General features: G+C 62.5%; 380 protein-coding genes, 1 tRNA gene, 1 rRNA gene and 2 riboswitches (1 of these 384 only partly in view). Of the genes, 207 read left to right on the top strand and 175 right to left on the bottom strand.

The window, feature by feature from the left end; translation table 11 throughout:
• Positions 1-39, bottom strand: a riboswitch (TPP riboswitch); it reaches 60 nt to the left of the window's first position.
• A 1,025-nt stretch (positions 40-1,064) separates the two neighbouring features.
• Positions 1,065-1,715, bottom strand: coding sequence for a TetR/AcrR family transcriptional regulator (locus ACZ6WW_RS14500; RefSeq protein ID WP_281851750.1), 651 nt, complete (start codon positions 1,713-1,715; stop codon positions 1,065-1,067).
• A gap of 87 nt (positions 1,716-1,802) precedes the next feature.
• Here ACZ6WW_RS14500 and ACZ6WW_RS14495 point away from each other — a divergent pair, with 87 nt between their 5' ends.
• The 3 genes from ACZ6WW_RS14495 to ACZ6WW_RS14485 all read left to right on the top strand — a co-directional run bounded on the left by ACZ6WW_RS14495 (position 1,803) and on the right by ACZ6WW_RS14485 (position 4,389).
• Positions 1,803-2,138, top strand: a complete 336-nt coding sequence (locus ACZ6WW_RS14495; RefSeq protein ID WP_465274819.1) for a hypothetical protein — start codon at positions 1,803-1,805, stop codon at positions 2,136-2,138.
• 163 nt (positions 2,139-2,301) lie between these two features.
• On the top strand, positions 2,302-2,961 hold the full coding sequence (locus ACZ6WW_RS14490) for a protein-L-isoaspartate O-methyltransferase family protein (protein ID WP_465274855.1): 660 nt from the start codon (positions 2,302-2,304) through the stop codon (positions 2,959-2,961).
• Between the two features lie 36 nt (positions 2,962-2,997).
• Positions 2,998-4,389 carry a TolC family outer membrane protein gene (locus ACZ6WW_RS14485; RefSeq protein ID WP_465274818.1) on the top strand — a complete coding sequence of 464 codons (1,392 nt, stop codon included), beginning with the start codon at positions 2,998-3,000 and terminating at the stop codon, positions 4,387-4,389.
• A 52-nt stretch (positions 4,390-4,441) separates the two neighbouring features.
• Here ACZ6WW_RS14485 and waaA read toward each other — a convergent pair whose 3' ends face one another.
• Positions 4,442-5,707, bottom strand: a complete 1,266-nt coding sequence (waaA, locus tag ACZ6WW_RS14480; protein WP_465274817.1) for a lipid IV(A) 3-deoxy-D-manno-octulosonic acid transferase — start codon at positions 5,705-5,707, stop codon at positions 4,442-4,444.
• Positions 5,708-5,999: 292 nt separating this feature from the next.
• Between waaA and ACZ6WW_RS14475 the strand changes: the two genes are divergently transcribed.
• The 3 genes from ACZ6WW_RS14475 to ACZ6WW_RS14465 all read left to right on the top strand — a co-directional run bounded on the left by ACZ6WW_RS14475 (position 6,000) and on the right by ACZ6WW_RS14465 (position 11,027).
• A complete protein-coding gene (locus tag ACZ6WW_RS14475) occupies positions 6,000-9,026 on the top strand; it encodes an autotransporter family protein (protein ID WP_465274816.1) in 3,027 nt (1,008 codons plus the stop codon).
• Positions 9,027-9,081: 55 nt separating this feature from the next.
• Positions 9,082-10,008, top strand: a complete 927-nt coding sequence (gene lpxL / locus ACZ6WW_RS14470; protein ID WP_465274815.1) for an LpxL/LpxP family Kdo(2)-lipid IV(A) lauroyl/palmitoleoyl acyltransferase — start codon at positions 9,082-9,084, stop codon at positions 10,006-10,008.
• 101 nt (positions 10,009-10,109) lie between these two features.
• On the top strand, positions 10,110-11,027 hold the full coding sequence (locus tag ACZ6WW_RS14465) for a VirK/YbjX family protein (RefSeq protein ID WP_465274814.1): 918 nt from the start codon (positions 10,110-10,112) through the stop codon (positions 11,025-11,027).
• Here ACZ6WW_RS14465 and ACZ6WW_RS14460 read toward each other — a convergent pair whose 3' ends face one another.
• From ACZ6WW_RS14460 to ACZ6WW_RS14445, 4 genes are all read right to left on the bottom strand, one after another.
• Positions 11,028-11,801 (bottom strand): glycosyltransferase family 2 protein, encoded by a 774-nt coding sequence (locus ACZ6WW_RS14460; RefSeq protein WP_465274813.1) that lies wholly within the window; start codon positions 11,799-11,801, stop codon positions 11,028-11,030. It abuts the gene before it with no gap.
• Entirely contained in the window at positions 11,791-13,062 is a 1,272-nt protein-coding gene (locus tag ACZ6WW_RS14455; protein WP_465274812.1) for an O-antigen ligase family protein, read from the bottom strand. The genes ACZ6WW_RS14460 and ACZ6WW_RS14455 overlap by 11 nt, the downstream gene beginning before the upstream one ends.
• A 1,139-nt stretch (positions 13,063-14,201) precedes the next feature.
• Entirely contained in the window at positions 14,202-15,329 is a 1,128-nt protein-coding gene (locus tag ACZ6WW_RS14450) for a glycosyltransferase (RefSeq protein ID WP_465274811.1), read from the bottom strand.
• A gap of 97 nt (positions 15,330-15,426) precedes the next feature.
• Positions 15,427-15,630, bottom strand: a complete 204-nt coding sequence (locus ACZ6WW_RS14445) for a zinc-finger domain-containing protein (RefSeq protein ID WP_281851740.1) — start codon at positions 15,628-15,630, stop codon at positions 15,427-15,429.
• Between the two features lie 189 nt (positions 15,631-15,819).
• On the opposite strand from ACZ6WW_RS14445, the gene ACZ6WW_RS14440 reads away from it, so the two are divergent.
• The gene (locus tag ACZ6WW_RS14440; RefSeq protein WP_281851739.1) at positions 15,820-16,443 is read left to right on the top strand and encodes a Yip1 family protein; all 624 of its coding nucleotides are present in this window, start codon (positions 15,820-15,822) and stop codon (positions 16,441-16,443) included.
• A 66-nt stretch (positions 16,444-16,509) separates the two neighbouring features.
• Here the strand turns inward: ACZ6WW_RS14440 and ACZ6WW_RS14435 are convergent, their stop codons facing one another.
• Positions 16,510-17,088 carry a YceI family protein gene (locus tag ACZ6WW_RS14435; protein ID WP_465274810.1) on the bottom strand — a complete coding sequence of 193 codons (579 nt, stop codon included), beginning with the start codon at positions 17,086-17,088 and terminating at the stop codon, positions 16,510-16,512.
• 51 nt (positions 17,089-17,139) lie between these two features.
• Positions 17,140-17,733, bottom strand: coding sequence for a malonic semialdehyde reductase (locus ACZ6WW_RS14430; RefSeq protein WP_281851737.1), 594 nt, complete (start codon positions 17,731-17,733; stop codon positions 17,140-17,142).
• A 131-nt stretch (positions 17,734-17,864) separates the two neighbouring features.
• On the opposite strand from ACZ6WW_RS14430, the gene ACZ6WW_RS14425 reads away from it, so the two are divergent.
• Positions 17,865-18,857, top strand: a complete 993-nt coding sequence (locus ACZ6WW_RS14425) for a mitochondrial fission ELM1 family protein (protein ID WP_465274809.1) — start codon at positions 17,865-17,867, stop codon at positions 18,855-18,857.
• Here ACZ6WW_RS14425 and glnE read toward each other — a convergent pair.
• The gene (glnE, locus tag ACZ6WW_RS14420; protein ID WP_465274854.1) at positions 18,854-21,700 is read right to left on the bottom strand and encodes a bifunctional [glutamate--ammonia ligase]-adenylyl-L-tyrosine phosphorylase/[glutamate--ammonia-ligase] adenylyltransferase; all 2,847 of its coding nucleotides are present in this window, start codon (positions 21,698-21,700) and stop codon (positions 18,854-18,856) included. The two genes, ACZ6WW_RS14425 and glnE, sit on opposite strands and share 4 nt — an antisense overlap.
• Positions 21,701-21,890: 190 nt before the next feature.
• Between glnE and ACZ6WW_RS14415 the strand changes: the two genes are divergently transcribed.
• From ACZ6WW_RS14415 to ACZ6WW_RS14400, 4 genes are all read left to right on the top strand, one after another.
• Positions 21,891-23,813, top strand: coding sequence for an LTA synthase family protein (locus tag ACZ6WW_RS14415; protein ID WP_465274808.1), 1,923 nt, complete (start codon positions 21,891-21,893; stop codon positions 23,811-23,813).
• A 199-nt stretch (positions 23,814-24,012) separates the two neighbouring features.
• Positions 24,013-25,104, top strand: a complete 1,092-nt coding sequence (locus tag ACZ6WW_RS14410) for a hypothetical protein (protein WP_465274807.1) — start codon at positions 24,013-24,015, stop codon at positions 25,102-25,104.
• Positions 25,101-26,294: an MFS transporter gene (locus ACZ6WW_RS14405; protein WP_465274806.1), complete on the top strand. Its 1,194-nt coding sequence runs from the start codon at positions 25,101-25,103 to the stop codon at positions 26,292-26,294. Before ACZ6WW_RS14410 ends, ACZ6WW_RS14405 begins: the two co-directional genes overlap by 4 nt.
• Before the next feature lie 202 nt (positions 26,295-26,496).
• Positions 26,497-26,781 (top strand): hypothetical protein, encoded by a 285-nt coding sequence (locus ACZ6WW_RS14400; protein WP_281851732.1) that lies wholly within the window; start codon positions 26,497-26,499, stop codon positions 26,779-26,781.
• Positions 26,782-26,835: 54 nt separating this feature from the next.
• On the opposite strand, the gene ACZ6WW_RS14395 is transcribed toward ACZ6WW_RS14400, so the two are convergent.
• The gene (locus ACZ6WW_RS14395) at positions 26,836-27,735 is read right to left on the bottom strand and encodes a LysR family transcriptional regulator (protein WP_465274805.1); all 900 of its coding nucleotides are present in this window, start codon (positions 27,733-27,735) and stop codon (positions 26,836-26,838) included.
• 96 nt (positions 27,736-27,831) lie between these two features.
• On the opposite strand from ACZ6WW_RS14395, the gene ACZ6WW_RS14390 reads away from it, so the two are divergent.
• A complete protein-coding gene (locus tag ACZ6WW_RS14390; RefSeq protein ID WP_465274804.1) occupies positions 27,832-29,250 on the top strand; it encodes an aldehyde dehydrogenase family protein in 1,419 nt (472 codons plus the stop codon).
• 613 nt (positions 29,251-29,863) lie between these two features.
• On the opposite strand, the gene groL is transcribed toward ACZ6WW_RS14390, so the two are convergent.
• Positions 29,864-31,510, bottom strand: coding sequence for a chaperonin GroEL (groL, locus tag ACZ6WW_RS14385; protein ID WP_465274803.1), 1,647 nt, complete (start codon positions 31,508-31,510; stop codon positions 29,864-29,866).
• Positions 31,511-31,641: 131 nt separating this feature from the next.
• Positions 31,642-31,935, bottom strand: a complete 294-nt coding sequence (gene groES / locus ACZ6WW_RS14380) for a co-chaperone GroES (RefSeq protein ID WP_281851728.1) — start codon at positions 31,933-31,935, stop codon at positions 31,642-31,644.
• Between the two features lie 197 nt (positions 31,936-32,132).
• On the opposite strand from groES, the gene cutA reads away from it, so the two are divergent.
• On the top strand, positions 32,133-32,450 hold the full coding sequence (gene cutA / locus ACZ6WW_RS14375; RefSeq protein WP_465274802.1) for a divalent-cation tolerance protein CutA: 318 nt from the start codon (positions 32,133-32,135) through the stop codon (positions 32,448-32,450).
• Between the two features lie 12 nt (positions 32,451-32,462).
• On the opposite strand, the gene ACZ6WW_RS14370 is transcribed toward cutA, so the two are convergent.
• Both ACZ6WW_RS14370 and pdxR read right to left on the bottom strand, forming a co-directional pair.
• Positions 32,463-33,461, bottom strand: coding sequence for a TlpA family protein disulfide reductase (locus ACZ6WW_RS14370; RefSeq protein WP_465274801.1), 999 nt, complete (start codon positions 33,459-33,461; stop codon positions 32,463-32,465).
• Between the two features lie 125 nt (positions 33,462-33,586).
• Complete coding sequence (gene pdxR / locus ACZ6WW_RS14365; RefSeq protein ID WP_465274800.1) at positions 33,587-35,023, bottom strand: MocR-like pyridoxine biosynthesis transcription factor PdxR; 1,437 nt, start codon at positions 35,021-35,023, stop codon at positions 33,587-33,589.
• Between the two features lie 104 nt (positions 35,024-35,127).
• On the opposite strand from pdxR, the gene ACZ6WW_RS14360 reads away from it, so the two are divergent.
• The 15 genes from ACZ6WW_RS14360 to ACZ6WW_RS14290 all read left to right on the top strand — a co-directional run bounded on the left by ACZ6WW_RS14360 (position 35,128) and on the right by ACZ6WW_RS14290 (position 51,535).
• Positions 35,128-35,823, top strand: a complete 696-nt coding sequence (locus ACZ6WW_RS14360; protein WP_465274799.1) for a glutathione binding-like protein — start codon at positions 35,128-35,130, stop codon at positions 35,821-35,823.
• Between the two features lie 313 nt (positions 35,824-36,136).
• On the top strand, positions 36,137-37,036 hold the full coding sequence (locus ACZ6WW_RS14355) for a DMT family transporter (RefSeq protein ID WP_465274798.1): 900 nt from the start codon (positions 36,137-36,139) through the stop codon (positions 37,034-37,036).
• An 87-nt stretch (positions 37,037-37,123) separates the two neighbouring features.
• Positions 37,124-39,310, top strand: a complete 2,187-nt coding sequence (locus tag ACZ6WW_RS14350; protein ID WP_465274797.1) for a protein-disulfide reductase DsbD family protein — start codon at positions 37,124-37,126, stop codon at positions 39,308-39,310.
• An 80-nt stretch (positions 39,311-39,390) separates the two neighbouring features.
• Positions 39,391-39,927 carry a peroxiredoxin family protein gene (locus ACZ6WW_RS14345; RefSeq protein ID WP_465274796.1) on the top strand — a complete coding sequence of 179 codons (537 nt, stop codon included), beginning with the start codon at positions 39,391-39,393 and terminating at the stop codon, positions 39,925-39,927.
• A gap of 155 nt (positions 39,928-40,082) precedes the next feature.
• Entirely contained in the window at positions 40,083-40,529 is a 447-nt protein-coding gene (gene aroQ, locus ACZ6WW_RS14340) for a type II 3-dehydroquinate dehydratase (RefSeq protein ID WP_465274795.1), read from the top strand.
• Positions 40,530-40,592: 63 nt separating this feature from the next.
• Entirely contained in the window at positions 40,593-41,048 is a 456-nt protein-coding gene (gene accB, locus ACZ6WW_RS14335; RefSeq protein WP_465274794.1) for an acetyl-CoA carboxylase biotin carboxyl carrier protein, read from the top strand.
• A 1-nt stretch (position 41,049) separates the two neighbouring features.
• On the top strand, positions 41,050-42,423 hold the full coding sequence (accC, locus tag ACZ6WW_RS14330; protein WP_465274793.1) for an acetyl-CoA carboxylase biotin carboxylase subunit: 1,374 nt from the start codon (positions 41,050-41,052) through the stop codon (positions 42,421-42,423).
• A gap of 68 nt (positions 42,424-42,491) precedes the next feature.
• Entirely contained in the window at positions 42,492-43,139 is a 648-nt protein-coding gene (locus tag ACZ6WW_RS14325; RefSeq protein WP_465274792.1) for a DUF7716 domain-containing protein, read from the top strand.
• A 63-nt stretch (positions 43,140-43,202) separates the two neighbouring features.
• Positions 43,203-44,099 (top strand): 50S ribosomal protein L11 methyltransferase, encoded by an 897-nt coding sequence (prmA, locus tag ACZ6WW_RS14320; RefSeq protein WP_465274791.1) that lies wholly within the window; start codon positions 43,203-43,205, stop codon positions 44,097-44,099.
• Positions 44,100-44,463: 364 nt separating this feature from the next.
• A complete protein-coding gene (locus ACZ6WW_RS14315) occupies positions 44,464-45,252 on the top strand; it encodes a zinc-ribbon and DUF3426 domain-containing protein (protein ID WP_465274790.1) in 789 nt (262 codons plus the stop codon).
• Positions 45,253-45,495: 243 nt separating this feature from the next.
• On the top strand, positions 45,496-45,783 hold the full coding sequence (locus ACZ6WW_RS14310) for a helix-turn-helix domain-containing protein (RefSeq protein WP_281851714.1): 288 nt from the start codon (positions 45,496-45,498) through the stop codon (positions 45,781-45,783).
• Positions 45,784-45,863: 80 nt separating this feature from the next.
• Positions 45,864-47,474: a bifunctional phosphoribosylaminoimidazolecarboxamide formyltransferase/IMP cyclohydrolase gene (gene purH, locus ACZ6WW_RS14305; protein ID WP_465274789.1), complete on the top strand. Its 1,611-nt coding sequence runs from the start codon at positions 45,864-45,866 to the stop codon at positions 47,472-47,474.
• A gap of 390 nt (positions 47,475-47,864) precedes the next feature.
• Positions 47,865-49,280 (top strand): MBOAT family O-acyltransferase, encoded by a 1,416-nt coding sequence (locus ACZ6WW_RS14300; RefSeq protein WP_465274788.1) that lies wholly within the window; start codon positions 47,865-47,867, stop codon positions 49,278-49,280.
• A 3-nt stretch (positions 49,281-49,283) separates the two neighbouring features.
• Entirely contained in the window at positions 49,284-50,471 is a 1,188-nt protein-coding gene (locus tag ACZ6WW_RS14295; protein ID WP_465274787.1) for an SGNH/GDSL hydrolase family protein, read from the top strand.
• A 50-nt stretch (positions 50,472-50,521) separates the two neighbouring features.
• The gene (locus ACZ6WW_RS14290) at positions 50,522-51,535 is read left to right on the top strand and encodes a dienelactone hydrolase family protein (RefSeq protein WP_465274786.1); all 1,014 of its coding nucleotides are present in this window, start codon (positions 50,522-50,524) and stop codon (positions 51,533-51,535) included.
• 38 nt (positions 51,536-51,573) lie between these two features.
• Here ACZ6WW_RS14290 and ACZ6WW_RS14285 read toward each other — a convergent pair whose 3' ends face one another.
• On the bottom strand, positions 51,574-52,578 hold the full coding sequence (locus ACZ6WW_RS14285) for a bile acid:sodium symporter family protein (RefSeq protein WP_465274785.1): 1,005 nt from the start codon (positions 52,576-52,578) through the stop codon (positions 51,574-51,576).
• Between the two features lie 87 nt (positions 52,579-52,665).
• On the opposite strand from ACZ6WW_RS14285, the gene ACZ6WW_RS14280 reads away from it, so the two are divergent.
• Together ACZ6WW_RS14280 and ACZ6WW_RS14275 are read left to right on the top strand one after the other, a co-directional pair.
• A complete protein-coding gene (locus ACZ6WW_RS14280) occupies positions 52,666-53,562 on the top strand; it encodes a LysR family transcriptional regulator (RefSeq protein WP_465274784.1) in 897 nt (298 codons plus the stop codon).
• A gap of 64 nt (positions 53,563-53,626) precedes the next feature.
• Positions 53,627-54,334: a glutathione S-transferase gene (locus ACZ6WW_RS14275; RefSeq protein ID WP_465274783.1), complete on the top strand. Its 708-nt coding sequence runs from the start codon at positions 53,627-53,629 to the stop codon at positions 54,332-54,334.
• A gap of 1 nt (position 54,335) precedes the next feature.
• On the opposite strand, the gene ACZ6WW_RS14270 is transcribed toward ACZ6WW_RS14275, so the two are convergent.
• Together ACZ6WW_RS14270 and ACZ6WW_RS14265 are read right to left on the bottom strand one after the other, a co-directional pair.
• A complete protein-coding gene (locus ACZ6WW_RS14270; protein WP_465274782.1) occupies positions 54,336-54,767 on the bottom strand; it encodes an EamA family transporter in 432 nt (143 codons plus the stop codon).
• A 20-nt stretch (positions 54,768-54,787) separates the two neighbouring features.
• Positions 54,788-55,321, bottom strand: coding sequence for a DUF2782 domain-containing protein (locus ACZ6WW_RS14265; RefSeq protein WP_465274781.1), 534 nt, complete (start codon positions 55,319-55,321; stop codon positions 54,788-54,790).
• 112 nt (positions 55,322-55,433) lie between these two features.
• On the opposite strand from ACZ6WW_RS14265, the gene polA reads away from it, so the two are divergent.
• Both polA and ACZ6WW_RS14255 read left to right on the top strand, forming a co-directional pair.
• The gene (gene polA / locus ACZ6WW_RS14260) at positions 55,434-58,166 is read left to right on the top strand and encodes a DNA polymerase I (RefSeq protein WP_465274780.1); all 2,733 of its coding nucleotides are present in this window, start codon (positions 55,434-55,436) and stop codon (positions 58,164-58,166) included.
• 419 nt (positions 58,167-58,585) lie between these two features.
• Positions 58,586-59,617, top strand: a complete 1,032-nt coding sequence (locus tag ACZ6WW_RS14255; protein WP_465274779.1) for a LacI family DNA-binding transcriptional regulator — start codon at positions 58,586-58,588, stop codon at positions 59,615-59,617.
• A gap of 8 nt (positions 59,618-59,625) precedes the next feature.
• On the opposite strand, the gene ACZ6WW_RS14250 is transcribed toward ACZ6WW_RS14255, so the two are convergent.
• From ACZ6WW_RS14250 to ACZ6WW_RS14225, 6 genes are all read right to left on the bottom strand, one after another.
• Positions 59,626-61,293, bottom strand: a complete 1,668-nt coding sequence (locus ACZ6WW_RS14250; RefSeq protein WP_465274778.1) for an alpha-amylase family glycosyl hydrolase — start codon at positions 61,291-61,293, stop codon at positions 59,626-59,628.
• Complete coding sequence (locus ACZ6WW_RS14245; protein ID WP_465274853.1) at positions 61,290-62,726, bottom strand: MFS transporter; 1,437 nt, start codon at positions 62,724-62,726, stop codon at positions 61,290-61,292. Before ACZ6WW_RS14245 ends, ACZ6WW_RS14250 begins: the two co-directional genes overlap by 4 nt.
• Before the next feature lie 41 nt (positions 62,727-62,767).
• Positions 62,768-64,921: a glucosidase family protein gene (locus ACZ6WW_RS14240; RefSeq protein ID WP_465274777.1), complete on the bottom strand. Its 2,154-nt coding sequence runs from the start codon at positions 64,919-64,921 to the stop codon at positions 62,768-62,770.
• Entirely contained in the window at positions 64,921-67,278 is a 2,358-nt protein-coding gene (locus ACZ6WW_RS14235) for a TIM-barrel domain-containing protein (protein WP_465274776.1), read from the bottom strand. Before ACZ6WW_RS14235 ends, ACZ6WW_RS14240 begins: the two co-directional genes overlap by 1 nt.
• A complete protein-coding gene (locus ACZ6WW_RS14230) occupies positions 67,275-68,849 on the bottom strand; it encodes an alpha-amylase family glycosyl hydrolase (protein WP_465274775.1) in 1,575 nt (524 codons plus the stop codon). Before ACZ6WW_RS14230 ends, ACZ6WW_RS14235 begins: the two co-directional genes overlap by 4 nt.
• 97 nt (positions 68,850-68,946) lie before the next feature.
• Entirely contained in the window at positions 68,947-71,853 is a 2,907-nt protein-coding gene (locus ACZ6WW_RS14225) for a TonB-dependent receptor (protein WP_465274774.1), read from the bottom strand.
• Between the two features lie 396 nt (positions 71,854-72,249).
• Here ACZ6WW_RS14225 and ACZ6WW_RS14220 point away from each other — a divergent pair, with 396 nt between their 5' ends.
• The 6 genes from ACZ6WW_RS14220 to ACZ6WW_RS14195 all read left to right on the top strand — a co-directional run bounded on the left by ACZ6WW_RS14220 (position 72,250) and on the right by ACZ6WW_RS14195 (position 80,536).
• On the top strand, positions 72,250-73,869 hold the full coding sequence (locus tag ACZ6WW_RS14220; protein ID WP_465274773.1) for an alpha-glucosidase family protein: 1,620 nt from the start codon (positions 72,250-72,252) through the stop codon (positions 73,867-73,869).
• A 99-nt stretch (positions 73,870-73,968) separates the two neighbouring features.
• Positions 73,969-74,184, top strand: a complete 216-nt coding sequence (locus tag ACZ6WW_RS14215) for a hypothetical protein (protein WP_465274772.1) — start codon at positions 73,969-73,971, stop codon at positions 74,182-74,184.
• Positions 74,185-74,313: 129 nt separating this feature from the next.
• Entirely contained in the window at positions 74,314-76,521 is a 2,208-nt protein-coding gene (gene uvrD, locus ACZ6WW_RS14210; RefSeq protein WP_465274771.1) for a DNA helicase II, read from the top strand.
• Between the two features lie 189 nt (positions 76,522-76,710).
• The gene (locus ACZ6WW_RS14205; RefSeq protein ID WP_465274770.1) at positions 76,711-77,907 is read left to right on the top strand and encodes an FAD-dependent oxidoreductase; all 1,197 of its coding nucleotides are present in this window, start codon (positions 76,711-76,713) and stop codon (positions 77,905-77,907) included.
• Between the two features lie 84 nt (positions 77,908-77,991).
• The gene (locus ACZ6WW_RS14200) at positions 77,992-79,080 is read left to right on the top strand and encodes a hypothetical protein (RefSeq protein ID WP_465274769.1); all 1,089 of its coding nucleotides are present in this window, start codon (positions 77,992-77,994) and stop codon (positions 79,078-79,080) included.
• Positions 79,081-79,162: 82 nt separating this feature from the next.
• Positions 79,163-80,536 (top strand): hypothetical protein, encoded by a 1,374-nt coding sequence (locus ACZ6WW_RS14195; protein ID WP_465274768.1) that lies wholly within the window; start codon positions 79,163-79,165, stop codon positions 80,534-80,536.
• A gap of 7 nt (positions 80,537-80,543) precedes the next feature.
• Here the strand turns inward: ACZ6WW_RS14195 and ACZ6WW_RS14190 are convergent, their stop codons facing one another.
• The 3 genes from ACZ6WW_RS14190 to ACZ6WW_RS14180 are packed head-to-tail and all read right to left on the bottom strand — an operon-like array spanning position 80,544 to position 83,752.
• Positions 80,544-81,797 carry a heme biosynthesis HemY N-terminal domain-containing protein gene (locus tag ACZ6WW_RS14190; RefSeq protein WP_465274767.1) on the bottom strand — a complete coding sequence of 418 codons (1,254 nt, stop codon included), beginning with the start codon at positions 81,795-81,797 and terminating at the stop codon, positions 80,544-80,546.
• Entirely contained in the window at positions 81,794-82,909 is a 1,116-nt protein-coding gene (locus tag ACZ6WW_RS14185) for a uroporphyrinogen-III C-methyltransferase (RefSeq protein WP_465274766.1), read from the bottom strand. The genes ACZ6WW_RS14190 and ACZ6WW_RS14185 overlap by 4 nt, the downstream gene beginning before the upstream one ends.
• 60 nt (positions 82,910-82,969) lie before the next feature.
• Entirely contained in the window at positions 82,970-83,752 is a 783-nt protein-coding gene (locus tag ACZ6WW_RS14180) for a uroporphyrinogen-III synthase (RefSeq protein WP_465274765.1), read from the bottom strand.
• A gap of 63 nt (positions 83,753-83,815) precedes the next feature.
• Here ACZ6WW_RS14180 and ACZ6WW_RS14175 point away from each other — a divergent pair, with 63 nt between their 5' ends.
• From ACZ6WW_RS14175 to ACZ6WW_RS14165, 3 genes are all read left to right on the top strand, one after another.
• Positions 83,816-84,283: a YiiD C-terminal domain-containing protein gene (locus ACZ6WW_RS14175; protein ID WP_281851689.1), complete on the top strand. Its 468-nt coding sequence runs from the start codon at positions 83,816-83,818 to the stop codon at positions 84,281-84,283.
• Positions 84,284-84,345: 62 nt separating this feature from the next.
• Positions 84,346-84,759, top strand: coding sequence for a hypothetical protein (locus ACZ6WW_RS14170; RefSeq protein WP_281851688.1), 414 nt, complete (start codon positions 84,346-84,348; stop codon positions 84,757-84,759).
• Between the two features lie 88 nt (positions 84,760-84,847).
• Complete coding sequence (locus ACZ6WW_RS14165; protein WP_465274764.1) at positions 84,848-85,294, top strand: rhodanese-like domain-containing protein; 447 nt, start codon at positions 84,848-84,850, stop codon at positions 85,292-85,294.
• Positions 85,295-85,301: 7 nt separating this feature from the next.
• Here the strand turns inward: ACZ6WW_RS14165 and ACZ6WW_RS14160 are convergent, their stop codons facing one another.
• Positions 85,302-86,390 (bottom strand): 2Fe-2S iron-sulfur cluster-binding protein, encoded by a 1,089-nt coding sequence (locus ACZ6WW_RS14160; protein WP_465274763.1) that lies wholly within the window; start codon positions 86,388-86,390, stop codon positions 85,302-85,304.
• Positions 86,391-86,418: 28 nt separating this feature from the next.
• On the opposite strand from ACZ6WW_RS14160, the gene ACZ6WW_RS14155 reads away from it, so the two are divergent.
• The 17 genes from ACZ6WW_RS14155 to ACZ6WW_RS14075 all read left to right on the top strand — a co-directional run bounded on the left by ACZ6WW_RS14155 (position 86,419) and on the right by ACZ6WW_RS14075 (position 104,742).
• Positions 86,419-86,856 (top strand): hotdog fold thioesterase, encoded by a 438-nt coding sequence (locus ACZ6WW_RS14155; protein ID WP_281851684.1) that lies wholly within the window; start codon positions 86,419-86,421, stop codon positions 86,854-86,856.
• Positions 86,853-87,797, top strand: a complete 945-nt coding sequence (locus ACZ6WW_RS14150; protein ID WP_465274852.1) for a serine/threonine protein kinase — start codon at positions 86,853-86,855, stop codon at positions 87,795-87,797. Before ACZ6WW_RS14155 ends, ACZ6WW_RS14150 begins: the two co-directional genes overlap by 4 nt.
• Before the next feature lie 64 nt (positions 87,798-87,861).
• Positions 87,862-88,431 carry a DUF1190 domain-containing protein gene (locus ACZ6WW_RS14145; RefSeq protein WP_465274762.1) on the top strand — a complete coding sequence of 190 codons (570 nt, stop codon included), beginning with the start codon at positions 87,862-87,864 and terminating at the stop codon, positions 88,429-88,431.
• A complete protein-coding gene (locus ACZ6WW_RS14140; RefSeq protein ID WP_465274761.1) occupies positions 88,431-89,627 on the top strand; it encodes a glutathionylspermidine synthase family protein in 1,197 nt (398 codons plus the stop codon). The genes ACZ6WW_RS14145 and ACZ6WW_RS14140 overlap by 1 nt, the downstream gene beginning before the upstream one ends.
• A gap of 76 nt (positions 89,628-89,703) precedes the next feature.
• Positions 89,704-90,141, top strand: a complete 438-nt coding sequence (locus tag ACZ6WW_RS14135; RefSeq protein WP_465274760.1) for a hypothetical protein — start codon at positions 89,704-89,706, stop codon at positions 90,139-90,141.
• Between the two features lie 45 nt (positions 90,142-90,186).
• Positions 90,187-91,362, top strand: coding sequence for a class I SAM-dependent rRNA methyltransferase (locus ACZ6WW_RS14130; protein WP_465274759.1), 1,176 nt, complete (start codon positions 90,187-90,189; stop codon positions 91,360-91,362).
• Between the two features lie 57 nt (positions 91,363-91,419).
• Positions 91,420-92,481: a DNA topoisomerase IB gene (locus ACZ6WW_RS14125; protein WP_465274758.1), complete on the top strand. Its 1,062-nt coding sequence runs from the start codon at positions 91,420-91,422 to the stop codon at positions 92,479-92,481.
• A 75-nt stretch (positions 92,482-92,556) separates the two neighbouring features.
• Entirely contained in the window at positions 92,557-93,999 is a 1,443-nt protein-coding gene (locus tag ACZ6WW_RS14120) for a DNA recombination protein RmuC (protein ID WP_465274757.1), read from the top strand.
• A 254-nt stretch (positions 94,000-94,253) separates the two neighbouring features.
• Entirely contained in the window at positions 94,254-95,108 is an 855-nt protein-coding gene (locus ACZ6WW_RS14115) for a hypothetical protein (protein WP_465274756.1), read from the top strand.
• A gap of 82 nt (positions 95,109-95,190) precedes the next feature.
• Positions 95,191-95,790 (top strand): GTP cyclohydrolase I FolE, encoded by a 600-nt coding sequence (gene folE / locus ACZ6WW_RS14110; RefSeq protein WP_281851673.1) that lies wholly within the window; start codon positions 95,191-95,193, stop codon positions 95,788-95,790.
• Entirely contained in the window at positions 95,790-96,128 is a 339-nt protein-coding gene (locus ACZ6WW_RS14105) for an EF-hand domain-containing protein (protein WP_281851672.1), read from the top strand. The genes folE and ACZ6WW_RS14105 overlap by 1 nt, the downstream gene beginning before the upstream one ends.
• A 97-nt stretch (positions 96,129-96,225) precedes the next feature.
• Positions 96,226-97,521, top strand: a complete 1,296-nt coding sequence (locus tag ACZ6WW_RS14100; protein WP_281852825.1) for a TCR/Tet family MFS transporter — start codon at positions 96,226-96,228, stop codon at positions 97,519-97,521.
• Positions 97,518-98,024 (top strand): DUF1993 domain-containing protein, encoded by a 507-nt coding sequence (locus ACZ6WW_RS14095; protein ID WP_465274755.1) that lies wholly within the window; start codon positions 97,518-97,520, stop codon positions 98,022-98,024. Before ACZ6WW_RS14100 ends, ACZ6WW_RS14095 begins: the two co-directional genes overlap by 4 nt.
• A 277-nt stretch (positions 98,025-98,301) precedes the next feature.
• Entirely contained in the window at positions 98,302-101,214 is a 2,913-nt protein-coding gene (locus ACZ6WW_RS14090; protein WP_465274754.1) for a TonB-dependent receptor plug domain-containing protein, read from the top strand.
• A gap of 101 nt (positions 101,215-101,315) precedes the next feature.
• Positions 101,316-101,972 (top strand): DsbA family oxidoreductase, encoded by a 657-nt coding sequence (locus tag ACZ6WW_RS14085; RefSeq protein ID WP_465274753.1) that lies wholly within the window; start codon positions 101,316-101,318, stop codon positions 101,970-101,972.
• A 95-nt stretch (positions 101,973-102,067) separates the two neighbouring features.
• Positions 102,068-104,170: an ATP-dependent DNA helicase DinG gene (gene dinG / locus ACZ6WW_RS14080; RefSeq protein ID WP_465274752.1), complete on the top strand. Its 2,103-nt coding sequence runs from the start codon at positions 102,068-102,070 to the stop codon at positions 104,168-104,170.
• Positions 104,171-104,172: 2 nt separating this feature from the next.
• On the top strand, positions 104,173-104,742 hold the full coding sequence (locus ACZ6WW_RS14075) for a HutD/Ves family protein (RefSeq protein WP_465274751.1): 570 nt from the start codon (positions 104,173-104,175) through the stop codon (positions 104,740-104,742).
• Between the two features lie 167 nt (positions 104,743-104,909).
• Here ACZ6WW_RS14075 and ACZ6WW_RS14070 read toward each other — a convergent pair whose 3' ends face one another.
• Positions 104,910-105,725 carry an acid phosphatase gene (locus ACZ6WW_RS14070; protein ID WP_465274750.1) on the bottom strand — a complete coding sequence of 272 codons (816 nt, stop codon included), beginning with the start codon at positions 105,723-105,725 and terminating at the stop codon, positions 104,910-104,912.
• Positions 105,726-105,845: 120 nt separating this feature from the next.
• Between ACZ6WW_RS14070 and ACZ6WW_RS14065 the strand changes: the two genes are divergently transcribed.
• The 5 genes from ACZ6WW_RS14065 to ACZ6WW_RS14045 all read left to right on the top strand — a co-directional run bounded on the left by ACZ6WW_RS14065 (position 105,846) and on the right by ACZ6WW_RS14045 (position 113,388).
• Positions 105,846-106,916, top strand: a complete 1,071-nt coding sequence (locus ACZ6WW_RS14065; protein WP_465274749.1) for an AraC family transcriptional regulator — start codon at positions 105,846-105,848, stop codon at positions 106,914-106,916.
• Between the two features lie 145 nt (positions 106,917-107,061).
• Complete coding sequence (locus ACZ6WW_RS14060; protein ID WP_465274748.1) at positions 107,062-108,300, top strand: parallel beta-helix domain-containing protein; 1,239 nt, start codon at positions 107,062-107,064, stop codon at positions 108,298-108,300.
• Between the two features lie 10 nt (positions 108,301-108,310).
• A complete protein-coding gene (locus tag ACZ6WW_RS14055) occupies positions 108,311-109,444 on the top strand; it encodes an SO2930 family diheme c-type cytochrome (protein WP_465274747.1) in 1,134 nt (377 codons plus the stop codon).
• A gap of 60 nt (positions 109,445-109,504) precedes the next feature.
• Positions 109,505-111,964, top strand: a complete 2,460-nt coding sequence (locus tag ACZ6WW_RS14050; RefSeq protein ID WP_465274746.1) for a TonB-dependent receptor — start codon at positions 109,505-109,507, stop codon at positions 111,962-111,964.
• Between the two features lie 11 nt (positions 111,965-111,975).
• On the top strand, positions 111,976-113,388 hold the full coding sequence (locus tag ACZ6WW_RS14045) for a coniferyl aldehyde dehydrogenase (RefSeq protein WP_465274745.1): 1,413 nt from the start codon (positions 111,976-111,978) through the stop codon (positions 113,386-113,388).
• Positions 113,389-113,644: 256 nt separating this feature from the next.
• Here ACZ6WW_RS14045 and ACZ6WW_RS14040 read toward each other — a convergent pair whose 3' ends face one another.
• Entirely contained in the window at positions 113,645-115,081 is a 1,437-nt protein-coding gene (locus ACZ6WW_RS14040) for an OmpP1/FadL family transporter (RefSeq protein ID WP_465274744.1), read from the bottom strand.
• 291 nt (positions 115,082-115,372) lie between these two features.
• Here ACZ6WW_RS14040 and ACZ6WW_RS14035 point away from each other — a divergent pair, with 291 nt between their 5' ends.
• Positions 115,373-115,669, top strand: coding sequence for a YcgL domain-containing protein (locus tag ACZ6WW_RS14035; protein ID WP_281851656.1), 297 nt, complete (start codon positions 115,373-115,375; stop codon positions 115,667-115,669).
• 68 nt (positions 115,670-115,737) lie between these two features.
• Positions 115,738-119,211, top strand: coding sequence for an ankyrin repeat domain-containing protein (locus ACZ6WW_RS14030; RefSeq protein WP_465274743.1), 3,474 nt, complete (start codon positions 115,738-115,740; stop codon positions 119,209-119,211).
• Positions 119,212-119,485: 274 nt separating this feature from the next.
• On the opposite strand, the gene ACZ6WW_RS14025 is transcribed toward ACZ6WW_RS14030, so the two are convergent.
• Positions 119,486-121,321: a monovalent cation:proton antiporter-2 (CPA2) family protein gene (locus tag ACZ6WW_RS14025; protein WP_465274742.1), complete on the bottom strand. Its 1,836-nt coding sequence runs from the start codon at positions 121,319-121,321 to the stop codon at positions 119,486-119,488.
• Positions 121,322-121,370: 49 nt separating this feature from the next.
• Complete coding sequence (locus tag ACZ6WW_RS14020; RefSeq protein WP_465274741.1) at positions 121,371-122,255, bottom strand: LysR substrate-binding domain-containing protein; 885 nt, start codon at positions 122,253-122,255, stop codon at positions 121,371-121,373.
• A 107-nt stretch (positions 122,256-122,362) separates the two neighbouring features.
• Here ACZ6WW_RS14020 and ACZ6WW_RS14015 point away from each other — a divergent pair, with 107 nt between their 5' ends.
• Positions 122,363-122,761, top strand: a complete 399-nt coding sequence (locus ACZ6WW_RS14015) for a tautomerase family protein (RefSeq protein ID WP_281851652.1) — start codon at positions 122,363-122,365, stop codon at positions 122,759-122,761.
• Complete coding sequence (locus ACZ6WW_RS14010; protein WP_465274740.1) at positions 122,758-123,327, top strand: DUF4865 family protein; 570 nt, start codon at positions 122,758-122,760, stop codon at positions 123,325-123,327. The genes ACZ6WW_RS14015 and ACZ6WW_RS14010 overlap by 4 nt, the downstream gene beginning before the upstream one ends.
• Before the next feature lie 171 nt (positions 123,328-123,498).
• Here the strand turns inward: ACZ6WW_RS14010 and hemB are convergent, their stop codons facing one another.
• On the bottom strand, positions 123,499-124,491 hold the full coding sequence (gene hemB, locus ACZ6WW_RS14005; protein ID WP_465274739.1) for a porphobilinogen synthase: 993 nt from the start codon (positions 124,489-124,491) through the stop codon (positions 123,499-123,501).
• 191 nt (positions 124,492-124,682) lie between these two features.
• Between hemB and ACZ6WW_RS14000 the strand changes: the two genes are divergently transcribed.
• Complete coding sequence (locus tag ACZ6WW_RS14000; protein WP_465274738.1) at positions 124,683-126,200, top strand: S53 family peptidase; 1,518 nt, start codon at positions 124,683-124,685, stop codon at positions 126,198-126,200.
• Between the two features lie 54 nt (positions 126,201-126,254).
• Here ACZ6WW_RS14000 and ACZ6WW_RS13995 read toward each other — a convergent pair whose 3' ends face one another.
• Together ACZ6WW_RS13995 and ACZ6WW_RS13990 are read right to left on the bottom strand one after the other, a co-directional pair.
• Positions 126,255-126,596 (bottom strand): hypothetical protein, encoded by a 342-nt coding sequence (locus ACZ6WW_RS13995; protein WP_465274737.1) that lies wholly within the window; start codon positions 126,594-126,596, stop codon positions 126,255-126,257.
• Positions 126,597-126,722: 126 nt separating this feature from the next.
• Positions 126,723-127,817: an ABC transporter ATP-binding protein gene (locus ACZ6WW_RS13990; protein ID WP_465274736.1), complete on the bottom strand. Its 1,095-nt coding sequence runs from the start codon at positions 127,815-127,817 to the stop codon at positions 126,723-126,725.
• 160 nt (positions 127,818-127,977) lie between these two features.
• Between ACZ6WW_RS13990 and ACZ6WW_RS13985 the strand changes: the two genes are divergently transcribed.
• Genes ACZ6WW_RS13985 through ACZ6WW_RS13970 form a run of 4 tightly spaced genes read left to right on the top strand, consistent with a single transcriptional unit; the run spans position 127,978 to position 131,504 of the window.
• Complete coding sequence (locus ACZ6WW_RS13985) at positions 127,978-129,327, top strand: GH1 family beta-glucosidase (RefSeq protein ID WP_465274735.1); 1,350 nt, start codon at positions 127,978-127,980, stop codon at positions 129,325-129,327.
• A gap of 46 nt (positions 129,328-129,373) precedes the next feature.
• Positions 129,374-130,396 (top strand): glucokinase, encoded by a 1,023-nt coding sequence (gene glk / locus ACZ6WW_RS13980; protein ID WP_465274734.1) that lies wholly within the window; start codon positions 129,374-129,376, stop codon positions 130,394-130,396.
• Between the two features lie 13 nt (positions 130,397-130,409).
• Positions 130,410-130,784, top strand: coding sequence for a hypothetical protein (locus ACZ6WW_RS13975; protein ID WP_465274733.1), 375 nt, complete (start codon positions 130,410-130,412; stop codon positions 130,782-130,784).
• Between the two features lie 36 nt (positions 130,785-130,820).
• Entirely contained in the window at positions 130,821-131,504 is a 684-nt protein-coding gene (locus ACZ6WW_RS13970) for an HAD family hydrolase (protein ID WP_281851642.1), read from the top strand.
• A 204-nt stretch (positions 131,505-131,708) separates the two neighbouring features.
• Here the strand turns inward: ACZ6WW_RS13970 and ACZ6WW_RS13965 are convergent, their stop codons facing one another.
• From ACZ6WW_RS13965 to ACZ6WW_RS13945, 5 genes are all read right to left on the bottom strand, one after another.
• Positions 131,709-133,754, bottom strand: a complete 2,046-nt coding sequence (locus ACZ6WW_RS13965) for an AAA family ATPase (RefSeq protein ID WP_465274732.1) — start codon at positions 133,752-133,754, stop codon at positions 131,709-131,711.
• A 247-nt stretch (positions 133,755-134,001) separates the two neighbouring features.
• Positions 134,002-136,188 carry a peptidyl-dipeptidase Dcp gene (dcp, locus tag ACZ6WW_RS13960; protein ID WP_465274731.1) on the bottom strand — a complete coding sequence of 729 codons (2,187 nt, stop codon included), beginning with the start codon at positions 136,186-136,188 and terminating at the stop codon, positions 134,002-134,004.
• A gap of 180 nt (positions 136,189-136,368) precedes the next feature.
• A complete protein-coding gene (locus ACZ6WW_RS13955; protein ID WP_465274730.1) occupies positions 136,369-136,713 on the bottom strand; it encodes a hypothetical protein in 345 nt (114 codons plus the stop codon).
• A gap of 55 nt (positions 136,714-136,768) precedes the next feature.
• On the bottom strand, positions 136,769-137,449 hold the full coding sequence (bioD, locus tag ACZ6WW_RS13950) for a dethiobiotin synthase (RefSeq protein WP_465274729.1): 681 nt from the start codon (positions 137,447-137,449) through the stop codon (positions 136,769-136,771).
• Positions 137,446-138,153 (bottom strand): TMEM175 family protein, encoded by a 708-nt coding sequence (locus ACZ6WW_RS13945; RefSeq protein ID WP_465274728.1) that lies wholly within the window; start codon positions 138,151-138,153, stop codon positions 137,446-137,448. The genes bioD and ACZ6WW_RS13945 overlap by 4 nt, the downstream gene beginning before the upstream one ends.
• 194 nt (positions 138,154-138,347) lie before the next feature.
• Between ACZ6WW_RS13945 and ACZ6WW_RS13940 the strand changes: the two genes are divergently transcribed.
• A complete protein-coding gene (locus ACZ6WW_RS13940) occupies positions 138,348-138,845 on the top strand; it encodes a GAF domain-containing protein (protein WP_465274727.1) in 498 nt (165 codons plus the stop codon).
• 128 nt (positions 138,846-138,973) lie between these two features.
• On the opposite strand, the gene yihA is transcribed toward ACZ6WW_RS13940, so the two are convergent.
• Positions 138,974-139,621, bottom strand: coding sequence for a ribosome biogenesis GTP-binding protein YihA/YsxC (yihA, locus tag ACZ6WW_RS13935; protein ID WP_465274726.1), 648 nt, complete (start codon positions 139,619-139,621; stop codon positions 138,974-138,976).
• 108 nt (positions 139,622-139,729) lie between these two features.
• On the opposite strand from yihA, the gene ACZ6WW_RS13930 reads away from it, so the two are divergent.
• The 5 genes from ACZ6WW_RS13930 (at position 139,730) to ACZ6WW_RS13910 (ending at position 143,571) form a co-directional block, all read left to right on the top strand.
• Entirely contained in the window at positions 139,730-140,527 is a 798-nt protein-coding gene (locus tag ACZ6WW_RS13930; protein WP_465274725.1) for a c-type cytochrome, read from the top strand.
• Between the two features lie 84 nt (positions 140,528-140,611).
• Positions 140,612-141,481 (top strand): thiol:disulfide interchange protein DsbA/DsbL, encoded by an 870-nt coding sequence (locus tag ACZ6WW_RS13925; protein ID WP_465274724.1) that lies wholly within the window; start codon positions 140,612-140,614, stop codon positions 141,479-141,481.
• 106 nt (positions 141,482-141,587) lie between these two features.
• The gene (locus ACZ6WW_RS13920; RefSeq protein ID WP_465274851.1) at positions 141,588-142,250 is read left to right on the top strand and encodes a thiol:disulfide interchange protein DsbA/DsbL; all 663 of its coding nucleotides are present in this window, start codon (positions 141,588-141,590) and stop codon (positions 142,248-142,250) included.
• Between the two features lie 110 nt (positions 142,251-142,360).
• The gene (locus ACZ6WW_RS13915) at positions 142,361-143,161 is read left to right on the top strand and encodes an endonuclease/exonuclease/phosphatase family protein (RefSeq protein WP_281851632.1); all 801 of its coding nucleotides are present in this window, start codon (positions 142,361-142,363) and stop codon (positions 143,159-143,161) included.
• On the top strand, positions 143,158-143,571 hold the full coding sequence (locus tag ACZ6WW_RS13910) for a hypothetical protein (RefSeq protein WP_465274723.1): 414 nt from the start codon (positions 143,158-143,160) through the stop codon (positions 143,569-143,571). Before ACZ6WW_RS13915 ends, ACZ6WW_RS13910 begins: the two co-directional genes overlap by 4 nt.
• Here ACZ6WW_RS13910 and ACZ6WW_RS13905 read toward each other — a convergent pair.
• Entirely contained in the window at positions 143,470-145,095 is a 1,626-nt protein-coding gene (locus ACZ6WW_RS13905) for a glycoside hydrolase family 17 protein (protein WP_465274722.1), read from the bottom strand. The two genes, ACZ6WW_RS13910 and ACZ6WW_RS13905, sit on opposite strands and share 102 nt — an antisense overlap.
• A 454-nt stretch (positions 145,096-145,549) precedes the next feature.
• Here ACZ6WW_RS13905 and ACZ6WW_RS13900 point away from each other — a divergent pair, with 454 nt between their 5' ends.
• The 4 genes from ACZ6WW_RS13900 to ACZ6WW_RS13885 all read left to right on the top strand — a co-directional run bounded on the left by ACZ6WW_RS13900 (position 145,550) and on the right by ACZ6WW_RS13885 (position 153,276).
• Positions 145,550-147,643, top strand: a complete 2,094-nt coding sequence (locus tag ACZ6WW_RS13900; protein WP_465274721.1) for a transglycosylase SLT domain-containing protein — start codon at positions 145,550-145,552, stop codon at positions 147,641-147,643.
• A 24-nt stretch (positions 147,644-147,667) separates the two neighbouring features.
• Positions 147,668-148,900, top strand: coding sequence for a multifunctional CCA addition/repair protein (locus ACZ6WW_RS13895; protein WP_465274720.1), 1,233 nt, complete (start codon positions 147,668-147,670; stop codon positions 148,898-148,900).
• Positions 148,901-149,000: 100 nt separating this feature from the next.
• The gene (locus ACZ6WW_RS13890; protein WP_465274719.1) at positions 149,001-151,007 is read left to right on the top strand and encodes an LTA synthase family protein; all 2,007 of its coding nucleotides are present in this window, start codon (positions 149,001-149,003) and stop codon (positions 151,005-151,007) included.
• 52 nt (positions 151,008-151,059) lie between these two features.
• On the top strand, positions 151,060-153,276 hold the full coding sequence (locus ACZ6WW_RS13885; protein WP_465274718.1) for a hypothetical protein: 2,217 nt from the start codon (positions 151,060-151,062) through the stop codon (positions 153,274-153,276).
• A gap of 9 nt (positions 153,277-153,285) precedes the next feature.
• Here the strand turns inward: ACZ6WW_RS13885 and ACZ6WW_RS13880 are convergent, their stop codons facing one another.
• Together ACZ6WW_RS13880 and ACZ6WW_RS13875 are read right to left on the bottom strand one after the other, a co-directional pair.
• On the bottom strand, positions 153,286-154,491 hold the full coding sequence (locus ACZ6WW_RS13880; RefSeq protein ID WP_465274717.1) for a class I SAM-dependent methyltransferase: 1,206 nt from the start codon (positions 154,489-154,491) through the stop codon (positions 153,286-153,288).
• A gap of 105 nt (positions 154,492-154,596) precedes the next feature.
• The gene (locus ACZ6WW_RS13875; RefSeq protein WP_465274716.1) at positions 154,597-156,771 is read right to left on the bottom strand and encodes a TonB-dependent receptor; all 2,175 of its coding nucleotides are present in this window, start codon (positions 156,769-156,771) and stop codon (positions 154,597-154,599) included.
• Between the two features lie 227 nt (positions 156,772-156,998).
• Here ACZ6WW_RS13875 and ACZ6WW_RS13870 point away from each other — a divergent pair, with 227 nt between their 5' ends.
• A complete protein-coding gene (locus ACZ6WW_RS13870) occupies positions 156,999-157,829 on the top strand; it encodes a hypothetical protein (RefSeq protein WP_465274715.1) in 831 nt (276 codons plus the stop codon).
• Between the two features lie 70 nt (positions 157,830-157,899).
• Positions 157,900-158,646 (top strand): pteridine reductase, encoded by a 747-nt coding sequence (locus ACZ6WW_RS13865; RefSeq protein ID WP_465274714.1) that lies wholly within the window; start codon positions 157,900-157,902, stop codon positions 158,644-158,646.
• A 261-nt stretch (positions 158,647-158,907) separates the two neighbouring features.
• On the opposite strand, the gene ACZ6WW_RS13860 is transcribed toward ACZ6WW_RS13865, so the two are convergent.
• The 4 genes from ACZ6WW_RS13860 to tsaD form a co-directional block, all read right to left on the bottom strand.
• Positions 158,908-159,765, bottom strand: a complete 858-nt coding sequence (locus ACZ6WW_RS13860) for a DUF6159 family protein (RefSeq protein ID WP_465274713.1) — start codon at positions 159,763-159,765, stop codon at positions 158,908-158,910.
• A 66-nt stretch (positions 159,766-159,831) separates the two neighbouring features.
• A complete protein-coding gene (gene folK / locus ACZ6WW_RS13855; protein ID WP_465274712.1) occupies positions 159,832-160,317 on the bottom strand; it encodes a 2-amino-4-hydroxy-6-hydroxymethyldihydropteridine diphosphokinase in 486 nt (161 codons plus the stop codon).
• Between the two features lie 4 nt (positions 160,318-160,321).
• Positions 160,322-160,681: a dihydroneopterin aldolase gene (gene folB, locus ACZ6WW_RS13850; RefSeq protein WP_281851618.1), complete on the bottom strand. Its 360-nt coding sequence runs from the start codon at positions 160,679-160,681 to the stop codon at positions 160,322-160,324.
• Positions 160,682-160,728: 47 nt separating this feature from the next.
• Positions 160,729-161,772 (bottom strand): tRNA (adenosine(37)-N6)-threonylcarbamoyltransferase complex transferase subunit TsaD, encoded by a 1,044-nt coding sequence (tsaD, locus tag ACZ6WW_RS13845; protein ID WP_465274711.1) that lies wholly within the window; start codon positions 161,770-161,772, stop codon positions 160,729-160,731.
• A 110-nt stretch (positions 161,773-161,882) separates the two neighbouring features.
• Here tsaD and rpsU point away from each other — a divergent pair, with 110 nt between their 5' ends.
• The 3 genes from rpsU to ACZ6WW_RS13830 all read left to right on the top strand — a co-directional run bounded on the left by rpsU (position 161,883) and on the right by ACZ6WW_RS13830 (position 163,050).
• Positions 161,883-162,098 carry a 30S ribosomal protein S21 gene (gene rpsU, locus ACZ6WW_RS13840; RefSeq protein ID WP_014404075.1) on the top strand — a complete coding sequence of 72 codons (216 nt, stop codon included), beginning with the start codon at positions 161,883-161,885 and terminating at the stop codon, positions 162,096-162,098.
• A 189-nt stretch (positions 162,099-162,287) separates the two neighbouring features.
• Positions 162,288-162,734 (top strand): GatB/YqeY domain-containing protein, encoded by a 447-nt coding sequence (locus tag ACZ6WW_RS13835; RefSeq protein ID WP_465274710.1) that lies wholly within the window; start codon positions 162,288-162,290, stop codon positions 162,732-162,734.
• Positions 162,735-162,879: 145 nt separating this feature from the next.
• Positions 162,880-163,050, top strand: a complete 171-nt coding sequence (locus ACZ6WW_RS13830; protein ID WP_281851615.1) for a DUF1328 domain-containing protein — start codon at positions 162,880-162,882, stop codon at positions 163,048-163,050.
• 49 nt (positions 163,051-163,099) lie between these two features.
• On the opposite strand, the gene ACZ6WW_RS13825 is transcribed toward ACZ6WW_RS13830, so the two are convergent.
• Positions 163,100-164,836: a S41 family peptidase gene (locus ACZ6WW_RS13825; RefSeq protein WP_465274709.1), complete on the bottom strand. Its 1,737-nt coding sequence runs from the start codon at positions 164,834-164,836 to the stop codon at positions 163,100-163,102.
• Positions 164,837-164,916: 80 nt separating this feature from the next.
• Between ACZ6WW_RS13825 and dnaG the strand changes: the two genes are divergently transcribed.
• Together dnaG and ACZ6WW_RS13815 are read left to right on the top strand one after the other, a co-directional pair.
• The gene (dnaG, locus tag ACZ6WW_RS13820) at positions 164,917-166,647 is read left to right on the top strand and encodes a DNA primase (protein WP_465274708.1); all 1,731 of its coding nucleotides are present in this window, start codon (positions 164,917-164,919) and stop codon (positions 166,645-166,647) included.
• A 94-nt stretch (positions 166,648-166,741) separates the two neighbouring features.
• Positions 166,742-167,371: a DedA family protein gene (locus ACZ6WW_RS13815; RefSeq protein WP_465274707.1), complete on the top strand. Its 630-nt coding sequence runs from the start codon at positions 166,742-166,744 to the stop codon at positions 167,369-167,371.
• A gap of 4 nt (positions 167,372-167,375) precedes the next feature.
• Here the strand turns inward: ACZ6WW_RS13815 and ACZ6WW_RS13810 are convergent, their stop codons facing one another.
• Positions 167,376-167,951, bottom strand: a complete 576-nt coding sequence (locus tag ACZ6WW_RS13810; protein ID WP_465274706.1) for a hypothetical protein — start codon at positions 167,949-167,951, stop codon at positions 167,376-167,378.
• Positions 167,952-167,990: 39 nt separating this feature from the next.
• Positions 167,991-168,896, bottom strand: coding sequence for a LysR substrate-binding domain-containing protein (locus ACZ6WW_RS13805; protein ID WP_281851611.1), 906 nt, complete (start codon positions 168,894-168,896; stop codon positions 167,991-167,993).
• A gap of 104 nt (positions 168,897-169,000) precedes the next feature.
• Between ACZ6WW_RS13805 and ACZ6WW_RS13800 the strand changes: the two genes are divergently transcribed.
• From ACZ6WW_RS13800 to dgoD, 8 genes are all read left to right on the top strand, one after another.
• On the top strand, positions 169,001-170,020 hold the full coding sequence (locus ACZ6WW_RS13800) for a 2-dehydro-3-deoxygalactonokinase (RefSeq protein WP_281851610.1): 1,020 nt from the start codon (positions 169,001-169,003) through the stop codon (positions 170,018-170,020).
• Between the two features lie 65 nt (positions 170,021-170,085).
• Positions 170,086-171,075: an arabinose ABC transporter substrate-binding protein gene (locus ACZ6WW_RS13795; protein ID WP_465274705.1), complete on the top strand. Its 990-nt coding sequence runs from the start codon at positions 170,086-170,088 to the stop codon at positions 171,073-171,075.
• Between the two features lies 1 nt (position 171,076).
• Positions 171,077-172,621: an L-arabinose ABC transporter ATP-binding protein AraG gene (gene araG / locus ACZ6WW_RS13790; protein ID WP_465274704.1), complete on the top strand. Its 1,545-nt coding sequence runs from the start codon at positions 171,077-171,079 to the stop codon at positions 172,619-172,621.
• Between the two features lie 5 nt (positions 172,622-172,626).
• Positions 172,627-173,619 carry an L-arabinose ABC transporter permease AraH gene (gene araH / locus ACZ6WW_RS13785; protein WP_465274703.1) on the top strand — a complete coding sequence of 331 codons (993 nt, stop codon included), beginning with the start codon at positions 172,627-172,629 and terminating at the stop codon, positions 173,617-173,619.
• Positions 173,619-174,509, top strand: a complete 891-nt coding sequence (locus tag ACZ6WW_RS13780; RefSeq protein WP_465274702.1) for an SMP-30/gluconolactonase/LRE family protein — start codon at positions 173,619-173,621, stop codon at positions 174,507-174,509. Before araH ends, ACZ6WW_RS13780 begins: the two co-directional genes overlap by 1 nt.
• Positions 174,510-174,520: 11 nt before the next feature.
• Complete coding sequence (locus ACZ6WW_RS13775; protein ID WP_465274701.1) at positions 174,521-175,327, top strand: SDR family oxidoreductase; 807 nt, start codon at positions 174,521-174,523, stop codon at positions 175,325-175,327.
• A gap of 5 nt (positions 175,328-175,332) precedes the next feature.
• Positions 175,333-175,950, top strand: a complete 618-nt coding sequence (locus ACZ6WW_RS13770) for a 2-dehydro-3-deoxy-6-phosphogalactonate aldolase (protein ID WP_465274700.1) — start codon at positions 175,333-175,335, stop codon at positions 175,948-175,950.
• On the top strand, positions 175,947-177,095 hold the full coding sequence (gene dgoD / locus ACZ6WW_RS13765; RefSeq protein ID WP_281851603.1) for a galactonate dehydratase: 1,149 nt from the start codon (positions 175,947-175,949) through the stop codon (positions 177,093-177,095). The genes ACZ6WW_RS13770 and dgoD overlap by 4 nt, the downstream gene beginning before the upstream one ends.
• Positions 177,096-177,406: 311 nt before the next feature.
• On the opposite strand, the gene mgtA is transcribed toward dgoD, so the two are convergent.
• The 6 genes from mgtA to ACZ6WW_RS13735 all read right to left on the bottom strand — a co-directional run bounded on the left by mgtA (position 177,407) and on the right by ACZ6WW_RS13735 (position 184,106).
• Positions 177,407-180,070, bottom strand: a complete 2,664-nt coding sequence (gene mgtA / locus ACZ6WW_RS13760; protein ID WP_465274699.1) for a magnesium-translocating P-type ATPase — start codon at positions 180,068-180,070, stop codon at positions 177,407-177,409.
• A gap of 136 nt (positions 180,071-180,206) precedes the next feature.
• Positions 180,207-180,458: a hypothetical protein gene (locus tag ACZ6WW_RS13755; RefSeq protein ID WP_465274698.1), complete on the bottom strand. Its 252-nt coding sequence runs from the start codon at positions 180,456-180,458 to the stop codon at positions 180,207-180,209.
• 276 nt (positions 180,459-180,734) lie between these two features.
• Positions 180,735-181,619 (bottom strand): heme o synthase, encoded by an 885-nt coding sequence (cyoE, locus tag ACZ6WW_RS13750; protein WP_281851600.1) that lies wholly within the window; start codon positions 181,617-181,619, stop codon positions 180,735-180,737.
• Complete coding sequence (locus ACZ6WW_RS13745) at positions 181,619-182,785, bottom strand: COX15/CtaA family protein (RefSeq protein WP_465274697.1); 1,167 nt, start codon at positions 182,783-182,785, stop codon at positions 181,619-181,621. Before ACZ6WW_RS13745 ends, cyoE begins: the two co-directional genes overlap by 1 nt.
• Positions 182,785-183,369, bottom strand: coding sequence for a hypothetical protein (locus ACZ6WW_RS13740; protein WP_465274696.1), 585 nt, complete (start codon positions 183,367-183,369; stop codon positions 182,785-182,787). The genes ACZ6WW_RS13745 and ACZ6WW_RS13740 overlap by 1 nt, the downstream gene beginning before the upstream one ends.
• On the bottom strand, positions 183,366-184,106 hold the full coding sequence (locus ACZ6WW_RS13735) for an SURF1 family protein (RefSeq protein WP_465274695.1): 741 nt from the start codon (positions 184,104-184,106) through the stop codon (positions 183,366-183,368). The genes ACZ6WW_RS13740 and ACZ6WW_RS13735 overlap by 4 nt, the downstream gene beginning before the upstream one ends.
• A 59-nt stretch (positions 184,107-184,165) precedes the next feature.
• Here ACZ6WW_RS13735 and ACZ6WW_RS13730 point away from each other — a divergent pair, with 59 nt between their 5' ends.
• A complete protein-coding gene (locus ACZ6WW_RS13730; RefSeq protein ID WP_281851596.1) occupies positions 184,166-184,381 on the top strand; it encodes a twin transmembrane helix small protein in 216 nt (71 codons plus the stop codon).
• A 119-nt stretch (positions 184,382-184,500) separates the two neighbouring features.
• On the opposite strand, the gene ACZ6WW_RS13725 is transcribed toward ACZ6WW_RS13730, so the two are convergent.
• The 5 genes from ACZ6WW_RS13725 to ACZ6WW_RS13705 form a co-directional block, all read right to left on the bottom strand.
• Complete coding sequence (locus ACZ6WW_RS13725) at positions 184,501-185,388, bottom strand: cytochrome c oxidase subunit 3 (protein WP_281851595.1); 888 nt, start codon at positions 185,386-185,388, stop codon at positions 184,501-184,503.
• Between the two features lie 119 nt (positions 185,389-185,507).
• Positions 185,508-185,672, bottom strand: coding sequence for a hypothetical protein (locus ACZ6WW_RS13720; protein ID WP_281851594.1), 165 nt, complete (start codon positions 185,670-185,672; stop codon positions 185,508-185,510).
• Positions 185,673-185,693: 21 nt separating this feature from the next.
• Positions 185,694-187,310, bottom strand: a complete 1,617-nt coding sequence (gene ctaD, locus ACZ6WW_RS13715; protein WP_465274694.1) for a cytochrome c oxidase subunit I — start codon at positions 187,308-187,310, stop codon at positions 185,694-185,696.
• Between the two features lie 60 nt (positions 187,311-187,370).
• Positions 187,371-188,339, bottom strand: a complete 969-nt coding sequence (coxB, locus tag ACZ6WW_RS13710; RefSeq protein ID WP_281851593.1) for a cytochrome c oxidase subunit II — start codon at positions 188,337-188,339, stop codon at positions 187,371-187,373.
• A gap of 21 nt (positions 188,340-188,360) precedes the next feature.
• On the bottom strand, positions 188,361-188,846 hold the full coding sequence (locus tag ACZ6WW_RS13705) for a DUF2244 domain-containing protein (RefSeq protein ID WP_345781787.1): 486 nt from the start codon (positions 188,844-188,846) through the stop codon (positions 188,361-188,363).
• A 423-nt stretch (positions 188,847-189,269) separates the two neighbouring features.
• On the opposite strand from ACZ6WW_RS13705, the gene putA reads away from it, so the two are divergent.
• Positions 189,270-192,473 carry a bifunctional proline dehydrogenase/L-glutamate gamma-semialdehyde dehydrogenase PutA gene (gene putA, locus ACZ6WW_RS13700; protein ID WP_465274693.1) on the top strand — a complete coding sequence of 1,068 codons (3,204 nt, stop codon included), beginning with the start codon at positions 189,270-189,272 and terminating at the stop codon, positions 192,471-192,473.
• A 271-nt stretch (positions 192,474-192,744) separates the two neighbouring features.
• Positions 192,745-192,942: a hypothetical protein gene (locus tag ACZ6WW_RS13695; RefSeq protein WP_465274692.1), complete on the top strand. Its 198-nt coding sequence runs from the start codon at positions 192,745-192,747 to the stop codon at positions 192,940-192,942.
• A gap of 60 nt (positions 192,943-193,002) precedes the next feature.
• Here the strand turns inward: ACZ6WW_RS13695 and ACZ6WW_RS13690 are convergent, their stop codons facing one another.
• A complete protein-coding gene (locus ACZ6WW_RS13690) occupies positions 193,003-193,953 on the bottom strand; it encodes a hypothetical protein (RefSeq protein WP_465274691.1) in 951 nt (316 codons plus the stop codon).
• Positions 193,954-194,125: 172 nt separating this feature from the next.
• Positions 194,126-196,030: a CocE/NonD family hydrolase gene (locus ACZ6WW_RS13685; RefSeq protein ID WP_465274850.1), complete on the bottom strand. Its 1,905-nt coding sequence runs from the start codon at positions 196,028-196,030 to the stop codon at positions 194,126-194,128.
• A 213-nt stretch (positions 196,031-196,243) separates the two neighbouring features.
• Between ACZ6WW_RS13685 and ACZ6WW_RS13680 the strand changes: the two genes are divergently transcribed.
• Complete coding sequence (locus tag ACZ6WW_RS13680) at positions 196,244-196,642, top strand: YchJ family protein (RefSeq protein WP_465274690.1); 399 nt, start codon at positions 196,244-196,246, stop codon at positions 196,640-196,642.
• Between the two features lie 2 nt (positions 196,643-196,644).
• On the opposite strand, the gene ligB is transcribed toward ACZ6WW_RS13680, so the two are convergent.
• Entirely contained in the window at positions 196,645-198,312 is a 1,668-nt protein-coding gene (gene ligB, locus ACZ6WW_RS13675; protein WP_465274849.1) for an NAD-dependent DNA ligase LigB, read from the bottom strand.
• Between the two features lie 510 nt (positions 198,313-198,822).
• On the opposite strand from ligB, the gene ACZ6WW_RS13670 reads away from it, so the two are divergent.
• Positions 198,823-199,476, top strand: a complete 654-nt coding sequence (locus ACZ6WW_RS13670) for a hypothetical protein (RefSeq protein ID WP_465274689.1) — start codon at positions 198,823-198,825, stop codon at positions 199,474-199,476.
• Between the two features lie 96 nt (positions 199,477-199,572).
• On the opposite strand, the gene ACZ6WW_RS13665 is transcribed toward ACZ6WW_RS13670, so the two are convergent.
• The 6 genes from ACZ6WW_RS13665 to ACZ6WW_RS13640 form a co-directional block, all read right to left on the bottom strand.
• The gene (locus tag ACZ6WW_RS13665; protein ID WP_465274688.1) at positions 199,573-200,343 is read right to left on the bottom strand and encodes an NRDE family protein; all 771 of its coding nucleotides are present in this window, start codon (positions 200,341-200,343) and stop codon (positions 199,573-199,575) included.
• Positions 200,344-200,353: 10 nt separating this feature from the next.
• Positions 200,354-201,229: a methylglyoxal synthase gene (locus ACZ6WW_RS13660; protein WP_465274687.1), complete on the bottom strand. Its 876-nt coding sequence runs from the start codon at positions 201,227-201,229 to the stop codon at positions 200,354-200,356.
• A 285-nt stretch (positions 201,230-201,514) separates the two neighbouring features.
• Positions 201,515-202,927, bottom strand: a complete 1,413-nt coding sequence (locus ACZ6WW_RS13655) for an FAD-dependent oxidoreductase (protein ID WP_465274686.1) — start codon at positions 202,925-202,927, stop codon at positions 201,515-201,517.
• Positions 202,924-207,366 carry a glutamate synthase large subunit gene (gltB, locus tag ACZ6WW_RS13650; protein ID WP_465274685.1) on the bottom strand — a complete coding sequence of 1,481 codons (4,443 nt, stop codon included), beginning with the start codon at positions 207,364-207,366 and terminating at the stop codon, positions 202,924-202,926. The genes ACZ6WW_RS13655 and gltB overlap by 4 nt, the downstream gene beginning before the upstream one ends.
• Before the next feature lie 268 nt (positions 207,367-207,634).
• Complete coding sequence (locus ACZ6WW_RS13645) at positions 207,635-210,421, bottom strand: TonB-dependent receptor plug domain-containing protein (RefSeq protein WP_281851579.1); 2,787 nt, start codon at positions 210,419-210,421, stop codon at positions 207,635-207,637.
• A 492-nt stretch (positions 210,422-210,913) separates the two neighbouring features.
• On the bottom strand, positions 210,914-213,052 hold the full coding sequence (locus tag ACZ6WW_RS13640; RefSeq protein WP_465274684.1) for a TonB-dependent receptor family protein: 2,139 nt from the start codon (positions 213,050-213,052) through the stop codon (positions 210,914-210,916).
• Positions 213,053-213,147: 95 nt separating this feature from the next.
• On the opposite strand from ACZ6WW_RS13640, the gene ACZ6WW_RS13635 reads away from it, so the two are divergent.
• Complete coding sequence (locus ACZ6WW_RS13635; RefSeq protein WP_465274683.1) at positions 213,148-214,338, top strand: murein hydrolase activator EnvC family protein; 1,191 nt, start codon at positions 213,148-213,150, stop codon at positions 214,336-214,338.
• Positions 214,339-214,442: 104 nt separating this feature from the next.
• Positions 214,443-215,786 (top strand): S41 family peptidase, encoded by a 1,344-nt coding sequence (locus tag ACZ6WW_RS13630; RefSeq protein ID WP_465274682.1) that lies wholly within the window; start codon positions 214,443-214,445, stop codon positions 215,784-215,786.
• A gap of 227 nt (positions 215,787-216,013) precedes the next feature.
• On the opposite strand, the gene tatC is transcribed toward ACZ6WW_RS13630, so the two are convergent.
• The 4 genes from tatC to ACZ6WW_RS13610 all read right to left on the bottom strand — a co-directional run bounded on the left by tatC (position 216,014) and on the right by ACZ6WW_RS13610 (position 218,177).
• Complete coding sequence (tatC, locus tag ACZ6WW_RS13625; protein WP_465274681.1) at positions 216,014-216,775, bottom strand: twin-arginine translocase subunit TatC; 762 nt, start codon at positions 216,773-216,775, stop codon at positions 216,014-216,016.
• Positions 216,762-217,160 carry a Sec-independent protein translocase protein TatB gene (tatB, locus tag ACZ6WW_RS13620; protein ID WP_281851574.1) on the bottom strand — a complete coding sequence of 133 codons (399 nt, stop codon included), beginning with the start codon at positions 217,158-217,160 and terminating at the stop codon, positions 216,762-216,764. The genes tatC and tatB overlap by 14 nt, the downstream gene beginning before the upstream one ends.
• A gap of 16 nt (positions 217,161-217,176) precedes the next feature.
• Positions 217,177-217,407, bottom strand: coding sequence for a Sec-independent protein translocase subunit TatA (gene tatA / locus ACZ6WW_RS13615; protein ID WP_281851573.1), 231 nt, complete (start codon positions 217,405-217,407; stop codon positions 217,177-217,179).
• 83 nt (positions 217,408-217,490) lie between these two features.
• The gene (locus tag ACZ6WW_RS13610) at positions 217,491-218,177 is read right to left on the bottom strand and encodes a lipid-binding SYLF domain-containing protein (protein ID WP_465274680.1); all 687 of its coding nucleotides are present in this window, start codon (positions 218,175-218,177) and stop codon (positions 217,491-217,493) included.
• 129 nt (positions 218,178-218,306) lie between these two features.
• On the opposite strand from ACZ6WW_RS13610, the gene hemH reads away from it, so the two are divergent.
• Both hemH and ACZ6WW_RS13600 read left to right on the top strand, forming a co-directional pair.
• Positions 218,307-219,425: a ferrochelatase gene (hemH, locus tag ACZ6WW_RS13605; protein WP_465274679.1), complete on the top strand. Its 1,119-nt coding sequence runs from the start codon at positions 218,307-218,309 to the stop codon at positions 219,423-219,425.
• Positions 219,358-220,272 (top strand): alpha/beta fold hydrolase, encoded by a 915-nt coding sequence (locus tag ACZ6WW_RS13600; protein ID WP_465274678.1) that lies wholly within the window; start codon positions 219,358-219,360, stop codon positions 220,270-220,272. Before hemH ends, ACZ6WW_RS13600 begins: the two co-directional genes overlap by 68 nt.
• 156 nt (positions 220,273-220,428) lie before the next feature.
• Here ACZ6WW_RS13600 and ACZ6WW_RS13595 read toward each other — a convergent pair whose 3' ends face one another.
• From ACZ6WW_RS13595 to ACZ6WW_RS13570, 6 genes are all read right to left on the bottom strand, one after another.
• Complete coding sequence (locus ACZ6WW_RS13595) at positions 220,429-222,138, bottom strand: dipeptidyl-peptidase 3 family protein (protein ID WP_465274677.1); 1,710 nt, start codon at positions 222,136-222,138, stop codon at positions 220,429-220,431.
• A gap of 205 nt (positions 222,139-222,343) precedes the next feature.
• Positions 222,344-223,549: an ABC transporter permease gene (locus tag ACZ6WW_RS13590; RefSeq protein WP_465274676.1), complete on the bottom strand. Its 1,206-nt coding sequence runs from the start codon at positions 223,547-223,549 to the stop codon at positions 222,344-222,346.
• Positions 223,546-224,280 carry an ABC transporter ATP-binding protein gene (locus ACZ6WW_RS13585; RefSeq protein ID WP_465274675.1) on the bottom strand — a complete coding sequence of 245 codons (735 nt, stop codon included), beginning with the start codon at positions 224,278-224,280 and terminating at the stop codon, positions 223,546-223,548. Before ACZ6WW_RS13585 ends, ACZ6WW_RS13590 begins: the two co-directional genes overlap by 4 nt.
• Entirely contained in the window at positions 224,277-225,872 is a 1,596-nt protein-coding gene (locus ACZ6WW_RS13580) for an alpha/beta hydrolase (RefSeq protein ID WP_465274674.1), read from the bottom strand. Before ACZ6WW_RS13580 ends, ACZ6WW_RS13585 begins: the two co-directional genes overlap by 4 nt.
• Before the next feature lie 7 nt (positions 225,873-225,879).
• A complete protein-coding gene (locus ACZ6WW_RS13575) occupies positions 225,880-226,077 on the bottom strand; it encodes a helix-turn-helix transcriptional regulator (RefSeq protein ID WP_281851564.1) in 198 nt (65 codons plus the stop codon).
• A 19-nt stretch (positions 226,078-226,096) separates the two neighbouring features.
• Positions 226,097-226,759, bottom strand: a complete 663-nt coding sequence (locus ACZ6WW_RS13570; RefSeq protein WP_465274673.1) for a hypothetical protein — start codon at positions 226,757-226,759, stop codon at positions 226,097-226,099.
• A 285-nt stretch (positions 226,760-227,044) separates the two neighbouring features.
• On the opposite strand from ACZ6WW_RS13570, the gene ACZ6WW_RS13565 reads away from it, so the two are divergent.
• The 4 genes from ACZ6WW_RS13565 (at position 227,045) to ACZ6WW_RS13550 (ending at position 232,128) form a co-directional block, all read left to right on the top strand.
• The gene (locus tag ACZ6WW_RS13565; protein ID WP_465274672.1) at positions 227,045-227,590 is read left to right on the top strand and encodes a fimbrial protein; all 546 of its coding nucleotides are present in this window, start codon (positions 227,045-227,047) and stop codon (positions 227,588-227,590) included.
• An 85-nt stretch (positions 227,591-227,675) separates the two neighbouring features.
• Entirely contained in the window at positions 227,676-228,404 is a 729-nt protein-coding gene (locus ACZ6WW_RS13560; protein WP_465274671.1) for a fimbrial biogenesis chaperone, read from the top strand.
• Positions 228,401-231,175, top strand: a complete 2,775-nt coding sequence (locus ACZ6WW_RS13555) for a fimbria/pilus outer membrane usher protein (RefSeq protein ID WP_465274670.1) — start codon at positions 228,401-228,403, stop codon at positions 231,173-231,175. The genes ACZ6WW_RS13560 and ACZ6WW_RS13555 overlap by 4 nt, the downstream gene beginning before the upstream one ends.
• Positions 231,172-232,128 (top strand): fimbrial protein, encoded by a 957-nt coding sequence (locus ACZ6WW_RS13550; protein WP_465274669.1) that lies wholly within the window; start codon positions 231,172-231,174, stop codon positions 232,126-232,128. Before ACZ6WW_RS13555 ends, ACZ6WW_RS13550 begins: the two co-directional genes overlap by 4 nt.
• 10 nt (positions 232,129-232,138) lie before the next feature.
• Here the strand turns inward: ACZ6WW_RS13550 and ACZ6WW_RS13545 are convergent, their stop codons facing one another.
• Both ACZ6WW_RS13545 and ACZ6WW_RS13540 read right to left on the bottom strand, forming a co-directional pair.
• A complete protein-coding gene (locus tag ACZ6WW_RS13545) occupies positions 232,139-232,474 on the bottom strand; it encodes a hypothetical protein (RefSeq protein WP_465274668.1) in 336 nt (111 codons plus the stop codon).
• A gap of 284 nt (positions 232,475-232,758) precedes the next feature.
• Entirely contained in the window at positions 232,759-233,505 is a 747-nt protein-coding gene (locus ACZ6WW_RS13540; protein ID WP_465274667.1) for an FAD-binding oxidoreductase, read from the bottom strand.
• A gap of 89 nt (positions 233,506-233,594) precedes the next feature.
• On the opposite strand from ACZ6WW_RS13540, the gene ACZ6WW_RS13535 reads away from it, so the two are divergent.
• From ACZ6WW_RS13535 to dbpA, 6 genes are all read left to right on the top strand, one after another.
• Positions 233,595-234,551: an ABC transporter ATP-binding protein gene (locus ACZ6WW_RS13535; protein ID WP_281851556.1), complete on the top strand. Its 957-nt coding sequence runs from the start codon at positions 233,595-233,597 to the stop codon at positions 234,549-234,551.
• Positions 234,548-235,321, top strand: coding sequence for an ABC transporter permease (locus ACZ6WW_RS13530; protein WP_465274666.1), 774 nt, complete (start codon positions 234,548-234,550; stop codon positions 235,319-235,321). Before ACZ6WW_RS13535 ends, ACZ6WW_RS13530 begins: the two co-directional genes overlap by 4 nt.
• Before the next feature lie 7 nt (positions 235,322-235,328).
• The gene (locus ACZ6WW_RS13525; RefSeq protein WP_465274665.1) at positions 235,329-236,048 is read left to right on the top strand and encodes a pseudouridine synthase; all 720 of its coding nucleotides are present in this window, start codon (positions 235,329-235,331) and stop codon (positions 236,046-236,048) included.
• 252 nt (positions 236,049-236,300) lie between these two features.
• Positions 236,301-236,621 (top strand): metalloregulator ArsR/SmtB family transcription factor, encoded by a 321-nt coding sequence (locus tag ACZ6WW_RS13520; RefSeq protein ID WP_281851553.1) that lies wholly within the window; start codon positions 236,301-236,303, stop codon positions 236,619-236,621.
• A gap of 20 nt (positions 236,622-236,641) precedes the next feature.
• On the top strand, positions 236,642-238,036 hold the full coding sequence (locus ACZ6WW_RS13515) for a DUF2867 domain-containing protein (protein WP_465274664.1): 1,395 nt from the start codon (positions 236,642-236,644) through the stop codon (positions 238,034-238,036).
• A gap of 45 nt (positions 238,037-238,081) precedes the next feature.
• Positions 238,082-239,458 carry an ATP-dependent RNA helicase DbpA gene (dbpA, locus tag ACZ6WW_RS13510; RefSeq protein WP_465274663.1) on the top strand — a complete coding sequence of 459 codons (1,377 nt, stop codon included), beginning with the start codon at positions 238,082-238,084 and terminating at the stop codon, positions 239,456-239,458.
• A 48-nt stretch (positions 239,459-239,506) separates the two neighbouring features.
• Here dbpA and ACZ6WW_RS13505 read toward each other — a convergent pair whose 3' ends face one another.
• The 3 genes from ACZ6WW_RS13505 to ACZ6WW_RS13495 form a co-directional block, all read right to left on the bottom strand.
• Positions 239,507-240,529 carry a Gfo/Idh/MocA family oxidoreductase gene (locus ACZ6WW_RS13505; protein ID WP_465274662.1) on the bottom strand — a complete coding sequence of 341 codons (1,023 nt, stop codon included), beginning with the start codon at positions 240,527-240,529 and terminating at the stop codon, positions 239,507-239,509.
• A gap of 249 nt (positions 240,530-240,778) precedes the next feature.
• Positions 240,779-241,780, bottom strand: a complete 1,002-nt coding sequence (gene iolG, locus ACZ6WW_RS13500) for an inositol 2-dehydrogenase (protein WP_465274661.1) — start codon at positions 241,778-241,780, stop codon at positions 240,779-240,781.
• Positions 241,773-242,639 carry a MurR/RpiR family transcriptional regulator gene (locus ACZ6WW_RS13495; protein ID WP_281851548.1) on the bottom strand — a complete coding sequence of 289 codons (867 nt, stop codon included), beginning with the start codon at positions 242,637-242,639 and terminating at the stop codon, positions 241,773-241,775. The genes iolG and ACZ6WW_RS13495 overlap by 8 nt, the downstream gene beginning before the upstream one ends.
• 262 nt (positions 242,640-242,901) lie before the next feature.
• Here ACZ6WW_RS13495 and ACZ6WW_RS13490 point away from each other — a divergent pair, with 262 nt between their 5' ends.
• The 12 genes from ACZ6WW_RS13490 to ACZ6WW_RS13435 all read left to right on the top strand — a co-directional run bounded on the left by ACZ6WW_RS13490 (position 242,902) and on the right by ACZ6WW_RS13435 (position 258,964).
• Positions 242,902-243,948, top strand: coding sequence for a sugar ABC transporter substrate-binding protein (locus ACZ6WW_RS13490; RefSeq protein ID WP_465274660.1), 1,047 nt, complete (start codon positions 242,902-242,904; stop codon positions 243,946-243,948).
• Positions 243,949-244,017: 69 nt separating this feature from the next.
• Positions 244,018-245,160 carry an ABC transporter permease gene (locus ACZ6WW_RS13485; RefSeq protein WP_465274659.1) on the top strand — a complete coding sequence of 381 codons (1,143 nt, stop codon included), beginning with the start codon at positions 244,018-244,020 and terminating at the stop codon, positions 245,158-245,160.
• Between the two features lie 9 nt (positions 245,161-245,169).
• Positions 245,170-245,973 carry an ATP-binding cassette domain-containing protein gene (locus ACZ6WW_RS13480; RefSeq protein WP_465274658.1) on the top strand — a complete coding sequence of 268 codons (804 nt, stop codon included), beginning with the start codon at positions 245,170-245,172 and terminating at the stop codon, positions 245,971-245,973.
• Positions 245,974-246,144: 171 nt separating this feature from the next.
• Positions 246,145-248,100, top strand: a complete 1,956-nt coding sequence (locus ACZ6WW_RS13475) for a bifunctional 5-dehydro-2-deoxygluconokinase/5-dehydro-2-deoxyphosphogluconate aldolase (protein ID WP_465274657.1) — start codon at positions 246,145-246,147, stop codon at positions 248,098-248,100.
• Entirely contained in the window at positions 248,097-249,992 is a 1,896-nt protein-coding gene (iolD, locus tag ACZ6WW_RS13470; RefSeq protein ID WP_465274656.1) for a 3D-(3,5/4)-trihydroxycyclohexane-1,2-dione acylhydrolase (decyclizing), read from the top strand. Before ACZ6WW_RS13475 ends, iolD begins: the two co-directional genes overlap by 4 nt.
• Positions 249,982-250,899, top strand: coding sequence for a myo-inosose-2 dehydratase (iolE, locus tag ACZ6WW_RS13465; protein WP_465274655.1), 918 nt, complete (start codon positions 249,982-249,984; stop codon positions 250,897-250,899). The genes iolD and iolE overlap by 11 nt, the downstream gene beginning before the upstream one ends.
• Positions 250,900-250,939: 40 nt before the next feature.
• Positions 250,940-251,734 carry a 5-deoxy-glucuronate isomerase gene (iolB, locus tag ACZ6WW_RS13460; protein WP_465274654.1) on the top strand — a complete coding sequence of 265 codons (795 nt, stop codon included), beginning with the start codon at positions 250,940-250,942 and terminating at the stop codon, positions 251,732-251,734.
• 21 nt (positions 251,735-251,755) lie between these two features.
• Positions 251,756-253,282: a CoA-acylating methylmalonate-semialdehyde dehydrogenase gene (locus tag ACZ6WW_RS13455; RefSeq protein ID WP_465274653.1), complete on the top strand. Its 1,527-nt coding sequence runs from the start codon at positions 251,756-251,758 to the stop codon at positions 253,280-253,282.
• A gap of 40 nt (positions 253,283-253,322) precedes the next feature.
• Positions 253,323-254,633 carry a carbohydrate porin gene (locus ACZ6WW_RS13450; RefSeq protein ID WP_465274652.1) on the top strand — a complete coding sequence of 437 codons (1,311 nt, stop codon included), beginning with the start codon at positions 253,323-253,325 and terminating at the stop codon, positions 254,631-254,633.
• Between the two features lie 241 nt (positions 254,634-254,874).
• Positions 254,875-256,254: a M28 family metallopeptidase gene (locus tag ACZ6WW_RS13445; protein WP_465274651.1), complete on the top strand. Its 1,380-nt coding sequence runs from the start codon at positions 254,875-254,877 to the stop codon at positions 256,252-256,254.
• A gap of 102 nt (positions 256,255-256,356) precedes the next feature.
• On the top strand, positions 256,357-257,271 hold the full coding sequence (locus ACZ6WW_RS13440) for a DUF2167 domain-containing protein (RefSeq protein WP_465274650.1): 915 nt from the start codon (positions 256,357-256,359) through the stop codon (positions 257,269-257,271).
• A 58-nt stretch (positions 257,272-257,329) separates the two neighbouring features.
• The gene (locus ACZ6WW_RS13435) at positions 257,330-258,964 is read left to right on the top strand and encodes a hypothetical protein (RefSeq protein WP_465274649.1); all 1,635 of its coding nucleotides are present in this window, start codon (positions 257,330-257,332) and stop codon (positions 258,962-258,964) included.
• Between the two features lie 10 nt (positions 258,965-258,974).
• Here the strand turns inward: ACZ6WW_RS13435 and ACZ6WW_RS13430 are convergent, their stop codons facing one another.
• The gene (locus tag ACZ6WW_RS13430; RefSeq protein WP_465274648.1) at positions 258,975-259,802 is read right to left on the bottom strand and encodes an alpha/beta fold hydrolase; all 828 of its coding nucleotides are present in this window, start codon (positions 259,800-259,802) and stop codon (positions 258,975-258,977) included.
• 21 nt (positions 259,803-259,823) lie between these two features.
• Complete coding sequence (locus tag ACZ6WW_RS13425; protein WP_465274647.1) at positions 259,824-260,423, bottom strand: hypothetical protein; 600 nt, start codon at positions 260,421-260,423, stop codon at positions 259,824-259,826.
• A 174-nt stretch (positions 260,424-260,597) separates the two neighbouring features.
• Here ACZ6WW_RS13425 and ompR point away from each other — a divergent pair, with 174 nt between their 5' ends.
• The 6 genes from ompR to ACZ6WW_RS13395 all read left to right on the top strand — a co-directional run bounded on the left by ompR (position 260,598) and on the right by ACZ6WW_RS13395 (position 267,369).
• Positions 260,598-261,323, top strand: coding sequence for an osmolarity response regulator transcription factor OmpR (gene ompR / locus ACZ6WW_RS13420; RefSeq protein ID WP_465274646.1), 726 nt, complete (start codon positions 260,598-260,600; stop codon positions 261,321-261,323).
• Positions 261,320-262,585, top strand: coding sequence for an ATP-binding protein (locus tag ACZ6WW_RS13415; protein WP_465274645.1), 1,266 nt, complete (start codon positions 261,320-261,322; stop codon positions 262,583-262,585). The genes ompR and ACZ6WW_RS13415 overlap by 4 nt, the downstream gene beginning before the upstream one ends.
• A gap of 286 nt (positions 262,586-262,871) precedes the next feature.
• The gene (locus ACZ6WW_RS13410) at positions 262,872-263,147 is read left to right on the top strand and encodes an EF-hand domain-containing protein (protein WP_465274644.1); all 276 of its coding nucleotides are present in this window, start codon (positions 262,872-262,874) and stop codon (positions 263,145-263,147) included.
• 11 nt (positions 263,148-263,158) lie between these two features.
• Entirely contained in the window at positions 263,159-263,980 is an 822-nt protein-coding gene (locus ACZ6WW_RS13405) for a sterol desaturase family protein (RefSeq protein ID WP_465274643.1), read from the top strand.
• Between the two features lie 57 nt (positions 263,981-264,037).
• Complete coding sequence (locus ACZ6WW_RS13400) at positions 264,038-264,604, top strand: ECF-type sigma factor (RefSeq protein WP_465274642.1); 567 nt, start codon at positions 264,038-264,040, stop codon at positions 264,602-264,604.
• 20 nt (positions 264,605-264,624) lie between these two features.
• On the top strand, positions 264,625-267,369 hold the full coding sequence (locus tag ACZ6WW_RS13395) for a serine/threonine-protein kinase (protein ID WP_465274641.1): 2,745 nt from the start codon (positions 264,625-264,627) through the stop codon (positions 267,367-267,369).
• Positions 267,370-267,438: 69 nt separating this feature from the next.
• On the opposite strand, the gene ACZ6WW_RS13390 is transcribed toward ACZ6WW_RS13395, so the two are convergent.
• The 15 genes from ACZ6WW_RS13390 to ACZ6WW_RS13320 all read right to left on the bottom strand — a co-directional run bounded on the left by ACZ6WW_RS13390 (position 267,439) and on the right by ACZ6WW_RS13320 (position 285,032).
• On the bottom strand, positions 267,439-268,128 hold the full coding sequence (locus ACZ6WW_RS13390) for a hypothetical protein (protein WP_465274640.1): 690 nt from the start codon (positions 268,126-268,128) through the stop codon (positions 267,439-267,441).
• Positions 268,129-268,307: 179 nt separating this feature from the next.
• Entirely contained in the window at positions 268,308-268,928 is a 621-nt protein-coding gene (locus tag ACZ6WW_RS13385) for an HAD-IA family hydrolase (RefSeq protein WP_465274639.1), read from the bottom strand.
• Positions 268,929-268,944: 16 nt separating this feature from the next.
• Positions 268,945-271,425 (bottom strand): ATP-dependent helicase HrpB, encoded by a 2,481-nt coding sequence (hrpB, locus tag ACZ6WW_RS13380; RefSeq protein WP_465274848.1) that lies wholly within the window; start codon positions 271,423-271,425, stop codon positions 268,945-268,947.
• A 665-nt stretch (positions 271,426-272,090) separates the two neighbouring features.
• On the bottom strand, positions 272,091-274,526 hold the full coding sequence (gspD, locus tag ACZ6WW_RS13375) for a type II secretion system secretin GspD (protein ID WP_465274638.1): 2,436 nt from the start codon (positions 274,524-274,526) through the stop codon (positions 272,091-272,093).
• Positions 274,527-274,529: 3 nt separating this feature from the next.
• On the bottom strand, positions 274,530-275,261 hold the full coding sequence (locus ACZ6WW_RS13370; RefSeq protein WP_465274637.1) for a hypothetical protein: 732 nt from the start codon (positions 275,259-275,261) through the stop codon (positions 274,530-274,532).
• Positions 275,258-275,890 (bottom strand): type II secretion system protein GspM, encoded by a 633-nt coding sequence (gene gspM / locus ACZ6WW_RS13365; RefSeq protein WP_281851521.1) that lies wholly within the window; start codon positions 275,888-275,890, stop codon positions 275,258-275,260. Before gspM ends, ACZ6WW_RS13370 begins: the two co-directional genes overlap by 4 nt.
• Positions 275,887-277,047, bottom strand: coding sequence for a PilN domain-containing protein (locus ACZ6WW_RS13360; protein WP_465274636.1), 1,161 nt, complete (start codon positions 277,045-277,047; stop codon positions 275,887-275,889). The genes gspM and ACZ6WW_RS13360 overlap by 4 nt, the downstream gene beginning before the upstream one ends.
• Entirely contained in the window at positions 277,044-277,931 is an 888-nt protein-coding gene (locus ACZ6WW_RS13355) for a type II secretion system minor pseudopilin (protein ID WP_465274635.1), read from the bottom strand. Before ACZ6WW_RS13355 ends, ACZ6WW_RS13360 begins: the two co-directional genes overlap by 4 nt.
• Positions 277,928-278,611 (bottom strand): prepilin-type N-terminal cleavage/methylation domain-containing protein, encoded by a 684-nt coding sequence (locus ACZ6WW_RS13350; RefSeq protein WP_465274634.1) that lies wholly within the window; start codon positions 278,609-278,611, stop codon positions 277,928-277,930. The genes ACZ6WW_RS13355 and ACZ6WW_RS13350 overlap by 4 nt, the downstream gene beginning before the upstream one ends.
• Positions 278,608-279,024 carry a prepilin-type N-terminal cleavage/methylation domain-containing protein gene (locus ACZ6WW_RS13345; RefSeq protein ID WP_465274633.1) on the bottom strand — a complete coding sequence of 139 codons (417 nt, stop codon included), beginning with the start codon at positions 279,022-279,024 and terminating at the stop codon, positions 278,608-278,610. The genes ACZ6WW_RS13350 and ACZ6WW_RS13345 overlap by 4 nt, the downstream gene beginning before the upstream one ends.
• Positions 279,021-279,485 (bottom strand): GspH/FimT family pseudopilin, encoded by a 465-nt coding sequence (locus ACZ6WW_RS13340; RefSeq protein WP_465274632.1) that lies wholly within the window; start codon positions 279,483-279,485, stop codon positions 279,021-279,023. The genes ACZ6WW_RS13345 and ACZ6WW_RS13340 overlap by 4 nt, the downstream gene beginning before the upstream one ends.
• A 122-nt stretch (positions 279,486-279,607) precedes the next feature.
• Positions 279,608-280,036 (bottom strand): type II secretion system major pseudopilin GspG, encoded by a 429-nt coding sequence (gspG, locus tag ACZ6WW_RS13335; RefSeq protein ID WP_465274847.1) that lies wholly within the window; start codon positions 280,034-280,036, stop codon positions 279,608-279,610.
• A gap of 32 nt (positions 280,037-280,068) precedes the next feature.
• Entirely contained in the window at positions 280,069-281,286 is a 1,218-nt protein-coding gene (gene gspF, locus ACZ6WW_RS13330; RefSeq protein ID WP_465274631.1) for a type II secretion system inner membrane protein GspF, read from the bottom strand.
• 172 nt (positions 281,287-281,458) lie between these two features.
• Positions 281,459-283,195 (bottom strand): type II secretion system ATPase GspE, encoded by a 1,737-nt coding sequence (gene gspE, locus ACZ6WW_RS13325; RefSeq protein ID WP_281851515.1) that lies wholly within the window; start codon positions 283,193-283,195, stop codon positions 281,459-281,461.
• Between the two features lie 214 nt (positions 283,196-283,409).
• On the bottom strand, positions 283,410-285,032 hold the full coding sequence (locus tag ACZ6WW_RS13320; protein ID WP_465274630.1) for a S8 family serine peptidase: 1,623 nt from the start codon (positions 285,030-285,032) through the stop codon (positions 283,410-283,412).
• 287 nt (positions 285,033-285,319) lie between these two features.
• Between ACZ6WW_RS13320 and ACZ6WW_RS13315 the strand changes: the two genes are divergently transcribed.
• Complete coding sequence (locus ACZ6WW_RS13315; RefSeq protein ID WP_465274629.1) at positions 285,320-286,114, top strand: TatD family hydrolase; 795 nt, start codon at positions 285,320-285,322, stop codon at positions 286,112-286,114.
• A gap of 187 nt (positions 286,115-286,301) precedes the next feature.
• Here ACZ6WW_RS13315 and ACZ6WW_RS13310 read toward each other — a convergent pair whose 3' ends face one another.
• From ACZ6WW_RS13310 to ACZ6WW_RS13295, 4 genes are all read right to left on the bottom strand, one after another.
• The gene (locus tag ACZ6WW_RS13310) at positions 286,302-286,832 is read right to left on the bottom strand and encodes a pseudouridine synthase (protein ID WP_465274628.1); all 531 of its coding nucleotides are present in this window, start codon (positions 286,830-286,832) and stop codon (positions 286,302-286,304) included.
• A gap of 41 nt (positions 286,833-286,873) precedes the next feature.
• Positions 286,874-287,761 carry a class I SAM-dependent methyltransferase gene (locus tag ACZ6WW_RS13305; protein WP_465274627.1) on the bottom strand — a complete coding sequence of 296 codons (888 nt, stop codon included), beginning with the start codon at positions 287,759-287,761 and terminating at the stop codon, positions 286,874-286,876.
• Positions 287,762-287,883: 122 nt separating this feature from the next.
• Complete coding sequence (locus tag ACZ6WW_RS13300; RefSeq protein ID WP_281851510.1) at positions 287,884-288,546, bottom strand: NYN domain-containing protein; 663 nt, start codon at positions 288,544-288,546, stop codon at positions 287,884-287,886.
• An 81-nt stretch (positions 288,547-288,627) separates the two neighbouring features.
• Positions 288,628-289,740, bottom strand: coding sequence for an S-(hydroxymethyl)glutathione dehydrogenase/class III alcohol dehydrogenase (locus ACZ6WW_RS13295; RefSeq protein WP_465274626.1), 1,113 nt, complete (start codon positions 289,738-289,740; stop codon positions 288,628-288,630).
• A 221-nt stretch (positions 289,741-289,961) separates the two neighbouring features.
• Between ACZ6WW_RS13295 and ACZ6WW_RS13290 the strand changes: the two genes are divergently transcribed.
• A complete protein-coding gene (locus tag ACZ6WW_RS13290) occupies positions 289,962-291,263 on the top strand; it encodes an SGNH/GDSL hydrolase family protein (protein ID WP_465274625.1) in 1,302 nt (433 codons plus the stop codon).
• A gap of 27 nt (positions 291,264-291,290) precedes the next feature.
• On the opposite strand, the gene ACZ6WW_RS13285 is transcribed toward ACZ6WW_RS13290, so the two are convergent.
• The gene (locus ACZ6WW_RS13285) at positions 291,291-292,214 is read right to left on the bottom strand and encodes a LysR substrate-binding domain-containing protein (protein ID WP_465274624.1); all 924 of its coding nucleotides are present in this window, start codon (positions 292,212-292,214) and stop codon (positions 291,291-291,293) included.
• Positions 292,215-292,321: 107 nt separating this feature from the next.
• Here ACZ6WW_RS13285 and ACZ6WW_RS13280 point away from each other — a divergent pair, with 107 nt between their 5' ends.
• Together ACZ6WW_RS13280 and ACZ6WW_RS13275 are read left to right on the top strand one after the other, a co-directional pair.
• A complete protein-coding gene (locus tag ACZ6WW_RS13280) occupies positions 292,322-292,513 on the top strand; it encodes a hypothetical protein (RefSeq protein WP_465274623.1) in 192 nt (63 codons plus the stop codon).
• 66 nt (positions 292,514-292,579) lie between these two features.
• Positions 292,580-293,533 carry an aldo/keto reductase gene (locus tag ACZ6WW_RS13275; protein WP_465274622.1) on the top strand — a complete coding sequence of 318 codons (954 nt, stop codon included), beginning with the start codon at positions 292,580-292,582 and terminating at the stop codon, positions 293,531-293,533.
• A 144-nt stretch (positions 293,534-293,677) separates the two neighbouring features.
• On the opposite strand, the gene ACZ6WW_RS13270 is transcribed toward ACZ6WW_RS13275, so the two are convergent.
• Positions 293,678-294,739, bottom strand: a complete 1,062-nt coding sequence (locus ACZ6WW_RS13270; RefSeq protein WP_465274621.1) for a TraB/GumN family protein — start codon at positions 294,737-294,739, stop codon at positions 293,678-293,680.
• A 161-nt stretch (positions 294,740-294,900) separates the two neighbouring features.
• Positions 294,901-297,126 (bottom strand): NADP-dependent isocitrate dehydrogenase, encoded by a 2,226-nt coding sequence (locus tag ACZ6WW_RS13265; protein WP_465274620.1) that lies wholly within the window; start codon positions 297,124-297,126, stop codon positions 294,901-294,903.
• 207 nt (positions 297,127-297,333) lie between these two features.
• On the opposite strand from ACZ6WW_RS13265, the gene ACZ6WW_RS13260 reads away from it, so the two are divergent.
• On the top strand, positions 297,334-298,548 hold the full coding sequence (locus tag ACZ6WW_RS13260) for a rhomboid family intramembrane serine protease (RefSeq protein WP_465274619.1): 1,215 nt from the start codon (positions 297,334-297,336) through the stop codon (positions 298,546-298,548).
• A gap of 48 nt (positions 298,549-298,596) precedes the next feature.
• Here ACZ6WW_RS13260 and ACZ6WW_RS13255 read toward each other — a convergent pair whose 3' ends face one another.
• The 5 genes from ACZ6WW_RS13255 to ACZ6WW_RS13235 form a co-directional block, all read right to left on the bottom strand.
• Positions 298,597-299,082, bottom strand: a complete 486-nt coding sequence (locus ACZ6WW_RS13255) for a hypothetical protein (RefSeq protein ID WP_465274618.1) — start codon at positions 299,080-299,082, stop codon at positions 298,597-298,599.
• Positions 299,083-299,096: 14 nt separating this feature from the next.
• Positions 299,097-299,327, bottom strand: coding sequence for a LysM peptidoglycan-binding domain-containing protein (locus ACZ6WW_RS13250; RefSeq protein WP_281851501.1), 231 nt, complete (start codon positions 299,325-299,327; stop codon positions 299,097-299,099).
• Positions 299,328-299,469: 142 nt separating this feature from the next.
• On the bottom strand, positions 299,470-302,601 hold the full coding sequence (locus ACZ6WW_RS13245) for an efflux RND transporter permease subunit (protein WP_465274617.1): 3,132 nt from the start codon (positions 302,599-302,601) through the stop codon (positions 299,470-299,472).
• 238 nt (positions 302,602-302,839) lie between these two features.
• Positions 302,840-306,073, bottom strand: coding sequence for an efflux RND transporter permease subunit (locus ACZ6WW_RS13240; RefSeq protein ID WP_465274616.1), 3,234 nt, complete (start codon positions 306,071-306,073; stop codon positions 302,840-302,842).
• A 180-nt stretch (positions 306,074-306,253) separates the two neighbouring features.
• The gene (locus tag ACZ6WW_RS13235) at positions 306,254-307,519 is read right to left on the bottom strand and encodes an efflux RND transporter periplasmic adaptor subunit (RefSeq protein ID WP_465274615.1); all 1,266 of its coding nucleotides are present in this window, start codon (positions 307,517-307,519) and stop codon (positions 306,254-306,256) included.
• A 411-nt stretch (positions 307,520-307,930) separates the two neighbouring features.
• Between ACZ6WW_RS13235 and ACZ6WW_RS13230 the strand changes: the two genes are divergently transcribed.
• Positions 307,931-308,452: a c-type cytochrome gene (locus ACZ6WW_RS13230; protein WP_281851497.1), complete on the top strand. Its 522-nt coding sequence runs from the start codon at positions 307,931-307,933 to the stop codon at positions 308,450-308,452.
• 54 nt (positions 308,453-308,506) lie between these two features.
• On the opposite strand, the gene ACZ6WW_RS13225 is transcribed toward ACZ6WW_RS13230, so the two are convergent.
• A complete protein-coding gene (locus ACZ6WW_RS13225) occupies positions 308,507-309,103 on the bottom strand; it encodes an acyl carrier protein phosphodiesterase (RefSeq protein WP_465274614.1) in 597 nt (198 codons plus the stop codon).
• A gap of 48 nt (positions 309,104-309,151) precedes the next feature.
• On the opposite strand from ACZ6WW_RS13225, the gene ACZ6WW_RS13220 reads away from it, so the two are divergent.
• The 6 genes from ACZ6WW_RS13220 (at position 309,152) to ACZ6WW_RS13195 (ending at position 316,854) form a co-directional block, all read left to right on the top strand.
• A complete protein-coding gene (locus tag ACZ6WW_RS13220) occupies positions 309,152-309,838 on the top strand; it encodes an alpha/beta hydrolase (RefSeq protein WP_281852816.1) in 687 nt (228 codons plus the stop codon).
• 2 nt (positions 309,839-309,840) lie between these two features.
• Positions 309,841-310,845: a lysozyme inhibitor LprI family protein gene (locus ACZ6WW_RS13215; RefSeq protein WP_465274613.1), complete on the top strand. Its 1,005-nt coding sequence runs from the start codon at positions 309,841-309,843 to the stop codon at positions 310,843-310,845.
• Between the two features lie 165 nt (positions 310,846-311,010).
• On the top strand, positions 311,011-312,126 hold the full coding sequence (gene zapE, locus ACZ6WW_RS13210) for a cell division protein ZapE (RefSeq protein WP_465274612.1): 1,116 nt from the start codon (positions 311,011-311,013) through the stop codon (positions 312,124-312,126).
• 25 nt (positions 312,127-312,151) lie between these two features.
• Positions 312,152-312,544, top strand: a complete 393-nt coding sequence (locus ACZ6WW_RS13205) for a peptidase C13 (protein ID WP_465274611.1) — start codon at positions 312,152-312,154, stop codon at positions 312,542-312,544.
• Between the two features lie 9 nt (positions 312,545-312,553).
• Positions 312,554-313,843: a tricarballylate/proton symporter TcuC gene (gene tcuC / locus ACZ6WW_RS13200; RefSeq protein WP_465274610.1), complete on the top strand. Its 1,290-nt coding sequence runs from the start codon at positions 312,554-312,556 to the stop codon at positions 313,841-313,843.
• A 133-nt stretch (positions 313,844-313,976) separates the two neighbouring features.
• Positions 313,977-314,194: riboswitch (cobalamin riboswitch) on the top strand.
• A 158-nt stretch (positions 314,195-314,352) separates the two neighbouring features.
• Positions 314,353-316,854 (top strand): ribonucleoside-diphosphate reductase subunit alpha, encoded by a 2,502-nt coding sequence (locus ACZ6WW_RS13195; RefSeq protein WP_465274609.1) that lies wholly within the window; start codon positions 314,353-314,355, stop codon positions 316,852-316,854.
• 97 nt (positions 316,855-316,951) lie between these two features.
• On the opposite strand, the gene ACZ6WW_RS13190 is transcribed toward ACZ6WW_RS13195, so the two are convergent.
• Positions 316,952-317,287, bottom strand: coding sequence for a GIY-YIG nuclease family protein (locus ACZ6WW_RS13190; protein WP_465274608.1), 336 nt, complete (start codon positions 317,285-317,287; stop codon positions 316,952-316,954).
• A gap of 77 nt (positions 317,288-317,364) precedes the next feature.
• Between ACZ6WW_RS13190 and ACZ6WW_RS13185 the strand changes: the two genes are divergently transcribed.
• Complete coding sequence (locus ACZ6WW_RS13185; protein WP_465274607.1) at positions 317,365-318,387, top strand: ribonucleotide-diphosphate reductase subunit beta; 1,023 nt, start codon at positions 317,365-317,367, stop codon at positions 318,385-318,387.
• 82 nt (positions 318,388-318,469) lie between these two features.
• Positions 318,470-319,333, top strand: a complete 864-nt coding sequence (locus ACZ6WW_RS13180) for an energy transducer TonB (RefSeq protein WP_465274606.1) — start codon at positions 318,470-318,472, stop codon at positions 319,331-319,333.
• A 49-nt stretch (positions 319,334-319,382) separates the two neighbouring features.
• On the opposite strand, the gene ACZ6WW_RS13175 is transcribed toward ACZ6WW_RS13180, so the two are convergent.
• From ACZ6WW_RS13175 to ACZ6WW_RS13160, 4 genes are all read right to left on the bottom strand, one after another.
• Entirely contained in the window at positions 319,383-320,045 is a 663-nt protein-coding gene (locus tag ACZ6WW_RS13175; RefSeq protein WP_465274605.1) for a DUF2076 family protein, read from the bottom strand.
• Positions 320,046-320,206: 161 nt separating this feature from the next.
• Positions 320,207-321,082: a prohibitin family protein gene (locus tag ACZ6WW_RS13170; RefSeq protein WP_465274604.1), complete on the bottom strand. Its 876-nt coding sequence runs from the start codon at positions 321,080-321,082 to the stop codon at positions 320,207-320,209.
• 3 nt (positions 321,083-321,085) lie between these two features.
• A complete protein-coding gene (locus tag ACZ6WW_RS13165) occupies positions 321,086-321,289 on the bottom strand; it encodes a hypothetical protein (protein ID WP_465274603.1) in 204 nt (67 codons plus the stop codon).
• A 580-nt stretch (positions 321,290-321,869) separates the two neighbouring features.
• Positions 321,870-322,862: an aldo/keto reductase gene (locus tag ACZ6WW_RS13160; RefSeq protein WP_465274846.1), complete on the bottom strand. Its 993-nt coding sequence runs from the start codon at positions 322,860-322,862 to the stop codon at positions 321,870-321,872.
• A gap of 121 nt (positions 322,863-322,983) precedes the next feature.
• Between ACZ6WW_RS13160 and ACZ6WW_RS13155 the strand changes: the two genes are divergently transcribed.
• The gene (locus ACZ6WW_RS13155; protein WP_465274602.1) at positions 322,984-323,880 is read left to right on the top strand and encodes a LysR family transcriptional regulator; all 897 of its coding nucleotides are present in this window, start codon (positions 322,984-322,986) and stop codon (positions 323,878-323,880) included.
• On the opposite strand, the gene ACZ6WW_RS13150 is transcribed toward ACZ6WW_RS13155, so the two are convergent.
• Positions 323,877-324,626: a glutathione S-transferase family protein gene (locus ACZ6WW_RS13150; RefSeq protein WP_465274601.1), complete on the bottom strand. Its 750-nt coding sequence runs from the start codon at positions 324,624-324,626 to the stop codon at positions 323,877-323,879. The genes ACZ6WW_RS13155 and ACZ6WW_RS13150 overlap by 4 nt on opposite strands.
• Entirely contained in the window at positions 324,623-325,018 is a 396-nt protein-coding gene (locus ACZ6WW_RS13145; RefSeq protein WP_281851484.1) for an acyl-CoA thioesterase, read from the bottom strand. The genes ACZ6WW_RS13150 and ACZ6WW_RS13145 overlap by 4 nt, the downstream gene beginning before the upstream one ends.
• Positions 325,019-325,193: 175 nt before the next feature.
• Between ACZ6WW_RS13145 and ACZ6WW_RS13140 the strand changes: the two genes are divergently transcribed.
• Positions 325,194-327,509: a S9 family peptidase gene (locus tag ACZ6WW_RS13140; protein WP_465274600.1), complete on the top strand. Its 2,316-nt coding sequence runs from the start codon at positions 325,194-325,196 to the stop codon at positions 327,507-327,509.
• Positions 327,510-327,575: 66 nt separating this feature from the next.
• Here ACZ6WW_RS13140 and ACZ6WW_RS13135 read toward each other — a convergent pair whose 3' ends face one another.
• On the bottom strand, positions 327,576-329,447 hold the full coding sequence (locus ACZ6WW_RS13135) for a M56 family metallopeptidase (RefSeq protein WP_465274599.1): 1,872 nt from the start codon (positions 329,445-329,447) through the stop codon (positions 327,576-327,578).
• A 3-nt stretch (positions 329,448-329,450) separates the two neighbouring features.
• A complete protein-coding gene (locus ACZ6WW_RS13130; RefSeq protein ID WP_281851481.1) occupies positions 329,451-329,837 on the bottom strand; it encodes a BlaI/MecI/CopY family transcriptional regulator in 387 nt (128 codons plus the stop codon).
• Between the two features lie 241 nt (positions 329,838-330,078).
• Between ACZ6WW_RS13130 and queF the strand changes: the two genes are divergently transcribed.
• From queF to ACZ6WW_RS13115, 3 genes are all read left to right on the top strand, one after another.
• Complete coding sequence (gene queF / locus ACZ6WW_RS13125) at positions 330,079-330,903, top strand: NADPH-dependent 7-cyano-7-deazaguanine reductase QueF (RefSeq protein ID WP_465274598.1); 825 nt, start codon at positions 330,079-330,081, stop codon at positions 330,901-330,903.
• 119 nt (positions 330,904-331,022) lie between these two features.
• Positions 331,023-331,646: a hypothetical protein gene (locus ACZ6WW_RS13120; protein ID WP_465274597.1), complete on the top strand. Its 624-nt coding sequence runs from the start codon at positions 331,023-331,025 to the stop codon at positions 331,644-331,646.
• A 427-nt stretch (positions 331,647-332,073) separates the two neighbouring features.
• Positions 332,074-332,280, top strand: coding sequence for a CsbD family protein (locus tag ACZ6WW_RS13115; protein ID WP_465274596.1), 207 nt, complete (start codon positions 332,074-332,076; stop codon positions 332,278-332,280).
• 69 nt (positions 332,281-332,349) lie between these two features.
• Here the strand turns inward: ACZ6WW_RS13115 and ACZ6WW_RS13110 are convergent, their stop codons facing one another.
• Both ACZ6WW_RS13110 and ACZ6WW_RS13105 read right to left on the bottom strand, forming a co-directional pair.
• Positions 332,350-333,744, bottom strand: coding sequence for an MFS transporter (locus ACZ6WW_RS13110; protein WP_465274595.1), 1,395 nt, complete (start codon positions 333,742-333,744; stop codon positions 332,350-332,352).
• 176 nt (positions 333,745-333,920) lie between these two features.
• The gene (locus ACZ6WW_RS13105) at positions 333,921-334,922 is read right to left on the bottom strand and encodes an NAD-dependent epimerase/dehydratase family protein (protein WP_465274594.1); all 1,002 of its coding nucleotides are present in this window, start codon (positions 334,920-334,922) and stop codon (positions 333,921-333,923) included.
• A gap of 91 nt (positions 334,923-335,013) precedes the next feature.
• On the opposite strand from ACZ6WW_RS13105, the gene ACZ6WW_RS13100 reads away from it, so the two are divergent.
• Complete coding sequence (locus tag ACZ6WW_RS13100) at positions 335,014-335,916, top strand: LysR family transcriptional regulator (protein ID WP_465274593.1); 903 nt, start codon at positions 335,014-335,016, stop codon at positions 335,914-335,916.
• A gap of 13 nt (positions 335,917-335,929) precedes the next feature.
• On the opposite strand, the gene ACZ6WW_RS13095 is transcribed toward ACZ6WW_RS13100, so the two are convergent.
• On the bottom strand, positions 335,930-337,048 hold the full coding sequence (locus ACZ6WW_RS13095; RefSeq protein WP_465274592.1) for an FUSC family protein: 1,119 nt from the start codon (positions 337,046-337,048) through the stop codon (positions 335,930-335,932).
• 131 nt (positions 337,049-337,179) lie between these two features.
• Between ACZ6WW_RS13095 and ACZ6WW_RS13090 the strand changes: the two genes are divergently transcribed.
• Positions 337,180-338,154, top strand: a complete 975-nt coding sequence (locus tag ACZ6WW_RS13090) for a LysR substrate-binding domain-containing protein (RefSeq protein WP_465274591.1) — start codon at positions 337,180-337,182, stop codon at positions 338,152-338,154.
• Positions 338,155-338,264: 110 nt separating this feature from the next.
• Positions 338,265-339,299, top strand: coding sequence for an FUSC family protein (locus ACZ6WW_RS13085; RefSeq protein ID WP_465274590.1), 1,035 nt, complete (start codon positions 338,265-338,267; stop codon positions 339,297-339,299).
• 170 nt (positions 339,300-339,469) lie between these two features.
• On the opposite strand, the gene ACZ6WW_RS13080 is transcribed toward ACZ6WW_RS13085, so the two are convergent.
• The 7 genes from ACZ6WW_RS13080 to ACZ6WW_RS13050 form a co-directional block, all read right to left on the bottom strand.
• A complete protein-coding gene (locus ACZ6WW_RS13080) occupies positions 339,470-340,585 on the bottom strand; it encodes a hypothetical protein (RefSeq protein WP_465274589.1) in 1,116 nt (371 codons plus the stop codon).
• A complete protein-coding gene (locus ACZ6WW_RS13075) occupies positions 340,582-341,739 on the bottom strand; it encodes an ATP-grasp domain-containing protein (protein WP_465274588.1) in 1,158 nt (385 codons plus the stop codon). The genes ACZ6WW_RS13080 and ACZ6WW_RS13075 overlap by 4 nt, the downstream gene beginning before the upstream one ends.
• Positions 341,732-343,051, bottom strand: a complete 1,320-nt coding sequence (locus ACZ6WW_RS13070) for a F390 synthetase-related protein (RefSeq protein ID WP_465274587.1) — start codon at positions 343,049-343,051, stop codon at positions 341,732-341,734. The genes ACZ6WW_RS13075 and ACZ6WW_RS13070 overlap by 8 nt, the downstream gene beginning before the upstream one ends.
• Positions 343,048-343,875 carry an MBL fold metallo-hydrolase gene (locus ACZ6WW_RS13065; RefSeq protein WP_465274586.1) on the bottom strand — a complete coding sequence of 276 codons (828 nt, stop codon included), beginning with the start codon at positions 343,873-343,875 and terminating at the stop codon, positions 343,048-343,050. The genes ACZ6WW_RS13070 and ACZ6WW_RS13065 overlap by 4 nt, the downstream gene beginning before the upstream one ends.
• Positions 343,862-344,863 carry an NAD-dependent epimerase/dehydratase family protein gene (locus tag ACZ6WW_RS13060; protein WP_465274585.1) on the bottom strand — a complete coding sequence of 334 codons (1,002 nt, stop codon included), beginning with the start codon at positions 344,861-344,863 and terminating at the stop codon, positions 343,862-343,864. Before ACZ6WW_RS13060 ends, ACZ6WW_RS13065 begins: the two co-directional genes overlap by 14 nt.
• A complete protein-coding gene (locus tag ACZ6WW_RS13055) occupies positions 344,863-345,873 on the bottom strand; it encodes a 3-oxoacyl-[acyl-carrier-protein] synthase III C-terminal domain-containing protein (RefSeq protein ID WP_465274845.1) in 1,011 nt (336 codons plus the stop codon). The genes ACZ6WW_RS13060 and ACZ6WW_RS13055 overlap by 1 nt, the downstream gene beginning before the upstream one ends.
• Before the next feature lie 111 nt (positions 345,874-345,984).
• Positions 345,985-346,521, bottom strand: coding sequence for a carboxymuconolactone decarboxylase family protein (locus tag ACZ6WW_RS13050; RefSeq protein WP_465274584.1), 537 nt, complete (start codon positions 346,519-346,521; stop codon positions 345,985-345,987).
• Between the two features lie 116 nt (positions 346,522-346,637).
• On the opposite strand from ACZ6WW_RS13050, the gene ACZ6WW_RS13045 reads away from it, so the two are divergent.
• Positions 346,638-347,573, top strand: coding sequence for an AraC family transcriptional regulator (locus ACZ6WW_RS13045; protein ID WP_465274583.1), 936 nt, complete (start codon positions 346,638-346,640; stop codon positions 347,571-347,573).
• A gap of 2 nt (positions 347,574-347,575) precedes the next feature.
• On the opposite strand, the gene ACZ6WW_RS13040 is transcribed toward ACZ6WW_RS13045, so the two are convergent.
• From ACZ6WW_RS13040 to ACZ6WW_RS13005, 8 genes are all read right to left on the bottom strand, one after another.
• Positions 347,576-347,908: an ArsR/SmtB family transcription factor gene (locus tag ACZ6WW_RS13040; protein WP_465274582.1), complete on the bottom strand. Its 333-nt coding sequence runs from the start codon at positions 347,906-347,908 to the stop codon at positions 347,576-347,578.
• Entirely contained in the window at positions 347,895-348,341 is a 447-nt protein-coding gene (locus ACZ6WW_RS13035) for an SRPBCC family protein (RefSeq protein ID WP_465274581.1), read from the bottom strand. Before ACZ6WW_RS13035 ends, ACZ6WW_RS13040 begins: the two co-directional genes overlap by 14 nt.
• A gap of 79 nt (positions 348,342-348,420) precedes the next feature.
• Positions 348,421-349,302, bottom strand: coding sequence for a hypothetical protein (locus ACZ6WW_RS13030; protein WP_465274580.1), 882 nt, complete (start codon positions 349,300-349,302; stop codon positions 348,421-348,423).
• The gene (locus ACZ6WW_RS13025) at positions 349,302-350,105 is read right to left on the bottom strand and encodes a hypothetical protein (protein WP_465274579.1); all 804 of its coding nucleotides are present in this window, start codon (positions 350,103-350,105) and stop codon (positions 349,302-349,304) included. Before ACZ6WW_RS13025 ends, ACZ6WW_RS13030 begins: the two co-directional genes overlap by 1 nt.
• A gap of 31 nt (positions 350,106-350,136) precedes the next feature.
• Complete coding sequence (locus ACZ6WW_RS13020; RefSeq protein ID WP_465274578.1) at positions 350,137-351,528, bottom strand: hypothetical protein; 1,392 nt, start codon at positions 351,526-351,528, stop codon at positions 350,137-350,139.
• A 145-nt stretch (positions 351,529-351,673) separates the two neighbouring features.
• Positions 351,674-352,648: a TolB family protein gene (locus ACZ6WW_RS13015; protein WP_465274577.1), complete on the bottom strand. Its 975-nt coding sequence runs from the start codon at positions 352,646-352,648 to the stop codon at positions 351,674-351,676.
• A gap of 200 nt (positions 352,649-352,848) precedes the next feature.
• Positions 352,849-352,925 (bottom strand) — tRNA-Arg (locus ACZ6WW_RS13010).
• Positions 352,926-353,101: 176 nt separating this feature from the next.
• On the bottom strand, positions 353,102-354,973 hold the full coding sequence (locus tag ACZ6WW_RS13005) for a M61 family metallopeptidase (RefSeq protein WP_465274844.1): 1,872 nt from the start codon (positions 354,971-354,973) through the stop codon (positions 353,102-353,104).
• A 281-nt stretch (positions 354,974-355,254) separates the two neighbouring features.
• Here ACZ6WW_RS13005 and ACZ6WW_RS13000 point away from each other — a divergent pair, with 281 nt between their 5' ends.
• On the top strand, positions 355,255-355,830 hold the full coding sequence (locus ACZ6WW_RS13000) for an outer membrane protein (protein ID WP_465274576.1): 576 nt from the start codon (positions 355,255-355,257) through the stop codon (positions 355,828-355,830).
• Positions 355,831-355,879: 49 nt separating this feature from the next.
• On the opposite strand, the gene ACZ6WW_RS12995 is transcribed toward ACZ6WW_RS13000, so the two are convergent.
• From ACZ6WW_RS12995 to glk (ACZ6WW_RS12945), 11 genes are all read right to left on the bottom strand, one after another.
• Positions 355,880-357,313 (bottom strand): amino acid permease, encoded by a 1,434-nt coding sequence (locus ACZ6WW_RS12995; protein ID WP_465274575.1) that lies wholly within the window; start codon positions 357,311-357,313, stop codon positions 355,880-355,882.
• A 70-nt stretch (positions 357,314-357,383) separates the two neighbouring features.
• Positions 357,384-358,649: a sterol desaturase family protein gene (locus tag ACZ6WW_RS12990; RefSeq protein WP_465274574.1), complete on the bottom strand. Its 1,266-nt coding sequence runs from the start codon at positions 358,647-358,649 to the stop codon at positions 357,384-357,386.
• 143 nt (positions 358,650-358,792) lie between these two features.
• Positions 358,793-361,117, bottom strand: coding sequence for a TonB-dependent receptor (locus tag ACZ6WW_RS12985; protein WP_465274573.1), 2,325 nt, complete (start codon positions 361,115-361,117; stop codon positions 358,793-358,795).
• A 190-nt stretch (positions 361,118-361,307) separates the two neighbouring features.
• A complete protein-coding gene (locus ACZ6WW_RS12980; protein ID WP_465274572.1) occupies positions 361,308-362,642 on the bottom strand; it encodes an alkaline phosphatase family protein in 1,335 nt (444 codons plus the stop codon).
• Positions 362,643-362,719: 77 nt separating this feature from the next.
• A complete protein-coding gene (locus ACZ6WW_RS12975; protein WP_465274571.1) occupies positions 362,720-363,817 on the bottom strand; it encodes a glycerophosphodiester phosphodiesterase in 1,098 nt (365 codons plus the stop codon).
• Between the two features lie 51 nt (positions 363,818-363,868).
• Positions 363,869-365,596: an alkaline phosphatase gene (locus ACZ6WW_RS12970; RefSeq protein WP_465274570.1), complete on the bottom strand. Its 1,728-nt coding sequence runs from the start codon at positions 365,594-365,596 to the stop codon at positions 363,869-363,871.
• A 64-nt stretch (positions 365,597-365,660) separates the two neighbouring features.
• Positions 365,661-366,722, bottom strand: a complete 1,062-nt coding sequence (locus tag ACZ6WW_RS12965) for an acyltransferase family protein (protein ID WP_465274843.1) — start codon at positions 366,720-366,722, stop codon at positions 365,661-365,663.
• An 8-nt stretch (positions 366,723-366,730) separates the two neighbouring features.
• Positions 366,731-369,040 carry a family 20 glycosylhydrolase gene (locus tag ACZ6WW_RS12960; protein ID WP_465274569.1) on the bottom strand — a complete coding sequence of 770 codons (2,310 nt, stop codon included), beginning with the start codon at positions 369,038-369,040 and terminating at the stop codon, positions 366,731-366,733.
• A gap of 16 nt (positions 369,041-369,056) precedes the next feature.
• Positions 369,057-370,877, bottom strand: a complete 1,821-nt coding sequence (locus tag ACZ6WW_RS12955; protein WP_465274568.1) for a glycoside hydrolase family 9 protein — start codon at positions 370,875-370,877, stop codon at positions 369,057-369,059.
• Between the two features lie 94 nt (positions 370,878-370,971).
• A complete protein-coding gene (locus ACZ6WW_RS12950; RefSeq protein ID WP_465274567.1) occupies positions 370,972-373,731 on the bottom strand; it encodes a TonB-dependent receptor in 2,760 nt (919 codons plus the stop codon).
• A gap of 117 nt (positions 373,732-373,848) precedes the next feature.
• Positions 373,849-374,880, bottom strand: coding sequence for a glucokinase (glk, locus tag ACZ6WW_RS12945; protein ID WP_465274566.1), 1,032 nt, complete (start codon positions 374,878-374,880; stop codon positions 373,849-373,851).
• Between the two features lie 418 nt (positions 374,881-375,298).
• On the opposite strand from glk (ACZ6WW_RS12945), the gene ACZ6WW_RS12940 reads away from it, so the two are divergent.
• The 4 genes from ACZ6WW_RS12940 to nagA all read left to right on the top strand — a co-directional run bounded on the left by ACZ6WW_RS12940 (position 375,299) and on the right by nagA (position 379,941).
• Positions 375,299-376,585 carry a sugar MFS transporter gene (locus ACZ6WW_RS12940; protein ID WP_465274565.1) on the top strand — a complete coding sequence of 429 codons (1,287 nt, stop codon included), beginning with the start codon at positions 375,299-375,301 and terminating at the stop codon, positions 376,583-376,585.
• A gap of 68 nt (positions 376,586-376,653) precedes the next feature.
• Entirely contained in the window at positions 376,654-377,706 is a 1,053-nt protein-coding gene (locus tag ACZ6WW_RS12935) for a LacI family DNA-binding transcriptional regulator (RefSeq protein WP_465274564.1), read from the top strand.
• Positions 377,707-377,746: 40 nt separating this feature from the next.
• Positions 377,747-378,781: an SIS domain-containing protein gene (locus tag ACZ6WW_RS12930; protein WP_281851441.1), complete on the top strand. Its 1,035-nt coding sequence runs from the start codon at positions 377,747-377,749 to the stop codon at positions 378,779-378,781.
• Positions 378,781-379,941, top strand: a complete 1,161-nt coding sequence (gene nagA, locus ACZ6WW_RS12925; RefSeq protein WP_465274563.1) for an N-acetylglucosamine-6-phosphate deacetylase — start codon at positions 378,781-378,783, stop codon at positions 379,939-379,941. Before ACZ6WW_RS12930 ends, nagA begins: the two co-directional genes overlap by 1 nt.
• 572 nt (positions 379,942-380,513) lie before the next feature.
• On the opposite strand, the gene ACZ6WW_RS12920 is transcribed toward nagA, so the two are convergent.
• Positions 380,514-382,226, bottom strand: coding sequence for an LTA synthase family protein (locus tag ACZ6WW_RS12920; protein WP_465274562.1), 1,713 nt, complete (start codon positions 382,224-382,226; stop codon positions 380,514-380,516).
• 178 nt (positions 382,227-382,404) lie between these two features.
• Here ACZ6WW_RS12920 and ACZ6WW_RS12915 point away from each other — a divergent pair, with 178 nt between their 5' ends.
• The 4 genes from ACZ6WW_RS12915 (at position 382,405) to ACZ6WW_RS12900 (ending at position 388,783) form a co-directional block, all read left to right on the top strand.
• Positions 382,405-384,405, top strand: coding sequence for a bifunctional 2',3'-cyclic-nucleotide 2'-phosphodiesterase/3'-nucleotidase (locus ACZ6WW_RS12915; protein WP_465274561.1), 2,001 nt, complete (start codon positions 382,405-382,407; stop codon positions 384,403-384,405).
• Between the two features lie 203 nt (positions 384,406-384,608).
• Positions 384,609-385,946 (top strand): poly-beta-1,6-N-acetyl-D-glucosamine synthase, encoded by a 1,338-nt coding sequence (gene pgaC / locus ACZ6WW_RS12910; RefSeq protein ID WP_465274560.1) that lies wholly within the window; start codon positions 384,609-384,611, stop codon positions 385,944-385,946.
• Positions 385,943-386,389 carry a poly-beta-1,6-N-acetyl-D-glucosamine biosynthesis protein PgaD gene (pgaD, locus tag ACZ6WW_RS12905; RefSeq protein WP_465274559.1) on the top strand — a complete coding sequence of 149 codons (447 nt, stop codon included), beginning with the start codon at positions 385,943-385,945 and terminating at the stop codon, positions 386,387-386,389. The genes pgaC and pgaD overlap by 4 nt, the downstream gene beginning before the upstream one ends.
• Positions 386,390-386,542: 153 nt before the next feature.
• The gene (locus ACZ6WW_RS12900) at positions 386,543-388,783 is read left to right on the top strand and encodes an EAL domain-containing protein (RefSeq protein ID WP_465274558.1); all 2,241 of its coding nucleotides are present in this window, start codon (positions 386,543-386,545) and stop codon (positions 388,781-388,783) included.
• A gap of 62 nt (positions 388,784-388,845) precedes the next feature.
• Here the strand turns inward: ACZ6WW_RS12900 and ACZ6WW_RS12895 are convergent, their stop codons facing one another.
• A complete protein-coding gene (locus ACZ6WW_RS12895; RefSeq protein ID WP_281851434.1) occupies positions 388,846-389,259 on the bottom strand; it encodes an H-NS histone family protein in 414 nt (137 codons plus the stop codon).
• 434 nt (positions 389,260-389,693) lie between these two features.
• Between ACZ6WW_RS12895 and ACZ6WW_RS12890 the strand changes: the two genes are divergently transcribed.
• The 3 genes from ACZ6WW_RS12890 to thrC are packed head-to-tail and all read left to right on the top strand — an operon-like array spanning position 389,694 to position 393,147.
• Positions 389,694-390,845 (top strand): homoserine dehydrogenase family protein, encoded by a 1,152-nt coding sequence (locus tag ACZ6WW_RS12890; RefSeq protein WP_465274557.1) that lies wholly within the window; start codon positions 389,694-389,696, stop codon positions 390,843-390,845.
• Positions 390,842-391,822 (top strand): homoserine kinase, encoded by a 981-nt coding sequence (locus tag ACZ6WW_RS12885; protein ID WP_465274556.1) that lies wholly within the window; start codon positions 390,842-390,844, stop codon positions 391,820-391,822. Before ACZ6WW_RS12890 ends, ACZ6WW_RS12885 begins: the two co-directional genes overlap by 4 nt.
• Complete coding sequence (gene thrC, locus ACZ6WW_RS12880; protein WP_465274555.1) at positions 391,819-393,147, top strand: threonine synthase; 1,329 nt, start codon at positions 391,819-391,821, stop codon at positions 393,145-393,147. The genes ACZ6WW_RS12885 and thrC overlap by 4 nt, the downstream gene beginning before the upstream one ends.
• A gap of 184 nt (positions 393,148-393,331) precedes the next feature.
• Here thrC and ACZ6WW_RS12875 read toward each other — a convergent pair whose 3' ends face one another.
• Positions 393,332-393,901, bottom strand: a complete 570-nt coding sequence (locus ACZ6WW_RS12875) for a hydrolase (RefSeq protein WP_465274554.1) — start codon at positions 393,899-393,901, stop codon at positions 393,332-393,334.
• Positions 393,902-393,966: 65 nt separating this feature from the next.
• Here ACZ6WW_RS12875 and ACZ6WW_RS12870 point away from each other — a divergent pair, with 65 nt between their 5' ends.
• The 20 genes from ACZ6WW_RS12870 to ACZ6WW_RS12775 all read left to right on the top strand — a co-directional run bounded on the left by ACZ6WW_RS12870 (position 393,967) and on the right by ACZ6WW_RS12775 (position 418,773).
• A complete protein-coding gene (locus tag ACZ6WW_RS12870; protein ID WP_465274553.1) occupies positions 393,967-394,584 on the top strand; it encodes a TetR/AcrR family transcriptional regulator in 618 nt (205 codons plus the stop codon).
• Positions 394,585-394,954: 370 nt separating this feature from the next.
• The gene (locus ACZ6WW_RS12865; RefSeq protein WP_465274552.1) at positions 394,955-396,538 is read left to right on the top strand and encodes a 2-isopropylmalate synthase; all 1,584 of its coding nucleotides are present in this window, start codon (positions 394,955-394,957) and stop codon (positions 396,536-396,538) included.
• Positions 396,535-397,473 carry a branched-chain amino acid transaminase gene (locus ACZ6WW_RS12860; protein WP_465274551.1) on the top strand — a complete coding sequence of 313 codons (939 nt, stop codon included), beginning with the start codon at positions 396,535-396,537 and terminating at the stop codon, positions 397,471-397,473. The genes ACZ6WW_RS12865 and ACZ6WW_RS12860 overlap by 4 nt, the downstream gene beginning before the upstream one ends.
• Complete coding sequence (gene leuC / locus ACZ6WW_RS12855) at positions 397,470-398,882, top strand: 3-isopropylmalate dehydratase large subunit (RefSeq protein WP_281851426.1); 1,413 nt, start codon at positions 397,470-397,472, stop codon at positions 398,880-398,882. Before ACZ6WW_RS12860 ends, leuC begins: the two co-directional genes overlap by 4 nt.
• A gap of 151 nt (positions 398,883-399,033) precedes the next feature.
• Positions 399,034-399,627 carry a 3-isopropylmalate dehydratase small subunit gene (gene leuD / locus ACZ6WW_RS12850; protein WP_465274550.1) on the top strand — a complete coding sequence of 198 codons (594 nt, stop codon included), beginning with the start codon at positions 399,034-399,036 and terminating at the stop codon, positions 399,625-399,627.
• Positions 399,624-400,721 carry a 3-isopropylmalate dehydrogenase gene (gene leuB, locus ACZ6WW_RS12845; protein WP_465274549.1) on the top strand — a complete coding sequence of 366 codons (1,098 nt, stop codon included), beginning with the start codon at positions 399,624-399,626 and terminating at the stop codon, positions 400,719-400,721. The genes leuD and leuB overlap by 4 nt, the downstream gene beginning before the upstream one ends.
• A 138-nt stretch (positions 400,722-400,859) precedes the next feature.
• Positions 400,860-402,593 carry a dihydroxy-acid dehydratase gene (gene ilvD, locus ACZ6WW_RS12840; RefSeq protein WP_465274548.1) on the top strand — a complete coding sequence of 578 codons (1,734 nt, stop codon included), beginning with the start codon at positions 400,860-400,862 and terminating at the stop codon, positions 402,591-402,593.
• A complete protein-coding gene (gene ilvC / locus ACZ6WW_RS12835) occupies positions 402,590-403,612 on the top strand; it encodes a ketol-acid reductoisomerase (RefSeq protein ID WP_465274547.1) in 1,023 nt (340 codons plus the stop codon). The genes ilvD and ilvC overlap by 4 nt, the downstream gene beginning before the upstream one ends.
• A gap of 206 nt (positions 403,613-403,818) precedes the next feature.
• Positions 403,819-405,690, top strand: coding sequence for a biosynthetic-type acetolactate synthase large subunit (gene ilvB / locus ACZ6WW_RS12830; RefSeq protein ID WP_465274546.1), 1,872 nt, complete (start codon positions 403,819-403,821; stop codon positions 405,688-405,690).
• Between the two features lie 7 nt (positions 405,691-405,697).
• A complete protein-coding gene (gene ilvN, locus ACZ6WW_RS12825; RefSeq protein ID WP_465274545.1) occupies positions 405,698-405,946 on the top strand; it encodes an acetolactate synthase small subunit in 249 nt (82 codons plus the stop codon).
• Complete coding sequence (ilvA, locus tag ACZ6WW_RS12820) at positions 405,943-407,505, top strand: threonine ammonia-lyase, biosynthetic (RefSeq protein ID WP_465274544.1); 1,563 nt, start codon at positions 405,943-405,945, stop codon at positions 407,503-407,505. Before ilvN ends, ilvA begins: the two co-directional genes overlap by 4 nt.
• A gap of 543 nt (positions 407,506-408,048) precedes the next feature.
• Positions 408,049-408,513, top strand: coding sequence for a hypothetical protein (locus ACZ6WW_RS12815; protein WP_465274543.1), 465 nt, complete (start codon positions 408,049-408,051; stop codon positions 408,511-408,513).
• A gap of 261 nt (positions 408,514-408,774) precedes the next feature.
• Positions 408,775-409,248, top strand: a complete 474-nt coding sequence (locus tag ACZ6WW_RS12810; protein ID WP_465274542.1) for a cupin domain-containing protein — start codon at positions 408,775-408,777, stop codon at positions 409,246-409,248.
• Positions 409,249-409,440: 192 nt separating this feature from the next.
• Positions 409,441-410,334: a 4-hydroxybenzoate octaprenyltransferase gene (ubiA, locus tag ACZ6WW_RS12805; protein WP_465274541.1), complete on the top strand. Its 894-nt coding sequence runs from the start codon at positions 409,441-409,443 to the stop codon at positions 410,332-410,334.
• 104 nt (positions 410,335-410,438) lie between these two features.
• Complete coding sequence (locus ACZ6WW_RS12800; protein ID WP_465274540.1) at positions 410,439-411,446, top strand: sulfate ABC transporter substrate-binding protein; 1,008 nt, start codon at positions 410,439-410,441, stop codon at positions 411,444-411,446.
• Positions 411,446-412,270 carry a sulfate ABC transporter permease subunit CysT gene (gene cysT / locus ACZ6WW_RS12795; RefSeq protein WP_465274539.1) on the top strand — a complete coding sequence of 275 codons (825 nt, stop codon included), beginning with the start codon at positions 411,446-411,448 and terminating at the stop codon, positions 412,268-412,270. Before ACZ6WW_RS12800 ends, cysT begins: the two co-directional genes overlap by 1 nt.
• A complete protein-coding gene (cysW, locus tag ACZ6WW_RS12790; RefSeq protein WP_465274842.1) occupies positions 412,237-413,124 on the top strand; it encodes a sulfate ABC transporter permease subunit CysW in 888 nt (295 codons plus the stop codon). Before cysT ends, cysW begins: the two co-directional genes overlap by 34 nt.
• 8 nt (positions 413,125-413,132) lie before the next feature.
• Positions 413,133-414,251 (top strand): sulfate/molybdate ABC transporter ATP-binding protein, encoded by a 1,119-nt coding sequence (locus tag ACZ6WW_RS12785; RefSeq protein WP_465274538.1) that lies wholly within the window; start codon positions 413,133-413,135, stop codon positions 414,249-414,251.
• A 384-nt stretch (positions 414,252-414,635) separates the two neighbouring features.
• A complete protein-coding gene (locus ACZ6WW_RS12780; protein ID WP_465274537.1) occupies positions 414,636-417,152 on the top strand; it encodes a TonB-dependent receptor in 2,517 nt (838 codons plus the stop codon).
• An 85-nt stretch (positions 417,153-417,237) separates the two neighbouring features.
• The gene (locus ACZ6WW_RS12775) at positions 417,238-418,773 is read left to right on the top strand and encodes a CehA/McbA family metallohydrolase (RefSeq protein WP_465274536.1); all 1,536 of its coding nucleotides are present in this window, start codon (positions 417,238-417,240) and stop codon (positions 418,771-418,773) included.
• Between the two features lie 7 nt (positions 418,774-418,780).
• Here ACZ6WW_RS12775 and ACZ6WW_RS12770 read toward each other — a convergent pair whose 3' ends face one another.
• On the bottom strand, positions 418,781-419,749 hold the full coding sequence (locus tag ACZ6WW_RS12770) for a GlxA family transcriptional regulator (RefSeq protein WP_465274535.1): 969 nt from the start codon (positions 419,747-419,749) through the stop codon (positions 418,781-418,783).
• A 114-nt stretch (positions 419,750-419,863) separates the two neighbouring features.
• Between ACZ6WW_RS12770 and ACZ6WW_RS12765 the strand changes: the two genes are divergently transcribed.
• Positions 419,864-420,505: an HD domain-containing protein gene (locus tag ACZ6WW_RS12765; RefSeq protein WP_465274534.1), complete on the top strand. Its 642-nt coding sequence runs from the start codon at positions 419,864-419,866 to the stop codon at positions 420,503-420,505.
• A 3-nt stretch (positions 420,506-420,508) separates the two neighbouring features.
• On the opposite strand, the gene ACZ6WW_RS12760 is transcribed toward ACZ6WW_RS12765, so the two are convergent.
• The 3 genes from ACZ6WW_RS12760 to ACZ6WW_RS12750 all read right to left on the bottom strand — a co-directional run bounded on the left by ACZ6WW_RS12760 (position 420,509) and on the right by ACZ6WW_RS12750 (position 422,224).
• Positions 420,509-421,207 (bottom strand): aspartate/glutamate racemase family protein, encoded by a 699-nt coding sequence (locus ACZ6WW_RS12760; RefSeq protein ID WP_465274533.1) that lies wholly within the window; start codon positions 421,205-421,207, stop codon positions 420,509-420,511.
• Between the two features lie 81 nt (positions 421,208-421,288).
• Positions 421,289-421,999 carry a double zinc ribbon domain-containing protein gene (locus tag ACZ6WW_RS12755; protein WP_465274532.1) on the bottom strand — a complete coding sequence of 237 codons (711 nt, stop codon included), beginning with the start codon at positions 421,997-421,999 and terminating at the stop codon, positions 421,289-421,291.
• 18 nt (positions 422,000-422,017) lie between these two features.
• A complete protein-coding gene (locus ACZ6WW_RS12750; protein WP_281851403.1) occupies positions 422,018-422,224 on the bottom strand; it encodes a hypothetical protein in 207 nt (68 codons plus the stop codon).
• 194 nt (positions 422,225-422,418) lie between these two features.
• Here ACZ6WW_RS12750 and bioB point away from each other — a divergent pair, with 194 nt between their 5' ends.
• The 8 genes from bioB to ACZ6WW_RS12710 all read left to right on the top strand — a co-directional run bounded on the left by bioB (position 422,419) and on the right by ACZ6WW_RS12710 (position 432,531).
• Complete coding sequence (gene bioB / locus ACZ6WW_RS12745; protein ID WP_465274531.1) at positions 422,419-423,426, top strand: biotin synthase BioB; 1,008 nt, start codon at positions 422,419-422,421, stop codon at positions 423,424-423,426.
• Between the two features lie 226 nt (positions 423,427-423,652).
• Positions 423,653-424,876, top strand: coding sequence for an 8-amino-7-oxononanoate synthase (bioF, locus tag ACZ6WW_RS12740; RefSeq protein ID WP_465274530.1), 1,224 nt, complete (start codon positions 423,653-423,655; stop codon positions 424,874-424,876).
• Positions 424,877-424,992: 116 nt separating this feature from the next.
• Entirely contained in the window at positions 424,993-425,748 is a 756-nt protein-coding gene (locus ACZ6WW_RS12735) for a sulfurtransferase (RefSeq protein WP_465274529.1), read from the top strand.
• Positions 425,745-426,518, top strand: coding sequence for a pimeloyl-ACP methyl ester esterase BioH (gene bioH / locus ACZ6WW_RS12730; protein WP_465274528.1), 774 nt, complete (start codon positions 425,745-425,747; stop codon positions 426,516-426,518). Before ACZ6WW_RS12735 ends, bioH begins: the two co-directional genes overlap by 4 nt.
• Positions 426,511-427,395 (top strand): malonyl-ACP O-methyltransferase BioC, encoded by an 885-nt coding sequence (gene bioC, locus ACZ6WW_RS12725; protein WP_465274527.1) that lies wholly within the window; start codon positions 426,511-426,513, stop codon positions 427,393-427,395. The genes bioH and bioC overlap by 8 nt, the downstream gene beginning before the upstream one ends.
• Before the next feature lie 210 nt (positions 427,396-427,605).
• On the top strand, positions 427,606-429,963 hold the full coding sequence (locus ACZ6WW_RS12720; protein WP_465274841.1) for a TonB-dependent receptor: 2,358 nt from the start codon (positions 427,606-427,608) through the stop codon (positions 429,961-429,963).
• Between the two features lie 103 nt (positions 429,964-430,066).
• Positions 430,067-431,596: an esterase-like activity of phytase family protein gene (locus tag ACZ6WW_RS12715; RefSeq protein ID WP_465274526.1), complete on the top strand. Its 1,530-nt coding sequence runs from the start codon at positions 430,067-430,069 to the stop codon at positions 431,594-431,596.
• Between the two features lie 53 nt (positions 431,597-431,649).
• On the top strand, positions 431,650-432,531 hold the full coding sequence (locus ACZ6WW_RS12710) for a hypothetical protein (RefSeq protein ID WP_465274525.1): 882 nt from the start codon (positions 431,650-431,652) through the stop codon (positions 432,529-432,531).
• A gap of 55 nt (positions 432,532-432,586) precedes the next feature.
• Here ACZ6WW_RS12710 and ACZ6WW_RS12705 read toward each other — a convergent pair whose 3' ends face one another.
• The 6 genes from ACZ6WW_RS12705 to ACZ6WW_RS12680 all read right to left on the bottom strand — a co-directional run bounded on the left by ACZ6WW_RS12705 (position 432,587) and on the right by ACZ6WW_RS12680 (position 439,425).
• Positions 432,587-434,800: a ricin-type beta-trefoil lectin domain protein gene (locus tag ACZ6WW_RS12705; RefSeq protein WP_465274524.1), complete on the bottom strand. Its 2,214-nt coding sequence runs from the start codon at positions 434,798-434,800 to the stop codon at positions 432,587-432,589.
• A gap of 159 nt (positions 434,801-434,959) precedes the next feature.
• Complete coding sequence (locus tag ACZ6WW_RS12700) at positions 434,960-435,526, bottom strand: DNA-3-methyladenine glycosylase I (protein ID WP_465274523.1); 567 nt, start codon at positions 435,524-435,526, stop codon at positions 434,960-434,962.
• 186 nt (positions 435,527-435,712) lie between these two features.
• Entirely contained in the window at positions 435,713-436,456 is a 744-nt protein-coding gene (locus tag ACZ6WW_RS12695; RefSeq protein WP_465274522.1) for an MHYT domain-containing protein, read from the bottom strand.
• Between the two features lie 39 nt (positions 436,457-436,495).
• A complete protein-coding gene (locus ACZ6WW_RS12690) occupies positions 436,496-437,278 on the bottom strand; it encodes a hypothetical protein (RefSeq protein ID WP_465274521.1) in 783 nt (260 codons plus the stop codon).
• Positions 437,279-437,467: 189 nt separating this feature from the next.
• A complete protein-coding gene (locus tag ACZ6WW_RS12685) occupies positions 437,468-438,418 on the bottom strand; it encodes a pyridoxal-phosphate dependent enzyme (RefSeq protein ID WP_465274520.1) in 951 nt (316 codons plus the stop codon).
• A complete protein-coding gene (locus ACZ6WW_RS12680) occupies positions 438,415-439,425 on the bottom strand; it encodes an aldose epimerase family protein (RefSeq protein ID WP_465274519.1) in 1,011 nt (336 codons plus the stop codon). The genes ACZ6WW_RS12685 and ACZ6WW_RS12680 overlap by 4 nt, the downstream gene beginning before the upstream one ends.
• A gap of 67 nt (positions 439,426-439,492) precedes the next feature.
• Between ACZ6WW_RS12680 and pepN the strand changes: the two genes are divergently transcribed.
• Positions 439,493-442,138, top strand: a complete 2,646-nt coding sequence (pepN, locus tag ACZ6WW_RS12675) for an aminopeptidase N (protein WP_465274518.1) — start codon at positions 439,493-439,495, stop codon at positions 442,136-442,138.
• Between the two features lie 174 nt (positions 442,139-442,312).
• Here pepN and ACZ6WW_RS12670 read toward each other — a convergent pair whose 3' ends face one another.
• Positions 442,313-442,498: a hypothetical protein gene (locus ACZ6WW_RS12670; RefSeq protein WP_281851388.1), complete on the bottom strand. Its 186-nt coding sequence runs from the start codon at positions 442,496-442,498 to the stop codon at positions 442,313-442,315.
• Positions 442,499-443,090: 592 nt separating this feature from the next.
• Between ACZ6WW_RS12670 and mnmG the strand changes: the two genes are divergently transcribed.
• Both mnmG and ACZ6WW_RS12660 read left to right on the top strand, forming a co-directional pair.
• The gene (mnmG, locus tag ACZ6WW_RS12665) at positions 443,091-444,968 is read left to right on the top strand and encodes a tRNA uridine-5-carboxymethylaminomethyl(34) synthesis enzyme MnmG (protein WP_465274840.1); all 1,878 of its coding nucleotides are present in this window, start codon (positions 443,091-443,093) and stop codon (positions 444,966-444,968) included.
• Positions 444,969-445,083: 115 nt separating this feature from the next.
• Positions 445,084-445,857, top strand: a complete 774-nt coding sequence (locus ACZ6WW_RS12660) for an RDD family protein (protein ID WP_465274517.1) — start codon at positions 445,084-445,086, stop codon at positions 445,855-445,857.
• 68 nt (positions 445,858-445,925) lie between these two features.
• Here the strand turns inward: ACZ6WW_RS12660 and ACZ6WW_RS12655 are convergent, their stop codons facing one another.
• A complete protein-coding gene (locus tag ACZ6WW_RS12655; RefSeq protein ID WP_281851386.1) occupies positions 445,926-446,540 on the bottom strand; it encodes a hypothetical protein in 615 nt (204 codons plus the stop codon).
• 190 nt (positions 446,541-446,730) lie between these two features.
• On the opposite strand from ACZ6WW_RS12655, the gene ACZ6WW_RS12650 reads away from it, so the two are divergent.
• Positions 446,731-449,079, top strand: coding sequence for a Tex family protein (locus ACZ6WW_RS12650; protein WP_465274516.1), 2,349 nt, complete (start codon positions 446,731-446,733; stop codon positions 449,077-449,079).
• Between the two features lie 193 nt (positions 449,080-449,272).
• Positions 449,273-451,123 carry an autotransporter outer membrane beta-barrel domain-containing protein gene (locus ACZ6WW_RS12645; protein WP_465274515.1) on the top strand — a complete coding sequence of 617 codons (1,851 nt, stop codon included), beginning with the start codon at positions 449,273-449,275 and terminating at the stop codon, positions 451,121-451,123.
• Positions 451,124-451,367: 244 nt separating this feature from the next.
• On the opposite strand, the gene ACZ6WW_RS12640 is transcribed toward ACZ6WW_RS12645, so the two are convergent.
• Entirely contained in the window at positions 451,368-452,246 is an 879-nt protein-coding gene (locus tag ACZ6WW_RS12640; RefSeq protein WP_465274514.1) for a YbaY family lipoprotein, read from the bottom strand.
• Between the two features lie 482 nt (positions 452,247-452,728).
• On the opposite strand from ACZ6WW_RS12640, the gene ACZ6WW_RS12635 reads away from it, so the two are divergent.
• A complete protein-coding gene (locus ACZ6WW_RS12635) occupies positions 452,729-453,298 on the top strand; it encodes a helix-turn-helix domain-containing protein (RefSeq protein ID WP_465274513.1) in 570 nt (189 codons plus the stop codon).
• A 168-nt stretch (positions 453,299-453,466) separates the two neighbouring features.
• Here the strand turns inward: ACZ6WW_RS12635 and glyS are convergent, their stop codons facing one another.
• Entirely contained in the window at positions 453,467-455,614 is a 2,148-nt protein-coding gene (glyS, locus tag ACZ6WW_RS12630; protein WP_465274512.1) for a glycine--tRNA ligase subunit beta, read from the bottom strand.
• The gene (glyQ, locus tag ACZ6WW_RS12625) at positions 455,611-456,519 is read right to left on the bottom strand and encodes a glycine--tRNA ligase subunit alpha (protein WP_465274511.1); all 909 of its coding nucleotides are present in this window, start codon (positions 456,517-456,519) and stop codon (positions 455,611-455,613) included. Before glyQ ends, glyS begins: the two co-directional genes overlap by 4 nt.
• Before the next feature lie 110 nt (positions 456,520-456,629).
• On the opposite strand from glyQ, the gene tfpB reads away from it, so the two are divergent.
• Together tfpB and ACZ6WW_RS12615 are read left to right on the top strand one after the other, a co-directional pair.
• On the top strand, positions 456,630-458,456 hold the full coding sequence (gene tfpB / locus ACZ6WW_RS12620; RefSeq protein WP_465274510.1) for a type IV pilus assembly ATPase TfpB: 1,827 nt from the start codon (positions 456,630-456,632) through the stop codon (positions 458,454-458,456).
• 30 nt (positions 458,457-458,486) lie between these two features.
• Positions 458,487-459,212, top strand: coding sequence for a glutamine amidotransferase (locus ACZ6WW_RS12615; RefSeq protein ID WP_465274509.1), 726 nt, complete (start codon positions 458,487-458,489; stop codon positions 459,210-459,212).
• A gap of 17 nt (positions 459,213-459,229) precedes the next feature.
• Here the strand turns inward: ACZ6WW_RS12615 and ACZ6WW_RS12610 are convergent, their stop codons facing one another.
• From ACZ6WW_RS12610 to rrf, 4 genes are all read right to left on the bottom strand, one after another.
• Positions 459,230-459,553, bottom strand: coding sequence for a DUF1820 family protein (locus ACZ6WW_RS12610; RefSeq protein WP_465274508.1), 324 nt, complete (start codon positions 459,551-459,553; stop codon positions 459,230-459,232).
• Positions 459,554-459,563: 10 nt separating this feature from the next.
• Positions 459,564-460,247 (bottom strand): rhomboid family intramembrane serine protease, encoded by a 684-nt coding sequence (locus tag ACZ6WW_RS12605; RefSeq protein ID WP_465274507.1) that lies wholly within the window; start codon positions 460,245-460,247, stop codon positions 459,564-459,566.
• Positions 460,248-460,323: 76 nt separating this feature from the next.
• Entirely contained in the window at positions 460,324-460,833 is a 510-nt protein-coding gene (locus ACZ6WW_RS12600; RefSeq protein WP_465274506.1) for a hypothetical protein, read from the bottom strand.
• A 452-nt stretch (positions 460,834-461,285) separates the two neighbouring features.
• Positions 461,286-461,373, bottom strand: a 5S ribosomal RNA gene (gene rrf / locus ACZ6WW_RS12595); the annotation flags it as partial.

Here is a 461,373-nt window from a genome sequence, read left to right as displayed (position 1 = left end):
CTCAGCCGGCCATGTTTGCCGGCACCCCCGCTTCCAAGGGGGCTATTTGAACAGAAAGTGGGGTTAGTCGCGAGTGAATGGGGGTTGGGGCGTGGGCGCCCGGCTCTTGTCTGAGAGCTTTCGCGAACTGGTAACCCCTATTTCGTCATTCCGGCCTAGGCCGGAACCCAGCGGCGTCAGTGCTCGGTTCTTGCCTGGGTGCTTTGGCGACCTGGCCGCTTACGCAGCGGGCGTTTCACTCGCCTGCCGGCGAGCGAGTCACTTTTTCTTTGCTGGCCCACGCTTGCGCGTAGCGCATGCGAACGGCGAAGCCGGCCCGGAGGGCGGAGGACCTTTAGGTCCGCAGTAAAGAGAAAGTAACCCAAGAGAAATGGCCTGTGGATCAAGAGCTCTGAGCAGCATTGGGAGATAAAACCGTTCGTGCCGTCTACTCGAATCGTCAGGGAACACTTCTGGCGCTTCTGAGGTGCGCCGGATTTGTGCGCGAGGCGTCGTGGCGGTGAGGACTTAAGGTGCTCCCTCACCCTCACCTACCCCTCTCGTCATTCCGGCGCAGGCCGGAATGACGAGAGGGGAGATGGAGCGAGGTTGGGGGTTGCTCTTCGCTCTTGGCAAGCGATGCGCAGCGAGCCGTCAGCTCTTCGGGCCCCCTCGGGAGCCGAGTGAGGTTTGGACGATCAGGCCCCGAAGGGGGCATCGACAGGACGTCGATGCCTTTAGGACGGGACACGGATGTCCCGTCCTAAAGCCCGGCCAAGCCTCACGGTCCGAAGGACGGCGGACGCGGGGTGTCCTTTCTTTGGTTAGCTTTCTTTGGACAAGCAAAGAAAGTAACTCGGCGACCGGCAGGTCGGCGAAACACGCCAAAGGCGACTTTCTAGCCAAAGCGCAGAACCAGAGCGATGCACGCTTCAGCGATAACCCAACACCGAAGCCACTGGGTCCCCGCCTACGCGGGGATGACGGAAGTGTGGGGCAAAGGTCAACCATCCCGACCTACGCCAGGATGACGAAAAAGGGGTGGGAGAGTCATCCATGGCCGGCCCGATCGCCGGCCAATCCGATCAGCGCGGCAAATACGCGCGCAAGAACATATCCACACCGTCGCGCGCGGTCTGCTCGATCTCAGCCGCATACGACTGCGCACAGTCCTCACAACCAAACATCCGACGCAGCAGCAACTCACCCTTGATCAGCGAGAAAAACTGCGCACTGGCCCGCTTGGTATTGGGAATATCCAGCTTGCCGCCGTCAACCGCGTGCTGCAGCAGGCGCTCCATCAGGCCGTGCGTGCGGTCGGGGCCTTCCTCCCACATCAGCTTGCCGTAGCGGGGGTTGCCCTGGCGGCAATCGCTGAGGATGGCGCGGAACGTACCCACGTTCTGCACGTCACATTCCAGGTGCGCGTGGTGGAGGGCGATCTTGAGCAGCATCTCGCGGACTTCGGTCTGCGGCTCGTAGCGAAAAATATCCTCCGGAACCAGGTCCTGGATACGCGCGCGTATCACCTCGCGGAACAGGTTGTCCTTGTCGCCGAAGTGGCTATACACGGTAAGTTTGGACACGCCGGCCTCTGCCGCGACGGCATCCATGCTGGTACCCGCAAATGCGTTGCGGATAAACAGGGCCTTGGCCGCTTCAAGAATCGCCGCACGCTTCTCCATGTCCTTGGGACGGCCTGGTCCCTGCGGCTTGGCTTGCGGGAGGATGGTCATTGCATACACCTTCACAAATGGCTGACGCGGGTTTAGTATACGCCGCGGTTCAATTATTTTCCACGGGCATCCTGAATGGCCCTCTCTATGCCCTCAACGACTGTCGAACTCACCCTCAGCGCCGGCTATCGCCAAGCGCAACGTGCCCTGGCCGCCTGGCTGGATCAGGGCGTGCGCGCCGCACGGCAGAGCGCGTTTGCCGCGCGAACCGCGCTGGCAGCCCTGGATGCCACCGAGCGCAGCCGGCTGGCGCGATGGCTGGCCTGGCTGTCGGTGGCGGCAAGCTACCGGGGCGAGGCGACCATCACCGCCCGGGTCCGGCGGCTCGACAGCGGGCTGCATCTTGCCATGGAAGATGCACTTGCGCGGCTACCGATGAAATCGGTCACTATGCTCAAGCAAAATCACCGTATGAGTGCCTGAGTGTCCGCGGACATGGCTTGGCGCATGACTTCCGTCAACTGTATGCGATGACTTCCGGCACTTCGTAGCAAGCACGTCAGGCCGCAGGCTTTGGTCATTGTCGGAAACGGCCTAAGCACTTATCCTTTCAGCCCTTTTTCGACTAAACAGAGATGTGAGCAAGATGGCGATGAACTTCGATCAGGCGCGGCAAAACATGGTGGAAAACCAGGTTCGCCCCTGGGAGGTGCTCGATGCACGCGTGCTCGAGGTGCTGGGCAAGCTGCGTCGCGAAGATTTCGTTGCGGCCGAGCATCGCAATCTCGCCTTTGCCGACCTCAGCCTGCCGCTGGGACATGGCGAGGTGATGATGAAGCCGGTGATCGAAGGCCGCGTCCTGCAGGCACTCGAGCTGCAGCCGAATGACCATGTGCTGGAAATCGGCACGGGTTCGGGTTTTCTCACCGCCTGTATGGCCAGTCTTGCCGCCCAGGTCACCAGCATCGACATCCACGAGGATTTCGTTGCGACGGCCGGCCAGCGCCTGGCGCAGGCGGGCATCGCCAACGTGACGCTGGAAGTCGGCGAGGCAGTGAACGCCTGGCAGCCCAAAGGCCTGTTCGACGCACTGGTGGTGACCGGTGCTGTGTTTCAGATTCCGCAGCGCTTTCTGAGCTGGCTGCGTCCGGGCGGCCGTCTGCTGGTCGTACGTGGCGAATCGCCGGTGCAGCACGTGCTGCTGTTGACGCATGAAGGCAATGGTCGTTACCGCGAAGAAGGCTTGTTCGAAACCGACCTGCCCTACCTCGCACATGCCGCGCCACCGCGTCGATTTGTTTTTTGATTCGAACCTTTTGACCCTTTTTCAATGAGGCAACCCATGCGCTTGAAGCTTCTGACCCTTGCCCTGGCTCTGGCGGCACTCCCGCTCACTGGCCGCAGCGAGGACCTGCTGGACGCATATCGAGAAGCACGCGCGAACGACCCGGTGCTGTCGCAATCCGACGCGACTCGGCTATCGGTGTCCGAAGGCGTTCCGCAAGCACGTGCCCTGCTGCTTCCTCAAGTCAACGGAACCGTGTCACTGAACCAGACAAGCGGCAACGGCCCTCAGTCCACTTTGAATCCGGCGACCGGCCAGTTCGACGGACCGCTGTTCGATTCGGGCCATATCCGCACACGTAGCGTATCGGCCGAGGTCAGCCAGTCGGTGTTCGACTTGAGCAAGTGGGCCAATCTGTCGGCCGCCAAGTCTCAGGCGAGTTCGCAGGACGCGACCTACCAGGCCGCGCTGCAAGCCCTGTACGTACGTGTCACCACCGCCTATTTCGGTGTGCTGACCAGCGCAGATCAGCTGACCTTTGCCAAGGCGAACGAAGAAGCGTTGCGTCAGGCTTACGAGCAGGCGGATCAGCGTTTCAAGGTTGGTCTGTCGGCGATCACCGACGTGTATCAGGCCAAGTCCGAGTACGAGCAGGCCAAGGCCCAGACCATCCAGGCCGAGAGCACGCTCAATGACTCCAAGGAAGCGCTGACGCAGATCACCGGTAAGCCTACTGATGACCTGAAGAAGCTCCGCGAAGATCTTCCGATGGATCCGCCCTCGCCGGCCGATCCGAACGTCTGGGTGCAGCAAGCCCTGAAAAACAATCCGACCATTGCAGCCCAACAGTTCAATGTTGAGTCGGCAGAACACAGTATCAATTCGGCCAGGGCTGGGCATCTGCCCACCGTCACCGCGTCGGTGTCGCGCGGCAAGTCCGACTCGTGGGCGGAAAATCGCAACAGCGCAGCAGCAGCCGCAGCCGCGGCTGATGCAGGTACCGGCAATGGCACCAATGGACGCTGGGGCACTACGATCGGTGTGACGTTGAACGTGCCGATCTTCTCCGGTGGTCTGACGCAATCGCAAGTCCGCCAGTCGATCTACAACCGTGACTCCGCCCAGGATGCCCTGGAAATCCAGCGTCGCCAGGTCACCCGCGACACGCTGAACTTCTATCGCACCTCGGTTGCCGGCATCAGCCAGGTGGAAGCGGCCAAGGCCGGTGTGGATTCTGGCCAGAAGGCGCTTGAGGCTACCCGCGCGGGTTTCGACGTGGGTACGCAGACCATGCTGAACGTGCTGACCGCCATTCAGACCCTGACCCAGGCGCAGAGCACCTATTCGCAGTCGCGCCACAACTTCGTGCTGAACAAGCTGCAGTTGAAGCAGACCGCCGGCACGGTGGACATGAAGGACATCGAAGAGATCAATACGCTACTGCAGTAACGCTGCCGCAGATGCGATCGACAGAGCCGGGCGCCATGCGTCCGGCTTTTTTTTATTCCTGCAACTGCTGGTCGATCAATTCCATCACGCGCTTGACCGCACCGCGTTCGCTGTCGAACACGTGGCGCGCCTGCTCGCCCATGCGTTTGCGACGGGCGTGATCGAGCAGCAATCGCAGTGCCCTGGCACCGAGATCTTCCTTGCCATTGATGCGTTCGGCGCCGCCCTCCTTGATCAGCGTCAGGGTAATCTCTTCGAAATTGAAGGTGTACGGACCGACCAGTACCGGCCGCGACATTGCCGCCGGCTCCAACACATTGTGGCCACCGATCGGCACCAGGCTGCCGCCGACGAAAGCCAGATCCGACGCCGCATAGAAAGGCATCAGTTCGCCCATCGAATCGATCACGAATACCTGGTGCGCCGCCGATGGCACGCGCTCGGCGCTGCGTGTGGCCAGCGTAAAGCCCAGGCTGCGCACCGAATTTTCCACCATCTTGAAACGTTCGGGATGGCGCGGTGCGATCAGCAGCAAGGCATCGGGCAGACGCTTCAACACGTCCAGATGCGCCTCCAGTACCGACAGTTCCTCGCCTTCGTGCGTGCTGCCGGCAATCCACACGGGACGCAAACGGCCCCATTGTTCGCGCAGGTGTGAGCCGGCGTTCACCGCATCGAACGGCACTGGCATGTCGAACTTCATATTGCCGCTGACCAGGATCGTTGCCGGGTCGGCGCCGAGTAGGCGATAACGCGCGGCATCGGTCTGCGACTGGGCCGCGATCACACGCACGCTGCGCAAGGCCTGACGCACGATGCCGTTGAGCGGGCGATAGCCGCGCAACGAGCGCTCGGACAGACGCGCATTGACGATCAGCATCGGGATGCCGCGCTTGCCGCAGGCGAAATACAGGTTGGGCCAGATTTCTGTTTCGACGATCACCGCCAGCCGTGGTCGTACACGCTTGAGGAAACGCGAGACAGCAAATGGCAGGTCGTAGGGCAGGTAGACGTGTACCACGCTGTCACCAAACAGCTGACGCACGCGCTCCGATCCGGTCGGTGTCACCGTCGTCACCACCAGTGGGGCATTGGGATAGCTGTTGCGCAGCGCCTTGAGCAAGGGCTCGGCGGCATTCACTTCGCCGACCGATACCGCATGCACCCACAGGCTGCCGCGTACCGCCGGCGCCAGGGCAAAGCCGAAACGTTCGCGCCAGCGTCGGTGATAGTCGCGATAGCGCACGCCGCGAAACAGCAGGCGCAACACGATGAAGGGCGTCGCCAGATACATGGCGAGTGTATAGAGGTAGCGCAACGCGATATCCCAGGCTCGGTTCCCGTGAGTATAGCGGCTCTCAAAAAGCTCATGATTACCAAGAGAAAAAACCTTGGTTGAAGCTGCGTTTTTCTAACTATTCCGATAGGCGGCTGCGGCCCCGCTTTCTACTCTCTGTCGGCCATTTCATGGCTCACAAAAAGCACATTTTTTAAAGCGGCATGAGACGTCACGGCGTGTAGTTACCGGCCGAGTGTCTTGTCGCTTCTGCTTAGATCCCACTTCCACGGATATCGAGAGACGACATCTGTCGCCCTCGTTTGGAGTTTTTATGCGAAAGACTCGTAGCAAGCACGCCACCTTGCCATGGCATGGCTTGGCGCTGGCCATCGCCGGGGTACTGGCCGGCCCTGTCGTCGCCCAGTCGGCCGGCCAGCAAGTAGCCGATGGGACGACCCTCGATGTCACCACCGGCGAATACGAAACCCACCAGATCGGCGAACATGCCTTGTATGCGCGCCACGGCGGCCTGCTTCGGGTCGCCGACGATGTCTTCGTCAACACGCTGGGCACCAGCGCCTCGGGCGTGCGCGTGGAGACCGGTGGCAGCATCGTCATGAATGGCGGCAGCATCGTCACGAATGCCAGCATCGCCGACGGGGTATTCGTGGGCGGCGACTCCTCCGCCACGTTCGGCCGCGATACCCAGGGCTTCGGCACGCTGATCCGCACCAGCGACGTGGACGCCGCCGCGGTACGCGCCGAGGGCCGCGGCGCGAGGGCCAGCCTGACCGGCGCGGCGCTCGTCACGCAACATGGTGTCGGTGCATTCGCCGAGTCCGGGGGTTCGATCACATTCACCGGTGGACGCATCAATACCGCGGGCGACTCCGCCTATGGCGCGCTCGCTCGCAACGACAACAGCAGCCTCCATATCACCGATACGCAGATCGTCACGGTTGGCCGCGAAGCGCATGGCGTGATGACGCTCGGGGCGCAAACCAACCTCGCGCTGAGCAATACGAGAATCCAGACCGCGGGCCAGTTCGCCTATGGCGTCAATCTCAATCAAGTCGATCGGGCCTCGTTCGACCGGGTCACCATCCGCACCTCGGGAGCGGGTGCCGCCGCATTGTGGGCGCCGCTTGCTGCCAACGAAGTGAAAGCAAGCAACATCGACTTCCAGACCACCGGCCGCAGCGCGCCGGGCATCGAGACGCTCGATGCACGTGTGGAGGTCGATACCGGCAACGTCACCACGCACGGCGCGGCCTCTCATGCCCTGCACGCCTCGAACACGAACGCGGCCAGGATCGATGCCACCCGACTGAACATCCGTACTTTCGGCGTGGACGCCATCGCGGCGTTCGCCGCTGGGAGCGCAAGCATCCAGCTTGCCGGCAGTCAGATCGAAACGACGGGCGAACGCGCCTTCGGACTGGCCGCCATCGGTGACGGCGGTGTCGAAGCCACCGATACCACCGTGGTGGCCAGCGGCGCGGAGGCATCGGCCGTCGCCGTGGGCGGCGGCCGGGTCACGGTCAACGGCGGCGCATTGCGCAGCACACAGGCAAGCGCGCTGTACGCCGCCTCCGGCGGTATCCGGTTGAATGGCGTCAACCAGGTTATCGGCGGTAACGGCGATCTTCTGCTCGTCGAGGCCGGCGACAAGAAGGCGGTAGTCGATCTGGCACTGTCCCAATCCCACGCCGAGGGCGACATCGTTCGGGCGCCTGGGAGCCCGACCGGATCGCCGATACAAGTCGCCTTGCGCGATGTTTCGACATGGACAGGCGCTACCGATGTCGTCACCGACATGACGGTGGCCGGCGGCAGCACGTGGACACTGACGCGCAGCTCGACGGTTGGCGCGCTCGACCTCGATGGCGGCACTATCGACTACGGCACCCACGACGCCGGCAACCACACAACCTTGACCGTCACCGGGGACGTCACCGGTACCGGCGGTGTCGTGCGCATGCATACCCTGCTCAACGAAGGCGGGACGCTCGACCGGCAGCAAACCGATCGCCTGCTGGTATACGGCGACATCCGAACGACGGCGTCGACCTTGCTGGACATCGTGCCGACAAGCCAGGCCGATGGGCAGCTGACCGACCACAATCGCAATGGCGCCCTGGATGCCGACGAGGGCATTTCGGTGGTACAGGTCGCAGGCCAATCGCGCGCTGATGCGTTCGCGCTGCGCGGCGGCTATGTCGCCGCCGGTCCATACCAATACACGCTGCATGCGTTTGGCCCGGGCCAGGCCGACCCGGACCAGAACGCACTCGGCAGCGAGTTACTCCAATGGGATTACCGGCTCGGCAACACCTACGTCGAAGACAGGCTCGATCCGCAGGAGCCGATACAACCGGAGCCGATACAGCGTGTGAAGGTGGTGCCACAGTTGCCTTCATATCTGTCTGCGCCAACAGCCTTGTTCAACTACGGCAGCCAGATCGTGAGCACGCTGCACGAGCGGCTCGGCGAGATTCGCCAGGTGGCGTCCCGGCCGGAAGGACAAGGCGGCGAAGTCTTCGCGCGATACATCAACAGCCAGCAGCGCTATGGCAGCAGCCGGCATTTCACCGACTTCGGCTACAGCTTCGATCAGCAGATCAACACACTGCAGCTCGGCGGCAGCCTGATCGCCTGGACCGGCAACCATTCGGCACTACGCGCCGGCTGGGCCCTGGACAAAGGCAGCACCCGCATCACGCCACGTGCCGTAGACGGCGCCAGCTTTGCCCGGTATCGCGCCTACGGCAGCCATGCCTGGCTGACCTGGCAGCAAGACGACGGCTTTTACGTGGACGCCGTGGTAGGCGGAGAACGCTTCCATGGCGATGTGACGACAGCGGCGCGTGGCGGCAACGTCGCCAGGCTGCGCGCGCGAAACTCGACGTTCTCCGTGGAAACGGGTTATCCATTCGCGATCGGCAACGGCTGGGAGCTGGAGCCGCAGGCCCAGTGGAGCATCCAGCGATTGAGCTTCAATGCTTTCGAGGACAGCGATGGGCTTGCCGTTACCCTGCGCCCGTCGACCCAGACCGTCGCGCGTGCCGGTGCACGCCTGGTCAAGACCGATGTTTCGCGCGTCACCCCCTATCTCAGGGCCGACGTCCTGCGCACGATCGGCGGAGCCAGTCGCATCGATACCTACAGCGCAGCCTGGAACATGGGCGACGCGTTCGCCGCCGGACGTGTGGGAACCAGCTATCGGCTCGGCGCCGGCGCCACGGCGGCGCTGACACCCAACCTGTCTGCCTTTGGGCAGGCCGACTACCGGCACGGCACGGCCGGCCACGGCTTCACCGGCTGGGCGGGGAGCGTAGGACTTCGCTTGAATTTCTGACGGCGCCCAGGGTCCGGGTGGGACGCGTCTCACCCGGACCGTTACAATAACGGGGATGCCCGGTACACCACGCCCCACTTTCACACGCGCGCTACTCTCGCCCAGGCAATGGCCGGCATGGCTGGGCATTGGCGTCATCTGGCTGATCGCCCGCCTGCCCTACCGCACGCTGATGCAACTGGGCCATGGACTCGGCGCCATCGTGCAGCGCGTGCGCTCGCCGCGGCGCAAAGTGGCCGCGACCAATGTCGCACTGTGCTTTCCGGAACTGTCCGCCGACGAGCAGAAACGGCTGGTGGACGCGAACCTGCACGACATCGGCCTGATGATGATGGAGTTCGCGCTGGGCTGGATGGGCAGCGACCAGGCGCTCAAGCGCGTACCGGTCACCATCGAAGGCATGGAGCACCTGCAAGCGGCCCGCATGCAGGGCAAGGGCGTGCTGCTGGTCGGGGGCCACTTCTCCCACCTCGAACTGTGCGCGCGGCTGGTATCGCAGCACATGCGCATCGCCGGCATGTATCGGCAGATGGATTCGGCCGTCTTCGAATATGAAGTGCTGCGCTCTCGCCTGGACTACGCCGACGCGATGTTCGACAAGGACGATATCCGTGGCACGGTGAAGTATCTGCGCGGCGGCGGCACGCTGTGGTACGCACCGGATCAGGACATGCGCAGCAAGGACAATGCCTTCGTGCCGTTCTTCGGCGTGCCGGCGGCCACCATTACGGCCACGCATCACCTCGCGCGTCTTTCCAAGGCCGTGGTCATACCGTTCTTTCATCGCCGTCTGCCCGACGGCCGCGGCTATGCGCTGCGCCTGGGCGCACCGTTGACCGATTTCCCCAGCGACGATGCCAGCGCCGACACGGCGCGTATCAACCACTGCATCGAGGCAATGGTGCGTGAAGCACCTGAACAATACCTGTGGGTGCACAAGCGTTTTAAGACGCGCCCCGAGGGATTTCCGCCCATTTATTAACGCTTGCCTTAAACGAAAGCTCCAAGACAGCAAGCGACAGTTTTAAGACGGCGATACCCGGTAGAAATCCGCTCAGGATATTTATCGGGCCATGACGCGCCATGTCTTTCAAGTTAATCCTGCGCTCCATGCGCGAACGCCGTGACTGGCACGGTTCGCGTGGCAAGCGCTTTTCCTACGCCATCAAGTACGCCGCGCGCTGCCTGACGCATGTGCGCGCGCAGGCAAACTGGTTGAGCTTTATCTACGACAGCCCGCGCATGAACGCGATCCACACGCGCGACCCTTATCTTTTCGATCGTCCGCTGCATCGCTATATCAACCGAGGCTTCAGCGTGGCCCAGCGCTACGCCACGATGCTCAGTCACTATCGTTTCGTGAGTTCGCACCTGCCCGAAGCGCTGATCGACACGATGTACCGCGACGGCCATGTGACGCTGGGCGAGGTGTCGCTCAAGGACAATAGCCGCTTGCTGGTACGGCTTGCCATCCCCGCCGGTCGTGGCCGCGAAGGCGAGTTGTGCCTGCAGCTGTCCAATGTGCAGGGCGAGGTGTTGTCTTCGGTGATCTTCACCGTTGGCGATGAAGGACATGCGTTGCTGATCGGCTGTCTACAAGGTGCAAGCACGCAGCTCGGCCGCGATGCGGTGCGCACGCTGACCAAGCAATGCCATGGCCTGCGGCCCAAAAATCTGCTGTTTTCGATGCTGCTCGGCTTCGCCGAAGATCGCCACATGGCACACGTGCGCGGCATCAGCCAGGCAGCCCATCCGTTCTCGTTGACACGCGGCAAGATCAAAGCCGACTACGACAGCTTCTGGATCGAATGCGACGGTCAGTTGAACAAGGATGGCTTCTACGACCTGCCTGCGCGTGAGCCGGTCCGCGACGAGATGCAGGTCGAAAGCAAGCATCGCTCGGCGTTTCGCAAGCGCGAAGCCTTGCGTTGGGAGGTCACGCATTTGTTCGTCGATGCGTTGCGCGGCTATGCGGAACAGACAACTCGCAAGGCGGCCTGATTACGACCCCTTGTTTCTGGACCGTGCGTGCTGGCGCGCCTCGTGCAGCTTGGCGTACTTGAGAAAAGCGTAAAACGCGCCGGTAACGCTGGCGATAAAGCCGGCCCAGCCGTTGAGAAAATAGCGCTTGCCGATGTATTGCCGCAGGAAAAACACCGGCGGATATAAAACCATGCGCAAACCGGTAAAGCGCTGCTGCTTGCGCAGTTTGTACGCCACCATGCCACTGGTGTAGCGATTGATCTTTTCCACCCGCGTGGCGATATCGCCATCGCCGTCATTGACGAAGTCGGCCCGCCAGAGCGTCTTGACCGGGCCTTCGACCTCCACCGCCGCATGCACTTCGACATCGTTCATGCCGCCATGGCGTCGGTCGAACAAACGCAGATGTCCGTTACGCCAGCTCCAGCGGTGCTGGACCGTCCAGAACATGCGCTCGCGCCGCGGCAATCGGAACCCGGCGTAACGGGGCGCCGTCAACGCGCGCTCGATCTCCTCTCGCGTACCGGGCGACAGTATTTCGTCGGCATCCAGGTTGAGAATCCAGTCATGGCTGGCCATGGCATACGCGCGCTGCTTCTGCGGGCCGTAGTCGTCAAAAGGATGGACGTCGATGCGCGCACCGTGGCGCCTGGCGATGGCCACCGTCTCATCGGTCGAACCCGAATCGAGCACAACGATTTCTTCGGCCCAATCGACCTGGCTCAGGCAGGCATCGAGCGTATCGGCGTTATTGAAGGTGATAACGACAACCGACAGCGGCTCACGCTGCATGATCGGGCTCCTTGGCCGGCCAGTTCACGGCCAGGGCCGCGCACCATAACCCAAGCAGCCAGGCAAACAACAAGCCCCACCACGCCGAATAGAAAGCCAGGTGCGTATTGAGCGGAAACAGCATCGCCGCCAACGCGACGGTTACCGGAAATGCGGCATCGCGTCCCGCACCCGCACGCCACCAGAAGCGCCAGGCCAGCACCACACCGGCAAGCCAGAGCAACAGGCCGATCGCCCCGGTTTCGGTGAGCACCTCAAGGACAAGCTGATGCGCATGACACGCACCTTCGCCATCGCCGCAAGTTTCAGCCGTCAGGAAATGATCGGTCGGCGGCGCGAACTGGGCGTAGGCGTAGCGATAGGCCCGCACACCGACACCATTGATGGGATGTGCTTCGATCATCTTTACGCTGGTACGCCAGATATCCAGACGCCCGGTCAACGCCGTATCCAGCGACTTATCCGATCCCTGCAGGACCATCAGCGTGCGATCCATGCGCGTCTGGAAGCGCTCGGACGTCTTCCAGGCGACGCCACCGGCCAGCGCCAGCAGCACGGCACCGCCAGCGCACCAGCCTAGGAAACGCAGCGGCGAACGGGCTTCTCGCCAGGCAAACGCCAATGCCACCAGGCCATAGCAAACCCAGGCCGCGCGCGAGCCCGCCAGAAGCACGGGACCGAGCATCAGCACGAATGCGGCCAACAGTCCCCACACCTTCCAACGCTCACGCGCCGCCCACAATGCGAAGGGCGACAGCACCGCCAACGCAGGGCCGAGCTTCAGGTTATGCGCACCGAAGATGCCCGAGATTCGCTCCGCCTCCGCGTGCCCGCCAAGGCTCCAGCCAGTCAAGGCCTGCACCCAGGCGTCGATCGTCCAGATCGCCACGACGACAGCGACGGCGACATACAGGGCGCGTAGCTTCTCCGGGCGGCGAATGGCGAAGCAGGCATACAGGCCGAGGGGGACGTAGCGAAGCAACGCGGCGACCGTCGACCAGCTCTTGCCTGGTGCGACTGAATCGACGGCTGAAATCAGTGCGGCGGCGGTATAGGTACCCAGCAGCCAGAGCAGCAACTGCGCGCCTTGATGTTCGGTCAGCGCGCGTGGATGACGGGCGAAAAGCATCAGCACGCCAACCAGGCAGAGCGCCGTACCGAGCTCCGCGCTGCGTCCCAGCGGCAGCAGTGCGATCACCAGCCAGAAAGGGAGTAGTGGTGAGCGGAGGGCAGCGCGGAGAGAGGGGGCGTTGGACGGCATGAGGTTGGGTTGATTTGCGATGGGGCATTGTAGGGGGCGGCGGGGGGTGGCGCTTGTTGGCGCGGCTTTTTGATGGGTCGCCTTGGCTTTACTAACCTGCTGTCGTTATTCCGGCGTAGGCCGGAAGCCTTTTGACATGAGTGTCTCGTTCTTGCCTGAGTGTTCGGGCGACCTGGCCGCTTACGCAGCGGGCGTTTCACTCGCCTGCCGGCGAGCGAGTCACTTTCTCTTTGCTGGCCCACGCTTGCGCGTAGCGCATGCGAACGGCGAAGCCGGCCCGGAGGGCGGAGGACCTTTAGGTCCGGAGTAAAGAGAAAGTAACCCAAGAGAAATGGCCTTTAGAGCCAGAGCTCTGAGCAGCATTGAGAGATAAAACCGTTCGGACCGTCTACTCGAACCGACAGGGGACGCTTCTGGCGCTTGTGAGGTACGCCGAATCTGTGCGCGAGGCGTCGTAAGGGTGAGGACTTAAGGTGTTCCTTCACCCTCGCCTACCCCTCTCGTCATTCCGGCGAAGGCCGGAGGCGCTTTTCAACAGCGAAGCTGGTCATCCATGCCTCAGCGTTTCCGCTTGCGACACGTTGTCTGACGAGCGAGAGCCTGAGGAGTGGATTCCGGCCTGCGCCGGAATGACGAATAGGAGGGTGGGCGCAAGGCTGGGATTTTGCTCTTCGCTCTTGGCAAGCGATGCGCAGCGAGCCGTCAGCTCTTCGGGCCCCCTCGGGAGCCGAGTGAGGTTTGGACGATCAGGCCCCGAAGGGGGACTCGGCAGGGATGCCGAGTCCTTTTCGACAGGACAGGGACGTTCCCGGATCAAGTCCGGGACAGGCTCTGTCGAAAAGCCCGGCCAAACCTCACGGTCGCGCAGCGGCGGCGGACTAGGGGGGTCCTTTCTTTGGTTAGCTTTCTTTACTCCGGGCCTTACGGCCCTCCGCCCTTCGGGCCGGCTAACGCCGTTCGCACTGCGTGCGTGGACAAGCAAAGAAAGTAACTCGGCGACCGGCAGGTCGGCGGAACACGCCGTAGGCGACTTTCTGGCTAGAGCGTTCAACGCTTTCGCGATAACCCAACACCGAAGCCACTGGGTCCCCGCCTACGCGGGGATGACGAGATAGCGAGATTGATTGAGACCGTAAGCCTCAGCCCGCCATCACCTCGTCATACAACGCCAACGTAGCCTGCTGCATATCCCCCAACCGATAGTTATGCAGCATCGAAATCGCCGGTGCCACGCGCAGCAATTCCGCCGCCCGCTCCACCAGCCGCTCGCGATCGCCAGGCGCTACACGTCCGGCAGGATAAAGTTCGGCAAGCAACTCACCGACACCGCCATGCGCATAACCCAGAACAGGCCGGCATAGCGACAAGGCTTCAACCACCGTGCGCCCGAAGGATTCCGGCTTGTTCGAGAGCTGCAGGATCAACGCCGATATCGCATAGATGTCGCGCACGTCATCGCGCGGCGGCGTCATTTCGATCTGCTGCTCGAGACCGAGCGAGCGAATCAACTCTCGCAACTCTTCGGCATACGCCTCGCGCCCCGGCTCGACCGCACCGAGCAACAGCAGGCGCACATCGATCCCGCGTCGTTTCAGGTCGGCAACGAGATGGATCGCGTCATGATGACCCTTCAAGCGGGTGCCGCGACCCGGCAAGGTCAACAGCGGCGCGCCGGCCAGGTTGGGAAATTCGGCAAAGAAATTACGCGTCCAGACATCATCCGGGCGATGGCCATACGGAAAGGCATCCGGATCGATACCCCGCGGAATCACCCGCACGCGACTCGGCTCAAGCCAGCGGTAGTGGCTCAACACGTAATCGCGCAGGGTCTGCGACACCGCCACGATGCGCTCGCCGCGCAGCAGGATCGAGCTGTAGCGGCCGGGCGAATTGAGCCCGTGCACGGTGGTGACGAAATGCGGTTGAGGCTGCATGCCCTTGATCGCCCACCAACCCATCCAGGCAGGCAGCCGCGAGCGCGCATGCACGATATCGGGCTTGATCTGGCGCAGCGCCCGCCGGAGCGCGACCAGGCGGCCCAGCGTGCTCAGCGACTTTTTGCCGATATCCAGCGTGATGTGCTCGCTGCCCTCGGCTTCGAGCCGTTCGACCATGCGGCCACCGGCTGAGATCACCACCGAGCGATGACCCGCCTGAACCAGTGCCCGGGCGATCTCCAGCGCGGAGCGCTCGGCTCCGCCCGAATGCATCGACGGGATCAGCTGGACGACGGTCAAGGACCTGGTAGGGGTGACGACGGCGGACATGAATTCTTCGTTGAGAGCCTTCATCACACCAGACAAGCAGCAATCATGCCGGACCGGGCTTTAGGGCATGGGGGCGCCTGCCCGCACGGTGGCGGGATCAGTCCTTGAGCACGTAACGTGCGCCACAGTAAGGACAAGTAGACTCGCCACCGTCGTCGACGACCGGCAGATAGACCTTCGGATGGGAATTCCAAAGGGCCATGCCGGGCATCGGGCACGACAACGGTAGGTCGGCGCGCGTCACTTCGTAACGATTTTCGGCATTTGCCGGGATGGGCGCCGCAGCAGATGAACGCGACATGGGGCTTTGCTCCGCAAACTGGACATCAAGCAGGGAATGGTAGCAGGCTCAAGGGGCCGGACGCTGTCCGGGATCTTAAGGATTTGGGGTAGTTGGGGAGACCGCTGGAGGGCATAGCCCTTACGGTCCATATCGATTGTCATGGGGCGGATTCACACTCCCGCCAGGACACCATGCAGAGGGAAAACCATGGATTTTGCAAAGATCGTTGCACGCGTGAAAGCCATCCTGACCACGCCCAAGACCGAATGGCCGGTCATCGCGGCCGAACCGGATACCGTCAAGGGGCTTTATCTCAACTACATCGTCATTCTGGCGGCGCTCCCGCCCCTGGCGGGCTTCATCAAGAACACCCTGATCGGCACCTCGATCATGGGCGTGGACATCCGCTTTCCCATCGGCGCCGGCATCGGCTCGCTGATAGCGGGCTACCTGGTCGCCCTGGGCGTGGTGTATCTGATGGCATGGATCGTCAATGCGCTCGCATCGTCCTTCGGCGGGCAGAAGGACATGGTGCAGGCACTGAAAACGATTGCGTACTCCTGGACCGCCTACTGGGTCGCCAGCATCGCGCTGATCCTGCCGTGGATCGGCTGGCTGGTCGCGCTCGCGGGCCTGGTCTACGCGATCTACCTGATGTACCTGGGCTTGCCGCATACGATGAAGTCGCCGACCGACCGTGCGGGCGGCTATACCGCGGTCGCCGTGATCATCGGCATCGTGGTTAGCTGGATCGCCGGCGCGATCATCAGCGGGATTTTCCTCAAGAGCTTTGCCGACGCCTATCACTCGTCCGGCGCACACGGGCTTTAACGTCGTCCAGAAAAAAAGCCCGCGCCATGACGGCGCGGGCTTTTTTATTAGAACCAGGCGAATCGCTTACTTGGCGACTGCGCCTTCGGTGGTGATGTGGATCTTGATCTCGTCGCTGACGTTCGGCACATAGGCGCCGACGCCGAAGTCCGAACGCTTGATCGTGGCGGTGGCGTCGAAGCCGATCGCCTGCACCTTCAGCATCGGATGCTCACCGCTCTTGTTGAGCTTGGCGTCCAGCACGACCGACTTGGTCACGCCGTGCGCGGTCAGGTCACCGGTGACCTTGAACTTGCCAGCGCCTTCGGCCTGCACCTTGGTGCTCTTGAAGGTGATGGTCGCGAACTTGTCGGCATCCAGGAAATCAGGCTTCTTCAGGTGCTCGTCGAGCGCGCTGACGTGGGTGTCCAGGTTGGCCAGCGGCAGGGTCACTTCGACCGACGACTTGGCCGGGTTCTTTTCGTCGAACACCAGGGTGCCGTCGCCCAGGCCCAGGTTGGCGGTCGGGTTGGAGAAGCCGAAGTGGTTCCAGCTGAACAGGACCATGGTATGGCCCGGGTCGAGCTTGTAGGTCACCGGGTCGGCATGAGCGGACACAGCAGCACCGATCAGGCCGGCGAGGAGCAGATAGCGAACAGCACGCATGGATATTTCTCCGTATGGGGTGGGGACTGCGCGTAGCTCAGTCCGATCAAATTAGACGATCTTGCAGGCTTCGTCGAACGTCAGGCGCGGGCTGCGCGGGAACAGGTCACGGCTGGCATCGCCATAGCCGATATTGACGATGAAGTTGGCCTTGACCGCCGTACCGGCGAAAAAGGCGGCATTGACACCGTCGGCGTCGAAGCCGGACATCGGGCCGCAATCCAGGCCCACCGCGCGGGCGGCCAGGATCAGATAGGCACCTTGCAGGCTGGCATTGCGAAACGCGGTAATGTCGATCGCCGGCTGGTTGCCGACAAACCAGCTACGCGCGTCCGCGTGCGGGAACAGGTGCGGCAGCTTCTCGTAGAACTCATGGTCGGTACCTACGATGGCCGTCACCGGCGCGGCCAGCGTCTTGGCACGGTTGCCTTCGGACATGAAGGGCGAGAGCTTTTCCTTCGCTTCCTTGGACTTGATGAACACCACGCGCATCGGCGAGCTGTTCGCGCTGGTCGGGCCGAACTTGGTCAGCTCGTAAATCTTGTGCAGCTGTTCGTCGCTCACTTCCTTGGGCAGGAACGCGTTGTAGGTACGCGCCGTGCGGAACAATTGGTCGAGGGCGGTCTCGGAAAGCATCTCGCTCATGGTTATCCTTTATGACGTCATAGCGCGCCCGCGGGCGCCAAGAACGAGCAGTGTAAACGCGCAGCGGGATCGACAGGACACCCATTTAAGGAACGTACTGTGCTGATTCGAGAAACAATGGGGTGCCGGACGTGAGCGCATTGCAGGGCGAATGCTGGGTGATTACCGATCAGGCGGCAGGCAACCAGCGCCAGGCACTGGCTTTGGCCAGCCGCCTGGGTCTGCGCGTGCATCACCTGGTCTGGGAACCGCGCGCGCCCTGGTCCTGGTTCTCACCGCTCATGTTGCCCGGTTACAAACGGGCATTGGCGGCCAGCCAACGCCAGCGGTTGATGCCACCGTGGCCACGGGTCGTGATCGGCTGTGGCCGTGCTTCGTCCCTGTTTACGCGCATGTTGCGCAAGTTATCGCGCCGGCGCTCGTTCGTGGTGCAGATTCTCGATCCTCGCATCGACCCCAGGCACTGGGACATGGTGATCGCCCCCCGCCACGATGGCGTTCATGGCAGCAACGTGATTACCACACTGGGTTCGCTCAATCCGATCGACGCGACATGGCTGGACGATGGCCGCGATGCCAGCCCCGTCCTGGCCGATCTGCCGCAACCGCGCGTGGGCGTGTTGCTCGGCGGCCCGCGCAAGCACTGGCCGTTGGACGCAACCTACGCCCGAACGCTGGCCGAACAACTGCTCGCGCGACAACGCGCCGAAGGCGGCAGTGTGATGGTTGTCGCATCGCGGCGTACGCCCGACGAAGCGGTACGCCTATTGCGTGAAGCGTTGCGCGGGGTACCCGGCCTGGTCTGGGGCGGCAGCGAGGATGGCAACAATCCTTATCCCGGCGTACTGGGGTGGGCAGACCGGCTGGTGGTGACGCCCGATTCGGTCAATATGTTGTCCGAAGCCTGCGCCGTGGGTTGCCCGGTACACACCCTGGTGACGGCACCACTGCCGGCGAAGATCGCACGCTTTCACCGCGTACTGCGCGAGGCCGACCTGCTCCACGATCTGGATACCGTCGTCACGACACCGCAAACACCGTTGCGCGAACTTCCTGCCGTGGCTAAAGAGGTGCTTGCCCGCATGCATGCGCACGAACGGGATGCAAATACGGCGTCGCTTTAGGAAAAAGCGAAACCCAGTTCCTGCGTCACCTTTGCCACCTGTACGCAAAGATTTTCCAAGGCCTCGTCACGCGGTGCGATACGCGAGCGCAGATCCAGCGTGCATGCCAGCGATCGCTGCAACAGGTCCGCATGCGCTTGCGTCAACGTCGCGGCCTGTTGTGTATCGAGCCAACCCGCGCTGCGACACGCCTCGATCAAGGCTGCATTGGCCGTCACGTTCAGAACGTTCGGTTGTTGTGCGGCACCTGCCAGCACCAGGCCTTGCAGCGCAAACTCGATGTCCAGCAACCCACCGCGCCCCTGCTTGAGATCCAGCTGCGTCGCGCTGGATCGATCGCGCTCGGCACGCCAGCGCTCGCGCATGCCGCTGACCTCCTGCAACACCGCGGCGCGCTCGCGCGGCACCGCGAGAATCTCGCGCCGCACATCGGCAAGTTCCGCACACAGCGCCGCATCGCCGGCCACGGTTCGTGCGCGCAACAGGGCCTGATGCTCCCAAGTCCATGCTCGGCTGCGCTGATAGGCGACAAATGCATCGAGGCTACCGACCAGGAGGCCTTTGGAGCCATCCGGACGCAGCCGGGTATCGACTTCGTACAAGCGGCCCGCGCGCGTAAGCACAGTCAGCCAGTTGACAATGCGTTGAGTCAGGCGCTGAAACCAACGCGCCCCTTCCAACGGACGCGCGCCGTCGCTCATTGCCTGCGCACGTTTGCCGTCAAACACAAAAACCAGATCGAGATCGGATGCGAAACCGAGCTCCTCGCCACCAAGGCTGCCATAGCCCAACACGGCAAAGCCCGATCCTTCGCCAGGCAAACGACCGTGCTGGACGATCAATTCGCGCTCGGCCAACGATGTCACCGCCAGCACGACCGACTCGGCCAGCGCCGCCAGACGTCGAGCAGTCGCCACGGCATCGGCGCGGCCGTCGTTGAGCGCCAGCCCGAGGCGGAAGGCGATGCTGGACTTGAATTCGTTGATGCGCTCGAGCTCCGCCTCGGCCTCACGCTCGTCGAGCGTGGTCAGCACACGGGCGATTTCCGCGCTGATATCCGCGCGTTTCAACGGCAATTGGTCGATACGCGGATCGAGTACGTCGTCGAGCAACAGCGGTTGTGCGATCACGCGTTCGGCAAGAAAAGCGCTTTCGGCAAATAGTCCGGCCAGGCGTTTGCGTGCCGCGGGCTGCTCTTCGAGCAAGGCGAGATACGACGAACGCCGCGCCACCGCCTGCACCAGCCGGCATAGCCGCAACAGACATGCTGCTGGCGCCGCGCTGGCACGCGCGGCGATAAATAACTGCGGCATCAGACGATCCAGCCGCTCGCGCGAAGGCTGTGCCATCGCACGCACGGCAGCCGCCTGCGGCAACTTCATCAGCGCATCGGCCACATCGGCACCCGGCACGAAACCGGCGCCTTCGGCGGCACCCGCGTCGACATCGCCAGCGCAGGCACGCTGCCATAGCGCGACATCCTCGACCGGTGCACTCGCCGTGCGACCGCCTTGCGGCATCAACACCGCGGCGAACTCCTCGCTGACGATGCCGCGATGGTAAGCCAGCACCTGTTCCAGTTCCTGCCAATGCTCATGCCCCAGCCCGCGTGCAATACGCTCGCGACTGAGATCGTCCTCGGGAATATCGTGGGTCTGCGCATCGCGCAGCATCTGCACGCGGTTTTCCACCCGTCGCAGAATCACATACGCCTCGCGCAAAGCCTTGGCGCGTACCGCTGCGATATGCCCGCGCGCCTCACACGCGGTCAGCGCGGGAAGCAGGCCGCGTACGCGCAGACTCGGTTCGCGGCCGCCGCGAATCAACTGGGTCAACTGCACGATGAACTCGATCTCGCGGATGCCGCCCGGGCCGAGCTTGAGGTTGTCGGCCAGATCCTTGCGCGCGACTTCCGCATCGATCAGCGATTTCATTTCGCGCAGCCCGGCAAAGGCCGTGTAATCGAGATACTTGCGATAGACGAAGGGGCGCAACTGTTCCTGCAACTGCTTGCCGGCATTGCGGTCCCCTGCCACCGGGCGCGCCTTGATCCAGGCGTAGCGCTCCCAGTCGCGCCCTTCGCTCTGGTAGTACTGCTCCATCGCACTGAACGGCAATGCCAGCCGCCCGGCATTGCCAAAGGGACGCAGGCGCAGGTCGACACGCGCGCAGATGCCATCGACCGTGGGTTCGTTGAGCAGGCGCACCAGTTGGCGACCTAGTCGTACGAAGTACTCGCTGTTGTCCAGCGCACGCGCGCCATCGCTCTGGCCGCTATGCGGATAGGCCAGGACCAGATCGATATCCGAAGAAAAATTCAGCTCGCTGCCACCGAGCTTGCCGAATCCCAGCACGACCATTCGCTGCAAGACACCCTCGTGGCTGCGGCTATGGCCGTAACGAGCAGCCAGGGCCTGCTCGCCCCAACCGAGCGCCGCACCCAGCAAGGCCTCATAAAGCACGCTGGTCGCCGATAACGTGTCCGAGAGTTCGTCCAGGCCGTTGACGTCGCGAAAAACCAGACGCAAGGCCTCGGCATGGCGAAAGCGCCGCAGCGCCGACATGCACTCGCCTTCGTCGGCACTGAGCTTGAGGCTGTCGATACGCGTACCCGCATCGCCACCGGCACGCAGGCGCTCCAGGCCCTGCGGCGCCAATAGTTGCGGCTGCCGTAGCCAGGCATCGAACGCAAAATCGCTCGCCAGCAAGGTTCTGCGAATGCGTTCGGCCACGCCCGCATCGTCGTGCAACGGCACGCCAACCGCGCGGCAACGTGCGATCAACTCGCCATAGCGGTCATGGATCAGCGCGCGCAGCGCCATGGATTCGGAAGAAACGGCCATCGCGCCATTGTGCCGCAGAGTTGCCGTGGAGGTCTCGCCTGTGAAGGCGCGCATACTTTCTTGTGCTTTTGACGTTAGATCGCGATTTTTAGCGGCTGAACATCGTAGTACCGCGACCCTTCACGCCTACATTTGGTTCATATCCAGGTGATTACAGTTTTATTCCCACGTCATGACAGCCTGGCCCGCGATGCCTCAAAACATCGAAAAATCCGAGACTTCCGCACGTCGCGACTGGCGCGATACCACCGCCTGGCGCGTCGTCTGGCCACTGCTGCTCGCTTGTGCGTTCGTCCTGCTGACCGGCCTGGTCGACGGCGGTATCGGTGTGGCACCGGCGCAGCTGTTTCAACAACCCTTGTTCCTGCTCGCCAATGCCCTGCCCGGCCTGCTGCTTGCCTTGCTGCTGCTGGTACTGACCCGGCGAGCGATGTTGTCGTTCGGCGTGTCTTTCCTGCTGCAGACGGTGGTCTATGCCGTCAACAAGCTGAAGATCGCCAACCTCAATGTGCCGTTGATGCCGCAGGACTTCGGCATGGTCAGCCAGCTGCATAAAGGTGGCCTGCACCTGCTTGGCGGCTATCTGCCTGCGAGCCCCTGGCCTTATCTGGCCATCGTCCTCGGTGTGGCGATCATCGTCGCGATCTGGAAATGGGAGCCGGCGCTGTTCCGTCGCCACACACAAGGCAAGCGCATCGCCGCCGGCGCGCTGCTGTTTGTCGTGTTCGGCACCTTGCTGGCGGGCGTCCCGGGCTGGGCACGCATGTACAACGGCCAGCGCTTGTGGATGGAGCCCTGGTCGGTCTCGGGCACCGCCGAACATTCGGGCCTGGTCAGCTCACTGGTGATGTTCCATCTCGATCAGGCACGCCAGCAACACAAGAAGGGCGATCCGAACGCCGCGATGCAAGTTATCGGGCAAGCCGATCAGCAGCTCCGCCAGCGCATGCAGATCGATCCACAAGCGCAAGGCGAAGCGCCGGATATCGTAGTGATTCAAAGCGAGTCGTTCTTCGACCCAAGTATTGTCAAGGGTTATGAACAAGCCGACCTGACGCCGAATCTGCGCAGGCTCGCCGCGCAAGGCAGCAGTGGCCCGTTGCACGTGCCGACGTTCGGCGGCGGCACCATTCGAACCGAGTTCGAAGTATTGACCGGCCTGTCGCTGCGCTACTTCGGCAGCATGCAGTTTCCGTATCTGCAGATGAACTCGAAAGTGGTCCCAAGCATGGTGCGTTCGCTCCGCGCGCACGGCTACGAAACCGTCGCGATCCACGGCAACGATCCGACTTTCTGGAATCGCAACAGCGCATTCAAGGCCATCGGCTTCGATCAGTTCGTTTCGCAGTCGTCGTTTCCGAAGAACGCCGCGATGGATGGCAAGTACATGTCCGATCGCGCCATGACCGATGAAATCATGACCCAGCTAAAGGATGCCGGGCCGCCGCAGTTCCTGTTCGCCATCAGCATCGAAGCGCATGGACCTTACGACGACAGCCCCGGCATCAATGTCGAAGAGCGCGATGCGATTCCCGTCCCCGAAGGCGTCGAGGGCAAGGCCAAGCTCGAAACGCAGAACTATCTCTATCACATGCGCCATGCGGACGAAGAGCTCGGCCGTCTCGCCGACATGCTGGCCAAGCGCGAGCGCCCAACGCTTCTCTTGTTCTACGGCGATCACCTGCCCGGTCTGACCGACATGTACAACACCGCCGGATTCGTCGATGGCAAGGACATGCTGAGCCAGGCGGGCACGTGGCTTCTGGTCAATCCGCGCAACCCGGGCAAAGCCGAGCGCGAAGACCTGGCGTCATGGATGCTGCCGGGCAAGTTGCTGGAGCATGCGGGGATCCATGACGACGCCTATTTCGCGCTGACACAGGTACTGGCGCCGCAACTGGCGACACTGACCCGGGCACCGAATGCACCGCGGCAGGCTGAAGACCAGGCTGAGCAATCGCTCGACCACGGCATGGCCAACGTCGCCCTTTTACGCATGAAGGGCAAGCTCGACCCGTTGCTGCCGCAGGCCCAGTGGCCGGCGGGCGAGACGGGCATGGCCAGCGGAGATTCCGAACCGTCGGCAAGTGCTGCTGCCGGAGCCCATCAGTAACTCGCACCAGCCGAACTACGATCACGAGTGCTGATCGACGACAGCACATCACCTTCATCGCTCTTTCTCATGCCGAGTGCATGAGCAAAACTATCGACTCAGTTGGCAGACCACACTGCTGCGTCACATGCAGCCATCGGTGGGAAAATAGTCTGCAAACCAGGTGTATTCATTTCGGCTGGTCGCCATGGAGGGCCCTATGCCTTATGAGTTTCCGGGTAGTTCCATCACCGCGTCGCCTCGCTACTTTCATACTGACCCTTGGGAGGTCCGGCCCTCTCACAGCCCGGCGTCACTATCGTGTCGGGATATCGGCCGGCTGGTACGCGAAGCGCTCCTTTCTTTCTGTAGTGGCGTCTCCTACGGCCGTAAATCTGTTTTGACGCCGCATCCGGACGAGCTAACGTCTCTTATCGGCAACCAGACGAGATTACGGTCAACGTCAAACGAACGGCTCAACTGGAAATTGAGCACGCTCATTGCCGTAAATCGGAAATACGGCGCGGTGAAAATCGTGGGTTCGAACGCCTATAACCGACGCACCGGGCAACCCCGCTCGCAGTCGACCATTCTGCTGTTCGACAAACTGAGCATGAAGCCGCTATGCATCATGGATGGCACCGACATCTCAGCGGCCCGCACCGGCGCGTACGCATCGATTGTGTCCGAGACCTTTCGCGCGAATATCGACGGTCTGCGCGTATTCGTGTTCGGCACCGGCGCGGTGGCTACCAGGGCGATTGCCGATCTCATGGCGCATTGTGGCGATCGACTCGATCGCGTCTATGTAAAGGCATTCACCGATCAAAGTGTGATGGCGCTGGTTGACGCTTTTTCCGAAGCGCCCCGCCCGGTGGTCGCAGGCCACCTGGATGATCTTGCAAGCTGTCATCTCATCATCACAGCGACCAATACGGCGTCTCCGTTGTTTCAAGGCGAAGACATCGCCGAGGACGCTGTCGTGCTGCATCTTGGTGGTGACGAAACACCGGCAGCGCTTATCCACGAGACGCTCTCATTGGGAACTGCTATCTGTGACGATGTCGCATCGGTGTCCTCGCGCGGCTCGCAAAGCCTGGCCTTGTATTTTTCTCGACAAGGCCTTTCGTTGAACGAGGAAAAGGACAGGTACGGCATCTCCAATTTCCACCCGCACATGGCCCTGCCTGCGCATGCCGAAACGTCACGTTGTCTCATCACCTGTGTCGGATTGCCCGCACTGGATCTGCAACTGGCCGAACGCATCCATGACATCTGCAGCAACACGAAGCAGGTGACGCCACCCTCATGAATTCGCAGCCTGACCGAGCGTTGGCCCCGCTGGGCACGCCCGCATTCCGCAGACTCTGGCTGGCAACGGCGGCCGCGCATACAGGCTATTGGGCGCAATCGGTTGCCGTCGCCTGGTGGCTTGTGGAGCGGGAGTATGGGCCACAAGTTGTCGCATTGGCACACGTCTCATCGTCGTTGCCCGTGCTGTTGCTGTCCTATGGCAGCGGCTGGTTGATCGATCGTTTTGATTACCTGCGGGTCCAACGCGCCGCACAAGGCTGGGTCCTGCTTACCAGCGTGGCGCTGTTGGCGTTGATGTGCGTGCATTCGCCCAGCCCTCACGGACTGTTGCTGCTGACTGGCCTGATGGGTGCGGGTGTGGCTCTGCGCAATCCTGCCTGGCAGGCTGGCATCGGACAGATAGTCTCATTACGGCATCTTTCGGCGGCCATCGTGCTGAGCAGTGTCGCGTTCAATCTGGCTCGCACTTTGGGGCCGCTGATTGCAGGACTGTTTATTTCGGTGTGGGGCGTCTGGTCCGCCTTCCTCTACAACGCAATCACGACTTGCATTCTTTTCGTGACCCTGCAATGGCCTCGCGTGCAGCACGCTGAGACACGCCCTAAAGCTGCGTCCGCACTTGCACCGATCAGCCCGCGCAGCCGAGCGTGGCTCGGCTGTCTTTGCCTACGCGCGGCGGGCATCGGCTTCCCTACCAGTGCGCTTCTTGCGCTATTGCCCACCGTTGCATCTACTGAGCACAAAGACCCCCATGCGTATGTGGCTTTGCTGGGAGCATTTGGCGGTGGCGGGCTAGTCGCGGCCGTGATTCGACCACGCCTGATCAGGGTACTCAGCCCGGATCATCTCCTGGATATTTGCTGCGTAATCTTTGCCACGTGCCTGCTGTTTGTAGCATGGCGACCAAACGGGCATCTCCTTGGCCCCGTCGCGCTTGCGGGCGCCACATGGCTGATCCTGTTTTCGACACTGAACGTCGCGGTGCACAGCCATTCCGAGTCGTCGTATCGGGGACGCGCGCTGGCGACCTATATGACAAGCGCGTTCGGCGGCATGGCGGCCGGTGGTTTGCTGTGGGGATGGCTTGCCGAGTTGCGCGGTTGCGATGCGGCTCTGCTTGTCGCGGCTGCTGTTTTGTCCTGCGGCCTTGTGTTCCACCGACCTCGCGTTTGTCAGGGTCCGGGCTGATGCACGCCGCGAACTGACTGCAGCTGCGATAAATCAAGCGGCTGTTATCGCTTTTTTAAGAAGGACGTTTCTGTTCATTCAGTGAGCTGTCTGCTTGCTGACGCACGCCAGTTCGGTTCAGCAAACAGTCGGATCGATGCGTCTAACGTGCCATCCAACCAAGGACATCTTGTCCTGGTTTCCCACTTTCGGAGGTTCATCCATGCGCAAGACCATGCTCGCCGCTTTCATCGCTGCTTCCGTCCTGTCCGCTTCCGCCTTTGCGCAGAACGCTCCGGCTGATGCCAGCGCGAATTCCGGCGCGGCCGTGCAGCAGCAGGACGCGATGAAGCAAGACGCCATGAAGAGTTCCGCACCGCAAGCCAGTGACGCCGCCGCCAAGCCGGCCACCCACAAGGCTGCGAAGCATCACAAGGCCAAGAAGGCCGCCGCTCCGAAGGACAGCAGCGCCAGCGGTGCGGCCGAAGCTCCCGCCAGCGGCGAATAAGCAAAACGGTTCGAGTACGACAGTCAAAACCCCGGGGGCGACCCCGGGGTTTTTCTATGCCGGCAAGCCGAGTTCGCGAATCAGCTCGATCAACGCGCGCAGGGGTGCCGGAACATTGCGACGGCCGGAGTAGTAGAGGCTCAAGGCCGGATACGTCGGCACCCAGTCGTCCAGCACGCTGATCAATCGGCCTTTCTTTAGATCGTCCTTGACGTACCAATCCGCAAGCATGGCCAGTCCCAGTCCGTCGCGAGCGGCTTCGTACATCAGCAAGGCTTCGTCCAGTACCAGTGGACCGGCCACGTCGACGGTAAATGACGCGCCGCGTCGCACGAAATCCCAGCCAACGGGTGCGCCCGTTGGCATTCGCGCACGAATACAAAGATGGTCCGCCAGATCTGTCGGCGTCTGCGGCCGTTTGCGCCGTGCGAAGTAAGCCTTCGAGCCGACCACCTTCATGCGGAACGGCAGACCTATCGGCACCGCAATCATGTCGCGCGGCACCAGGTCAGCCACGCGAATGCCCGCATCGAAACCCTCGCCGACCACGTCGACCAACCGCCCATTGGTTATCACATCGACACTGACAGCCGGATAGCGCCGCACGTACTCACCAAGAATCGGCTGAAATATGCGTCGTGCGGCGCCAAGCGAAGTATTGATGCGCAAGCTGCCCGACATGCTCTGCTGGCGGCTGCTCGCGTTGGCCATGGCCTGATGGATATCCGACAACGCGGGCGCGACCTGTGCAACGAATTGCTCGCCCGTCTCGGTCAATGCCACGCTGCGCGTCGTGCGGTGGAACAGCCTCACGCCAAGGCGCTTTTCCATGCCTGCCACCGCATTACTCAGTGCGGTGGTCGACATCTCCAACTCATCGGCGGCTGCCTTGAAGCTGCCCCGACGCGCTACCGCAAGAATCGCGTCCAGTTCGGTGAGCCCCGACTTGTACATTGATTCGATTTCCGGGATGACTTGTCCCGATTCTAGCTATTTTTCAGGCCAATGTGCGCCACCATACTTCAGGGCAACCACAGCCCTGGAGGCTCTATGCGCATGTTGGAACATTCCTATATCGACGGCCGCTTCGTGCAAACGCTTGGCGTCGAGACGATGGACATCGTCAATCCAAGTACCGAGGCGATCATCGGTCGCTTGCGGCTCGCCGGCCAGGACGACGTACGGTTGGCTATCGAGGCGGCGAACAAGGCACAGCACGCTTTCTCGCGCAGCAGCAAACAGGAACGCATCGCCATGCTTCGTCGGCTGGAAGAAGCCGTACATAAACATGTGCCGGCGATCCGCGAAGCCACGGTCGACGAATACGGCGCGCCACCGCAGCGCGCCACATGGGCCAGCGAATACGCGGCGGCGTGTTTCGGCCATGCCGCCGAAACGCTGGCGGCTTATCCATTGACTCGGCAGATGGGCGCAGCCAGTGTGACGATGGAATCCGTCGGCGTGTCGGCACTGATCACGCCGTGGAACAGCGTCGCCGGCTCGATCTGCAGCAAGCTCGCCTACGCTATCGCCGCCGGCTGCGCAGTGGTGATCAAGCCCAGCGAGCTGGGTGCGATCCAGGCACAGGCGGTTGCCGAAGCAGTCCACGCTGCCGACCTTCCGCCCGGCATCGTCAATATCGTGATCGGCCGGGGCGACCCGGTAGGCACGACACTCAGCACGCACCCGGGTGTCGCCAAGATTTCCTTCACCGGTTCAACACAGACCGGTAAGGCGATCGCACGCGCCGCCGTCGACAGCATGAAGCGTGTCAGCCTGGCGCTGACCGGCAAATCGCCGTCGATCATTCTCGACGACGCCGATTTTCCCCATGCCGTACCGCTGGCCATCCAGGCCGGGCTGCAAAACAGTGGGCAGGCTTGCGTGGCGGGAACGCGCATTCTTGTTCCGGCTTCGCGACTGGATGAAGTGATTGCTTTGACTCAACAGGCCATCGCCGGCATCAAGGTCGGCGACCCACGCAATCCGCAGACGACGATCGGGCCGATGATCAGCGCCGCGCAATACGAGCGCGTGCAGCGATACATCCGCATCGGCAACGACGAAGGTGCCACATTGATTGCGGGCGGCCAAGGCCGGCCGGAGGGCATCGAGCGTGGCTACTTCGTTCGACCGACTGTCTTTGCCGGCGTAAGCAACGATATGACGATCGCTCAAGAAGAAATTTTTGGGCCTGTACTCAGCATCATCACCTATCGCGACGACGAGGAGGCCATTGAGATCGCCAACGATTCGCCGTATGGGTTGCAGGCTTATGTGTTCTCGACGAACAGCGAACGCGCACATGCCGTCGCTTCGCGGCTGCTTGTCGGCGGGGTGAAGATCAACAGCCTTCAACATGAGGCGCTTGCGCCGTTTGGCGGATATAAGGCGTCTGGGGTCGGGCGCGAAGGCGGTGTGTTTGGGCTGGAGTCGTTTCTTGAAGCGAAGGCGATTGTCGGAGAGTGAGATGATTGGCCTTCGTTTTTCAGACAAGATTTCTCAAACGGAAACACTGAAGAATAGATTCCGGCCTGCGCCGGAATGACAAAGGGGTGTAGGCAACGGTAAGAGGACGAACGCTTTAAGTCCTCACCGCCGCGACGCCTCGCGCACCAATCCGGCGTACCTCAGAAGCGCCAGAAGTGTCCCCTGTCGATTCGAGTAGACGGTCCGAGAGGTTTTATCTCTCAATGCTGCTCAGAGCTCTTGATCCACAGGCCATTTCTCTTGGGTTACTTTCTCTTTACTCCGGACCTAAAGGTCCTCCGCCCTCCGGGCCGGCTTCGCCGTTCGCATGCGCTGCGCGCAAGCGTGGGCCAGCAAAGAGAAAGTGACTCGCTCGCCGGCAGGCGAGTGAAACGCCCGCTGCGTAAGCGGCCAGGTCGCCCGAACACACAGGCAAGAACCAAACACTGACGCCACTGGGTTCCGGCCTACGCCGGAATGACGAAGTTGGAGAGGCTGCGGAAAACCGCCCAAAGCATCCGTTCTCGCTTGACTAGTACAGCAATAGCCATCCAAAAGAAAACCCCGCACAAGGCGGGGTTTTCTCCAAACAACTGCAACAGAAGCGCAGGACTTAGAAGTCCATACCACCCATGCCGCCCATGCCACCGCCCGGCGCACCGTGCGAATGACCTTCGTCCTTCTTCGGCACTTCGGTCACGGCCGCTTCGGTCGTGATGATCGAACCGGCGACCGAGGCCGCGAACTGCAGAGCCGAACGGGTGACCTTGGTCGGGTCCAGGATGCCGAAGGCGATCATGTCGCCGAACTCGCCCGTGGCAGCGTTGTAACCGAAGTTACCGTTGCCTTCCTTCACCTTGTTCAGCACGACCGACGGCTCTTCGCCGGCGTTCGACACGATCGCGCGCAGCGGAGCTTCCAGTGCGCGACGGGTGATGGCGATGCCCAGATCCTGATCGGCGTTGGCGCCCTTCAGGCCATCGAGCGACTTGAGCGAGCGGATCAGCGCCACGCCACCGCCCGGCACCACGCCTTCTTCCACTGCAGCGCGGGTGGCGTGCAGGGCGTCTTCGACGCGAGCCTTCTTTTCCTTCATTTCGACTTCGGTCGCCGCGCCCACCTTGATGACGGCCACGCCGCCAGCCAGCTTGGCCACGCGCTCCTGCAGCTTCTCGCGGTCGTAGTCCGAAGAGGTCTCTTCGATCTGCGCCTTGATCTGGCCGATGCGCGACTGGATGCGCCCGGCTTCGCCGGCACCGTCGATGATGGTGGTGTTTTCCTTGGTGATGACGACGCGCTTGGCGCGGCCCAGATCGTTGATCGTGGCCTTCTCAAGCTGCAGGCCAACTTCCTCGGAGATCACCTGGCCGTTGGTCAGGATGGCGATGTCTTCCAGGATGGCCTTGCGACGATCGCCGAAGCCCGGCGCCTTGACGGCGGCGACCTTGACGATACCGCGGATGGTGTTGACGACGAGGGTCGCCAGGGCTTCGCCCTCGACTTCCTCGGCGACGATCAGCAGCGGCTTGCCAGCCTTGGCGACGGCTTCGAGCACCGGCAGCAGTTCGCGAACGTTCGACACCTTCTTGTCGTGGATCAGGATGAAGGGGTCGTCCAGCTCGACCTGCTGGCTCTGCTGGTTGTTGATGAAGTACGGCGACAGGTAACCGCGGTCGAACTGCATACCTTCGACGACGTCGAGTTCGTTCTCGAGGCCCGAACCTTCCTCGACCGTGATCACGCCTTCCTTGCCGACCTTCTTCATCGCGGTGGCGATAATGTCGCCGACGTTGGCGTCGGAGTTGGCCGAGATGGTGCCGACCTGGGCGATCGCCTTGTCGTCGGCGGTCGGGTTGGAGAGCTTCTTCAGCTCGGCGACGGCGGCGGTCACCGCCTGGTCGATACCGCGCTTGAGATCCATCGGGTTCATGCCGGCGGCCACAGCCTTCAGGCCTTCCTGGATGAACGCCTGCGCCAGCACGGTCGCGGTCGTGGTGCCGTCACCGGCCACATCGGACGTCTTGGAAGCGGCTTCCTTGACGATCTGCGCGCCGATGTTCTCGTACTTGTCGGCCAGTTCGATTTCCTTGGCGACGGACACGCCGTCCTTGGTCACCGTCGGTGCGCCGAAGCTCTTCTCGAGCACGACGTTGCGGCCCTTCGGACCCAGGGTGACCTTGACCGCGTTGGCCAGGGTGTTGACACCCTTGAGCATGCGCGCGCGGACGTCTTCGCCGAAGCGTACTTCTTTAGCTGCCATAAAATTTTTGCCTCAAAAATTTTGAATAGGAATGGTTCTGTCGTTCCAAAGGCGGTACCAGAAGGAGCCAAAGGCGACTGGCGTGCGCGCTCTTAAGTTCGCGCTCGGCAAGCCGCAACTCCCAACGGAACTCAGCCCTCGATCACCGCAACAACGTCGTCTTCCTTCAGGAAGACCAGCTCTTCGCCGTCGATCTTGATTTCCTGGCCGGCGTACTTGCCGAACAGCACCACGTCGCCTTCCTTCAGCGACATCGGACGGACATTGCCGTCTTCCAGGATGCGACCGGTACCGGCAGCGATGACCTTGCCGCGGGTCGGCTTTTCGGTGGCGCTGTCGGGGATGACGATGCCGCCGGCGGAGACACGCTCCTCTTCCAGGCGCTTGACGATGACGCGATCGTGCAGCGGACGCAGTTTGCTCATGGATGGCTCCAGCTAATGGATTGGGTTGGGAAAAGTCGGGACGGGGCGCGATGCGGGGGACCGCATTGTTAGCACTCGCCGTCGGTGAGTGCCAATTCTAACGATGCAGAAGCCCCTCGCAAGAGGTCGCGTCCCTCGAACCTGCACTTCTAATGGGGAAGCTGGCTGGCCCTTTCAAGGCCGGCTAGGCTGACGGGATGCGCCCGATCCTGCTTTGCTACTGCACCTGCCCCGACCCGGAAACCGCTCTGCAGCTGGCTGAGCGGTTGGTCGGGGAGTCCCTGGCCGCCTGCGTCAACTGCCTGCCCGGGGTCACCTCGGTCTACCGCTGGGAGGGCAAAGTGACCAGGGACAGCGAAACCCTGCTGCTCATCAAGACCCCGGCCGACCGCTTTGAGGCGCTCAGGGCGCGGCTATTGGAACTGCATCCCTACGATCTGCCCGAGCTGATCGCCGTCCCGGTCGAGCGCGGCCACGAGGCCTATCTGGCCTGGGTGGCCGCAAATGCTTCCTGAATGCCAGTCAGGTCAGCGCGGAAGAGCGGCGGCCAGGTCGCCGTCGGTGGCCTCGATGCGTCGGGTCACACGGCCCTGGGCATCGACCAGCAGCACGGTCGGCACGTGCATCACACGAAAGCTACGGAAAAGCGTGCCGGATGCGTCGAGCATCAGCGGGATCTCCACCTTGTAGTTTTTCTTGTACTCGGTCAGATCGTCCCTGGCCGCCCACAGGCCGGAGGCCACGCCCAGCCAGCGCAGATCCGACCGCTTATGCGCCAGCGCCTCGACCTGCTCGCGCATGCTGCGGCAGCTTTGCGACAGTTGCGGGCGGCTCTTGGCCAGATAGCTTTCGCACCAGGGTGAGAGAAAAACCAGCACGGTGGGCTTGCCGGCACCGCGCAACGGAAAGGATTTCCCGGCCAGGGTGGTCACGCTCGTATCGGGCACGCTATCGCCCATACCGATGGGTTTCTCGGCCACGGTGGCCGTCTTCGGCGGCGCCACCGGTAAAGGCGTGGACGTTCGGGCAGCAAGCAAGGCGGCGTCGAGCCGGGCGTTGGCCTCGTGGCCGACATAAAGAATGCGCCCATCACGGCCGATCACCACGTGTTGCGGCGTGACACGCAAATGGAAAGCCTCGCCCAGCGAGCCGTCATCGAACACGATCGGCATGCTCAGGCCCACTTGCTGTCGGTACTTGCGTACCTCCTCGACACTGTCATCGAAGCCGACATCGATGGCGATCACCGCCATGTCCGGACCGGCTTCTTCATAGGTGCGCTGCAGATGCGGCATCTGTTCGCGGCAGGGTACGCACCAGGTCGCCCAGAATTTCAAATAGACCGCTTTTTTGCCGTAGAGCTTGCCCAGATCGATGGTCTGCCCATCGATGGTCTTGAGCACCATCGCCGGCGCCGGCGTACCGATCAGGCTTTGACCAACCGCTTCGGCGCGTTGCTGGCCGCTATCGGCGGCATGGGCAGTCAGGCAACACAGCGACAGGAAAAGAGTCAGGAAATAACGCATGGGAAGGCATCGCGGGAGGGATAGCGCGAATGCTCGGGCCACACGGCCACCTGGATAAGCGCCACTTGTTGGAAAAACTACCGGACCACTTTTGGATTTTCGGAACCGGATTTTTTGAGGATGTTTCAACGCAACAACGCCACAGCCCGATGAATGGCGCTATCAATGCGCGTGGCGTCGATCAGGCCGAAGCCCAGCGGCATGCCGTGCCAGCCGTGATCGCCCACGCCATACCTCGCCAGGTCCTCAACGCGAATACCTTCCGCCGCCGCCCTGCGCGTCCACGCCGTCACGTCGATATCGGGCGCCGCGCGTGCCGCCATGTGCAGACCCGCATCGACCGGCATGGCTTCGAGCCGGCCGCCGGCATGACGCTCCAGCGCGAGCAACAGTTGCTCGCGCCGATCCGCATAAATCTTGCGCATCTTGCGGATATGCCGCACCAGGTGCCCCTCGGCAATGAATGCAGCCAGCGTCTCCTGCGACAGCACATCGCCATGGCCGTCGCTGAGCCACTTGGCATGCGCCATCGCCTCATGCAACCACGGCGGCAGCACCACATAGCCCAGTCGCAATGCCGGAAACAGACACTTGGAAAAGGTGCCGACGTAACAGACGCTGCCGTTGCGATCGAGCGTCTGCAAGGCATCGAGCGGGCGGCCGCCGTAGCGGAATTCGCCATCGTAATCGTCTTCGATAATGGTCGCGCCACGCGCTCGTGCGAAGGCAAGCAGGGCACTGCGGCGCGCGGGCGACAGCGGCATGCCGAGCGGAAACTGGTGCGACGGCGTGACGTACACGATGTTCGCGCGAGCCGGAATCGCCGCGACCACCAAGCCCTGCTCATCCACCGGTACCGGCACGATCTCCGCGCCGGCCGCTTCGAATACCGCGCGCAACGGCGGGTAGCCAGGGTTCTCTACGGCCAGCACCGTGCGCCCTGGCGTCACCAAAACGCGCGCAAGCAAGTTGAACGCCTGTTGTGCGCCGCAAGTGACCAGTACATCGGCCGCCTCGCAGGCGACCGCGCGCGCGAACGAAACATGCCGCGCGATCGCCTCGCGCAAGGACGCCTGCCCTTGCGGATCGACATGCAAGACGCGCGATCTGGACAGAGTGCGCATCGCTCGCGCCGACAGGCGCCGCCATTCGTCGTAGGGAAAGCGCAGCACGTCCGGCGTGCCGACGCGGAAGTCATCGCCATCGTCGCGCGGCGGCCGCACCGGCAGGGTCACCGGCTGGCGCCAATAAGACGCGAGCCGCTGGTCGTCAGGCAACGCCGTGGCGCGCGACGCGGAGCGCGAGGCCATGTCTGCCACAAAATTGCCCGCGCCATGGCGCGCCACGACATAGCCCTCGCTGAGCAACAGGTCGTACGCAGCCACTACCGTATTGCGCGATATGCCCAGCGATTGCGCCAGCTCGCGCGTGGCCGGCAAACGCAGGCCGGGCTTGAGCCGCCCGTCCAGAATGGCCGCGCGCAACTGGGTGTGCAGCGCCGCCTGGCGCTGGCGCGATCCGGGCGCAGGCAGTTCCAGGGGAAACTCGAACAGGTGACTCATGCGAAGACGCCTTCAAGTGGACCACAAGATTTGACCCATTGTGGTTCTTTTGCAAGTCCACCCATTTCCTTACAGTGCACCCATCCCGCCTGGAGCGCTCCGTCATGATCGACCTGTATTTCGCCGCCACGCCCAACGGCCTCAAGATCAAGCTGTTTTTCGAGGAAACCGGGCTGCCTTACCGCATCAAGCCGGTCAGCCTGGGCAAGGGCGAGCAGTTCCAGCCCGATTTCCTGCTCATCTCCCCGAACAACAAGATCCCGGCCATTGTCGACAACGCGCCCTTGGGTGGTGGTGAACCGATCAGCGTGTTCGAGTCCGGTGCGATCCTGCTTTATCTGGCGGAAAAATCCGGCCGCTTCCTGCCGCAGGACGCGCGTGGCCGTATCGAGGTGCTGCAGTGGCTGTTCTGGCAGGTCGGCGGCCTGGGGCCGATGGCCGGGCAGATCGGACACTTCAATGTGTATGCGCCCGAGCCGGTGCCGTATGCGATCGATCGCTATACGCGTGAAGTGGCGCGTCTGTACGGCGTGCTGGATCGTCGCCTGGCGGACCGTCCCTTCATTGCCGGCGACGACTACACCATCGCCGATATCGCCGCTTATCCGTGGATCGTGCCGCATCAGCCACATGGCCAGTCGCTCGCCGACTTCCCGCATCTGGAGCGCTGGTTCCAGGCTATCGCTGCGCGACCGGCCACGATACGCACGTATGAAGGTGTAGAGAGTGCCTATGTGCGCAAGCACATCAGCGAGGAAGAGCGGAAGCATTTGTTTGGGCACGGAGCCAAGCAGGGCTAATCGGACCCAAAGAATCGAATTTTTGCGTTAGCGACTTCAAGGAACCTCGAATGACCTCCTACTCGTCATTCCGGCGTAGGCCGGAATCCAGTGGCGACATGATTAGGTTCTCGCGAAAACCACTGGACACGCTCGCAAAAACCGAGAACTGACGCCACTGGATCCCGGCCTGCGCCGGGATGACGGTGAAAAACCGAGGTTATTAGAGGTCCCTTCAATCGCGGCACCAGGTAGTGTCACCGCCTGTCGCGGCTGAAGCCGCCCCAACAGAAAAGATGGCAACCGACCAAGCACCCATCGAATCGAGAACGCGATGAAACCACGCGACCTGACCAGCCTGCTCCTGCTCGGCGCCCTCTGGGGTGGCTCGTTTCTGTTCATGCGCATGGCCGCCGACCCGTTCGGCGCGGTGGCGATGGGCGGCATGCGCGCCATCGTTGCGGGATTGTGCTTCGTGCCCATGATGGCGTCGCGCACGCTGCTGGCGGAATGGCGCGCGCATTGGCGGCCGATCGCGATCACAGGCATTGCCAATTCGGCGCTGCCGTTTCTACTGTTTGCATGGGCCGCACGCCACCTACCCGCCGGCCTCTCGTCGATCTTCGATGCCATCACACCGCTATTGGTAGCCGCATCCGGCTGGCTGTGGCTGAACGAGAAACTCGATGCATGGCGTACGCTCGGCCTGGTCGTCGGCCTGATCGGCGTACTGTGGCTGGTTGGCGGCAATATCGGTGGCGCCGCAGTCGATCACAGTTCGCTATGGGCGATGGCCGCCTGTGTCGGCGCGACGGTCTGCTACGCCTTTGCAGTGCACTACAGTCGCCGCCGTTTACACCATGTCTCACCGATGACGTCCACCGCCGGCAGCCAGATTGTCGCCGCTATCCTGCTCGCGCCGACAACGTTCTGGGCGTGGCCGGCACAGAATCCGCCGATGTCGGCCTGGCTTGCCATCGCGGCGCTGGGCGTGGCTTGTACCGGTTTTGCCATGCTGCTGTTTTTCAGGCTGCTCGCCCGCACCGGCACGGCGCGGACCATGACGGTGCTCTATCTGATTCCTGTGTTCGGCGTGCTATGGGGCTGGCTGTTCCTGAAAGAAACGATTACGGCCAACATGATCATCGCCTGCGTGGTGATCCTGCTAGGCGTAGCACTGACGACCGGCCGTTCCAGCGAGCCGTTGCCGGTGCCCATCGCCGACAAAGCCTGAACCGGGTAACCGAAAAGACGTATCCAGCGAATAGGTCATAATCACCGCTCCACGCTGCCTGGCGTGGTCCCCACGGTTGGAGTTGCAATGCGTTTCCGTTCTTTTGGCCGTCTGGCCGCCCGCCTCCTGGTTCCCTTGGCGCTACTGCTCGGTGCGGCGCAGGTATTTGCGCAAGACACCGAAAACCTGCTGCCGGTGACCGAGGCCTACAAGCTCAGCACCGATACCAACACGCCCGGCGTGCTGAAGCTGCATTGGACGATCGCGCAGGACTACTACCTCTATCGTGGTCGCATGAAGTTCAAGGGCGGTGATGGCATCACGCTCGGCGAAGCGACACTGCCCGATGGCGAAAAGCATCACGACGAATACCTGGGCGATGTAGAAACCTATCACCACAATGTCGATGCCAGCATTCCCTATACGGTGGCACCCGGCACCACGCGCTTGACGGTCAGCGTCCAGTACCAGGGTTGCCACGAAGTCGAACCGAAGATCTGCTACCCGCCGCATACCGAAAAACTCGATCTGCCCTTGCCGGCGGGCGCCGCACAAGCCGCTCCGGGCGCGCCAACACAAACCCTCGGCAGTGCGCTGAGCCAGCTAGGCGGCAAGTCGGCCGCGAGCCCGGGCATGGATGCGGCACCGCTGCCTGCCGAACAGGCCTTTCGCTTCGAAGCGCTGGCACGCAAGCCAAACGAATTGCTGCTGCGCTGGACGATGCCCAAGGGCTACTACCTGTATCGCGACCAGACCGTGCTGCATGCCAAGAACATCGACGGCGTGAAGCTCAACCCGCAATGGCCTGAAGGCACCAGCAAGGACGATCCGCATTTCGGCAAGGTCACCGTGTATTTCGATCAGCTCGAATTGCCGGTCACCATCGATGGCGACCTGGCCGGACGCAAACAACTCGATGTCGAAGCCAGCTTCCAGGGTTGCCAGGACGGCGGCCTGTGCTATCCGCTGATGACGCGTGCCGTATCGGTCGATCTTTCCGGCGGCAGCGTCTCGACCGGGCAGACCACCGCCGGCCCCGCGCCGGAAATGCCGCCAGCCACGCAAAACTCGCTCGATGTCAGTCTCTGGTATGCGTTGTTGCTCGCGCTCGGCGGCGGCCTGGTGCTGAACCTGATGCCGTGCGTGTTGCCGGTGCTTTCCATCAAGGCGGTCGGCCTGATCGAAAGCGGCGAGAACCCCGCGCGCCGCCGCGTGCATGCCTTGATGTACACCGCCGGCGTGCTGGCGAGTTTTATCGCACTCGGCCTGATCATCATCTCCTTGAAGCAGGCCTGGGGTTCGCAGATGCAGAACCCCATCGTGGTCGCCGTACTGGCGCTGATCATGCTGGCGGTCGCGCTGTCGATGTCCGGCGTGGTGCAGTTCGGCACCTCGCTGGGCAATACCGGCAGCTCGCTGGCGAATCGCTCGGGCCCGATCGGTGATTTCTTCACCGGCGTACTCGCCGTGGTAGTTGCCAGCCCGTGTACGGCGCCGTTCATGGGCACCGCGCTCGCCTACGCCTTTGCCGCGCCCACCGTGAATGCCTTGCTGGTCTTTGTCGCCCTCGGCGTTGGCCTGGCCCTGCCCTTCCTCGCGGTCGGCTTCGTACCGGCCGTGGCGCGCTTGCTGCCGCGCCCCGGTGCCTGGATGGAAACGCTCAAGCAGGTGCTGGCCTTCCCGATGTATCTCGCTGCGGTGTGGCTGGCCTGGGTGCTGGCCAACCAGCGTGGCTCCGATGCCGTCGGCCTGCTGCTGGTGGCTGCGGTGCTGCTGGCCATGACGCTATGGTGGTTCGAGCGCAGTCGTTCGCGTGGGGTAATCAGCCGTGTCTTCGTCGCCGTGCTGCTGGTGCTGGCGATTGCGCCGGTCTACATGCTGGCCAAACTGCCGGCCGGCACGAACCGGGCTGCCACGGCCGAGGGTGTGGTTGCCTTCACGCCGGCCAAGCTGGCCGAGCTGCGCAAGGCCGGCACGCCGGTCTTCGTCGACATGACCGCCGACTGGTGCATCACCTGCAAGGCCAACGAGCACACCGTGCTGGACACCGACGCATTCCGTGCCCAGCTCAAGCAGACCGGCACGGTCTATATGAAGGGTGACTGGACCAACGAGGATCCGGACATCACTGCCTTTCTGCAGCAATACCACACGCCGGGCGTGCCGCTTTACGTGGTGTTCCCTAAGAGCGGCGGAGCGGGTCGGCAACTACCGACGGTGCTGACCGCATCGCTGGTCGAACAGGCGCTGGCCGAGGCGGCCAAGAGCGAGTAGCGAGTGATCAGGAGTGAGAAACGAGTGGGGTACCGGTACCATCACTCGTTCCGCACTCTTTTAGACTCCTCTCGCTCTCGATGCTAAGCCGAAGCAACACACTCATCCTTGTCCTGGCCGTTGTCGCGGCCGGCGTCGGCGGCTGGCTGCAGCACGCCAGCCGGCAGGCGCACGTCCCGGATGGTGTGCAGGTAGCGATGGTGGGCGACGTACGTCCCGATCTCACGCTGATGGATGTCGAGGGTAAGCCACACCGGTTATCGGAATTCCACGCTCGGCGCGTGCTGCTCAATTTCTGGGCAACCTGGTGCGTGCCGTGTCTTAAAGAGATGCCGGCGCTGGCCCAGGCACAGGCAAAGTTCGGCGAAAAAGAGCTGATCGTCGTCGGCATCGCCATGGACGACCCCGAACGGATCCGGCCGTTTCTTGCCGCCCACCCGGCGCCCTATCCGATTCTGGTCGGTCGGATGGACAGCCCCAGTACCTCGCTGCAGTTCGGCGATGAAGCGCAAGTTCTGCCGTTTAGCGTGCTTTTAGATACCGATGGGCACATCTTGGAAGCGCAGCGAGGCGCATTGCCCATGGAAACGCTCGACGAGTGGATGAAACAGCCCTAGAAGCCGCTTTCGGGTGACTCGATACGCTGCCGCACGGACTTCTTCACAGTTCTGCACCAAACATCGTCGATCTACGCCGAACTGGACAACATTGCCGAGTGCGCGCACACTCCGCCCGGTCCGCACCACCCCAGGTGCCGTTTCAGGATCACAGCGTGGCGAACATCCTGGTCCTGCACGGACCCAACCTCAATCTGCTGGGTACGCGCGAGCCGGAGATCTATGGCCATCTGACGCTGGCCGATATCAACGCCGCACTGGTTGAGCAGGCCAAAGCTGCAGGGCACACGCTGACCAGCTTCCAGTCGAATGCCGAGCACGCGCTGATCGAACGCGTACACGAGGCACGCAAGGACGAGGTGGCGCTGATCCTGATCAATCCCGGCGCCTTCACGCATACCAGCATCGCCCTGCGTGACGCCCTGTTGGGCGTGGCCATACCGTTTATCGAGCTGCACCTTTCCAACGTGCATGCCCGTGAACCGTTCCGTCACCACTCCTACCTGGCCGACGTGGCCATTGGCCAGGTCTGCGGTTTCGGACCGGACAGTTACCGGCTGGCGCTGGACGCCGCCATCGCGCGGCTGGCCCGCGCCGCCTGACCCGAACAACGTTTCCCTTCCATTCCAGCCGCCCCAAGCGGCAGCAACGAAAAGGCTTGACCCATGGACTTGCGCAAGATCAAAAAACTGATCGACCTGCTTGAGGAATCCAACCTCGCCGAACTGGAAATCAAGGAGGGCGAGGAAGTCGTCCGCCTGTCGCGCGTGCCCAAGGGCGGCGTTGCCGTCGCCGCAGCGCCCGTCGCCGTTGCCGCGCCGGTAGCCGCTCCCGTGGCCGCAGCGCCCGTCGCCGCCCCTGTGGCCGCTGCACCGGCCGTGCCCGAAGGCCATGTGGTCAAGGCGCCGATGGTCGGCACCTACTACGCCTCGGCCAGCCCGGGCGCACCGGCATTCGTCAAGGTCGGCCAGCAGGTCAAGGCCGGCGAAACGCTGGGCATCATCGAAGCGATGAAGATGTTCAACCAGATCGAAGCCGACGTCGGCGGCACCGTGCAGGCCATCCTGATCGACAACGGCCAGCCGGTGGAATTCGACCAGCCGATGTTCGTGATCGCCTGATATGCATAAGCTCGAGAAAGTCCTTATCGCGAACCGCGGCGAAATCGCCCTGCGCGTCTTGCGTGCCTGCAACAGCCTGGGCATCAAGACCGTCGCCGTGCATTCGACCGCCGATCGCAACCTCAAGCACGTCGGCCTGGCCGACGAGGCGATCTGCATCGGCCCGGCACCGTCGGCTGAAAGCTATCTCAATATCCCGCGCATCATCGCCGCGGCGGAAATCACCGACGCGCAGGCGATCCATCCGGGCTACGGGTTTCTTTCCGAGCGCGCGGATTTTGCCGAGCAGGTCGAGAAGTCCGGCTTTATCTTTATTGGCCCGACCGCCGACGTGATCCGCCTGATGGGCGACAAGGTCGAGGCGATCCGTGCGATGAAGGCAGCCGGCGTTCCCTGCGTGCCCGGTTCCGGCGGCCCGCTCGGCGACAATGTGGATGAAAACATCCGCATCGCCCGCGAGATCGGCTACCCGGTGATCATCAAGGCCGCCGGTGGCGGTGGTGGCCGCGGCATGCGCGTGGTGCGCACCGAGGCGCATCTGGGCAACGCCGTGACCATGACCAAGCAGGAAGCGAAGGCCGCTTTCGGCAACGATCAGGTGTACATGGAGAAGTTCCTGGAGAACCCGCGTCACGTGGAAATCCAGGTACTCGCCGACGGCCAGGGCCAGGCCATTCACCTGGGCGAGCGCGACTGCTCGATGCAGCGCCGTCACCAGAAAGTGGTCGAAGAAGCGCCCGCGCCGGGCATCACGCCCGAACTGCGCGCGCAGATCGGCAAGGTCTGCGTCGACGCCTGCCTGCGCATCGGCTATCGCGGCGCCGGCACCTTCGAATTCCTGTTCGAAGACGGCCGCTTCTACTTCATCGAGATGAACACGCGCATCCAGGTGGAGCATCCGGTGACCGAGCTGATCACCGGCGTCGACCTGGTACGCGAACAGCTGCTGATCGCCGCGGGCGAAAAGCTGTCGATTCGCCAGGAAGACATCAAGATCAACGGCCATGCGATCGAGTGCCGCATCAACGCCGAAGATCCCGACACTTTCATGCCCAGCCCCGGCGAAGTGAAACGCTTCGAAGCACCGGGCGGCCCGGGCGTGCGCGTCGATACGCATCTGTACGACGGCTATCGCATTCCGCCGAACTACGACTCGATGATCGGCAAGCTGATCGTGCACGGCCCCGATCGCGAAACGGCGATCGCGCGCATGCGTCTGGCGCTCGCCGAAACGGTGATCGAAGGCGTGAAGTGCAATATCCCGCTGCAGCAGCGCATCATGGCCGACGTCGGTTTCCAGCACGGTGGACAGAACATCCACTATCTGGAAAAGCGCATGGCCGAGCAGAAGGAAAAGGCCGCCAGCGGCGGTTGATACGAACCTGCCCTATCGTCATTCCGGCGTAGGCCGGAATGACGAACAGGAAGGTCGACGGAATACACATGTCCGAACTGCTCACCCTGCGCGAAACCATCGAAACCATCGTTGCCTGCTTTGACGATGGTGACGTGTGGGACCGCTACGCCTGGGTCTACATCGATCGCGACGGTCCGCTGATGAGCTGCCGTTTCTATCTGTCGTCCAGCGACGAAGAGACCGATCTGCTGATCGACGAAGACGGCGAAGGCTTGCCGCTGGTGGCCGCCGAACATGCGCTGTCGCATTACCTCGAAGCGGTGACGTTCGCCGACGTGCTCATCGTGCAGAAACGGCAACGCCCGTTGTCGAGTCTGGAAGACTACGCTCGCGCACTCGATCACTACGTGCGCGTGGACGCCTTTCTGGAGCTGGGCGAGGCATCCGACGCCGATGTCGACGCAGCCCTGCAGGCGAATCTCGCCACCGGCCTGTATACCGAATACGACCTGGTCCTTGCCGAGTGTCCGGTCAACAAAGTCGGCGAAGCGGCGCGCGCCGTTTCGGCACTGTTTTCGCTATCCATCGCCGAGTCACTATCCCTGTGCCGACAGCTTCCCTTGAGCCTGGGACGGCGCGTCAATGCGCTGGAATGCGGTCAGATCGAACGACGTTTCGCCGCGCTCTCGCTGCCTCTGCAAAAAGTTACGCATAAAGCCTTGCCCTGGCAGTAAGGATGCAGGCTGCGAGCTTTGCTCTTACTCTTCACTCACTCCTCTTCACTCACTCCTTATCCCATGCCCTGGCTCGAACTCTCCCTCACCGTCCGCGCCGAGCAACAACCGCGCGTGGAAGAAGCGCTCGACGACCTGGGTGCGCTGTCGATTACCTTGCAGGATGCCGACGCGGAAACGCCCGACGAACAGGCGATCTTCGAGCCGGGCGTCGGCGAGCTGCCGCTGTGGCCGACGATCACCTTGAATGCCTTGTTCGACGTCGACACCGACCGTCGCGGCCTGAGCGAAGCGCTCGGTGATCTGCTGCCCTGGCTGGAGCCGGACCAGATGCTGTTTCGCGACGTCGCCGACGAGGACTGGGAGCGGGCCTGGATGGACCAGTTCAAGCCGATGCCATTCGGCCGCCGCCTGTGGATCTATCCGTGGAACATCGAGCCGCCGACCGACGGCGATATTGTCGTGGTCCGGCTCGATCCTGGCCTGGCGTTCGGCAGCGGCACGCATCCGACCACTGCCCTTTGCCTGGAGTGGCTCGACGGCCTGCAGCTGGCCGGAAAGACCGTCACGGACTTCGGCTGTGGCTCGGGGATTCTCGCCATCGCAGCACTGAAGCTCGGCGCCTTGAGCGCGGTCGGTGTGGACAACGATCCCCAGGCACTGATCGCCTCGGCCGATAATGCCGAGCGCAACGGTGTCGCCGAGCGTCTCGCACTGTTCCTGCCTGAAGATCTCGACGCGGAACCGGCGGATGTCTTCATTGCCAACATTCTTGCCGGCCCGCTCGGCGAGCTGGCACCGCAGTTTGCCGCCGCGGCCAAGCCTGGCGCACCGTTCGCGATCTCCGGCATCCTGCAGGGTCAGCAAGACGAGCTATTGGCGCGTTATGGCGAATGGTTCGAAGGCTTGCAGGTCGATACGCGCGAGGACTGGGTTCGCATCAGTGGCTTCCGTCGCTGATGTTTCCCAAAAAGCCGCCTGAGTTTTTGTAGGAGCGACTTCAGGGAACCTCTAAAAACCCCACCTATCCGTCATCCCGGCGTAGGCCGGGATCCAGTGGCTTCGGTTTTCGGTCTTCGCGATAGTGCAAATGCTTGAACGTTCTAGCGGTAACCGATCGCAAAGTCGCTGGATCCCGGCCTACGCCGGGATGACGATAGAAAAACTGAGGTTATTCGAGGTTCCCTTCAATCGCGACCCACGGTTAGGTCACGGCTGGTCGCGACTAAAGTCGCTCCTACAAGATAGGTGGCTTTTCGAGACAGTGTCACAGCACCACCGCAAACCTCTTTACTCATCCGCGCCGCTCGACCACTCTTGACCCATGTACACGCAATGTCCCAAATGCATGTCCGTGTTTTCGCTCGATGCGCGCACGCTCGCGCAGGCGCACGGCTTTGTCATGTGCGGACATTGCGGCGAGGGCTTCGATAGCATCGCCACGCTGGCGGACGTGCTGCCGCCCGAGCCGTTCACCGAGCTGCCAGTCAACGAAGCGGGCATCGAGCCACCGCATCTGGAACTGGTGGTCTATCGCCCGAGAGCGGCCGAGCCGCCGGCAGCGACGGAACCGGCGCGCACGACCTTCGACGACTTGCTGCCAAGCGATTTTACGCCGCGTTTTGCGCGCCAGCATGAGCCAAGACCACGTCGCTGGCCGTGGGTCGTGATCATCCTCCTCTTGCTGTTGCTGCTCGCGGCGCAGCTGGGCTGGGCACTTCGCGATCAACTGATCGCCGACCCGATGGTCGGCCCGTGGCTGCGCCAGGGTTGCGATGCGATCGGCTGCCAGCTGCCGCTGGTGCAGGACGTGAAGCAATTGAAGCTGCTGGCACGTGACGTGCAAGCGCACCCGTCGGTGCCCGGCGCACTGCTGATCAGCGCAACGGTTCGCAACGATGCGTCGTTCGCGCAACCATATCCCGTGGTTTCTGTCACATTGTCCGACGTCAATGGCAAACGCATCGCCATGCGTCGCCTGCGGCCATCCGAATACCTGGCCGACAGCTACGCCTTGCAGCATGGCTTGCCCGCCGGCGCCAACACTGCGCTGGTGCTGGAAGTGGAAGACCCGGGCGACAAAGCGGTGGCGTTCGAACTCGGTTTCGAATGAGACCCGCGACCACCAATGACGCCGTACATGACAGTGACCGGCTTGTCCATAAGCCGATCGCATAAGCTCTCGAACCGTCCACAACATGGCCCAGGGCTCTTAAAATTCTTCGCCGTCGCAGGTACACTCGGTCCCTTCGTCCCATGCTGCAACCGGCGTTCCATGCGAGCCGCCGCCCGCGGTGTTTGCCATAACCATCTGCGGTAGCCTAAGTAGCCGCCGCTATAGCGAATGTGAGAGGGATTGCCATTGAACGTGGTCCGATTGCCTGCTACTGAGGCCGTAAAGGAGTCCTCGTCGCAGAGCGCGCTGAGCGAGTGCGTCAGCCGCACCGTTCGCCGTTATCTCGCGGACATCGGTGATACCGAGTGCGACGAGGGTCTGCACGCATTGGTGATCCGCGAAGTCGAAGGCCCCCTGCTGCGCGAAGTATTGGCATTCCACGACGGCAATCAGAGCCGCGCTGCTGCGGTGCTGGGCATCAATCGCGCCACCTTGCGCAAGAAGCTGGCCCAACACGGGCTGCTGTAAGACATCCAGGCCGGTGCGCTAGCGCCGCCTTCGCCCCCCGCGGGCTATAATCGCTGGCTTTCGTATTCCAGGAAGCCGCCATGTCCCACCCCGCCATCACGCCCATCCGCAGCGCGCTGCTCAGCGTGTCGGACAAGACTGGACTGATCGAGCTAGGTAAGCGCCTCGCTGCAGCAGGCGTCGAGCTGCTCTCCACCGGTGGCAGTGCCAAGGCACTGCGCGAGGCGGGCATTGCGGTCAAGGACGTCAGCGATGTCACCGGCTTTCCGGAAATCATGGATGGCCGCGTAAAAACGCTGCATCCGAAAGTGCATGGCGGGCTGCTTGGCCGCCGCGGCACCGACGACCAGGTCATGACCGAACTCGGCATCGCGCCAATCGACCTGCTGGTGCTCAATCTCTATCCGTTCGAACAGACCGTGGCGCGCGCCGATTGCACGCTGGACGAGGCGATCGAGAACATCGATATCGGCGGCCCGGCGATGCTGCGCTCGGCGGCGAAAAACTGGAACGATGTCGGCGTGCTTACCTCGCCCGATCAGTACGACAATGCGCTGGCCGAAATCGAACAGCACGGCGGCCTGAGCCGTGCCACGCGCTTCAAGCTGTCGGTGGCCGCGTTCAATCGCGTATCGAACTACGACGCCGCGATCAGCGATTATCTTTCCGGTGTGCAGCTCAACGATACGCAAGATGCCGTCACCGGGCACGATACCTTCCCCGCGCAAGCCAACGGCCGCTTCGTCAAGTTGATGGATCTGCGCTACGGCGAAAACCCGCATCAGCAGGCGGCGTTCTATCGCGACCTGTATCCGGCGCCGGGCACGCTTGCCACGTTCCGCCAGCTGCAAGGCAAGGAACTGTCGTTCAACAACATCGCCGATTCCGATGCCGCGTGGGAATGCGTGCGCAGTTTCAAGAAACCGGCTTGCGTGATCGTCAAGCATGCCAACCCCTGCGGCGTGGCGGTGAATGTCGAGGGCATCGCCCAGGCCTATGACCGCGCCTACCAGACCGATCCCACCTCCGCCTTCGGCGGCATCATCGCCTTCAACCGTCACGTGGACGGCGCCACCGCGCGCGCGATCGTCGAGCGTCAGTTCGTCGAAGTGGTGCTGGCTCCCGGCTATGCCGACGACGCGCTGAAGGCGTTCGCCAAGAAGGCCAACGTCCGCGTGCTGGAAATCCCGCTACCGGCCGATGGCGACCTGTACAACGCGCACCCTGGCAACGATGTACGCCGTGTCGGTTCGGGTCTGCTGATCCAGACCGCCGACCGCGGCATGGTCGGCCCGGACGATCTGAAGATCGTCACCCGCCGCGCGCCGACCGAGGCCGAGATCAACGACCTGATCTTTGCCTGGAAGGTGGCCAAGTACGTCAAGAGCAACGCCATCGTCTACGCCCGCGACCGCCAGACCATCGGCATCGGCGCCGGCCAGATGAGCCGCGTCTACAGCGCCCGCATCGCCGGCATCAAGGCCGCCGATGAGAAGCTGGAAGTCGCCGGTTCCGTCATGGCCTCCGATGCGTTCTTCCCCTTCCGCGACGGTATCGACGCCGCCGCCGCCGCGGGCATCCGCGCGGTGATCCAGCCGGGCGGTTCGATGCGCGACGCGGAAGTCATCGCCGCGGCCGACGAGAGCGACATGGCGATGGTGTTTACCGGCATGCGCCACTTCCGCCACTGAGCTACATCGTCGTCCCGGCGAAGGCCGGGACCCATTCCTCAGTCTTCGCTTGTCAGAAAGCATTTGGCGAGCATGCACCCTGAGGAATGGGTCCCGGCCTTCGCCGGGATGACAAGCAGGAAAAGCTTTAGAGCACACTAAAACCCTGGGCCATGGGCGGCGGTCGGCCCGAATTGAGGCAAAAATCGGGCATCGCTAAAAAACCCGGCTTCGGCGTAAAAAAATTGCTGATGTCTTGTGGGCGACGTCGCTACACTGCGCACGCCCTCCACAAACACTTCACAATCGAAAAGGCCGGAAGCCTCGCATGGAACGGATTTTCCCTGCACTGCACGACTGGACGTACCCGATAACGCCCCACCCCACCGCCCACGCGGAGGGCTGAAGGCGATGCTATTTCCGACGGTCGAATTCGCCGCCTTCTTTCTGTTTACGCTCGCCGTTGCCTGGGCTCTGGTCCGGCGGCCGGCCTGGCACAAACATTTTCTGTTGCTCGCCAGCTACGTGTTCTATGGCTGCTGGAACTGGGCATACGTACCGCTACTGTTCGGCATCTCGCTTGTTGCCGGCCTGGTAGCACAGCGTATCCAGCGGACTGAAGACGCCAAAACGCGCAAGCGCTGGTTGATCGGCGGCGTAGTGGTTTGCCTGAGTGCCCTGGTCTACTACAAGTACACCGGTTTCCTGCTGCAGAACCTGTTGGATCTATGGGCGCTGGTCGGCAAACCGCCGGCGTTGTCGCTCGACGGTCCGATGTTGCCGCTGGGCATTTCGTTCTTCGTCTTCCATGCGATTTCGCTGCTCGGCGATGTCTATCGCGGCAAGCTCAAGCAGGCGGTGAACCTGCCCGATGCACTGCTCTATGTCGCGTTCTTTCCGCAGCTGATCGCCGGGCCGATCCTGCGCGCCTCGGACTTCATGCCCCAACTGGCAACGCCGCGCGACCCGCAGGCCGTGCACGTCAATCGGGGCCTGATGCTGATCGTGGCCGGCCTGTTCAAGAAGGTGATCATCTCCAACCAGTTGGCGGTCAACCTGGTCGACCCGGCGTTCGCCGCGCCGCAGTCGTTGTCGGGGCCCGACATGCTGCTGGCGGTGTATGGCTATGCCGTCCAGATCTACTGCGATTTTTCCGGCTATACCGATATCGCCATCGGCTGCGCGCTGTTGTTCGGTTATCGCTTCCCGGACAACTTCGACCGCCCCTATACCGCCACCGACCCGCAGGACTTCTGGCGTCGCTGGCATATCTCGCTGTCGAGCTGGCTGCGCGACTATCTCTATATCCCCCTGGGCGGTTCGCGCGGCGGCAGCTGGTTCACCGCACGCAATCTGCTGATCACCATGCTGCTGGGCGGCCTGTGGCACGGCGCATCATGGACGTTCGTCATCTGGGGCGCACTCCATGGCGGCTACCTGATCGTGCATCGCCTCTGGGCCGCACAGTCGTGGCATGCGCGCCTGTGCGCATCCACCGCCTGGCGCTGGATCGCGCGCGTGCTGCTGTTTCATGCGGTCTGCGCGGCGTGGATCTTTTTCCGCGCACCGTCGCTGGACCAGGTCGGCGACGTTTTCGCCCGCTTCGCCGTCGCCGGCCCGCTGACCCTGGCCCAAACCGGCACCATCCTGTTGATTGCGTTGGGGCTGGCCGGGCAATACGTGCCGCCGCGCTGGAGCGATGCCCTGGAAAACGAACTCGCACGCTGGGCGGCACCGGCCCGTGGCGCGGCGCTGGCGGTGTCGATCTTCGCCATCGAAGTGCTCGGGCCCAGCGGCGTGGCTCCTTTTATCTATTTCCAGTTCTGAGCCATGTCGACATCACGCACTCCTTCGGTCGATTCGACACGCAGCCTGGCGTGGCTGCTGGCGAGCTTTGTCGCGTTCGCCCTCCTGCTTGAATCGGGCGGCCTGGCAACCTGGGCGGAACGGCTCGATATCGGCCCCTTGCGCAGCGTTGCGCAGCCCACCACCGCCGCATTGAGCGAACGGCTGCGCTCATGGGGTATCGGCGAGCTGCGCACCCGCATGCTGGCTGGTCTGGCGCGACTGCAACGCAACGAGCCTCCTGCTGCGGCACCCAAGCTCATCGCGGACAGCCCGACACCCGCGCGTTGCGATGCGCCGGTCGCGCACGACAGCGCCCTGGTTTCGAATCTATGGATGCTTGGACGGCCAACGGTGCAGCCGCCGTTGCTGACGGGATGGTCTGCGCCGATCGTCGCCAAAACCACCAGCCAGCACGATGGTGCGACCACGACGATCACGGCCATCTTGCCGGCGGCCGCCACCCTGGACGCCCTTCCACCCGTTCCGTCCGGCCAGACACGCACCGTGGCCCTGGTTGGCGATTCGATGATGGCGGTGGGATTGAGCGATAACCTGTTGCGCGGCATCGCCCGCCATAAGGAGCTGCGCGCGATACGCGCATTCCGCGCCGGCACGGGCCTTAGCCGTCCCGACACGTTCGACTGGATGCAGCAATATCCGCAGATGCTCGGCGACAGCAAACCCGACGCCATCATCGTCGCGATCGGTGCCAACGACGGGCAGAGCTTTGTACAGGACGGCAAGGTGCTGGAGTTCGGCAGCGAGGCCTGGATCGCCGCATATCGTGATCGCCTGAATCATTTCGTCGACCTGCTGACCAAAGACGGTGCTCAGGTGATCTGGGTCGGCCTGCCGCCCATGCGCATCGCCAAATACGATGCGCGCATGAGCCTGATCAACCGGCTTGCCTATGACACGGTCAGCCAGCGCGAGCACGTGACCTGGTGGAATGCGGGGACGCTGATCGCCGATCCGCAAGGCCAGTTTCGCGAGTACGCGCAACGCGCCGATGGCAGCAGCATACGTTTGCGTGCCGGCGATGGCATTCATCTGTCCGAAGACGGCGCCGGCTTGCTTGCACCACCGTTGCTGGCATGGCTCGATCCGCCGGCTCCCGCGCCGGCGGCGGCCGCTCCTACCGCCATGGCAGAGGTCCACGTATCACTATGATCCGCCACACCCTATACAAGTTGCTTTGTGCTTCGGCGCTAACAGCGCTCTTGTCGTCTACGCCCCTGCACGCCAACGACGATCTGGAAGCACGTTTTGGCCCGCAAGCCCTGCTGGCGCGGCAGCACCATGCCGCAGTCGACGTGCTGACCGTGGGTAATGGTGCCGAGCGGCTCTACGTATTCGTGCCGACGCAACCCGCGTTGCATGGCAAGGTTCCGCTGGTGCTGCTGCATCATGGCTGGCAGGGCATGAATCCGCTGAACTTCGGCGCCTTGATCGATCACCTCGCACGCAGCGGACAAGTGGTGATCTATCCGGTGTATCAGCTTTCGGCCGATACCTCGCCACAGGTGGTCACGCAGAACGCAGCCCAGGCCGATCGTCGCGGCATCGATGCGCTGGAACGGCAACGTGGCTTGCGGCCGGATCCACAGCGCGTGCTGTATGTGGGTTACTCGATGGGCGCGGCGATCTCGCTGAACCTGGCGCTGGATCCCGTGCGCTACGCGTTGCCAGCCCCACGCGCACTGGTGCTCGAAGCACCGGGCGATGCGTATCACGTGGCGCACGGCGACGATGCTCGCAGCATCATCGGCGAGGTGGAGAAACTGCCTGCCGATTTGCCGGTGGCGATCCTCACCGGCTCGGCGGATACCTCGATCGGCTTGCCAACGGCGCGCAAGCTTGCCGCGCGGCTATGCCAGATTCGCGCCGACCGCCGTGTCCTGATGGTGCTGCCCAGCGACGAGCATGCCGGCAAGACGGTGCATGCTGCGCACGGCTCGCCCGGCGCGCCGGATTCGCGCTACGACTTTGCCCTGAAACGCAATGACATCCCGACGCAGATTCCTGCACGCGACGGCTTCGAACCGTCGGCGTCGCTCAACCAGCTGGATTTCTACGGCTACTGGAAAGTCATCGATGCGATGGTCGACAGCCTTCCTGAGCGGAGTCTGCCGGATGCGGTATTTGGCAATGGCACGGCGGCACAGCGGTATTTAGGTATGTGGCCGGATGGGACGCCGTATGCAACGGCAAACATTGAAACGCCCTGTCCCTGATCGACGGCGGTCGCTCCTACAAGCTAGCCACGCCTCTCCTATTTTGTAGGAGCGACTTCAGTCGCGACCGCTGCCTCACCTTGCAGGCGCTGCGCATACCGACGCGCCAACACCGCACACGTCATCAACTGCACCTGATGAAACAGCATCAATGGCAGCACGATCGCTCCCAACGGCTGGCTCGCAAACAACACCTTGGCCATCGGCACGCCGCTGGCCAGGCTTTTCTTCGAACCGCAGAACACGATGGTGATTTCATCCTCGCGATCGAAGCCCATCGCGCGTGAGCCATAGCGGGTAATCAGCAGGGCGGCCGCCAGCAGCACGGCATCGACGATCACCAGCCCGCCGAGTACCGGCAGCGGCGTCTGCTTCCATAGCCCCTGCAACACGGCGGCACTGAAGGCGGTATAGACCACCAGCAGAATCGAGCCCTGGTCGACAAAGCCGAGCATGGCACGATGCCGGCCCACCCAGTCGCCAATCCAGCGCTGCGCCACCTGACCGGCCACAAAGGGCACCAGCAACTGCAGGACGATCTCACCCACCGCATCCCAGGTCATCGCGCCCTGGCCATGCGACTGCAGGATCAACCCGACCAGCAGCGGCGTGATCACAATGCCCAACAAACTCGATGCCGATGCCGCGCAGATCGCCGCCGGAATATTGCCGCGGGCCATCGAGGTGAAGGCAATCGACGATTGCACCGTCGACGGCAGGGTGCACAGGAACAACACGCCAAGATAAAGACTCGGCGTCACCAACGGCGCCAGCAACGGCTTGAGCAGCAGTCCCAGGAGCGGAAACAGCACGAAGGTGCTGCCCAGCACGGTCAGATGCAACCGCCAATGGGTCATGCCGGCGATGACCGCCTCGCGTGACAGCTTGGCGCCATGCAGGAAGAACAGCAGTGCGATGGCGGCATCGGTCAGCCATCCGAACACCTGCGCCGTACCGCCGCGACACGGCAGAAAGCTGGCCAGGAGCACGGTCAGCACCAGGCAACAGGTAAAGCGATCGGGGAGGAAGCGGCGCAGATTCATGGCTAATGGCCCGTTGGATGGCCTATTCCAGCTGCTTGCGACTGATAATTCAAATCGTTTTATCTTATTTATTGATACACTTTTGGTATGAATATCAGCCTGCGCCAACTCAGGGCCTTTCTGGCGGTCGCCAAACTGCGGCATTTCCGTCGCGCCGCCGACAGCCTGCACCTGACCCAGCCGGCTGTCAGCCGCCATATCGCCGAGCTCGAAAGCGAGCTCGAGGTAAAGCTCTTCGACCGCAATACGCGCGAGGTCGTACCGACGGAAGCGGGGCGCTATCTGCATAGTGCGATCGAGCGCGTACTGGACGAGCTCGAAGGCGTACTCGCCCATGTCCACTCGGAAAGCGAACGTCGGCACGGCAAGGTACGCGTCGCATCCGTCCCGACCTTGTCGGCCAACCTGATGCCAGCGTGTATCGCCGCCTGTGCGCAACGCTATCCCGAGCTCACCGTGCAACTGCATGACCAGGTGCAGGCCCTCGTGCTGGAAAGCGTGCGTGGCGGCGAGGTGGATTTCGGCGTCACCGTCGAACCGGCCGATACGGAGGCATTCGATAGCGAAATCATCATGCATGACGCCTTCGTACTGGTATGTCGCCGTGACCATGTTCTTGCGACGCGTGCGCAAGTGTCGTGGAAAAAACTCAAGGGTCAGCCATTGGTTCTGCTCGACTACGCATCGGGCAGTCGTCGCCTGATCGATCGTCATCTGGGCCAGTACGCCGTCGATGCCCAGGTGGTGCAGCAAACCGGTCACACGCAAACGGCATTCAGCATGGTCGATGCAGGCCTTGGCATCACGATCACGCCTAGCCTTTCCACCACGCAGTTGCCGCCTTCGCTGATAGCGCTGCCGCTTACCCCGGTGGCACGCCGTGCCATCACGCTGATACGTCGGCGTCATCGCTCGCTGTCACCGGTGGCGGAGCTGGTGTGGTCGCAGATTCGTGCGACAGCGACGTCTCTCACGCAAACTTGAGCCGCTACGCGTTAGCCTTCGACGTTGCGAATGACGAGTGCGATCCGATCGCTCGGAGATCATGATGCGTTACGAACTGTATTACTGGACCGGCATTCAGGGCCGCGGCGAATATGTACGGCTCGCGCTTGAAGACGCAGGTGCCAACTACATCGATGTGGCGCGCGAAGAAGGCGATGAGGTCATGATGCCGTTCCTGCAGGGAGCGCAGCCCGGCCCGCTCCCTTTCGCACCACCGTTTCTCAAGGCGGGTCGGCTGGTCATCGCCCAGACCGCCGCGATCCTGTTTTATCTCGGACCCAAATTGAAACTGGTGCCGGCCACCGAGTCCGCCCAATTCCATGCCCTGCAGTTGCAGCAGACGGTGGCCGACTTCGTGGTGGAGATTCACGATACGCACCATCCGATCGCCAGCGGCGACTACTACGAAAACCAACGCGACGCCGCAAAAAAACGTGCGGAAGATTTTCGCGAATGCCGATTGCCGAAATTTCTCGGCTATTTCGAACACGTACTCGAACGCGGCGGCAAGAAGTACGCGCTGCGCTCGCACTCCTACGTCGACTTGTCGCTGTTTCAGCTGATGTCTGGCCTGGACTATGCCTTCCCCAAGGCGATGAAACGCCTCAACCGGCGGATGCCGTTGCTGCGCGATCTGCAGAAACGCATCGCGGACCGTCCCTCTATCGCGAACTATCTGGCCTCCGAGCGTCGCCTCGCGTTCAACGAGAGCGGCATCTTCCGGCATTACGCGGAACTGGACGACTCGTAGCTCAAAAGACGGCAATCACGATCGCGCCGGCCACGATCAGCACGCCGCCGATCAATAATGGCAGGCTGGGCTTTTCACCCAGAAAGAACAGGCCCAGCACGATCGCCATCGCCACGCTGAGCTTGTCGATCGGCGCCACCTTGCTCACCGGACCCAGTTGCAAGGCACGGTAGTAGCAAAGCCAGGACAAGCCTGTCGCTATGGCCGAAAGCACCAGGAACAGCCAGCTATGCCAGGGCAGGCCAGATGGGCGTGCCCATTCGTGACGCAGGCTGACGATCGCGGCGATGACGGCAAGGATCACTACCGTGCGAATGAAGGTGGCGAGATTCGAATTGACCCCGGCCACGCCCAGCTTGCCGAATATCGCCGTCAGCGCGGCGAAGAACGCCGAGCCGATGGCAAACAGCAGCCAGCTTTCGCGCAGATTCACGGCGTCTATGCCGGTGCTTTTCAGTGACCGCTGTCGTTCGCTGCAGGCGCCGCAGCCGGTGCGTTGTCGCTATCGTCGCCCTGCTTCTTGGATGTGCCCCACTCGGCGACCTTGTACATCACCGGCTTGACCTGCTCGTGCGCACCGCTGCGGTATTTGCCGTTCGGATCGACATCGTAGGTCTGCGAAATACCCGATTTGGGCGTCACCACCACCATGTAGACCTGGCCGTTGCGGCTGTATTCCTGCACGGTGTCCTCGCCACGCTTGTACACGTTGACCTTCGGCGGCGGCTCGCCGCGCGCGTCGCGCGGACTATTGTCTTTCATGTCCGGCAGCGGGATCGGCTTGCCCGGCAACACCGTGCTGCCGGTCTCGGCCGGGGTGGACGCGGACTGCGGTGCCAGCGTGGCCGAAGGCGTATTGGTTTTGACGCCAGGATCGGACATGCCCGGCGGTGGCGGGGCCGGCTGGAAGGCAGGCTTGCTGTCCTGTGCGAAGGCCGATGAGGCCAGCGCGGCGCCCAGTACGACAAGCAAGGCAACGGTTTTCATGATGGACAGCCTCCAGACGGGTGTTGGAGTTTACCAGCGCCGACACCATGAGTAGCGTGAACGTAGAACCCGCCTTAGCATCGAAAAGCCTTGCGCATGAGAGAATAGGCGAATGGCCAAGCTCATCCTGATCGACGGTTCCTCCTACCTCTATCGTGCCTTCCACGCATTGCCGCCGTTGAGCAATGCGCAAGGCGAACCCACCGGCGCCCTGTTCGGCGTGGTCAATATGCTGCGCTCCACCTTGAAGGCGCAGCCCGAATACCTGGCCTTCGTCAGCGACGCGCCCGGGCCCACCTTCCGCGACGAGCTGTACGACCAGTACAAGGCCAACCGGCCGCCGATGCCCGACGATCTGCGCGCCCAGGTGCAACCGATGCTGGCGATCGTGGCCGCGCTCGGCTTCCCCGTGCTGTGCGTACCGGGCGTCGAAGCGGACGACGTGATCGGCACCTTGGCCGAACAGGCGCATGCGCAGGGCATCGACGTGCTCATCTCTACCGGCGACAAGGATTTGGCGCAGCTCGTCCGCCCCGGTGTCACGCTGATCAACACCATGACCAACACCACGATGGATGTGGGCGGTGTGTTTGACAAATTCGGCGTCAAGCCAGAACAGATCGTCGACTTTCTCTCGCTCACCGGCGACAGCGTCGACAACGTGCCCGGCGTCGCCAAGTGTGGCCCCAAGACGGCCGCCAAGTGGCTGGCCGAATACGGCACGCTGGACAGCGTGATCGCCAACGCCGACAAGATCGGCGGCAAGATCGGCGAGAACCTGCGCGAAGCGCTGCCCAATTTGCCGCTGTCGCGGTCGCTGGTCACAATCAAGACCGATGTGCCGCTGGATGTCGGGGTCACCGGATTGACGCAGCGCGAGCGCCATATCGAGCAGCTACGTGAGCTGTTCACGCGTTACGATTTCAAGGCTGCGCTGAAGGATCTGGACGCGCAGACCAAAGCCGGCGAAACCGCCGCGCCCGCCACGGTCGCCGATGCCATCGTGCCCGCGCAGGTGCAGGACACGGCACTCTCCGAGCCAGGCAGTTATGAGCTGGTCGTCACACCGGAGGCGTTCGACCGCTGGCTTGCCAGCCTGAAAGATGCGCCGTTGATCGCGTTCGACACCGAGACCACCGGCCTCGATGCGATGCTGGCCGATATCGTCGGTCTGAGCCTTTCCATCGAACCCGGCAAGGCCTGTTATGTGCCACTGGCACATGACTATCCCGGTGCCCCCGCGCAGCTTGCTCGCGACACGGTATTGGCCGCGCTCAAGCCCATCTTCGAAGATGCCTCGCGCCCCAAGCTCGGCCAGCACGCCAAGTACGACATGAACATCCTGTCGCGCTACGGCATCGTGGTGCAGGGGCTCAAGCACGATTCGATGCTCGAGTCCTATGTGTGGAACGCGACCGCGACGCGTCATGACATGGATTCGCTGGCGAAGAAATACCTCGGCTACGACACCGTCAAGTACGAGGAGGTCGCCGGCAAGGGCGCCAAGCAGATTTCGTTCTCGCAGGTCGATCTCGATACCGCCTGCCGCTACGCCGCCGAAGACGCCGACATTACGCTACGCCTGCACCATGCCTTGTGGCCCAAGCTCGAAAGTGCGCCGTCGCTGCGCAAGGTCTACGAGGAAATCGAGATACCGCTGGTGCCCGTGCTTGCCGAGATGGAACAGCGCGGCGTGCTGATCGACGTCAATCAGCTGCGCCTGCAAAGCCAACAACTGGGTAAGCGTATGGTCGAACTGCAACAGCAGGCGTACCAGGTGGCCGGCCACGAGTTCAGCCTCGACTCGCCCAAGCAGTTGCAGGCCGTGTTGTTCGACGAACTCAAGCTGCCGGTCAAGGTAAAGACGCCGACCGGCCAGCCGTCCACCAACGAAGAGGCACTGGACGCGATTGCCGATGCGCACGAACTGCCGCGCATCATTCTGGACTATCGCGGCCTGGCAAAGCTTCGCTCCACCTATACCGACAAGCTCGCTGGCAACGTCAATCCGCATACCGGCCGCGTGCATACCAGCTACCACCAGGGCGCGGTGGCCACCGGCCGCGTGTCCTCGTCCGATCCGAACCTGCAGAACATCCCGGTACGCACCGAGGAAGGTCGGCGTATCCGTCAGGCCTTTGTCGCACCGGAGGGTTGGTCGATCCTGGCGGCGGACTACTCGCAGATCGAGCTGCGCATCATGGCGCATCTATCGGGTGACGAAGGCCTGCTGCGTGCGTTCCAGGAAGGCGGCGACGTGCATCGCGCCACCGCGGCGGAAGTGTTCGGTGTGACGCCCGCGGAAGTCAGCACCAATCAACGCCGCGCGGCCAAGGCGATCAATTTCGGCTTGATGTACGGCATGAGCGCATTCGGTCTCGCGCGTCAGCTCGGCGTGGATCGCGGCGAAGCCAGCGACTATATGGCGCGCTATTTCACGCGTTATCCCGGCGTGCATGCGTTTATGGAAGCCACGCGCGAACAGGCGCATCGCGACGGTTATGTCGAAACCATTTTCGGCCGCCGCCTGTATCTGGAAAATCTCACCGCGCGCAATCAGGCCTTGCGTGCCGGTGCCGAGCGCGCCGCCGTCAACGCGCCCATGCAAGGCAGTGCCGCGGACATCATCAAGCGCGCGATGATTTCAGTCGCCGGCTGGCTCAAGACACGTGACGATGCGCACATGCTGATGCAGGTGCACGATGAATTGGTCTTTGAAGTGCGTAAGGATTCCGTGGAAGACGTGCGGCGCGAAGTCGTTGCACGCATGTCCGGCGCCGCCGAGTTGCGTGTGCCCTTGCTGGTCGAGGCGGGTGTAGGAGCCAACTGGGACGAGGCGCATTGAGCAGGGATCGAGCCGACCGCCAAGCGTTCGGCTTTACGCCTCACTAACATTTAGACGTCCAAAACCAAGGCGCTCTCCGTCCACGGGAGCTGCCAGCATGAATCATCCGTAAATTTATTTGGCCCAAAGTGAAACTTCTGGGGCTCCCATACGTACTAAGTATCAGGATGCACGCAACGGCATCCTACGGGCCCCGTCACCTCCCTATGGCGTGTCCCACCGGCCAGCGAACCTCTCCCCTGGGTTTCGCGGCCTCCCGGCCCCGAAGGTTCCCCCCTAACCTTCGGGGCTTTTTTTGCCTTGAATCCGGGGCCTTGTGGCATACCGCGGGCCCAAAGCGGGCCCAGCCTCACTCCCTGCGCAAAACCGGCTAGCATCTCGTCACTGTCTCCAGACAACTCCGACGTTCCAGCGACACGGTGCAAAAGAAAGACAAAGCCACCTCCTTCGATATCGCCCACCGGGCCGGGGTTTCCCAGTCCACGGTGTCGCGCGCCTTGCGCGGCAGCCCGCTGGTCAGCGAGGAGACCCGCCAGCGGATCCAGCAGGCGGCGACCGAACTCAAGTACAAGGTCGACAAGAACGCCTCTAACCTGCGTACCCGCCATTCGGGCACCCTGGCCTTGCTGCTGTTCGAGGACCCGACCGCCGACGAGTCGCATATCAACCCGTTTTTCCTGTCCATGCTGGGCTCGATCACCCGGGCCTGTGCCCAGCGGGGCTACGACCTGCTGGTGTCGTTCCAGCAGCTGTCGCACGACTGGCATGCCGACTACGCCGACACCCGCAAGGCTGACGGCATCATCCTGCTTGGCTATGGCGACTACCTGGCTTATCGCGACAAGCTGGCCATGCTGGTCGCCCAGGGCACCCGTTCGGTACGCTGGGGTGCGGTATTGCCCGACCAGCCGGACATCTCCATCGGCTGCGACAACTTCCTGGGCGGCCAGGACGTCACCCGGCACCTGCTTGAACAGGGCTGCCGCCGGGTGGCCTACCTCGGGGACGCGTCCAGCCATTACCCGGAATTCTTCGCCCGCTATCGAGGCTACGCCCAGGTGCTGTACGAGGCCGGCCTGGAGGTCGACCCGGAGCTACAGGTCAACGCCGAGAGCTCGGAGCAGTCCGGCTACGCGGCGATGGAGGCCTTGCTCGGCCGCGACAAACCGTTCGATGCGCTGTTTGCCGCCAGCGACCTGATCGCGATCGGGGCCATGCGGGCCTTGGCCGACCATGGCAAGAGCGTCCCGGGCGATGTGGCTGTTGCGGGTTTCGACGACATCCCGACGGCGAGTTTCGTGAACCCGCCGCTGACGACCGTGCGTCAGGATACCGGGCAGGCGGGACAAGCCCTGGTCAACACGCTGCTGCGGCTGATCCAGAATGAGCCGACTGGGAGCGACATGCTGCCGGTGCGATTGGTGGTGCGGAAATCCAGTTTGCGGAGGTAAGCCCGGCCTCAGTGCACGGGATGCCCACGCTCTTCCATCAACAAGGCCAGTTGCGCCGCCAGATCGTGGCGTTGCACCGGGGCATCCAGCACATACACCTGGACATCGTGCGCGGCGACCCGTGCCTTCAACGCACCTCCTTCGTTCACCGTCACCGCATTACCACCCAGCGCCGGCTTCCACGTCCCCGCCTGCAGATAAGGCGCCACGGCCATCTCAGCCGCCGTGTCGCTCTTATTGAGCAACACCAGTGCGATCTGATGCGCATCGCCCTTCTGATACACGCGGTAGAACACCGCCTGATCGCCCTCGATCCTTACCGGCAGCATCAGGCCGCGTTGCAGCGCCGGCATCTTCTCGCGCAATCGGGCGATGCGTGCCAGCTGTTGATAGATACGACTGCGTGGTGCAGCGTCGATGCGTTCCTGGCCGAAATAATTGCGGTTGCCCTGGTGTTCGGCACGGCCCCGCTCGAAGCCGACTTCCGAACCGTAGTACACAGCCGGAATGCCGCGCGCGGTGAACAGCCAGTTGTTCGCATCGACAAACCCATCGTCGGTCGCATTCAAACGCGCCATATCGTGGTTATCGTAGAACGTCACCAGCTCGTAAGGGTTCTGATACGGCCCATTACGCAGGTAGAGGCGTTCGGCAATACGCGCGTAGTCGCTATGGGGGTGCTCGAACACCTCGGCAATACGCTGGCGCAGCGGAAAATCGAGCACGCTGATGCCACCATTGCGCGCCCAGGTGTATTGGCCGATATCGTCCGGGCTGTAGTCGAACGCTTCGCCGAACATGAAGAAGCCTGGATGCTTTGCACGAATCCGCTCGGCAAACTGCCGCCAGAAAGTCGTCGACATATGACTGATCGTGTCGATGCGGAACGCATCCGCGCCCTGGTCGGCCCACTGTTGGTAGGCACCAACAAAATAGTCCAGCACCGCGGGACTCTCGTCGTCGTTGTTCGACAACTGCGCCAGATCATCATAGGCATGATAGAAGCGGTGCAACGGATTGTGCACCGGATCGAGCTGGTCGGGCCGCAGATTCTGGTGATCGGCAATCAGCTTGCCATCCTTGTCGAAGATCTGCCCGAACTGCGGCTGCGCCTTGGGCATGGTGAAAGACGGCGAACCATGGTTGGCGACGATATCGAGTACGGTCTTCAGACCCTGCGCACGCATCTTGTCGGTGAATTGAGCGAAGTCGAGATCCTTGCTCGGCAGATGTTCGTCGAGCTTGTAGAAGTTGACGCCCCAGTAACCGTGATAGCCCGCCTTGCCACGGTCGGCCAGCGACGCGCCCCAGGTGACGGGATCGCCACCGGTAAACGCTTCATCCGGATTATCGACGATCGGGGTAATCCACACCGCGCCAAAACCCATGCCACGGATATAGCCCGCGTTATTCAAGATCCCTTTGAAGTCGCCACCGAGATAACCGATGTTATCGCTTTCGCCGTTCGGACCAGGCACGGGGATATCGAAGGTGTGATGCGCACCACCCTGGTCACGATGATCGTTACTGGTGTCGCCATTGACGAAGCGATCGGTCATGACGAAGTAGATCGCATTCGACGCGAACGGCGCATCCGTTCCGACATATTCAACTTGCTGCGCGGCGACCTGGCCGGCGGCGAGCGTCAGCGCAAGGCTCAATAAAAGCTGTTTCATGATGCGACCTGATTGTTTGGCTCGTGCACGCGCAGTACGCACAGGCCGGCGATAAACAGGCTGATGCCGCCGAGCACCAACGCGTAGATCGGCTGGCCGCGAAAGAACACATGCAACAGCATGCCCAGCACGCTGGCGGCGAGCAGTTGCGGTATCACGATAAAGAAATTGAAGATGCCCATGTAGACGCCCATCTTCGTCGCCGGCAGGTTGTCCGACAGCAGCGCATAGGGCAACGAAAGAATCGATGCCCAGGCAAAGCCCACGCCTACCATCGACAGCATCAGCCAGTTCGGATCACGGATCAGCAGGAACGACAGCAATCCGGCAGCACCCAGCCATACGTTGATCAAGTGGCTGATGCGCAAACCCCAACGCTTGACCATCCACGGAATGACGATGGCCGCCACTGCGGCAAAACCGTTATAGGCCGCAAACAATACGCCGACCCAGTTGGCGCCTTCGTTATAGGCCGCCGAGTGCGTATCGCTGCTGCCGAAATGCACCGCCGTGACGCCGGCCGTGGTGTAGATCCACATGGCGAACAGCGCGAACCACGAAAAGAACTGCACCCAGGCAAGGCGACGCATCGCGTCGGGCATCGCAAAGAGATCGGTCAGTACTTGTGCGGCCATGCCGCGGCTGGCAGTCGCCGCCAACCACAACAAGGCAATGCCGTAGATCGTAATGCCTGCGGTGAGCAGATAAAGCTCGCGCTCCACATGACACACCGCCACCAGCACGGTCGTCAGGATGCCGGCAAACAGCCAGGCCAGACCCCAGCGCCGCGCCGCGTGCCGATCGATGTCGATATCCTCGACTGGATGCTCGACATCGAAGGCCTTCAGCGCATCGGGTGGATACTCCCGGGTCGAGACAATCGTCCACAACACCGAGCCGAACAGAACCACCGCGCCCGCATAGAAGGCGTATTTCACCGTATCGGGAATGCCGCTTGTGCCGGCCGCGTTGCTTACGCCGAGCTTGGCCAGTATCCAAGGCAACGCCGAAGCAACTACGGCGCCCAGACCAATAAAGAAACTCTGCATCGCGTAACCGGATGCACGTTGCTGTGTTGGCAACTGGTCGCCGACGAAGGCACGGAACGGCTCCATCGATACATTGATCGACGCATCCATGATCCACAGCAAGCCCGCCGCCACCCACAGCGTCGGGGCGTTCGGCATGAACAGGAGTGCCAAGGTAGTGAGCACCGCGCCCACCAGGAAATAGGGTCGGCGTCGACCCAGTCGCGTCCAGGTGCGATCGGAATAGTGGCCGATGATCGGTTGCACGATCAGCCCCGACAACGGCGCCGCCACCCACAGCATGGGAATATCGCCAACTCCCGCGCCCAATGTCTGGAAGATCCGACTGACGTTGGCGTTCTGCAACGCAAAGCCGAACTGGATGCCCAGAAAGCCGAAGCACATGTTCCAGATCTGCCAGAACGACAATGTGGGTTTGCGCTGGTTCACTGGCTTTCCTTTGTCGCCATCGGTGTTATCCATAGGTCACCGATATCTGCCTTGTTCATCGGTCCATCAATACCGCCCTTGCCACCGGTGTAATGGGCAAAGTGGCTGAGGTAGCTCATGTTGAAGCCCGGTTTCAGTGTGAAGGTGCAATGTTGTCCTGCGCGCGCGCCGAATACGCCGTAGGTCGATTGCTGCCGGCCTTCGCTGTGCGGCATGACCAGCACCATGATTTGTGACGCGACGCCGTCGCAATTGGCCGTGGTCAGGTAGACCGCAGCCGTGACGCCGGTTTCGATGGTGCCGTTGGTGTTGGTGTAATCGGCGCTGATCCTGAAGCGTCCGGCCGAAGGAGCCGTCCAACCCCATTTCGAAACCTCTCCTATCTCGTCATTCCGGCGTAGGCCGGAGTCGCCTTTCAACAGCGAAAGCTGGTCACCCAGTGGCGTCTGCGGCGGGTTTTCGCGACCCGGTGACAAGCGTTCGGCTTTTCGCGACGACCCTGACGCCACGCCACTGGGTTCCGGCCTGCGCCGGAATGACGAGTTGGGGACGTAGAGGGGGGTGTCGGTAGGTAGCGGCACTAACACCACCTCTGTGGATTTCAGCGTCACGACAACATGCTTGCCGTCGACCTTTTGCGTACCGGAAACCAACAGATTCCCATCCATCTTTACCGGTCGCACTAGCGTGATATCCCGATCGCTCAACTCAAGCCGAATACGATCCTTATCGCCAAACAGCATCGGCACCAGCGACGTCGGCAGCTTCGGCTCGATCTTCCCGTCCGGACCGAGGCCGAACACACCCTCGATCACCATGTTCAAGTACGCCGCCACCGACCACAGCTGACGCGGCGAATCCACCACCGGTCCGCTCTTGTCGCCATCGTCCACATGCGTGGCCTGAGTAACCAGCTCGAAGTTCTCCATGTTCGAACCCGCCAACGCCGCGCCGCGCATCAGCGATTGCAGCTCGTGCGCAATGCGTGCCGGGTCGTTTACCTGGCGTGCCGCACGCAAGGCGTAGGCACTGACAAACGGCCAGATCGCACGATTGTGGTAGATCGGCACATCGTCGCGCTCGGGCCAGATCACCGGACTTCCCGCCGGCCACGTCGGATAGTGGGCCAAGGTCTGTCGCGCCCGCTCCGGATCGGCCACGCCGCTGGTGATCGCCAAGGAGATGCCCAACAGATCGTAGGTATCGAACGGTTGCGGACGATCCGCGCCGCCGATGTAGCTCATGTACATGCCGCGATCGTTGCGCCAGAAATGGCGGTTGATCGCGTCCTTCAATGTTTTTGCCTGGGCCTGGTAAACGGCTGCCTGCGCCGGATTGCGGTTTGCCGACATCTCGGCGGCCAGACGCAAAGCTTCGTAGTGAAGAACATTGGTAGACAATGCGAACGACTGCCCGATAAAGGCCACATCCTTGGCCGTCCACATCGGGTACGTCTGCTGGCGCCAGTCGAGAAACGAGGTCTCGCCGCGATACAGGCCAAGCGTGCTGTCGAAGGTATACAAACGGTCCTGCGCCAGCGTGTCGTTCAAGGCCCGATAGACTTCACCGGCAAACACAGGATCGTCCAGCAGATGCCGCGCCGCGAGAAACCAGACAATGCGATCGGTGCTGATCGGCCAGCTACCGCCCGAACCGGTGTCCTGCATGACGTACAAGCCCTGCGGCGCCGACGGCTCGCGCACATCGGAAAGCTTGAAGCGCAGCGATGCCTTTGCGCGCTCCGGATCCAGCCGCCATAGCGCCAGATCGACTGAGTACGACAGGTCGCGTGTCCAGACGTAATGCCACTTCTCGCCCGTTTCGAAACAAGGGCACGCAATGGACTGACCGTGATCGAACGCTCCATCGGTAATGGCAGAGACCGAATCCTTGGCCAGATCGTCCTGCGCCATCGCGAACAAGGCATCGAACAGCGGGCTGGCCGACTGCACCGACAGGCGCGACATCGGTATATGACGTTCACCGGATGTCGAGCGCAGCAAGAAGCCATCATTCGAACGCGTCACCGATGCGCTACGACCGTCGAACGCGATACCCGCCTTGAAGTCGTTCGGAGCAACCTCGGCTTGAGCGGCCGCGCTGGCGGCAAACATCGACGCGGCGAGAAGACAACGTACAACCATGTGCATCAGTGGCGTGCCCCGCTATCGAAGATGCGAACATCCCTGGCCGTGTCGGTCGCGATGCGTACATAGGTTACGTCGCCGTAACGATCGGCACCGCTTACCCAACCCTCGCCCGTGCCCTTTCGCAGGGCATCCAGGCCGGCAGCGGGCTGTAACGACTTTCCGCCCTGTTCCACTTTGGATGCTTTCACGCCGTGAACTTTCAGGATCAACGAAGCCACCGGCGAGTTGAAAGAACCACTGTTCTTGCTCAACGTCACACGAACACTCGTATCCTCGCGTTGCAGGGCCAGCCGACGCAGCGAGTAGACGCTCTTCTCATAGGCGTAGGTGAGGCCATCGTCGTCGTAGAGATCGAAACTGGTCGGTGTTGCGGATGGGAACATCTCGACGTCGAGCTGCGTCACTGCCTTTTCATTCACATAGTTCATCACCTGCTGCAAGGGGATGATCGCACCGGCGCGGATAAACATCGGGATATCCGACCAGCGCTTGCTGTCGACAGCCAGATGCGCGACCTGTCCGCCTCGATACACCTTACCGCTGGCGAAATCGATCCAGGTTCCCACGGGCAGATAGACATCCTTTGTGGTTTGACCTTGCTCGACGATGGGAGATACCAGCAGGTAGTCGCCGAACATCCAGGCATCGACGTCGTCGCGTACCTTGGGATCGTCCGGCCAGTCGAAGGTCAGCGGGCGAACCAGACCTACACCCGTTTTGTAACGGCTGAATTCGTAGGCGTAGATGTATGGGATCAACGTATAGCGCAAACGAATGGCATCACCCGCCGCTTTCTCCGCCACCTCGCCGTACACCCAGGGCTGACGCTTCTGACCGAACGAACCATGCACCCGAAAGATCGGCGTGAACGCGCCAAACTGAATCCAGCGCGCATAGTTCTCCGGACTGGGTTTGTCGCCCTGGAAACCACCACCGTCCATGCCCCACTGCATGGCGCCCACGTCGATCGCCGCCAACATGCGCGCACGTTGCGCCCGCATGCTTTCGAAGCCTGTGTAGATATCGCCGGACCACAGGCCATAGGCATAACGTTGTGAGCCGAGATAGAAGTTTCGATTGATCGACCACACGCGCTGATTGCTATATGAGCGCTGGCCTTCATACAGCGCACGCTGCATGTTCATGAACTGCGTATCGTTGATTTCATCCGCTTCATCGTTCCACCAGCCGACGATGCCGGTATCGAACGAATGCTTGAGCGTGTCGTTGAAAAACCATGCCCGCGCCGCGGGATTGCCAAAATCGATCTCACGGATGGTCTTGAGCGAAAAGTAATCAGCCTTCGGCACGCTCGAGGCCACCCACAAGCCATGCTCGGTGGCATAGCGGCCTTCTTCGGTGTCGATATGCACCCGCGGCTTCATGATGCCGGTCAAATGCACGCCTTGTGCGTCGAGTTGCTGCTTGAGCTTGCCATTGGGACCGTCGGGAAACTTGGTTCCGTTCCAGCGAAACTCGCCGTAGTGATCGTCGCCCCAGGCCTTCCAGTCGAAATCCAATGTCACGTTGTCGATCGGGATGTGCTTGGCGCGATAGGTCTTGACGATCGACAGCAGCTCTTTCTGGTCGATACCCCATTGGCTGTTGGTAAAGCCCATGGCCCATTTGGGAAACATGGCGCTATGACCGCTGACCTGAGCGAGGCCAGAGAAAATCTCCGGTGGCGGCCCGACAAATACATACACGGTGCGTATGGGTGCCGACGTAGCCTGGGCCGTGAAGCGATCGGCTCCAAGGTCGAAATGCGCGCCGATGGCGTCCGCCAGGGCGCCGTAGCCTGCTGTGCTCCACACGAATGGGGCACCGGCATTGCCCTGCGCACCCGCCTTGGCCTCCTGCGAACCGGTCCGCAACAGGCCACCGGGATGGCGATCGAAGGCTGTGGTGCCGCCGATGCCGTACATCGCATCATCCGCGGCATGACTCACCGACAACGTGCCATCGACGAGCGCAGCGATGTCGACGCGCAACAAGGTATTGCGCGCCAGATCTTCAATGGCCAATTGCTGTGATGAGGGATCCCAATCCGTCCGCATATCGCGGGTCGAAAATGTGCCCTGTCGCCCTTTGCCCCAGGATTCCACCTCGCCTGCCAAAGGAGAACTCGTCGCGTCGACGACCAGCGTTGGTTCCGACGGCTTTTTCCCCGGCGGCAGATAGCGGATCCGCAGGACACCTTCGGGCATCTCCCTGAGTTCCATCGTTCCCGTGGACAGGGGAACGCTCGCACCCGTCACCGGCACCTGCAACGCCTCACTCCTCGCGCCCGCCTCCGAGATACTCGTCAACATCAGGCAGATGGCAAAAAGACTCCCGGCAACTGGCCAGGCCTTCATTGCATGACCACCGACACATAAGGCGGCAGGTCCAACTCGCCATCGACGTAGGTGGCGTCATTGCCCGTTTGCAGCTCGACCCGCTGGTAGCCGTCCTTGCGCTTCAATTTCACCGACTGCGGCTGACCCGAAAGGTTATGCAGCACCAGCACGCGGCGCTCGCCGATGAATCGCTCGTATGCGACGACGTGCGCATTCTGCAACGAGACGACGCGAATATCGCCATCGCGAAGCAGCGGTTCCTGGCTGCGCCAGTGGATCAGCGTGCGGTAGACGTTAAGCAGGGAATGCGGGTCGGGCTGCTCGGCCTGCACCGAGACCTCGCCGCCCTGCCCGCTGGTGATGGGCTTCCAGCGGCTTTCAGTAATGACGTCCGGGTCGCGTTCCCAGCGCATCGGCTCACGAATGTTCTGGTCGGGCTTGCGACCGAGCACGCCGAGCTCTTCGCCGTAATAGAGGAAGGGCCGCCCTGGCAGAGTCAGCAACATCGCCGCCGCCACGCGCATGTGATCGACGTTGCCATCCAGGCGACTGAACACGCGTTCCTGGTCGTGATTGGACAGGAACGGGGCATCGATAAAGTCGCTACCCGCGGCTTTATGAAACGCGGCATACGTGCTGGTCAGCAATGCATTCAGTGGCGTGGCCTGTTCGCTGTGCGCGCTCTGGATCATCTGTTCGGCCAGCGGAAAATTGAACACCGAACCGAGCGGCTTCAGATAGGGCGCCAACTGGTCGGGGGATGGCATGGTCACCTCGCCCACCAGATAGACATCCGGATTGACCGTTTGCAGGCCCTGGCGAAATTCGCTCCACCACACAACGTTCTTGCGCGTGGTCTCGGGTTTGCCGGTATCGGTCTTCAGGTCGTCATAGATGTGCCGTGCCGCGTCCAGCCGGAAACCATCGACGCCCTTGGCCAGCCAGAACTGGCCGATCTTGACCATCTCGTGGCGAACGTCCGGATCGTCGTAATTCAGATCGGGCATGCCGGCACTGAAGTCGCCGAGAAACGTCTGCCCATCGCGCGTATGCCAGGCCGGGCTATCGGTCGCGCTCAATGCCTTGGTGTCGGTGGTGGGACCGGCCCATGTGTACCAGCCACGATATGAGCTATGCGGATCGAGCGCGGAGACGAACCAGGGGTGCTTGTCGCTGGTGTGATTGATCACCAGGTCGATGATCACCTTGATGCCGCGCTTGTGCGCTTCGGCGACCAGGCGCTCGAAATCCTGCATCGTCCCGTATTGCGGATTGATCGCCTTGTAGTCGGTAACGTCGTAGCCGTGGTAACTGGGCGAGGCGTTGATCGGCATCAGCCAGATGCCATTGACGCCCAGCGACTGCAGATAGTCCAGCTTGGCGGTGACGCCATTGAGGTCGCCAATACCGTCGCCGTTGGTGTCGTACCAGGCGCGGACGAAGATCTCGTACCACACGCCGGTATGGGTGGCTTCGTTCGATAAAAATGGCGCATCGGCCACGGATGTCGAGGGGAGTGCGCGGACATCCGGGCCAAGCGCCAGGGAGAAAACAGCCGCCAGAACTGCGAGTAACCGATAACGCATCATGCTTCGCCCCTTTGTATGTTTCAGGAGCGTCGCCGCCTTGCGGCGAGTATCCCGAGCCCCGTCTCGGCGTTCGGTCGAACGCCGAGACGAGCATAACTCACAGCTTCAACTGCAGACCCAGGTAGTTGGTGCGACCGAAGTACTGGATCGTGCCGGTCTGCTGCTGGTTGGTGAAATACGTACGGGTCGGCTGGTTGCTGGCGTTGAGCAACTGATAGACCACCGTCAGCTTGTCGTTGATGTTGTACGACGCCTGGAAGTCGTAGACCAGTTCGGAGGCGAACACCACCAGCTGGTTGTCCACCGCGATCTGCGTGTCGGAGACGAAGTGTGAGCGGTAGTTGGCCGACACACGTGCCGAGAACGGCCCCTGGTCGTAGAACACCGCGGCGCTGGCGACGCGCTGCGACAGGCCCGGCAAGCCGATCATCTGCGTCGGGCCACCCAGGTTGGACGGGTTCTTCACCGAGCTGGAGGTCAGCGCCAGGTTGGCGTCCACACCGATGCCGGACCAGATGCCGGGCAGGAAGTGGGTCTTGGTGAAGGCCACTTCCAGGCCACGCAGATCGCCGCCCTTGGCGTTGTATGCGGTCTGATAGTCGCCGTTGAGGTAAGGCGCATTGGTGGCCGGGTTGATCGGCACCGTGATGCCCACGGTGGAGAAGTCGAAGTTGTTGTACGTCACCTGCTGGATGAACGACTTGATGTGCTTGAAGAACACACCGGCGGTGATCGCGCCCGACGAATCGTCGAAGTAGTGCTCGTACGTTGCGTCGTACTGCTGCGCGCGCAGAGGATTCAGCAACGGGCTGGTGCCGCCGTAGATGTTGTACGTGTTGCCGTTGGTGATATACGAACCCGAGCCGGCCAGCATGGAGTTGATCGGCGGACGCGATAGTACCTTGGCGGCCGAGAAGCGAACCTGGTCGTTGTCGGTCAGGTGATAGATCAGGTTCAGCGACGGCAGGTAGTCGGTGTATTTCTTGCCGACATTGAGCGGCGCGAAATCGCTGCTGGTCTTGCCGTTGCCGTCGGTGATCGGAATGCCCGCACCGTTGCCGACCTGCTGCAGGCCATAACTGAACTGCGAGTCGTGCGACACGCGCATGCCCACGTTACCGGTCAACTCATGACCGAATACCTGCGCGTCGATATCGGCCATCAGGAACAGGTCGCGGATCTTCTGATCCACCTGGCCGCTTTGCACATACGTCCAGTTGTTGTTGATGATGTCCTTGACTGGATTGGCAGTAATGCCATGCGAGGCGAGGATGCCCGGACCATTGAGCTTGAGGAAGCACGGGAAGCCGCCAAAGGTGCCCTTCCAGCATTCAGTGGTGGCATTGCCACTGTTGATGGTCAGCGGCGGCTGGCCCAGCGAGGGATCGCTGTTCCATTCCGAACCGTAGACATAGGCGCTGCGGTCGGCGTTGTAGGTGTGGTTGTTGGCGTAGACACCCGCTTCCAGCGCCGAGAAGATCGAGTTGTTCGGCAAGTCGTACTTGACGCTGGTACGGAACGCCTTGGTGCGGTCGTGATAGACGTACGGATAGACGCCATAACGGGACAACGCCATCTGGCTCAGGTCGGTGTACATGCCCGGATTGGCCAGCGAGACCTGACCGATGCTGCGACCGGTCAGCAGATAGGTCATCGACTGCGAGGCGAGCTGCGGATTGGCCGTGCCCAGGCCGGTGTACGGGTCGGCTGTAGTATCGACGTTGACTTCATGGCTCTGCGCACGCGACAGCGACAGATCGCCGTCGATATGCCACGGGCCGCTGTTCCACTTCAGGTTCAAGCCACCGGAGAACACGTTGGTGGTGGTGCTGTAGTTGTCCGCGGTGGTCTCGTTGGAGAACTGGGCGTTACCCACGCCCGCAGGATTGGTGCTGACGGTGCCGCCGATGACCGAACCATTCGGGCCGAACACCGGGTTGGTGATCTGCGCGCTGTTGTTATAGAAATTCTGCGAGCGGAAGCCGTAGCCGAACGATTCGTTCTTGAACTTGGAGAAGAAGCTGTCGGCGGTGATCTGCAACTCGTCGCTGGGCTTCCACACCACCGTACCGAGGTAACCGGTGCGACGCTCCTGGCCACCGTTCTGCTGCAACTGGACGCCCTCGGGCAGATAACCCTGCTGCGGCGAGTTCACATTGAGCTGCTGCTGCGTGGAGCTATAGGCCTCGCCGACGAACTGCTCGGACACATGCGGCTGATACATCTGCGCCACGCCCAGGCCGACACCCAGGGTGTTGTCGAGGAACTTGCCCTGATACGCCGCACTCAGGCGATAGCCCAGCGCATTGGCGCCGGCGACGTTGTGTGCCAGACCGGTGTAGCTGCCGCGCGCATCCACATTCAGCGACTGGTCTTTCTTGTTGTCCAGCGGGTTGGCTGTCTGCATCGCGATGGTGCCGCCCACGCCGCCTTCGATCAGCGATGCCTGCGAGGACTTGTACACCGTGGCCATGTTGATCAGCTCGGACGGGTACTGGTCGAACTGGATGTAGTTACTGCCGCTGGTCGACGGCTGTTCGCGACCGTCCAGCGTCGTCTGGATGAAGTTGCCCGAGAGACCGCGGATATTGACCTGCGAAGCCTGACCGGCAATGCGCTCGGCCGATACGCCCGGCAAGCGGGTCAATGCATCGGCGATCGACTGATCCGGCAGGCCGCCGATATCGGCCGCGGTGATCACGTTCTGAATCGTGTCGGCATAACGCTGATAGTCGATCGACTTCTCGATCGCTGCGTTATAGCCGGTGACGGTGATGCCTTCGAGACTCTTGGCCAGCTCGGCGGATTGTTTCGGCGCCGTGGTGTCGTCGACCTTCTTGTCATCTTTCCTGGTGGGCGCGTTCTGCGCCGCCGGCGCGTCCTGGGCGGCGCCCGGGACTGCGCTGCCATTGCCGTTATCGGCGGGTGCTGCATGGATGCCGGCGGTGAAGCAAAGACCAGCCGATGCCAGCGCCAGGGCCATCACGTTGCGTTTCAGTATCACCTTAGTTCCCCTCCCCAGAGGTTTTCACTTGTCGGCTGTCTTCGTCGGCAACCCGTACCGCGAGACATGTGTCTATTCGCCAGGACGGCGTGCGGCGCATGGTAGGGCGGCGCCATAGGGCCGAACAGTTTCATGCATACGTATTCATAAGGGCTTTTTTTTGTGCACCTTTGACAAAAAATACGCTTGCTCGCAACGGCTTATTGCGCACCAGTCCAGACTTGATCACAAATCCCGCGCCCTATTGCCACTGCTGCGACGCAATAACCCGCTTTTTTGAATACGTATGCATAGAGCGCAACGAAACCGGGCCTAGCGTTTAAGCTGCGCCGCACATTGAAGCTGCCTCCCCTTCGGATCGGTAGCGACGGGCAGGGCAGGCAAGGGGTTGGGCGAATGAACGATGCACCGTGGTGGCGCGGAGCCGTCATCTATCAGATCTATCCACGCAGCTTTCTGGATACCAACGGCGATGGCGTGGGCGACCTGCCGGGCATCATCGAAAAGCTCGACTATGTCGCCGGGCTCGGTGTGGACGCGATCTGGATCGCACCGTTCTTTCGCTCGCCGATGGCCGACTTCGGCTATGACATCGCCGATTACCGCGCAGTCGATCCGCTATTTGGCACGATCGAAGACTTCGATCGCCTGCTGGCCAAGGCGCATGCGCTGGGCCTGAAGGTGATGATCGACCAGGTGTTGAGCCATACCTCCGACCAGCATGCCTGGTTCAAGGAAAGCCGCAACAGCCGCGACAACGCCAAGGCCGACTGGTACGTCTGGGCCGACGCGCGCGAAGACGGTACGCCGCCCAATAACTGGCTGTCGCTGTTCGGCGGCGTGGCCTGGCAATGGGAACCGCGCCGCGGCCAGTACTACCTGCACAACTTCCTCACCTCGCAGCCCGATCTCAATTTCCATAACGTCCAGGTGCAACAGGCGACGTTGGACAACGTGAAGTTCTGGCTCGACAAGGGCGTGGACGGCCTGCGCCTGGACGCGATCAACTTCTGCTTTCACGACAAGCTGCTGCGCGACAACCCGCCCAAGCCCGCGGACAAACGTGTTGGCCGCGGTTTCAGTCCGGACAATCCGTACGCCTTCCAGTACCACTATTTCAACAACACGCAACCGGAGAATGTTCCCTTTCTCGAAGCGCTGCGCGGCTTGATGGATGGCTACGAGGGCGCGGTTGCGCTGGGTGAAATTTCATCCGAAGACTCGCTCGCCACCACCGCCGAGTACACCCGCGGCAAACGCCTGCACATGGGCTACAGCTTCGAATTGCTCACCGACGATTTCAGTGCGGCGTACATTCGTGGCACGGTGGAGAATCTCGAAGCGCAGATGCGCGAAGGTTGGCCGTGCTGGGCGATCTCCAATCACGACGTCGAGCGCGTGCTGAGCCGCTGGGGCAACGGCGACAAATCCGTACGCATGGCCGGCCTGCTCACCGCGATGGTCTGTTCACTACGTGGCTCGGTGTGCGTCTATCAGGGTGAAGAGCTTGCCTTGACCGAGGCCGAGGTTCCGTTCGAATCGCTGCAGGATCCGTACGGCATCGCGTTCTGGCCCAACTTCAAGGGCCGCGACGGATGCCGTACACCGTTGCCCTGGAACGACAGCGTCCACGCCGGCTTCAGCAGCGGCAAGCCCTGGCTGCCCGTGCCCGACGATCATCGTGTGTTGGCGGTATCTCGGCAGGAACTCGATCCGCAGTCCGCCCTGCATGGCTTTCGCAGCTTCATGCAATGGCGACGCCAGCAGCCGGCATTGCGCTGGGGCGATATCCGCTTTATCGACACGCCCGAGCCCGTGCTCGCGTTCACGCGCAGCTATCAGGGCGAAACGGTGCTGGCGATGTTCAATCTGGGCGCCAAGCCGGTCGACGTTGCCCTACCTATGTTGCACAACGCCACGGTCGTCGAAGGTCACGGCTTGCAGGAGGGCGTGCTCGGCGAAGGTCACGCTCAATTACCGCCCCACGGCCTGCTGTTCGCGCGCCTGGCTCCCTGACGCCGCTGTACCGCCGCTTATCGAGAACCGCCCGGCGGTTTTCGTTGCGGCCGCTTGCCCCCTATGATCGGTGCACCCGGACTGTTCAAGGAACACGCTATGCGCGCAGGACTCATCATCGTCGGCATCCTCCTGCTTGGTGCGGGCATCTGGATCATGCTGGGAAACGGGAGCTACAAACAGACTGACACCCTGCTGCAGGTCGGCCCGGCCAAAGTCACCGCAACGCATGAGAAGGCGCTGCCCTCGTGGGCGGGAGTGGCGGCTATCGTGGTGGGTGGGCTGCTGGCGGTTGGCGGTTTTATCAAGCGGTAACGGCGAACAAGAGCGCCCCCTCACTCCAACCCTCTCCCCCGGCAAAGCCAGGGCGAGGGTTGGGGTGAGGGGCTCTAGATCTCCACGCCAGGGAAGGAACCAAGCCCCCTCTCCGCTACAATCGACGAGATGGATGTCTCGTATCTGATCGACAAGCTCAACGACGCACAACGCGAGGCCGTCTGCGCCCCGCCCGGCCACTACCTGGTGCTGGCCGGCGCCGGCTCCGGCAAGACGCGCGTGCTCACCCACCGTATCGGCTGGCTGACCCAGGTCGACGGCGTGCCGCCATGGGCTGTGCTGGCGGTGACCTTCACCAACAAGGCGGCTGGCGAGATGCGCGCTCGCCTCGAGCAGCTGATTCCGGGTGGCACGCAAGGCCTTACCGTCGGCACCTTCCACGGCATCGCCCACCGTCTGCTGCGCCGCCATTGGCGCGAGGCCGGCTTGCCCGAAGGCTTCCAGATCCTCGATTCCGACGACCAGCAACGCATCGTCAAACGTGTCGTGGCGGGACTGGGCCTGGACGAGGCGCGCTTTCCGCCGCGCCAGGCAACCTGGCAGATCAACAACTGGAAAGACGAAGGCAAGCGCCCGGAAAATATCGAACATCGCGACCATCCGGTCACGCGTACCTCCGTGCAGATCTACCAGGCCTACGAAGATGCCTGCCGACGCGCCGGCCTGGTCGATTTCGCCGAATTACTGCTGCGCGCGCACGAGCTCTGGCTGAAGAATCCGGCCGTGCTGGAGCACTACCAGCAGCGCTGGCGTCACCTGCTGATCGACGAATTCCAGGACACCAACACGCTGCAATATGCGTGGATTCGCGTACTTGCCGGCGATACCGGCAAGGTCTTCGTGGTGGGCGACGACGACCAGGCGATCTATGGCTGGCGCGGCGCCAAGGTCGAGAACGTACAGCAGTTCCTGCGCGATTTCCCCGGTGCACGCACGATCCGCCTGGAGCAGAACTACCGCTCCACCGCCACCATTCTCAAAGCCGCCAACAGCGTGATCGCCCGTAACGGCGGCCGCCTGGGCAAGCAGCTATGGACGGATGGCGGCGACGGCGAACGCATCGCCGTCTACGCCGCCTATAACGAGCAGGACGAAGCACGCTTCGTGATCGAGCGCATCCGCGAATACGTCGCCGAACACGGTAACGCCCGCGACTGCGCCATCCTCTATCGCTCGAACGCGCAATCGCGCAACTTCGAAGAGCAGCTGACCCAGCGCAGCATCCCCTATCGCGTATACGGCGGTCTGCGCTTCTTCGAGCGCGCGGAAATCAAGGACGCACTCGCCTATCTTCGCCTGTCGGCCAACCGTCATGACGACGCGGCCTTCGAACGCGCCGTCAACACGCCGCCGCGCGGCATCGGCGACCGCACGCTCGACGTCCTGCGCCGTCGGGCACGCGGTGAAAACACCTCGCTGTGGGAAGCCTTGCTCGGCGAACTTGCCAGCGGCAGCGAACTGGCCGGCCGCGCGAAGAATGCGATCAAGGCGTTCGTGAACTTGATCAACGACATGGCGCACACCTTCGTGCCGCCGGTCGCCGAAGGCGAGGAAAGCCAGGCCCTGAACCTTGCCGAACAGATCGAGCACGCGATCAACCACACCGGGCTGCGCGACTTCTACGAAAAGGATTCACGCGGCAACGCCGAGTCGCGCGTAGAGAACCTGGACGAACTGGTCAACGTCGCCAGCCGTTTCGAACTGACCCAGGACGATATCGACGCCGGCTTGAGCGAGCTTGCCGCGTTCCTGTCGCACGCTGCGCTTGAAGCGGGCGAAGGTCAGGGCGAATCCTGGGACGACTGCGTGCAGCTGATGACGCTGCATTCGGCCAAGGGCCTGGAGTTCCCGGTGGTGTTCCTGGTCGGCATGGAAGAAGGCCTGTTCCCCAGCCAACGCTCGGTCGAAGACGAAGGCCGCCTGGAAGAAGAACGACGCCTTGCCTACGTCGGCATCACGCGCGCGCGCGAACGCCTGTTCATCACGCATGCCGAATCGCGGCGCATGCACGGCGTGGAAATGCTCGCGCGCCCCTCGCGCTTCCTCGGCGAAATACCGGCGGAATTGTTGGACGAGGTGCGTCCGCGCGTGCAGGTCAGCCGGCCGATGTACGCCGGGCGTTTTGCCGAACCCAGCGGCAGCCTGCAGGAAGACCTGCCGGTCAAGCTCGGCCAGCGCGTCAGCCATCCGAGCTTTGGCGAAGGCGTTGTGGTGAGTGCGGAAGGCAGTGGTGCACATACGCGTCTGCAGGTGAACTTCGAGGACGCCGGCAGCAAGTGGTTGGTGGCGGCGTATGCGAATCTGACGCCGCTTTAGGATGCATCGAATAACCTCTGTTTTGACTGTCGCCCCGGCGAACGCCGGGGCCCAGTGTCTTTAGCACGTCGAAGCGTAAGGCACTGGATCCCGGCGTTAGCCGGGATGACGACTAGGAAAGGTTTCTAGAGATTTCCTTCTAGCGCTAAAGTGTTGCGTCTTGTCCAAAGAGCAAGGGAAAGAGGATCCATGCAACGCCGACAGTTCCTCCGCCACGCCGGCACCACGCTCGCCCTCGCATCCACAGGCGCCCTTACTGCCTGTGCGCAGCTTCCCAGCGCACGGAGCGGCAGCCCAAACATGCCGGTAGCCCGACTCGGTTCGGGCATCTCCGAGCTGGCCCCGGTGAAGGCCCGCACTGATCGCATCACCGGCGTCTACGTATGCACCCGCCCCTTTCGTGCCGCGGGGCCACGCATCGAGATGGAGCAGTTGGCCAACAAGGCCGTCGTGCACAACTACGGACACGGCGGCAGCGGCTGGTCGCTGTCGTGGGGATCAAGCACGCTTGCTGTACGCATGGCGCAAACCACGGGTGTGCGCGAACTCGGTGTCATCGGTTGCGGCGCGCTCGGTCTCACCTCGGCATTGCTAGCGCAACGTGCAGGCCTGTCGGTACGCATCTACGCCAAGGATCTGCCGCCGAATGTTTATTCGATGCGCGCATCTGGCCTGTGGACACCCGACTCGCGCATCTGCGACGCCGACCACGCGCCGGCCCTGGCCGCGCGTTGGGAAGCAATGACACGGACCTCTTTCGCCCAGTATCAGAGCATGCTCGGCTTGCCCGGCAACCCGATCGAATGGATCGAGGGCTATCACCTCTCCGACACGCCACCGGACCAGCAAAGCGCCGAGCCGTCCGATGAACCCGAGTACGGCGAGCTCTACGACCACGTCCGCGATCTCACCCCTCACTCAGTTCCCCTGCCCGCCGGCAGCACACCGTTTCCGCAGGCTTATGTGCGCCGCTATACCACGCTGATGTTCAACATCAGCACGTATGCGCGGATGCTCATGTCCGACTTTCTGGCGGCCGGCGGCAAGATCGAAGTGCGCGAGTTCCACCAGCCCAACGATCTGCAACAACTGCCGGAGCACACGCTGATCAACGCCACCGGTTACGGCGCTCGCGCCCTGTTCGGCGATAACTCGATCATCCCGATACGCGGGCAGACCGCCAGGCTGATCCCCCAGCCGGAAGTCAGGTACGGCATCAGCACGAACAAGGTGAGCATGGTTCCGCGCAGCGATGGTCTGCTCGTGCAGGCCTTCGGCGATACCGGCAACTTCAACAATGCCGATACCACGCCCAACCGCGCCCTATCCGAAGCCGCCGTACGCGAGCTGGCCACCATCGTCCAGAGCATGCGGCAGCCCGCCTGACACCCGATGACAAACCACCCGGCGCGGGCGCATCATTTGCGTCAGGCAACGGGGGGCCGGTGCCATAACGGATGATGGCAATTTATGACCACGCGGTGGTTTCCTGACGATCTCGGTCTGCCCGAGGACGCCAGCATGCAAGGCATCAAACTAGCAGCTGTAGAACTGTTGCCGCGACAAGATCTTACGGCCGACCCGCGCATCGTCGCGCAAAAGTGCGTTCGCGCACTGACTGACGATGTGGCACGGGGACGTTGGGCGAGCGAAGCATGCGAGCGACGCTGGCATAGCGCTCAGGCCATCCATCCCGAAGCCGGGCTGCTATTCGAGATCGAATTGCTCGACGGCTTGGTCTATACGCGGCTGCCACATCGCCGGGCATTGTTCCTTGCCGCCTATAAGGTGTGCCGCTGGTCAAACGCAGAGCATATCCAGTCCCTCGGGATAAACGGCCCATGGATCGCACTGGTACTGGCGCAGGAGGCGGCCATGCGTGCTGCCTACGAAACCCTGCCCCCGGCGGTGAAGCTGTTGCGACTGCTGGAGGACAGCGACGATCGCATTCCGGAGCGCACGCTTGTCCAATGGCCACGCATGCGCGATATCTTCCTTGCCTATCCGCAGTATCTGTCGCTGACCATCGACTCGACCCGTTTCAAGGCCTGGAATGCGGCGTATGGCGCACTGCAGGAGCGCCCGACCTCGGCACCTCATATAGCGTCGACACCTTCGATGCCGCCCCTGCCGCAACGCGCGCCGCCCTTGGTGCCATCCATGGATGTTGCGCAACAACGTCCACCTCTAGCGCATCGACCCGCATGGGTAAGCTGGATGATCAAGCGGCGCGACGCACTGATAATGTGCACCGCGGCGTTCTGTGTGATGGTCTATCTGGTGTCGCGCATCGCCGCACCCGCGGAACGTTCGGTTCGGCCCGGTCTTGTCGCTCCTTCGCCCAGCCTGGTACTGACCTTGCCGGAGCACTCGCGAACCGATGCCGAGAATTGCGGCTATATCGACCTGGTCGTGCATCAGCCGACATGGAAGCTGCCAGAGACGGCCGAACAACAACACCGATTCGCCGAACTCATCACCGGCTGCATGAGAGAGAACCATTGGCATGCACGGACCGCACCCGATGCCGTCCTCGAACGCCTGGGTGTGCATACCTGACCGTGCGCGATCGGCTCACGTCACTCATCACATCGGCAAGCCTCACACGTCCGCGCTGTCTAAAGTATCAGGGAGTTTTGATATGCCTACGCCATGGTTCCTCCAGCAATTAGGCCTGGATGACACCGCCGACGCACGGGCGATCAAACGCGCTTACGCGGTGCGCTTGAGACAGATCGACCAAGCCACCGATATCGACGGTTTCAATGCGCTTCACCGGACATACAAGGCCGCCCAGGCATGGGCGGAACGCCGTGCGACACGGGATATCACTGCACAAACGCCGTCGGCCGACACGTCTGCCGGCGATAGCGTGGACATTGAAGACCTGGTGTTCATGGTCACGAATGACGAACACGTGCATGTCGTTGAGACTCTGCACGAACCCGGTAGTCGTGCGCAGGATGCATCGCAGGATCAACTTGCATGGCGTGATCCGGCAGACGCAGCGCGGTTCGCGTTCGAGGCGCTTCGCGCCGACCTCGCCGACCGGCAAAACGCCATCGTGGCTCTGGGCCGTCAGTATCGGCTTCTCGGCGACGAGCATCTGAGCGCGCCTCTGCTATTTGAAATCCTGGTGATCGACCATCTGCTGCGAGGCGGGATCGCACAGCGCCTGGCGCTGTTCCATGCGGCACAGAAACAGTTCGCATGGTCCGATGTCATGCACTTGGCCGACCTGAAGGCGCGCGGCACATGGGTGATGCAGCTCCAAAAGGAAAGCCTTGCCGTCGACGCGCTACGCCGAAGCCTTGCGCCGGCCCTGGAAGCCATCGAGATGCGCGAAGCCGGCCATATCGACACCATTACCGGCAAGGCGCTCAAGTGCTGGCCGGATCTACGCAGGGCCATCAAGGCCTATCCACGCTATTTTTCGTTGTGCATGACTCAAGCCGACACCGACGAATGGGAGCGCACGTATACGCAGGCGGCACGCGTCGAACTTCCGCTGAGCCCGCCTGGGCAGGGCCAGTCGGCATCCTCGGCTTTGCCGGGGCAGAGCTGGGGAACGTTCACCAACTTGCAAACGCCCTCCCCGGCCACCCATCGCGTCCAGCGCGGCAAACGTACAAGTGGCAGCTCAAAACCGGTCTCCTGGGCGGTGGCCGGCTTTGGCATATACATGCTGTTGCAGCTTGTACGCGCCATCGTGTCACCGGGCCTGCCAGCACACTACCAGCAGCAATGGGTGCCGAGAGTGGAGCAACCCACACCGGCTCAGCTGGCCCTTGTCTCGGCACTTTCCTCAGCCCGTCTGAGTGGCAGAAATGGTGAATCCATTACCAACTGCAACAGCCTCTACACGGAAACGCACAACGGGCCTTGGCGCACTCCCCAAAATCCGAACACCTTTGCGCGCTGGGCGGCGGGTGTCAAAGCCTGCCAGGTCGCTGGCCAGTGGCTCATCACACCGCAGGCGGACCCGGTATTCAACGGGTTAGGACTTCGCCCGTGACGAAGCCCTATTCCCGCAGACGCGGAACCCCATGCTCGCTGCGCTCTTCGATCGCCACGGGACGCGTATCGAGCGGGCCACGCTGTTCGTGCGCAGCCAGCTGCACCGCGTCGCCGCGCGCCAAGGCCAGGGCATTGCGATAGCAACGCTGCGCCTGCAAGTTGTCGCCATCGCCGGCATAGACATCGCCGAGTGCTTCCCAGATCGCGGAGCTGGGCTCCAGCGCCAATGCACGTTCGAGATACTTGCGCGCCTTGCCCCAGAGCTTCGCGCGTACGCACATGCGACCGAGCGTCAATAACAGCTGCGCATCGTTGGGATGGGCATCGAGCCAACCTTCGACGCGGCGCAGGCGAGCCTCGCCGTCATCACCGGTGAGACCGCCGTAGGTCGCGACCAGTTGCGACGACCACTCGCGACGCAACGCCGACTCGACTTCGTCCATCGCCGGCAACATCATGCCGAAGTGCGCGGCACGACGCGCATACGCATCGACGACGGCCGAGATACGTCGCTGAGGCTTGGGTAGCTGCGACCACAAGGTGTTGAGAGCGGCGGCATCCGATGCAGCAAGAATGGCGCCGGTGAGGACCAACACTTCCAGCGAAGCGTAGGCGCGCTGACCGATCGCACTGCTCTTCTGCAACGGTTCCAATGCCTGCCGTGCACGACGCATATCGCCCGCCGCAACCGCAGCCAACGCCAGTTCGCGCCAGCCACCAGGTGTCAGGCTACCGCTGTCGGCTTCCGGAGCGAGCAACGCAAGCGCTTCGGCGGAACGCCCCTCACGACGCAGAAAACGTGCGCGCAAGACGCGCGCCGCCTGCGGCGCGCTTTGCGCCGCTTCGCCGAGTGTTTCCAGCGCACGAGCGTGCTCGCCACGCCGCGAGGCCGCTTCGGCCGATGCCAACAATGCAGGGCCACGCAGGCTGTCCAGGCGCGAGGCGCGCTGCAGATCGCGTTCGGCATCGCCGTTGCGGCCTTCCATCAAGGCAACCAGACCGGCGCTCATGCGCTCGCGGCTGGTGCGACGATGACGGCGCGAGATCGCACCGAACGGCCAACGCACAAGACGCCAGATCACACCGATGACTGCTGCGATGACGACCACGGCGACGACCGCGGCAACCAGGGTCAGCTCGGCGGTATAGCCGCGCATCTTGATAAGGACGTAGCCGGGATCTTCGGCCACCCAATGCCAGCCGAATGCCGCCAGCGCGGCAACGATCACCAGCAGCAGTATCCAGCGCCACAATTTCATGGCTTGGCTCCGCTCGCTGCATGCGCCGGCGTAGCGTTGTCATTGGCCGGCTTGAGCGCGTGTACCGAACGCAGATTGCGCAGCTCGGTCAAGGCGGCACCCAATTGCACGGTGGACGTCGGTGGCATTTGCGAGGACAGCGCGGCCAGTTGTGCCTGCGCCTGCTGCACGCTCGGCGTACCGGTATCGAACTGCGCACCCAGCGTGGCGGTGACACGTTGCAGCGCCGCCTGATAAGCGTCGCGATCGTAGGCCATCAACGACAATTGCGCCTGGGCGAGATCGAGCGAGGCCAGTTCGCGTGCAAAGCGTGCATCGGCGACGGCCAGCGGCGCGCCGTTGTCGCGGCGGATGCTGATCACGCTCGACAACGCACGGCGCACCCGCGCCCAGGTGCCGGTGTCGGCATCGGTCGGCGCATCGAGCGCCTTCAGCGGGAGACTGGCGACATCGGCACGCAATTGCGTCAAGGTATCGAGCGCCGCCGTACGACTTGCCGGCTGGCTTTTCACCAGGGCTTCGTGTTCGGCCGCAACGCTCTGGCGCAGCCCGGAGAACGCACCGTCGTTGACGGCAGCCAGCGATTGATCGGCCGCGGCGTAGGCCGTGGCGGCGCCCTGCGCGTCATGGAACAAGTCGTAGCGTTCCTTGCCCAGGCGCAGCAGCGACTCGGTTTCATCCAGCAGCATCGCGTCGTGACCCGACAGCGTCTTTTCCGACAGCTTCGCCACCGCGTCTTCGAGATTGCGTACGCGTTCGGCCTGGCCGAGCAATTCCTCGCGCAAGCCGCGATTGACCTGGTCGGCGTCGCTCAGGCGCTGGCGCAATGCAGTGCGGTCGCTGTCCAGGGCAGTGAGCGACTGCTGCATGCCGCCGACGCGTTGCTGCACGTTGGCCAGTGTCTGGTTGTCCTGCCCGGCCATGCGCTCCTGTTGCCACTGCCGCCAGCCGATGTAGCCGGCGCCGCCAACGGCGACGATGGAAAGCAACAAGGCAAAAGCCACGCTGCCGCCACGCTGTGGCCCGGGCTTTTTACGGCCGGCAGAAAGTGGGGTTTGGGGGCGCTCACCCGAGGAGGCGGCGCCGGTCGATGCGGTGTCGTCTTGGCTCATGCGACACATGCTAGCAGCCCATGCGTCGCGTCACCCATCAAAAAACGCCTGAACGTCTATTCACACTTCCTGCACATCGGCCGCGGCGGCGAGCAGGTCGGCGGCGTTGGCCGATGTCGCGATGCGAATACGAGCGAAGCCGGCCGTCCTGGCTGCCGACGACAGGCGTTCGCTGCTGACGACGGCGGTGATCGAGGTGAGCTGTTGCCATGCCGCCGTTGGCGCGAGTTCGCGCAGGTTGTCCATGGCCTCGGCGCTGGACAACAGCACGCAGGCGTCCCGCTCCAGCGCGTGCAGGCCATCCCAGTGGCTGGCACGCAAGCGCGGCGGCGCACGGCGATAAACCTGTACTTCGCGCAGACTGCCACGTGTCGCCAACTGTTCGCGCAATACGCCGCGTCCGCCCGGCGCGCCGATCAATGCGATACGGCAGGGACCCAGCTTGGCCCAGATCGGCAGATCGAGCAGTCCTTCGCTGTCCTGGCGTTTCGATGGTGCGGCCACGACGCGAACGCCCTGGCGATGCAGGGCGCGCGCCGTGCCCTGACCCACCGCCAGAACCGTGGCGCCGGTCCGCAGCACCTGCAGGCGTGCGGCAAAACGCACCGCCGCCGGGCTGCTGAAAACCAGCACATCGTCGCGCAACGCGTCGGCCAGCGCGGCCCGTGTCGCGGCATCGTCCATGCCCCGTAGCGACAGGCCCGGCAGCAGCAGCGCTCGCCCACCCAGAGCCCGCACTTGCCGGGCCATCGACGAGCCGGTACCGGCGGGACGCGTAATGACCACGGTACGGCCAAGCAATGCTGCGGCCGGTGCAACCGGGCGGGTGTGATGGGCTGACATGGGTTCGCAGTGTAGCGACCTATACACTAGGCGACTCCCTCCCGTTTAAAACGATGTCGCCCGATGAGCACCACCGAACTGATTCCGATGGCCCAGGACCTGATCGACTTCACCCGCAGTCATATCCCGCAGGCTGACGTCATGGACCTGCGCCTGGGTTCCTACGATGGTGACCGCATCGCGATCGACGCTCCGCTCAAACCCAATATCAACGACAAGGGCTGTGCGTTCGGCGGCAGCCTGGCCAGCGCGATGACGCTCGCCGGCTGGAGCCTGGTGGAGCTGGCGCTACGCCGCCGTGGACTGGATTGCGACGTATTCGTCGCCGAATCCACTGTGCGCTATCTGTCGCCGGTGTGGTCGGATTTCCGCAGCGAGGCGTGGCTGGCCTCCGAATCGGACTGGGAGACCTTCTTCGGCACCCTGCAGGCGCGCGGCCGCGCGCGGATCGAGATCGTTGCCGAGGTCCCGGGCGAGGCGGGTCGCCCCGCCGCCGCGATGACCGGACGTTTTGTGGCCAAACGTCGCTGAAGCCGGCCGGCGGTTGATGGCAGAATGGTGGCCTTGTCTTCATGCAGCCTGGGGAATGCCGTATGCGCCGTGTCCTGACCGTTCTCGTCCCGCTCTGTGCGCTGATGCTCACGGGCTGCGCTACCGACAAGCGCTCGGACGTGCTGACCACGACGCTCAACGCCTATCAGCACGCGGTGCGCTGGGACGGTTTCGCCGACGCATCGAAGTTCATCGATCCGAAGGTGCTCGAAGCGCATCCGCTGACGCCCATCGAGATCTCCCGCTTCGACCAGTACCGGGTGACCGACTACGACGAAGGCGCGGGTGCCACCCCGGCCGGGGAAAACGAAGTGCGTCAGGTGGTAACGATCAACCTGATCAACATACACAGCCAGGCCGAGCGCACGGTGATCGACCGCCAGACCTGGCATTACGACGGCAAGGGCCATTGGTGGCTGACCAGCGGGCTGCCGGATCTGTCCCCGAAGGACTGAACGCCCGGCTGACCTCCCGGGACGGTATAATCTCCGTTTTGCCCACTCCAGCGCGGCCTTGTGGCGCGCACGCGGAAACCTGAGATCGATGAGCGACATTCTTCAAAAACTGCCCGAATTCATCCACAACCATATCGCCCTGGTGGCGGGATTCGTGGCGGTGCTGATCGCGCTGATCGTGATGGAAATCGCCAGCCTGTTCCGCAAGTACAAGGAGCTGTCGCCAGCCGGTCTCACCCTGCTGATCAACCGCGAAAGCCCGTTGATGATCGACCTGTCCGCCTATGCGGATTTCGAGAAAGCCCACGTGCCCGGCGCCAAGCACGTGGCGATGAGCCAGTTCGACCCCGAGAGCAAGGACCTGGCCAACGCCAAGGAACTGCCGGTCGTGGTGATGGACAAGGACGGCCGCGGCGCGGCGCTCAAGGCGGCGCAGCGGCTGGTCAAGGCCGGCTTCACCAAGGTCTCGGTGCTCGGTGGCGGCGTCGCCGCATGGCAGCAGGCCCAGTTGCCGGTCGCCAAGGGCAAGAAGTAAGAGCGCCTCAGTCGTCGGCGATACCGGCGCGACCGCCCAGAATCTGCGCCAGTATGTCGGGGGCGTATTCGAACGAATCGAAATAAAGGCGCGATGCCGGCAATCCGGCATCGGCAAACAGTTTGCGTCCGGCATCGATCATCGCCGGCGGGCCGCCCATATAGACGTCGAAGCCGGCAAGGTCGGGGTGGTCTTCCAGCACCGCTTCGTGGACCAGCCCCTCGCGCAAACCGTGTGCGCGCTCCGGATCGGAGACCACCGCATGGAAACGCAGGTCTGCTGCCTGTGCCTCCCAGCTTTTGGCCAGTTCGCACTGATAGAGATCCGCGGCGCTGCGCGCACCCCAGTACACGTCGATCGAGCGGCGACTGCCCAGCTCGATAAAATGCTCGACCACGGCTTTCACCGGTGCAAAACCGGTACCGCCCGCCATGAAGATGATCGGCCGCTCCGAGTCCTCGCGCGGCACAAAAGTGCCCAGCGGCCCCTCGATGCGCAACACATCGCCGACTTTCAGGCCGTCGGCCACCCATGAGGTAAAGCCGCCGCCCGCCACATGACGCACGTGCAGTTCGATCGTCCCATCCGCGCGCGGATTGCCGGCAATCGAAAACGGGCGATGCTTGCCATCGGGCAACACGATGTCCAGATATTGCCCCGGCAACCAGTTAAGCGCCGTCTCGCCGGGCGCCGGCTGCAGGTGCAGCCCCACCACGTCGGACGCAAGCTGGCGTTTTTCGGTCACGACGACATCGAGCTGGCGCTTGGCCACGTCCTTCACCGAGGTGACTTCACGCGCCTCGATCGACAAGTCGCTCAAGGGCGCGGCCTGGCAGAGCAGAATCGCCTGATTCGCCCGGTTCTCACCGCTCAAGGCCTGTGGCGGGTTGCGCGGATAGTCGACCCGGCCTGACACCAGGACTGCCCGACAGCTACCGCACACGCCGGCACGACAGGAGTACGGCAAGGCAATACCGGCGCGCTGCGCGGCCTCCAGCACGGTTTCGCCAGGGGCGACCGGAAACTGGCGGCCTGAATTTTTCAAGGTAACGGTAAACACAGGCGCATTGTCGTGGCGACGGCAGTCGGTCGACAATGCGGTCTTATTGACCGGGATTCAACTCATGGCGATCTGGAAGCAGGACACGGACCTGGCGCGTATCAACGGCTGGGCGGCCAACACCATGCTCGAAACCCTGGGCATCCAGGTCACCGAGATCGGCGAGGACTGGCTTCGCGGCACCATGCCGGTCGACCATCGCACGCACCAACCCTATGGCCTGCTGCACGGCGGCGCCTCGGTGGCGCTGGCCGAAACCCTCGGCAGCACCGCCGCCATGCTCACGCTCGACCCGAGCAAGGAGCTCACGGTCGGGCTGGACATCAATGCCAATCACATCCGCGGCGTGCGTAGCGGCACCGTCACCGGCACGGCCAAGGCACTGCATCTGGGCCGCAGCACGCAGGTCTGGGAGATTCGCATCGAAAACGAAACCGGACAGCTAGTGTGCATGTCGCGCATCACCATGGCGGTGATCCCGGCAGCGAAGGCCGCCAGTTGAGCCTGGACGCACCGTATACCGACCTCGATCCCGAACGCGTGCTGCGTGCCGTCGAGGCGTGCGATCTGTGGACCGACGGGCGACTGCTCGCGCTCAACAGTTACGAGAACCGCGTATGGCAGGTGGGTATCGAAGATGCCGCTCCGGTCATCGCCAAGTTCTACCGGCCCGGCCGCTGGAGCGATGCGGCCATTCTCGAGGAACATGCGTTCGCGCGCGAACTGGCCGATGCGGAAATTCCGGTGGTCGCGCCATTGGCCTTTGATGGCCAGACCCTGCTCGATCGCGAGGGGTATCGCTACGCCCTGACCCCACGCCATGGTGGCCGCGCACCCTCGCTGGAATCCGAAGAACAGCTCGAATGGCTGGGTCGTCTGATCGCACGCATCCATACGGTCGGTGCGCGCCAGCCGTTTGCGCAGCGTGGCCAACTCGACCGAGCCAATCTGATCGACACCCCGATGCGCGCGGTGCTGGCATCCACGTTATTGCCATCGAACCTGATGGCCGCCTATCGCACGGCCGCCGAGCGCGTCGACCAGGCCGTTGCCGCACGTTTCGAAGCCGTCGGCCCGGTACGCCGCATCCGCCTGCACGGCGACTGCCATCCCGGCAACGTGCTGTGGACCGATGCCGGCCCGCATTTCGTCGACCTGGACGATGCGCGCACAGGGCCGGCAGTGCAGGACCTGTGGATGCTCGCCAACGATCAACGCGCTATGGACGTCCTGCTGGAGGGCTATCAGCAGATGCGCGAGTTCGACTATGCCGAGCTCGCGCTGATTCCCGCGCTGCGCGCCATGCGCCAGCTGCATCACGCCGGCTGGATCGCCGCGCGCTGGCACGATCCCGCCTTCCCGGCAGCCTTCCCTTTTGCCGCCGAACCACGCTGGTGGGAGCAGCACATCGCCGACCTGCACGAGCTGGCCGAAGATCTTTAGCCGCACTTTCGCAAGAAAGCGCGAACAGGCATGCTTGGTCGTCTCGCGAAAAGGAACCTGCACGATGAAGCGATCACGGACCGCTGCCCTGCTGCTGATGAGCGCAACGCCCTTGCTGCTCACCGCCTGTGGTGACGACGAAAGCACGCGCGAAGGCGTCTACACCTCAGTGGAAAGCTGCACCGCGCAAACGCACGATGCCGCCACCTGCCAGCAGGCCTTCGACAAGGCCAAGAAGGACGCTGCGGAAAACAGCCCGCAATTCGCCTCCCGCGATACCTGCGAGGTCGATTACGGCACCGGTAAATGCGAGCAACGCACCGATAGCAGCGGCCACTCGTTCTTCGGCCCGTTGATGACCGGATTTTTCATCTCGCAGATGTTGCGCGGCGGCTCGCCAATGGCCGGCTTCAGCAGCGCGCCGGCGTTCCGCACATCCGGCGGTCAATGGCAACGACCGGACGATCGCAATAATTCGGTCTATCGCAGCGGTGGCGGTGGCAGTGGCGGCGGTGTCTATGCAGGCGGCAGCCGCAGCATGACGACCATTACCAGCGCACCTGACACCGCGGTCACCAGCAGCCGCGGTGGTTTCGGTTCGCGCGGCGGCGCGCGCGGCGGATCGGGCGAATAATGCGACGCGTCCCGATTGTCGAGCGCCCGAACTGGCGCGAGCTTGCTGCCGAAAGCGGTTTCGATTTCCACACCATAGCCGGGCAACCGTACTGGGACGAATCGGCCTATTACGCCTTCACGCTGCGTGAGATCGAAGACGATATCGAAGCGCCGACCACCGAGCTGCACGATATGGCGCTCGATCTGGTCGATGACATCGTGCGCAACGAACACACGATGCGGCAACTCGATATCCCTGACACGCATTGGGACTGGATCGCCGAAAGCTGGCGCAAGCGCGACCCACATCTGTATGGCCGCATGGACCTGGCCTACGACGGCAACGGCCCGGCCAAGCTCTACGAATTCAACTACGACACGCCTACCTCGCTGTTCGAAGCAGCGTTTTTCCAGTGGCAATGGCTGGAACAGCAACTGATGCGCGGCGCGCTGCCGGCCGGCGCCGATCAGTTCAACTCGATCTACGAATCACTGGTCGAGGCCTTCGGCACGATCGCCACGCGCATCGCGCGGCCGTTCTATGCCTCGGCCGTGCGCGGCTCCAACGAAGACCAGGGCACGGTTGCCTATCTGCGCGATTGCGCGATCCAGGCGGGCATCGATTGCGGCGAGATCGCCATCGAAGACATCGGCATCTCACGCGACGGACGCTTTACCGACCTCGGCGACCGGGTGATCGGCTGCCTGTTCAAGCTGTATCCGCTCGAAGACATGATGCGCGAGGAGTTCGGTAGTTATCTGCCCCGCTCGGGCATGCAACTGATCGAACCACCGTGGAAGGCGGTGCTCAGCAACAAGGGCATCCTGCCGTTGCTGTGGCAAAAGCATCCCGGCCATCCCAACCTGCTGCCGGCAGTATTCGACGATGCCACCGCGCTTGCGCCGGGCTGGGTACGCAAGCCGTTGTACTCGCGCGAAGGGGCCAATATCGCCATGCGACTGCCCGATGGCAGCGCGCTCGATTCCAGCGGCCCGTATACCGACGGCCCCTGCATCCGCCAGGCCTATCATCCCCTGCCCAGCTTCGATGGACGCCACATGCTGATCGGCAGCTGGGTGGTCGGCGACCGCGCCTGTGGCATGGGACTGCGCGAAGACCACTCGCCGATCACCCGGGACAGCGCGCATTTTGTGCCACACGCCATCATCGACGATAGCTCCGCTGCTGCACCGAAGGCCACATTAATCGCGTAGTAGCGGTGAACGGGAGCGCGCGGAACAAGCCGGCACGGTTAGGCTAAGCTTGCCGCTTTTGGACGAGGCGAAGCTCGTGCGCTCCATTCTGTTCCGTGTGATCGGCATCTTCGAAATCGCCGGCGGCCTCTACGGGGTCGCCCAGATGCTGCACCGCCTGTTGCCGCTGGGTAATACCAACGACACCATCCTCGCCCTGATCGGCCTGCTGCTGTATGCCTTCATCCTGATCGCCGGCGTGCTGCTGCTCGAAGGCGATGGGCGTGGGGTTTCGTTTTCCAGCTGGGCACAGGTCCTGCAGATCCCGCTGATCGCCACACCGGTATTCAGCTACGCGTTGCACGCGACGGCCTTTATCAATGTCTTTGCCACCGTGCAATCGTCGCCGCGCCTGAGCATCGACTGGCACTTCGGCAGCCAGGGCTTCGTGCTTGCCGTGGCCGGCCCAGCCGTCTCGCGCATCGGCCTGAATCTGCTCGCGCTGCTCTCCTGGCTGGTGTTGCGCCTGCGCTAAACATCCAAAGCACGCCAAAACACCAAGGGGCGGTATCATTCACCGATGAATACCGCCACCAGCACGCTCCCCACCATCTCGCTCAAAACCGACCGCATGCCGGGTCATCCCTGGATATGGTCCGCCCAGGTGCACAAGCCGGCCGACCGGTTGCCACCGGGGAGCCTGGTGGATGTCGTGGACGCCAAGGGGCGGTTTGTCGGACGCGGCTTCTGGAATGGCCACGCGCGGATCGCGCTACGGCTGTTGACCACCGACGCGAACGAAGTGATCGACGCTGGCTGGATCGAGAAGCGGATCGAGCAGGCCGTGACGCTGCGCCGGCAGGTGCTGCAACTCGATCGCGACAGCGATGCCTGGCGCGTCGTGCACAGCGAGGGCGATGGCCTGTCCGGCCTGATCGTCGACCGCTACGACGATATCCTGGTGATCGAGTATTTTGCCGCCGGCATGTGGCGTTTCCGCGAGACGATCCATCAGGCGCTGCTGCGGCACTTTCCGAATGCACGGCTTTACTGGTTCGCCGAGACGCACGTGCAGAAGCAGGAGTCGTTCGATTGTCGCGCGATGGACGCGCCGGATGCGGTGCAGGTGCATGAACACGGTCTGCGCTTTCACGCCGCGCCGGGCTCGGGCCACAAGACCGGCTTCTTTGCCGATCAGCGCGACAATCGCAAGCGCTTTGCGGAGTTGGCGAAGGGACGCCGTGTGCTCGACCTTTGCTGCAACGCCGGCGGCTTCGCGGTGCACGCGATGGCTGCGGGTGCGAAAGAGGCGATCGGCGTAGACATGGACAACGGCATCCTCGATGTCGCACGCGCCAACGCGCAGGCCAACAACGTCGAGGTACGTTTCGAGCAGGCGGATATTTTCGACTGGCTGCGCCAGGCCGTCTCGCGCGGCGAAACCTACGATGCGGTGATCCTCGACCCGGCCAAGCTGACCCGCGATCGCACCAAGATCATCGACGCGCTGAAGAAATACTTCGCGATGAACCGCCTTGCGCTCGATGTCATTCCGCCCGGCGGACTGTTGCTCACCTGCTCGTGCACCGGCTTGGTCAGCGAGGCGGATTTCCTTGAAACGCTGCGCCGCGTGGCGCTCAACGCCGGGCGTGAAATCCAGGTATTGCATGTTGCCGGCGCCGGTACCGACCACCCTGTACGCACCGATGTGCCCGAGGGGCGCTATCTGAAGGCCGTATTCTGCCGCGTGCTCTAAAGCAGCATCAGGGTTCCTACACATCGGCTTGATCGTCACCGGTCACACTGGCCGGGCATGCCTCAGGCCAAGCTCAGCACGACCGACCAGGAAGCGCGCCAGCAGGCGCGCGACGCCGGGCTGGTCTATGTCTCCGACGAGCAGCCCGGCATCCGGCGGCGGCGCGCAGGCAACGGTTTCAGCTATGTGGATACCAAGGGCCGCCGCATCGCCAATAAGGCAGAGCTGACCCGTATTCGTGCGCTGGCCGTCCCACCGGCTTATATCGACGTATGGATCTGCGCAAACCCACGCGGCCATCTGCAAGCTACCGGGCGCGATGCCCGCAAACGCAAGCAGTATCGCTATCACCCGCACTGGCGCACGGTGCGCGATGGCGGCAAATTCGATCGCGTGATCGCTTTTGGCGCCAGCCTGCCGCGCTTGCGGCGACACGTCAGTCGCGATCTGGCACGCCCAGGCCTGCCCAGGGAAAAAGTGCTGGCGCTGGTTGTACGACTGCTCGACGACACCATGATTCGCGTCGGCAATGAAGGCTACGCACGCGACAATCACAGCTACGGCCTGACCACCTTGCGCTCGCGTCACGTTCGCCGCGAACGCGGCCGCCTGCGGCTGCATTTTCGCGGCAAGGGCGGCCTGGAGCGCGATATCGAGCTGGACGATCGTCGCCTGCTGCGAGTGATACGACGTGTGCAACAACTGCCCGGCCAGCGGCTATTCCAGTACCTGGACGACCAAGGCCAGCCCCAGCCGATCGACTCGGGCATGGTGAACGACTACCTGCGCGAGGCCTGTGGCGACGACTTTACCGCCAAGGATTTTCGCACCTGGGGCGGCACCGTGCAGGCGGTGCGTCAGCTGGCACAGGTGCCGCTACCGGAAAAAGGCGGCGAGCGCGCACGGCGCAGCCTGCTCCTGACTGCCATCCAGGAAGTAGCCGCTGTCCTGGGCAATACGCCAGCAGTTTGTCGCGCCTCGTATATCCACCCGGCTGTGCTGGCGGGCTGGGGCAACGGCAGTCTGCACCGGGCAGTGGCAGCCGCCGATGTGAACTACCCACGCCGGCTTGAACAGCTGACGCTACGCTTCCTGCGCCGACAGCAACGGCTAAAATAGCGCCGCCAGCCGCCCAATCGCACAAGCTGAGACGGCGTCGCTTAGACTGGCCCCCATGCTCTCTGGATGTTCCTGATGCCGCTTACCGATCTTCTTCTGGCCGTCCTGGTCGTCGTCGCCGTGATCGTCCTGGTTTTGCAGGTCGTATTGCTGTTGCGTGGCCGCGGCGATGCCGGGCTCGCAGCTCGCCTGGATGCGCTCAAGGACGACAACCGGCACCTGCGCGATGTGCTGGCGCAGGAGCAGCGCGCAGGGCGCGGCGAGCTGGCCCAGACCATGGGTCAGTTCCGTGGACTGGTGCAGGAACAACTCAGCGCAATGGGCGAGCAGCAGCACGAGCGCATCAACGCTTTTGGTCAACGCATGGACGTACTGACCGAGCGCACCGATCTTGGCTTGCAGACTCTCGCGCAGCGCCTGACCGAAGACGCACGTCGCGGCCGTGAAGAGTCCTCGCTCGCCCTGAACCGTTTCGGCGAGTTGCTGCAGCAGCGATTGAGCGCATTGACGGGCGATAACGAGAAACGTCTCGGCGAAATTCGTCAGACCCTCGAAACCAAGCTCAAGGCAATGCAGGACGACAATGCCGTCAAGCTGGAACAGATGCGCGCAACGGTCGACGAGAAACTGCAGAGCACACTGGAAGCCCGTCTGGGCCAATCCTTCAAATTGGTGTCCGAACGACTTGAAGCGGTGCAGCGCGGCCTTGGCGAAATGCAGAGTCTCGCCAGCGGCGTAGGCGACCTCAAGCGCGTGCTTACCAATGTAAAAACCCGCGGCATGCTGGGCGAAGTCCAACTGGGCGCCTTGCTGGAACAGATGCTCGCGCCCGAACAATACGAGTCGAACGTGGCCACCGTGCCCGGCAGCGGCGAGCGCGTGGAATTTGCCGTGCGCATGCCCGGCCCGAACAACGAAGAGCCGTTGTATCTGCCGATCGACGCCAAGTTTCCGATCGAGGATTACCAGCGCCTGCTCGACGCGCAGGAAGCCGTCGACGCAGTGGCGGCAGAGCAGGCCGGACGTGCGCTGGAGCTACGCATCCGCGAGGAAGCCAAGCGGATCCGCAGCAAATACGTCGCGCCTCCGCACACGACCGACTTCGCCGTACTGTTTCTGCCGACCGAAGGGCTCTATGCGGAAGTCATTCGCCGCCCCGGCCTGTTCGAGACCCTGCAGCGCGATCATCACGTCACGATTGCCGGTCCGACCACCCTGACCGCCCTGCTCAACAGCCTGCAGATGGGTTTTCGTACCCTGGCCATCGCCAAGCGCAGCAGCGAAGTCTGGACCTTGCTCGGCGCGGTCAAGAGCGAATTCGGCAAGTTCGCCACCGTGCTCGAACGCACCGGCAAACAGCTCGATACCGTGCGCAACAGCATCAGCAGCGCGGGGCAGCGTACGCGTGCGATCGAGCGCAAGTTGCGCGGCGTCGAAACGCTTTCCGATGGCGCGACCCAGCAACTGCTGGGCGAAAGCCTGCTCGATAGCGGCGATGAGGAAGAGGGACAGGAATAGGACGAATGTAAGAGCGTAAAGCCGGCCACTGCGTGGCCTGTAAAAGGGGAAAGGGGAAAGGGTAAAGAGGAAAGAGCAAAAGCAGTGTGGCGCGAGTGGGAATGCTTTTTCCTCTTTACTCTTTACAGCGCTGCAAGCGCGACTTTACAGGCCACGCAGTGGCCGGCTTTACGCCCTTACCCAATTAACCCCACGACGATAACGCCCACGTTCCATCCCCCGCATCCAAGCCGGATGCCTGGTGGAGTCGTCTTATGAAACCGATGTGGTTGGCGCTGGCCGTCCTGGCCGGCCTGGGATGGGCTGTCGATGCGCATGCCGTAGGGCGTCTGATCGACGTGAACGTGATCGATCGCGATACCGGCATGCAACTGCCGGTCATTCGTTTTCATGGCCAGTATTACGTGGTGGGCGAACCCGGCCATCGCTATCGTGTCGATCTGCAGAATCAACGGAACACGCGCTTGCTGGGTGTCGTCTCGGTCGATGGCGTCAATGCGATCTCCGGCGATACCGCGCAGTGGTCACAGCCAGGTTATGCGCTGGATGCGTATCGCCACTTTTCCGTGCTGGGCTGGCGCAAGAGCGAGCAGCAGGTCGCCGACTTTCTGTTCACCGACCTCGGACACAGCTACGCCGCGCTGACCGGGCGGCCAGACAATGTCGGCGTGATCGGCGTAGCGGTGTTTCGCGAGCGGATAGCGGTCGAGCAGGAGGACGCGTATAGAGCCGAGCCCCAGCCGCAGGCGATCGTGCGCGAACGCCTGCAGCCGGCGCCCAAGGTGGCGCAAGCCATGCCCGAGGCGGCACCCATGAGCCAGGCGATGCCCGCACCGTCGATCGTCGAGTCCCAAGTCGCCCAGGCCCAGGACGCTCCGATGCGGCAACGCGCCAGCGCAGATGCCGGCGGCCCGCTGGGTACGGGCCATGGCGAGCGCGAAGACTCGGTGGTACGTACGGTGGACTTCCAACGCGCCTCCGATAGCCCGGACGAAGTGGTCACGATCTACTACGACACGCGAGCACGTCTGGTGGCACGAGGCATCCTGCCGCCAGCGCCGGTGCATACACCACAGGCATTCCCGGGCCACTACGCGCCCGATCCTTGAAAACCGTGGAGTCGCCTCCAGCGTGTCCCGATGGCGCAGCGGCGCTACACTTGGCTGAATTTGCACGTATCGGACCCCACGCATGAGCGACTCCCCCGGACCCAACGACGTCACCCGCGAACAAGCCGAAGAGGCCGTTCGTATCCTGCTGCGCTGGTCCGGCGAAGACCCTGCCCGCGAAGGCCTGCTCGACACGCCCAAGCGTGTCGTCAAGGCCTATCGCGACTGGTTCAGCGGTTATCAGGTGGATCCGGGCGAGTACCTGCGCCGCACCTTCGAAGAAGTGGCCGGTTACGACGAAATGGTGGTGTTGCGCGACATCGAGTTCGAGAGCCATTGCGAGCATCACATGGCGCCGATCATCGGCCGTGCGCACGTCGGTTACCTGCCGACCAACCGCGTGGTCGGCATCAGCAAGCTGGCGCGCGTAGTCGATGCTTTTGCACGCCGTTTCCAGGTGCAGGAGAAACTCACCGCACAGATCGCCCAGTGCATCCAGGAAAACCTGCATCCTGCCGGCGTGGCGGTGGTGGTCGACGCCAGTCACGAATGCATGACTACCCGTGGCGTCCACAAACGCGGTGTGTCGATGGTGACCAGCCAGATGCTCGGCGCATTCCGCGACGACGCACGTACGCGCGCGGAGTTTCTGCAGTTCATCGGCATCCACGGCGGCCGCTGATGCGCCGCCTTGTCGCCATCGCCGCGGCTTGCCTGCCGCTGTTTGCGATGGCGCAGGATTTCCCGCGCACGCCCGCGGACTATCTGCGCATGATGGACAGCAATGGCGACGGCAAGATCAGCGAAGCCGAATACGTCGACTATATGAGCGCGGGCTTTCGCCGCATGGACAGCAATGGCGACGGCGTACTGGAGGTTGACGAACTACCCGGTGGCCACGGCAAGCCCGTGACCTTGCAAAGTTACCAGGACAATCTGCGTCGCCAGTTCCACAAGCTCGATCGCAATCACGATGGCTACTTGAACGCCAAGGAGCTGGCGGCCCCGCCACAGGGCTGACTTGCCTGTTGCCAATGAGGCCGGCCGGGTCTGTGTCGTCATCCCGACGCGTGGTTTGCGCTATCGTGCGCATCCATTGCCCACTTTCGCCGGCTTCATGGAACACCCCACACCACATCTCGCTGGATCACGCCGCCACGCCGCCGTCGCATTTATTTTCGTCACGGTCGTGCTGGACATGCTGGCGTTCGGCATCATCATTCCGGTGCTGCCGCACCTGATCGAGCAACTGGCCGGCGGCGGGATTGCCGACGCGGCCTGGTGGGTCGGCGTCTTCGGTGCGGTGTTCGCCCTGGTACAGTTCGGCTCCTCGCCGATCCAGGGTGCGCTCAGCGACCGCTTCGGGCGTCGCCCGGTCATCCTGATCTCCAACCTGGGCCTGGCGCTCGATTTTCTCGTGCTGGCGCTCGCGCCCACCCTGTGGCTGCTGTTTGCCGCACGCATCCTGCTCGGCATGACGGCGGCCAGTTTTACGACCGCCAACGCCTATATCGCCGACATCACCCCGCCGGAAAATCGCGCGAAGGCTTACGGCATGCTCGGCGGCGCCTTCGGCCTGGGCTTTATCCTGGGCCCCGTCCTGGGCGGCTGGCTTGGCGAAGTATCGCTGCGCCTGCCGTTCTGGGTCGCCGGCGGGCTGGCCATGTGCAATTTCCTCTATGGCTTTTTCGTACTGCCCGAATCGCTGCCCAAGGAGCGCCGCACCGCACGCTTCGAGGTGCATAGCGCGCACCCGATCGGCGCGATGAAATTTCTCGCCCGCCATCCGCTGCTGCTGCGCATGGCAATCGTGATGTTCCTGGTGTATCTGGCGCACTACGTCCTGCAGACCACCTTCGTGCTGTATGCGCAGTATCGCTACGACTGGGGCCCGAAGGCCGTCGGCTATGTGCTGATGCTGGTCGGCCTCTGCGACGGCACCGTGCAGACCATGCTGACCGGCCGGCTGACCGCGCGCTTCGGCGAACGGCGCGTGCTGGTGGCGGGCATGCTTTGCGGCATCGTCGCCTTTGCCTTCATGGGTTTTGCGACCCACGGCTGGGTGTTCCTGATCGGCATTCCACTGCTTGCGCTATGGAGCCTTTCCGGGCCGCCGGTACAGGCGATCATGACGCGCCAGGTCGATCCCACCGAGCAAGGTCGCCTGCAAGGCGCCGTTACCAGCCTGGGCAGCTTCGCCGGCATCTTCGGCCCCTATCTGTTCGCCCAGGTCTTCGCGTTCTCGATCGGCCCGAGCACGCCGCTGCACCTGCCTGGGCTGGCTTTTGTATTCGCCGCAGTGCTGCTGGTGATCGGTACCTTCATCGCACTGCGTGCCACACGCCATCACGACCACGTTGCCCCACTGCCCTTACCTATTCCACCCCTGCCTCCTTCGGAGCCACACCCATGACCTTATCGATGTACCAAGCGTCCGTCCCCGTCTTCCTGCGCGCGCTCACCAACCTCAGCCATGTGTTGAAAAAGGGTGAGGCGCACACGAGTGCGCGCAGCGTGAGCGAAGACGTCATCCTGCAGACGCGCCTGATCCCCGACATGCTGCCGCTGGCCCGCCAGGTTCAGATCGCCACCGACATGGCCAAGAATGGCGTCGCCCGCCTTGCCGGTGCCGAGCTGCTGAAATTCGAAGACAACGAAACCACCTTCGAACAGCTGCATGCCCGCATCGAGCGCGCCATCGATTACATCAAGACCTTCAAGCCCGAACAGATCGACGGCAGCGAAACCCGCCAGGTCACGATCAAGACGCGCAATGGCGACCAGACTTTCGAGGGCGACGCCTACCTGCTGCACTTCGTATTGCCGAATCTGTTTTTCCACTGTACGACCGCGTATGCGATCTTGCGTGTGGCGGGTGCGGATATTGGCAAGAGTGATTTCATCGGCAAGGCGTAAGCCTTACCGACAATTCAGCTACAGACGAACGCTGCCCTTGGGCAGCGTTTTTTTATGTACGGCGCCGTAAGTTCCCCGCGATAAATGTACCGCCTGGTTTTTCGGATTTATTCGATTGCTCCCTGCGCTATTTCTCAGCTATTTCTCCGTTAACGATCTGTTAGCAGCCTACTGACCACCCGATCGTTTTCGTTGGCATCCGAATGCCAAGCATCTGCACATCGACGATGCAGTCAGCCAGATCTAGCGTCTGGTGTCATTTTCTAGGGAGAACAAGTTGAAACTCATTGGAGCCTGTATCCAGACCCGCAATGTCCTGGCCTTCGCGTGCATGGCAGCCCTGGGCAATACCGCCGGCTTTGCGCAAGAGGCAGCAGGCGATGGCGAAAATTCGAAGAAGACGACCGAGCTGCAGGCAATCACCGTCACCGGCTCGCGCATCTCCAATCCGAATATCGTGTCGCCCACGCCGGTCAGCGTCATTTCCGCAGCCGATATTAAAGCTACTGGCGCAGTGAATGTCGGCGATGTGCTCACGACGCTGCCGCAGTTGGCTACGTCTTTCACCATGGGCAACTCGACCCAATACATCGGGACGGCCGGACTGAGCTTGCAAGATTTGCGTAACCTCGGACCGGACCGCACCCTGGTGCTGGTCAATGGACGTCGCTTCATTGGAGGAAGCGCCGGCAGCACGGCTGTCGACGTGAACATGATTCCCGCGAACTGGATCGAACGCGTGGAAATCATCACGGGTGGCGCATCGGCGGTCTATGGCGCCGACGCGGTCACCGGCGTGGTGAACTTCATCCTCAAGAAGGACTACACCGGCGCCCAGCTCAACGTGCAGTACGGCACCTCCGAGCATGGTGGCTTCAACAAAGGCCTGGTATCCCTGACCGGCGGCATGAACTTCGCTCAGAACCGCGGCAATATTGCCTTTTCGGTCGAACATAGTGAGCAAAGCTCGCTCGAATTCGGCGACCGTTTTGGCAATAAATCGTATTCGACGATACAGACACCCGGTAGCCCGACCGATTCGGTGCTTTATCCCAACGCTGGCAGCTACAGTATTACCGAAGGCGGCACATTCTCTTTGGGCAGGGCCACCGACATCCATCAGCGTTATGTGTTCAACCCTGATGGAAGCGTGCGCCAACAGCGATTCGGTGGTCTTTACGACACCAGCGGACGATGCACCGACTGCGACCGCCTGGATGTCAATCAAGTTCAACTGCTGCAGCCGCAGTTCGGTCGCACGACGGTAAGCGCCGTTGGCGGCTTCGACATCACGCCCGAACAACACCTCTATTTCGAGGGCACCTACAACCACGCGAACGTCAAGGCATACCGCCAGCCGGCGTTCGGCAGCGGCGGTAGCGCATATGTCATTACCCGCGACAATGCATTCATCTCACCGAGTCTTGCCGCACTCATGGATGCCAACGGCCTGGACAGCATCAATGTGTCGCGATTCGACACCGACGCCGGCCGCCGCGGGGAAGATACGACCCGCGATACTTTCCGTACCGTCATCGGCGCGAACGGAACCATCACCGGTGACTGGCAGTACGACGCTTCGCTCAATTACGGCGAAACGCGCGAAACACGCTATAACCTCAACAATCGCATCAACGATCGCTTCTACGCGTCCATCGATGCGGTCAGGGACGCCAACGGAAGTATCGTTTGCCGATCATCGCTCGACCCCAACTCCATCAACCCCAATACCGGTGACGTGCTCAATCCCATTGCGCTCGGCGGAGGCTGCGTGCCTACCAGCATCTTCGGTGCAGGCGCGATCAACCCGCAAGCGGCCCAGTGGTTCAACACCACTACCACCACGAAGTCGAAGCTGACCCAGTTTGTCGGTGGCGGCAGCATCGTCAACAACAACCTGTTCCAGATGCCTGGAGATGCCGGCTCCGCAAGCATCGCGGCCGGCGTGGAATTTCGCCGCGAGACGAGCCGCCAGAATACGGACCCGCTTGACGTTCAGGGCCTGACTTTTCTCAATGCGATTCCGTCATCCGGTGGCGCTTATGACGTCAAGGAAGGCTACATCGAAACCGCGCTGCCGTTGCTTGCCGGTCGTCCGTTTGCCCAGAACCTGACATTCGACGCTGCCGTGCGCTTCTCTGATTACAGCACCGTCGGGCACACGAAAGCCTGGCGCTGGGGCCTGGATTGGTCGATCAACGATTCGGTACGTTTGCGTGGCACCATGTCCAGCGCGGTGCGCGCGCCCAACATCGGAGAGCTTTACAGCGGACAAACGCAGAACTTCTTCAGCATCACCGATCCCTGCTCCGCGCCACAGCTTAGGAATGGTCCGAACCCCGCCGTGCGCGCAGCCAACTGCCAGGCGCTTGGCATACCGGCGGGCTGGGTTTCTTCCAATTCCGCCACGATCAACGGCGTATCGGGAAGCAACCCGGATCTCAAGCCGGAAGTCGGACGCACCTGGACCGCCGGCATCGTGCTGACGCCTTCATTCATCGACCGCCTCGGCTTTTCCGCCGACTACTGGAACATCAGGCTCAACAACGCTATTTCCGCCCCCAGCGGCCAGGCAACCGCCGAGCAATGCGTGGATGCGCCAGGGGGCATCGGCAATGTTTATTGCGGCAATGCATTGCGCGATCCGGCGACCAACGAACTTACGTACATCAGTTCCACGAATCAGAATATTTCATCGCTGAGCACGTCAGGCATCGATTTCGGCGCGTACTACACGCATGACATGGGCCCGGGCAGCATGCGCTGGCGCCTGGATGCCACGCGTGTCATTTCCTATGCGCAGCGTCCATTCCAGGACAATCCAGACATCATGTACCAAAACAATGGCGTACTGGGTTATCCGAAATGGAAAGCCGTGCTGAGCGCCAATTACAGCGTCCATAACTGGGTGTTCAACTGGAATATGCGTTATTTCACCTCGATGCTTCGCGTCGACAACGAAAGCTACCGCTCCAACCCGACGCAAACCACGCCTATCCGCGCCGGCGCCGGATTCTTCAATGACGTTCGTGCCAGCTACGATTTCAAAGGCGGCTGGCAGCTCTACGGCGGCATTACGAACGTATTCGATCGCAACCCACCGGTGAATCTGTTTGGCACAGGATTTGGATCCGCTCTTTACGACTCCATTGGCCGCGCTTACTACGCAGGCTTTAACTACAAGTTTTAAGTAGTACACAGGCGAGGAGGGCCGGTTCATCGGCCTTCCTCGCTATTGATACCCATCATTTCGCCCATATTTTCGGCAGAGCCCATCGTGCGAGCACTGCCATGTCCGAAGCCAAATCCCTCAAAATCGATTACGTCTCCGACGTCGTCTGCCCCTGGTGCGCCGTCGGCCTGAATTCGTTAAAGCTTGCGCTGGACAAGCTCGGCGGTGAGATAACCGCGGATATCCATTTCCAGCCGTTCGAGCTGAACCCGCAGATGGTTCCCGAAGGCGAAAACGTCGTTGAACATATCGCGCACAAGTACGGCAGCACGCCGGCGCAGGTCGCCCAGAACCAGGAAGCGCTGCGCGAGCGCGGTGCAGCGGTGGGCTTTACCTTCAACCTGGACAAGCGCGATCGCATCTACAACACCTTCGATGCGCATCGGTTGCTGCACTGGGCCGAGCTGGAAGGCAAGCAGGCCGCCCTGAAGCAGGCGCTGCTCGAAGCGTATTTCACGCAGGGCGAGAATGTGAGCGCGCGTGATGTGCTGGCGCGTACGGCCGCGTCGGTGGGCCTGGACGAAGCAGAGGCCAGGCAGGTGCTCGACGAGAATCGCTATGCCGACGAGGTTCGTGAGAAGGAGCGGTTCTACCAGTCGCAGGGCATCCATTCGGTGCCTTCGATCATCATCAACGAACGCTATTTGATCCAGGGCGGCCAGCCGCCGGAAGTGTTCGAGCAGACGCTGCGCAGGATTGCCGCGGAAACCGCCTGAGCCATCTCTGTCGGGTCAGGACCGCCGACCGGCTACAATGACCGGTCGACGCGTCGGTTCACCGGGCGCGCGACCTCCCCTCGCTGCCCGACCCCATGCTGACCGACGACACCAAGGAAGCCATCCGCGCCGCCTATACCCGCCTGAAAGAGGGGTTGCCGGGCTTTCGTGCGCGCGCGTCGCAGGGAAAGATGATCGCCGAGGTCGCCAAGGCCCTGGCCGAAGCCGGGGGCGCCGCCGTGATCGAGGCCCCGACCGGCACCGGCAAATCGATGGCCTATCTGATTGCCGGCGTCGAAGTGGCGCGGGCGCAGAAAAAGAAGCTGCTGATCGCCACGGCCACAGTCGCGCTACAGGAGCAGCTGGTACAACGTGATATCCCGCTGTATTTGAAGCTGCTCGGGATCGAGTCGAAGGTTGCGCTGGCCAAGGGGCGTGGACGCTACCTGTGTCCGCGCAACCTGCTGATGGCCGCCAACAGCGTCAACGACAGCGGCCAGATGGGCCTGGCCGGTTTCGACGCCGATCTTGCGCTGTGGTCCAAGCCGCCGCAGGAACGCGACAAGCAGGCATTGAGCAAGCTGCGTACGGCTTACGACGACGGTAGCTGGAACGGCGATATCGATACCGCGCCGCAACCGGTCAGTGACTTTATCCGCCCGATGATCACCACCAGCGCCGGCGGCTGTACCGGCCGGCGCTGCGGGCAGTTCATGGTGTGCCCGTTCTTTGCTGCGCGTCGCGCGGTGGCCGATGCCGAGATCATCGTCGCCAACCAGGATCTGGTGCTGGCCGACCTGACCATGCCGCGCGAAGAAGACGGCTTTGGCGGCGTGATCCTGCCCAAGCCGGACGACACGCTGTATATCTTCGACGAAGGCCATCATGTGCCGGCCAAGGCGATCGACCGCGGTGCGGCCGATGTGCACCTGCAGATCGCCGTACGCCAGCTGAGCCGGCTGGGTCGACAGATTCATGCAGCCTATTCGCTGGCGGACAAGGAAGTCATCGGCAAGCTGTCGCTCGATGCCGGCGATGAAAAATTGCAGGCGCTGAGCGACGCGCTGGAAGAGCTGGAGAAAGATATCCGCCTCGCCTGGCTGCCCTCGCCGGACGACGACGAACCGATGTATCGCGGCTCGCTCGGGCAACTGCCGGAGTCGTGGGTGGCGCATGCGGGCATGCTGTCGTTGTTGACTGGCGAAGTGCAGCGCTGGATCGGCGCGGTTCGTCGCACGATTCTGGAAATGACCGAAGGTGGCCCGACGCACGAGGCGATTTCGCGCGAGCTGGGCATGGCGCTGGAGCGCATCGAACGTCAGGCGCGCACCTGGGGCGCGTGGTCGAGCGACGATCGCGACGGCTCGCCGCCGCTCGCGCGCTGGGTCACCATGAGTGTCGACCAACAGCTGATCTGCCATGCCTCGTCGGTCTCGGCCGGCGGGCTGCTGCGTAGCATTCTGTGGGATAACGCCAGCGCGGTGGTCATGACCTCGGCCACACTGAGCGCGGGCGGTAATTTCCGTGGCTTTGCCGATGCGGTAGGGCTGCCCAACGATGCGGTCACCTTGAGCCTGCCCTCGCCATTCGACCTGGCAGCACAAGCACGGCTGGAAGTACCGGCGTTGCGCTCGCTGCCGGATGCGCGTGAAGAACATACCCAGGAAATCACCGACTGGCTGGCCGACAACCTGGATTGGGATGCCGGCAACCTGGTGCTTTTCACCTCGCGCGTGAAACTGGATCGGGTACTGCAGAAACTGCCAATCGAATATGTGCGCAAGGTGCGTGCGCAAGGCTCGCTCGGCAAGGCGCAACTGGTCGCCGAACATATCGCCGATATCGAAGCCGGCAAGGGCAGCACCTTGTTCGGGCTCGCCTCGTTTGGCGAGGGCCTCGATCTCCCCGGCAAGCTTTGCGAGACGGTCGTCATTACTCAGTTGCCCTTCGCCGTCCCCACCGACCCGGTCGGTGCCACTTATGCCGAATGGCTGGAGTCGCGTGGACGCAATCCGTTTATCGAAGTGACGGTACCGGAAGCGACGCGTTTGCTGACCCAGTATTGCGGCCGCCTCATCCGCACCGAAACCGATCGCGGGCGCATCGTGCTGCTGGATCGGCGCGTGGTGGTGAAGCGTTATGGCGAGCGCATGCTGCGTGCCTTGCCGCCGTTCGAGCGCGTGATCGAGCGGGTGTAGCGATGTCGTCCATTCTGCGCGAGCGTGATTGTCCGAGTGTGGCTTGGAAGAATGGCCAAGGTCGCACGCGACAGCTTGCGGTTTATCCGGCCGATGCCGGCAGCGACGCGTTTCTGTGGCGTGTCAGCGTGGCCGAGGTGGATAGCGCGGCGCCGTTTTCGAGCTTTCCCGGTGTCGATCGACAGATTGCATTGCTGCACGGCGCGGGCTTCATCATGACGCTCGACAAGCGGCAGCACCATGACCTGACGGTGCCGTTCGAACCCTTCGCGTTTCCCGGCGAAGCCGATGTCGAGGTGAAACTGGTCGACGGCGCGACGCGGGACTTCAATTTGATGTTGCGGCGAGGGAAGGCGACTGGGCGAATCGATGTGCTGCGTGGCGGTTCGCATGTCGTCGGGCGCAGTGTGGTCTTGCTTTATTGCGCGGCAGGTCAATGCGCGACGCCTGACGGTGTTCTGTCGGCCGGTGATAGTTGGTTGGCCCCAAGTGGCAATCCCGTGCTGATCTTATCGAGTGACGATGTAGTGCTCGCCGTCACCGTTGCCTTGGCAAGAGTGCCCCAAAAATAGCTGCAGATGGCGCCGAGCGCCTGCCCCACCTATTCGTCATTCCGGCGAAGGCCGGAATCTATCCCCCAGGCGACGCTCGTCAGGCAACCTTCGGCAAGCGATCACGTTGAGGAATGGATTCCGGCCTTCGCCGGAATGACGAGGGGAGCGTTAGAGGTTTTAGAACCTCAATACGGCGCAGTGACAATCAACGCCCGCTCAGCCTCACACTTCTGCCCGTCCGGCTTCGGCCCACTCTTGCGATACGCATCCAGCTCGCTCCGTGCCGCAGCCAGGTCTGCTCGATACGCGGGCACGGCCTGCAACGCGTTGAACACCACCGCGCCGTTGATCGCGCCCGCCTGCGTCGCACTGAGATTGTGTGCACCGCAGACCACACGGCTGTCGGCAAACGCGCGTGCACGCAGATCCAGCTCGCTGGCGCGGTCGGGCGCTAGCTGCGCCATGATCAAACCAGCGGTCCAACCCCAGGTCGTGTGGCCCGACGGATAGTCATAGCTCTTGGCCAGGCGTTCCTTCGGCTGGCAGATATTCCCTTCGTCGATCAGAAACGGACGCAGCCGCTTGTTGGCCTGTTTCGGCGCACGCGTACTTTCGTCGGCATCGCGATCGGCACGCTCCAGCAGTGCAGTCAGGCGCGGCAGTTTCTCGGCCTGCAGATCGGCATCCATGGCACAGCTGAAATGCTTGAGCATGGCCGGCACCGACAGATCGACGTCGTCAGTCGCCAGCACCCAGCGCGGCGTGCCCTCTAGCTTGCGGGTTTCGAGGAAAACCTGGCGGTCCGCCTCGTACCGGGCCGAACCCTTGACCGGCGCAGCCGGGAGAATCCGGGTAGTGTCAGGGAGCTCGCTGGGCGCGAGATATCCCACCGGCTTGCCCTTGGCATCCATCGGTGCCGGGGTTGGCGTAGTCGCGCAGCCACTCAAGGCCAGCAAAGCAGCCAACACCGTGATATGCCGCGAAAAAGATTGGATTTGCATACGTCAGCCGCCATCGATCGAAGCGCCCAAGCATAACCCGATGGTGCGCCGTGCCAACCGCCGGCGACCGGCACGTGATAGAACATGGCCGCGCCAGTGGGGACTGGCGGGGAGGAAGGTATGGCTCAGGCCATTCGTAGCATCGCGCCGTCGAACCGAGTGCTGGACGAAAGCGACCCGCGCTATCTCGTTGCCGATATCTCGCCCAACGTGCCGGTGTACCTGGTCGAGCGTGCACGCCGACTCGGCATCGACTGCAACAGCTGGTTCGCCGGTCTCGGCTTGCAGCGCACGCAGCTGTTCGATCCCTCCCTGCGCATTTCCTATCGGCAGGCACGCACGCTGGTCCGGCGCGCAATAGCCGCTTTCAACGAACCCAGTTTAGGACTGGTGATCGGCTGCGAAGAAACCGTCGGCAGTTTCGGCTTGCTGGGACTGGCGATGATGACATCGCGCAGCTTCGGCGATGCAATGCGCGTAGGCATCGAAAACCATCGGCTATGCGGCAGCCTGATGGATGTGGACTTTACCGTGGTCGATGCCCATACCGTGGCGGTTTGCGCGTGGCCGCGTTTCGGCGAAATCGAATTGTTGCCATTCCTGAGCGAGGAGCTGTTTTCCAGTTCGCTGATGTTTGCCCGCGAGCTGGTCGGCCCGCAATTGCTGCCGCTGGGACTGGAGTTGAGCTACGCCGCTCCGGCCAATGCCGCCGACTATGAGCGTGTGTTCCAGTGCGAAGTCCGCTTCGGCTGTGCCCACAACCGCATCCTGGTCGACGCCAAGTGGCTCGAGTTTCCGCTGCCGGGCTACAACCCGCTGACCGCGCGCCAATCGCTGGCGTTGTGCACGCAGCAGCTGCGCAACCGTGATGCCAACGACGAGATCGTGACCTCGGTCGAGCGCCTGTTGCGCAGCCGCCTGAACCAGCATCCGCGCTTGATCGAAGTCGCGCAGACCTTGCACCTGAGCGAGCGATCGCTGCGCCGGCGCCTGGCCGAAAGTGGACGCATCTTCCGCGAGATCCACGACCGGGTACGCGCCGAGCGCGCCCTGGAACTGCTCCAGGGCGGTGCATTGAGCGTGGCGGAAATCGGCACCGAGATCGGCTTCAGCGATCCGCGCGAGTTCCGCCGCGCATTCAAGCGCTGGACCGGCATGTCGCCGCAGCAGGCCAAGCGCACGGTGGCGTAAAGCGTGTCGCAGGCTGGCCGCTTTGCCCCCCGTGAGGTGGCCGTTTTGCCCTCCCCTACGCACGCGCATTGCGCAACAGTGATGGCTCGAGCCGCGCACTGAAAGCCGCGGCATTCGCATCAGCGATGCACGGGGAGGTACATCGATGCGCAAGTGGACATTGACCGTCGCGGTTGCCGCGGCGCTGGCCGCGTGTGGCGGCAACCAGCCCTCGGGCACGGCCGATTCGGCCAGCGAGGATTTCCAGGCCAAGCTGCAGCAACAGCTGCTCGACGCCAAGCCCGGGAGCGTGATCGATATCCCGGCCGGGCACTATCACTTGAACCGCGGCCTCAGCCTGCGCACCGATGGCATCACCATTCGCGGTGCCGGCATGGACAAGACCGTGCTGTCGTTCAAGGGACAGGTGGTCGGTCCGGAAGGCCTGCTGGTGAACGCCAACGATTTCACCATCGAGAACCTCGCCCTGGAAGACACCAAGGGCGATGCGTTGAAGATCAACCAGGGCAAGAACATCACCATCCGCGGCGTGCGCGTGGAATGGACCGGCGGCCCGCAGACCACCAACGGCGCCTATGGCCTCTACCCGGTCAAGACGCAGAACGTGCTGATCGAAAACTCCACCGTGATCGGCGCATCCGACGCCGGCATCTACGTCGGGCAGTCCAACAACATCGTCGTGCGCAACAACCGCGCCGAACAGAACGTCGCCGGCATCGAGATCGAAAACTCGGTCAATGCCGATGTCTATGGCAATACCGCCACGAAAAATACCGGCGGCATCCTGGTCTTCAATATGCCCAATCTGTCGCAGGCAGGGCACAGTACGCGCGTCTACAAGAACACGGTGCTCGACAACAACACCGATAACTTCGCCGCCAAGGGCGCGGCGGTCGCCAGCGTGCCGCGCGGCTCGGGCGTGGTAATCAATTCGAACGACAAGGTCGAGATCTTCGACAACGACATCGGCGACCACAAGACCGCCAACGTGATCATCTCCAGTTATTTTTCGACCAATTACTACAACACACGCGGCGTGGCGGCCGACTACAACCCCTATCCCAAGGGCATCTACGTCTACGACAACCGCTTCAAGAACGGCGGTGACGCGCCCGACGGCATGAAGCTGAAGGTGCTCAAGACCGCCGTCTACGGCATGAACGGTCGATTCCCCGACGTGTTGTGGGACGGTTACGTCGACAGCAAGACGCTGGTCAATGGTCTGCCACCCGATAGCGATCGCATCTGTATCCAGGGTGCCAACGGCGTGCTCAATGCCGATGGTCCAAACGACTACAAGAATCCGATCACCGATACCAAAGCCTATCAGTGCACGCTGCCGAAGCTGCCGCCGGTCGCGCTCGATCCGGCACCGAAGGCGTGAGGTCGAGTCGATGACGGTAGTTCGTTGTGCACTGTTGTTGCTTGTGCTGTGTGTCGCCGGCTGCCACCAGGGTATGGACCCGGTGGCCTTCCAGGCGGATGGCCGTCCGCCACACTTGAGCGACTGGCATGTCGTGGAGGTGCGTGACGGCAAGCTGATGCTCAACCAGGGCGTGGTGCCGTACGACCTCAATACGCCGCTGTTCACCGATTACGCACACAAGCTGCGCACGATCTGGATGCCCAAAGGTGTCTCCGCAACATACGACCCCAACGATACCTTCGACTTTCCGGTCGGCACGATCATCAGCAAGACCTTCTACTACCCCAAAGGCGCCAAGCCCGGCGAGGTAGCGCGCACCTACGACAGCAGCAAGGACTTTGCCGGCGAAGGCCTCGACATGGCGCATGTGCACTTGATCGAGACACGCATCCTGGTGCGGCGCGAATCGGGCTGGGCGGCCATTCCCTACGTATGGAACGATGCACAGACCGACGCGCAGCTCGCTCGTACCGGTGCGGTGATTCCATTGACGCTCGTGGCAAGCGACCAGGCACGCGAAGACTTCAACTACGTCGTGCCGGACGAAAGCCAGTGCTCGAGTTGCCACGCGCAGGATTGGGTGACCCGCAAGATTCATCCGATCGGTCCGAAGGCCCGCCATCTCAACCGCGACTATCGCTACGCCGATGGCGACGAGAACGAGCTGGAACATCTGATCAAGGTGGGCTATCTCACCGGCGCGCCCAAGCCTGCCGATGCGCCGCGCAACGCAAACTGGATGGACCCGCACGCACCGCTCGATGCACGTGCACGTGCCTATCTCGATATCAACTGCGGTCACTGCCACAACCCGAAAGGTGCGGCCAATACCACCGCGCTGACGCTGGACGTGAGCGCTGCCGAAGATCGTCATATCGGCTTGTGCAAGCCACCGGTCGCCGCCGGGCGCGGCACCGGCGATCACATGTTCGACATCGTGCCGGGCAAGCCCGACGACTCCATCCTGGCCTATCGCATGGCCTCGAAGGATCCCGGCGAGATGATGCCGGAAATCGGACGCAGCACCGTGCACCAGGAAGGCGTGAATCTGATCAGGGCGTGGATCGCAGCGCAGCCAGGGGAATGCGTGGCGATTCACTGAAAGGCAAAAAAACAACCAGGGCCGCGTCCACGCGGTTCACCATCGAGGGGAGAAACGGTGATGTCGATCCGTCCGACGCTTTTGTCTACTAGCCTGGTCAAATTGCTTGGCGGCGCAGTGCTGCTTTGCGGTATCGAGCCCGCGCTTGCCGATGAGGCCGCACCGCAGAATGCGCAAGCGACCAGCCAGAACGACAACGCCGATCCGGCCAAGGCGAAACTGCTGGGCAATATCACCGTCACCGCGCAAAGCCGTTCACAGGAAGTGCAGTCGGTGCCGATCCCGCTGCAGATCATCACGTCCAAGCAGATCGATACGCTGGCCGCGACCGACCTGAGCAAGATGGCGCTGTTCGTGCCCGGGCTGGTGATCGATGCGGACCAGCCAACGCAGGCGCGCTATCAGCTACGCGGCATTTCCACCAGCGACTTCGGCGTGGGCACGGAATCCGCCGTAGGTGTCTATGTCGATGGCGTCTACGCCGCGCGCTCCGGTGGCGCCCTGCTCGCCTTTAACGACGTCAAGCGCGTCGAGGTGTTGAAAGGACCGCAAGGCACGCTATTTGGCCGCAACGCCGCTGCCGGCGCGATCTCGATCATCACCAACGAGCCCACCGATCAGTTCGAGGGTAAGGCGCGTGTGCGTATCGGTGACTACGGCAAGCGCTATGCCGATGCGTTGCTCAATATCCCGATCAACAAGGACATGGCGCTGCGCTTCAGCGTGCTCGACAACCAGAGCAACGGCTGGATCAAGGATGCCACCACCGGCAAGCACTACGGCAAGGACGACGACTGGGGCACGCGCGCGGCATGGCGTTGGAATGTCACGCCCGATACGCGCGTGCTGGTCACCTGGGATCACGAAAAGCTCGATCAACCGCCGGCGCCGGCGATCGGCCTGGTGCCGCTATCGAACGATACCAACGAGCGCGCGCCGTTCCCGCCGAATCCCGCGACCTACCTCAATCCGCTGCATGCACCGCTCTACAACGATGCCATCGGCGGCGCGGAGACGCGACGCTTCGATGGCGTCACGCTGAGCATCGACCATTCCTTTGCCTGGGGCAGCCTGACTTCGACCACGGCATGGCGCGGTTTCAATACCTTCAACCGCGGCGACTACGACGGCACCAATCACGTCGTCAGTTATCTGGACACCACCAATATCGAGCACAACAACAGCTGGTATCAGGAGTTCAAGCTTTCCGGCAATACCGGTATCGCCGATTGGGTCGGCGGCATCAGCTATTACCAGGAGCAGGCGCGACAGACCAGCCAGACCAACATCAATACGGACAGCATCGATACATTGGCTAACAATGTGATGGGTGTAGGCACGCCGTTGACCGATATCAGCAATGCGTTGGCATCGTTTGGTCTTCCCTACACCTTGCTCGGCGATCCTTGGCACGAAGCGATCAGCAATGTCGGCCACTTCAAGGCCTATGCCGCCTTTGGCGACGTGATCTGGCACATCGACGACCGGCTCGATATCACCACCGGTATTCGCTACACGCGCGACCAGAAGACCTTCTCCTGGTACAACATGCCGCGCCAGGCGCCGGAGTTCGATGCCACCGTGCAGGCGCTCGCACAGGCGGGCATTCTCGACCTGCTGCCGCCCGAAGCGCAGGGCGCCCTGGCCGCGTTCAACAACAACCTGATCTTTACCGATGCGGTCGGTGTGCCGGTGACGTTCCGCAATACGTGGAACAACTGGAGCCCGCGCGTGGTGTTCGACTATAAGTTCACGCCCGATGCGATGGGCTATTTCTCGGTGACCAAGGGCTACAAGGCCGGCGGCTTCAACAGCGTGCAGGTCGGTTCGCGCTTCGCACCGGAAAAGGTGACCAACTTCGAAGCCGGCATCAAGACGATCTTTCCCGAGCAGAATCTGCTGTTCAACGCCTCGGTGTATTACTACCGCTACGACAACAAGCAGTCACTCACGCTCGACCCGAACAGTGCCGGCTCGGGCGTACCGCGCTATCTGGTCAGCAGCACCAACCAGGAAGCCAAGGGCCTGGAGCTGGAAGGCCAGTGGCAACCGCTCGATGCCTTGCGCTTCAACTTCACCGGCGCCTATATCGACTCGACCTATCGCAAGGCGATCGCGCCCTCAGGCGTCGATCTGGATGGCCAGCCGACCGGCGAGCCGCGTTTTTCCTATACCGCTGGCGTTTCATACACCTGGGATCACGTCGCCCACGGCGCACTCGAATTCGACCTCAATTACGCCTATCGTGGGCGCGAGCGCTGCAACGCCGACTCCCAGCTGCAGGGCGAATGCGTGGTCAGCCCGAATTTCCAGGTCGGGCAGTCGCAACAGCGCACGGACGCCCGCCTGGACTGGCATGCACCCGGCGACCGTTGGGGTGTGGCGCTGTACGCCAACAACCTGTTCAATAATCGCTACGTGACCGGCGTGAACAACATCAGCACCACCGTGTTCGGCACGCCCTTCGCATCCATCACACCGCCGCGCATGTATGGTCTCGAGCTACGCGCAAAGTTTTAGGGCCCTAAGCCATGAACGCACCGACCAACGACTTGCAGCAAACCCTGCTTCTGTTGCGTAACGCACAGGTCAAGGATCCCAACCCGGCATGGTCGGTGCGCGCTGCACGCCTGCGCAAACTCGAAGCGCTGCTGCGCGAACAGCGCGACGCGTTCGCCGCCGCCATTTCGGAAGACTTCGGTTGCCGGCCCAAAGAAGAGACCGATCTGCTGGAGCTCTTTCCCAGCCTCTCGGGCCTGCGTCACGCGCTGCGTCACGGCCGCCGCTGGATGAAACCTCGCAAAGGGCTGGCGGATCTGGTCTTCCTGCCCGCCAGCACGACGTTGATGCCACAGCCCAAAGGCGTCGTCGGCATTATCGTGCCGTGGAACTATCCGCTGTATCTGGCCGTCGGGCCGATGATCGATGCGCTCGCCGCGGGCAATCGCGTGATGGTCAAGATGAGCGAATTCACGCCGCGTTTCTCGGCGCTGTTCGCGCAGAAAGTGGCGAGCTATTTCCAGCCCGACGAAGTCAGCGTGATTACCGGCGACGCCGACGTTGCGCAAGCCTTCTCCGCGCTTCCGTTCGACCACCTGTTGTTCACCGGCTCCACCGCCGTCGGCCATCACGTGATGCGCGCGGCATCGCAGCACCTGACGCCGGTGACGCTGGAGCTGGGTGGCAAGTCGCCAGCCATCATCGGCCCTGGCGCACGCTTCGAGCATGCGGTGGAGCGCATCCTGTACGGCAAGATGGTCAACGCCGGCCAGACCTGCATTGCGCCCGATTACGTGTTCGTGCCGCGCGAGCGCATGGGCGAATTCGTCGACACGGCCAAACGCGCCGTCGCGCGCCTGTATCCGGATATCGCCGGCAGCGGCCAATATGCGAGTGTCGCCACCGACAAGCACTACGAGCGCCTGGCCAGGCTTCGCGACGATGCGGTGGCCGCCGGGGCCAAGGCGCAAAGCCTGGCGGATACCGCCGGCGATGCGTCCCGACGCTTTCTCCCGCCGACCCTGATCACCGGCGTCGACGACAACATGACGGTGATGAAGGAAGAAATCTTCGGGCCGCTGCTACCCGTACTCCCCTACGATTCGATCGATCAGGTGATTACCTATATCGGCAGCCATGCGCATCCGCTGGCGCTCTACTTGTTCGACGACCAGCGCGCCACGGTCGATCGCGTGTTGTCGCGCACGCAAGCAGGCGGCGTTACCGTCAACGACACGCTTTATCACATCGCGCAGCACGGCCTGCCTTTCGGTGGCGTCGGCAAATCGGGCATGGGCGGGTATCACGGCGAAGCGGGCTTTCGCACGTTCTCGCATATGAAGCCGGTGTTTCGTCAAGCACGCTTCAACGGGGTGGGCATGTTGAATCCGCCGTATGGGGCGATGTTCAAGCGGATGCTGGGGTTGTTGTTCAAGCATGGTTGATGTTGGGGGGCAGCGGTCGCAACTCGAATGACCTCAGTCTTCATCGTCGCCCCGGCGAAGGCCGGGGCCCAGCGTCTTCAGCACGTTGAAGCGTAAGGCGCTGGGTCCCGGCGTTCGCCGGGACGACGGATAGGAAATGGTGTTTAGACCCCTGAAAGAGCCACTGCAAGATTAGGAGCGACCGCAACATCCGGACATAAAAAAAACCTCCCCGCTTTCGCGGAGAGGTTTCTGTTCCGATCGACGCTCTGGCCGATTAGAAGTGGTACTGCGCCGACAGACCCAGCGTGTTGCCGTAGTCGTCGAAATTGCCGGTCAGCGTGTCGCCGGTCGAGCTCGGCGCGCCGTCGATATGCGCATTGTTGACGAAGATGTGCATGTACGAGGCGTTGATCTCGAAGTTTTCGGTTGCCTTGTAGCCGATACCGAACGACAGCAGCTTGCGGGTCGAATCGGGCACGCGTGCGTCGCGGGTTTCGTTGTAGGTCGGCGTGGTGTCGAGGCCGATACCAGCACGCAGGGTCAGGCGATCGTTGACGTAGTACTCGCCACCGATCGATGCGTACCAGGTGTTGCGCCAGTTGAACGGCTCGACTGTCGGCGGCTGCGCCGGGTTCGAGTAGGTCACCGTCAGGTTCTTGAACACGTCCCACTTGGTCCAGGCCAGGTCCATGCCCAGGCCGAACTTCTCTTCCTGGTGCCAGTAGCTGAAGGACGCCACGGCCGGCGTGGTGAACGGTGCGGTACCGTCGGTGTGCGTGAACGGCACGCCGCCCAGGCCCGCCAGCAGCGGTGCCACGGTCGGACTGCTCAGCAGCGCCTGCACATTGGTCGGCACGGTGAAGTTGCCGGTGCCTTCCAGGGTGTGCGAGATCTTCGAACGGTAGTTCAGGCTGAAGCGGTCGTTCGGGGTGAGCTTCCAATAAGCGCCCAGCTGCCAGCCATAGGCCCAGTCGTCACCCTTGATGCGTGCGACGCCGTCCGAACCCGGAGGCACGATCACACCGACCTGCTGGCCCAGCGCGGCAGCCTGCTGGGGGCTGATGGCACCGGCCTGAGCGGCCTGCTGCACCAGGCCCAGGCCCACGGCGTTGTAGTTGACCGCGGAAGTCAGCTCGGCGGTGGTCTTCTGCGCAATGGCGCTGGCGCCGATCGAGAAATCGTCGGTGAAGCTGTACGACGCCGACAGCGTCACGTCGTACGAGGCGAACTTGGACTTGAGCGCGTTGTAGCGACCGATCCAGTTGTTGTCGTACTCGGTCTGGAAGCCGAACGGCACGGTGCCGGCCAGGCCGATGTGCCAGCGATCACCCAGCTGGGTGGAGGCAAAGAATGCCGGGATCGGCAGCGTGGTACCGGCGTCGCCGCCGTTGCCGCCGCTGATCGGACGACCCAGCGCGTCATGGGCCGAACCGGAGAACTTGGCGCTGAAGTTGACCGCCGTGATGTCGGCCTGGAAATAGGTACCCTTGAGGTCGGCCATGGCGGCCGGGGCATTGGCGATCACCGAGGCGTCGCCGCCGGCGGTGGCCGAACCGGCATAGGCGCGTCCCATCGACTTGGCGCTGTCTTCCTTCAACTGGAAAGCGCTAGCGTGGGCGCCGCCTGGCGCGGCGAGGGCGCCAATAATGGCCAAACTCAGCGCGGCCAGCGCAAACGGGCGCGACGCCCGTGAGAACGATTGGAAAGACATCTGCATTGCTCCTGCTTATTGTTGATCCGGCTCGGGACACAGTAAGGGGGCTGGCCGCGTCATCTATTTTCATACGCGCGTTTGAGACCCCTCGCGCGCACTCTGCCGGCTCGACCCCGGCCTTGCAAGTGCAGGCGCAGCAAATGGGGGGCTGTAGCCGGTACTTCCCGTGGATTGATGGTCGATGACCGAAGTTGGGACTTGCGGTGTCCATCGCGTTCGCAGACTGTTACGCTTGATTGTCCGCGCGACGCTTCGCGTCATCGATTGCCGCTGACTCAGGTGGTTGCCATGCACTGTTTCGTCTACGCCAGCCAGCGCAAGGCCGACTCCTATCTGTGGCTGCCGCGCCGCGACGATTTCTCGTCGCTCCCCGAGTCGCTCATCCTGCTGCTGGGCGATCTGCGCCTGGTGCTTGAAGTGGAACTGAGTGGCGAGCGGCAGCTGCCGCAGGAAGACGCGCAGCAAATTCTCGCGCATCTACGTGACCAGGGCTGGCATCTGCAATTGCCGCCCAAGGAAACCCTGGCCACTTCCAACCATCTTGCCTATCGAAGCACGCCTCGTCAGGACGACAGCGAGGAATGACCTCGTCTTCGCCCTGTTAACACAGGATTACCGCCTGCTGCTTCGACGATTCCTATACTGCCGACCTCATGCCACAACCCAAAACGCGTCGCCCACCCCCGCTACTCCAGTCGCTCGCCTGGTTCATTCCCGGCCTGATCTTCGTCGCCATCGCCGCCATCGGCGCGCATCCGCTGGCGTTGATCCCGTTACTGGCCGCCAATGCGCTGACCATGGCAGCCGTCTGCCATGCCATCGGCTTCGACCCGGAACCGCGCTTCCTGCGCACGGTGATACGTCGCGGCGCGGCCCACCTGGTGATGTTTACCGGCTACGTGGCGCTGGTATTCCTGCTGATCGCCTGGCCGATGCTGCAGCTAAGCCAGGGACACGGCCTGGGTGCCGCATTGATGCTGGCCGCGGCGCTGGTGGTGGCGCTGGGGGCGCTTTGGCGCATATGGCCGGCGTTTGGCCTGGTCTTCGTCTGGGATGACGCCTATCCCGCCAAGAGCGACGGTTCGTGGATCTTCACCGCCACCGCGCGCAGCATTGCCTTCGGTCGTCACCTGTCGCGCGAAGAACGCTTCTTCACCCACTACCTCCCCGCCGCGCTGGCCCTGCTGGCCTCGGCATTCGTCGCCATCACCCTCACCGGCCTCTACGGCATCCTGCCGGCCGAGCTGCGCATCAGCGCGCTGGCTCTGTATGGCGTGGTGCTGCTGCCGCTGTGCTGTCTGATCATCGCCAACCGCACCTTGCGCGCGTTGCTGTGCGAAGGGCGCAAGCCGGCGCGCCGGCCGACCGAAGGCGTGGAAGCGCCACGTGTCCGCACGACACCGGCCAAACCGCCGGCACCGCCGCAGCTGAGCGAGCAGGAACGCACGGCCGGCACACCCGAACAACAACGAGCCTTGCTTGCCGCCACCCGCGACGGCGACATCGAACGTGCCATTGCCCTGGTCGAGGCCGGCGCCGATCCGAATACCGCGCCGCTGCCAGGCGATCGCGATCAACGCCCCGTGCTGATGCTTGCGGCGCTATTGCCCGATACGCGCCTGCTGCGCGCACTGATCGGCAAGGGTGCCGACGTCAATCGCAGCAGCGGCGGCCTGACGCCTTTGCTGGCCGCGACGCGCGACAGCTGGCATGGCCGCTCCGAAGCGGTGATGACCCTGCTCGCCAACGGCGCCAACCCGCTGGCCACCGATACGGACGGCAACACGCCGCTGCATGGCGCCGTGCTGAGCGAAGAACCCATGGTCGCCGCGATGCTGCTCGACGCCGAGGCGCCGATCAACGCGCTCAATCGCAGCGGCATCAGCCCATTGGCTGCAGCATGCCGCGCAGCGAATTGGCCGCTGGCGAAATTTCTGCTTGAACGCGGCGCCAAGCCCACGCCGGCCGATGGCGAGCCCGCGCTGGTCGCTGCCGCAGGCATCGCCGATGACGACGTGGAAGGCGTCAAGCTGCTGCTCAAACATCGTGCCGCCATCAACGCCGTCGACGCACGCCATCGCAGCGCACTGATGACCGCCGCCGCGGAAGGCCACGAACAGATCGTACGCGTCCTGCGCACGGCCAATGCGGATGTCTCGCTGGCCGACCGCCATGGCAGTACCGCGTTGATGGAAGCCGCGCGCGCCGGCTCGGTCGACATTGTGCAGGTCATTGCCGAAGCACAGCCTGACGCACGCGTCCGCGACAACCACGGCCGCGATGCACTCACGCTCGCCTGTCAGTCGCCGCATGCCCAGGCCGAAACCGTTCGCGCCCTGCTTGCGCTTGGCGCGGAAGCGAAGGCCCCGGGCAGCGACGGGCGCAGCGCACTCGATCACGCAGCCGCTGCCGGCCGCTGGGATCTGGTCGCCCTGCTCGACCCGGATACACCGCTGCCTGCCAGCCTCAGCGTCGACGTGCTGCCCGAAGGCGCCGACACTCCCGCCCACTTGCTCGATGCCCTGCGCTTCGGGCATTGGGCCATCGTGTCCACCTTTAACCAGCGCGTGCGCGAATGGCCGCAAGGTCAGTTGGCTCAGCTCTACCTGGATCTTTCCGCGCCGGGCCTGAGCTCGGCACGGCGCTGGCTGCTCGAGCACGCGCTGCAGGCCGAAGCACGCCTGCAACCGCAATTGATCGACGACGCCGAAACTGCCGAAGGCCAGCAAGGCACGTTGCCGACGCTGGGGCGACGGCTGTTCGATGCCTTGCTGCAGCAGTTGCCCGGATCGATCGAAGCCGTCGAAGACCTGATGCAGGCCGGAGCCAGCCCAGCCGGCACCGGCCTGTTCGGTCAGGCCTTGCAGCGCATTACCGACAACCATCCGCAGGGCATCGCGCTGTTGCAGTCGATGTTGTCGGGCGGCGCCGATCCGTTTGGCTCGGACGTGCGCGATCGCACGCCGATGCATCTGGCTGCCGCAAACGGTCAGCTTGCCATTCTGCAGACGCTGCTCGATCGCGGCTGCAATCCCAATCCGCGCGATCAGTCCGGTCGCACGCCACTATTTGCCGCGCTGGAAAACGGCGAGAACGCGCTGCCACTGGTGCGCGCATTGGTCGCCCATGGTGCCGATCCTGAAATTGCCGACGCCAACGGCGAAACGCCGCTGGGGCTTGCCCTGGATCACGGCGAAATCGAGCGCTGGTTGAACTGGGGCGAGTGGTCGCGTCCTCGCCGCCCGCTTCGCGCCGACGATCTCCCTGCCGCTGCTGCGATCGGTGCGCTGGCCGCGGTTGAGCGCCTGCTCGAACTCGGCTTTGCCGCCGATACGCGCGACCGCCAGGGTGCGAGCGCCTTGTTGCATGCGTGTGGTGCGGGATATCGCGATGTCGCGGCGCGCCTGCTCGATGCGGGTGCCGATATTTCCGCGACGGCCAACAACGGTATGACGCCGCTTGCCGCCGCCGTGGGTGCGCGTCGCGAAGCGCTGATCAGTCTGTTGCTGGAGCGTGGTGTTGCAGTCGATCAGCGCTTGCCCGGCGATGCGACGGCGTTGATGGTGGCTGCCGCGATGGGTTATCCGGATATCGTCGAGCAATTGCTCGATGGCGGGGCCGACGTCAATGCGGTCGACTCGCGCGGACATAGCGCGCTGCATGCCGCAGCGCAGTTCGGGTTTGAGCATAACGACAGCTTGCGTGCGCGTCGGTTGTTCGATGCGCTGTTGAAGCGCGGAGCGCAGATCGATCGCGCGGATGGCGAGGGCAAGACGCCGCTGTTGCTGTTGCTTGGTGCGCATATGCGACCGGGCAGTGATTGCGATGCGACGCATATTGGCGCCTTGGTGCCGGTGTTGCTCGATGCTGGCGCCAACCTCGAACATGCTGACCAGCGTGGTGTTACTGCGCTGCATGCTTGTGCGATGCATGCGTTGTTGCCGCCGGCACGGGTATTACTTGCGCGTGGCGCGGATCGTGCTGCGGCTGATGCGTTTGGGCGGACGTCGGCTGATGTGGCTCGGCAGCTGGGGTATGTGGATATTGCGCATGAGTTGGCGGTGCGCGCGGGTGGGGTGATTCCTAGTGTGCGGCAGACGTTGAGGCAGCCGGCGCAGCCTGAGTAGCGTTCGATTTGAAGTTTGTTTCGTGGCGGCTTGGTTCTTGCCTGTGTGCTTCGGCGACCTGGCCGCTTACGCAGCCCCACCTACTTCGTCATTCCGGCGTAGGCCGGAATCCATTCCTCAAGGCTTCCGCTTGCGAATGTTGCCTTACTAGCGAGAGACTGAGGAGTAGATTCCGGCCTGCGCCGGAATGACGAATAGGTGAGGCGGTGTGAGATGCGGGGAGGTGCGCTCTTACTCACTCCTCACTCCTCTCCACTCACTCCCCGCTCTTGAGCTACTCCTCTTCCTCACTCAACTCCGTCGACGGCGTCGAGGTCTCGCGTTCCTGCTCGGCGACGGGGTCGTCGTCGGCGTCGAAGATATGCATCAGATCGTTCAATGCTTCGCGTGAGGTCTGCATCATGCGTGCATCGTCGTCATAGACGAGATACTGGGCTTTCAGCAAACGGATATCGTGTTCGCGGAAACGGTCGACGCGATCGTTCGCCAGCTCACTGGAAAGCCCCAGGCTTTCCAGGGTCATGCGTGTCATCTTGAGGCTGGAATAGAACGTCTCGCGTACCGGCATCTCCACGCCCAGATCCATCAGGCGGAAGGCGTGCTGGCGGTTGCGGGCGCGCGCGATGATTTTCAGATGCGGATATTGCCGGCGCACGAGGCGCGCGATGCGCAGGTTTGCGTCCGGATCGTCGGTAGCCAGTACGAACACTTCGGCTTTGTCCGCCTGCGCCGCGCGCAGCAGGTCGGCGCGGCCGGGGTCGCCGAAGAACAACGAGGTGTTGTTGAAGCGGCTCAGCGTATCCATCTGCTCGACCGACGACTCCAGCGCCACGAACGGAATGCGCTGCGCGCGCAGGACACGGCCGACGATCTGGCCGACACGGCCAAAGCCGGCGATGATCACGCGCGGCGCATCGGCGGTGATCTCGTCGTATTCGCGCGTGGGTTTCTTTTCCGCCACCGCGCCGAGCAGCTTGGCGGCAACGACCACCAGAATGGGTGTAAGCGCCATCGACAGGGTGATCACCAGCACCAGCATGCTTTGCTGCTGCGCGGTGATCAGCATCGCCTCCTGGGCTTGCTTGAGCACCACGAAGGCGAATTCGCCGCCGCAGGCCAGCAGCACCGCCAGACGCAGGGCATCGGCGCGGTTGAGTCCGCCAACAATGCGGCCCAGCGGCCACAGCAGCGCACCTTTGAGCACCAGCAATGCCACCACCAACGCGGCGACGGTGTACGGCTTGCTCAGCAGCACGGCCACGTCCATCGACATGCCTACGCTGATAAAGAACAGGCCCAGCAGCAGACCCTTGAAGGGTTCGATATGCGATTCGAGCTCGTGGCGGTATTCCGAGTCGGCCAGCAGCACACCGGCAAGGAAAGCGCCAAGCGTCGACGACACGCCGACCAGTTCCATCAGCCATGCCGTGCCCATCACGACCAGCAGCGCCGTCGCGGTCGATACTTCCACGGCGTTGGCGCGCGCAACGAAACGGAACACTGGCCGCAACAGATAGCGCCCACCTACCACCACCGCCAGAATGCCGAACACCGTGCGCGCACTGGCCGCTATGTCAAAGCCATGCTTCGCGCTCGCAAGCAACGGGATGGCGGCAATCAGCGGAATCGCGGCCAAATCCTGGAACAACAGGATCGCGAACGCCTGGCGCCCATAGGCCGAGCCGGCTTCCTTGCGCTCGGCGAGAATCTGCAGTCCGAACGCGGTCGACGACAGCGCAAGGCTGCCGCCGATGATGGCTGCGCCCTTCGTCGTCAGGCCAAAGAAGTAATAACCGATCAGGGAGATCACCAGGCTGGTCGCCAGCACCTGGAGCATGCCGGTGCCGAAGACCGAACGGCGCATCACCCACAAGCGCTGCGGCGACAACTCCAGACCGATCACGAACAGCATCAGCACCACGCCGAATTCGGAGATCGTCGCGACGCCGCCGGTATCGGATATCAGGCCGAGCAATTGCGGACCGATGACCACGCCGGCGACCAGATAACCGAGCACGGAACCGAGCCGAAACCGCTTCGTCAGCGGTACCGCAATGACCGTCGCCAGCAGGAAGACCAGCGCGGTTTGCAGGAAATGATGACTGTCCAAGCGCGCTCCTTAAGTTCTCGCGATTATTCCACGCAGCGCATGGATCCGCCTACGTCTTTGCGATGCGCGACAGCGGTGCCAAGGCCTGCCGCAAGATGTCATCCAGTCGTGCTACTGCTGGTGACGGCTCGGCGTTAGCGCGATGCAGAAACAGGCCGAGCATGGGTAAATCCGGCAATGCGGTATGCGTCATCACACCGACCAGTCCCGGCAGGCCCGCTTCGGTACGCATGCCGATACCCAGGCCGGCGGCGACTGCGGCCCAGATGCCGGCAAGGCTCGCGCTGGTGAAGGCGATACGCCAGGGTATGCCGGCACGGTCCAGCGCCGTGGTCGCCGCCGTACGCATCAGGCAAGGCGCATCCAGCGACACCAGGGGCACCGGCTCGCCGGGTTGCCAATGGAACGTGCCGTGGGCCGGCCCGATCCAGCGCATCGGCAGCTCGGTGATCCGTTCCTGGTAAGGCGTGCTGTAGTTGGCGTCCCAGGCGAGCGCCAGATCGAGCTGGCCTTTATCGATGCGCTCGAGCAGCTCGCGATTGCGCGCGATGCGTGCCTCGATCCGCACCTTCGGATGCGCCCGTGCAAACCGGCCCAGCACATCCGCCAGCAGCGATTCGCCGAAATCCTCCTGCAAGCCAAGGCGCACCCAGCCTTCGAGTTCGGCGCCATGCAAGGCCGTGGCCGCCTCGTCGTTGAGCTCGAGCAGGCGCCGCGCATAGGCCAGCATCGTCTCCCCGGTCTCGGTCAGTGCCATACCGCGGCCCTGGCGGCGCAATATGGGCGTGCCGACCTGATCCTCCAGCTTCTTCAACTGCGCACTGACAGCCGAGGTCGAGCGACCCAGGCGGTCCGCTGCCTTGGCGAAGCTGTTGAGCTCCACGCCGGCAACGAAGGTGCGCAGCACATCGAGGTCGAAATGGATGCGGCGCATGAGTTAATACCAAAAAAGTGGATTGTTACTTCTAAATTTCCCGATTTTCAGGACCATCCTGCCGCTGTAGCCTGCATTTCGTCAAGTCACCTTAAGGAGTTCATGTCATGCCGTACGCACGCATCACGCTTCACAAGGGCAAGTCCCCCGACTATCTGCGCTCGCTCGCCGACAACCTCTATCGCGCCATGAACGAGGCGTTCAACACCCCAGCCAACGATCGCTTCCAGATGATTCATCAGCTGGAGCCAGGCGAGTTCTTCTACGACCGCGATTACCTCGGCGGCCCGCGTTCGGACGATTTCGTGCATATCGCGATCACCGTCGGCCGCCCGCGCGATGCCGACACCAAGCGCCAGTTCTATCGCCGCCTGACTCAATTGCTGGCGGAGGGTCCGGGCATCGATCCGGAGGACGTGATGGTGGTCGTGCATACCACCGCATCGGAAGACTGGTCCTTCGGCGGCGGTCGGGCCGGGATCACCGCGGCGGAAGCGATGCAATGATCGCCATGCAATACAGTTTCACCTTTCCGGCCGATTACGACATGGCGATCATCCGCCGTCGAATCGCCGAGAAAGGTGGGATGACCGATGACTTCCCCCATCTGGCATTCAAGGCCTATCTGAGTGCGACGCGTGGCGACGAGCGCATGCCCTCGCATGAGAACCTCTACGCACCGTTCTATCTGTGGCGTAACGAGAAAGGCTTGAACGCGTTCCTAGCCGGGCCTGGATTTGCCGCGCTATGCGATGCGTTTGGACGTCCGTCGATTCGGTTGTGGTCGGTGTGGCAGGCGAGCCTCAAGCCGGAGATGCGCGATGCTGTGTGCGCAACGCGCGAGCTGCTGCCGATTGCGCCGTATGCCGAGCTTGAGGCATTGCGCCAACTTGAGCGGGATCGTGCATTGCACGACACGGCGCATGGCGCCTTGGCTGCGGTGAGTGCTTATGAGCCGGGGAGCTGGACGATGGTGAGGTTTCGCTTGTGGAGCGAGTTGCCGCCGAATCCGGCTCAACAGGTGTATGCGGTGGGGCATATGTCGGTGCCGATGGCCACTGCGCAAGTATGAATACCTGAGGGCAACCGAAGAGAAACTCGAATAACCTCAGTCCCTCCTATCGTCATCCCGGCGAAGGCCGGGATCCATTCCTCAGTTATCGCTTGTCAGGCAACATTCGATAAGCATCTGCACTGAGGAGTGGATTCCGGCCTTCGCCGGAATGACGAGTAGGCGAGGCCTTTACTCGCCGCGCAACCATCGCGCAGCATCGATCGCGAAATAAGTAAGAATCGCATCCGCACCGGCACGCTTCATCGCCGTGAGCGACTCGAGCACCACCGCACGCTCTTCCAGCCATCCGTTCTGAATAGCCGCCTTGAGCATCGCGTACTCGCCGCTCACCTGGTAAACGAAGGTCGGCACGCCGAAGGTATCTTTCACACGGCGCAGAATGTCCAGATACGGTAGACCCGGCTTCACCATCACCGCGTCGGCGCCTTCGCTGATATCGAGCTCGACTTCGCGCAGGGCTTCATCGCTGTTGCCGATATCCATCTGGTAAGTGTGCTTGTTGCCCTTGCCCAGATTGGCGGCTGAGCCGACCGCATCGCGAAACGGGCCATAGAACGCGGATGCGTACTTGGCCGAGTACGCAAGAATGCGTGTGTGGATATGACCGGCGTCTTCCAGCGCATCGCGAATCGAGCCGATCCGGCCGTCCATCATGTCCGACGGCGCAACGAAATCCATCCCGGCTTCGGCCTGCGCCAGCGACATCTTGATCAGGGCTTCGACGGTCGGCTCGTTCATCACATAGCCGTTCTCGTCGATCAGACCGTCCTGACCGTGTGTCGTATACGGATCGAGTGCGACATCACCGATCAGGCCGAGCTCGGGGTACGTCGCCTTCAGTGCGCGCGTTGCGCGCTGCATCAGGCCATCGGGGTTCCAGGCCTCGCTTGCATCCTCGCTCTTTACCGACGCACCGGGCGACGGAAACAAGGCCAGCGCCGGAATGCCCAGCCGCACGCATTCACCGGCGAGTTTCAATAACTCGTCGACCGACAGGCGGTCCACACCCGGCATCGACGGCACCGCCTCGCGCTGCCCTTCGCCCTCGATCACGAACGCCACCATGATCAGGTCGGCGCTCGTCAATGTCGTTTCGCGCATCAGGGCACGGGAGAACGCATCGCGGCGCATACGGCGCATGCGGACAGCGGGGAAAGTCATGGCAACGGCCTCAGCGATACACAAGCGGGCCATTCTACGCCTGGGCCGTGAGGACTGGCGCAGGACATCGCGTCGCATCGCAGGTTTTCACGCAGAAAATGACATCCGCCTAAACGCCTGGTCTCGCTAACACGTCCATGCAACACAGGCGGGCGCAACCTCAAGAACCCGCCCCCACGGAGTGTTGTTCCATGTCTGCCTCGCCCACCTCTTCGACCTTCCCACAAACCGCCCGCTACCTCGGCCCGCATGGCGCGGACGACACGATGGAAGTCACTGTCGTGCTGCGACGCCGCGGTACGCCGCCGGAGCCCGCGCACTGGCCGACCAGACACGCCCCATCGCGCACCAGCTTTGGCGAACGTTTCGGCGCAGACCCTGCGGATGTCGAGCACCTGCGCGGTTTTGCGCGCGACCACGGTTTGCAGGAAACCGATTGCCAGATGCATCGCCGCTCGATGCGCCTGCGTGGCAGCATATCCGCACTGCAGAAAGCCTTCGGCGTGGAACTGGGGCGTTATGAAACCCCCGACGGCCGGCAATTTACCGGTTGCCAGCATGCGCCGCAGCCAGCCCAGACATTGGGGCCGCACGTCATCGCGGTCCTCGGCCTCGATCAGCGCCCGGTCGCCAAACCTCATTTTCGCCGGGCCAAACAGCCGGCGTCACAGTCGTTCACGCCGTTGCAGGTCGGTCAGCTCTATCAGTATCCCGATGGCACGGACGGCAGCGGCCAGACGATTGCCTTGATCGAGCTCGGCGGCGGTTATCAGAGCGACGATCTCAGCACGTATTTTTCGTCGTTGCAGTTGACGACTCCGACCGTCGTCGATGTGGCGGTCTCCGGCGGCAGCAATCAGCCGGGCGGCGACGCGGATGCGGAGGTATTGCTCGATATCGAAGTGGCCGGCGCCTTGGCGAACAGTGCAAAAATCGCCGTCTACTTTGCGCCCAATACCGACCAGGGTTTCTACGAAGCCATTTCGCAGGCCGCGCACGACACAACCAACCAGCCCTCGGTCATCTCGATCAGCTGGGGCGGTCCCGAAAATAACTGGAGCACGCAGTCGTTCGATGCGATGCAGAGCGCGCTCGAAGACGCCGTGGCATTGGGCGTTACGGTCATCGCCGCCGCAGGCGACGACGGTTCCAGCGACGGCGTAACCGACAATCAACCACACGTCGATTTCCCCGCATCCAGCCAGTATGTACTCGCCTGCGGCGGCACGCGTCTGCAAGCCAGCGGCACGACGATCAAGAGCGAAACGGTCTGGAACGAAACAGCCTCGAACAACGGCGCTACCGGCGGTGGCGTCAGCACGCAGGTCGCCAGGCCCGATTGGCAGAGCGGCATCACCCTGCCCGCTGGTACGAATGGCCGCGGCGTTCCCGATGTAGCGGGCGATGCCGATCCGGCCAGTGGCTATGCGGTACGCGTCGATGGCCAGGATACCGTGATCGGTGGCACCAGCGCGGTGGCGCCGCTATGGGCTGCGCTGATTGCGCGTTGCAACCAATCGTTGGGAAGCCCGCTTGGCGATGTGCATGCGGCGATCTATCAGATCGGCACTGCCGCATTTCATGACATCACGTCGGGCAACAATGGCGACTTCAAGGCGTCCAAGGGCTGGGATGCCTGTACCGGTTGGGGCAGCCCCAATGGCACGAAACTGTTGACGGCATTGCAGGGCCTGCAGAAACAAGCCTGAGCACGCAACACGATGGCCACGGCGCCCCGCCGCGGCCATCGGTTCGTTACGCGATCAGTGCGCTTTCTGGCGATGGATATCGCGGCTGTTACGGTTTTCCGCGCGATTGAGGTTGCGCGTTTCCTTCTTGGTCAAATGACCGTTATGCTTGGCTTCGTCGGCACTCGCACGCTGGGCGATGTTCGCATCGCGCGTTTCATCGCGGGCCGCCTGCTTGCCATTCATCGTGCCGTTGGCGACACCGTTGCTGATGCGATTCTGCTGATTGTCAATGCGCTGATTGACCTCGTTGACGCGCGGATGCCCGGGAACATCGGCGGTCTGCGCCATCGCAACGGAAGCGACAGCCGTGGACACGACGAACGCAGCCGCAATAAGACGACGAATCGACTTCATGAGAGTTCTCCAAAGGTGGATGGACGGCAGCGCACCCCGCGCGTGCCGTTCCATCGCAAGAACGTGGCGTCACCAAGGGCGTTGACTGGACCACCGAGAGGCTCCGGGATCCGTTCAGGCAGGGAATCAGCTCTTGATGCGTTCACCGTTGCCGGCATCGAAGAAGTGCAGCCGTTCCGGATGAAACCCGAAATGCAGCGTGCTGCCGCGCTCGGGCAGCTCGCGCGACGGCGTGCGCGAGACCACCGCCTGGTCGCCATAACGCAGATTGAGGAACATCTCGTTGCCCACCGGCTCGACCACTTCGAGCTGCGCGCTGAGCAGGGCGCCGTCGGCGTCTTTCTGCGGTATCAGGTCTTCGGGGCGCAGGCCGAGCACGACCTCCCGTCCCTGCCAGGCGTCGAGCGCCGCGCCTTGCGCCAGCTCGCCAAGCGCCAACACGCCTTGCGCGGCCTGCAACATCCAGCCGTTTTCACGACGCAGCGTGCCGTGCAACAGATTCATCGCCGGGCTGCCCAGGAAGCCGGCCACGAACAGATTGGCCGGGCGGTCGTAGAGGTTCATCGGCGTATCGATCTGCTGGATCACGCCGCCGTTCAACACCACGATGCGTTGGCCCAGGGTCATGGCTTCGATCTGATCGTGCGTCACGTAGATCATGGTCGCCTTGAGCTGGCGATGCAGGCGGGCGATCTCCACACGCATCGACAGACGCAGCTTGGCATCCAGGTTCGACAAGGGCTCGTCGAGCAAGAAGACTTTCGGATTGCGCACCAGCGCACGGCCCAGCGCCACGCGCTGGCGCTGCCCGCCCGAGAGCGCGGCCGGGCGCGAGTCGAGCCGCTGTTCCAGTTCCAGGATCGCGGCCGCCTCGCGTACACGGCGATCGATCTCGGCCGGATCCTGCTTGCGCAGCTTGAGGCCAAAGCCGAGGTTCTCGGCCACGGTCATATGCGGATAGAGCGCATAGTTCTGAAACACCATCGCGATGTCCCGATCCTTCGGCGCCACCTCGTTCACGACACGGTCGCCGATGCTCAGCGTGCCGCCGCTGATGGTTTCCAGACCCGCAATCATCCGTAGCAAGGTAGTCTTGCCGCAGCCGGAGGGACCCACCAGCACCAGCAACTCGCCGTCGGCAATCTCGAAGCTGGCATCGGCTACCCCGACATGGCCGTTGGGATAGACCTTGCGCAGCTTGTCGAGACGAACACTGGCCATGCATGTATCTCCTGGCCTGGCCGGGCGCCGAAGCCTGCGGGATGGGATAAAAACCGGCCCACGATGCGCCAAACGGCTGCACAAGTGGGGAATATTCGGATATTCTCGCAATGTAATCGTTTACATCAAGCCGCGATGCGGCATCGAGAGCCTTAACGTCATGAGCAGCTACCGCTTTCCCGACGGCTTCCTTTGGGGCGCCGCCACGTCCGCCTATCAGATCGAAGGCTCGCCGCTGGCCGATGGCGCCGGCCCCAGCATCTGGGAGCGCTTCGCCCATACCCCCGGGATGATGGTCGGCGGCGACACCGGCGACATCGCTTGCGACCACTACAACCGCTACAAGGACGACGTGCAGTTGATGAAGGCGCTGGGCCTGAAGGGCTACCGCCTGAGCGTCAATTGGGCGCGCGTGCTGCCCGAAGGTACCGGCCGGATCAACCAGAAAGGCCTGGATTTCTATTCACGCCTGGTCGACGAGCTGCTCGCCAACGGTATCGCACCGAATGTCACCCTGTTCCATTGGGACCTGCCGGCGGCGCTGGACGACCGCGGCGGCTGGCTCAACCGCGATGTCGCGCACTGGTTTGCCGAATACGCCGAAGTGATGTTCAAGGCGCTGGACGGCCGCGTGCAGCGCTGGTCTACGCTCAACGAACCCTGGGTGGTCACCGACGGCGGCTACCTGCATGGCGCGCTCGCACCGGGTCATCGCAGCAAATACGAAGCGCCTATTGCAGCGCACAATCTGATGCGCGCCAGCGGTGCCGGCATCCAGGCCTATCGCGCACACGGCAAGCACGAGATCGGCGTGGTGTTCAACATCGAGCCGAAGTACCCGCATTCGCAGAGCGCCGAAGATCTGGCCGCCACGCGACGCGCGCACGCCTACATGAACGAGCAGTTCGCCGACCCGGCACTGCTGGGCAGCTACCCGCCCGAACTCAAGGAAATCTTCGGCGAGGCATGGCCGGATTTCCCAGCGGACGATTTCAAGCTGACCCAGCAGAAGGTCGATTTCGTCGGCATCAATTACTACACCCGCGCCGTGGTCAAGCACGACCCGAACCAGTACCCGCTCAAGGCTACGCCGGTACGCCAGCCGAACAAGACCTATACCGAGACCGGCTGGGAAGTGTTCGAGCAGGGCCTGACCGACACGCTGACCTGGTTCAAGAGCCGCTACGGCGACATTCCGCTGTACATCACCGAGAACGGCTCGGCCTTCTATGACCCGCCGGTGGCCGAGGCCGAGGTGCTGGACGACCCGCTGCGCACAAACTATTTACGCAAGCATTTGAAGGCCTTGCGCAAAGCCATCGATGCCGGCGTCAATCTGAAGGGTTACTACGCCTGGTCATTGCTGGATAATCTCGAATGGTCGTTGGGGTTTTCTAAACGCTTCGGCCTGTACCATGTGGATTTCGCCACGCAAAAACGTACGCCCAAGGCGACGGCGAAACTTTATGCCAAGGTGATCGAAAGCAACGGCGCGGTGCTGGATGACTGATTCGGACCGAAAGAGGCTTGCGTGACCCGCTCTGCCAGGATTTTTCATGAGTTCTTCCGCTAGCAGTCACACCCTTCTCGCCGACCTCGGCGGTACCAATGTCCGTTTTGGCCTGGCCGATTGCACGCAATCGGACCCGCTGCTGCACGATACCGTTCGTCGTTATCGCGTGAAGGATTTCGGATCGCTCGCCGAAGCGATCCGCCAGTACCACAGCGACACCGGCCTGACCGCGAAAAACGCGGTCATCGCCGCGGCCGGCCGCATCAGCGACGGCGAAACCGTCAAGATCACCAACAACCCCTGGTCCATCGCGGCACACAAGCTGTCCGACGAACTGAAGATGGACTGGGTGCATCTGGTCAACGATTTCGCCGCGCAGAGCATGGCGGTGATCCTGCTCAAGCAGAACGACCTGGTGCCGGTGGGCAAGCTCGCCCTGCCCGATATCGGCGCGCATCAGGAACAGACCTTCTGCGTCGTCGGCCCCGGCACCGGTCTGGGTGTCGGCGGCCTGTTGGTGCGCGACGGTCACTGCAGCGTGCTGCAGACCGAAGGCGGCCACGCCGGCTTTGCCGCGCATAGCCCCGAAGACATCGACATCCTCAAGTATCTCAACGGCAAATTCGGCCGCGTGTCGAATGAGCGGCTGATCTGTGGTCAGGGCCTGGTCAATCTGTACGACGCGATCTGCGCTATCGCTGGCCAGAAGCCGGACGACCTGCTGCCCGAAGACATCACCGAACGCGCCAACAACAACAGCGACCCGATCTGCGTACGCACAGTCGAAACGTTTGCCGGCATCTTCGGCAGCGTCGCCGGCGACCTGGTGCTGACGCTCGGCGCATGGGACGGCGTGTATCTCACCGGCGGTCTGATCCCGATCCTGCTGCCGTGGCTGGGACGTGGACATTTCCGCGAACGCTTCGAAGCCAAGGGTCGTTTCCGCGACATCATGGAGAAGGTCCCGACGCAGGCGATCATGAATCCCGAGCCGGGCCTGATCGGTGCCGCCGCGCTGGCCGTGATCGAATCAGGGCGTCCCATCCTCGCCGAACGGCGACACTGATCGAGGTACGCAGGTGCTCCGCTTCTGGCGCAAGCGGCAAGTCCAGATCGACCCGGAAACGCTTCGGGCGGAGCAACTGAACGCAGGTCTCGCCCTGGCGATGGAATGGGGCGAGAACTGGTTGAAACCGATCCAGCCGCGCCTGCGCCTGCGCTACCCGCAACTTGCGCAAGCCGAACTCGATGAATTCAATCGCCTCTGCCAGGAGGCGATGAAGTTCGGCCACGACACGGTCTATCAATTGGCCATGACCGCCGGTAATCACACCCACATCCGCGATTTCGAGCCGCTGTTCAAGGCGCGCTACCCATGGGCGGACAACAAGAACATCACGCACCTGTTCAGTCAGGGCATGTACTACGCATGGAAAGACGGCGGCCTTTCGTAAACTAGCCGTCCCTCGCATTCCTTCTTGGAGAAACGCATGTCGCGCGCCAACACGGCCTTTCTGTTCGATCTCGACGGCACCTTGATCGACAGCGTCTACCAGCACGTACTGGCGTGGAAAGAAGCGCTGGACAAGGAAGGTGTCGAGCTTTCGGTGTGGCGCATCCATCGCAAGATCGGCATGAGCGGTGGCCTGTTCACCAACATCCTGCTGCGCGAGACCGGCTTGGAAATCACCGAAGAGCGACTCGCGCGCTTGCGCCAATGGCACGCCGAAGCCTACCAGCGCCAGGCCATGCACGATGACGTGCGCCCGCTACCCGGCGCACGCGAGCTGCTTCAGTACCTCACCGAGCAGGAAATTCCCTGGGCGATCGCCACCAGCGGACGCATGGAAACGGCAAAGCACAACCTGGACATCCTGGGCGTCGATCCGGACAAGGTGCCGGTGGTGACGCGCGATCAGGTGCGCCATGCCAAGCCCGATCCTGATCTCTTCATCACGGCGGCGGAGCGTCTGGGCATCGACATCCAGAAATCGCTGGTGATCGGCGACAGCATCTGGGACATGCTCGCCGCGCAGCGCTGCCGCGCGCTCGGCGTGGGCGTGCTATCGGGCGGTTACGGGCAACAGGAGCTGGAAAGCGCGGGGGCGTTTCGCGTCTATGAAGATCCTGCCGATCTGCTCAAGCATATTGATGAAGTAGCGGCGCGTAGTTGAGGCCCGAGAATCTCGATGAACCTCCTACTCGTCATCCCGGCGCAGGCCGGGATCCAGTGACTTCGGTTTACGATCTTCGCGATAGAGCAAATGCTTGAACGTTCTGGCGATAACCGATCGCAAAGTCACTGGATCCCAGCCTACGCCGGGATGACGAATCGGAAGGGTTCTTAGAGGTTCTCTTCAGTAGCGACACTCTCAAACTCACGTAACAAAACCGATCCGCGAAGACCTGACGCCCGGCTTCAGCGCCTGCTCGCTGCGCAACCACTGCAGAAGTTCGCGTTCGCCACAGCCGGCATTCGCTTCGAGTCGACGACTGAGCGCGGCAAAGTCGCCCGGCGCGACGCAATCGAGCAAGCCAAGCTCACGCATGCGCTCGGACTCCTCCATGTCCCGTTTCAAATCGAAACGCTGCACATAGTGTTCAAGCAGGTGCCTGCGCTGCTGCAGATCCAGCCACTCGAAGCGCAGCTTGAAATCGAAGCGTCGCAACGCGGCCGCGTCCAGGCTGTCCATCAAGTTGGTAGAGGCGACGAAAATGCCCTCGAAATCTTCCAGTCGGGTCAACAGTTCGTTGACCTGGGTGACTTCCCAACTGCGCTGCGCACCTTGCCGATCACGCAGAAAACTATCGGCTTCGTCGAGGCACAGCACCGCGCCCTCGCGTTCGGCCTCACGAAACATCCGTGCGATGGCCTGCTCGGTCTGGCCGATATAGGGACCGAGCAGATCCGCGGCACGACGCTTCAACAAAGGCCGATCCAGACGCTCGGCAATATGCGCAGCCAGTGCCGTCTTGCCGGTGCCCGGCGGCCCATACAGGCAAAGCCGTCCGCTTGGCTGTCGCTGCAATAAATCGAGCACGGGAGCAATCGGCTGGTCGGTACGCAACAGCGAGGTGTCGAACCTCACCGAACGACGACTCCGCCCCAGTGTGGGCAACCCGCGCGATTGCAGGATTTCGTTGAGCGAATCGCGCAAGACGCGCTCTGCGTCCACACCCTCCACGTGCCGCATTCGATCGAGCATACGCGCGGCACGGTCATAGTGCGCAGGCGCGAAGGCATCGTTCGATGCGATGTCGTCCAACAGCGAAGAGGCGATATTCCAGTCCTGCAATCGATGTTGCAACATCGCTCGCCGGGTGCTGCGCGTCGGTGGCGTCAATTCCAGCACCACATCGAAACGGCGCAACTGGGAATCATCCATCCTGCCCAGACCATTGCCGATCCAGATACAGGGAACGCGAGACATCTCCAGCTGCCGATTGAGCCAGCTCTTGTAGTTGACCGCACCGCCCCATCCACTCTCCGATGAGCCCAGGACGTCCTCGATTTCGTCGAACAGCAGCAAAGCCCGCCGGTTCGCCGCCAGCGCGCGCTGAGCGGCTTCGTACGCCTTCAATCGATTGCGTCCTTCGATCGGATCGCCCTGGCTATCGGCGGTGCGCACGAGGTAGAGCGTGCGGCCCAACGCACCAGCAAGCGTCCTTGCCAGCTGGGTCTTGCCGGTGCCTGGTGGCCCATACAACAAGACATTCGCTGCCTTGCCATCCTCAGGCGCCGTATCGAGGCAGGCGCGAATCCGCTCGACGTCCGCTTGAACGTGCGTATAGTCCGCCAGTGTCAACTCGCCAGGACCGGCCAGTTCAAAGAGCTGCTCGAGATACGCCGATGCATCGTTCGGATCGTCGCTCACGACGGCGAGAACGCCATCGCCAAGCTCGACACAGTCGGCGGCCCCACCATAGTTGCCGTGGTAGATCGAGATGAGTCCACTGGACAGCAGCGGACCCTTCACGCGCAAACTGCGGCGCAGCCGGTCCTGCGGCAACCCCAGCGCATCGCCCAGCAAGCGCAGGATACCCGCGCGATTGGACGGGTAACGTTTCTCGTCACGCGCGGCAGCCCCGAGCATGTCGTCGCCATGGACCGCGCAGAAGAATGCAAATACCAGCAACGCATCCGGATCGAGCGAAAACACGCGGGCGAGATCGGCAAACAGCGGATGCTGTCCTGCCCGGGAAGCTGGCCGGCTATCGTTTCGCCCGAGCATCGTCGCCACCTTGGCGCGCAAAGCGTCGCGTTCTTCCGCACAGCGACGCACGCGCAGGCGGCGCAGCCCCTGGTAAATCAAAGTAAAGAGTGCGCTGTCATCGTTCGCACTCGCATCGAGGCGAGCGCTATACAGACGCAGCAACCATAGGCGTGCCCATCCGGCACGCAGATTCCGTGTAGACGTATTCATCATTTCACCAGCGCAACGAGCGCCAAAGACAAAGGTTCACGACAACGCGACAGGACAGTCCTGTGCGATGCAAACGTCCCTTAGGACGCGGTGAAAAGCCTCGAGTGATTGATGACACGCATGACGGCAGCCCCTTAGGCTGGGTAGTAAAGTGCGCGCACTCTAGCGGGGCAAAGCTGCGCGTGCAAGTGTCCACCGAAAACAAAAAAGCCGGCAACGCCGGCTTTTTTGCTACAGGGCTGAAGGCTTATTTCTGCTTCAGGCCACGATCGATCAGCATCGGCTCCACGCTCGGATCCTTGCCGCGCCACGTGCGGTACATCGTGCTCAGGTCCTGGGTATTGCCTTGCGACAAAACCATCTTGCGGAAACGATCGCCGTTCTCGCGAGTCAGACCGCCGTGCTCCTTGAACCATTCGAAGCTGTCGTCGGCGAGCATCTGCGTCCACAGATAGGCGTAGTAACCGGCCGCATAGCCGTTACCCCAGATGTGCTGGAAATAGCTAGAACGGTAACGCGGCGGCACATAGCCGAGGTCGATCTTGTTCTTCTTCAGCGAATCGCCTTCGAACTTGTCGGCATCCTGTTTCGGCGCGTCGGCACCGAGCGAATGCCAATCCATGTCGAGCAAGGCAGCGGCGACCAGTTCGGTCATGTCGTAGCCCTTGTTGAAGTTGCCGGCCTTCTTGATCTTGTCGACCAGCGCCTGCGGCATCGGTTCGCCGGTCTTGTAGTTCTTGGCGAAGTTGGCAAACACCTTCGGGTCGGTCGCCCAATGCTCGTTGAACTGCGACGGGAACTCGACGAAGTCGCGCGCGGTGCTGGTGCCCGACAACGACGGGTACTGCGAATCGGCAAACATGCCGTGCAGCGCGTGACCAAACTCGTGGAACATGGTGATCACGTCGTCGAACGACAGCAGCGCCGGCTGGCCGTCCGCGGGCTTGGTGAAGTTGGTGACGTTGTAGACCACTGGCTTGGCACCCAGCAGCTTGGACTGATCGACCAGGTTGCTCATCCAGGCGCCGCCGCCCTTGTTGTCGCGCTTGAAATAGTCGCAATAAAACAGCGCCATCGACTGGCCATTGGCGTCGAACACTTCGAACACGCGCACGTCCGGCTGCCACACCGGGATGTCCTTGCGCTCCTTGAAGGTCAGGCCGTAAAGCTGGTTGGCCGCATAGAACACGCCGTTCTGCAGCACGTTATCCAGCTCGAAATACGGCTTGATCTGGCTTTCATCAAGATCGTACCGGGCCTTGCGCACTTGCTCGGCGTAGTGTTCCCAGTCCCACGCGGCGACCTTGAAGCCGCCCTTCTGCGTATCGATGACCGACTGGATGTCCTTCGCCTCGGTCTGCGCGCGCGCGGTGGCCGCAGGCACCAGGTCCTGCATGAACTTGATCGCGGCCTCGGGCTTCTTCGCCATCTGGTCTTCGAGCTTCCACGAGGCATAGTTTGGGTAACCGAGCAGTTGGGCCTGCTGCGCACGGATCTGTGCGATACGCTCGATCATGTCGCGCGTATCGTTGGCGTCGTTCTTTTCGGTGCGACCCCACGAGGCCTTGAACAACGATTCGCGCGTGTCGCGATCGTTTAAATCCTGCAGCGCCGGCTGCTGCGTGGTGTTCTGCAGCACGACGACGTATTTGCCGTCGAGCTTGCGATCCTTGGCTGCACTTTGGGCGGCCGTGATTTCAGCGTCGGAGAGGCCAGCCAGCTTGGATTTGTCATCCACGACCAAGGCTGCGTCCTTGGTGGCGGCCAGCAACTTGTTGGAGAACTGGGCGGTCAGCGAGGATTCTTCCTTGTTGAGATCCTTCAGCTTGGCCTTGTCGGCGTCGGACAGCTTGGCGCCGCCACGCACGAAATTCTTGTAGGTCACTTCGACCAGGCGCAGCGACTCGGGATCGAGCTTCAAGGTGTCGCGCTGGTTGTAGATCGCCTCGATACGCGCGAACAGTTTGCCGTTGAGCGTGATGGCGTCCTGGTGCTCGGAGAGCTTGGGCGCTTCCTCTTCCTGCACCTTCTGCAAGAGATCACTGGTGTTGGCACCGGTAACGGTATCGAATGCCCGCATCACGCGGGTCAGCATCGCGCCGGTTTTTTCCATCGCGACGATCGTGTTGTCGAACGTCGGCGGCTCCGGGTTGTCGGCGATCTTTTCGATCTCGGACAGATGCTGCTTCATGCCCTCTTCGATCGCCGGCTCGTAGTCGGATTCCTTGATCTTGTCAAACGGCGGCGCCTGGTAAGGCAGCGTGCTGGCGGCATAGAAAGGATTGCTCGAAATAGAGGCGGCAGCCGCCGGCGCTGCCGCGGCGGAGGCCGGAGCGGCCGGTTGTTGTGCGGACTTGGAGGCATCCTGGGACTGCTGCGAGCAGGCGCCGAGCGCAAGAGAAGTGGCGATGACGAGCAAACGAAGACGTAACATTGGGGCTCCCCGGGTGAAAAGGTGCCGCGCCTGCCCGGCGCGACTGGAACAAGATAGTTCTCGACTCTAACCACAGCCGGTCTCTTATTCCAAGACCCACAAGCCATGCATGGCCGAACGTTTCGACATGAAAACGGCCGCGGGTGGACGCGGCCGCACATGATCGACCTGGCTTGCGGCTCAGCGCATGTCGCGCAGTTGCCAGGCCGGTCCGATCAGAAGATTCAGGCGGTGACGCACGATGCTCATCGGCAAGCTGGTGACCGCCTCGACATCGGTCTTGAGATCGGCCACCTTGCCGGTGACCTTCGCATTGGCGTCGGTCGCGCCCAGGCCCGGGTCGACGTCATCGGGCTCGGCCTGCTTGGCGCGCCACCGTTCGAACAAGACCGGGCTGCGCAAGGCTTCTTGCAGTGCAGCAGCGAAATCGTTGGGGCCAGCGCCGTCGTAGCTCAGATCCGGGTCGTTGCCGCGCGCGTGAGCCAGATCGGCAATGGAAAGAAAGTAATGATGGAGCGACGACATGAATGCCTCCTGCAAAAGGTTGAAGTCGATAGGGCGGCTGCGTCCGGGCAGGCGCTCAGCATAGCAAAGCCATCGCATCGGCCAGCGCATCGCTCGCCTGCTCTGGTGACGTGCTATACGGCAGCACCCCCAGGCATGGTGCCGGCAATAGTTCCCGCAACGTCGTGAGGTTTTCGTCGACTGCCGCCATCGACGGATCGATGCGATTGCCGATCCAGCCGACCAGCCGGCAGCCATCGGCCTCGATCGCCCGCGCGCTCAGCAAAGCATGATTGAGACAGCCCAATCTGAGCCCCACCACCAGGATCACCGGCAGTTGCCAGGTCCGTGCGATATCCGAGGCGAACAACCCCGGCGCCAGGGGCACCAGCCAGCCGCCGACGCCCTCGACGACCACGGCATCGTGATCGCTGCAAAGCAGATCGAATGCCGTGCGCAATGGATCCAGCGAGATCTGCTTGTGCTCATGCAGCGCAGCCAGATGCGGCGACAGCGGCTCACGCAAGGCGATCGGATTGACGGTGTCGTACGCCGCATGCGGGATGCTGCTCGCATCGATCAGCGCGAGCGCGTCGTCGTTGCGCAATCCGTTCGTTGTTTCAACGCATCCGCTGGCAACAGGTTTCATCCCGCATGCGCGATGTCGTGTCTTTTGCAATGCATGCAGCAAGGCACAACTCGCGTGCGTCTTGCCGACTCCAGTATCGGTGCCGGCGATAAACCAGGCTTTGCTCATGCTTCGGCAGCCAACATGCGTCGAGCCCACCGTCCGGTCAACGAATAGACAAACGTAAGCAGGAAATAGATGCAACCCGGAAGGGCGCTCCACCAGTGGCCATCAGGTGCTACCAACGCCACCAGCACCGAAAGCAACGCAACGGCCATCGAACCCACCTGCACATACAACGATTCGCGCGCCTCGATCATTTCCTCGCGCGAGGCATCGTGCATATGCCGCAGGCTGTGCCGGTAGAGCAAGGCCAGGCAACCGGCCATGCAGGCATAGGCCGAGCCGTAGCACAGATAGAGCAAGGTCATGTCATGGGCCTGCTCGATCACCAGCGCATCGGGTAGCAGCCTGCCGGTAAATCCGTTGTAGACCGCGCTGAACATGGCGGAGAAGACCATGTTGAGCGGGTAGACGAAAATCAGTGCGAAGAACACCAGCATCAGGCTGATCTGTACGCTGGTGGTGTCATGCACGCGGCAGCGCTCGCGCCAGCGCACGTGGCGATACCAGAACACCAGCATGGTGGCGAAGCTGCAGGCGAACGCGGGGATGCGGTTCAAGGCCAGCAGCATCTCGTGCAAGTCGCGCGGCACCTCGGTGCCGGCGATCGCCAGGATGCTTACCGCGAAGGCGAACGCCGCATCGAAAAACCCATCCAGGCGGTGCGCCTCGATCAGCCCCGCTCGTTGCTTGCGCTGTTGTTCGTCCATAGTGGTTCTCGCGTTCCCCCTAAAGAGCGGGAGTTTACGCGAAGAGGCAAGAGCCCCCCTCACCCCAACCCTCTCCCCTGGCTTTGCCGGGGGAGAGGGTTGGGGTGAGGGGGACTCTTGCTCATATCCCTTGCACTTCGCCCCACCCCATCCCATCTTCACCGTCTGACCGCCATCATCCCCAGGCCCACCTCATGTTCGAAATCCAAACCAACACCGCCACCAGCAAACCCGAGCTCTACCAGGACCTGTGCGAGCAGGCGCGCGGCATCCTGGCCGGCGAGCCGAATGTGATCGCCAACGCCGCAAATTTTGCCGCCCTCGTCTATCACAGCCTGCCGGACTTCAACTGGGCCGGTTTTTATCTCTATGACGGCACCGAGCTAGTCGTCGGCCCGTTCCAGGGCAAGCCGGCCTGCATCCGCATCGCGCTGGGCCGCGGCGTCTGCGGCACCGCGGCCGAATCACGCCAGACCCAGTTGGTCCGCGACGTACATGAATTCGAAGGACATATCGCCTGCGATGCGGCGTCCAATTCAGAGATCGTAGTGCCGCTGGTCAATGCCGACGGCAGCCTGTTCGGCGTGTGGGACGTGGACAGCCCCTCGGTCGGGCGCTTCGATGACGAAGACCGCGCCGGCATGGAGGCGCTTTGCGCGGTCTTCATGGACGCCGTTAAAGCAAGCAATTAAAGAGCCCAGGAAAAACCTCAGTCTTCATCGTCGCCCCGGCGAAAGCCGGGGCCCAGCGTCTTCAGCACGGTGACGCGTAAGGCGCTGGATCCCGGCCTTCGCCGGGATGACGAATAGGAGAGGCTTTTTCACTCCTCCTCACTCGCCACTCTCCCGTTCCGCAGCAACCGCAACACGGCCTCCCGCGCCTCCTCCACGCCAGTACCCGCGGGCGACGAGAAAATCTGCGCCGTAGCATGCAAGCCATCCGGGAAGCTCTTGCGCATCGCCGCCAGTGCCTGCGCGGCCTGGTTGCGCGAAAGCTTGTCCGCCTTGGTCAGCAGCAGATGGCAGGGCAAACCGGTGGCGAAGCAGAATTCCAGCATCATCCGGTCGAATTCCTTCAGCGGATGGCGGATATCGGCGATCAGCACGACACCCCGCAGGCTCTTGCGCTGATTCAGATACGCATCGATTTCTTGCTTCCAGTGCTCGCGCAACGGCTCGGGCACCTTGGCATAACCGTACCCAGGCAGGTCGATCAGGCGCGCCTCCAGCGACGGCAGCCCCTCGCCCTGCGCCACGGGGGGCAACGAAAAAGCCACCATCTGCTGCGTGCGGCCTGGCGTCTTGGAGGTGCGCGCGAGGCCACGGTGCCCCGTCAACGCATTGAGTGCGCTGGATTTGCCGGCATTGGAGCGGCCGGCGAACGCGACTTCCGCACCGTTATCGGCCGGCAGTTGATGGACACGATGGGCGGCCAGCACGAACTGTGCGCCCTGTAGAGGATTCGACATGGTTTGACCGGCTTCGATGGCGCAGTGATAATTCCGAGGTTTCTGCCAGTTGCGGTCAGCAAGACTTGCGCGCCGTGCAGCCAAAGCAGTTCTTCGGGAGACAAGTGTATGAGTTTTCGGCCTGTCGGTTTTCGGCCCGCTGTACTTGGAGTTGTCTTTACCCTCGCCTCTGCGCTCTCCATTGGCGTGGTGACTGCACAGGAAGCCAACAAACCGGCCGCCGCTGCCAGTGCCGCCCAACCGGCCGCTGCAGCGAGTTCCGCCACGAAAGCCCCGGCTACCGCCGAAGCGACGCCTGCCACAGCCACCGCCGCGGTGAAGCCCGGCGATGCGGCCGCCGGCGCTGGCAAGGCCGCGGCCTGCGGTGCTTGCCATGGCATCGACGGCAATTCCTCCGATGCGCAATACCCCAAGCTCGCCGGCCAGCACGAGTCGTACATCGTGCGCCAGTTGGAGAACTTCAAGAACGGCAAGCGCAATAACCCGATCATGGTCGGCATGGCCGCGCCGCTGTCCGAGCAGGACATGCACGATATCGGTGCCTATTTCGCCAGCAAGACTTCGCTGCCGGGCGTCGCCGACGAAGCGCTGGTCGAGCAGGGCCAGAAGCTGTTCCGCGAAGGCGACACCGCACGTGGCATCCCGGCTTGCATGGCTTGTCACAGCATCGACGGTCGCGGCAATCCGGGCGCGATCTACGCCCAGTTGACCAGCCAGCACGCGCAATACATCCAGGCCACGCTGAAAGCCTGGCACGATGGCGGCAACTGGGGCGACGACGCCCACGCCAAGATCATGCCAGCCATTGCGCAGAAGCTGGACGACAAGGACATCGCCGCGCTGGCCAGTTATGTCGAAGGCCTACATGCGGCCGAAAGCGGCAGCGATACACCGGCTACCAAGTAATTCTCTAGACTACCTATCGCCGGCCTAGCGCCGGCGATATTGTTTTAAGCCCCATCCCCTGTAACTCGTTCCATGAGGTTTTCCATGTTGAAGCGCCTGCCGTTCCTGTTTGCCGCCGTCCTGGCGGTCGCCGCTTGCAGCCATGACAGCGATAACGCGAGTGCTCCACAGTCGCCCGCACCGAGCGCCAGCAGCGCGCCTGCCGCGCCGGCCAGCGCCGCTCCGGCACCGGCAACGTCTGCGGCCCCCGCGCCGGCATCCACTGCCGCGCCTGCGCCCGCCGCCAGCGCTCCCGTCGCTACCGCCGCCAAACCGGCTACGCCCTTCGTCGACGACGGTAAGTGGGTCGAAAGCAAGAACTATGACCTGATCGAACCGCAGCAGCCCAAGGTGAGCGACACCGACAAGGTGGAAGTGGTCGAGGTGTTCTCCTACGGCTGCCCGGCGTGCAATGCATTCCACACGACGGTCGATCAGATGGCCAAGGAACTGCCGTCGAACGCGACCCTGGTGTTCCTGCCGGTGTCGTTCAATCCGGCCGAAAACTTCCCGATGTTCCAGCGCGCCTACTTCACCGCGCAGGCGCTGGGCGTGGCCGACAAGGGCGCCGATGCCATGTACGACGCCGCCTGGAAGACCAAGGAACTGAGCTCGGAAAACCCCAACGGCCGAGGCCTGAAGCCGTCAGACGCTCTGCCGACGATCGACGATGCCGCCAAGGTCTATGCCAAGGTTGGCGCCGATCCGAAGGAATTTGCCGCGGTCGCCAACTCGTTCGCGATCAACACCAAGATGAAGCGCGCCGACGAGCTGGTGCAGAAGTACGGTGTGATGCAGACGCCAACGATCGTCATCAATGGCAAGTACCGTTTCACCGTGAGCCAGGCCGGTGGCTATCCGCAGACGATCGAGCTGGCCAAGTGGCTGATCTCGAAGGAAGCGGCCGGCAAGTAAGGCCGGATCGAACCGAATGGCATCGATACGGTCTCAAACCCGGCGATCCGGGCTGACCTGACTATTCCCGGTGGCTCGCGGCCACACTTATGGAGAGAGTTTCATGTTGTTGAAGCGTTTTGCCCGTCTGCGGCTGATCACCCTGCTTGGCGGCCTGTTGCTTACCAGCGCGTGCACGGCTCAGAACTCAGGCAATCAGGCGGCAGCCCCCTACACCGATGGCACCGAATACGTGACGCTTCCGGCGCCGAACCATCGCTATAGCGACAGCGGCAAGGTGGAAGTGGTCGAGGTGTTCTCCTACGGCTGCATCCATTGCGCGCACTTCGCGCCCAAGGCTGAAGAGCTGCGCAAGCAGTTGCCGCCAGGCGTCGAGTTCAAACTGCTGCCTGCCGCGTTCAGCGACGAATGGCTGCCGTACGCGCGCGCCTATTACGCCGCCAAGAAACTCGGCGTGGTCGATCAGACGCATCTGGCCCTGTTCAAGGCGAAGTTCGACGACCACTACCCGATCTCCACGCTCGACGAGCTGGCCGACTTCTATGCGCACCAGGGCGTGGACCGCGCCAAGTTCATGGAGATCGCCAGCTCCGACGAAGTGACGGCGCAGATCAAGAAAGATCTCGACCTGGTCAAGTCCTGGGGTGTCACCGGCACGCCGACCCTCGTTGTCGACGGCAAATACCGCAGCAACGAAATCAAGACGCTGGATCAGCTGGTTGCCATGACCCAATGGCTGGCCAAGCGCGATTTGAACGGCGGCAAATAAGCCGCACCGTGTGCGGGGCGTCCACCGCGCCTCGCACACCGTTGGTGAGCATTGACGTAACGCTCACCTTGCGATGGCGATCGTCATCGTCCTCGAGTACTTAAATGGCTATGGACCGTCCTGCCCCGCCACCCGCCGAGCGCCGTCTGCGCTTGCTGAGCTGCAATATCCTCGCCGGCGCCAGCGTGCAGCGTTATAGCGAGTACTTCACCCGCTCGATCAATGCGGTGCTGCCTGGGCGCAGCAAACTGGACAATCTGGACCGTCTCGCCGAGGTACTGCCGCAGTTCGACGTGATCGGTTTGCAGGAGGCCGATGCCGGCAGCCTGCGCTCGGGCTTTCTCAACCAGACCCGTTACCTGGCCGAAACGGCCGGCATGCCGTTCTGGAGCCACCAGCCCAATCGGCCGATCGCGCGCCTTTCGCACACCGCCAACGGCTTGATCAGCCGGCTCGAACCGACCCAGGTGCTCGATTACGCCTTGCCCAGCCGCGTCCCCGGGCGCGGCGCGATGCTCGCCCGTTTTGGTGAGGGCAACGACGCACTCGCGATCATGATCGCGCATCTCTCGCTGAGTGCCGTCGCCAGGGCGCGTCAGCTCGGCTTTATCGCCGAGGTACTGCGCGATTATCGACACGCCGTGTTGATGGGCGACCTCAATACCGACGTGCACAGTGCGGAGATGCGTTATCTCTTCAGCCACTCCGTGCTGCAACCGCCACCGCAGGCCACCTTGACCTTCCCCAGCTGGCGACCGCGCAAGGCGCTGGACCACATTCTTACGTCCGAAGCGATCCGGCTCGACAAGCTCTGGGCACTGCCGCAGGCGTTTTCCGATCATCTGCCGGTTGCCGCGGAAATCATCCTGCCTGGCCATGCCGCACCGCGCGCGCATAAACTGCGCCGATGAAATCCGCCTTTCGCATCTCCCTTCCGTGGCTGCTCATCGTGCTGGCCGGCGTTGCCGCCGCCCTGGTGCGCTATCTGTTTATCGAGCCGGCCAACCTTGCGCACCTGTGCGAAGAAAGCAACGGCCCTGCCTGGTGCGGTATTCGCCAGGCCATCGTGATCGCCTTCTACAGCTATGGGCTCGGTTATGCCGCGCTGGCCGCCACGGTGCTCGCACTCGTGTGGAAGCATCCGGTATCGGCCTGTCTTGCGGCCATGCTCGGTTTTATCGCGCTGGTGATGTACTGCTATGAAGCCGGTGCGTTGGCGCTATTGATTGGCAGCCTGCGGCTGATTCGACTGCAGGCGAACAGCCTGGAGCCAGCCGATGAGAATGGGCAGCGCAATGGCCAGGTTCAAGCCCAGCCATAACCAGGTCGACGGATCGAGCCCCAGCTCCTGCGCAACCACCACTGCAGCGAGCGCCGGCAGCCAGAACGCCAGAAAGCGCTCTTCGGCCAGTGGCGCGAGCAGGTTGCGGCCACGATCGAGCCAACCGAGCACGGCGTAGCCGATACACGGCAGCGCAAACAGTCCCAGCGGAAAATCGCGATAGCGGCCGTCGAACACCAGCAACAGGCCGAGCAAGGCGAGCGCGAACATCCAGCCCGCACGCCACCAGCGCAAGCGCAGCCCGCTATGCGGCGATGCCGTGCCGGTCAGCCGCGCGACGATACGACGTATCAGCGTGATCGCCGTGATCAGCGCCAGCACGCAGGCTCCGATCGAAATACTCCATTCCAGCCGATCGCGGCAGGCATAGAACGCCTGCCGATATTGCCAGGCCAGCGCGGTGCCGCTGGCAAAGCCGGCCAACAGCAAGGCGAGCCAACCGTTCGCACCGCGCCACTGTCTGCGCCAGCTGCCGGCCAGCACGAACAACAGCGCAGCGGCCAGGCCGCTGTAGATACCCCAGAGCCAGCGCTGTTCCTCGATCACCGGCCCCTTCATCGGAAACTTCGGCTGGGCGTCGACATCGAAAATGCCCCAATAACCGCCGACCGTACCTTCCTGTGCCCGCTTCCATGGCTGGTCGAAGGCCTCGATCACGTTGTATGGCATGTCCACGCTGCCGGCATAGGCGAGGAACTCGCGCATGTAGCGCGCCTCGTTGACCAGGCTCGCACTCGCCTCGCGACGCGGGCGCCCCGCGCTCGGCCAGCCGGTTTCGCCGATCATTATCTGACGGCCTGGAAAAGACGCTTTCAGCTTGGCATATACGTCGGCCACGTGCCGTACCGCGTGCTCCGGCGGCACGGGCTCGTCTTCCCAGTAAGGCAGGATATGGATGGTGAGGTAGTCGACCGCATGAGCCATCTGCGGATAGCGAAGCCAGAACTCCCACACGTCGGCATAGGTGATCGGCACGGAACGCGGAATCTGCGCACGCACCTCGGCGGCGTAAGCGGCCAGCGCCTTGGGCGAAAGCTCGCCACGGAGCAGCACTTCGTTGCCGACGACCACGCCACGCAGCACTTCCGGATGCGCCTTTGCCGTGGCGATGCCCATCTCGATTTCATGCGCGTTGACCTTCAACTCGCGGCTCAGCCAGATGCCCATCAACACTTTCATGTGATAGCGGCCGGCGATCTCGGGCACCTTGTCCAGACCGTGGCTTTGCGAATACGTACGCACGCAGTCGAAGCGTTGCGACAGCGCCTTCAGATCGGCATCGATGCGCTCGGGGCTGATCGTCGCGTTCAAGTCGAACGGTGTTTCGCCCGGCATGCGAAACGGCGCATAGGAAACGCAGGCAATGCGCGAGGTCGGTGCATCGGGCAGGTCGATCGGCCGGCCGATAGCCCACCACCACCATGCGCCGGCCAGGGCGGCAAGCACCAGCGCGAGCCATGCCGGCCACAGCGAGCGGAAGGACGGAGGGGACAAAGGCTGCATGCACTTTCCATCAAGGGCGCCGACCGCGGCGCCGGGCGAACGCCTGAGTTTAACAGTGCTGCCGTCGTGGTCGCTTCTTGAGGGATCTGGACGGTTGTCGAGATTTTGTAGGAGTGGCGAAGGGAACCTCAAATAGCCTCCGTTTCTCCTATCGTCATCCCGGCGCAGGCCGGGACCCAGTGGCTTTGCAATCGGTTGTCGCGAGAGTCGTCAAGCATTTGCTCTAGCGCGAAAACCGGAAACCGAAGCCACTGGGTCCCGGCCTACGCCGGGATGACGAGTAGGAGGGGTCTTTTGGAGGTTCCCTGAAGTCGCTCCACCACGCAGACATCCGCCATGCCAGCGTATTCATCGCCGAGTCGCGCAAGACCGCTTATCTTCACGGGCTTGCCATCCGCTCCAGCGCATTTGCCGGTGTGAACTACCATCCCGGTTCATTACTGAAGGAATAGTCATGTCCGAACCCACACGGCTGCTTCGAATCCGACGCCTGCTTCTGTTGACCGCCGGCTGGTTGCTGCTCGGCGGTGTCGCGTTCGCCGACGAACCGAGCGAGGCGCAACGCGCCGCGTTCCGGCAAGCCTATGCCGCGGCCCAGCAAGGTGGCGACGCCTGGCGCGAACAGGCCAGGGGGCTGGACGACTATTCCTTGTACCCGTACCTCGAAGCCGCATCGCTCACGCACGACCTGCGCCAGCTCGATCGCGCCGCCATCGAGGATTATCTGCGCCGCTATCCGGACCTGATCCCCGCCGCCGACCTGCGTCGCGATTTCCTGCTCGAGCTGGCACGCCGCAAGGACTGGGATACTTTCCTCGCGCTCTATCAGCCCGGTATCAACGACACGCTGACCTGCGATGCGCTGCAGGCGCGCCTGTCCAAGGGCGAAAAGCTCGACTTCGACAAGGACCTGGGCACGCTGTGGACCAAGCCAAGCCTGCCTGCAGCCGCTTGCGAGCCGGTGCTTGGCGCCGCCTACGATCAAGGCCTGTTGACCTCGGCGCGCCTGTGGGACCGTATCGATCGTGCCGCGGACGCCAACCAGGGCGGCACCATCGCTACGCTTGCGCAGTGGTTGCCTGACAGCGAAAAGCAGGCCGGACAACGCCTGGCCAGCGCCCTGAGCGATCCCGGCGGCGCCGTCGCCGCTGCGGCGACCTGGCCCGACACGCCGCGCCATCGCCAGGCCGCGATGCTCGCCTTGCAGCGACTTGCCCGACGTCAGTCCGGCAGTGCCGACCAGGGTTGGCAAAAGCTGGAGCACCACTTCAACTTCAGCCCCGCACAACGTGGGCGCATCTTGAACGCACTGGCCGTCTTTCACGCCACCGATTTCGACGAGACCGCGCTCGCACGCCTCGCCGCACTGCCGGCCGACGCGCAGACCGATTCCAGTCGCGAGTGGCGCGTGCGCGTCGCCCTGTCGCAGCAGGATTGGCCGGCGGTGCTCGCCGCGATCGACGCGATGCCGCAGGCACAGCGCGACGACGGCGAATGGCGCTGGTTCAAGGCTCGAGCGCTCGACGGACTCGAGCGCCACCAGGCGGCGCAAAGCGAGCTCGTTCCGCTGGCGCGCGAATCGACCTACTTCGGTTTTCTCGCGGCCGACAAGCTCGATACCAACTATGCGATCTGTCCGCTCACGTTGCCGGCCAATCCGCAGCGCGAGCAGTCGCTGCTTGCCAATATCGGCCTGCAGCGCGCGTTCGAGCTGTATTACGTTGGACTGCCCAAGCTGGCGCGGCGCGAGTGGTCGCGCGCGCTGGACGGTGCCGACCCCGATACGTTGCGTCAGGCGGTCGACCTGGCCTATCGCCGCGGCTGGTATGACCGCGCAGTGTTCACGCTCAATGGCGGCGACGCGTTGCGCTATTACGAGCAGCGATTCCCGCTGGCCGGGCAGGACGGCCTGGTACCGCAGGCACAACAAGCCGGCATCGATCCGGCCTGGGCCTACGGCATCCTGCGCGCGGAAAGCGCCTGGATGAGCGATGCCCGCTCTGCTGCCGATGCCCGCGGGCTGATGCAGTTGTTGCCTGGCACGGCGGCGCTGGTAGCCAAGCGTAACGGCCTGCCTTGGAATGGCGGCGAAAGTCTGTACGACCCGGTGGTCAATGTCGCATTAGGCACGCGCTACCTCGCTCAGCTGGCCGCACGTTTCAACGGCGCGCCCTGGATCTCCAGCGCGGCCTATAACGCCGGCCCCGCACGCGTCGATCAGTGGCTGGCTGCACGCGGCAGTCTGGCGCCGGATCTATTCGTGGCGAGCATCCCGTTCAAGGAGACGCGCGAGTACGTCGCGCGTGTGATGGCGTTTGCGGTTATCTACGATTGGCGCATGAACGGCAAGGCCATCGCCTTGGCCGAGCGCATGCCGGCAATCGGCGGCGCCTACCAACTACCGACTGAGCAAAGCCGGCGCAAGCTGGTGACTTGTCCCGCCGTCGTCGCTCCGGCCAAGGCCGAATCGAACGGCGCACCGGCAGCGCTGGAACCACCGGCCGGCGCCAGTTCGGCGCAGCCGGCGTCATCGGCGAGCGTGCGCTAGCGCTATCTCTGGCACACTCGCGCCATGCGTATTTATCTTGTCGGCGGCGCAGTCCGCGATGCCCTGCTGCAACGTCCGGTGGCCGATCACGATCATGTCGTGGTCGGTGCAAACCCGGACGAGATGCTGGCGCTCGGCTATAAAGCCGTCGGCAAGGATTTCCCGGTTTTTCTGCATCCCAAGACCGGCGAGGAATACGCGCTGGCGCGCACCGAGCGCAAGACGGGCCGTGGCTATCATGGGTTCGCCGTGCACGCCGATGCCTCGGTCACCCTGGAAGAAGACCTGGCGCGACGCGACCTGACGATCAACGCCATCGCACAGGGCGAGGACGGTACGCTGGTCGATCCGTTCCATGGCGCACGCGATATCGAGCAGCGCGTGCTGCGCCACGTCTCCGATGCATTCGTCGAAGATCCCGTACGCCTGCTGCGCGTGGCGCGTTTCGCCGCGCGCTTTGCACCGTTGGGTTTTACTGTCGCCGACGAAACCATGGCGTTGATGCGCCAGATGGTCGAACAGGGCGAGGTCGACCATCTCGTCGCCGAGCGCGTATGGCAGGAAACCCGCAAGACGCTCGGCGAGCCGCAGCCCTCGGCATTTCTGCGCGTGCTGCGTGAGACCGGTGCGCTGAAGGTGCTGTTTCCGGAAGTCGACGCGCTCTACGGCGTACCGCAGCGCGCCGAGTTTCATCCCGAGATCGATACCGGCATCCATATCGAAATGGTGCTGGACATGGCCGCAAGGCTGGCACCGGGTAACGACCTGGTCGGCTTTTGCGCGTTGACTCACGACCTGGGCAAGGCGCTGACGCCGGCCGATGTGTTGCCGCGTCACCTGATGCACGAGCACAACGGCGTCGAACCGTTGCGGGTGCTCGCCGCGCGGCTGAAAGTGCCCACCGAATATGCCGCACTGGCCGAAAGCGTATGCCGCGAGCATCTCAACGCCCATCGTGCGTTCGAGCTCAGACCGGCCACCATCCTGAAACTGCTCACCTCACTGGACGCTCTGCGACGCCCCGAGCGCCTGGAGGTCTTTCTGACGGCGTGTGAGGCGGACAAACGCGGGCGGCTGGGGCATGAGAACGATGCCTATCCGCAGGCGGCATACCTGCGCGAGGCCAGGGCCGCCGCAGCCGGCGTCACCGCCGCCGAATTCGTCGCCCGTGGACTAAGTGGCCCGGCCATCGGCGAAGCCATGGAGCAAGCCCGCTGCACTGCGATCGGCCAGGTCAAACAAAGTACCGCGCAGTAAGCAAAGCGAAAGACAACGCCGCGCGCCCCGGTGTATAACAGCAAGTGTTATTTTATAACACTCACCTTTTTGTCATTTTGGGCGTTTTCCGGAGCCACCCGTGCCGATCAATCCTTCGCCATCGCCACTGCGCCAGCGTTTCAAGCCCCTCTGGTGGCTGGGTATCGCCTATGTCGTCCTGGGCGCGATTACCCGCATCATCTTGCTGGCGATGTCCGGTAGCGGCGTACCGCTCAACCCGCTGTATTACCTGTACGCGTTCGGCATCGGCCTGGGCTATGACCTGATCACCCTGCTCTACGTCGCCTGGCCGCTGCTGCTGTATCTCTGGCTGATGCCGGTACGTGCCTATGTGTCGCGGACAGGACAGTGGGTCCTGTACATCCTTGGCCTGGTGCTGCTGTTCTGGTTGATGTTCGTCGGCGCGTCCGAGCTGACGTTCTGGGCGGAATTCGGCACGCGCTTCAACTTTATCGCTGTGGATTATCTGGTCTACACGACCGAGGTGATTGGCAATATCCGCGAGTCCTATCCGATCGGCCGCTGGCTCACGCTGCTCGCGCTCGCCGCGATTATCGTGGTCTGGGTGACGCGTCGCGGCTTGCGCGCGAGCGATGGCGGTACGCGTTTCCTGCAACGCGGCAAGGTCGTGCTGGTGTGGTTCGTGCTCACCGTGCTTTCGGTAGTCGCGGTCAAGGGCACCTTGAAGGACCGTCTCGATAACGCCTACGTCAACGAACTGTCGGGCAACGGCATCTACGAGTTCTTTGCCGCCTTCCGCAGCAGCCATCTCGACTACGCGCGTTTCTATCGCACGCTGCCCGACGATCAGGCCTTCAAGGACGTGCGTGAGATGATCAAGACGCCCGAGGCCACCTATCTCACCGACGACCCGCAGGATCTCACCCGCGAGATTCGTCACGCCGGGCCCGAGAAGCATCTCAATGTGGTGTTGATCAGCGTGGAAAGCCTGTCGGCCGACTTCCTGCAGCACTTCGGCGGCAGCCACGGCAACATCACGCCCAATCTCGACGCGCTGGCCGAGCAGAGCATGTTCTTCGACAACCTCTATGCCAATGGCACGCGCACCGTGCGCGGTCTGGAGGCCTTGTCGCTGTCGATTCCGCCGGCGCCTGGCGACTCGTTGATCAAGGCACACAACAACGAAAACCTGTTCACGCTGGCCGATATCTTCAACGATCGCGGCTACCAGTCGGATTTTGTCTACGGTGGCTACGGCTACTTCGACAACATGAACTACTACTTCAGCCACAACGGCTACCACACGGTCGACCGCGGTGACATCACCAAGGATCAGACCATCCACCACGAAAACGTGTGGGGCGTGGCCGACGAAGATCTCTACACGCTCGCGCTCAAGCAGATGGACCAGGCACAGGCGGCCGGCAAGCCGTTCTTCCTGCACATCATGACCACCACCAACCACCGCCCCTTCACCTTCCCGGCCGGGCGCGTGAAGGAGCGCAACGGCACGCGCGAAGGCGCCGTGGCCTATACGGACTGGTCAATCGCCGATTTCATCAATCGCGCGCGTAGCAAGCCGTATTTCGACGACACCATCTTCGTGATCACCGCCGATCATTGCGCATCGAGCGCGGGCCGCAGCAGCGTGCCGATCAACCGCTATCACATCCCGCTGTGGATCTATGCGCCCAAGCATATCCAGCCCCAGCATGTGAAGCAGCTGACCGCGCAGATCGACATCGCCCCGACCGTGCTTGGCCTGCTCAACTTCAGCTACCGCAGCCGCTTCTTTGGTGCGGATATCTTCCAGCTCCCGGCCGGCCAGGAACGCGCCTTCCCCGCCACCTACGAAAAGCTCGGCTACCTCAAGGGCGACGTACTGACGGTGCTCGAACCGCAGCGCAAGCTGGAGCAGGTGCATCCGAACTTCGACACCGGCGATGCCACGCCAATCCAGCCGATCGACCAGAAGCAGGTAGATGAAGCGACGGCGTTCTACCAGGTCGCCGCGTATCTGTTCAAACACGGCAAGATGGTCCGCAAGCCGGAAGACAGCACCCCGGTCAAACCCGAGGCGGTACCGTCTCAAAGTAGCCCGGCGGTCCCCTCGACGGTGCACTAACCGCGGCCAGTCGCTTACGCTAACGCCTTTCAGGAGAAAATAAGGCGTTAGCGTGACGTGGCGGCAACACCCTTTGCTCAGGGCTGGCGCCCTGCTGGTTCTCGTGTGGCTGCTGCTGAACTTGCCCACGTTGCTCGGCGGACGCATTCTGCCCTGGGACGCGATCGACCAGTTCTATCCCACGGTCTATTTCAACGCGCATAGCTTGCGCCATGGCATGGCGCCTTGGTGGAACCCGCATATCTATGCGGGTTACCCGCAGATCGCCGACCCGCAGGGCATGCTGTTTTCGCCGTTACTGATGGCTTGGATGATGATCCCTTCATCACCCGGCGCGAGCTGGTTTGCCTGGGGCGTTCTTCTTCATGTGCTGATGGGCGGTGCGGCCAGCCTGGCTGTGCTGCGCCGCATGGGCGCCACCTCGGCGGGAGCATTGATCGGCGCGATCGTGTTCATGGCCGGCGGCGTCGCTGCATCGCGGCTCGAACACGTGCCGATCGTGCTGGCCTACGCCTATGCCCCTGTCGTGCTGCTCGCGCTGAAAGTATTCGTCGCCCGCCCTCGCTGGAGTTACGGCCTGCTGCTGGGCCTGGCGACCGGCGCCATGCTGACGCACCTGGTACAGCTGACTTATCTGCTAGCGCTGATGCTGATGGCCTACGCCATAGCTGCAAGCGCGGCGCATTGGCGAAGCTACTCGGGGCGCGACCGGCTGCACTGGCTTGCCGGCAGCGCGCTGGCTTGTCTGGTCGCATTGGCGATGGCCTTGCCGCAATTGCTGCTCAGCTACGCCTTCGTTGCGCTGTCCAACCGTGCCGAGCTGCCGCTCGAGGCATCACGCGTAGCCTCGCTGAACATGCGTGCCTTCCTGACGCTGATCGTTCCCAATGCCTTGCATGCCTTGCGGGGCACCTATAACGGCCCGTCGTCCGGGATCGAGGCGTATTTTTATCTGGGCGCCCTCCCCAGCCTGATGCTCTGCGGCCTGGGCGCTGCATGGCGCCACCGGCAGCAACGTCGTCAGCTACTGTTCTTCGCAGTGGTGGCGTTGCTGGCGACCTTGTACATGTTCGGCCTGCACACCCCGTTCTACGGTTGGCTGTATGCCTGGTTGCCGGGAATCAAACAGTTTCGCCGGCCGGCGGATGCGGCCTACCTGCTCAACATGGCGTTCGCTTTCGTTATCGGCATGGCGGCAAGCCACGTCGACCTGAAATCCCGTAGAACGATCACCTGGATGCTCGGCATCGCCATCGTCTGGTTGCTGGTGGCAAGCGCGGCGATGCGCGCCGACGATGCGCGCTGGCAACCGGCCACCTTGTCAGCCGCCATCGCAGCGGCGATCGCCTGCTGGTGGTTGCGCAAGACGGAGCGCGATATCCGGCATGTGCTCGTCGCCATGTTGGCCGTCATGGTGATCGACTATCGCTGCTTCAGCCTCAATGGCAGCTTCAACGAAACCAACGACACGGCACGTGCTTTCCTGCGCAATGATGCCGCCAACTATCTCGCGACACAGCTTCACGATACGCCGGGTGCATTGCCTGCACGCATCGAACCTGTCGATGCCAGTGTCTTCTGGGACAACCTGGTCGTGCTGCGCGATTTTCAATCGACCCAGGGCTATAACCCGCTGCGCTACGCCTTGTACGACCGCTGGTACGGTGCGCGCGACAACGGCAACCTGCCGCGCCCATCCACGCCCTTCAATCTCGATTCGGGCAGCCCATTGACCCGGCTGCTCGCTACCCGATACCTGGTGCGAAACACTTCGGAACAGGCGCCGCCATGGACAGCTCCGGCGGGATACGAGCGGGTATTCTCAGGCTCTCACAGTGAAGTGTGGCTCAACCGGGCAGCGCTACCGCGACTGTTGACGCCACTGCAGGCTCAGGTGATGACCTCACCGACGCCAAATGATTTCGCCACCGCGGATTTCACCAAGCTTGTCCTGCTCACACCGCGAGACGCTGCCGATGAAGCGCTCGCACGCACGGATCAGGAGCGCTGCGCGGGTCAGGTGCAGGTTCAAACCGCGACGGCAACACCGACACACATCGCCTTGAACGTGCGAACGACGCAAGCCGGCTGGCTGGTCATGAGCGAGCTGGATTTCCCTGGGTGGACTGCCGAAGTCGATGCTACGCCCCTGTATGTTCACCGCGCCAACGGCATGTTTCGCGCAGTGTGTGTTCCTGCGGGCGAACACAACCTGGCCTTTAGTTTCCACCCTTGGGACATGGTGGCCGACGTCTTGCGGCGACGTTGAGCCGGCTCGTTACAGGCGTGCGGCCTGATCTGCGCTCAATAGATCGGCCGATAGCGGCAATACGTTCATGCCTTTGGCGAATAGCATTGCCTGAAAACGCTCGCCCATCTGATCAGGCAACGTCAGCCGCTTCACTTCTTGGGCAAGCCGATAACGGCTGGCTTCGTCGGCCGCTTGCTCATAGGCATCCTCGAATGCCTGTTGCAGCCCCGCTCCGATCAGGAAAGCCGACTGCGGCACATACGCGGCAACGCCAAACCCGGCGCCGTTGCCCGCCTCGGCCAGCGCGGTGAAATCGACCGAGGCAGTGAGATCGTTGAGGCCTGGCAGATAGAACGGATCGTTGTGCGCGCGATGGCGGTAGTGCGCCATCAGCGTCCCATCGTTACGCTCGGGCAGATAGAACTCGCGGCGTACGTAGCCGTAATCGATAAACAACATAAGGCCCGCTTCCAGCGAACCGGCGATCGCCTGAATCCAATATGGCAGTTGCGGCAGAATTTCGGAGCGATAGCCGTCGGTAAATTCGGCGCCCAGGTCGCGTTCGACATGGCGCACGGCGCCACTCACCAACGCATCGGCAGGGCGATCGCTGCGCATCAGACGACCTTCGCCATCGAGCACGACATATTCTTCGTAGACTTCGCCGCCGCGCATCGCAAAGCGTGTTGTCGGCAACGCGTCGATCACTTCGTTGGCAAAAAGGATGCCGCGCCAGCTTTCTTCCGGCGGCCGATCCAGCCATTGCACGCGCTCGAAAACCTCGGCGGGCAACACGGCAGCAAGACGTTCGCGTTGACGATCACGCAGGTCGGCGCTCGGCTCGAGAATCAGATAGCGACGCGGCAGCGACTGGCTGGCATGAAACGCACGCAGCGCGGTTTCGGCGAACGCACCGCTACCGCCACCCAGTTCCAGAAAGTCCGCGTCGCCGCCTAACGTCGCCAGGACCGGTTGCGTAGCGGCTACGACGCAGCGACCGAACAGCTCTCCCAGTTCCGGCGCCGTGACGAAATCGCCGGCTTCACCGAACTTCGTCTTGCCAGCGCTGTAGTAGCCCAGGCCCGGCGCATACAGACAGCGCTCCATGTACTGCGCAAACGGCATCGGCCCGTGCGCGGCGATCTGCTCTCGCAGCAGGCTCAACAGACGATCGGAGTGCTCACGCTCGTCGGCGCTGGGCGAAGGAAGGCGGGAAGATACGTTGGGATTCATCGGCCAAAGGATAGCCGACCACGGAAGGGGTAAGAAACAAGGCGTGAGAAGCGAGTGGGTACCGGCCCTCTCTCACTTCTCACGCCTTTTCAAGCTTTCCTGCGCTTAAAAGTCTTTCTGCACGCTCAGGTACAGCCCGCGGCGCGGACCGAACTGCGGGGCGCCCACGCCCACGCCGGTACCGTCGCGCAGCTCGTAGGTACGGTCGAGCGCATTGATCAGTGCCAGCTGCGTGTGCAACGTGCCGGTGCTGTCGAAGTTGAAATCGTGCGAGACGTTCAAGTTGAGCTGGAAGTAATACGGCAGCGACAAGCCGTTCGGCACGGCACCGTCGGAGCGAAGGCCGCTACCGAAGATGTAATCGGCGCCGACCTTGGTATCGCCAGTGATCGCGTAGCTGACGCCGCCGGACGAGGTCAGCTTCTGGTCGTGATCGAGATGGATGTAGTTGTTGTAGATATACGCCAGATCGTCCGGGCTGAAGTTGTACTGGCCGGTGATGATGCGCTTGCCCATGGCGCGGTTGTACGCCATGTTGAAGTATGCCGAGACCGGGCCCTGATCGAAGTTGGCCGTGAACTCCACACCGCGGATGCGACCGAATTCGTAGTTGAAGTTCGAGTACACCAGCGCCGCGCCAAACTGACCTTCATCCTGCAAGCGGCTGACCTTGCGGTAGTACGCGTCCAGGCCCAGGGTCAACGGACCGATGTTCTGCGACACGCCCGCATCGTAGTAATCGGAACGCTCGGACAGCGCCGTATTGTTGCCATCGCTCGGTAGCTGATTGGTGGTGCCGGCGAACTTGGCGATATTGGTGGTCGAAATGATTTCGGTAGCCGGCGGCACGAAGTAACGCGAGTAACCCGCGTGCAGCGTGGTATCGGGCGTGGCCTGATAGACCAGTCCCAGGCGCGGGCTCAACTGGCTTTCATCGCGGAACAGATGGTACTTGTCGCCGCGCACGCCGTAGTTGATCGTCCACTTGTCGGTCACGCTCCACTCGTCCTGCACATAGGCCGAATACGTACGCGCAATCAGACGGCTGTCATCGAGAATGCCGATCGGCGTGGTGCTGGCCTGGCTGCCATCGTCATTGGCGGGAAACACCAGCGAATCATTGTTGATGTTGCCGTGCTCGAACGAACCGTAGATGCCGTAGCGCAGCGTATGGCTATCGCCCAGCGGCGTGGAGAAATCCGCCTGCAAGGTGCTGGCACGGTTGGTGCGATTGATATCGGCGGCCACGCCGTTGAACATCAGGTCGCCGATCGTGTCCGGAGTGAAGTTGACGCTGCTGTAACGCTGGCCGGCGGACACCTGATAGGCGGTCTCGCCGATCTTGCCCTGCAGCGCAAGCACGCCGAAGCGCGTCTTTTCCTGCTGCTGTTCGTTGAGATTGGCCGAATTGAAATCGACCGTGTCGAGATAGCCGAACTGCGGCGTCTGGTCCGGATTGTTCGGAATCTGAAAGCGGCTGTTGCTCACGCCGAACATGAAGCTCAGGCGCGTCGTGTCGTTGATCAGATACGAGATATCGCCAAAACCCTTCACCTGGTTGGTGTGGTCGTGGATCGGCGTGCGGCTCGAGGTCGGGTTTTCGATGCCGACATCGTTTTCCAGATAGTTCGCCGTGAGGAAGTAGCTCCAGCGATCGGTGCTGCCCCAGATCGACGCATTCGGATTGAAGGTGCCGAACGAGCCGCCCATGACGCCGACGCTGCCGCCGTTGCCCAGGTCGTGGCCGCTCTTAGTGGTGATGTCGACGACCGCCGCAGTACGCAGGCCATACTGCGCCGGCAGCGCGCCGTCGATCAGCTTCACTTCCTTGATCGTGCGCGCATCCAACGTCTGGCCGAAGCCGGAGATCGACTCGGGAATCAGCACGCCATTGACGCGATATTGCAGGTTGGCGTGATCGCCGCGGATATGCAGCTGGCCATAGGAATCCTGCACCACGCCCGGCGCCTGCAGCAGCACCTGGTTGAGCGGCGTCGATGCGCCCAGCGGCAGGGCTGCAATGGCCTTCTGGTCGATCACGTACTGGCTGCTGCCGGTGTCCGGCGACAGCGAGTTGCGCGCCTGGTCCAGAGCCGCCGTGACGTCGATCGCGCCCAGGTTCTGTACCTTGTTGGCCGGCTTGTTGCGCGAGCCTTGCGGGGTGGTGTCGTTGTCCGCGCCCTGGGACGGGGCATTGGCGCCAGCGGGGGTATCGGTGGCGTACAGCGGCGCCGCGCCCAGCGCAGCAGCCAAGCTCAAGGCAAGCAGGGAAAGTTTCATCGAGAGGCGATCCAAGGTGGCAGTAGGCGGTCGGGGACAATGTTTTATTTTCGATACGTTATAACATTGCCATTACAGAGCAGCCAGTGCCTGCCCCATAAGTCATGCCCCTCGTCGCAAGTAGCTGCGCCTAGTCGCCTCCCCCTCGTCAGGCCAACTTCACCTGTCATCCATAGACTGAGCCTCTGTCGGCGGGCTCTCCAGCCGACGTTTCCAAGGGAGTCGTCATGGCAAAACGTTCAGCAAAGGATGTGTCCGGGGACCAGCTCCCCGCCGTGGTGGAACCGACCGAGCAGAGCCGGGTCACCCGCGCCATCCTGGATTTCGTCAGCCAGATTCCCGACAGCCGCATCGGCGGCGCCAAGGATCCCCAGGCCGAAGCGCGTCGGCTGGCCAGTCGGGCCGCCCAACGCGCGGCGCTGACCTCGGGCTCGCTGGCCCTGCCGCCCGGTCCGCTGGGCTGGCTCACCATCCTGCCCGAGCTGATCGCGATCTGGAAAATCCAGGCACAGATGGTCAGCGATATCGCCGCCGCCTATGGCAAACATGCGGCGCTGGGGCGCGAGCAGATGCTCTGGTGCCTGTTTCGCCATACCGCCGCACAAGCGTTTCGCGACCTGGTAGTGCGCATGGGCGACCGCCTGCTGTTTCGTCGCATGTCCTATGCCGTCGCCGAACGCGTGGCCAAACGCATTGGCACGTCGATCACGCAACGCGCGGTCGGCAAGGGTATTTCGCGCTGGCTGCCGATCGTCGGCGCGCTCGGTGTCGGCGCCTATGCCTATTACGACACCGGACAGGTGGCCAAGACCGCGATCGAGATGTTCAGTGGCGATATCGAGGTCGATGGCGTCGCGGACGACGCAGAATTTGCCGACACCGTAAAAAAAAAGTCCCCGCGCCGAGCCACCAGCAAAGCCGTGAGCCGCACTGCCCGTAAGGTGATCGACAGCGCCAGGAAGACGGCCACCAAGAGCAGCAGTGTCGCGAAGAAAGCGGCGAAGAAAGCCGTGAAAAAGGTCGCGGCAAAAAAGCGCCCGGCACCCCGGAAAACCTGAGCCGCGAGATGACGCACGCATCGCTTTGCGGCAAGCTGGAGCAATCATCGAAAAAGCCAGGAACCGTCGCATGAGCCCACGTCACGACCGCCCTGTCGTCCTGATCACAGGCGCGGGTAAACGCGTGGGCGCGACGATCGCGCGCGTGCTGCACGGCGCCGGTTACGATCTCGCACTGCATTACCGCCGCTCGCGCGAAGAGGCCCAGGCCCTGGCTCAATCGCTGGAACAAGCGCGCGCGGGCAGCACACTCTGCGTCCAGGCCGAACTGGCCGAGCTCGACCGGCTGCCCGGGCTTGTCGACGAAGTACTCGCCCACTATGGCCGGCTCGATGCACTGATCAACAACGCGTCGGCGTTCTACCCCACACCGATCGGCACGGCGACGCCGGCCCAGTGGCAGGAACTGTTCGCTTCCAATGCGCAGGCGCCTTTCTTTCTCGCTCAGGCGGCGGTGCCTGCGTTGCGTGAGCGCAGTGGCGCCATCGTCAACCTGGTCGACATCTACGCCGAACGCCCACTTGCCAACCACACGCTGTATTGCATGGCGAAGGCTGCGTTGGAAGCGATGACGCGCTCGCTCGCACTGGATCTCGGGCCGGCGATACGCGTCAACGGCGTAGCACCCGGCGCGGTGATGTGGCCGAGCGAAGGCAAGGCTTATGACGATAAACAGGCGATGCTCGAACGCACGCCGCTCAAACGCGCCGGCAGTCCCGATGATGTGGCCAGCGCCGTGTTGTGGCTGCTGCGCGATGCGCCTTTTGTGACCGGGCAGATCATCCGTATCGATGGTGGGCGGACGCTTTCGGTCTAGGCTGTGGGTCGCGGTGGAAGCCGCTCCTACATGGGCGACTTCGGAGATATTCGGAAAACCCTACCTATTCGTCATTCCGGCGCAGGCCGGAACCCAGTGGCTTTGTGATCGGTTGTCGCGAGGACCTGCGTAGGTCAGCCCTATTGCGAAAACTGAAAACCGATGCCACTGGGTCCCGGCCTACGCCGGGATGACGACAATCAAAACTGAGGTTGTTCGAGGCTCCCTTCAGCCGCAATAGCCTGCAAAGCAGGCCGCTCTTCAGTCCGCTCGTACACGAAAAGCCTGCTCCAGCAGCTTCGGCTCGAACCCACCGCCAACTTCACCGCTCTCGGCGTAGCGATACAACACCGCCGCATAGATGCCTTGAAGCGCCGAATGCGCCAACGCCAGCGTGATCAGGCCAATAACCGCCAGTGCAACGGCCGCGACAATGGCCGGCATCGAGTGCGACGTGATGGCCGCCACGACCAGCAAGCCGCATGCAAATGTCGCGATGACGGTGACCACACTAAACACCACACCGATGCCACCCTGGCCGATCAGATTTTCGCCCCAGGTGCGCTTGAGCAGGGCCACGCTGCGGGAAACCGCATCCATGGGCCCGACCTGCTGACTGGCCAGCACCGGCACGACCAGGAGGCTCGCCACCGTCCAGGCCAGACCGAATAAGCCGGCAATCATCCTGCCGACCAGACCCAGGCGCTCCTGCAGCGCGCGCAGAAACAAACCAACGGTTGCGGCGATCATGGCGTAGCCAAGAATGCTGCCCCAACGCGAGCGTGCTACGGCAAAGCCGGTCGACATCGTCGCCGGTTCGCCGCGAAGGCGCGCAAGCACCGTGCCGGCCAGGGCGGTGTTGAAAAAGATGATGATGAAGTACTGCACCAGGTAGAACACGAACATGCCCAGGTAGGCAACCAGCGAGAACCCGCGTGTCTCGTTGGCGGTCGCGTGATGCACGATACCCAGCGTCACCGCGATCGGAATCAAAAAGCTGGCCGCGACCACCAGGCTGCAAAGACCCGACAGCAACGGAAACATCATCAGCGACTTGTCCGAGCGCAACACGCTCGCGCTCGCCTTCATCAAGGCCCAACTACGCGCAAACTTGCCCATCGTCCCCCTCCTCCTTGTCTGTGATTGGCTTTTTATCACCGGCGCATAGGCAGCGACAGTGCAGGTTCAACTCAATTCAATGCGCTCCAGCGGTTCGCTATCGGCCGGGAACGCCGACCATAGCGCCGCCATGGTGTCGCCACTGAGCGGGTGCCGCAGCATCGGCGCGATATCGGCGATAGGCCGCAGCACAAAGGCATGTTTCAACTCTTTGCGCGGCAGCTGCAAATGACCATCCCCGTTCATCACCAGATCGTCATACAACACGATGTCGATATCGAGCGTGCGGTCCGAATAGCGCGGCACGTCGCGGCGGCGACCGTGACGATCCTCCAACGCATGCAGCCAGTCGTTCAAGGCTTGCGGCGACAAATCCGTATCCACTCCGACCGCGAGATTGACGAAGTCCGCCCCGTCGAAACCCACCGACCGGCTGCGATACGCCGGCGACACGACGATGTTGCCAAAGCGCTCGCGCAGCTCGGCGAGCGCCGCATTGAGGTAGCGCAGCGGCTCCTGGTTGGAGCCCAAACTCAGATAAGCGCGCGCCATCGCCTCAGACCGGACGCGTACCGCGCTCGATGCGCACGCCTACCGCACGTGCGCCGCGTACCGCGCCGGGCTTGGACAACTTCAATCGCACCCAGCTCACGCCGAACTCGTTGCGGATGATTTCCGCACAGCGCTCGGCCAACGTTTCCACCAAGCCGAAACTGGAACTGCCGACATAGTCGATCAACCGCTTGGAGATGTCCTTGTAGTTGAGCGTATGGGCGATATCGTCGCTCGCCGCCGGACGTGTGTTGTCGAAGGCCATTTCGATGTCGAAGGACAAGGTCTGGCGCACGCGACGCTCCCAGTCGTAGATACCGATCACGGTTTCTATGCGCAGGTCTTCGATGAAAACGATATCCATGGGTGAACAATCAACCGTCAATGGTGAACAGGAAAAGTACGTAGCGATCAAGCCGCCGGAAGGCTTTCCAGATCCCAGCGGGGAAAGACCTGCACGGTCTCGTCCTGGTGCTGACCGTGCGCGAGGCGGATCGCACCGGCCAGCGCGATCATCGCGCCGTTGTCGGTGCAGAATGCCAGGCGCGGGAAATAGGTGCGAAAACCGTCCTTCTCGCCAGCGGCAGCCAGCTCGGCGCGCAGACGCTTGTTCGCGCCGACGCCACCGGCGATGACCAGGCGCCTGGCGCCGGATGCCTCGAGTGCACGGCGGCATTTGATGATCAAGGTATCGACGATCGCCTCTTCGAAGGCGCGCGCGATGTCGGCGCGGGTCTGATCGCTCTGGTCCGACTGCTGCCAGGCCAGCAGCACCTGTGTCTTCAGACCGGAAAAGCTGAAATCCAGCCCCGGGCGATCGGTCATCGGTCGCGAGAAACGAAACAAGCCGGCCCGGCCCTGCTGCGCCAGCGCCGCCAGCGCGGGACCGCCCGGATAGGGCAGGCCCATCATCTTGGCGGTCTTGTCGAACGCTTCGCCGGCCGCGTCGTCCAACGTGTCGCCCAGGATCCTGTATTGGCCGATGCCCTTGACCTCGACCAGCATCGAATGCCCGCCCGAGACCAGCAGGGCGACGAACGGCGGCTTGGGCGGGTCGTCTTCCAGCAAGGGGGCAAGCAGGTGACCTTCCATATGGTGCACGCCGATGGCTGGCACACCCAGGGCCCAGGCCATCGCCCGCGCGGCCGCCGCGCCGACCAGCAAGGCGCCGACCAGCCCCGGCCCGGCGGTATAGGCCACGCCACCCAGGTCCTGGGGGGTCAGACCGGCCTGGGCCAGTGCCTCGCGCACCAGCGGCAACAGCTTGCGCACGTGATCGCGGCTGGCCAGCTCGGGCACCACGCCGCCATAATCGGCGTGCAGCTTGATCTGGCTATACAGCGTATGGGCCAGCAGGCCCTCTCCCGGCTTTTCCGGCTCCCAGCGCAGCAGGGCCACACCGGTTTCGTCGCAGGAGGTCTCGATGCCTAGGATGGGTTTATTGGGCGCTGACATGCCCAACAGTCTAACGGGGAGCGAGCGACTTTACGCAGCCGCCCTGGCGCGGCTATACTTTGCGGCTCGCCCAATTCCACGGGCAGTACCTAGTCATATTCGGAGTTTCCATGCCCAGCGTAAAAGTCCGCGAGAACGAGCCGTTCGAGCTTGCCCTGCGTCGCTTCAAGCGCACCTGCGAAAAGGCCGGCGTCCTGGCCGAGACTCGTAAGCGCGAGTTCTACGAAAAGCCGACCCAGGAGCGCAAGCGCAAGCGTGCCGCTGCGGTGAAGCGCCATCTGCGCCGCCTGTCGCGTGACACCTCGCGTCGTACCCGCCTGTACTGAGCTACCTGGCCCGGCATCCTGCGTGATGCCAGCCCTGGCGCTTCCCAGCGCCCCCAGGTAGCTTTGGCAGCTTGGCGCGATTAACTCCGCCGCCGCTGCGTTCAGCACTTGCACCAGCCGGCGTTGCCTTGCGCAACGCCGGCTTTCTGCATTTCCTTATCGCCCGAATCCGGATACCAGGAGCACAACATGTCCCTCAAGCAGCAACTTACCGAAGACATGAAGACCGCGATGCGCGGCGGCGACAAGCACAAGCTGGGCGTCGTGCGCCTGATCCTCGCTGCCGTCAAACAGCGCGAAGTGGACGAACGCATCGAGCTGGATGACGTCCAGGTCCTTGCCGTGCTTGAGAAAATGCTCAAGCAGCGACGCGACTCCGTGAGCCAGTTCGATGCCGCCAACCGTACCGACCTGGCCGACGTGGAACGCGCCGAAATGGCCATCATCGAGACCTATCTGCCGGCCAAGCTCACCGAGGCGGAAGTCGATGCACTGATCGATGCGGCTATTGCCGACACTGGCGCCAGCTCGGCCAAGGACATGGGCAAGGTCATGGGCGTGGTCAAGGACAAGGCCGCCGGCCGGGCCGACATGGCCGTGGTGTCGGGACGCATCAAGGCCAAGCTGGCCGGCTGATCTCGCCCGGGAACGCGGCGTTCACGCGCTCCTGACCGCGCCGTACCGCGATTAAACAGCGAGCCGGCCGATGCCCCGATGATGCGGCGCCTTCACGTTGCGGCCTCTACAAGTGAGGCTCGCAACATCATCGAGGGCTATACGCATGCTGAAGTGGGCCATTATTTTCGCCATCATCTCGCTGATTTCAGGCTGGCTGGGTTTTGGCACCTTGTCGGGCGTCACCGGCACGATCGCCAAGGTGCTGTTCGTGATCTTCGTGATCATCTTCCTCGTCATCCTGCTGGGCCTGATCGGCATCGTCCATCTGGTCTGACGATACAGCGCTGCCCGGACTCAGTCCGGGCAGCGCTACACGGACCGGCTCACGGAAGGCTTTTCACCAGCGCTCGCCGCGCTCGCTCCAGCACCGGATCTTTCCCTGCGCGCACATCCGCCACGCTCGGCGCCAGGGCGATAGTCGGCGTAATGCCACGACCGACGAACTCGCGCCCATCCGGATAACGATCCCATTTGACGCAGATGCGCGCCCAGCCGCCGCCCGGCAGCATGAAAGACATCGGCATGCCCGTACTGCCACCCGTCGGCTGGCCCACCAGGATGCCGCGCTTGAGCGTATCGAACGACATCACGAAGTCTTCGCCGGCCGAGAAGGTTTGCGCACCAATCAGCACCGCAACAGGGCCCCGGAAAATGGGCTTGGTTTCATGCGGATAGGCTTCCCCGCTGCCATCCAGCGGCACCCATTCCAGACCCAGGCCACCGTTGGCGCGCGACACTGCGCTGACCGATTGTTCGTAGGCAGCGGCGGATGGAATGGGGGCGTCTGTGAGATGTGTAAGGATCTTAAAACCATAGCTGTCCGAACCGCCGCCGTTCTGTCGCACGTCGAGAATCAGTGCCTTGGCCTGCATGATCTGCGGTAGATGATCCTCGAAGGCCTTGCTGGACGCCTCGCTTTCGAAGTGATCGATCGCCAGATAGGCTACTCCGCCCGGCAGCATCCGGAACTCGAACTGCGGCGGACCGTGTCGATCCGGATAGTTGCTGCGCGCGACCGTCACCGTGCGGCGATGGCCATGGCCATCGTCCAGCCCAAGTTCGACCGGCTTGTCCTTGTCGCCCCCAAGCAGGCTGTAGCTATATTTGCGCACGTCCATGTCCTGCGCTGTGGAGCTGCTTTCATAAGGCTCCACATGCTCGTGCGCGTATTGCTTGACCTCGACGCCGTCGATGCTGGTGATTTCGTCTCCGGCATGGATGCCCTGCTTGTCCAGCAGCGCGCTACCAACAAAGGTCACCAGTACCTTGCCGCCGATCAGCGCCGTGCGCAGCGGCGGGCGGGCATAGAAACTGTCTTGCAGCTCTTTGGGTGGATCGATGTTTGTATGGCCATCGTGCAACAGCGGCGCGAAACGCATCAGCACTTCGTAGTACGACCGCGTATCGCTGGCCGCGATCACCTGCGGCAGGAAATCCAGATACGCCTGATCCCAATCGAGCTGCGGCACATTGTTGAAGTGTGCGAAGTTGTACTTGGCCTCCGACCAGAACAATGACAATCCGGCGATACGCTCCGCTTCGCTCAACTGTGGCTTGTACGGCACGGCGATCGTCTTTGCGTGCCATAGCCGCCCCGTCGCGTCCATGTGCGACAGCATGTCTTTGTAGCGCGGCTCATCCTTCAGCAGCGCCTTGGCCTTGTCACTACGAAAAATGTTGTCGGCAGGAATCGGTGCCTGCGCGACATTGGCTGCCATCATGTCGAGCGCCTTGGCTTTCTCGCCCTCGTCGACATACAGCAGAAACAAGTCGTCACGAATGTTGTAACTACGAAAGCGCAGAGCGCCACTACCATCGGCAAGTGACGTTATCTCCGGCGAATAGGTATCGCCGAGCGCCTTGAGCAGTATCGCTTCGGCTTGCTGCCTGGACGCCGGCGTGTCCTTGCCATCCTTGCGCACCGCCTCGGCCTGGTCGCGTGCCGCACTCAGGCGGTCGTAGGCCTGCATCGCCGGGCTTTGCGTCTCAGCCGCCAGCGCATTGGTCATACCGATCGCCAGCAGCCCTGCCAACACCACCATCCCATGCCCTCGCCCCATACCATCCCTCCCCTTTGATCGGCCGAGCTTACCGCGGCCGATCCACAGGAAACCTCCCCCATCGACTAAACTGATGACCTATGCGTGGCCGGATCCCCGACAGCTTCATCGATGAACTGCTTGCCCGCGTCGATATCGTCGACGTGATCGAGCGGCGCGTGCCGTTGAAGAAGGCCGGGCGAGAATGGACGGCGTGCTGTCCGTTCCACAACGAGCGCAGTCCATCGTTCTATGTGAGCCCGGCCAAGCAGTTCTTTCATTGCTTCGGTTGCGGCGCGCACGGTACAGCGATCAAGTTCCTGATGGATTACGAGCGCCTGGAGTTTCCCGATGCCATCGAGGAACTGGCCCAAGCCGTCGGCTTGAAGGTCCCACGCGAGGGCGGCAACGATGCGCCACGCGAGGACAAGACCGATCTCTACGCGCTGCTCGACAACGCCGCACGCTGGTATCAGGGCGAGCTGCCCAAGAACGCCGACGCCAAGGCTTACTGCAAAAAGCGCGGGCTGGATGCACAGACGATCGAGCGCTTCCGCATCGGCTGGGCGCCGGCCGGCTACGACGGCATCATGAAGTCGCTGGGCACCAGCGAGCGCCGCATGCAGTTGCTGAACGAAGCGGGCATGGTGGCCAGCAACGAACGTGGCAGCAAATATGACCGTTTCCGCGAACGGCTGATGTTTCCCATCCTCGACCGCCGCGGCCGCGTGATCGCTTTTGGCGGGCGCGTACTGCAGGCCGATCAGGGCCCGAAGTATCTCAACTCGCCGGAAACGCCGCTGTTCCACAAGGGCCGCGAGCTGTTCGCGCTGTGGCAGGTGAAGCAGGCCAACAGCAGCCTGGCGCGCATCGTGGTGGTCGAGGGCTACATGGATGTGATCGCCCTGCATCAGGCCGGCCTGCCGATTGCGGTAGCGACGCTGGGCACGGCGACCACACCCGACCACACCGAAGTGCTGTTTCGCGCCGCGCCGGACGTCGTGTTCTGTTTCGATGGCGACCGCGCTGGACGCGCGGCGGCGTGGAAGGCACTGGAATCGGCATTGCCGCGATTGCGCGACGGGCGACAGGCGTATTTCCTGTTCCTGCCCGACGGCGAGGACCCCGATACCTTGATCCGCAAGGAAGGCAAGGAAGGTTTCGAGAAGCGGCTGAAAGAAGCCACACCGCTGTCGGAATATTTCTTTGGCGAACTCGCGCACGACGTCGACATGGCCAGCCTAGACGGTCGCGCCCGGCTCGCCGAACGTGCACGGCCGCTGATCGCGCGCCTGCCCGACGGCGCGTTTCGCGACCTGATGGCACAGGAGCTGGAAAAGCGCAGTGGTGCGCGTGCCATGCTTGAACCGGAGCCGGTGCGCCGCCAGACACAACGCCCGGTTGCGGTGCAGCGCAGCCTGGTGCGCAGCGCGATTGCATTGCTGCTGGCACAGCCGGGCATGGCAGACGAGGTCGAACGTCCCTACCGCTTCCTGCGCCTGGACAAACCCGGCATCTCCTTACTCGCGGATCTGATCGATACGGCGCGCTCGCGGCCAGGCATCAATCCGGCCATGCTGATCGAGCATTACGCCGAACGCGAGGAGTATCCCGCCCTGCAGAAACTCATGGCCGCACCGGTTGTCGGCGAACCGGAGATGCAGCGGATCGAGTTTTTCGATGCTCTGTTGCGGATGGAGCAACAGGCCATCGTGCTCAGGCGTGAGGCACTCACCGCCAAGCATCGACAAGGTACGCTCGACAGCGCCGAAAAAGCCGAGCTGCGCGAACTACTGGCCCTGCGCGTGCAGCCGGCACCGACAGCGGAGTAAACCGATGCTGCACTGCAACCCCTGGCCAATAGTTCTGTGGGATGATGTCCTTTTGCCCAGCCATTCCGGTCCGCGCATGAAGGCAAACACGTAGATGGATCTGCTTGAACGACTGGTGACACTGTTCGCCGAGAACGGGTACGCCGCGGTTTTCATTGCCCTGCTGCTATGTGGCGCAGGCGCGCCGCTGCCCGAAGACATCACCCTGGTAGCGGGCGGCGTGATCGCCGGCCTGGGTTATGCCAACGTGCACATCATGTTCGTCGTCGCCATGATTGGCGTGCTGGTCGGCGACGCGGGCATGTTCCTGCTGGGCCACCACTACGGCGCACATATCCTGCAATGGCGCGTGGTATCGCGCCTGCTCACGCCCGCCCGTTATGCCAAGGTGCAAGAGAAATTCGAGCGCTACGGCAACCGCCTGATGTTTATCGCGCGCTTCCTGCCGGGCATGCGCACGGCCGTCTACATCACCGCCGGCACCACGCATCGCGTGTCGTTCATGCGCTTCCTGCTGCTCGATGGCCTGGCCGCACTGATCAGCGTGCCTATCTGGGTGTATCTGGGCTATTTCGGCGCGGACAACCACGAATGGCTGGTGAAATGGATACGCCGCGGTCAGAGCAGCCTGTGGGTATTGGGCGGCCTTATTGTCGTTGTTCTGCTGGTGCTGTGGTGGCGGCATCGCCGACGCGCGGCGCGTGCCGCCACGGACCAGCACTAACCCATTACAGGCAATCAGTCAGCCCGTCGTAGAGGCTTAGTTTGGTGCCCGGCAATGGCGCATCGATGGCGTCCATGAGATGACTGCCCTCCAGCGCAGCATAGAAATGCTCGATCGATGTTCCCGCCGCAAGTGGCGCCTTGCAGTTCCAGACCCGTGCGTCCACCTGCACGCGGCCGTTGACCGGATCGACATCTTCATAGCTGCCGGCAAATGTCCAGATGCATTCGCCCATCACGCCGGTTGCACGCTCGACCGAACAGCGAAAACGCAGCGACTGGATATTGCTGTAATCGCTCTCACAAAAGGTATCGCCGCAGACTGCGTCAAAGTCGCGCGTCAGGCGCTCGGCCAAATCATAAAAGCGGCTCCAGCCCTCTTCGTTGTCGGGATAATGAACCGCGTCGACATATTTCTCCTCGCCAGCCCAAGCCGCTGGCGACAAAGCCATCGCCAGCATGACGATCAACGCGACGATCCAGATATTGCGTACTTGCACGACTGCTCTCCCTGACTGCCCCTGATAGACAAGACAAGGATGAGCTAACGGCATAGCCAATGCCGTCGTCGGTGAACGCATGGCAGATCGGACGGCACCGTTCGCGCCTGTCCGCCGAACTCAGCTGGGACGTGCGCTCATGCCGATCGCCACTTCTTCGCGCAGCCAATCGCAGAACAGCAGCGTTTCGGGTCGATCCCGCGCCTCATTGGCAAGGCCGAGGTAATACGAGTGCCGCCAGGGCGTAGGCAGATCGAAAGGCTCGACCAGACGCCCCGCTGCGATGTCGTAGGCCACCAGCAAGCGCTGCGCCAGCGCGATGCCCTGCCCTTCGATCGCCGCCTGCAACATCATCGTGCCGTCGCCCAGGCCCATGTCACGCGTGTTATCGCTCAGGCTCAACCCGACTTGCGCAAACCAGGCTTCCCAGTCCGGCGCCACCGCCGCCCGGCGTCCGGCGCGCTCATGCAGCAGCGTCTGGCCATTCAATGCCGCCGGAGCGGTCAGGAGCGTGGCGATCGACGGGCTGCATACGGGCGTGTAATCGGTGGTCGCCAACAAGCTATAGGCAGGGTCTTCGCTGGCCCGGTCATCGATCGCGCGGTCCTCGATGGCGATGTCCCAGCGACCGGCATCCACCTGGGTTTCGGTCTGCACGGCCACATCGATATCGGGGTGCCGATCGAAGAAACGGAACAGCCTGGGCACCAGCCATTTGGTGCCGAAGGTGGCCGGCACGGAGACACGCAGGGACAGTTTCTGGTCGAGCAGCTGGTCTGTGGCATGTTGCAGCGCACGAAAAGCTTCCCGAACGCGCGGGAAATAGCGCTCACCGGCCGGCGTCAGCGTCAGCTTATTGTTGCTCCGCACAAACAAGGTCGTGCCGAGATACTGCTCAAGCTGTTTCACCTGCTGACTGATGGCAGCGGCGGTCAGCGACAACTCCTCGGACGCCTTGGTGAAGCTCAGATGTTGCGCCGCAACCTGAAAGACACGCAGTGCATTGAGGGGTAGCGAGCGCTTCATTGCGAGCTCATTTAGAAAAACTTGGGGGAACCCCCGTGAATTTCTAGTTTGCCACGTCTGACGGTACTGCCAACAATCGAAGTCAGTTAACCGCCAGATCGCGCATGAACATTCTTACGATCGACACCGGCACCACCAACACCCGCGTCTGTCTCTGGCGCGATGGCGTCGCCATCGCGCAGGCCGCCCGACAGGTAGGTGTTCGCGATACGGCCATCACCGGCAATCGCACCCGCCTGGAAGCGGCCGTGCGCGAAACGCTGGACGAAGCCCTCGGCGCCGCCGAGTTGAGCGCGGATGATGTCGACCACGTGCTGGCGTCGGGCATGATCACCTCGAACATGGGCTTGTGCGAGATCCCCCATGTCGCCGCCCCGGTGGCAATCCACGCCCTGGCCGGCGCCATGCGCGAGGCCCGCATCGAAAACGTCTGGGCCCGACCGATCTGGTTCGTGCCGGGCGTGCGCAACGCTGTCGATCATATCGGCCTGCATAACAGCGAGGCGATGGACATGATGCGCGGCGAGGAGACCGAAACCTTCGCGCTGATTGAATGCCTGCAGCTGAAGGAACCGGCGGTGATCGTCCTGCCGGGTTCGCACTCGAAATTTGTCAGCCTCGACGACAAGCAACAGATCACCGGCTGCGTCACCACCCTGGCCGGCGAACTGCTGCACGTGATCTCGCACGAAACCATCCTGGCCAGCTCGCTCGACGGAGGCTTCGCCAAACGCATCGACGCGGAGATGCTGCTGGCCGGTGCACGCTCGGCCAAACAGATCGGCCTGGGTCGCGCCTGTTTCAGCGTGCGCATCCTCGACCAGTTCACCGTCTACGACGCGAATGCGCGGGCCAACTTCCTGCTCGGCGCCGTGCTCGGCTCGGACCTGCTCACGCTGAAGAACTCCAGCGCAATCGAGGTCATGCCGGGCGTGCGCTTCGTGATCAGCGGCAAGTCGATCCTGCGCGAAGCCATTGCGCTGCTGGTGCAGGGCGACGATTTCTTTTCCGGCGAAGTCACCGTACTGGACGACCAGCAGCAGGCGAATCTCGCCGGCCGCGGCGCCATCGCGGTGGCGCGCGAACGCGGCCTGTTCGGCAGCAATGAACGCAAACGCGCCTGATCGATCCATCCGGTCAGGCACCGCACTATCGCAGTTGGCTCGTCATAAGTTTTGAGGAGGGAATGATGAATCGCAAACTCACCCACGTCTTTCGCGGCATCGCCGTTGCACTGGCCCTGGCCAGCGCGCCCGCCTTTGCAGACGACCCGGTCAAGATCGGCTTCGTCGTCAAGCAGCCCGAGGAGCCCTGGTTCCGCGACGAGTGGCGTTTTGCCGAACAGGCCGCGAAAGAGAAGGGCTTCGAGCTGGTGAAGATCGGTGCCGAGAACGGCGACAAGGTCCTCAATGCGATCGATAACCTCAAGGTGCAGCATGCGCAGGGTTTCATCATCTGCGCACCCGATGTGAAGCTTGGGCCGTCCATCGTCGCCAAGGCGCGCATCAACCACCTGAAACTGATCACCGTGGACGACCGCCTGGTCGATGGCAGCGGCAAGCCGATCGAAGGCGTGCCCTACACCGGCATCTCCGCGGTCAATATCGGCAAGCAGGTCGGCCAGGCGATCGCCGAACAGATCAAGGCCCGCGGCTGGAACCCCGCCGAAGTCGGTGCGCTTCGCGTGTCGTTCGATCAGTTGCCGACCGCGCGCGATCGCGATGACGGCGCGGTGGAAGCGCTGCTCGCCAGCGGCTTTCCGAAGGCGAACATCTTCAACGCGCCGCAAGCCAAGTCCGATACCGAAAACGCCTTCAACGCATCGAGCATCGCCATCACGCAACACCCGCAGTTCAAGCACTGGGTCGCGTTCGGCATGAACGACGAGGCAGTACTCGGCGCCGTGCGCGCCGCCGAAGGCCGCGGCATCAACGCCGCCAACATGATCGGCGTCGGCATCGGTGGCAGCAACTCGGCAACGAACGAATTTGCCAAGAGCCAGGCGACCGGTTTCTACGGCTCCATCCTGATCAGTCCCAAGCGTCATGGCTACGACACGTCGATACAGATGTACGACTGGATCAAGAGCGACAAGGCGCCGCCGATGATCACCCTCACCGACGGCCGCCTGATTACCCGCGCCAACGCCGCCGACGTGCGCAAGGCCATGGGTCTGTAAGATGTCGACGGCCGCGCAGCAAGACGCCACGCCTTATCTGCAGTTCGAGTCGATCGGCAAATCGTTTCCCGGCGTGCGGGCGCTGGCTGAGGTCAGCTTTGGCGTGCACGCCGGCAGCGTGCACGGTCTGCTCGGCGAAAACGGTGCCGGCAAATCGACCACGATGAAGATCCTGGGTGGCGAGTACACGCCGGACGAAGGCCGCCTGATCATCGGCGGCCAGCCGCGGCAGTTTCGCTCCAGCGCCGAGGCCATTGCCGCCGGTGTCGCGATCATTCACCAGGAGCTGCAGTACGTCCCCGAACTCTCGGTGATGGAAAACCTGCTGCTCGGGCGTCTGCCCACGCGCATGGGTTTCGTGCAACGCCGGCAGGCCTTGGCGTGGACGCGTGAAAAGCTCGATGCCCTGGGCGTGGATCTCGACCCGCGCGCCAAGATGCGCAACATTTCCATTGGCCAGCGGCAGATGGTGGAAATCTGCAAGGCGATTCTGCGCGATGCCAGGATTCTTGCGCTGGACGAGCCGACCAGTTCGCTCTCGCATCGCGAAACCGAAGTGCTGTTCCGGCTGGTCCGCGACCTGCGTGCGCAGGGCAAGGCGATGATCTACATCTCCCATCGCCTCGATGAAATCTTCGAACTGTGTGATGCGGCTACCGTATTTCGCGACGGGCGCAAGATCGCCGACTTCGACACGCTCGAAGGCGTCACGCGCGAGACGCTGGTGCAGCGCATGGTCGGGCGCGAGTTGAACGACATCTTCGGTTACCGGCCTCGTGAACTGGGAGATGTACGCATGTCGGTACGCGGCATTACCGGCCACAAGGTACAGGCGCCGGTGGACTTCGAGGTGCGCTCGGGCGAGATCGTGGGCTTTTTTGGCCTGGTCGGCGCGGGGCGCAGCGAGACTATGCGCGTGGTCTATGGTGCTGACAAGCGCCTGGGCGGCAGTGTGCAGATCGACGGCAAGGCGTTGCCCGCCACAGACGTGCGCGCGGCGATCCGCGCTGGCCTGATGTTCTGCCCGGAAGACCGCAAGGAAGACGGCATCGTTGGCGTGCGCTCGGTATCGGAAAACATCAACATCAGCGCACGGCGCAATCATCTGCGCGCCGGCCTGTTCGTCGACGACGCCATCGAGGCAAAAACCGCCGACGACTTCATCAAGCGCCTGTCGATCCGCACGCCCAACCGTCGCCAGGAAATCCGCCTGCTGTCGGGCGGCAACCAGCAGAAGGCGATTCTCGCGCGCTGGCTCGCCGAGGGTGACTTGCGCGTCCTGATCGTCGACGAGCCCACCCGCGGCATCGACGTCGGCGCGAAGAACGAGATCTACAACGTGCTGTATGCCCTGGCCGAACGCGGTGTCGCGATCGTCATGGTGTCGAGCGAATTGCCGGAGGTGCTGGGCGTGTCCGACCGCATCGTCGTGATGTGCAACGGCCGTATCGCCGGCCAGTTCGCCCGCGATCAGGCCAACGAAGAAAACGTACTTGCCTGTGCGCTGCCCGAAGGCGCTCCGAAGGCGAACCAGCGCAGGAATTGAGAGACATGTCCCAGACTTCACCAACGCTTTCCTCACCCACCCCGAGCACGCCGCAGCATTCGTGGCTGCGCAGCGCGATCGACGACTACAGCCTGGCGCTTATCTTCATCGCGTTGTTCGCGGTGCTGAGCGGCACCGTGCCGTACTTCTTCTCCTGGGACAATATCGTCAGCGTGGCCTTGTCGGTTTCGCAGATCGGCATGGTCGCCTGCACGATGATGTTCTGCCTGGCCTCGCGCGATTTCGACCTCTCCGTGGGTTCGACGGTCGCCTTTGCCGGCGTCACCTGCGCGATGGTGGCCAATGCCACCGGCAGCGTCATGCTGGGCATGGCCGCCAGCCTGGTCGCTGGCGCGGTGATCGGCTTTATCAATGGCGCAATCATCGCCAAGCTGAAGATCAACGCCCTGATCACCACGCTGGCGATGATGGAAATCGTGCGCGGCCTCGCCTTCCTGGTCTCCAAGGGTCAGGCGGTGGGCGTATCCAATGAAGCGTTCTACGTCATCGGCACCAACATGCTGTTCGGGCTGCCGATTCCGGTATGGATCACCGTCGCCTGCTTCGTCGTCTTCGGCGTGATGCTCAACAAGACCGCCTACGGCCGCAACACGCTCGCTATCGGCGGCAATCCGGAAGCCGTGCGTCTGGCCGGTGTGGCGGTGGATCGCACGCGTATCGTGATCTTCCTGATTCAGGGTGTAGTCGCGGCATTCGCCGGCGTGATTCTCGCCTCGCGCATCACCAGCGGTCAGCCCAATGCGGGCGAAGGCTTCGAGCTCGACGTGATTTCCGCCTGCGTACTGGGCGGCGTGTCGCTGGCCGGCGGCCGCGCCACGATCAGCGGCGTGCTGGTCGGCGTGCTGATCATGGGCACAGTGCAGAACGCGATGAACCTGATGAATATCGATACGTTCTACCAGTACGTCGTGCGTGGTGCGATCCTGCTCGCCGCGGTGCTGGTTGATCAGTTGAAGAACCGCCGGGCGACGCATTGATGACCAATACGATCGAACCCATCAGCACATCGCGGCATGCCCTGGGTGAGGGCGTGGTGTGGGACGATCGGCTCGGCGTGCTGCGCTGGACCGATATCCTGGCCTCGAAACTGTGGCAATACGACCCGGTGAGCGGCGATGTACGCCATTGGGATCTGCCCTCGCGCCTGGGATGTTTCGCCTTGACGCAGGATCCCGACGTATTGCTGATGGCGCTCGAAAAGCAGCTCGTGCGTTTCGATCTGCGTAACAGTGCGATCGAGCCGCTGGCAGCGATCGAGCACGAACTCGCGGGCACGCGCTCCAACGACGGCCGTTGCGACCGCCACGGCAACTTTATCTTCGGCACGATCAACGAACGCGGCAAGGAACCCATCGCCTCGTTCTATCGCTATAGCGCGAGCGGTCAGCTCATGACGCTCGCGCTGCCCAAGGCCACCATCACCAACAGCATCTGCTTCAGCCCGGATGGCGACACGCTGTATTTTTGCGATACGCCGACGCGGCGGATCATGGCCTGCGATTACGACGGTGCGACCGGCGAGGTCGACCGTATCCATGTGTTCGCCGAAGTGCCCGAACCGTTCGGCACACCCGACGGATCAACCATCGATAGCGACGGCTTCCTGTGGAACGCCGAATGGGGCGCTTCGCGGGTCGTCCGCTACGCCCCGGATGGCCGCGTCGATTGCGTGATCGAGATGCCGGTCAGCCAGCCCAGCTGCGTCAGCTTCATGGGCACGCAACGCGATCGCCTCGCGGTGACGACCGCCTATGCCGATCTGAATGCCGACGACATCGCTAAACAACCTTTGCACGGCGCAGTCTTTACGGTAGCCGCTCCGCGTGGACGCGGGCTACCGGAAAGCCGCTACGGCCTCGCTTATTGATGGATATCCCGATGACCACCGCCCGCCCCGATCCCCGTACCACTCCCCTGCCCCGGCTGGCCGGCAAGGTCGCCATCGTGACCGGCGCCGCCCAGGGTATCGGCGCGGCGACGGCACGCCTGTTTGCCGAGCACGGCGCACGCGTGGCGATCAATGTGCTCGAAGACAACGCACAGGCGCGCCAGACGCTGGCGGAGATCGGAGAAGACAACGCCATGCTGTTCCAGGCCGACGTTACCGATGTGGCCTCTATCCATCGCATGGTCGACGCCACCGTCGAACGCTTCGGCTCGCCGGACGTGCTGGTCAACAATGCAGGCATCAACGTCTTCAACGACCCGCTCAAGCTGTCGGACGATGAGTGGCAGCGCTGCTTCGAGGTCGACCTCAAGGGTGCCTGGAATTGCGCACAGGCCGTGCTGCCGCACATGCTCGAGATCGGCCATGGCTCGATCATCAATATCGCTTCCGTGCACGGCCACAAGATCATCCCGGGCTGCTTTCCGTATCCGGTGGCCAAGCATGGCCTGATCGGACTCACCCGCGCGCTGGGCATCCAATACGCGGCGCAGCGCATCCGCGTCAACTCCATTTCCCCCGGCCTGATTCTTACCGCCATTGCCGAGGCAGGCTTCGCCGCGGCACCCGACCCGGCGGCGGAGAAGCGCCGCCAGGCAGAGATCCTGCCGACCAAGCGCATTGGCGAGCCGGACGAGGTGGCCTACACCGCCCTGTTCCTGGCCAGCGACGAGGCGCGTTTCATCAATGCGACCGACATCCTGATCGATGGCGGCCGTTCCCAGCTGTATCACGAGTAAGCCGCATGACCTGGCCCACCGCACTCCCACTAGTCGCCATCTTGCGTGGCATTCGCCCCGACGAAGCGGTGGCGCACACGCAGGAACTTGTCGCCGCCGGCTTCGACGCGATCGAGATTCCGCTCAATTCGCCCGACTGGCAACGCAGCATCGCCGATGCGGTGGCCGCCTGCGGCAAGCAGGCCCTGATCGGCGCCGGTACCGTGTTGAGCGAGGGTCTGGTCGACGAGGTCGCCAGCCTTGGCGGCAAGCTGATCGTGACGCCCAACACGGACGAGACCGTGATTCGCCGCAGCCGCGATCATGGCCTCTATACTGCTATCGGCTTCGCCACACCCAGCGAGGCGTTTGCCGCGCTGCGTGCCGGCGCGCAGTCGCTCAAGCTGTTCCCGTCCACCACGTTTGGCCCGGCCTACGTCAAGGCGATCCGTGCCGTACTACCAAAGGATGTGCCCTTGCTCGCCGTCGGTGGTGTTACACCAGATAATCTAGGGACCTTCCTCGACGCCGGCTGTACCGGTGCCGGGCTGGGCAGCGACCTGTACAAACCCGGCCAGACACCCGCGCAGACGCGCGAGCGAGCCGACGCTTTTATCCACGCCTATCGTCAACATCACGCATGAAGATCACCAAGCTCACTACCTACCGGGTTCCTCCGCGCTGGATGTTCCTAAAAATCGAAACCGACGAGGGCGTTGTCGGCTGGGGCGAACCCGTCATCGAGGGCCGCGCACGCACGGTGGAAGCGGCCGTGCACGAGCTGAGCGAATACCTGATCGGACAGGACCCGGGACGTATCAACGACCTGTGGCAGGCCATGTACCGCGGCGGCTTCTATCGTGGCGGCGCGGTCTTCATGAGCGCGATCGCCGGTATCGACCAGGCGCTATGGGACATCAAGGGCAAGGCCCTCGGCGTGCCGGTCTATGACCTGCTCGGCGGCCGCGTGCGCGATCGCATGAAGACCTACTGCTGGGTCGGCGGCGACCGGCCGGCCGACATCATCGCGCAGATCCGTCAGCGCCTTGAGCTCGGCTTTGACACCTTCAAGCTCAACGGTTGCGAAGAGCTGGCCATCGTCGACAATGCGCGCGCCATCGACGCTGCTGTCGCCAATGTCGCCGAGATTCGCGAAGCCTTCGGCAACTCGATCGACTTCGGCCTGGATTTCCATGGCCGTGTTGCCGCGCCGATGGCCAAGGTGCTGATCAAGGAACTGGAGCCGTTCCGTCCGCTGTTCATCGAAGAGCCGGTACTGGCCGAGCAGTCCGAGCACTACCCGCGCCTGGCAGCCTCCACGCATATCCCGCTGGCCGCCGGCGAGCGCATGTACTCCCGCTTCGAATTCAAGCGCGTGCTGGAGCGCGGCGGCATCTCGATCCTGCAACCGGACCTGTCGCATGCCGGCGGTATCACCGAGTGCATGAAGATCGCCGCGATGGCCGAAGCTTACGATGTGGCGTTCGCACCGCATTGCCCGCTGGGACCGATCGCCCTGGCCGCCTGCCTGCATGTCGACTTCATTTCGTGGAATGCGGTGCTGCAGGAACAGAGCATGGGCATTCACTACAACAAGGGTGGCGAGCTGCTCGACTATGTCCTCAATAAGGACGCCTTCGCACTCGAGAACGGATTTGCCAAACCGTTCGACAAGCCGGGGTTGGGTGTCGAGGTGGACGAAGCTCTGGTGATCGAACGCAGCAAGGATGCGCCGGATTGGCGTAATCCGTTGTGGCGGCATCGGGATGGAAGTGTTGCCGAGTGGTGATTTGGGAGGCGGCTTCGGCCGCCTCTTTGCTTTGGCGTGGCGGCCTCGTTCTTGCCTGTGTGCTTCGGCGACCCGGCCGCTAGAGCGAAGGCTCTGAACAGCATTGCGTCGTGGCGGTGAGGACTTAAAGCGTTCCCCCTCACCCCAACCCTCTCCCCCGGCAAAGCCAGGGGAGAGGGGGCAGGTTACGCAAGTGCGAAATACTGAAGTTGCCTCAGTTAGCTCCCTCTCCCCTGGCTTTGCCGGGGGAGAGGGTTGGGGTGAGGGGGGCTTTTACTCTCTCCTCACTCCTGATCACTCGCAACTCGCTCTTACAGCCAACGCCCATAGCGTCGGATGTAAATGACCTTCATCAACTGCGTCAGCCCGCAATAGCAAAGCAACGTCAGCGCCAGCCATGCGAAGTAGATCGGCGGCAGCGGCACCATGCCGATCTTGGCGCCGATGCCCGAGAACGGAATCAGCATGCCGATGATGATGATCGCCGTGGTCAGTGCGAGTACCGGTGCAGCGGCCACGCTTTGCAGGAACGGAATGCGGCGTGTGCGGATCATGTGCACGATCAGCGTCTGCGACAGCAAGCCTTCAATGAACCAGCCCGACTGGAACAGCGACTGATGTTCCGCGCTGTTGGCGCCGAAGTAGTGCCACATCAGGTAGAACGTGGTGATGTCGAAGATCGAGCTGACCGGGCCGATCCACACCATGAAACGACCGATATCGCTGGCGTCCCATTTGCGCGGCTTGCGCAGGTATTCCTCGTCCATGCGATCGAACGGAATCGACAGCTGCGACAGATCGTAAAGCAGGTTCTGCACCAGGATCTGCAGCGGCGCCATCGGCAGGAACGGCAGGAACGCGCTGGCGATCAACACGCTGAACACGTTGCCGAAGTTCGAGCTGGCGGTCATCTTGATGTACTTCATGATGTTGCCGAAGGTGACGCGCCCTTCGAGCACGCCTTCTTCGAGCACCATCAGGTTCTTTTCGAGCAGGATGATGTCCGCCGACTCCTTGGCGATATCGGTCGCGGTATCCACCGAGATGCCGACGTCGGCCTCGCGCAACGCAGGCGCATCGTTGATGCCGTCACCAAGAAAGCCCACCGTGTGGCCCTGGCGCTGCAATGACTTCACCACGCGTGCCTTCTGTAGCGGCGACATCTTGGCAAAGACGGTCGTGCGCTTGACCAGCTCGTCCAGAGCGGCATCGTCCAGCGGTTCGATATGCTTGCCTTGGGTCGAATGCTCGACTTCCAGGCCGACCTCGCGGCAGATCTTGCGCGTGACCGCCTCGTTGTCGCCGGTAATGACCTTTACCTCAACGCCGTGATGGTGAAGCGCGGCAATGGCCGTGGCCGCCGTGTCTTTGGGCGGATCGAGAAAGGCCAGGCAACCCACCGCAATCAGAGCGCTTTCGTCGGCGACACCGTAGGTACGCCCCAACGGCACTTGATGCTTGACTGCCACCACCAGCACGCGCAGGCCATCCTCATTCAAGCGACGTGTCATCGCCTTGATGTCGGTGCGTTGCTCGTCCGTCATCGGCAGGATTTCGTCGCCCGCCTTGGCATACGAACAGATCGACAGCATCTCCTCGACCGCGCCCTTGCATACCAGCATCTCATTGCCGTCGCCGTTGCTCACCACCACCGACATGCGGCGGCGCTGGAAGTCGAACGGAATCTCGTCGACGACGTGATAGCGCGCAGCGGTTGGCTCGAGGTCGCGGTGCTCCAGCACCGCCTTGTCCATCAGGTTCTTCAGACCGGTCTGGAAATGGCTGTTGAGATAGCCGTACTCGAGGGCCTCGTCCGATTCCTCGCCATAAAGATCCAGGTGGCGCTCCAGGACGATCTTGTCCAGCGTGAGCGTGCCGGTCTTGTCCGTGCACAGCACATCCATCGCGCCGAAGTTCTGGATCGCGTTGAGGCGCTTGACCACCACCTTGCGCTTGGACATGGCGATGGCGCCCTTGCCCAGGTTGGCGGTGACGATGAGCGGCAGCATTTCCGGCGTCAGGCCGACCGCCACCGACAGCGCGAACAGGAACGCTTCCAGGAAGCTGCCCTTGTCGATCCAGTTGATCGCAAAGACCACCGGCACCATCACCAGCATGAAGCGGATCAGCAGCCAGCTGACGCTGCTTACTCCGCGATCGAAGCTGGTCTGCACGCGCTGGCCGACGATGGTGCGCGCAAGCGAACCGAGATAGCTGCGCGAGCCGGTCGCCACGACCACCGCGCTGGCAGTGCCGCTGACGACGTTGGTACCCATGTAACAGACCGACGGCAGGTCGAGCGGGCTGTCGGACTGCGTGTCACCCTCGCTGATCTGTGCATGCGTCGGTGCGGCCTTCTCGACTGGCAGGGATTCGCCGGTCAGGATGGCCTGGCTGATGAACAGGTCTTTCGCACTGAACAGGCGCAGGTCCGCCGGCACCATGTCGCCGGCCGCCAGATGCACGATATCGCCCGCCACAAGCTCGCCGACCGGTACTTCCAGACGCTCGCTGTGCCCATCCGAAGCGCGGCGCGTCACCGTCGCGGTGTTGCGCACCATCGCCTTCAGGTTTTCGGCCGCCTTCGAGGAACGGTATTCCTGCGAGAAACTCAGCAGCACGCTGATACCGACCATCACCGCAATGATGATCGGGCCGGTGAGATCGTCGCCGTCGGTAAACAACTGCACACCGGCCAACACCAGCAGCACGACAATGAAGGGGTTCTTGAACGCACGCAGCAGCTGTCGCGACCAGTGCGGCGGCTTCTCGTGCGACACCTCGTTGATGCCGTCGCGCTCCAGGCGCTCGGCGATCTGCTCTTCGTCCAGACCGGCCGCACTGGTATCGAGTACGGCGAACAGGGCCTCGTTGTCACGGAACGCCTCGACGGCCACGGCAACGCGCGCCGGGGCGGTCGACCCGCCCTTACCCACCGTCTTGCCCGCGACGGCCTGGGAGGAATGTTTGAACATGACACATTTCCGGTATGTCGTTGATATGGGCGAATCAGCGAGATACGCGGGAGGACCCGCAGCTAACGCTCAACGCCTGCGCTGATGGCTTAGGTAGCCTGCGCCCGCCGCCGGCAGCGGCGAGCGCACTACTTCGTCAGTGACTAGGTAACAGATTCAGATGACGAGGCGCTTGCGGAGGTACATGTTCGTGCCAACGAGCGACCAGCAGGCCACGCTTGGGGTCGGCCTTCCAGTGCATGTCGATCACGGCCGACGGTGTCGGGGTCGGCTTGTTCAGCGGCTCGGGAACCGTGACGGTAAACGTACGGCGCGCGTTCGCACGGCGGCCGGCCAGGGAAAACCGACCTGCGGTACGCAGACGAAAGAAATCGCGAAGGAGCTTCATAGCCCGTCTCCTCGTAGTGGCGCCTGTGGCGCCCGAAGGAGTCGGACCGGACTTCCCTAGTCGAGGAAAGCGCCGGCCGACCGCTGGCGGTCGCCGCAGACGATCAGCTTGTTATGCAATGCCGGCACCCGATGCTCGCGGATGTCGACGTTGCGACTAGGGTAAATGTCCATATGCCTTGGTTAGTAAGGACTAGAGTGCTGCCGGGCGCAAACACGCGACGGCAGCACGGCTATTCTGGGCCTGATATGCGGAGCTGTCAAGTTGTGGCTGGGGCTAACCGACCAGGACCGCCGGCTCGAACAGATAGTGGTCCACCAGCAGGAACGCAAACAGCGCCATCAGATACACGATGGAGTAGTTGAATACCTTCATCGCAAAGAACTCGTCCGGCGGGTTGAGCAGGCGCACGGCGTAGTAGAGAAAACCCGCGCCCAGCACCACGGCCCCACCCAGGTAGACCAGGCCGCTGTGGCCGGTCAGCGTCGGCAGCAGCGTCACCAGCACCAGCAGGATGGTGTAGAAGAATACGTGCCAGCGCGTGTAGGTCACGCCATGCGTCACGGGCAGCATGGGCACCTGCGCCCGTGCGTAGTCGTCGCGACGGAAGATCGCCAGCGCCCAGAAATGCGGCGGCGTCCACACGAAGATGATCAGGCACAGCTGCAGCGCAAACGGATGCAGCGAACCAGTCACTGCCGTCCAGCCCAACACCGGCGGAATCGCGCCGGCCAGGCCGCCGATCACGATGTTCTGCGGCGTGGCGCGCTTGAGGTAGGCGGTGTAGATCACGGCATAGCCGATCAAGCCGCCAAACGTCAGCAGCGCGGTCAGCGGATTGACCAGCAATACCAGCACCAGCATCGAGAGCACGCCCAGCGCCAGGGCGAACGTCAGTACCTGCGTCGGCGCCAGATGCCCGGTCGCCAGCGGCCGATGCGCGGTGCGCGCCATCAGCTTGTCGATCCGTTGGTCGATCAGATGATTGAACGCCGCGGCCGATGCCGATGCCAACCAGATGCCCAGGGTGCCCCATACCAGTGCACGCCACGGCGGCATGCCCGGCACGGCGAGAAACATGCCGATGACCGCGCAAAACACCAGCAGCGCGACGACGCGCGGCTTGGTCAATTGCAGATATTCACCGAACTTGCCGCTCATCAGCGTGCGCCCAGACTGAGAAAGATCGAGTCGTCATGCCGCTGCTGTGTCCGTGCCAGCGTGGCCAGGAGTACGAACAGCAGCAACGCGGCGACACCATTGTGCAACGTGGCTACCGGCAACGGTAAACCGAAATGGACATTGCTGATACCCAGCAGCACCTGGGTCACCAGCACCACGGCGATCGCCAGCCCGAGCCCACGCAGGCCCCGGCGCGACACCTTGTGCGCGAGAAACGCGAGATAGCAGAACACGATCAGCGCACCGATACGATGAGCGATCTGGATGGCGCTACGTGCCGCCATATCCAGCACGCCGCCTTCGTAATTCACTCCAATGCCACGCCAGAGCACGAAACCTTCCTTGAAATCGGTCGGCGGTGCCCACTGGCCCAGACAGGTCGGAAAATCGGTGCCACAGGCCAGTGCGGCATAGTTCGCCGAGGTCCAGCCGCCCAAGGCGATCTGGCCAATCAGCAGCACGATGCCGATCACGACCAGCTTGCGCAGCGCTGCATAACTGTCGTCGCGCGCGCCCACACCGGCGTAGCGCAATGCGGCATAGGCGAGCAAGGCGAATGTCGTGATGCCGCCCAGCAGATGTCCCATGACAACGATCGGCTTGAGCAGCAAGGTGACCGTCCACATGCCGAGCATCGCCTGGAAAATGATCACCGCCAGCGCAAGCACGCTGATGCGCCAGGCGCCCGGCCTGCGCAGACCGATTGCGGCAATCAGGGGCAGCCCGATGGCAAACGCCGACAACACGGACGACCAGACATGCTCGCCGCGGATGTACAGCACCGTGCCGACCACAGCGAAGAGCGCACCGGCGATCACCGCCATGCGCGCCCAACGCGTGCGCCAACTGGCGATCAACGCAATGCTCAACACCAGCACGCCGAGCGAACCGGCGAGAAAACGATGCACCTGCTCGCGCCACGCCTTGTGCGTTTCAAAAGGGCGATCCGGAAAGGCCTGGTTCGCCTGCGCAATCTCGTGCTGGTGTTCGGGCCATGCCACCTGGCCATAGCAAGTCGGCCAATCCGGACAGGACAACCCCGCGTTGGACAGGCGCACGAATGCACCGAACATCACTACGCCAAACGCGAAGACCGCGGCCAGCAGCGCCAGGCCGCGCAGGATTTTCACGGAGCGACTGGGCATCAGCGAATCACCTTCTGCAGGTCCTTGCGCAAACCGGTCGGATCGAAACCGACGGGATACAGCGACAGCGCCGTGCCATTGGACTCGACCAGCAACGCGCTCACGCTATCGGGCGTGCTCGGACGAAATGCGGCGAGCTTGTCCTCGGCATCGCTGCCGAGCTGCCAGTAGTGCTGCATGGCGATCGCCGCTTCACCTGCGGGCGGCGTGCCGATATAGAGCAATCGCAGACGGTCTGCATTTTGATTGAGCGTGATGCGCGCGGCCGCCATCTTGGTCAATGTATCCACGCACTGCGCAGCACAACCGGGACCGGCCAGCGCGATAAGCGTGAGCTTCGGCTCGCTCGCGCGCCAGGCCCACTCGCCACCCTGGCTCAATGCGACGCGCAGATGCTCGTCGGCGAAGTTGCGCTGCGGCGTGATCGCCACGCCGTTGGCCTTGCCCTCGGGCTGCCAACCGGAAAAGGTCAGTACGCCGGCAGCCAGGATCGGCGCCATGAAAATGCCGACGATCAGCAACAGTTTCAGGCGACTGGCACGCAGGTTCGGCGGCGTCTGTCCCGAGGCGGAAGGTTGATTCATGCGTTGTCCGAAGGCTTGGGTTTGCGGCGACGATGCAGGACGATAAACATCACCACCGCCACGACCGCGAAAGTGAACCACTGAAAAGCGTAGGCGCGATGCCGCGCGGGCGGCATCGATGAAAAGTCGAGCGTGTGTTCGCGCACATAGATCGACGCAGGATCGGCATCGAGCGCGAGCACACGCGGATAGAGCGACTGACCCAGGTCCTGTTGAACCTGCTTGAGGTCCAGGAAAATCGTGGTCTTGGGCCAGTGCGTCTGCGCAGCCAGCGCGTTGCCACCCATTTCGAAACCTACCCCGGGCGCCGGCTGATAGAGACCTTGCAGGGTCAGTTCACCCGAAGGCAGCGGCGGGAACTGCGGTGCCTGGTCGGTACCATTGCCCGGCAGAAACCCCTGGTCCACCAGCAGCAGCGACGATGCGTCACGCACCTGGAAAGGCGCATAGACCTCTACTCCGCCGCGCTGATCGTGCTTGGGGTTGTCCAACAGATAGACACGGTCGGCCAGATAATGGCCCTGCACTCGCACCCGCGGATAAGCATCCAGCGGCGGTGTAGCGGCCACGGCGGCAAAGTCGCTCAAGGAGGCTTGCGCCGATGCGGCATACCGCCGCAGAAGTTCGTCCTTTTCGTCGGCGCGATGCAGCTGCCATACGCCAAGGCGCAGAAAAACAAGACATCCGGCCACGGTCAGCAGCACAGCCCACCAACGCGGACGACGCCACAAGTTCACGCGATCCCACCGGGCGTGAAGGCTATACTCGCGATGTCAACATCGTTCGGAACAATCACGTGGAAACCGTCTACAAAGTTGCGCTGGTGGTCGTGTTGTTAGTGGTTCTGTTCAATCTCGGCCAGGCGCTGTTTTTCATGATGACCGACAAGGACGGCAGCAAGCGGACCGTCTGGGCGCTGACACGCCGCATCGGCCTGTCCATCGTGCTGATCCTGATGGTCGTTTTCGGCATCTGGATGGGCTGGCTCCATCCACATGACGTGGGGCAGTGATTGTAACGGTTGGGCGTCGGATACGCCTGAGGCGCGACAATTGGCACGCCAGACGCAGCCATACCGGAACAACAAAAAACCCGCCTTCCGGCGGGTTTTTTGTGCACCGCAAAAGCGGATTAAAGAATGTAGACGAACATAAACAGGCCCAGCCACACCACGTCAACGAAGTGCCAGTACCACGCCACGGCCTCGAAGCCGAACTGGTGCTCCTTGTTGAAGTGACCCTTGAGCACGCGCAGCCAGATCACCGCCAGCATGATCGTGCCCAAGGTCACGTGCAGGCCGTGGAAGCCGGTGAGCATGAAGAAGGTCGAACCGTAGACGCCGCTGTGCAGGGTCAGGTTGAGCTCCTTATAGGCCTCCATGTACTCGTGCGCCTGGAAGTTCAGGAACGTGGCGCCAAGCAGCACGGTCAGGCCCAGGAATAGCAGGATGCGACCACGGTGGCCCGAATTGAGCGCGTGGTGAGCAATGGTGATGGTCACGCTGGAGGTCAGCAGGATCAGCGTATTGAGCAACGGCAGGCCCCACGGGCCAATGGTCGAGAAACGACCGCCGACACCTGCCGGACCGCCACCACCGCCAGCACCCCAGGCAGCGGAGTAGTTGCTCCACAGGAACTGATGGGTCAGCACGCCGTGGCCTTCGCCGCCCAGCCACGGCACCGAGATCGCGCGGGCATAGAACAGCGCGCCGAAGAAGGCGCCGAAGAACATCACTTCGGAGAAGATGAACCACATCATGCCCATGCGGAACGAGCGGTCCACCTGGTTGTTGTAGCTACCGGCGAGCGACTCGCGGATCACCGAGCGGAACCAGCCGAAGAACATCAGCAGGATGCCGATGACGCCGACGGTCAGCACCGTCCGACCGAAACCGGCTTCGCCGGGCGGCGCGTTCAGCCAATGTGCGGCGCCAAACACGGTCACGAACATCACGATCGCGGCCACGAAGGGCCAGTAACTCTTGGCCGGTACGAAATAAGCGTCTTGCTGCTGACCCATGGTGTAACCCCGTGGATATCTCTTAGGTTGCTTGTCACCCCGGTAACACACCGTGGCGAGGAACTGCTATCCGATTCGATGCCCCGCATCGTTTCGGGATACTGCCTGCGAAACCGGTCTTACTTGAACTTCACCATCTGCAGGATCGACAACAGGAAAATCGCGATCGCAATCACTGCAACAATCAGGGCGGTGCGCTTGGCACCTCTGCGACGCGCTTCTTCCATCGGATCTTTGCCTGTTTCCAAGTTATCCAACACCGATTTCAACGCTGCGACCGCCATGGCCGCAGCGTGTAGAGCCGATCAATCGTCAAGGTGACCGTGCGCCAGCTCGGAGTCGTGCACGATCGGCGGCACGTCGAAGGTGTGATACGGGGCCGGCGACGGCACCGTCCACTCCAGACCCTTGGCGCCTTCCCATACGCGGTCGGTGGCTTTCTTCTTGGAGAACCACACCGCATGGACCAGCACGCCCAGGAAGATCAGCTGCGAGGCGCCGAACAGGAAGCCGCCGATCGAGCTGATCATGTTGAAGTTGGCGAACGCGACGTTGTAATCCGGGATACGGCGCGGCATGCCGGCCAGACCCAGGAAGTGCTGCGGGAAGAACAGCACGTTGACCCAGATCACCGAGTTCCAGAAATGGATCTTGCCCCAGGTCTCCGAGTACATGTGGCCGGTCCACTTGGGCAGCCAGTAGTACGCGCCGGCGATGATCGCGAAGATCGCGCCCGTCACCAGCACGTAGTGGAAATGCGCCACCACGAAGTAGGTGTCGTGATACTGGAAGTCAGCCGGAGCCAGGGCCAGCATCAGGCCGGAGAAGCCGCCGATGGTGAACAGGATCACGAAGGCGATCGCGAACAGCATCGGCGTTTCGAAGGTCATCGAGCCGCCCCACATGGTGCTGACCCAGTTGAACACCTTCACGCCGGTAGGCACCGCGATCAGCATCGTGGCGTACATGAAGAAGATCTCGCCGCCCAGCGGCAGACCCACCGCGAACATGTGGTGCGCCCACACGATGAACGACAGGAAGGCGATCGAGGCAATCGCGAACACCATCGCCTTGTAGCCGAAGATCGGCTTGCGCGCGAAGGTGGGGATGATCTCCGAGACCAGGCCGAAGGCCGGCAGGATCATGATGTAGACCTCGGGGTGACCGAAGAACCAGAAGATGTGCTGGAACAGGACCGGGTCACCGCCGCCGGCGGCATTGAAGAAGTTGGTGCCGAAGTACTTGTCGGTCAGCAGCATCGTCACCGCACCGGCGAGCACCGGCATCACGGCGATCAGCAGGAAGGCGGTGATCAGCCAGCTCCACACGAACACCGGCATCTTGAGCAGATCCATGCCCGGCGCGCGCATGTTGAGGATGGTGGCAATGATGTTGATCGCGCCCATGATCGAGCTGATACCCATCAAGTGCACCGCAAACACCACGTAGGCGATCGACGAACCCTGCAGCGACAGCGGCGGGTACATCGTCCAGCCGCCGGCAGGACCGCCGCCGGGCATGAACAAGGTGGACAGCAGCAGCGTGAAGGCGAACGGCAGGATCCAGAACGACAGGTTGTTCATGCGCGGCAACGCCATGTCCGGCGCACCGACCATCAGCGGGATCATCCAGTTGCCGAGGCCGACGAAGGCCGGCATGACCGCGCCGAAGATCATGACCAGCGCATGCATCGTGGTCATTTCGTTGAAGAAATACGGCTGCACCAGCTGCATGCCCGGCTTGAACAGTTCCGCGCGGATCACCATCGCGAAGCTGCCACCGATGAAGAACATCAGCAGCGAGAACACCAGGTACAGGGTGCCGATGTCCTTGTGGTTGGTGGACATGCACCAGCGCACGAAGAAGTTCTTCGGTGCGCCGTGATGATCGTCGTGGTGGTCGTGGGTGGCTTCGTGCGCCATGGCCTTGCACCTCTACCTAATACGAATCGAATCTGATGATGGAAGCGAGCGCGCTAGCGCTTAGCCCTGGGAATTGCCGGTGACGGGGGCGACCTGCGCGGTCTTCGGCGCGGGGGCCGTCGACGCTGCAGCGGGCGCAGCCGGAGCGGCGGGTGGGGCCGGCGGCGTGGCGGCGGCCTGCTTCTGCGCCAGCCACTGCTCGAACTCCGCCTTCGGTAGCGCCTTGACCACGATCGGCATGAAGCCATGGTCCTGGCCGCACAGCTCGGCGCACTGGCCGCGGTACACGCCAGGCTCCTTGATGTTGGTCCAGGCCGCGTTGACGATGCCCGGGATCGCGTCCATCTTCCAACCCAGCGCCGGCACCCACCAGGAGTGGATCACGTCGCCGGCGGTAATCACGAAGCGGATCTTGGTGCCCACCGGGACCACCAGCGGTTCGTCCACGTTGAGCAGGTAGGTGTTCTCGTCGCCCACCTTGACCGCATTCGGGTCCATGCCCGAGCGCAGCTGGCGGGTCTCGTCGCTCTCGCGATCGAGCTTGGACATGAAGCCGACCTTGTCGATCGACTTGCCCATGTAATCGATGTAGTCGTAGCGCCACTTCCACTGGTAGCCGGTGACCTTGACGGTCATCTGCGAGCCGGTGGTGTCGGCGAAGGTCTTCAGACCGTTGGTCGCCAGGTAGGCGAGCACGATCAGGATGATCACCGGGACCGTGGTCCAGACGATTTCGAGCGTGGTGTTGTGCGACCACTTCTCGGCCACCGCGCCGCGCGACTTGCGGAAGCGGAACATGGCGATGAACATCGCGCCGAAAACAAGGATGCCGATAACGACGCAGACGCCGAGCGCGACGTTATTGAGGAAGTAGGGCTCGCCGGACCACTCCGAGGAACCGGGGGTCATATTGAGCTGGCCGGGTTTCGGGTTGGCCTGGGCAATGCCGCAGAACACTGCCAGAGCGAGGGTCGCCCATGCCGTTACCGTTCGCTTGAAAACCCCAGGCCTGATGCCGCCAGATGTCATGTACTTGCACCTTTGTTGAACCTACCTGCGCGACTGGCCGTGGATATCCGCCAGCAGCACCATGAGTTTCTTCGACAGCTCGATGCGTTCCTCATCCGCCAGGAAAGCCCCGATTTCCAGCGCTCGTCCATGCGACGTCAGCAGCAGACGATGCCCTCCCCGACTTGCCTTCAACTGCACGCGCACCCAATACGGCTGGAAACGCATACCGCGCCGGCCTGGCAGCGACTGCACCTCCAGCGACGTTTCGTCGAGGGTGATGCGCTCGCTACGGTCACCGGCTCGCCAGGCTACGCCCAGCGCGAATGCCACCGCGGAGGACTCCAGCAGAGCGAATAACGGAGCAAAGACGTTCCCCTGCCACGCACCCAACCCGGCCGTCGTCAACGCCAGCGCCGCCAATACCCCGATCAAGCGACGCAGGTCGCGACGGCTGAGTGCACGATTTGGCTTGAGCCACATCGTTACGCACGGCAGGCCGGCGGTAGCTGGTCGAAGCACGATCATGGGGATCCGGCGTGCCTGGAACATTCGGATGATAGGCCGCGGCGGGGGGTAGGGGCAAGAATGACGCACAGGCTTGACATATGGAGCGTGCACTGGTGCGCGATGGCGAAAGTATTTGCTGGGTGTGATGTTGGCTTGAAGGGACGCGGAATCCGTTGGAGGTGCATCTCACGGGATTCCGAAAAACTTCCCTGATTCGTCATCCCGGCGCAGGCCGGGACCCAGTGGCTCCGGTTTCCGGCTTTCGCGATGGAGCCCACGCTTGAACGCTCTTGCGACAGCCGACCGCAAAGTCACTGGATTCCGGCCTGCGCCGGGATGACGATAGAAACTGAGGTTGTTCGCGGCGCCTTTGTGCCCCATACGGATGCGTTCCCCCCGCCCCACCCCTACAATTCACCCTTTCCCCCACCCAGCCGTACCGTGACCCAGCCCATCCTCAGCCCCGAACTCCCGCCCGGCGCCAGCGCCGCTCGTGCCCGCATCACCGCGGCATGGCTCCGCGACGAAACCGAAGCGGTCAACGATCTGCTGGCGCAGGCCTCGCTGCCGCCCGCCGAGCGCGAGAAGGTGATCGATCTCGCCGCCGATCTGGTGACGCGCGTACGTGCACGCGCCAAGGATCAGAGCGCGGTGGAATCGTTCATGCGCCAGTACGACCTTTCCAGCGAGGAAGGCGTGCTGTTGATGTGCGTGGCCGAAGCGCTGCTGCGCATTCCGGACAAGGCAACCGCCGACAAGCTGATCCGCGACAAGCTCGGCGACGCCAACTGGAAGAAGCACCTGGGCCAGAGTGAGTCGGTCTTCGTCAACGCCTCGACCTGGGGCCTGATGCTCACCGGCAAGCTGGTCAATCTGGCCGAGGAAACCCGCCACGACTTCGCCAGCGCATTGCGCCGTCTGGTCGGCCGCGCCGGCGAGCCGGCGATCCGCCTGGCGGTGCGTCAGGCGATGCGCATCATGGGCCACCAGTTCGTGATGGGTCGCACCATCGACGAAGCGCTGGACCGCTGCGCCAAGAAGGAATACGCGATGTATCGCTATTCCTACGACATGCTCGGCGAATCGGCACTCACCAGCGAAACCGCCGAGCGTTATCAGCAGGATTACCGCAACGCGATTGCCGCAATCGGTTCGCGCGGCCCGTTCGCCAATCACACGGACGCGCCGTCGATCTCGGTGAAGCTCTCCGCGCTGCACCCACGTTACGAGGTCGCCAATCGCGAACATGCGCGCCGCGACCTCACCGCCAAGCTGCTGGAACTGTCGCAGCTGGCGATGAAGCAAGGCATTGCGCTGTCGGTCGACGCCGAAGAAGCCGACCGCCTCGAACTGTCGCTGGACATCATCGGCGACGTGTTCGCACACCCGTCGCTGCAAGGCTGGAACGGCCTGGGCATCGTCGTGCAGGCCTACGGCAAGCGCACGCCGTTCGTGATCGACTGGCTGGTCGAGACCGCGCGCCAGGCCAACCGCCGCTGGTACGTGCGCCTGGTCAAGGGTGCGTATTGGGACGCCGAGGTCAAGCGCGCGCAGGAAAACGGCCTGGCCGGTTACCCGGTCTATACGCGCAAGCCCAATACCGACGTGTCGTATCTGGCCTGCGCGCATCGTCTGTTCAATGCCGGCGCGGAGCTGATCTACCCGCAGTTCGCCACGCACAACGCGCACACCATCGCCGCGGTCCATCACATCGCACAGGGCCGTCCCTACGAATACCAGCGCCTGCACGGCATGGGTACGGACCTCTACGCCGAAGTGATCGGCGCGCAGAACTTGAACGTGCCGTGCCGCGTGTATGCGCCGGTGGGCAGCCATGAAGACCTGCTGCCGTACCTCGTGCGCCGCCTGCTGGAAAATGGCGCCAACACCAGCTTCGTCAACCGCGTCGTAGACGAGAGCGTGCCGGTACGCGAACTGGTGGCCGATCCGTGCGAGACCGTACGCGCTTTCGCCTCCATTCCCCACCCGCGCATCCCGCTGCCGGTCAATCTGTATGGTGACCATTCTGCGCTTGCGCAGAATGCAAATTTTGTAACCAGGAAGAATTCCATGGGCATGAACTTCGCAAACGACAACGAACTGAAGGCCCTGGCCGACGCGGTCAACGCCGCCTGCCCGCCCGGCACCACCGGCCGCTGGAATGCCACCCCGCTGGTTCCCGGCGCGCAAGTCGGTGCGGCCACGGTCGAGGTAACCAACCCGGCCGATCGTCGCCAGCGTGTAGGCAGCTATGTCAGTGCCGACGCCGCCACGGTCGACAAGGCGCTCGCCAACGCGGTTGCCGCACAGCCCGCCTGGGACCGCATGCCGGCCGCCAGCCGTGCGGCGATCCTGGAGCACGCCGCCGATCAGCTCGAAGCGCGCCGCGGCGAATTCATCGCCCTGTGCGTGCGCGAAGCGGGCAAGAGCCTGCCCGACGCTATCGCCGAAATCCGCGAAGCGGCCGACTTCCTGCGCTACTACGCCACGATGGCGCGCCGCCTGTTCGGTCACCCGGAACAGTTGCCTGGCCCGACGGGCGAAAGCAATCAGTTGTTCTTGAATGGCCGTGGCGTGTTCGTCTGTATCAGCCCGTGGAATTTCCCGCTGGCGATTTTCCTGGGCCAGGTGTCGGCCGCGCTCGCCGCCGGCAATGCCGTGATCGCCAAGCCGGCCGAACAGACCAGCCTGATCGGCTTTGTCGCGGTGCAGTTGTTGCACGACGCAGGCGTACCTGCCGACGTGCTGCAGTACCTGCCGGGCGACGGCGCTGTCGTCGGCGCCGCGCTGACCAAGGACCCGCGTGTTGCCGGCGTCGCCTTCACCGGCTCGACCGAAACCGCCTGGGCGATCAACCGCGCCCTCGCCGCACGCAATGCACCCATCGCCGCGCTGATCGCCGAAACCGGCGGACAGAACGCGATGATCGCCGACTCCTCCGCACTGCCGGAACAGATCGTCAAGGACGTGATTTCCTCCGCCTTCCAGTCCGCCGGCCAGCGTTGCTCGGCCGCGCGCGTGCTGTTCGTGCAGGAGGACATCGCCGACAAGGTCAGCGCGATGCTTGCCGGCGCCATGGCCGAACTGAAAGTCGGCGATCCGGGTCAGCTGTCGACCGACGTCGGCCCGGTAATCGACGAGGACGCCAAGAAGATTCTGGTCGACCATGCCGCACGCATGGACAAAGAGGCCAAGAAGATTGGCGAAGTGCAGCTCGACGCAGCGAACACCGGCAACGGCACGTTCTTCGCGCCGCGCGCCTATGAAATTCCGTCGCTGGCCACGCTGACCCGCGAAGTGTTCGGGCCGGTGCTGCATGTGATCCGCTGGAAGGGCGACGAGCTGGACAAGGTGGTCGAGCAGATCAACGCCACCGGCTACGGCCTGACACTGGGCATCCACAGCCGCATCGACGACACCATCGAATACATCCAGAGCCGCGCACGCGTGGGCAACTGCTATGTCAATCGCAACCAGATCGGCGCAGTGGTCGGTGTGCAACCGTTCGGTGGCGAAGGCCTGTCGGGCACCGGCCCGAAAGCCGGTGGCCCGCACTATCTGCTGCGCTTTGCGGGCGAACGCACCTTGACGATCAACACGACGGCCGCGGGCGGCAATGCGTCGTTGCTGACGATCGGGGAATAAGGGCGGCTGCGATCTCGAAAAACCCTTTCCTGCTCGTCATCCCGGCGCAGGCCGGGACCCAGTGGCTTTGTGATCGATTATCGCGAGAGCAAACAAGCATCTGCCCTGTCGCGAAAACCGAAGCCACTGGATCCCGGCCTGCGCCGGGATGACGACAGGGAGAACTGAGGCTTTTTCTAACGTCCCGCATCAAGGGTGTCACCAGTCATCTAGCCACCCCGACCGGCCAGGACTAAAGTGGCCGCCATCGAAACGAACCGCGAGGCCGGTCATGGTCGGTTTCCTGATGTGGCTGTTATTGCTGGTGTTCTGCTGGCCGCTGGCGCTGCTTGCGCTGGTGCTCTATCCAATCGTGTGGTTGTTGCTGCTGCCGTTTCGACTGGTCGGCATCACAGTCGATGCAGTGTTCTCGCTACTCAAGGCCGTGTTGTTTCTGCCTGCTCGCATCCTCGGCGCTCGGCCAGGGTAAGCCAACCGCCCGAACCATACTGGCTTGTCATGAGTTCGGGCGGCAACGGCAAATACCGCGTCAATTAAGCTGAATGACCTGATCTTCCGGCCTGTAGCTGACCCGCTGCGAAGCGGGCGCATTGAAATCGATACGCAGCACGGGAACTTGATAGCCATGAGCATCGAGCTTTCGTTGGAAATTCTGTGCTGCCTCTAGCGGGGGATTGGTACCGCTGCTGCTGTGATTCGGATCATAGAAGAATGCCGCGATCCTCTCTTTCAGGAGCGATCCGTCATCGGTGATCTTCAGTAGAAGCTCGTTCCACACATAGAAGTGGCCTCCGTGACCACGGTCGCCATAAATGCTGTGCTCCAGGAGGGCGTTATCCCAAGCCAAGGGGCGATCGACATTCCAGGAACACTGCCGCCAATCGTACGGAAGCTGTGGATTCTCTTCGTGGAAAGCGACCCATTGCGCATGCGACAAGATGCCGGCTGCTTCGCATTGGCCCCAGGCAAAATCGACGTTGCGATGTTGTGCCAAGGGCTGAGGGAAGCGCGTCGGCAACGCTTGCTTCGGATGACCGCACCCGTAGTGATTCCCCGAGCCACTGGTACTTCCATCAAACGCGAACAGGCACATAAAGCCCTGATCCAGCACAGGCAAGCCTTCCGTGATGCCGTACCAGGGATTGCGCAGGATAAACCCTGCCGGGCGAAGCAACTGCGTTGTATTCAGGTCGCCACGAATCCAGGAATAGGAAGATGCTCCCAACCGGACAGCATCTGGGCCATAGAGCCAGGGAAGGTAGTCTCCGTCGGAGACTGCACGCACTAGCAATCCGCTGCAGTAATAGTGCCCCCGAGGAGCCAGCGTATCTGGCTCCTGGCAAGAGCTGGTAATCGTGTTGTAGAGGCGATTGACGGTATCGGCCACTAGCTGTGCCGGCTGCACCTGCTCGGCAGAAACATGCAGCGTCAGACTGGAGAATCCGAACGTGCACAGCATGGAGATGACAATCTTTTTCATAAGATCCCTCTAGATAACATGGCGTCCTTGCCACGCAGGAGTAATTTTACTGCTCGCCGAGACGGTAACTATCGTCGATTGGCTCGACGATATGTGCGCGACTCTCGATGCCGTGCAGGCATCAGAAGAAAACTGACCGCCGCCCCATGCTTAGGCTGCGGTCAGCCAAGGCCTATTTGGATACTACGGGCAGGCTGATAAAGCTCGCCGTACCCGGCGTATGCCATACACGCTGCGTAGCCTTCTGATAATCGCCCGCCTTGGCGTCGAAGATATTCGGCACGAACGTCTGCGGATTGCGATCGTAAAGCGGGAACAGCGTCGACTGGACCTGCACCATGATGCGATGGCCCGGCTGGAACACATGGTTGATCGTCGGCAGCCCAAAGGTATAGAGCAACGGCTGGTTCGACTCGATCGCCTGCGGATGCTCGAAACTGGTGCGATAACGGCCGCGGAAAATATCCAGCGATACCGGCAGCTCGTAACCGCCCATGCCCGGGTCGGAGGCGATCGTGTCCGGATAGACGTCGATCAGCTTCACCACCCAGTCGCTGTCCGTACCGCTGGTGGACGCGTACATATTGACCACCGGCGCACCACCGATATGCAACGGCTCGGTCAACGGCTGACTGACATAGGTAAGGACGTCTGGACGTCCATCCACGAAGCGCTGGTCGTTGAGCAGCCAGCGCGTCCACGCCTCATGATCGGCAAAATGCACCGGCCGCGGCTGGTAGGGCACCGGCTTGGCCGGGTCGGATACGTACTCGTCGTACTTGGCCGCGGCAGCGTCCGGCGCCTGGAAGGCCAGCTTGCCGTCGGCCTCCAGATATAGCGGTTGCGGCTTGCTGGCGCAGCCCTTGTCGCAGCTGAGCGGCCAGGACTTGTAGCGGTCCCAGTGGTTTTCGCCGGTGTTGTAGATCAATACCGGCGGCGTATTGGCCTTCGGTGCGCCATCGACGAGGTATTGATCGAAGAATGGCTTGAGCACATCGCGGCGGAACTGCAGCGCGGTGTCGCCGTCCCACTTCATCGGCCCAAGCGAGGTGCCGTCGTAGTTCACCTGGCTGTGGCGCCAGGGGCCCATCACCAGGTAATTCTTGTCGTTATTCTTGTCTTTAGGCTCGACCTGCTCGTAGCTATGGATCGCGCCCCACATGTCTTCCTGGTCCCACAGGCCTTGAAGCCACATCGTGGGCACGGTCAGCGGCTGCTGACCCATGATCTTGTCGAGCGCCTGGCCCTGCCAGAAGCCATCGTAGGCCGGATGCTCTTCGAGCTTGCGCCAGAACGGCAGCTGGTCGAGACCTGCCGCGCGCGCGTAGTCACCGGCCGAGCCTGCTTCGAGGAAATTGGTGTAGTCGTCGTAGCCGGCACGCGGGATGCCCTCACCCTTACCCTTCTGCGCCGTCTGGCCGAGGATGTAGTCGAAGTTGGTCTGTCGATACGCGCCGTAGTGGAACCAGTCGTCGCCCATCCAGCCATCGACCATCGGGCTTTCGGGTGCGGCCACCTTCAGTGCCGGGTGCGGATGGATCAACGCCATCACAACAGTGAAGCCTTCGTACGACGAGCCGAGCATGCCGACCTTGCCATTCGATTCGGGCGTGTTCTTCACCAGCCAGTCGATGGTGTCGTAGGCATCGGTGGAGTGATCGACTTCGCTGCTGTTGAGCGGCCCACGTAGCGGGCGCGTCATCACATACTCGCCTTCGGAGCCGTATTTGCCGCGCACGTCCTGGAACACACGGATATAGCCGCCCTTGACGAATACCTCGTCGCCCTGCGGCAACTCGTTGATCATCTTCGGCGATTCCAGGCGCATGGCGCGACCGCTGGCGTTGTAGGGCGTGCGCGTCAGCAGGATCGGCGCATGCTTGGCACCCTTGGGAATCACGATCACGGTGTGCAGCTTCACGCCGTCGCGCATCGGGATCATCACCTCGCGCTTGACGTAGTCGAGGCTTTCCGTGGGGGCGGTGAACTTGGCCGGGATGTCGGGCATCAGCGGCGCGGTCTGGGCACCGGCCATGCCGGCGCTCAGGGCGGCCGCGAGTACGGCAAGGGAAAGCATATGACGTGCGGTGGTCATGCAACCTCCTGAGGGCCACCCAGGGAAGGTAGCCGTGACGAAATGCGATAGCGCCATGGCGCAAGCTGTCGACTGTAAGCGAGGCTGGGCGTCGGTCCTACCATGACTTCTTGCCTAGTCGCTCGATCGATTTGATTTTTGTGGGCATTCGTCCAAGGATGACCGGACAACCCTCCAGCGAGCGACCTGCGGCCCGTGCAAGCCATCGACACCCTCACACCCTGCCCTTGCGGCAACCCCGATGGCTACACACGTTGCTGCCAGCTCCTGCATCAGGGCGCGGTGGCCACCAGCGCTGAGGCGCTCATGCGTTCGCGTTACAGCGCTTATGTGCTGAAACTGGAGGACTATCTGCTTGCCACCTGGCATGCGAGCACGCGCCCGGCACACCTGAAGCTGGCCACGCAGCAACCCCCGCCTACCTGGCTGGGCCTGAATGTGAAACGCCATGAAAACCATGGTGACCACGCCATCGTCGAATTCGTGGCGCGCCTGCGCTACGGCGGCGGCAGCGCGCAGCGCATGCACGAGATCAGCCGCTTCGTGCGCGAGGACGGGCGCTGGTTTTATATCGACGGCGAGATCAAGAGCTGATGCTAGAACCCATCTACGCCTGCCTCGTGCAGCTGTTTCGCAAGTGATTGCACCTGGGGATGTTCAAAGAACGCTTTCAGCTTGCGCGCACGTGCCGGCCCCACGCCCGGGTGCTGTTGCCACGCCTGCTCCGTCATCGCGGCACCGGCGTTCCAGTCCGACAAACCGGTAGCACCGGCTGGCGGCATGCCGAGCGAACGCAGCCATGTCGCAAAATCACGCTGCTTCGCCTGTTTGAATGCAGCAGACCATGCAGAGGCACGCGTGGAGCCAATCCCAGAGACTGCCTGCAACTGCGAGGGCGTCAAGCTCATCCAGTCGAGCAAGCCGCGGATGAGTCCGGCGTCGATCAACATCCGCCAGTTGCGCTCGCCCATCCCATCGATCATCAGACCCTTCTTGCCGCTCAACCACACCAGACGCGCGAGAAACTGTTTCTCGCAACCTGGCATCGGCTCCCAGCAAGCCAGCGCATCGTCGGGCCGCGATGGCGGCATGGACACATCGACGCGTTGAGGTGCACGCAACACGACACCATCGAAACGCGGAATCGTCAGGCCGGCCAGCGCCACCACTACCTGATCGCCTGGCCGGACATCGAGAGCTTTCCAGCGCGACAACGAACCCAGCAGCACGCGTCGCACGGTGCGATCGCCCAGAGCAATCGGTTCGAGCTGTAGCACCGCATCCATGCGACCACTGCGGCCGTGCCGAAAATCCACGCCGACGACCGTGGCGACGACCTTGGCCGGCGGATACTTCCATGCGACAGCCCATGCTGGCGGCGTAGCCGCCCATGTCGATGCCGGCGGGCGGCGCCCTTGGCGTATGACGATGCCATCGGTCGAAAAAGGCAGCTCCGTGCGGTACCAGTGCTCTCGCCATCTCGCCACGTCCTGCGGGGTATGCACGCGTTGAGTCAGAACAGCGCTATCGCCAAAGCCCATCGCCGCAAGGCCATCCAGACGTGCCTGCATATCGTCCGGGCCGTCAGGCCAGTCCCAGACGAACAGACCGATCCGGGCAGCCGTGTCCGAGTCCAGTGCTTCGCGCGCCAGCGCACCGGCCACCTTGGATCGCGCCCCAATACTGCCCGCGCTCGCCTGCCTGTGCCCAGGCAGCCGCCAGATCAGTTCGCCCTGCAACACGACACGGGCGGGAGCCTGCCGCAGACGCGCGGGCACCGTTGGCATGCGTCGAACGTGCTGCGTCCAATCGCTGCCGTGCACACCATCGCCGCGGCTTGTCGCCGAGTGTAGTTCGCCATCGATATAAAGCAGGGTCAGCGCAACGCCATCGGCTTTCGGCTGGACCCATAAATCGTCTTTGTCGCGCACTCGTATCCATTCGGCGACAGCATCGACATCCGCCAGCTTGCCCAGCCCCGTTTGCACGACCGCCGCGCGTGCGGCTCCCGTATTACCCAGTTGCTCAGGTTTGTTCGCCAAGCCGGGAAAGCACGCACGCAGCGACTCATACCGCTGCAGCAGCTGATCGTAGATATCATCGTCAATGGGCGAGCGCCCTTCTTCGCGATAGAGGTAATTCCATTCGTCCAGCTGCGCGCGTCGTTCACTAAGATCCATCTTGACCTCCCTGGTCACGCCACCTGGACAGCTCGCGTGTACCGGGACCAGTGCACAGAACCATATTGACCACGCAGTTCCCATGGCACGAATCATCGCCTCTCCTAGCCAACGCTCACCTTGAGAGGATGCGAAGATGGCGCGGCACATGCATTAGCCGGCGTCCCGATCTGTCGTAGGACACGATCATCAATCCGCATAAGTGCTGAATCCAATTCCACATAGCGATCTTGAGCGCGCTTGGGAAAGAAGTGCGCCTTCGGCATACACTCCGACCGATGCGTAAATCACGGCAACAATGGCGATAGCTGATCTTAAAGGCCAGGCGACTGTGCTATCACAAGAACTAACAATGTGGCCCAGATCATAAAAGCACGTAGGTAAAATCCTACACGACGAAATTTTTATCGATCCACATAACATACAAACATCTGACGCATATGGCGTTTTTACAAAATAGTAAAAACGCACGAAATTCAATTGATATAAAGCCAAGTAATTTCGACAACTCGAAAATATTAACGCTTGAAAAGCTAATACTAGGTGCATAGCCTATTTTCGCTTCATTCGACTTTATCACCAGAGGACGTCAGAGTGAAAATTAAAGCGAGTAATGCTATTTTCATAGCATCCATTTTTTTTGCCGGCCAAGTTTCCGCAAACTGTGTATCATGCACAGATCCAGGAAACCCTGGCGATCCGACTGTGTGGAGCCTGATACTTGATAATTGTGGGCTGTGCGGCTTACAAGCTGATCACGCTGGAACTCCGAGAATAGGCCCTATCAACTTTGACCCTAGTGATCCTGGCAAGGGGCTCATAGAGGCAGGCAGCTCGACTGCGGCCAATCCCGCCTTTTCCCTAACAGATAACGGTTCTACCTATACAGTGAGCATGGATGCTAGTTTCACGGAGTCTAGTGGCAAGCAGTCATATGGGATCGAAATCGACGAAGTTGTCGATAAACAAACAGCAGCCGTGATAAGCATAGGTTACATAATGGACGTTTATAGCTCAGCGGACAAGCTTCTAGGCGTATACAAGTCAACAGAAAGCAATCCAAACATGTTTTCAATTGGTCCTTCTACATACGAATTTGTATTTTCAAATGGAGCGACTATAACATTCCAGCAGAATTTCGATCCAAATAATCCTCTTGCTGGAGCTCAGCCAGCGGGCCCGTTATATCCTGGGATATATTTTAGTACGCAATTCCAGGTGAAGATGTTTGTGCCGACAAATTTTTGACAGCTATTGCAACTAAAATAAGCGGTGCGTCAGTGCACCGCTTATAAAGAAGATGGGTGGTCTCTGGCCACTTCCAATACCAAAGAGCAATTCATTTTAGCCATGATCTTTGCCAAAATGCATGTTAGTTTCACCACTAGCCTGCCCATTCGGACCGAAGCGTCGCTCCGTGATAATCCCCTGGCCATCGTAGGCGATGGCAACGACAGTGCTAGCTCGCGTACCATATAGCTCACCGCGAATAAAAGCAGCTGACAACCAACGCTCGCGCTCAAGCCCTACACCGGTGTCTGGCAGTTCGATATCGGGTGCCAGATGCTCGTCGGCCAACGCATCGAAAAGTGTGGAGAAGTCGCCCATACTCTCTGCCTGCAACCAATCACTCATTCGCATCATGAGCCGGCGCACCTTTGGCCATGGCGTATCTAAGTCTGCATTAGAAAGGCCATGAACACCGTCATCGATCATGTGCTTGCGGGATTCGGGGCGATTACCCAAATAGAATGCGCTATGCGTATCGAAAGTCAGCAAGTTGAAAGGCCGATAAACCGCCGCCTCGTTGACCAACCGCGATGCATGCGCTGTTGCATCAGCCGTTCCGCCCAGGTAATCCAGCGCAAGCAGCCCGCGCGAACGACCAAGCTGCGGATCGCGTGGATCGCGCACATTGGTGACGACGCTGCAGCGGCCGTCATCGGTGACGCCGAGCCAGGTACCCCCGGCCTCCAGGTCGCGCCCCCCGATGATCGGCTTGTCCTGCCAACGCGCCAGTTCGGCACTGGGGCGTGCATGAAATTCGTCGCGATTGCCGGCCAGCACCAGCCGCCAGTGCGGATGGGCGTTCCAGGCGAATGCAATCAGGCACATCGTGACATCCTCAACGCAGCGCCGCGCGTTTACGTACCGCCTCGGCCCAGCGTGCGGCAACACGTGGCGACGTCATGCAGACGGCCTCGTCGGTTACGGTCGTAACGGCGCGCTCCAGCAACTGGATATCGGCTTCGTGCTGGCGCGCCACGTGCGGGTCTTCGAAAAAGATCGCGCGTTGACACCGACGCTCCAGTACCAAGTCGGCGATTTGCGCATCGCCACCCAAGGGGCCGCTCTGATAACGAGCGGCCCAGGGCTTGTCCGCAGGCCAACCCAGACGCCACGCCATCTCGTTGAGGCGATGCCCGGTCGTACCCGTGGCGACACGGTGCTTGAATCGCGACAGCACATCGAAATGCGCCGCCGCGTAGGCGAGCATCTGTTCTTTCATGGCATCGTGCGCGATCAACGCGAGCGTGTGGTTTTCCAACGCATACAAATTATCTGCGTCGTGGTCGGGTGTCAGATTCGCATGGATGCGTTCGACTTCGATCCAGTCGCGTGCGGAGGCGACCGTCGAAATAAACGGCTTGTGATGGATGACGCATTGACGCTTGAGTGCGATGGCTTCTGGAAAGATCGACGAGGGGTCGACCGGGTCGATCAGGTAGATGGCGCCGTCGAGTACACGATCGGATTCAGGCAAACCGACGACCTCGGCCACCAGTTTCATCAGGCCGCCTTCGCGGCCGTTCGGATAACGATGCAGGCCGGCGTAGTCGTCGAAACGGTCGTCGGCCACGATGGCATCGTAGGTGCGGCCAACGGCGCATAGCGTGAGATCGAGTTCACGGATGCCTTTGCCGCAGGCATGCAGCCAACGGAACAAGGCCGCGTCGGCGTGGCTGTGGTGCAACTGATTGGCGGCAAGCCCTATCCGCATGACGGCCCCTGGCGCTTCGATAATCGCCAGTGTACCTGTGCGCTTCCAGTGGGGCGACAAGCGAAGCTGATGCAACCCCGGCATCGTTATGGGAGAGAGTCTCCAATGACCTCAGTTTGTTTCGTCATCCCGGCGCAGGCCGGGATCCATTCCTCAGGCCTCGCTTGTCAGACGACCTTTGGCAAGCAGCCCACGCTAAGGGCGTGGATTCCGGCCTGCGCCGGAATGACGAGTAGGAGAGGCTTTATCAAGCCTTCCAGAAGTCGTTTCTACACGGCCGGATCTTCAGACCAGCAACATCTGTGCAATAGAGCCAGCCGCTTCACGCCCGTCATAAACCGCGCGCACCACCAGATCAGCACCACGCACATTGTCGCCACCCGCAAAGATACGCGTATGACTGGTCTGTAGCGGCAACGCACCATTTACGCCTGTCGCAATACGTCCCGAGGCTTCCAATTCCACCCCATGCGAACGCAGCCAATCGGGCGGGCTCGGCAGAAAGCCGAAGGCCTGGATCACCACATCGGCTTCGATCTCGTGCTCGCTGCCCTCGATGTTCTGTGGACGCTGCCGACCATCGCCCGTGTCCACCAACGCGGTCTCGACCACGCGAACCGCACGCACCCGGCCTTGATCGTCGCCAAGAATCTCCAGCGGCTGACGATGGAACAGAAACTCCACGCCCTCTTCGCGGCTATAGCCCACTTCGCGAGCGGAGCCGGGCATGTTCGCCTCGTCACGGCGGTAGACGCAGGTCACCGACTTGGCGCCCAGACGAATGGCAGTGCGATTGCAGTCCATACCGGTATCGCCGCCGCCAAGCACGACTACGCGCTTGCCGTGAAAATCGAAGGCATGCGCCACCGGCTCGTCACGCATAAGGCGCTCGGTATTGCCGATCAGGAACGGCAGCGCATCGTGCACGCCATGCAGTTGACGGCCCGGCAGCTGCGCATCGACATAGGTGTAGGCACCGGTGCCAACGAACACCGCATCGTAATCGTCGAGTAGCTGACCGAATTCGATATCGCGACCGATCTCGTGACCGAGCAGGAAACGTACGCCCATGCCTTCGAGCACGTCGCGACGTGTACGCACAATGTCCTTGTCGAGCTTGAACGGCGGAATGCCGAAGGTCAGCAGGCCACCAATTTCACGTTGGCGATCGTAGACATCCGCTGCGATACCGGCACGGCGCAAACGATCCGCGCAGGCCAACCCGGCCGGACCGGCGCCGATGATCGCCACGCGCTTGCCGGTCTCGCGCACGCGCGACAGATCCGGCCGCCAGCCCTGACGCAAGGCCTCATCGGTCACCCAGCGCTCGATGCTGCCAATGGTGACCGAGCCGAACGCCGTCTGCTCCAGCGTGCAAGCTCCTTCGCACAGACGATCCTGGGGACAGACGCGTCCGCAGATCTCCGGCAAGGGATTGGTCTCGTGCATGAGCGTGGCGGCCTCGAGAATACGGCCGTCCTGCACCAGCTTGAGCCAATTGGGAATGTAGTTATGGACCGGACAGGCGTGTTCGCAATACGGATTGCCGCAATCGATACAGCGCCCGGCCTGGCCGGAAGCCTGCGGCAGGGCGAACTCGCCGGCGATTTCGCCGTAGCCCATGACGCGTACTTGCACGGGAACGGTGCGCGGCGTTTGTCGCGGGAGGTCGAGGAACTGGAAGGCCTTGTCGCTCATGCGGCGCTCCTCAGCTCTTCTGCCAACGCCGACAGGCTCGCCGCCTTCGGCTTGACCAGCCAGAACTTGTACTGCAAGCCGCGGAAGTCGCGCAGGATCTGTCGACCCCAATCACTACCGGTCAACGCGACATGACGCTCGACCAGGCCGCGCAGGTGTTGCATGTAATGCTCCATGCCTTCGGGCGAGATACGCAGGATGTCGACCAGCTCGTGGTTGTAGCAGTCGACAAAGTCGCGCTGCAGATCGAGCACGTACGCAAAACCACCGGTCATGCCCGCGCCGAAGTTCAGGCCCACCTTGCCCAGCACGGCGACTACACCGCCGGTCATGTATTCGCAGCAGTGGTCGCCGGCGCCTTCCACCACGGCCAGCGCGCCGGAGTTGCGTACGGCAAAACGCTCACCGGCGCGGCCGGCGGCAAACAGCTCGCCGTCGGTGGCGCCATACAGGCAGGTGTTGCCGATGATGGCGGCGTCCTGGCTGGCAAACGGCGAATCGAGCGGCGGGCGAACCACGATGCGGCCACCGGCCATGCCCTTGCCGACGCCGTCGTTCGCTTCGCCGGTGAGATCGATATGCACGCCGCCGGCATTCCAGGCACCGAGACTTTGCCCGGCCGCGCCGTTCAACCTCAGGATAATCGGCGACTCGTCCATGCCGTGGTCGCCATGCACGCGCGCGATCTCGCCGGAGAGGCGTGCACCGATGGCGCGGTCGGTATTGACGATGTCGTAGGCGAATTCACCGCCCGTACCCGCCCCCACGATGGCGGCGGTATCCGTCGCAATACGCGTGGCCAGCGCCGCTTCGTCGCGCATCGGATTGCGCGCCAAGGTGCAGGCAAAGTCGACGTTCGAACCCAGGCTGTCGCCATCGATCAGCGGACGCAGGTCCAGCTTGTGCTGCACCGGCGTGGCGCCTTCGAGCTGTTCGAGCAGATCGCTACGACCGATCACCTCGGCCAGCGAACGCACGCCAAGACGCGCCAGATGCGCGCGCACGTCTTCGGCGACAAAACGGAAATAGTTCATCACCATTTCCGGCAGGCCGATGAAGTGCTCCTTGCGCAGCACCGCGTGCTGTGTTGCCACACCGGTCGCGCAATTGTTGAGATGACAGATGCGCAGATATTTGCAGCCCAATGCGACCATCGGACCGGTGCCGAAACCAAAACTCTCCGCGCCAAGCATGGCCGCTTTGATCACGTCCAGGCCGGTCTTCAGACCGCCGTCGGTCTGCAGGCGTACACGCCCGCGCAGATCGTTACGACGCAATGTCTGCTGCGTCTCGGCCAGACCCAGTTCCCACGGCGTACCCGCATACTTGATCGAGGTCAGCGGACTGGCGCCCGTGCCGCCGTCGTGACCGCTGACGGTGATCAGATCCGCACCAGCCTTCACTACGCCGGCAGCGACCGTACCGACACCGGCATGGCTTACCAGCTTGACCGACACCAGCGCCTGCGGGTTGACCTCCTTGAGGTCATGGATCAGCTCGGCGAGATCTTCGATGGAATAGATATCGTGATGCGGCGGCGGCGAGATCAGACCGATGCCGGGCTTGGCGTAACGCAGGCGCGCAATGGTCGCGTCGACCTTGTGCCCCGGAAGCTGACCGCCCTCGCCCGGCTTGGCGCCCTGGGCAATCTTGATCTGCAGCACTTCCGCATTGACCAGATACGCCGGCGTCACACCAAAGCGACCGGAGGCGACCTGCTTGATCTTGGACATCTTCTCGGTGCCATAACGCACCGGGTCTTCGCCGCCTTCGCCGGAATTGCTGCGCGCACCCAGGCGATTCATCGCGATCGCCAGGGCTTCGTGCGCTTCGGGTGACAACGCGCCCAGCGACATGCCGGCGGAGTCGAAGCGACGCAGAATGTCGTCGACCGGCTCGACCTCGGTCAACGGCACCGCGCTCGACGCGGCCCTTGGCGCCAGCAGATCGCGCAGCGCCGACGGCGGCCGGTGATCGACAAAATCCGCATAGGCGCGATAGTCGGCCGCGCTGCCCGTACGTACCGCCTTTTGCAGCGTGGCGATCACGTCCGGGTTGTACATGTGGTATTCGCCGCCGTGCACGTATTTGTAGAGGCCACCGGCGCGCAACGGCAGCGCTTCGTTCCAGGCCTCAGCAGCCAGCAGGCGCTGATCGTGTTCGAGTTCGGCGAAACCGGCGCCGCCGATACGCGAAGGGGTTCCGGGGAAACACAGCTCGACTACTTCCGGCGCCAGGCCGACGATCTCGAATAGCTGCGCGCCGCGATAACCGGCGACCGTCGAGATACCCATCTTGGAGAGGATCTTCAACAAGCCCTTGCGCACGCCGCGGCGATAACTACGGCCGATTTCCATACGGTCGTTGGCGATATGCCCTTCGCGGCCCAGCTCGAACAGGCTCTGATAGGCCAGCCACGGATAGATGGCCGTCGCACCGAAGCCGATCAGGCAGGCGAACTGATGCGGGTCACGCGGCGTCGCCGTCTCGACCAGAATATTGCACTGACAACGCAGGCCTTGATCGATCAGGTGCGCGTGCACCGCGCCGACCGCAAGCAGCGAATGAATCGGCAGCAGACCGCGCTCCGGATAGCGATCGCTGAGGAAGACCAGCGAACAACCGCCGCGCACGGCTTCGGCGGTCTCTTCGCACAAGTGACGCAGCGCCGCTTCCAGGCCTTGCTCCGGCGCGTACATCAGATCGAAGCGCGGCGTGCTGGCGAACTGCGGCATCGCCAGCAACTGGCGCAATTTGCGCTGGGAGAGAATCGGCGAGTTGATCAGGATCTGCCTGGCGTTTTCCGCCTGCAGGTCGAAGACGTTGCCCTCCGGCCCAATCTGCGTCACCAGCGACATCACCAGCTTTTCGCGCAGCGGATCGATCGGCGGGTTGGTGACCTGCGCGAACGCCTGACGGAAACGATCGAACAACGGCCGCACCTGGCGCGACATCGCCGCGATCGGCGTGTCGTCACCCATCGAACCGGTCGCCTCCATCTCCAGCTCGACCAGGGCCTTCAGCACCGTCTCGCGCTCCTCGCGCGACAGGCCGTAGAGCTTCTGATAACAGCGCAGTTGCTCGGCCGGCAACGGCTCGGCAGCCAGCGATGGATCGATCAGGTCCGATTCCAGATAGCTGACACCCGCACGCAGCCAGTCGCGGAACGGTGCACGGCGACGATTGATATCGTCGATGTCGGCATCGCGCAGCAGGCGCTTGTTGGCGAAATCGACCGCGATCATCTCGCCGGGGGCAAGCCGGCCCTTGGCGATCACGCGCGACGAGGGTACGTCCCACAATCCAGCTTCCGATGCCACGATCAGATGATTGTCGTCCGACAAGGCCCAGCGCGCCGGGCGCAGGCCGTTGCGATCCAGCGTGCACGCAGCGTAATGGCCGTCGCACATCACCAGGCCCGCTGGACCGTCCCATGGCTCGCTATGCAGCGCGTAGTACTCGTAGAAGCCGGCCAGATCTTCGTCGATGCCTTCGCGCGCGGCAAATGCCGGCGGCACCAGCATGCGCATCGCCGCGAGCAGGTCCATGCCACCGGCGAGCAGCACTTCCAGCGCGTTATCCAGGCTTTCCGAATCCGAACCGGTCTGGCGTACCAGCGGGCCGATGTCCGACAAGTCGAGCAGAGGCGAACGCAGGATCGATTCGCGCGACTGCATCCAGCGTCGATTGGCGCGGATCGTATTGATCTCTCCGTTATGCGCCAGCATGCGGAACGGCTGCGCCAGCCGCCATTGCGGCGTGGTGTTGGTAGAGAAACGCTGATGGAACACCACCGCGTCCGACACCAGCGCGGGGTGTGAGAGATCGGCAAACACATCGCGCAGGCGACCGGGCGCGGCCATGGCCTTGTAGCCGATGACCTGAGCGGACAGCGTGACCACATAGAAGTGCGGATCGTCGCTCAAGGCCGTCTCGGCGCGCCGGCGTGCGCGGAACAGGGCACGCTCGAACGCCGCGTCGTCGCTGCCTTCGGCCGCATGCACGAAAATCTGTCGCACGCGCGGACGCGCCGACGCGGCCAAGGGACCACACGCCTGCGGATCGACTTCCACGTCGCGCCAGCCGGCAACACGCAGGCCTTCTTCATGCAGGCGCGCTTCGAGCAATTGCGCGGCAGCGTCTCCCCCCGCAGGGTCCAGAAATACCAGACCTGCAGCGAAGCGCTCTTCGAGCGCCAAGCCGGCTTCAGCCGCCAGCGCCGACAGCCAGGGCTGCGGCCGATGAATCAGGACGCCGCAACCATCGCCGCTGACGCCATCGGCGTTGACGCCGCCGCGGTGGGAAAGTTTGGCGAGCGCGACAAAGGCCGTATCGACGAGTTTTTTGCTGGCGCGCCCATCGATCTGGGCGACCAGTCCAAAACCACAGCTATCGTGTTCGAAGGCTGCGTCGTACAGCGTGTTGCCTGGCTCTGCCATCTAAGCCTCCCCGGCTCGTGCATTTGCTGGGCGCAGAAGGCCTCGGTGCGAAAAGCACCGAAGCCCCATGCGAGTATGGCTCCGACTACACCACACTTGCTGCGTCGCGTCAAAGCCGGGTCGTTTGGGCCTCTGGACGTCCAAACGTTTCGGCAACGAAATTTTTCTTTCCCTGCCCTGTGGACAAAAAAAAGCGCGCCGGTTGCCCGACGCGCTTTAATGGTTTCACTTGAGACTATCGCCGAGCGAACTCGGCGACAGACACCAATTACAGCTTGACCTTCACACCGACGTTGTAGAAGCGACCGATGATGCCGGCCAGATCGTAGGTCGGGTTGTAGTTGTTGGCCGCGTAGTTAGCCGGATCGATCGGAGCCTTGCGGTCGAACAGGTTCTGTACCGAACCGGTGATCGAGATGTGATCAGTAATGTCGTAGCTACCGGTCAGATCAAAGTAGGTGAACGAACCGATGCGGCCACTCAGCGGGAGATCGCTCAGCAGATCGAAACCGCTCTGATCCTGCGCATAATTGGCCAGACCACTGACGTAGTACATGGTCAGCGTACCGGTCAGCTTGTCCCAGATCACTGTATTGGCGAAGGACCCGCGCGTGCGCGGCGTGCCGGCGCCCGAGGACAAGGCATACGGACCGTGCGTGCCGACGAACTGCTGGCGCGTACCATCGGGAAGAGTCAGCGCCCAGTTGAAGATCTGGGTGCCGCTCAACTCACTGATGTAATGCCAGTTGTTGCCAAAGTCGAAATGCGCCTGGATATCAAGGTCGAGACCGGTGGTCTTGAGCGAGTTGGCATTGATGTACTCGCCAATCACTTCAGCCGGACGCGCCAGCAAGCCCGGGTTCGCCGGATCGGGCTTATCGCCGATAACCGTGACGCCCGGAATCGTCTGACCCTGATAGTAGGCCGCCAACGCCGAGCCCACATCGGGCGAGGTGATGACGTTCTTCTTCTCGATGTTGTAGTAGTCAAGCGAAGCATTCAGCCAGCTGGTCGGCTGCAACACCACGCCGAGCGTGAAGTTGGTGGCCTTTTCCGGCTTGATGTTCGGATTGGCATTGGTCTGCAGAGCCAGCGAGTAGGGGTTGGTGACGTAAGCACTGCCACCGTATGCCGCCGCTACCGACTTGGGCACCTGATAGGTGGTGAAGCCCTGGCTCGAGCTCGAACCATTCTCGGCGAACGACGGAGCACGCAGGCCCTTCGAGTAGGTACCGCGCAGCGCGAACCAATCCACCGGCTTCCACTTCATGCCGATCTTCGGCGTAAAGCCGTTGCCGATATCGGTGTAATGGTCATAGCGACCCGAAACGTCGACTTCCAACGTCTGGAACAGCGGCGCGTCGAATTCGACGTAAGCACCCGTCACATTACGCGTACCTTGGGTCTGAGCATTGCCCAGGCCAAGGAACTCGAAGTTCGGGTTGAGCGTCGGATCGTCCTGCGCCTCGTGGCGTGCCTGCAGGCCGGCAGCAAAACCGATCGGACCACCGTCGAGCTGACCGAAGGTGCGGTTGACGCCGATATCCAACGAATCGAGGTCGGAGGTCGAAGTCTTCGAGTAGCCCGGAGCGATCGACTTGCGCACTGCCTCGGTATTGAGCGACGGATTGACGAAGTTGTAGCTACCGGTGTTGATCGCGGTGAGCAGACTCTGGTAGTTGATCAAACCAAACTGGTCGGTGTTCAGCCAGGTGTGGTTGATTACGGTGGTGACGTCATAGCCCCAGTCACCCAGGGAGCCATTTACGTTGCCAACGAGGCGGACGTTGTGGTTGTCGTAGTTGTTACCGACCGGAATGTCGCCAAACGCATAATTCAGCAGAGCGTACTGGCCGGCCGCAGCGAACGGATTGTTCGGATTCAACTGGCCGTTGGTGAGTGTCGGTGGCAGCGCGATGTTGTTGGTGTTGTTCGGCGTGCTGACTTCAACCTGCGAAGGGTTGGCACCCGGCGCATTCGTCTTGGTCTCGAAATAGCTGGCCGACAGGTAAGCGCGCGTGGTGTCGTTGAGCTTGACAGTAAAGCGGCCATAGATACCGCCCTGCTCCATCGCATACGTCGCCTGACCGTACTGATTGGCCTGATCCTGCAGGCAGTAGTTGCCCACGGCCGGATCGCTGGCAGCGACGGTATTGCTCGCGCAAGCACGCAGCGGCTGCGACAGCGCGCCCGGAATGGCTTGACCCGAGGTCAGGTCGCCCGGCGTGCCGAGCGTCGCCGGCGTCACCGAGCCGACGGTAGAACCCTGGAAGTTCGCCGGATTGCCAATGCGGTTATCCGGGCCACCAATACGGCTGGTGTCGGATGTGTTGAACGGGAAACCGCGATCACGCAGATAGATCGGGTTGTCCTTCTGGTACTGGATAGCGACGTAGGCGTTGTGGCCGTCCTTATCCAGATCACCGCCACCGAACAGCAGCGTGGCCTTACGGGTCAGGCCGCCACCGTGCTGCGAGGTACCGACGTCGAAGGTGCCTTCGGCGCCCTTGAAGCTAGGCTTCAGGATGACGTTGACCACGCCGGCGATTGCATCGGCGCCGTACAGCGACGAGGCGCCGTCCTTCAGCACTTCGATGCGCTCGACGGCAGCAAGCGGAATGGTGTTCAGGTCGACGAAGCTGCGCTGTCCGTCATCGGACACGGCGTAACTGGCGTTGCGATGACCGTCGATCAGCACCAGGGTCGAGTTCACGGTCAGGCCGCGCAGGGCGACGCCCGACGAACCGGCCGCGAAGCCGGCAGCAAACGCGTTCGGGATCGAGCCGCTGTTGTCGGCCGAGATCGAGCGAACGACGTCGGCGAGGGTGGTCAGGCCGCTGCGCTGAATCTGCTGCGCGGTCAGCACGGTCACCGGAGAGGGCGTTTCCACGTCGATGCGCGGAACGGCCGAGCCGGTCACCGTAATGGTCTGCAACTGCTTGGCCGACTGCTGATCAGCGTTGTCGGAGGTCTGTGCAGACTGTGCGAATGCGGTGCTGGCCACGGGGGCTAGTAAAAGCCCAGCCAGCGCCAAGGCGAGCTTGTTGCGCTTCATGGAAATGTCCTCTCTTTATTTGTAGAGCGATCTGCTCGCCCCTGGGGGCTTGTCCGGCTCTTAATGGGGATTAAGAACAGCTAAACGCCGAACAAGTGCAGCCTGAGTCTTCCACTTTAATGCTCAGCTCACAAGTCCATTACTTTCGACCTAAGTGACTGATGAGCGTAATTAAATTCGAATTCACAAAACCTTCGCGCAACATCTCTCGACGATCGATGTAAAGGTTTGCGCGCACTTGCACCATGAATGACCAAAGCCGCGATGCAGTGTGGAATTAATCACGTGCTAACAGTCGATTGGATCGGTCCAATAATCGCACCGTTTCGCGGCAAAGCATCATTTTTGCTTCACTCAATTCGTAATTATTTACGATTTATTTGTCGATGCTGCGCCGCAACAGTCCTGAACAGATCGTTAGGAGCTGTTTGCCCGGGGTTGAACTCGCCTTTCGGGACGGCTTTCTCTTAACCCCAAGGCAACATTCAGCGCTCAAAGTTCGAGCTGTGCGCCCAACATGAAGCCCCGACTCGGGCCCGGTTCATAGAAGCGCCCATTGCTTTCGTTGACGATCACCGAGCCCGCGTAGCGACGGTTGAGCAAGTTGTCGACCCGTGCGCTCAAATGCAGCTTCGAACTGCCCACGGGCAAGCCATAGCCCACGTCCGCCCCCAGCAGCATGTAGCCCGGCGCCTGGCCGCTATTGATGTCATCGACGGTCACACTCCCTACCCCCGTCACCTCTGCGCCGTAGGTCCACCCCATGTCACCGCCGCGCTCGACGCGCAACGAGCCGTAGTTTTCCGGCACGCCAGGGATACGCGCACCGGCGCGCACCGGCGTATTGGGTATCGTGCAGCCGCTGGTGACGCAGGTCATGAAAGGCGTGCGGAACGTCGCCTGCACATGGGTCATGCCAAGCATCATGCGCCAGCCCTTACCCAGGTCGCCGTGCAGCGACAGCTCCTCGCCCTGACGCCGGCTGCGGCCAATGTTCTGATAGCTGGAGCGACCGCCGACGTTGCGTACCACCGCCAACTCATTGCGCGAATCGGCGCGAAAAACCGCAGCCTCCAGAGCCAGGCCCTGGGTCGCCTGCCACTTCATGCCCAGCTCGCTGTTGCGGCTTTTCGAGGGCTGCAGATTGAAGGCAAGGCCGGAGCCGCCGTCGGCGCGATAACCCAGTTCGTTGAAAGTCGGGGTTTCGAAGCCGCGGCCGAAGCTGGCATAGACACGCAAGTTATCTGCGGGCCGGAACTCCACGCCGCCCACCGGCGTGGTGGCGGTGTAGCGCGCGCTGCCGCTGTCGTCCGGATTGGAGGCCTTGATAAAACGGTCCTGCGAGGTAAAGTGCACCACGCTGTGACGCAAGCCCAGCAGCAACGACCAGCGTTCGGCGACCTGCCAATACACCTGGGCGTATTGATCCAGGTTCCACACCTTGTCGTCTTCATTGCGGCGCAGTGCCCCGGTGACACCCAGGGTATTGCCGACAAAATTGTTGAAACCCTGGCGATGCTGGTCCTGCGCGTCGTAATTGACGCCGAGCACGAACTCCAACGGGCGCCCTGCCAGCTCGCCGCGATGTGTCCAGCGTGTATCGACACCGCCGTAGTTACCGGAAAGATCGACCACGCCACCGGCGCTGAGTGGGTTGATCTGCGCCGACTGAGGAATCGACAGCACCTGCTGCACATCGCGGTTGCCGTAGTAGCCCATGGCGCGCAGCTGATCGTTTTCGCCCAGCGACTGCTCGTAGATGGCGCCGCCCTGTACCTGATGGACGCTCTTGCGCGTGTTGAACTGGTACGCCGATGCAATGGCCTGGCGCGGATCGGCCTCGAACTGCGCCTTGGTCAGGCCGAGCGGATCCTGCGCACTGGGCAGCGACACCGTATTGACCACTAAGGTGAGCTTGCGCCCCGCGCCCAGATCGAAACCCAGCTTGGCATTGCCCGATTCGCGCTCTGCCTTGCTGTGGTCGCGGTAGCCGTTGGTCTGGAAATGCGACACGGCCACGTTGTAGTTCATCGGCCCGTCGATGCCACGGGTCGATGCGCCGACGCGATAGGTATCGTTGCTGCCGCCGAATACGCCGAACCGGGTTTGCGCCGGATCGGTGCCGTCCGCACTCCACATCTGCACCACGCCACCGGACGAGTTGCCATAGAGCGCCGAAAACGGCCCGCGCAGCACGTCGACACGGTCGGCCGAGTCCATGCTGAAATGCGAGACTTGGCCCTGCCCATCGGGCATGGTGCCGGGAATGCCGTCGGAATAAACACGCACACCGCGCACGCCAAAGGTGGAACGCGCACCGAAACCGCGAATCGAGATCTGTTCGTCCTGCGCATAATTCTGCCGGTCACGAGCCAGCACGCCAGGCACCCCGACCAATGCCTCGGACAGATTCACCCCAGGTTTGCCGGCATGACCGGGCGAAACGTCGATCTCGCTGATCGACGCGGGCACATCGAACGGCGGAATTCCCAGGCGTATCGCATTGACCTGCACGGCCGGCAGGGTCGAGGTGGTCACTGGGTCGTCGGCATGCGCATTACCCGCCAACAAGGCGAGCATCCAGACCGAACTGGCCAGACACGGGATGCCCAGGCCGATGCGTCGACTCATCCTGCACTGTCCTTAGGGGAGTGGGTCGCCCGATGTTACCCCCCGAATACCCGGACGTCTCCCCGCTTGGGTCACGGCTCGGAGATAATCCCCCCATGCGCGACCTTGCCCGTTCGATCTTTCGACTTCTCTCGCCGCTTGCCATCGTGGCGAGCCTCGTCATCGTGACGCCAGCTTTTGCCGCACAGGAGAAGAGCAAGAGCGAACAGGCGGACGCGCAGAAAAAACTTGCGGATATCCGCGCCAAGATGGAGGCGCTGGCCAAGGAACAAGCAGACACCGCGTCCAAGCGCGACAGCGCCAATGCCGAGTTGGCCAAGCGTGCCAATGCGGTGGCAAGCGCGGCCCGGGCCGTGCGCGAAACCGATCAGGCGTTGGCCGACAAGCAGAAACAGCTCGATCAGCTCGAACAGCAACGCGCCGAGCTGAAAAAGAACCTGGACAACCAGAAGGCCGCGATCGCCGACCTGTTGCGCGCCACCTACACGTTGGGCCGCGGTTCGGACATGCGCCTGCTGCTGGGCGACCAGGACATCGCACGCATCGCGCAGGCACTGGTCTATTCGCAGTATTTCCAGGAGGACCGGCTCCAGCGCGTGCAGACCTTGATGGGTGACCTGGCCAAGCTGCAGGACCTTGAGGCCTCGATCCAGACCGAGCAGCAGGCATTGAAGGACACCCGTTCGCAACGCGAACAGCAGGCCAAACAATTGCAGCAGCAACGCAGCGAACAGCAGAAACTGGTCGCGCAGACCGATGCGCAATACAAGGACCAGGCGCAAAAGCTCGCGGCGCTCAAGCAGAACGAACAGTCGCTCAACGATCTGGTCGCCAAACTGCAAAAGGCCATCGACGATGCCGCGCGCGAAGCCGAGCGGGCCGCGCGCGCCAACCCGATCGCGCCGACGCCTTCGGGCAAGGGTACGGCCAATATCCGCGGAAACTTGCCGTGGCCGGCCAGCGGCGTGGTCAACACCTACGGCAACGGCGTGCTGATCAAGGCCAATGGCGGCAGCGAAGTGCGCGCGGTCGCGCGCGGTCGCGTCATATACGCGGCCTTTCTACGCGGCTACGGCATGCTGCTGATCCTCAACCACGGCGACGGCATCATGAGCATGTATGGCAACAACGAGACCCTGCTCCGTGGTGTCGGCGATCAGGTCGATGCCGGCCAGGCCGTGGGCACGGCCTCCGCGCCCACCGGCGTGAACACCGGCGTCTATTTCGAGCTAAGGCAGAACAACAAGCCGGTCGACCCGCGCAGCTGGCTGAGCCGGCAGCGCTGATAGACTCGTGATTCGGGTGAATTTCGGCGGCATCATGCGGTCTTTCATCTCACCCTGGGAGCGTATGCTCCTTATTCGGCACCCTTTGTAACCTGGAGTCATCCATGCGGTTTCCTCCCAAAAGCCTGCTTGCCCTGCTGCTCGCGGCGCCCGTGCTCCACGCACAGACCGCCCCCGCCGACAGCGACGGCCCGGCCAAGGCTGCGACAACCGCCGTACCCGATCGCATCGACGTCGACGACGTGCGCATGTTCAGCCGCGTCTACGAAATCGTGCGCCAGGCCTATGTGGAAAAAGTCGATAACAAGACACTGATGAAAGCGGCCATCAGCGGCATGCTCACCGGCCTGGATCCGCACAGCGAATACCTGGACAAGGACGGCCTGGCCGAGCTGAGCGAAGACACCACCGGCCAGTACAGCGGCTTGGGCATCGAAGTACTGCAGGTCGACGGCACGCTGCGCATCGTCGCACCGATCGACGATACGCCGGCGGCCCGTGCCGGTATCAAGCCCGGCGACATCATCGTCAAGATCGACGGCAAGGTGGTCGATTCGGAAAACATCGACGACATGTTCAAGAAGCTTCGCGGCGACCCCGGCAGCAAGGTCGTGCTGACCATTCTCCACGAGAAATCCGATAAGCCCATCGACGTGCCACTGACGCGCGAAAAGATTTCCGTCGCGAGCGTAAAGGTCAAGGAATTGGAGCCCGGCTACGCCTATATCCGCATCAGCCAGTTCCAGGACGACACTGCACCCGACCTCGAAAAGAAGCTCGGCGAGCTGATCAAGAAGAACGGCGCACAAAAAGGCGCCGTACTCGATCTGCGCTCGAACCCGGGCGGCCTGCTCACCGCCGCCGTTGGCGTCAGCGATGATTTCCTCGATTCGGGCACCATCGTCACCACGCGCGGCCGCCTGCAGGATTCCAACCTCAACTTCACCGCGCATCCGGGCGACCTGATCAACGGCGCGCCGATGGTGGTGCTGGTCGACAACGGCACGGCATCGGCCGCCGAAATCGTCTCCGGCGCATTGAAGGACAACCACCGCGCGCTGATCATCGGACGCCGCACATTCGGCAAGGGCGTGGTGCAGACCGTGCTGCCGCTCGATGCCGATCATGCCGTCAAGATCACCACCGCGCGCTACTACACCCCGGCCGGTACATCGATTCAGGCCGAAGGCATCAAACCGGACATCGCCCTGGCCGATCTGGCGGTCAACAAGGCCGACAGTGCTCCGGTACTGATCGGTTCCGAGGCCGACCTGCACAACCACCTGGCCAACGAAAATGCCGATGCCAGCAAGGACATCGACAACGACGGTAGTGCGGAGAACGCCAAGCTGGCGACGGAAGACTATGCCCTGTCGCAAGCGTTGAATGTGTTGAAGGGGCTGTCGCTAAGGAATCCTGCGGCTGGGGCTGTGCCGAGCAAGCATTGAGGGCGGATTTTAGACACCCCCTACCTACTCGTCATCCCGGCGCAGGCCGGGATTCAGTGACTTTGTGATCGGTTATCGCAAGAGCCAACAAACATCGGCTCTATCGCGAAAACCGTAAACCGAAGCCACTGAATCCCGGCCTTCGCCGGGATGACGATGTAAGGAAGGTTGAGGCTAGACCGCGAACACCACGCTCTTACTCACTCCTCACTCCCCTTCACTCACTCTTACGGAGCCGCCTCTTTCGCCGGCACCAACCACCGCACGGCCAATATCCCCAGCTCGTACAACAGGCACATCGGCACGGCCAGCATGATCATCGAGGCGATGTCCGGTGGTGTGATGAAGGCCGCGATCGCGAACGCACCCACCACTGCGTAGCGGCGCGCACCCTTGAGTTTCTCGATATCCACCAGGCCGATCGCGGCCAGGATCACTACCGCCACCGGCACTTCGAAGCAGAAACCGAAGGCGAAGAACATCAGCATCACGAAATCGAGGTAGTGCGTGATGTCCGTCATCATCTCCACACCGGCGGGGGTCACCGCGGTGAGGAAGCGGAAGGCGGCGGGCAGGACCAGGAAATAGGCGAACGCGCAGCCGAGATAGAACAGGAACAACGCCGCCACCAGCAAGGGGCGCGCAAGACGCTTTTCATGCTTGTAGAGACCGGGGCTGACGAATGCCCACAGCTGATACAGGATCATCGGCATGCAGATGAACAGCGCCGTATAGAAGGCCAGCTTCAGCGGCGTCACGAACGGACTGGCGACCTCGGTGGCGATCAGGTGCGCGCCTTGCGGGAGCCGCGCAACCAGGGGCGCGGCCAGCTCCGAATACAGGTGATTGGCGAACGGCACCAGCGCCAGCAGTACCAGCAATACGGTCACGACCGCCTTGAGCAGGCGCGAGCGAAGCTCGATCAGGTGCGAGAACAGGCCTTCTTGCAGACCTTCCAGTTCCGGCCCGGGTAGCTCAGGTGCTGCCATGCGGGGAGTCCTTGCCCGGCTCGATGCCGGTATGGGTTTCACTGGGCGTCTCGTGGGTCACCGATGCCACGGGCTCGCTGGCCGGTTTCTCTTCGACAGGCGCCTTGGGGGGAATCTCCGCGCCGATGTCGCGCACCTTCTTCAAGGTGGCATCGAGTTCGGCCTGTGCGGCTTCCGCCTTCGCGGCGGCCTCGCGCGCCTGGCGCTTGATTTCCTCGACCTGCAGCTCGCGCTCGACCTCGGCGCGTACGCTGTCCCAGCCCGCACGCACACGGCGCAACAGCGTGCCTGCCGTACGCGCCGCGTGAGGGAGTTTTTCCGGTCCAAGCACGATCAGCGCGACAAGCGCGAGCAGCACCAGCTTGCCGAAGCTGATCTCGATCATAAGACTGCGATCCGCTTTACTTGGTGTCGGACGTGTCGCGTTCGCGCTGGGTCTGCGTGGTCTCGACCGGCGGGTCGGCCTTCAGGCGCTCTTCGGCAGCCTTGGCCTTGGCGGCTTCGTCGCCATCCAGGCCCTTTTTGAAATCGCGTACGGCGCCACCGAGATCCGAACCGATATTGCGCAACTTGCTGGTGCCAAACAGCAGCACGACGACGACCAACAGAATGATGAGATGCCAAATGCTCATGAAAGATGACCTTGGAAAACGGAATCAATCCGGAAAACGTATCGCCCCAGGATGAGGCTGCTGGGGCGCCCGGTCTTTCCGATTCAGCGCTGAGTGTACTCCTCCAGGCGGTCGCGGAAATCGACGACCGGGCCGGGAACGTTGGTTACGCCGCCTTCGAAAATGCGCCTGGGAGTGACACCCGAGCCATAAATGGACGCATTGGCATCATAGTCGATACGCAGTGCCGAGCCATCCAGCGCCACACCCGCGAACAGGCCGCGCGAGCGCGAGTAGGAGTAGATCTCGGCCTTGAGCTGGCTGTCGGTCGCGGCGGTGGCGGTGCGACCCACCGGACCGGCCGCTGCCGAAGCATCGGCGCCGAGGGTAAATTTGCCGTTGACGATCGAATCCACGCCGCGCTGGGTGCGGAACACGAGGATCACGTCGGTCGAGGACACGCCCGCCTGGAAGCCGATGCTGCCGCCGGTCAACGTGACGAAACTGGGATTGGACCAGGTGCCGTCAGGGCTCTTGACCGAAATCAGGCCCTCACCCCGTCGGCCGCCAAAGATCAAGCCCGCCTTGACCATGTCCGGGATGACGGCGATGGCGTGCGCTTCCTTGAGCAGATCGGTAGGAATCGACTTGTCCGGCGCCTCCATGATCTCGCGCATCACGCGCACGGCGTTCTCGGCGCGCTTGAGCGGCGGGTCTTCGGCGTGGACGGCGAGCGCGGGCAACATCAGCAGTACGAGGAACAAGCAGCGGCGCAGCGATGTGAACGACATGGGGGACTCCTTACGTTGAATCGAATCTCTGTCAGCCGACCCGGCGCGCGCTGCGACAACCTTGCCACGCGGCGGACGGGGCGGCTTATGGCAGACTCGTTGCCCTGACTCGATAGTCACGGCGACGCGATGCCTTTAACCAATGACTATACCGGCCTGGCCGGTTATTCCCATGACCGGCCGATGAAGGCTGGCGTACTACTCGTGAACCTTGGCACACCCGAGGCACCTACGGCTAAAGCCGTACGTCCCTATCTCGCTGAGTTTCTTGGCGATCCTCGTGTCATCGAATACCCGCGCTGGCTCTGGAAGCTGATCCTGCACGGCGTCATTCTGCGTATTCGACCGGCACGCTCGGCACATGCGTACGCACGCATCTGGACGCCGGAAGGCTCTCCGTTGCGTACCGGCAGCGAGGCCGTGGCCAGAGGTTTGCAGCAGCGATTGGCGGCCTTGCGGCCCGGGCCGGTCGCAGTCGGGCTGGCCATGCGTTATGGCCAACCCTCGGTCGCCGCGCAGATCGAGCGACTGCAAGGCGAAGGCGTGCGTCGCCTGCTGGTGCTGCCGATGTATCCGCAATACTCGGCGACCTCGACCGGATCGGTGCTCGACGCCGTAGCCGACAGCCTGAAAAAACTTCGCTGGCCACCGGAGCTGCGCATCGTCAACGACTATCACGACGATCCCGCGCATATCGAAGCGCTGGCGCAAAGCATCGAGCACTGGTGGGCGACGAACGGCCGCGGCGACAAGCTGCTGCTTTCCTTCCACGGCATTCCCGAGCGCTATGTGCACGCAGGCGACCCCTACTACTGCCAGTGCCAGGCGACGGCACGATTGCTGCGCGAGCGCCTCAAGCTCGATGCCTCACAACTGGTGGTGAGCTTCCAGTCGCGCGTGGGACGCGAGCGCTGGCTGCATCCGTACACCGATGCCACCGTGCGCGAACTGGCAGGTGCCGGCATCAGGAAGCTCGACGTCGTCTGCCCGGGTTTCGCCGTCGACTGCCTGGAAACCCTGGAAGAAATCGCCATGCAGAACCGCGATTTCTTCGTCGAAGCCGGTGGCAGCGAACTGCGCTACATCCCGTGCCTCAACGACAGCGCCGCGCAGATCGACAGCATGGCGCAGCTAGTGCTCAAGCACACCCAGGGCTGGGAGGAGTTTTCTCCGGACTACGATGCGCACGCGGCAGCACAACGCCAGCGGGCCGCACGCGAGCAGGCCGAGCGTGCACGCGCCGGTTGAACGATCCATCGCCCTGCCGCACCTGACCCTGCATGCGCAGGTCTGGGGCAGCGATACCTTGCCGCCGCTACTGGCCTTGCACGGCTGGCTGGACAACGCCGCCAGTTTCGCCACGCTCGCGCCCTTGCTGGCCGATCGCTGGCAGGTGATCGCGCTGGACCTGCCCGGTCACGGCCACAGCGATCATCTGCCCGAAGGCGCGTTCTATCACTTCGTCGACTATGTGCGTTGCGTACTTGCCGCCGTCGATGCGCTGGGCCTGACGCGCTACAGCCTGCTCGGTCATTCGATGGGGGCCGGCATCGCTTCGCTGGTCGCGGCCGCAGCGCCCGCGTCGATCGAGCGACTGGCCTTGATCGAAGGACTGGGTCCGATTGGAGATGACGGCTCGCATACCCTGCAACGCTTTCGCGACGCGCTGGCGCTCGCTCCGACAAAGAGCAGCCGTGGGCTGCGCGTATTTCGCGACATCGAACAGGCTGCCAGCGCCCGCGCCATTGCCAGCGGGCTGAGCGCCGAACTCGCCCGCCCGATCATCGAGCGCGGCCTGTTCGAGATTACCGACGGATGGCATTGGCGCAGCGATCCACGGCTGAATCGAACCACGCCGCTGCGCCTGGCCGAGACGCAGATCATGGCGCTGCTGCGTGGCATCGAAGCACCGGCGGCGCTGCTGCTTTCGGCACCGCATACGCCTTACCTGCCACCCGCGCAGATGTCCGCGCGCGCGGCTTGCGTCGGCGATATCGCGGTGACGCATATGGAGGGCGGGCATCACCTGCATCTGGAATACCCCGCTGCGGTTGCGGAATGGCTGACCGGGCATTTGACCAACGCGCCACCCTGAATGACCTCAGTCTTTCATCGTCGCCCCGGCGAAAGCCGGGGCCCAGCGTCTTCAGCACGCTGAAACGTAAGGCACTGGGTCCCGGCTTTCGCCGGGACGACGGATAGGAAAGGTTGTTAGAGGCTTCCTGAAGTCGCTTCCACAAAACATTTGCAACTAAGGCTTACTCAAACCGAGCACATCGAACCCCTGCTCGAAGGTGACATCGACCGGAATCTTCGCCTGCTCCAGCCGCTTTAGATCACCGGCAAGCTGCGCATCGACACTGCCCATCGTATCGGTCAACTGCTTGGCCGCTGCATAGTCACCATCACCCTGGATGGTCAGCAACTTGGCCGACAACGCATTCATCGCCGCGGTCATCTTGTCGAAATCGACGCGGTAACGGCCGGTTTTATCGTCGCGTGAGAACGCGCCCTGCTGCTTGAAGAAATTGAAGCGCACCATGTTCGCCTTGGCATGCGCATCGCTGGCACCAAAACGCACCGAGCGTAGGATGCCGGCCAGAAAGGTCACGTAGTTATCCATCAGCTTGGCCTTGTCCAGCTCGCCCTTGTCGGCCAGCTTGGTCACCATATACAAGCCAAGAATATCCGCCTTGCCTTCCTCGAAACTCGATGCCTGGTCCTTCAGGGCCGTGCGCACCATGCCCTTGCCATCCACGGTCTGCTTGATACCCAGACCATGAGCGACCTCATGGAACATCGTGTTCTCGAAGAAAGCGTCGAAGGTGAGGTGCGCCTGCTGATCATCGGCAATCAGCGCCTTGGCGATAGGCAACATGATGGTGTCGAACTTCGCCCGCATCACATTTTCCAGCTGCAGGCGACGCGTGCCCTTCTTCAGTTGCACTTCTTCGTCGTTGGGCAGGTTGATCGCGATCGTCTTGGCGCCGACATTTGCGTTGCCCGCGTAATACACCGCGAAATATGCATTGAGATCGGCATCGGAGCCCGGCTTCTCCTGCTTGTACTTCGCATCCACCGGTAATTGCGTCTGCAGCTCGGGCAGGTACTTGGCGAACCGCGCCAGCTTCGCGCTCCATGCCTGGTCTTTGACCAGTACGTAGCTCTCGAAGCTCGCCTTATAACCGAACAATTGGTCTTCGTAGGTTTCGATCGGGCCGATCACGATATCGACCGGATTGTTCTTCATCGACATCCAGGCGAAGTCGCTGGGCTGATAGTTGTCGTCCAGCAAGGCATCGGCGCGCATCTTCAGATACTTCGCAAAATCCTTGTCATCGGACAGCTTGGACGCATCGCGTAACAAACCAGCAGCCTTCTGCAGGTCAGCTTGATAGGCCAGGTGATAAGGCACCGTCACCAGCTGATTCTGCGCATCGCGACGCAGCACGGTATAGAGCGACGCCTTGTCCTTCAGCGGCGACTTCTCGAACTCGTCCTTGGTCATATCGGCCGGATAGAACTGCGCGCCCGGCGGGCGAGCACCGACACCGGCGACAAAAGGCTGGTCGTTGTTCAACCGATCCCAGGGACCGTAGTTGATCTCGGCATATTGCCTGGTGGAGGCGTCCCCAATGCGCTGCATCAACGCAGCCTTGTCGCCCCAGCCTTGCTGCCAGTAGATGCTGTTGGTGACATCAGCCGCTTCGATCAACAGGGCGATCATCTGCTTCTGCTTGGCGTCAAATGCGGAAAGATCGGCCGAAAGCTTGACGCTCGCGTAGCTGGCCAGACCTTTCTGCGCCAGGTCGGCATCGGTGGATGCTTCCGGCTGTGCAGCCGCCGTGGTGGCTGGCGCTGGTGTCGTCGATGCGGCTGGCGGCGTGGATGTTTGTTGCTGCGACGGACCACAAGCCGAAAGAGCAGCGATCAGGCTGACGACGAGAAGGCGACGGTACATAGGGCGTTTCCTGTTGAGCGAGGAAACATGGTAACTCGCTTGCTGGGAGTGGAGCCCCCTCACCCCAGCCCTCTCCCCCGGCGAAGCCAGGGGAGAGGGGGCACACTGAGGCAAGTTTGAACCTTGCGCGCTTTTAGCTCCCTCTCCCCTGGCTTCGCCGGGGGAGAGGGTTGGGGTGAGGGGGCCGGATGCTTGCGGGAACACCTCAGCTGGAAATCGCCAACCTCTCCGACCGATACAACTGCGCCGTCACCGCCACCGCCACCAACGCCGCCAACGCACTCCCACCCAGGCAGAACAACATCTGGTGCATGGTCACGCCATCCCCGCGCAACACCTGCATCACCCCAAGATGCTGCCCCAGCAAGGGCACCGCATACATCCACTCCTGCGGTTTCACCGGCAGCGCCATCAACAACACGCTGGGCAGCGCCGGCACCAGCATCAACAAGGAAAGATAGGTCTGCGCCTCGCGATAGCTCTTGGCAAACGCCGCCACCATCGATTGCAACGCGGCCAGCAGCACGATCAGCGGCAGCGCCATCACCAGCACCGTCAGCGCAAAGCGCACGCCCAGTTCGAGCTCCATGCCGAGCTTGTCGACCGGCAGAAAATGACCGACCACCGAAAACGCAATCAGACTGATCAACAAACTGGTCGCCGAGAACGTACAGATCGCCGCCAACTTGCCGGCAAAGATCTTCCAACGCGGTACCGGATTGGCAAACAACGGCTCCAGCGATTGACGTTCGCGCTCGCCGGCGGTGAGATCGATCGCCAGATACATGCCGCCCATGAACATGGTGATCACAAAGAAATAAGGCAGCAGGCCGAAGATCAGCACACCGCGCGCCTGCGCCGTAGCCTGATCGCGCCGCGCCACCGACACCGGCCAGGCGGTACTGGGCGAAAGGCCGCGTGCCACCAGCCGCATCGCACCCTGTTGGCGTGCATAGCTCTCGATCAGGCCGCTGACACGTTCGATCGCGGTGCTCGCATCACGCTGTGAGGAGTCGTAGATCACCTCGACCTGTACCGCCTCACCCTTGCGCCACGACGCCGGGTAGTCCGGCGCGACCCGGATGACGACGTCCGCTTCCTGCTTGCGCACCGCCAGTTCGGGGTTGGCGATTGCCGGGCCGGGAATGACACCGCCTGCCTTGAGCGACTCGAACAGATTGGGCGCGTACTGCTGGCCGATCACCGGTACCGTAAGCGGCTTTTCCGCCTTGTCCAGTTCACGACTCAGACCGATGTTGAGCATCATCACGAACAACAGCGGCGCCAGTAGCGGGCCAGTGATCAAGGCGGTCATGATGGTGCGGCGGTCACGCAGGTTTTCGCGTACCTCTTTGAGATAGACGGTCAGGAACGCGCGCGCTTTGTGTGATGCATTGGCAACGTTGTTCATGCGGCCAGTCCCTCTTCGCTGCCGATGATCTTGACGAAGGCGTCTTCCAGATTCGCCTCACCCGTTTGTTCGCGCAGTGCTTGCGGCGATTCATCGGCGACCACCCGGCCATGGGCAATCACCACGATGCGATCGCACAGTGCCGCGACCTCCTGCATGATGTGACTGGAGAACAGCACGCAGCGCCCTTCGTCTTTCAACTGGCGCATGAACTGACGCAGCGCGCGCGTGGCCATCACATCGAGGCCATTGGTCGGCTCGTCGAGAATCACGTTGCGGGGATCGTGAATCAGTGCGCGGGCTATGGCTGTCTTTACGCGCTGCCCTTGCGAAAAGCCTTCCGTGCGGCGATCGCCGATGTCCTGCATTTCCAGGGTCTGGATCAGCGCCTCGCGACGCGTCTTGAGCTGGTCTTCGGAAAGACCATGCAAGCGACCGAAGTAGTCGATGTTCTCGCGCGCGCTCAACCGCTTGTACAGTCCACGTGCATCCGGTAGCACGCCCAGTTCGCGACGCACTGCCAGCGGGTCGACCGCGGCATCGACGCCGTCGACTAGCACCTGTCCGCGATCGGGCTTCATCAAGGTGTAGAGCATGCGCAACGTGGTGGTCTTGCCGGCGCCGTTGGGGCCGAGCAGGCCGGTGATTTCGCCGTCGCGCGCCTTGAACGTGACGCCGTCGACGGCTTTGACATCGCCGAAGGCCTTGTGCAGGTCGTTGACCTCGATCATGGCGCAGCTCCGTTGAAATCGATAAACATCGGCGTGGCCTGCAGCCGATCCAGGCACTTCGCATCCAGGTCCTTGGGATGGACCTCTTCGATAAAACGCTTGAGCAGTTGCGGCGCACAGCCGGTGTTGATCACGTTATGCCCCTGCCCGTTGAGCACCAGGTGGCGGGCATTGCTCAAGCCCTTGAGCACATCCTCGCCATAGCTTGGCGGCGTGACTGGATCGAACTGGCCGGAGAACAACAGCACCGGCTTGTCCGACTTGAAGGGCTGGTGGAAGTCGGCCGGACGCGTGCCCTTGGGCCAGACCGAGCACACCGCTTGCAAGGCGTCGATCATGCGCGTGCCCAGAATGGTCTGTGCATCCTGTGGACGCGGCGTGAGCAGATCGGCGTCTTCGCTGCAGATGACCGACGACTGCATGCCGCCGTTCATCGTGTCAGCCAGATCGCCGGACAGCAATTTCGCCTGGCCGAGCAGCGGTCCCACATCACCGTGGGCCGCGGCATCGATCGACAGCGGCAACAGTGCCGAGGTCAGCGGCGTATAGGCAAACATGCGCACGACGCTGGCGAGCGAATATTCGTCCAGCGTGCGCTTGACGGTTTGATACGACTGCGGGTCGCGAAAGCTCACTTCATGCGGGTTCGCGCGTAGCGCATCGCGCAACTGATAAAGCGTCTGGTAGGGATCGCCGAAATGCTGCTTGCAGGCGTTGTCCGCCGCGCAACGGGCAAACTGGGCTTTCAGTGCGGCGTCCAGGTTCTGCGCAAAGTCTTCGCCGAGCACCAGTCCATTGGGCACCACGCCATCGAGCACGATGCTGCGCACGGCCTGCGGATAGTGCCCGGCATATTGCTGGGCCATACGCGTGCCGTACGACACGCCGACCAGGTCGAAGGTTGGTGAACCCAGCGCCTTGCGCACGTCTTCGAGATCCTGTGCGGCAACGGTGGTGGTGTAGTAGCGCGGATCGGCCTTGCCTTCGAGCTGCTTGAGACATTGCGTGACTTCGTCGCGCAGCTTGGCCGGATCGAACGCGCCCTCGTCGTGCTTGGCCGCCGTTTCAGCCGGCGGCTTGCAGTCGAGCGGATTGGAGCCACCAGTACCGCGCTGATCGAGCAGCAACACGTTGCGCTGCGCCAGCAAAGGCTGCAGCGCACCGGCGACACCGCTCCAGGATTCGGTGGCGGCCTGGCCGGGGCCACCGGCGAGCAGCACCACTACGTCGCGCTGCGGCACCTGCGCGGCAGCGCGCAGCAAGGCAAGTTTCAGTTTGATCTTGCGGCTGGCCGGATCGTCGCGGTTTTCCGGGACGTCGAACGGCGCGCACCACGCCGCCGTGGAAAGGCCGCTATTGGGCTGTTCCAGCTCGCATGACGTAAACGTCAGCGTGCCGACTTTCCATGTCGTGTCGCCAGCCGTCCCCGGAACCTGGCTGGCACTCGACGCCATCGCGGGTGCCGGTTGCGGGCTATCGGCCGCGGTCGAATCGATGGATTCCGATGCGCGATGGAAATGATTCCACCCCAGCGCACCCAAACCGATAAGCACCACGCCGATGCGTAATGCGGTACGTCCCTTGATCGCCATGCGCCCCTTACTCCTCTCCCGGTTCGAATATCGTCTCAATCGCTCGGCCGAACAGGCGTGCCAACTTGAAAGCCAAGGGCAGGCTCGGATCGTATTTGCCGGTTTCGATCGCATTGATCGTTTGTCGCGACACGTCCAGACGCTGGGCCAGATCGGCCTGCGACCAGCCCAGTTCGCTGCGCAACTGGCGTACGTGGTTATTCATCTGCCTGGTTCCTTAGGCCTCAATCGCCATCCCCAGACGAACGGCGCCTGGCTCGACGCCAACGCATCACACCGAACGCCACGGCCACGGCGACAAAGGTGGCCCCCATGCCTACCAGCATCCCGATCTGGTAATCCTTCATATGCCCGTCGCCCAGCCATGCCGCGAGCAGCATCACGCCGCCCGCGAGCAGGAAGTGCCATTCGCGTATGCGCGTCTCTTCGATGCAGAAGCCATCCACGCCGTAGCGGCGATTGGCCCAGCTGCGCCCAGCGGAATACGTCAGCATCAGAATCGGAAACACCCAGATCAGAATGGTGCCGTCCAGGTCCACTACATGCGCCGCGGCGAGAAAGCCGCCGGCCAGACTGAGCACGGCCACCACGGCAGTAGCCACTGCCAGGCCGACCAGATGGGTGCGCTGCTCCAGCTCGTCGCTACCCAGCACCAGACGCACCATCGCGCGAATCACCAGCGCGATCGGAACCACCGGAAGCAGGGCCAGCACGGCCTTGAGCAGGGGTTGGTCGACATGGTGCAGGTAAGGCCAGCCGAACAGCATGATCACCACGTAGGCCAGCATCGCCGGGACGAATTCCCGGTAGTAGCGACGGTAGATACCGCGCATCGGAAGCATGGTCTTGGTCATCGAACTCCCCCAGATGTCAAGCTGACTTGACATGAGGCTAGCCTCGCTCCGCCCTGCTGTCAAGCGTCCTTGACACTTGATGAAATCTGCTCGGCACCCCTAGCCAAAACTTTAGGACATGGGTCAGAATTTGTGACGCAATTGGCAATTTTTGGCCCATCGGACCCTGGGGAGGCTCCGATTCGGCCCTTCTGAAACACCCCCTCCGTAGCACCAAATACCTCGCAAACCGCGCCACAAAGCCATTTGTGGCGGTTTGGCATGCGGGTTGCATTTGACGATCTCGTAACAACACACAACCAACCTGGAGATTCACCCATGCTGCTCAACAAGTCGCTTCTGACCTCCGCACTGATCGCTGCTTTTGCTGTTGCAGCTGTCGCTCCGCAGGCCGCCCACGCCGTCGATGGCACCATCAACATCACCGGCACCATCAATAGCTCCACCTGCAAGATCAATGGCGCCAACAGCCCGGCCACCATCGCCGTCGCTCTGCCGACCGTGTCGACCACCGCGCTGAACGCCGCCGGTTCGGTCGCTGGCCGTACCGCTTTCAACATCGCCCTGACCGGCTGCGGTGCCCTGACCAAGGCCACCACCTTCTTCGAGCCGGGCCCGACCGTGATGGCCGACGGCAACCTGAAGAACGCCACCGGCACCGCCACCGGCGTCGAAGTGCAGCTGCTCAACAACGATTTCAGCGCGATCGCCCTGAACGGCGCTGCCAGTGCGCAGAGCTCGCAGTCGGTGACCCTGGCCAGCGGCGCCGGCACGCTGAACTACTACGCCCAGTACTTCGCCACGGCCGCCGCCGGCGCCGGTTCGGTGTCGACCAGCGTGCAGTTCTCGATGATCTATCAGTAAGTCGCAAATCATGGCGCCGGAACACGGTGTTCCGGCGCCATGCCGCTGGCGAAAGCGGCATCACGATTCAACGAGGTAATCCCCCATGTGGAAGTTTGTCGGCGCCATCAGCGCAGGCCTGCTAGCTTTGTGTCTCGTCGCTCCGCAAGCGCACGCCAATGTGCTGATCGGTGGCACCCGCGTCGTCTTTCCTGCAAAGGACGGCGAAGTCACGGTGCGCCTGACCAATGAAAACGATCACCCCGTGCTGATCGAATCGTGGATCGATCGTGGCGACGTGCATTCGACGCCCGAGTCGGTCGATGCGCCCTTCCTGATCACGCCGCCGCTGTTCCGCATGGACGCTCAGAAAGAGCAGAGCCTGCGCATCGTCTACACCCACGACCAACTGCCCGCCGATCGCGAATCGCTGTTCTGGCTCAATGTGCTCGAAGTCCCGCCGAAGCCGACCGGTCCGCAGGTCGAAGGGCAGAATCTGCTGCAACTGGCGCTGCGTTCGCGCCTGAAGCTTTTTTATCGCCCGGCCGGTTTGCAGGGCGACCCGCTGAAGGCACCGTCCCAGCTGACCTGGAAAGTGGTCGCGGACGGTAAGGGCTATGCGCTCGAAGCGCACAACCCGACGCCTTACTACGTCACCGTCACCGCGGCGACGCTCAACACCACCGCCGCCGATACCGGCATGGTCGCGCCGCTGTCGGATCTGCGCATGCCGCTGCATGACGCGGCGCAGAAGCCGACCGCCGGCACGATCCACTTCACCGCCATCAACGACTACGGCGCCGCCGCCGACTTCACGGGAGCCGTCACCCCGTGAAAAACCTGCGCACCCGCCATGGCAAGTACGAGACGAACGGCTATGCCGTTTGTCGTCGTGCCTTGCTGGGCTGGGTGATCGCAGGCGTACTGTCCAGCTGGAGCGTCGGCGCATTCGCCGCCGCGGCCGCCGCCAATGGCGCCACCGCAACGCCCGATGCCGCCGCCGCTACGGCTGATGCGAGCTTCGACCGCGACCTGCTGCCAGGCGCCGGGCGCAACACGGGCGACCTGTCGCGCTTCGAGCGCGGCGCCGTGATCGTGCCGGGCATCTATCGCACCGATATCTTTCTCAATGGCACTTGGGTCGGCCGCAACGACGTGCGCTTCGCCTCGCCGACGCCGAACGACAATGCCATCCCCTGCCTGACCCGCGCGATGGTCGACAAGATCGGCCTGCCGTTGACCAAGTTCTCCGCCGAGCAGCAAGCGCAGCTTGCCGATGCGCAAGGCTGCGTAAACATCGGCAGCCTGATTCCCGCCGCAACGATGACCTTCGACCAGGCCAACCTGCGCCTGGATGTGAGCATTCCGCAGGCCTGGCTGGGCACGCGCGCACGCGGTTATGTCAGCCCGGAAAGCTGGGACCGTGGCGTCAACGCAGCACTGCTCAATTACAACTTCAACAGCTATCGCAGCCGCAGCAACGGCATCAGCCAGACCTCCTCGTTCCTGGGCCTGAACACCGGCGTGAACCTCGCCGGCTGGCAGCTGCGCAACGACTCCACCCTGGTGATGCAGTCGGGTGCTGCCGGTTCGCCGTCGACGCGTCACTGGCAGAACCTCGACACCTACGTGCGCCGCGACCTCCCCTCGCTGCGCGCGCAGATGACCCTGGGCGATTCGTATACCAACGGCGAACTGTTCGACAGCGTGAGCATTCGCGGCGTGCAGATCGCCACCGACGACCGCATGCTGCCCGATTCCATGCGCGGCTACGCGCCGACGGTGCGCGGTGTGGCCGAAACCAATGCCAAGGTCACGGTGCGCCAGAACGGCGTGACCTTGTACGAAACCACGGTGGCGCCGGGTCCGTTCACCATCTCCGACCTGTACTCCACCGGTTACGGCGGCGATTTGAACGTGACGGTGACCGAGGCCGACGGCCGCCTGCGTACGTTCTCGGTGCCCTACGCATCGGTGCCGCAGCTCCTGCGCCCCGGCGTCACGCGCTTTTCGGCGGCCGCCGGCGAACTGCACGATGCAGCGCTGCATTCGCATCCGGCCATCGTGCAGGGCACGATCCAGCACGGCTTCACCAACCTGCTGACCGGCTATGCCGGCGTGGTCGGTTCGAACGGCTACGGTGCCTTGCAGGTCGGCAGTGCGTTGAATACCAACTACGGCGCATTGGCCCTCGATATCACCACCGCGCGTGCGGATATCCCTGGCCAGTCGACCCACAGCGGCCAGAGCGTGCGCGTGGGCTACAGCAAGATCCTGCCCGATAGCGACACCTCGATCAGCGTCGCGACGTACCGCTATTCCACCAGCGGCTACCTGGGCCTGCGCGATGCGATGACCTTGCGCGACATCGCGCATGGTTTCCGCTACGTCGACCCGACCACGGTCAACACCATCGATGGCATCACCATTCCCAACGTGTTGACGCCCGAACAGCGCCAGGCGCTGGCCGGCAACAACGCGTCGAACAACTTCACCGCCTACACCAATCAGCTGGACCGTCAGCGCAGTCGCTTCGACGTCAACATCAACCAGCGCCTGGGCGATCGCGGCGGCTCCCTGTACGTCACCGGTTCGGCCGTCGACTACTGGAACCGCAACGGCACCGATCTGCAGTTCCAGGTCGGCTACAACAATACCTTCCACCGACTGAGCTACAACCTGTCGGCAACGCGCGTGCGCGATGCGTTTTCGCGCTACACCAATCAGTTCTTCGCCAGCTTCACCCTGCCGCTGGGCGACAGCGCGCACGCGCCGATGTTCGGCGTCAGCGCCAACCGCGACAGCTCCGGCCACATGCTCGAGCAGGCCACGCTGAGCGGCACTGCCGGCACGGACAATGCGTGGAGCTACGGCGCGACCGCATCGCACGACAACGGCCAGGGTGGTGGCGGCAGCGCGGGCGATGCCGGTACGGTGTACGGCGGTTATCGCAGCCCGTACGCACAGTTCAATGCCAGCTACGGCTCGGGCAAGGGTTATTCGCAGGGCTCGCTGAGCGTGGCCGGCGCGGTCGTGGTGCATCCGGGCGGCATCACCTTCGGCCAGCCGATGGGCGATACCGTGGCGATCATCTCCGCGCCGGGCGCCAAGGGTGCGCGCGTCATCAATGCATCGGGTGTGCGCATCGATAACAACGGCTACGCGCTGGTGCCTTATCTGACGCCGTACAACCTCAACAACATCCAGATCGACCCGAAGGGCCTGCCGCTGACCGTGCAGCTGGATGCGACCAGTGCCCAGGTCGCACCGCACGCGGGCGCGGTTGTCATGCTGGCGTTCAAGACCGAGAACGGTCGCTCGATCATTGCGCGCATCCGCCGCGATGACGGTAAGCCGGTGCCGTTCGGCGCCGAGGTCATCGATGAAAAGGCACAGGTAGTCGGCGTGGTTGGCCAGGCCGGCCGCGCACTGGTGCGCGGTGCCAACGACCAGGGCCAGCTCACCGTGCAATGGTCGACCGACGGTGAGCCGGGCATGCGCTGCAGCTTCCCCTATCAATTGAAGGCGGGTCAAAGCCAGAACGCCTACGAACAGCTTGAGGCAACCTGCCATGCTGTCGTCGCCACCGGCCGGAGCGACTCATGAACCCCGTTCGCCACACCATCGCCCTGCTGTTCATGGCGTTACTCTCGACCCTGCCGATAGCAGCGCGCGCCTCGTGTTCCTTCAGTAGCGGCAACACGTCGAACGTCAATATCTCCATGCCGAACTCGGTAGTTACCATCAATGCCAATGCACCGGTCGGTACGGTGCTGGCGAGCTCGTCGCAGTTCGCGCCCTCGCCGACGTCCGAACTGTCGTGCACGGGTACGACACGTATCGGCGTCGTCAATCTTGTTGGCAGCCAGCCCGCCACCAGCGCAACGATCTTCCCGACCGGAACCAGCGGCGTGGGTTATCGCATTACCCATCCGGATACCAGCAATTATCTGGTGCCCTACGGCGGCGACTCCGTCGCTTCGGGTACGTACGAACTGTCGGTGACCTCGGGCTTCGAGCTGGTCAAGACCGGCCCCATCGCCAATGGCGCTGTGTTGAACGCGGGTACGCTCGGTTATTGGCGCTACGATGGCTTCTTTGGCCTCATCCGCGCGGAAAACTTCAACCTCGTCGGCTCGGTGACCTTCACCTACCCGTCGTGCACGGTCAATAACAACGCCATCAACGTCGTACTGCCGACCATATCGACCACCGCGTTCAATGGCATCGGGACCACCGCCGGCGCGACCGCTTTCAATATTTCGCTCAACTGCTCCGCGGGCAGCACGCTGGCGATCGAATTCGACACGTCCAATCCCGCCAGCGTAGCCAACAGCGTTATCGCCAACAGCACGGGCACGGGGCGTGCGAAAAATGTGGGCGTACAGCTGATCAATCAGAGTTTCGTACCGATCACTTTCGGTACGCCGGCTGTCGTCGGTGCCACGCCGAATGGCCCGTACAATCTGACTTATTACGCTCGCTACTATCAGACCGCTGCGTCACCGGCCGCCGGCACCGTCAGCACAACTGCGACATTCACGCTCAGCTATCAGTGATTCACGGCTTTCAATCGTAGACTTGCGTGACCAGCTTCGGCTGCGCGCTCAAGTAATTGGCGAAGTAGACGATTAAACGGTCAGAGCCCAGTGGCGTGCCGGTCAGCTCGGTTACCGAAAGCGCATACGATTGAGCGATCTGTGCCGAGGCAACGCCAACCTGCTCCGAGCAGCGATAACGCTGGGAAGTACCGACGGCTTCGGCCGCGGCAATGCGCTGCGTTCCGACCGAACAGGTCGGCTCGACCACGGCACCGGAAAAGGCAATCACGCCCCCACTGGCGTGCGCGCTGCTACCGGCAACCACGATGCCGGCCAGAAGAATCTTTCGAATCACGCCACGCATACAGCCTCCCGCGCCCAGTTTAAAAATTGGGCGGCTTTAGGCTCTGTCGGCGTGTGTTACCCCTGCTTGAGTGAATGTTTCGCGCAGACGATCCGATTTGTGATGCGAATCACACTTTATAGGCCAATCGGATTCGGGGAAGCTCGTACAAGGGCAGATGGATGGAGAGGATGTCTCCATATAACGGCACATTTCGGCAGACTTGAGCGGAAAACTTAACTTCCGTTAAGGAAACTTCACCTCAAGCCTGCACAAACACGGATAAGCGGCTGATAAATAACCTGTCAGCGTGACGAAACGTATTTCTCACGACGGATCTGCGGCACCGGCAGACCGAAATCCTTCAGGGCTGCAAAGGCGGCATCGACCATGTTCGGGTTGCCGCAGAGATAGGCGATATCGCGCTCGGCGCTTGGCGCCAGCTCGGCCAGCACGCTCTGCACGTGACCGTTGCGGTCGCTGGGCCGCGGCACCGCGCGAGGTTCGCGGCTCAGGCAGCCATGGAAGGTGAAACCGGGCACCCGCTGCGCAAAGGCTTCGAATTCCTCGCCATAGAGCAATTCGGTCTCATTGCGGGCACCGTAGAGCAGCACCACTTCCCGCCCGCCCTTGGCCAACAGCTTTTCAAACAGCGGCAGCATGGCGCGATAAGGCGTAACGCCCGTGCCGGTCGCCAGCAGCAGGTAGCGCGGATGCGAGTCGGCATCCTGCAGGCAGAACCGGCCGTAAGGCCCGCTGGCCTCGATGGTCTGCCCATTTTCCAGCCCGCCCAATAACTTGGTGGCCGCGCCGCCGTCGACATAGCTGACCGCAATCTCGATCCGTTGCGCCGGCGAGCTGCCGTCCCCCACCGTGCCCACCGAATAGCTGCGCTTGGTGGCGGTGCCGTCGTCGTACTGAAAATGCACCTGCAGGAACTGCCCCGGCACGAAGCTCAAGGGCTGCCCGTCCGCCCGCTCGAAGATCAGGTGGCGCACGGTCGGCGCCAGCATGTAGCTATCGACAAGACGGAGAGTGAAGTGATCTGCCATGGAAAATGCTCGTTTGCGGAACGGTGCGTCCCGTCAGGGATGCCGGGCCAGCCGGCTATAATAGAGGGCTAGCCCCCTCGGTGCAGCCCATGACGTCCACTTCCTCCGCCCCCGCGCTCGTCGTCGAGAACTTACGCAAGACCTACGGCAACGGCGTACAGGCACTCAAAGGCATCAATCTCACGGTAGAACCGGGCGATTTCTTCGCCCTGCTCGGCCCCAACGGCGCCGGCAAGTCCACCCTGATCGGTATTCTTTCCTCGCTCGTCAACGCCAGCGACGGCGATGCGCGCGTGTTCGGCGTGTCGGTGAACAAGCAGCGCAGTGCGGCCATGCGGCTGATCGGCCTGGTTCCACAGGAAATCAACTTCAACCAGTTCGAGAAGCCGTTCGACATCTGCGTGAACCAGGCCGGCTTCTACGGCATTCCGCGCAAGATCGCCGCCGAGCGCGCCGAGAAATACCTCAAGGAACTGCGCTTGTGGGACAAGGCGCAGGACCAGGCACGCATGCTGTCCGGCGGCATGAAGCGCCGCCTGATGATCGCCCGCGCGATGATGAACGAGCCCAAGCTGCTGATCCTCGACGAACCCACCGCTGGCGTGGACATCGAAATCCGTCGCTCGATGTGGCAGTTCGTCAGCGGCATCAACGCGGCCGGCACCACGGTGATCCTCACCACGCATTACCTAGAAGAAGCCGAACAGCTCTGCCGCAACATCGCCATCATCGACCACGGCACAATCGTGGAGAACACCACGATGAAAGGCCTGCTGGCAACGATGGACGTGGAAACCTTCGTGTTCGACACCAGCACGTTGCCGGCCGAATTGCCCGCACTACCCGGCATCACCTTGCGACAGGTCGATGCGCACACGCTGGAAGCGGAGATGTCGCGCGCACACGATCTCAACTCCTTGTTCTCGGCCCTTTCAAGCAACGGCGTCACCGTCACCTCCATGCGCAACAAGACCAACCGCCTCGAAGAACTGTTCGTACGACTGGTCGAACAGGGCCGCAACGGCAACCAGGAGAAGGCCGCATGAATGCCTCGGCCAATCTTGTTGCACTAGGCACCATCGTTCGTCGCGAAATCGTACGCATCATGCGTATCTGGACGCAGACGCTGATCCCGCCTGCAATCACCATGACGCTCTACTTCGTCATCTTCGGCAAGCTGGTCGGCAGCCGTATTGGCGACATGCATGGCTTTACCTACATGCAGTACATCGTGCCCGGCCTGGTCATGATGAGCATCATCACCAACTGCTACGGCAATATCTCCAGCTCGTTCTTCGGCGCCAAGTTCAGCCGCGCGGTGGAAGAAATGCTGGTATCGCCGATGCCCAACTGGGTGATCCTGCTCGGCTACGTCACCGGCGCGGTCACGCGCGGCATCGTTGTCGGTGCGCTGGTGCTGCTTATCGCGCTGTTCTTCACCGACCTGCATCTGGTGCATCCGATCATCACGATTCTCGCCGTACTGCTGGGATCCACGGTGTTCTCGCTGGCCGGTTTCGTCAATGCAGTATTCGCCAAGAAGTTCGACGATATCGCCCTGGTGCCGACCTTCGTGCTGACCCCGCTGACCTACCTGGGCGGCGTGTTCTACTCGATCGACCTGCTCGGCCAGCCCTGGCGGAGCATCTCGCTGGTCAATCCGATTCTCTACATGGTCAATGCGTTCCGCTACGGGGTGCTTGGCGTCAGCGACGTGCAGATCGGCGTAGCTTTCGTAGTGATGATTGCCTTCGTGATTGGTTTGTCGGCGGTCGCACTGGTGTTGCTCAAGCGCGGCGTGGGCATGCGTTCGTAATCAAGTCATGCGCGTAAACAAACACATCAGCGAAGCCGGCCTATGCTCCCGCCGTGAGGCGGACGAGATGCTGCTGGCCGGCCGCGTCACCATCAATGGCGAAGTTGTCACCACGGGCGCGAAGGCGCTCGAAGGCGACGAAGTGCGCGTGGATGGCGAAATCGTTCGCGCGCGTGTGCTTGCATCGACGCCCTCGGCAAAGAAAGCCGTCTACATCGCGCTGAACAAGCCGGTCGGCATCACCTGCACCACCGACCAGACGGTCAGCGGCAATATCGTCGATTTCGTGGATCACCCGCAGCGTATCTTTCCGATCGGCCGCTTGGACAAGGATTCGGAAGGCCTGATCCTGCTGACCAGCAACGGCGATATCGTCAACGAAATCCTGCGCGCGGAAAACAATCACGAGAAAGAATATCTCGTGGCGGTGAACAAGCCCGTGACTGATGAATTCCTCGCCGGCATGGCCCGCGGCGTGCGCATCCACAACCAGATGACCAAGCCCTGCCGCACACGCAAGATCGCCAAGTTCGGCTTCGGCATCGTGCTGACCCAGGGCCTGAATCGCCAGATTCGCCTGATGGCGGCGGCATTTGGTTACCGCGTGACCCAGTTGCGCCGCGTGCGCGTGGTCAATGTGAAGCTGGCTCATCTGAAGCCGGGGCAGTGGCGCAATCTGACCGAGGCGGAGTTGAAGGGGTTGTTGCCTAATCGGACGCAGTGGTAACGGCTGCGTTCACCGCCTCCCAATCACCTCCTACTCGTCATCCCGGCGCAGGCCGGGATCCACTCTTCAGTTCTCGCTCGTCAGATACCCATTGGCAAGCCTCAGCGCTGAGGAATGGATCCCGGCCTGCGCCGGGATGACGGTTTGGGAGTGAGGCTGGTCCATATCCAACACGGAAACCCCACTGGCACTTGACGCCCGCGACGGATCAGCGCTAAATACTTAACTAATACTTTAATTACTTAAGTACCTATGGCCGTCGATCTGGTGTTCGAAGCCCTGGCCTCCAAGCCACGGCGCGAAATTCTTGCCTACCTCTCCGCGCAGGAACTGACCGCCGGCGAGATCGCGAGCCGTTTCGAAATGAGCGCGCCCGCCATTTCGCGCCATCTGTCGTTGCTGGAGAACGCCGGCCTGGTCAACAGCGAGCGGCGTGGTCAATACATTGTCTACCGTCTCAATCGAGACAGCCTGGTCAATACGCTGACCGGCTTTGCCTTCGAGATATGCCCCACCGCCGGTCCACTGAAGCGCGAGTCGCGCAAGCTCGCCACCCGCAAGACTACGCGATAGCTCATTGAGGAGCTCGCTTCATGCGTCAGCCCGCACGCCTCGTCGCTTCGTTTCCCGCAGTAAGCATTCCCTCGTCGGTCAACGGCTTGCCGATCGAAGTGTCGCTGATCGCGCAACTGGGACCGGGTGCCGGCGATCAGCTCTACGTTGGCGTAGCCGCAAGACAGCGCGCGCACCCTGAGTTTGTCGACGCGTTTGACGAGCCTTCGACCCGGCTGGGCGCCAGCGATTTTTCCAGGCAGGATCCAACCGCGCTCTATACATTTACCGTGGGCCCGGGCGGGCACCCGTTTCACCGGCACGCGGGACATCGCGTCTTCACCGCCATTTCCGGAAGCAGCGGCGCACAGCTGCGCTTTTCCACGGCACCCTACGAGCCGCTCGTCAGCGACCCTTCGCTGTTTTTCCGCACGCTGCACTTTGTCGACATTCCACCCGATTGCCTGTTCACGGTGAGGTTCGGCGGCGACACCTGGCATCAGTTCGTACCGCTTAACGAGAACGCGGGACATCCCGCTTTTTTTGCGCTCTCGTGCCACACGAACGAACTCGGTGGGGCACTGTCCCCGGAAGTTTACGATCAGATCCAGCGCGGCGACGCATCGATCCCTGCCCTGACCGAGCTATTGCCGCAGGAAGTGATCGCGCTCATGGACGCCATGCCCATGCACCGGCGCCATGTTCCGACGACGCGTCTTGCGCTTGATGCTGCGCCCGAGTCCTTGCTCAGTCGCTTCTGCAGCCGCGTACGCGCGATGCTGGGCGGCTTTCGCTATCAGGCCGTTCGGCTCCAGCACAGCAACGGATTCCTCTCTGCCACCGGGGGCACGCTTAGCGTAACGGCTGAGACGACGCCCGCAGCGGACTCCTTGCTGCTCACGCAGCTGAGCGATGGGCTCCATCATCAGGACAGCTTCTGCATCCAGCTCGGTAAGATAAACACGCCCGATGCTTCGGCCACGCAATGGCTCAGCCGAGTGCTCGACGGCTTCGTGGAGAATCCACCGTCCAGCGTGTCGCGCATGATGGCCGTCCGAAATGCCCTGGTGCGGCCATGGGGGCTGCGAACCTCCCGATTGGGATGTCCCGCATCCTCACTGCTGTCGCGACTGGATGGGCAGGTTTTCAATCGAAGACATCCCGTGCTCGCTCAGGCAGTCGATCAACACGACCGCCATGCGCAGGTCATCCTTGGCGCCGACGACAAACATCTGCGTTTCCGCTCCTGTGTCGGCGTGCGCATCCTCGCGGACGGCCAGGTCGAGGTCACGCTAGGCACTCGCGTTCACTGCAAAAACCGCTTCGGCCACTTCTACATGGCCATGATCGAATCGGTGCACCGTCGCCATGTCAGCCCGACCATGTTGCGCATGGCGACCGAGCATGCCTTTCCAACCACTGCACAGCCTCATTAAGCCCGGGCCAGCGCGTTGGCCGCACAATGATGCGATCATGTCCACATGACCGACTTCAGCACCCTCCCCCTTAAACCCGCCCTGCTCGCCAGCGTGGAAACGCTCGGCTATAGCGAAATGACACCCGTACAGGCCCAGAGCCTGCCGCCGATGCTTCAAGGCCGCGACGTCATTGCGCAGGCCAAGACCGGCAGTGGCAAGACCGCCGCCTTCGGGCTCAGCCTGTTGCACAGCCTGGACGTCGATACGATTCGGCTGCAGGCGCTGGTGCTGTGCCCGACCCGCGAGCTGGCCGATCAGGTGAGCAAGGCGATCCGCAAGCTCGCCGCATCGATTCCCAATATCAAGCTGTTGACCTTGTGCGGCGGCATGCCGCTTGGGCCGCAGCTCGCATCGCTCACCCATGATCCGCATATCGTTGTCGGCACGCCCGGCCGCATCCAGGAACACCTGAAGCGTGGCAGCCTGCACGGTGGCGGCATCAAGGTGCTGGTGCTGGACGAAGCCGACCGTATGCTGGACATGGGCTTCTCCGAAGCGATCGACGACATCGTCGGGCGGATCGCCAAGCATCACCAGACGCTGCTGTTCTCGGCCACCTATCCGGAAGAAATCCGCGACGTCAGCCGCCGACTACAGCGCGACCCGGTGGAAGTGACGGTAGAGGCACCGCACGAAGAGACCACCATCGAGCAGCGGTTTCACGAAGTCGATCCCGCGCAGAAACTCGACGCACTGGCCCAGCTCCTTGCCGGTGAGCATGCCGAGCACGCGCTGGTGTTCTGCAATATGCGCCGCGACGTCGACAGCGTCACTGCCGAGCTGGACAAGCGCGGCTTTTCCGCACTGCCCCTGCACGGCGATATGGAACAGCGCGATCGCGATGAAGTACTCGTGCAATTCGCCAATCGCAGTTGCTCGGTACTGGTCGCCACGGACGTCGCGGCACGCGGGCTGGATATCGCTTCGCTGCCGCTGGTGATCAGCTACGACATCGCCCACGATCCGGAAACGCACACACACCGCATCGGTCGCACCGGTCGCGCCGGCCAGAGCGGCCATGCAATCACACTGGTCACGCCGCGCGAATTGCCCAAGGCACGCAATATCGAGGAAACCCATGGTCAGGCCATCCCGTGGCGGCCATTGAAGATCGCGCCACCCAAAGGCAAGACCTTGCACCTCGCTCCCATGAAGACCCTGGTCATCGACGCCGGCCGCCAGGACAAGCTGCGCCCCGGCGATATCCTCGGCGCGCTCACCGGCGATGCCGGGCTTGGTGCGGACGATGTCGGCAAGATCGATGTGTATGCGACGCGCGCTTATGTGGCCATTCGCAGGCCGCTTGCCAATAAAGCGCTTGAGCGGTTGCGTGCGGGCAAGATCAAAGGGCGTAATTTCCGCGTGCGTCCGCTGGGCTGAATGACGTCGCTGGGCCCCGGCCTTCGCCGGGGCGACGGTGTGGCGTGCTTAGAGGTCGATCGGCTTTCCTGATTGACGCGACTCACGCAATGCCACTGCGATACGCGTAGCTTCAGCGGCATCTTCGAGCGTGAGATCGAATGGCTTGTTGTCGAGCACGGCGTCGACAAAGTGAACGCACTGCGCCTGGAAAGCCTCCTCGAAGCGCTCGAAGAAACTCGGTACGGACAGGCTGCGCACGCCATAGGCGTCGGCGATCTCTACGCGGTCCGCTCGCGGGTTGCGCCCCACGCTCAGTTTGCCTGCTGTACCGATGATGTCGGTATGCGTGTCGTGACCGTGTGCCTGCGTGCGCGAGGCGTAGAACATGGCCATGCTGCCGTCGACGAACTCGCAGACGGCAGCGCCGTTGTCGATGTCGCCGATGGGCTCGAGTTCCGGATACATCGCCGCGGTGCCGATGGCGTAGACGCGCTTGACGGCGGGACGGCCAAGTAACCAACGGGCGAGATCGATGTCGTGTACTGAGCAGTCGAGAAACAGGCCGCCGCTGGTCGGCGCGAACTTGACGAAGGCACCCGTCGGGTCGAGCTTGTCGGCGGTTTGCGAGTACACCATGAAGGGTTTACCGATGCCGCCGGCTTCGATACGCGCCTTGGCATCGCGATAACTGGCGTCGAAATGACGCACGAAGCCCACCATCGCGCGCAGCTGCGGATAGCGCTTGGCGTGTTCGACGGTATGCAGGCAGGTGGCCAGATCGAGCGATAGCGGCTTCTCGCAGAAGACGTGCTTGCCGGCATCTAGTGCTTGCTCGATCTGCTCGGCGTGCAATGAGGTCGGCGTGACCAGGAACACCGCATCGAGCGCAGGATCGGCGAGCATGGCGCGGTAGTCACTGTAGTGGCGCGATACACCGAGGGTGTCGCGCGCCCAGGCGACTTCTTCGTCGACCGGACTGCATACGGCGTCGAGGCTGGCACGCGGGACCGTGCGCGCAAGGTTTTCGGCATAGCGGCGGCCAAGTCGGCCCAGGCCGGCGAGGCCGATGCGGAGGGTGGGGTTGCTCATGGCGATCTCACATACCCATAGATGAGGATTTTTGTGGGACCGACCTCAGGGAACCTCGAATGGCCTCGGTTTTTCCTATCGTCTTCCCGGCGGTGGCATCGGTTTTCATTTTTTGCGATAGAGCTGACTTTGCAGGCTCTTGCGACAACCGATTGCAAAGCCACTGGGTTCCGGCCTACGCCGGAATGACGAGAAGGTGGTTATTCGAGGTTCCTTGAAGTCGCTCTCACAGGAAGGCTGGACTCAGGCTTAGATCGAACACTCCAACGCTTTGCCCTCGCGCCACGACTGCGTCGCCAGCTCGGCCAGCTCCAATGCCTTGATGCCGTCTTCGATCGTGGTACGCACCGGCGTGCCGTTAACCAGTGCGTCGAAGAAGTGCGCGATCTCCAGTGCATAGGCGTCGCGGTAACGCTCGAGAAAGAACGCCTCCGGCTTGTCGCTGCTGATGTTGTGCTCGTTCCACGCGACCACCTGCGTCGGCCGCACGTTGCCTGCTTGCAGCAGCCCCTTGCTGCCTAGCACTTCGAAGCGCTGGTCGTAACCGTAGGCGGCGCGGCGCGAGGTATTGATCTGACACAACGCGCCGCTGCGCGTGCGCAAGGTGACGGCGGCATGGGAGATATCGCCTGCCGCAGCAACTTCCGGCAACCCGGGACAGCCACCTGTGGCATGCACGCTGACCGCCTCGCCGCCGAGAATCCAGCGGAAGATATCGAAGTCGTGAATCAGCATGTCCTTGAACACACCGCCCGAATGCGCGATGTACGACGCCGGTGGCGGTGCCGGATCACGGCTGGTAACGATCAACACTTCCGCCTCGCCGATCTCTCCTGCTTCAAGGCGCGACTTCAGTGCTGCGAAGGTCGGATCGAAACGACGCTGGAAACCGATCATGCAGGTCACGCCGGCATCCTTGACGGCCTTGGCGCAGGCGCGTGCGCGCTCGACGTCGAGGTCGACCGGCTTCTCGCAGAAGATCGCCTTGCCCGCCGCCGCCGCGCGCTTGATCAGATCGGCATGCGTGTCGGTACTCGAACCGATCACCACCGCACCGACTTCTTTATCGGCCAGCGCTTCTTCGACGGAAGCAACGCGTGCGCCATGCTTTGCCGCCAGGGCTTCGGCCGAAGGCGCGTGCACGTCGACCACGTAGCGCAACTTTGCGCCCGGGTGCCGCGCCACGTTGCCTGCATGGATGTTACCGATGCGGCCGGCACCGAACATGGCCACTTCGATCTGCTTAGTCATCGTATTCTCCAGGATGTGCGGTTTCTTCGACTTTCAATTCGAGCTTGTAGGCCAGCGCGACAAACAACGCCTGGCATAGACAGATGGTGCTGGTGAGCGCGCGAAAGGCGAACGCGCTGCCTTCGTTAACTTTCAGGGCCACGGTGGAATCGCGCGCCAGCGGGCCGAGCGCGCTATCGGTGATGGCGAGCACTTTCGCCTTGTGCTGATGCGCGACACGCGCGCAATAAAGCGTTTCCTTGCCGTAGGGCGGAAAGCTGATCGCGATCATCGCGTCGTTCGGACCAATGCTGCGGATTTGCTCGCGGAACATGCCACCCAGGCCGCTGACCAGATGCACGCGCTTTTGCGTGTGCTGCAACGCATAGGCGATATAGCTGGCGATGCTGAAAGTGCGACGTACGGCGACCACGTAGATGTTGTCCGCCTTCATCAACAGATCGACGGCCGCCTCGAACTGGGCCGCATCGAATTCCCCGGCCAGCTCGTCCAGGCCCACGCGGCTGGCATCGATAAAGCGCAACGCCATCTGGGCGGTACTGATGGGCGCGCTTTCGTCCGCAATGACCTTGCGAATGCGCTGCTGGTAGCTGCGCGCCGGGGTGGTGGCCTCGGTGTAGTCGCTGCGGAACACCGCCTGCATCTCCGTAAAGCCGGAGTAGCCAAAACGCTGGGCAAACCGCACCACCGCCGACGGATGGACCCCGCTACCGTCGGCGATCTCATTGATGCGTTGCACCATTATGTTGGCGCGCTGCTGTTCGAGATAGGTCGCCACGCCTTGTAATTGGCGGGGCAAGGCGTCGAACTCGCTGGCAATGCGTTGCAGCAAATCGTCGACCGCGCTCCGTTTGCTCATAGGTGCTCCATGGGTCTTTAGGGAAGCCATGCCATCCAAGCGTCGCCATTCCAAAGGCGGGCTATTCGACCCGCGGCGAGGGATGTTATGCACCACATGGAATTTTTCTTCCAGTTTTTTTTATTGTGCAATGCAAATTGCAAAATCCGTTGCGGCGTACCTATGCTCGTCCAGCCCTCATCGACGCCCACGTCCCTTCGTGGCGTCTCCCGTAACCCAAGCCGGCCCACCAGCAGGCCGGCACATTCAGCGGAGGCTTGATATGCGCGTTCGGAAGATTTCGTTGTGGCTCGCAACCCTTATGGCAGGAGCCATGGCGTTGCCGGCGGCCAGCATCGCCGCCGACGGCCCACACGCGAACGAGCGGTACGTCCTGATCAGCCATGCGCCCGATTCGGATTCCTGGTGGAACACCATCAAGAACTCGATCAAGCAGGCCGGCGAGGATTTCGGCGTCCAGGTCGACTACCGCAATCCGCCCAACGGCGACCTTGCGGACATGGCGCGCCTGCTCGAGCAGGCGGCCGCGCGCAACTACAACGGCGTCGCCTTCGATATTGCCGACTACGACGTGCTGTCCAAGCCGGCCATGCGCATCACTGCCAAGGGCATCCCGGTAGTGACGCTCAACTCGGGCACCGACGATGAAAGCAAGAAACTCGGCGCGATCCTGCATATCGGCCAGCCTGAATACGATGCCGGCAAGGCCGCAGGCGAACGCGCCAAGGCCGCGGGCGTGAAGTCCTTCGTCTGCGTCAACCACTACGCCACCAACGTCGCCTCGCTGCAGCGCTGCAAGGGCTTCGGCGATGCGATCGGCGTGGATTACCGCGGTTCGATGATCGATACCGGCGTCGACCCGACAGTGGTGGCGAGCAAGGTCGGCGCCTATCTGCGCAGCCATCCCGATACCGGCGCCGTGCTGGCACTGGGCCCGAACTCCGCCGAGCCGACCATCCAGGTGCTCGAACGCATGGGCAAGGCCGGCAAGCTCTACTTCGGCACGTTCGACTTGTCGCCGGCGATCATCGACGCGGTCAAGAAAGGCGAGTTGAATTTCGCCATCGATCAGCAGCCGTATCTGCAGGGCTATATGTCGGTCGCCGCCGCGGTCATCGCCTATGAAGACAAGACCAAGGATCCGGCCGCGATCATCGCCAAGCTGAAGGCCAATCCGAAGTTCCAGCAGCGCCTGAAGACCTACGGCCTTGAGCCCATCTACACCGCTGACGGCGTACGGTCGGGTCCTGCCTTCGTGACCAAGGACAACGTCGCGACCGTCGAGAAATACGCCGGTCAGTACCGCTAAACCCGTGGCCGGGCGATGCAGCACGCATCGCCCGGCCGCGCAGTCGCAAGTTTGGAAAGCAGGTAACTCATGAGTGCGATAACTCCCTCCATGACCCAAAGCATCGGCAAGAACCCGGCAGCCAAGGCCGACGAACGCATCCGTCGCATCTCGCCCTGGCGCGCCCTGCTCAATCGCCCCGAGTTCGGCTCGATCGCCGGCACCGTATTGATCTTCATCCTGTTCGGCGTGTTTGCCGGCGACTCGGGCATGTTCAATCTCGACGGCGTGATGAACTGGTCCACCGTCGCCGCCTACCTGGGCATCATTGCCGTCGGCGCATGCGTGCTGATGATCTCAGGCGAATTCGACCTGTCGATCGGCTCGATGATCGGCTTCGCCGGCATGATGATGGCGGTTCCGGCGATGTTCCTCGGCTGGCCGATGTGGGCGTCGATGCTTTTCGCCTTCGCCGGTTGCATGGCGCTGGGCTGGCTCAACGGCTACCTGGTCGTGCGCACGAAACTGCCGAGCTTCATCGTCACGCTGGCTTTCATGTTCATCCTGCGCGGTCTCACCCTGGTGCTGTCCACGCATTTCTCCAACAGCACCATCGTCAGCGGCGTAGGCGACAAGCTCAGTGCCGATCCGGTCGTGCATATCCTGTTCCAGGGCACCACGCTACACGGCCTGTTCGGCTGGCTGGGCAACATCGGCCTGATCGAGAAACTGCCCAATGGCGAGCCGGTCGTCGGCGGCCTGCCCAAGGTGCTGCTGTGGTGGCTGGGCGTGGCGGTAGTGGCTGGCTTCATCCTGTCGCGCACGCGTTTCGGCAACTGGATCTTCATGGTCGGTGGCGACTCCAACGCGGCACAGAACGTGGGCGTACCGGTGCGTCGCGTCAAGATCAGCCTGTTCGTGTTCACGGCGTTCTGTGCCTGCCTGTTCGGCGTGCTGCAGGTGGCCGACGTGGGTTCGGCAGCGGCCGATCGCGGCTTGCAGAAGGAATTCGAAGCCATCATCGCGGCGGTCATCGGCGGCGCCCTGCTGACCGGCGGCTACGGTTCGGTACTGGGTGCCTGCTTCGGCGCGCTGATCTTCGGCGTGGTGCAGATCGGCATTTCGTACACCAACTTCGATTCGGATTGGTATCGCGTGTTTCTCGGCGGCATGTTGTTGCTGGCCGTGCTGTTCAATCACTACATCCGCTCGCGTGCAACGACCGGCAAATAGGGACTGGCCATGACGACTGAAACGAAAGACGATTACATCCTGCAGCTGGAAAACATCAGCAAGTACTTCGGCACGGTGATCTCGCTGCAGGACGTCACCCTGCGCCTGCGTCGCGGCGAGGTGCATTGCCTGCTCGGCGACAACGGCGCGGGCAAGTCCACCCTGATCAAGACGCTGGCCGGCGTGCACAAGCCGAACAAGGGCCGTTATCTGGTCGAAGGTGAAGAGGTCCATTTCACCTCGCCGCGCGAGGCGCTCGACAAGGGCATTGCCACGGTCTATCAGGATCTCGCCCTGGTGCCGCTGATGAGCGTGGCACGCAACTTCTTTGCCGGTCGCGAGCCGATGAAGAAGCTGTTCGGCGTGATACCGGTAATGGATATCAACCATGCCGCCAGCGTCGCTGAAGAAAAGCTCAGCGAAATGGGTATCCACGTGCGCTCGCCGCACCAGCCGGTCGGCACCATGTCCGGCGGCGAACGCCAATGCCTGGCGATCGCGCGAGCGATCCACTTCGGCGCCAAGGTGTTGATTCTCGATGAGCCCACCGCGGCGCTCGGCGTCAAGCAGAGCTGCAATGTGCTCAAGCTGATCCACAAGGCGCGCGAGCGTGGCATCTCGGTGATCTTCATCACGCACAACGTGCACCACGCCTATCCGATCGGCGACAGCTTCACCCTGCTCAACCGCGGCCAGTCGATGGGCACGTTCGCCAAGGAAAACATCAGCAAGGAGGAGGTGCTCGACATGATGGCCGGCGGTACCGAGATACAGAGCCTGTTCAACGCATTGGAAGGCCGCGACGCGGCCTGACGGTTGCGGCGGGAGACGAGTAGCGAGGGCGCGGCACCCCTCCTGGGCCGGCGGCAATAAAGCCATTCCCTGTCGATGGCATGTCGCACGACCCGGCCGCGAACCGCTACTCGTCTGCCCAGCCGCCCTGCCGGCACAACGCCGGCATCCCTATTGAAGAAGCCCTCCGCAATGAATGAACGTCAATACGATCTGATCTGCCTCGGCCGCCTGGCCGTGGATTTGTATGCGCAACAGCCCGGCGCCCGCCTTGAAGATGCCTCCAGCTTCGCTAAGTACCTGGGCGGCTCATCGGGCAATTGCGCGTTCGGCACGGCGCGCCTCGGCTTGCGCTCGGCGATGCTCACGCGCGTGGGCGACGACCATATGGGCCGTTTCCTGCTCGATACACTGCGCAGCGTCGGCTGTGATGTCAGCCACGTACGCACCGATCCGCAACGCCTGACCGGCCTGGTGCTACTCGGCATCAAGGATCGCCAGACCTTCCCGCTAGTCTTCTATCGCGAGAACTGCGCGGATATGGCGATCGAGGCGGCGGATATCGATGAGGGCTTCATCGCCTCCTCGCACGCGCTCGCGATCACCGGCACGCACTTCTCGACGCCCGGCGTGCACGCGGCAAGCAGCCGCGCTCTCGACTATGCACGCAAGCATGGCGTGCGCACCGTGCTGGATATCGACTATCGCCCGGTGCTGTGGGGCCTGACCGGGCGCGGCGACGGCGAAACACGCTTTATTGCCAACGACGGCGTGACCGCGCACTTGCAGAACATCCTGCCGCAGTTCGACCTGATCGTCGGCACCGAAGAAGAGTTTCATATCGCTGGTGGCAGCGAGGACCTGATGACGGCACTGCGCAACGTGCGCAAACGAACCCAGGCTACCCTGGTCGTGAAACGCGGCGCACAGGGGTGCAGCGTGATCGAAGGCGATATCCCGCAACGGATCGACGACGCACCCACCTTCAACGGCACCCGCGTGGAAGTACTCAACGTACTCGGTGCAGGCGACGCGTTTATCTCCGGCTTTCTACTCGGCTGGCTGCGCGACGAAAGCATCGAACGCTGCTGCACCTACGCCAACGCCTGCGGCGCCATCGTCGTCTCGCGCCATGGCTGTGCGCCGGCGATGCCCAGCCGCGAAGAGCTGGAGTATTTCCTTGCCAACGCCGAGCGCCTGCAGCGTCCGGACCGCGACGACGAGCTGGCGCACCTGCATCGTGTCTCCGTGGCACGCCCGCACTGGGACGACCTGCACATCTTCGCCTTCGACCATCGCAGCCAGTTTTTCGAACTGGCCCGCGAATGCCACGCTATCGAAGATCGCTTGCCGCGCCTCAAGCAGCTACTGATCGAAGCCGTGGCAAAAACCGAAGCGGCCCTGGATCTCAAGCACCGTGTTGGTGTGCTGACTGACCAACGCTACGGCCAGGACGCGCTCAATGCCGCCACCGGTCGTGGCTGGTGGATCGGCCGGCCGGTCGAGATGCCCGGCTCCAATCCGCTGGAATTCGAATATGGCCGCTCGGTCGGTACGCAATTGGTCAACTGGCCTGCCGAGCATGTCGTGAAATGCCTGGTGCCGTTCGACCCGGACGGTGCACCGGAGAGCCGTTTGGAACAGGAAACGCAGCTACTTTCACTGTACGACGCGGTCAAACAGAGCGGTCACGAGCTGCTGCTCGAAGTGATACCGCCAGCCAATCCGAACGCGGTCGGCACACCGGGCGAGCGCGTGCTGCGCGCGATGAAGCGCATCTACAACCTCGGTATCCGACCCGAATGGTGGAAGCTCGCGCCGGTGACGGCCAACGACTGGAAAGCGATCGACGCCTTGATCGCCGAACGCGACGTCCATTGCCGCGGCGTGTTGCTGCTTGGTCTCAATGCGCCGTTCGAAGAACTCGCCGAAGGGTTTGCCGCTGCCGCGCATAGCGCGAGCTGTCGTGGCTTCGCGGTGGGTCGAAGCATCTTTGTCGACCCCGCGCGCGCCTGGCTACTCAACGAGATCGACGACGCCGAACTGATCGAGCGCGCCTCCGCGCAGTTCAGCCAACTGGCCGCGCTTTGGAACAAGGCGCGCAAGCAGCGCGCGACGGATGCCAAGACCCTGGGAGCCGCTGCATGAGCGCAACGGCTCGCTTGACGATGGCGCAAGCCCTGGTGCGTTATCTCGCTGCGCAGCGCATTGGCGACGAAGAAGGCCATGCCGTGCCGCTGTTCGGTGGTGTGTTCGCGATCTTTGGCCACGGCAATGTCGCCGGCCTCGGTGAAGCGCTCTATCAGCAGCGCGATGCCCTGCCGACCTATCGCGCGCACAACGAGCAGGCGATGGCCAATGCCGCCATCGCATACGCCAAGGCTCAAATGCGTCGACGCATGATGGCGGTCACCACCTCGATCGGCCCCGGCGCCACCAATCTGGTGACGTCGGCAGCGCTCGCGCATGTCAACCGTCTGCCAGTGCTGTTGCTGCCGGGCGATATCTTTGTCTCGCGCGCGCCCGATCCCGTGTTGCAGCAGCTGGAAGATTTCGGTGATGGCACGGCCAGCGTCAACGACTGCCTGCGCCCGGTGTCGCGTTATTTCGATCGTATCGTCAAGCCGGAACAACTCCTCACCGCACTGCCGCGCGCGATGCGCGTGCTCACCGATCCGGCACTGTGCGGCCCGGTCACGCTGGCCTTGCCGCAGGATGTGCAGGCCGAGGCATTCGACTGGCCGGAGAACTTCTTCGCCGAACGCATTCACCACATTCGCGAGCAGCCGCCGTCGACCGAGGACATCGCCGAAGCGACCATGGCGCTTCGCGCCGCCAAGCGTCCGGCGCTCATTGCCGGCGGCGGCGCCCTGTATGCGAATGCAAGTGAAACCCTGCGTGCGTTTGCGGAAAAGCACGGCGTTCCGGTCGCGGAAACACAGGCCGGCAAGGGCGCGTTGGCCTGGGATCATCCTCTGCAGTTGGGCCCCGCTGGCGTCTGTGGTTCGACCGCCGCCAATGCCTTGCTGGCCGACGCCGATGTGGTTGTGGCTGTCGGCACGCGTTTGCAGGACTTCACCACCGGCTCCAACGCGTTGTATGCGAACGCTCGCATCATCACCTTGAACGTCAACGGCTACGACACCCTCAAAGGCGGCGGCGTAGAAATACAGGGCGATGCCAAGCTGGGGTTGCAATCGCTATCGGATGCGCTGGGCCAATGGCAAAGCGACCGTAGCTGGCAACAACACGCTGCCGAGCAGGCGCGGCAATGGTCGGACATCGTCACTCGCATTACCGGACGACGCGAACTACCCACCGGCACGTTGCCCTATGACGGCGAGATCATAGGCGCGGTACAACGCTCGGCTGCCACATCGGCGCGCGACGATATCGTGGTCTGCGCCGCCGGCACGCTGCCGGCCGAACTGGAAAAGCTGTGGCGCACCTCGACACCCGGTGGCTACCACATGGAGTACGGCTACTCCTGCATGGGCTACGAGATCGCCGGCGGCCTGGGCGTGAAGATGGCCAAGCCGGATCGCGAAGTGATCGTGATGCTCGGCGACGGCAGCTATCTGATGCTCAACGCCGAAATCGCCACGTCGGTGATGCTTGGCCACAAGCTCATCGTCATCGTACTCGACAACGGCGGCTACGGATGTATCAATCGCCTGCAGCAGGCGTGCGGCGGCGCGCCGTTCAACAACATGTTCGACGACTGCCTGCAAGGCGACGAGGGCATGCCGAAGATCGACTTCGCCGCCCATGCACGCGCGATGGGTGCATCGGCCGAGCATGTAAACAGCATCACCGAACTCGAACAGGCGCTCGTGCGCGCGCGCGCTTCAAAGCATACCTATCTGATTTCGATCGATACCGACCATCGCCGCACCACTGAAGAAGGAGGTTGCTGGTGGGAGGTGGCCGTGCCGGAAGTGTCCGAGCGCGATGCCGTGCTCAAGGCACGTCGCGAGTACGACATCGCCAAACAACAACAGCGGCCTGGGGCCGCCACAGGTAAGACGGATGGCAACTAAAGAATTCCAGGTCAGGATCGGCATCAATCCGATCAGTTGGAGCAACGACGATCTGCCCTCGCTCGGCGGCGAGACGCCACTGTCGACGGCGCTCACCGAAGGCCGCCAGATTGGCTATCAAGGTTTCGAGCTGGGTAACAAGTTCCCGCGCGATCCGGCCGCATTGCGCGAACTGATGGCCGGCTATGGCCTCGATGTCGTCTCTGGCTGGTATTCCGGCCGCCTTGCAACACGCTCGGTAGAAGAAGAGATCGTCGCAGTCGAAGGTCATCTGCGCCTGCTCGCCGAGAATGGTTGCAAGGTGATGGTGTACGGCGAAGTCGCCGATTCGATCCAGGGCGAGCGCGGCGTCCCGTTGTACAAGCGGCCGCGCTGGATGAACGACGACGAGTTCAAGCGCTACGGCGAACGCCTCACCGCCTTCGGCAAACACCTGCTGAAGTCCGGTGTGCGCCTGGGTTATCACCATCACATGGGCGCATACGTCGAAGCGCCAGACGATATCGATCGCGCGATGGCATACACCGGCGACGAGGTCGGCCTGTTGTTCGATAGCGGTCATGCCTATTTTGGCGGCGGCGATCCGCTGGCGATTCTCACCAGACACATCGACCGCGTCTGTCACGTGCATTGCAAGGACGTCCGCCCAGCGATCATTCGCCATGCACGCAATCGCCAGTGGAGCTTTCTCGACTCGGTATTGAATGGCGTGTTCACCGTGCCCGGCGATGGTGCGATCGATTTCGAAGCGATTGTCGGCGTGTTGCGCAAACACGGCTACCAAGGATGGCTGGTGGTCGAAGCGGAACAGGATCCCGCCGTCGCGCCGAGCTACGCCTATGCCGATCTGGGGTACCGCACTTTGCGTGCACTGGTCGATGGCAAGCCGCTCAAAGAGGTGGCGTGATGCGCGCATCGCTTCGAATACTTTCTTGGGAGACGCTCACATGAGCTTGTTGGTCAAGGCACGCGAAGGACGCGACATCGTCAAGGTGACGCCAGCATCGGCGGGCTGGAAATACGTCGGCTTCGAAGGCTATCGTCTCAAGGCAGGCGAAGCGTTGGAGATCGAGCTACCCACCGATCGCGAAGGCTGCCTGGTCGTACTGACTGGCAAGGCCGATGTCACCGTCGGCGCGGATGCGTGGACGAATCTCGGTGGTCGCGCCAGCGTGTTCGACGAACGCTCGCCCGATGCGGTCTACGCACCGCCGGGTTCGCGCTATCGCATCGATGCGCATGACGACGTCGAACTCGCGCTCGCCACCGCACCCGCCAGCGGCAAGCATGCCGCGCGACTGATCGCCGCGGCGCAGATGAAACGCTCGGTGCGCGGACAAGGCACGAACACGCGTTACGTCTGCGACATCCTTCCACAGACCGAACCGGCCGAATCGCTGCTCGTCGTCGAGGTCGTCACGCCGGCCGCGCATTCGTCCAGCTATCCGCCGCACAAGCACGACAGCGACAACGTACCGGTGGAAAGCTCGCTGGAAGAGACCTACTACCACCGTATCGATCCGCCGCAAGGCTTTGCGTTCCAGCGCGTGTATACCGATGCGCGCGACCTGGATGAATCCATGGCCGTGGGCGATCACGATGTGGTGATGGTGCCACGTGGTTATCACCCGGTGGTGATGCCGCATGGTTATCGTGGCTACTACCTCAACGTGATGGCCGGCCCGCGCCGCGAATGGCATTTCAAGAACGATCCCGCGCACGACTGGCTGATGCCGCGCTGATCACGTCGACAGGAAATTCACATGTCTGCACAACCTAATACGCATACCCAACCCTCCGCGATCGGCCACTACATCGATGGACGCATGCAAGCGGGCGCCGGCAACAGCGCGCCCTCGTACAACCCGGCAACCGGCGCCGTGATCGGCGCGGTTGCTCTCGCTTCGGCACAAGACGTCGATCAGGCCGTAAAGGCCGCCGAAGCCGCCTTCCCGGCGTGGTCGCAAACGCCGCCTTTGAAGCGCGCTCGCGTCATGTTCCGTTTTAAACAGCTCATCGAGCGTGATATGGACAAGCTCGCCGCGACGATCACGCGCGAGCATGGCAAGGTCTTCTCCGACGCTCAGGGCGAATTAGTACGTGGCCTGGAAGTGGTCGAGTACGCTTGCGGCATCCCCGAACTGCTCAAAGGCGACTACACCGAGCAGATTGCCAACGGTATTGACGCGTGGACGATGCGCCAGGCGCTGGGTGTATGCGCGGGCATCACGCCGTTTAATTTCCCGGCGATGGTTCCGATGTGGATGTTCCCGATGGCGATCGCCTGCGGCAACACCTTCGTACTGAAGCCGTCCGAACGCGATCCCACCACCTCGTTGATGCTGGCCGAGCTGCTGACCGAGGCCGGGTTGCCCGACGGTGTGTTCAACGTGGTCCAGGGCGACAAGACCGCGGTCGATGCCTTGCTCGATCATCCGAAGGTCAAGGCGGTGAGCTTCGTCGGCTCGACCCCGATCGCCGAATATATCTACGCACGCGGCACCGCCAGCGGCAAACGCGTGCAGGCATTGGGCGGCGCGAAGAATCACATGATCGTGATGCCCGATGCCGACATGGACAAGACCGTCGACGCCTTGATGGGCGCGGGCTTCGGTGCCGCCGGCGAGCGCTGCATGGCGATTTCGGTGGTCGTGGCGGTTGGCGAAGAGACGGCAGACACCCTGGTTACCCAACTCGTTCCGAAAGTGCGTGCGCTTCGTGTAGGCGAAGGCATGAACGATGCGTCGGAAATGGGCCCGGTGATCACCTCGCAACATCGCGAAAAGATTGTCGGCTATATCGACGACGGCGTTATCAGCGGCGCTGAACTGGTGGTTGATGGACGTGAACATCGCGTCGCCGGATTCGAGCAAGGTTTCTTCCTGGGCGGTACACTATTCGACCGGGTTACACCGGCCATGCGTATCTACAAGGAAGAAATTTTCGGCCCCGTGCTCTGTGTCGTCCGCGTGCCGGACTTCGCCACGGCGCTGAAGCTCATCGATGAGCACGAGTTCGGCAACGGCACCGCCATCTTCACGCGCGACGGACATGTCGCGCGCGAGTTCGCGCATCGCGTCCAGGTCGGCATGATCGGCATCAATGTGCCGATTCCCGTACCGATGGCATTCCACAGTTTCGGTGGTTGGAAAAAGAGCCTGATGGGCGACCACCACGCACACGGCCCGGAATCGGTCCGTTTCTATACCCGGCAGAAAGCGGTCACCCAACGCTGGCTGTCCGGTGGCGCAGGAGGAGGCGGCGCGCAATTCGCCATGCCCACCCACTGAGCCGTCCCCACGACACCCCACGCCCCCATGGAGTCATGTGATGGATCTCAAACATAATAAAAAGCCGCTTGCCGCGTGCACCCTGCTCGCACTGCTGGGACTTGCCGCGGCACCCGACAGCCGTGCGGATGACAGTCCGTATCTGTTTGGCGACTGGAACGGCACGCGTACCCGCCTGGAACAGGAGGGCATCAAGTTCGACTTCGGCTACGGGTTCGAAGCGGCGCATAACTTCACCGGCGGCACGCGCAGCCTCACCCGCTATACCGACCAATGGAAGTTCGGCGCCAGTCTCGACCTGGACAAGCTTTGGGGTTGGTCCGGCGGCAAGTTCGACATCTACGTGACCGACCGTAACGGTCGCAATCTCGGTGCCGACGCCAATATCGGCAACAACCAGCTGATCCAGGAAGTCTATGGCCGCGGTCAGACCTGGCATATCACGGTGTTCGCGCTGGACCAGAAATTCTTCGACGACAGGCTCGAATGGCGCATCGGCCGTTTGCCGGTTGGCGAAGACATGGCCAGCTTCAGCTGCGACTTCGAGAACCTGACCTTCTGCGGTGCGCCTCCGGGCAATATTGTCGGCGACTACTGGGTCAACTGGCCGACCAGCCAGTGGGCCACCTGGCTGAAGTTCAAGACCACCGATACGACCTACGTGAAGGTCGGCGCGTATCAGGTCAACCCCAATTACGTGGATGACGCCTGGGCGCGCCGCAATGGCTGGAAGCTCAACTTCCCCGGCGGCACCACCGGTGCGCTGATGCCGGCCGAATTCGGCTGGACGCCCAATGCCAACGGCCTGCCCGGCACCTACAAGATCGGTGGCTGGTACAACAATTCCGGCGGCAAGGATCTCTATCTCAATACCGATCGCGAACCGTTGGCTCTCGCTGGTGGCACGGCGCTGCAACGCAGTGGCCGCTACGGCGGTTTCCTGGAAATGATGCAGCAGGTCAGCGGCGATGCCGGCGGTGCGGGCACGACGGTGTTCTTCAACTTCTCCCAGGCCGACAAGTTCACCTCGGCCACCGATCGCCAGATCGCGATGGGCGCCGAATACAAGGGCATCTTCAACCGTCCGCGCGACATGGTCGGCTTTGCCGTCGGCGCCACGCACGCCAACGGTCGCCTGGGCGACTACCAGCGTCAGTACAACGCGCTTAATCCGACTTCCCCGGTCAAGGTGCTGGACGGTTACGAGTACGTCTCGGAGCTGTTCTACAACTGGTCGCCGATCGCATCGATCAACCTGCGCCCGAACCTGCAGTACATCCTGCACCCGGGCGGCACGCGCCAGAACAGTAATGCCTTCATCCTTGGTCTCAAGACCAGTATCGCGTTCTGATTGTTGCTCCGTGCTTGCGGGCGCCCCCTCACCCCAACCCTCTCCCCCGGCGAAGCCAGGGGAGAGGGAGTCCACTGAGGGAACCTCGATGTTTCGCACTTGCGCTGCCTGCTCCCTCTCCCCTGGCTTCGCCGGGGGAGAGGGCTGGGGTGAGGGGGGCTCCAGATCCTCACAACATTCGAACCGATCCACGCACTTCACCTATAAACTCCGACAGGTTTTCACCCATCGGGGATTCTCCATGCGCCGTACCGCTCCTCTCCTGCTCGCCCTTTGCGCGATGCCGGCATTTGCCGCCGATCCCGCGTTGCCCGCACCACGCGAACAGGCCGCACTGCACGCACTGGCCACGGCACCGAGCGAAGCGGAGCTGCGCGCTACGATCGAAAAGCTGGTCGGCTTCGGCACCCGCCACACGATGTCCGATACCACCTCCGACACACGCGGCATCGGCGCCGCACGCCGCTGGGTCAAGACGCGTTTCGAAGCGATTTCGCGCGAATGCGGCGGCTGCATCGAAGTGGTCACGCCGTCGCAAAGCTTCAGCGGCAAACGTGTGCCGCAACCTACCGAAGTCATGGACGTGGTCGCGATCAAGCGCGGCAAGGGCGACCCGAAACGCGTCATCGTGATGACCGGCCACCTGGACTCGCGCGTCACCGACGTGATGAACGCCACCAGCGATGCACCCGGTGCCAACGACGATGCCTCCGGCGTAGCGGCGCTGATCGAAGCGGCACGCCTGCTATCGAAGGGCGATAACCAGGCCACGTTGGTATTCGCCGCGCTATCGGGCGAAGAACAAGGCCTGTACGGCGGCAAGGTCCTGGCCGACTACGCGACAGCGCAAGGCTGGCAGGTCGAGGCCGATCTCAACAACGATATCGTCGGCAATAGCCGCGGCCAGAACGGCGTGAGCGATAACACCACGGTGCGCGTGTTCTCCGAAGGCACCAAGAGCAACGAAACCGACAAGCAGGCCAATTTCCGCCGCTATCACGGCGGCGAGGTGGATTCGCCGTCGCGCAATATCGCGCGCTATATGGAACAGCTCGCCAACGACTACATGCCCGACCTGCATGTGATGATGGTCTATCGCACCGACCGCTTCGGCCGCGGCGGCGATCAGGTGTCCTTTCTCGAAGCCGGCTATCCGGCCGTGCGTGTCACCGAGGCTCACGAGGATTACACCCGCCAGCACCAGGACCTGCGTACCGAAAACGGCGTGCATTACGGCGACACCATCGACGGCGTGGATTTTCGCTACCTGGCCCGCGTGACGGCCCTGAACACCATCACCATGGCCTCGCTGAGCCGCGCCCCGGCGCCGCCGACCGGCGTCGCCATCGATGGCGCGGTGAGCAGCGATACCACCGTGCAATGGAAGAAGCAGCCCGACGCCTCCGGCTACATCGTGCATTGGCGCGATACCACGGCGCCCCAGTGGCAGCACAGCCGCCTGGTGGGCGCGACCGACAAGGCCGTCCTCAAGGATGTGGTGATTGACGACTGGTTCTTTGGGGTCTCGGCGGTCTCCGCCGACGGCTACCAGAGCCCGGTGGTGTTTCCGGGCGATGCCGGCAGCTTCGAGCGCTCGCCACCGGCCGCTCCGGCAAAATAAACCCCTAGGGCGGGAACTGGCGCGGACACGGCCGGCCTGATAAAAAGACGCGCAGGGCCGCGCCGTGGGGGAACGGCCCTCTCACGTTAATCAGGGAAAATCATGACAAGCAAGTCCTTTCTGGCCGCGCTAGGCCTGCTGGCTGCGTTCGCCTTCTCGCCCGCCACCCATGCCGACACCGCTGACGACCAGGGCGATGCCAAGGTCGAGGCCTTTCTGAAAACGCTGCACCCGAAGACCGGCGACGTCAACGTGCCCGAGGCACAGGCCACCCTGAAACTCGGCAGCAACTATAGCTACCTCGGTGCCGACGACGCACAGCGCGTGCTGACCCAGCTATGGGACAACCCGCCCGATACCGAAGTGCTGGGCATGATCCTGCCCAGCACCGACCCGAAGGTATTGCTCGACGAGAAAGCGTGGGCGGTGGTGGTGACCTATTCCGCCGACGGCTACGTGTCGGACGAAGACGCCGCCAAGATCGATTACAGCGACATGCTCAAGGACATGCAGCAGGCCACCAAGGATGAAAATCCCGAGCGCCTCAAGCAGGGCTATCCGGCAATCGAACTGGTGGGCTGGGCCGAGCCGCCGCGTTACGACAGCTCGTCGCATAAGCTGTACTGGGCACGCAATCTGAAATTTAAGGGCTCCGACGGCAAGGACGAAAGCAGCACGCTTAACTACGCCATCCGCGTACTGGGTCGCCACGGCTATCTCTCGCTCAACGCGGTGGCACCGATGGCCGAGCTGGCGCAGGTGCGTGCGGATATGCCCGACGTGGTGTCGATGGCCGAGTTCGATGCGGGCAATCGTTACACCGACTACAACTCCAGCACCGACAAGCTCGCTGCCTATGGCATCGGCGCGCTGGTCGCTGGCGGCATCGCGGCGAAGGCCGGCCTGTTCGCCAAGCTCGGCGTGCTCCTGCTGGCATTGAAGAAGTTCATCGTGATCGGCATCGCCGCCATCGGCGGTGTCTTCGCCAAGTTGTTCAAGGGCAAGAAAGCCAACTAAGTCGTGACGACACCGCCGCGTATCACGCGGCGGTGTTCCCGCCTGGAGGAACGCACACGTGATTCCGCAGGACCGCCCCGAACCGACCATCGATTTCACGTCTGCGGTATTCGACGAACCGCCGGTACTGCCGCCGCCGGTACCAAAGGACTACGCGCATCCGCGCACCGCCGCGGCACGCAAGAAATCCAGCTACATCGGCGCACACTGGCGCGGCGAGTTGCCGCTCGCGCAATCGTATTGGATCAACGTCTTCCTGATCGGCTTTCTCCTGCTGATCGTGGAAACCATGATGATCCCGCTGTTGCGCGCCCAGCACCTGTCGCTGACCTCGCTGCTGGTTCTGCTGGCGATCTATACGCCTTTGCGCCTCGTTGTGACCGTGTGGCAGGTGGTCGGCACGTTCCGCTCGGCGGCTCTGAGTGGCAGCGGCTGGGCGGTCGTGGTCAACATCGTGATGATTTTCGTCGTGCTGGGCACGATCGGTAGCGGCATCACTACGGTCAAGAGCTTTCAGATGATTGCTCGCGCCGCCGTCGAGCAGCGCAGCATGAGCGACTTTACCGTCGGCCTTGCGCCCAATGGCAAGGGAATCCTGGCCAAGGGCACGATGGGGATCGGGTTCGCCGACGCGGTACAGGCAGCCTTTGCCAAGTATCCCGAACAGCGTCACTTGCTGCTGGACAGCCGTGGCGGCGACGTCGACAACGGCATGCAGTTGCATGACTATCTTGCCGCGCACGGCGATATCGTGGTCGAGGTCGATCACCTGTGCGCCAGCGCCTGCACCCTGGCGTTCGTCGGCGCCAGTCAGCGGCTGGTCGGACCGAACGCAGAAATGGGTTTTCACCAGATGCGTTCGATCATCGACAGCAATTATTCGAAGACCATGGTGAACACCCAGCAGGATAGCTTCAAGGGCTTCATGAGCAAGCTCGGCGCGTCGCAAAGCTTTATCGACATGGCATTTGCCAAACAAGGCGGCGATGTCTGGGTCCCGGACGGCAATACGCTGTTTGCCAATCACATCATTACCGGCGTGGCGATCGACGACCGTGTCATCGGCGAACACGACTGGCATGGCGAGCAGTTTCTGTACGCGTATCGAAAGGAACCGACGATGCGCAATATCGGTGTCGCGTTCGAACACCTGCGCAGCCAGCAACCCGATATCTACAACGCCTGGGCCGAACGCAATATGGCGATCCTGCGTCAAGCGACGCGGGCACAACGCATCGAAAGCTACCGTACCAATCTCTGGCAAACCTTGCGTGGTGGACGCGCCGTAGCGATGGCGCGTGCACCGGATGCGGCCGTGCGCTCGTTTGCCGTGCGCTATCGCGACCAGCTGGAAATGATACGCGACAAGGAATCGCTGCTGACTTGCGACCATTACCTGGATGGCACCGGCGTCGAACTCAAACACGTCAACACCGATTTCTACATCGGCACCGGCACCGCGTACGACGCCCTGTTTTCCGCGCCGCTAGGGACGAAGATCAGCGACCACGAACGTGCGGAAGGTACGCAGCTGATGATGGCGCAACGGCAAGCGATTCTGGCCGGTCAACATGTCACGGGAAGCTCGGTGACAGGACAACTGTGCCAACGGCAGATTGCCCTGCTCGGCCGCTTGATCGACACGCCCACACCGCAGGCGGCGTGGGCGCTACGCAGTTATTTCATTCGTTAGGCTGCGCCGATCAAGGCAGGCCTAGCGAGTGCAGGAACGTGTCGACAGCGCGCGTGTAGTCGGAGTCGCCGCCGAGCTCCGCATTGATCTGCGCATGTGTCAGCGCCTCAGGCAGCACCTGCGCGCGACCGCCCTTGTCGTTCACCGCCTTGGCGAAGGTTTGCGCCTGGGCGCAGGACAACAGCCGCTGCGATGAGCACACCAGGAGCATCGGCTGGGACTTTCCCTGCACGCGATCGAGCGGCGATACCTTGCGCCAGAACGCCTCGTCTTTACCAAATACGCGGTCGTAAAAGTCCGCGTGCGGCAGCGTCATGATGCGCGGCACGCTGTAGGCCGCACTGTCCAACGCGACCGTACCCAGCCACGCCTTGGCACCTTGCGCATAGGCAAGCGATGGATCGGCGGCCAGCAAGGCGACCAGATGCGCGCCAGCCGAATGACCTACCAGGGTCACGCGTGCACCGTCGCCACCCCACTCGACCGCATGCTGCTGCACATAGGCCAGCGCACCGGCCACGTCCTGGGCCTGCACGAAGGGATCGGCCGTCGGCACCATGCGGTAGTCGATCGAGACGAAGACATAGCCCTGCCCGGCCCAGTGCGCCTGCTTGCGCCCGGCGACGCCGGGATTGCTCTTGTTGCCGATCATCCAGCCGCCGCCGTGCACCATCACGATCACCGGCGCCGCATGAGCATGCGCCGGCTTATAGACGTCCAGACGCTGAGCCGGCGCATCGCCATAGGCCACATCACGCAGCACCACCGCGTCGTCGGCACGGACGGTGGCGGCCAGACCCAGCAGCAGCGACAACGTTAAACCGTAGAAGCGAAGCATCGGCCGATCTCCGTCTGGCAATCAGTGGCAAGGAATGGTCGCACCGGCGGCATTGGTGCAGCTACCGGTATGCGTCACACCATCCTTGGTGACCGTGGTCTGGCCGGTGTAGCTATTGCCGTTGGCTCCGGTCGCCTGCGTGGTGTGGGTGACACCCTGCCCGGTCGCGCCGGTGGTGGAGCCGTTATAGCTGCCGCCATTAGCGCCGGCCGCCTGAGTCGAACGCGAGAAGCTGCCGCTGCCATCCGCGTTGCGTGTAGCCGAACCGTTGCTGCTGATAGTGCCGCCGTTCGCACCGGTGGCGCGGAAACCCGACTGGTGCTGCGCCGAACCGTCTGCGTTGCGGGTCGTTTCGCCCGCCCGCGCCGCGGTGCCGCCATTGGTGCCACGCCAGGCTCCGGCACTGGCCGTGCGGGCATCGCCCTGCCCGTCCGTGACGGTACGCCGGCCGTGAATACCAGCCGCGCCGTTGGGGCCACGAAAACCCGCCACGTGTCCAGCCACGACGCCGCCACCGGCGCGAGCGCGGATACCGCCGGCGACCACGCGTCCGGCGGCGTCGGCCTGCGCGGCGCAACCCAGCATCAGACCCAGGGTGATACCTATCATCATCTTGTTCATGAACAACCTCCTCGATGTCGGGCGGATGCCCCGAGGTTGATCGTCGCCTCGTCCCCGCTTCCAGGCGTATCCCAAGGGCAAGCGAATGCAAACGGATATTGCCGTCGGCCGTTCTGGAAACATCTGCTTACAAATGCGCTCGCAGGGCGCCTGACAGCACGGCAGAATCGACCCATGACCGCCACGCCTTCACCTGTTCAGATCCTTATCGTCGACGACGACCGACGGCTGCGCGAGCTGCTGCAGCGTTATCTGGAACAACAGGGTTTCCAGGCCGGCTCGGTCGGCGACGGGCGCGAACTGGACCGTGAGCTGAGCCGCCGCCATGTCGACCTGATCGTGCTCGATCTGATGCTGCCGGGCGAGGACGGTCTGTCCATCTGCCGGCGCCTGCGCGGCCAGGGCGTCGACACACCGATCATCATGCTTACCGCACGCGGCGACGATGTCGATCGTATAGTCGGCCTGGAAATCGGTGCGGACGACTACCTGCCCAAGCCCGGCAACCCGCGCGAACTGGTAGCGCGCATCAATGCCGTACTACGGCGTGGCCGGCCGGCACCGGGAGCGCCGCTCGCCGATGCGGGCAGCGTGCGCTTCGGTCGCTTCGTACTGGAACTGGATACGCGCAGACTGCTGCGCGATGGCGAGTCGCTGCGCCTGACCACCGGCGAATTCGCCGTGCTTGCCGCGCTGGTGCAGCGTGCCGGGCAACCGCTGACGCGCGATCAGTTGATGAGCATCGCGCGCGGCCGCGAACACGATGCCTTCGACCGCAGCATGGACGTGATGCTCAGCCGTCTGCGTCGCCTGATCGAGGACGACCCCAAGCAACCGCGCTGGCTGCAAACCGTGTGGGGACATGGCTACGTGTTCGTCCCCGAAGGGAGCGCGCCATGACGGCCAAGCCAAGCGGACTATTTACCCGCCTGGCGTGGCTGCTGGCAGGCACGGTAGGCCTGGTCGTGGCGATCGGCCTGATCACGCTCAATGTCACCGGTAGCCGCCTGAGCAACGCGTACACCACACGCACGGTGGCCTTGCAGGTTTCTGCGGCCGATGTGTTGATCGCGCAGGGGCACGATAGCGAACTGGCCGGCCTCGGTATCGAGCTTTCCACCACTCCGCCGCAAGGGCATCCGCCCGCCCTGCGCGCCAATCGCAACCTGCTTGTCGAAACGCGGCTGCATTGGCCGCAGCGCCAGGCTTATATCGCCGGGCTGCGGCAACCGACGCTCTGGTTGAAAGCACTCTCGCCTTCCAATGATTGGATCGGCATACCGCTGATGGGACTGCGTGTGCCGCTGGTGCGCACGGCTGTGGTCACCACCGCATTCGCTGCCTTGATCGTGCTGCTGATGGCCGCGGCCTATGCACGCAGCCTTACCGAGCCATTGCGCAGGCTGGCTCAGGCGGCACCCGCGGTCGTCGCGGGCACGCCACTACCGCCGCTGCCCAAGCGCTCGGTGCGCGAACTGGTCGAGTTGAATGCCGCGCTGTCGCGCGCCGCCGCAGAAGTACGCAGCAATGCGCGCGAACGCGATGTCATGCTTGCCGCACTCTCGCACGACCTGCGCACGCCGCTGGCACGCCTTCGACTCGGCCTGGCCTTGTCGGGCGATGCTGTCGATACGTCGCTGCGCGAAGGGATGGAAGCGGACATCGATGCGATCGACGCGATGAGCGCGCAATTCATCGGCTTTATCCGCGATGGCAGCGACGAACCCGCATCGCCGGTGGACGTAGCGTTGTTATTGCGCGAGTTGTTGTCGCTCAATCGCGGCAATGGCGGCCCACCCTGGGAAATCGAGTCGCCGGATCACGCCGTCGTGCAGGGGCATCCGCTCGCGCTACGGCGTGCGCTGGACAACCTGATCCGCAATGCGCTGCGCCATGGCGACGCGCCGTTTCGTGCCGTGCTTGCGGTTGGGCCGGCGGAGATTCGCGTGAGCATCGCCGATGGCGGGCTGGGCGCTCCCCCGGACATAGTTGATCGATTGGGCGAACCGTTCGTGCGCGGCAACCAGGCACGTAGTGACGCCATGGGGAGCGGCCTGGGACTGGCCAGCGTCAAGCGCATTGCTACGCAACATGGCGGGAGCCTAAGCGTACGCAACCTGCCCCAGCGCGGCTTCGAAGCCACCCTGCAACTGCCTCGCTAAAAATCCCAAACCCCCTCCTACTCGTCATCCCGGCGCAGGCCGGGATCCAGTGACTTTGCAGTCGGCTATCGCGAGAGCCAACGAGCAGATGCTCTATCGCGAAAGCCGGAAACCGAAGTCACTGGGTCCCGGCCTGCGCCGGGATGACGATTGGAGGAACCGAGGTTTTTTTGAGGTTCCCTTCAGTCCACAGCCGAAACATTTACTTACAACCGCCAACGAACCCGACAAACCTTACGCAACGCGGCCATCTATCGTGTGCCACACCCACTCTGGAGACGCCGTCATGCGCCGCACCGTTTTATTCCTCAGCCTGCTTGCCCTGGCCCCACTCACCGCCACCGCGCAAGTATCGCAAGACAACAAAAGCCGCATGGTCAACGAAATCAAGCAGCACTTCGACAAGGCCGACACCAACGGCGACGGCGCGCTGGATCGTGAGGAAGCCAAGGCCATGCCGCGCGTTGCCCAGCACTTCGACGATATCGACACCGATCACGACGGCAAGGTGACGCTGCAGGAGATCGGCCGTTATCTCGCCGCCAAGCGCGGCAACAAGTAAGCGGTATCGCCATGGAGCTGCCTCGTCATCTAATGCCACTCCTGCCCGCCTTCATCCTGCTGGCGGCGATCGAAGGCTGGTACCTGCACCGCCATCGCCCAGGCGGTTATGACTGGCGCGCCTATTTCGCGTCGCTGGGCGATGCGATCGGGCGACTGGTTTTCACGCGTCTGCTGGGACTCGGCGTGGCCGGCATCTTTTTCAGCATCGCGTATCGCTACCGGATCACCACCATCCCGATGCACGCCTGGTGGGCATGGCCGCTACTGTTTGTATTGCAGGATTTCTTCTACTACTGGATGCACCGTGCCGATCACCGCATTCACTGGTTCTGGGCGACACACTGCGTGCATCACTCCAGCAACAGCTACAACCTGGCGGCCGCGTATCGCCTGGGATGGACAGCGCGGATAAGCGGCAATGTGATTTTCTTTACGCCGCTGGCGCTGTTGGGCTTCCCCGTCCCAGCCATTCTGGCCGCGACCGCGATCAACCTGCTCTACCAGTTCTGGCTGCACACGGAATTGCTGCCGCGTTTAGGGCCGATCGAGTGGGTGTTCAACACCCCGGCGCACCATCGCGTGCACCACGCCAGCAACGCGGCGTATCTGGACAGGAACTACGGCGGCATCCTGATCATCTACGACCGACTGTTCGGCACGTTCGCTGCCGAACACGCCGACGATCCCTGCCGCTACGGCCTGGTCCATCCGATCAGCAGCAACAATCCGTTTCGCATTGCGCTCCACGGTTGGATCGGCATGTGGCGCGTGCTGCGCCGTACGCGTGGCTGGCGCGGTCGCTGGCTTGCCGTGTTCGGACCGCCCATGTGATGCATAATCGGGCCAGGGATGGGCCAGGGAGAGCTTCACGCAATTCATGGAGAAGGTATGGAACCGGAGCGTTCTGTCGATGCAGGTGACTTCACTTGTCTGCTGCAGCATTGGCGCCAGGGAGATGCGCGAGCGCAGGAGCAGCTTTTCAATCTGATCTACCACGAGCTCAAGGGCATCGCCCTGCGGCGGCTGTCGAAACCCAGCGCACTGGCTCTCGATTCCACCGAGCTCGTCAACGAAAGTCTCCTGCGCCTGCTTGAACATGTGCCCGATGCGACCAGCCGCGAGCACTTCTTCAAGATCGCCGCCACGGCTATTCGCTGCACCCTGATCGATCTCAGTCGGCGCCAGTACGCCGAAAAGCGAGGATCGGGCGCTATCGCTGTAACGCTTTCGCTCGCTGACCATGTTTCGACCTCCAGCACACCATGGCTGGACGTGGAGATGGCATTCGTCGAGCTTGAGCAACAAGACCCACGCAAATGCAGGATCGCGGAACTGGCCTTGCTAGTTGGTCTGAACCAGCAAGAGATCGCCGATACGCTTGCGATATCCCTGTCCACCGTCGAGCGCGAGTTGCGGTTCGCCAAGGCGTGGCTCCGGGAGTGGCTGTCGCGATGACGCCGGAACGGTTTCGGAGCATGGAGCAACTGTTCAATGCCGCCATCACGCAACCGCCGAACCGGTGGTCGCATTTCCTGGAAACGAACGAAACCGACGCCGCGGTCAGGGCGGCTGTCCTGCGCATGCTCGAACACGCGCACAACGACGATCCCCATCCCGTCCAGGCGCAACTACAGCGCATCGGGTCGTCGCTGGCGGCGATGCCCGATCGCATGGGCCCATACCGCCTGTTGCGGCAGATCGGCGAGGGCGGCATGGGCAGCGTTTTCCTCGCCGAGCGTGACGTCGATGGGGCCGCCCAGCGGGTTGCACTGAAACTGCTGCATGGCTTGCCCACGGCGGCAGGCAAACGACGCATGGCGCGCGAGCGTGAACTGCTTGCCGGCATGAACCATCCGCACATCGCCGGCCTGATCGATAGCGGCGAGACGGCGAGCGGCCAACCCTTCCTGGTGATGGACTATGTCGAGGGCCACGCGCTCGCGGACTTCCTGACGTCCAGGCAGCTGACGCTGCGCGATCGCGTCCGGCTTTGCGCGCAGTGCTGCGATGCGATCCAGCATGCGCATCAGCATCTGGTGCTTCATCGAGACGTCAAACCGTCCAATATCGTTGTGAGCAACGACGGCACGCCGGTTCTGTTGGATTTCGGCATTGGAACGCTGCTGGAGGCGAGCCAGTCCGGCGTTCATACGACAACGCAGGCCTTCACGCCTGGTTACGCCGCGCCGGAACAGATACGTGGCCACGCGGCGACCACGGCGACCGATATTTTCGGCCTGGGCGCCTTGTTGTTCGATGTCCTGACCGGCCTGCGTTTGCCGGATCTACGCAGGGGCGACATGCCAGTACCTCTGCCAAGCGGCCAGCCAATCGCTCCATCGCGCAAGCGCGAGCTGCGCGGCGACCTGGACCGCATTGTCATGAAAGCCACCGCGCTCGCGCCGGAGGATCGCTATCGAACGGCAGCCGCCTTGTCGGATGATCTGCATCGCTATCTGCAAGGCGAGCCCGTGCTGGCGGCGCCCGACTCCCTGTTTTATCGCCTGCGCAAGCTCGTCAACAGGCATCGCTGGGCTGCCACTGCGAGCGTGGCCGTCGTATGCGTGATCGTCGCTTTCGTCGTTCGCCTGGACATTGAACGCCAGCGGGCCTTGCAGGCCGAAGCGGCGGCTGTGCGAGAAGCCGGCAATGCCAACGCTTCACGCGAGTTTCTGGTCTCGGTGCTGGCTGCCTCCGATCCGGAGGCTGGCCGCGGCCGGCCCATGACGGTATCGGCATTGCTCACCTCGGCGACATCCCAGCTGCGCAACGAGCGCATGCGGGACGGCGGCACACGCGCGCTCGTCTGGCTGGCTGTCGCCGAGATCTACAAGAACATCAACGATCCGGTACCGGGTTTGCAAGCCATCGACACCGCCGCCGATCTGTTCAAGCGGACGAACCAGATAAACCCGGATCTGCAGGCGCGAATGCTCGAAACACGCGGCGTGCTGCTAGGACAACTGGAGCGTATCGCCGACGCCAAGCGCACATTGCAGGATCTGATTGCGCTGCGCTCAAGCCCGAATGCCGACGTGCTCGCGCTTGCACGCGCCCACCAAGCGTACGCAACCGTCGCTGCGATGGGAGGCGACCGCGAACAAGCCGAGCGGTCGCTGGATCACGCATTGACCTTGCTCAAAGCCGGCGGCGAAACGGCGGACCGGCTCCGCCTGGATCTGCTGCTCGACCGGATGAATCTGCACGCCGGCCGACCCGGCGATTCCCAAGCGGCGCCCCACCTCACACAGGCGCTGGAGCTGGCAACCGCGACACTGGGGGCGGACGATCCCAAGTGGCGCACGGTGCATCAGACAGCCAGCACAGTCTATCGAGGCTTGGGACAGTATCCCCAGGCGCTGCCGCATGCCGAGTCGGCGTTGGCCATTGCTCAACGCGTTTATGGAAACAGCAGCCAGTACACCATGGACCAGGAGAGCGAGCTGGCGATGGTACTGGGCCAGCTAGGCCGATATCGCGAAGCGGTCACGCACATGGAACGCGCAAGGTCGCTTCATCAGGCTCTGGGTTTGGATGACCTTGTCCTGGCGCAACAGGACATCCTGCTGGCATGGCTTTATGAAGGCCGTGGAGACAGCCGGCGCGCGATCGTGCTGCTCGACTCGACCCTGGCAAGGTTGCCCCAGGGTGATCCCACCTACATCACCTGGCGCTGGGTTGCGTACAAGCAGCGCGCTTCGGCGCACGGAGATTTGCGCCAGTTCGAACAGGCGTGGGCGGATGTCGACGAAGCGCTTCGATGGGTGCGCGAGGACAGAGGCGGCGACTCTCTCGAGTATTCGCAGATCCAGGCGCGCTATGCGCAACTGCTGCTCGATGCCGGACGATGGCGCCAGGCCGAGGTGGCGCTGGCGACGGCCAAACGACTAAGCGAGGCGCGCAACGCCGGCCCCTATACCGCTATCTGGATCAGGCTGGCCGAACTCGATGCCCAACTGGCGCAAGCCAAAGGCCAGATTCCCTTGGCCAGACAGCGTATGGGCGAAGCGTTGGCGTTGGCGGAAAAGGAACGCAACAGCGACCCGATCAAGATAGCCAAGGTCAAGTTGCTCGCCGCCGATCTGGCGTTTCGCGAGCACGATGCCGATCGTGCGAGAGGCCTGTTGCGAGAAGCGATGCCCGTGCTGGAACGGGAAATGTCATCGCAGGCGCCGCAGCTTGCCAAGGCGCGATGGCTGGCGAAGAAAACATTCCTGTAGCGGCCGCGCATGCCGCGCTGAAAAGGAGCCCCATCACGGGACTCCTTTCCGTTCATACGGGCTGGGGTTTCAATCGAAAACGGCGACCACCGATTGAACAGCCGCATTGACGTATCCACACACCTTGCCGCAGATGCTCGCGCCACTCGCGTAGCCGCTCATATCCGCGCCGGCGATCTGACCAATCAGCGCCCAGGGAATGCCACGCTGGGTTGACGCTTCACCTACCGGGCGATCCTTGGTCCATAGCTCGATCGAATGCCGACCCGTGCTGATCACGCCGAGCACCGCCAGATCGCCATCGGTGCGCCCCAATTCCTTGATGGCCTGGTCTTCGAGCGCCTTCAGGCCGCGGTCGGCTTCTTCGGGGCTTGTCGAGCCAACGAGCACCTTGTCGATGTACTCGAAGTAGGCAAATTGCTGCGCGTTGTAATTCTCACGATAGCGCTTCATGTTCTCCACGAACGACAGCTTGGGATCCGGCCGGGTGTTGTTGGCCATGTCGGTGTACTTCCGGATGAATGCTTCCGGATCTCCCTCGGTCGGGACGCCGCAACGATAGACCACCACTTCGATGGGCGTGGTCTTGCCGGTCTGGTCGTAATTGGCCGCCATGCAGCCCGCATAGGCGTTATGGGCAACGCCAACGCCGTCCATCGGGTTGTCGCTATACTTTTCGCTCGAAACGAGGCTCTGACTGAAGGCCGGCAAAGTAACCAGGGAAAGACCGAGGGAAAGCAGCAGGGATCGATGGTTCATCACATGTCCTTGTAGATTGAGAGGTCGATGACACTGATCGGCTCGATCGTTCGGCGGCGTCCAGACAAAAAGCGTGCGCTTGAGATGATCGCGATCACTAGATAGATCGCAACAGGAAGGCAAAACCCGTCATCGGCCCGATCGCGTCGTTTCCCTCGCTCCCAGGATCGTCCTGCCGTTTACGGCACGTCGATCCCCAAGGACGCCATCGCCGCGGTAAACCCAGCACGGTCGCGATACCAATGGGCGATCAATCCCGCCTTCTCCGCGCCGATAACATTCTCTTCGAGGTCATCGACAAACAAGGTCGTCGCCGGCTCCTGGCCCCAATACGCCAGGCAGCGTTCGTAGACATCGGTAAACGGCTTGCGCGTATCGAACTGCGCACTGGTCCAGGCCGTGTGTTCGAACAGCGGAAACATGTCGGGCACAACGCGACGCACCGACTCGCCAAACATCAAGGTGTTGTTAGTCAACATCGCCACGGCCACACCCTCGCGCACCAGACGCGCCGCCAGCTCCAACATCCACGGCCGCAGCTTTGTGACCTCGCGCCGCGCGGCAATCCACGCCTCGCGCGTCACCTCGGCACCGGCCAGCCGGCTGATCGCCGCCAGATAGGTATCGGGGTCGTAACCGATGCCCGAGTCCGCCGCCAGCTCGACGCCTGAGCCATACACCGCGTACTGCATGGTTTCGGCCGACACACCGGCCGACGCGGCCATCCGCGCGATACGCCCATCGCGGTCATAGTCGGCAAGCACGCCGTCAAGGTCGAACAGTACGGCTCGAATCTTCAATGCATGACTCCTTCGATCAGGTCCCGCGCGGCTTGGCACGATGGGTCGGCGCGGCGGTCCACGGATCGTCCGGCCAAGGGTGGCGAGGATAGCGACCTTTGAGTTCTTTTTTTACTTCCGGGTAGGTGCGTTCCCAGAAACCCTTCAGATCTTGCGTCACTTGAATGGGGCGCCGCGCGGGCGAGAGCAAGTGCAGCGTGACCGGAATCCGGCCACCGGCAATGCGCGGCGTATCGGCAAGCCCGAATAGCTCCTGCAACTTGACCGCCAGCACAGGCGGCTCATCAGGCGTGTACTCGAGACGATGCGTGATACCACTGGGCACGGTAAGGCTATCGGGCGCGTGGCTATCGAGCTGGCGACGCTGTTCATAGTCGAACAGCGAAGTCAGCGCCTGTGAGAGTTCCTCCGCACTCAAGGCATCGAGACGGCGCTTGCCATTGAGATAGGGCGAGAGCCAATCCTCCAGCGAGGCAAGCAACGCTTCGTCGGACACATCCGGCAACCCCAGCTCGGGCATCCAGCCGCGCAGGGATTGCATGCGTGCGCGCAGGCGAAGCGCGTTGTCGCTCCACGGCAATACGCCAATACCCCGGCTGCGTATCGCCGCCAACAACGCAGGCAGCGCGTCTTCCGGCTTGACCGGGACACTGCGGCGCTCCAGGGTAATCGCGGCGTAGCGATACTCCTCGAACGCCTCCACCGCCTGACGCTCATCGTTCCAGCGCAGTACGCGCTCGCGCACGAATTGCGCCGGGTAATCGCGTTCCAGCGCCCGTGGATCGAGCGGCGCGGCGGCACGAATCAGGCTGTCGCGGGTGTCGTACTGAATATCCAGCACCACCAACCAGGGCTCGCCGTGCAACGCCGTATTTTCGTGCAGCCGCGCACCGCGGCCATTGGCCAGCGTATAGCGCAGCGGATTGCTGTCGTCGCGGCGAGCAACGCGGTCCGGAAACGCATGCAGCAACAAATCGCCAACCGCATGGCTATCCGGCACCCCACTGGCAGCGGTGCGGATATTCAGGCGACGACGCCAACCCTTGGATGATTGCTCGATCGCGGCCAGCGCACCGCTATCCGCACCGCCACGCGCGCCGGCCGTGCTGCGATCGCGCCACGCATGCAAGGCATGCACGCGCGCGCGGAAATCGTCGCTTCGCGCCTGCTCGCCTCGCAGCGGTGAGCGCGCTTCCATCAGCGCAAGCAGGTCAGCAATCAAGGCATGCAGTTCGGGTGGCGCACGCATGGCGGCCGCGCCGAGGCGTGGCATGGCGCCGAGTTCGAGCATGCGCCGGCCCAACGATGTGATGCGCGCACCGGCATCCAGCGCGCCCAGCTGAGTCAACAAGGCACGCGCTTGCGCCAACGCACCTGCCGGCGGAGGATCCAGCCACGGCAGACTCTCGCTACCCCACGCAGCCAGCTCCAGGGCCAGCCCCGACAACTCGGTCTGCATGATTTCGGCTGTACGCGAAGCATCGAGGCGCTTGCTCTGCGGCCACAGTCGATACGCAATGCCCGGCGCAACACGACCGGCGCGGCCGGCACGCTGATCGGCGGAAGCCTGCGAAATCGCCACCGTCTCCAGCCGCGCAAAACCGGAGTTCGGGTCGAAACGCGGCTCGCGTGCCTGTCCTGCATCGACGACGGCGCGAATACCGGGCAAGGTCACACTCGACTCGGCGACGTTCGTTGCCAGCACAATGCGCCGTGTTCCTGGCTCCGCAGGGGAAAGCGCAGCCTGCTGCTCGGCCATTGACAGTTCGCCGTGCAGCTGCACGACTTCGACGTCTGTCGCATCATCGCGATCCAGACTCTGCAGCAAGATGGATTGCGCTCGTCCAATCTCTCGACGCCCGGGCAGAAACGCGAGTACGTCGCCATCGGTTTCCGCCAAGGCCTGACGCGATACCCGGGCGAGATGTTGTTCCAGGGTTTCCTGTGCACGCGCTGGTGGATATTCGATCTGCACCGGAAAGCTCCGGCCCGGACTGCTGATACGTGGCGCATCCAGCCACTGCGCAATACGCTCGCCGTCGAGGGTGGCGGACATCACCACGATCCGGAGATCCGGTCGCAGTGTGGCCTGTACATCCAGCGCCAATGCAACGCCGAGGTCACCCGCCAGATGCCGTTCGTGGAATTCGTCGAACAGGATCGCACCGATCCCGGTCAGTTCGGGGTCGTCCTGGATCAAGCGCGTGAGGATACCTTCTGTCACCACCTCGATCCGCGTCGCTGCGCTGATGCGGGATTCGAAGCGGATTCGATAACCTACCGTCTGGCCGACATCCTCGCCTAGCTGGCTCGCCATGAATTGGGCGGCGGCGCGCGCGGCAATGCGACGAGGCTCTAGCATCAAGATGCGCTGACCGCTTAACCAATCAGCCCCAATCAACGCAGGTGGCACCTGAGTGGTCTTACCTGCTCCCGGAGGCGCCTCGAGAATCAGGCGCATACTGATACTTAGAGATTCCTGGATCTCCGGCAGCATCATGGAAATTGGGAAGGAAAGGGTTCGCGTTACCATTCTTTAGATGATAACGCGAACCTAGAGCTTGAATGACAATCCCGATAGCGCATAGCAACCTACGCTGCACTACCAATGTCAGGGCTTCGAGAAGCCCGGTTACAAGCACTTGTGATAATCAACTAGTTTAAAATTAAAAATATCGCTGAATCACAGGAACTAGGTACCGGCCATCCACACAACCGGAAAATTGAACGTGACTGACTACAAACCAGCCGTCAGGGAAGACGGATTCATCAGAGCACACGACCATCTGCGCGCCTATTGGCCTATCAAAATAACTACTGAATACATATGCCCAGTTGTTACCCGAAACGGGGATGCAGCCCGTATTGTAGGTGCCACCCGTCCATAGATAACCACGCGGCTCCGCTCGATTACAGCTGCTCAGGCTAGCCAAGATTTCGACAGTTCCACCGGCTGAACCTATCTCGGCTTTTTCAGCAAATGTCGCGTTAGAAAAAATGCAGCCCAATACAGCAAACGAAAACATTATGCGCTTCATAGCTCCCTACTCTTGATGCCGGCCAAATGGCCGGCATCAAGAGTAGGAATATCTACAATGCATAAAAGTCAGAGCTAGTAAGTTCATCGAACAGCATGCGTCCCTCCGCATTGTCCGACACTTCCTACTTCAGCGGCATTGTCGTTGCCGGCGCCGAGCCAGGCTTGTTGTCCGTGGCGCGCAGGGGAGCCAGAGACTCAAATCTCTGCTGATACTCATCGGTGATCTGCTTCGCTTCTTCGCTGTTTGTTATGACTCGCGGAGTAATCAAGACAATCAGCTCTGTACGATTCTTGCTGCGGTTAGTGCTCCCGAACAATCGTCCAAGAATAGGAATCTGATTTAGCCCCGGAATTCCTGTATCGGTAGTCTGATCTACCTGTTGAATCAGTCCGCCCAGGAGTACCGTTTGCCCACTTTGTACAGCTACCTGGGTGCTTAGCGCACGCTGGCTGATAGTCGGATTAGCGCCGGCCGCGGCGGTAGCTGCCTGACTCACCTGCTGCATGACATTCATATAAACCAAACCACCTGGATTGACTCGAGGCTGAACGCCCAAGATAACGCCAGTAGGTATGTATTGAGCTGTACTTACGGTACCGGTCGCGAGACCAGTATTAACGGTGGTAGAGCTGATGGGCACCTGATCACCCACTTGGATCTGAGCAACTTGATTGTTCAGTACAACCATCGACGGCGCAGAAAGCGTTTTGGTTTTTCCGCTCGTTTCCAGAGCATGCAGGGCTACCTGCAAATTGTGGTTCACGAACGAATAATAGAATGCATCTCCGCTTATGGCCCCGCCGCTATTAGTAACAGGCGAATAATTGGGCCCACCAGCACCTAGCGCACCTTGCTGCTGATTGCCCGGCTGACCAGGAATAATGGCACCGGTCGTAGGATTAACGCTGTTGTTGATCAAGCCCTCAAGATACCACTGCACACCAAACTGGAAATCACCCGTCAGTGTCACCTCCAGAATACGCGTCTCGATCTGCACCTGAAGCGGCGTGGTGTCCAGGCGCTTGATCGCTGAATTGATCTCATCCCACTTCGACGGCGGTGCGCGTACAAGCAACTGATTGTTCGCATCGACCGAACTGATACGGATGCTTCCGTCGTCGTTACTGTACTGCTGCGACTGCTGTCCGTTGTTGTTGCCAAATACGCTATTGGACGTACCGTTGCTGTTAATACCGCCTGGCGTGAATCCACCAAAACCATTGGACGACTGGTTGGATCCAATGCCGCCGCTGCCGAGACCGCTCGTGCCACCGATACCGCCAGATGTCCCTGAGCCGATACCGCCGGAGTTCAGCCCGCCGTTGCTTCCTAAGCCACCACCGATCCCGCCGTTGGTGCTGCTGCCGAAGCTGCCGGCAAGACTACCCAGGCCATTGGCCGAACCATTCGCGTTATCACTGCCGCCCAGAGTGCCCGACGTCAGACCTGGGCCCACCTTAGCTCCGCCATTGCCGCCGTTGCCGTTGCCTGATGCATATATCTGCGCCAGGTACTGCGCTAGGTCGGATGCTTTGAGATTACGCACGTCGTACACAAACAGCTGCGGTTCGTTGCCACCGCCGCGATCGATCTTTTCAATCCAGCCACCGACTTCGGAGAGATAACTAGGCTGCGTCGTGATAACTACCAGCGAGTTGGTGCGTTCGATCGGTATAAAGCGCAGCATACCGGCCAGCGGTGTGTCGCCCTTGGAACCGAACAGGCTGTCCAGTTTAGGCATCAGCTCGGTGACATTTGCGCGTTGCAGGCTGTACACGCCGATCGACATACCGCGCAACCAATCGACGTCAAAGGTCTTGACGGTGCGCTCGTAATTGGCAAGGTCCCCGGGTGTACCCGACAGCACGATGACATTACGCGCCGGATCAGCCAACAGAATCGATTCGGGGCGCGCAAACGGCTTGATCAGCTTCTGCATCTCGTTGGCCGAGATGTAGTGCAGCGGATACAGGCGTGCCTGCAAACCGGCTTGTGGCGATGCGGCACCTAGGCTCGGCGCAACATTGCCACCTACGGCATCTTTGGAAGGCATCACGACATAGCCACTGCCTTGCTTGACCAGTGCGTTACCAGTCCAGGAGAGCAGCGTTTCCAGAATCGGAATCGCCTGGGTGCTGTCGACGGGCTGGGACGTGGAGAAGGAGATGTTGCCCTGCACGCCCGGCACGATGGTGTAGTTCTGCTTGAGCAAATCGCCAAGAATGACTTTCACCACCGCTGGCACCGGCTGGTTCTCGAAATTGAAGGTGACGGCGTTATCGCCGCTGGCAGCCTTGATCGGTGTAGCCAGGCCCTGCGGACGAATGAACTGCCCGGTGCCCTCGGACACCTGCGGCCTTACGGCAGCCGCAGCATCGGGCGCCGTGATTTCCTTGTTGAGCGCTACGGGCTCAGGCGCCGGCTTCTCGGTACCTGCCATAGCTTCGCGCTGCAGCACGCCGTCGTCTTTAGGATTCGGCAACGTCGAGCAGCCAGTTATCCACACCGCCATGGCGACGGTGCCGATACGAAAGAGTTGAAGGATGGGGCGGGACATGAATCAACGTACTCCTTCAGGGGTGGCCGCTTGCTGTGCGCGACGCTTTAGGATGTTCTCTCGCAGCTGGCGAATGCGCTCGGCCTGCTCCGCGTTTTGTCCTGACGGCTGATTGCCGGGCGCGGGAACGGGCTGGACGCCGGGCGGCACGTGCCGGACCTGCATCTGCGGTGGATTGCCGTTATCGGATGGCGGATTGGGCACGGCGCCCAGGGGCGTCGGCGTACCGGCGGCTCCGGCTTTTGCCAATGGTGTTACCGGCGCACCGGCCGGCAGCTTCAACTCGGTGCGGCTGCCTGAAACCTCGAATACCGCCGAACGCGGGCTCAACTCGGCGAGTTTGATCGCGCCGTCGGGCGAGGTGCCGCCTTCGCGAATGCGCAGTTCCTTGTCGCCGTCCTTGCTGTGCAACAACGCCACGCGCAGGCTCGACGTCATGATGATGCCGGTCAGTTCCATATCGCCGAGATTGCTCGATTCACCGGCGACACGCGCCACCGGTTTGCGATCCGGATTGAACAGCGGCTTTTGCCAAACCACGCCGTAGCGCTCGAGCGGCTGGAATGTGGGCATGCCGCTATCATTGTGCATGTCGGGCAGGGGCGGCGTAGGCAAGGGCGGATTCCAGTGCACGCCGCGTCCGACACCACCGAGCAAGACCACGAACACCACCGCCAATACGGCAGCGATGCCGCCAAGTACGGGTGTCAGACGACGTTGAGCAGCAGCGTTCATGAAGATGCCCCTCCGTCGTCGTTGCTCCCGCTCTGACGCGCCTTGCGGATATAGCCCGAGAGCGTGAACTGCACCTCGATCGGCGCGCCGGCATTCTTTTGTGCGGCGACCGGGTTGCGGTAGAGCGAGATGTCGTCGATGAAAAGATAGGGCGTGCTCTGCTCCAGCGCATGCATGACCGAACCGACCGATTCGATGTCACAGCGCAGGCTGATGCTGACAGCGACCTTTTTGTACGGGTCGTTCGCGTCGGCTCGCGGATTGGCGACGGGCATTTTCTGGATCACGTCGCAGTTGCCGCCCGGCTGATGCGAAGCGACCACGTCGACCACGCGCTGCATCAAGCCGGCAGCAGCAGCGTTCGCGTCGTCTTCGGGCAGGAAGGCGTTGCTGCTTGCCTGCCCTGCGCCGAGCGCATCGATGCGTTTCTGCAACTGCGGCTTTTCCGACAGGGCAGCAGCAAAACGACTTTGCGTATCACGCAGGTCGTCCATTTGTGACCCGATCTGTTGCAGCGGCGCGACAAACCACCAGTGCAGCAGCGCAAAGTAGGCAACCACCAGCACCACCAACAGCAGCAACACGGCGGCGATGCGGCTCTCGCGCGGCTTGAGTTTCTCAAGCTTCATCGCGCACTCCCGGTGTGCGCAGGCGTGGCCTTCGCTTTGGTATCGGGTTTACGCAGCTGCGCGACCATATAGAAACGTTCTTTGCCGGTGGTGGGATCCGCCTGAATCGTGCCCTGGAAATTGGCATCGGTGATGACAGGCGAGCCCTTGACCGCGTCGATCAGCTTGGCCGCCTGCTTGGATTGGCCCTGAAAACCCACCTGCCCGGCGTTGTCGATGCTCAGGCGTTCGAGCCAGGCATCGTCCGGCAGGCGCTGACTGAGATCGTCCAGCAAGCTCAACGCCGATGGCGTGTGCAGCTTGCGATCTGCCAGGAAACCGGCTGCACCGGCGTTGTCCTGCAATTGCTGGCGCAGGGCCGCAACCTTCTGTGCCTCGGCGCGCATGCTGTCGACCTGCGACTGCATCGCCGACAGGGCTGCTTGCCGGTTGTGCAGCCATTCCCCGAGGGACATCACGACCAACAGAACGCATGCCGCCGCCAGGGCCAGATTCAAGCGTTGGCGCGGATGACTGCGACGCGGCGCCTGCTCGGGCGGCAACAGGTTGACGCCGAGGCGGTCGTAGCCGGAGGCCATGTCGACTGCGTCGATACCGATGCCGACAGCACGCAGACGTTCCAGCAGCGGGTCGAGCGTCTGACGCGGCACGGCCACCAGTTCGGCGGCGAACCGCCCGGCAGGTGCAGGCCCTTGTGTATCGCGTACGTCGTAACGAACCTGCTCGGCACGGAACGGGGTCTGCCGGTCCATTTCGAACGCGCCGATCTGCTGCAGGCTTTCGCGCGCCGCGATCGGCAATAACAGACTTCGGCGCAGCATGGTGGTCGACGGCAGACACAGCGCGATATGCAGGTCTTCGGGATCGACGCCGCGCAATGCATCGTTCAATGCCACCAGCTGCGCAGCCGGATCGAGGCTGTCGCTCCATGTCGCCAAGGGCATGCTGTCGCCTGCACGACGTACCTGCCAATCGTCGCCTTGTTTTTCGAGCAGATGCCAGGCCGACCCACCGCCAAACGCGTAGCGCCAGCGAACCGGCAGCAGGGCCGCCAGCTCCCCACCCCACCATTGGAAAAAATGCGGCATCGGCGACGTGCGCCAGGCACGACGCACGTTATCCAGCAGCGGTTGCAACGATTGCGTTGCGGAACTCATTCCCCGTCTCCTTCCTGCCAACGCAATACCGCGAAAGGTTGCGCGCCGAATCGAACTCCTTGTAACCGAACCGTGGCGTTCAGCACCGCATGAGTGCCGTCGGCCAGGGTCGCTTCCGACCGGATACTATGCGTTACTCCCTGGATGCCGGCTAGACCCTGCACATTGCTGCCCGGCTGCGCACCGGCCTGGCGCGCGGCAATCAGGCTGGCGATCTGCTGTGGGTCCATGTTCGGAATGGCCGCCAACGCCAGCGCAGGCGCGGTATTGGGGTCGGGACTGTCGCGGCCGGACCAGATCGTGATGACCGAGCCGATCTTGGAGTAGATCGCCGGCGTCATGCCTAACACCATCTGTAATTCCTCAACGCTGGCAAAGGGACCACTGCGCGGACCGTAGTCGCGCCCGGCGGCTTTGTAGGCTTGTGCACGCCGGCTGACATCGTCGGAGCTGATACCAAAGCTGCGCCAATCGACGATGCTCTGGGCGATATCCCGGGCCTGTCCGCTATCGACGCCGGCAGCGGTGAGCAAAGCCATCAATACTTCCGGCCGCGCGGCATTGAGGTCGACCTTGCCGCCCTCGTCCACCACGTTGACCTTGACCGTCGCGTCTTCGTACTTGAAGGGATAGGTGCGGCCATCGGCAACCCAGTGCGTCTGCGGCTGCGTGTCCTGCAGCCCGTAAATCGCGCGCATGACGCCAGCTTCGGCGGCGTAGTGCGCCTGCGCCTGGGCAAACTGATAACGCGCCTGCATGCCTTCGGTGCGCGCCAGCATGGCATAGCCACCGAGCATGATCGCCAGCAAGGTCAACGCCCACATGACGAGGAGCAAGGCGACGCCGCGCTGCGCGCTGCGCGATGACAAAGGCAACGACTTCATCGCAGCACCTGCCCGCGACTCAGGCCGCGCAGCAAGTTGATCTGATTGCCGGTGGCGCTCGGATCGACGCGCAAGGGGACTTCCAGGTTCGGCCAGCCGTAGTTGCCGTCGACCTGCAGGTTGACCTGCACCAGGATGGGCATGGCACGGCCGTCGCTCCAGTCCGTACCCCAGGTGCCGGCCTGATCGTCGGTATCGGGGCTGCGATAGCTGAAACTGCCTTCGCGCACGTTGTCCATCAGCACTTCAGGATCGCCCAACGGCTTGGGATCGCTACCATCGGGCGGAAGGATCGCGAAGCTCACTTCCAGGCGCGAACCGCCACCCTTGTCGTTGGGCACCAGCTTGATCTGTTGCAGTTGCGGCCCGAGCTTGCCCAGGTAACCCGGCAACGGTGCGACGAAGCGCATCTGATGCTCATCGCCCAGGAAATAGATGTTTTCGCCCTTGTCGGTCTTGGCAAATGCCATCGCCATCGTTTGCGCCAGTTCGCGACGCAGGTACATCTGTGCGGAACGGATCTGATCCAGCCGCTCGATCGCCGCCTGCCCGGAGCGCACGCTTTGCGACGCGGCACGTATACCGCCGTAAACGGCAAGCAGCAGCAACGACAGCAGGACGAGCGAGCCCAGCACCTCGATCAGGGTGAAACCATGCTCGCGGCGCGATGAATGCATCATCGCAGCTGACCCTGCGCCTGCGGCACCGCACTGACCAGCCGCAATGTGCTGAAGTGCGCGGTACGCTCGCGCCGCCCGCCCCACATCACGTCCAAGTCGAGCTTGAAAATCTGCATCGGCGTGTTGTTGCCCGCATCGCCGGGCTGGTAGGGCGCAACCGCCAGACGCCAATGGTATTGATCGTCGAACTTGCCTTCACTGGTTCCAGGCTGGAGCTTTTGCTCCATGCCGGCGCTGTCGAGCAGGCTGCGCGCCCATAAGGCCGCTTGCGCGTGATCGGCCGCATTATTGGTCAGGCCGATCGAACCACCCGCCACCTGCATCAATGCGGCAAAGGCGATCGCCAGTATCAGCAACGCGGCGATGATTTCGATCAGACTGAAACCACGTTGTCTCCCCAGTGCGCGTTTCATTGCACCACCACACTCACCGCGCCGGTCAACCACGACACGTTGACCAGCCATTGGCGCTGTTGCAGCTTCAGCGTGACATGACCGCCGGTGGAGCTGCCGTCGGGAAAGAAACGGATGCGCCCGGTGTTGCTGCCGATCTGGTCTTCGGCGGCGCTGGTAATGCCCAGCGTCATGCCTTGCGGAAGGCGAACCACTTTCCCGCCGACCGGGGTGTAGGTGTTGTCACGCGTGTTGACGGCAAACGTCTGCTCCTTGCCTTGCACGATCGCCTGCGCACGCGTTGCACGCAGTGCCGAGGCCATTTCGCCGCTGGCTGCGTTGACGCGTGCACTGGTCAGGCCTTGCGATACCGATACCGATACGGCGGCCGAGGCAATGGCGATCAGCAGGATCACCACGAGCATTTCGAGCAGGGTGAAGCCTTTGGGGAGCGAGGAGTGAGAGAAAGCAGGAGCCCGCACGTTGTTCGGGTTTACTCGTTTCTCATTCTTGTTCACTCCCGACCGGAACGAGAGACGCGAGCATGCGGGCGGGATGATCGCCCACCTGCGCATGTTGCTCGCTGTCGCTCGTCCCTGCTTTGTCATTGCCAGTTACCGACGTCCGCGTTGTAGCCGTCGCCGCCGGGTTGGCCGTCCTGACCGTAGAAGATCAGGTCGAAACTGCCGTGGTCGCCGGGATACTTGTAGCCAAAGTCATGGCCCCACGGGTCATGCATTTCCGATTCCTTGACGTACGGGCCCTGCCAGTTGCGCGCGTTGGCCGGCTTGGCCATCAGGTCGCCCAACTGCTGCGGCGGCGAGCCATTGTCGAGTGCGTAGTTTTCGATCTTCTGGCTGAGCGTGGTCAGCTGTGCCTTGCCGGCGCCGTACTTGCCCTTGTCGACGTTCTTGCCGACACCGGTGACGACCACGGCACCGATGATGCCGATCAACACGATCACGGCGAGCATTTCCAGCAACGTAAAACCGCCCGAACGGAGCGACCGTGCTGTCCTGGTGGTTCTTTGCATCATCTGCGTCATTTGTGGATTCCTCCGTTCGGTTACTGAATATTGCTGGTAAGACTGAGCAAGGGCAGCATGATCGCTGCCATGATGATCGCCACCAGAATGGTCATGACGATGGTCAACGCCGGCACCAATGCCGCCAACAGACGATCGATCGAGCGCTTGGCTTCCAGATCGAAGGTGTCGGCGACTTTGAGCAGCATGGTGTCGAGCTGACCGGCTTCTTCGCCCACCTGCACCATCTGCAGTGCAAGGCGTGGAAAGCGTTGCGATTGCGCGAGAGCAAGGCTCAGGCCCGAGCCGCCTTTGACTTGTTCGGCGGCCTGGGCGAGTGCTTCGTCCAGCGCGCGGTTGGACGTGACCTGGCGCGAGATGCCCAACGACGAAAGCAGCGGGACGCCGTTTTTCAGCAGTGTGCCCAGCGTGCGTGCGATGCGTGCGGTTTCGACTTTCAGCAGCAGCGGCCCGACCAGGCGCATGGTCAACAGTTTCGCGTGCCAGGCCAACCGCGTGACTGGATCGCGCATGCGCGCGCGCCAGATCAAGCTACCGACCACGATCGCCGCGATGATCAGCCACCACCATGAGTGCATGACTTCGCCGACCGCGAGCACGGCCTTGGTGATAAACGGGATCGGCACGCGCATGTCTTCGAAGATCGGCACGAACTGCGGCACCACGTAGGCCAGCAGCAGCACCAGCGAACCGAGCACGCCGAACATCAGGATGGCCGGATAGATCAGCGCATTGATGATGCTGCCGCGCAGTTGCTGCGACCGTTCGAGGTAATCGGCCAGGCGGCGCAGCGTGTCTTCGAGCGAACCGCCCGCTTCGCCGGCGCGCACCAGGCTGATGTAGAGCTTGGGGAACACGCCGTGTTCTTCTTCCAGCGCCTGCGACAACGGCGTACCGCCACGCACACGATCGCGAATGCGCTCGACCATCTTCTTGGCGCGCTCGCCCTCGGGCAGCTCCAACAGGATGCCCAGTGCACGGTCCAGCGGCTGGCCGGCGCCAAGCAGGGTCGCCAGCTGGTGCGTGAATTGGGCCAGCTGATCGCCGGTAAACGGGCCGCGCTTGAACAGCGCGGCCATACCGCTGCCACCGGCCGCCGCATCGGCCATGCGGGCATCGAGCGGGGTGCTGCCCTGTTCCTGCAGGCGACTGATCACCTCGTCGACGCTGGACGCCTCCATCTGCCCCTGCAGTATTTCGCCGGAGTCGTTGACCGCTCGATATCGAAACTGAGCCATGGGCTAGGAGCGCGCAAGTGAGGGTGAACGAGCGAAAGTGAACGGCAAGCGGCCGCCCATGGCGCAAAGGCGCCATAAGTTGTGACTGCGGGAAGCGGCTTGTAGTTCGCGACTTGCGGGTAAAGTTTTGAGAACTGCTTGGGCCTTCCAGGCCAGACCGGCATCATGCCGGTCAGCTTTCCTGCGTGACACGCAACACCTCCTCGATGGTGGTGATGCCGGCCACTGCCTTGGCAATGCCGTCCTCGTACATCGTGCGCATGCCTTCAACACGTGCCTGGCGCTCGATTTCGCCCGCATCGGCGCGCTGCATCACCAGGCGGCGCAACGGGTCGGTCATCACCAGGAATTCCATGATGGCGCGGCGGCCGCGATAACCGGTGGGGTTGGCCGTGCTGGTGCCCGGCTTCCACAGGCGGATCGGCCGTTCGTCGGTGTATTTGTGCAGCTCGAACTGCTCGATCACTTCCGGCAGGGCCTCGTAGGAAGTTGCGGTTTCCGGATCGAGGCGGCGCACCAGTCGCTGCGCCAGGATGCCGTTGACGGTCGAGCCGAGCAGGTAATCCTCCACACCCATGTCGAGCAGACGGGTAATACCGCCCGCTGCGCTGTTGGTATGCAGGGTGGACAACACCAAGTGACCGGTGAGCGCGGACTGGATCGCGATGCGGCAGGTTTCCAGATCGCGCATTTCGCCGATCATGATCACGTCCGGATCCTGTCGCACGATCGATCGCAACGCACCGGCGAAATCCAGGCCGATCTGCGGCTTCACCTGGATCTGGTTGATGCCTTCGATCTGGTATTCGACCGGGTCTTCGACGGTGATGATCTTTACGTCCGGCGTGTTGATCTGCGACAGCGCCGTATAGAGCGTGGTGGTCTTACCCGAACCGGTCGGACCGGTCACGAGCAGAATGCCGTGCGGGCGGTCGAGCACGTCGACAAAGCGCTGCTGGAAGTTGTCGGTGAAGCCGAGCGAAGCGAAATCGAACACCACCGATTCGCGATCGAGAATACGCATCACCACCGATTCGCCGAAGCTGGTCGGCACGGTGGACACGCGAAGATCGAGCTCCTTGCCTTGCACGCGCAGCTGGATACGACCGTCTTGCGGCAGGCGGCGCTCGGCGATATTGAGCTTGGCCATGATCTTGACGCGCGAAATGACCGCGGCGGTAGAGCTGGCCGGTGGCGCTTCCACTTCGTGCAGCACGCCGTCGATGCGGTAGCGCACTTTCAGGCGATTTTCGAACGGTTCGATGTGCACGTCCGACGCGCGCTGTTCGACGGCGCGTTGAAGGATCAGGTTCACCAGGCGAATCACCGGCGCTTCGGAAGCGAGATCGCGCAAGTGCTCGACGTCGTCTTCGACTGCGGCGCTACCATCGAGGTTTTCGACGATGGTGCCCATCGCCGAACGGCCGGAGCCGTAATAACGTTCGATCAGGTCGTCGATTTCCGAACGCAGGCCGATGCGCAAGGCGACCGGACGCCCCGTCGCCAGTTCGACCGCATGCACCGGGTACGGATCGGCCGGATCGGCCACCATCAAGGCCAGACCGTCCTCGCCATCGCGCACCGGAACGACGTGTTGCTGCTTGAGAAAACGCAACGAGATATCGACTTCGGGCGGCGGCAATTCCGGCGCTTCACGCGCGGCCAGCAACGGTGCGCCCAGGTATTCGGACCAGGCTTCGGCCAGGTCGCGCTCGGACACCAGACCCAGCCGCGCCATCAGGCCGGTCAGGGTGCCCTCGGGTGATTCCTCATGCAGACGCCGCGCCCTGACAAGGTCGCCGTCCTTCAGTCGACCTTTGGCGACCAGCAACGAGCAGACCGCCACTTCGCGGTCTTGGGTCGCCGCAACGGTCTGGTTGGTCGCCGGCTTTAGTGTGGCTGCCGACATGTTCTCACCCCGCATCCAATAACGATTCGCACCCACGATGCTCCATGCATCGCCCCCGGAAGGTGCAGAGAGATGCATTGTTAACATATTCGTCTGGGGTTACGCGAGCGTTGCATCGCTAAACGCAGCGTAGGAATCGGCGCGATAAAAATAAAACCGGCGCCCCTGAGGACGCCGGCCGATTTCTGTACTTTGGAGTCTGCCGTTGACTACTTTACGGCTGTGCTCCGGCTGCTTGCACTGCAGCATAAGCATTGAGAATACCCGTGCCGATCTGCCGGTTCGATGGCGGCGTGACATGGAACACCGTCGCCGAGGAACGTAACAGACTGGTCACTTGCGCTGTAGTAAGCAGGGTCTTGCCCAGCGCGAGGCGATAGCTCCGCATCAAGGCGACCGTACCGGCGACATGAGGCGTGGCCTGCGACGTACCGGCCATGCCGCCATAGGTCGAGGTGGTCGGCGTGGTCGAGCCGGCATTGATAGTCGACCAGATGAAGCCGGTCGTGGCCTGCGTGCCGCTGGAGCCATCGTTTCGATATACGCCACCACCGGGCGCGGCGAGCGTAATGCCATTGCCATAGTTGGAGTAAAACGCGCGCTTGCTGCTGATGCCGGTGGCCGCCACAGCAACCACACCGGCGCAGTTGGCCGGCGAGAAGCCCGATACATTGGCGTTGCTGTTGCCGGCAGCGACAACCACGGCGGTACCGCGACCGGTTGCGCCGGTAATGGCGCGACCGAGTACCGAACTGGACGAACAGGTGCCCGAACCGCCCAGGCTGAGGCTGATGACCCTGGCCGGGTTAGCGTTGTCCGGTACGCCGGTGACATGGCCGCCCGAGGCCCAGGTAATCGCATCGGCGATATCGCTATCGGATCCGCCGCAATGTCCCAGTACGCGTACCGGCAGTACCTTGGCGCCGAAAGCCGTCCCCACCATGCCGGTGCTGTTGTTGGTCAGCTCGCCGCCGGCCGTGCCGAATACGTGGGTGCCATGCCAGCTACTGGCCTCGGCGGCCTGGCCGGCGCCGCACTGACCTGCGGTGGTCCAGTCACCTGTATCCCAGCCTCCGGCAACGCGGCCATTTGCGCTGCGGCCGGAAACCGTATGGTCGGTGATGAAGTCGTAGCCTGCGCTTGCCAGCGTGAGATCCAGGTCCGGATGATTGGTCACGCCCGTGTCCAGGCTCGCAATGACCACACCGGTGCCATCGGCCAGGGTCCAGGCCTGCTGGATATTGGCGCCGCCCCAATTGGCGACCGACGTGCCCAGGCTGCTGTCACTGAAGCCGGTACCACCGGGCGAGAGGTAGTCCCATTGGTAGCCTGCGTAGTACTGGTCGTTAGGCACCGTGAAGGTCGCCGCCCCTGCCGGCGAAATGGTCGGGCGATCCACCGCCTGGCGCATGTAGTCGGGCTGCACGAACTCCACCGCCGGATCGGCTGCCAGCTGCTGCACGAACTGACGGGTTTCGGCCGCGCTCAACCGGCGCGAGGTGGTGACGACGTCGCCGCCGATCGCCAGGCGATGACCATAGCTCACGTTGAGCAAACGACCACCGCTGCGCAGCGCCTGTGCGCCGGCTCCGGCCTGATCGACCAGGTTGGCACGCGCCGCGGCGGCATTGAGGGACTGCACAGCCGCCGTCGGCTGTACCCGCTCGGTGCTGCCGTCGCGATAAAGCACGACAAAATGATCGTAGGTCTGATTTTCCTGGACCGAGCTCAGATCGAATCGGCTGGTATTGGCCGAAATATCGGCCGCTACCGCCGGCAAGCCCATCGCCATAAGCATGGAAGCCACCAGCAACTTCATCTGGGAACGCTGATTCATTCGTCTATCCCTCTCATTGTCGATAAGGAGCGAAGTGCCTGCCGCCATCCCTGCGCTAAGACCCTCCACAGCCCCTGTCAGCGGGCAGTCTTTGCAAGCTATTGAAACTTCGCTGGAATATCCCCTTACAGGTGAACCGTCCCGGCGCACCGAATGACCAAGCTACAAGCGCAAGGTTTTGCGAATAGGGACCGGGTTCGCAATTTCGTGCCGTGGCACCTACGGGACGTGATTTGGCCGGCCCACATCGGCTCTGGGACAATGGCGGTTTTCCAAGCGACCTTTTCATGCAACTGATCGATATCGGCGCCAACCTCACGCACGAGTCCTTTCACCACGATTTCGACGAGGTGCTGGCGCGTGCCCAGGCACAGGGCGTGACCCGCATGGTGGTGACAGGTGCCTCGCGCGATGGGAGCGAGCATGCGCTGCAGCTGGCCCAACGCCATCCGGGTCGCCTGTACGCCACGGCTGGCGTGCATCCGCACCATGCAATCGATTACGACGACGCGACCGACGCGCGTCTGCGCGAGCTGGCGACCCAGCCGCAAGTGCGTGCCGTCGGTGAGACGGGCCTGGACTATCACCGCAACTACTCGCCGCGCGACGTGCAGCTCGAGGTATTCGAGAAGCAGTTGAAGATTGCCGCGGATCTGGGCAAGCCCTTGTTCCTGCACCAGCGCGATGCACACGCGGACTTTATTGCGCTGCTGAAGCGCTATCGCGATCGCGTCCCCGCTGCCGTCGTGCATTGTTTTACCGATACCGGCGAGGCGCTACGCGACTATCTCGCGCTCGATTGCCATATCGGCATCACCGGCTGGATCTGCGACGAACGCCGCGGGCTGCACTTGCGTGAGCTGGTCCGCGAGATTCCGGCGAACCGGTTGATGATCGAAACGGATGCACCGTATCTGTTGCCACGCAACGTGCGTCCACAGCCTTCGCACCGGCGCAACGAGCCGATGTATCTGCGGCATATCTGTCTGGAGATTGCGCGTGATCGCGGTGAGGCTGCCGAGGTTACCGCTGCGCAGAGTACGGCTACGGCGGAGGCGTTTTTTGGAATAGAGGGCGAGTAAACCCCTCTCGAACAACCTCAGTTTTCATCGTCATCCCGGCGAAGGCCGGGATCTATTCCTCGGTCCATGCTCGTCAGGTAGCCCATGGCAAGCATCTGCGCTGAGGAATGGATTCCGGCCTTCGCCGGAATGACGGATAGGAAAGATACTCAGAAGTCCTCTGAGGCCGCTCCCACCGAAATCGCGCTCAAACCCTGCGCGATTCACCTGGCGCAAGACCATCCAGCGCATACGGCCCAATGCGTACGCGAATCAAGCGAAGCGTGGGAAAGCCGACGGCCGCAGTCATGCGCCGCACCTGCCGATTGCGCCCTTCGCTCAACGTCACACTGACCCAGCTCGTTGGAATCGCCTTGCGAAAACGCACCGGCGGATCGCGCGGCCATAGCCACTCGGGTTCGATCGCATGTTCGACCGTCGCCGGTCGCGTCGGCCCATCATTCAATACGACGCCGCGACGTAGCGACGCGATCGCCTCGTCGGTGATCTGGCCGTCCACTTGCACCAGGTAGGTCTTGGGCTCTTTATGACGCGGATCGGTCAGCTTGTGCGCAAGCGCGCCGTCGTCGGTGAGCAGCAGCAGGCCTTCGCTGTCGTGATCGAGGCGCCCGGCCGGATAGACGTCTTTCTGCTTGACGAATTCGGCCAGCGTGCGCCGGCCGTCGCTATCGGTGAACTGGCAAAGCACGCCATAGGGCTTGTTCAAGGCGATCAACATGGCGTGCATTGCACGGTGCGTCGGTCAGGACGCACCGCCTGTCAGTGAGCGGTGACCGGAGTGGCCGGTTTGACGAAGCGCAAGGTCATGCGGTCGGATTCGCCGATCGCCTGGTACTTGGCCTTGTCCTTGTCACCCAGGGTAAGCGTCGGCGGCAACGTCCAGACACCCTGCGGATAATCCTTGGTGTCCTTCGGGTTGGCGTTGATCTCGCTGGATTCTTCCAGCTTGAAACCGGCGTCGGTCGCCAGCTTGATCACATAGGCCGTGGGCAGGTAGCCGCTTTTCTTGACCGCATCGACCGAAGCCTTGTCGGCCGCGCGATGGTCTTCGACACCGAGCACGCCGCCCGGGCGCAACACCGTAAAGAACGCCTTGAACATCTGCGGCGCGGTATTGGCCATGACCCAGTTATGCACGTTGCGGAACGTGAGCACCATGTCGGCCGAGCCCGGTGCACCGAATACGGGCGCCTTGGGATCGAACTCGACCACGGCGGCCTTGCCGTAATGCGCCGCATCGGCAGCGAACTTCTGATGCAGCCCGCTCGCGTCCTGGCGCGCCTCGCTATCGGAGGGTTTCTGCACGGCGGCTACGTAATGCCCGTTGTCTTTCAGCAGCGGCGCAAGAATTTCGGTGTACCAGCCGCCGCCAGGGGTGATTTCGACCACCGTGTAATCGGGGCGAACGCCGAAGAACTCCAACGTAGCCTTGGGATGCCGGTACGGGTCGCGGGCGCGATTGGCCGCCGAGCGCCAGTTGCCGGCAAGCACGCCGTCCAGCTGCTGCGAGGTGAAATCGCGCGCGCTGGTGGGTGGCACGAGATCGCCGGCGGGCTGATCCTGCGCTTCCTGGGCAAACGCCGGAAAGGCGATAACGCAGCCGGTTGCCAGCAATGCAGTCAGCGCCAAGGTGGTACGGGTTTTCATCGACAACTCCTTATCGCGGCGCCAGAAAGGCTAACACGTGGCAGGCCGCAAGCCACGTCAACAAATGGTGTAGACCGGGCCTTTCGATTGGCTGTCATTACGCCAGCGGAGCGGCCATCGGATCAGAACGGCCGTGGGCAGACCGATTGCAGGCCGTCGATGTGCTCGTGCAGATCCGGCGCGATCCCCTGCCACATCGGATCGAGGATGAAATCGATGCCCTCGTAGCGAGCCAGCTTGGCGGCGGGGATGAAATCCGCGTCACCGGCCACCAGGATAATCTGGTCGACCTGTTTCTTGTACGACAGCGCGGCGATATCGATCCCGATCTTCATGTCGACCTGGGTCTGGCGCATATCCGGTTCGAAATGTTCATCGCCCAGGTCGTCCCACTGCAGGGTGCCTTCGCGCAGCTGCTGATAGGCGTAGCGCTTGAGCTGCCATTCGCCGCGCTCGGCAAGCCGGCCCAGCCGCAGCGCAAGCTTGCGCTGGCGGCGTAGCTGATCGTGAAGATCGCGGCGGAACGAGGCCGAGCCGGTCCGCGAGAAATCGATGCTGTCTCCGCTGATCGGTTTGACGAAGCTCTTTTCCAGCGGCGGGCAGTCGTAGAAGAAAATGCGATAGAGCGCTTCGCGCGGACGGTCGAGCGCCTTGAGGTGCTCCAACGCCATGCCGAAAACGGTCTTGGCAACGGTGCGCGCGTCGTTGGCGTCGCGCTCGCCCCAGACCTTGCGGTAGCGCGCAAGAAAAAATGCGCCGTCGACAAGGATGGCTGTGTTGTTCATGGGATGGTCCTAATTAAGAAACGGGATGATCGCCGCCGACTTCAGCCGACGGCGAGAAAAGAATCTTAGCGACTTGACCGCTCAATAGTGAATCACAGACCGAATCACCTTGCCCTCGTGCATCAGATCGAATGCCTCGTTGATGCGCTCCAACGGCAATACCTTGGTGATCATTTCGTCGATCTTGATCTCGCCGCCCAGGTAGCGCTCGACAAATCCCGGTAGCTGAGAACGCCCCTTCACCCCACCGAAGGCACTGCCGCGCCATACGCGCCCAGTGACCAACTGGAACGGGCGCGTGCTGATTTCCTGGCCTGCCCCTGCAACACCGATGATGATCGATTCACCCCAGCCCTTGTGACAGCACTCCAGCGCGGCACGCATGACGTTGACGTTGCCGATGCATTCGAACGAATAGTCGACCCCGCCATCGGTGAGATCGACGATCACCTGCTGGATGGGTGTGTCCGGATAGTCCTTTGGATTGACGCAATCGGTAGCGCCCAATGCCTTGGCCATGGCGAACTTTTCCGGATTGGTATCGATCACGACGATGCGCCCGGCCTTGGCCATGACCGCGCCCTGCACAACCGACAGGCCAATCCCGCCCAGGCCGAACACCGCCACCGATGCGCCCGGCTCGACCTTGGCCGTGTTGAGGACGGCGCCAATACCCGTGGTAATGCCACAACCGAGCAGGCAGACCTTTTCCAGCGGCGCCGCCTTGTTGATCTTTGCCAGCGAAATTTCCGGCAGGACGGTGTATTCGCTGAAGGTACTGGTGCCCATGTAGTGCAACAGCGGCTTGCCGTTCAAGGAGAAACGCGAGGTGCCGTCAGGCATCAGGCCCTTGCCTTGGGTCGCACGAATCTTCTGGCAGAGATTGGTCTTGCCGGAGAGACAGAACTTGCATTCACCGCATTCAGGCGTGTACAGCGGAATGACGTGATCGCCCACTGCCAGCGACGTCACACCTTCACCGACTTCCTCGACGATGCCGCCACCCTCGTGACCGAGGATCACAGGGAATTCACCTTCCGGATCGGCACCGGAAAGCGTGAATGCATCGGTATGGCAAACGCCGGTGGCGACGATACGCACCAACACTTCGCCAGCCTTGGGCGAAGCAACGTCCACTTCCTCGATCGATAAGGGCTGGCCTGCGGCAAAAGCGACGGCGGCGCGCGATTTCATGGAGTGCTCCTTATGGGGACGAAAAACAGGGATGGGCTCGATCGTAAAAGCCGTATCGAGTCGGCATGACTCAATAGCGTATCAGCTAATACATATCGCGGACCTTATGCGTCACCTTGCTACAGCAATTCGCGCTCGTTCCCAGCAGGCACTGTCACCTGTACCGACTTCGATACACAAAGGGATTCGGTAAAAAGGAGGCTCAACGAAAAGGAGTTCACATGAAAATACTTGCGTATTTTGTTTGTCTTGCCGCGCTGACAACGCAGGTATCGGCTCAAGATACACGGATGCCTGCGGTGGGCACGCTGCAGGAAGACCGCCAACCGGATCTGTCCGCATTCGAACTCGCCGCTCCGACCGACAATCCCTCGCCACCGCCCCGCGCATTCGCCGGCAAAGATACCTACACCTATCTGCGCTGCCACTATCGCAGTGATAGCCGTCCAGACGGCACGCAGGTCAAGTACGAATGGGCGACGAATACCCGTGGCCAGTGGTACCGAGTCAATGGCTACTGGTATTCGGGGAGTCTCTTTGAATGGAGGAACATGTTCTACACGACCACCGCGCAGGCCGAATTGCTGCAAGCCTGCGCCGATTCGTTGAAACGAAAAGGCATCCGGACCGAGCTTGTCGATATATCAGGTGCGGATACCGCGGCATCGTTCAATCACGCCCTCTGGACGCAACCCAAACCGGGAGGCTCGCAAGGTACGGAGCGAATCATCGTTTTCGGCGACAGCTTGAGTGATACGCACAACCTGAATAATCTCAGCCATGGGCTGGCGCCCAACGCTGGCTCGTGGTTCCTGGGGCGTTTCAGCAATGGTCCGGTGTGGCCGGAATACCTGGGAAAGAACGTCGGACTGACGGTCTACAACTGGGCTGTTGCCGGAGCAGCAGCGGATCAGAAACTTGTCATCCCCGGATTTACTCAGCAAGTCGATTCGTGGATCAGCATGATGCGCAGCGCCAAGAACTATGATCCAGGGCAAAGCCTCTTTTACCTGCTGATCGGCGTCAATGACCTGATCAACCATGACCGTACGCCAGATCAATCCCTGACCCCCATGGAAGAAGGTTTACGCAAACTCCTAGCTGCAGGTGCAAGGAAAATCGTCATCTCCAATCTACCGGACGCAGCGCGTGCGCCTGTATTTCGGATACGTCACGACAATGCGGCCATGGCTGCCAGGATCGACGAGTTCAATGCACGTCTTCCCCAGCTAGTGGACAAACTTGAAGCCGATTATCCGAACACCATGGCGTTGTTCGATGCCAACACCTTTTTCAAACGGATACTCGATGCGCCGGAACAGGCTGGCTTCCGCGATACGAAGCAATCTTGTCTGCGCATCGACAACGACAGTTCGCTCAACTATGCACTGAACCACGATCGACGCACCGACTGCACCGCCGATGGGTTCGTATTCTGGGACACGCTGCATCCCACTACCCGCATGCATCAGAAAATAGGGCAAGCCATGCAGGAGGCCACACCGGCAGCCTGGCTCCAGTAGCGTTGCCCCGTGACTGCGCGCGTTCTGCTATGGAGAACGCGCCGTCACGCGGCGATTTGCCGGTGCGCACTTGATCGCCTGTTGGTAGGCCGCAGCCTCTTTCTTTATCCATTCGCGAAACAGTCGCAAGCCGGCATGACTCTCGGAGCGTGGCGGATACACCAGGAAATACGCTTCGGGGATCTTCATGTAGCGATCTCCCAGCATGCAGAGCAAGCCGGCATCGATCAGCGGACGCGCCATCACCATGCGCCCAAGCGCCACGCCCATGCCTTCCACGGCCGCGCGCTGCAGCGCATCGGTGGTGTCAAATTGCGCCACGAAGCGACGCGGAACCTCGACACCGGCGTATTCGCTCCAGTCCCGCCAACGTCCGCCGGGATCACCCAACAAGGGCCACGCGCTGAGGTCATGCGGGTCACGCCCCTGCATACGCTCCACCAGCGCGGGGGCGGCAACCGGCGCGATCCATTCGTCGAAAAGGCACTCGCTTTGCAAACCCGACCAGCCGCCAAGTCCATAGCGAATAACCACGTCCACCGGGTCGCGCTCGAAATCGACCAGGCTGGTGCTCGACTGCAGGTTCAACTCCAGCTCGGGATGGGCGGCCACCAGACCGGCCAGGCGCGGCACCAGCCAACTGGTCATGACGCCCGGGATGGTGTTGACGGTCAACGCTTCTTCGCGTCGGCAGCGATAGACCGCCAAAGCACGGTCAATGCCTTCGAAATGCACGCCGATCGCGTCGAGCAGGCGCTGTCCTTCAGCGGTCAATTGAACCCCGCGGGGACCACGGTCGAATAGCTTGCGCTCGACACGCTGCTCCAACTGACGAATCTGGTGACTGAGCGCGCTGACGGTGAGGTGCGACTGCTCGGCGGCGCGCGAGAAATTTCCTGCGCGGGCGGCGACGACAAACTGCTGCAATAGGTCCAGCGAGATACGTGCCATCTTGAAAATCTCTCAAGCCTGAGTTGTCAATATATCGCTTTTCCGGCCCCTGGGGTGAGCTTATCTTGAGTCCTGTGCCACTCGCAGAAACTTATGGAGGCGCGGTTATGAGTTCGCTCTGGACTGACATGCTGTTCCTGCACGGCCATATTGCCGACCCCAAGCTGGCCCGCCGGCTGGTGCAGCCGACACCCCCGGCCACACCGCCCAAGACAGGCGGCGGCAAGCCTCGGCCAGCACGGCGGCGCGCGACCTACTATCTGGCTGCCTCCTTGCGCCGCAGCCTCTGGATGGGTTGATTCACACCGCCGCGCTACCAACTCGAAGAGAATGATCTGTCACGGTTCTCTTCGAGGAGTTTCACCATGAGTTTGAGCCTGCGCCAGCTTGGCCGGTCCGCGCTTTCCGTCGCTCCGCTGGCTTTTGGGGGCAATGTGTTTGGATGGAGCGCGGACGAAGCGCGATCGTTTCAGTTGCTGGATACTTTTGTCGATGCCGGCTTCAATCTGATCGACACGGCGGACGTGTATTCCGCCTGGGCGGCGGGTAACCGTGGCGGCGAATCGGAAACCATTATCGGCAAGTGGCTCAAGCGCAGCGGCAAGCGCGACAAAGTGCTGATTGCTACCAAGGTCGCCAAGTGGGGACAGCAACCGGGCCTGTCCCCGATCAATATCCGCGAAGCGGTGGAAGGTTCGCTCAAGCGCCTGCAGGTCGAGCAGATCGATCTGTACCAGGCACATGAAGATGACGCCACCGTCCCGCTGCATGAAAGCCTCGGCGAATTTGCGCGACTGATCGAAGAAGGCAAGGTGCGTGCGATCGGCGCATCGAACTACAGTGCCGATCGATTTGCCGAGGCGTTGCAGGTATCCGAGCAATACGGCCTGCCGCGTTACGAAAGTCTGCAGCCCGAGTACAACCTGGTGAGTCGCGCCGGCTATGAAAAAGGCCTGGAGCCGATCTGCCGGTCCGAGCAGATTGGTGTGATCGGCTACTACTCGCTGGCCAGCGGCTTTCTCACCGGCAAATACCGTAGCGAAGCCGATCTGGCAAAGAGTTCCGCACGCGGTGGCTCAGTGAAGAAATACTTGAACAAGCAGGGCCTGGGGGTGCTGGCGGCGCTCGATCAGGTCGCTGCGGCGCATAGTGCGACGCCGGCGCAGGTGGCGCTGGCCTGGTTGATTGCGCGACCGGGTGTGACTGCACCGATCGTCAGTGCGACGAGTGTCGAGCAGTTGAAGGATATTCTGGGGGCGGCGACGCTTGGGTTGAGTGCGAGTGAGATTGCTCAGTTGGATGTAGCTAGCGCGAGCTGAGAGCGCCCCCTCACCCCAACCCTCTCCCCCGGCGAAGCCAGGGGAGAGGGAGCTGACTGAGGTGAGCTTCAGTATTTCGCACTTGCCTGACCTGCTCCCTCGCCCCCGGCTTCGCCAGGGGCGAGGGCCGGGGTGAGGGGGCCTTCAAGGCGACGGCGACTCCGGATTCTCCGTATCGTCATCATCCGGCGCCAACACCTGATACCCCTGCGCCTTCAACTTCGCCAGCAAGCCCTTGGCGCCGAGCACCTGATCCATCGGCAGCAGCGCAAAGCTCTGGGTGTCGTTCGCCAGCGCGTTCTTCGCCGCATTCATCCAGGCGTCTTCGACCTTTTGCGGCAGGTCGCTCAAACCGATCTTCTGCGCCAGACCCGTCTCGGTCACGGCGGTAACGCATGCCTCACGCTGATCCTTCAGCGACGCCTTGCGCAACACGTCGATATCGCCGGTGGCCCACGCGTTGGCGCGCGCCACCATGGCGCCTAGTTGGCTCTGCACCGTATCGAGCACGTTGGAAAAACATTGCTCGTCATTCATCGACAGGCTCTTGAACGCCTTGACCGCCGCGCGCGGCTCGGTGATCACCATCTGATACTTGGTCTCGGTGATCTTGATGTTGTGCTTCTTGGCCAGGTCACGCACGGTGTTCTTGACGCCGCCCGATGCGTTCATGCCGCTGCGCTTGATCGCCTTGTCGTATAGCTCCAGCGCGGCAAAGATCGGTCGCCAACGTTCGATGCCCGAATCGTTGCCGATGTATTGCTGCTTCAACGGTAACCACCGCGCATATAACGACGTAGGCAGCGTTTGTTGCAAGGTCTTGTCATCGGGATTCTTGCGTGCACCGACCAGCGACGGCAGCAGGAAAAGCTTGCCGAAAAATCCGGTGTCCGCCTTGATCGTTACCTTGGGCGGATCGATCACTTCCTGCGAATGCGCGATCACGTCCTCAACTTCATCGGTCTTCCACTGCATGTGATCGGGCAATGGCGAAACCGTGCCGAGCACATACATCACATGATCGCCCTTGCTCACTTTCCACAAGCCGGGCCCGGGCTGCACGCCGCTCACGGTAATCGCTTCGAGGTTGGCCACCGAGCCCGACGGCGCCGGGGCCGGGGCCGTGCCGGCAGGTACCACGCTCTGCGCGACGGCAGGGAGGGCTGCGCTAAGCGCCAACAGCAGGACGGACTTGGCGATAGGCATAAACGATTCCTGGGTTGATGGACGCTAGTGGGTAGAGGACTGATCCTTGGCGAGCAGGCAAAGTTCAATGCCGTCTCAATAGCACAAAGCACAGGTTTAGCATGTGCCATGCAAACAAAACGGGGCGCCGAAGCGCCCCGTTTTATCTAGCGCCCTGCCGCTTACAGCGATGCCAGCGCCTTGTTGAACGTTTCACTGGGGCGCATCGCCGCGCTGACCAGCTTCAGGTTCGGGTGGTAGTAGCCCTCGATCTCGACCGGCTTGCCTTGCACACCATTGAGCTCACTGACGATCTTCGCCTCGTTCTCGGCCAGCGTCTTGGCCAGCGGCGCGAACCTCGCCTTGAGCTTGGCGTCCTCGTTCTGCGCGGCCAGGGCCTGTGCCCAGTACAGGGTCAGGTAGAAGTGGCTGCCGCGGTTGTCGAGTTCACCGACCTTGCGTGCCGGCGACTTGTTGCTGTCGAGGAACTGGCCGTTGGCCTGGTCGAGCGTCTTGGCCAACACACCGGCGTCGGCATTGTTATAGCGATTGCTCAGATGCTCGAAGGAAGCGGCCAGCGCCAGGAACTCGCCCAGCGAATCCCAGCGCAGATAGTTCTCTTCGACGAACTGCTGCACATGCTTGGGTGCCGAACCGCCGGCGCCGGTTTCGAACAGGCCGCCACCGGCCATCAGCGGCACGATGGAGAGCATCTTCGCGCTGGTGCCCAGCTCCATGATCGGGAACAAGTCGGTGAGGTAATCGCGCAGCACGTTGCCAGTCACCGAAATGGTGTCCTGACCCTTGCGAATGCGCTCCAGCGACAACTTGGTAGCCTCGACCGGCGAGAGGATGCGGATATCCAGACCCTGGGTATCGTGGTCCTTCAGATAGGTCTCGACCTTCTTGATGATCTGCGCATCGTGACCGCGCTTGGCGTCCAGCCAGAACACGGCTGGCGTGTCGCTCAGGCGCGCGCGATTGACGGCGAGCTTGACCCAATCCTGGATCGGCGCGTCCTTGGTCTGGCACATGCGCCAGATGTCGCCGGCTTCGACGTTGTGCTCGAGCAGCGTGTTGCCGCTGGTATCGGTCACCTTGACCACGCCGTCACCGGCGATCTGGAAGGTCTTGTCGTGCGAACCGTATTCTTCGGCCTTCTGCGCCATCAGGCCGACATTGGGCACGCTGCCCATGGTCGCCGGGTCGAATGCGCCGTTGGCTTTGCAATCCTCGATGACGACCTGGTAGACGCCTGCGTAGCTGCGATCCGGAATCACCGCCTTGGTGTCCTGCAGCTTGCCCTGGGCATCCCACATCTTGCCCGAGTCGCGGATCATCGCCGGCATCGACGCATCGATGATGATGTCGCTGGGCACGTGCAGGTTGGTAATGCCCTTGTCCGAGTTGACCATCGCCAGACCCGGGCGCTTGGCGTATTCGGCCTTGAGGTCGGCCTCGATCGCGGCCTGTTGATCGGCCGGCAGATTCTTCAGACGTGCGTACAGGTCGCCGATGCCGTTGTTTGCATCGAAGCCGGCCTGCTTGATCGCGTCAGCGTGCTTGGCCAGCACGTCCTTGTAGAACTCGTTGACCACCAGGCCGAACATGATCGGATCGGAGACCTTCATCATGGTCGCCTTCAGATGCAGCGAGAACAACACGCCTTGGCTTTTGGCGTCCTCGATCTGCGCATCGATAAAGCTGGCCAGGGCCTTCTTGCTCATGACCGCGGCGTCGATCACTTCACCAGCCTGCACGCTGGTCTTTTCTTTCAGGACCTTGCTGCTGCCGTCCTTGCCGAACCACTCGATCTTGACGCTGCCCGGCTGGGCGATGGTCACCGACTTTTCGCTGCCGTAGAAATCGCCGCCGTCCATCTGTGCTACGTGCGTCTTGGAGTCGCTGCTCCATGCGCCCATGCGATGCGGGTGCTTGCGTGCATAATTCTTGACCGACAGCGGTGCGCGGCGATCGGAATTGCCTTCGCGCAGCACCGGATTGACCGCACTGCCCATGACCCGCGCATAGCGCGACTTGGTCTCTTTTTCTTTGTCGTCCTTGGGTTCATCGACGTAGTCGGGCAAGGCATAGCCCTGCGACTGCAACTCTTTCACCGCGGCCTTCAGCTGCGGCACCGAGGCGCTGATGTTCGGCAGCTTGATGATGTTGGCGTCCGGCGTGGTCGCCAGCTCGCCCAGCTCGGTCAGATCGTCGGCGATCTTCTGGCCATCCTTCAGGTATTCGGGGAACTGCGAAAGAATGCGGCCGGCCAGCGAAATATCGCGGGTCTCGACGGCAATGCCCGCCGTGGCGGCAAAGGCTTCGATAACGGGCAACAGGGACTGCGTAGCCAGGAACGGGGCTTCATCCGTGAGCGTGTAGATGATCTTGGGCGTTTGGGACATGGTCGGCACAACCTCTTTGGCTACGGCATCAATTCATGAGGAGCGCCCTCGACAGGAAGACGCGCCCACAGGCTAGTGGCGTCGGATTCGGCGAAATCAACCGCCAGGCAACGAAGGAATCCGTGCAAGACCGCTATTGTCGCGACTAAGCAGGGGTCAGGGAAAGCCATCGACGCGGATACACATACGCAAGCGTAGGGAGCTCACGTGACCTTCTTGCGACAAGGACTTGCGCCGCGTGAGGCCGATGGTTTTCGGCGATTATCGCCGCTGGCGACCGGAGAAGGAGGCCGCATGGGCAAGGACAACCGGAGACAGCCGAGGCTGGCGGGCTTGCACGAACTATGGCGCCACGCGCCGGTTACCGCCTGCCTGATCGCCGCCAATATCGCCGTATTCGGCGCCATGGTGACCACAGGGGTCGCTATGAACGAAGTCAGCGGCGAGGACGCGGTCCGCTGGGGATCGGATTACGCTCCGCTGGTCGCGGACGGCCAATGGTGGCGACTGATCAGCTCGACGTTCGTCCATCTGAGCCTGCCTCACATCGCCGTGAACATGTATGCGCTGTATCAAAGTGGCCGCGTCGCCGAGCGGCTGTTCGGAAGCCTGCGTTTCGTGTTGCTGTACTTTTACGCGGGCGTCGTCGGCAATATGGTCAGCGAATGGTGGAACCCGGCGGTCAACGGCGCGGGCGCTTCCGGTGCGATCTTTGGCGTATTCGGCACACTGGCGGTATTCATGGCGCGTCGACATTGGCGCACATCGGCACCCGCCCTGCAGCCAGCGGGCATCAGCCTGCTCGTTTTCGCCGTCTACTCGCTGCTCAGCGGCTTCACCAACGACCGCGTGGACAATGTCGCCCATGTCGGAGGGCTGCTTGGCGGCATGGCCATGGGCCTGGCGTTGGCACGGCCGCTGAATCTCCAGCCGCATGCCAGGATAAGGCTGGGGCAGCTCATCGTTGCCTGCATGGGGGGCACGACGGTGCTGGCAGTACTGGCCTGGTCGCTGATGCATCCCTCGCCGCCGACCCTGGCCATACGGCAATTCCATCATCTGCTGGAAAAACTGCATGCGCGAGAAGTCGCCGCGATCGCCGCCAACGGACAGGTCGACCAGCGGATCAAGACCGGAAAGTTGACTGCCGCCGCTTACGCTGATGCGCTGGAGCACGAAGTCCTGCCGCCATGGCAATCGCTCTATCGAGACACGGCAGCGATCACCGCACTCCCGCCGGGTCGAGATCGCACCGCACAGCAGCTCTTGCTGCGCTACCTCGGCGATCGCCGCGATGCGGTCATCGACACCATCGACAGCAATCGCCATGACGATCTCCGACGCCTGGATGCCGCCAACGCAAAAAACGCCGATGCGGACGATGCTATCGCCGAGTTGAAAAGGCTGTCGGGGTGGGAATAAAAAAGGCGCGCCGCAGCGCGCCTTTCTCCTGGCCGATTTACGATCGCATCACTTCACCGAGAAGTCCTTGGTGGATACCGACTTGCCATCCTGCGAAATCTCCACCTTGTAGCTGCCGGTCGGCCAGCCGCTGGGCTTGGCGATATGGAAAGCCGTATTGGCCGGCCCGGTCGGATTGATGGTCGTGCTCTCTTCGTTGACCGTCTGGCCGTCCTGGTAGGTCCACTTGGCATCGAGCTTGGCCGTACCGGCGCCGGTGGTGGCGACGGAGGCGTAGATCGTGTCCTTGGCACCGAAGCTGGTCGTGGGCGTGGTGACTTTCTGGTCGCCGTCGACCGCGCTGCCCAGATCGACCGAACTCACGGCGACCGCCACCGGTGCCGCCGGCGCTGGGGTGGTCTGCGCCGCAGGTGGCGGTGCCGCTGGCGTGGATGCCGGTGGTATGGCGTTGTCTTCCTTCTTGCCGCAGCCGCCGAGTGCGAGCATGGCAGCCAGCGATACGTTCAAGATCAAAGCGTGCTGGGTGAACTTCATGATCTCGCTCCTCGTTATGGTTTGGCTGGGATCTTCAGGACCTGGCCCGGCTTGATCTTGTCCGGGTTACTCAGCTGATCGCGATTCGCATCGAAGATGGGTTGCCATGCATTCGCATTGCCATAGAAATGCTTGGCAATCTTGGACAGGCTGTCACCCGAGACCACGGTGTAGCTCTGCTCCGCGGTCGAACTCACACCCGATTGAACATCGGAAAAATCCGCTTTGCCGCTGTCATTGCTCATGGAGCCTTCCTCCTCACCGAAGAGAGCGTCACTGATACTTCGAGCGGTGTTAACGAGCTGTGAGGGCGCTTATGCCCTCGTCAGGGCACAAAAAAAGCGCGGTATTACCCGCGCTCTCGTGTCCTGGTGAACGACCGATCGATCAGTTTGAAACCGGCTGCCTCAATCGCGCCCGCTTGCGCGCACGCTGGCGTTCGCGCATCGCGGCCCAGCGCTCGGCCAGGCAGGAGAAGATCACGTACAAGGCCGGCGTACTGAGCAAGGTCAGGCTTTGCGAAATGAACAGGCCGCCGATCAGCGCGATACCCAACGGACGACGCAGTTCGGAGCCTTCGCCCAGACCGACGACAATCGGCACGGCGGCGAGGATCGCCACCATTGTGGTCATCATGATGGGGCGGAAACGCACGATGCAGGCTTCACGCACGGCATCGATCGGCGACTTGCCATGCTTGCGCTGCGCGACAAGGGCGAAGTCGATCATCATGATCGCGTTTTTCTTGACGATGCCGATCAACAGCACCAAGGCGATCTGCGCGATGATCGAAAGCTCGGTATCGGTCAACCACATCGCCATCAAGGCGCCCACGCCGGCTGCCGGCAAGGTGGACAGGATCGTCACCGGGTGGATCAGGCTTTCGTACAGCACGCCCAGCACGATATAGACGGTGACCACCGCAGCCAGCAGCAACCAGAGCATGCCGTTCTGAGACTGCTGGAAACGGCGAAAGTCGCCGCCCACGTTCAGACGGATATCGCCGGGCATGCGCATGCCGCTGGCCGTGCTTTGTACGATCAACATGGCCTCGCCCATACTCACGCCAGGCGCGAGATTGAAGCTCAGATCCATGGTGGTGTACTGATCTTCGTGCGTGATCATCGTCGGTGCCAGGCCGTCCATCTGCTTGGCCAGCGCCCTTAGCGGCACCATCTGGCCAGTGTTGGAAGCGACATAGATACGGTTGATCGCGTCAGGCGTCGCGGTCTGCGCCGGCAGCGCGTTGATCACTACCTTGTACTGGTTGATGTCCGAGTAGATCGTCGACACCTGGCGCTGACCGAAGGCGTTGTAGAGCGCGCCATCGATAGTGCCGATCGACACGCCCAGCTGCGCGGCGCGGTCGCGATCGATCACGATATTCTGGCGCAAGCCGGCGTCGTCGATATCCGAGCCGACATCGGTCAGCTTCTTGTTCTTCTTCAGCTCATTGACCAGCTTGGGAAGCCACTCCTCCAGCGCCTCCGGGTCGTTGCCTTGCAGCGACACCTGATACTGACCGCCCTGCGAGCTGCCGCCGGAACCGCCGCTGGGCAGGTCCTGAATCGGGCGCAGACGCAGATTGAGATCGGGATACGCGTTGGCCTTGGCGCTTAGCCGCGCCAGCGCGTCGAAAGTGGTATCCGTGCGCCCTTCGGCGCGCGTTCGCAGCTCGATATTGAAGCTGCCGCTGGTACCGGTACGACTGGTGCCCAGGCGCGAGCTCACCGCCTTGACGTCGGGGTCGGCGAGAATCATCTGGGTCAGGCGATCCAGACGATTGATGGTTTCACCGAACGACACCGTCGCGCTGGAGGTCGCGCGACCCGATACCAGACCCGTGTCCTGCGCAGGAAACAAACCGGTCTTGACCACACCGAACAGAAAGATCGTCACGCCGATCAATACCAGCGGCGTCAGCGACAACAGTAACGCGTGACGTAGCGAAAAATTCAATGCGCGCACATAGATGCGCAGCATGCCGTCCTGGATTTTCTCCAGCCGCTGACTCAGCCTCGACGTCTTGTCCGGCTCGACATGACCGTTGAGAAAACGACCGCATAGCGATGGCGTCAGGGTCAGCGATACCAGCGCCGACATGATGATCGCCGCCACCAGGGTCACGGTGAATTCGCGCATGAACAAGCCGCTGAAGCCGCTCATGAACAGCAACGGGATAAACACCGCCACCAGCGACGCGGTGATCGACACGATGGTAAAGCCGATTTCCTTCGCGCCGGCCAGGGTCGCTTCCAGTCGCGTCATGCCTTCGTCGATATGCCGAATGACGTTCTCGATCACCACGATCGCATCGTCGACGACGAAGCCGATGGCGATCACCAGCGCGAGCAAAGTGAGATTGTTGAGCGTGTAGCCGAGCAGATACATACACAGGAACGCGCCGGCCAGCGACAACGGCACTGCGATGCCGGCAATCAGCGTCGGCGCAAGGCGGCGCAGGAACAACGCCATCGTCAGCACGACCATGGCCAGGCTGATCAGCAAGGTGATCTGCACTTCCTTCAACGAATCGCGGATCGTCGGTGTGCCGTCAAAGTAAGGCGTGAGCACCGTGCCAGGCGACAGGTACGAGCGCAGGATCGGTAGCTGGGCGCGCACCGCGTCGACCGTGGCGATCACGTTCGCATCGGCTTTCTTGTACACATACATCAGCACAGCGGGTTTGCGCTGGAACCAGGCGGCTTGATAGGCGTCCTGCTGACCGGCGTAAACATGGGCGACATCGGAAAGTCGCACCGGGATACCGTTGTGCGTCGCCACCACCAGGTCAGCGTATTCCTCCGGCTTTTTCAGCTGGTCGTTCGCGGTAAGCGCGGTGGTGGTAATGCCGTTGGAAAGAAAGCCCAGCGGCGAGGTGACATTCGCCGCCGTCAACGCGTTGCGGATCTGATCCGGCGACAGGTTCATCGCGTTGAGCGCGCGCAGATTGAGATCGACGCGGATGGCTGGCGTCGCCGCACCGGCGATATCCACCGAAGCCACACCGTCGAGCTGACGCAGGCGCTGTGCGAGCAGCGAATCGGAAATATTGTAGAGATCGGCCGCCGACTGCGTATCCGAGGTCAGCGCGAACGCGATGATCGGGTCATCGTTGGGATTGGCCTTCTGGTAACTCGGCGGATTGTTCAGCCCGGCAGGTAGATCCGGCGCGGCGGAGTTGATCGCCGCCTGCACGTCGCGCGCGGCCGCATCGATATTGCGACCGTTGTCGAAAATCATGAAGACTGACGTGCCGCCCTCTGAACTGCGCGAGCGCATCGTATCGATGCCCGGCACCTGGCCAAGGTGGCGTTCCAGCGGCGCGGCAACGGTGGTGGCCATCGTGCTGGCATCGGCGCCGGCCTGCGAGGCCTGCACGAAGATCACCGGAAATTGCATATCCGGCAGCGCGGCCACACCCAGCAGCGAATAGCAGATGATGCCCAGCACAAACATGCCCACGGCCAGCAGGAACGTACCGATCGGGCGGCGGATAAACGGGCCGGAAATATTCATCGTTGTTTCAACGCACGACCTTTAGATCGGTTGAAGGGCGCTAATGGCCGTGGATAGCGACAGATTGCCTATCGCATGTTACGCCAGGACGGCTGGATGGCTAAGCGGGAATTGCCACTTGAGGGCATGACTTCTGGCAGGGCTATCTGGAGATGGGAGATGGGTAGCGGGGCGCACGGCCCCACGTTGCCTCAGCGGGGAGCATTGCGCCCCCACATCCCATTTCCCATCTCCGCTGTTACAGCGCCTGCTGCGCCTTGGCCAGCTCACGCCGCTCGCGGCGGACGCGCAGCCAGTCGGAGAAACGCTCCATGTACAGATAGATCACCGGCGTGGTGTACAGGGTGACCAGCTGCGACAGCAGCAGGCCGCCGACGATGGACACACCCAGCGGCTTGCGCAGCTCCGAACCGATGCCCGAACCCAGCGCCAGCGGCAGGGCGCCCAGCATGGCCGCCGCGGTGGTCATCATGATCGGGCGGAAGCGCAGCAGGCAGGCGCGACGGATGGCGTCCTGGGCACGCATGCCGGTGCGCTGGGCCTCGATCGCGAAGTCGATCATCATGATCGCGTTCTTCTTGACGATACCGATCAGCAATACGATGCCGACGATGCCGTCGACCGACAGACTCATACCGCACAGGATCAGCGCCAGCAACGCACCGACGCCGGCCGGCGGCAGCGTGGAAATGATGGTCAGCGGATGGATGTAGCTCTCGTACAGCACGCCCAGCACGATATAGATCACCACCACCGCAGCAAGCAGCAGCAGGACTTCATCGCCCAGCGAGGAGGAGAACTCCGCCGCCTTGCCGACGAACTGACCGCGCACTTGCGGCGGGAAGTTGAGCGTCGACTCGACCTCGTGGATCGCCTTGACCGCATCGGACAGTGAATAGCCCTGCGCCACGTTGAACGACAAGGTCACTGCCGGCAACTGCTGCTGATGGCTGATGACCAAGGGCGCCGCTGTCGCGGTGGCCGTGGCCAGCGAAGCGAGCGGAATCGTGCCGCCGCCGCCAACCTGGAAGCCGACGTTGCCGGTATTGCCGATGCCCGACGGCGTGGCCGAATTGCTCGAGGTGAGCTGGCCGAAGCTGGTGGCATTGGAACCGGTCAACGCACCATTGCCGTTGCCGCGCACGGTGAGCTGGTTGAGCAGCGCCGTGCTGGTGCGGAATTCCGGCGCGACCTCCAGCACCACGCGGTACTGGTTCAACTGGGTGAAGATGGTCGAGATCTGGCGCTGACCGAACGCGTCGTAAAGCGTGTCGTCGATGGTCTGCACCGGCACACCCAGGCGGCTGGCTTTTTCGCGGTCGATCACCAGCGACAACGAGTTGCCGCTATCGGCCAGGTTGTTGTCCACATCGGACAGTTCCGGCCGCTGACGCATCGCCTGCGTCATCTGGTTGGCGTACTTGGCCAGTTCGTCGGAGTTGAGATCCGACAACGAGTACTGGTACTCGGTCGCGGCCACGCGACTATCGAGCGTCACGTCCTGCACCGGCTTCAGATACAGCGCGACACCAGGAATGCCGGCAACCTCGTTCTGCAGGCGCGGCAGGATTTTTTCCAGGCTGTCGCGATCGCTGCGGTCTTTCAGCACGATGCTCAGCTGGCCCTGGTTAAGGGTCGGATTGATCGAACCGGCACCGATAAACGCGGCGACGCCCACTACCGCCTTGTCCTTGCGCAACGCTTCGGCGACGGCCTGCGTGCGTTGCTCCATCTGCGGGAACGCGACGTTCTGATCGGCTTGCACCACGCCGGTGATCATGCCGGTGTCCTGCTCGGGCAGCAGGCCTTTGGGGATGATGATGTAGAGAATGACGGTGACCACGACGGTGATCGCCGCCACGGTGATCGTGGTGCGCTGGTGATCGAGCACCCAGTCGAGCGTGCGCTCGTACACGCCGACCGTGCGCGTCCACAGGTTCTTCTTGCCTTCGGCTGCATGCTTCTCATGCACGTCATCGCCTTCGGGCAATGCATCGGCCTTGAGCAGGTAGGCGCACATCATCGGCGTCAGCGTCAACGACACCAGCATCGAGATCGCCACCGCAATCGTCAGCACCCAGGCGAACTCATGGAACAGGCGGCCGGTTACGCCGGGCATCAGCAGCAAGGGCAGGAACACCGCGATCAGCGACACGGTCAGCGACAACACGGTGAAGCCGATTTCCCTCGCGCCGATCTCGGCCGCTTCCTTGCCGTCCTTGCCCTGCTCGATATAGCGCACGATGTTTTCGATCATCACGATCGCATCGTCCACCACGAAGCCGGTGGCGACGGTAAGCGCCATCAGCGAGAGGTTGTCCAGCGACATGCCGGTAAAGGCCATTACGCCGAATGTGCCCATCAACGACAGCGGTACCGCCACCGAGGGAATGATCGTGGCCCACAGGCGACGCAGGAACACGAAGATCACCGCCACCACCAGGAAGATGGTGAGGATCAGCGTGAACTGCACGTCCTCCACCGACGCACGGATGGTCACCGTACGATCGGCAAAGATATCCAGGTGCACGTCCGCCGGCAGCACGCTGCGCAACTCGGGCATCAGCGCGCGGATGCGCTCGACCGTCTGCACGATATTGGCGCCGGGCTGGCGACGGATGTCGAGCAACACCGCCGGCTTGCCGTTGGCCCATGCGGCGAGCTGATCGTTCTCCACGCCGTCGACCACGCTGGAGACATCGGACAGTCGCACCGGCGCGCCGTTCTTGTAGGCGATGATGGTGCTCTTGTATTCGGCCGCGTCGCTGAGCTGGTCGTTGGTACCGATGCTGTAGGACTGCGTCTTGCCGTTCAACGTGCCCTTGGGCGCGTTGACGTTGGCCTGGGTCAGCGCACTTCGCACATCTTCCAGGGTCAGGCCCAGATTGGACAGCTGCGCCGGATTGACCTGGATGCGCACGGCCGGACGCACGTTGCCGGCGATCGACACCAGGCCCACGCCCTGCACCTGCGAGAGCTTCTGCGCGAGGATCGAATCGGCGTAGTTGTTGACGTCGCGCAGCGGCAGGCTTTCGGAAATCAGCTTGAGCGTGACGATCGGCGCGTCGGCCGGATTGACGCGGTTATAGACCGGCGGATACGGCAGGTTGTTCGGCAGCGTGCCCTTGGCCTGGCTGATCGCCGCCTGCACGTCCTGCGCGGCGATATCGATGTCGCGATCCATCGAGAACTGCAGCACGATGGTCGAAAGACCCGCCGACGAATCGGAGGTCATCATGCTCAGGCCGGAGATCTGGCCGAAGTTGCGCTCCAGCGGCGTGGTGATCAGCGCCGCCATGGTCGATGCGCTGGCGCCCGGGTACTGCGTGGTCACCACCAGGCTGGGGGCGTCGATTTCCGGCAGCGCCGACACCGGCAGCTGGCGATAACCGAGGATACCCAGCAGCAACACCGCCACCATCAGCAGCGATGTAGCGATCGGTCGGCGGATGAAAAGGGTGGAGAAGCCCATGGGGTTAGTTGACCGTCAGTGGTTGGGGAGGCGCGCTCATGCGCAGCCGCGTGTCCGTATTACCTGGAGCTGGGAGATGGGTTGTGGGGGCGCAAGTCCGCAAGGTTTTTGCATCCCCCGGGTTGTGCAAGCGCACGACTGTTGCGCCTCCGCTACCCGTCTCCCATCTCCCGCGTCTCATCACCGTCCGCCGCCACCGCGACGACCGCCCTTGCCGTCCTTCTTCGCCTTCTGCAGTTCTTCGTCGGTCGGCGCGGCGGGGACTTCACCGGGCTTGAGCGGCTTGATCTTGCTGCCTGGCTTCAGGCGGAACTGACCTTCAGTGACGACCTGGTCGCCTTCTTTCAGGCCGGTACCGATCATCACGTGGCTGTCGCCGACTTCGGCCGTGGTCTTCACCGCCTGCATCTTGACCGTGTTGTCGGCCTGCACCAGATAGACATAGTCGCCATCGGGACCGCGCTGCACCGCTTGCGCCGGAATCACCAGGCCGCCGTTGACGGTATTGACCTTCAGCTGCACGTTGACGAACTGGCCCGGCCACAACGCGGAGGTCGCATTCGGAAATTCCGACTTGAGGCGGAACGTGCCGGTGGTGACGTCGATCTGGTTGTCGACCACCTTCAGCACGCCGTCGTTGGCAATGGTGTGCGCATCGGCGCGATCGAGCGCGGCCACTTCGAGCGGCAGGCCCTTGGTCATCGCTTCGCGCACCACTTCGAGATTCTGCTCGGGCAGCGAGAACATCACATTGATCGGGTGCAGCTGGGTCAGCGTGACGATGGCACTGGTGGTGGTGACCACGTTGCCCGGATCGACCGCGCGGATACCGGCCACGCCATCGATCGGCGAAAGGATCTTGGTGAAGCCCAGCTGCACCTTGGCGCTGTCGATCGCGGCATCATCGGCTTGCACAGTGGCCTGGTTCTGGCTGACCGTGTTGCGCAAGGTGTCCATGTCCTGCTTGGAGATGTAGCCCTTGGTGCCCAGGTCGACGCTGCGATCCAGATTGCTCTTGGCTGTCAAAAGCAAGGCCTGGTCCTGCTGCTTCTTGGCAACGGCCTGCTGATAGTTGGCCTGGAAGGTACGCGGGTCGATTTCGGCAAGCACGTCGCCGGTCTTGACCTCCTGGCCTTCCTTGAAATTGATCCTGAGCAGCTGACCGGTGACCTGCGGGTTGATCGTCACCGTGTTGAGCGCCTGCACCGTACCGAGCGCCGTCAGGAAAATCGGCACATTCTGCTTGGTGACGGGCACCACGGTGACAGGCACCGGCGGTGCATCCTTATTATTGTCGCCGCCGGCATCCTGTGCCTGTTCTCCACCGCGATGACGGCCGCCGCCCGCACTGTCCTCGCCCGAAGGCTTATGCAGCATGCGGAACCCCACGAAACCGACCACGATCACCACAATGGCGATCAGCGCGATCTTCCAAAAACGCGACATGTAGAGCTCCCAAATATTAGACGGCGGGCCACCCGACCCCACCTGGCGCGGCGTGCGCCCGTTTTTACGTTGGGTGAAAGGATAGGGGCAGTGGAACGAGATTTGACAATGCCGGTTGACATGGGTGGTGCATGACCGATGGCAGGGCCAATCCCCTCTCGTGCCTTGTTCTGACCTATCTCGCTACGAATAGTTGCCCAACAATGTGACGTCCAGATGCGCAGTGTAGGCTGAACCAGCTGCAAACTTCGCGCGGGCTTCGTCTATACTCTGAGGCTTGTTGCCCGGGGACAGCTTGTCCGGGGGAGCGGCAAGTAAGCATAGCCTCGGTCTGACGCCACGCTAACGGTGTGCAACGGCCCGATGCCCGCCGACTTTACTTTTGACTGGAGTAATTGCGTGAGCGGTTCCATGAGCAAATCCGACCAGAGCTTCATGCGCAGCTTTTCGCTGCTGATCGTGGGCCTGGCCGTGCTGACGTTGCTGTTGATTGGCCTGGCCTGGACGATCTATGACCACGAGCCTAAAGAAGTCGACCCCAGCGCCCAGGCGCAAGTAGACGCTCGCATCGCGCCCAACGGCGCCGTATACGCCGGCAATACCGGCCGTGCCGCCATGCTGGCCGCGCAGGAAGCCGCCGCCAAGGCCGCCGCGTCCCAGGTCGCTTATGGCGGCACCAAGGATGGCAAGACGATTTACGACAACCTCTGCCATAGCTGCCATACGGCCGGCGTGGCCGGCGCGCCGAAACTTGGCGACAAGGCTGCCTGGGGTCCGCGCATCGCCGAAGGCCTGGACACCCTGGTCAAGCACGCGATCGAGGGCTACAAGGGCCCTGATGGCAACATGATGCCGGCCAAGGGCGGCAATCCGTCGCTGACCGACGAGCAGGTCAAGGCCGCGGTGACCTGGATCACTCAGCAGGCCAAGTAAGCCGCGCCGCTCTACCGATTCGAACGACGCCGCCTTGGGGCGGCGTTGTCGTTTCTAAGGCAGCCCACGCTCGGCACGCCATTCGCGCGCAAAACGCTGAAGCCGTGGGAAAAATGCCTCGAATCGCTGCTGCAACGGCTGGCGCAACGCCTCCAGTACCGGCAACGACTGCGCCAGCGGATTGGCCCGCCGCAGTCGGCGCGAAATGCCGCCCAACGCCCGGCCGATCTCCGCCGGGTCGGCATAGCCCGCGGGCAGGCCGTGCGTCTCCATATATACAAGGAATCGTTTCAGATCCGGCGGCAGCAGCGGCTCGTGGCGATAGAGCAGATCGCGTAGCGCCGGGGAGAACAGGTGCAGGGGTTGCCCACTCCAACGCAGGAAATCGCGAGCGAGGCAATGGTCGAACCACATGTCGAGCAAAATCCCCGCGTAGCGGCGATAGGGGGCCTCGAACAGGGCGCGCGCCGCGATCACTTCCGGATGACTGTCGGTATAGACGTCGATGGCGCGATGCAGGCGGACACCGTCGATAGCCCCTTCGGGCAGGCGCAGCGCCTCGGGCGGTCCGTGCACGAAATCGCCAAGCATGCCGCCCAGTTGCATCAGCTCGTCGTCGCCCGCGAGCAAGGCATGGGCAAGGTGGTTCATCGTCGCGGCGCGGCTCGTCCGGTCGCCGGGGCGGTTATCATTCCGGTCATGAACATCCTGGCGCTTCCCGCAGACCCCGACAGTTTTCCCGATCAGGCCGCCAGCTTCGCGCTCAACGGCCCGGCCGGCAAGCTCGAAGTCATCAGCGACGTGGCCGAGCGTCCTGGTGCGCGCCGCGGTACGGCGATCGTCTGCCATCCGCATCCGCTGCAAGGCGGCACCATGCATAACAAAGTGGTCACGATGGTCGAGCGCAGCCTGCGCGAATCGGGCCTGGATACGCTGCGCTTCAATTTTCGCGGTACCGGCGAGTCCGAAGGCAGCTACGACGACGGCAATGGCGAGGGCGACGACCTGGCCGCGGTCGCTCAGTGGGTACGCAGGCTACGCCCGGACGACGCATTGTGGCTGGCCGGTTTCTCGTTCGGCAGCTATGTCTCGATCCGCAACGCGGTGCGTTTGCACGCCGACGCGCTGATCAGCATCGCACCGCCTGCCGGGCGCTGGCCATTCGACACGGTCGAGTTGCCCACCTGTCCCTGGCTGGTCGTACAGGGCGAAGACGACGAAATCGTCGATCCGCAGGCCGTATTCGACTGGATCGACGCCATGGAGCATCCGCCGGAACTGGTGCGCATGCCCGAAACCAGCCACTTCTTTCATCGCCGCCTGATGGATCTGCGCGGTGCGATCAAGCACTCGATCCGCGATTGGCTACCGCCTCAAAGGAGTTAAGGATGCGCCTTTTTCTGATTGCCGCTGCGCTGCTGGCGCTACCGCTGGCCGCAAACGCAGCGAGCTTCGACTGCAGCAAGGCCGCCACGCCCGCGGAAAAAGCCATTTGCGGCGATGCCGATCTGTCCAAGCTGGACAGTGATCTCAATAGCGCCTTCATCAGCGCCATGTCGGCCGCTGCCAACCCTGACAGCTTGCGCAGCTCGCAGCGCGACTGGCTCAAGCGTCGCAACGCCTGCGGCGGCGACACCGCGTGTCTTCAACGTGTTTACCAGGAACGCCTGGATCGTCTGCAGAACACCGCCAGCACGGCGCGTACCGGCGATGCGCGCTGGGTGCAGGTATGGCAGCTCGACAACGACAACCCGTCGGCCAGCAGCCAGATCAGCATCACCGGCAAACCGCCGGCGCTGAAGTTCAGCATCGAGGCGAACAACGGCGGCAACAGCGGTGCACTGGAAGGCAAGATCGTGCTGAAGAACGACCGCGCCACCTATCGCGACAAGGACGGCTGCCAGCTCGATTTCGTGCGGGTCGGGCAACGACTGACCGTGCGCCAGAACCAGAACGATTGCGGTGCGGGCAACGGTGTTTATTACGGCGGCAACTACCTGCCGGCGAGCGCGATCGCGGCCAAGCCAAAAGCATCGTTGGTCAGTCTGAAGGTGCTCGACGCGAACCAGGACGCCGTCGCGCGAAAGTTGCTGGGCGAGGATTATCAGAACCTGCTCGACACCATCAATATGCAGGGCGAGATCGACGACAAGGACGGCCTGGGCGCGAAGGTCGGCGATTATTTCGTGCGCGGCCTGGCCAATACCAATGCCGCGGTAGTGATGCGCAAGGGTGATCAACTCTGGATCGGCCTGCTGGTGTTCGACAAGCAGAACAACTCGCGTATGCGCTACTACACCAATGTACCTGCCTGGAAAAAGCGTCTGCCGAAGACGATTCAGGCGTGGCATGACGAGCGTGACTCAACGTTGCCGGTCGATTACATGCCTTGAATTAAACATCCTCTCCTACGTCGTCATCCCGGCGAAGGCCGGGATCCATTCCTCAGTCCTCGCCTGTCAGACGACCTTTGGCAAGCGGCCACTTAGAGGAGTAGATCCCGGCCTTCGCCGGGATGACGGTGGTTTCTTTCAGCCATACGAATTATCCGGTAGACCATGAGCGACATCCCCCTCTCCCCCAGCGCGCGTTACCAGGAAGGTATCGCGGCACATCGCTGGGAAGCCGATCCCGCGCAGCAGGCGCTGCTGCCCGAGTTCGATCGCTTGTATGCATCGCTCTGCGAAACCAGGCAGGACAACAGCGGCTTCTTCGGAAAGTTGAAATCGCTGCTCGGCAACGAATCGTCGGAGCCCGTGCCCGGCTTGTACCTCTGGGGCAGCGTCGGTCGCGGCAAGACGTTTCTGATGGACCTGTTCGTGTCGAGCCTGCCACCTGGCGTGGCATTGCGCCGCCACTATCACCGCTTCATGGGCGAGGTGCATGAGCGTCTGCGCGAACTGGGCGAGCGCCAGGATCCGCTGATCGAAGTGGCCGCCGGTATCGCGCAGCGGTGTCGCGTCCTGTGCCTGGACGAGTTCCTGGTCAACGACATCGGCGATGCGATGATTCTTGCCACCCTGCTCGACGCCTTGTTCGCCCGCGGCGTCACGCTGGTGACGACGTCGAACACCGCGCCAAAGAATCTCTACAAGGACGGCCTGCAACGCGCCCGCTTCCTGCCGGCGATCGCCTTGCTCGAACAGCGCTGCCACGTGGTGGAAATGATCTCCAGCCGCGACTGGCGCCTGCGTGCGCTATCGCAGGCACCGGTGTATCACACGCCGCCGAGTGCAGAAGCCGAGCGCGCGCTGTCGAAGATCTTCACCACGCAGGCCGTCGGCGATGTTGTCGAGGGTGGCGATATCGTCATCAACGATCGACCGATTCCCTTGCGCAAACGCGCCGACAATATCCTCTGGTTCGAATTCGATGCGCTCTGCGAAGGGCCGCGCGCTGTGTCCGACTACATTGAACTGGCTAAAGCCGGACCGGCGATCATCGTCTCCAACGTGCCGCAATTTACCGTCTACAGCGAGGACGCGGCCAAGCGCTTCGTGCTGCTGGTGGACGAGTTCTACGACCGTCACGTCAAGTTGATTCTTTCCGCTGCCGCACCGATCACCGAGCTGTACGATGGCGAACGCTTGCGCGCGGAGTTTGGTCGTACCGAATCGCGCCTGATCGAAATGCAGAGCGAGGCGTACCTGGCGCTCGATCACCGATCCGATTGAACGCAAGATCCTAGGAGGCAACACCATGCTCAGCCTGATAAGCCTCGCCCTGCTGATGGGCGCGCCGCAAACGCCGGCCGTGGACGACTTCTCCACGCGCGTCACCCGCGCGAAGCTGGCCGAAGGCGCGGCCACCGGTCCCGCCTACCAGAAGCTGTTCTGGGACAAGACCGGCGATCCGATGACCGACACGCTCAAGGGTTGCATCAAGAGCAACGCGCCAGCAGACAAGTCGCCTTTCACGCTGGTGGCCGATATCTCGCCGGATGGCCATCCGCTACGGGTGGACGTGCGCGTGCCCACACCCGTGGCCAAGTGCGTCGCCGGGCAATTCTCGGCCTGGACGTTCCCCAAGCCACCGGTGCAACCCGGTCAGACGGATTACCCGATCGAGATCGACGTCAGCGTCGTGCCCTGAGCCCGGTCCATGACGTCTGCCGCCACGCCGCGCTCGCGCAAGGAAAGCTTCAAGGCCATCGTGCGGGTGGTCAGCGGCAATTTTCTCGAGATGTACGACTTCATGGTCTATGGCTATTACGCCCCGGCCATTGCACGTGCGTACTTTCCGAGCCATAGCGCCTATGCCTCGCTGCTTTTGACCCTGCTCGCCTTTGCCGCCGGCTTTGTGATGCGGCCGGTGGGCGCGATCGTGCTGGGGGCTTATATCGACCATCACGGCCGCCGCAAGGGTTTGATCCTTACCTTGTTGTTGATGGCTGTCGGCACGCTGCTGGTCGCCGCCGTACCCGATTACGCGACGATCGGTGTGCTCGCGCCCCTGCTGGTGCTGGCCGGTCGGCTGCTGCAAGGTTTTTCCGCCGGCGTGGAGCTGGGTGGCGTCTCGGTTTATCTCAGCGAAATCGCGCGGCCCGGCCAGCGTGGCTTCTATTGTTCGTGGCAATCGGCCAGCCAGCAGGTCGCCGTGGTGTTCGCCGCGTCGATCGGCCTGCTGCTGCAGTACTGGATGCCTCCGGCGACCATCGACCGCTGGGGCTGGCGCATTCCGTTTCTGGTGGGTTGCCTGATCGTGCCGTTCCTGTTCGTCATCCGCCGCTCGCTGGAAGAGACCGAGGAGTTTCTTTCGCGCCGGCAGCCAAGCTTTGGCGAGATCTACCGCTCGATGCTCGCGCATGGGCGCATCGTGCTGATCGGCGTCGCCCTGGTCATGATGACGACGGTGTCGTTCTATCTGATCACCGCCTATACCCCGACCTTCGGCAGCGAGGTGTTGAAGCTGTCCACCTTCGACGTGTTCCTGGTGACGCTGTGCGTGGGCGTCTCCAATTTCATCTGGCTGCCGATCATGGGCGCGCTCTCCGACCGCATCGGTCGCCGCCCGCTGCTGCTGGCCTGCACCATGCTGGCGCTGCTGACCGCTTATCCGGTACTGCGCTGGCTGGTCGCGGAGCCCGGCTTCGGCCGGTTGCTCGTGGTCGAGCTGTGGCTGTCCTTTATCTATGCCAGCTACAACGGCGCCCTGGTGGTGACCCTGACCGAGATCATGCCCGCCCAGGTCCGCACCACCGGCTTTTCGCTGGCCTATAGCCTGGCCACCACCCTGGGCGGCTCCAGCCTGGCCATATCGCAATGGCTGATCCATACCACCGGCGACAAGGCGGCGCCCGGCCTGTGGCTGTCCTTCGCCGCGCTATGCGGCCTGGTGGCAACCTGGCTGGTGTTCCGGGACCCGCGTAGCCGGGGCATGCATCGGGGCTAGGCCCGGACCGGGCCAATGACAGGCGATTCGTACAAAGCTGCAAATTCCTGCAAGCGCCTGAACAGGCTGCTTCGTTTGTATTTATCCACCGGCTTATCCACAAATTATTGGGTTGACCAGACCCCTGGACCCCGATATGTTGTGCCTCGTCGGTGCCTTTCTCAGACCCACGGTCGGATCGGCTTAATAGGGAATCCCGGTGAAAATCCGGAACTGCCCCGCAGCGGTAAGTGGAAACGAACACCCCCATCGCACTGGCCGGTAAGGCTGGGAAGCGGGGGCAAGTAGGTGGATCGCCCGGAATGATCCTCGTCCACGAGTCCGAAGACCTGCCGACACATCGCGGCCTGCCGCCGCGGTGAGTGATGGCGGCTTCCGCGGGGAAGCGCGTCGTGGACGCGGGGCACCTAGCCTCGCCATACGACCGTTCGCGGAACCCTTACATCACACCTTTCAGCCCTGCGCGCGGGAGCAGGCGAAACGAACTTTTTTGCTGGAGCGCTGCCGCCATGCAACCTCTCGATACTTCCACGCGCGAACGCCTCGTCGGTCGCGTGGACGCTTCTCCTTTCTCCGCCGATGCTGCCAGCACCGGCTCGACCTCCCCTGCCGCAACGGAAACTCCGTTTGCGCTGACGCCACCGCACAACCCGGGCCAGATGCGCGTGACCAAGCGCAACGGTGGCCAGGAGATCGTCGACGTCAACAAGATCGTGCGCGCGGTCACCCGCAGCGGCGAGGGCCTGCACGGGGTCGACCCGCTGCGCGTCGCCCTGAAGACCATCGGCGGCCTTTACGATGGCGCCACCACCCAGGAGCTGGACGAACTGTCCATCCGTACGGCCGCGGCGCTTACCGCCGAAGAGCCGGAATACGGCCAGCTCGCCGCGCGCCTGCTCGGCGCCTTTATCGAAAAGGAAGTCAGCGGCCAGGAAATACAGAGCTTCTCGCAGTCGATCGCGCGCGGTGCCGAGCTGGGCATCCTCAATGCACGTCTGCGTGACTTTGTCGTCGCCAATGCGCGCAAGCTCAACGATGCGATCGATCCGCTGGCCACGCGCCGCTTCGAATACTTCGGCCTGCGCACGGTGTACGATCGCTACCTGCTGCGTCATCCGCAACAGCGCAAGGTGATCGAGACGCCGCAGCATTTCTTCATGCGCATCGCCTGCGCGCTCGGCGGCAACGACATGGGCGAGACGCTGGAGCTGTATCGCCTGCTCTCGTCGCTCGAATACATTGCGAGCTCGCCGACGCTGTTCAATGCCGGCACCTCGCACGAGCAGTTGTCTTCGTGCTTCCTGCTCGACTCGCCGACCGATTCGCTCGAATCGATCTACGAGAAGTACGGCGACGTCGCCAAGCTGTCCAAGTTTGCCGGCGGCATTGGCCTCGCCTACTCGCGCGTGCGTTCGCGCGGTTCGCTGATCAAGGGCACCAACGGTCATTCCAACGGCCTGGTGCCGTGGCTGAAGACGCTGGACGCCTCGGTCGCTGCAGTGAACCAGGGCGGCAAGCGCAAGGGCGCGGCCTGCGTGTACCTGGAGCCGTGGCATGCGGACATCGAGGAGTTCCTCGAACTGCGCGACAACACCGGCGACGATGCGCGTCGCACGCACAACCTCAATCTGGCCAACTGGATTCCCGACGAATTCATGCGCCGCGTCGAGACCGACAGCGACTGGTCGCTGTTCGACCCGAAAGTGGTGCCGCATTTCGTCGATAGCTGGGGTGAAACCTTCGAGCAGGCCTATCGCGACGCTGAAGCGGCCGGGCTGGCCGTCAAGAAGGTCAAGGCGCGCGAGCTGTACGCCCGCATGCTGCGCACGCTGGCGCAGACCGGCAACGGCTGGATGACCTTCAAGGACCGTTCGAACGCCACCAGCAATCAGACGGCCAAACCCGAGAACGTCATCCATCTGTCCAACCTGTGCACCGAGATCCTGGAAGTGACCTCGGCCGGCGAAACGGCAGTATGCAATCTCGGTTCGATCAATCTCGCCCGTCATGTGGTCGACGGCGCGGTCGATTTTGCCAAGCTTGCCGCTACCGTGCGTACCGCCGTGCGTCAGCTCGATCGTGTGATCGATCTCAACTTCTATCCGATCGACACCGCCGCCACCGCCAACCGCAAATGGCGTCCGGTCGGCCTGGGCGTGATGGGCCTGCAGGACGTGTTCTTCAAGCTGCGTCTGCCGTTCGATTCGAGCGAAGCGCTGGCCCTGTCCACGCGCATCGCCGAGGAGATTTATTTCAATGCGCTCGACGCATCGAACGAGATCGCACAGAAGCAGGGCGCGCACCCGGGCTTCGATGAAAGCCGCGCCGCCAATGGCGAACTGCAGTTCGACTACTGGCCGCAGGCCAAGCCGAACGATGTGGCACGCTGGGATGCCTTGCGCGAGCGCATCAAGACCCACGGCCTGCGCAATTCGTTGCTGATCGCGATCGCACCGACCGCAACCATCGCCTCGATCGCCGGTTGCTACGAGTGCATCGAGCCGCAGGTGAGCAACCTGTTCAAGCGCGAGACGCTGTCGGGCGACTTCCTGGTGGTCAACCGCTACCTTGCCGATGAGCTGAAAACGCTGGGCCTGTGGACGAGCGAAGTGCGCGACGCGATCAAGCTGGCCGACGGTTCGATCCAGGGCATCGCCGCGATCCCCGAGCGCCTGCGCCTGATCTATCGCACGGTGTGGGAACTGCCGCAGAAGGCATTGATCGATCTTGGCGCCGCACGCGGTGCGTATATCGACCAGAGCCAGTCGCTGAACCTGTTCATGGAAAATCCGAACATCGGTCAGTTGAGCTCGATGTATATGTACGCGTGGAAGTCGGGGATCAAGACGACGTATTACCTGCGTTCGCGGCCGGCTACCAAGATTGCCAAGACGACGGTTTCGGCGCCGACCGCTAAGGTAGAAGCGCCGATGGTGGATGCGCAGGAGTCGGCGACGGCTGCTGTGTTCTGCTCGCTCGAGAACCCCGAGTACTGCGAAGCCTGCCAATAAAACCTCACGTCGCCCCGGCGAACGCCGGGGCCCAGCGTCTTTCACGCTTGCGGCAAAGTTGAAAGGCACTGGGTCCCGGCGTTCGCCGGGACGACGGTCAGGTGATGTCGTCGTAGAGATCGCGCCAATAAGGGTTCATGGCCTCGATAAGCTCAAGCTTCCAAGCGCGCCGCCATTTCTTCAATGTTTTCTCACGCTTGATCGCCGACTCCATCGTGTCATGCAACTCATACCAAACCAGATCATGCACTCGGTAGCACGCCGTGAATCCAGCAACAAATTCACCACGATGCTGCCAAACCCGCCTCACCAGATTCGACGTAACACCCACATATAACGTTCCATTTCGTCCACTGGCAAGCATGTAAACGCAAGGTTCTCGCGACATGCCCCTATGATCGTCCAAGAACAAAAATGCATTCAGTCGCTCCATGTCGCCTCTGTTCGTCGTCCCGGCGAACGCCGGGACCCAGCGACTTCCGACACATCTATTTGATTTGAAGGCCACCCATGTCGACCCAAAACAAACCACAACACATCCTCGACCCGGGCTTCGAACTCACCTTGCGCCCCATGCGCTACCCCGAGTTCTACGAGATGTATCGCAATGCGATCAAGAACACCTGGACGGTGGACGAAGTCGATTTTTCGCTCGACGTCACCGACCTCAAGTCGAAGATGTCCGATGCGGATCGTCACCTGATTCATCGCCTGGTCGCGTTCTTCGCCACCGGCGACACCATCGTTTCCAATAACCTGGTGCTGAATCTCTACCAGCACATCAATGCGCCCGAAGCGCGCATGTATCTGTCGCGCCAGCTGTATGAAGAAGCGCTGCACGTGCAGTTCTATCTCACCTTGCTCGATACCTATATTCCCGACCCGGCCGAGCGCAACAAGGCCTTCGACGCGATCGAGAACATTCCATCGATCCGCCAGAAGGGCGAGTTCTGCTTCAAGTGGATCGACTCGATCCAGAACGTGCAGCGCCTGGAAACCAAGGAACAGCGCCGTCAGTTCCTGCTCAACCTGATCTGCTTCGCCGCGTGCATCGAAGGCCTGTTCTTCTATGCCGCCTTCGCCTATGTCTACTTCCTGCGTTCGCGCGGCCTGCTGCATGGCTTGGCCTCGGGCACCAACTGGGTGTTCCGCGACGAAAGCGGCCATATGGCGTTTGCGTTCGCGGTGGTGCGCAAGGTGCGCGAAGAAGAACCCGAATTGTTCGATGACGCGATGCGCACGCAGATCGAGCAGATGATGGAAGACGCCATCGCCTGCGAAACGCAGTTCGCGGCCGACGTGCTGTCCGGCGGCGTCGCCGGCCTTTCGGTCAACGACATGCGCCAATACCTCGAATACTGCGCCGACCAGCGTCTGGTCCAGCTCGACCTGCCCAAGAAGTACGGCACCAAGAACCCGTTCGACTTCATGGATCTGCAGGATGTGCAGGAAGTGACCAACTTCTTCGAGCGGCGCGTATCGGCCTATCAGGTCGGCGTGCAGGGCGAAGTGGCGTTCGATATGTCGTTCTGAGCCACTCGCCGCGCCTCTCCAGGACGGGCATACTTCTGCCCGTCGCCTCTATTGGCGACCCAACCAAAACGGGGAGCCAGGGATGAAGCGGTCTGTCGTGGTGTTGTTTTCTTTTATCTTCGCCGGCGCGGCCTTCGCTGCCGGTCCGGCGGCGGTGCGCAAGCGCGTCGAAGCCAGCATGCTGGTGACCGGCATGGTTCAAGTGGCGAGCAATGGCTCGGTCGCCTCCTACACCCTGGACAAGCAGGAGCGGCTGCCGCCGGTCGTGCTTGACCTGATCCAGAAGGCCACATCGGTCTGGCACTTCAAGCTCGAACCCATCAACGGCGTCACTTCGCCGGTAGCGGCCAAGATGTCCATCCGCATGCTGGCCAAGCCCATCGGTGACGACAACTACAACGTATCGATCGCGGCCGCGAATTTCGGCGAATATCACGCATCGAGCGATCAGATCAGTTACAAGGACCGCAAGCCACCGAGCTATCCGCAGGAGGCCGTGCAATCGCGCGTGTCCGGTACGGTCTATCTTGTCATGCGGGTGGGCCGCGACGGCAAGGTCGCCGATGTTGCCGTAGAACAGGTCAACCTCGATGTGGTCGACAGCGACAACGGCATGAAACACTGGCGCAAGGTGCTTGGCGACGCGTCGATGCGTGCGGCACGCGACTGGACCTATACCATTCCGACGACGGGTAAATTCGTCAACGCGCCGTATTACTTCACCCGCGTTCCGGTGAATTACGACCTGACCGTTGCGGGACAGCCCGAGCCGGATACTTATGGCAAGTGGGTCGGCTATGTCCCGGGCCCGAAGGAATCGATTTCCTGGCTCGTGCCCTACGAGCGCGACAAGCAGGTAGAGAAGTTCAATGACGCGCTACCCAATGGCGGCGCCTACCTGGTGGGCAGTGGCCTGACGCTCACTACACCACCGGGCAATACCTGATGTGCTGAAATCAAGCGGAGCATCCCAGACGATGCTCCGCTTGAGCGACTCAGGACCAGCTACTGTCGTCGAAATTGCTGTCGTCGAAGTCGTTATCGGCGAAATCGCTGTTGAAATCGTTATTCGTCGAGGCGAAGTTGTCGTTGCCCGACTGGCGATTGCCATCATCGTAGAAATTGTTCTCGGTAACGTTCTCGATCACCTGCGGCTGGCTTCCGCCGCCGAACAGGCCGCCGCCATGATGGCCACCCACCAAGCTTTCGATACCGTCGAACAGGAACATGCCGCCGGCGACACCGGCCGCGGTCGTGGCCGCACTGGCCAGGAAGCTCGGCGCGCCGCCTTGTTGCGGCTGCGGGGCAGCACCACCGCCAAACAGACGCTCACGCCAACCCGGCGCGGGAGCTTGCTGCGGCGGCATGGGCGGAGGTACCTGCTGCTGCGGTTGATTCCAGGCCGACTGGCCGCCGAGGAAGCTGCCGCCGCCTTGCTGCGCACCTGCTTGTGCCTGCAACTGGGCGATCTGCGCCTTGGCGCTATCGAGTGCGTGTTGCTGCAACAGGCTGCGCTGCACCAGCAGATAGAGCGCATCGGGGTGACCGGCGAGCTGCTGCTGAATCAGTGCATCTGCCTGCGGGTCCTTGCTGACGCCGCTCACAGCGGAGAGACGTTGCAGGAAGTCTTCGAGTAGCTGTTGTTCTTGCGGGGTCATGGCAAATCTACCTGTGGAGTACGGAGATGATAGGGGCGCCGACTGCCGGTTCAATGAACGCCGGCCCATCGTGCGGCGGCGTTCACCTTGCGGACAGTGCCGGAGCGGAGGCTTGAAAAACGCCGAAGTGTTCCACCGCCGCTCCGCAAAAACATGCGATCTTATTTAGCGACGCTGCCCTGCGCGCCCAGATTCAGAAACGGCAGGACACCGCTGCCGTAGTACGTCGGCAGCTCGCCGTTCCATTTCTCGATCGCCGACATCTGCAACACGTTCGGGTTCTGCCGCAACGCATCGCCCTTGAGCGAGATCGCCTTGGCCTCCGCTTCGGCAATGGTCAGCTGTGCCTGCGCCTTGCCTTGTGCTTCGGCCTCGACTTTCTGTGCTTCGGCTTGCGCTTGCGCCACCTCGTTCTGGCGTTGCTCGGCCATCTGGGTCGCCTGGATTTTTGCATTGATCGATTGCACGACGTTTTCAGGCAGGCGCAGCTCGCCGATCCAGTAGATCTTCTCGACCACGATGCCGACCGGGCCGACCTCATCGGTGACATCTTTCTGTACCGATTCGACCAGGCTGGCCTTGCCCTTGCCGTAGACCGATTCGATATCCAGGCTGGAGGCTTCCTTGACCAGCGCGTCGCGAATCATGTTGCGCAAGTAGATGTCGGTGATCTCGTCGATGCCCTTGCGGTACTTCTGAAAGATCAACGTGACCTTGCTCGGATCGATGTGATACGTGATACCCACGTCCCCGTTAACCGTCAGGCCCTGCGCGGTCTGGAAACTGATCGACTCGTCGACCGGACGGCCCTCGTTGCTCGATCGGGTAAACGTATAGGTCTGAGTAAAGGTCGGGAAGGTGTAGAGCTCGTACCCCCAACCTACCCAGTAGCGACCCGGCGGGAGTTCCTGCAAAGCGCCCTTGCCGTCGCCGTACATCTGAAACTTCACGCCGACGTTGCCCGACGGCACCTTGTCGCAGGCGGCCAGCAGAGCAAGCGAGGAGAGCAACAACGTGATTTTGGACAGACGTTTCATGGCTTATTTCCAATCCTTGTGACGAAGCATGTGGATAAAGAGCTGGTAGGCCCAGACGATGAGCAGAACCAGCAAGGCAAGACCGCCGATCACCGCAAACGTGTCCTGCGACGAAATCAACCGCGGACCGACAAAGCCCACGTAGAACACGAGACAAGCCACAAACCACCAGGGTTTGTTGAACACACGCCAGAACGATGCCTTCATGGTTTCTCCATAGACGACGCAACGTTGTTTCGCATGACGTAGAGGCGCACGAAGCCCCGGCGCTTCGCCATGTCGGTTAAAAGAAAGATAGGAACGAACACATACACGGCGCGCTGCGCCGCGGTGGCTTCACGTTCGTCGGAAGGGCCCCTAGCCCGTGGCAGCGATCGCACGCCGCATGTTGCGGCCGACCGGATCGAAGCGATGGAAGATGTTCAATGTAGCCTTCATAAGCGCACCCCATGCGCGCCCTGCGATGACAACGGTGCGGATTCTACTCCGGCTTTTTTTTGCTTGCATGGATTGTGGAATGTAATCACGTAACACGTGAAAAGCCCCGGGCGATGCCGGGGCTCTGCAAAAAAACCAACTCTAACTATGCGCCAACACTGAATGACTCTCTATCGCCTCAGTTTCCATCGTCATCCCGGCGAAGGCCGGGATCCAAACCTCCGTGCTCATGCTTGTTACATGCTGCCTGATAAGCGAAAACTGAGGGCTGGATTCCGGCCTTCGCCGGAATGACAAATAGGAGGTGTTCCTGGAGGTTATTGGGAGCTGCTTCTATAAAGGGTTGGAATTACACATTGACCCGCCGCATCATCGCTTCCGGATAACGTGTCCCTGCAGCAACATCGGCAGGGAACGTCGCCTCGATGTCGCGCAATTCTTCGTCGCTGAAATGCACACCGCAAGCAGCGACATTTTCCTCAAGATACTTGCGACGCTTGGTGCCCGGAATCGGAACGATGTCCTTGCCCTGTGCCAACACCCATGCAAGCGCGAGCTGTCCCGGCGTACAGCCCTTGCGTTCGGCCAATGCCTTCACCTTGCCGACCAGTTCGAGATTGCGCGTGAAGTTCTCGCCTTGGAAACGCGGGCTGTGGCGACGATAGTCGTCGGCATCGAAATCGTCAGGTGTGGTGATCTGCCCAGTGAGGAAACCACGACCAAGTGGCGAGTAGGCAACAAGACCGATCCCCAGACGGCGGCAGGTATCGAGCATGCCGTTGTTCTCGGGATCACGCGTCCACAACGAGTACTCGACCTGCAAGGCACTGATCGGGTGCACGGCATGCGCACGCTCGATGGTCTTGGCGCCCGCTTCGGAAAGGCCGAGGTAACGCACCTTGCCCGCCTTGACCAGTTCGGCCATGGCACCCACGGTCTCTTCGATCGGCACGTCCAGGTCGACGCGATGCTGGTAGTACAGGTCGATATGATCGACACCCAGTCGCTTAAGGCTCGCATCGCAAGCCTCGCGAACATACTCGGGACGACCGTTGACGCCGCGTGCCTGCGCGTTGTTCGGGTCACGCGTGAGGCCGAACTTGGTCGCCAGCACCACGCTGTCGCGACGTTCGCGAATGGTCTTGCCGACCAGCACTTCATTGGTATGCGGACCGTAGGCATCGGAGGTGTCGAGAAAATTGACGCCCAGTTCCAGCGCACGGTGAAGGGTGGCGATCGACTCGGCATCGTCGAATGCGCCGTAGAACTCGCTCATGCCCATGCAGCCCAGGCCTTGGGCGGACACCTTCAAACCTTGCGTACCGAGCGGACGTTGTTCCAGTTGAGTGTCGAGCATGGGTTCTCTCTTGAGGTGGGGAAGACCTGTGCATTTTTCGCTCAATCGGCTTGTCGATAAATACTCAATAATCGACAAGTCTGTTTCATCCTGATAAATAATCGCCATGGACCGTCTCCACGCCATGCGCGTCTTTGCCCGTATCGTCGAACTGCGCAGTTTCACCGCTGCCGCCGATGACATGAACCTGCCGCGCGCCACGCTGACTCACACGATCAAGCGGCTGGAGGCTGAGCTCGGCGTGCAGCTGCTGCAGCGTACGACCCGACGCGTCAACGTCACGCGCGATGGCGAAACGTATTACGCCCACTGCCAGCGCCTGCTGACCGACCTGGACGAGGTCGAGGCAAGTTTTCGCGATACCGTCCAGGGGCCGCGCGGCCGGTTGCGCATCGACCTGCCCGCTTCGCTTGCCCGCATGATGGTGATTCCCGCTTTACCGAGCTTTTACGCTGCTTATCCGCAAATCGAGCTGGACATCAGCACCGGCGATCGCTTCGTCAATCTGGTGCAGGAGGGTGTCGATTGCGTGTTGCGTATCGGCGAGCTGGCCGATTCGGAACTGGTCGGGCGACGGGTCGCCGTGCTGCCCCAGGTAACCGTGGCCAGTGCGGCCTATCTGCGCAAGCACGGGGTACCGGAAAATCTTGCCGATCTGCAGGAGGGTCACCTTGCGGTGAACTGGGCCTCGCCGACGACACGCCGCGCTGAGCCGCTGGAATTTCTGGTCAACCGCAAGAAGCGTGGCGTGATGCTGCCGGGGCGGATTACCGTGAGCAGTACGGACGCCTATATGGCGGCCTGTCTTGCCGGGCTCGGGATTGCACAGTTATCGCGCTACCGGATCAGCGAGCATCTGGTCAAAGGGCAGCTACGCGAAATTCTGCCTGCGTCGCCACCGCCGACACTGCCGGTGACGGTGTTGTATCCGCAGCAGAAGCGGCTGCCGACGCGGTTGAGAGTATTTGTGGATTGGTTGGTGGAACTGATGGCGACGGTTTAGTCCGACCTGCCCACGCCATGCCGCGCCACGTCCGACCCCATCGATTCGGCGGTCAACGGCGCCCCCATCTGGGCCAGCACGCCGCGCTGCTCGCCGAGCGGCAGACGCAACATCGCATCTTCATAGCGCGCCAGTGTCTGAAACGGCGTCAACGCCAGCACACGTGAAACAAATGCCGCAGCACGCGGCCAACGTGCCGCGTCGATCGCATAACGGACAAACGATGCGGTACGAAAATACGACGCCACGCTGATATCGGCGATCGACAGCTCGCCATACAGATAACCTTCGGCAGGCAGGAAGCCTTCCAGGTAATCCAGCGCCGCGGGGATATCCACCTCGCGCGCCTTGGCGACTACCGCCTCATCGGTTGTTTCACGAAACACATAGCGCTTGATCCCGAGCTGGTAGAACAAACGCCAGATCAACACATTCGCCAGATGTGTATCGGCGTACTCCTCCAGCCAGCGAGCTCGCGCACGATCGGCGATATCGACAGGATAGACCGACACCGCCGGGTACTTGTCTTCCAGGTACTGGCAGATCACCGAGGAATCGTTGAGCACCAGCTCGCCGTCGATCAATATCGGCACCCGCCGCAACGGGTTGAGTGCGGTGAAGCGATCGTCACCGACGAAGGGTGTGATCGGGTCGATCTCGTAGGCCAGTCCCTTGAGCTCCAGGCACACCAGCACTTTGCGCACGTACGGCGAAATGTAATTGCCGATGACCGTCAGCGAGTTCATACGATGTCGCCACCGGGCAACGGCGGTACGTCGGTCGGCGTACCGTTGGAGTCGAGCGCTACCATCACGAAGCGCCCCGTCGTGCAGACGCGACGATCGCCGGTGAGCGGGTCTTCGGCAGTCATTTCCACTTCCACATACATCGAACTACGGCCCACCTTGACCACCCGGGCCACCAGCTCGACCAGTTGCCCCTTGCGCACGGGCACGCGAAAGCTGACTTCCTCCGAACGAGCCGTGACGACAATGCGGCGGGCATGGCGCGAGGCGACGATAAAAGCCGCTTTATCCATCCAGGCCAGCGCCTGGCCGCCGAACAGGGTGCCCAGATGGTTGGTGTGATCCGGGAAGACCATTTCCAGCAAGCGGGCTTCGGGGAAGGCGGAGCTCATAGGCGGTTCCTGATATCTCGGTGGGCAACGCGTAGTTTGCCGGAACCGCGGTGCTGTCGCAGGACTTTCGGCAGGGGTCCGCCCCGTGGATGGGGGATTAGGATCGAGGGATTTGAACGTACCAGCCATCGCAGGCCCTACCCGGCCCGCACCAACCGCAAGGGGAACCGCCCGTATGGGTTCGATGATTGCCACGCCACGTCTGTTGGGCGCCCTGATCCTGACCGCGTTGTCGACCGCCGCCATGGCGCAGACGAGCAAACTCAGCACCGAGGATTACGCGCAGGCCGAACGTTTCGCGATGTACAACGCGACACCACTGGTCGACCACGCCGTTACCACCGTCAACTGGATGGACGGTACGCACTTCTGGTATCGCGACCACGATGCCGGCGGCGACCACTACCTTCGCGTCGATGCGACCACCGGCAAGGCCGAGCCGGCCTTCGACCAGGGCAAGCTGGCGGCAGCGCTCGGCAAGGCTTCGGGCAAGCCGGTCGACGCGAACAAGCTGATGCTGACCGAGTTCGCTCGCCTGGACGACGGCCGCCTGGACGTAAAAAAGGGCGGCAAACATTATGTGTGCGACCTGACGAGTGCCGATAGCTGCACCGTCAAGTCGGACAAGGAACCCGGCGTGCTCTCTCCGGACAAACGCAGCGAAGCGTTTATCCGCAACTGGAACCTGTGGGTGCGCGACGTCGCCTCCGGCAAGGAAACCCAGCTGACCACCGATGGCGTGGAAGACTTCGGCTACGCCACCGACAACGCCGGCTGGAAGCACACCGACGCCGCAATCCTGGTGTGGTCGCCCGACTCCAGCAAGATCGCCACCTTCCAGCAGGACCAGCGCAAGACCGGTGAGATGTATCTCGTCTCGACCAATGTCGGCCATCCGAAACTCGAAAAGTGGAAGTATCCGCTGGTTGGCGATACCGATGTGACGATGATCGAGCGCGTGATCATCGATGTGCCGGGCAAGCATGTCGTGCGTCTGCAGATGCCGGCCGATCAGCATCGCTCCAGCCTGTGCGACGACATCAGCTGCGGCCGCGACGGTGGCTGGGACGATGTGAAGTGGTCGAAGGACGGCAAGAGCCTCGCGTTCGTGTCCACCTCCCGCGATCACCGTCAGGAATGGTTCCGCATCGCCGATCCGCAGACCGGCAAGGTGCGCACCGTGTTCGACGAAAAGGTCGCGACGTACTACGAAAGCGGCAACGACATGGTGAACTGGCAGTACCTGCCGGACACCAATGAGGCGATCTGGTTCAGCGAGCGCGATGGCTGGGGCCAGCTGTATCTGTACGACCTGAAGACCGGCAAGCTCAAGCAGCAGATCACCCATGGCGAAGGCAACGTCACCCAGGTGCTGCATGTCGATCCGGCCACACGCACGATCTGGTTCCGTGGCGTCGGTAAAGAGGCCGGCGTCGATCCGTACTATCAACAGTTCTACAAGATCGGCTTCGACGGCAAGCACCAAACGCTGCTGACGCCGGAAAAGGCCGACCATGCGATTAGCCTGTCCGATGATGGCCGCTACTTCGCCGATGCGTACTCCACGCCAACCACCGCACCGGTGACGGTGCTGCGCGATGCGAACGACGGCCGCACCCTGCACGACATCGCCAAGGCCGATATCAGCCGCCTGACCGCCACCGGCTGGAAGCCGCCGGAGCCGTTCACGGTGAAGGGACGTGACGGCAAGACGGATCTGTATGGCTTGATGTTCAAGCCGACGCACTTCGATCCGAACAAGAAATACCCGATCGTCGACTATGTCTACCCCGGCCCGCAGACCGGTTCGGTCGGCAGCCGCAGCTTCAGCGCCGCTCGCGTCGATCACCAGGCGCTCGCCGAGCTGGGCTTCATCGTCGTGGCCATCGACGGCATGGGTACGCCGTGGCGTTCGAAAGCCTTCCACGATGCCTATTTCGAGCGCATCGAGGACAACACCCTGCCCGACCAGGTGGCCGGTGTGAAAGAACTGGGCAAGCGTTATGCGTGGATCGATCTCGACCGCGTCGGTATCTGGGGCCACTCCGGCGGCGGCAACGCCACCGTGGGCGCGATGTTCCACTATCCCGATTTCTTCAAGGTGGGCATCGCCGAAAGCGGCAATCACGAAAATCGCAATTACGAGGACGACTGGGCCGAGAAGTGGCAGGGTCTGCTGAAGAAGAACCCCGATGGCACCACCAATTACGACAAGCAGGCCAACCAGTCGTTTGCGGCGAACCTGAAAGGCCATCTGATGCTGGCGCACGGCACCATGGACGATAACGTGCCGCCGTACGAAACCTTGCTGGTGGTCGATGCGTTGATCAAGGCCAACAAGGACTTCGACCTGGTGATGATTCCCAACGCGCATCACGGCTACGCCGCCGCCAGCACGTACATGATGCGCCGGCGCTGGGATTACTTCGTGCGCAACCTGATGGGTGCCGAGCCGCCGAAGAACTATCAGATGAATCCGCCGAAAGACTGATCGCTTCTGTTCCGGTAAAACAAAAGGCCGCCTCGTGCGAACGGGGCGGCCTTATTGTTTGCGATCTCAGCGTGAGACTATCTGCGCTGCACCGCTGGCCAGCGCCTCATCAATCACTTTGTTCAATTGTGCATCGGCCTTGCTTTGGGCATCTTTCTGCCGCTTGGCCAGTTCCGATTGCTGGCGAGCGAGGCCCGTGCGTTGCTTGCTCAAGGCCTGGCGCTGGGTTTCGATTTCGGCGCGTTCACTCGCCATCTCGCGATCCATATCTGCCTTGCGTTCGGCCAGAGACTTCAGTCGCTCTTCCAGTGCGGCGCGCTGTCTGGTCACGGCGGGAGAATCTCCGGCCGTGTACAGCGAAGCGCGTTCGGCCTCAATGCTGCCGCGCTCTGCTTCCAGCCCACCCAGACGTGCGGCAAGACTGCCTTCGCGGGCGGCAAGACCACCGTCTTCCCCGGCCAATTGCCCTTCCTTGCCGGCGAGCTCACCTTGCATCTGGGCCAGCTCCGTCACCGGTGCATAGGCACCCTGGGCACGCTCGACATAGCCGCTGTCGCGCACCACATAGGCCTTGCCGTCGCGGCGGAACCACAGCATCGGCTTGTCGCCGTCACGCAGGCTCTTCACCTTCGCCAGATCCGCGGTGTCGCCGTCGAACAGGATGTGGTTCTTGCTGATCAGCGCCAACCCATATTTGGCGTTGTCGGAAATCGACAGTTGCACATGATCGGCATTGAAACCTTCCGTATCGGCGGGTGGTACCGGCGGAACAGCAGGCACAGGCGGTACAGCAGGCACAGGCGGAACCCTCGGAACCGGCGGAGGCGGCAGTGGCCTGGGCGCATCCGGCGGCGGCGGTGCGGGCGGCGGAGGCGGTGGCGGCGGCACATCCGAGCTGATGGACATCGCGGTTTCCGGGGCGTCCTCATGCACGCTCATGCCGGCCGCCTCGGTGAGGCGGTACGGCAGCACGCCACCCAGGGCCACCAGCGCCACCAGCAGCCAGCCGCGTGCGCGCGGCGTTGTGTCGTTTACCGATTGCTGCAACATGGTCAGTCGCCTCTTCAAGGTCTGAAAAGTGGGGGAAGCTCCGGCCAGGCCGGAGGGGAGCGGTTGCGCAACGCCCAGACGCAGCAGCAGGCGTCCATAGGTTTGCGCTTCGGTACGTTGCTGACGCATCACCTGTGCATCGCAAGCGGCTTCGCGGTGCAAGGCGTATTCGCGGGTCGCCCAGCGCGCCAGCGGATGAAAGAAGAACAATCGCTGCGCCAGCGCCGGAATCCAACCCAGCCACAGATCGCCGCGGCGGATGTGCGCCAGCTCGTGCGCGATCGCCATGGCCGATTCATCCGGCGTCAGGGCGTGGTCCGCCGGCAGCAGCACGATGGGCGATACGTTGCCGGTGACCTGCGGTGAGGTGATTTCGTCCGATACGCGAAGCTGCGGGCAACGGCGCAAACCCAGCTCGCGCGCTTGGCGCTGGCATAGCGTCTGTAGCGCGTCGTCATCCAATGGCCTGGAAGCACGCAGCGTGCGTCGTGTTTCGATGCCCTGCCGCAGCGTCAACAACAACTGCAGCACGAGGCCGGCGCCCCATAGCGCAAACAGCGCCATACGCCAGTCGAAGGAGACCTTCGGCATCGACGTCGCAGGCAGGACCGCGCCGTCGGATGGATTCGACATCGACAAAGCGACGGACGGCGTCACGTTCACCACCACGCTGTGCGGTTCGGGCTTCAGCAGCGGCAAGCGCAACGGCGAGCCGATCGCCACGCCCAATACCAGTTGTGCACCCAGCAACCACCACAGCATGCAGCGCACGGCCGGCGTCAGTCGCGGCACGAAGCGGATCAACGACCACACGATCGCGAACAGCAACGCCCCCTGCAGCGATGTCCAGGCAAGGCGTTCCAGCAAGGTATCGATCAACGCATCCATGGCTCAAGGCTCCTTGCGCTGCGACTGCAGCTGCGCCACCAGCGCTTCCAGTTCAGCCAGCTCGTTGTCGCTGACCGTCGCGCGTTCGGACATCCATGCGACAAACGGCGACACCGAGCCGCTCAAGGTCTTTTCGACAAACTGGCCGACCGCGCTACGCATCGCCTCGCCAGGGCCGGTGGCCGTGCTGTAGCGGTAGATGCCTTTGACATGGCGGCGCTTCAGATAACCCTTGCCGCGCAGGCGTTCCATCATGGTCAACACGGTGGAGCGGGCCAGGCCGCGCTCTTCGCCGTAGCTGGCGGCCACCTCGCCGACCGAGGCGGGCTCGTGCTCGGCCAGATAGTGCAGCAGCGCCAGTTCCTGGTCGCCGATCGAGGGGTTGCTCATGAGCCGGACTTCCGTGACTACAGTTGTCGTCAACTTACGCCGTGACTACGACTGTAGTCAATAGGCCTGGGGTCATGGCCTGAAGCTCTGAAATAGCCTCCGTTTTCATCGTCGCCCCGGCGGACGCCGGGGCCCAGCGTCTTCAACACGCTCAGGCGTTATGCACTAGGTCCCGGCGTTCGCCGGGACGACGGATAGGAAAGGCCAGAGATTGGAGTGCGATAACCGCTAAAATGGGCAAATGACCACGCCCGACCACTCCCCGCTCGGCAAGACCACGATCTACGCCGACCGCTACGACCCCAGCTTGCTGTTCCCCATCCCGCGCCAGGCCAAGCGCGACGAGATCGGCGTGGACGGCAATGCGTTGCCGTTTCATGGCGTGGATATCTGGAACGCCTACGAGCTGTCCTGGCTCGATGCGCGCGGCAAACCGGTCGTGGCGATCATGAGCTGCCATGTCCCGGCGACCTCACCGGCCATCATCGAATCGAAGTCGTTCAAGCTGTATCTGAACGGGTTCGCGGGCGAGCGCATGGACAGCAAATCGGCCCTGGTCGAGGTCCTGGAACGCGACCTTTCCCAGGCAGCAGGGGCCTCGGTCGAGGTGCAGCTGAGTGATGTCAGTGCACGCGATCACGCCATCATCGATCTCAATGGCACGCTGATCGACGCACTGGAACTGGATATCGACGACTATGGCCCGCCCAAGTCCGAGTATCTGCACGCGGACGACACCGTAGTCGTGGAAGAGACGCTGGTGTCCAATCTGCTGCGCTCGAACTGCCCGGTCACCGGCCAGCCTGACTGGGGCAGCGTACAGATCGCCTACCGTGGGCCACGCATCGACGCGGCCGGGTTGCTGCGCTATCTGGTCTCGTTCCGTAACCACAACGAGTTCCATGAGCAGTGCGTGGAGCGCATTTACGTGGATATCCAGCGCCACTGCAGACCGCAGGCCCTGAGCGTCTACGCCCGCTACACCCGCCGCGGCGGACTCGATATCAATCCCTTCCGCAGCAGTGCCCCGGCCAGCCCGGGCAACCCGCGCGGCGCCAGGCAGTAGCGCCTGCCGGTAATCGAGGCTTCAGATCACCAGCGCTAGGCTTTACGCTGTATCACTTGGCGTCGAGATGCCTCGCGCCGCGATACCCCTTTCCTTATGTCATGCCAACGGGTCCTGTTATGAAACTTTCCGCACGCTCCGCCGCCCTGTACAGCGCCACGTTCGCCGGCCTGCTGATGCTCAGCGCCTGCGGCAAGAGCGAACAGCCGGCGTCCACTCCGCCTGCTGCCAGCACCGCCGCCGCTCCGGCAGCACCGACCCCGGCCTCGACCGCCCCGGCTCCGGCCAGCACGGCCGCTGCCCCGACGCAGGCTCCTGCCCCGTCCACGACCGCCGCTGCCGCTCCGGCCGCTCCGGTTGCCGCCCCCGCCAGCAACACGGCCGCAGCGCCCGTCGCCGGCGATCTCAAGGTAGCCGGCCTGACGCTCGGCGGTGCCGTAAGCCCAGACCATAAGGTCAGCAAGGCCAAGACCACGTTCGCCCCCGGCGACAAGTCGATCTATGCCAGCGTCGCCACCGAGGGCAACACCGATGGCGCCACGCTGAGCGCGAAGTGGAGCTACCTGGAAGGCAAGGGCCAGTTGGTCAACAGCACCAGCCAGTCGATCGCCACCGACGGCCCGGCCACCACCACCTTCCGCGTGCAGAACCCGAACAACTGGCCGGAAGGCAAGTACAAGGTCGAGATCGCGGTGAATGGCAAGTCGGTCGCCACGCAGAACTTCGAAGTGAAAAAGGGCTGATAGCCAGCGCCATCGCTTCTTGAAAAAAGGCGCCGTCAGGCGCCTTTTTTATCGCCGACACTCGGCCGATAAAGCATATAGACCATGGCCACGACGACCACGTAGCCGAATGCATCGTTTGAATACGACGCGCGAACGAATCTTCGGACGATATCGAACAACAGGACGGCTGATTATTCTGGCATCGCATCTGCACCGATCGCTCTCGAGCTATTGCCCTCATCGGCTTTTACCAAGATCCAGGAAAAAACTCGCTTCGCACCCCATGATGTGAGGCATCTTTTAGCGCGTCTCCCATATCTTAAGTGCAATTCATATGCATGCATGCGGTCTTCACCGACGCCGCACGAGCCAATCACGTCGACGCTGTTCAACTGACCACCGCACAGCGACAAGTGCGTCATTCCACGCACGGGAGGCAAGAGCGATGAACCAAGACACCATCAAAGGTCAGTGGAAACAGCTAGGCGGCAAGATGAAAGCGCAGTGGGGCAAACTCACCGACGACGATCTGAAAGTTGCCGAGGGCAACGCCGAATATCTGTCTGGCAAGCTGCAAGAACGCTATGGCATTGCCCGCGATGAGGCGGACAAACAGATCAAACAGTTCGAGAAGACCAACCATCTGCATTGATTTAGGCATGTCTTCTCAGCCACGTGAAGCCGCCGACGTCATGTCGGCGGCTTTTGCAGCTGGCATAGCTCAGGTGTGCTTTTCGCCGTGAGGATGCACGCCCACCGCAGCCAAGACGGCGGCCAGCAGCAGCAATCCGATCGATATATACGCGGACGTGTGCAGACCGGCTACCACATGTGCCTCGCCATCACCGGCAAGCGCACCGAACACCGCGACACCGATCGCACCGCCAGCCTGGCGCGCCGCATTGAGCACGCCCGAGGCAATGCCTGACGATTCGGCATGCACCGCCGATAGCACGGTATTGGTCATTGCCGGCACACCCAGCCCCATACCTGCGGGAAGCAACGCGAAAGCCGGCAACATCAGCCAATACGAACTGTGCGCATCGAGCAACAGCAACAAGACAAAGCCGCCGGCATCGATCAACGCACCGATCACCATCAAGGGCCTTGCGCCGATCACGCCGATCAGCCAGCCACTCAGGATGTTGACGCCAAAAAAGGTCGCCGTCAGAGGCAGGTAGGCCAGGCCTGTGCGCAACGCGCTGTAGCCTTGCACGCGCTGTAAATAGAGGCTCAACACGAAAACGATGCCGTAGTAGGTGAGGTTCACCATCACACCGTAGCCGACGGCAGGACTGAAGCTTGGCCTGGAGAAAAAGTCCAGCGGCAGCATCGGTGTTTTACTACGCGACTCGGTCCATATGAATCCCGCGCCGGCCAGTATGGCGACAAGGAATCCGCCGTAGACAAAAGGATGCGTCCAACCCATCGGCCGCGCCTGGATGATCGCCGCTGTGAGAGCCGCCAATGCCAGCACCGCGAGAACCTGGCCCTGGATATCGAAACTGCGTCGATTATTTTTCGGCGCAGCGGCAGGCACACGCCAGGTCAACCACACGCCTACGGCGCATACTGGGAGATTGATCAGGAAAATACTGCGCCAACTGGCAATGCCGAGCAGCAGCCCGCCGACGATCGGGCCCGCGGCAATCGCGATGCTACCCGAAGCCGTCCACCATCCGATCGCCTTTGCACGCAACCGACGGTCGTGACCTGTAGCCCGATTGATCAGCGCCAGCGAGTTGGGGAGCATGGCCGCAGCCGCCAGGCCTTGCAGCGTGCGTGCAATAATCAAGGTTGGCGCATCGGTGGAAAAACCACAGCCCAGCGAGGCCAGCGCAAATAAGCCCAGACCTGCCAGATAGACACGCCGCGCACCCAGACGATCGCCGAGAAAACCCATCAGCAAAAGCAGCACGGCAAACGACAATGCATAGGCATCCACGACCCACTGCAATGCCGATACGCCCGCCTGCAGCTCGCTTGCCATACGCGGCAACGCGACGTTGACGATGGTGACATCCAGCTGGACGAGTGCGAAGCCAAAGCTGGCGGCCGTGGTGACCCAGGCGGTAGATAGGGAAGGCCCCGTCTCCCGTGTTGCCATGTCCGCCATCAAACGACTCCCGCCGGTCCGCCAAGAGCGAAAAGCATAGGCAGGCACGGTATCAGGGCAGGTGAAGGTCGGGTAGTGGCGGTTCTCTGCATGGAGCGTCTCCCATTCTGGGTAAGTGCGCGTTATACCAACTTGGCCGGACGCACACTTCGCTCCACACCACATCGATCGTGCCGTTACGACCTTGCCAGCGGCAGCATCGATGGGCTCTGATGTGCATCCCGATCCGGCAGGCAACCGATGCCGATCAAGCTGGCTTTGACCGCTTGTTCGATCGGGGTATGCGGCTCGCTACCCAAGAGCTCCAGCAAGCGCGCGTTATCGAGCCGGATCGGGCGCATCCACAGGTAGCGCATCTCGTGCAGTTCGCGCAGCAAACGGACGAACGGCCAGATAACCGCAAGCAACCACCAAGGGAATGCGCGTACCGGCACCGGCTTAGCAACCGCACGCTGCACAGCCTCCACCATGCGCATGCCGGTATCGTCCCAGTGGCCGGCCATATGTATGTTTTCGATATGGTTCAAACGATCCTCGATCTCCAGCAGGCGCAATATGGTTTCGGCCACGTCGGGGAGATAACCCCATTGATGCCCGATACCTACCTTGCCGATGCGCGTGACATGCGATACCGGACGAGCCGCCGTCACCATCTGCGAGAACCAGTTGTTGCCCGCTTTGGGTCCGAAGTAATCGCCTGCGCGTACGATCAGGCTGCGTACGCCTTGCGCACTGGCCTCACGCAATAACGTTTCCATCTGCACGCGTATTGCGCCCTTGCGCGTGCGTGGCCGCTGCGGCGCATTTTCCGTGATCACCGGAAACGTCTCGGGCCCGTAGTTGTAGAACGTACCGGGCAACACGATACGCGCGCCCGTCTGACGCGCCGCACTCAACGTGTTGCGCAGCATCGGCAACACCCATAGCGCCCAGTTCTTGTACGCGGGTGGATTGACCGCATGCACGATCACGTCGGCACCCTGGGCTGCCGCGACCACATCGGCCTCGTTCATCGCATCGCCCTGAATCCATTCGATGCCCTCGCGGTCCGACATCAAGCGTTCGGCGTGGCGATTCAAGGCACGGACGATCCAACCACGGCGCAATGCCGCCTTGGCCACCTCACCACCGATACCGCCGGTCGCGCCCAACACCAACATCGTCTTGCTGCCTTTCATGATCGGCTCTCCGTCTGGGATGTCGCTTATGCTGGCGCCTGGGCGGGTTCAAAGGAATTGACGAGATGCTTGAGTAGCTATACAAAAACGTATGGATCAGACCGAGCCCGAATGGCAGCTTTACCGTACCCTGCTGGCCGCCCTGCAGGAGGGCTCGCTCTCGGCGACGGCCCGCTTGCTGGGCCTCAGCCAGCCGACGGTCGGCAGGCATATCGATGCGCTGGAAGCGGCTCTGGGCATGAGCCTGTTTACGCGTTCGCCCAGCGGCCTGCTGCCGACGGAAACGGCGCTGGCGATTCGGCCCTACGCGGAACGCATGCAAGCAACGGCCGAAGCCTTGCGCCGTGCGGCAACGGCGAACAAAGGTGTCGCCCGCGGCACGGTACGCATCACGGTGGCGGAACTGATGGGTGTGGAGGTCCTGCCGCCCATTCTCGCCTCCATCCGGCACACCTACCCTGCAATCACGCTGGAGTTGGTGCTTTCCGATCGTGTCGAGAACATCCTCAACCAGGAGGCCGATATCGCCGTGCGCATGATCGATCCGACGCAGGAAGCGCTGGTCGCGCGCAAGATCGGCAGGATCGAAATCGGTGCCTACGCGCATCCCGATTATCTCAAGCGTCACCGGGCGCCGCGCAGCATCGACGAACTCGCCGGCCACAACCTGATCGGCTTCGACCATGAAAGCGCCTATATTCGCCGCATGCTCTCGGATACGCCGGCACTGCGGCGTTCCATGTTTGCCCTGCGTACCGACAGCAACGTGGCGCAACTGGCTGCCATCCGCGCCGGTTTCGGTCTGGGCTTCTGCCAGCTTGGCCTGGCCCGGCGCGAGCCGCGCCTGCGCCGTGTGCTACCGGAGCTGACGATGACCCTGAATACCTGGCTGGTCATGCATGAAGACATGCGCCACAACGCCGCCTGCCGTGCGGTTTTCGACATGCTGGCCGATGGGTTGGCCGCCTATATAAAGAGCCAGCACGACCGCTGATGAGCGTTGGTCATCAGGCAACCTTCAAGGTGGCAATTGCGCGGCGGAAAACCCATCGCACCGGCTCAAGCAACAGCATGCCAACAAGAATGCCAAACAGGCGCTCGATCCCCGGACCGATGTCCGCGCTGGCGTAACTGTCGGGCACCAGCACCACCAGGAAGGCCAGAACAAATTGCGTTCCGATATAGCCGATGCCAAGCCTGCCGTTTTCGATATGCCGGCCCGCCGCGACACCTGCGCACATGGCAAGCACCATCAGCCATGGCCACGGATGCGCCAACAGCAAGATACCCGTCGCCAGCAGGCCGCCCACCGTGCAGCCTATAAAGCGATGCAGCAACCGGCTCGAAGGGGCACGGGACGTGGCGGACAAGCTGGCCAGCGGCACCATCATCACCGCCATGATCGTTGTACTGGACTGACTCAGCGCTTCGATATGGAACATCGCCCATACCCAGGGAATCAGTGCCAATGCAACGGCACCCTGCAGCGCGTGCAAGAACGCCGCGCGATGCCAGATCGGCAGGTGGCGAGCTGCGGCTTGCATGCTGCGATCCGTCTGCAGCATCCGTAGCCGGCGGCGTATTGTCACCGCAGACACGCCGCTGACCAATACGGCGGCGAACGTACCGGTGAATATTTCGACAAAGCGCGATTGGGCAAAGCCGGCAAGCGATGCATGGGGAAAGGCCATGCCGTCGATCAACACCATCGCAAACGTCAGGCCGGTAAACAGCCACGCGTAGCTGCGCTTGCCGATCAAGGCCATATACAGCGTGCCCAGGCCCACCAGGCCGAGCGCGAGGCAAAGACGCAAGGGCGATTGGGCAACGTAAGGTGCTATCGACCACGCGGCCACCGCGCCCAGCGCCGTACCGATAACCCGCAGGCAACCGCGCATGAGGCTTTCGGAAAACTGCGCGCGCATCACCATGTAGCCGCTGAAAGCCGCCCAACCGATGTTGCGCGCGCCGAGCAGATGCGCAAGAACAATCGCCAACAGTACCGACACGACACTTTCGAGTTCGTCGAGCGTGCGCGGACCTCGCCGGAACCAGACACGAAAGTCCGCCGCAAGACCGGTTATCAGGCTGCGAAGGTCGGGCAGTGCTTCAGTGATGCGAGACATGAGTTATCGACGTGGCGCCTCGCCTGCGGTGAATGGCCTTCGATGGAATTGCACTGCGCATTTTAGGGCAGCGCGGCTATGGGACGGCATAGCGATTTCTTCTCCCAGGCATAGGGGTATCCTATCGCCTCATGGATATCAGGCAGCTCAAATACTTCGTCGCGATTGTCGATGCCGGCAGCCTCTCCAAGGCGGCACAGAAGCTGTATATCGCCCAGCCATCGCTGAGTCAGCAGATGGCAGCGCTGGAAGACGAACTGGAGACGCAACTGCTGTTGCGCAGTGCGAGGGGCGTCAAGCCCACCACGGCCGGCCATGCCTTGTATCAGCGCGCACGAGCGATATTGCGGCAAATGGAGCAGCTCCGCGCCGACGTGCGCGAGGAAGGCGGCAGCGAATCGGGCATGGTGGCCGTCGGCCTGCCGACCACGATCGCTGCCGTGCTGGCTGTGCCCTTGTTCGAACATGTGCGTAAACATTTCCCTGGCATCCGTCTGCAGATTTTCGAAAGCATGAGCGGCTATATCAGCGAGATGCTGCCCGATGGCCGGCTCGATCTGGCGATCCTGTTTCGCGATTCCGAAACCCATGGCATGTCGGTCATCCCGGTCTTCGACGAAGAACTTTACGTGTTTGGCCAGGCTGGGCTGACGTTACGCAAGACCGCAGCGACCTGCCCCTTGTCGGCCCTCGCCGGGGTGCCGCTGGTGACGCCGGGCACGGTCAACAATCTGCGCCTGCTGATCGAACGCACCTTTTTGCGCGAGGAAGTCGAGCTCCATATCGTCGGCGATATCGACTCGCTGCCGGCATTGATGGCAATCGCCCATGGCGGTAGCGCCTGCACGATTCTGCCTGCGTCGGCGATGCTTCACCGGGCGGAAAACGCCCGCCCGCCGATGCGACGCATCGTCGCCCCCGATATGACCCGACCGGCCAGCGTGTGCTGGTCGCATGCCTTGCCCGTAAGCGCCGCGGCGCTGGCCGTGCGTAAGGCGATGGTTGGCCTGATCGGCCAATTGCATGCCGATGGCCGCTGGCCGGGCATCACGTTGCGGCCGCCGCCGGATGCAGCGACGCTCGAAGACACCAGCGGCAGCGCCTAGCAGCAGGCTCTAGGTTTTACCTATAGGGCACCCGGTCAAATCATATTTCCCGCCGAGACTGGCGCTTTCTAGACTATGGGCTCGGATACATCCCCGGAGTCCTGGTCATTATGTCGCGCTTAATCGCACGCGATATCTTTGTGCTGCCCGCAAATCTATGGCGGCGATGGATACCCTCGCTCACCTTCGATCACGGCGCCGGCTGGCGCGCCGCGTTCGCGGTCAGCGTGCTGTTGTGGTTGGGCCATGAACGACACGATTCGCTCTTTGCCTGGGCAGCCATCGGTGCATTCTGGACCTGCCTGGTCGACCCCGCAGGCACACGCCGTCGACGTCTCGCGTCGATGCTTGCCTTTGCACTGATGTCAGCTCTCTGCGGTGGTTTGATGGCGTATGTCGCCGGTAACGGTACAGTGCCCACCGCGCTGGCACTGTTCGGCGCATGCCTGCTCGCCGGGCTGGCCAGCATGCGCTCGGCGGCCACTTATCAAGTCGCCATCTTGAGCGCGACTGCCTGCGTCGTCATGATCGATCTGCCTTATCACGACGCGCAGCATGTTATGCATCTGCTGCTCACCTATCTGCTCGGTTGTGCGCTCAGTGTCCTGATTGCGGTCAGCGCCTGGATCTGGCCGGCAGCTACCCGTATATCGGTGTCGCATCCGAAGATGGCAGAACGCCATACAGCGACACGCCACGCCATGCGGCTTGCACTGGCAACGACGGCAGCATTTGTGGCCGTGCGCTGCCTGCAGCTGCCGTTCGGCTATTGGGCGACCATGGCTACCTTGTTGATCCTGCAACCGAGCCGTAACGCCAGCTTGCCGCGCATGGCCGAGCGTGCGCTGGGTACGGCCCTGGGTGCGATGATCGCCAGCGCCATGGGCTTGCTCGTCCATTCGCCGACCGGGCTTGTGCTGGCCGCCTTTCCGCTGGTTGGTCTGGCGATTGCGGTACGCCGGATCAACTACGCGCTGTTCGTGGTTTTTCTCACGCCATCGTTCGTGCTGATTACCGATTTTGCGCTGCCCGCCAGCGAAGTCACCTATGCGATGACCCGGCTAGGTAACAACCTGCTGGGATGCTTGGTTGCTTTTATTGCGATGCAGATCGTTTTGCCACGTGAAACTATGGAGAGGGCCTGAAGGCCGTTCTCGCAAAAAAAGAAGAAGCCTGCTCAATTTTATAGGGGTGCCTTCGGGGAACCTCGAATAACCTCAGTTTTCATCGTCGTCCCGGCGTTCGCCGGGACGACGGATAGGAAAGGCTTTTTGAGGTTCCCTGAAGTCGGTCCCCCAGAGAGCTTGCTACATTTCTATAGCCGATAACGTCTCATGATCGGCACACCGATATGGCGGGTTATCGCACTCAACGTGCGTACTGCACGCTGTGTCCTGGCCGGCATGTGGCTGACCAGCACCGCGCTGTATTCGATGGCCGGTTCGCCGCCGCGTTGACGCTTGAAATGCGCTACACCCGCGCTGAGGTTGACCATGCAGCCGCCGCGGCCGGCCTCGCGCAGCACCAGCGCGGCGAGCGTACGGTACAAGCCTTGCCTCGCCGGTAAGGCGGTGTTGTAGCCAACGATCGGTGAGGTCAACAGGTCGCCGAAGCGCAACATGCCGACCGCACCCTGCAACACTCCCTGCGCGTCGCGGATGCCGTGAAGCTCCAACAGGTTCGCCCTGTGCCAGGCGGCGATCAACGCAGCACCGTAGCGTGGATTCAAGGTCGAGTACTTGCCGATATAGAGCTCCGTGTAGAGCTCGGCAACGCGCTCCAGGTCCGCATCGTCAAAATGATGGGATAGATAACCAGCAGCCTCCTGACGCGACAGCATCGCCAGGTCGCGTTTGAGATCGGTTCGCTCGCGCGACAGCCGTTCGATATCGTCGAACAGATAAACCTGTCGGCTTGGCACCAGCACAAAACCCATGTCCGACAATGCGCGCAGCCAATCGGCGTGATGGGCGGTATTGAGCGAGCGGAACCATATCGCATGCGCCGGCCAACGCTCGCGAACCTGCGCTACAACGCTGTTCAGACCGACATCGCGCAGGCGTGGATAGGCATTGGTAGACACCAGCCAATTGTTCACGGCGACCGCGCGATCGATATCGGCGCCGCGCAGCCAGTTCGCCGCTTGCGCGGCCAGAACGCGCAGCGGCGCAGCCAAAAGCGGGCGCCCTAACCGATCGACTTCTTCCACAGCGTAATGGCCATAGGTCGTCAACGGCGAGCAGACCCATGCATTGTCCAGCTCGTCGTCGTTGACGGTCACCGGAAACACGGCGCCACCGGCCTGTACCGCATCGACCCGACTTTGCAGGTTGGCAATCATCGGACGCGTGGGTTTACCTTGGTGTAATCGCAGGTAATCCCATGCCTTGGCATTGAACGCATCCAATGCCATCGCCGGTACGCGGCTCATAACGCGATCATCGGCTGGCCATCCCATTCGATATCGCGCGTCGACGCCTGTCTCAGGCTGCAGCGTTCACGCAAGGCCACGCATGCGAAGGCACCCATATCGATCAGCCCGCCGAACCAGGGCGCGACATCGCCGGGGGGCGCGATCACATCACGCGCACGACGATAATCACGCCACCAGCGAGCGACCTGCCCATGCTTCAATGCCTGTGCGCCGCCGGCCGACAGCATCACGGAACCGAGCATGCTGGTTGCACCGGCACTGGGGCTCAGACATGAGGTCACCGTGCCGGCCAGTGCACCGGGCAAATCGTCATCGTCCTTGAAAAGGTGTACGCCACTGACCGCGCGAGGATTGCATTCAAGTACGGATACACGACCATCTTCCGACTGAATCCAGTCGAAGGCGATCTGCCCGGTGTAATCGAGCCTGGCGGCCAACGTATCGACGAAGTGTCGTATCGCAGGTACGTCGCAGGCTTCGAACCAGAAACTTGCACTGCCCGCCAGGCGATAGGCCGGTCGATAGGCCACATGCGCCAGTACCTTGCCGCGGTCGACCACACTGTAAGAACACAGTTCGCGCCCTCGACAGAAGCGCTGCACCACCCATGCCGCCGATAGCTCCAACGGCGGGGCATCAGCGGGAATACCTTGTGGATACAAACGCACATGCGTACCGAAGCGCGAATACTCCGGCTTGATGACGACCGCATCATTGCCCGCCCATGCCCTGGCCTGTTCGAGCGAGTCGACTCGTGCACTTGCCGGTGCGTCCACCCCGCACTCGCGAGCCAGCTCAAGGAAGGTCCATTTGCTATGCAGGCGATCCAGCGTGGCGAAATCGGCTACTGCCACTTGCACACTGGTGGGTAGCAAGTCGCGATAGCGCGCGAGATAGAACACCTCTTCACACGTCGGCACGATCAAGTCGATGCCATGCGTGTCGATAAGGTGCCGCAATGCATCGACGAAAGCCTGGGGCGAGAAGCGCGGCGATGGCAGTCGCACCGATACGTTGACAGAATGCGACCAGGTCGTGAGGCGACAGGACATGCTGTCGCCCGCGACCACCGACCAACCCTGCCGGGCGAAGCGTCGCGCAAGATCCAGCGCGACAGGAGCGCGTCCGCCGAGAATAAGAACCCTAGGCATGGACGATCTCGCATAACCGCCGAACCCTGCGGCATTTGCGTTCGTCACCGCGTTCGATCGTCCCGTCCACGATGATCGTCGGCACACTCGCCCCGAGGCGATCGATACTTACGCCGAGTGCCATGCGGATCCGCTCGGCATCCTCCGCCGTCGGCGCAGGGGACACGCCGACGTGCAGAACGTCCGGCATGCGCTGCTCGATACGGTAATCCTGTATCGCTGCGCCCGCATTCAACAAGGCACGCGACAGTACATCCGCGAACACCGGGACCTGCTCCGCACCCACCCGACTGCGCAGCCAGACCATATCGTCTTCGCGCCCTTCGATGCGTTCGATCGCGGTGAAGCACGAGCCACAGGAGCAAGCGCTTGCGCGTTCGACCAGGACGTCGTTGAGCCGGTAGCGGATGACCGGCTGAGTCTGTCGATACAGATCCGTGACAATCGGCACAAACCGGCGTGTTTCCCGATCGATCCAAGCCTTCTCGACGATCAGCACATCTTCGTTGAGATGCAAGGTTCCATGTGAGCAGGTGTGCGCAAGAAAGCCTTCGGTTGCCTGATAGATCTGCTCGATCGGTACATCGAAGGCCTGCCGAATGCGCGCCGCATCGATGTCGTCCAGCACTTCCGCGACAGCAATCACACGCGATGGCTTGAGTTGGATGCGACCGGCAAGCGTCGCATCGGCCGCAAGGGCGAGCACGCTTGGCGGGCCAACGAGGATGGTGGGTCGATAACGATCCAGCTCGGCGAGCACGTCGTTGAACGGACGCGTCAGATCGAAGTACTGAAACTTCAACCGCAAGCCGCCTGACAAGGTGTCATAGAGATTGCTGCCGGCGCGCAACAGCAGGGCGATCCGCGCCTGGGTCAACAAACCCTGCGGGAGCATTTTTGCCAGTAAGGTCCCCGCCCACTGCAGACGCTCGGCAGGCGACGCCAGGAACACGCCACGTGCACCGGAGGTGCCGGTGGAGAGTCCGATCGACACACCGTGCCACATGGGGCTGAAGTCGCGCGTGGCTTCCGCGCGTTCGGCCAGCGCAAAGGCCTCGCTCAACGGCAGGCCGACAGTATTGATGCGATCGAACGCATCCATCCACGACTGTTTGTCCATAATGGGACAGTCCTGGTGATCCGCAGGATGCAGCGCCGCGTAGAACGGTGACTTTGTGAGCACATGAGCGCGCAGCTTCTGCCATCTGCGTTGCTGATGCTTCTGCAGAGATGTGCTGTCGCGTAGTGCCGCTCGACGGCGCGCGGCTAGATAGTGACCCACCAGGATCAGGCCATCGGATAAACGGCTCATGCCAGCCGCCATTCGTCGCAGTGCGACGGCAGCATGCGCAGCTCGGGCTCGGCCTTCGCCAATGCATGCAGACGCGAGAGGGTTTGACGATAGGCATGGGTGTCGCCGAGCAGACCCGTGACCAGCGCGGGAGGCGGTACGTCGTTGCGGATGGCTTGTAGCGACCAGGCTGCGTCGGCCACCAGGAAGACGCGTCGACCTTCGGCCGCCTCGAACACCACGCCGTAATGCCCCGGCGCGTGACCCGGCAGGGCGATAGCGACCAGGCTGCCATCGCCCAACAGGTCGTGGCCCTTGCCGAACGCCGTGAAAGTAGCCGGAAGCTCGCGCGCCGGTTTGTCTTCGATCCATTCGACGCGTTCGTTGAAATCATCGGGCAGCAGCTTTGGCAACAAGCCGTGCCTCAACGCATCGATTCGCCCACGTGCCTGCAAGTCGTCCCAGGCCTCACGTGCGCAGATCAGCCGCGCCTGCGGAAAGTCGCACACGCCGGCGATATGGTCGCCATGAAAGTGAGAGAGCACGACGAGGCCGATGTCCTCCGGCTCGATGCCATCGCGTCGTAGCTGTTCGCTCAACGTTTGCCGCAGCTCCAGATGCACCGGTGTCACCGCGCGATAAAGCCGCTCGGGCAGGCGCCGCGTCGCATCGATGAAATGCTGCGCATAGCCGGTGTCGAACAATACCCAGCCCTGTTGCGGATGACGCAACAGAAACGCCAGGGCCGGATAGCGCGCGGGCTTGAAGGGTGCGCCCCGACGCGTCGCGCACTCCGGGTGCATGCAATAGCCCGCTTCGTAGATGCGCCATTCAATCGCCGGCATGATCTTTCCACCAGGATGCAAACCGTTCGATGCCTTCGGCCACGCTCACCATCGGCCGATACTGCAGTTGGTTACGGGCCGCGGAGATATCCAGGGTCTGGGAATAACCCAATACCCCGACACCATAACGACTCAAGCGCGGCTCGGGCTGCCCGGGTCGGGCAAGCGCCCACCGTTCGGACAGATAGCCCAGGGCCACGGCCAATCCACGTGGCAATGGAATCATGCGCACGCGCAGATCGACCGCGCGAAAGAGCTGCGCCAACAGCGCATTCACCGGCATCGGCTCGCCGTTGGTGATATTGAAGGCGCGCCCATCGTCGGGGGCATCCGGCTGCATCGCAGCTTCCACCGCCGCAACGACGTTGGCGACATAGGTGACGTCGATCATCGCCTCGCCATGGCCTATCTGCGGAAACCAACCACGCTGCGCGAGCGTCAGCAGGCGCGGAAAGATCGCACGATCGCCTTCGCCGAACACCGCCCTGGGCCGCAGTACGATCGAGGGCAGGCCTTGGGCCGCGGCGGCACGAACGCGTTCCTCCGCGAACCACTTGGTTTCCGCATAAGCGTTGATCCAGTGTCGCGGTGGCCGGAACGCCTCCGGCGTGTCGTACTGATCGCGCAACTGAAAATAGATGCTTGGTGACGACAGGTGCACAAAGCGCCGCACACTATTCTGCTGCGCAGCATCGAGCAGGCGTTGTGTCGCATCGACATTCGCCGCGACGAATGCTTCACGCCTTCCCCAAGGTGAGGATAGAGCAGCGGCATGCACCACGATGTCGCGACCGGCAAGCGGGGCCGAGAGGTCATCATGGACGAGGTCGAAGCTGCGCGTCGCGATGCCTGATGCCGCGAGCGGCTGCAGTCGACCGGCGTCGCGCCCCGTAGCCAGCACATCATGTCTCATGGCATGCAGACGGCGTGCGATGTGGCTGCCTATAAAGCCGGAAGCACCGGTAACGACGACGCGTGCCATATCCATCAATACCTCAGCACGGTACCGCCAAACGACAGCCCGGCGCCGGAACCCACCAGCGCGATCATGTCGCCACGTCGAATGCGCTGGCTGCTGATCGCCTGATGCAGCGCGACGGGAATCGACGCGGCCATCTGGTTGCCGCGCGTCGCAAGCACGCGCACAAGCATCTCATCGGGCAGGCTCAAGGCGGCTTCCAGATGAGCCAGCCCCTTGACGCTGGCCTGATGCGGCACGATGCAGGCCAGTTGATCCAGGCGCACTTGCGCACGCTCGAACAGGCGATCGAGAAACCGTGGCAGAAGCTTGGCCGCCATACGGTACGTCGCCGGCCCGTTCATCTCGAAAAAGGCGCCTTGCAGGAACGCGTCCAGCGTTTCACGTGGACGAATGCGCGTGCCGCCCGAACGCACCTGGCATAGATCGGCACCATCGGCGTAGGTTTCGAAATGCGTACCGAGTATTTGTCCGTCGCCCTCCGTGTCGCCGTACTCCAGCACCACTGCCGCCGCGCCATCGCCGAACAGCATCGCGGTGACCGGATCGTTCTCGTTCAAGCCGGCGGAGGCGATTTCGCTGGAGACGATCAACACCCGCCGATAACGACCGACCGCCATCGCTGCACTCAGCGTATCGAGCGCGGCAAGAAAGCTCAGACAGGTCGCATTGATGTCGAATGCCGGGATGCCACTGCCACCCAGGCCCAGCTCACGCTGGATCAATACCGCCGAACAGGGGATGGCCTGCTCCATCACGCTGCAGGCCGACACGATGCAGTCGAGCTGGTCTGCACGTAAGCCCGCTACGGCCAAGGCAGCGCGCGCGGCACCGGCGGCCATCGACGAGGTGGTCTCGTTCGTGCCCGCGTAGTAGCGGCTTTCGACGCCGGAATGACGGAATGTCCAACCTGCCGGCTTGTTCCAGCGCGCATCCAGCGCGGACGATTCGACCTTGTTTGAAGGGAGCTGCTCGCCCGTGCCGAGAATGCGCACAGGAAGCGATCGATGCACGGCCATGTAGACGAAAACCCTCGAACCGGCTGCGGTGTCTGCCAAACGCGCATCGTCGCATAGAGCCGGTTCGGGTTGCGCGGCCCGCCCAAACGGCTGGCCGCGGCACTTGCTCGTTCAGTCCACTGCGGGGAAGTCCACCGTGGTGTCGTTGATGCGGTTGAAGACATTGGTGAATGTAATGACCGCTATGGCCAGACCGATATCGACCAGTTGCGTATCGGTGTAGCCGGCCGCCTTGATGGCGGCAAACGCTTCGTCCGATACGGTGCCGTGCCCTTGCACCAGAGTCCTGACAAAGCCGATCAGGGCATCGCGCTTGGCGTCGCCGGTCAGGCCGCCGTGGCGGATCTGCTTCAAAGCTTCGGGCTGCAGCCCGGCCAACTTGCCGATCAGGCTATGCGCCGCCACGCAATAGTCACAGCCGGCGATGCTGCTGACGGTGAGCTTTACGGTCTCCTGGTCCTGCTTGCTGAGGCTGCTTGCCACCAGCACAGCGTCAGCTTGCAACATGACTTTCAAGGCGTCGGGTTCGAGCGCGCCGACAGCGGCATAGGCGTTGGACACTTTGCCGACCGCCTTCTTGATCTGGGCATAGACTTCGGCGGTGGCGCCGGTAGCGGACTCGATGGCGGGGGTAGCGATACGTGACATGAGGAGCACTCCTTCGTAGGTGGGGTAACAACGTGATGCCACTTTACGGAGGCCTATCGAGCTTGTTAATGTTGAATTATCTTACTTATATGCTCAATCGTCTCAATGATTAGATTATGGACTGGCTAAGCCGCCTGCTCGACATGACTCCCGTACGCGGGCAGCTGGATATCCGCTGCAGCTATGGCGCGCCCTGGCGTATCGACGAGGCACCGGCCGGCGCCGGCGAGATTCCCTATCACGTGGTGCTCGCTGGCTCGGCCTTGCTCGATGACCCGGCCGGTGGGCCTCCACAGGCGCTGGAGGCGGGAGACATTCTGTTGATTCCCGACGGTGGCGCGCATGTCCTGCACGACGGTAGTGGCCTGCCCGCCCAGGCCGCTCGCAAAAGCGAGCAGCTCAATCTCGTTGTCAGCGAAAACGATGGCGGCGGCGATCGGCTGGAGCTGCTATGCGGGCGCTTCGTTCTGGCCGCTCCGCATGATCGCCTCCTGCGCGACTACCTGTCTTCGCGATTGATCGTGCGCACCGGGGGCCAGCGCAATAGCGCGGCGGATTCGGCAACCCGCGCGCCGTTGCTCGACCTGTTGTCGCTGATGCGCGACGAATCGTCCGCCGATCGACTGGGAGGACGCGCCATGCTCGGCGCGCTGTCGACGGCCCTGTTTGCACTGACCTTGCGCACCGCCAGCGAGTCGGCATCGGCTCCGACCGGATGGCTGGCGCTCGCCGCCCAGCCCCGTCTGCAACCGGCCTTGATGGCCTTGTTTCATCAGCCGGCCCATCCCTGGACGCTGCCCGAACTCGCGCGCCAATGTCATATGTCGCGCGCCACGCTGGCGCGGCAGTTTCAGGAAACGCTGGGCCGATCGCCAAGCGACCTGCTGACCGATATCCGCATGAGCCTTGCGGCCAACATGCTGGAAAAAACATCCGCGTCGACAGGCGCCGTTGCCGAGTCAGTGGGTTACCAATCCGAGGCCGCGTTCCAACGCGTATTCAAGCAGCGAATGGGGATGACGCCGGCACGCTGGCGACGCCGGGCACCGTAACGTTACCGCTCCACAAACGCACGCAGGCGCGCCAGCGCGTCGTCCCACTGCCGCGAAACCTCGTCGAGATACTCGCGCATCTGCACGATCGATTCCGGTCGCAGCTCGAACTGACTCTCGCGCCCCGCGCGCGTGCTGCGCACCAACCCCGCATCTTCGAGGACATGCAGGTGCTTGGTGACGGCCTGCCGGGTGATCGCCGCATCGGCACAAAGCTGGGCGATCGAGCGCGATTGCCCGTCGCTCAGCTTGGTGACCAAAGCCAGCCGCGTGCGGTCGCCGAGCGCCGCAAAGATCGGGGCGGCGTCGTAACGGCGTGCTCTACGACTCGACATAGTGACGGATGTTCTCCATTTGTGTCGTCCAGCCTTCATCGTTCATACGCATTGCATCGCCCAGGCGATGCTTGGGTAGCCCGTTGAAACCCGACTCCACGACGGTGAGCCGCGTACCGCCCGCAATCGGCTCAAGGCGAAACTCCACCAGCGTGGGTGTTTCTTTCGAATAATCGACCGAGGGATCGATCGCGGCGGGGTGCCAGGTGAAAGCGAATATGCGTGGCGCATCCATCCGCTCGATCTTTGCCTCCCAACGCAGGTGCTCGTAACCCGGCCAGGTGATATGACCGCTGGATACCTCGCCCCTGACGAAGGGGCCATCCAGCTTGACCCGGAACCATTCGCCAAAGGCTTCGTGGTCGGTCAGCGCATGCCAGACCCGCTCAACGGGCGCTTTCAGATCAATCTGCTTTTCGATGCGATCGTTCATATAAGCAACCTCCTGGTTGCTCATTAAGCTACCGCAGGGCAAAGTCATTTGCAACCTTCAGGTTGCATTTCCAGCAGGGCTAAACGAGCGCGGCCTTGGCCAGTTCGCGCAGCCGCAACCGCTTGTCGGCGACCTTGCGGAAAAAATCGATCTCCAGTTCGATCGGCTTGAGCAACAGCTGCGTTCGTGTGTTGCCAAGCTCCTCTTCCACCACCAGCGTCATGGTCTGTTCCATGCCCTGCTCGCTTTGCACCTTACGAATCACATGGTCGGTAACAAAGAAACGCAGGCGCGGATTGGGTTTCTGTTTCGCTTGCTTGTAGCCGAAGCTGCGATCGTCCTTGATCTTGAAGTAACTGCTGTGCGCCAACGCCTCGTAGAACGGAGAGCCCTGCTTCGCCCGACAACCATAAGTACTCTGGTTGCCTCCCATATAAAGCAAGGCATAGGGCAGATTCGACGTGCTGGCCGCACGATAGAGTTGTCCGTCCTGCTTATGAAATTCCCGCAGCAGGGATTCGAACAGCACGTCGGTGATATCCAGTCCAAGGAAGCGCTCGATGAAGAAATGCACGGCGTCGGCGCGATCGATCAGCGCCTGGACGATACCGTTGGCCACCTTGCCCGGCTTGCGCTTGCTCGACTTGCCATTGAACGACGAGGGATCGCGCAGACTGCAATCCTCGTAGGCTTCCCGATCATATTCACCAATGCCCTCGACCGAGCTGATCGCATGCTTGGCATAAAGCGGCAACGGCCGTTCGCCCAGATCGACTTTGCGATCGACATCGAGATTGACGATGTTCATCGGGTTGTCGCACTCCGGGCACACCGCGTAGTGCATCATCTTGTCGCCACGACGCTGAAACCACGGCGCCTTCTTGCCGGTTTCGGTGTGGAAGTTGCTCGCCGTCAGCGTGACGCTGTGATGTTCGCCTTGACGCAGCTTGAAGATGTTCATTACCGCTCCAGGTCCGGAAACTTTTTCCAACGATAATAGATGGCCACCATGAATTCGCTGGAACCGACGACGTTGGGCCGTGGCGGGCAATGTTCGGTACTCGGCTCGGTAACGAAGGCATCGACGCCCGCCAGGCGACTGAGGTCGCCCCACTGGTGATTAATGCCTTCGAGCAACGGCGATGCCTGTGCTTGATAGAACTTCTTTTGCGAGCCCAAGGTGGCTACCGCATCTACCCAACCGGGTTGGGTCGCGGGCTCGACATGATGCAATCTCGCATCGGCCATCAGGCCGAGCAGCTTCGCTGCGGTTTGCAGCATGGGTTGCCTGGCCACGAACTCCTGCTGATACAAATTGGCTAACGTTTGCTGGGCAGCGATATACATCTTCAACGCATTTTTCGTCTGATCGCCAGGCAACGCTGCCACAAGGCTTCGTTCCTTTTGCAAGGCCAAGCGAATGTTCTGCAACTTCATGTCGTAGATCATGGGCATGACCCCTATCACATCCTGTCGCGCACCATTGGAGGGCCACCGGGTCTGACCCAGACCAAGCCGGTCGTCCATGCTGCCATCCAGGAAATCGAGGTCATTGGCGTTGCACCTCTCCAACATCACAACACGCAACAGATCGCCCCTGATCGTTGCCTCACTGACCTGGTGGCTTCCCGGCGCCAGCGTCGGAGGTGTTGGTACGACGGGTGTAGGCCTGGTGTAGCGATACAGCCCGAAACCGAGCAACAGCGACCCCGACAGGATCGCCAAAGCCATGGGCCACCAACGTCGGCTATGACTGGAACGCATCGTCTCCCCCTCGGAAGGCCGCTCGCGGCCTTTAATGAGATTTTACGTCGGCATCGATTCCATACACATCGCCAAGGCATCTATCCGGTATAGGGAGACTGGGCGGGTCGTCATCGTCGTGGAGAATGCCCTCGCAACGTTCGCTCTTTTTTATATCTTTACTGGATGCGTATTCCTTCCAACGCACTGCGCGACCGTCGGAAAGCACGATCCAATAAACCGGCGACTGTCCTTCCGTGATCATCACGGCGCCCTGCATCAGGGATGGATCGGTTTTCAGTTCCGGCAGTTTCTTCATGGCGCGCATCTGCTGGACAAACTGATCAACCGTCTTCTTGTTCAACCAGGCCCAGCCGAAGTTGTCCTGAATAAGAAAATCGGTGTTCGGTTTGGCCTGCATCTGTGCCGCCATCCCGGGAGACGTCTGCGCCAGCGTCAACTGTTGTTGAATCCGATCGACTTCATGACTGTCGGCCAGTGCCGTTTGCGACAGCAGCAGCCGCGTTGCCAACGTCAGGTTCGCCGGCCCACCGGGCAGTTTTAACGTGGCGGCGATATGGCGCCCATGCCAATTGACGACCTCGACATCCTTGACCTCGAAGCGCGACTCCAGAAGCCGGAGTGCGTCGGGTGCACTGGCTTCGGCGAGGAAACGGGACGCATCCGATCCCAGCCCGAAATTAAGCAACTCGTCCAGTTCATTTGGCCTTATCGATCCTTCCAGGCGCTCCTTGTTGGTCGCCTCCGCAGGCAGCAGCGCATCTATCGCACCCGGCAGTTCGGCGGAGTAGGTAGGGCTGGAACCGCCCGTCTTCCAGGGAAGCATCAGATATTGCTGGGAGCCCGAACGCACGGACAACGTCGAGCCATCCGATAACGTGACATCGACCTTGATAAACGGATAGTCATCGGTATGCGTCGCACCGAAGCCCTTGGTCAATGCCTTGGATAGCGTGTCGGAGCTACGCAGCGCCTCTCGCCAGGCGGCGATTTTCTCGCGCAACATGGGCGGTGCATCGGGTAGCCGTACTTTCGAGAATAGCTGATCGATTCGCGCTTGAACCTTATCGACCGCCGGCCGCAACACGATCAGATCGATCTGCGACTGCGGCGGCGCCTGCATGGCTGCAACCAGGCGCTGGATAGCCGCCGCCGGAATCGCCTGAAGAGGAAATGTCTGTTCCGGCTGCGGTTTACCCAGATGATGCTTGCTGTGCCCACCGCTGAGCTCGTAGGCGTCCCCACGTCGCTCGATAGCGATATGGGTCAGAAACGGCATATCCGGACTCAGACCACCCCAGCCCGATTCGATGACCACACGCGTTGCCTGGGGCGCATCCGCCCCCATCGCAACCGTTCCGCCGAACCATCCAAGAAGCATCAGGCTCCCACGCAGTACGAACGCGCGGGCGTGCGACTTCACGTATTTCCTGGCCACGCTCACTTCCCCTGTTCAAGCTTCCAGCCTGGCCGCCCCGAACCGCCAGGCGGGATCAAGCGGCATTCTGATGGGGAAACATCACGGCCTTCAAGGTGAGCCCAGCCGCTGCGACGGCCAGCTCGTCCGGCTAATCCTTGATCCCATGCGCACGCAGCACATCGGCGATGTCCACGCGCCAGATATTTCGCGACCCGTTGAACGGACCGGTCAGCTTCTTCTGCAGTGAGGCTGCGGTGTCCCGCGGCTTGGGAAATCGCACGTCTTCCTGGCGATTGCTGGACACATAGACCTCGCCGAATGCATGGCCAAGTGTCGGTGCGTTTTCCAGGCTCTTGCTGTTCACGTCGCCACCCAGATGCTCGGGTTTGCCCCAGCTACCATCGGCGTTGCGAAAAGCGATGTAGATATCCGCACTGCCCAGCGAGTCGCCTTCATTGCCGGCAAACAACAGGAAGCGGCCCTGCGGATCGATGCAGGGATCCATGCGGTTATGCGATACGTCGCCCAGATCGACCCGCTGCGGCGCGGCATAGCCGTCAGCCGTCGGATGCACCACATAGATCTGATAGTGATCCCCGGAATCGGGGCGATGCGCGGAGAAATAGATATCGCCGCTCGCCGCGATCGACGGGTTGTAGAGCATGGCACCCTCGTTGAGCGCACCGTCCACATGTGTGGGTTCGCTCCAGCGTCCATTCGACTGTTGCTCGACGTACCAGAGGTTGGTGCCGGCGAACGTCTGGCCGAGCATGCTGGCGGTCACCGGTGCATCACCGGTGTGCACGGGCCGATTGGAGACAAAGTACAGACGCTTGCCGTCCGGCGAGAAGGCCGGCTCGGAGTCGTGCCATTGTCCCGAGAACGACGCGACTTCCGGTACAGACCAGCTGCTTCCACGGCGATGCGAAACAAGAATGGTGTCGTCGGTTTCGGCCAGGTCGGAACGCATGAAGTAGAGCGTCTCGCTATCGGGGGAAAAAGCCGCGGTGGTTTCCTGCATGCCGGTTGAAATCACGCCCGGGCCGAGCAGCTCCGCGGCATTCACCGAACCGATGAAACCCAGGGCCAACGCTGAGGCCCAGACGATTGCGCGCAACTTCATGCTTGTTTCTCCGTCGAATGGCGGTCGATGCGACCTGCCCCATGATCGGGAGAGCACGATCGGCTCGCCGCAGTTTTGTGATGAGCGGCTACGCCGGCATGACGAACGGGCACATACAGGTGCAGCCGGCTCGGGACGGGTTCATGACAAGCGGGATTTATCGAGGTCGCACATACATCGATACGGCGATGTAGGCGAAATGGCGCGCCCGGAGGGATTCGAACCCCCGACCAATGGCTTCGGAAGCCACTACTCTATCCGGCTGAGCTACGGGCGCATGATGCGCTGCCATGCATGGATGGGTCGCGAGGCGGCCCGATGGCAGGGGAGCGAGTATAGCGGAGCTTGGCGGTCAGGCCCAGCCTGAGGGGAGGCCCCCTCATCTGCCTGCCGGCATCTTCTCCCCCGGCGAAGCCGGGGGAGAAGAATCGCTTTGTTACGCGTGGCCGGAGATCAACGGGCCTTGAGCAGGTCGGACAGGGTGTCCTTGGTACCGGTGTCGCGCTCCAGATGCGGGTACTTCAGGCCGTCGTGGTAGTCGATGCGCAGGGTCTGGAACTCGTCGAAGTTCTTGACCAGCAGCTCGACCGGCTTGCTCTTGTCCTTGGCCGATGCGGTGATGGCATCCTTCAGCGCGTCGCCGGAGAACTCCTTGCCGTTGACGCCGATCAGCTTCATGCCCGGCGACAGGCCGGCCTTGAATGCAGGGCCGTCCCACAGCACGTCGTTGATGTCGCCACCCTTGCCGATCGACACGCCCAGCGAATAGGTCAGGTCGGTCGAGCCACGGCGCATCTCCACGCCCTTGACCATGTCCGAGGGCTTGTCGTTATAGACCAGCTTCCAACCGTGCGCGGCAATGCCGTTGGTGATCGGACCATGGCCGTCCAGACGCTCGCGCAGGTACGGCGCCCAGTCGAACGGCTGGATGTCGTTGAGCGTCTTGACCACGTCTTCGAAGGTGTAGGTGTTGACGTCCCACTCGCCGTTCTTCACGCCGAAGAACGACTTGCCGAAATCGTCGATGGACTTCTTGTTGCCCGACAGCTCACGCAGCTTGGCGTCGACTTCCAGCCAGATCATCTGGCCGCCCGAATAGTAATCTTCGCTCATCTGGTAGTTGCGGAAGGGCAACGGACGACGCATCGCGATGATCGGATCGTTGGTGGTGTCCTGGATGTTGCGCCACTGCTGCAGGCCCGGGCGGCCCTTCTCGTAGGTGGCGGCAACATAGGCGAGCATGTCGCGCGCCTGGTCGTCTTTCCACAGGCCCGAACGCGCGGCCATCACATAGCCCCAGAACTGGGTCTGGCCTTCGTACACCCACAGCAGGCTGTCCTGCATCGGCACGTTGAAGCTCGGCGTGGCCAGGTCGGCGCCGCGACGGTACTTGCCGTCCCACGAGTGATTGAATTCGTGCGAAAGCAGGTCGCGCTCGACCGTGTTCTTGTCCCACTCGGTGAAGTAGCTCGGACCGACGCCGTTCTCGCTGGAGCGGTGATGTTCCAGGCCGTTGCCGCTCATCTTGTCGCTGAGCGAGAGCAGGAAGTCGTAGTGGTTGTAGTGGTGCGCGCCGTACATCTTGTACATCTGCTGCACCAGGTTCTGGTGCACCTTCAACTGCTCGGGCTTGATCTCCAGATACTTCGGATCGTCCGCTACGATGTTGAGGAATACCGGCGTCTTCGCACCCGGGTCGAGATCGACGCGCTTGAAGTACTTGCCAGCGTAGATCGGCGAGTCGACCAGGTCGTCGTAGTCGATCTCTTTGAAGTTGACGGTGTCGCCATTGCGCGAAGCCACTTCAAGCGCGCTGCCGAACTGCCAGCCTGCCGGGAAGGTCACGCTGGCCTCGGCCTTGATCTGGCTGCTGTAGTAGCCGGCCGGATAGACCGACACGGTATTCCACTGCAGGTTGAGCATTTCCGGGGTCATCACGACGCGACCCTGGCGCTGGTCCTGCGGAGAGAGGAACTGGAACTCCACCTCCACGCTGCTCGCGCCCTGCGGCACGTCGACGTGGAACGCGTAGACATTGAGCGGATCGCGCACCCACGGCAGCACCTTGCCATTGGCCGTGACCTTGAGGCCGGCGAACTTGTCGATCGGGCCGGTCGGCGAATGGTTGCCCGGCAGCCATTGCGGGTACAGCAGCGTCAGCGCACCGGCTTGCGCGGGAATCGTCTCGTGCACGCGAAAAATGCGGCGCCCGATATCGGTAGCGTCGACATTGATTTTCAGCGTGCCCTGGTAAGGCACGTTCTGCGGTGCGGGCACGTCGGCGACGGCGGCAAAGCTGCTCAGCCCGAGGGCCGAAACAACCATGGCGGAAACAAGGCGCGAAGCTTTCAAAAGAGGTCTCCCATGGACACGGAAGCCGGAGTCGCCGGCTGTACACAATCTGACCGGGCGATGCTAGACCGCCATGACGTTCAGCACCCCCTGCCAGAGGTCACGACAGCACCGCGACGCTTTGTCCAATACGGCCGAAAGGCCGTGGGAAGGTGAAAATCGTATAATCCTTCGGCTGCGTATCCCCGACGCAGTGCCGCAGCAGCCTCTTAGGCGGTGCAGCGGGAATCATCAAAACTAGAGACGGAGTTCTCATGAAAAAGACCTTGATCACGGCCGCCTTGGCCGTCGCCGCTGTGTTGCCGTTCGCCGCTCAGGCCGACGCCTCCAGCCAAACCAACGACTTCTTTGTTGCCGGCAACCTCGGCCAGTCCAACCTGCGCGACAGCTTCACGCACAAGAACAGCGTGTTCCAGAACGTCCGCTTCGGCTGGCGCTGGAACGGCATCGTCGGCGCGGAAGTCGGTTATGCCTACCTGGGTCGTCCCAAGCTCGATAGCGGCGACGCATCCACCAGCGTAAAGACCCAGGCCGCCACGGTCGGCGTCACCGCCAAGTACGACTTCGTGCCGAACTGGTATGTCACCGGTCACGCTGGCTACGCGCGCACGCGCTCGATCGTCACCGGTACCGACGGCGACTTCACCGCCAAGTCGCGCAGCTGGAACAACGGCTGGTACGGCGGTGCGGGCGTGGGCTACAACCTGACCTCGAACGCCAGCCTCGGCCTGAACTACGACAACTACCACGTCAAGGTAGGTCGCAAGGGCGATGGCCGCGGCGCAGCCAACATCGCTGCCTACTCGGTGTCTTACGAGTATCGCTTCTAAGCGATTCGGCAACGCGATAAAAAAAAGGGCGCCCTCGGCGCCCTTTTTCTTACTGAGCTTCGAGCTTGCTGTGCTTGATCCCGTAACCGAAGTAGACCAGCAGCCCCAATGTCGTCCAGACGACAAACAACTCCCAGGTGGCCAATGGCAACTCGGAGAGCAGCCAGATCGAGAAGGCGATACCGACGATCGGCACCAGCGGCACCCACGGCGTGCGGAACGAACGATGCAGGCCTGGCTGACGCGCGCGCAGCACGATGATCGAGGTACAGATCACGATAAAGGCGGACAGCACGCCAATGTTGACCAGCTTGGCCACTTCATCCAACGGAAACAGGCCCGCCACCAGCGCGGTAAACACACCCAATGCGACCGTCGGTCGATGCGGCGTGCCGTAACGGGGATGCACCTTGGCGAACCAGCCCGGCAGCAAGCCATCGCGTGACAGCGCAAACCAGATGCGTGTCGCGCCCAGCATGAAGGCAAACAAGACGCTGATCAGGCCGAACACCGCCGAGACCGATACGGTCAATGCCACCCAATGCAGGCCCAGCCCCTTGAAGGCATCGGCTACCGGTGCATCCGTGTTGAGGCTGGAATAGTGGGCAATACCCGTCAACACCATGGACACGGCCAGGTACATGGCCATCGAGATGCCCAGCGACAACAGCACGGCACGTGGCAGGTCGCGTTGCGGGTTCTTCGACTCCTCCGCGGCGGTGGTCAGGGTGTCGTAGCCGAACACAGCAAAGAACACCACGGCCGCTGCCGTCCCTACGCCTTGGAACCCGAAATGTCCGATGCCATCGGGCCCGACCACGCGCGCCGGAATAAAGGGCACCCAGTTGGCCGGGTTGACGTAGAACACGCCTACGCCGATCACCAAGGCCACCGCCAACACCTTGATGATCACCACCAGGGTATTGAAGCGTGCGCCCCATTCGGTGCGAAAGATCAGCAACGCCGACACGCCCAGCGTCACCAGCGCGGCAATCACGTTGAAAACGTGACCGTCTCCCGTACCCATGGCACCTTGCGCCCACACGGGCAGGTGGATGCCCAAGCTGCCGAGCGCAGACTGCACATAGCCGGCCCAACCGATCGCCACCACCGCGACAATCAACGCATATTCCAGCAGCAGATCCCAACCGATCAGCCACGCGGCCAACTCGCCAAGCACCGCGTACCCGTAGGTGTAGGCGCTGCCGGTGACCGGAATCATGCCCGCAAATTCGGCATAGCAAAGAGCGGCCGCCGCGCTGGCAATACCGGCAATCAGAAAAGACAGTGCAACGGCCGGACCGGCGTTGAGGGCGGCCTGCTGACCGGCCAGCACGAAAACACCCACGCCGATGATGCCGCCGATGCCGATCGCGGTGAGCTGCCACAAGCCGAGCACGCGACGGAAGTCGCCTCGCTTGCCCGCCTCGGCCTGCAACACCTCCACCGGCTTGTGGCGGACCAATTTGCTCAAGAAACTCATCGCAACACCCTAGAACGAAGTCGAGCGATCATAACCGCTCGCTCCGGTCGCGCCATGCTGCAATTGCGTTTTAGCCTGAAATGGCGCGTCCTACACGATGCCGGCGCACGCCCCATATGAGTAAAAGGAATACAAGAGCACTGGCTGCCGGCACCGCGACCAATGCGGACCATACGCGAGCGTCCAGCTGCATCACGCCGAACCATCCGCCGGTCACCAACGGAATCGCGGCGGTCGCCGCCAGACGCAGCAGCTCCAGTCCAACGCCGCCACGACGCAGTTCGGTCATCGCGCCCAGGGCATAAAGGCTGAGCAGCAGGAAGGCGGCATAACTCAGCAGGCTCGACGCAGGCATGTGCTTGGCCAGGTCGAGAAAATGCACACCCATCGCCAACAGCAGAGCGAACTGAATCAGGCTGTAGATCACCAGCGGGGTCGGCAATGGCGGCGCAAAACGCTCGCGTCCGATATCGAACGCGCTCTTCGGAAAGCGCTCGGCCACATCGGCCGGACGCCAACCGGGCGGCTTGAACCATATGAGCAGCTTGTCGCGCCAACGACGCGCGTGCCAGGCGTCCTTCAAGGTCGCCCAATACACCTCGGCATTCGCCCAGAGCGGATTCCAGCTACGCAGCGGCGAACGCGTGCCGTAGATCGGCGGATCGTTGTCGTCCTCTTCGATAAACGTGCCGAACAGGCGATCCCAGATGATCAATACCCCACCGTAGTTGCGGTCCAGGTATTTGTCGTTCACCGCATGATGCGCCCGATGATTCGATGGCGAACAGAACACGCGGTCGAACCAGCCCAGGCGGCGCACTACTTCGGTATGCACCCAGAACTGGTAAAGCAGATCGATCAACGCAACGACGACGAACACTTCCAGCGGATAGCCGATAATCGCCATCGGCAGATAGAACAGCCAGCCGAGCAAGGCACCACTGCCGGTCTGGCGCAGCGCGGTGCTCAGGTTGTAGTCCTCGCTTTGATGATGCACCACGTGCGCGGCCCAGAGGATATTTACCTCATGGCCAAAGCGATGCAGCCAGTAATAGCAGAAGTCATACAGCAACAACCCGCTCACCCACACCCACACGCTATCGGCCGGCAGATGCAACAACGCCAGATGTTGCGCGCACCAGGCATAGATCCCCAAGGTCAGCAGCTTGGTGAATACGGCGGCGATCTGCGAGATCACGCCCAGCGACAAGCTGTTGATCGCGTCGCTGCTGTGATAAACCCGCTTGCCTTGCCACCGGGCGATCAGCAGTTCCAGCGCGATGAGCACAAAGAACACTGGCGTCGCCCAGGTGATGATGATTTCCTGCATGTTCAAACTGCGCCCTCTCCGGTCCAGGCGAGCCGAGTGTAGCGCTGTTCGCGTTTTCGATTTCAAACGCTCGGCGAACCCGAGGGGCGGGCCCGGCATCGACGCCGGGCCGCCTTTTTAACGTTGGGAAATCCCTTTCCCGTCGAGCATTAGAACCGGATAGTCGCCGTCAACATCGCCGCACGCGGTGCGCCGGGCAGCAGCGTCTGGAACGTACCCGTCGGGTCGCTGACCACGAAGCCGTTGGAGCCCACGGTGGCGAAGTAGTGCTTGTCGGCCAGGTTGGTCACGTTCAGTGCCAGCTTGAGGTCGTCGGCCATGCTGAGCTTGCCGAAGTCGTACGCCACGGCCGCGTTGAAGATCCAGTACGAGGGCACGCCTGCATCGTTGATGTAGGTGTAGTAGCGCTTGCCCGTGTAGTGCGCCGAGAGACGCATATCCCACGGGCCCGGCGTCCAGATCACTTCCGAGGCGAGCAACTGCTTGGGACTGTCGACCACGGTCTTGCCCTTGGTCGGCACGACCACCGGCTGGCCCTGGCCATCGACGCCATTGATGTAGTTGTCGTCGTAACGCGCACGGTTGTAGGACAGCGAGTTGGTCCAGCGCCAGTCCTGGGCCAGCTTGAAGTTGACGGCCAGCTCGGCACCACGGCTCGTCACCGAGCCCACGTTCGCATACGCGGACGCGCAACCGATGATGCCCGCGCATTGGGAGATCACCAGCAGACGATTGCTGAACTTGACGTCGTAGACGGCCAGCGAGGCTTCGTAGAAATCCGTCACCTGGCGCAGACCGCCTTCGATGGTGCGCGACTGTTCCGGCTTGAGCTGCTTGCCGAAGGTGTCGAACGCCGCCTGCGTCGTTGCCAGCGGACCGGTGATGCCGGCCTGGTAGGCCGCGATGTTCTTGGCGTAGGAACCGAAGACTTCCCAACCGCCGCCGATGCGGTAGCTGGCGCCGACCTGCGGCAGGAAGTTCTTCTTCGCGGTCAGCTCGCCGTTGGCGTAGGCGCCGGGCGTGCCATAGGTCAGCGTGCCGGGGACATCGCGCGCCGTCACCTTCGTATCGGGCGACTTGAAGCCGACGTCGACGCTCAGGCGATCGTCCAGCAAACGGAAACTGTCCTGCACGTAGAACTGGCGGGTTTCGGTTTCGTAGTGCTGGTAGAACTGACGAAGATCCGGATCGCTCAGGAAATAGTTATCGTCGAGCGGGCCGGTGATGTAGTAGTAGTTGCGCTGTACGTTGTGATTGGAATCTTCGTACCAGAACCCGGCTTCCAGATGATGGATACCGATATCCCAGTTCAACGCGGCGGTGACGCCAGCGCGATCGATGCCGTATTCGGTGGTACGGATCGAGATCGGCGTCTGCTGCGGCGTGCCGGGGAACGAGACCACGTAGGGCGTGAACCAATGTCCCTGGCCACGATCGTTGTGGTAGTAACCGGTCGCCTTCAGGCGCACGGTGTCGCTCAGCGCGAAGTCACCGAACACGCTGGCAATGGTGTCGTCACGCAAGCCGCGCGCATCGTAATACGCATCGTCCGGCGTCTGCACATTGCCGTCGGACACGGTTCCGGTGGTCTGGTACTGATTAGCCACGCGCAAAGCACGGCTCCAGTCCGGACGGAAGTTGTCCCAGTTCCAGCCATTGCGACGCTGCAGCGCCAGCGACAGATCTTGGTAGTCGTTCTCATCGCGGCTCGACGTGGTGACTAGCGCGCCGATCTTGCTGTCGCCAAAGTTGTAGACCGCCTTGGCATTGAACTGCGACTGGTTCTGCTCGCCGTCGCCCTTCCATTTGTCGACGTCCGAATACGCGGCCGACAGATACATGGCGAAGCCGTTGTGATCGCCGGTATCGAGACGCGCATACGTGCGGCGCGCCGAATCGGTACCAAAGCCCTGCGCGACCGTCACGCCATACTGCGGGGTCGGATCGCTGGAATAGAACTGGATGGTGCCACCCAGATCGCTGGTCGATGCGGTGCCCAGTGCGCCGATACCTTCGGCAAGTTCGGCGCCGTCGAGGTTCTCGGCAATCAAGGCACGGCTGATATGCAAGCCGTTCTGGTTGCCGTAGCTCATATCGCCCAACGGAATGCCGTCGAGCGTAAAGCCCAGTCGATTCTGATTGAAACCACGCAAGCTGATGCGTGTCGACCACTCGTAGTTGCCGAACGGATCGGCCGATTCGAAATGCACGCCCGGCTTGGATTCGAGTACCTTGAGCGGACTCGTTCCCGGTGGCAGCGCCTTGACGTCGTCGACCGTAATACGCTGAATCTGGCGCGTTTCGCCCTGTCCGATAACAGAAACCGCTTCCAGGCGTTTTACCGATGCATCCGCAGCCGGTGCGGCATCGGTTGCCGGCGTCGTTTCGTCGGCAGCGTATGCGTTGGCTTGCAATGCGATCATGAGAGCCAGCGCCAACGTGGCGCGGCGGCTAGACAACAGGCGGTTCGACATGCGTGCGCATCCCCAGCGCGGCTACGAACGTAGCCGCGTCATTTATTGGACAAAGGTGTCGTGATCCATCCCCCAAGCGATGGATCGTGAAAGCATGCGGAAGGTTTATGAAATTGCGCTTACATTGATATGTCGTCTCGCACGCGCACCGCACGACTTTGATGACAACGCCCTCGATGAATCGCCTTCTTTACTGCTTGATGTCCAAAGGCTTGCCTTGAGCTTGCGGCAAGCTGACGCCAAGCCACATCGCGAGCGTCGGTGCGATATCGCGCATATCCACGAGGCCGAGGTTGCGACCCGCGGCAACGCCCTTGCCCTGGATCAAAAGCGTCGCGCGTTGATCGACACGCGCGGGATCGTAACCATGCATGCCTAGATAGTGCGAAGGCGCCGGTAGCGGTGCGTCGGGTTTGATGCCCATTTCGAAGCCGGGCTTGAAGATCACGAACCAGCTCGCCTCGGTTGCGCCGCCCTTCTTGGCGATGTTCGCGCGATCCATCACGTTGTCGATGCCATAGGCCGGATCGGCTGCCAACGTTTTCAACAATGCGCTCACACGTGCCTGCAGCGCGGCATCATCCGGGTTCTTCAGTACGATCGCCGCACTGCCACCATCGTTCCAGACGGCTGCCTGCCAATCGGTTACCTCGCCGTCCTTGACCGATATCAAACCGGCCTTGATAAACGGCGCGTACAGATTGACGTCTTGCTCGACCGATGCAAAACCATGATCGGACACCACAGCCACGATGCCGTCCGGATGCACCTGTTGCGCGGCCTGGACCAACTGGCCGATCTGAACATCGAGCTGTTCCAGCACGCGATTGGCATCCGCCGTACCGGGACCTTTGGCATGCTCTTCGTGATCCAGCGATGCCAGATACACCGTCATGAAGGCCGGCGAATGTTGCTTCAGCAGCGCTACCGCGAAGCGTGTACGACGTACATCGCCGTCAAGCGATTCGTCGATGCCCAGCGGATAAGGCCCAAGGTCTTTTTCCAGACCGGGCAACAGATCCGGTGTTGCCAGGGCAGCCAACAGCTTGCGGTCGTCAGGCGTTCCGGTGCGCCAGATCTGCGGAAGATTCCAATCCGCCGGCGCGCCGACGCTTACCGGCCAATGCACATTGGCCGTGCTCAACCCTTGCGCGCGTGCAGCGGCCCACAGCGTCGGCACGCGGATGTCGCTGACATACCAATCCCAACCGTATTGATTCTTGTTGAGCGGATCGAAGGTGAGATTGCCGCCCACGCCATGGACGGCCGGCGTCACGCCCGTCAGCAGCGTGACGTGGCTCGGATAGGTCAAGGTAGGCAGCACACCGGTCACGCCGCTTGCATAACTGCCCTGCGTCACGAAGCGCGTCAGGTTGGGCAGGGTCAGACCACGCTGCCTGGCCTGCAGAATGTCATCCGGACGAAGTCCGTCGATGGAAATCAGCAGGACCGGTGCGGCTATCGCGGGCACCGCACCCAGCATCAACGAAAGACCCAGCAAACCGCCTCGCAACAATGCGCGCATCCGAAACATCCCCTGATGGAAACCGTAGATGCTTGCGGTTGCGCGCTACAAGGCCATGACAGACGCGTGTCGTAAACTTATCGCACGTCCAGTGCGCGCCGACCCAAGGCAGGATCGTCGGTAAAGAAAGCATCGATACCGGCATCGAGATAGGAGCGGATTTCGGCCACCGAGCCGTTCTCGTTGAACTGCTTCGGATCCGTGCCCTGCCAGAAGTTCTTCGCCTGAAAATGATTCTCGGGGCGAAACGTATAGGGGTGCACTTCGAGTTTGACGGCATGCGCGTCGTGCACAAGCGACGTGGGCTCGCCCAGGCTGCCATCGCTTGCCAACGGAATGATTGCGCGAGTGTTTGGGCCAATCGCATCGGCGTACGTGGCGATGTCGCGCAATCCCGCCGGCGTGAGCATATCCGCGTAGCGCAGCTTGCCGCCTGCGACGACCACGTCGAACGGCTGCGTGTCGGCGTCATCGATCAGCTGCAGCAGGCGGATATTGGGATGGTTCTTGCCGAGCTTGCCGCGCAGGTAACGCAGGTTGGCGATCTCGAAGGACTGGATTTCCACCGGCGCCGTGCGGGTATAGGCATGTGCATCGAGCGTACCGAGTACGCGTTGCTCCATCGGCAGACCAATTTTTTGGAAATAGGTGCCGTGCTTGATCTCGGGAATGATGCCGATGGGACGCCCATAGGTCGCGGACTGCGCCGCTACGAAATCGATGATCTCGTCGAGCGTCGGAATCTGGAACTGGCCGTCGTACTGCGTGCTGCGAAACTGCGGCAGACGTTCGCGGGCACGCAGGGTTTTCAGTTCCGCCAGCGTGAAGTCCTCGGTGAACCAACCGGTGATGTTGTTCCCGTCGACGCTCTTGGTGGTCTTGCGCCCGGCGAACTCCGGGTGTTTGGCGACATCGGTGGTGCCGCTGATTTCATTTTCGTGGCGAGCGACGAGCGCGCCGTCGCGGGTCATCACCAGATCCGGCTCGATGAAGTCGGCACCATCGGCAATCGCCTTGCTGTAGGAGGCCAGCGTATGTTCCGGGCGCAGCGCGCTGGCGCCGCGGTGGCCGATGACCAGCACCTTGGCGGCAATGGGCGCTTCCTTGGCGACAAGAGGGGCGGACATGACCAGAATCCCGGCGGTGAGGGCGATGGCCCAGCTTAACGATTTCATGCAAGGACTCCATGGGCGTTTCGCGCCCAGGGTAAGAAAACTCTGTGACAGTCAGCGCAAAAGAGCGTCTTTGCTGACTTGCCGTAACCAGGCCTCATAGGTAGGCCGGTCGACCGGCACACCATCGGCATTGCACGCCTGCAGGCGGCAGGCCATCTCGCCGATGCGCGGCGCGTGTTGCACGATGATGTGGAAGATCGCGTTCTGCTCCATCTCGCCATGGAAGGCCGATGCGCCGGGCCCGGTGGCAAAGATCGCCACATCCTCGCCGCCGTGCGTTTCTTCCTTCAGCGGGACGATGGTTTCCTGCAGGTAGTTCGGATCGTTGACGGCGACATGAGTCAGATCGGGACGACCCTGGGTGCTGCCGCGATAGCTCTTCGGCGCGTGCGGAAACCGCTTGGAGCCTTCGGGCTGGCTGTCGCTGGCACCGGTGTAACCGCTGCCGTTGGCAAAGCCCAGCGTGGTGTATGGCTTGCCGGTGGCGTCGTGCGCGAGGCCCGAGCCGCCCTCTTCGTCGTAGCTGTCGGTCGGCCCGGCCACCAGGCCGAGGATATCGTTGCCACGCTTGGGATAGCCGGCAAACGTCAGCGTGTGGCTATGGTCGGCGGTGACGACGATCAAGGTCTCGGCGGGGTCGGTGTGGTCGAGCGCGGCCTGTACGGCGTCGGCAAACGCCACCGTTTCGTCGAGTGCGCGATAGGCATTGCCCGCATGCAATGCATGGTCGATACGACCACCTTCGACCATCAGAAAGAAGCCGTTGGGGTTTTGCTTGAGCACCTCGATGGCGCTGGTCGTCATCTGCGCCAGGCTCGGCTCGCCCGCGGCGTCATGCGGGCGATCGTGTTCGTAGTTCATATGCGAGGGCTCGAACAGGCCGAGCAGTTGCGGTGTATGTGCCAGGTCGAGAGCTTCGAGCTGCTTGAGATTCCACACATAGGCACCACCCGGATGCCTGGCTTTCCATTCCGCCAGCAAGTCGCGTCCATCGGCGCGCTGGCCGTGCTTGTTCGGGTACTCCGGATCAGCCGCATTCCTGGGCATGAACTCGGTGCGACCGCCGCCCATGGCCACGGTCAAACCGCCGCGGGCCGGGAAGTCGACCAGTTGGGCCGCGAAGTCCTTGCAGCCATCGGCATGTGCCTGCGTGCCGAGTGCGGTGTCGACTTCCCAGTTGCGCTCGGGTAGATGCCCGTACGTCGCCGCCGGTGTGGCGTGCGTGATGCGCGTGGTGGTTACCGCGCCTGTACTCATGCCGGCAGCCGATGCCAGCTCCAGCGTGGTGACCAGTTCCTGGCCCTTGCTGGCGGCGCAGTCCTGACGCTTGGGTAGCTGCGAGACGCCGATAAAGCCGGCGCGTGTCTTTACCCCAGTCATGATGGCGGTCATGGTGCCGGCCGAATCGGGCGTCTGTTGATCGGTTTCGTAGGTACGGCTGAGCGCGCTGAAAGGAAAACTCTCGAAGCTCAGGCGATAGCTTTCACCGTCCACGCCCTTGCGCTGCCCGGCCAGCACATGTGCGGCAGCGATCGTTGTGATGCTCATGCCGTCGCCAAGAAAGACGATCACGTTCCTGGCTTTCTGTGTCGATACCGCCTGCGCCGAGTGCTGCGCGGCCTGCGCCGCGCCGTTACGGAACCACCATTGCGCTGTCTCGCCCGAGGGACGCTGGATGGCCGGAATGTCGATCGTGGCCGGCCGCGGCGACGTCACTGTCTGGCTGGCGCAAGCCGCCAGCAGGGCGAAAGAAAGAACGAGGCAGCTGCGATAACGCATGGATATCCCGCGGGCATGAAACCGTGAAGCGCCCGATCATAGCCCATGAATCGCAAGATCTTGCTTACAGTTTGATGTATATCCGGCGTCGATCGAGCACACACACGATGACCCACCACACCGCGACGAACACCACGGCGAAGGCCAGCGACGCCACATAGGGACCTGCCACGGGCGTGATCCAGCCAGCAAAGGCGTGGTTGTAGATCGGCTCTTGCAGTCCCAGGCCCGGCAACAGAATCTGCATCAATTCGGAGCCTGCATACGCCGCCACCGCGTTGACGCCGAAGCGGCGCCCCCATGCCGGCCAACCGCGCTCGTCAATCAGCTGATGAAATACACCCAGCAACAGCGCTGCCCATCCGGCGCACCACAGCACAAACGATGGTGTCCAAAGATTCTTGTTGAACGGAAGCAGCAGCGACCACAGCGCGCCCAGGAGGATCCCGGTGACACCGGCGATCCACAGCGGTTTCATCTGCCCATCGCGCAGCCAGCGGCCAGCACATAACCCAAGCAGGCAGGTTGCCAGGGAAGGCAGCGACGCAAGCAGACCCTCCGGATCGTGACCACGGCCCGTCGCCGGGTCGATCAGATACACGAACCGACCGAAGACCGCGCTATCGGATCGGCTGACTATGTTGATGAAAGGCTCAAGCGAACCGCCTGCAAGCAGCAGCCCCCAGTAGCCAAGCAGAATGACGACGATGGCCACCCATTGAACACGCGGCCTGGTGTAGATCGCAAACAACGCCGTCCCGGCGAAGCACAAGCCGATACGCTGCAAGACCCCGGGAAAACGCAGATGCGCACCGGGCATGATCAACCAGGCCAGCACATTGATCGCCACGCCCAGCACCAGGATACGCAACGCGCGCAGCAAGGCGGTACGTGTCAGACTGCCCTTGTCCGCGCCCATCGCGATGCGCGGCTCGATCGCCAGCGCCACCGACACGCCAACCACAAACAGAAAGAACGGAAAGATCAGATCGGTTGGCGTGCAACCGTGCCAGGTCGCGTGTTCCAGCGGCCCATAGACGTGATCCCAATCGCCGGGGTCGTTGACCAACAGCATGGCCGCCACCGTGCAGCCGCGTAACGCATCGACCGACGCCAGCCGGCGCAACACTCCGCTCACGGTGTGGGTTCCACTCGCAGCGCGGCCTTGTCGATGGCGTAAAGCGGGCCTTCGATGGGCGAGGTAAAGATCAGGCACAGATCGTGCGCGCCCTTGGTCGGCATCATCGCTCCCTGAAGGGTGAAGTTGCGCGGTCCGTCGACTGCAGGCAACGGCAAGGTCGCCACGGTCGGCCCATCGCAACGATCGCGCTTGACCACCAACTCGCCATGGGCAGTGGTCGCCGGATGCGACTTCACCAGCTTGGCCTCGTGCGCCAGGGCGTAGTTGCGCGGCAGGCGCGCGACATCGACGCGAATCGACTGCACCCCATCCAGGCGTGCGGTCGGATAACGACGGCAGGCGTCGAAGACGTTGAGGTTATAGACCGGCGCGACACCGGTGGCATCGGGCATGGGCTGCACGCGCAGGGTGAAATCGCTACCCGGGCAATTGAGCAGCTCGCCGCTGTTGCGGGTGAGCAGGCTATCGCGGTCGAGCATACGCTCACGCGCCGACGCCAGAACAGTACCGCCAGTCGAGAACGTCGCAGCACGCACGGTCGTCGGCAGATTCACGGCGAGCGGCTGCGTATAGCGCGGAGACGATGCGGTCGGTTCGCTACCGTCCAGCGTATAGCGCAGTACGCCGGCGTGCGCCTGATTGCTCAGACTGAGTTTGGCCTTGCCGGTAGCGATGGCTGCATCGCGATCGAAGTCGAATGACGGCGCAAACGCGCTGTCGGCCACCTCCACCCCTGCACTGCGATAACGCTCGAACTGCGCAGGCAACCGCGCGACAAAACTGTTCCAGTTGCGCGCGCTCTTGGTCGACCAGCCTGCTTCGGCGATGGCGTCGATGCGCGGAAAGATCGCATGCTGCACGTGCCGTATCGTGGGCAGGTGCTCCGTCCAGACATTGGCCTGCAAACCCAGCACATGCTTGGCTTGCGCCGCGTTCAATTCCTTGGGCACCGCTTCGAAACCATAGATGTGCGCAAGATCCATCGCCGGCAAGCGACCGGAGAACTCGTCGTCGCGCGTGCTTTGCACGCTATCGAAATACAGGTCCGGCGCCGGCGACAGCACGACATCATGACCTTGCCGCGCTGCATCGACCGCACCCTTGATGCCGCGCCAGGACATGACCGTGGCGCTCGGCGGCACGCCGCCTTCGAGAATCTCGTCCCAGCCGATCAGGCGCCGACCATGCGCGGCCAGATACTTGCCGAAGTGTTCGATCATCCAGCTCTGCAAGGCGTTTTCATCCTTGAGTCCGAGCGCGTGGATCTTTGCCTGGATCGATGCGGACGCTTGCCATTGGTCCTTGATCGCCTCGTCGCCGCCCAGGTGAATGTATTGCGACGGAAACAAGGTCATCACTTCGTCGAGCACGTTCTCAAGGAACTGCACGGTGTGCTCGTCGGTGTTGTACAGATAGGGATTGACACCCCAGTCGGTCGACACCGAGGGACGTTTGCCGGTGACGCCAAGTTCGGGATAGGCAGCCACGGCAGCCTGCGCGTGCCCAGGCATATCAAGCTCCGGCACGATCGTCACATGCCGCTCGGCGGCATACGCCACCATCTGGCGGATTTCATCCTGCGTGTAGAAGCCGCCATATTGCTTGGGCTCGCCATCGGCACCCGCGCCGGGCGGCGTGCGCCATGCGCCGATGCGGGTCAGCTCGGGATAACGCTTGATCTCGATGCGCCAGCCCTGGTCGTCGGTGAGATGCCAATGCAACACATTGAGCTTGTGCAGCGCCATCTGGTCGATGATCGTGCGTATCTCATCGGTCGTCTGAAAATGACGTACGGAGTCGAGCATCAGACCACGCCACGCAAACCGCGGCTGATCCTGGATATGCACAGCGGCAAGCTTCACCTCGCCCTTGTCGCCGGCAGCGGTCAGCAACTGCCATAGCGTGACCGCACCATAGAACAGGCCGGCATCGTCACGCGCGGTGATGCGAATGCCTTGCGGAGTGACGTCGAGCAGATAACCTTCCGGATGGGTGACCGGCGCGCTGGCGTCACGCTTGAATACGATTGCCGGCGCACCGGCCGGCGTGTCCTGTACTTTCAATGCCGGGCCATGACCCTGTGCAAGCTGCGCAACCAGATAGTCCGCGCTCAGCTTCGCTTGCGCATCGCCTACGTCGATCACGACCGGCGTCTGCGCATTCACCTCGAACGTCCCGTGCCCCTTCGCCACATGGGCCGGCATCGGAATGAGATCGAGCGTTGGTGCGGCGTGTGTTGCGGCCTGCCCCATGACGGCATGCCCAAGCAGGCCCAGGCAAAGCATGTAGCGAATCGTTCTCATCGAAACTCTCACGGCGTTAATCGCGGGGAATGCTGACAGCAAAGAGATACCACGCATCGTGCGGCAGCCATTGCTCGGTCCAGCGCCAGTCGTCGTCCTTACCGGTTTGCGCATAACCCAGGTTGAACGCAATGCCATCTTCATCCGTCAGCCCACTAGTGATGCCATTGATGATCGCACCGGGCGCGCTGGTATACGCGTAGGAATCGAAGAACATGTACTGTGCGTTATTGTGCCCGCTGGCCATCAGCATGCTGCTGTCATACGGATTGCGGCCGAGTATCCAATGCAGCTGGTTCCACGCATAGCCTTGCAGCTGACGCTGAAATGCGGGATCACCCTTGTACAAGGGCGCAGCCAGACGTGCGGCGGCGGCCAGCGATGCCAGGCGCGCGTTCTCGCCCTGCCACCACGGCGCGGCTTCGCTGTCGTGCGGAAAGAAGAACGCGGTGCGCAGATCGCCCTGTTTATTGCGCACCAACTGGCGGGCATAGCCGAACGGGTTGGCGACATCGCCGGTGGTGCGCAGCTCGAAGGCGAGTGAACGTTTTACCGTATCGCGAACCTGCGCCAGGCGCTTGCCGTCGACGACGCTGGCGTACTCGGTCAAGGCAATCACCGGCAAGCCCGCATCCGAAGGATGAAAGAACGGTCGCACGCCGTCATCCGCGCGCCAGTAGTCGCGGTAGTCGCCGTGGCTGATCAGGCGCGCGAGCAGTTTGTCCGCACGCGCATCGGCCGCCTTGCGCCATGCCTCGTCGTGCGTGCTGCGATACAGCTCCACCGCGGCCAGCAGCGCGCAGTAATCGTCGGTGATGTTGTCCTTGCCGTCGTTGGTCAGCTCGTTATTGTGCGCGTCGAGGAAACGATAGGCGTCTTCGGCGGCCTTCAGGTAATCCTGGTGCGTGTAGTCGCCCTCGGCGTCCATGCGGCTAGCCAGGGCCAAGGCCGCAATGGCCATGCCGCCGCCTGCGCGAAAGCTCGCCTCGAAGGCATGCGGTCCACGTGCCGGCTGTTGAATCTGCTCGGTGGTGTCACCGGGCTTCTGCTTGATCTGCGTGCGCCAATTCGGATCGCCGATATGGCGGTCCTGCGGCAGCTTGGCAGCGCCAGAGCCGTCGATGGATTGATAGAAGGAGCCGTCCGGGCGCTTGTCGCGCACCAGAAAGTCCGCGCCGTAGAGCCCTTCGTCGAGCAGACGACGCTGGTACTCGCGGAAATTCGGATCATGGCGCGCGTCCAGTTGCTGCCAGGTACGCAGCAGGCTCCACGCCACCAGCGGCAGCTGCTGGGTGTTGAAGTAACTGGTCGGGTTCTGATGCGACAGGTGAATGCCGTAGTCGCCGGTGGCGTCGTACCAACCGCCATGCAGATCGAGCGTGCCGGGCTGCCCATCAGGGCGCGCCAGATGCCGATCGGCTTTCTCGAGCAGGCCGCTGGAGCGCTGGCCCTTGAAGTAATAGATCACATTGGACAGCGTGTTGCGTTCGAGCACGTTGTCCTGAACGACGAAAGTCCAGGATTGGCTGCCGTCGGCGTCGACGTAGTAATGCCCTGGCGTCTTCAATGCACTGAAATCGGCCACAGCGTAGCGATCGTGCCAGTGAGCGACGGTCGTGGGTGCCGACAGCTCGCCTTGCAGCACCTGCTTGCCCGTATCGGCATCGACAATACAAAAGGTCTTCGCACCATCTGCGGCCTGCAGCAGGATCACGGCCTGCTTGGGCGCCTGCGTGTCGTAGCCGACCTGATCGACCAGGATCTTCGACGTGGCGGCTTCTACGCCTGGCGCGGCGAGGACACAGAGTGCGGCGATGACACGGCAACGATGCTTCATGCAGAAAGACTTTCCCAGCGAGTCTTCAGGCCCCGCGAAGAAAAATCGGGCCCGGCAAGTGTGCCGGGCCCTGGCGGGGAGGATTGCCTAAAAGTTAGAACTTGAAGCGCAGGTTGACGTAGTACTGGCGACCGTTGTCATAGAACGCATACGGCAGGCGACCGTAGGCGGGGTTGACGGTGTAGTACTTGAACTTCGGACTGTTGAGGTTCATCGCATCGAGCGCGATCGACATCCAGTCGTTGATGCTGTAGCTGACCGATGCGGCAAGCGTGCCCATGCCAGCCTGGTAGAACGTATCGGAACGGCTCACACCCGCGTAGAACGACGAACGATAGGTGTAGCTCAGACGTGCGTTGAAGTACTTGTTCTCGAAGTAACCCGACACGTTGAACGTATTCTTCGACGTACCCTGCAACGGACCGCCGCCATCGGCATGACCGCTGGCAAAGGTGTAGTTGGTCTGCACGCCGAAGTTGTCGCCGATCGGCTGGATGTAGTTCAGCTCCACGCCCTTGACGTTGCCATTGACGTTGGTCGGGACACTGACCTGATAGGTGGCAAACACGTCATGCCCGGCGTTGGTGCTGGCCTGCACATCCTTGAACTGGATGTTCTGGTTGCCGAAGTTGACGTAGTTCTCGAGCGACATGTTGTACACGCCAGCCGATACCAGGCCGCGCGGTGCGAAGTACCACTCCATCGACGCGTCGAAGTTGGTCGAGATCAACGGCTTCAGCTGCGGATTGCCGCCAGTGCCGGTGTGGGTCAGGTCGTCGAGCACGTACGAGCCGGCCAGTGCCGAGTAGTCCGGACGCGTCATCGTCTGCGAAGCGGCGAAGCGTGCGATCAGGTCGTCGGTCAGGCTGAACTTCAAGTTGGCGCTGGGCAGGAAGCGACCCGAACCGTTGTTGTAGTTGTTCTTGTAGTAGTCGCCGAAGGCCGAACCCGTGTACGGGCCGGAAACGGTGAAGTCGGACACCGAGCTGGTGTTGTAGTTGATGTCGTCCTTGGTGTGGACGTAACGCACGCCCACGTTGCCGCTCCAACGGTCGCCCGTGAAGTTGGCCTGCAGGTAAGCGGCCCCGACGTTTTCCTTCACCTTGTAGATGTTCTGCCAGTTGTAACGGGCAATCGGATCGCGAGTTGTATACGCCTTGTCGAAAGCGGCCAGTTCGGCGGGCGTGAAGTACCAGATGCTGCCTGGTGCGGTCACGCCGAGATTGCTGTTGAAGTCACCCGGATAGTTCTGATACGACTGCGGATAGTTGGCTGGATTCTGCCAGTCACCGGCCGGACCCTGGCCGATATCGCTCTTGTTCTCGCGGGTATGCGTCGAATAGCGCACGCCGAAGTCCAACGAGGACAGCGGGATATCATCAAATGCCAGCGAGCCATCGGCCTGGAAGAAGTTCTCCTTGTCCTTGACGTGGATATCCTGGTCGCCAAAAATCCAGCCGGCCGAGGGAATCATGCCCGACGGCGAAGTGTTATCGCCGCCCACGCCCCAGTTGATCGGCTTGCCAGTGCCATTCATGCTCCAGCTACCGCCCTGGCCCGCGCCGAAACCGACTTCGCTCACATCCTGGGTCGGGCTGTCGCCCTTGCCCTGGGTGGTGCCGACCATGCCGGTGAAGGTCAGGTGGTCAGTCGCACGCCACTCGGCATCGAGGGTCGTATAAGCCGACGAGGAGGACGCGCCCGGACGGGAGATCTGGTCATACACGCCCGAGGGCGTGGTGCTGCCGGGCGTCGGTGCGAAACTGGCCTGGGTCAGCACATTGCCGCGCACCACGTAACCCGGCTGGATGGTCTGGTTGGTCGGCACGAAACCCGTCGGGACACTACCCGGGCCCTGCGTCCACAACATGTAGTTGCGGTTGAAGTTGTCGGCCTTCAACTTGGAATAGAAGCTGTTGAGGTTCAACGTCAGGTTGTCGAGCGGCTTCCACTCCAGGTCGACGGCGCCGCCCTTGCGGGTGCGCGTCTGGGTGAACAGGGTCTGGCCGATTTCATTCGGGTAGTAGACGCCAGCCAGATCTGGATGCGCGGTAGCCAGGGCGCTGGTCGGAGCGATCTGGGCATAACCGCCCACCACTTCCTGACCGTCACGCTCGAGGCTGCGCTTCTCGTAGAACGCCTGCGCCATCACGCCGAAGGTGTTATCGTCGCTCTTGTAGTTGAACAGGCCACTGAACTGCGGCTTGGTGGAGCTCGGCACGTCCGCATACACGCCACCGACGGACACCTGGGTGGTGTACTGCTTGGCGAACTCCAGCGGCTTGCGCGTGATGATGTCGACCGAACCGGCAGCACCGCCTTCCTGCAGCTTGGCTTCGGAAGACTTGTGCACGACCACTTCGCTGACGATTTCCGAAGGCAGCAGGCTGTAGCTCACGCTGCGGCCGACCGTCTGCACCTGGCTCAGCACGAACCAGTCGCCGGTGCCGATGGTGTGACCGTTGACCAGGGTCTGGGTCATGCTGGGGTTGGTACCGCGCAGGCTCACGCGATCGCTTTCGTCGAAGCCGCCTTCGCTCGCACTGGACGAGCTGATATTGACGCCAGGCAAACGCTGCAGCGTATCGGCCACGTTCTTGGCCGGCAGCTTGCCGACGTCTTCGGCGGTGACGATCTCGACATGCGAATCGGCTGACTTCTTCAGGTTCAGCGATTCGGCTTCGCTATCGCGAATACCGACGACGGTGACGGTGTTGAGGTCCTTGACGGGCTTGCCGTCGGGCCCCAGCTGCGTGGACGGCGTCGCCTGCGCGTTGTCCTGGGCATACACGTTGCCGGCTAGACAGAGACTGGCGACGATACTGGCTGCAAGTAGAGTCTTTCGATAGGACATGGTTTCCTCCCCTCAGAGGCGAATCAACAGCGGTTGGTAGTGGCGTGATTGCGGTGCTGCTTCTTGTTGGCTTGCTTATCGTTCGATGCGAAAGCGTGCTGCATGGCTGATGTTTCCTTACCGGATGGGCCGGCTATCCAGATACAACCCGGCTGCGCCGATCACCCCGTGTTGGCCGTGTTCCATCAACCGAACGGGAACCTGTTGCAAGAAGGCGCGCATCACGCCCTTGTTGAAAAAGCGCTCGGCGAAACTGCTGGTCAGCAGCTTTTCGCGGATCTGCGGCAGGATGCCGCCGGCGAGAAATACGCCGCCGCGTGCGCCGTAAAGCAGCACCAGATCGCCGACGAAGCTGCCGAGCAGGCCGCAGAACACATCCAGCGCTTCGACGGCCGTGACATCGCTGCCGTCGAGAGCCGCCTGGGTGATCTCGCTCGGCAGGGTCAGCGCGACGCTGCGATCGCGCAGATGCGCGATCGCCTGATAAAGATTGAGCAGGCCCGGACCCGACAAGGCGTCTTCGAACGACACGTGCGGGCGATCGCGGGCGAGCCAGCGCAGGATGTCGATCTCCAGCGCATTGCCCGGCGCCAGCGAAATCTGCCCGGCCTCGGTCGCCAGCACGCTGGCGCGCGGCTTGCCTGGAAACAGCACCGCCGAACCCAGCCCCGTGCCCGGCCCCATTACCAGCACCGGCCCCTCGACCGGTTCGGCACGGGTTTCGATTACCGGCGTGGTGTCGGCCTGGGCGAGGAACTGCGCGGCATAGGCCACCGCTTCGAAATCGTTGACCACGGTCAGTTGATCGATACCGAGGCTGTCGCGGATATCGCGAATCGACACCGGCCAGGGCAGGTTGTCGTTGACGATGGCGTCGCCCAGCACATAGCCGGCGCTGGCCACCGCGCACTGGTCGACCCGGACCGAGTTGTCCAGATGCGCGACAAAATCCTTCAAGACGGCAGTAAGGCTCGGCCAGTCCGCGCAGGCATAGCGCTGATACTGGTGCACCGTAATCGTCTGGCGTTCGCCTGGACGCTGGCTCACCAGGCCGACGCGCGCATGGGTGCCGCCCACATCGGCTGCTAGAAACATAGCGCCGGCCGGTGACGACCCATTCGCCCTGCTGTGGTTGACCACGTCCGCCACGCCATACCCCCGTCAAATCCCCGTAACGTTTTTGTAAAACGCACCCTTGTTCGGCCGGAGTCTGCGAACGGATGACAACGTTGTCAACAGGACATTTCGAAGTCGGGTCAATTTGTTATTTTGCAGTGCAGCATGATCATTCTCTGGCAGTTTTTGGGCCACACAGGTCAAATCCGCAGCCCAAAGCCATTTAGATCGATCAATAGTGACGGGCCAAGGGTTTTGGCGCATCGCGCCATGGCCAAAACCGGCCCGTGTCATCCGTCACGGATGCCGGGCGTCGGAAAATGTCTCGTCGAAGGACAACAATTGACAACGTTGCTAGTTAGCGCGGATAAAACACCCCTGGGGAAGGTCGGCCCATCGGGCTATCTTTAAGCGTTACCAAAGCCATGGGCGGGGAGCCACGAAAAGCATCATGTCATCCACAACAGTCACCGCGGACGCACCGCGCACATCCAGCCTGGTACCGATGCTGATCATCGGCCTGCTGTTTTTCGTCATGGGATTTTTCACCTGGCTCAACGGGCCGCTGATCTCGTTCGTCAAGGTCGCCTTTACGCTCGACGACATCAACGCCTTCCTGGTGCCGTTTGCGTTTTACGTGTCCTACTTCGTGCTGGCGCTGCCCGCGGGCGCGGTGCTCAAGCGCACCGGCATGAAGAAAGGCATGGTGCTGGGCCTTTTCATCATGGCGATCGGCGCGGCACTGTTCGGCGAGTTCGTGCGCATTCGCATTTATCCCGGCGCATTGACCGGCCTGTTCGTGATCGGCGCGGGCCTGTCGCTGCTGCAGACGGCTTCCAACCCGTACATCAGCATTCTCGGCCCGATCGAAAGCGCCGCGCAGCGCATCGCGCTGATGGGCATCTGCAACAAGGTGGCCGGCGCGATCGCGCCATTCGCCTTCGGCGCGCTGGTGATGACCGGCATCGATGCATTCCTGGGTCGGATAAGCGCCATGGAGGTCGGTCCTTCGCGTGATGCCTTGCTCACTGAATTCGCATCGCGCGTGTTCTGGCCATACATGGCACTCGCTGCACTGCTGGTCGTCGTAGCCGCCTGGATCCTGTTTTCCTCGCTACCTGAAATCAAGCCGTCCGGCGCCAACAGCGAACGTTCGATCGGCCACAGCAAGGGCAGCATTTTCAGCTTTCCGCACCTGTGGCTGGGCGTGCTGTGCCTGTTCCTCTACGTGGGTGTCGAGGTCATGGCTGGCGACGCCATCGGCACTTATGGCCAGGGCTTCGGTCTGGCCCCGGGCGAAACCGCGCACTTCACGTCTTTCACCCTCATCTGCATGCTGGTGGGCTATCTGGCCGGCCTTGCGCTGATCCCGAAGGTCATCTCGCAGCAGTCCTATCTGGCGCTGTCCGCGGTGCTGGGCATGGTGTTTACCCTGGGCGCGTATGTCACCCACGGCTATGTCTCCGTCGGTTTTGTCGCGGCACTTGGCTTCGCCAATGCGATGATGTGGCCGGCGATCTTTCCATTGGCTATCAAGGGCCTGGGCCGGTTCACCGAGCTGGGTTCGGCCTTGCTCGTGATGGGCATCGTCGGTGGCGCGATCCTGCCGCAGTTGTTTGCGCACCTGAAGGCGCACTTCAACTTCCAGCTGGTATTCGCCGTGCTGATGGTGCCCTGCTACCTGTACATCCTCTACTACGGCGCGCGCGGCCACCGGGTAGGCCAGCACGGGACCTGAGACCGCCATCCCGATGACCCAAGCCTGGGCTACGATGCCCGGTTAACCGCGCTACCGGAGTTCTGCCGTTGCAAAGCCCCACCATCAAGGACGTCGCCAAGCGTTCTGGCGTATCGCTCAAGACCGTCTCCCGGGTGATCAACCGGGAGACTTCCGTGCGTGCCGACACGCGCGAAAAAGTCGAACGCGCCATTGAAGCCCTCGGCTATCGGCCCAATCCGTCCGCCCGCGGCCTGCGCAGTACGCACGCCTATGCGATCGGCCTGGTCTACGACAACCCGAACGCGCACTACGTCATCAGCATGCAGGAAGGCGTGCTGTCGGCATGTCGCGAGCGCGGCTTCGGTCTGCAGATTCATCCCTGCGATTCGTCCGCGCCTGACCTGGCCGAAGAGCTCTGTTCGCTGGTCAAGCGCTCGCGCCTGGCCGGCCTGGTGCTGGCACCACCGATGTCCGAGCAGGACGACCTGATCGCCACGCTGAAAAGCGAAGACATCACCTTCGTGCGCATCATCGCCGCGCGCGAAGATCCCAAGGACGGCTCGCCCTGCGTCTATGTCGACGACCGCGATGCGGCTTATGCGATCACCGAGCATCTGATCCAGCTCGGTCATACGCGCATCGGTTTCCTGTGGGGCGAGGAGCATCATCGTTCCAGCCCCGAGCGCTTCCAGGGTTATTCGGACGCGCTCAAGGATTACGGCATCGCACTCAACAAGAAGATCGTGCTGCCCGGCAGCTATGCCTTCGACGATGGCTTTCGCCGCGCGCGCAAGCTGCTCGCATCGAAGGAGCCGCCTACCGCGATCTTCGGCAGCAACGACGAAATTGCCGCCGGCGTGCTGGCTGCTGCCCGCTCGGCGGGACTGGACGTACCGTGGGATCTGTCGATCGCCGGCTTCGAGGACAACCCGTTCTCCAAGCAAGCCTGGCCGGCACTCACCACCGCGCGCCAATCCACCGGCGATATCGGCCGTCACGCCGCGTTGCGCCTGATGGACGACCTGCAGCGCAAGAACAACGGCAGCGCCGAGATACCCAGTAACGAAGGTTTTTCACCGGAACTCGTGGTCCGCGGCTCCACCGCACCGCCACGCGGCTCCGCGCCACGCAAGGGCTGAGCGTTCGTTCGAACGGCGCCCGACTTTTATCGAGAGATCCATGAAATCTTCCAGCGACACCCTGATGTACCGCGAAGCGGCCGAGACCGCCGACGTGGTCGCGCGCCAACTCGAACAGAACGCGGAGCTGCTGGCCAAACTCGGCAAGCATCTGCGCGCCCATCCGCCGCGCTTCATTGCCACCTGCGCGCGCGGCAGTTCCGATCACGCGGCGGCTTATGCCAAGTATGTGTTCGAAACACGCCTCGGCCTGATGACCGCATCCGCCTCGCCGTCGATTTCCTCGATCTACGATGCCGACCTGAAAATGGACGGCGCACTGTTTGTCGCCATCTCTCAGTCGGGCAAGAGCCCCGACCTGTTGCGCAGCGCGAAAGCGGCCAAGAAAGCCGGCGCCTATGTCATCTCGATGGTGAACGTCGAAGACTCGCCCTTGGCGGAACTGGCCGACACCGTCATCCCATTGCGCGCCGGCCCTGAGCGTAGTGTCGCTGCCACCAAGAGTTACCTCGCGACCTTGGCCGCGATCCTGCAGTTGACCGCGCATTGGAGTGACGACGCCCAACTGCATGGCGTGATCGCACGGCTCCCCGACGATCTGCGCCGTGGCTGGGATAGCGATTGGAGTGCACTCGAGCAGGGCCTGCGCGACAAGCAGAATCTGTTCGTGGTCGGTCGCGGCTACGGCTTCGGCGCCGCCCTTGAATCGGCTTTGAAGCTGAAGGAAACCTGCGGCCTGCATGCGGAGGCCTTCAGCGCTGCCGAAGTCAAGCACGGTCCGATGGCCCTGGTGGGCGACGGCTTTCCGGTGCTGTTCTTCGGCCAGGACGACGGCACGCTGGACAACACGCTTGCCGTCGCCAGCGAATTTCGCGCGCGCGGCGCACGCGTGTGGGTCGCGGCGCCCGGCGCCAGCGGCACCGATGCGTTGCCGCTACCCAACAACATCGCACCGATCGTAACCCCGCTGCTGGCCGTGCAGAGTTTCTATCGCGCTGCCAGCGCGCTCGCATTGGCACGCGGCTACGACCCGGACGTACCGCCGCATCTGAACAAGGTGACGGAGACGGTCTGATGGCAACGCAAAGCATGCTCGCCCTGGTCAATGGACGCGTGCTCGGCGAGCACGGCCCGCGCGAAGGCCAGGCCGTCCTGGTCGAGGGCGCTCATATCGTCGCGATCGTGGCGCAGGACGATCCTCGCGTTGCACAAGCGAAACAGCACGACCTGCGCGGTCATCTGCTGCTGCCGGGTTTTATCGACGTGCAGGTCAATGGCGGCGGCGGCGTGTTGTTCAACGAAACACCGACCGTCGAAGCGCTGGCCAGCATCGCGGCCGCGCATCGCAAGTTCGGCACCACCGGAATGTTGCCGACGCTGATTACCGACACGCCTGAAGTGATGCGTGCGGCGCTCAAGGCCGTCAACGATGCGATCGATCAGGGCGTGCCGGGCATTCTCGGCATCCACGTCGAGGGCCCGTTCCTGGCACCAGCACGAAAGGGTATTCACGACGCCAGACTGTTTCGCCTGCCAGAGCACGAAGATGTGCTGGCGCTGACTGCCGGCAACCGTGGTGTGGTGATGTTGACGCTGGCGCCCGAGCAGGTGCCGATGGATACCATTCGTCAGTTCAGCCAGGCGGGTGTGGTGGTGGTTGCCGGTCATACGGCGGCCGACTACACCACGGTTCGTGCTGCGCTCGATGCGGGTGTCAGTGGGTTTACGCATCTGTATAACGCGATGACGCCGCTGGGTAGTCGCGATCCCGGTGTAGTGGGTGCCGCGTTGGACGATCCCCATAGCTGGTGCGGTCTGATTGCCGATGGCCACCATGTGCATCCGGTGGCTTTGCGTATTGCCATTGCTGCCAAGGCGCGGGGCAAGAGTGTTCTTGTCACCGACGCGATGCCTCCGGTCGGGTCGGATAACCCCAGTTATGTGTTGAATGGCGAGACCATTACGGCGCGTGACGGAGTTTGTCAGAGTGACGCTGGTGTGCTTGCCGGGTCGGCGTTGGATATGGCCAGTGCGGTACGTTATGCGGTGCAGGTGATTGGGTTGCCGCTGGCTGAAGCTTCGCGCATGGCCAGTAGTTATCCTGCGGCCTGGATTGGGCGTGATCGGGTGCAGGGGCAATTGGTTGCTGGGCAGCGAGCGGATTTTGCTGTGGTGGATGATGGGGTTGTTGTGCGTGAGACTTGGGTGGGTGGGGTTGTTTACCCGGTGGGATAATCGCAGCCTTCCCTCGCTCGTCATTTCGGCGTAGGCCGGAAGCCTTTTGACGTGAGTGTCTTGTTCTTGCCTGTGTGTTCGGGCGATCTGGCCGCTTACGCAGCGGGCGTTTCACTCGCCTGCCGGCGAGCGAGTCACTTTCTCTTTGCTGGCCCACGCTTGCGCGTAGCGCATGCGAACGGCGAAGCCGGCCCGGAGGGCGGAGGACCTTTAGGTCCGGAGTAAAGAGAAGTAACCCAAGAGAGAATGGCCTTTAGAGCCAAGGCTCTGAGCAGCATTGAGAGATAAAACCGTTCGTACCGCCTACTCGAATCGTCAGGGGACACTTCTGGCGCTTCTGAGGTACGCCGAATTGGTGCGCGAGGCGTCGCAATGGTGAGGACTTAAGGTGTTGCCTCACCCTCGCCTACCCCTCTCGTCATTCCGGCGAAGGCCGGAATCTATTCCTCAGCGTTTCTGCTTGCGACACGTGTCTGACGAGCGAGAGCCTGAGGAGTAGATTCCGGCCTTCGCCGGAATGACGAATGGGTGGGGTGAGGTGAAATGTGGGGAGGTGCGCTCTCACTAACTCCTCACTCATACACATGCAGCTTCTGAAAAATCCACGCATGGTACGACTCCAGCAACCCCGGCTCCTTGCAATCGCTATAGCTGCCCTTGCATCGATCGCGTAACGCTATCGACGCCGAGAAATACGGATCGGCCGGCAACCCCGCAGCCTGCAGAATCATCGTTGGCAGATAGGCGATATCGAGTACCGGATACGTCGGTACCGCGGGGCCTTCGAAGTTGCTCTTGAGCATGTAGTACGTCAGATAGTTCTGCTCTGCTTGCGCACCGTCCGGCACGCTGCGTCCCATCTCGCGGATGACGCCGCTGAACGATGGCTGGTGGTCGCCGAAGTGCAGGATCAGGGTCGGCTCGGCGCGCGACAGGAACTCGTGCTCCAGTTGCGTCATGGCCGTGTCCGAATCGTGCAGGCGCGCCAGATACGTCACCATGTTCAGTGACTGCTTGTCCGGCAGGTTCTTCAACGGGTTCTGGCTGAAGGGCAGCGGCAGCGTGGACAGCGGGTCGGTGTCGTGCGGGCCGTGCTGGTTGAGCGTAAGCACCATGATGTAGACCGGCTGGCCGGGTTTTTTCACCTGGGCATAGGCACGCTTGACCGCGTCGAACATCTGCGCGTCGGTTTCTTCCCATTCGTCGAGCTTCAGTTCCTGCGCGTCGAAGAACCGATCGAAACCATACGCCTTGTATGCATTGCGGCCGTTGAGAAAATTGCCGTTGGTCGGATAGACGGCCACGGTGAGGTAACCCAGGCGTTGCAGCTGCAGCGGCAGCGAGTCGCGTACATGCGGCGCCAGTACGTACGGCGCGTACATGCCGGCCGGCCCGAAAATATCGTGCGGCATGCCGGTCAGCGCGGCGAACTCGCTCATCCAGGTACCGCCGCCCCAGGTGTGCACGCGCATGAAACCGTGCGAGCGTGTCTGCGCGTCGGCCTGAAGCATGCGCACGTGGCACTCGGGCACATTGCAGCCGTTGAAGTACGACGGATCGAAGGTGCTTTCTTCCAGTACCTCGACGATGTCCGGATAGGTGGCCTTGGCCGCCACGCCCGGCGTGCCGCTGGCCGTCGCGCTCCATGTCTGTTCGGCATCGGCCTCGCTCGATTGCGCCGGCATCTGCACGCCGGACTCGCTGAATGTCACGAAGAAATTGGTGAGCTGCGCGGACGCTTCGTCGGAAAGCTTGTCCCAGATATCACGCGCATGGACGACCGCGAACGGGCCGTTGGGCAACAGGCAGATCCAGAACGCCACCACACAGGCGACAAAACCGGCAGCACGCCACTTACGTACGCTGCGCCCCAACAGGTGCCAGTCGAAGCGCCATGTCAGCCACAACAACGGCGGTACCAACAGACAGGCGGTGACGCTGACGCCGAACAGGTGCGGGTAATGCCGCAAGGTCTCCAGCAGGCTGGTGCGCGCGTAGTAGACAAAGTCGGCGGCCATCAGCGGCGAGTCGAGATAACGCAGCTTCAATACCGACAGCACACGCAGTAACAGGAACAACGCACCGCTCAGCACCAGCGCGATAGCCACACGACCGAACGCGAACACGAAGGCACCGAAGGTGCAAAGCATCAGGGCAAGAATGAAACCGCGCTGCGGCCAGCCGGGTTCGCCCATGACGGCCACATCGATACAAAACCCGAAGAAGACGAGCGCGAGCAGACAGGCCGCGCTGCCTCTGGCGACGCGAAACACAGATGATGACATCGGACAGCGGGCCCCTGTTCTCTAACATGTTGTAATGAAAGCGACATGTTAGCTCCGCCAAGCCCACTGCAAGGCCAACGGAAGGCATGACTCTCGGCAGGGTTCAGCCGCCGTTGAGCGTGAAATTTCATACCGATCTGCTAGGTTGCCCGGCTTGATACCCGTTCAGGAACGTCCCATGCCCTTGCGCTCCACCTTGATCCGGGCCGCCGTGCCCGCCGCCATGGCCCTGGCCCTGCTTGCCGGCTGCGCCACGACCTCGCAGAAACCCGCCGTGGCGCCCGACGGAAGCCATGCCCAGGTGGCGATCCTGGAAACCACCGATATCCATTCCAATGTGTTGAGCTTCGACTATTACAAGCTCAAGCCGGACAGCAGCCTGGGCTACGAGCGCACGGCCACGCTGATCCGCCGGGCGCGCCAGCAGTACGCCAATACCTTCCTGTTCGACAGTGGCGACACCATCCAGGGCAGCGTGTTGGCCGACTACCAGGCCCAGGTGCAGAAGATCGGCTGCCAGGAAGAACTGGGCATCTACCAGGCGATGGACGCGATCGGCTACGACGGCGGCACCGCCGGCAACCACGAGTTCAACTACGGCCTGCCGTTCCTGTCACAGGTCACCGGGACGCCGATGAACGTCGACGGCGGCCATACCGACCGCTGCGCCGGCCCCCATTTCCCGCTGGTGCTGTCCAATGTGTTCAGCGCGCGCGACGGGCAGCCGATCTTCAAGCCCTGGGCGGTGGTGGAAAAGACCATCCAGGTCGACGCGCCGAACGGCAAAAAGCGCAGCGTGACACTGAAGGTCGGCATCATCGGCTTCACCCCGCCGCCGATCATGGAGTGGGACAAGCAGAACCTGGCCGGCAAGGTCACCGTCACCGGTGTGGTCGAGGCCGCCAACAAGTACATCCCCGAGCTGAAAGCGCAGCATCCGGACCTGATCGTGGCCGTGCTGCATGGCGGCCTCAACACCGACACCTATACCTCCGAGATGGAAAACGGCGGCTGGTATCTGGCCGCGGTGCCGGGCGTCGACGTGCTGCTGCTGGGCCATTCGCATACCGAATTTCCCGGCCCGCACTACCAGGGCATGAAGGACGTCGATGCCAAGCGCGGTTTCGTGCGCGGCACGCCGGCGGTGATGGGCGGCTTCTTCGGCAAGGACTTGGGCGTGATCGAGCTTGCGCTGGAACGGCGCGACGGCCGCTGGGTGATCAACAAGGACAAGACGCATAGCGAAGTGCGTCCGATCTGCCCGACCAAGACCGACTGCGTGCCGGCTGATCCGGCGATCGCGCCGCTGGTTGCCAAGGCACACGATGCCGCCGTGGCCTACGTCAACACGCCGATCGGCGAGACCAAGGTTCGCATGAGCAGCTACTTTGCCGACCAGGGCAATATGACCGGGCTTGCCGCGATCAATGCCGCTCAGCGGGAATACGTCACTGCCGAACTGCCGCACCTCCACCCGGAACTGGCCAAGCTGCCAGTGCTCTCGGCGGCGGCGGCCTTCCGCACTGGCTTCGGCGGTCCCGACGACTACACCGATGTCGTACCCGGCCCGATCACCCTGCGCAGTGCGGCCGATCTGTACTTCTATCCCAATACCCTCAACGCAGTGAAAGTCAGCGGCACCGGCCTGAAGGCGTGGCTGGAGAAATCGGCCGAACGCTTCAACCAGATCGACCCGAACAAGACCGGCGAACAGGAGCTGATCGGCAAGGGCCTGCCTGGTTACAACTTCGATCAGATCCAGGGCGGCCTGCATTACGTCATCGACGTGTCCAAGCCCAAGGGCGAGCGCATCGTCCATCTCACCTACAAGGGCAAGCCGGTCAAGCCGGAGCAGAATTTCATCGTCGCCACCAATAACTACCGCGCCAGCGGCGGCGGCAATTTCCCCGGCCTGGACGGCAGCAACATCGTGCTGGCGGCGCCGGATGGCGCACGCGAAATCCTCGCCAAGTGGCTGCAACAGCACAAGCAGATCAAGGCGAAAGACCTGGAGGCGACCTCCTGGCGATTCGCACCGCTGAAGACGCGTGGCCCGGTGGTGTTCAAGGCGGCCGCGGGCAAACAGGATATTGCGCATGCCGTGGGCCTGAAAAATATTACGTTGCTCAAGGACAACGGCGATGGCACGGCCATCTACGCGATCGATCTGAGCCGCTGAGCTCACTCGCATCGACTTGGCTTGCGAAGCGCCGGGCATGCCCGGCGCTTTTTTTGTTCACAACAAAACCGCCCATGCTGAGTCGCCGTTCATTTGGCGCTCCAAAAAAAACATTGTCTTGACGCACGCCTTTGCAAGGTAAGCGGACGACGGCCGACTTACCTGCTGCGAAAGGACAAGCATGACCGCCATGCTGCATTTTTATGCCGCACACTAGTCGTGCGCATGTTTTCAAGCGCCTTCTCCTGGTCCCCGTCGGGACGGGAGCACTGGCCATTACCCACACGGCTTCAGGCCCTGCGCTGATCGTCGCACTACTCGATTTCGCGTTTTTTTATCCGATCGTGATGGCTTTTTTCTGGATGATCGGCGGCGTGTACTACTACCTCCGCCGGGAACGCGGCACGCCACCTCACGATGAGCCGCCGCCGCTACGCGACAGCCCTTTCGTCAGCGTGCTGGTGCCTTGCTACAACGAGGCCGAACGTATCGGCGAAACCATCGAGGCGATTGCGGCGCAGGCTTATCCGGATTTCGAGATCATTGCCATCGACGATGGCAGCACGGATGACACCGTCGAGCGCCTGGCCGAGCTGGTCGAACAGGTGCCACAACTTCGGGTGGTCCATCTTGAAAGCAATCACGGGAAAGCCAACGCCCTGCGCGTGGGCGCCTTGGCCTCGCGCTCGGAATACCTGATCTGCGTGGATGCCGATGCGATCCTAGACACGCACGCCACACGCTGGATGGTCGGCCACTTGATGGATGGACCGCGAGTGGGCGGCGTTACCGGCAACCCGCGCGTGCGCAACCGCACGACCCTGCTGGCGCGCATGCAGGTGGGTGAGTTCTCCGCGATCATCGGCCTGATCAAACGCGCGCAGCGCGTTTATGGGCAGCTATTTACCGTGTCGGGCGTGATCTGCGCGTTTCGCAAGACGGCGCTCAATCGCATTGGCTATTGGTCGGATCGCATGGTCACGGAAGACATCGACATTTCCTGGCGCCTGCAGCTGGACGGTTGGGAGATTCGCTACGAGCCCAACGCGCTTTGCTGGATCCTCATGCCGGAAACCCTCGGCGGCTTATGGAGCCAGCGCCTGCGTTGGGCGCGTGGTGGCGTGGAGGTGCTGCTCAGTCATGGTCGCAGTGTGCTGACGTGGCGCAAGCGGCGCATGTGGGGCGTTCTGTTCGAATATCTCGCCAGCCTGGCCTGGGCTTACGTCATGCTGACGCTGATCGTGCTCTGGGTGTTGGGCAATTTTCTGCCTCTGCCGCCTTCGCTGTACGTCGACACTATTCTGCCGCGATGGCACGGCGTGGTGCTGGCGACGGTTTGCATGCTGCAGTTTTTTACCAGCCTGGTGATCGAGCGCCGCTATGAGCGACCGCTGGCGCGCCATTTCTACTGGATCATCTGGTATCCGTTGGCGTTCTGGGTCATCGGCATGCTCACCGCCGTGATCGCCCTGCCGCGCACGATCGCCGATCGCAGCGACCGGCGTGCGCGCTGGACCAGCCCGGACCGGGGTGTGCGATGAATCCCCCGCTGATCGATCGACCCGACCGCCTGACCCGCTTGCGTCGTACCCTCTGGGGGGCGATAGCCACGGCCGCCTGGTTGCTCTATGCCTGCTTGTGGGTGCCTTTGCTGACTCTCTTCGCATGGTTCCTGGGCATCCGGACGGCCTACCAGCGACTCTATCTGGAGGAGCATGCCATCGATCCCTTCATCGTCCTGGCGTTACCCGTCATCGCGCTGCTCTGCGCTCTCGTATTGATTGGCTGGGCCGAATACAACCGCTTTCGATTTGCCGACGCCGACCGTCGGCGACGTCGGCGCGATGTCCTGGAAAGCACGGTCGACGAACGCCTGGGCGCCGATCATGTGCTCGGCGAGCGCCTGCGAAGGCATCGCATTATTCGGGTTTTACTGGACGAATCAGCGGTGCCTGTCCGTGTGGAGGTACTGCGAGAAGAGTGATGCTCGCCACGGATGACAAGTTCTTGCGGTCCGCTGGCTCGCTGCCAACGCATCCGTGTCTTGGTCTAACCGATGAGTGTGGTATCTATACCGGGCACAGTGGCAGCAGGCTGACAAGACGTCGCTTGCTGAATGGGGGAGACAAAGTTTTCGATGGCACATGCATCGCACAGGTTTTATACCGGCGGCTACTGGCTGCGTGCGGTGCTGCTCGTTCTTGCCACGACTTTGCTCTTCAGCGTCAACATGAGCTACCGCGCCGACTTCTTCGGCGTACGCGGCATGGCTTCCCTGGCGCACCTTGCCACCGGCGCGCTGGTCGTGTCCGCATTGGCCTATCGCGAACGTTCGGCGCTACGCATGTGCCTGCTCACGATTACCGTGTGTTGGCTTTTTCGCATGTTCCATACCGAGCATGCGCCGCTGGTGCCCGGCCTGATGGGCCTGCTCCTGGCGCTTGGCGTGTACTGGCTGATGCTGTGGATGCGCGGCTTCGTCTACCGGGGCCATGCCAGCGACGCCGTCTTCAGTGCGCGACACATTCCACGGTTTCTGTTCGCTGCTTTGCTGGTGTTGCCTGGCTTCTACGCTCTGGGCAACCTGATGCTGGTATCGCCGCTGCAGGTGCCTGACTGGGCCGCGGTAGCCAGCGATACGGTGCAAGTATTTTTCGCCAAGTTCTTCGGCACGCTGATCCTGGCATTGCCGATCCTGGTCCTGGAGACCGAAAACCCCACGCACGCTATCCGGCCCTGGTGGCAGCGCTCCCTGCCCTGGCAACCGGTGCTGTTCGGCGTGCTGCTGCCCGCACTGCTATTGAAGCTCGCCAGCTGGCAACAGTTCGATATAGAAAACATTCTCGACGTGCTGCTGCAAAATCGGTTGCTGATTGCGGTGCTGGTGGTATGGGCGTCGTTCAAGCTGCCGCTGCGCTGGAGCATGGCCCTGCTGGTGCTGGTGGAGTTCAGCTTTGCCACTGCGTTGTCGCGGTACGTCGATCGCTCCAGCGAGTTGCCCGACATGCTCGACCTGGCACGCATCGCGCTGGAATGCATGACACTGGAACTGATGGTGCTGCTGCTCTATCTCTATAGCCGCGAGCGCGACAGCGCACTGGCCCAGTATCAACAGGCCAGCCTGATCGAGCCCTTGAGCGGGCTGCCCAATCTCTCCGCACTGCGCCAGCGGTATGGACACCGCACCGATCTCCCGCTGGGCTTTCTGATACTGGATCGCGCCGAAAAGGTTTCTGCCAGTTTCGGCCTGCAGGCGCAGGCGGCGATGAGCAGTTGGGTGGCCGCGCAACTGGAGGACATCGCCGAGGTCTTTCATATCGGCACCGGCCAGTTTGTCATCTTGCTGCGCGATGGCGACATGTCCTGGGAAAACGTATTACACCGTTTGCAACAGCAGGAATTCGTGTGGCAGGAGCGGCGTTTTCATGTTTTACCCTACCTCGGTGTGACCGAATCAGCGCTGGCGCACGCCACGCTCGACACCCGCATTACCCTCGCCTCCGATGCCGCTATCGAAGCGCGCACACGCGGAGAATCCCAGGTGCAGTTGACCCGCGCCGCGTCACACGCCGACCCGCGCGAGCAGCACAAACGCGGTCTGGAGCTATCGACCACCGTGCTGTCGCGGATCCGCGCGATGGAAGTGGAACTCTATCTGCAACCTTTCGTGCCGCTATCGGAAGCCGCCGCCAGCGCCAACATCAACGGCGAATTGCTCTGCCGCCTGCGCGACCGCGATGGTCGCATCATCATGCCGCACCTGTTCGTCGAACAGCTGCAAGCCGACCGGCGCATGGCAGAGCTGGATCTTGCCATGGTCCGCCAACTCAATCGCTGGCTGCACGAACATGAAGCGCTGATTCCCGGCATCGGCCGTTTCTGCATCAATCTGGCTGGGCAGTCGCTTGCTTCGCGAGGCTTTGCCCGCGACCTGTTCGCTCAACTCGATACCTTCATACTGCCGGCCAATCGGTTGTGTTTTGAAGTCACGGAAACCGCCGCGATCGCTTATCAAGCCGAATCGTTGACGCTCTTTGAACAGTTGCGCGAGCGCGGATGCCATATCGGTATCGACGATTTCGGGGTCGGCTTTCAATCGTTCGAACGCCTTAAACAGATCCCCGCCGACGTTATCAAGATCGACGGCAGTTTCGTGCGCGACATGACGCGCTCGGCCTATGATCTGGCGGTCGTGCGCGCCACCGTCATGATCGCGCAGGAACTCAAGGCACAAACCGTTGCCGAACACGTCGCCGATGCCGACACCGCGCAGGCGTTACGCGCCTTGAATGTGGATTGGGCGCAGGGGTTTTTCTTTGCAACGCCGCTGCCCATCGACGAAGCTATCAAACGTGTCAGCGAAGCGGCGATCATCTAAACAAAAGCCTCGTGGTTAACCCACGAGGCTTTTGTCGAATCACACTTAAAAGCCGATAGCGGTTAACGACGGGCTTTCTTGCGGGTGGCTTTTTTCGCGACCCGAGTCGTCTTCTTGGCCGGCGCTTTTGCCTTGGTGGCGCCTTCGATCAGGAAGTTTTCGATACTGCTGCCGCGACGCTTGAGGGCATGGGCCAGCCACAGCGGCTGGCGACCGCGACCGGACCAGGTTTCGGCCGGGTTTTCCGGATTGCGGTACTTCGGCGCCACTGCCGAACGCTTGCCCGTGCCCTTCCCGGCACGTCCACGGGTGGGGTAAACGTCAGCGAGGGTCAGCCCGCTATTGCCCAAGAGCGCGTCGATCTTCTTCCGGACGTCCTGAATATGGTTGGCCCGGGCCTCGTGCATTTGCGATTCCGCATTGGCGATAAGAGACTGGAGCTGGGAGGGCGAAAGGGACTTCAGATCAATAGCCATGGATGTTCCTATGGTGTTTTAAAAGAATTGCGTGATTGAGGTTGCCAAAAGACACGGGGTAAAACCAGGGTGAGATGGCAACTAATGTGTCAGTTTAGACGCACTCGACATATATATGACGTATTCGTCGACCGACAAACATGGAAAAGGTTGCAAATGAACCTGTTGACTGCACCGCAGCATCGCACCTAATGTCGACACCATGACGCCGATCAGCCTGCCATCTTGCATGCCCATCGCCCTGGCAACCGCCGGGACCGTCATGCCGTCCGCCTCCACGACCACTATTACCACTACCGGAACCGGGTCTGGGCGGATGTCCGTGCGCGAGTAAAGCAATACCGCAACGGTCCCGCCCTCACAAGAGGCGGGCCGGCATACTCCGAACCGCCTACACACTGAAGACGGGGCCCCCTAATCTCAAGGAGGTCATCGTGAACGTGTGTATTTCACCATCCGCTAAAGAACCCTTGCTTCCGCCACATGGTGCAGCGCTGCCGGCGATATCCGCCCGTCGCCGCGTGCTGGCCGTGGGCCTGATCGGCCCCGGCCGCGTCGGCAGCGCCCTGCTCACCCAGCTGCGCACCGCGCAGCCGCGCCTCTCCGGCATGGGACTGGACCTCAAGCTCTGTGGCGTCGCCGCCAGCAAGCGTATGTGGCTCGATAGCGACGACCCGGATCTCAATGCCCGGCACGATGGCGCGCAGACCTGGCGACCGGCCGACTTGCATGCTTTTGCCGAACATGTGCGCGGCATGGACGGTCGCCACTCGCTGCTGATCGACTGCAGCGCCAACGACCATGTCGCCGCGCACTATGCCGGCTGGCTGGCTTCGGGCGTGCATGTGGTCACGCCGAACAAGCTGGCCGGTAGCGGCCCGCTGGATCGCTGGCACGCCATCCGCAACGCCTGCCTTTCCGGCTCCCGCTTCCGCTATGAAGCCACCGTGTGTGCGGGCTTGCCGGTCGTACAGACCCTGCGCGACCTGCTCGACACCGGCGACCGGTTGCTCGCCGTCGACGGCATGTTTTCCGGAACCCTGGCCTGGCTGTGCAATCAATACGATGGCAGCCGCCCCTTTTCCGCCCTCGTGCACGAAGCCCATGCGCTGGGCTATACCGAGCCCGATCCGCGTGACGACCTTTCCGGCCGTGACGTTGCCCGCAAGCTGGTGATCCTGGCGCGCGAAGCAGGCTGGCAGCTTTCATTGGAAGATATCGACGTGCAAAGTCTGGTTCCCCCCGCCCTGGCCGACCTGTCGCAGGACGACTTTATGGAGCGCATGAGCGAGCTCGATGCCCCGATGGCCGCGCAACTGACCAACGCCCGCGCGCATGGCGGCGTACTGCGGCATGTCGCCAGCCTCGATGCGCACGGCAAGGCCAAGGTCTCGCTTTGTGTGCTGCCGGCCGCACACCCTTTCGCGCATTCGCGCCTGACCGACAACGTCGTGCAGTTCACCACGCAGCGCTATCACGACAATCCCATGCTGGTGCAGGGGCCCGGCGCCGGACCGGAAGTGACCGCCGCGGGCATCTTTTCCGACCTGTTGCGCATTGCCGACACGCTGGAGTTCAGGCCATGAATGCACAATTGGAGCTCTCTCCAAGGCGCGCAACGTCAGCCATGCAAGCAGCTCAAGCCATTGCCTATGCCAGCGTCGGCAATATCGGCGTCGGTTTCGACATCCTCGGACACAGCCTGGCAGGTGCCGGAGACCGTGCCGAAGTCCGGCGCATCGCCGAGCCGGAGGTGCGCATTACCGCCATCCATGGCGCCGCCCATCCGCTACCGACCGAAGCGCGCGCGAACACCGCCGGCGCGGCGTTGCTTGCCCTGCGCAAGGCGCTCGGTCTGGCGCACGGCTTCGAACTGGTGCTGCACAAGGGCATCGCTCTGGGTTCGGGTATGGGGGGTTCAGCGTCTTCCTGCGTCGCCGCACTGATCGCTGCCAATGCCCTGCTCGACCGCCCGTTGCCGCGCGAAGCGTTGTACGGTTTCGCGCTGGAAGGCGAAGCGGTCGCCAGCGGCGGCCGGCACGGCGACAACATCGGCGGCATGCTGCTTGGCGGCCTGGTCCTGGCCACGCGCGACCGGATGGTGCGCATCCCGGTACCGGCCGAATGGTATTGCGCGTTGGTGCATCCGCATGTGGTGCTGGAAACACGCAAGGCACGTGCGGCCTTGGCGGGCGACTACGCACTCTCGGAGTTTGTCGCGCAGAGCGCCAACCTGGCCCTGGTCCTGGCCGGCTGCTATCGCGGCGAGGCGGCCCTGGTGCGCGATGGCCTGAAAGACGTCCTGGTCGAACCGCGACGCGCGTCGCTGGTGCCTCAATTCGCCAAGGTGAAACAGGCAGCACTCGATCATCACGCCATGGGTGCGAGCATTTCCGGCGCAGGCCCGAGCGTGTTCGGCTGGTACGAAAATCGCGGCGATGCCCAGGCAGCCGCGGCGGCGATGTCTGCCGCTTTTGCTGCGGCGGGTCTGCAAAGTGATTCATTCGTGTCGCCCATCGACGGACCGGCGGCGCATCTTCTGGAGGAAGGTAGGGACGCATGAGCGAGCCATTGCTCTTTCACAGCACGCGCGGGGCCGGCTCGGCAACGCTTGAACAGGCAATCAGCGCAGGCCTCGCCCTCGATGGTGGCCTTTACGTACCCGAAGCCTTGCCGCGTCTGAGTATCGACGCATTCGCCGATACCAACACGTTGGCCGAGGTCGCGACGGTGCTGCTGCAACCGTTCTTTGCCGGCAGCACACTGGCGGGCGCGTTGCCGGATATCTGCACGGAATCCTTGAGCTTCGATACGCCGCTGAAGCCGCTCGCGCAACGCACAAATGCCTATGTGCTGGAGCTGTTTCATGGCCCCACCGCGGCGTTCAAGGATGTCGGCGCGCGTTTTCTCGCCGCCTGCCTCGCGCACCAGTTGCGTGGCGACAGCGCGCAACCGCTGCTGACCATTCTGGTGGCCACGTCCGGCGATACCGGTGCCGCGGTAGCTGCCGCGCTGCATCAGCGGCCCGGCATCCAGGTAGTGATCCTCTACCCGGACGGACGCGTCTCGCCGCGTCAGGCTCACCAGCTCGGCTGCTTCGGCGACAACGTGCAGGCATTGCGGGTCGATGGCACGTTCGACGACTGCCAGCGCATGGTCAAGGCCATGCTCGGCGACGCCGAACTGCAGGCGCAGCGGCCGCTATCGTCCGCCAACAGCATCAGCCTGGGCCGCCTGTTGCCGCAGATGAGCTACTACACCCAAGCATCGCTGGCTATCTGGCGCACGCACGGGACCGAGGCCAATTTCATCGTTCCGACCGGGAATCTAGGCAATGCGCTGGCCTGCGTGTGGGCGCGCGAGATGGGTTTGCCGATCGGCTCGATCCATCTTGCCTGCAACGCCAACACCACCCTGCCCGACTATTTCGCCGGTGCCGACTATGCCGCCCACCGCACCATCGCCACCCTGGCCAATGCGATGGACGTCGGCGCGCCCAGCAATTTCGAGCGTCTGCGCTGGACTTTCCCATACGACAACGAACTGCGCGGACAGCTCACCGCCTCGAGCGTGAGCGACGCGACGATTCGCGAAACCATCACCCGCCATGCGAAGGCACACGACAACGTGTTCTGCCCGCACACCGCAACGGCGATGCATGTACTGGACAACCTCCCCGACGATGGCCTGCCACGCGTGGTGACGGCAACCGCACACCCGGCCAAGTTCGAAACCGTGCTGGAACCCTTGCTTGGTTTTTCGCCGGATGTCCCGGGGCCGCTTGCGGCGATGCTTTATCGGTCGGCGAGCGCCGAGGCGATTGCGGCTGACGAGGATGCACTGAGGGAATGGTTATTGCGCGAGACTGCGGAAGCAACGCGTGCTTAGGTCATTCGTCAGGTTGGAGAAAGCTCCGTACTACTCACGTCAGGAAAGTATCGACAAGCGGAAATGCTGAGGAATAGATTCCGGCCTGCGCCGGAATGACGGAGTAGGAGAATTTCAGAAGGGTGAAAGACGCTGGGTCCCGGCTTTCGCCGGGACGACAAACTGAGGGGACAGCCGCCCCCCCTCACGCCAACATCCCCAAAACCTCCTCCGTACTACGCACCCTCCCCAACCGCGGAAAAATCTTCCCCACCGCGAACGCATGCATATCCGCATCGGAAGAACTCATCGCGTCCTCCACCAGCACCTGCGAAAAGCCCAGCTCGAACGCCACCCGCGCCGTCGACTCGACGCCGATGTTCGTCGAAACACCGCCCATCACCAGCGTCTGGATGCCGCGACGACGCATCTGCAACTCCAGTTCGGTGCCATAAAATGCACCCCACTGCCGTTTGATGATGTGGATATCGGAGTCGCAGGCATGGAGCTCGGGGGCATAGTCCAGCCAGTTGTCCGGCAGCTTGCGGGGTGGCGATGGCGCGTCGACCAGGGGCTTGAGCGCGTCGGCATGGTCAGGTGAGAAACCGACGCGTACCAGGGCCACCGGCGAGCCCAGTTCACGAAAACGAGCGGCAAGCCGGCCCGCGCGCTCGTACACTTCAGCCGAGGTGTATGGGCCGCCGGCGAACGGGGCGATACCCAGCTGCAGGTCGATAAGCACCAGGGCCGTGGTGCGGGGGTCGAGCTTTTCCATCGAAGTCTCCGGGTCCGGCAAAATACGAGAAATGTGAGGATATCCTCACTTAGGAGTTTATGAGGATGCCCTCACAAAAAACAAGTCCGCCGGCGCGCGCGCCACAGCGTAAACGCGGTCATGAACGGGTGGCGTCCCTGCTTTCGGCGGCTGCCGATACCTTCGTGGAAAAGGGTTACGACGCGGCAACAATGACCGAAATCGCTGCTCGGGCGGGCGCCTCGATCGGCTCGCTGTATCAGTTTTTCCCGACCAAGGAAGCGGTGGCGCAGGCACTGATGAGTGGCCATGCCGAGGCCTTGTACGCCCGGATCGGCCAGCTGACCGCGCGAGCCGCTCAATGGGGCAACGACGAGCTGGCGGGGCAATTGATCCGCCTGTTCGTGGATTTCCGTCGTCAGCAACCCTCGTTCGTGGTGCTTACCGAGGTGCCTGCCTCGGTACCCAAGGGAGAGGCGCTGACCATACGCATGCGTATTCGCGATGAACTGATCGGACTGCTCAGCGGCCGCTACCCCGGCCTGCCGACCGCGCAGGTCCGCGCTGGCGCGACCGTCGTGCAGTACATGATGAAGGCCGCGGTCGCCCTGCATGCCGAAACCGCTTCGACCGCCCGCACGGCCGCACAGACGCAGCTTCGCCGCACGCTTTGGTTGTACCTGGACGATCTTGCGAATGCGTGACTGAAAACGTCCAGACATCTGGACGTCCAAACGTCCACGGCATCGCATTTTCCTGGATCGATAGAAAATTTCAAACGAAACTGTTGACATGACTTGTCGGCCACCGTTAGGGTCGACGACATGCCGCAGCGCAACAGCCACCTTCACGTCACCGAAAAGATCCGTCTCCTGACGGTTCCGGGACGCTTGCAGGTCCACGGCAACCTCCTTCTTACCCTCGTACTCGTACTCCTTATTATCAACGGAGGTGCGGGCTGAGGGCGCGTGTCCAGGTAAAGCAGAACTAACCTGAACCACCCGAAGAACCCCGCACCGGCAACGGAGCGGGGTTTTTTGTTGCCCTCGGCGACGCATCCAAAGCGGAGCCAACATGACACCCGATCAGCAAACCAGTACCGACGCCGAAGATCATGTACGCATCTTCGACACGACCCTGCGCGACGGCGAGCAGGCGCCCGGTTTTTCGATGGATCGACGCGCCAAGCTCCGGCTCGCGCACGCGTTGGAGGCGCTTGGCGTGGACATCATCGAAGCCGGCTTCCCGCAGGCTTCGCCGGATGATTTCGCCGCCGTTTCGGAAATCGCCGGCATGCTGCGCAACGCTACCGTCTGCGGTCTGGCGCGTTGCCAGCCCGGCGATATCGAGACCACCGCTCGCGCCATCGAGAAAGCGCAGCACTCGCGCATCCACGTGTTTCTCTCGACCAGCCCGCTGCATCGCGAGCACAAGCTGGGTATGAGCAAGCAGCAGGTCATCGATACGGCGGTGCGCTCGATCGAGCTGGCGCGCGGGCTGTGCCATGAGGTGGAGTTTTCCGCCGAAGATGCGCTACGCACCGAGCCGGAATTTCTAGTCGAGGTGTTCAACGCGGCCGTGGCCGCGGGTGCAACGACGTTGAATGCCCCCGATACCGTCGGCTACACCACGCCCGGCGAGATGGGCGAGCTGTTCGCTTATCTGCGACGCCATGTGCAAGGCGCCGACAAGGTGATCTTCTCTTCGCACTGCCACAACGACCTGGGCATGGCGGTGGCCAACAGCCTGGCCGCAGTGAGTGCCGGCGCGCGACAGGTCGAATGCACGATCAACGGCATCGGCGAACGCGCCGGCAATGCGGCGATGGAAGAAATCGTCATGGCATTGAAGGTGCGCGCACCGCACTTCGGCGTCGACACCCGCATCGACACGCGCAAGCTGTATCCGACCTCGCGCCTGCTGAGCCTGCTGACCGGCCAGAACGTGCCGCGCAACAAGGCGATCGTCGGCGAGAATGCCTTCGCGCATGAGTCGGGCATCCATCAGCACGGCATGCTCAAGCACCGCGGCACCTACGAAATCATGCATCCGCAGGATGTCGGCATCGCCGAAACCAAGCTGGTGCTAGGCAAGCATTCGGGTCGCCATGCGCTGCGTTCACGTCTGCAGACGATGGGCTACACGCCCGACGACGCGGAGATGGAGAACATCTTTGCCCGCTTCAAGGCGCTGGCCGACAAGAAGCGCGAAGTCCACGACGACGATCTGGAGGCCATCGCGCTTGGTCATGATCCGGAGGCTGTCGGCCCGTGGCATCTGGTGCAGTTGAACAGCAGCTCGCACCTGGGCGGCAGTGCGTCCGCATCGGTAAGACTGTCTCACGAAGACGGCACCGAGATCGGTGAAGCGGCGATCGGCGACGGCCCGGTCGACGCCGTCCTGCGCGCGATCGAACGCGCCACCGGCACGCCGTTGGAGCTGACCAACTTCCAGGTGCGCGGCGTCAGCGAAGGCGGCGACGCACAAGGCCAGGCGCAACTGACCGCGCGCAACCAGGACCGCGAGTGGCGCGGCCAGGCCATCAGCACGGACATCGTCGAGGCCACCGCACTGGCGGCGCTGGTCATCGTCAATCGCATCGCGCGCCAGGCCCCGACCACGGGGACCCATCCAAAAGTGCAAGGAGCTGTGGCATGAGTACGCCTTTTCTGTGGCATAACGGACAAATTCGTCCCTGGACGGAAGCCACCGTCCACGTCAGTACCCACGCGCTGCATTACGGCTCGTCGGTATTCGAAGGCGAGCGTGTCTACGCCACACCCGATGGCCCTGCGTATTTCCGTTTGCAGGAACACACCCGCCGTCTGTTCGAATCGGCCAAGGTCTATGAGATCGATATCGGCTACAGCGAAGACGAGATCAACGACGCCTGCCTGGAACTGATTCGCGCCAACCGCATGAGGTCGGCCTATGTGCGCCCGATCGTGTTCCGTGGCGCCGGCGGCCTGGGCGTACTGCCCAAGGAAGGCGCGCCGGTCGATGTGGCGATCATGGCGCTCGACTGGGGTGCCTATCTGGGCGAAGCGGCCGAACGTGGTGCCGATGTGTGCGTGTCCTCGTGGCATCGCCCTTCGCCGAACACCGTGCCGAGCTGGGCCAAGGCTGGCGGCAATTACCTCAACAGCCAGTTGATCTGCCTGGAAGCGCGCCGCGGCGGCTATGACGAAGGCATCGCGCTGGGCGCGAACGGTCTGCTGAGCGAAGGTGCCGGCGAGAACGTGTTCGTGGTCAAGCGCGGTCGCATCTACACGCCGCCGGCCAGCGCCGGCATCCTGGCCGGCATCACGCGCGAATCGGTGATGGAGCTGGCGGCCGATCTGGGCTACCAGGTCGAAGAGCGCGAAATGCCGCGCGAAGCGCTGTATTCCGCCGACGAAATGTTTCTCACCGGCACGGCCGCCGAGATCACGCCGGTGCGCTCGGTCGACCGCAAGCCGGTCGGCAACGGCAAGCCCGGTCCGATCACGCAAGCCCTGCGCGACTGCTTCTTCGGCCTGTTCGACGGCCGTACGCAAGACACGCGCGGTTGGCTCACCCCTGTCCACACCACTGCCACCCTGGAAGCCGCATGAGTCCGCGCAATCTGTTCCAGAAACTATGGGACGCGCACGTCGTCGCGCCCGAAACCGCCGATACGCCGGCGATTTTGTATATCGACCTGCACCTGGTGCACGAAGTCACCTCGCCGCAGGCGTTCACCGAACTGCGCGAGCGTGGCCTGTCGTTGCGCCGTCCCGATCGCATGCTGGCAACACTGGATCACTCCACGCCAACGCTGGCTGCCGGCGCCGATGGCGAGCGCCCCTATGCGAACGCCGAAGCGAAGGCGCAGGTCGCGCAGCTTGAAGCAAACTGCCGCGAGTTTGGCGTCGAACTGCACGGCTGGGACAGCGAGGACCGCGGCATCGTCCATGTGATCGGCCCGGAGCTTGGCGCCACCCAGCCCGGCATGACGATCGTCTGCGGCGACAGCCACACCTCCACCCACGGCGCCTTCGGCGCGTTGGCCTTCGGTATCGGTACGACCGAGGTTGGCCACGTGATGGCCACGCAATGCCTGTTGCAACGCAAGGCCAAGACACTGGCGATTCATGTCGACGGCAACTTGCCGCACGGCGTCGGCGCCAAGGATCTGATCCTGCACATCATCGGCGAGATCGGCGTCGATGGCGGCACCGGGCATGTCATCGAGTACCGCGGCGGCGCGATCGAGGCGCTGTCGATGGAAGAGCGCATGACGGTATGCAACATGTCGATCGAGGCCGGTGCCCGCGCCGGCCTGATTGCGCCGGACGAAACCACCTTCGCCTGGCTAAAGGGCCGTCCGCGCGCGCCGCAGGGCGCAGCCTGGGATGCGGCTGTCGCGCAATGGCGCGCGTTGCGCACCGACGATGGCGCCAGCTACGACCGCGAAGTGCATATCGATGCGAGCAAGGTGCGGCCCACTGTCACGTTCGGCACGCATCCGGGCATGGCGATCGCGATGGATGCGCCGGTTCCCGCCGCGCGCAACGCACAGGAGAAACGCGCGCTCGACTACATGCAGAGCAAACCCGGCCAACCGATGCGCGGTACGCCGGTCGACGTGGTCTTCGTCGGTAGCTGCACCAACTCGCGCCTGTCGGACCTGCGCGAGGCGGCCCAGGTGCTGCGTGGTCGCCGCGTCGCCGATGGCGTGCGCATGCTGGTTGTGCCGGGTTCCGAAGCGGTACGCCGCGATGCCGAACGCGAAGGCCTGCATCAGGTCTTTACCGAAGCCGGTGCCGAGTGGCGCATCCCCGGTTGCTCGATGTGCATCGCGATGAATGGCGATCTGGCGCAACCGGGCCAGCTGGTCGTCAGCACGTCCAACCGCAATTTCGAAGGTCGCCAGGGCAAGGGGGCACGCACCGTGCTGGCCAGTCCGGCAACTGCTGCGGCGTCGGCGTTGGCGGGTGTCATTGCCGATCCGCGTGAGTACCTCACCGAGGTGGCGGCATGAGCAACCGTGCACAGCAAAGACACTGGGCCCCGGCGTACGCCGGGGCGACGAAGACTGAGGCACATCAGTTCGCCACGTTCCGTCGTCCCGGCGAACGCCGGGACCCAGCGACTTTCCCCTCAACGGCTCCCGTGTTCGAGGCATCCATCGCATGAAACCCATTACCCGCATCCACTCGCGCACCGCTGTCCTGCCCGATGAAAACATCGATACCGACCGCATCATTCCCGCGCGCTTTCTGACCACCACCGAACGCGCGGGCCTGGGCAAGCTGTGTTTCAACGATTGGCGCTACCAGGCAGACGGCAGCGACAACCCCGCGTTTCCGCTGAATCGCCCCGAAGCCAAGGGCTGCTCGATCATCGTCGCCGGACGCAACTTCGGCTGCGGTTCCTCGCGCGAGCACGCGCCGTGGGCCCTGCTCGACTACGGCATCAACGCGGTGATCTGCAGCGAGATCGCAGACATCTTCCGCAACAACGCGCTGAAGAACGGCTTGCTCGCCATCGTCATCGACGAGGCCGAACATCGCTGGTTGCTGGAGCACCCAGGCGTCGAATTGATTATCGACGTGCGCGAGCAATACATCGCGCTGCCCGACGGTGGCCGCATCGGCTTTCAGCTAGAACCTTTCGCCCGTCACTGCCTGCTCAACGGTGTCGACCAGCTCGGCTACCTGCTGCAGAACCACGACGCCATCACCCGTTACGAACACACCACGCAAGCCCGCCAGGAGGCTGCATGAAAGCGCATATCGTTACCCTGCCCGGCGACGGCGTCGGTCCCGAAGTCACCGCGGCCGCGGTCGCCGTGCTGCATGCGGTCGCCGAGCACTTCGGCCATGAATTCACCTTCGAAGAGCATGCGATCGGCGGCTGCGCCATCGACGCACACGGCGAACCGTTGCCGAAAGCCTCGTTGGAAGCCTGCAAGAAAGCCGACGCGGTTCTGCTCGGTGCGGTCGGCGGCCCGAAGTGGTCCGACCCGAACGCGCCGGTTCGTCCGGAGCAAGGCTTGCTGGCATTGCGGGCAGCGTTAGGTGTGTATGCCAACCTGCGCCCGCTGCAGGTGCACCCGGCCCTGGCCAGGCTATCGCCGCTGAAAGAAGAAAAGCTCAAGCATGTCGATGTGCTGTTCGTGCGCGAACTCACCGGCGGCGCCTATTTCGGCGCGAAGACGCGTACCGCCGACACGGCCACCGACGAGTGCAAGTACACCGTCGCCGAAATCGAGCGCGTCACGCGCCGCGCGTTCGATCTGGCACGCCAGCGCCGCCGCCACGTCACCTCGGTGGACAAGGCCAACGTGCTGGAAACCTCGCGGTTGTGGCGCAGCACCGTGCAGCGCATCGCGGCCGAGTATCCGGACGTGAAGCTGGAACATCAGCTGGTCGATTCGATGGCCATGCTGTTGCTGACCCAGCCCGGCCGCTACGACGTCGTCGTCACCGAAAACCTGTTCGGCGACATCCTCACCGACGAAGCGGCCGCGCTGGCCGGTTCGCTGGGCCTGCTGCCGTCGGCATCGCTGGGCGATGGATTCAACGGCCTGTACGAGCCGATCCACGGCTCCGCACCGGATATCGCTGGGCAGAATGTCGCCAACCCCACCGGCGCCATTCTGTCTGTCGCCTTGCTGCTGCGTCACTCGCTGGAGCTGGAAGAGGAAGCCAACGCAGTGGAAGCGGCGATCGAGGAAGTACTGCGTGATGGTCCGCATACCCGCGATATCGGCGGCAGCGCCGGCACCGCTGAAGTGCAGGCAGCCGTGCTGACCGCCCTGGAAGAACACGCCAGCAATTCGGCGGCGTTCTTCTCCGGCGCGCGAGCCTGCGGCTAATGGTTCTCTCCTTGCTGCTGTTACGCGTGCGGGCCGGAACGGCATGTCTCTCTCGCCCCGAGGACATGCCGTCCCCCCTCACCCCTTCGACGCGTACGCGTAGCAGCGGCAACTTTTTTTCCTTCGACGGAATCTTTCATGCGCAGTGATCTCATCAAGACCGGCCCCGACCGCGCGCCCGCACGCGCGATGTTGCGCGCCACCGGGCTGGACGACGAAGCCATCGCCAAGCCACTGGTGGCGATCGTGCATACCTGGTCCAACGTCAGCCCTTGCAACCTCAACCTGCGCGAACTGGCCGAGCATGCCGCTGCCGGTGTGCGCGCCGCCGGCGGCACGCCCATCGAGTTCAATACGATCGCCGTGACCGACGGCATCGCCATGGGCACGCTGGGCATGCGTGCCTCGCTGATCAGCCGTGAGGTGATCACCGATTCGATCGAGCTGGCGGTCGACGGCCACTGTCTCGACGCGATGGTGGTGCTGTGTGGTTGCGACAAGACCATTCCCGCCGCGGCCATGGCGCTGGCACGTCTGAACATCCCCGGTGTCGCGCTTTACGGCGGCACCATCGCGCATGGCACCCACGACAATCATCCGATCACCATCCAGCAGGTATTCGAAGCGGTCGGCGCACACGGCGCCGGTAAGATCGACGATGCCGAACTGACCTCGGTCGAACGCGATGCCTGCCCGGGCGCCGGCGCCTGCGGTGGCCAGTTCACCGCCAATACCATGGCGATGGTGCTGACCACGCTGGGTCTGTCGCCGATGGGCTTCAACGATATCCCCGCGACGCATCCGGCGAAGGCCCAGGCCGCCTTTCGCAGCGGCGAGCTGGCGATGGAATGCCTGCGCGAGCAGCGCACTCCGCGCGAACTGATCACTGTCACGGCGATGCGCAACGCCGCGCGCATGGTCGCGGCGACGGCGGGTTCGACCAACGCCGTGCTACATCTGCTGGCGATCGCACGCGAAGCCGGTGTGCCGTGGACACTGGAAGATTTCGAGCCCGCATCCAGGGACACCCCGGTCATTGCCGATCTGCTGCCCGGCGGTCGCTACACCGCGGTGGAACTGTTCGGTGCCGGTGGCAGCGCGCGCGTAGCCCAAGAACTGATTGCAGCGGGCATGCTCGACGATGCGCCCACCGTGACCGGGCGCAGCCTGTTCGACGAGGCCAGCGCCGCGCCGCGCGCCGAGGCACAGGACGTCGTGCACCCGACCACGCAGCCGCTGAAACCGCGCGGCGGCTATTCGATCCTCTACGGCAATCTCGCACCTGAGGGCTGCATTCTCAAACTCGCCGGCAAGGGCGCGGGTCATTTCGAAGGCCGTGCTCGCGTGTTCGAAAGCGAGGAACAAGCCTTCGCCGCGGTGCAGTCCGGCAACATCGTCAAGGGCGATGTGATCGTGATTCGCAACGAGGGACCTGCCGGTGGCCCCGGCATGCGCGAGATGCTCGGCGTCACTGCTGCATTGATCGGACGCGGTCTTGGCGACGATGTCGCACTGATCACCGACGGCCGCTTCTCCGGCGCGACGCACGGCTACATGGTCGGCCATATCGCACCGGAAGCCGTTCGTGGCGGCCCGATTGCCTTGCTGCAGGAAGGCGACCGCATCCGCATCGACGCCGGCACGCGCGAGATCTCGACCGATGCCGACCTGGCCGAACGCCGCAAGCATTGGCGCGCACCTGCGCCCAAGGTCACGCGCGGTGCGCTGGCCAAGTACGCGCGCCTGGTCAGTTCCGCCTCCGACGGCGCGGTCACGCGCGCTTTCGACAACGACACCAACGATTCCACTGCTGCTTCAACTGCCACCCACACCACCACTTCCAACCCTGTCCTGACTGGAGCTATCGCATGAGCCAACCCGCCGCTACTACCGACCAACTTGCCAATGCCCGCATCGCTGTCCTGGGCTATGGCAGCCAGGGCCGCGCGCATGCGCTGAACCTGCGCGATTCCGGCCTCGACGTCGTCGTCGGCTTGCGCAAGGGTGGCCCGTCCTGGGAGCGCGCTCGCGCCGAAGGCTTCAACGTGGCCGAGCCCGGCGATGCCGTGCGCGATGCCGACCTGGTTGCCGTGCTGACGCCAGACATGACTCAGCCGGCGATCTATCGCGATGCCATCGCACCGAACATCAAGGCCGGCGCGGCGCTGCTGTTCGCGCACGGCTTCAACGTGCATTTCAAGCAGATCGATCCGCGCAAGGACATCGACGTCGTGCTGGTGGCGCCGAAAGGCCCGGGCGCGCTGGTGCGCCGCGAGTACGAGATCGGCCGCGGCGTGCCCTGCCTATTCGCCGTCGAGCAGGACGCCACCGGCCAGGCCGAAGCCAAGGCCAAGGCGTATGCCGCCGGCATCGGTGGCGGCCGCGCGCTGCTGATCGAAACCGACTTCAAGGAAGAGACCGAGACCGATCTTTTCGGTGAGCAGGCCGTGCTGTGCGGTGGCGCCAGCGAGCTGGTGATCAAGGGTTTCGAGACGCTGGTCGAAGCGGGCTACAAGCCGGAGATCGCGTATTACGAAGTGATGCACGAGCTGAAGCTGATCGTCGACCTGTTCTACGAAGGCGGCCTGAAGCGCATGCTCGAGTTCGTCTCCGAAACGGCGCAGTACGGCGATTACGTCAGCGGTCCGCGCGTGGTCGATGAGGAAACAAAGCAGCGCATGAAGGCCGTGTTGACCGACATCCAGGACGGCACCTTCGCGCGCAACTGGATCGCCGAATACCAGGCCGGCCTGCCCAACTACAAGCGCCTGAAGCAGGCGGATCTGGATCACCCGATCGAACAGGTCGGCGCCAAGCTGCGTGCGCGCATGCCCTGGTTGAATGCGGGTGCGGCGCAGCCGGCGGCCGAGCCGTTGAAGAAAGCAGGCTAGCCGATAAGGAGCGAGCGACGGACGTATAGATCGTCTCAGTTCCCATCGTCGTCCCGGCGAAGGCCGGGACCCAGCGTATTCCTCATACGTTGAGGCAAAGGCGCTGGATCCCGGCCTTCGCCGGGATGACGGCTAGGGAAGGTTTCCAGATCGTCACGCTCACTTTTCTTAATCTCACCAACAACCCCAAGGACACGCGTTTATCCATGAAGGCCCCACTGCACATCACGCCAACGGAACCCACGCAGAGCGAGCACCCGCTCGCCGGGCAAACCATGAGCGGCGCCGAAGTAGTGGTCCAGGTATTGGCCGACGAAGGCGTGCATGTTCTATTCGGTTATTCCGGCGGTGCCATCCTGCCGGTCTATGACGCGGTGTTCCGCTATAACGCTACGCATATCGGACCTGATGGCGGCGAGCCAATGCCGTTGATCGTGCCTGCAAACGAACAAGGTGCGGGTTTTATGGCCGCCGGGTACGCACGCGCGTCCGGCAAGGTCGGCGTGGCGATCGTCACTTCCGGCCCGGGCGCTACCAATATGGTGACGCCGGTACGCGATTCGATGGCCGACTCGATCCCGATGGTGGTGATCAGCGGCCAGGTACCCACGACAGCGATCGGCAGCGATGCCTTTCAAGAGGCGCCGATCAGCAACATCATGAGTTCGTGCGCCAAGCACGTGTTTCTGCTGACCGATCCGGCGCAGCTGGAAGTCACGCTGCGTACGGCATTCGAGATCGCCCGTAGCGGGCGACCGGGCCCGGTGGTGGTCGATATCCCGAAGGACGTGCAGAACGCGCCGCTGACCTTTGCAGGCCATGGCGTCTTACCCATCCCCGGTTATCGGGCACGCCTTCGCGCCATCGACGAAGCGTATTTGAGCGATGAGGCTTGCGCGGCGTTCTTCCAGGCGCTGTCCACCGCCAAACGCCCATTGATCTATGCCGGTGGCGGCGTGATTGCCTCCGGCGCTGCTGATGCGCTGAAGCGTTTCGTCGATACGTTTGGCTTTCCCGTCACCACCACCTTGATGGCGTTGGGCGCTTACGACACCACCGAGCCGCTGGCCCTGCACATGCTCGGCATGCACGGCACCGCGTATGCCAACTATGCGGTGGAGGACTGCGATTTTCTTTTTGCACTCGGCGCGCGCTTCGACGACCGTGTCGCTGGCGTTCCCGACCAATTCGCGCCGCGCGCACGCACGGTTGCACAGATCGATATCGACCCGGCCGAGATCGGCAAGGTCAAGGCCGTCGACTGGCGACATATCGGCGATCTGCGCAGCTCGCTGCATCGGCTCTGCGACTATGGCGAAAAGCACGGCCTGCATCGTGACAGCACGACACGCTATGCACCCTGGCACGCGCACATCGCCGAACTGAAACAGATCCACGCCTTGGGCTATGACCGCGAGAGTACCCTCGTGCAGCCCTATGCGGTGATCGAGGAGATCAACCGCCATACGCAAGGCCGCGCCATCATCAGTACCGGCGTCGGCCAGCACCAGATGTGGTCGGCGCAATACTTCGACTTCCGCGAGCCGCGTCACTGGCTCAGCTCCGGCTCGATGGGCACGATGGGCTTCGGCCTTCCCGCCGCCATCGGTGCGCAGTTCGCGCGGCGCGACAGCATCGTGATCGATATCGACGGCGATGCCAGCATCCGTATGAATCTCGGCGAGCTGGAAACCGTGACCACCTACGGACTGCCGGTCAAGATCGTCGTGCTGAACAACTTTGGCGATGGCATGGTGCGGCAGTGGCAGAAGCTGTTTTTCAAGGGTCGCTTTGCCTCGTCCGACAAGAGCCTGCATCGCAAGGACTTCATCAAGGCCGCGCAAGCCGATGGCTTCGAATGGGCCAAACGGCTGGAGCGTCCCGAAGAGGTGGCCGACATGGTTGCGGAGTTCATCGCTTTCCCCGGGCCGGCCTTCCTGGAGGTGCTGATCGATCCGGATGCTGGTGTGTATCCGATGGTCGGCCCCGGCGCCAGCTATGCGCAGATGATCACCGGCGACTTTATCGCCGCGCGCGACAGTGCGGCCGCGCACGCCTCCACGACCGACATGTTCTGAGGCGACCATGAAACATACACTCTCCATTTTGCTGCAGAACGAAGCCGGTGCGCTGGTCCGCGTCGCCGGACTGTTTGCTGCGCGCAACTGCAATATCGATTCGCTGACAGTCGCCATTACCCAGGACCCCGGCGTGTCCCAGCTGACACTGGTCATGCATGGCGCGGAGGCTACCGTGCAGCAGATCATCGAACAGACGCGCAAGCTGGTCGATGTCATCGAGGTCAGCCGCCCGGTATCCCTGCTGCACTCATGAGCGCACTTGCCGACGACACGGTGGATCTCGCCGATGCACAACATGACTTGTTGCGCCGCGTGCTGTCGGCTCAGGTCTACGACGTAGCGCGCGAGACGGCGCTGGAACAGGCGCCACTGCTGTCGGCGCGCCTGGGCCAGCATATTCTGCTCAAACGCGAAGACCAGCAGCCGGTGTTCTCGTTCAAGCTGCGCGGCGCCTACAACAAGATGGCCACGCTGGACGATGCTCAACGGGCACGCGGCGTGATTGCCGCTTCCGCAGGCAATCACGCGCAGGGTGTCGCCCTGGCTGCAGCGAGGCTCGGCATACGCGCGACCATCGTGATGCCGGTGACGGCGCCGCAGGTAAAAGTCGACGCGGTGCGACGCTTCGGCGGGTCATCGGTCACTGTCGTGCTGGCCGGCGATTCCTATAGCGACGCCCAGGCGCACGCGGCGTTACTGCAGACCCAGCATGATTTCACCCTGGTCCATCCGTTCGACGACCTGGACGTGATCGCCGGCCAGGGCACGATCGGCATGGAGATCCTGCGGCAACATCCCAAGGCGCTGCACGCGATCTTCGTACCGATCGGCGGCGGCGGTCTGATCGCCGGCATCGCATCCTATGTAAAAGCACTGCGCCCCGAGATACGCATCATCGGCGTGCAGGCCAACGATGCCGATGCGATGGCACGCTCGCTGGAGGCGGGAAAACGCATCGCGCTGGATGAAGTCGGGCTGTTCGCCGACGGTACCGCCGTAAAGCAGCCTGGCGAACGGACCTACGCCTTGTGCAGCAAGTATGTCGATGAGGTCCTGCGCGTGGACACGGATGCGATATGTGCGGCGATCCGCGATATTTTTCACGAAACGCGTAGCGTGCCCGAACCGTCCGGCGCCCTGGCGCTGGCGGGACTCAAGCAATATGTCGCACGTACGCAGGTGCGCAACGAGACCCTGGCCGCGATCGTTTCCGGCGCCAATCTCAATTTCGACCGCCTGCGTTTCGTTGCCGAACGCGCGGAAGTCGGCGAACGCCATGAGGCCATTTTTGCCGTCACCATTCCCGAGGAGCGCGGCAGCTTTCGCCGCTTCTGCGCAACGCTGGGCGATCGCAACATCACCGAGTTCAATTACCGCATCGGCAACGCCACCGATGCGCATATCTTCGTCGGCATCCAGACGCGCAACCATGCGGAGAACACCACGCTGCTGCAAGCGTTCAAGGCCGAAGGCTTTGCCGCCCTCGATCTGACCGACGACGAGCTGGCCAAGCTGCACCTGCGCCATATGGTCGGTGGGCGTTCCGCGCTGGCCCACGACGAACAGCTCTACCGCTTCGATTTTCCCGAACGTCCCGGTGCACTCACCCGCTTTCTCGATCATATGCATCCGGACTGGAATATCAGCCTGTTTCATTACCGCAACCACGGTGCCGATTACGGCCGCATCCTGGTGGGTATCCAGGTGCCGACGGAGGAGCGCGGGGTGTTTACCCAGTTCCTTTCCAGGCTCGGCTATCCGTACAAGAACGAAACCGCCAATCCGGCATACCGTCTACTGCTAAAGGATTGAATATCCCTGGCCACTGGCGCCCCGCAAAAAGCTGCGGTCCAGGGTTGGAGCTGCCGGGAGCCCTGGAAGGCCTGAACAACGCCATTGTCCTGATTCTGGTAGCCATTTCCCGACTCAAGGGCGATCCGCCACCATGGCGCCGGATCGGTAGATAGCCGCTCGGGCCGGTTATTTGCGGAACGGGGTCTTGCCTATGGCCGCTCATTCCATGGCATTATCCGGGCGTCGAATGTAGACGTGCCCGTAGCTTGATCGGCACGCGCCAGGGGAAATCTGATGGCTCATCGAGCGGACGCCTGGCGCCGCCCCATCGGATTTATGTGCGATCAGGGTGGATAGCGTCATGGAACGAGATGCCAACAACGATGGGATGCGAACCGACGATACCGGCCCCCGGTCGGCGTCGCGCTTTATTAGAACGTTTTTCCGCCGGCGTCTCGCATCGCCGCGCCCCTCTCAATTTGTCCTTCCATGCCTGCCCGCCGCTGCACACGGCTGGCAGCGCCAGTTTCGTTCTTTCATACATGTCGTAAAGGAGTACCCATGAAGAAGCTAGTCCTGCTCGTGTCTGTTACCGCTGTATTGCTTGCCGGCTGCGGCAATACCAAGCGCACGACGCTTGCCAGCCAGATATCGACGCTCGTGGACCAGACCACCAGCTCGCAGACCGAAGCGGATGCCTTCCTGCGTCTGGAGTCGTACGGCGAAAACGGCGTGCCTTATCTGGTCAGCCACCTGGGCGACATGCGTCCGCTCGGCGACAAGAACATGACGCTGAAGAACATCGTGATCGTCGACTCGAAGAAAACCGAGCAGGGTCAGCGCATGTACTCGCCCGAAGTGGTGCATGACGCCGTCGCCGCGTTGCTGAACCAGATCACCGGCAAGAGTTTCGAGTTCGTCTACAACGGCTCCGATCCCGCCACACGCGCCACCAACCGCAAGGAATGGCAAGACTGGTGCGTGAAGACGTATCCGGACAAGAAGTCGATCTGCAAGAAGGGCTGATCGGCGTTTAGGGGCTGCCTCGGTCGCATCGCGCCTGAAGGAGACCTCGAATAGCCTCAGTTTTATCGTCATCCTGGCGAAGGCCGGGATCCATTCCTCAGTTGCCGCTTGTCAGGCAGCCTGTGGCAAGCCTCTGCGCTGAGGAGTGGATTCCGGCCTTCGCCGGAATGACGAATAGGAAAGGTTTTTAGAAATCCTTTTCAGTCGCGACCGCCCCCACGCTGCTAATGTGTTCGACTCCTGCCTCCCGCCAGGTCCAGCATGTCGAACACACCACGCGAGTTGTTGAAGGCCGATGCCATCGCCGCGATGGAAGCGCAAGTCCGGCCGCACACGCTCAATCCCAACGCCATCCGCCTGCGAAAGTCGCTCGGCGATCTCACCGGCCTGACCCAGCTCGGCGTGCATCTGATCACGCTGATGCCCGGGTATGAATCGAGCGAATATCACCGCCACCTTTACGAAGAAGAGTTCGTCTATGTGCTCTCAGGCACCGGCGAGGCGCTCATCGACGAGCAGATCCATGCCGTCGGTCCCGGTGATTTCCTGGGCTTTCCGCGTGGCGGCGTCGCACATGTCCTGAAGAACACCGGCTCGGACCCTCTGACCATGCTGGTGGCTGGGCAACGCCTGGAACAGGATATCTGCGATTACCCGCATGTGAAAAAGCGCCTTTATATCTATGGCGATCGCGGTGACATCGTAGATTTCGAGCATATCCGGCCCGACGACTGATCTGGCTATAACGCCGATCGGTCACACCTTGCCAAAGAATCCCAGGCTAAAATCCGTTCTATGGCTCCGACTCCACGCAAGCGCCCAAGACGTACCCCGGCCCCTGCTAACGCACCACGTGCGCGGGTTGGGACGCCACCGGCGAAGAAAACGGCTGTACGCCCGGCCGATAGCTCCACGCGCGCCACGCGCGTGCTGGACTGGCTGCTGCAGAAGTTGCCGCCGCGGGTGCGCGAGAAGGCGTTGGACTATCTGGTGCTTACGCGCATGGATCGGCCGATCGGTGCGCTGCTGCTGCTGTGGCCGACCTGGTGGGCGCTATGGCTGGCGGCGGGCGATTTCCCGCCGGTCAAATTGCTGGTGATCTTTACCCTGGGCGTATTCGCGATGCGTGCCGCGGGTTGCGCGATCAACGATTTTGCCGACCGCAAGCTCGATCCCCAGGTGGCACGCACGGCGGGCAGGCCGATCGCGAGCGGGCGCGTGACACCGCGCGAAGCGCTGATCGTCTTCGCTGCGCTGCTGGTGTTCGCGTTCGTGCTGGTGCTGTTCACCAACAAGTTCACGATACTGCTGTCGTTCGGCGGTGCCGCGTTGGCGGCGATCTATCCCTTCACCAAGCGCTATACGAATCTGCCGCAGGTGGTGCTGGGCGCCGCGTTCGGCTGGTCCATTCCGATGGCCTTCGCGGCTGTTTCAAACACCGTGCCGCCGCTGGGGTGGCTGTTGTTTATCGCCAACATCCTGTGGTCGGTGATCTACGACACCCAGTACGCCATGGTCGATCGCGACGAGGACATCAAGGCCGGGGCGAAATCCACCGCGATCCTTTTCGGCGATGCGGATCTACCTATCCTGGGCATCCTGATGGGAACGTTTGCGCTGGCCATGCTGTTTGTCGGCCAACGCGCGAACCTCGGCTGGCCCTACTGGCTGGCGCTGGTCGCCGCACTCGGCCTGTTCGCCTGGCAGCTCTGGTCGATTCGTACGCGCGATCGCCAGGCCTGCCTGACCGCCTTTCGCAACAACAACTGGCTAGGCATGGTGCTATGGATCGGTATCGTACTGGCGCTCGCATTTCGCTGATCACGATAGCGTCAACCCACGCTTAACATCCGGATCGGGAACATCGGCGATAACTGGGCCGGCGAATCGCCGCGCCGACTCGCGCCTTTCACCCTGGGAACCGCATGCTGCCTCATCTTGTATCCACCGCTCTGCTCGCCCTGTGCCTTGCGGCGACAGCTTCGCGGGCGGCGGATGTGAGCCTGCTCAATGTGTCTTATGACCCGACGCGTGAACTGTATCGGGACATCAATGAAGCGTTTGCCGCGCAGTGGAAGCAACAACATGGCGACGATGTATCGATTCACATGTCCCATGGCGGTTCGGGCAAGCAGGCCCGTTCCGTCTCCGAAGGCTTGCGCGCGGACGTGGTGACGCTCGCGCTCGCCTACGATATCGATGCCATCGCGGCACGCGGCTGGCTGGCCAGAAACTGGCAGCAACGTCTGCCCGACCACGCCACCCCGTACACCTCGACAATTGTTTTCATGGTGCGCAAAGGCAATCCGAAACGCATCCACGACTGGGATGATCTGGTCAAACCCGGCGTGCAGGTGATCACGCCCAATCCGAAGACCTCCGGCGGCGCGCGCTGGAATTTCCTGGCGGCATGGGGCTATGCACTGAAGAAGTACCACGGCAACGAAGACGAGACGCGCGCTTTTGTGCGTACGCTGTACAAGCACGTACCCGTGCTGGATGCCGGTGCGCGCGGCGCAACCAGTACGTTTGCCCAACGCGGCATCGGCGATGTCCTGCTGGCGTGGGAGAACGAAGCGATGCTCGCGAAGCAACGCCTGGGCGAGAACGACTTCGAGATCATCCGACCGTCGATCAGCATCCTGGCTGAGCCGCCGGTGGCGATCGTGGACAAGAACGTCGAACGCCATGGCACGCGTGAGCTTGCACAGGCCTACCTGCAGTTCCTGTATTCACCGCAAGGACAATTACTCGCGGCGAAAAACTATTATCGCCCGCGTTCGATGAGTGCCGCCGGCGCATATGCCGCGCAGTTTCCGCCGATCGCCACCTTCACGCTGAGCGAGATGTTCGGCACCTGGCAGCAGGCGCAGGACAAATTCTTTCGCGATGGCGGCGTGTTCGATCATTTCGGCGCGAACGGAGGCTTCTGATGAAGCGCCGCCTGCTGCCGGGATTCGGTCTGAGCCTCGGCTACACCATCGTTTATCTGAGCCTGATCGTATTGTTGCCACTGGCGGCACTGATCGCCAAGGCATCGGGTATCGGCTGGGATGATCTGACCCATCTGCTCGGCTCCGGCCGCACGCTGGCCGCGCTGAAGCTCAGCTTTGGCGGCGCATTGATCGCCGCATTGATCAATGCCGCCATCGGCTTGCTGGTGGCATGGGTCCTGGTGCGTTATCGCTTTCCCGGCCGACGCCTGCTCGATGCCTTGATCGACCTGCCGTTCGCCCTGCCCACCGCGGTGGCAGGCATCGCCCTGACCGCGATCTATGCGCCCAACGGCTGGCTCGGCCGCTGGCTGGAGCCGCTGGGCATCCATGTCGCCTATACGCCGCTGGGCGTGCTGGTGGCGATGGTCTTTGTGGGCTTTCCTTTCGTGGTGCGCACCCTGCAGCCGGTGCTCGAAGCGCTGGAGAACGACGTCGAAGAGGCTGCCATGAGCCTGGGCGCCACGCGCGCGCAGACCTTCTTCCGGGTGATCCTGCCGATGCTGGTACCGGCGCTGCTCACCGGCTTTGCCCTGGCACTGGCGCGTGCCGTCGGCGAGTACGGTTCGGTCATCTTCATCGCCGGCAATATCCCGAAGCGCTCGGAGATCGCGCCGCTGCTGATCGTGCAGAAGCTCGAACAATTCGACTACGCCGGCGCCGCCGCGCTTAGCGTCGTCATGCTTGCGTTCTCCCTGCTGCTGCTGATTGCCGTCTCTCGGTTGCAGCGCTGGAGCCAACGCTGGACGGAAATCCGCCGATGAAGCCGACCACCCGCCCCACGGCGTGGCCACGCAAACTCGCGCATGCCGGTCTGATCGGCGTGGCGCTGATCTTCCTGATCGTGTTTCTGTTGCTGCCGTTGGCCACGGTCTTCTACGAGGCCCTGCAACAAGGGTTCAAGGCCTATTTTCATGGCATGGCGCAGCCCGAAGCCCTGGACTCGATGCGGCTCACCTTACTGGTGGCAGCCATCGCTGTGCCGTTGAACCTCGTGTTCGGCGTTGCCGCGGCCTGGGCGATGGCGCGTTTCGACTTCCCCGGCAAATCCATTCTCGGCGCTTTTATTGACCTGCCGTTCTCCGTATCACCGGTGATCTCCGGCCTGCTCTATGTCTTGCTGTTCGGCGCGCATGGCTGGTTCGGGCCGTGGCTGGACAAGCACAATATCGACATCATCTTCGCCGTTCCCGGCTTGGTGCTGGCCACGATATTCGTCACCCTGCCCTTCGTCGCGCGGGAACTGATCCCGCTGATGCAGGCTCAGGGCACCGAAGAGGAAGAAGCCGCACGCGTACTCGGCGCTAATGGCTGGCAGATGTTTTTCCGCGTGACCCTGCCCAATATCCGCTGGGCGCTGTTGTATGGCGTGCTGTTGTGCAATGCGCGCGCGATGGGCGAGTTCGGTGCGGTCTCGGTGGTTTCCGGGCATATCCTCGGCTTGACCACCACGATGCCGCTGGAGGTCGAGGTGCTCTATAACGAATACGACTATGTCGGTGCGTTTGCTGTCGCTTCGCTGCTGGCGATGCTGGCCTTGCTAACCCTGACGTTGAAGACCGTGCTCGAATGGCGCTACGGCGATCAGATCGCCTCGCATAACGCCGCCAGGCACTGAGAGAATCGATGACGCTGAAACTTTCCCATCTCAGTCGCCGCTTTGCCGGATCGGCCGCGCTCGACAATGTAAGCCTGGATATCGAGCAGGGCGAATTTCTTGCGTTGCTTGGACCCTCCGGCTCGGGCAAGACCACGCTGTTGCGCATTCTCGCCGGGCTGGACTATCCCGAAAGCGGCAGCGTCACGCAGGACGAGCGCGATCTGCTGAAGGTAACGGCGCGCCAACGCAACGTCGGCCTGGTGTTTCAGCACTACGCCTTGTTTCGGCATATGACGGTCGCGGAGAACGTCGCATTCGGCTTGCGCGTCCGCCCCATGCGTTCCCGGCCATCGCGTAGCGAGATCGACGAGCGCGTGGAAAAGCTGCTCAAGCGCGTGCATCTGGAAGGCTTCGGCAAACGCTATCCCGCGCAACTTTCCGGCGGCCAGCGCCAGCGCGTTGCACTGGCGCGCGCACTGGCCGTGGAACCGAACCTGCTGTTGCTCGACGAACCGTTCGGCGCGCTCGATGCGCAGGTGCGTATTTCATTGCGCCGCTGGTTGCGTCACCTGCATGAAGAGCTCCAGCTCACCACGGTCTTCGTCACCCACGACCAGGAAGAAGCGCTCGAACTTGCCGACCGCGTCGCGGTGATGAATAACGGCCGCATTGAGCAGGTCGATACGCCCGACATGATCTATCAGCAACCGGCCACGCCGTTCGTGTGCGAGTTTATCGGCAAGGTCAACAAGCTGCCGGTGGAGCGACGCGGTACTCAGCTGGTCTGCGGAACGATGGAGCTCTGTGAAGACCCGTGGGAAGGGCGTTATGAACGTGCGGTGGCGTATGTCCGGCCCGAACACCTTACGCTCTCCGCCCGCGGTGACAGCAACGCATGGCAAGCCCGGTTGCAGCATATTTATCCGGCCGGGAGCGTGACGCATCTGGAACTGGGCCTGCGCGACCCCCTCCACGAGCTCGAAGCCGATGTTGCCAGCGACAATCTGGGACGCCTGGACTTGCAGCATGGCTGCGACCTGCTCGTTCGCCCCAAGGTGTGCACGCTGTTCCCGCTGGATGTCGAAGGCCATGCACATGCAGTCGAACGCATCATGCTGCGCTGGGACGACGCGAGCATCCAATAAGGCAGCAGCAAGTGTCCAGATGCGAGTCATAAGTTAGAACGCACGTCGCGCTCTCTCACTCGTCACTCGTCTTCACTCATTCCAAAGCGATGCGTTTGTCGCAAAGCTCATATGCACGACACGCATCGAAAAATATGACGACTTCGTTTAAGGATTTGGACGTCCAAACGAAATGAACAAACGTTGTCATGGTAACGTCGACTTAACTGTAATAGCTTGCGCCTACTATTTGCGATCTCGGAGCTCGCGTCGGCCAAGGGGGGCGGCGAGCAACAGCAGATTGCATGGCAGATATTGCCCTTTTCACCGATCGCCCTGATGGCGTGATCGGCGTGGGCGTGTGCGCGGCTCCGTGAATCCCCACCCATTCCCGGAGTTACCGCCTTGCGTACCACCTCACTTTCCCGGGCCATTGGCCTTGCCATCCTGGCAGGCACGATGGCCAGCGCGACCTTTCACGTTTCCGCGCAACAAGCTCCCGATGCGAGCGCCGCAACCACGGACGACAAGAGCAGCAAGGACGCGAAAAACCTCGACAGCATCGTCGTAACCGCCCGCTCCGGTGTCGAGACACGCACGAAAGCACAAACCAGTTATTCGATTACCACGATCGACGAAGACCGGTTGCGCATGCAGGCACCCACGTCAGTCACCGAAGCGATGAAATCGGTCCCCGGCTTCTGGGTCGAGGCGTCGGGCGGCGAAGCCAGCGGCAATATTCGTGCGCGCGGCATTCCAGTGGATGGCTTCGGCTCGGTCAATCTGCTCGAAGACGGTATCCCGGTACAGCATGACCCGGCGCTCGGCTATCTCAATGCCGACCAGGCCTTTCGACTGGATGAAACCATCGAGCGCATCGAAGTCGTGCGCGGCGGCCCTTCATCGGTGTTCTATTCGAACGCGCCGGCAGGTGCGATCAACTTCATTCCGCGCCAGGTTGGCGACACGCCTGAAGGCATCTTCAAGTACACGGTCGGCGACTACGGACTCAGTCGTGCCGATATGTGGTACGGCACGCCCATCGGTGACGGTTGGAAGCTGGGCCTGGGCGGCTTTTACCGCATCGATAGCGGCATTCGCGATCCGGGGTTCAATGCCGACGAGGGCGGCCAGTTTCGCGTGAATCTGGCCAAGGATTTCGAGCACGGTCGCTTCAGCGTCGACTACAAGCACCTGGACGACAAGGTCGCGCTTTACCTCGGCATCCCGATGCGCACCTATCCCGACGGCAAGATCCGCGCCGTACCCGGTTTTGACGGCAACTTCGGCACGCTGGCCGGCCCGGAAACCGAACACATCCAGATGAAGGAAGGCGACGGCAGCCTCTACAACTTCGACAATAGCGAAGGTACGCACGTCAAGCGCGACCAGCTGACGCTCAAGTTCGACTACGACCTGGGCGACGATTGGAAGCTGGCCGAATCGCTGCGTTACGACGACACGCATACCCAGCGAAACGGCATGTTCCCCAATACCGTGGAGAGCGCCGATACGTTTCTCGCCTCCGCCAAGTCGTCGATGCCGGCTGGCGCGACTGCGCTGCAACTGCGTTACGTCGACAACCCTTCCCAGGTATTCAATAACGCCAACCAGAACGGTAACGGACTGGTCATCATCGGCGGCCTGCGCGGCGTGACGATGCCGGTGAAGGAGCTGATCAACGATACGCGCTTCATGCGCAAGTTCGATATCGGCGATCAGAGCCACGACGTGACGTTCGGCTATTACTACGCGCGCTTCGACCAGTCGTTCAGCCGCTACTCCTCGACCGTGCTGCTGGACACGCAGGACAACGCGCGCCTACTGGATCTGGTCGCCGTCAATGCGGCCGGCCAGCCGGTATCCACGCTGACCGATCACGGCATCTACAAATACGGTTATGAGTGGGAGAACGCCAGCGGCATTTCGACCACGAATGCGTTCTACATCTCGGACGAATGGCAGGTGACCGACAAGCTGCGTATCGATGCCGGCGCTCGCTGGGAGCAGGTCAACACGCGCGGCAATACCGAGCTGAAACAGACGGTCAACCTGGGCACGCCTGCCACGTCGCAGATCATCGAGGGCAATGGGCAGTACACCGCCTGGGATCACACCTTCAACAAGCTCGGCTGGACCCTTGGGGCGAACTGGCAGTTCTCCGATCGCCAAGGCCTGTTCGCGCGCTGGACACCGACTTTCCGCCTGCCCAACCTGAGCACCTACATCACCAGCCCCAGCGCCACCCCGCTGACGCAGACGATGAAACTGGGCGAAGTGGGCTACAAGTACTCGGATCGCCAGTTGGATCTGTACGCGACCGCGTTCTATACCAAGTACAACGACGTGTCGTTCAGCAATTACGTCTTTGATCCGAACTCGGGCGCCTCCACGGTGCAGCAGGGATATGCCAATACCAAGACCACCGGCCTGGAGCTGGAAGGCACCTGGTATCCGACCCAATGGTTCGACGTGCAGGTCACCGGCACGCTGCAGGATCCCGAGTACAAGAACCTCACCTATACCGAACTGGTCAATGGTGCACCGGTACTGCGGGATTTCGTCGACAACCAGCTGATCCGCGTGCCCAAGGTGAGCTACCGCATCGTGCCCGGTGTGAATCTGCTCGATGGCAGGCTGCGACTGCAGCTGGCCTACGAATACGAGGGCGCACGATTTGTGGATACGGCCAACTCGGTACGCCTGCCTTCGTACGACGTGCTCAGCGCCAGCGCGCGTTATGACATCTCGCGAATCTGTTCGCTGTACTTCTACGTGGACAACATCACCAACTCCGAGGGCCTGACCGAAGGCAACCCGCGCGCCGGTGAATTGCAGAGTGCCGATGCAGGGGCCAATACGTTTATCGCCCGCCCGATTCTTGGGCGCGCTTATCGTGCGGCCATCATGTATCGCTTCTGATGCATGACCCATGAGCGACGTCAGGGCGGACTCCCGATCCGCCCTGACGCCGCTTCATTCAACACAGCTCCCTTGGTACGGCTCCATGAATCAGCGTCATCTACGTCTGCTCGTCAACCTCTTTGCTCTTGTGATCATGCTGCTCGGCGTACTGGAGAGCAGCCACGCTGCCGACGCCCAAGCCCCCGACCTGGTGCTGCATGGCGCACTGGATAGCCACGACAACCACACATACCGCAACCTGCCTTTCGATGTCCCGGCGGGCACCACGCGTATCACCGTGCAGTTCGACTACACGGGCCATGATGCGGAGCGCACGACGATCGATCTGGGCTTGCTCGGCCCGGACGGCTTCCGCGGTCAGGATGGTTTTCGCGGCTGGAGCGGCGGCAGCAAGCACCTGTTCACCGTCTCGGCCACCGATGCCACGCCCTCCTATCTGCCGGGTGCAATACGTGCCGGGCGCTGGACGCTCGTGCTCGGCATACCCAATATTCGCCAGACCAGTCATGCGACCTACGATGCACGCATCTGGTTCGGCCACGCGACGGATCCTGCATGGATGCCGACGGTGTTGCATCCGCCATTGCGCGACGAAGCCGGCTGGTACCGCGGTGATCTGCATATGCACACGGCGCATAGCGACGGAAGCTGCAAGAATCAGAGCGGCATAAAGGTTCCTTGTCCCTTGTTCTTCACGGTGCAGGCTGCCGCGCAGCGCGGCCTGGACTTCATCGCGATGACGGACCACAACACGGTGTCGCACGCGAACGCGATGCTCGAGTTGCAACCGTACTTCGACCGTCTGTTGCTTATTCCGGGGCGTGAGATCACCACTTTCAGCGGTCACGCCAATCTGTTCGGCACGACCGCATCGGTCGATTTTCGCGTCGGCAGCAAGGAGGTTCCGGACTGGAATGCGCTGGCCAAGTCACTTGAACCGCTGCATGGCCTGTTGTCGATCAATCATGCGATTCGCCCCAGCGGCGAAGCCTGCATGGGCTGCGGCTGGACCGCCGAGCCGCCGATCGACATGCGAAGCGTGCAGGCCATCGAGGTCGTCAACGGCGGCGACGCAGGCACGCCGTGGTCGGCCGTATCGTTCTGGGAACAACAGCTAGCGAAGGGGTATCGTCTGACCGGCATTGGCGGCAGCGATAATCACAACGCCTTCCAGGATGCCCCCGGGATCGGCAGCAATCCCACCGGCATACCGACCACGGTAGTGCATGCGCAGGCGTTGTCGATGCCGGCGATTCTCGACGGCATCCGTTCCGGGCAGGTTTTTATCGACGTGCAGGGCAGCCGTGATCGCCTGCTCGAATGGCATGCCCGGTCCGGCGACCGGCAAGCGGATATGGGTGGCAACCTCGTTGCCGGCGCCGGCACAGCCGTCGATCTCGACGCGCATGTCACACACGTCGCCGATGCACACGTCGTTGTGCTGCTGGATGGCAAGCCGCTGCCGCAAGGAGAGATGGCGATCGACAGCGCGGATCGACACCTGCCTTTCCGCTGGACCGCCGACGGCGCACCGCACTGGATGCGTGTAGAGGTGAGAGATGCCTCGGGCAAGCTGTTGCTGATCGGCAATCCGATCTATATCGACTTCAAGTCGTAGTGCATGGCTAGCCGGTATAGCGCTTACGGTATTCCGCCGGTGTGATACCGACATGCCGGCGAAATGCGCGTCGCAGCGTATCGGCATCCGCAAACCCGCACAGCGCGGCCACTTGTTTAGGCGCGGCATGCTCACCTTCCAGCAAGCGCCGCGCGTTGGCAATACGCGACGCCTCCACCCAGGCGGCCGGCGTCATGCCGACTTCGCTGCGAAACAGCCGCGCAAAATGGCGCGGGCTCAGGCGCATCCGTGCAGACAACGCCGCGATGCTGTGATCTTCCGCAGGATGGGCGGCAACCCAGCGCTGCACCTCCTGCAAGGCCGAGCGTCCCGCCGGCACGGCCTCGCCGTGGCGGCTAAACGATAGCTGCCCACCTGGCCGGCGAAAGAACATCACCAGCTGCGCGGCCACCGCGGTCGCCAGTTCGTGCCCGTGGTCTTCCTCGACCAGCGCCAAGGCCATATCCAGGCCCGCGGTGACACCGGCAGCGGTGCGCAGCTTGCCGTCGCGCACGAAAATCGCATCGACATCGACCTGGGTCGCCGGATACTCGCTTGCCAGCCGTTCGGCCACCGCCCAATGCGTGGTGACACGGCGGCGCTCCAGCAGGCCGGCCGCGGCCAGCATGAACGCACCACTGCATACCGATCCGTAACGGCGCGCGATGCGCGCATGGCGGCGCAGCCATTCCAGCGTTGCCGGTGTAAATCGCTCCTGATCGGCATGCGGCGAACCGGCCACCAGCAAGGTATCGAAACGTTGGTCGTCGCCCCGGCCGAGCACGCTATCGGGCGCCAGCCGCACGCCCGATGAGCTACGCAACTCGCCCGCTCGCGTGGCGACGACCCGCGGCTCATAAAGTGCGAGGCCGGCCTGCACATTGGCCTCGGCAAAGACATCCAGCGGGCCGGCCACGTCGAGCAACTGCACGCCTGGCGAGGCCAGCATGGCGATCACACGCGGCTTAGGGGTCATCACGGCTCCTGCGGCCGTCCCGGCACGCAAATGGCAGAATTTGTCGCATCACGTCGATTGAGGACACGATAGCAGGGTTCTAGCCTGTCGTTACACCCCAACCGGAGCCAGGCCATGAGCCTTTCCATCGACGGCATTCGTATCCCCGACAGCGCGCTGGCGCGCGAAGTGACCGAACTGGTGCGCGATACCGAGTCGCCACTGCTTTTCCACCATTCCAGCCGCGTGTACTACTTCGGCGCCTTGGCCGGCAAACATCGCGGCCTCTCGTTCGACCCCGAACTGCTCTATACCGGTGCCATGTTTCACGACATGGGCCTGACTGCGAAGCACAGCAGCAGCAACGAGCGCTTCGAAGTCGACGGCGCTAATGCGGCGCGCGATTTTCTGCGTCGGCACGGTATCGCGCAGACCGATATCGATACGGTGTGGACGGCGATTGCATTGCACACCACGCCGGGGATTCCGCAGCACATGCACCCGGTCGTCGCGCTGGTGACCGCGGGCGTCGAGATGGATGTGCTGGGGCTCACCTACCCCGAGTACAGCGACGCCGAGCGCGAGGCTGTCGTGCATGCGCATCCACGCAGCGAGCACTTCAAGGAAGACATCATCCAGACCTTCTACAACGGCATCCATCACAAGCCGGAAACGACCTTCGGCAACGTGAAGGCCGACGTGCTGGCCGACAAGGATCCCCACTTCGTGCGCGGCAATTTCTGCAGCGTGATCCGCGGCTCGGCCTGGCCGGGCTGAACCCTATTTCGTATCGATCGACCAGTCGACCGCCGCCTGCGCATGCAATGCGGCGGTGTCGAACAAGGGCAGCACCGCATCTTCGGGCTGGATCAGCAGCCCGATCTCGGTGCAGCCGAGAATGACCGCCTGGGCACCTCGTGCCGCCAGGACATCGATGATGCCTCGATAGACATCGCGTGAGGCGGCACGGATATCGCCGTGGCAAAGCTCGTCGTAGATGATGCGATGCACGTCGCCGCGCTGTGCTTCATCGGGAACCAGAACGTCCAGGCCGAACTTGTTTCGCAGACGACCGATATAGAAATCCCGCTCCATCGTATAGCGCGTACCGAGCAGCGCCACTTTCTCGACGCCCGCGACCTGCAGGGCGGTGCCGGTCGGATCGGCGATGTGCAGGAAAGGAACAGCAATCGCCTTCTCGATCGCCTCATGCACACGATGCATGGTATTGGTCGCCAGCAGCACGATATGGGCTCCGCCGCGTTCGAGCTGTGACGCGGCCGTGGCGAGCTGATGGCCCAGGCCATCCCAATCGCCGGCACGCTGCGCGGCTTCGACCGGTGCAAAGTCCACCGTCACCATCAGCGAGCGCGCATTGTGGTGTCCGCCCAGACGCGACTTGGCGTGCTGATTGATCAGGCGGTAATACGTCGCCGAGGATTCCCAGCTCATACCGCCGATGATACCGATGGTTTTCATGATGGCTTCCTGATCACGCGACAGAGCGCTGACTCGATCCAGGATAATAGCGCGCGGCTGATCCCTGTCCGCAGACAGGGGTCAGCCACGCTGTGCCGGTGCTCGCGCCAACGCCCACACATCCACACGTACCACTCCGGCGCGCCTCACTGCGCGCGCGCATTCGGCCAGCGTAGCTCCCGTAGTCATGACGTCGTCGACGATGACGACATGCGCTGGCAGTACCGCTGCAGGTTTCAACGCAAACGCTTTACGCACGTTGCGTTGTCGTGCCCGTGCATCGAGTTCGGTTTGCGGCGCACTTGCGCGGTTGCGTAGTAATACGTCATGGCGCAACGGCACAGACAAGGCACGCGCCAAGGGCCTGGCCAGCTCCAGCGCCTGGTTGTAGCCGCGCTCCCGCAGACGTTGACGATGCAATGGCACCGGCAGGATCAATTCAGGCCGATCGATCGGCATGGGCGTATCGCGCCACAGCCTTGCCAGGCTGCGGCCGCAGGCGAGATCGCCGCCGAACTTGAAACGCCCCTCCAGCCGATCGAGCGGCCAGCCATAAACAAACGGGGACCAGGCTGCATCCCACGGCGGCGGTCGACGCTGGCATGCGCCGCAGAGCGCAATCGGCGATGCCAGCGGCAAGGCGCAGCGCGCGCAACAGCTCGTGTTTCGCGGCAGATCGGCGATGCAACCGTCGCAAAGGTCGATGCCGTCGGCACCGGGAGCGCCGCAAAGCTGGCAGCGCCAGGGCAGACCCAGCCGCGAGAGTTTCTTCCACCATGTTGGCGCATCCATGCGCTTGATCCCTCGGGTTCAGCCCTGCGGCTTGAACAGCGCCGCGTCGAGGATCGACCACAGATGGATGATCCAGCCCAGCCAGAAGATCCACAGGATGCCGGCCAGTACAAACATGATGAAGGCCTTCAACAGGCGTCCCTGAACCAGTTGCCCCAGGCCGGGAATGAAAAAACTGCAGATGGCCGCAAGCACGTTACCGGTGCTGCCTTGTCCTGCACTCATCGCTCGATCTCCTTGGGCTCAATAGGAGCTCATCATAACGGCTACGGCTTCGAAGGCCGCCAGGGGCACCATTAAACCCATGTATTACAAAGATTAAATGATCTTCGTCAACTACATAGTTCACTACTCAGTTGACATGAAAGCCCTCCCTGTCAGACTGTCGCGCTTCCCGCATCCCCCGGAGTAGCAAGCCCATGGTCGAAGCCGCCGTTCGCCACGACTGGACCCGCGACGAAGTCGCCGCGCTGTTCGCGCTGCCGTTCAACGAACTGCTGCATCGGGCGCATTCCGTGCACCGCGAACACCACGACCCGAACGCCGTGCAGGTGTCCACCTTGCTGTCGATCAAGACCGGCGGTTGTCCCGAAGACTGCGCTTACTGCCCGCAGGCAGCGCGCTACGACACCGGTGTGCAGGCGCAGAAGCTGATGAGCGTCGAGTCCGTGGTGGCGCGCGCGCAGGCGGCGAAAGACGCCGGCGCCAGTCGCTTCTGCATGGGCGCCGCATGGCGCAGCCCGAAAGACCGCGATGTCGTCAAAGTTGCCGAAATCGTCTCCGCCGTGAAGGCTCTGGGCCTGGAAACCTGCGCCACGCTGGGCATGCTCAATGGCCCGCAGGCCGAAACACTCAAGGCCGCCGGACTGGACTACTACAACCACAACCTGGATACCGCGCCGGAGTTCTATGGCGAGATCATCCATACGCGCCAATACCAGGACCGTCTCGATACGCTTGAACACGTACGCGAAGCCGGCCTGAAGACCTGTTGCGGCGGCATCGTCGGCATGGGCGAAACGCCGAGCCAGCGCGCCGGTCTGCTGCAGACCCTGGCGAATCTGCCTGAGCATCCCGAATCGGTGCCGATCAATCAACTGGTGCAGGTCAAGGGCACGCCGCTGGAGGGTACGCAGGCGCTCGATCCGTTCGAGTTCGTACGCACGATCGCCGTCGCCCGCATCATGATGCCCGCCTCGATGGTGCGCCTGTCGGCAGGGCGTCAGGACATGGACGACGCCACGCAGGCCCTGTGTTTCTTCGCCGGCGCCAACTCGATTTTCTACGGCGAAAAGTTGCTGACCACCGGCAATCCTGACGTCGAACACGATCGCCAGCTATTTGCGCGGCTGGATCTGCATCCGATGGAAATCGTGGAGACGTCCGAGACGGTACATGCGGACATTCTTGAGCATTGCGCTGCGTAACTTGCCCACGGGAGCGATTGGGGAACCTTGTATAGCCTCAGTCTGAATGATCGTCATCCCGGCGTAGGCCGGGATCCAGCGGCTTCGGTTTTCAGTTTCTGCGATAGAGCTGACTTATATAGGCTCTCGCGACAACCGATCACAAAGTCACTGAATCCCGGCCTGCGCCGGGATGACGGGTAGGAAGGTTTTTCCAGGTTCCTCGATTTCGCTCCCGAAGCCACTTATGCGCAACGACCTGCTGACACGCCTCGCCGAGCGGACCGCCGCACGCGAGCATGAACAACTCACGCGTCGTCTGCGCACGGTCGATCGCGTGGACGGCCCGTGGGCTTGGATCGGGGACAAACGATTGCTGTCGTTCTGCAGCAACGACTACCTGGGGCTTTCGCAGCATCCGGACGTGGTTGCTGAGCTGCGTCGAGCCAACAGCGTCGGCAGCGGCTCGGCTCATCTGATCTGCGGGCATCACGCGGAACACGCGGCGCTGGAACAGGCTCTGGCCGAATGGACCGGACGCGAGCGCGCGCTGTTGTTTTCCTCCGGCTACATGGCGAACCTGGGCACCTTGCAAGCGCTGCTGCGCGACGGCGATCTGTGCGTGCAGGACAAGCTCAATCATGCCTGCCTGCTCGATGGCGCCAGCCTGAGCGGAGCCACGCTCGCGCGCTATGTGCATGCCGACGTGTCCAGCGCCGCACGGCAACTGGCGGCAGCCGGCGATGCTCCCGCATTGCTGGCAACCGATGGCGTCTTCAGCATGGATGGCGACATCGCTCCGCTGGGCGAACTGGCTGCGCTGTGTGAAGCGCAGAACGCGACACTGATGGTCGACGACGCCCACGGCTTGGGCGTGCTGGGCAAGGATGGGGCAGGCAGCGTCGACGCTGCCGGACTCGGTCAGCAGCAAGTGCCGGTATTGATGGCGACCCTGGGCAAGGCGCTCGGCTGCTATGGCGCCTTTGTCGCTGGCTCGGCGACCTTGATCGACGGCCTGCTGCAAACCGCCCGACCTTATATCTACACCACCGCCACGCCGCCCGCGCTCGCCGCGGCGACGTCGACGGCGGTGCAGGTGGCGCGACGGGAATCCTGGCGGCGGGAGCGGCTTGGGAGCCTGATCGCTCGTTTTCGGGCAGGCGCGGCGCAGCTTGGCTTGCCCTTGCTGCCTTCGATGACGGCCATTCAACCGCTGCTACTGGGTGAGGCGGCAACGGCATTGGAGGCCGCGCAAGTCCTGGAGGCGGAGGGTTTCATGGTTACCGCCATTCGGCCGCCTACGGTGCCACAAGGTAAGGCGCGTTTGCGGATTACGCTGTCGGCGGCTCATGCGGATGAACATGTGGACCGTTTGTTGGAGGCGTTGGCTCGCTTGGCTTCGCGGCCCCCTCGCCCCAGCCCTCTCCCCCGGCAAAGCCAGGGGAGAGGGAGCAAGAGCGCGCAAGATTGAAGACTTGCCTCATTCAGCCCCTCTCCCCTGGCTTTGCCGGGGGAGAGGGTTGGGGTGAGGGGGCGCTCTTGGACCTCAGCCCTTATAATTGCGCTCCTTATACGCCGTATCCCCGCATGTCGATCGTCAACCTCTCCGCCTATCGCTTCGTCAGCCTGGACGACCTCCCGGCGCTGCGCGAGCGCCTGCTCGAACGCTGCGACCTGTTGGCGCTCAAGGGCACCATCCTGCTGGCGCCGGAGGGGATCAACCTGTTCCTGGCCGGCCCGCGCGAGGCGGTGGACAGTTTCATGGATTGGCTGCGCGAGGATTCGCGCTTTGCCGGACTCATCCCGAAGGAGTCGGTTTCCGACGCGATCCCATTCGGCCGCATGCGCGTACGCCTGAAGAAGGAAATCATCACGATGCGCATGCCAGCGATTCGCCCGGAAAACGCGCGCGCGCCTTCCGTGACGCCGCAAACGCTGCGCCGCTGGCTGGACAGCGGCCGTGACGATGAAGGCCGCGACGTGGTGCTGTTGGACACGCGCAACGATTACGAAACCGATGTCGGTCTGTTCGAGCAGGCCATCGACTATCGCCTGAATAGCTTCACCGGCTTTCCTGGCGCCATCGCTGCCGACCGCGAGCGCTACGCCGGCAAGACGGTGGTGTCGTACTGCACGGGCGGTATCCGTTGCGAAAAGGCGGTGCTGCATATGCAGGACATCGGCATGGATCACGTCTACCAGCTCGAAGGCGGGATTCTGAAATATTTCGAGGAAACCGACGGCGCGCACTGGCGCGGCGACTGTTTCGTATTCGACGAGCGCGGCGCGGTCGATCCGCAACTGGCGCCCGCACCGCTCGACAAAAAAAGCGACGACGCATGAATCTGTATATCGATCGCCGAGGCAGCGGCCCGATTCCGCTGGTGCTGCTGCATGGCTGGGCGATGCATGGCGGCGTGTTCGAAACGCTGGTAACGGCGCTGCGTGAACGTTGCACGCTTTACGTGGTGGATCTACCCGGCCATGGCTATTCGCGCGACAGCGTGCTGCCGCTGGAGCCGCATGCCTGTGCTGCCGCCATCGCCGAAGCCACGCCGCCCGCGGTATGGGTCGGCTGGTCGCTTGGCGGCCTGATTGCACAGCAGGCCGCACTGGATCTGCCACAAAGCGTGCGCGCATTGGGCGTGATCGGTTCGACGCCGAAGTTTTCGCGCGGTGCCGACTGGCCGTACGGCAGCGAGCCGGCGCTGGTACGTCAACTGGCCACCGATCTGGAAACCGACTATCACGCCACCATCGAGCGCTTCCTCGCGTTGGAAGCGATGGGCAGCAAAGATCCGCGCGGCGAGTTACGCCACCTGCGCTCGCTGGTGTTCGAACGCGGCGAGCCCGACCTGCGCATCCTGCAGGAAGGCATCCGCATTCTCGATGTCATCGACTTGCGCGAAGACATCGCCACGCTATCGCAACCCAATGCCTGGATCGGCGGCCGGCTCGATCGCCTGGCTTCGCCCGTCGCCATGCAGTGGTCCGCCGAACGCGCTGGCGGGCGCTTCACGCAGATCGATCATGCCGGACATGCGCCATTTTTCGGCCACGCCGATGCCGTGGTCGCGGCACTGAACCCGCTGCTGGAGTCTTACGGTGAGTGACGATTTCCACGTCGATCGGGCCAAGGTACGCCGCAGCTTCGGCCGTGCCGCGGCGACGTACGAACAGCACGACGCCTTGCAACAGGAAGTGCAGAAGCTGTTGAACGAGCGCCTGGATTTTTATCTGGGCGAGGCCGAACGCGTTCTGGACGTCGGCGCCGGCACTGGTCGCGGCAGCGCCATGCTGAAGAAGCGTTACGCCAAGTCGCAAGTCATCGCGGTCGATCTCGCTCTGCCGATGTTGCGCGCCGCCAAACAGCATATGAGCTGGCTCAAGCCCTTTGTGCGAGTGAATGCGGAGGCTACGGCGCTCCCCTTCCCCGACCACAGCGTCGACGTGCTGCATTCCAACCTGTGCTTCCAGTGGATCGACGATCTGCAGGCACTGTTTGGCGAGTGCGTGCGCGTGCTCAAGCCGGGCGGCATGCTGGTGTTTTCCACGTTCGGTCCCGATACCCTCAAGGAATTACGAGCCGCCTGGGCGCAGGCCGATCAGCAACCGCATGTGAGCCGCTTCCTCGATATGCACGATCTGGGCGACGCGATGATCGCTGCCGGGCTACGCGATCCGGTGCTGGATGTAGACCGCTTCACGCTGACCTACAGCGAACCGCGCATGCTGCTCAAGGAGCTGCAGGGTCTTGGTGCCACCAATGCCGACACCACGCGCGAACGCAGCCTGATGGGCAAGAAGCACTACCAGCAGATGCTGGCCGCGTACGAAACCATGCGCCGCGACGGCCGCATTCCCGCTACCTGGGAAGTCGTTACCGCCCACGCCTGGGGCCCACCGCCCGGCCAATCCCGCCGCGGGCCCGGCGGCGGCGAAATCGCCAGCTTCTCGATCGACAGTCTGCGTGGATCGCGTCGGCGCTGACGCGCGTTCGTGAAAAATTTTTCATGGACGTCTAAACGTAGATACCGCCTGGGTTACAGGCCGACGGTCTGGCGCAAGATTGTCATCGTCTTATCACAGTCATAAAAATTTCATTCACAGATGACAGCATCCCCGGCTTCTTGAAGCCTGCGCGTCGGAACCGGTGGCCGGTTCGACGTATCGCCAATTTTTAGGAAGGGGAATTGCGTGCTGCAGAAGACTGTTCTCGCCGTGGCCTTGGGCCTGGCGCTGTCGACGGCTGTCCGGGCAACGGACAATCATCCGAACGATACCGATACGAGCGCTACCGATACGAGTGCGCAACCCACTACCGATCAAGCCAAGAATCTCGACGCCATCTCGGTCGTCGGTAGCGGCGAATCGCGTCAGGTACAGCGTATCCAGACCAAGAACCAGGACACGCTGCCACCCGGTACCAGCCTGCAGAAGGTGCTCAACATCCTGCCCGGCGTGAACGCGCAGTCGATCGATGCACTCGGCGCCAACGAACAGTCGATGACGCTGAGCCTGCGCGGTTTCAACTCCACGCGCCTGGGTTACACGCTCGACGGCATGCCGCTGGGCGACAGTGCCTACAACAACTACAACGGTCTGAGCATCAACCGCGCGTTGATCTCGGAGAACATGGGTGGCGCCGAAATCGCCGAAGGTATCGGCAACCTGGGTACGCCCTCGACAAGCGACCTGGGCGGCACCATCGCCTATACGTCGAGCGATCCGTCCAAGCAGATGGGCGGACGGATCAACCAGACCTTTGGCAGCGACATGAACCGCCGCACCTTCGCCCGCTTTGACACGGGCGAGTACCACGGCTTCTCGATGTACCTGTCCGGTTCGCGCACGACGTCCGACCTGTGGGACAACCAGAGCGCCTACAATAAGTCGACCACCAAGCAGTTCAACGGCAAGGCCGTTTATCAGTTCGACGGCGGTCGCATCACGGCATTCGCCGATACGTCGCGCACGTCGCAGGCCGACGATTTCTATCTTTCCAAGGACGAACTGGCTCGCGGCCTGGGCTGGAACTGGGGCGGCTACGCGCCAAACTTCCAGAAGGCGCTGAGCCGTGCCTACTGCAACAGCGGCAGCTTCAACGCCAAGCTGTGCGACAAGAGCGGCCCGGACCAGGATGCCGACGGCGCCTTCACCGGTGGCCAGATCCTGCGCAACGACGACCTGTATTACCTCGCCGGCGATTTCTTTCCGTCCGATACGGTGACCCTGCATGCGCAGGTGTATCACCATGAAGATGCCGGCTCGGGCAACAACTGGAACAGTGGCAGCTTCTCCAACCCGGGTACGCCCGAGCAGTTGCCGCTGATCATTCGCGAGACGCTCTATACGATCAACCGCACCGGTGCGATCTTCAACGCCGGCTGGGATATCGGCATCAACCATATCGAAGGCGGCGTCTGGTACGAGCACAATGTTTCCAGCGCCTCGCGCTACAACTACACCGATGTGACCGGTCCGCGCGATATCAGCGGATTCCAGAACGGCCAGCCGGACGTGGGCACCTTCGATCAGCGCACCGTGTGGCAGACACGCCAGGCCTACCTGCAAGACACCATCAAGTTGATGGACGACAAACTGTCGATCGACTTCGGCGTGAAGAGCCCGCACGTGACCTCCGATGCGACCGCGCTGCCGGGCATCGCGGTGAAACCGATCGCCGCCAACTCCACCGCCCAGTTCGCTACCGGTAATCTGTCCGCCAGCCGCGCGTTCCTGCCGGGCCTGGGCGCGCACTACAAGATCAGCGACGGTCAGGAAGTCTTCGCCAGCTACGCCGAGAACATCGCCATGTTCCAGGGCGGCTTCAAGCTCGGTCCGCAGGCCGTCAGCCAGGCGACCTGGAACGCCCAGCAGACCTTGCAGCCGGAAGAATCGCGCACGCTCGAAGGCGGCTACCGCATCGTGCAGAGCGACTTCCAGGCCTCGGCGGCGATCTACAAGGTTCGCTTCGACAACCGCCTGCTGCAGTACAACCCGTGCGATTCGCGCCAGCCGGTCGGCCCGGGCTGCGGCAACAAGTTCTACAACGTGGGCGGCGTGGACAGCCACGGCGTCGAGCTGACCTTCCTGTGGACGCCCTCGAGCCACTTCAGCTGGTACAACTCGGCCTCGTACAACCGCTCGACCTACGCCAGCGACTATGTGCAGGCTGGCGTGCTGGAGCCGACCAAGGGCAAGATCCAGGTCGATACGCCGACCAAGCTGTTTGCCAGCGAGGCCACGTATACCTACGGCCCCTGGTTCGCCACGTTGCGCGGCAAGTACACCGGCAAGCGTTACTACACGTACACCAATGATCAGGGCTTCGGCGGTTTCACCACGTTCGATCTGGCCGCCGGTTACGACTTCGGTGCGATGGCTTTTGCCAAGGACGTACGCATTCTGCTGAACATCACCAACCTGACCAACAAGCGCTACGCGGCCAACTTCGACAACAGCGTATTCGCACCGACCGATCCGAAGGGCACGATCTACGTGTTCCACGCATCGGCACCCATCCAGACCTTCGGCACGCTGGATATCCGTTTCTAGTGCTTGGGGCTTTCGAGGCGCCTTGATGGCGCCTCTTTTTTTTCGTCATGCCGGCGAAGGCTATCGTGGCGAAGATACCGCGTCGTTCATGGGATCGCTTCGCATGAAACACATGACTCGCCGTCTGTTGGCCGCGCTATGGGCGTGCTCGACCGTCTCGCTCGGCGCAACGGATATTCTTACGCCGCATGTCGTCGACGGTGACGCACCGCAATCGATAACCCTGGAGGGCCGCAGCTCGGTCAATCATGGTCTGGTGGGGACGGGGCGCCTTTCCGCGGGCACGGTGGATTTTCTTGGCGACACCCTGGGTTCGTTTTCATCCCTGGCGATCGCACCGGGAAGCTGGAAGCGAACCGGCAACCGCTATACAGCCGTCCTGTGGACGCTTCCCGATCGTGGCCGTAACGATCCGGGCGAGGGTCTGTTCTACGACTATGCCGCGCGCCTGCATCGCTTTCGTATCGAGTTCACGCCTTACACCGGAAAAGAGCTGCCGGCCGATACGCGGTCTCAGCAACAGGTCCGCATCAAGCCCGATGGCGGCCTGGTGCTCACGGATTTCCTCGGCCACCGTTTTACCGGAGCCGATCCGGCCGATGGCACGATCACGGAGAACGGTGTCCTGCTGCCGGCACCGCGCAGCGGCACCGGCGCGGGCAAGGTGTCCATCGATGCGGAATCGCTGCAGTTCACGCGCGACGGCCATTTCTATGTCGGCGACGAATACGCTGCGCACGTGTACTACTTCGATGCAAAGGGCCGTCTGCAGGGCGTGATCGTTCCACCGTCAGCTGTCGTACCGCGCACCAATGGTCATATCGATTTCGGTTCGCTCAATCCGCCGCAAACGGGACGCCGCAACAACCAGGGCGTCGAGGGTATGTCGCTTTCGCCCGATGGAACGCGTTTGTTTGTTGCGCTGCAAAGCGCACTGATTCAGGACAGCGCGCATGGCGACGCAGCCGGGCGCATCAACACACGCGTGCTTGTCTACGACGTCAGCCATGATCCGGTGCCGACCCATCCGATCGGGCACTATGTGATGCAGTTGCCAGCCTATAACGACCGCGGCGATGGCAGGGCTGCCAACAAGACAGCCGCGCAAAGCGAAATTCGTGCACTGAACGAACATCAGTTCCTGATGCTATCGCGCGACGGCAACGGACTGGGCACCGATAACAACAAGCCGATCGTCTACAAGAGCGTCTTGCTTGTAGACACGCTCGACGCCACCAATCTCGTCGGCAGTACTTACGAAACCAGCGTCACGTCGGTACTGCGCTCATCCGACAGCGTCGAACTCAAAGCAGGCATCAAACCGGCGTCCTTGCACGAGCTGGTCAATCTGCTGAATCGATCACAGTTGTCTCGGTTCGGCCTCAATGTCGACACGCAGCCGAAAAACCAGCCGCTCACGCTGTCGGAGAAATGGGAAGCGATGGATCTGGTGCCCGTGCTCGATCCATCCGCACCGCAGGACTACTTCCTGTTCGTCGGCAACGACAACGATTTCATCGCACGTCGTTGCGTGATGGAAGGCCAGCACTGCGACTCGTCGTTCGACAACGACAACATGCTTCTCGTTTACCGGCTCACTTTGCCCAGCATGCAACAACGCGCACGTCCTTGATTCGACCGGTGTGGGCAACCGGTTGTTACCCACCACATAAGGCACACTCGCACATGAAAAAGTCGCTCGCTTGCTCCTTGATGGCTGCCGGCATGCTGGTCAGCGTTGCCGGTCACGCCAACGCACCTGTCTCGGTCGACAGCAAGGAATACAAGGTTCTGCTCGATCCGAGCCTGTTCGCCAGTAATCCGTCCAGCGCCGCCAGCTCGCTGCTGTCCGCGCTGAAGACGCGCCTGACCCAGCTCAACTTCGACAAGACCATCAGCGGCAGCTTCTCGGCCGGTAACCACGACCAGATCAGCTACTACGACACCGCGAGCACCTGCGTCGTGCGCAACAACGGCTACTCGGTGCGCTACCGCACGGGCGACGACAAGGACGTCGAGTTCAAGTTCGGCCATCCGGACGAAGAGCTGTCGTACTACACCGATGTCACCGGCACCGGCAAGAACAAGAGCAGCAAGCTCGAAACCGACGTCAGCCCCGACAAGCTGGTGTACTCGCACTCGACCGAGCAAGACCCGGCCAGCAGCGGTGCACCGGCCAGCGTCAGCGCGCTGATCTCGCAGTTCTCCGGCGCCAGCGTGCTGTCGTCGTACAGCTCCCAGGCGCTGGTGCCGGTCAACGGCCTGGTGATGACGCAGCAGGAATACGACGGCCCGAGTTCGGACATCGGCAACTCCGACGCCGATTTCACCTTGACCATCTGGTACGTCGGCAACAGCACCACACCGTCGCTGGTCGAGCTTTCCTACCGCGTCGACGCCGATAGCGACACCTATTTCACCACGCCGGTACTACAGCGCTCACAGGTGTTGATGCAGGCCATCAGCAGCCTGGGCAGCTGGAACCTGGCCAACTCGACGACCAAGACGGCATGGATTTATGCCTATCGTTCGTCGAGCTATCCGAATGGGTTCTGCGCGGGCGGCTGATTGATTTCGCTCAGCTCTCCCGGCTGATGCCGGGAGAGTACCGCTTGCTTGGGCTTCAATATTCCCAACGTTGGTGCGAGTTACCCAAGCAGGTATATATCTGTACGCGAGACCCGTTTGCGCTTCCTCCCGCGGGATCGTCCAGGCACTTGTCGCTCTGCTTGCTGCGAAGCTCACCGCGCACGCGCCAGGACTGCTGCGGGCTGCCGTTGCATGTCGCTACGCTGACCTGTGTGCCGTCGCCCGTCGCAGTACCTGTCAATTGCAGACAGAGGCCGGTCGTACCGCTGACGATCATTCCGTTCGATTGCAGATACCACTTCTGGTTATAGGCCCCAGTACAGTCATATATCTGCACGGGAGTGTTATCTGCCGTGCCGTAATTCAAGATATCCAGGCAGCGACCCGCACTATTGGTGATCTGGTTTGTTACCGGATCGACGCGCCAATGTTGGTTGAAAGCGCCGGTGGCGTCCCAAACCTGCAACCGCGTTCCGTTCCCGGTGCCATAGTTCAAGGCGTCCAGCACCCGACCGCTGGTCGTAACCAACTCCGCGTTGTTGAAGTACCAGGACTGGTTCGGGGCCTGGGTCGGGCTCCATATCTGCAGTTGTGTGCCATCCGTTGTTTGCAGGTTATCCACGTCCAGAACGGGAGTCACCGAAGGATTGTTCAAGGTACCGGCCGTGTCCTGGACATACCAATATTGCTGATTGAGGCCATTGCAGTCCCACATCTGCAAGGGTGAGCCATTGCTCGTACCACCGTTGACAACATCCAGGCAGCGCCCGCTACCGACGAGCGTGATCGGTCCGTGTATTGCCGTATCCGAGGATGCCACCACCGTCGCTCTGAAGTTTGCCGCGATCGGCATGGTCTGGCGAAGCGTTCTTGCTACGTCGGCCGTTGCAGCGTCACCGCAGCGCACGCCATTGCAGTTTGCAATCAGGGGGGTGGAGTAAATCTCGAACTGCTGCTGCCCCGTCAATCCATAGGCCATGATGTCGTAGAAATTTGCAGCATCGTTCCGATAGCCATAGGAGTAGGAAAAGAGCCCTCCTGTCGGCGCAATCTGCTGGTTGTGCGCGGCGCCCAGGTTATGTCCCATCTCATGCGCGAGTGTTACGTTGGTGCAATAGCTGTAGTAGCCATTGAGCTCGTCATACTGGCCATCGCTGAATTCTGCAAATGCGTAGTTCGGGTTGTGGTCGCTTTGCATGATATAGCCGACACCGCAACTTCCCTGGGTCGAACCATACACACGCATGAGGCTGACCAGATCCGCACCATACTGATCTCGCGCAGCATGCACGGCAGCGAGCGGCGAAGTTGCTGCAGACGATTGCAGGTCAGTCAAGGCGGCTGAGTTATCACCCGTGTCCGGATAATTCACCTCCATCGTGCCTACCAACCGGTATTGCGCGCTTACTTGCGAGTTGGAGAGCGCGTGATTGGCAACCGAGATGAGATACACAATATAGGTAACGGTCGATGATGTGCCCCCGCGATATGCGCGATAGCCGCTGGTGTAGGCAACCAGCACATCGACCGTCGGTATGGATGCGCTGGCGCTGGCGGCAGCGCTAGCCGCCATCAACGATGGTTGACCACTCGCCTGGCCGACATCGGCAGCCTTCTGAGGAATGGCCACACCATCGTGTTCGCTTGCCCCGTTGTGCAGTACCGACAGTGGCGTAGATGCAATATAGGTTTGGCCGGCAACAGTGGTGATCTTCAGCTGATTGCCATTCACGCTCGGCAAGGAGCCGAAGGTTGCCTCCGGGCCGAAAGTGATCGTTGCATCTTGGCCCGTACCGCTGCTCTCCTCTCGTCCCATCCATGTCCAATTGCCGTCGCCTTGCTCCGTGTGCCTGTCAAACGCCAGCGACAGATGGGTGCCATCGGGAGCCGTTACTTCGAGATGGCCATTCAGGGCAGAAGCGAATACGTCATGCATATTCAGCTTGATGGGGAACAAGGTCGAGGGACCGTCATGCCGTGGCTTGGCTGCCGTGTAGCTGAAAAGTTCAGGCTGCCCTGCAGATGGCGGGCTCAAGGTGCTGCCGGATGAGGCAGGAACAAGGACCTGCTGGCCAGCAGGAGACTGAGGCGCCGGGGCGGGCATAGGTGGCAAAGATGGAGTACCCGGCCCTGATGGCGGCGTGCCTGCCGAAGAAGCCGCATCGCCACGCAAGGCGCTTTCGCCCAGACCAAGTGCAACCAAAAGCGACGCCCCCGCCAACAGGCGGAGGAAAATTTTGTATTTCACTGCAAGCCCCTGTTACCCGGAAGGCGAAAATGTCGCCCAAAATAGTTATGCCTTGCTCATAAGCTATCGCCACTGTGATCTGGCATCAAGCTCAAACCGGGCAGAATGCTTGCGTAATTTCTTGCGTCAAACCTTGCACGACGCGCCTGACAATTACCGCTATCTGCGATAACAGAAACACTTTACCTGGTGATCGTTGACCATCCCGGTCGCCTGCATGAATGCGTAGCAAATCGTAGTTCCGACGAATCGGAAACCACGCTTCTTCAATGCCTTGCTCATCGCATCCGATACCGGCGTGCTGGCCGGCACATCGCCCATACCGCTCCAGCGGTTGCGGATCGTCTTGCCGCCCACGAAAGCCCAGAGATACGCATCCAGGCTGCCGAACTCGTCGATAGCCTCCAGCGCGGCTTTCGCGTTATCCCGTACGGAATAAATCTTCAGGCGATTGCGTACCAGACCGGGATCGAGCAACAGCTTCTCCAGCTCGCGGTCCTTCATCGCCGCGACCTTGGCGATCTCGAAGTTATGGAACGCGCGGCGGTAGTTCTCGCGCTTGACCAACACCGTGCGCCAGGAGAGGCCGGCCTGCGCGCCTTCCAGGCAAAGAAATTCGAACAGCAGGCGGTCGTCATGCAGCGGCACGCCCCACTCGGTATCGTGGTAGTCGCGCATGATGTCGAGTTCGCCGCTGGCCCAGGCACAGCGAGTAATGGGCGCCATATCGTCCTCCTGAAGAAGGCGGCAGCATAGCGCCAGAGACGGCCGGCGTGATGGAGGGGCGAATAGCGAGGGCGCCGAGGCTTAGTTCGCGACTTGCGCCAGTACCGGTAGACAGGGATCCCCGTACCTTTGTTGCGCGCACACCGCCGTGCGCCCTCGCTATTCGCCCCTCCGATAGAGACCGGGCTAGATGGAAATCGCCGCGCGACGACGCTGGCGCAGATGATTGACCGCCAGCACGATCACCAGCAGCGCGACCACCACGCCGAAGATCGTCATGCCCAGATTGCCACCCTGCAGTCCACGGGCGAAGTTTTCCGGCACCTGCCCGCCGTTGTCTTCCATGTGCACAGCCGCCATGCCGGTGTAGTGCATGCCGCAGACGGCCACACCCATCACCAGCGCGCTACCGATCATCTGCGCCGGGCCACGCATGTGGAACGCCAACCACAAGGCTGCAATGGACGCGATCACGGCGATGGCGATGGAGGCGGCCACCAGATCCATGTCATAGGACATGTCCCCGGCCATCATCATCGCGGCCATGCCCAGGTAATGCATGCCGGCCACACCCAGCCCCATGCACACGCCACCAAGCACCAGCTTGGCACCACTGAAAACGCCGGTACCCGCGACCCACAAACCTGCCGAGCAGGCTGCGAAGGCGATCACTGCCGATAGCGCGGTGCGCGGCAGATCGTAGGTGACCTGCATGCCCATATCGCAAGCAAGCATGGCGATAAAGTGCATGGCCCAGATAGCGCCGATGCCCATCGCCGCACCGGCGGCAAGAACGGCTGCGGTGCGTTGTTTGCCGGTTTGCGCGACCGGAATCATCACCGCCAGCTGCAGCGCGGTGAACGAACCGAGTACCGAGACGACGTAGGACAGCGCGACAAGCAACCAGTTGTAGTTCTGATGATCATGCATGGTGACTCTCCTTGATTTGAATATGCCGATCCGAACGTTTCAGTGGGAAATCTCCAGCACGCAATCGGCGGCCCCATGGCTGCGACAATGCAGGTTGCGCACGAATACCGTGCCCGCTGTCATCGCGTCGCCGAGCAGACCTTCCAGATAACCGCTGAAGAACTTGCAGCCCGACCGCCCGCGCGGCGAGCAGATCGCGCTGTTGCGAATATGCAGTTGATCGCCGTGCTGCTCGACCGTAGCCAGCCCGCGTAGCGCCGGCAGCGCAATACGCTTGACGGCATCGCCCAGCGGCAACTTGGCACCCAGTGCGTAGTCGCGCTTGTAGACCCAGGCGCCGGTACGTCGACCCGCGAGCAGCAGGGACGGCTCGCGCGCATCGTCGGAAACCGCGTTTTCCAGCGTGACCAGCCACGGGAAAATCCGCGGATAGTCGTGCGCCATCTGCGGCAGCACGTTCTCCACCTGACGCACATCGGGCAAGGCAGCAGGAGCTGCCGCGACTGGCGGCGCAGCTGCCGGCGCAACGTGCGATGCGGGGATGGCCGACATGGGTGCAGCCTGGGCGATGGCGGCACCCGTGCCTTCTCCGGCCAGCGACGCCTCGAAGCTCAGCACGCGACTATGCGTGGCCAATGCCTCTTCGAGCACCAGCTGGCGTTCCGCCGGGCCACGCACGATCAATGTCAGCCACGCGCCGCGGCTGTCTTGTGCAAGGCGTTGTCGGATGAGGCTGAAGCCGTTCGATACAACCAGACGACCCAGTTCGACCAGCAGACCCTCCCGACGATCGGACAGGATCTGCATCTCCAGCTCGATCATTAGGCCCCCCTGTAGTCGATGCTGGTGCAGTAAGTTGTAGTGCGAAACGATGATTGATTCGTCGTCGGAAAAGTGTGATTGACCTCAAAGAAGCACACGCCACGCATGCATGTATGCATGCGTGCGCGTCTGAAGACGTGAATGCTTTGTGTACGCGATGGGTCGAATGCCCAGCGCAAGTTTTGATTGCTACCAGGGCAGGTCGCCCAGATCGACATTGCCGCCCGTCAACACCAGGCCGATACGTCGTCCGGCAAAACGTTCGCGCTGCTTGAGCACCGACGCAAGCACGGTGGCGCTGGATACTTCGACGATCAGCTTGAGCTCGGCCCACAGAAGCTTCATCGCGGCCACCGTTTCGGCGTCGCTGACGGTTACCACCTCGACGCCATGCGAACGCAGAGCCTCGAAGTTGGGCGCGCCCACCAGCGTGCGCAATCCATCGCACAAGGTGTGTGGCACGAACGGCTCAACGCGTCGGCCCTGCGCCAGCGAACGGGCGGTATCGTCGGCGCCTTCCGGTTCGGCCGCATAGAGGGACAGCCCGGGACGAAGGCCATGCGCTGCAATCGCGCAACCGGAAGCCAGGCCACCACCACCCACCGGCGTGATCAACGCATCGAGACCGCCGACCTGTTGCATCAGCTCCAGCACCAGCGTTCCCTGTCCGGCCATGACACGCGCATCGGCATACGGATGCACCAGTTCGGCACCGGTCTCTTCTTGAATGTGCGCCGCAGTCGCCTCACGCGCTGCCTGGGTCGCTTCGCATCGATGCAGGATCGCGCCCGCACGAACGATCGCCTCCAGCTTGGCGCGCACCGCGCCTTCGGGAACGACAACATGCGCGGGAATGCCGCGCGTCGCCGCTGCCATGGCCAGGGCATTGCCGTGATTGCCGGAAGAATGGGTCACTACGCCGCGCGCGGCCTTCGCTTCGTCGAGCGACCACACGGCGTTGCATGCGCCGCGAAACTTGAAGGCACCGCCGCGCTGCAGGTTTTCGCATTTGAAATGCAGCTCGGCCCCGGCCAGCTTGTCCAGGGCCGCACTGCGCAGGACCGGGGTCACAGTGGCATGCGGCGCAATGCGTGCGGCGGCATCGCGAATCTGCGCGAAGGTGGGCAGATGCTGGCTCATGCGTGCTGGTTCTCGATCTCGATGCCGCAATGGAAGAGGCGCTCTGCACCGGGTTCCAGGCGGATGGCCGCGGCGCAGTCCTCGCGATTGAATGCGTCGGACATGCTCTCCATCGGCTCAAGCGCGATCGCGCGACGTGCATCGCGCGGCACGGTGTCGGCGGTGAAGGCGAGTACGATGCCGCGGGTCTGCCACATCGCCACCGTCAACCCGGTGTTCGGATCGCGTACGCGGGTGCGCGCGCGACCATCGGCATCGGCGTGCAGGCCGGCGTAACCGTGATTGAGCTCGGTCGTACCGATACGGCGCCACTGGCGAAAGTCCATTGCCGGCTCGTCTTCCAGTGCGGCATACGCTTCGTCGCCCGGCAGCGGGATGAAGTTCGCATCAGTGCGTATCAGCAGACTGGCCGGCACCTGCAGTTCCCAGGCGTCGACTGCGCCATCGGCGACACGAAAGTACGGATGCCAGCCGAAGAAGCATGGCGCGGCCTGTTCGCCGACGTTGCGCATGCTGGCCACCACGTCGAGCCCACCCGCACGGAGGGTGTAGTGCACGCTGACATCGATGGCGAACGGATAGCCGGCATGCACGCCAGGGCGAATGCTGCGATTGACGAAAACGGCGTGTGCGCCGGCGGCATCGGCGTCCAGGCGCTCGAGCGTAAATTCCTGATCGCGCAAGAAGCCGTGGCGCGACTCCCGCTTGCCGCCCTCGGCGCCGGGCGCAAGATCGTAGGTCTGCCCGTCGAAGCGGTAGAGGGCGTCCTTGATGCGGTTGGCGAACGGCGCCATCACGGCATAGCGCGAACCCGGACGTTGCTCCACTTCGGCCAGGTCGCGATAGCCGTCGGCCAGCTGGAACGTGCTGCCCTCATGCGCGATCTCGATGCCGATAACCGCCGCGCCGCGGCTGACGATGCGTACCTGCCGTTGCCGCTCCGGGTCGCCCAGGATGGCGATTTCATGGGATCCCAAACGATCTCGCGCGATGCTGAAAGCAGTCATAGCCTTGTTCCTGGCACCAAAGCACCGCATGTTAGCCTGACCTACTCGTTCCCGTTTCGAATCCCCCATGAATGCACGCCCCGATAGCCCCACGTCGCCGATCCTGCTCAGCCAGTACCAAGCGCCCGCATGGCGGGTGGAACGCGTCGAACTGGAGTTCGATCTGGCCATCGACCGCACCGAGGTGCTTTCGCGCCTGACGCTCAGTCGCGGCGATGCCATCTCTCCGCTGCGCCTGGATGGCGAAGGCCTGGAGCTGCTTTCGATCGCACTCGACGGCAAGGCCCTGGACCCCTCGGCCTATCGCCAAGCGGACCAGATGCTCGAGGTCGATGGCGCCCAGGACGGCAGCGTGCTCGAAACGCGCGTGCGTCTGGACCCGGCGAACAATACCGCGCTGGAAGGCCTGTACCTCTCCGGCACGCGTGACACCGGTTTTTTGCTGACCCAATGCGAGGCCGAAGGGTTTCGCCACATCACGTATTTCCCGGATCGGCCTGACGTACTGGCCAGCTATACGGTCACGCTGCGCGCCGACCGCGCGCGCTTTCCGGTGCTGCTTGCCGGCGGCAATCCCGATGGTGCCGGGGAGCTGGAAGGCGGTCGTCATTGGGCGCGCTTTGTCGACCCGCATCCCAAGCCCAGTTATCTGTTCGCCCTGGTCGCCGGGCGCCTCGAAAAGATCGAGCGCGACTACACGACCGCCGACGGCCGCGCGGTCACGCTGGTGATATGGGCCGAAGCGGACGCCATCGAACGCTGCCATTACGCCATGGATGCGCTGGAACGCTCGATGCGCTGGGACGAGCAGGCCTATGGCCGCAACTACGATCTGGATGTCTTCCATGTCGTGGCGACGCACGACTTCAACATGGGTGCGATGGAGAACAAGGGCCTCAATATTTTCAACGCGAAGTATCTGTTGGCCGATCCCGACTCGACGACCGACGACGAATACCGCGCCGTCGAAGCCGTGGTCGCGCACGAATATTTCCACAACTGGAGCGGTAACCGCGTCACCTGTCGCGACTGGTTCCAGTTGAGTCTCAAGGAGGGCCTGACCGTGTTCCGCGAGCAGCAGTTCTCGGCGGACATGAACTCGGCGGCGCTCAAACGCATCGAGGATGTCGCCCTCCTGCGTCGCGCGCAATTTCCCGAAGACGCCGGTCCGCTGGCGCATCCGGTGCGTCCCGCGCAGTATCAGGAGATCAACAACTTCTATACCGCGACGGTCTACGAGAAGGGCTCCGAACTGGTGCGCATGCTTGCCGGCAAACTCGGCAAGGACGGCTTCCGCCGCGGCATGGACCTGTATTTCGCGCGCAACGATGGCCGCGCCGCGACGCTGGAAGACTTCCTCGGCGCGCTGGGCGAAGCCAACCATATCGATCTCACGCCCTACCTGGCCTGGTACGGCCAGGCCGGTACGCCACGCATCAAGGCCCAGGGTCGTTACGACGCAAACGCACGCAGCTACACCCTGGTCTTGAAACAGCACACCGCACCGACGCCGGGACAGGCGCAGAAGTCGGCCTTGCCGATTCCGGTGAAGCTGGCCCTGTTCGGTCAGGACGGTGCCATGCTTGCGCTGCACCTGGGCGATAGCGAAGACGGCGCTACCGAGCGCGTCGTCGTGCTGGATCGGGCCGAGCAATCGTTCGTTTTCCAACATGTCGACGCGGCACCGGTGCCATCGCTGCTGCGTGGCTTCTCCGCCCCGGCGATCCTGGAATGCGATTACTCGCCGGCCGAGCTGGCCTTGTTGCTGCGCCACGACGTCGACGGTTTCAACCGCTGGGAGGCCGGGCAGCAACTGGCCGCACGCGCGTACGACGCGCTTCGCGACAACGGTGACGACGTCGCGGTACAGGCATGGTGCGACGCGCTGGCCGATCTGTTCGAGCGTGGCGGCCTCGATGACGCCCTGCTCGCCGACCTGCTGACGCCGCCGGGCGAAATCGAGCTGGCCGAGCGCGAGCACGATATCGATCCCTCGCGTATTCATGCGACCCGCCAGGCACTGCAGCGCCGACTTGCCGAACGCCTCGGCACCGCTGAACTGCAACGGCGCTACGACACGCTGGCCGCGCAGACCAACCGCAACCTCGACGCCGCCAGTCAGGCGCAGCGCCGCCTCAAGAAACGCGTGCTCGATCTGTGGTCGTTGATCGATAGCAACCATGCGCTGATCGCTGCCGCCGCGCAGTGCGCACACGCGCCCACGATGACTGACCGCCTCGCCGCACTGTCGGTGCTCGTGCGCAGCCAGGCGCCGCAGGCTGCCGACGCGCTGGCTCGTTTCCGCCAGCATCATGCCGGCGATCCGCTCGCGATGGACAAGTGGTTTGCCGTACAGGCGCAACTGCCTGGCGATGCCGTGCTCGAGCGGGTCCAGTCGCTGGCCAACGACCTCGCCTTTACGTTGAAGAACCCCAACCGCGTCAACGCGCTGCTCGGTAGCTGGGCACGCGGCAATCCCAGTGGCTTTCATCGTGCCGATGGTGCCGGCTATCGCTATCTGGCCGAACGCCTTCGCGAACTCGACGCGCTCAATCCGCAGGTCGCTGCCCGTCTGGCCACGGTGCTCAATGGCTGGCGGCGACTGGAGCCGGTGCGGCGCGATGCGGCGCGCGCGGCCATTGCTGGTTTGGCTGAAGAGGGTTCGCTGTCGCGCAATCTTGGTGAGATCGTGCGCAGCATGCTGGGTGATTGAATCGTGGCCCCCTAGTCGTCATCCCGGCGCAGGCCGGGATGACGATAGGGAAAACTGAGGCTATTTGGAGTCCGTACCTGGTCGCAAAAAAATCGCCCGAGTGCAGCGCGTCCGAAGACGGCTACACCCGGGCGTAAGTCAAACAGGTTTCGGCTGTTACGCGGGGCCGGTCATTCAGACCGGCAATTCTTCCAAGGCGTGGCGCAGCTGCTTCATGCGTGTTTCCAGTCGCGGGCGCAGGGAAAGGTTTTCCTGCGCGCTACGCGCCTGCAAACGGTCCATCGCCATTTCCACACGTCCCATCTCGATCAGCAGATCGTGATGCGTATAAACAGGCTGCAAATCCAGCGAGTACTCCATGGCACGTCCCCCTAGAACTTGTCTTGTACGGGGACGAATGCAACGCCCATGCCAGAATGTGATGTAAATCACGCTTTCCTGAGTGAGGCTGCGCAAACTGACGTAATGCGTCACGTCTTGCCCCCAACCGGCACAAATTAGCGTTTTAGTCACCCCATGTTCACGCTCAGAGGGTAAATATCCGCATCACGCGGAGCGGTTTTTGTGCGCCGATCCCCGGCAGATTTTTCGGTTTCTGACGCCTGGCAACACGGTCATCCTGGATTCCCCCTGTTCCTGAGACCGCCAGGCGTCAGATCTAACAAAGCAGAAAGGCCGCTAAATAGCGGCCTTTCTGCTTTTCTACCCTACAAAAACCGACGGCGTCCCGAAGGACGCCGTCTTGCTTCCTCTCCCAGCACGCAATCGAACCCCTGTCCGTTCGATCTCGGCGCGCGTTTCCGCGCAGCTTCTGCCCGGGAAAAGTGCGAAGTGGATAAAGCAGCTTCCATGCCAAAGCGTCTCTGCAGGATATCTTGCGGGTTCGGGGTAAAATGGCGTCCCGTTTCGTCAATTTTTGCTCTGCCAGGGCACTTTTAGAGCGTTTGCCATGATGCTGCACCCGACCCATTACGACGTCATCGTTATCGGCGGTGGTCACGCCGGTACCGAAGCCGCGCTGGCCGCGGCGCGATGCGGTGCGCGCACGCTCCTGCTCAGCCATAACATCGAGACGATCGGCCAGATGAGCTGCAACCCCGCCATTGGCGGCATCGGCAAGGGGCATCTGGTCAAGGAAATCGATGCCCTGGGCGGCGCCATGGCCCGCGCGGCCGATCGCGCCGGCATCCAGTGGCGCACGCTCAATGCTTCCAAGGGGCCGGCCGTGCGCGCCACGCGCTGCCAGGCCGACCGCGCCCTGTATAAGGCAGCGATCCGCCACATCGTCGAAACCCAGCCGAACCTGGAGCTGTTCCAGCAGGCAGTCGACGACCTGATCCTGGAAGGCGGCCGGGTCGTCGGTGTCGTCACGCAGATGGGGCTGTCCTTCCGCGCCCGCAGCGTGGTCCTGACTGCCGGCACCTTTCTCGCCGGCAAGATTCACATCGGCCAGGCGCAGTACGCCGGTGGCCGCGCCGGCGACCCGCCCGCCAGCACGCTCGCGACCAAGCTGCGCGAACTGCCGGTGGCCGCCGAGCGCCTGAAGACCGGCACGCCGCCGCGTATCGACCTGCGCAGCATCGACTTCACCGGCCTGGAAGAGCAGCCTGGCGACAATCCGGCGCCGGTGTTCTCGTACCTGGGTTCGCGCGACGAACATCCGCGCCAGGTCAGCTGCTGGATCACCCATACCACCGAACGTACCCACGAGATCATCCGTGGCGCCCTCGACCGCTCGCCGCTCTACACCGGCCAGATCGAAGGCATCGGTCCGCGTTACTGCCCCTCGATCGAAGACAAGGTCGTGCGTTTCGCGGAGAAGTCATCGCATCAGATCTTCATCGAGCCCGAGGGCCTGGATACGTTCGAGATCTATCCGAACGGCATTTCCACCTCGTTGCCCTACGACGTGCAGCTCGATCTGGTGCATTCGATCAAGGGTTTCGAGCACGCGCATATCACGCGCCCCGGCTATGCCATCGAATACGACTACTTCGATCCGCGCGGCCTGCAGCCCTGGCTGGAAACCAAGGCCGTTCCGGGCCTGTATTTCGCCGGCCAGATCAACGGCACCACCGGCTACGAGGAGGCCGGCGCGCAGGGCCTGATCGCCGGCCTGAACGCCGCATTGGCCACACAAGGCAAGGCGCCCTGGTATCCGCGGCGCGACGAGGCCTACATCGGCGTATTGATCGACGACCTCACCAGCAACGGCACCATCGAGCCGTATCGCATGTTCACCTCGCGCGCCGAATATCGCCTGCATCTGCGCGAAGACAATGCGGACCTGCGCCTGACCGAGGCGGGACATGCGTTGGGCGTGGTGCCGCAAGAGCGTTTCGATGCCTTGCGCGCGAAACGCGAAGCGGTCGAACGCGAGACACAGCGCCTGGGCGGCATCTGGGCAGCGCCGAGCAACGCGCTTGGCGCGGCGATCGAGCGCCAGCTCGGCATCGCCGTCAGCCGCGAAACCAACGCACTCGACCTGCTGCGCCGTCCCGAACTCGACTACGTTCGCCTGATGACCGTAACGGAGCTCGGCCCCCCGGTAGCCCAGGAAGATGTCGCCGCGCAGGTGGAAGTACAAACCAAGTACGCCGGTTACCTGGAGCGTCAGCGCGAAGAGATCGAGCGTCAGCGCCGGCACGAACACACCGCCATCCCCGGCAGCTTCGATTACGACAAGGTGCGTGGGCTTTCGGCCGAGGTGCTGCTGAAGCTCAAGCGGACCCAGCCCGCCACCATCGGGCAGGCGGCACGGATCAGCGGCGTGACACCCGCAGCCATCTCGCTCCTGCTGGTGCACCTGAAGAGACGGGATGCCGCCTGAGCCGGGCAAGCCGTAACGGTGACGCTCTCACTCACGCCCATTCCGCTCCACTTCCCTCGCCCCCCGCCAGCCATGGCATCATCCCCACTTTCACCCCAATCCGCGGAGTCTCACGATGGAAGTCTGGATCGGACGCGATGGCGAGCGCCACGGCCCGTATAAGGAAGGCGATGTGCGCCAGTGGCTGCGTAGCGGCCAGGTGTCACGCGATGATCTGGGCTGGTACGAAGGCTTGGCCGATTGGCAACCGCTGTCGGTGCTGTTTCCCGAAGAGCGGCCCTCGGCAGCACCGCCGCCGATGCAATCCTCGCCGTATGCCGCGCCGCCACTTTCGCAGGCTGCGACGATCAACGAGCTCGAAGATTACGCCGGGTTCTGGAAACGTCTGGTCGCGTACATCATCGACAGCATCGTGCTTTACATCCCCAATATGCTGATCCAGAAGCTCATGGGTGGCGATGTGGCCGGTGAGGCGCTGCGTCAGGCGCAGATGGCCAATCGCGACGACCCGCAACAGATGGTCCAGTCGTTGATGACCTACTACTCCGCCATGACGCCGGCCATGCTGGTGATCAGTGTGGTCACGCTGCTCTATTTCGCGTTCTGCGAAAGCTCGGCCTGGCAGGCCACGGTCGGCAAGCTGGCGATGGGCATCCGGGTGACCGATCTGGAGGGGCAACGCATCGGCTTTCCGCGAGCGCTCGGCCGCTATCTGGGCAAGTTCATCAGCGCATTGATCCTGTGCATCGGTTTCCTGATGGTGGCCTGGACGCGCCGCAGCCAGGGCTTGCACGACATCATGGCCAATACCCTGGTCTTGAATGGTCGCGCCAATCGCCAGAAAGCTGCCGCATCGAATACGACGCGCAACGATTCTTTCAACGCCTGACCCCGCCCGTCGATCCCGAAAAAAAGCGCGCCGTTGATCCGGCGCGCTTTTTTTTCATCCGTCCAGCGTCACACGCCGTCGCTCGCATGCAAGGTCAGCTCGGCCTTGTTTTCGGCATCCATCTTGTCCCACTTTTTCATGTAGTCGACGCGCTTGGATTCGATGTCGCTCTTATGCGACTCGTACCAGGCGTCGGCGGCAGGCGTCTTGTCGACCAGCTCGCTGTCGCGCTTCCAGTCGGCAAAGTCCTTCGACTGCAGGTTGTATTTGGCGCTCGCATCGTTGTGGAGCGGGATCAGCGAAAAGCGCGCTTTCCATACGCCCATGCGCGGGCGCACCCAGACGTAATACGTCTTGCCCGGATCGAGCGTGGCATTCATGAAATCAGCATTTTCGCCGATCACCATAAACAGGTGATCGCCCGCCGGCACATGCATTTGCACGGCGGTCTTGGACGAAACAATACCGCCGAACCGTGTCTGGCCACCGGTCACGTCATACACCGAGGACTGAATCGCCCCGCCCATGACGGAAGGCCGCATAAACACCACGGTGGCCTGTTCCACGACAGCCGGAGCCACGGTCGCGGCCTTGCTGCCGCTCTTGGTCATCAAACTGGACTGGCAGCCGCCAAGCATCAGCACGAGCGCAAACACCGCCCATGCGCGGATCATCTTGATCATGTTTTCCCCCTGACGCCATGTTTATGCTTTGGCCGCACGGACATGGCGCCATGCGACGGCGCCAAGCATCGACGGTCTGATGCCGCACTGCAAGGCCGTCATGGCGGGCGACCTTGTATGATGTCAGACCCGACCTGGAGACCTCGCGTTTCCACGCCGGTGCAGCCCCTCAAGGAATGTTTACAGACTCATGCTCAGCATCGAACAACGCATTGCCCAGGACATCGCCGCCAAGCCCGAACAAGTGCAGGCCGCGGTGGATTTGCTCGACGGTGGCGCCACCGTGCCCTTCATCGCTCGCTATCGCAAAGAGGCCACCGGCGGGCTGGACGACACGCAGCTGCGCCTGCTCGAAGAGCGCCTGCGTTACCTGCGCGAACTGGAAGATCGCCGCAGCGCGATCCTGACCAGCGTCGAGGAGCAGGGCAAGCTGAGCGATGCGTTGAAGAAAGACATCCTCGACGCCGACACCAAGGCGCGTCTGGAAGATTTGTATCTGCCCTACAAGCCCAAGCGCCGCACCAAGGCGCAGATCGCGCGCGAGGCCGGCCTGGAGCCGCTGGCGACCACACTGCGCGAAGACCCCACGCAATTGCCCGAGACGCTGGCCGAAGGCTATGTGGACGCGGACAAGGGCGTTGCCGATGTGCGTGCGGCACTCGATGGCGCGCGCGCCATCCTGATGGAATCGATCGCCGAGGACGCGCACCTGGTCGGCGAGCTGCGCGACTGGCTGTGGGACAAGGGCCAGATCCGCGCCAAGGTGGTCGAAGGCAAGGAGAATGAAGGCGCGAAGTTCCGCGACTATTTCGATCACGTCGAACCGATCGGCAAGATTCCTTCGCATCGCCTGCTCGCGCTGATGCGCGCACGCAATGAAGGCGTGATCGAACTGGAACTCGCTCCCGCGCTCGAGTCCGAGCAGGGCCACGCCGAAGGCGAAAGCCGTGTCGCCGCGCATGCGGGCATCTTCGATCGCGGCCGCTCCGCCGATGCGTGGCTGCGTGAAACCGTGCGCCTGACCTGGCGTGTCAAATTGCATCTGCATCTCACGCTCGACCTGTTCGGCCGCGTCCGCGAAGGTGCCGAAGACGAAGCCATCCGGGTATTCGGCGAAAACTTGAAAGACCTGTTGCTGGCCGCACCGGCCGGCGCCAAGACGGTGATGGGCCTGGACCCGGGCATCCGCACCGGCGTGAAGGTCGCCATCGTCGACGCCACCGGCAAATTGCTGGCCACCGACACGATTTATCCGCACGAACCGCGCCGACAGTGGGACCAGTCGATCGCGCGCCTGGCGGTGCTCAGCAAGCAGCACGGGGTCAACCTGATCGCCATCGGCAACGGCACCGCCTCGCGCGAAACCGACAAGCTCGCCGGCGAGCTGATGAAAAAGCATGCCGACCTCAAGCTGGCCAAGATCGTGGTCAGCGAAGCGGGCGCCTCCGTGTATTCGGCATCGGAAACCGCCGCCAAGGAATTCCCCGAGCTCGATGTGAGCCTGCGCGGTGCGGTATCGATCGCGCGTCGTCTGCAGGATCCGCTGGCCGAGCTGGTGAAGATCGAACCCAAGGCGATCGGCGTGGGCCAGTACCAGCACGACGTGAACCAGGTAAAGCTGGCGCGCAACCTCGACGCCAGCGTCGAAGATTGCGTGAACGCGGTCGGTGTCGATGCGAATACCGCCTCGGCGGCCTTGCTGTCGCGCGTTGCCGGCCTGTCGGCGTCGGTGGCGGAAAACGTGGTGAAGTACCGCGACGCGAACGGTCCCTTCGCCAACCGCCAGGCACTGCTCAAGGTGCCGCGTCTGGGCGACAAGGCTTACGAGCAGTGCGCCGGCTTCCTGCGTGTGGCCCATGGCGACAACCCGCTCGATGCCAGCGCGGTGCATCCGGAAGCCTATCCGGTGGTGGAGCGCATCATCGCCCAATGCGGCCGTGAAGTTCGCAACATCATTGGCGATGCCAGCTTCCTGCGCGGCCTCAAGCCGGAGCAGTTCACCGATGAGCGTTTCGGTGTACCGACCGTGCGCGACATCCTCAAGGAACTGGAAAAGCCCGGCCGCGATCCGCGTCCGGAGTTTGTCGCGCCGAGCTTTGCCGAGGGCGTCGAGGATCTCAAGGACCTGCGCCCGGGCATGATTCTCGAAGGCCGCGTCACCAACGTCGCCGCCTTCGGCGCGTTCGTCGACATCGGTGTGCATCAGGACGGCCTGGTACACGTATCGGCGCTGTCGCACACCTTCGTCAAGGATCCGCGCGACGCAGTGAAGGCTGGCGATATCGTCAAGGTCAAGGTGATGGAGGTCGACCTGCCACGCCAGCGCATCGGCCTGTCGATGCGCCTTGACGATGAGCCAGGCCAGCAGACGCGCGGTGGTAAGCCGGCAGGCGGCAACGACAACGCGCGCGGCGGTCAACGCGATCAGCGCGGTGGCGGTCGTCCCGGCGGTGGTGGTGGTGGCTCCAAGCCGGCAGCAGCGCCGGCGCCGGCCAATAGCGCCTTTGCCGACGCGCTGTCGCGGGCGATGAAGCGCTAAACGGTCGTTTTAAAACGCAAAATCGCGACAAACTGACGGCCGGATAAGATTAATTATCCGGCCGTCTTGGGGAAATCCGCTCGAATCAACGATTTGCACTCCCATGCTTACGCCGCAGCGCAGCATGCGCGTCAGTACGGATATGCATTACCGTAACAAACCTATAACAAAGCCCTAGCAAGGAGCGTTGCACATGCCTCGTACTCGTTATCTGGCCGGCGCCATTACCGCCGCGCTGCTTTTCAGTTCCGCCGCTTCGGCGGGCCAGTTCGACAAGGTGGTCGTCTTCGGCGACAGCTTGAGCGATGCAGGCAATATCTCGCTGGCCACCGCGCCGCAGATCCAGCCGCCGTTGCGCTTCACCACCAACCCGGGTGTGACCACCGCCGAAATCGTTGCGGCGAACCTCGGTCTGCCGATCACACCCTCGGTGCTGGGCGGCACCGATTTCGCCTTTGGCGGCGCAGGCCTCAACAACAACTCCGCGGCAGGTCCCATCCCGACCATTCCGCAGCAGTTGCAGATGTACCTCGGCGCGACCGGCGGCAAAGCCGATCCGCGCACGCTCTACCAGATGTGGGGCGGCGCCAACGACATCTTCTACCTGACCGCCACCTCGACCAATCCGAACGTGCTGGCCGCCGGCACCGTGGCCGCCGCCACGACCGAAGTGAAGCTGCTCGGCCAGTTGCAGGCCGCCGGCGCCAAGTACGTTGTCGTCTATAACCTGCCCGATATCGGCAAGACGCCGGAAAGCATCGCCGGTGGTCCGGCGGCGCAGGCCGGTGGCACGCAGTTGTCGCTGGCGTTCAACGGCGTGCTCAATGCGGGCATCTCGCAGCTGAGCAACAACGGCCTCAACGTGATTCCGGTGAACACCTTCGCGCTGCTTAACGAAGTGATCGCCAATCCGTCCGCCTACGGCTTCACCAACGTCACGCAGCCGGCCTGCGGCGCCGGCTCCAGCTCGGTGCAGTGCGGTCCGGCCGGTTCGGGCCTGCCTTACACCTACGCCGCGGGCACCAACCAGACCTACCTGTTCGCCGACGGCGTGCATCCCACCACCGCGGCACACGCACTGCTGGGCGAGTACGTAACCTCGTTGCTGCGTGCACCGGGCCAGATCTCGCTGCTGGGCGAAGCGCCCTTGGCGGCCAGCCAGGCGCAGAACCGCGCGATCCGCAATCAGATGCAGGCGGACGAAGCGGGCTCCGGCACGCGCTTCTTCGCCAACGTCGATTACTCGCACCAGCGTTTCGACGGCAGCGACAGCTCGCCCAAGACCACGTCCAACAACGTCGACCTGACCCTCGGTGCCGACGCCAAGCTCAACGAGAATTTCTCGATCGGCGTGGCGATGGGCATCGGTCAGCACAATAGCGATTTCACCGGCGGCGGCGGCTACAAGCTGCAGGACATCAGCGGCATCGGCTACGCCACCTGGTATGCCGGCGGCGCCTATGTCGGCGGCTATGTCAACTTCGCGCAGTCCAACTTCTCCGACATCGACCGTCGCATCCAGTTGGGTACGAATCTTCGTGGCGAAACCGGCAAGGACGATGGTTCGCGCCTGGGCGGCGGTTTCACCGGCGGCTACTGGTTCACCTTCAACAACATCCGCACCGGCCCGTTCGCCAACCTCGACTGGCAGACGGTGAAGCTCGACGGCTATACCGAAAGCGGCGACGACAGCACCGCGATGAGCTTCGGCAGCCAGCACCGCGACTCGCTGATCTCGACCCTGGGCTGGCGTCTGCAGGGCAGCTTCGGCTCGGGCAGCATCGCCTGGTCGCCGTACGCCGAACTGGCCTGGAACCACGACACCAAGGCGGATCAGCGCGAAGTGACCGCCGGCCTGGTCAGCATGCCGGGGACCTTCTCGCTGCTCGGCTATACGCCGGACAAGAGCTGGGGCACTGCCGATGTCGGCCTGAACGCGAAGTTCTCCGAAAGCGTCAGCGCCTGGGTGGGTTACAGCGGTCGTTTCAAGGACAGCAGCCAGAAGTACAACAGCCTGAACATCGGCATGAAGATCGGCTTCTGATGCTGAGTAAAGTCGGCCGAGCTTTGCTCGGCCTGTAAGTCCGGCGGCTACGCCGCCTGTAAACGGTAAATGGGAAGAGCAAAAGCCTCGCTGCTCTGCTTTTCCCATTTACAGGTCGCGTAGCGACCGGACTTACAGATCGCACAGCGATCGGCTTTACAGGCGGCGCAGCCGCCGGACTCACTCATCGCAAACACAAAAAAAGCCCGCTTTCGCGGGCTTTTTTCTCAACTAGCGGCAACGATTACTTGCCCTTGCCGCCCGTCGCCATATTGAGGATCGACTGCGCCTGCTTCTGCAAGCTAGCGGCATCGTCGTCACTGAGCGTATCGGTCTTGCTGCCGGCTTCGTGCTGCTTCAGCAGCAGCGAGCCATCCTGACCCCATGCGGCGCGGTCGGTGGACGACGGCTTGGCGTCCTTGCTGGACTTCTTCTGCTGCACGACCACCCACGGCTTGCCGTCCTTATAGGCGTAGTCGGTGCTGGTGAAGCCCTTGTCGCCGTAGTCGACCTGCTCGCGAATGAACTTCACGTTGCCGCCTTCGCGGAACACCTGCCAGCCGCGCGACACATCTTTGTCGAGCTTGGTGCCATTGGTGATCTTCATGCCGCCGATGTGTGCCTGCACGTCCTTGAACGCGGCAAACTCCTTGTCGCCAGCGGTCTGCACCGGTGCCAGGGTGATCGTCACCTGGCTGGGCGCACCCTTGGTCAACACGGGCGACTGCAAAGCCGGGGCGTATTTGTGATCGCCATCGGTCAGCACAGCCTGCACGTTATAGCCATTGGCCGGGACGATATCCGTCGCGTTGAAGGTCAGCTCGAACGACTGCGGCATGCTCGGCACCGGCGAGATCGTCTTGCTCGCCAGCGAGGTGGCGCCACCTTCGGTCGACACGTCGACCAGGCTGATTTCGAGCTTCGCATTCGGCGAAAGCTGCACGTCGCCGGACATGGCCACGGTGCCGGACACCGTATTGGCCTTGGGGGCAGCTGCTGTGTTGTCACCCGCTGCAGGGGCGTTTTCCGCCGCCGGCTGCGACGACGACGTATCCGAAGAAGAATTGCAACCGGCCAGCGCCAGGGCTGCAACCGACATCAGCGACCAAACGATCCTGCGCATTGAGGGACCTCAATCTATCGATGAACCAAAACGCGAAAACCCGCGCCACGTCTAGACGTGCCATAGATTTTCACGGGGGAAGCTTCAAGCATAGCCCAAAGAACCCCTGTGGAAAAGTCAACAAAACCAGTGCCATCCGTACCAAACGAGCGTTTGGCTGGGGTTTTCGTGACCCAGCAGGCGCTCATGTTACCCGTATCACACCCACTGAGACGAGATAGGAGCAAAATCTTACGTGAAATAAATTTCATTTGTCTGTGTATGCAACGGGTAAACCAAACCCAAACTCGGTCGTTATTCATTGCGACCTGTCGGCTAAAACCACCGGTTGGACTACAGCGTGCCCCGCTCGACCCTATAGTTTTCGGCACAGATGCCTGGGGCTTGAGTTCGCTGGAATCCGTTAAAGCTTTGGACACATGGAAGTTAAGCGGTGAAAGCAGGAGCGAAATTCCCCTCGTCCACGTTGGTTGGAAATTGCGATGAACACGCAAAAAACTACGCACCTCGTCGAAGCCCCCTCCGGCACCTTTGCTGATCGTATAAAAGTGCTGATCCAGCGCGTTGGCAGCGTCACGGAAATCGCACGAATGTGCGGGTTCTCCGAAGGCGTTGTGCGTAGTTGGCGCGACGGCAACACCGATCCGTCCCGCGCCCGTTGCGTGACCCTCGCCAAGACCCTTGGTATTTCGCTGGTATGGCTGGTAGCCGGTGAAGGCACGATCCAGACCGAGGCGCTCGCGCAGGGCGAGGACATGTCCGGCACGGAGAGCTCGCTGTCCCAGCGTCACCGTTCCAAGCTGCGGACCGCAGCCGACACGCTGCAGGCCAGTGGCGTCGCCATGGACCCGACCCGCCTCAATACCGCGCTGCGCATTCTGCAGTCCGAGCTCGACCTGGCCGAAAGCCGCCTGACCTTGGCCGAAAACGCCGACATGCTGGCCGAGCTTTACGACATCCTCGGCCCCAACGGCGACGTGGATGCCACAGCGATGGTGGCGTTCAATCATCGTCTGGGCGATCGGATTCGCCGGAATCGTTCGGCAGCTTGAAAGCAGTGAGTCCGGTCGCTAGCGCGACCTGTAAGTCCAGCTGCTAAGCAGCCTGTAAAGTCGGTCGCTACGCTCCCTGTAAAGGGAGAAAGACAAGAAAAAGCCCGCAACCTGGCGGGCTTTTTCTGTTTACTGTTGGCCATTGACAGGCTGCGTTAGCAGCCAGACTTACAACTTCGAAATATCCGCGATCGCCGCAAACTGCGCCTTCAGCTGCCCAAGCAAGGCCAGGCGATTGGCACGTACGGCCGGGTCTTCGGCATTGACCAGCACGTCGTCGAAGAACGCATCGACCGGCGCCTGAAGCTGGGCCAGACGTGTCAGCACCGCAGCGTAGTCGCCCGCTTCCAGCGGAGCGGCGGTGTCGGCGGTCGCAGACACCAGCGCATCGGCCAACGCACGTTCGGCGTCGAACTCGAAATACTTTGGATCGACCGAACTGCCGACTGGCGGTGCACCGGCTTCCTCGGCCTGCTTGCGCAGGATGTTGGCAACGCGCTTGTTGGCGGCAGCAAGGCTGGCCGCTTCCGGGCGGCGGCCGAAATCGGCTACCGCGCGCAGGCGACGATCGAAATCGGCCAGACTCGCCGGCCGCACCGCAAGCACGGCTTCGAACTGCTCGCCGCCAAAACCCTGTTCGGCGTAATAGCCACGTAGACGCTCAAGCACGAAGTCATACAGCTCACCGGCCAATTCGGCGCGGCGCTTGCCCGCATCGAGTGGCGCCGCCTTGCCGTCCTTGCCCGGCTTGATGCCGGCGGCCAGAGCGGCTTCGGGCAGCAGTTCCAGAGCCTCACGCAGCGTGCCCGGCAGGTCGAGCTCGATGCCGCCTTCGATCAGCGTGCGTGCCAGGCCCAGGGCCGCGCGGCGCAGGGCAAACGGATCTTTGTTGCCGCTGGGCTTCATGCCGACGGCGAAAATGCCCGTGAGCGTGTCCAGGCGCTCGGCCACGGCCAACACCTGGCCGACCTTGCCCGAGGCGACGGCATCGCCGGCAAAGCGCGGCTGGTAGTAGCTGTCGAGCGCGTCGGCCACCTCGGCCGGCTCGCCATGATGCGCGGCGTAGTAACGGCCCATCACACCCTGCAGCTCGGGAAACTCGCCAACCATGCGGGTGAGCAGGTCGCACTTGCTCAGCGCGGCGGCACGAGTCGCCTGACCGGCGTCGACACCGACCCGGTTGGCGATGACGCGCGCAAGCTCGGCAACGCGGATGCTCTTGTCCCACAGGCTGCCCAGCGCCTGCTGATAGGTCACGTTCTTCAACGCGTCCTGATAGCCGGCCAATGGGGTCTTCAGATCTTCGTCCCAGAAGAACTTCGCGTCGGCGAATCGCGGACGGATAACGCGCTCGTAGCCCTTGCGAATCTCGCTCGGCTGCTTGCTGTCGATGTTGGCGATACCGATGAAATGCTCGGTGAGCTTGCCGTCGGCATCGAACACCGGCACGAACTTCTGATTGGTTTCCATCGTCGTCACCAGTGCCTCGGGCGGCACGGCGAGAAAGTCCCGCTCGAACGTGCAGGCGATCGCCGCCGGCCATTCGGTGAGGTTGGCGATTTCGTCCAGCAGCGCGGCGTCCAGGCGCGGTATGCCGCCGGTTTCTTTCGCGGCACGGGCGATTTCAGCCTCGATGCGCTGTCGACGCTCGCGCGGGTCGGCCAGCACCTTGGCCGCTCGCATATGGTCGAGCCAACCGTCGGCGTCGGCGATATGCACCGGCTGCGGATGCATGAAGCGGTGACCGCGCGACTGGCGGCCGCTCTTCAAGCCCAGCACTTCGCCGTCAATGATGTCCGAGCCATACAGCATTACCAGCCAATGCGCCGGGCGCACGAAGCTGTAGTCGTGATCGGCCCAGCGCATCGGCTTCGGGATCGGCAGGCCCTTGAGTGCCTCGTCGACAATCTCCGCAAGCAGATCCTTGAGGAGTCGCACCGGCGACATGTCGCGGTAAGCAAACCAGGCGCCCTTGTCGGTGCGCTCTTCGCCCAGTTGCTCGACGTCGACGCCACACGATTGAGCGAACCCCAACAGGGCCTTGGTGGGCTTGCCCTCGGCATCGCGACCCGCGGTCAGTGCCGGACCGCGACGCACGATCACCTGTTGCGCCGCCGATTCGGCCACCGCGGGAATATGCGCCGCCAGACGACGCGGGGAGGCGTACACCACCGCGCTGTCCAGGGCCGCATCAATACCGCGCTTGGACAGGCCATCGCAGATGCCACGCAGGAAAGCGGCAGCCAGTTCATCGAGCGCCTTGGGCGGCAGTTCTTCCGTACCCAGCTCGATCAGTAACGACTTGGCGGCGCTCATGCAGCCTGCTCCTTCTTGTTCTTGAGGCCGGGGAAACCGAGCTTTTCGCGCTGCGCGACGTAGGTTTCGGCAACCGCACGCGACAATGTGCGTACACGCAGGATGTAGCGCTGGCGCTCGGTCACGCTGATCGCGCGGCGCGCGTCGAGCAGGTTGAACGTGTGGCTTGCCTTCATCACCTGCTCATAGGCAGGCAACGGCAGGCCAGCGGCGATCAGCTTGTTCGCCTCGCCTTCGCAGACGTCGAACCAGCGCAGCAACTCGGGCACATTGGCGTGCTCGAAGTTGTAGGTGCTCTGCTCGACCTCGTTCTGATGGAACACGTCGCCGTAGGTCACCGTACCGTGCGGGCCTTCCGTCCAGATCAGGTCGTAGACGTTGTCCACGTTCTGCAGGTACATCGCCAGGCGCTCGAGACCATAGGTGATCTCGCCCGTCACCGGGCGGCATTCCAGGCCGCCGGCCTGCTGGAAATAGGTGAACTGGGTGACTTCCATGCCGTTGAGCCAGACCTCCCAGCCCAGGCCCCAGGCGCCGAGCGTAGGCGATTCCCAGTTGTCCTCGACGAAACGCAGGTCATGAACGAGCGGATCCAGGCCCAGCTCCTTCAGCGAGCCGATGTACAGCTCGAGAATGTTCTCCGGGTTCGGCTTCATCACCACCTGATACTGGTAGTAATGCTGCAGACGGTTGGGGTTTTCGCCGTAGCGGCCGTCCGTCGGGCGGCGCGAAGGCTGAACATAGGCGGCCGCCCACGGCTCGGGGCCGAGTGCGCGCAGAAAAGTGGCTGGATGGAACGTTCCTGCGCCGACCTCGGTATCGAGCGGCTGCAGCAGCACGCAACCCTGCGCCGCCCAGTAGCGGTTAAGGGTCTGGATCACATCCTGGAAAGTACGTGCGGACATGGTTTTCCGTGACCTGGAATAAAGCGGGTTAGTATAGCCTTGAGGTCAAATTCACGTCGTTAGGGTTTTCTACGGTCGCCTGAGCTTTGGCGGCGTCAGGGGTTTTTTGAATGGCCACAGCACCGCAATCGCCTTCCCTGCTCGGCCGCCGAGGCAGGTTGTCGCTGGACGAGATGCTGGCCGCCCTGGTGGTCACCGGCCATATCGCCGCCGACGATGCGAAAAACGTCCGCATGGGCTCGCGCTCGGGCCGCAGCACGGTCGAGCTGCACCCGTTGGTGATCATCGCCAATGCCAAGTTGCCGAACATGCGCGAACCGGGCCGACCGCTGAGCGCCGAGGCACTGACCGAATGGCTGGCTGCCCAGGCCGATCTGCCGTACATGAAGATCGACCCGATGAAGATCAACGTGGCCGCCGTGACCCAGGTGGTAAGCCACGCCTATGCGATACGCCACAAGATTCTCCCCGTGGCGGCGGCCTTGGGCGAGGTGACCTTCGCCACCTGCGAACCGTTCGACGCAGCCTGGGCCACCGATCTTTCGCACATGCTCCGGCGCGAAGTGTCACGCGTCGTCGCCAATCCGCTGGATATCAACCGCTACCTGCAAGAGTTCTACGGCGTCCAGCGCTCGATCCAGATGGCGCAGGACGCAAAGAACGCGGCGGGCGGCTATGACTCGTCGGCGATTCTCAACTTCGAGCAGCTGGTGGAGCTGGGCAAGAGCGGCGAAGTCGGCGCAGACGATCGCCATGTCGTGCATATCGTCGACTGGTTGCTGCAATACGCGTTCGAGCAGCGCGCCTCCGATATTCATCTGGAACCGCGACGCGATGCCGGCAAGTTGCGTTTCCGCATCGACGGCATCATGCACAAGGTGTTCGAGTTACCGCCGCCGGTGATGACCGCAGTAACGGCGCGCATCAAGATTCTTTCGCGCCTGGACGTAGCCGAAAAGCGCCGCCCACAGGACGGCCGCATCAAGACGCGATCGTCGGCAGGCCGCGAAGTCGAGCTGCGTATCTCGTCCATGCCGACCGCGTTCGGCGAGAAGATGGTGATGCGTATCTTTGACCCGGACATCGTCGCCAAGGATTTCTCCCAGCTCGGCTTTTCGCCGACCGAGGACGCGATCTGGCGCGGCATGGTCGAACGCCCGCACGGCATCGTGCTGGTTACCGGCCCGACCGGTTCGGGCAAGACCACCACGCTGTATTCCACGCTGAAGCATCTGGCGACACCGTCGATCAACGTCTGCACGGTGGAAGACCCGATCGAAATGGTCAGCCCCGAGTTCAACCAGATGCAGGTGCAGCCGGCGATCGATCTCGACTTCGCCGCCGGTGTGCGCACCTTGTTGCGCCAGGACCCGGACATCATCATGGTCGGCGAGATTCGCGACCTGGAAACCGCGCAGATGGCGGTGCAGGCTTCGCTGACCGGTCACCTGGTGTTGTCGACGCTGCACACCAACGACGCGCCCAGCGCAGTGACGCGACTGCTCGATCTTGGCGTGCCGCATTACCTGATCCAGTCGACCCTGACCGGCGTGGTAGCGCAGCGCCTGGTGCGTACGCTATGCCCGCACTGCAAGCAGGAGACCACTCAGGACCCGCACGAATGGGTCGCCCTCACGCACGGCTGGGATTTGCCGGTGCCGGAGAAAGTGTTCAAACCGCTCGGCTGCCTGGAATGCCGTCATACGGGCTTCATGGGACGCACCGGCGTGTATGAAATGATGCCCATGTCCACGCGCTTGCGCGGGTTGATTACCCCGCAACTCGATCTGGCCAAGCTGGGTGGCGCCGCGTTAAGCAGCGGCATGCAACCTTTACGCATTTCCGCCGCGGCACAGGTCGCGCGCGGCGTGACCACGGTGCAGGAAGTACTCACCGTTCTGCCGCCGATCGAGACGGAAATCGACGATACGAAGTAACCGCTACGCCTTACTAGACAGACACCATCCATGAAGCCCGTTTTGATCATCCGTACCGGCCGCGCGCCCGACACCATTCGTGCACGCTTTGGCGATTTCCCGCATTGGTTCCGCGTTGGCGCGCAACTGGCGCCGCAACAGGTCCGCGTTGTCGACGTCGAGGCCGGCGAACAGTTGCCGCCGCCCAAGGATGTCGCCGGCGCGTTGATTACCGGTTCGGCATCCATGGTGACCGAACGTCTGCCGTGGAGCGAACAGACCGCGGGCTGGATTCGCGATGCGATGGATGTCGAGCTGCCGATGTTTGGCGTCTGCTACGGTCATCAGTTGATGGCGCATGCGCTGGGCGGGCGCGTCGACTACCTGCCCGGTGGCCGCGAGATCGGCACGGTATCGCTTGAAGCCGTTGGCGACGTGACCCAGGATCCGCTTGCTGCCGCGCTGCCTGCGCAGTTTCGCGCACATGCCACGCACGAGCAGTCCGTGCTGGAAGCGCCGAAGGGCTCGCGGTCGCTATTGCGCAGCGACCGCGATCCGAATCATCTGCTGCGCTACGGGCCGAACGCGTTGAGTGTTCAGTTCCATCCGGAGTTCAATGCCGATGTGATGCGCGCTTATATCCATCGCAAGCGCAACGACATGCATCGCGAAGGTTTCGATCCGCACCATACCTTCAGGCAGGTTGCACCGACACCGATCGCGCGTCGGTTATTGCGGCAGTTTGCACGACATCATGGATTGGCTGCGCAGCGCTGATCGTTGCGCGGCCATCGTCAACGCCTTGGCGGCATCGGAAACGGCGTAACCACTTTCTGACCATCGCTGGCATCGCGAATGGCCAACGGACCCTTGCGCTCGACTTCCTCGATACGCACGACCGATTGCATCGGCAGATGCAGCACGCGCGTGTCCTGGAACTCCTCGCGCAGTCGTTCTTCCGTGGGGTCGACGACGATGCCTTCGCCCGCTGGCTCGAACACCAGCTCGCCGACTTCGGTAAAACCCCATAGCCCGCTTGATGCTACGTGACGAGCGTAGAGCTCGTAGCATTTGCCCAGGTGCAGGAAGGTAACCTTGTAGAGTTTCTTTGTGCGCATGGTAGCCATTTTAACCGCGCAGCCGTCGTGCGATGGCGGGCTTGCACAGCAGCGCGAAGACGATGCCGAACAGGAAGCCGGCGATATGCGTCCACCACACGACCAGGCCGTAGCTGGGGCCGGCATAGCTGAAAAGCAGCTGCAGCAGCACCCAGATGCCAATCAGCAGGAAGGCCGGGATACGTACGAATTCGAGATACAGGCCCAGCGGCAGCACGAGGCCGAGGCGGGTTCGCGGAAACAATGCGATATATGCGCCAAGGATGGCCGATACCGCACCGCTGCAGCCAATGATCGGCGAACGCACACCCGCCAGAGACAGGGCGCCGATCAGGTTGGCGAGCGCGCCACCGATAAGAAACAGGGCCAGGAAACGCATCGAACCCAGCGCTCTTTCGGCGGGAAGACCGAAAATCACCAGGAAGAGCAGGTTGCCGAGCAGATGCAGCCACGCCAGGTGGATAAATAATGCGGTGATCAGACGCAGCAAGGACGGATCATGCAACTGCTGCAGGATCGGTTCTTTGGCGTCGAACACGTTAGCGGGTACGGTGCCCCATTCGAGCCACATCGACACCCGTTGCGGCCCGGGCATCAACGCGAACATGACGAAGCTCACCACGCATACGATGACCAGCAAGACCGTCGCCCATTGCGGCCGGACGCGCCGGCGAGTTTCGACATGGACGAACACGGGGAGGTACTCCGCAGGATGGACAGGGCAGTCGCATCATAGGGGAAACCGTCGTGTGGGCGGGGGTGGAAAGGGCTTATTGCTCCGGGTCTGGGTCCAGTTCCACATGCGTGCCATTGAGGTGTGCTGTCGGCGTGGGATAGGTCTTGATGGTCAGGCGGTTGCCGAGGCGGGTTTCGCTGACTTTAAAGGGGTCGATCTTATGCGTCCCGCTGAACCATAGGCGATTGTCCGGACCGGTGAACGTGATTCGCAGCAGCATGGAGTCGCGTTGATTTTCCGCTTCCCAGATATCCCCTCGCATCAGCGTGCCCCGCGGTTCACCGAAAGCGCTTCGGGTCGGATCGTAGAAATGGATGGCCGGTTCGCTTGGTGGGGAGGCCTGCTTGAAGCTCGCCAAAGGCTGATGGCAAAGCTGTATTTGTTCGCTGTAGAGGGGATTTCCGTCGAGTTTCATCTTCAAGTTGATCCACGTTCCATTCGCGCACTCGTGCCAAACCAGGTCGGTTGGGTGCGTGTCCGCGTGGGCGTCATTGATCAGCAGTAGCGTGACTATGAAGAGGGAGAAGAGGGTGGTGCGTGCCATGTGTATCGCCTGATGACCGACTGTCTCCGGGAACGCGGGTAGAGGGGTTTTGTTGACGGTCGCCTTGGGCATTCGTCGATGCCCGGGTGCGCGGTGATGTTGGGAGGTGGCGGTCGCGACTGAAGTCGCTCCTACAACTCAGGCAGGCCCGGCTAGCTTGTAGGAGCGACTTCAGTCGCGACCGGAGCGCCTGGCCGAGAGGGGAACCTCAAATAACCTCAGCCTCCCCTACTCGTCATCCCGGCGCAGGCCGGGATGACGAGTAGGGAGGGTCGATGTTGTGATGTGCCTTGGACTTGCACAGGAACAAAGAAAAAACCCCCACCGTTTCCGGTGAGGGTTTCTCTTTAAATAAAGCCCCTGGCGGTGACCTGTTGCAGCACGAGTCTTCGACTCGCACAGCACCAAAAGAAAAACCCGCATCGATTGATGCGGGTTTCTCAGTATAAAGCCCCTGGCGGTGACCTACTCTTGCATGGGCAATGCCACACTACCATCGGCGCAGCTGCGTTTCACTTCCGAGTTCGGGATGGGATCGGG

The organism is Dyella sp. NPDC103356 (assembly GCF_055584465.1).
The sequence above is the reverse complement of the archived record's forward strand: the minus strand, read 5'-3'. Positions and strand labels throughout refer to the sequence as shown.

What these genes read in the sequence shown, in the direction of transcription:
- ACZ6WW_RS14500 (WP_281851750.1), bottom strand. Translation starts at nt 1,715, where the DNA reads ATGACCATCCTCCCGCAAGCCAAGCCGCAGGGACCAGGCCGTCCCAAG.
- ACZ6WW_RS14495 (WP_465274819.1), top strand. Translation starts at nt 1,803, where the DNA reads ATGCCCTCAACGACTGTCGAACTCACCCTCAGCGCCGGCTATCGCCAA.
- ACZ6WW_RS14490 (WP_465274855.1), top strand. Translation starts at nt 2,302, where the DNA reads ATGGCGATGAACTTCGATCAGGCGCGGCAAAACATGGTGGAAAACCAG.
- ACZ6WW_RS14485 (WP_465274818.1), top strand. Translation starts at nt 2,998, where the DNA reads ATGCGCTTGAAGCTTCTGACCCTTGCCCTGGCTCTGGCGGCACTCCCG.
- ACZ6WW_RS14475 (WP_465274816.1), top strand. Translation starts at nt 6,000, where the DNA reads ATGCGAAAGACTCGTAGCAAGCACGCCACCTTGCCATGGCATGGCTTG.
- lpxL (WP_465274815.1), top strand. Translation starts at nt 9,082, where the DNA reads ATGCCCGGTACACCACGCCCCACTTTCACACGCGCGCTACTCTCGCCC.
- ACZ6WW_RS14465 (WP_465274814.1), top strand. Translation starts at nt 10,110, where the DNA reads ATGTCTTTCAAGTTAATCCTGCGCTCCATGCGCGAACGCCGTGACTGG.
- ACZ6WW_RS14460 (WP_465274813.1), bottom strand. Translation starts at nt 11,801, where the DNA reads ATGCAGCGTGAGCCGCTGTCGGTTGTCGTTATCACCTTCAATAACGCC.
- ACZ6WW_RS14455 (WP_465274812.1), bottom strand. Translation starts at nt 13,062, where the DNA reads ATGCCGTCCAACGCCCCCTCTCTCCGCGCTGCCCTCCGCTCACCACTA.
- ACZ6WW_RS14450 (WP_465274811.1), bottom strand. Translation starts at nt 15,329, where the DNA reads ATGTCCGCCGTCGTCACCCCTACCAGGTCCTTGACCGTCGTCCAGCTG.
- ACZ6WW_RS14445 (WP_281851740.1), bottom strand. Translation starts at nt 15,630, where the DNA reads ATGTCGCGTTCATCTGCTGCGGCGCCCATCCCGGCAAATGCCGAAAAT.
- ACZ6WW_RS14440 (WP_281851739.1), top strand. Translation starts at nt 15,820, where the DNA reads ATGGATTTTGCAAAGATCGTTGCACGCGTGAAAGCCATCCTGACCACG.
- ACZ6WW_RS14435 (WP_465274810.1), bottom strand. Translation starts at nt 17,088, where the DNA reads ATGCGTGCTGTTCGCTATCTGCTCCTCGCCGGCCTGATCGGTGCTGCT.
- ACZ6WW_RS14430 (WP_281851737.1), bottom strand. Translation starts at nt 17,733, where the DNA reads ATGAGCGAGATGCTTTCCGAGACCGCCCTCGACCAATTGTTCCGCACG.
- glnE (WP_465274854.1), bottom strand. Translation starts at nt 21,700, where the DNA reads ATGGCCGTTTCTTCCGAATCCATGGCGCTGCGCGCGCTGATCCATGAC.
- ACZ6WW_RS14415 (WP_465274808.1), top strand. Translation starts at nt 21,891, where the DNA reads ATGCCTCAAAACATCGAAAAATCCGAGACTTCCGCACGTCGCGACTGG.
- ACZ6WW_RS14410 (WP_465274807.1), top strand. Translation starts at nt 24,013, where the DNA reads ATGCCTTATGAGTTTCCGGGTAGTTCCATCACCGCGTCGCCTCGCTAC.
- ACZ6WW_RS14405 (WP_465274806.1), top strand. Translation starts at nt 25,101, where the DNA reads ATGAATTCGCAGCCTGACCGAGCGTTGGCCCCGCTGGGCACGCCCGCA.
- ACZ6WW_RS14400 (WP_281851732.1), top strand. Translation starts at nt 26,497, where the DNA reads ATGCGCAAGACCATGCTCGCCGCTTTCATCGCTGCTTCCGTCCTGTCC.
- ACZ6WW_RS14395 (WP_465274805.1), bottom strand. Translation starts at nt 27,735, where the DNA reads ATGTACAAGTCGGGGCTCACCGAACTGGACGCGATTCTTGCGGTAGCG.
- ACZ6WW_RS14390 (WP_465274804.1), top strand. Translation starts at nt 27,832, where the DNA reads ATGCGCATGTTGGAACATTCCTATATCGACGGCCGCTTCGTGCAAACG.
- groL (WP_465274803.1), bottom strand. Translation starts at nt 31,510, where the DNA reads ATGGCAGCTAAAGAAGTACGCTTCGGCGAAGACGTCCGCGCGCGCATG.
- groES (WP_281851728.1), bottom strand. Translation starts at nt 31,935, where the DNA reads ATGAGCAAACTGCGTCCGCTGCACGATCGCGTCATCGTCAAGCGCCTG.
- cutA (WP_465274802.1), top strand. Translation starts at nt 32,133, where the DNA reads ATGCGCCCGATCCTGCTTTGCTACTGCACCTGCCCCGACCCGGAAACC.
- ACZ6WW_RS14370 (WP_465274801.1), bottom strand. Translation starts at nt 33,461, where the DNA reads ATGCGTTATTTCCTGACTCTTTTCCTGTCGCTGTGTTGCCTGACTGCC.
- pdxR (WP_465274800.1), bottom strand. Translation starts at nt 35,023, where the DNA reads ATGAGTCACCTGTTCGAGTTTCCCCTGGAACTGCCTGCGCCCGGATCG.
- ACZ6WW_RS14360 (WP_465274799.1), top strand. Translation starts at nt 35,128, where the DNA reads ATGATCGACCTGTATTTCGCCGCCACGCCCAACGGCCTCAAGATCAAG.
- ACZ6WW_RS14355 (WP_465274798.1), top strand. Translation starts at nt 36,137, where the DNA reads ATGAAACCACGCGACCTGACCAGCCTGCTCCTGCTCGGCGCCCTCTGG.
- ACZ6WW_RS14350 (WP_465274797.1), top strand. Translation starts at nt 37,124, where the DNA reads ATGCGTTTCCGTTCTTTTGGCCGTCTGGCCGCCCGCCTCCTGGTTCCC.
- ACZ6WW_RS14345 (WP_465274796.1), top strand. Translation starts at nt 39,391, where the DNA reads ATGCTAAGCCGAAGCAACACACTCATCCTTGTCCTGGCCGTTGTCGCG.
- accB (WP_465274794.1), top strand. Translation starts at nt 40,593, where the DNA reads ATGGACTTGCGCAAGATCAAAAAACTGATCGACCTGCTTGAGGAATCC.
- accC (WP_465274793.1), top strand. Translation starts at nt 41,050, where the DNA reads ATGCATAAGCTCGAGAAAGTCCTTATCGCGAACCGCGGCGAAATCGCC.
- ACZ6WW_RS14325 (WP_465274792.1), top strand. Translation starts at nt 42,492, where the DNA reads ATGTCCGAACTGCTCACCCTGCGCGAAACCATCGAAACCATCGTTGCC.
- prmA (WP_465274791.1), top strand. Translation starts at nt 43,203, where the DNA reads ATGCCCTGGCTCGAACTCTCCCTCACCGTCCGCGCCGAGCAACAACCG.
- ACZ6WW_RS14315 (WP_465274790.1), top strand. Translation starts at nt 44,464, where the DNA reads ATGTACACGCAATGTCCCAAATGCATGTCCGTGTTTTCGCTCGATGCG.
- purH (WP_465274789.1), top strand. Translation starts at nt 45,864, where the DNA reads ATGTCCCACCCCGCCATCACGCCCATCCGCAGCGCGCTGCTCAGCGTG.
- ACZ6WW_RS14300 (WP_465274788.1), top strand. Translation starts at nt 47,865, where the DNA reads ATGCTATTTCCGACGGTCGAATTCGCCGCCTTCTTTCTGTTTACGCTC.
- ACZ6WW_RS14295 (WP_465274787.1), top strand. Translation starts at nt 49,284, where the DNA reads ATGTCGACATCACGCACTCCTTCGGTCGATTCGACACGCAGCCTGGCG.
- ACZ6WW_RS14285 (WP_465274785.1), bottom strand. Translation starts at nt 52,578, where the DNA reads ATGAATCTGCGCCGCTTCCTCCCCGATCGCTTTACCTGTTGCCTGGTG.
- ACZ6WW_RS14280 (WP_465274784.1), top strand. Translation starts at nt 52,666, where the DNA reads ATGAATATCAGCCTGCGCCAACTCAGGGCCTTTCTGGCGGTCGCCAAA.
- ACZ6WW_RS14275 (WP_465274783.1), top strand. Translation starts at nt 53,627, where the DNA reads ATGCGTTACGAACTGTATTACTGGACCGGCATTCAGGGCCGCGGCGAA.
- ACZ6WW_RS14265 (WP_465274781.1), bottom strand. Translation starts at nt 55,321, where the DNA reads ATGAAAACCGTTGCCTTGCTTGTCGTACTGGGCGCCGCGCTGGCCTCA.
- polA (WP_465274780.1), top strand. Translation starts at nt 55,434, where the DNA reads ATGGCCAAGCTCATCCTGATCGACGGTTCCTCCTACCTCTATCGTGCC.
- ACZ6WW_RS14250 (WP_465274778.1), bottom strand. Translation starts at nt 61,293, where the DNA reads ATGAAACAGCTTTTATTGAGCCTTGCGCTGACGCTCGCCGCCGGCCAG.
- ACZ6WW_RS14245 (WP_465274853.1), bottom strand. Translation starts at nt 62,726, where the DNA reads ATGTGCTTCGGCTTTCTGGGCATCCAGTTCGGCTTTGCGTTGCAGAAC.
- ACZ6WW_RS14240 (WP_465274777.1), bottom strand. Translation starts at nt 64,921, where the DNA reads ATGCACATGGTTGTACGTTGTCTTCTCGCCGCGTCGATGTTTGCCGCC.
- ACZ6WW_RS14235 (WP_465274776.1), bottom strand. Translation starts at nt 67,278, where the DNA reads ATGAAGGCCTGGCCAGTTGCCGGGAGTCTTTTTGCCATCTGCCTGATG.
- ACZ6WW_RS14230 (WP_465274775.1), bottom strand. Translation starts at nt 68,849, where the DNA reads ATGATGCGTTATCGGTTACTCGCAGTTCTGGCGGCTGTTTTCTCCCTG.
- ACZ6WW_RS14220 (WP_465274773.1), top strand. Translation starts at nt 72,250, where the DNA reads ATGAACGATGCACCGTGGTGGCGCGGAGCCGTCATCTATCAGATCTAT.
- ACZ6WW_RS14215 (WP_465274772.1), top strand. Translation starts at nt 73,969, where the DNA reads ATGCGCGCAGGACTCATCATCGTCGGCATCCTCCTGCTTGGTGCGGGC.
- uvrD (WP_465274771.1), top strand. Translation starts at nt 74,314, where the DNA reads ATGGATGTCTCGTATCTGATCGACAAGCTCAACGACGCACAACGCGAG.
- ACZ6WW_RS14205 (WP_465274770.1), top strand. Translation starts at nt 76,711, where the DNA reads ATGCAACGCCGACAGTTCCTCCGCCACGCCGGCACCACGCTCGCCCTC.
- ACZ6WW_RS14200 (WP_465274769.1), top strand. Translation starts at nt 77,992, where the DNA reads ATGACCACGCGGTGGTTTCCTGACGATCTCGGTCTGCCCGAGGACGCC.
- ACZ6WW_RS14195 (WP_465274768.1), top strand. Translation starts at nt 79,163, where the DNA reads ATGCCTACGCCATGGTTCCTCCAGCAATTAGGCCTGGATGACACCGCC.
- ACZ6WW_RS14190 (WP_465274767.1), bottom strand. Translation starts at nt 81,797, where the DNA reads ATGAAATTGTGGCGCTGGATACTGCTGCTGGTGATCGTTGCCGCGCTG.
- ACZ6WW_RS14185 (WP_465274766.1), bottom strand. Translation starts at nt 82,909, where the DNA reads ATGAGCCAAGACGACACCGCATCGACCGGCGCCGCCTCCTCGGGTGAG.
- ACZ6WW_RS14180 (WP_465274765.1), bottom strand. Translation starts at nt 83,752, where the DNA reads ATGTCAGCCCATCACACCCGCCCGGTTGCACCGGCCGCAGCATTGCTT.
- ACZ6WW_RS14175 (WP_281851689.1), top strand. Translation starts at nt 83,816, where the DNA reads ATGAGCACCACCGAACTGATTCCGATGGCCCAGGACCTGATCGACTTC.
- ACZ6WW_RS14170 (WP_281851688.1), top strand. Translation starts at nt 84,346, where the DNA reads ATGCGCCGTGTCCTGACCGTTCTCGTCCCGCTCTGTGCGCTGATGCTC.
- ACZ6WW_RS14165 (WP_465274764.1), top strand. Translation starts at nt 84,848, where the DNA reads ATGAGCGACATTCTTCAAAAACTGCCCGAATTCATCCACAACCATATC.
- ACZ6WW_RS14155 (WP_281851684.1), top strand. Translation starts at nt 86,419, where the DNA reads ATGGCGATCTGGAAGCAGGACACGGACCTGGCGCGTATCAACGGCTGG.
- ACZ6WW_RS14145 (WP_465274762.1), top strand. Translation starts at nt 87,862, where the DNA reads ATGAAGCGATCACGGACCGCTGCCCTGCTGCTGATGAGCGCAACGCCC.
- ACZ6WW_RS14140 (WP_465274761.1), top strand. Translation starts at nt 88,431, where the DNA reads ATGCGACGCGTCCCGATTGTCGAGCGCCCGAACTGGCGCGAGCTTGCT.
- ACZ6WW_RS14130 (WP_465274759.1), top strand. Translation starts at nt 90,187, where the DNA reads ATGAATACCGCCACCAGCACGCTCCCCACCATCTCGCTCAAAACCGAC.
- ACZ6WW_RS14125 (WP_465274758.1), top strand. Translation starts at nt 91,420, where the DNA reads ATGCCTCAGGCCAAGCTCAGCACGACCGACCAGGAAGCGCGCCAGCAG.
- ACZ6WW_RS14120 (WP_465274757.1), top strand. Translation starts at nt 92,557, where the DNA reads ATGCCGCTTACCGATCTTCTTCTGGCCGTCCTGGTCGTCGTCGCCGTG.
- ACZ6WW_RS14115 (WP_465274756.1), top strand. Translation starts at nt 94,254, where the DNA reads ATGAAACCGATGTGGTTGGCGCTGGCCGTCCTGGCCGGCCTGGGATGG.
- folE (WP_281851673.1), top strand. Translation starts at nt 95,191, where the DNA reads ATGAGCGACTCCCCCGGACCCAACGACGTCACCCGCGAACAAGCCGAA.
- ACZ6WW_RS14105 (WP_281851672.1), top strand. Translation starts at nt 95,790, where the DNA reads ATGCGCCGCCTTGTCGCCATCGCCGCGGCTTGCCTGCCGCTGTTTGCG.
- ACZ6WW_RS14100 (WP_281852825.1), top strand. Translation starts at nt 96,226, where the DNA reads ATGGAACACCCCACACCACATCTCGCTGGATCACGCCGCCACGCCGCC.
- ACZ6WW_RS14095 (WP_465274755.1), top strand. Translation starts at nt 97,518, where the DNA reads ATGACCTTATCGATGTACCAAGCGTCCGTCCCCGTCTTCCTGCGCGCG.
- ACZ6WW_RS14085 (WP_465274753.1), top strand. Translation starts at nt 101,316, where the DNA reads ATGTCCGAAGCCAAATCCCTCAAAATCGATTACGTCTCCGACGTCGTC.
- dinG (WP_465274752.1), top strand. Translation starts at nt 102,068, where the DNA reads ATGCTGACCGACGACACCAAGGAAGCCATCCGCGCCGCCTATACCCGC.
- ACZ6WW_RS14075 (WP_465274751.1), top strand. Translation starts at nt 104,173, where the DNA reads ATGTCGTCCATTCTGCGCGAGCGTGATTGTCCGAGTGTGGCTTGGAAG.
- ACZ6WW_RS14070 (WP_465274750.1), bottom strand. Translation starts at nt 105,725, where the DNA reads ATGCAAATCCAATCTTTTTCGCGGCATATCACGGTGTTGGCTGCTTTG.
- ACZ6WW_RS14065 (WP_465274749.1), top strand. Translation starts at nt 105,846, where the DNA reads ATGGCTCAGGCCATTCGTAGCATCGCGCCGTCGAACCGAGTGCTGGAC.
- ACZ6WW_RS14060 (WP_465274748.1), top strand. Translation starts at nt 107,062, where the DNA reads ATGCGCAAGTGGACATTGACCGTCGCGGTTGCCGCGGCGCTGGCCGCG.
- ACZ6WW_RS14055 (WP_465274747.1), top strand. Translation starts at nt 108,311, where the DNA reads ATGACGGTAGTTCGTTGTGCACTGTTGTTGCTTGTGCTGTGTGTCGCC.
- ACZ6WW_RS14050 (WP_465274746.1), top strand. Translation starts at nt 109,505, where the DNA reads ATGTCGATCCGTCCGACGCTTTTGTCTACTAGCCTGGTCAAATTGCTT.
- ACZ6WW_RS14045 (WP_465274745.1), top strand. Translation starts at nt 111,976, where the DNA reads ATGAACGCACCGACCAACGACTTGCAGCAAACCCTGCTTCTGTTGCGT.
- ACZ6WW_RS14040 (WP_465274744.1), bottom strand. Translation starts at nt 115,081, where the DNA reads ATGTCTTTCCAATCGTTCTCACGGGCGTCGCGCCCGTTTGCGCTGGCC.
- ACZ6WW_RS14035 (WP_281851656.1), top strand. Translation starts at nt 115,373, where the DNA reads ATGCACTGTTTCGTCTACGCCAGCCAGCGCAAGGCCGACTCCTATCTG.
- ACZ6WW_RS14030 (WP_465274743.1), top strand. Translation starts at nt 115,738, where the DNA reads ATGCCACAACCCAAAACGCGTCGCCCACCCCCGCTACTCCAGTCGCTC.
- ACZ6WW_RS14020 (WP_465274741.1), bottom strand. Translation starts at nt 122,255, where the DNA reads ATGCGCCGCATCCATTTCGACCTCGATGTGCTGCGCACCTTCGTTGCC.
- ACZ6WW_RS14015 (WP_281851652.1), top strand. Translation starts at nt 122,363, where the DNA reads ATGCCGTACGCACGCATCACGCTTCACAAGGGCAAGTCCCCCGACTAT.
- ACZ6WW_RS14010 (WP_465274740.1), top strand. Translation starts at nt 122,758, where the DNA reads ATGATCGCCATGCAATACAGTTTCACCTTTCCGGCCGATTACGACATG.
- hemB (WP_465274739.1), bottom strand. Translation starts at nt 124,491, where the DNA reads ATGACTTTCCCCGCTGTCCGCATGCGCCGTATGCGCCGCGATGCGTTC.
- ACZ6WW_RS14000 (WP_465274738.1), top strand. Translation starts at nt 124,683, where the DNA reads ATGTCTGCCTCGCCCACCTCTTCGACCTTCCCACAAACCGCCCGCTAC.
- ACZ6WW_RS13995 (WP_465274737.1), bottom strand. Translation starts at nt 126,596, where the DNA reads ATGAAGTCGATTCGTCGTCTTATTGCGGCTGCGTTCGTCGTGTCCACG.
- ACZ6WW_RS13990 (WP_465274736.1), bottom strand. Translation starts at nt 127,817, where the DNA reads ATGGCCAGTGTTCGTCTCGACAAGCTGCGCAAGGTCTATCCCAACGGC.
- ACZ6WW_RS13985 (WP_465274735.1), top strand. Translation starts at nt 127,978, where the DNA reads ATGAGCAGCTACCGCTTTCCCGACGGCTTCCTTTGGGGCGCCGCCACG.
- glk (WP_465274734.1), top strand. Translation starts at nt 129,374, where the DNA reads ATGAGTTCTTCCGCTAGCAGTCACACCCTTCTCGCCGACCTCGGCGGT.
- ACZ6WW_RS13970 (WP_281851642.1), top strand. Translation starts at nt 130,821, where the DNA reads ATGTCGCGCGCCAACACGGCCTTTCTGTTCGATCTCGACGGCACCTTG.
- ACZ6WW_RS13965 (WP_465274732.1), bottom strand. Translation starts at nt 133,754, where the DNA reads ATGAATACGTCTACACGGAATCTGCGTGCCGGATGGGCACGCCTATGG.
- dcp (WP_465274731.1), bottom strand. Translation starts at nt 136,188, where the DNA reads ATGTTACGTCTTCGTTTGCTCGTCATCGCCACTTCTCTTGCGCTCGGC.
- ACZ6WW_RS13955 (WP_465274730.1), bottom strand. Translation starts at nt 136,713, where the DNA reads ATGTCGTCGCTCCATCATTACTTTCTTTCCATTGCCGATCTGGCTCAC.
- bioD (WP_465274729.1), bottom strand. Translation starts at nt 137,449, where the DNA reads ATGAGCAAAGCCTGGTTTATCGCCGGCACCGATACTGGAGTCGGCAAG.
- ACZ6WW_RS13945 (WP_465274728.1), bottom strand. Translation starts at nt 138,153, where the DNA reads ATGGACGAACAACAGCGCAAGCAACGAGCGGGGCTGATCGAGGCGCAC.
- ACZ6WW_RS13940 (WP_465274727.1), top strand. Translation starts at nt 138,348, where the DNA reads ATGTTCGAAATCCAAACCAACACCGCCACCAGCAAACCCGAGCTCTAC.
- yihA (WP_465274726.1), bottom strand. Translation starts at nt 139,621, where the DNA reads ATGTCGAATCCTCTACAGGGCGCACAGTTCGTGCTGGCCGCCCATCGT.
- ACZ6WW_RS13930 (WP_465274725.1), top strand. Translation starts at nt 139,730, where the DNA reads ATGAGTTTTCGGCCTGTCGGTTTTCGGCCCGCTGTACTTGGAGTTGTC.
- ACZ6WW_RS13925 (WP_465274724.1), top strand. Translation starts at nt 140,612, where the DNA reads ATGTTGAAGCGCCTGCCGTTCCTGTTTGCCGCCGTCCTGGCGGTCGCC.
- ACZ6WW_RS13915 (WP_281851632.1), top strand. Translation starts at nt 142,361, where the DNA reads ATGGACCGTCCTGCCCCGCCACCCGCCGAGCGCCGTCTGCGCTTGCTG.
- ACZ6WW_RS13910 (WP_465274723.1), top strand. Translation starts at nt 143,158, where the DNA reads ATGAAATCCGCCTTTCGCATCTCCCTTCCGTGGCTGCTCATCGTGCTG.
- ACZ6WW_RS13905 (WP_465274722.1), bottom strand. Translation starts at nt 145,095, where the DNA reads ATGCAGCCTTTGTCCCCTCCGTCCTTCCGCTCGCTGTGGCCGGCATGG.
- ACZ6WW_RS13900 (WP_465274721.1), top strand. Translation starts at nt 145,550, where the DNA reads ATGTCCGAACCCACACGGCTGCTTCGAATCCGACGCCTGCTTCTGTTG.
- ACZ6WW_RS13895 (WP_465274720.1), top strand. Translation starts at nt 147,668, where the DNA reads ATGCGTATTTATCTTGTCGGCGGCGCAGTCCGCGATGCCCTGCTGCAA.
- ACZ6WW_RS13880 (WP_465274717.1), bottom strand. Translation starts at nt 154,491, where the DNA reads ATGAATCCCAACGTATCTTCCCGCCTTCCTTCGCCCAGCGCCGACGAG.
- ACZ6WW_RS13875 (WP_465274716.1), bottom strand. Translation starts at nt 156,771, where the DNA reads ATGAAACTTTCCCTGCTTGCCTTGAGCTTGGCTGCTGCGCTGGGCGCG.
- ACZ6WW_RS13870 (WP_465274715.1), top strand. Translation starts at nt 156,999, where the DNA reads ATGGCAAAACGTTCAGCAAAGGATGTGTCCGGGGACCAGCTCCCCGCC.
- ACZ6WW_RS13865 (WP_465274714.1), top strand. Translation starts at nt 157,900, where the DNA reads ATGAGCCCACGTCACGACCGCCCTGTCGTCCTGATCACAGGCGCGGGT.
- ACZ6WW_RS13860 (WP_465274713.1), bottom strand. Translation starts at nt 159,765, where the DNA reads ATGGGCAAGTTTGCGCGTAGTTGGGCCTTGATGAAGGCGAGCGCGAGC.
- folK (WP_465274712.1), bottom strand. Translation starts at nt 160,317, where the DNA reads ATGGCGCGCGCTTATCTGAGTTTGGGCTCCAACCAGGAGCCGCTGCGC.
- folB (WP_281851618.1), bottom strand. Translation starts at nt 160,681, where the DNA reads ATGGATATCGTTTTCATCGAAGACCTGCGCATAGAAACCGTGATCGGT.
- tsaD (WP_465274711.1), bottom strand. Translation starts at nt 161,772, where the DNA reads ATGTCAGCGCCCAATAAACCCATCCTAGGCATCGAGACCTCCTGCGAC.
- rpsU (WP_014404075.1), top strand. Translation starts at nt 161,883, where the DNA reads ATGCCCAGCGTAAAAGTCCGCGAGAACGAGCCGTTCGAGCTTGCCCTG.
- ACZ6WW_RS13835 (WP_465274710.1), top strand. Translation starts at nt 162,288, where the DNA reads ATGTCCCTCAAGCAGCAACTTACCGAAGACATGAAGACCGCGATGCGC.
- ACZ6WW_RS13830 (WP_281851615.1), top strand. Translation starts at nt 162,880, where the DNA reads ATGCTGAAGTGGGCCATTATTTTCGCCATCATCTCGCTGATTTCAGGC.
- ACZ6WW_RS13825 (WP_465274709.1), bottom strand. Translation starts at nt 164,836, where the DNA reads ATGGGGCGAGGGCATGGGATGGTGGTGTTGGCAGGGCTGCTGGCGATC.
- dnaG (WP_465274708.1), top strand. Translation starts at nt 164,917, where the DNA reads ATGCGTGGCCGGATCCCCGACAGCTTCATCGATGAACTGCTTGCCCGC.
- ACZ6WW_RS13815 (WP_465274707.1), top strand. Translation starts at nt 166,742, where the DNA reads ATGGATCTGCTTGAACGACTGGTGACACTGTTCGCCGAGAACGGGTAC.
- ACZ6WW_RS13810 (WP_465274706.1), bottom strand. Translation starts at nt 167,951, where the DNA reads ATGCGTTCACCGACGACGGCATTGGCTATGCCGTTAGCTCATCCTTGT.
- ACZ6WW_RS13805 (WP_281851611.1), bottom strand. Translation starts at nt 168,896, where the DNA reads ATGAAGCGCTCGCTACCCCTCAATGCACTGCGTGTCTTTCAGGTTGCG.
- ACZ6WW_RS13800 (WP_281851610.1), top strand. Translation starts at nt 169,001, where the DNA reads ATGAACATTCTTACGATCGACACCGGCACCACCAACACCCGCGTCTGT.
- ACZ6WW_RS13795 (WP_465274705.1), top strand. Translation starts at nt 170,086, where the DNA reads ATGAATCGCAAACTCACCCACGTCTTTCGCGGCATCGCCGTTGCACTG.
- araG (WP_465274704.1), top strand. Translation starts at nt 171,077, where the DNA reads ATGTCGACGGCCGCGCAGCAAGACGCCACGCCTTATCTGCAGTTCGAG.
- araH (WP_465274703.1), top strand. Translation starts at nt 172,627, where the DNA reads ATGTCCCAGACTTCACCAACGCTTTCCTCACCCACCCCGAGCACGCCG.
- ACZ6WW_RS13780 (WP_465274702.1), top strand. Translation starts at nt 173,619, where the DNA reads ATGACCAATACGATCGAACCCATCAGCACATCGCGGCATGCCCTGGGT.
- ACZ6WW_RS13775 (WP_465274701.1), top strand. Translation starts at nt 174,521, where the DNA reads ATGACCACCGCCCGCCCCGATCCCCGTACCACTCCCCTGCCCCGGCTG.
- ACZ6WW_RS13770 (WP_465274700.1), top strand. Translation starts at nt 175,333, where the DNA reads ATGACCTGGCCCACCGCACTCCCACTAGTCGCCATCTTGCGTGGCATT.
- dgoD (WP_281851603.1), top strand. Translation starts at nt 175,947, where the DNA reads ATGAAGATCACCAAGCTCACTACCTACCGGGTTCCTCCGCGCTGGATG.
- mgtA (WP_465274699.1), bottom strand. Translation starts at nt 180,070, where the DNA reads ATGTTCAAACATTCCTCCCAGGCCGTCGCGGGCAAGACGGTGGGTAAG.
- ACZ6WW_RS13755 (WP_465274698.1), bottom strand. Translation starts at nt 180,458, where the DNA reads ATGAAGCTCCTTCGCGATTTCTTTCGTCTGCGTACCGCAGGTCGGTTT.
- cyoE (WP_281851600.1), bottom strand. Translation starts at nt 181,619, where the DNA reads ATGAGCGGCAAGTTCGGTGAATATCTGCAATTGACCAAGCCGCGCGTC.
- ACZ6WW_RS13745 (WP_465274697.1), bottom strand. Translation starts at nt 182,785, where the DNA reads ATGCCCAGTCGCTCCGTGAAAATCCTGCGCGGCCTGGCGCTGCTGGCC.
- ACZ6WW_RS13740 (WP_465274696.1), bottom strand. Translation starts at nt 183,369, where the DNA reads ATGAATCAACCTTCCGCCTCGGGACAGACGCCGCCGAACCTGCGTGCC.
- ACZ6WW_RS13725 (WP_281851595.1), bottom strand. Translation starts at nt 185,388, where the DNA reads ATGGGTCAGCAGCAAGACGCTTATTTCGTACCGGCCAAGAGTTACTGG.
- ACZ6WW_RS13720 (WP_281851594.1), bottom strand. Translation starts at nt 185,672, where the DNA reads ATGGCGGTCGCAGCGTTGAAATCGGTGTTGGATAACTTGGAAACAGGC.
- ctaD (WP_465274694.1), bottom strand. Translation starts at nt 187,310, where the DNA reads ATGGCGCACGAAGCCACCCACGACCACCACGACGATCATCACGGCGCA.
- coxB (WP_281851593.1), bottom strand. Translation starts at nt 188,339, where the DNA reads ATGACATCTGGCGGCATCAGGCCTGGGGTTTTCAAGCGAACGGTAACG.
- ACZ6WW_RS13705 (WP_345781787.1), bottom strand. Translation starts at nt 188,846, where the DNA reads ATGATCGTGCTTCGACCAGCTACCGCCGGCCTGCCGTGCGTAACGATG.
- ACZ6WW_RS13695 (WP_465274692.1), top strand. Translation starts at nt 192,745, where the DNA reads ATGGTCGGTTTCCTGATGTGGCTGTTATTGCTGGTGTTCTGCTGGCCG.
- ACZ6WW_RS13690 (WP_465274691.1), bottom strand. Translation starts at nt 193,953, where the DNA reads ATGAAAAAGATTGTCATCTCCATGCTGTGCACGTTCGGATTCTCCAGT.
- ACZ6WW_RS13685 (WP_465274850.1), bottom strand. Translation starts at nt 196,030, where the DNA reads ATGCTTTCCCTTGCCGTACTCGCGGCCGCCCTGAGCGCCGGCATGGCC.
- ligB (WP_465274849.1), bottom strand. Translation starts at nt 198,312, where the DNA reads ATGGGAACTGCGTGGTCAATATGGTTCTGTGCACTGGTCCCGGTACAC.
- ACZ6WW_RS13665 (WP_465274688.1), bottom strand. Translation starts at nt 200,343, where the DNA reads ATGTGCCTGATTGCATTCGCCTGGAACGCCCATCCGCACTGGCGGCTG.
- ACZ6WW_RS13660 (WP_465274687.1), bottom strand. Translation starts at nt 201,229, where the DNA reads ATGCGGATAGGGCTTGCCGCCAATCAGTTGCACCACAGCCACGCCGAC.
- ACZ6WW_RS13655 (WP_465274686.1), bottom strand. Translation starts at nt 202,927, where the DNA reads ATGAGCGACAAGGCCTTCCAGTTCCTCGACCTCCCGCGACAAACGCCG.
- gltB (WP_465274685.1), bottom strand. Translation starts at nt 207,366, where the DNA reads ATGGCAGAGCCAGGCAACACGCTGTACGACGCAGCCTTCGAACACGAT.
- ACZ6WW_RS13645 (WP_281851579.1), bottom strand. Translation starts at nt 210,421, where the DNA reads ATGAAGCGCAACAAGCTCGCCTTGGCGCTGGCTGGGCTTTTACTAGCC.
- ACZ6WW_RS13640 (WP_465274684.1), bottom strand. Translation starts at nt 213,052, where the DNA reads ATGAGTCGACGCATCGGCCTGGGCATCCCGTGTCTGGCCAGTTCGGTC.
- ACZ6WW_RS13635 (WP_465274683.1), top strand. Translation starts at nt 213,148, where the DNA reads ATGCGCGACCTTGCCCGTTCGATCTTTCGACTTCTCTCGCCGCTTGCC.
- ACZ6WW_RS13630 (WP_465274682.1), top strand. Translation starts at nt 214,443, where the DNA reads ATGCGGTTTCCTCCCAAAAGCCTGCTTGCCCTGCTGCTCGCGGCGCCC.
- tatC (WP_465274681.1), bottom strand. Translation starts at nt 216,775, where the DNA reads ATGGCAGCACCTGAGCTACCCGGGCCGGAACTGGAAGGTCTGCAAGAA.
- tatB (WP_281851574.1), bottom strand. Translation starts at nt 217,160, where the DNA reads ATGATCGAGATCAGCTTCGGCAAGCTGGTGCTGCTCGCGCTTGTCGCG.
- tatA (WP_281851573.1), bottom strand. Translation starts at nt 217,407, where the DNA reads ATGAGCATTTGGCATCTCATCATTCTGTTGGTCGTCGTCGTGCTGCTG.
- ACZ6WW_RS13610 (WP_465274680.1), bottom strand. Translation starts at nt 218,177, where the DNA reads ATGTCGTTCACATCGCTGCGCCGCTGCTTGTTCCTCGTACTGCTGATG.
- hemH (WP_465274679.1), top strand. Translation starts at nt 218,307, where the DNA reads ATGCCTTTAACCAATGACTATACCGGCCTGGCCGGTTATTCCCATGAC.
- ACZ6WW_RS13600 (WP_465274678.1), top strand. Translation starts at nt 219,358, where the DNA reads ATGCGCACGCGGCAGCACAACGCCAGCGGGCCGCACGCGAGCAGGCCG.
- ACZ6WW_RS13595 (WP_465274677.1), bottom strand. Translation starts at nt 222,138, where the DNA reads ATGTACCGTCGCCTTCTCGTCGTCAGCCTGATCGCTGCTCTTTCGGCT.
- ACZ6WW_RS13590 (WP_465274676.1), bottom strand. Translation starts at nt 223,549, where the DNA reads ATGAACAACGTTGCCAATGCATCACACAAAGCGCGCGCGTTCCTGACC.
- ACZ6WW_RS13585 (WP_465274675.1), bottom strand. Translation starts at nt 224,280, where the DNA reads ATGATCGAGGTCAACGACCTGCACAAGGCCTTCGGCGATGTCAAAGCC.
- ACZ6WW_RS13580 (WP_465274674.1), bottom strand. Translation starts at nt 225,872, where the DNA reads ATGGCGATCAAGGGACGTACCGCATTACGCATCGGCGTGGTGCTTATC.
- ACZ6WW_RS13575 (WP_281851564.1), bottom strand. Translation starts at nt 226,077, where the DNA reads ATGAATAACCACGTACGCCAGTTGCGCAGCGAACTGGGCTGGTCGCAG.
- ACZ6WW_RS13570 (WP_465274673.1), bottom strand. Translation starts at nt 226,759, where the DNA reads ATGTCAAGTCAGCTTGACATCTGGGGGAGTTCGATGACCAAGACCATG.
- ACZ6WW_RS13565 (WP_465274672.1), top strand. Translation starts at nt 227,045, where the DNA reads ATGCTGCTCAACAAGTCGCTTCTGACCTCCGCACTGATCGCTGCTTTT.
- ACZ6WW_RS13560 (WP_465274671.1), top strand. Translation starts at nt 227,676, where the DNA reads ATGTGGAAGTTTGTCGGCGCCATCAGCGCAGGCCTGCTAGCTTTGTGT.
- ACZ6WW_RS13550 (WP_465274669.1), top strand. Translation starts at nt 231,172, where the DNA reads ATGAACCCCGTTCGCCACACCATCGCCCTGCTGTTCATGGCGTTACTC.
- ACZ6WW_RS13545 (WP_465274668.1), bottom strand. Translation starts at nt 232,474, where the DNA reads ATGCGTGGCGTGATTCGAAAGATTCTTCTGGCCGGCATCGTGGTTGCC.
- ACZ6WW_RS13540 (WP_465274667.1), bottom strand. Translation starts at nt 233,505, where the DNA reads ATGGCAGATCACTTCACTCTCCGTCTTGTCGATAGCTACATGCTGGCG.
- ACZ6WW_RS13535 (WP_281851556.1), top strand. Translation starts at nt 233,595, where the DNA reads ATGACGTCCACTTCCTCCGCCCCCGCGCTCGTCGTCGAGAACTTACGC.
- ACZ6WW_RS13530 (WP_465274666.1), top strand. Translation starts at nt 234,548, where the DNA reads ATGAATGCCTCGGCCAATCTTGTTGCACTAGGCACCATCGTTCGTCGC.
- ACZ6WW_RS13525 (WP_465274665.1), top strand. Translation starts at nt 235,329, where the DNA reads ATGCGCGTAAACAAACACATCAGCGAAGCCGGCCTATGCTCCCGCCGT.
- ACZ6WW_RS13520 (WP_281851553.1), top strand. Translation starts at nt 236,301, where the DNA reads ATGGCCGTCGATCTGGTGTTCGAAGCCCTGGCCTCCAAGCCACGGCGC.
- ACZ6WW_RS13515 (WP_465274664.1), top strand. Translation starts at nt 236,642, where the DNA reads ATGCGTCAGCCCGCACGCCTCGTCGCTTCGTTTCCCGCAGTAAGCATT.
- dbpA (WP_465274663.1), top strand. Translation starts at nt 238,082, where the DNA reads ATGACCGACTTCAGCACCCTCCCCCTTAAACCCGCCCTGCTCGCCAGC.
- ACZ6WW_RS13505 (WP_465274662.1), bottom strand. Translation starts at nt 240,529, where the DNA reads ATGAGCAACCCCACCCTCCGCATCGGCCTCGCCGGCCTGGGCCGACTT.
- iolG (WP_465274661.1), bottom strand. Translation starts at nt 241,780, where the DNA reads ATGACTAAGCAGATCGAAGTGGCCATGTTCGGTGCCGGCCGCATCGGT.
- ACZ6WW_RS13495 (WP_281851548.1), bottom strand. Translation starts at nt 242,639, where the DNA reads ATGAGCAAACGGAGCGCGGTCGACGATTTGCTGCAACGCATTGCCAGC.
- ACZ6WW_RS13490 (WP_465274660.1), top strand. Translation starts at nt 242,902, where the DNA reads ATGCGCGTTCGGAAGATTTCGTTGTGGCTCGCAACCCTTATGGCAGGA.
- ACZ6WW_RS13485 (WP_465274659.1), top strand. Translation starts at nt 244,018, where the DNA reads ATGAGTGCGATAACTCCCTCCATGACCCAAAGCATCGGCAAGAACCCG.
- ACZ6WW_RS13480 (WP_465274658.1), top strand. Translation starts at nt 245,170, where the DNA reads ATGACGACTGAAACGAAAGACGATTACATCCTGCAGCTGGAAAACATC.
- ACZ6WW_RS13475 (WP_465274657.1), top strand. Translation starts at nt 246,145, where the DNA reads ATGAATGAACGTCAATACGATCTGATCTGCCTCGGCCGCCTGGCCGTG.
- iolD (WP_465274656.1), top strand. Translation starts at nt 248,097, where the DNA reads ATGAGCGCAACGGCTCGCTTGACGATGGCGCAAGCCCTGGTGCGTTAT.
- iolE (WP_465274655.1), top strand. Translation starts at nt 249,982, where the DNA reads ATGGCAACTAAAGAATTCCAGGTCAGGATCGGCATCAATCCGATCAGT.
- iolB (WP_465274654.1), top strand. Translation starts at nt 250,940, where the DNA reads ATGAGCTTGTTGGTCAAGGCACGCGAAGGACGCGACATCGTCAAGGTG.
- ACZ6WW_RS13455 (WP_465274653.1), top strand. Translation starts at nt 251,756, where the DNA reads ATGTCTGCACAACCTAATACGCATACCCAACCCTCCGCGATCGGCCAC.
- ACZ6WW_RS13450 (WP_465274652.1), top strand. Translation starts at nt 253,323, where the DNA reads ATGGATCTCAAACATAATAAAAAGCCGCTTGCCGCGTGCACCCTGCTC.
- ACZ6WW_RS13445 (WP_465274651.1), top strand. Translation starts at nt 254,875, where the DNA reads ATGCGCCGTACCGCTCCTCTCCTGCTCGCCCTTTGCGCGATGCCGGCA.
- ACZ6WW_RS13440 (WP_465274650.1), top strand. Translation starts at nt 256,357, where the DNA reads ATGACAAGCAAGTCCTTTCTGGCCGCGCTAGGCCTGCTGGCTGCGTTC.
- ACZ6WW_RS13430 (WP_465274648.1), bottom strand. Translation starts at nt 259,802, where the DNA reads ATGCTTCGCTTCTACGGTTTAACGTTGTCGCTGCTGCTGGGTCTGGCC.
- ACZ6WW_RS13425 (WP_465274647.1), bottom strand. Translation starts at nt 260,423, where the DNA reads ATGAACAAGATGATGATAGGTATCACCCTGGGTCTGATGCTGGGTTGC.
- ompR (WP_465274646.1), top strand. Translation starts at nt 260,598, where the DNA reads ATGACCGCCACGCCTTCACCTGTTCAGATCCTTATCGTCGACGACGAC.
- ACZ6WW_RS13415 (WP_465274645.1), top strand. Translation starts at nt 261,320, where the DNA reads ATGACGGCCAAGCCAAGCGGACTATTTACCCGCCTGGCGTGGCTGCTG.
- ACZ6WW_RS13410 (WP_465274644.1), top strand. Translation starts at nt 262,872, where the DNA reads ATGCGCCGCACCGTTTTATTCCTCAGCCTGCTTGCCCTGGCCCCACTC.
- ACZ6WW_RS13405 (WP_465274643.1), top strand. Translation starts at nt 263,159, where the DNA reads ATGGAGCTGCCTCGTCATCTAATGCCACTCCTGCCCGCCTTCATCCTG.
- ACZ6WW_RS13400 (WP_465274642.1), top strand. Translation starts at nt 264,038, where the DNA reads ATGGAACCGGAGCGTTCTGTCGATGCAGGTGACTTCACTTGTCTGCTG.
- ACZ6WW_RS13395 (WP_465274641.1), top strand. Translation starts at nt 264,625, where the DNA reads ATGGAGCAACTGTTCAATGCCGCCATCACGCAACCGCCGAACCGGTGG.
- ACZ6WW_RS13390 (WP_465274640.1), bottom strand. Translation starts at nt 268,128, where the DNA reads ATGAACCATCGATCCCTGCTGCTTTCCCTCGGTCTTTCCCTGGTTACT.
- hrpB (WP_465274848.1), bottom strand. Translation starts at nt 271,425, where the DNA reads ATGCTGCCGGAGATCCAGGAATCTCTAAGTATCAGTATGCGCCTGATT.
- gspD (WP_465274638.1), bottom strand. Translation starts at nt 274,526, where the DNA reads ATGTCCCGCCCCATCCTTCAACTCTTTCGTATCGGCACCGTCGCCATG.
- ACZ6WW_RS13370 (WP_465274637.1), bottom strand. Translation starts at nt 275,261, where the DNA reads ATGAACGCTGCTGCTCAACGTCGTCTGACACCCGTACTTGGCGGCATC.
- gspM (WP_281851521.1), bottom strand. Translation starts at nt 275,890, where the DNA reads ATGAAGCTTGAGAAACTCAAGCCGCGCGAGAGCCGCATCGCCGCCGTG.
- ACZ6WW_RS13360 (WP_465274636.1), bottom strand. Translation starts at nt 277,047, where the DNA reads ATGAGTTCCGCAACGCAATCGTTGCAACCGCTGCTGGATAACGTGCGT.
- ACZ6WW_RS13355 (WP_465274635.1), bottom strand. Translation starts at nt 277,931, where the DNA reads ATGAAGTCGTTGCCTTTGTCATCGCGCAGCGCGCAGCGCGGCGTCGCC.
- ACZ6WW_RS13350 (WP_465274634.1), bottom strand. Translation starts at nt 278,611, where the DNA reads ATGATGCATTCATCGCGCCGCGAGCATGGTTTCACCCTGATCGAGGTG.
- ACZ6WW_RS13345 (WP_465274633.1), bottom strand. Translation starts at nt 279,024, where the DNA reads ATGAAACGCGCACTGGGGAGACAACGTGGTTTCAGTCTGATCGAAATC.
- gspG (WP_465274847.1), bottom strand. Translation starts at nt 280,036, where the DNA reads ATGCAAAGAACCACCAGGACAGCACGGTCGCTCCGTTCGGGCGGTTTT.
- gspF (WP_465274631.1), bottom strand. Translation starts at nt 281,286, where the DNA reads ATGGCTCAGTTTCGATATCGAGCGGTCAACGACTCCGGCGAAATACTG.
- gspE (WP_281851515.1), bottom strand. Translation starts at nt 283,195, where the DNA reads ATGTCGGCAGCCACACTAAAGCCGGCGACCAACCAGACCGTTGCGGCG.
- ACZ6WW_RS13320 (WP_465274630.1), bottom strand. Translation starts at nt 285,032, where the DNA reads ATGAATCAGCGTTCCCAGATGAAGTTGCTGGTGGCTTCCATGCTTATG.
- ACZ6WW_RS13315 (WP_465274629.1), top strand. Translation starts at nt 285,320, where the DNA reads ATGCAACTGATCGATATCGGCGCCAACCTCACGCACGAGTCCTTTCAC.
- ACZ6WW_RS13310 (WP_465274628.1), bottom strand. Translation starts at nt 286,832, where the DNA reads ATGTTGATCGCCTTGAACAAGCCCTATGGCGTGCTTTGCCAGTTCACC.
- ACZ6WW_RS13305 (WP_465274627.1), bottom strand. Translation starts at nt 287,761, where the DNA reads ATGAAAACCCGTACCACCTTGGCGCTGACTGCATTGCTGGCAACCGGC.
- ACZ6WW_RS13300 (WP_281851510.1), bottom strand. Translation starts at nt 288,546, where the DNA reads ATGAACAACACAGCCATCCTTGTCGACGGCGCATTTTTTCTTGCGCGC.
- ACZ6WW_RS13295 (WP_465274626.1), bottom strand. Translation starts at nt 289,740, where the DNA reads ATGAAATCGCGCGCCGCCGTCGCTTTTGCCGCAGGCCAGCCCTTATCG.
- ACZ6WW_RS13290 (WP_465274625.1), top strand. Translation starts at nt 289,962, where the DNA reads ATGAAAATACTTGCGTATTTTGTTTGTCTTGCCGCGCTGACAACGCAG.
- ACZ6WW_RS13285 (WP_465274624.1), bottom strand. Translation starts at nt 292,214, where the DNA reads ATGGCACGTATCTCGCTGGACCTATTGCAGCAGTTTGTCGTCGCCGCC.
- ACZ6WW_RS13280 (WP_465274623.1), top strand. Translation starts at nt 292,322, where the DNA reads ATGAGTTCGCTCTGGACTGACATGCTGTTCCTGCACGGCCATATTGCC.
- ACZ6WW_RS13275 (WP_465274622.1), top strand. Translation starts at nt 292,580, where the DNA reads ATGAGTTTGAGCCTGCGCCAGCTTGGCCGGTCCGCGCTTTCCGTCGCT.
- ACZ6WW_RS13270 (WP_465274621.1), bottom strand. Translation starts at nt 294,739, where the DNA reads ATGCCTATCGCCAAGTCCGTCCTGCTGTTGGCGCTTAGCGCAGCCCTC.
- ACZ6WW_RS13265 (WP_465274620.1), bottom strand. Translation starts at nt 297,126, where the DNA reads ATGTCCCAAACGCCCAAGATCATCTACACGCTCACGGATGAAGCCCCG.
- ACZ6WW_RS13255 (WP_465274618.1), bottom strand. Translation starts at nt 299,082, where the DNA reads ATGAAGTTCACCCAGCACGCTTTGATCTTGAACGTATCGCTGGCTGCC.
- ACZ6WW_RS13250 (WP_281851501.1), bottom strand. Translation starts at nt 299,327, where the DNA reads ATGAGCAATGACAGCGGCAAAGCGGATTTTTCCGATGTTCAATCGGGT.
- ACZ6WW_RS13245 (WP_465274617.1), bottom strand. Translation starts at nt 302,601, where the DNA reads ATGAATATTTCCGGCCCGTTTATCCGCCGCCCGATCGGTACGTTCCTG.
- ACZ6WW_RS13240 (WP_465274616.1), bottom strand. Translation starts at nt 306,073, where the DNA reads ATGGGCTTCTCCACCCTTTTCATCCGCCGACCGATCGCTACATCGCTG.
- ACZ6WW_RS13235 (WP_465274615.1), bottom strand. Translation starts at nt 307,519, where the DNA reads ATGTCGCGTTTTTGGAAGATCGCGCTGATCGCCATTGTGGTGATCGTG.
- ACZ6WW_RS13230 (WP_281851497.1), top strand. Translation starts at nt 307,931, where the DNA reads ATGAGCAAATCCGACCAGAGCTTCATGCGCAGCTTTTCGCTGCTGATC.
- ACZ6WW_RS13225 (WP_465274614.1), bottom strand. Translation starts at nt 309,103, where the DNA reads ATGAACCACCTTGCCCATGCCTTGCTCGCGGGCGACGACGAGCTGATG.
- ACZ6WW_RS13220 (WP_281852816.1), top strand. Translation starts at nt 309,152, where the DNA reads ATGAACATCCTGGCGCTTCCCGCAGACCCCGACAGTTTTCCCGATCAG.
- ACZ6WW_RS13215 (WP_465274613.1), top strand. Translation starts at nt 309,841, where the DNA reads ATGCGCCTTTTTCTGATTGCCGCTGCGCTGCTGGCGCTACCGCTGGCC.
- zapE (WP_465274612.1), top strand. Translation starts at nt 311,011, where the DNA reads ATGAGCGACATCCCCCTCTCCCCCAGCGCGCGTTACCAGGAAGGTATC.
- ACZ6WW_RS13205 (WP_465274611.1), top strand. Translation starts at nt 312,152, where the DNA reads ATGCTCAGCCTGATAAGCCTCGCCCTGCTGATGGGCGCGCCGCAAACG.
- tcuC (WP_465274610.1), top strand. Translation starts at nt 312,554, where the DNA reads ATGACGTCTGCCGCCACGCCGCGCTCGCGCAAGGAAAGCTTCAAGGCC.
- ACZ6WW_RS13195 (WP_465274609.1), top strand. Translation starts at nt 314,353, where the DNA reads ATGCAACCTCTCGATACTTCCACGCGCGAACGCCTCGTCGGTCGCGTG.
- ACZ6WW_RS13190 (WP_465274608.1), bottom strand. Translation starts at nt 317,287, where the DNA reads ATGGAGCGACTGAATGCATTTTTGTTCTTGGACGATCATAGGGGCATG.
- ACZ6WW_RS13185 (WP_465274607.1), top strand. Translation starts at nt 317,365, where the DNA reads ATGTCGACCCAAAACAAACCACAACACATCCTCGACCCGGGCTTCGAA.
- ACZ6WW_RS13180 (WP_465274606.1), top strand. Translation starts at nt 318,470, where the DNA reads ATGAAGCGGTCTGTCGTGGTGTTGTTTTCTTTTATCTTCGCCGGCGCG.
- ACZ6WW_RS13175 (WP_465274605.1), bottom strand. Translation starts at nt 320,045, where the DNA reads ATGACCCCGCAAGAACAACAGCTACTCGAAGACTTCCTGCAACGTCTC.
- ACZ6WW_RS13170 (WP_465274604.1), bottom strand. Translation starts at nt 321,082, where the DNA reads ATGAAACGTCTGTCCAAAATCACGTTGTTGCTCTCCTCGCTTGCTCTG.
- ACZ6WW_RS13165 (WP_465274603.1), bottom strand. Translation starts at nt 321,289, where the DNA reads ATGAAGGCATCGTTCTGGCGTGTGTTCAACAAACCCTGGTGGTTTGTG.
- ACZ6WW_RS13155 (WP_465274602.1), top strand. Translation starts at nt 322,984, where the DNA reads ATGGACCGTCTCCACGCCATGCGCGTCTTTGCCCGTATCGTCGAACTG.
- ACZ6WW_RS13150 (WP_465274601.1), bottom strand. Translation starts at nt 324,626, where the DNA reads ATGAACTCGCTGACGGTCATCGGCAATTACATTTCGCCGTACGTGCGC.
- ACZ6WW_RS13145 (WP_281851484.1), bottom strand. Translation starts at nt 325,018, where the DNA reads ATGAGCTCCGCCTTCCCCGAAGCCCGCTTGCTGGAAATGGTCTTCCCG.
- ACZ6WW_RS13140 (WP_465274600.1), top strand. Translation starts at nt 325,194, where the DNA reads ATGGGTTCGATGATTGCCACGCCACGTCTGTTGGGCGCCCTGATCCTG.
- ACZ6WW_RS13135 (WP_465274599.1), bottom strand. Translation starts at nt 329,447, where the DNA reads ATGGATGCGTTGATCGATACCTTGCTGGAACGCCTTGCCTGGACATCG.
- ACZ6WW_RS13130 (WP_281851481.1), bottom strand. Translation starts at nt 329,837, where the DNA reads ATGAGCAACCCCTCGATCGGCGACCAGGAACTGGCGCTGCTGCACTAT.
- queF (WP_465274598.1), top strand. Translation starts at nt 330,079, where the DNA reads ATGACCACGCCCGACCACTCCCCGCTCGGCAAGACCACGATCTACGCC.
- ACZ6WW_RS13120 (WP_465274597.1), top strand. Translation starts at nt 331,023, where the DNA reads ATGAAACTTTCCGCACGCTCCGCCGCCCTGTACAGCGCCACGTTCGCC.
- ACZ6WW_RS13115 (WP_465274596.1), top strand. Translation starts at nt 332,074, where the DNA reads ATGAACCAAGACACCATCAAAGGTCAGTGGAAACAGCTAGGCGGCAAG.
- ACZ6WW_RS13110 (WP_465274595.1), bottom strand. Translation starts at nt 333,744, where the DNA reads ATGGCGGACATGGCAACACGGGAGACGGGGCCTTCCCTATCTACCGCC.
- ACZ6WW_RS13105 (WP_465274594.1), bottom strand. Translation starts at nt 334,922, where the DNA reads ATGAAAGGCAGCAAGACGATGTTGGTGTTGGGCGCGACCGGCGGTATC.
- ACZ6WW_RS13100 (WP_465274593.1), top strand. Translation starts at nt 335,014, where the DNA reads ATGGATCAGACCGAGCCCGAATGGCAGCTTTACCGTACCCTGCTGGCC.
- ACZ6WW_RS13095 (WP_465274592.1), bottom strand. Translation starts at nt 337,048, where the DNA reads ATGTCTCGCATCACTGAAGCACTGCCCGACCTTCGCAGCCTGATAACC.
- ACZ6WW_RS13090 (WP_465274591.1), top strand. Translation starts at nt 337,180, where the DNA reads ATGGATATCAGGCAGCTCAAATACTTCGTCGCGATTGTCGATGCCGGC.
- ACZ6WW_RS13085 (WP_465274590.1), top strand. Translation starts at nt 338,265, where the DNA reads ATGTCGCGCTTAATCGCACGCGATATCTTTGTGCTGCCCGCAAATCTA.
- ACZ6WW_RS13080 (WP_465274589.1), bottom strand. Translation starts at nt 340,585, where the DNA reads ATGAGCCGCGTACCGGCGATGGCATTGGATGCGTTCAATGCCAAGGCA.
- ACZ6WW_RS13075 (WP_465274588.1), bottom strand. Translation starts at nt 341,739, where the DNA reads ATGCCTAGGGTTCTTATTCTCGGCGGACGCGCTCCTGTCGCGCTGGAT.
- ACZ6WW_RS13070 (WP_465274587.1), bottom strand. Translation starts at nt 343,051, where the DNA reads ATGAGCCGTTTATCCGATGGCCTGATCCTGGTGGGTCACTATCTAGCC.
- ACZ6WW_RS13065 (WP_465274586.1), bottom strand. Translation starts at nt 343,875, where the DNA reads ATGCCGGCGATTGAATGGCGCATCTACGAAGCGGGCTATTGCATGCAC.
- ACZ6WW_RS13060 (WP_465274585.1), bottom strand. Translation starts at nt 344,863, where the DNA reads ATGGATATGGCACGCGTCGTCGTTACCGGTGCTTCCGGCTTTATAGGC.
- ACZ6WW_RS13055 (WP_465274845.1), bottom strand. Translation starts at nt 345,873, where the DNA reads ATGGCCGTGCATCGATCGCTTCCTGTGCGCATTCTCGGCACGGGCGAG.
- ACZ6WW_RS13050 (WP_465274584.1), bottom strand. Translation starts at nt 346,521, where the DNA reads ATGTCACGTATCGCTACCCCCGCCATCGAGTCCGCTACCGGCGCCACC.
- ACZ6WW_RS13045 (WP_465274583.1), top strand. Translation starts at nt 346,638, where the DNA reads ATGGACTGGCTAAGCCGCCTGCTCGACATGACTCCCGTACGCGGGCAG.
- ACZ6WW_RS13040 (WP_465274582.1), bottom strand. Translation starts at nt 347,908, where the DNA reads ATGTCGAGTCGTAGAGCACGCCGTTACGACGCCGCCCCGATCTTTGCG.
- ACZ6WW_RS13035 (WP_465274581.1), bottom strand. Translation starts at nt 348,341, where the DNA reads ATGAACGATCGCATCGAAAAGCAGATTGATCTGAAAGCGCCCGTTGAG.
- ACZ6WW_RS13030 (WP_465274580.1), bottom strand. Translation starts at nt 349,302, where the DNA reads ATGAACATCTTCAAGCTGCGTCAAGGCGAACATCACAGCGTCACGCTG.
- ACZ6WW_RS13025 (WP_465274579.1), bottom strand. Translation starts at nt 350,105, where the DNA reads ATGCGTTCCAGTCATAGCCGACGTTGGTGGCCCATGGCTTTGGCGATC.
- ACZ6WW_RS13015 (WP_465274577.1), bottom strand. Translation starts at nt 352,648, where the DNA reads ATGAAGTTGCGCGCAATCGTCTGGGCCTCAGCGTTGGCCCTGGGTTTC.
- ACZ6WW_RS13005 (WP_465274844.1), bottom strand. Translation starts at nt 354,973, where the DNA reads ATGGTTGTTTCGGCCCTCGGGCTGAGCAGCTTTGCCGCCGTCGCCGAC.
- ACZ6WW_RS13000 (WP_465274576.1), top strand. Translation starts at nt 355,255, where the DNA reads ATGAAAAAGACCTTGATCACGGCCGCCTTGGCCGTCGCCGCTGTGTTG.
- ACZ6WW_RS12995 (WP_465274575.1), bottom strand. Translation starts at nt 357,313, where the DNA reads ATGAGTTTCTTGAGCAAATTGGTCCGCCACAAGCCGGTGGAGGTGTTG.
- ACZ6WW_RS12985 (WP_465274573.1), bottom strand. Translation starts at nt 361,117, where the DNA reads ATGTCGAACCGCCTGTTGTCTAGCCGCCGCGCCACGTTGGCGCTGGCT.
- ACZ6WW_RS12980 (WP_465274572.1), bottom strand. Translation starts at nt 362,642, where the DNA reads ATGCGCGCATTGTTGCGAGGCGGTTTGCTGGGTCTTTCGTTGATGCTG.
- ACZ6WW_RS12975 (WP_465274571.1), bottom strand. Translation starts at nt 363,817, where the DNA reads ATGAAATCGTTAAGCTGGGCCATCGCCCTCACCGCCGGGATTCTGGTC.
- ACZ6WW_RS12970 (WP_465274570.1), bottom strand. Translation starts at nt 365,596, where the DNA reads ATGCGTTATCGCAGCTGCCTCGTTCTTTCTTTCGCCCTGCTGGCGGCT.
- ACZ6WW_RS12960 (WP_465274569.1), bottom strand. Translation starts at nt 369,040, where the DNA reads ATGAGAACGATTCGCTACATGCTTTGCCTGGGCCTGCTTGGGCATGCC.
- ACZ6WW_RS12955 (WP_465274568.1), bottom strand. Translation starts at nt 370,877, where the DNA reads ATGAAGCATCGTTGCCGTGTCATCGCCGCACTCTGTGTCCTCGCCGCG.
- ACZ6WW_RS12950 (WP_465274567.1), bottom strand. Translation starts at nt 373,731, where the DNA reads ATGTCCTATCGAAAGACTCTACTTGCAGCCAGTATCGTCGCCAGTCTC.
- ACZ6WW_RS12940 (WP_465274565.1), top strand. Translation starts at nt 375,299, where the DNA reads ATGTCATCCACAACAGTCACCGCGGACGCACCGCGCACATCCAGCCTG.
- ACZ6WW_RS12930 (WP_281851441.1), top strand. Translation starts at nt 377,747, where the DNA reads ATGAAATCTTCCAGCGACACCCTGATGTACCGCGAAGCGGCCGAGACC.
- nagA (WP_465274563.1), top strand. Translation starts at nt 378,781, where the DNA reads ATGGCAACGCAAAGCATGCTCGCCCTGGTCAATGGACGCGTGCTCGGC.
- ACZ6WW_RS12920 (WP_465274562.1), bottom strand. Translation starts at nt 382,226, where the DNA reads ATGTCATCATCTGTGTTTCGCGTCGCCAGAGGCAGCGCGGCCTGTCTG.
- ACZ6WW_RS12915 (WP_465274561.1), top strand. Translation starts at nt 382,405, where the DNA reads ATGCCCTTGCGCTCCACCTTGATCCGGGCCGCCGTGCCCGCCGCCATG.
- pgaC (WP_465274560.1), top strand. Translation starts at nt 384,609, where the DNA reads ATGCCGCACACTAGTCGTGCGCATGTTTTCAAGCGCCTTCTCCTGGTC.
- pgaD (WP_465274559.1), top strand. Translation starts at nt 385,943, where the DNA reads ATGAATCCCCCGCTGATCGATCGACCCGACCGCCTGACCCGCTTGCGT.
- ACZ6WW_RS12900 (WP_465274558.1), top strand. Translation starts at nt 386,543, where the DNA reads ATGGCACATGCATCGCACAGGTTTTATACCGGCGGCTACTGGCTGCGT.
- ACZ6WW_RS12895 (WP_281851434.1), bottom strand. Translation starts at nt 389,259, where the DNA reads ATGGCTATTGATCTGAAGTCCCTTTCGCCCTCCCAGCTCCAGTCTCTT.
- ACZ6WW_RS12885 (WP_465274556.1), top strand. Translation starts at nt 390,842, where the DNA reads ATGAATGCACAATTGGAGCTCTCTCCAAGGCGCGCAACGTCAGCCATG.
- thrC (WP_465274555.1), top strand. Translation starts at nt 391,819, where the DNA reads ATGAGCGAGCCATTGCTCTTTCACAGCACGCGCGGGGCCGGCTCGGCA.
- ACZ6WW_RS12875 (WP_465274554.1), bottom strand. Translation starts at nt 393,901, where the DNA reads ATGGAAAAGCTCGACCCCCGCACCACGGCCCTGGTGCTTATCGACCTG.
- ACZ6WW_RS12870 (WP_465274553.1), top strand. Translation starts at nt 393,967, where the DNA reads ATGCCCTCACAAAAAACAAGTCCGCCGGCGCGCGCGCCACAGCGTAAA.
- ACZ6WW_RS12865 (WP_465274552.1), top strand. Translation starts at nt 394,955, where the DNA reads ATGACACCCGATCAGCAAACCAGTACCGACGCCGAAGATCATGTACGC.
- ACZ6WW_RS12860 (WP_465274551.1), top strand. Translation starts at nt 396,535, where the DNA reads ATGAGTACGCCTTTTCTGTGGCATAACGGACAAATTCGTCCCTGGACG.
- leuC (WP_281851426.1), top strand. Translation starts at nt 397,470, where the DNA reads ATGAGTCCGCGCAATCTGTTCCAGAAACTATGGGACGCGCACGTCGTC.
- leuD (WP_465274550.1), top strand. Translation starts at nt 399,034, where the DNA reads ATGAAACCCATTACCCGCATCCACTCGCGCACCGCTGTCCTGCCCGAT.
- leuB (WP_465274549.1), top strand. Translation starts at nt 399,624, where the DNA reads ATGAAAGCGCATATCGTTACCCTGCCCGGCGACGGCGTCGGTCCCGAA.
- ilvD (WP_465274548.1), top strand. Translation starts at nt 400,860, where the DNA reads ATGCGCAGTGATCTCATCAAGACCGGCCCCGACCGCGCGCCCGCACGC.
- ilvC (WP_465274547.1), top strand. Translation starts at nt 402,590, where the DNA reads ATGAGCCAACCCGCCGCTACTACCGACCAACTTGCCAATGCCCGCATC.
- ilvB (WP_465274546.1), top strand. Translation starts at nt 403,819, where the DNA reads ATGAAGGCCCCACTGCACATCACGCCAACGGAACCCACGCAGAGCGAG.
- ilvN (WP_465274545.1), top strand. Translation starts at nt 405,698, where the DNA reads ATGAAACATACACTCTCCATTTTGCTGCAGAACGAAGCCGGTGCGCTG.
- ilvA (WP_465274544.1), top strand. Translation starts at nt 405,943, where the DNA reads ATGAGCGCACTTGCCGACGACACGGTGGATCTCGCCGATGCACAACAT.
- ACZ6WW_RS12815 (WP_465274543.1), top strand. Translation starts at nt 408,049, where the DNA reads ATGAAGAAGCTAGTCCTGCTCGTGTCTGTTACCGCTGTATTGCTTGCC.
- ACZ6WW_RS12810 (WP_465274542.1), top strand. Translation starts at nt 408,775, where the DNA reads ATGTCGAACACACCACGCGAGTTGTTGAAGGCCGATGCCATCGCCGCG.
- ACZ6WW_RS12800 (WP_465274540.1), top strand. Translation starts at nt 410,439, where the DNA reads ATGCTGCCTCATCTTGTATCCACCGCTCTGCTCGCCCTGTGCCTTGCG.
- cysT (WP_465274539.1), top strand. Translation starts at nt 411,446, where the DNA reads ATGAAGCGCCGCCTGCTGCCGGGATTCGGTCTGAGCCTCGGCTACACC.
- ACZ6WW_RS12785 (WP_465274538.1), top strand. Translation starts at nt 413,133, where the DNA reads ATGACGCTGAAACTTTCCCATCTCAGTCGCCGCTTTGCCGGATCGGCC.
- ACZ6WW_RS12775 (WP_465274536.1), top strand. Translation starts at nt 417,238, where the DNA reads ATGAATCAGCGTCATCTACGTCTGCTCGTCAACCTCTTTGCTCTTGTG.
- ACZ6WW_RS12770 (WP_465274535.1), bottom strand. Translation starts at nt 419,749, where the DNA reads ATGACCCCTAAGCCGCGTGTGATCGCCATGCTGGCCTCGCCAGGCGTG.
- ACZ6WW_RS12765 (WP_465274534.1), top strand. Translation starts at nt 419,864, where the DNA reads ATGAGCCTTTCCATCGACGGCATTCGTATCCCCGACAGCGCGCTGGCG.
- ACZ6WW_RS12760 (WP_465274533.1), bottom strand. Translation starts at nt 421,207, where the DNA reads ATGAAAACCATCGGTATCATCGGCGGTATGAGCTGGGAATCCTCGGCG.
- ACZ6WW_RS12755 (WP_465274532.1), bottom strand. Translation starts at nt 421,999, where the DNA reads ATGGATGCGCCAACATGGTGGAAGAAACTCTCGCGGCTGGGTCTGCCC.
- ACZ6WW_RS12750 (WP_281851403.1), bottom strand. Translation starts at nt 422,224, where the DNA reads ATGAGTGCAGGACAAGGCAGCACCGGTAACGTGCTTGCGGCCATCTGC.
- bioB (WP_465274531.1), top strand. Translation starts at nt 422,419, where the DNA reads ATGGTCGAAGCCGCCGTTCGCCACGACTGGACCCGCGACGAAGTCGCC.
- bioF (WP_465274530.1), top strand. Translation starts at nt 423,653, where the DNA reads ATGCGCAACGACCTGCTGACACGCCTCGCCGAGCGGACCGCCGCACGC.
- ACZ6WW_RS12735 (WP_465274529.1), top strand. Translation starts at nt 424,993, where the DNA reads ATGTCGATCGTCAACCTCTCCGCCTATCGCTTCGTCAGCCTGGACGAC.
- bioH (WP_465274528.1), top strand. Translation starts at nt 425,745, where the DNA reads ATGAATCTGTATATCGATCGCCGAGGCAGCGGCCCGATTCCGCTGGTG.
- ACZ6WW_RS12715 (WP_465274526.1), top strand. Translation starts at nt 430,067, where the DNA reads ATGAAACACATGACTCGCCGTCTGTTGGCCGCGCTATGGGCGTGCTCG.
- ACZ6WW_RS12710 (WP_465274525.1), top strand. Translation starts at nt 431,650, where the DNA reads ATGAAAAAGTCGCTCGCTTGCTCCTTGATGGCTGCCGGCATGCTGGTC.
- ACZ6WW_RS12700 (WP_465274523.1), bottom strand. Translation starts at nt 435,526, where the DNA reads ATGGCGCCCATTACTCGCTGTGCCTGGGCCAGCGGCGAACTCGACATC.
- ACZ6WW_RS12695 (WP_465274522.1), bottom strand. Translation starts at nt 436,456, where the DNA reads ATGCATGATCATCAGAACTACAACTGGTTGCTTGTCGCGCTGTCCTAC.
- ACZ6WW_RS12690 (WP_465274521.1), bottom strand. Translation starts at nt 437,278, where the DNA reads ATGATCGAGCTGGAGATGCAGATCCTGTCCGATCGTCGGGAGGGTCTG.
- ACZ6WW_RS12685 (WP_465274520.1), bottom strand. Translation starts at nt 438,418, where the DNA reads ATGAGCCAGCATCTGCCCACCTTCGCGCAGATTCGCGATGCCGCCGCA.
- ACZ6WW_RS12680 (WP_465274519.1), bottom strand. Translation starts at nt 439,425, where the DNA reads ATGACTGCTTTCAGCATCGCGCGAGATCGTTTGGGATCCCATGAAATC.
- pepN (WP_465274518.1), top strand. Translation starts at nt 439,493, where the DNA reads ATGAATGCACGCCCCGATAGCCCCACGTCGCCGATCCTGCTCAGCCAG.
- ACZ6WW_RS12670 (WP_281851388.1), bottom strand. Translation starts at nt 442,498, where the DNA reads ATGGAGTACTCGCTGGATTTGCAGCCTGTTTATACGCATCACGATCTG.
- mnmG (WP_465274840.1), top strand. Translation starts at nt 443,091, where the DNA reads ATGCTGCACCCGACCCATTACGACGTCATCGTTATCGGCGGTGGTCAC.
- ACZ6WW_RS12660 (WP_465274517.1), top strand. Translation starts at nt 445,084, where the DNA reads ATGGAAGTCTGGATCGGACGCGATGGCGAGCGCCACGGCCCGTATAAG.
- ACZ6WW_RS12655 (WP_281851386.1), bottom strand. Translation starts at nt 446,540, where the DNA reads ATGATCAAGATGATCCGCGCATGGGCGGTGTTTGCGCTCGTGCTGATG.
- ACZ6WW_RS12650 (WP_465274516.1), top strand. Translation starts at nt 446,731, where the DNA reads ATGCTCAGCATCGAACAACGCATTGCCCAGGACATCGCCGCCAAGCCC.
- ACZ6WW_RS12645 (WP_465274515.1), top strand. Translation starts at nt 449,273, where the DNA reads ATGCCTCGTACTCGTTATCTGGCCGGCGCCATTACCGCCGCGCTGCTT.
- ACZ6WW_RS12640 (WP_465274514.1), bottom strand. Translation starts at nt 452,246, where the DNA reads ATGCGCAGGATCGTTTGGTCGCTGATGTCGGTTGCAGCCCTGGCGCTG.
- ACZ6WW_RS12635 (WP_465274513.1), top strand. Translation starts at nt 452,729, where the DNA reads ATGAACACGCAAAAAACTACGCACCTCGTCGAAGCCCCCTCCGGCACC.
- glyS (WP_465274512.1), bottom strand. Translation starts at nt 455,614, where the DNA reads ATGAGCGCCGCCAAGTCGTTACTGATCGAGCTGGGTACGGAAGAACTG.
- glyQ (WP_465274511.1), bottom strand. Translation starts at nt 456,519, where the DNA reads ATGTCCGCACGTACTTTCCAGGATGTGATCCAGACCCTTAACCGCTAC.
- tfpB (WP_465274510.1), top strand. Translation starts at nt 456,630, where the DNA reads ATGGCCACAGCACCGCAATCGCCTTCCCTGCTCGGCCGCCGAGGCAGG.
- ACZ6WW_RS12615 (WP_465274509.1), top strand. Translation starts at nt 458,487, where the DNA reads ATGAAGCCCGTTTTGATCATCCGTACCGGCCGCGCGCCCGACACCATT.
- ACZ6WW_RS12610 (WP_465274508.1), bottom strand. Translation starts at nt 459,553, where the DNA reads ATGCGCACAAAGAAACTCTACAAGGTTACCTTCCTGCACCTGGGCAAA.
- ACZ6WW_RS12600 (WP_465274506.1), bottom strand. Translation starts at nt 460,833, where the DNA reads ATGGCACGCACCACCCTCTTCTCCCTCTTCATAGTCACGCTACTGCTG.